The organism is Curtobacterium sp. VKM Ac-2884 (assembly GCF_015350945.1).
Taxonomy (GTDB): Bacteria; Actinomycetota; Actinomycetes; order Actinomycetales; family Microbacteriaceae; genus Curtobacterium.
Genome location: NZ_JADKSA010000001.1, coordinates 172,173 through 623,635, shown reverse-complemented (window position 1 = coordinate 623,635; position 451,463 = coordinate 172,173). Strand labels below are relative to the sequence as shown.

The following is a 451,463-nucleotide window of genomic DNA, read 5'->3' as shown; positions in this document are numbered from 1 at the left end:
GCGGGCTGAACTGCGTGACCCAGACCGTGCAAGGGCTCACCGGCCTGGACATCCAGTACTCGGCCGCGGTCTCGTTCAACGGCGTCATCGAGATGTCGAACGCGATCGGTGGTGTGCCGGTCTGCGTGGCACAGCCGATCGAGGACCCCTACACCGGGCTCGACCTACCCGCCGGCACCTCGACGCTGCAGGGCGACGAAGCCCTCGCGTTCCTCCGGACCCGGCACGGCGTCGGTGACGGTTCCGACCTCGGCCGGATCTCCAGCCAGCAGGTGTTCCTGTCGTCGCTGCTCCGGACCGTGAAGTCGAACGACACCCTCACCTCACCGGCCACCCTGTACAAGCTGGCCCGCGCCGCGGCGTCGAACATGCAGCTGTCCGAGAGCCTGAACGACATCGGGACGATGGTGCAGATGGGTCGGGCACTGCAGGACCTCCCGCTGTCGCAGGTGAACTTCGTGCAGTACCCGGGCACGACCGGCGGCACCGGGGTCTACGAGGGCAAGGTCCAGCCGACGACGTACCTGGCCGACCAGCTGTTCGCGAAGATCAAGGCGGACCAGTCGTTCTCCCTCGGGGCGGACAGCACGGGCATCGGGTCCGAGGCGAACGCGGCGCCGTCGGCAGCGGCCTCGTCGCCGGCTGCTGCGGCGCCGTCGGCTCCGGCGTCCGCACCCGCGGCTGCCGCCCCGTCGTCGCCTGCCGCAGCTGCTCCGACTGCGCCCGCTGCTCCTCCGACTGCCTCCGCGACGCCGGAGACCATCGACGGGCTCGAGGGGCAGTCCGCCGACCAGGAGACGTGCTCCAAGGCCTTCGGCTACTGACCCGGCGGCTCCGGTTCTGGGGCTCTGGGTCCGAGACTCGACGTCGGCGACGTTTCTCGGGCACCGCGCCCCGAGGTTCATCGTTCAGCCCGAGTCTCGGAGTGTCCGGCCCGAGTCTCGGGAACCGGGACGGCAGGAGAGGGGCCGCTCCCCGAGCGGGCGCCAGGCAACCGGGCGCGCCGGGCCCGGCTCGGAGAGCGACGTCGGTGCTGTGTCGCGACTACGGGGACGAGCCCCGGAATGTGATCGCCGCGTCTCGATGATGCTATTCACCGGGGTACGTCGGGACAACCCCGAGCTGTCCCCACTTCGGGGGACCCGCGTTCCGCGACCGTGCCACGCGCGGGGTGCGGTCGGGTCGAGAGTGGCCCGGTCCTCCTGTATGGTGGTCGGAGCGCTCGCGAGAGCGCTTGGAGACGTCGCATAGTCCGGCCGAGTGCACCACCCTGCTAAGGTGGAGTCCCCTTTAGGGGACCGAGGGTTCAAATCCCTCCGTCTCCGCACTCCACGAAACCCCGGTCCGATCGGACCGGGGTTTCGTCGTCCCTGCGCCCGACTGGATCAGCCGCGCTTCTTGGCGTTCACATTTGGCGAGTGTTCAATTAAAGTGAACACGGCGGACTATTGAACGGTGGTGTCCATGGACGAGGTCCTCGCAAGCATCGGAGAACGTCTCGGCGAGTACGGGTTGGGGCTGACCGCGCGCGGCGGTCCCGACGGTGCGGATCTGAGCGTGTGGGACGCCGAGTTGATCCGACTCGACGGACAGTGGCGGAAACCGATGACCGCCGCGTTCCTGCCTGCGATGACCTTGGGGTCGTACGACCGGGTGTCCTGGCCGTCGGACCGTCCTCGAGATCGGCTGATCCTCGGCCACCGCATGACTCCGCGGAGTGCGGCGCAGTTCCGCGCCCTGGGGGTCAGCTACGTCGACAGCGCAGGGAATGCCTTCGTCCAGGATCCGACGCTGCTGATCGACGTCCGGGGGAAGGTGCCGGTCGCGTCGGGCCGCGGAGAACCCGAGGCGGTGGGCCTCGTCAACTTGTTCAGCACGAAGCGGGCGCAGGTGCTGTTCGCGCTCCTGAGCTGGCCGGCCCTGACGGAGATGTCGACGCGCACGGTGGCGAGGTGCGCGGGAGTGTCCGTCGGGCTCGTCAGCGAGGTGCTCGAGCAGCTCAAGGCGACCGATCGGGCACCCTCCGACCTCGTTCCCGGTGGACGCTCACGAGACGCACTGATCGACCAGTGGACGGCGGCGTTCCCCACGGGGTTGGGCGCCGAGCGGCGAACACGACGATTCGAGAGCGGAGACCTCGACGTCCGGCCGGTCCCCGGCGTCGAGATGATGGTGAGCGGTGAGGCGGCGACCTCGTGGGTGCGTCACCAGACGGTTTCCCTGTGGGTCCGCCCTTGGCAGCCCGCGATCGCCTTCGCCAACAGGTGGCGAACCGGAGGGGGATCGAACGTCGCCGTCCGTGACATGTTCTGGCTTGCGCCCGTGCCGAGACCCGGCGGGATCCGAGCGGCACCGCCGCTGCTCGTCTACGCCGAGCTGATGGCTGCGGGCGATGGTCGCGCGCGTGAAGCCGCGGGGCGCTTGCGTCAGGAGACGGACCTCGTCGATGCATGAGGCCGATCGGCTGATGGTGGTCGACCACGTCGTCAGTGACCTCGTCGATCGCCGCGGCGTCGATCCGGACCGCTTGATGATCGTCGGTTCGGAAGCACGAGACCATCTGCACCACACGGTCTTCAGTCGGAAGGATCCACTCCGGGGGACGCAAGACGTCGACGTCGCCATCGCCACGGACGACTGGGTGACGTACGAGACGGTCGTCGACGAGTACCCGGCGACCGGAGCCAACGGCGTGCGGTTCGTCGTCGCGAACGTCGAGGTGGACTTCATGCCGTTCGGCGGCGTCGAGGACCCGGACGGTGTCGTCGAGCCAGCGGCTCGCCGTGAGCACATGAGCGTGTACGGCATCGCGGACGTGTTCCGTTCGGCACCGTCGGTGGTGCTTCCGAGTGGTGTGGAGGTGCGGTTCCCGACGGCCGAGGGCTACACGCTGTTGAAGCTGCGCGCCTGGGTGGATCGGGCGCACTACAACGACAAGGACTCCGAGGACCTTGCGATCGCTGTCGACTGGTACTGCGGCGACGCCGAGATCCGCAACTCGCTCTGGGACGAGGTCGAGGAGGCGGTGTTCGAGGCGCATTCCCACGACACCGACCTCATCGCGATCTGGTTGCTCGGAACGCGCGCCGCAGCCGTTGTCGGTCCGGAGCGGGCGCGAGAGCTCGCAGTTTTGCTCGAGCGGACCCCGGTCAGACCGCGTCGTTTCACGTTCTCACCTCTCTCGTCGATGCGGAACGACGAACGGGTACGTCGGATCGAGGCACTCACGGAGGGTTTCCTCCGCGGCGCCGACCGCTGAAGCGACGGGTGACCGTCAGGCCGTCGCGACGCTCCCTGTCGAGGTCAGCTCGCCGGCCCCGCGCGAACGCCCACGCCGCACGGCACCCATGGCGACGAGCGTCAGGGCCACGGCTGCGAGCGTGATGCCCGCACCCGCCCAGATCGGCGAGGTGTAGCCGAGCCCGGCGGCGATGGTGAGCCCACCGATCCAGGCGCCCAGCGCGTTGCCGAGGTTGAACGCGGCGATGTTCGCCCCGCTCGCCAGGGTCGGCGCGTGGTCTGCGTACTGCATCACGCGCGTCTGCAGGGCCGGCACGGTCGCGAACCCGAAGGCGCCCATCAACACGAGTGCGATCACGGTCAGCACGGGTGAGGTCGCGACGAGGGCGAACAGTCCGAGCACCACGGTGAGGGCGACGAGCACGACGAGCAGGGTCCGGTCGATCGAGCGTGCGGCGAGCTTGCCGCCGACGAAGTTCCCGACGAACAGCCCGACGCCGAACACCACGAGCAGCCACGGCACCGCCGAGGACGGGAACCCGGACACCGAGGTCAGCGTGTACGCGATGTAGGTGAACGCCCCGAACATCCCGCCGTAGCCGAGCACGGTCATGCCCAGCGACAACCACACCTGGCCGGAGCGGAAGACGCCGAGCTCGCGGGCCAGTGACGGCGTCTCGGCCTGACGGACGGCGGGCACGAGTACGAGCACGCCGACCAGGGCGACGACACCGATCGCGACGATGGCCCAGAAGCTCGAACGCCAGCCGAGCGCCTGGCCGAGGAACGTGCCGAACGGCACCCCGAGCACGTTCGACGCCGTCAGTCCCGTGAACATCAGGGCGACGGCCGAGGCGCGCTTGGGGCGCTCGACCATGTTCGCGGCGACGACGGAGCCGATGCCGAAGAACGCTCCGTGGCAGAGTGCCGCGATCACGCGTCCGGACATCATGACCTCGTAGGTCGGTGCGATCGCCGACAGCGTGTTGCCGACGATGAACAGCACGAGCAGCCCGAGCAGGACGGGCTTGCGGGGGAGTCGGGTCGTGGCGGCGGTCAGGCCGAGGGCGCCGACGATGACGGCGAGTGCGTAGCCGGTGACGAGCCACCCGGCCGTGGTCTCGGTGACGCCGTAGTCGGCCGCGATCTCGGGCAGCAGGCCGGTGATGACGAACTCGGTCAGTCCGATGCCGAATCCGCCGAGTGCGAGGGCGATGAGTCCCGCGGGCATGGGGGTTCCTTCCGTTGTGCGGTGGCGCTGTGCCGCGTACGCTGGTTGTTGCAGACGCGCGGTATCGATAGTTGCACACGCGGGGTATCAGCGCAAGCAACTGTACGCGCCCGCAACGACCGCAGCGACCGACCGCGGCGACCGACCGCCGCAACCGACCGCGCAACCGACCAGAAGGAGCCCGATGTCCGTCGACGACACCTCCACCGCCGTCCGTGCCCACGGCTGGCGCACCCTGGCGACACTGCACGGCTTGATCGAGACGCGACTCGAGCGCGCGCTGCGCGACGTCGACCTGTCCGTGGTCGAGTACACCGTGCTCGACGCGCTGCGCCGACAGGACGGCTTCCACATGCGCATGCAGCAGCTCGCCCGTGCGGCGGCCCTCAGTCCGAGTGCCACGACCCGGCTGGTCAACCGACTCGAGGAGCGTGCGCTCCTCACCCGCGTGCTCTGCGCCGACGACCGCCGCGGGCTCTACACGGAGCTCACCCATGCCGGTCAGCGGCTGCTGGATGCGGCCACGCCGATCCACGCCGCTGCGCTCGAGGGGGCGCTCGCCGAAGCGCGCGAGGTCCCCGAGCTCGAGGAACTCGCGGTCGCGGTCGACCGGCTCGAGGGTGCCACGGTCTGATCCGTTGACCGGGAGGCCCGGATCACCGCCGCCCCGCGCGCTGCGGTCGGTGGAAGGTGGTGCCTCAGGCCCGCGGCGGCGCCGTCGTGGACCGCACGACGAGCGACGGCGGCACCAGGACCCGGGTCGGGGCGGATCGTTCGGCCGCGCCGACGAGTTCCACGAGCCGATTCGCCGCGAGCCGCCCGACCTCGTCGTTGTGCGGGTCGACCGTGGTCAGGCGCAGCAGGGGCGAGGCGGCGAGCGGCGTCTCGTCGTTGCCGACCACCGAGACGTCCTCGGGGACACGGAGTCCGGCTTCGTGCACGGCGGCGATCGCGCCCATCGCCATGACGTCGTTCGCGGCGAACACCGCGGTCAGGTCCGGGTGGTCCCGCAGTGCGCGGCGGGTGCCCTCGTACCCGGTCGTCTCGGACGTCGGGCCGTCGCCGTAGACCAGTGGCGCGATGCCGGACGCGACCATCCGCGCGACTGTGCCCTCGCGGCGGACCGCAGCCGGGCCTCCCGAGCCGGTGACGTGGACGATGCGGCGGTGACCGAGTCCGATCAGGTGATCCGCTGCCAACCGGCCGCCGGCGGCCTCGTCCGAGGCGACGACGTCGAGCCCGCCGGGCACGTCGGCCCGGGCGCCGGCGACGACGACGGGGGTGTCGGCCGGCACGACGAGGTCGGGGAAGCCCTCGGCGGCGAGCACGACGCCGTCGACCCGCAGCGAGACGAGGTCGTCGAACGGCGAGGAGTCGAGGTGGGCGTTCGCACGGGTGTCCGCCAGGGTGAGTCGCAGGCCGTGTGGTGCGAGCGCGTCACGGATGCCGTCGAGCAGGGGGACGAACCACGGGTTGCGGAAGTCGTCGACGATGACGCCGACGGTACGGGTCCGGGTGCCGGCGAGGATCGCGGCGGCGCGGTTGGGGCGGTAGCCGAGCTCGGCGGCCGCCGCGAGCACGGCCGAGCGGCGTGCGTCGGAGACGCCCGGATCGTCGCGGAGCACCATCGAGACGAGTGACTTCGAGACGCCGGCACGGGTCGCGACGTCGATGATCGTCGGGGGTCGTGACACGCGGCTCCTTGACAGGACATGGGGTGGTCGGGCTACAGTCTACCGACACGTTCTGGAACGTTCCAGAATCAGTACCGGACTTCTCGAAGGAGAGAACCATGAGCGACAGCATCGGCGTCGCCGTCATCGGGGCGGGCATGGCGGGCAAGGCCCACATGGCCGCGTGGCGGAACGCACCCTCACTCTTCGCCCCGACGCTGCCGCCCGTGCGGCTCGTGTCGGTCGGCGACGTGTACGAGCCCCTCGCGGCCGAGGCTGCGCAGCGCTTCGGCTACGCCCGCCACGACACGGACTGGCGAGCCATCGCTGACGCCGACGACATCGACGTCGTGAGCGTCGTCGTCGCGAACAAGCTCCACCGCGAGATCGTCGAGGGGCTGCTGGCCGCCGGCAAGCACGTCCTGTGCGAGAAGCCGCTGTCGGACTCGCTCGAGGACGCACGGGCGATGGCCACCGCGGCCACCGAGGCATCGCAGCGTGGGCTCGTCGCCCGCGTCGGGTTCACCTACCGCCGCGCCCCTGGCCTCGCCGCGATCAAGCAGCTCGTCGAGGACGGCACGCTCGGCCGCGTCCTGCACGTCTCCGCCCGCTACTGGACCGACTACGGCTCGTCGCCCGACGTGCCCTTCTCGTGGCGCTTCGCGGGTGCCCCCGGCACCGGAGCCCTCGCCGACGTCGGCTCGCACCTGGCGTACGTGGCCGAGTTCCTGGCCGGCGAGGTGCAGAGCGTCAACGGCGGCATGTTCACCACCGCGATCACGAAGCGCCCGATCGCCGCCGGGTTCGCCCTGCGCGGCCAGGCGGTCCCGCTGACGGGCGAGTTCGCCGACGTCGAGAACGACGACTACGCCACCTGCAACGCACGCTTCGGCGACGGCTCCGTGGTGGGTTCGCTCGAGGTGTCCCGGGTCGCCACGGCGCACCCGAACGGCCTGGTCATCGAGGTCTTCTGCGAGAACGGTGCAGCGCGCTGGGACCAGGAGCGCGCCTCGGAGATCGGCCTCGCGCTGCAGTCCGACGGCTCCCGCCTCGGTGGGTACCGCCAGGTCGTCCTCGGCCCGGACCACCCCTACGTCGCCGGCGGCATGGCGATGGACGCGCCCGGAGTCGGCTGGGGGCAGAACCAGATGTTCGAGTACCAGGCGCGCGCGTTCCTCGACGAGGTCGCCGGAGTCGCGGACCCGCTGCCGGCCAACGCCACGTTCGACGACGGCGTGCACAACATGGAGATCCTCGACGCGGTGGCACGGTCCGCCGGGGCCGGTGGGGCCTCCCTCGACGTGCCGCCCGTCCGCACCACCGAAGGAGCGCACGCATGAAGCTCGGTCTGTACAACGCGATCTTCCACGACCGACCGCTCGCCGAGGCCCTGACCGCCATCGCGGGCAACGGCCTGACCGGCATCGAGTTGAACACCGGCGGGTTCCTGCCGCCGGTGCACGTGCCGGACATCGACGCGATCCTCGAGGACGACGCAGCACGTGACGCCTTCCTCGCCCGGTTCGAGGGCACCGGGGTGTCCATCGCCGGCCTGAACTGCAACGGCAACCCGCTGCATCCGGACCGTGCGATCGGCCAGGCCCACGCGGAGGACATCCGGCGCAGCATCCGCCTCGCCGCACGCCTCGGCCAGGACCGCGTCGTCACGATGTCCGGGCTGCCGGCGGGCGAGCCCGGGGGCACCCGACCGAACTGGATCGTGAACGCCTGGAACTCCGCCGCGCTCGACGTCATCGAGTACCAGTGGAGCGTCGCCGTGCCGTTCTGGCAGGAGATCGACGCCCTGGCGCGGGAGCACGGGGTCAAGGTCGCACTCGAGCTGCACCCGCAGAACGTGGTGTTCAACCCGGCGACGATCCGCGAGCTCGTGCAGCGCGGTGGCCTGACGAACATCGGCGTCGAACTCGACGCCAGTCACCTGTTCTGGCAGCAGATGGACCCGGTCGCGGTCGTCCGCGACCTCGGCGACCTGGTCTTCCACGCCGCCGCGAAGGACGTCCGGATCAACCCGCACGCGGCGATCAACGGCGTGCTCGACAACTCGTTCCGTCGGCTGTCGCCGGACGAGCCGCGCACGAACCTCGGCGGCGACGAGTGGGCCAACGAGTGGCCGAAGCCGTCCGCGTGGGACTTCGTCGCGCTCGGCAAGGGCCACGACGAGGCGTACTGGTCGGCGTTCCTCGAGGCCCTGCGCGAGGTGGACCCGGACATGTGGGTCAACATCGAGCACGAGGACACCGAGCTCGGTCGCGAAGAAGGGGTCGCGGTCGCCGCGAAGGTCCTGCTCGCAGCCGACACGGCGCTCACGACGCGCGCGTGAGTCGCGTCTGAGACGCACCACGCGATCCGGACGGGAGGCCCGTGGGACGTGCGCCGATCAGCGCACGTCCCACGGGCCTCCCGTCCAGTGCGCATCGGTGACACGCCCACCGGGCGCTGTCACCGGACCGATGTAGCATGCACGACACCTGTCCCGAGACGAGGAGCCCTGCGTGCCGGAGCCGACCGACCCCGCCTTCCCCCTCGAGCGCATCCGAGAGGTCGGCGACGCGATCGTCGCGTCCGTCTCGACGGTGATCGACGGCAAGACCGAGGCGATCCGCACCGCCCTCACCGTGATGCTGGCCGAGGGGCACCTGCTCGTCGAGGACGTCCCCGGCGTCGGCAAGACGGTCCTGGCGAAGGCACTCGGCGCCTCGGTGGGCGGCTCGGTGAACCGCATCCAGTTCACGTCCGACATGCTGCCGTCGGACGTCACCGGGGTGAACATCTTCGACCAGTCCTCGGGCACGTTCCGGTTCTCACCGGGGCCGGTGTTCGCGAACGTCGTCATCGGTGACGAGATCAACCGCACCAGCCCGAAGACCCAGTCCGCCCTGCTCGAGGCGATGGCCGAGTCGCAGGTCACGGTCGACGGCGTGACCCGGCTGCTCGATCGCCCCTTCATGATCGTGGCGACGCAGAACCCGATCGACATGGAGGGCACGTACCCGTTGCCCGAGGCCCAGCGTGACCGCTTCATGGCGCGCATCACGATGGGGTACCCGAGCGTCGACGCCGAACGGCAGATGCTCGCGAACCGCGGCGGCGGCGACCCGCTGTCGCACCTGCGACCGATCGTCGACGTGACCACGCTGCGCGGGATCATCGAGGCGGTGGCGAACGTCCACATCGCCCCAGACGTCGAGGCGTACGTCATCGCGATCGTCCGCTCCACCCGCACCCACCCCGACCTGGTGCTCGGCGCCAGCCCCCGCGCCACGCTGCACCTGGCCCAGGCCGCCCGTGCCCACGCGGCGTTGCTCGGCCGGCCGTTCGTGACCCCCGACGACGTCGCCGCGCTGGCACCGATCGTGCTCGCCCACCGGCTCGTGCCGGTCGCGAGGGGTCTCGGCGGCACGGGCGAGGACACCGTGCGCGAGATCGTCGTCCGCATCGTCTCCGACACCGCCGTGCCGTTCACGGCGACCCCCGTCCGCTCCTGATGCCCGGCCGATCGGCGCCGTCGTCGCTGCTGCGGCGCACCGGTGCCGCGCGCTCGACGCTCGGGCGCTTCGGCCGCCGTGGGCTGTCCCTGCTCCGGCGCACGCCGTTCCCCCGTCCGACCGTGCGCGGCTGGACCGTCATCGCCATCGGCATCGGGCTGATCGGGGGTGGGCTCGTGGGCACCACCAGCGTCGCCGTCTCGGCCGGGCTGCTGCTGCTCGTGCTCGTCGTGCTCGGCGTCGTGATGGCGTTCGTGGTCGCCGCGCCGCTCCGGGGCAGCCGGAGCACGGCACGCGCGATCGTGCAGGTCGGCGAGGTGTACCGCGAGCGGATCACCCTCGGCAGCACCAGTCTGCCGATCGGACCGAGGTCGACCCTGCTCGTGCGCGAACAGCTCGAGGACGCCTTCGCCAGTGTGTCCGAGGCCGAGACCTACGCGCTCGTCGGCCCGGGGGTCCCGCCAGCCGTGCTCGACGTCGAGGCGCTGGCGATGCACCGCGGCCGCACGCTGGTCGGACCCGTCACGATCCGGGTCGAGGACCCCTTCGGCCTGCTCCGCATCGACCGGCCGGTGGTGCCCGTAGAAGAGGTCGTCGTCGTCCCTGCGAGCGCACCGCTCGCCGCGATCGACACCGGCGCCCTCGCCGGGGCCGTCTCCGCCGACGAAGGACGGGTCGGGCAGGGCGGGTCCGCCGACGACAGCGAACTCCGGCCGTACCGTCCCGGCGACCCCATCCGTCGGGTGCACTGGGCGCAGAGTGCTCGCCGCGGCGAACTGCACGTCCGGCAGACCACGCAGGCGCAACCCCCCGAGGCCGTCATCGCGCTCGACGTCCGGCGCGAGTCGTACCAGGGCCTCGGGCGTGAGGACCTGGCGGAGCTGTCCGACCTGGGCGGTGACCAGGCCTTCGAGCACGCCGTCGTCGTCGCCGCCAGTGTCGCCCGCGCCCTCGCCGCCCGGACCTCGCGCGTCGTGCTCGTGAGCGACGGACCGTCCGGCAGCACCCGGCACGCGGGTGACGTCGGCGGCCTCACCGACGTGCTCGTCGGACTCGCGGACGTCCGGCTCCGCAGCGACGCCCGTCCGGTCACCGAGGTCCTGCCCGAGGTGCGTGGACGGGACGTGCACGGAATGACCGCGGTGGTCACCGGCAACTGCACCGCCGAGCAGGCGGCTGAACTCGTGACGGCGACGAGCGGATCGAGCCGCGGGATCATGGCGACGATCGTGCCGCCGGACCCCGTCGTCCGGGGGATCCTCGACCGCGGGGGGTGGCGCACCCTCGTGGTGCCCGTCGTCGGGGCGACCGCGTCCGGGGCCGCACGGTGAGCGGCACCGCTGCGTCGTCGCGCCGGCCGGTCGACGTGCGCGAGGTCCTGGACCGCGACGACGACACCCGTGACACTCCGAGCACGTGGGTCATCGCACTCGCCCCGGTGCCCGTGCTCATCGCCGCGCTCGCGATCCGCCCGCTCGTGCAGGGCACCGCCTGGTGGGTGTCCGGCGTCGTGGTCGTCGCGGTGCTCGTGGCCGTCATGCTCGCGGTGCGTCGCCGGCCGCCAGGAGTCCGGTTCGTCGCGCTCGTCGCCACCGTCGTGCTGTGCTCGTGCGCCGCCGCCCTGGTCAACGACGTGCAACCCCTCGGCTGGCTCGACGCCGACGGAGCGCTGGGCGAGACGCTCGCCGCCATCCGCCTGAACCCCGCGCCGCTGCCGCAGACCGACGCGATCCGACTGGTCGTGACCGTGTCGATCGCCTGGGTGGCGGGCGTCTCGTTGTTCCTCGCCGCGATCGCCCGGATCCCGTCGCTCGCCGCCGCGCCCGCACTCGTCATCCTCATCGTCCCGGGGATCATCACCGGACAGCCGGCGGGCACCGCGCTCGTGATCACAACGGCGGTCGCCTTCCTCGCCCTGCTGTGGCTGTCGGTCCGACCCGTGCAGCGAGCGGTCCCGGCCGCGGTCGTCGGTGCGATCGGGCTCGTCGTCGCGATCGGCCTGCCCGCGATCGTGCCGCTCAACGCGAGCTGGCTGTCCGGCGTCACCGGGGCCATCCAGTCGCCGATCCAGCCCGGGCGACCCGGCACCCTGCTCGAGCTCGGCAACGACCTGCGGCAGCCGAGCGAACTCGAGGTGCTCCGCTACCGGTCGTCCGACGGCCAACCCGAGTACCTCAAGCTCGCCGACCTGGACGAGTTCGGCACCGGGGACTGGGTGCCGACGGTGACGAACGCCGCCGAGGCCGACACCGCCGACCAGCAGCAGTGGGCCGAGGGCGTGAACCCCCGCCTGGCGACCCGCGGCGACGTCACGGTCCGGATCACCGGGCTGTCGAGCACGTACCTGCCGGTGCCGTCCGGGGCGGTGTCGATCGAGTCGCGTTCCACCAACCTCGACCTGTCGCAGTGGCGCTGGATGGGGTCCTCGAGCACCGTGCGGTCGACCGGTCCGGCCACGCCGCGCGGTGCGACGTACGAGGTCTACGGTGCCTCGACCTTCGCGAACGCGTACCTCGACGCCGTCGCGGCCTCGGGTGTCCTGTCCCGTGCCGACGGCCGGGGGTTCCGCGAGCCGAGCGGTGACCAGCTGCAGACCGATCTGACGCTGCCGAAGGACCTCCCCGCGAACATCTCGTCGACCGCGGAGCGGGTGGCCGGGGCCGCATCCGACGACTATGCCCAGGCCCGCGCCCTCGAGCAGTGGTTCCGCAGCGACCTGTTCACCTACTCCGAGACGGCCCCCGTCGAGCAGGGCTACGACGGCGACAGCATGGACGTCGTGTCGACCTTCCTGCAGGTGCGCGAGGGCTACTGCGTCCACTTCTCGTCGGCGATGGCCGTGATGGCCCGGACGCTCGGCATCCCGTCCCGGATCGCGGTGGGGTACCGGGCCGGTGCGGCGCAGCCCGACGGCGAGTACGCGGTGTCGAACCGGCAGCTGCACTCCTGGCCCGAGCTGTACATCAAGGGGGCCGGCTGGGTCGCGTTCGAGCCGACGCCGGACTCCGACGCGGCAGCGCAGCCCTCGACCGAACCCACGGAGACCCCGACCGCGGCGACGCCCGAGTCCCCGCTGCCCGCGCCCGAGCAGTCCGCCCCCGCCGAGTCCTCGGCGACGCCGACCCCCTCGGCGTCGGCGCAGCCCGGTGCAGCCGGTGCCTCGGGTGGCAGCGGTCCGGCCGGCCTGCTGTTCGGCGCGGCACTCGTCCTCGCGTTGCTCATCGCCCCCGGACTCGTCCGAGCGCTCCGACGGCGGTCGCGGTTGTCGGCCGTCGCCGCTGGTCGCTCACCGGCGGTGAACGCCTGGCGTGAGGCCCTCGACGACGTCGCCGACCACGGCTACGCCCCGGGGCTGGCACCACCGGGTGACGCAGCGGCTGCGGCCCGGACCGCCCGGGCAGTCCTCGGACGACTCCGCCCGGTGCTGCCGGCGTCGGCGCTCCAGCACCTCGACGCCGTGGTCGATGCCGTCGACCGTGAACGGTTCGCGGCCGGCGGGGTCGCAGCGGTCGACGGTGGTGCGCTCGTCCGGCACGTGCAGCAGGCGCGGGAGGCCCTCGACGCCTCGGTCTCCGGTGGACGGGTGCTGCGGTCGCGCCTGCTGCCGCCGAGCCTGCTGCCGTCGTCCGCGTGGTCGCACGAGGGTCGTCGGCGCTCCCGTCGCCCCGCCTGACCCCGCCTGACCCCGCCTGACCCCGGAGTCTCGGCTGGTGCAAGGTTGACCACTCCGTGCGGCGCAACAAGCTCGCACCGAGTGGTCAACGCGGCACGGGATGGTCGCGGTCGCACGGTGCGCCGCCGCACCGTGCGCCGCCGCGCCCGCCGGGTCAGCGGCGGCGGACGACCGCCTCGACCAGGGCGGCGATGACCTCGCCCGGGTCGACCCCCGGCAGCGCGGGCCCGTCGAACACGACCCCGACGTTGGCGGCGACGAGCGCCGTGGCGAAGACATCGAGCGGCATGCCGGCGTCGACCTCCGGGTGCGCCTCGAACCAGAGTCGCACCAGCTCGTGCACTCCGTCCTGCAGCACCCGTCGCTGCCGCACGAACTCCGGCAGCAGGTCGGTGTGCCGGATCGCGTAGGCGCGGAACTCCGACAGCAGGGCGAACTGCGCGCGCTGGTCGTGCTGTCCGAAGGCCGCTCGCACGACGTCCGCGATGTCCGCCACGGCGATGTCGGCGCGGATGAGCTCCTGCAGCGACCCGAGCACCAGGTTCGTCCCGCGCTGCATGACCTGCGCGAGCAGGTCCTCCTTCGACGAGAAGTTCGAGTAGACCGCGCCCTTGCTGAACCCGGCACGGGCGGCGACCTCGTCGAGACGCGCGCCGTGCACGCCCTGTTCGGCGAAGACGGCAGCGCCGGCGATGAGCAGACGTTCTCGGACCTCGGCCCGTGGGGTCCTCGGCGTGGGGGAGTCGGAGACGTCGTCGTTCATCGTTCCTGCCGGGGCGGGGCACCGGGGCGGGAACCCGGGCGGGCGAGCTGGGGGCGGGCGAGCTTGGGGTGGGAGACCTGCCGCGCCGCGCGTCTGATCACGCGCGGCATCAGCGAAGCCCCCATCACCACGTCTGCGCGGAACCGCCGCGTTCGGGTCGCGTCGGTTCGGTGCGGACGACATGAGCCGGGTCGATACCCGACGGTAGGGATGCTACGCCGGAGCACCGACAGATGACACCCCTCAGTCGTCGAACGAGGAATCCGTTGCCGTGTCGTGTTCTTCGCGGACACTGCCCGCTCCCGTGCGCCGTCCGGGGCGTCGGAGCAGCCGGAGTGCGTCGGGTCGCAGGCTCCGCCCGCGCCGCAGCAGCGAGCCGAGGGTCGACTTCGGCTGCCAGTCGCGACCGTTGGGCAGTCCCCAGCCGCGGCGGACCGCACCCCAGCGCAGCCCGAGCGACAGCGCGATCGCGGCCACGATCCCGATCGACGGCGACCCCAGGGCGGACGCGACGACCATCACCACCGACGCCGCGACGGCCACGGTGGCGTACAGCGCGTTCCCGCCGAACACCGCGGGCACCCTGCGCAGCAGCAGGTCCCGCATCGCGCCGCCGCCGACCGCCGTGATCGTGCCCATGATGATCGCGGCAGGCCACTCCAGGCCGGCGTCGTAGGTGCGCTGCACCCCGACCACCGCCCAGAACCCGATCACCGCGGCGTCGAGCACGGTGAACAGTCGGTCCCAGGTGATCTCGGAGAACGACACGAAGAAGGCGATGAGTGCCCCGGCCAGGGCGACCGGCACGTAGAGCGGGTCGACGAGTGCGACCGGGGGGCCGTTCTGCAGCAGGGTGTCGCGCAGCATGCCGCCGCCGAGCCCCGAGACGAAGCCGACGACCAGGAACCCGAACAGGTCGAAGTCCATCGCGCGGGCGATCGATCCACCGAGCAGGGCGGACGCGAACACCCCGGCCAGGTCGAGCACGTTCGTGACCGACGCCAGGCCATCGACGGACAGCAGGTTCATGAGAACCATCAAACCCCACGCCGAACGACTGGCGGGCCGAACGACGGTTAGGTTAGCCTCACCTACGTCATGCTCGCCACTCTCGTCATCGGCCTCCGTGAAGGCCTCGAAGCGACGCTCATCGTCGGCATCATCGCCGCGTTCCTGCGTCGCAACCGTGTCCCCCTCGCCCCCATGTGGTTCGGCGTCGGGGTCGCCGTCGTGCTCAGCATCGGCGTCGGGTTCGGCCTGCAGGTCGTCGAGCAGGCCCTGCCGCAGGCGCAGCAGGAGGGCATGGAGGCGATCATCGGCATCGTCGCCGTGGTCTTCGTCACCGGCATGATCGTCTGGATGCGCACCCACGCGCGCACCCTGACCAAGGAACTCGAGGCGAGCGCGACCGAGGCGCTCGGCCGCGGCACCGCGTGGGCACTGGCCGGCATGGCCTTCCTCGCCGTGCTCAAGGAGGGCTTCGAGACCGCGGTCTTCCTCCTCGCCACCTTCCAGGCGTCGTCGGACACCGGTCTCGCCGCCCTCGGCGCGGTCATCGGCATCGCGGGCGCCGTCGTCATCGGCTACGGCATCTACACCGGCGGCGTCCGGCTGAACCTGTCGAAGTTCTTCACCGGCACCGGCGTCTTCCTGGTGTTCGTCGCCGGCGGGCTCGTGCTGACGGTGCTCCGGCGCGCGCACGAGGCCGGGTGGATCGTCATCGGGCAGCAGCGGACCGTCGACCTGTCCTGGCTCGCCCCGAACGGTTCGGTGCAGGGTGCGCTCGTCACGGGCGTGCTCGGCATCCCGCCGGATCCCCGGGTGATCGAGGTGCTCGGCTGGGTCCTGTACGTCGTGCCCGTCCTCGCCCTGACGCTCTGGCCCCGCGCCTGGCGTCCGTCTGCGGCACGCGTCCCCGCGATCCGTGCGACGGTCGCCGGTGCGCTCGCGGTCGCCGCCGCAGCACTGGCGATCGCCGTGCCGACGGGCGGGGTCGACCTGCCGCGCACCGCTGCGGTCAGCGGGGACGCCACCTCCGTCTCGGCGGACGTCCACGGCGCGTCCGGCGTCCTCCGCGTCGCCGGCACCACCACCGGCCAGGAGGCACGGCTCACCCTGCCGACGTCGGCCCACCGCCGCGTCACCCGCGCGGGCGTGGCCGCCGACCGGTGGCGGGTGCGCACGTCGGCCACCGCAGCGGACCGCCCCGCCACACTGACGCTCGACGACCTCGTCGACCTGTTCGGCCGGATCCCGGTCGGCGTCTCGCCGTCGACGAACCCCGGCCCGTTCACCGCCCGCTGGGCGGTGCGCGACACCGTGACCCTGTGGTCGGTCGGTGGTGGGGTCCTGGACGCCACCCGCGACGAACGCACGGTGCTGACGCTGAGCGACGGGGGCCTCCCGTCCGCGCGCACCACGACCCTGGACCGCTCCGTGTGGTCCGTCCCCGACTCCCGCGTCGAGCGGTCCGCCACTGCCGTGGCGACCGCGGACACGCGGGCTGCCGAGCTGCTGCTCTGGAAGGCCTGGTTGCCGATCGCCCTCGGCGTCGCAGCTGCCGCCCAGGCGCTGCTCGCGCTCCGTGACCGCCGTCGTCGGACGGCACCCGTGAACCCCACCCCCGAAACCGTCCCGACGCGCGGCCCACCCGCCGGGGACCCTGCAAGGAGCAACGACTATGCCGTTCGGTAAGCCCGTTCGACCCCTGATCACCCTCGGCGCCCTCGGCGTCGTCACCGCCCTCGCACTGACCGGCTGCGCGAGCTCCGACGGTGCCTCCGACCGCTCCACCGACGCCGCGAAGGTCTCGCGCGTCACCATCACCCTGACGAACGACGGCTCGGACCAGTGCAAGGTCTCCGAGACGAAGGTCCCCGCCGGGCCGGTCACGTTCTCGGTGAAGAACGAGTCCTCGACCGCCATCACCGAGGTCGAACTGCTGCAGGACCAGCGGATCCTGGGCGAGAAGGAGAACCTCGCGCCCGGCCTCGACGCCGTGCAGTTCACCGCGACCCTGAGCGGCGGGGAGTACCAGGTGTACTGCCCCGGGGCCGACACCGAGCTCACCGACTTCACGGTCACGGGCAAGGTCACCTCGACCGCGAACAGCAGCGCCGCCACCCTGCTCGACGAGGGCACGAAGGGCTACGCCGAGTACGTCGACGGCCAGGTCACCGACATGGTCACCGCGGTCGAACTCCTGCAGAAGGACATCGACGCCGGCGACCTCGACGCCGCGAAGACCGACTACGCGAACGCCCGACCGTTCTACGAGCACGTCGAGAGCGACGTCGACGGCTTCGTCAAGAAGGGCCACAAGGCGACCGACAACGCCGGCAACCTCGACTACCTGATCGACATGCGCGCCTCGAACCTCGACCCGGCCGTCGGCTGGAGCGGGTTCCACGCCGTCGAGAAGGACCTGTTCCAGGCGGGGGAGATCACCGCGTCGACGAAGAAGACCGCGGCCGACCTGACCGAGAACGTGCAGCTGCTCGCGCAGCTCGTCCCGACGCTCGACTACAAGCCCGAGGACCTGGCGAACGGTGCCGCCGGCCTGCTCGAGGAGGTCCAGTCGAACAAGGTCACCGGTGAGGAAGAGGCGTACAGCCACATCGACCTCGTCGACCTCGCCGCCAACGTCGAGGGCGCCCGTCAGGCCTTCGCGTACCTCAAGCCGGGCCTGACGAAGCTCGACCCGACCCTCACCGAGCAGATCGCGAAGCAGTTCGACGCGACGAACACGATGATGGACGGCTACCGCAACGCCGACGACCTCGGCGGCTTCGACACGTGGGACGCGGCGACCAAGAAGTCCGACGCGAACCGCATCTCGCAGCAGATCCAGGCCCTGCAGGACCCGCTGTCCCGCCTCGCCGAGAAGGTCGCCACCGCGTGACGCAGCCCGACGACGACCGCGCAGCCCGCACCGGGGTCTCCCGGCGCGGGCTGTTCGGCGCGGGACTCGCCGCGGCCGGAGCCGGCGCGGGCGCCGCGGTGGGCATCGGCGGCGCAACCGTCGCGACGGGCGTCAACCCGTTCACGGCGGCCGCCAACGGTGACGAGTCCATCGACCTGTCCCAGAGTCACCCGTTCTACGCGACCGCAGCACGGCAGCCGCAGGGCGGGGTGCAGACCGCACCCCAGCGGTACTGCGTCTTCATGACCTTCGACCTGTCCACCAGCGTCGCGACCGAGCTGCAGGTGCTCCTCGCCCGCTGGTCCGCGGCGATCGCGCAGCTGCAGGCGGGGAAGACCGTCGGCAGCGTCGAGCCAGCGCACGGTGACGGCGTCGGCGCGGACACCGGTGAGGCGCTCGACCTCGGCCCGGCGTCCCTGACGGTCACGGTGGGGTTCGGCCCCGGCGTGTTCGATGAACGCTTCGGTCTGGCCGACAAGCGTCCGGCGGACCTCGCCGACGTGCCTCGGCTGCCGAGCGACAACCTGCAGGCCGGACTGACCGGCGGCGACCTGTCGTTGCAGGCCTGCGCCGACGACCCGCAGGTGGCCTACCACGCCGTCCGCGACCTGGCCCGGATGGCGCGGGGGACGGCGACCGTGCGGTGGACCGTGCTCGGCTTCGGTCGTGCGTCGGCCGGCCCGCATCAGACGACGCCGCGCAACCTGATGGGCTTCAAGGACGGCACCAGGAACATCACGACGGACGAGGACCACGACCGCTTCGTGTGGGTCGACGACCCGGGCGACGGCGCGGAGTGGATGACCGGCGGCACCTACCAGGTGGTGCGGAAGATCCGGATGAACATCGAGATCTGGGACGCCGACGTCGTCAGCGACCAGCAGCGCGTGTTCGGTCGGTCCAAGATCGAGGGCGCACCGCTGTCCGGCGGGACCGAGCACACGACGCCGGACTTCGCGGCGGCCGGGAAGGACGGCGCCACGAAGATCGATGCGACGTCCCACATCGCCCTGGCCGCCCACGAGGCGAACGGCGGCGTGAAGATCCTTCGTCGTCCGTACAACTACACCGACGGCCTCAACGAGTACGGCCAGCTCGATGCCGGGCTGCTGTTCCTGGCGTACATGAACGACCCGGAGCACTTCACCCGGCTGCAGCGGAAGCTCGGCGCCTCGGACCGGTTGAACGAGTACGTCTCGCACATCGGCTCCGCGGTGTTCGCGATCCCGCCGGCACCGCGCAAGGGGTCGTACATCGGCGAGCAGCTGTTCCGCTGACCGTGCCCGGAGCGCGCTGACACCGCTGTGGGAGAGGGCGCCCTCCGCCGTTTCCCTGGAGGCGGAGGGCACCCGCGCCGCGGGGTCTCGTCGAACGGAACCACCGCCGACCTGAGAGGCGACCCGGCGCGACGCGTCGCGATGCGACAAGCCCGACAGTACCCCGCCGATCCCCGGATCCGCCGTGCCAGCGCTGCTATGGGACAGGGAGCGCGGCAGCGGATCGGCGCGCGGTGCGCGCCGGACGCGATCCGTGCCTCCCGGCGCGACGGAACGGGCCGTCTCACGGTGGTGAGACGGCCCGTTCGTGTCGGACGGGAGGCGCGGTGTCAGTCCGTCTGGACGCTCGCGTCGGTCCGTGCGCGCTTCCGGCGCACGGCGACGAGTGCGGTGATTCCCGCCAGCAGGAGCAGGCCCGCTGCGATCCCCGGCGCCGTCAGGTCCGCGCCCGTGTAGGCGAGGTCGCCGCCGGCGTTCGTGGAGTCGGCGGGGTCCCCCGCCAGGTCGGTTCCGGTTCCGGTGCCGGCGCCCGGAGCGTTGCCGTTGCCCGCGCCCGGGTCGGTCGGGTCCGTGGGGTCGGTCGGGTCCGTGGGCTCGGTCGGGTCCGTGGGCTCGGTCGGGTCCGTCGGGTCGACGGCTGCGGCGAGCGGGATGGTCACGGCGAGCGTGATCGTCTGGCCACCCGGCAGGGTGACCACGAGCGGTGCGTCCGTCGTGGCCGCGGCACGGGCAGCCGCATGGACCGTCGCTGCGTCGGCCGACGACTCGATGGTCGGCACGGCGAAGGTCAGCGTCGCGCGACCCTGCTCGTCGGTCTTGTCGACGATCGTCGGGTCGATCTCGGCGGTGGCGAGCTCGACGTCACCGGCACCGACCGACACGGTGCCGGCCGCAGCGGGGTCGTCGCTGCTGAACACGAGCGACGACAGCGCGATGCTGATCTCGTCACCGGGCTGGAACCCGCCCTCGGGGGTCGGCGTCACCGTGGTGCCGACGGCGCGCTGGTCGGTCGGCGGCGTGACCGTCGGGTTGGCGAGGAAGTAGTCCACCTGCGCCTGCAGGTCGACCTGGCCCGAGTCGGCGATGTTCGTGCCGGTCGCGAAGGCGGCGAAGTTGTCGCCGCCGGTCGACAGGAACGAGTTGACCGTCACCTTGAGGGTGTCGCCGAGCGCGATCGGCTCGCCGTTCAGGGTCATGCCGGTGATGCGCTCGCCGCGACCCTTCGCGGGGTCGTAGGTGTACGCGAAGCCGTCCGAGACGCCGAGCTTGAGGAACGGACGCTCCAGGCCGTCGGGCTGCCACTGCTGCTCGAGGGCGTTCTTGATCTGCTGGCCGGTCATGTCCTCGGTGACCAGGGTGTTCGCGAACGGCTGGACGAGCGCGGCCTCCTTGTAGGTCACTGTGCCGTCGGGGTCGCCGGCGCCGCTCGACGCGTACACCATGTCCGTGCGGAGCCCGCCGGGGTTCATGAAGGCGACCTGCGAGCCGTTGCGCTCGGTCGCGGAGCGCTGCACCTCGGCGATGTAATTGCCGAGCGCGGACTCGCCGCCGCGGTTCTCCGTCTTCCGGTCCGACTGCACCGCACGACGCAGGTCGCCGGTGATCTCGCCGAGCTTCTTGCTGCCCTCGACGTCGGCGACGGCCTTCGCGGCCGTCACGATGCCGGTGACCGCGTTGACGGACGTGGCGTCGGCCGGTACGCGGGTCTCACCGTTGACGGACTTCACTTCGGACGTGATGCCGGTGAGCTGCTTGTCGGCGTCGACGGTGAGCTGCAGGTGCCCGTAGTTCACGCCGTACGAACCGGTCTGGATCACCGGGCGGGTCGTGCCGTCCGGGCCGGCGATCCGGTGGTTGTAGGTCGCGTGGGTGTGTGCCGAGACGATCGCGGACACCTTCGACGAGACGCCCGAGGTGATCGTGCCGAACGCACCGGACCCGGTCGCGTCGGCGAGGGCGTTCGTGGTGGCGCCCTCGTGCACGAGGAGCACGAGCACGTCGGCCTCGTCGTTGGCGTCGTCGCCGTCGGTGAGCTGGTCGGCGTACTTGTTGACCTGGCTGACGATCGGGGCCATCGCGAGCCCCTGCACGCCACCCGGGCTGACGAGCCCGGGGATGAGGTCCTCGGTGGTCGCGCCGATGAAGCCGACCTTCACGCCGCCCTTCTCCACGATGGAGTACGGGGTGAACGCGGGGTCGGTCGTGCCCTGCTTGACGATGTTCGCCGAGACGTAGGGCCAGTCGGCCCGGTCCTCGATGCGCCCGGTCAGGTCGTCCTGGCCCTTGTCGAGCTCGTGGTTGCCGATCGCGCTGACGTCGAGGTCCATGGCGTTGAGCGCATCGATCGTCGGTGCGTCCTGCTGGATCAGCGAGGTGAACGTCGAGGCACCGACGTTGTCGCCGACACTGGCGAAGATCGTGTTCGGGTTGGCCTCGCGGTACGACTGCACGACGCCGGCGAGCTTGGCGGCACCGGCGGCCTTGTCGACGGCGGTGCCCTCGGACTCGATGCGGCCGTGGAAGTCGTTGACGTCGATGATGTCGATCGTCGTGTCGCCCTCGGCGGCGACGGCGGTGGAAGGGACGGACAGTGCGACGAGCACACCCGCGGTGGCGAAGGCCGCGCCGCTGATGGTGCGCCGTCGGCGGCGCGGAGAGGAGTGGAGGTTCATCGTCGGAGAACCTATGAGGACGCACAGCCGACCCGCCAGTGCCGGGTCGAAGTCGTCACACGACGTTCACATGCGCAACACCCGTCGTGCTGCGTGCTGCGTGCTGCGTGCTGCGTGCTGTGCGTGCTGCGCCGTCACTCCGCGGCGATGAGGGGGCGGAGCGTGCGGTGGGCGATGCGCAGCCCTTCGAGGACCTTCTCGTCGGTGCCGCCCCAGAGCGGGTCCTCGTGTTCGACCGACAGGGTGCCGTCGAAGCCGGCCTCGTACAGGCGGTCGACGACGTGCGGCCAGTCCACGACGCCACGCCCCGGCACCCGGAAGCGCCACCAACCCATGTCCCACGGGTCGTCGCCCTTGTGGACCTTTCCGAAGAAGCCGTACTCGTCGCGCTTCCGGGGGAACAGCTCGAGGTCCTTCGCCTGGGCGTGCACGATGTGCTCGGCGAACGGCAGGATCGTCTCGACCGGGTCGATGCCGATCCAGGTCAGGTGCGACGGGTCCCAGTTCAGGCCGAAGCCGAGGCCGGTGACCCAACCCCAGAGCTCGGGGGAGTACGCCAGGTTGCCGGGGTAGCCGTCCGGGTGCCAGCCCTCCATCACGCAGTTCTCGATGATCAACCGCACGCCGCGCTCGCCGGCGTAGTCGACGAGCTCGGGGAGGACCCGGTTCCCTTCGGCCATGTTCTCCCGCACCGACTTGCTGTTGTCGCGGCCGATGAACGTGCCGACGTACGGCACGCCGAGGCGCTGCGCCCCGTCGATCGCGTGGAACAGGTGCGTCTTGATCTCGGCGCGGCGGGCGAGGTCCTGGTGCAGGTTGTTCTCGTAGTACGCGAGCGCGGAGATCTCGAGGCCGGTGCGGTCGAGCAGGGCACGGGTCGCCGCGGCGTCCTCGTCGGTGAACGTCGCCACGGGCAGGTGCGCCGCCTCGAAGTCGCGGCCACCGGTGCCGGGCCACACGCCGACCTCGAGCCGCTCGTACCCCTGCTCGGCGGCGAAGTCCGCGATGCGGTCGAGGGTCCAGCCGGGCAGGCAGGCCGTCAGCATGCCGAGCTTCACCGGATCTCCCGCCACGTGTTCTCGGCCGCGCTGGTGATCACGGCGTCGATGATGTCGGCGGAACGTGCGCCGTCCGCGAAGGTCGGCAGGCCGTCGGGGGCCACACCGGTGCGGACCGCGGTGTGCGTGTCGGCGACGAACGCGGCGAAGGCGTCGAGGTAGCCCTGCGGGTGCCCGGACGGCACGATCGCCAGACGCCGCTGGTCCGGGTACCCCTGCGACGGGTCGCGCACGACGATCTGCGCGCCGCGCTCGTTGCCGAACCACGCGGACTCGGGCTGCTCCTGGTCGAAGGCGGCGCTGCCCCGGGTGCCGTCGACCTCGAACCACAGGCGGTTCTTCCGGCCGGACGCCACCTGCGAGATCACCACGTTGCCGATGCGCCCGGTGCCGGTGCGGAACGTCGCGACCGCGGTGTCCTCGGTGGTGACCTCGGCCCGTTCCGCGGCGTCGGCGACCGGGTCGGGGTCCGGGGAGCCGGAGAACGACGGCCCCGAGGCCGCGGGCCGGGTCGGGTAGACGATGTCGGTCGCCGCGGACACCGAGGTGAAGCGCTCGCCGGTGACGAACTCGACCAGGTCGCACCAGTGCGAGCCGATGTCGGCGAACGCGCGGGACAACCCGCTCGAGGTCGGGTCGACCCGCCAGCTCGAGGCGTCCTCGTCGAGCATCCAGTCCTGCAGGTAGTGGCCGTGCACGGCGAGCAGTCGACCGAGGTCGCCGTCGGCGATGCGCGCGCGGATCTCGCGGATCATCGGGTGGTAGCGGTACACGAACGGCACGGTGGCGACGACGCCGGCGTCCGCCGCCGCGGCGACGAGTTCGGCGGCCTGCGCCGGGTCGATCGCGAGCGGCTTCTCGCACACCACGTGGATGCCCGCGGCGATGACCGCCATCGCCTGCGGGTGGTGCTGGTCGTTCGGCGTGCAGATGTGCACGACGTCGGGGGCGTCGGCGATGACGTCGTCGAGCGAGGCGTACCCACGAGGCAGGTCGAGTTGCGCCGCGACCTGCTCGGAGCGCGATGCGTTCCGGCCGAGCACCCCGAGCACCTCGGCACCGGCGGCCCGGGCAGCGCGGGCATGGACGCCCGCGATCATGCCGGTGCCGATCACGACGACGCGGAGGCGTCGTCCTTCGTACCCACTGCTCATGGTGCTCCCTCGCGCCGAACTGTCACCACCGTAGCGGCCCGGCCGTCCACCGGGGCCGATGAGTACGGTCGGAGGCATGTCGAGCCTCCAGACCAGCCTGCTCATCCTCGGAGCCAGCGGCGACCTGTCCAAGCGCCTGCTCCTGCCGGGTCTCGCGACCCTGCTCGAGGTCAAGGACGACTGGGACGTCCAGCTCATCGGGGCGGGTGTCGAGGACCTGTCCGACGCCGACTGGAAGGTGCAGGTGCGCGAGTCCTTCGAGAACGCGCAGGCGTCGAAGAACGAGGGCGACGAAGGGGCGGAGGGCGACTCGTCGCTGTCGGAGCGGCTGCAGGCCGTGATCGACGCGTCCTCGTACCGCAAGGCCGACGTCACGAGCGCCGACGACCTGCGCGCGCTGCTCGGAGCCTGCGACCACGACCCCGCGATCTACTTCGCGCTGCCGCCGGCCGTGACCGAGAAGAGCTGCGAACAGCTCGCCCACCTCGACCTGCCGAAGCGCACCCGCCTGGCGCTCGAGAAGCCGTTCGGCACCGACGCCGCCAGCGCCGAGCACCTGAACGACCTGCTGCACTCGTTCATCCCCGAGGAGCGCATCCACCGGGTCGACCACTTCCTCGGCCGCTCGACGGTGCTCAACCTGATCGGCCTGCGCTTCGCGAACCGCATCATCGAGCCCCTGCTGTCCTCGCAGCACGTCGAACGCGTCGACATCGTGTACGACGAGACCCTCGGGCTCGAAGGACGCGCCCGCTACTACGACAAGGCCGGCGCCCTCACCGACATGATCCAGAGCCACCTGCTCCAGGTCATGGCCGTCGTGGCCATGGAGGCGCCTGCGTCGATCGATGCCGACGACCTGCGGACCCAGAAGGAACTCGTGCTGCGTGCCGTGCGGCCGTGGGGCGGGGACGTCGTCGCCGCCGGCAAGCGCGCCCGGTACACCGCGGGCACGGTCGGCGACCGCACGCTGCCGTCGTACGCCGACGAGGACGGGGTCGACCCGTCGCTCGGCACCGAGACCCTGGCCCAGCTGACCCTGGAGATCGCGAACTGGCGGTGGGCCGGAGTCCCCTTCACGCTGCGTTCCGGCAAGGCGCTCGCGAAGCAGCGCCGCGAGATCGTCATCACGTTCAAGGACTCCCCGCAGGTGCCCGTCGGCCTGTCCGGCGCCGCCCACCCGGACCGGCTCCGGATCTGGATCGCCCCGGACGAGATGCAGCTCGAGCTCAACGTCAACGGCCCCGGCGACCCGTACACGATCGACCGCACGAGTCTCGAGACGACGTTCAACCCCGGACGACTCAGCGCCTACGGCGAGGTCCTGGCCGGGGTGCTCGAGGGCGACGCGACCCTGTCGGTCCGTGGCGACAGCGCCGTGCAGGGCTGGAAGGTCGTCGGACCGTTCCTCGAGGCGTGGAAGGCCGGCACGACGCCGCTCGACGAGTACCCGGCCGGGTCGAGCGGTCCTGAGGACTGGGACAACATCGACGCCTGAGCCGGACGGCGGCGTAGCGTCGGACGACGTGACCACCATCGACGACGTCCTGCAGACCGTTCCCGAACCCGCCGGCGCCGACATCCGTGTCGAGCCCGTCCACTACGACCACGACGGCACCGACCTGCTCGGCGTGCTCGCCAAGGACGCGGCCGTCGCCGGTCCCCGCCCGGCCGTCCTGGTCGTGCACGACTGGCACGGCGTGAACGAGCACGTCGAAGCGCGCGTGACGATGCTCGCCCGCCTGGGCTACGTGGCGTTCGGCGCGGACATCTACGGCGCCGGCGTCCGGCCCGGTGACGACACCGCCGGCCAGGTCGCCGGGTCGTACTACCAGGACCTGCCGCTGCTCCGGGCACGTGCCACCGCCGGACTCGAGCGGCTGCGGCAGGACCCCGACGTCGACCCGGCCCGCATCGTCGTCATCGGGTACTGCTTCGGCGGCTCCACCGCGATCGAGCTCGCGCGCACCGGCGCGGACCTCGTCGGTGCGGTGTCGTTCCACGGCGGGCTCATCACGCACGACCCCGCCGACGTCTCGGCGATCCGGGCGAAGCTGCTCGTGCTGACCGGGGGATCGGACCCGGTCGTGCCCGACGACGCCGTGCACGCCTGGCAGGACGAGATGCGCACCGAGCCCGGCGTCGACTGGCAGGTCGTCACCTACGCCGGGGCCATGCACGCGTTCGCCGTACCGGGGACCGACGCGCCCGACCACGGCGCCCAGTACCAGGAGCGCGCCGACCGCCGATCGTGGCAGGCACTGCGGGTGTTCCTGGCCGAGGTGTTCGGCGAGGAGGCCGCGGCGCTGTGACGTCGGGGGCTCGGCTGTCGCCTCGCGACACGCCGGGTGGAGCGGTCGGGCGGCCTCGATTGGCGCCCGGGCCGGAGCTGTTGTAGAGTCTTCCACGGCCGCAAGGCCACGCGCTCGTAGCTCAATGGATAGAGCATCTGACTACGGATCAGAAGGTTGGGGGTTCGAGTCCCTTCGAGCGCACAGGAGTAGCCGCGAAGTGCATCCCCCGGTGCATCCCCGCAGTAGAAACACCGAACAGCAGACGCCCCGAGCTCCGGCTCGGGGCGTTCTGCGTTTCCGCCTCGCCACAGCCGAACCCGTTAAGCGGAGCGCTTGATTCCGCCGAAGTGAAGCACTTCCATCGACGAGGGGAGCACGTCGGCGGTCGCCCGTACGATCCCGGCATGGCCGAGCACAAGTGGGCTGCCCCCGAGCACCAGGACGTCCCCATCTACGCGGCCGAGTCGCTGCCGCTCGACGCGATCGGTTCGCCGGAGCAGCTCGATGCGCCGGAGCCGGTGTGGATCGACCGTCTGCGGTTCGAGCAGATCGGCGTGCTCGAGAAGGTGAAGGCGTTCGCGGTCGCCCAGTCCGACGTCGCCGTGTTCGTGGAGATCTCGTGGCAGGGACGGCTGCAGCGTGCGTGGGTGCTGCGGTCGTCGGTGACCCGGCGCAAGCTCGCGCCGCGGCGGGACTGATGGCGCGTCGGCGCCGCGACCGGTGGGCGCTCGGGCCGGCGCTCTCGCTCCCCGAGGTGGCGCGCGGCGGCCCGGACTACGACGTCGTCCCGCCCGACCCCGTGCTCGCGTGGGTGCAGTTCCCCGACCGGACCCTTGAGGTCGAGGCGCACGTCATCGCGTACACGGAGCGTGCGGTGCTCGTCGAGTGGGGGTTCTCGCAGGCTGCGGAGTGCGCGTGGGTCTGGCGCGATGCGATCCGCTCCCGTGAACAGGGGTAGGCGTTCAGTGGCGCCCCGGCCGTAGAGTGATTCTCACCATGAGGAACATCGTCGCTGTTGCTGCCGGCCTTGCGCTCGTCCTGGCAGTCGCTGGCTGCTCGTCGGACCCCGGGACCGACGCGACGACCGCCAGCAGCTCGGATGGCCGCACCGCGACCCCGACGCCGACCGCCACCCCGGCGCCTGTGATGGTGGTCGTGCCCGACGCGTCTACCGGCCTCACGAGCGAGGTGACGAAGATGGACGAGCTCGGCCTCAAGCCGGTCGTGCTCGACGCCACCGGCACCGACGTCACCTACCACTTCCTCTCGGACGACTTCGGGTCCGAGTCCATCTTCGTGTCGCAGAAGCCGGCGGCGGGGACCGTGGTCGAGGACGGCGCCACCGTTACCGTGAAGGTCCGCGACCCGAAGGTGGTCATCTCGGCGGACTTCTCCGGCTCGGGCGGCACAATCACCAGCCTCGACGGCTCCTCGATCAGCCAGGTGACGGATGCGCCGCAGCACTGGGAGAAGGAGGTGCCGTACGGCGGCACGACCGACTACACCTTCACCAACCCGTACGCGGCCGGCACCCTGACGTGCACGGTGACACAGGAGGGTGAGGTCGTGAAGACGAACACAGCGTCCGGTCCGTTCGCCTCGACCAACTGCTGATTGGTCATGGCCACCAACGTCAGCATCGCGATGCACGCGCTCGGAGCCGCCATCGAGACGATGAACAGCAGCTCCGACCTCACAATCGGCAGTGCAGCCGTCGGTACAGCCGCGTTCTGGGCCTGCGCCCTCGACGAGCAGCTGCGCGTCACCGACCCGACCTACGACGCCCGGCGAGACGCGAACCCCGACGGAGAGGTCTTGCCGGGCATCAGGCTCCTCCGCAACGCAGTGACGCATGGCGCCGTGGTGGCCGTGCAGAAAGCACCCGGGGTCGTTTTCCCGATCAGGTTCCCCGTCGAGTTCTCGCACCTCGCGTACCGGCCGCTTGAGGACGTGCTCGCGAGCTGGAAAGGGAGACGGCACGTCACTGCTGAGAGCCCGCGTCAGGACGCCGTGTATCGGGCCTCCCTCGAGGGTTTGCAGCTGGTCGCGCCGCTGGTGCGCGCCTACCGGTGGTTTGACCAAACGACGAAAGACCCCCTCGGAACTCCGTGAGGAGCCCCGAGGGGGTCAGTTCGTTCAGCCCGTAGGCGCATCAGTCGGCTCGCCCGCCAGCGGCGGTGTGCACGCGCCGGACACGTCGCTCGTCGTCGCGTCGGTGAACGTGAACCGGAACGCCGTGCCAGCGTCCGTCAGCACGCACGTCACCGAGGCGACGCCGCGGCCGTCGGATCCGTTCTTGCCGTCAGCGCCGTCCTTGCCAGCCGCGCCCGTCGCTCCGGTAGCGCCCGGCGGGCCCTGAGCACCAGTCGCGCCGTCACTGCCGGCGGCACCGGTCTGGCCTGAGACGCCCATCTCACCGGCAGACCCGGTTGCGCCAGCAGCGCCGTCGGATCCGTCGGAACCGTCGGTGCCATCAGCGCCGTCCCGGCCGTCTCGACCGTCGACGCCGTCCTCGCCGTCAGCGCCGGCGGCACCGGACGCGCCAGTCGCTCCGGTTGCGCCCGACGTCGCCGTGGACGGGACATCGTCTGGCTTCGTCGTGGACGGCTTCACGCCCTGCCGCTCGGACTCGTCGTACAGCTGCGAGTACTCGTCGAACAGCCGGTCGTACCGCTTCGACGCTTCCGTGCTCGCTGCCCCAAGCTGGAAGTTCCGAGTTCGGAGCGCGTCGATCGTGGCGAACTGGGATGCGACTAGGGCCACGATCGCGGTGATCGCGGTGATGACGACGACCCATGTGACGACCGACTGCCAGGCCGCGGTGAAGAGGCTACGGACGAACCGCATCGCGAGTCGTGAACGGGTCATGGTGCACCTCCTCGTGCGAGCAGGATCCCGACGATGGCCGTGATGATCGGCCCGGCGACCGCCAGCGCGATCGAGAGCGTCGCCGTCTTCCGCATCCGATCGGACTCAGCCCGCTGTGAAGCCTCTGCTTTGTCTCGTTCGGCGGACTTCGTGTGGAAGCCATCGATCTCGTCGCGCATGTCCTTCATCCGGGCGTCTAGAGCACGCCGGTCTGCCTGGTAGGTGTCCTGCGTGACGACCTTCCCGCCGATCGCGCGGATCTCCTCCCGAAGGGAGTCGAGGCCGCGCATGAGTTCCCAACCAGTGGGCTCGGGCCCCTGTGGCTCAGGCACAGATTCCCCTTCCATGGGTCAGGACGGTCAGGACGATGCGAGGTGTTTCGGCTCGTCGGGGTCAGTGCGCTGCGCCTCCTGCTCCGTGCGGTAGTCGACGGTCGACGGCGTGAACTGCGCGGGCTGCAGCTCCGGTGTCGCCGGGTTGATGGCGTTCTTCGGCAGGAAGGCAGCGAGGAACCCGACGACGAAGCCGGTCGCCACAGCGCCAGCGGCGGCACCGACCTTCGCGGTGTCGATCTTCCCGTCAGCCCAGAACCCCGTCACCGAGATCCCACCGATCCCGAGCGCCGCGCCAGCGACACCCGCCGACCACGCCTTCTTCGCTCGAGCGCCGAGGTTCGCGATGAACCGGCTGAGCCCGGACGCGGGTACGGCTTCGTGCTTGCTGTTGTCCGTCATGGTCGTCTCCTCAGAGGTTGCGGTCGTCGATGAGCTTCTGCAGGTCGGCGTCGATCGACCCGAAGGTGGACTGGCGGCGCTCGGCGGTCTGGCGGATGATCCGGTTCATCCGGTCGGAGGTGACCTTCGTGGCACGCTTCGTCGCCTGCGAGTAGGGCACGGCATCGGCCTTGGCGGTGAACTTCTGGACGGTGAACTCGCCGACCAGGTAGTAGTACTTCGCCTTGAACAGCATGAGCATCCCTCCCGGGGACGTGATGACGGCCGGGACCGTCGGCTTCTTGATGGTGGATTTCGACGGCTTCGCGGCGACGCCGTGGTACAGGTCCGCCGCGTTCGGGTACGGGGCGAGCCGTTCCGCGCGGGTCGCCATCTCGTGATGCCACGGCTCTCCGAAGTTCGCGCCCGTCCACGTCCCACCTCGGGACTCGACGATTGCGTGGAGCATCGCGAACTCGGCGGTGGTGAGTGCCCGGTTCGATCCGTCGGGCATGGTGATGCCGAAGTCGACCGCGTTGCCGTGGTTGACCTCGTCATGGCGCGAGGTGAACGGAGGTGCGACGGCGATGCCGAGGACGAAGCGATTGGCCCAGAACCAGGACTGCCGGGCCCGGGAACGCATGCCCTCGTTGACGGACAGCTTCCCGGTGGCACCGCGCGCCTTCTGCCAGTTGTTGAAGTCGACCATGACGGACAGCACCTGCAGGGCCATCCGTGCGGACGCGACGAACTGGCGAACGCGTCGGAGATCCCCGTACGACGACGGGCCGACGCTGAACTTGGCGACCATGCGCCCTCCTTGAACGACGAAGGCCGCCCCGAAGGACGGCCAGATGGGATGGTGCGAGGTCAGGCGGTGTCGCCGCCGAGGGAGTCGATCGCGGCTTGGAGCTGCACCGCTTTCGCGTCGGACTCGGCGGCGCTTTCGAGGATCTGCGCCGACAACAGGCGGTTGCTGTCCGCGGACGCTTTCGCCTGGTCGCGCTGCCACATGAGCGTCCCGATGGCGGAGTCCGGGTACGTCGGCAGCTGCGGTTCGATGCCAGCGCTGTCCGCCGGGGCGTCGGGCACAGTGGGGTCGGTCATGGTTCTCCTACGGTCTCGGGGTTGCGGTGTAGTAGATGATGGGAGCGCCGGACGCGCCCGACGTCCAGTTGCCCAGGGCGAACGTGACGGCGTCCTTCGTGACCGAGTTGATGCCGATGGTGACGCGTGAGTTGGATCCGTTCGCGTTGACCAGTGGGGGCTTCGTGAACCGTCCCGAGGGGAACGCGACCGTCAGCGTGTCCGAGCTGTTCGCGGCGAGTGTCCCGGGATAGGTCGAGGTCCCGGTCAGCGGAAGAGGAGACTGTCCGGTGCTCGAATCGCGCAGCTGTCCGGCGTTGACGACGTCGGCCGTGACAACGACGCCCTCGGCTTCCTTCGACACCACGGTCTGGTAATTGTTCCCGCCTGCCTCCGGCGCAAGATTCAGCCGAAACCTCTCGGCCGTCACAAACCCTGAACCCTGTCGGGTCGCGTTCAGCCCCCCGAACCCGTAGTAGCCGTTGCAGTCCACATCACCAAGCCGCGACAGTTTCGTGTACTGGTTCGTCGACGAAATCGTTGAAGGTGCCCGGAGCGAACCGCCGTTGAACGCGATGCCAGACGCGGCGATCGGTGTCCCTGACGCGTCGAGCGCCCCGATGAACAGACTCAGCGAGTCGTTCACGACTGCCGCGGAGATCGCTCCCGCCCGCGTACCGGTGGAATCGTAGACATCGATTCGCCGCTGCAGCATCTCGATGCGTGCCCCAGAGGCGGCCGTCTTGATCAGCGCCCCGGTGAGGGTGATGCCGTTGAGCGAGTCGACGTCGATCATGCCGGCGGTGATCTTCTTCGCCTGCACGACGTTGGCGAACAGGTAGTCGATGACGGCCTGCGACATCGTCGCGCCGGACGTGACGAACAGGTTCGACACGTTGACGGTCTGGAAGTTCCCCGTCGCGGCCGCGATCTTCTGCGCGACGAGCTCGGCGATCGCCGCGCTGCCCGCGGTGAGCTTCGCGACGTCGAGGTTCGCGATGACCTCGGACCGGATCTGCTGCGGCGTCCACACCGGGGCCGCGAGCGTCCCCGACTGCAGCCACTGCCCAGCGACATTCTTCGCCGAGTCCCAGAGGAACCAGATGGTGCCGTTGGGTGCTGTCCCGGACGGGCCCGCCGTCGACGAGTAAAGGATCAGCGGCTTGCTGTCCGCGGTCGCCTGCGCCGCCTTCGCGGCGTTCGACGCGGCCGTGGCGTCCTGCTGTGCTTTCGCCGCGTTGGCGGCGGCGTCGATGGCTACCTGGTCGGTGACCTGAACCCAGTCCGACGCCGTCGCGTCGAACACCCACGGGGTGTTGTCGCTCGAACGGATCCAGAGGTTCCCGACTGCAGCGTTCGCGCCCGTGGGCTTGGATTGCTGCCGGATGACCTTGCCCTTGGCGTTCGCGATGCCGGCGGCGGTGAGGGCGGCGGTGTTCGCGTCCGTTGCGGTCTGCTGCGCGACGCTGGCGGCGGCGTTGGCCTGGGTGGCGACGTCCTTGGCCGCCTGAGCGGCCGCAGACGCCGTTGCGGCAGCCGTGGCGGCGTCGAGCGCCTTCTGGTCGGTGATCGGCACCCATCCGGTGCCGCTGCCCGCGATGAGGCGGCGAGAGGCGTACACATCCGGGTTGTTGACCGTGGCAGAGAGATCGACCTGGATCGTGACGACAAGCGTTGAGGTCGTCGGAGTGACGTACCCGCCGAAGTCCCAGCGCTCGGCGTCGCCGGTAGTGCTGTCGCCGTGGTCGGTGAAGACGTACGAGCCGAGGATCGGACCGTCGACGCCGCCATCGCGGATGCGGGCGATGGTCTGCTTCTGCAGGCCGTTGAGGGCCATGGACACGTACAGACCAACGTTCACCGCGAGGCGGAGCCCAGCGGTGAGGCCGGTCAGCGTCATCCCATCGACGATGCGTTCCTGGCTGATGGTGTCGCGGGTGGCGATCTGAGCGACGCCTGCCGGGTCGATGATCTTGCTGTACTCGACGTACCGGTTCGGGGTGTTCTTCGGGACACCGTTCGCGTCCGGGGTGATGTCGATCCACAGGTTCGCCGTGGACGCCCGCGACCCGGTGGGAGCCGACACCTGGTAGATCGTCTCGCCCTTCGACGCTGCGAGCCCGGCAGCATCGCGGGCCGCGTCGGTGGCAGCCTCCGCTTCGGTCTTGGCAGACCCAGCAGCGACGATTGCCGTCTCGACATCGTCTGAGATCCCGTCGACACGGGTCCCGAACGCCACGTTGATGGCGGCCTGCGCTTCCTCGATCTCTTCGCGCGCGACGTCGAGGTTGGTAGCCGCCAGCTCGAGCTGCGCGTCGAGATCCGCCATCTGAGCGTCGATCTGCGTGGCGAGGTCAGAGACTGCTTCGCCGTGCTCGTCGAGGTCGTCCTGCAGCTGGGGGAGCGCGTCCGCAGCGTCGGTGGCAGCGTCGACTGCCTCGGCGAGGTCGGTGTCGTTGTCGCCGACGGACGAGGAGCTCAGCTGGTCCGCGGCCGCGAGGCGCATGGCGAGCGCCTCAAGCTGCGCGACCTTCGCGCCGAGATCCTCGTTCGACTGCACGGTGTCACCCTCCGTAGATAAACGAGTCCGAGCGCTTCAGCGTCAGGACCGCGATGTTGTCCGATTCCGGTTGTTCCTCGACGATGCGGTGGAGGACGTCGATGGGGCCGTGCCCCTTCAGCGTCACCTGCACCGGCACGTCGTCACCGATCTGCCATGAGCCGAACGGCACCCCGCGAGTACCGCGGACGCGCAGCTGCTGCACCTCGAGGACGTTCTGCCGGGACGCGAGCTCCCGGTTGATGCGCCGGTCCATCGCGACGTTCGACTTCACGTCCTTGTCGGTCACGACCGCTACCCGCCGGATTCGCCCGTTGCGGCGGGCCGTCGTGCGCCGGATCGACTTCGCGCCCTCGCCCGCGCCGATCCCGACCACGTCCGAGGCGTAGTCGTCGCCCGGGACGGTCGACTTGATGACGTCGACGACGTTCACGCCCTGCTGGAACGCGATGTCCGCGCGGAGGCGGCCGACCCGTGGGTAGTAGATGTGGATCGTCGATGTGATGTCGTCGCCGCTCTTCGTCCACTCGTCGAGGTAGTCGAACGGGGCGTCATCGGCGAGAGTCTGCACCGTTTGACCGCAGTCCGGCGCCTCCCACCACAGCAGCTCGAACGCGCCCCCGTCGTCCTTCTTCGCCTTGGTCGCCGCGACCTTGAGCTTGTACGCCCGGTCCTTCGCCGCCTTCGCCGTCGCGACGACCTTCGCCTGCCGGGTGACCGCGGCCTGCTGCGTCGTGATCGTGTCGTTCTTCGCCTTCTTCCGCGCCGTCACGTCGTTCACCGCTGCCTGCGCGCGGTTGATGCGCGCCTGGTCCTTCGGCTTCGCCTTCTTCGCCGCGGAGAGCTCAGCATTGTCGGACTGCGACTCGTCGACGAGCGCGCTGTACGCCTTCCGCGAGGCCGACACGATCGCCGCGAGACGCTTCCGCTCGGCGACCTCGGTGTTGTACGCCTTCACCGAGGCGTTGTACGCGTTCGTGGCGTCCACGGCGTTCTGAGTCGAGAACGTGCCGACCCGGACCGTGGTTGACCCCTGCACCTTGATGCCGAGGTCGCCGTCGGGCTGCGACTGCACGTGGTTGACCAGGGTCCGGACGATGTCCGCCGGGTCGACCTTCGCGAGGTACCGCGCGGGCCCGAGGTACGGAGTGCCGAAGAGGACCGTCGAGTCCGTCGCGGCCTCGACCGTCCACGTGCTTGGGCTGTCCTCGGGGGTGGCGATGACGATGCCACCCCAGAGGACGCGGTCGTCGTCGCCGAGCTTGTAGATCCGCGTGTTCCACTCCTGCACGAGCGGGAGCCCGTCGACGTCCGACTTGCGCTCGGCGAACGCGCCCGACACGGAGAACTGCAGCGAGCCGGCCCCGGATAGGGAACGGACCGGCGCGTCCTTCACCGTGATCGGAGCGTCCGTGTGCAACGTCGCGCCGGTGAGCGCGCGCTTGAGAATCCACCTGCCGCGCATCACACGGGCTTCTCGTAGAAGGTGACCCGGTAGGTCATCTGCGAGCCGTCGTCGTACTGCAGGTTCGCCTGGCCTGCGTTCTTCCGCATGAGCGAGGTCGGGCGGAGCGTCTTGCCGCGCAGCGCGCGCACGTCGCCGTACGTCGACGCGATGTAGACGCCTCGGGTGCTGGTCACGACTGCGTCGAAGTTGAACGACACGGAGTCGCCGTCGACGATCGTCGCGCCGGACGTGTCGCGTCCTTGTACGTTGCCGCCACCAGTCGAGTTCCCCAGCGCTGCGAGCTGCGCGATCGTGAGGGTGATCCGGACGTGGGTCGCCCAGTCCGGCACCGGCACGTCCGGCGTGAAGGGCGGGAACACGGTGCCGGCGGTCGCCGACAGGGTCGCCTTCGCTGTGCCCGGGTCGAACAGCTCGACCGTCGTTTCCCGCGGACGCGCCAGACGACGCAGATCGGTGATCATGGCGTTCGTGAACGTGGCGGTGTTCGCCGGGATCGTGATCAGCGCGAGCGCCTCGCCGACGTCGCTCTCGTGGCCCGGGACCTCCTGCAGCGTCTTCGTGCCCGCCGGCACGTTCTCGATGATGCGGGAGAACATGAACGGGCCCGTGGCGGGGTCCGCGCCGTTGTTCTTCCACTGTGCCCCGCCCGCGGCGTTGATGTCCTCCACGCGGCCCACGATCAGGTCGCGGCGGCCTCCGGTCGATCCGGTCGCTGCTGGCTTCACGGGGTCCGGTTCGCGGTTCGACGAGATGTAGGACTGCTCGTAGCTGTCCGCGCCTCGCGAAGGGATGAGCAGTCCGCCCGCCGACACCAGGAGCGTGTCACTGGGGACCGCGGTCGCGACCACCTTGCAGTCGCTGGGCTGGGCGATGCCGGCGGCGCCGCCCGTTGCGACGAACGCGAAGGTGCGAGCGATCTGCGCGGAGTGCTTCGCCGGCTGACCGACGAACCAGGGGTTGTCCCACGTCATGGGTGATGTCCTCTCAGGGAACGGGGTGCGCGTCGCGCCACCCGACGAAGGCCCGCGGAGTGCCCGCCGGCGAAGTGCCCGTCAGTACGAGCTCGTACGTGCCACTCGGGAGAGCGGCGGAGTCGAAGCGCGACGAGCCCGAACCGAGCGGGACGACGCCGCCGCTGTTCTTCCGGACTGCGCCGCGGTCCCAGGGGACCGTGGTCAGGAGGATCTCGTCGTCGTAGGCGAGGTCGATCGCGAACGCGAACACCAGGCGAAACCCGGGGCCGAGGATCGACACGATCGGGTTGAGGATCGCGCCGCGCACCCGGATGGAGAGCCACGTCGCGGCGTCCGTGTCGACCGTGAAGGTCGTCGACTCAGTCGAGGGTCCTGCGCCGATGGTGAGCGGCTCCTCGAGCGGTGCCATCAGGCCGCCGGTGACCTCGGGGACGAGGCCGACATCCGCGGACTGCTGCTCGCCGTACCAGAGCGCGTCGGCCGCCCGCCACTCGGCGCCGACGTCGGCGGCCGGCGGGTACTCGAAGTACCGCCGGCCTGACGTCGCGATGCGGCGCGGCCGGCCGAACGACGACCGTCCGCGCGGAGAAATGAGCTCGGCGACCGCGTCCGGCGTTGATCGGATGCTGTCGCCTCGCCACAGACGCTTCAGCTCGCCCTCGCGGTCGCGGGCGTCATCCGGAGACGAGCCGACGATGCCGAAGTCGATCGCGTAGGTGGCTCCGCCGTGCGTGTCGACGCCGAACTGTGTGCCATCGACACCGTCCGTGTTCACGTCCTGGTCGGTGATGTCGTACTGCTGCAGTTCCGGGTCGTCCCGGAGGAAGACCCCGGAGTCGTCCGAGAACTCCACCGGGTCTTCCCCCGGGAACCGCAGCGCCCACTGACCGCTCATCGGCGCCGCCTCCCTCGCACCTGGGTGCGGTACACGAACATCGTCCGGTCGAGGTCGGCGGACGGGTTGCCGGACGAAACGAACGTCGGCGCGAACACGTCCTTGCCGCCACCACCCGGCGCCTGGACGATGATCGGCGCCGACGGCGGCGGAGCATACGACGACCGGGTGATCTGCCCACCGGTGGCGTACCCGCGCGCACCCGCCATCGCGGACATGAGCTGCTGCTTCGACAGCATCCCCTGGTTGATGGCGTGCATGATCTGCGGCCCGTACATCGATGCCGAAGACTCACGGATCATCCACTCGCCGTTCGACGCCCACACGGGGATGTCGTCAGACGTGCCCGTGCCCGGGCCGTAGATCGGACCGCCCGACGCCTTGAAAATGCCGTTGGTGTTGTCCGCGGTACCGACGTTGACCCTGTTTGTGGTGATCGTGATCGTCTTCTGATTCGGGATCCCGAGGAGCGTGTTCGCGACGTTCTGCAGCGCTTCCTGCGCCACCGCTGTTGCCGCGTTCACCTGGGTGCGCTTCTCCTTCGGCAGCGCGTCGAGCTTCGCCTGATAGTCGCTCACCGGAGCGGCGGCCTGCGGGGCGTTGTTCTGGAACAACGTCGCCCAGTCCGTCGGCGTGCCGATGATCTTGTCGGCGTACGCCTGCGCAGCGTCCCCGGTGATGCCGTACTGGCCGAGAGCCGCGATCAGCTCGTTGCGGCCCTGCTCCATTGCCGCGGTCGCCTGCTCCTGCGAACCCGTCTGGGTGTAAATCGCTCCCGCTGCGTTCTCCGCGGATTGCGCGATCCCGTCGAGCGCCGCCTGGTTGCTCCGACCCTTCTCCGTCGAGATGTCGAGCGTCGCGCCGTTCTCCTTGACGGAGGCCGTTACTCCGTCCACGGCCGCCTGGAACTGACGCTTGGCCTCCCGGGCGTCCAGAGTCGGCGACGTCAGGTTCTTCAGCGCGTTCGCCGTGTCCTGGATTGCCTTCGCGGCGTCCTCCGCAGACTTGTCCATCTGCTGGAGGGCGTCCGCGTTCTCCTTCGTCGGGTTCTTCGCCGACTTCGCCGCGCCCTCGTAATCGCCCATGGCGAGCTTGAGGAGATTCGACCTGGACGCCGAGATGCCGAGCGCTGTCGCCTGATTCGTGAGCTCGGCCTTGTACTCGGGCATCAGGTTGATGAGCTGGGACGTCTGGTCCCTGTTCAGCTTCTGCTGATCGACGAGATCCGAGAACGCCTTCGATGCAGCGGGGGCGTCAGCCTGCGCAACCTGGGAGAGCGCCTTGCCGACGTTCTCGATCGACCGGGCTTCCTCCTTCAGGGTGCCGACCGCGATGTACTGCTTCTTCGAGTTGACCAGGGACGCGAAGTCGTCTCCGACGACGCGCAGGACGGTACCGGTCGTGAAGCCCTCGTCGCCGAGGTCCTTCATGATCCGCGGCAGGTCCTTCAGGTTCTCGCTGATGTCGCCGGCGAGGAACTTCGAGACGCCGGACCGCTGCCCGGCGAGATCGAGGAGCTTCGACGCGTCGACGGTCGTCGAGATCGCGTTGGTGAGCTTCTCCTGCGAGACCGCACCCGACTCGGCTGCGACGATGATCGAGTTCACCGCAAGCGCGCCGGCAGCCATCGCGAGACCCCACGGGCCGAGGAGGAAGCCAGCGGTCGCTGCAAGGCCGCGCCCGAGCCCGGACGCCGCCTTCAGGCCCGCGCCAGCGGCACGGGAGACCCCGGGGATGCGGGACGCCGAGAGGGTCTGCAAGGCGGCGCCGAAGGCGACGACCTTCGGCACAGCGATCAGCATCGTCCCGCCGCTGAGGGCAACCGCTGCGGTCAGCGCGCCGACTCCGAGCACGACGCCCTGGACTGCGCCGGGCGCCTGGTTGTAGGTGTCGAGCAGGTCGGTGACGACCTGCACGGCCGCGCGGAGCGGCCCGTCAGCTGCTTCGCCGGTGACGATCGCAGCGGTCTGGAAGGTGGCCTTGAGCTTCGTGAGGTCGCCGTTGAGGTTGTCCATCTTGCCGACGGCCTGCTCGGTCGCGAAGCCCTGCTCGTTGACGGACTTCGTCCACTTGTCGACGGCGTCCGCGCCGCCGTTCATGAGGATCGTGGCGACGGTGATCTGCTCGTTGCCGAAGATGCGGCCGAGGGCAGCGTCGCGCTCTGCGTCGCCGAGCGTGCCGAGCCGCTTGTGCAGCTGCTCGGCTGCCCCGTTGAACCCGATGAACTTGCCCTGGGCGTCGTAGACGTTGATCCCGTACTGCTTCATCGTGTCCGAGGCGATCTTGGACGGCGCCGTCAGGGATAGCAGCACGCCGCGGAGGCCGGTGCCGGACTGCTGGCCGAGGATGCCGTTCTGCGCGAGCAGCGCCATCGTGCCGACCGTCTGCTCGAGCGAGATGTTCGACGACGCCGCGACGGGGCCGATGTACTTCAACCCCTCGCCGAGGTCGGAGACTCCACCGAGCGCCTTGTCGGCACCGGCTGCGAGCAGGTCGGCGATGTGCGTCACGTCGCGGCCCTTGAGCCCGAACTGCACCATCGTCGACGCGGCGATCGAGGTCGCGTCCGCGACGTCGATCTGACCAGCGGCGGCGAGCTTCAGCGAGCCGGACAGCGCCCCGCCGTAGATGTCGCTGGCCTGGACGCCCGCCTTGACGAGTTCGATCTCGGCGTCGGCCGCCTGCGTCGCCGAGAACCCGATCGCCGTGCCGGTCTCGAGCGCAGCCTGCTTCAGCTGCCGCTGCTCGTCCGCGGTCGCGTGCGACAGCGACTTGACCGACGACATCCTCTCGTCGAAGTCGGCGTAGGACTTCACGGCGTACGCGACGCCGGCGGCGGCGACGGTCCCGATCGCGAGGAGCGGGACCGCCACCTCCTTCGCCTCGTCCTTGACCGCGGCGAGGCTGGTCGCAGCCTGCTTCGCGTTCGCGACGATGGACTTCGAGAACTGCTGACCCGCGCGCTCACCGCGGGCGAGCTCGTTCGAGAACCCGTCCATCGACGCTGCGACGGTGAGCTTCACACTGCGATCGGAGCCGAAGGCCACGGAGCACCTGCTCTCTCTGCCCCGAGCAGGGCGTCAGTCAGTCGGTGGCGGAGAGGTCTTGCGGCGCCGGCGCTTGCGAGCACCCTTCGGCTCGACGCGGATCCGGTTGACGGGCACGATGAGGCCCGCGTGCGGGTCGCGGTCCTCCTTGCGGAGGTCGGCGATGTAGTTCAGCTGCGCCCGCTTGGCGAGGTCGTACGTCGGCGAGAAAACGAGGTCGCCTTCCGGCGTCGTCTGCGGCGTGCCGGCGACGAACCGGTAGTGCGAGTCGGGAAGGTCTGGGTCGGCATCCGGATCGGTCGCCTCGGAGATGAGGAAGCCGTGGTCCCCGGTCTCCCGCTCCACCTCGAGAAGCGCGGTGAGCCAGTCGATGTCGGTGGGACCGAACTCGGACTCGAGGGTCGTGGTGGACGACGAGAGCCGCCCCTGCGCGTCGTGCTCGTACACGGTGCGCTGGGACGGCTCCCACCCCTGCAGCTTGCGGACGGACCGGCCGGTGTCTCGCGACAGCGTCACCAGGGCCCGTAGCGCGGGGTCCTCGGTCAGTCTTTTTTCAGTCGCCCCAGCCGGTTCGACGCCTGCAGCACGTTGAGATTGATCTGCAGGTTGATGATGTTCGAGATGTCCCAGCCGGACGCGATCTCGAGGATGTAGTTCCAGTCGTCCTCGTCGAGCGGCTCGGCGCGGTGGACGACGCCGCCGACCTCGACGTAGACCTGCTCGGGGTCGCGCTTCGCGCCCTCGGGCAGGGCCTCCTTGACGTCTACGGTGGACCGGCGGGCAGCCGCGATTGCGACGGCGTGGTGGTTGTAGCCGAGGTCGATGTCGAACTGCACATCGAGACGCGGCGGGAACTTGTCGGCGAGGTCGCTCCACTCGACGCCGGCGAGCTTGGTCATGTGGAGCTTGTGGAGGTGCTCCCGCTCGCGCTCGGTCAGCGCCTCGAGCTGCTCGCGGTGTCGCTGCTGCAGCGCGATCATCTCGTCGCGCAGCTTCTTCAGCTTCGGCGGAACGGTGCGACCGGCAGCCGGTGCTGCGACGCGGTCGATCTCCGTGGAGAGCGTCTGCTCCTCCTGCGCCTGCTGCTGCAGGAGCGTGTTCCGCTCGCGCGCGAGCTCGACGTCGAGCACGACCTGCACGGTGCCTGTCGGCGGCTTGTAGCCCTCGCGGGCCTTGGCGATGTTGCCCATGATGATCCTCCCCGGATCTCCCGGATGGTGGTGTGGACGCGGGCGGCAGCTCCGGGGAGGACTGCCGCCCGCGTGTCTTGCGGGGAAGGGCTACGCGGCGAGCGTGTAGTCCTCGAGCACGTTCCGGCGCGGCGCGAGCGCCTGCGTCTTCGTGAACTTGCCGCCCGACGCGGTGTTGCGGACCTTCGTGCCAGCGATGACGTCGAAGATGTCCCACTTGTCGGTGGCGGCGAAGTCCTCCTCCCACGGCGTCGCGTAGCGGGCGAACAGGATGTACTCCTCGCCCTCCTGCAGCAGCGGGTCGGCCTCGTCCTCGTCGCCGCCGTAGACGTACGTCAGCGATGCGGTGTGGGTGACGGGCCCGAAGCCGCCGAGCACCTGCCGGAGCGCGAACCGCGGGTCGGTGGTGGCGTCCTGCGCCTTCCCGTGGGTCCACCCATCCGTGGTGAGGGAGTAGGTGATGTCGACGGTGGTCGCCGCCTTCAGGTCCGCCAGCGTGGGCGGCCAGGTGGTGATCGCCGACTTCGGGGCCGCGAGGAGCGCGAAGTTCCCGTCGACGTCGACGCTGGGGGGCAGGATGAGATCGCGAGTCACGACGTGACTCCTTCCGTGGTCACGCCGGCGTCACCGGCGGTGGTGTCGGCCACGGCGGTCGCCGGGGACGTGTTGGGGGCCGCGGGCAGCTCGTCCGGCGACTTCGGGCCTGTGTCCTTGCTCGCCGGCGGCTTCTTCGCCCGGGGGCGCCGCGGCTTGGCGCTGTCCGCCTTCGCGTCCTGCGGTGCTTCGTCGGTGTCGTCGACGGCTCGCTTTGCGGCCGCGGTCGGCTTCCCGGTTGCGGTCTCCGCAGGCCGGTAGACGTCGGGCCAGCGGTCGGCGGTCGCCTTCGCGACGGTCACGAGGCGCTCGTCGCCGTCCTGACCGATCACGACGTCGACCTTCTCGACGAGGGGCTTCTCTCGCATGAGCGGGTCTCCTTCTCAGGTGGTGGGGCGGGCGGGGTTGGACTCGAAGCCGTAGACGGCGATCGCGTACCAGACGGAGGGCTGCACGGCGTTGTCTTCGGCGTTGCCCGGGCGCTCGAGGCGGGTGATGCGCTTCGTGGCGCGCCCTGGGACGACGGGGATGACGCCGCGGCCGCCAGGTCGTAGGCGAGCGTCGATCCAGCCAAGGACCTGCACGGCGCCGAGCTCGGTCGTCCCGACGGCGTGGAAGATCCAGGACGGTCGGCGCGTGGAGACAGGGCTCGAGAACCGGTCCGTCTCGGTGGCCTCGTTCGACTGGGTGATGACTGCGTAGGGCGGAGTCAGCACCTTGCCGTCGCCGCTCGTTGGTGCTGAGCCGACTCCGACTCGGCCGACGAGCTGCGGGACGGACTCGACGAGGGCGCGCAGCGCGACCGTCTCGTCGAACTCAGCGCTCACCATCCGATCGCCTTCAGGCCGTCGTCGATCGCCTTGCCGACGCCGGCCTCGAGGTCTTCGACGTTCTCCTGCAGCGCTGCGAGGCCGTAGCCGTGCGCCGGGAGGTTCACGTACTTGTGGCCGGGCGTCCCGTACTCGAGCAGGAGCGCGACACCACCCTGGTTGCCGGTGCCCTTTGTCGCGCCGATCTCGGCCTCGACGCCGCCAGCGAGTTCCTTCGTGTCGTACGTGATCGAGTACGGCACCCGGGGTGCCGAGGGCGTGCCCTGCAGCTTCTCCCGCCACGCGTTCTTCACGTGGGTGACGTTGACCTGCACCGCCTTGCGGACGAACGGGAGCGTCTCGGTGGAGAGCTGGCCGAGCTGGGCGATGGCCTTGTCGAACTCCGAGACATCGATGGTGACGGCGTCAGCCACTGCTGGTCACCTCCACGGGGAGTCGGCGCGCGGTCGCGTACGTCTGCTGGTGGGTTCCGCTCACCGTGACGACGACGGGCGCGCTGGCGGAGTCGTTCGTGGCGAGGGTGATGGTCGCGATGTGACCGACGCGGACCGCGGCAGAGCCGACGGCGTCGACGGGGATCTTCAGCACGGCGCCCTGCTGCACGAGCTGGCGGCCGGCGGAGTCGACGGAACGCGCCTGGGTGTCGGCGGCGCGGTACTCGCAGCGGCCTTCGTAGACCGTCGTGTGAGTCTCCGCAGGGAGCGAGGTTTCTGGGTCGGGGTCGCCGCTGGTCGTGATCTCGACGATCGTGCAGGTGTCGACCATCTTCGACTCCGCGGCGGCTCGGAGGTCGGGGAGTGCTGCGGCGATGTCCGCGCCGAGGTCTGTCACGGCCGGTTCTCGTAGATCGGCGTGCCGGCGATGTCGGCACCGCACGAGCAGTAGGTCGCGCCCCAGAGCAGGTTGCACCAGGGCACGTGCCGGGAGCCTCGGCCGGGTGCGGTGTCGAACGCGTACGCGCCGCCGCTCGCCTTCACAAGCCCGAGCTGCGCCCACCACTCGTCGAGGATGACGACGCGGCCCTGCCCCGACTGGTACGTCTTCGAGGACGAGCCGTCGTCGACCGACACGGTCACCTGTGTCGCGTCGTCCGGCTTCCGGATGTGCTTGACCACCGCCTGCCGGACGACGTAGTCGACCTTCTTCTGGTCGGGCATGTCCTTGCCGAGTTCGACAGCGCGGTCCTCGATGAGCATCTCGGCGTCATCGATCCACATCTGCCACTGCTCGGCGAGAGCGGTGTCGGGGTCGGGGGCGGCCCGACCGAGTTCGATCGCGATCTTCGCGAGTTCGACGGTCATGACCGCCCCCTTCCGTTCACTCGTCCGAGGACTCGTCGTCCTCGTCGGTCTCCTCGTCGTCGCCCTCGTCGGACGTGTCCGACTCGGTGATCGCCGCGAGGATCTTCGGCTTCGTCTTCGCGCCGCCGAGGTCGATGCCGTGCTCGGACGCGAACGTCTTGAGCTGCGGCAGCGTCCACGAGGCGTCGGGGTCGCCCTCCGGCTGCTCGTCGGCGCCGACCGGCTTCCACTTCCCGCCGATGCGAGCGGCGAGCTCGTCGTCGACGTCGACGATCACGCCGTGCTCCGTCTTGAACTGGGTCATGCTGCGGCCTCCTCGATGACGGCGAAGCGGTTCGCGAAGACGTACCAGCCGTAGACGATCTCGAGACGGAGCGCGATCTGGTTCTTGCGCTTCAGGTCGCCCTGACCGTCCGGGTCGCCGTACCGGATGATCTCGACGGGCAGCTCCCGCTGGACACCCCAGCGGATGCCGTTCTGGAAGTCGCCGACGATGCCTCGCACGCGGGTGTCCGCGGCGGCCTCCGGGAGGCCGGAGACGGTGTCGCCCTGCGCCGACGGGATTCCAAGGAAGTCCGTGATGTCGGTGCCGAAGCCGAGGCCCGGGTAACGGGGCGTGCCGGTGGGCTGGCCGCCCGAGAGCGCCTGCAGGCCCGCGAGGTCCCACGAGAGCTTCGGGTCGATCGCGAAGCCGTTGACGGTCTTGCTGTCGTTGACCAGCAGACCGACGGCCGCGCGCACCTCCGCGTCGGCGTCGACACCCGCAGAGCGCACGACGCGCTTCGTGGTCGCCGTCACGTAGTTGTCCCAGCCGTTGATGACCGTGCCAGTGAGCGGGTTGATGCGGTGCACGAGGCCGAGGTCCAGGCCGCGGGAGAGCGCGGTCTGGCCGGCGTCAGCGACCTCGCGGAGGATGCCGAGCTGGTAGTCCTCGTCCAGCCACTGCACCTCCTCGTTGAACCGCAGCGTGACCTGGCCCTTGTGGGGCTTGGCGGTCACGGAGCCGAACGACGTGCCCTGCGAGGCCTTGTCGGCGCCTTCCTCGACGAACTCCATCTTGGGGATGTCGTTGAAGGTGATGTAGTCGGTGGTGCCGAAGCGCTGCGGCTCGCGGGGCGAGAGTCGCGCGACGGTGGAGAGCGTCTTCGACGCCTTCACCATGCCGTCAGCGATGTTCCGCGGCATGAGCACCTTGGCGTCGTTGGTGCCGAAAACGGCCATGACGTTGGGTCCTTCCGGTTACTGCCCGCCGCCGAACAGCGAGCGCACCGCAGCGCGCTCGTCGTCGGCCTTGAGCAGGGGGGTCTTGCCCTCGTTCGGGGCTCGGTTGCCTTGCTTCTTCCGGTCCGCCTCACGCTCGGACAGGCGCTTCGCCTGTGCGGTGAGGGTTTCCTCGTCCGTACCGGTGAGGAACAGGTCGCGGTCCTCGGCACTGATGCCGTGGGCCGCTGCGATGTCGCTGCGGAGCGCGCGCGCCTCGGCGGCGGCGTGCTTCTGCTCGAGGTCGGCGAGCTTGTCCTCGACGCTCTTGGCGCCGTCGGCCTTGCTCTTCAGGTCGTCGTAGTCGGCGTACTTCGACTGGACGCGCTTCACGCGGTCCTTGACGATCTCGTCGAGCTCGGCCTGGGTGAAGGTCTTGCCCTGCTTGTCCTCGTCGCCCTGCTTGCCCTTGTCGTCACCGCCGCCGCCACCGCCGTCAGCGGGGTCGGTGGTGTCGATGAACCGGAGCCAGGGGCGGTAGTACGCCGGCTGGAACAGCGGTCCTCGAGCGGTGATGGGGGTCGTGTTCATCGATACGTTCCGTTTCTGTCCCGTCGGACGTCAGACCGGCCTGAAACGCGGCCGTAGCGTTCTCCCCAGTGGGGAAGTGGTGTCACCCGGGGATGTCCGGGTAGTTCTCGTTGAGGTACTCGCGCAGGACGGCTTGTTGCGCCGGCGTGCGAGACCTTCGGGAGGCGACGTACTGCATCGCGTTCGCCTCGGGGCCGTGGTCGCCGCCCCGGAAGACCGGGTAGGCGGTGCAGTGGCAGTTCGGGTGGGCCGCGAAGCTCGCCGACCGCTCCCGGTACACGGCGCCGCGGTCGGCGAGCATCCGGCAGAACTTGCAGCCGCCCGCCGTCGCGCGAGCCCAGCCGATCGCATCGGGGTCGCGCTTCCGGTTCCCGAGGACGGTGTCCCGGTAGGGGCGCGCCGTCTCGAGCTGCACGACCTGGGCCAGACGGCTGTCGACGTCGTCGCCGTCGCCGGTCTCGCCGAACAGCGGCTCCGCGGCCCACGCGATGCCCCGCCGGATCTTCACGACCCTGTCGGCGACGGTCAGCGTGACCTGGAACGCGGTGCGCGCTCGGGCGATCTCCCGGGTCTCCTCGTAGAAGTCCGCGGCGAGGGCGGCGGAACCGTCGGAGTAGTACCCGATCAGCCCCGGCACGGTGTCGAGCAGCTGCAGCCGACGTGCTTCCGGCGCACCCGACGTGGTGGCGAAGACCGCTTGCGCGTCCTCCACCGCCGCGGCGGTGACGAGCTGCAGGTCCGCCCGCGACTCATCCGGCGTTGGCATTGCCCTGCGTCCGGTTCGCGAGCGCCGTGATCACGGCGCGTCCCTGAAGCCGCTGCTTCTCGGCGAGGGCCTCGGTGATCTGCTGCTCGGTCAGACCGATGAGCTTGAGCCCAGTGCGGGTTTCGGCGAGCCACGGAACGGCGGCGAGCTGCTTGCCGCCGGCGTCCGCCTGGGCGGACTTCGACAGGTACAGCGGGTTGCGCCACTCGGGCACGATGCTCGCGTACGACTCCGGCACCGCAGACAGGCCGTTCTGCATCGCGAGTGCTGCTGCGATCCTGCGGCGCACCGACACGGACCAGTCGCTCATCGCGCCCTCCGCCTCGGCGATGAGCGAGTCACGGCCCTGCACGTAGGAGCCTTCGGAAGTGGGGTTCGCCATGTCCGTGAGCGCGAAGTCCTGGTCGGGGAGGTCGAACTCGCGTGCCTCGAGCTTCGCGAGGGCGTTGAGCTGCGCGAGGTGCGGCTGCGGCGACTCGGCGGCGAACTGCTTCACGTCGGCGCGCTGGTTCTCCGCGTCCTTGTCCTCGGTGTTGTCCGGGATGCCGAAGATGCGACCCATCGCGACCTGCCAGGACGCCTTGTAGGTGCCGTCCTGGTTCTTGAACATCGAGTCGCTGCCGCCGAGGAGCACCATCTTCGGGATCGCGTAGATGTCCATGTGCGCCTCGAGGCGCATCATCGATCGGATCGCGGCTTCCTGGTGCGAGATCGCGGGCCGGTTGATGCGGGATCGGCCCATGCGGCGGCCGGCACGGGGCCGGTAGACCATCGGGTCGACCGGCACGCCGAACGTGTGCTCCGACCGGTCGACAGACCAGCCGCTGCTGTCCTTCTCCGCGCTGATCGTCATGTTCGGCAGGTACAGCACGAACCCGGTGACCTCGTTCGACCCGGACTTGCTGCGCGACGTCACGGACACGAAGCTGTCGAGCTTCCGCGAGCGCACGTTCCACTCGCCGGTGGCGTTCAGGGCGTCGCGGGCCTGGACGAGCACCTTCGGCTCACCCGGCTCGCCGCGGGTCGTCACCAGGTAGGAGACGCCGTTGATCAGGGAGTCGGTGCGCGCCTGAGCGAGCTCGGCGAGAAGGAAGTTGCTGTCCTGCAGCTCGTTCATCCCAAGCGCGTCGAGGTCGCCTCCAGTCCACGCGAAGCGCTCGATGTTGCAGCGCCGCGCGAGCCCGTCGACGCCCTTCGCGCACCAGCCGAGCACGAGCGCGAGGTCCTGGTACTGCGGTGGGATGACCCCGCCGACCTGCCTCGTCGCGCGCTTGCCGTCGTAGATGTTGGCGCGGTAGAGGTTCCGCGGCACCTTCTCGTCGAGCTGCTCGAGCAGACCGTTGAGGACGTCGTTCTCGTCGTCGGTGAGTTCCCAGATACGGAGCTTCGTGAACGCCATCAGAGGATCACCGCCGTTCTGCTCGAAGTCTGGCGCCGCGTCGGGCGCTTCACGTTGTCGTTCTGGGCACCCCAGAGGGCGAGGGTCTCGGCGACGATCGGCGTGATGTCCGACGCTCCGTCCTTCCGGTTCCACGCCCAACCGCCGGCGCGGATCGGCCGCTTGCGGGCGACCGACAGCGCGACGTTCGACTGCGGCTGGTCCGTGTGCCGGACCGAGCGGTCCATGACGGCGTCGAAGAACTTCGCGCAGGCGATGGCCATGTCTCTGCCCTCCGCTGCTGCGAGCGTCACCTCGATGTCGGTGCCGATCAGGTAGTTCCGGTCGCGACGCTTCTCGGTCAGACCGGCGAGCTCGTCGACGACGACCGCGTGCAGACGGTTCTGCTCCGCGACCTGGGCGACCCACGGGATCACCCAGTCGACGCCCTTGCGCTGCTCGTCGAGTTCCACGTGCCAGAGACCATCGGCGCGGCGGCCGGCGAGCGCGACCGCGGCGACCGACCGGTCCGGCGGGACGTCGATCGCGAGCGTGAGCCGCTCGATCGCCATCGACCCGGGATCGGCGATGAGCCCCCACGACGCCTCGTCGATGACGACGCTGTCGTTCTTCGGGTCCCATATCCCGCGGCCCTCACGGTTCCACGAGTCGTCGTCCTTGAGGTTCTTCCGCAGACGCAGCAGCGACTCCCGCGGCGTGCGCAGCGGGTAGGACGGGTTCATGACCGCCCACTGGTCCTCGTCATTCGGATCCGATTCCGGGTCCGCGGCGATCTCAAGCCAGACGGCGTCCTCGGTCTCGCCCTCAAGTGCCTCGTCGCGACGCTGACGGAAAGCCTCTGACGGGTCCGTCGATCGCGGGGGAGTGCCCATGAAGAACAGGAGCGCGCCGTGCTCATGCCGCGCCTGGTTCGTGGCGGCGACCATGTCCTCGAGCGACTTCGTGTCGAGGATCTGCCCCTCGTCGAAGACCTCGATGTCGATCTCGTCGAACCCGCGACCGAAGCCCATCTTCCGAGAGCCGAACATGATCTTCGACCCGTTGCGGAACACTGCCTGCTGCTCGCCGTTGGCGGAACGGAGTCCCTTCCGGCCCGGGGCGAGGTGGGGGCGCACCAGCTTCCGCTGGCAGATGCCGCGGAGAGAGGTGAAGGTCTTCGTCGACGTGCTCAGATGATGCGCCGTCCACACGACCTGCAGCCCCGGGTAGAGGATGCAGAGCACGACGAGCATCGCGAGCACGAAGTAGGTCTTGCCGACCTGCCGGGGGATCGACATGCCGATCCCGCCGACCGTGGCGACGTACTTCCCGTCCTCGCCGTAGCCCAAGCACACCGAGCCGAGCTGGCTCTGCCACCAGTCGAACCCGAGCCCCAGCGACAGGCCCTTCGCCTCGACCCGCGGCCACACCGTCCGGACGATCCCGGACGGGAACGTGAACGCCTTGGCGTACTCAGACAGCCGAGGCGTCGAAGTAGCCGTCTTCGACGGCGTCGGCGCTGTCGGCATCGTCCGCATCCTCCCGGGCGTCCCACGCCTCGATCTCCCGCACGGTCTCGAGCAGGCGCTTCGTCAGCGCCGCGAGGTCCCGCGCCGGGGTGTTCGGGTTCTCCACCGCGACCGCGATCCGGTCACGCGTGGCCTCGAGCAGCTCACGGACGGTCCCCGTCCGGGCAGCCTCGGAGACCGTCTTCGGCTTCGTCGGCGGAGCCGGGACATCGTCTGCGGTGACCGCGCGCAGCTTCCGATCAGCCATCCGAGCCACCCCCTTGGCGTTGGTTGAAGCCCCGGAGGTTGGTACAAGTCAGTTAGGGAGCCGGAACGGTCAGTGTGGAAAAAAGGTCGGAGGGAGAGAGCGCCTATCCCCGGAGGTACCTCGTAGGCCCTGCTGGGGGGTCTCCCCCTGGGGTCTTGTGTCGCCTCTTGTGTCAGATCAGCGACTTGTATCAGCACATCGTGTGGTACAAGTCAGCGGTGCAGTGAGCCGCTGCGACGCACGATCGGAGCGACGAGGCGAGCGCGCTTGGTGCTGTTGCAGTCCCTGTGTGCAGCCTTCTTGTTCGCCAGGATGTCGGCCCCTCCCCTGGCAAGAGGTACTACGTGGTCGACGACGAACGACTTCGGGTCCGTGTGTGGCAGCGAGTAGTCGATGGCCTGCCCGCAGATGTGACAGGCAGCCCCGGTCTTCCGAATGGTGGCGCGGTCGCGGTCTCGCTGCTTCGTGTTCCTCGGCTGCTTGCTCACGGCTGCACCTGCACGAACACCTGCGGACGGAGGACCACGTCGAGCAGCGCAGCCTCCATGCGGAGGCGGAAGGCGTCGTACGCGGAGTCGGGCAGGGAGGGCGGCAGGTCCAGGTGCGGTCCGTCCCATCCGGGGCAGAGTTCGGCTGGGTACGCGTGAGCGCAGGTGTCCCACTCGGCGTCGTTGCGGAGCGGGAGCGGCGGTGCTGTCATCGGAGACCACGGTGCCGGCATGCTCGCCTCCTCGGTCAGTCCTCAAGCGCTGTGCGCTGGGCGACGATGCGCATCCAGTCGACCAGGCCGAGCGTGGTGATGTAGTCCTGCCCCTCGGCGATGGCACGGAGCAGGCGTGTGCGGTCGTTGTCCCCGTCGGTGAAGCCCTGGCCCTTGGCCTGCAGCACGTACCCGGTGAGGATGGCGCCATCCTGCTCGTCGGCGAAGTGCGCGGCGACCGCCTGGTCGAGTGCCGCTTTCGTCTCGGCGCTCATGGGCTTCGGTCTCCTAGGATCGGGTCATGGCTGAGTGTCGCGTGCAGGGTTGCACGAATACCCCGACGGATGTGTTCGTCGTGGAGGATCTGAAGTTCGAGTACCTCGTCTGCGCTTTCCACTTGCAGGCGCTTGGTGAGGGTGAGCCGTGGGAGGAGGCGACGGACGGCAGGAGCGGGAAGATCTTGATGGGGGACGACATCGCGCCCGACTTCATCGACGGATCCTGGCGGACGGTCGTCGGGAGCAGCGGGCAGCGGCACACCCTTCACCTGAAGGTGGGGCGTGACGGGGTCGAGGATGGCGAGATCACGTTCGCCGTTTCACCGGAGCAGGCGGGTCAGCTGGCCAAGGTGCTGCAGCAGATCGCCGGCGAGGGTTAGCGGGGGCGCAGGTGCGCCTCGGGTGAGGAATCTGACACCCGAGTGTGGGCGTCCTTCGCAGCTGCACACATCGCCGCGTTGACGCCCCCGCTGAGTTGGCGGCCGTCGGGTCTCCGGGGTCCGCGTGTCACCAGCGGGTTGCTCGGGCTCGACGGCCAGAAGGGTTCCCCGTGCTCGGCGCCGTGACGATGGGTTCGCGGTGCGGCAGCGCGGACGTGACTGCAGGGCAGTACCGAGTGCAGCGGGCGAGGCTGCGGGTGTCCGTGTGCGGCTGGTGCGGCGTTCGTGCGTGTCGGCGGGCCGGGGAAGTCGTGGGTGGGCAGGTGGCGCGAGCGCGCGCCGTTGTTACGGTTCCTCCAACCGGACCTGCCCGAGCCGCTATCGGAGCTACCCGCCATCAGTCGGTCGCACGTGATGGTTGCGTGCACCCTGTCCCCGTGGGGCCAGACCTGGTTGTCGCGGACGGACGCATTGCCGTCTCGCTGATCCGGGCGGCGATGCCAGTCCCCGGATACACGAAAGGCCCGGACTGGTGAGGTCCGGGCCGATTCGTGGCTTACGCATAGCGTATCGCACTGGGCGGACATTCGCGTCGTCCCTCGTTCGGGGGTCATTGGTCCGCTCGTCCGCGGCGTCGACCATGCTCGGCAGCCCATGCCGTGACGGTCCGAAGGGTCGTGAACCGGGCACCGTCGACCTCGCGCACCTCGAGGCCGGCGGCCGCCCACCGGCGAAGCGTGCGCTCGTCCCGGCGGATGGCGCGTGCTGCGACGGCGAGGGGCACGAGGTCGTCGCGCGGGTCACCCTCCATCGGCATCAGCCTCCGAGGCAGCGGGCGGCGGAGTCACGTCGCGGATCGTGGACGGGTCGATGGCGTCGGCGTCGAAGCGGACACCACCTACGTTCACGCAGCGGCTCGGGCCCGTGCAGCGCATCCAACGAGTCGACGCCGAAAGGTCCCGCCCGTATGCCGCTGTGAACGTCGTCCCTGGCACCATGTCGGCGATGCGCGGCGGGGCGGCGACTTCGCCGAAGAACTCCTTGTGCACGTGACCCCGGCATGAGCAGTCGACCATCGTGCACTGCCCGCCCGCTCCCCAGTGCTCGCCGCGGGCGTGCCCGCAAGCGCAGATGCTGACCGACGACTCGGCGGTCGGGGCCGACTGCGAGAGCGCGGCGAGCACTGCGTCGGTGATCTTGCGCCGCAGAGGTGCCATGTCCTGCCCCAGCAGTCGAGACTGGGCGGGCTCGGGGAAGTTGGTCACGTGGAACAGCACCTCACCCACCGCGGCTTCGACCTGCTCGCGCGATGGCCCTGCCGGGGTGACCAGCCGCGTGTTCTCGGTGAGCGCGGTGGTGAGTTGCCGCAGGAGTGCCGTGTACGGCTGAAGCGGCACCTGCACGAACAGCTGGTCGCTCATGGCGTGGCCCCCTCGGTGTTGGGGAGACGACGGAGTTCCTGCCAGGTGCCGAGCGCGGCCACCTCGACGCTCGTCATCCTGGTGGCCTCGCCGCGCGGGGTGACGACGTCCCAGCCGCCGGCGCCCGCCTTCCACGCGAGCCACCGGCGGGTGTCGTCGTTCTCGACCATGACGACGGAGTCGCGGGGCAGGGCGTCGAGCGCGCCGGCCGACTCGGCGAAGCGGTGTGCGTCGCCGCTCGTGGCGAGATGCTTCAGCACAGCCTCAGCCTGGGCGATCTCGGTCACGCCGACGGGTGAGCCGAAAGCTGCTGCGGCGGTCAGCACCTTGGCGAGTTCCACGATCTCGTCCCAGTTCTCGGGGACGTCGCCTGACGACGCGTCGGCGGGGGCCGGGCGCGGGTTGAACGAGGCGAGGACGCCGACGCGGAGGCCGTCGGACTCCCGCTCGATGATGTACGACGGCTGGTCCGTGAACGCGACGGGACGGCCGTACTGCCACTCGGTGTCGTAGTTGAACTTCCACTGGACGCGGGGCGCGTTGAGCACCTCGGTGATGGCGGACTCGGTCTCGGTCATGCTGTGGCCTCCTCGACGGGCAGGAACGTGACGGTGCCGTCGGCGAGCATCACGTCGACGCCGGTGATCGCGCCGTACGCGCGCTTCACGTCGATGCGGTCGATCTCGGCATTCGTCTTGTGGCCGTGCTGCTTCAGCAGGGCGCGGATCTGGGCGAGGGTCATGCGGGTACTCCTTCGACGCGGGGGACGGACGTGCCGACAGCGATCTGCCGGACGATGCGGGTCAGCTTCCGGGCTGCAGCGCGCTGGTCAGCGGTCGCGCCCTCAGCGGTGTTGACGGTGCCGTCCTTCGTCGTCGAGACGAGGACGTGCGAGCAGGACTCGCACCAGACGGTGACGTCGCGGATCTCGGCGTCCGGCGCCCAGTCCGCAGTGACGGCGAACTCGCCGCACACCTCGCACGGACGTCGCCAGTGCGGCCGGTCGGGGCGCGCCTCGAGCGGGAACCGGGAGTACACCGCCTCGATCGCCACGGCGACTTCGTCGAGGAACGCGGGTCCGCCGGCGTGGGCGGCGATCCGGTCGAGGTGGAGCAGCAGCCAGTCGGTGAGGTCACGAACGAGCCGAGCGGCGCCGGGCGGGGTGGTGGTGGACCGGAAGCCGAGGAGCACGCCGTCGGTGGTCCACTCGCCGGAGCGGAGCGCGACCTTCAGCGTGGACACGGACAGGTCGCGCGCCCAGCGGCGGACGTGACCGACGAGGTCGACGTAGATCTGATCGGCGTCGTCGAGCGCGCCGATGTGCAGCGGGGCCGGTGGGGTGCGGGACGGTGCGCCGGGCTGGCCATCGCGGACGGCGCCGCCCGGCTGCCGGCGGATGCGGACGTACTCGACGAGCTCGGGCGCTTCCACGAGGCGGCGGCGTGCTCTCTCGACGAGCAGTGTGAGCGTGAGCTCGTCGTCGTCGGTGTCGGGTGGGGCGATCGTCATGCTGCGCTCCTCGGGTCGGGGACGGGTGCGTCCTTGGCGGCTACGAGGTAGCCCGTGGCAGCGTCGAACACCTCGCCGGGGGCGCTGTCGTAGACGACGGTCGTGCGGTGCTCGAGGTACGTCTCACCGCTCTGCATCTGCGCGACGGTCGCCCATTCGGCGTTCTCGGCGGAGACACCTTCGGGGGCGTACTCGTCGGGGGTCCAGCCGGTGAAGTAGACGCGCTCGCCGGGCTCGAACACCTCCGGCTTGTCGATCGGGTGGTCCATGGTGCTGCTCCTGTCCTGCTCCTCGCAGAGCCGCTGTGCGACGGCCGCGCGCTGGGCGGCGGCCGTCTCGTACGTGGGGGACTTCGGGTCGCCGAAGTCGTGGGGGCCGAGGTCGTTGCCCTGCGTCAGCGGCATCAGAACGGGGTCTCGTCGTCGAACTGGCCGGGCTGAGACCACACGTCCTGTGCCTGGGGTCCGCCCGCCGGCGGCTGGCCGCCCTGCTGCTGCGGCGTCCACGGCTGGTCCTGCTGCGGCGCGGACTGCTGCTGGCCGGGCCACTGCGATCCGCCGCCCTGCTGCTGGCCGCCGCCCGGCCCGTTGCGCTGTGCGCGGGTGACCTGCGCCGTTGCGTAGCGGAGCGACGGGCCGATCTCGTCGACATCGAGCACGAACCCGGTGCGCTGCTGGCCCTCGCGGTCCGTCCACGACGTCTGTCGGAGGCGGCCCTGCGCGATGACGCGGGCGCCCTTCGTCAGGGAGCCGGACACATGCTCGGCGACCTCGCGCCAGACCGAGGCGCGGAGGAACAGCGCGTCGCCGTCCTTCCACTCGTTCGCCTGCCGGTCGAAGGTGCGCGGGGTGGACGCGATCGTGAAGTTCGCGACCGCGAGGCCGTTCTGCGTGTACCGCAGTTCGGGGTCGGCGGTGAGGTTGCCGACGACGGTGATGACGGTCTCGCCGGCCATCAGCGGGCCTCCACCTTCTCGTAGGTGGCCTCGAAGATGTCCGGCTTGCACGGGTAGAACTCGCCCTGCACGCCGCGGATCACCCAGTCCCCGGGGCTGACATGCATCTCGCCCTCGAGCGTGCGGATGTAGATGCCCTCGGCGCGCTCCGCGATGCGAGGGACGTACGTGTGTCCGTCGAAGTAGCCGCCCTGTTGGAACGGGACGTGCTCGGTCCATGTGGCCGTCGCGCCGTCGATGCCGTTGACCCACTGGATCATGGGGTGAGCGGTCTCGGGACGGCCGTCCCACTGCATCGCCTCGATCTCCACGGGCTTCTTCCGGTACGTCTTGCTCATGCTGCTTGTCCCTTCGGTTGTGCGGCTGCTGCCGCGTTGCTGTGTGTGGCGGCGTACCTGGTGATGGCCGCCTCGATCTCGGTGTCTCGCTCGGCGAGCTGCTGCTGCCGCTGGTGCTCGGCGCGGTCGATGAGCTGCTGCAATCGGCGCTCGCCCCGCTGCCGCTCGGCTTCGGTGAGCTCCCCGCGGACCTTCCGCCAGAAGTCCCGCCGCACGTAGTCGTGCGCGAACCGCATCTCGTGGTCCTCGCGTGACCAGGGACGCTCGGCCTCGAGGTCACCGGGGCCGGCGTGCTCCCGCTGCAGCGCGACCGGGTCGAGCGTGGCGACGAAGTTGTCCCACGCCGCGTCGCCGGTCACGGTTCCCCCTGCGGCATCGGCTGCCCGACGGCGCCGACGGTGAGTGCCCGCGGGGCGTCGATCACGCCGGCTTCAATCGCGGCGGCGGTCTGCGCGAACTCGGCACGGGCTCGGGCCAGCTGCTCAGCTACCGCCCGGGGCAGCGGGTCCCGCTTCGGCCACGACTTCTCGATGAGCCCGCGGGCCTTCGCGGACCGGACGTCCTCCTCGATCGCCGTCGGCGTCTGCCGGGTGTCGACCCGGATCTGCTCGAGCAGCACGTCGAGGGACAGGTAGTCGCGGGGCGACGGCTTCCGGAAGTGGTTCCGGACCGCTTGAAGCGCGTCGTCGGCGTGCACCTCAGCGAGCTCCTCGGACCACACGTCGACGGTGGCCTCGGACAGCTTCCGGTTGTCGAACCCGGCCGAGATGTACCCGATCAGGCGTGCGACCTCTGGCTTGTTCACTGGGCGATCTCCTTCGTAGTCGGGTCGTTGTCGTAGCGGGTCATGAACGCGAGGAGCTCGGCGTCGCGCTGCTGTCCGTTGCCGGGTGCTTGCCGGCGTTCCTCGAGTTGTCGGTTCGCCGCGAGGCGGAGCCGGTCGTACTGCTTCCGGAAGGTCGGCATCGACAGGACATTGGCCCGCCAGAACGAGTCGCTCTGGACCCACCGCACAAGGCGCTTCGCCGCGTCGAGGTCCCGGCCATCGCGGTCGAGGAGAAGCCGGGCAGATTCGCGCCACGCCTTCGTCACTACTGGGCGCTTCGAGCCGTTCTCCTCGACAAGGTCAGCCAGCAGCTCGCAGAGCTCGGCGACGTCGGCGCGATCCGCGACGTCTTCTTCTCCGTTAGGAGAAGAGGTCGGGACGGGACGGGCCGGGACGGGGGCAGGGTTACGAACCTCACCCGAACCGTCCTGTAACCCGGTTACGGACTCGGTTTCACCCTCGTCTCGAGCGCGGTTACGTTGCCGCCACTTCCGCAGTTTCTCGGCGTTCTTCTCCCGCGCGGACAGCACGTCCGCCTTCGTGGGCTGGAAGTCGTCCCAGTTCACGAACGCGTAGCCCGATGAGGTGCGCGACCAGAGGCCGGCGCTCACAAGAGCCTCGGCAACACGTCGCGTGGCGCCCAGCTCCACGATCATGTAGCTCGGGACTGCGCCATCCTGCAGCTCCTTCGCGCTCCACGCGCCGGCGAGGGTCCACAAGCCGATCGCTGCGAGACGGTCGCGGCGCGGGATGCCCAGCACCTTCCGCGAGGACGGAAGCCCGTCGTCGACCTTGAACCAAGGCATCAGCCGGCACCTCCCTTCGAAGTTGACCGATCGTCGTTGATGTGGAACAGTCGGTGCTCCACCGCGTTCGCGCGGCGGATTCGCGCCTCCGGCCACAGACCGCACCTGCGGAGGATCGCGACCACGGAGGCGTGGCAGAGCGGCCTATTGCGCACGACTGATAATCGTGAGGCGGTGCAAGTCGCCCGGGGGTTCAAATCCCCCCGTCTGGGCCCTGCCACCTCCTGCTGCTGGCCGGTCACGGCTCACCTCCCATCTGTCTTCGTGCTTGCTCGACGCTGATCTCGCGCCAGCTGGCGTTGTCGTCGTAGAGCACCCACGCCTGCCGGAGCGTGCCAAGCTCAGTGCGAAGCCACCGGCGGGCGGGGAACTCGAGCGGGTCCGCCCAGCCAGGCACGCCCCAGCCGTCATGCGCCGCCTCGACGGGGTGATCCGTTTTCCACAGGTGGCACTCGGCGCAGAGGAGATGCAGGTTCGACGTCGCGGTTCGGCCGCCCTGCGAACGGTTCTTCCGGTGGTCTCGCTGCGTGGCTCCACCGCGGTGGCAGCGCTGGCAGCGCTCCTCGTCCCGTTCTGTGACGAGCGCGTACGCGCGGGTCTCTTCGGCCGCGGTGTGCGAAGGCGCCTTCGGGCCGATCACGAGGCGCCTACGATCGAGCCATGGTCGAGCGCTTTTACGAGACGAATCTCACAGCCCTCCCGCACCGCATGTGGCGACGAGAGCAGCCCGAGCCCGACGGAAGCTTCCGCTGGGACGTCGAGTACGACCAGACGGAGAAGGGCGACTGGGGACCGCGCGGGGTGGTCCACGAGGTAGATGGCGCGTTCATTGTGCGAGGTGAACGCATCACTAGTCCGGACCGTGCGCTCCTGCTTCACAGCAGGGGCGCATAACCCGTCTGGAGAGCGCGCTACGCTCTGCTGCATGGACAGTGGGTGGGCCGTGGTCATCGGTGCTGTGGTCACCTTCGCCGGGACGATCATCGGCCCTTTCTTGCTGGACAGAAGAAAGAGACGAGCCGAGGCCGACGAATCGCGGCGGACCGAACTCGCTGAACTCATCCCGGAGCTCTTCCGGCTGTACGAGCAGCCACTCCTCGTCATTGCGATCCCCGATGAAACCCGAGCGCTCGCGCGCCTGAACCTGCTTCTCGACAAGGACGACTGGCCGATCGCGTCGTTGATGGCGCTAATCGGGACCCCTCCGTACCGTGCGCCGACGTACCAGGGAGCCGCGCTCGACATGATCGCGGCCTGGTTCCGGGGGTCGATCTCCTCGCAAGAAGCGTTCGACCGCTTCCAACGGCGCATGGGGCTGAACGTGGCCGGAACGCCCTTTGGCGAGCCAGAGGCTTCTGCCACCTGACGTGTGGTCACGAGCGGGTCTCCTTCCTGGCGGGTCGTCCGCGGCCGTAGTTCGCGGCGATACCGCGTTCGTTGCGGATCCGCTCCACTGAGGACCGGGCGATGCCGAACCGGTCGGCGATGTGCTGGTCGCGCTCGCCTGCGCGAACAGCTGCGGCGATCACCTCGCGGGTGCGGGTTGTGATCGGGCGCCCGCTCATGCTCGGCATCCCGCTACGCTGCGTCGCATGGACGCGGGATTGGCAGCAATCGTCGGAGCAGGGGTGGGAGCAATCGCTTCCCTTGGGGCGAGCGCGTTGGGTGCGATCCCGGGTCTCTCACCTGAGCACCGGGCGGACCGCCTACGTCGACGACAGCGACGTGACGATGCCGTGCTGGAGGCAACCGACCTCATCGCCGACTGTGCGCTGACGGGCGCGGTGGCGTCCGGGAGCTCCGACGACAAGTACCGGCGTCTGCTCGTGCTGCGGACGGAACTGGGAGTGCTCCTCGCCAGGCGGGACATCGGGCTGCTGGACCTGTACGAGGAGTGCGTTTCCTGCGTCCTCGAGGGGAATCGCGACCTGCGGGCGGAAGCGGCTCGTAGCTTCTCGGTCGGAGCTACGAGGTGGGCCGTCGCGGACCGAAAGGCTCGATCCGAGCTGAAGCAGTACGAATCCGAACTCATGAAGTGGCGGAAGTCGCTCGGGTGACAGAAGGATCGGCCGCAGCGGAGGACCTTCATCGGGGGCCTCCGAGGAGAGTGACCAGGTCCGCGAGCGTCATCGTGACGAACTGCTCGCCGGGCGCCGCGGTTCCGCGGCGCTTGTGGACGACGATGCCGATGCGGGCGTCGTCGTTACCGCGCTCGCGCTCAGCTTCGGCGAGCCAGGAGCCGAGCGACATCGACTGGTGGTTCTTGCACTCGAGCACCACGCGCTCGCCGCGGATGGTCCGGACGCCGCCGATGTCGCCGCGGTCGTCGCGGCCGTTCTTGGGGCGGATGTCGATGCGGTCGTCAAGCTCGTCGCGGAGGTAGTTCGCGACGCTGCGCTCGAACATCTGGCCGGCCTTCCTGGCGCTGCTGTTCGAGCGGCGGGGGCGCGACGGGGCTGTGCGATCCTGGGGTTCCATGCTGGTGTCTCTCGCAGAGGGGTCGGTGTGGGTGGGGCGGTGGCCGTTGCAGTCGGCCACCGCCCCGGCTGAGCTACGGGCGGCCGGAGTAGACCGGCACCGAGGCGGGGATGCCCTCGTGCACGACGGTCTTCTCGTCGCCCTTGACGACGGTCTTGCCGTCGCGAATCTCGGTGACGATGTCCGCGAACGCGGCGTCGAGGATCTCCTGCGGGCGCTGCAGCACGATGCCGAGGCCGAGTTGCGATCCGCGGAGGCGGTACCGGAACCGGGCGACGACGACGTAGACCGGGCCACCGAGGTACGGGCGGAGCAGCAGCTCGAGCTCGGTGGGGATGTCGATGTGCCCCTTCTGGCCGGCCTTCGCCGTGACGGTCTCCTTGTACTCGAGCCGGACCTGCCCGGAGTCGAGCCGCTCGCCGCCCTCGAAGTCGACCTTCGTGTTCGCCTGGAACGACTGCGCGATCTCGATCAGCACCGCGGTGTCGGGCTTCCGGACGTCGAGGGCCTGCTGCTCGATGAACTCGGCGAACACGGTCTGCTCGAGCAGTTCCCCGTCGACCTTCGTCCACGCCTCCCACGACTTCGTCGGCCTCAGCTCGAGGCGCGCGGTGTGCTTCTGCCAGCCGCCTTCGCCGGCTTCGTGGGAGTCGAGCACGGCAACGACGGACGACGACGGAGTGTCGGCGTATACCTCGGTGTGCCCGTCGATGACGTGCTTCGTGACGTAGCGGACGAAGGATTCGGCGTCGCCGACGACGCGCTTCGCCTCGATGTGCCGGGGGTGCTCGGCGTATCGGTCGGTGTCGACGATGCGGCTGCCGCCGGAGCCATCGGCCTCGACGTAGACGGTGCCGGTGTCCAGCTCCTCCGGGTGGATCGCCTGCTGAGCGAGACCCGCGACGACGGCGGCCTCGGGGTTGTCGGTGTAGTCGGTCATTCGTTGAGCTCCTTGATCTCCCCGGTGGCGGGGTCGTGCGCGGGTGCGGTGCGGATGTCCTCGTCCTCGAACAGGGGCATCGAGGACGGGTCGCGGCGGGACAGGGTGTGGTCGCGGTCGACGTACGTGATCGAGCCCTCGCGGTTCTTCTCGGGCCGCTTGACCGTGATCTTGTCGTTGACCTTCAGGGCGGTGACGCCCTCATCGATCGGCTTGAACTCGAGAGTCAGGGTGATCGAGCCGCCCTTCCCCGTCTCCTCGATCGCCGCGACGAGCTTCGACAGCTCGTCGTGCAGCTCGAGGTCGGTCTTCGGTCTCGTCGACGCGAGGAACGCGGCGAAGCTCCCGGGCTTCTTCTGCGTCTCGTCCTTGGACATGGGTGTCCTTCCTTGTGGGGTGGACCGGCCGATCGGCCGGACGTTCGTGGGGGTCATCGGCTGGCGCCGTACGCCTGGCCGAGCACCTTGTTGATGTTCTGCAGCCCCATGAGCCGAGCGGCGAGTGCCTTCTGCAGCTCCTCGGCGGCGTGCAGCGTCTCTTTCTTCAGGTCGAAGTCGAGCCGGTGCGGCATCGTCGAGAGCATCGCCTCGGCGCGCTTCTCGGCGACCGTCGTCGCGTCCGACCGGAGCATCGCCTTCGCGTGGTTCTCGAGCAGGGTGCGTTCGGCCTCGTAGCGCTCGTGCCACATCTGCTTGATGGCCGGCACGGCTCGCTCGAGGCGCTCGCCGAGCTCCCGGATCATGAACTCGAGTTCGATCGGTGTGACGGGCTCGTAGGAGACGATCTCGCCCGTGTCCATCCGGGCGATGTCCTGCGTGCTCACGGCTGCCCGCCCGCCTGGGCGAGCCAGTCGTCGTCGGAGAGCTCAGCCGGAGCGTCCGGTACGGGCACGGCGGCCGCGGCGGTCGACGGCTCGGGGGCGGCGGGCTGGTCGAGCATGCCGTGCCGGGTGAGTGCCGCCGTCCGGATCGCGTCCGTCCGCTCGCCGGCGTCGTCCGCGGCGTCGAGCAGATCCTCGATTGCCTCGTGCGTCGACGCCTCGGCGATCTCGGCGGCCCAGTCACGTGACGGCTGCGTCGGCGCGGGGGCTGCGGTGGGTGCGCCCTCGGCGTCGACCGGCGCGCCCAGTTCCTCGGCCGTGTAGTGCAGGCCCATGAGGACGTCCTCGGCGCCGGCGGACGCGGCGTCGGAGAGGGAGCGCCAGCGGCAGAGGCGCGCGGTGTACAGCTCCCACGGCTTCGGGTTGCCGTCCTTCGAGCGGGCCCGGGGCTGCCAGACGCCGTCGGCGTTCGGCTGGTACGAGTCGAGCAGACCGGCGTCGACGGCGTCCTGCGGCGTCCAGGTGTACTCGTACGGGAAGTCCGAGTCGTCGCTGCGGATCAGCGTCGTCGTGACGGCGAGGTCCCCGCCACGGACGGAGCCGGTCTGCCGGATGCGGAGCGAGTGCCCGGCCTGACGGATCAGCGCCGACATCAGCGCGGGCTTGATCGTGGGGTGGCCCTCAATGACGTCGATGCCCTGCAGCGCGGCCATCGGGTGGACGCCGAGCATGATGCCGGTCTCGACGACGAGCATGACCTTCCCGGGCGACGGGCGCTGCTCCATCACGTTCGTGTCCGGGTTGCGGACGTTGTGCCACAGCCCCTTCGGGAGCAGCTCGCCGGCCTGTGCGATCGTCTGGACGTAGTCGCGCTTCTCGGCGAGCGTCGCTCTGACGTAGGTGGTGATCTCGGTGCTCATGCGGCACTCCGTTCGTAGCTCAGCGCGACGCGGAGTCGCGGGAGGAGGTCGGTTGCGATGGGGACGATCAGCTCGCGCGCGGCGACGATCTTCGGGTGGTCACGGGTAACGACCAGGCGGTGCGGGATACCGCGGTGCGCGGCTCGGAGGTCCCACTCACCGCGGGCGTTCTGCACGAGCTCCACCCACAGGAACTCGATGGCGTTCGCCTCGGGGACCACCTCGAACTGCCACGCGAGCTGCCGCCACTCGCCGGTGTTCGGGCCGTCGACGACCTTCCCGTGCTTCGCCTTGCACTCGGCGAGGGTGATGCTGCCGTCGGGGTTCTCCCGGAGGCCGTCGGGCGTCGCTGCGAACCCGGTCTCGGTGGGCGAGTGGATCAGCGCGAGGTTCTGCGGGATGCCGGCGTACGCGAGCATCAGCGGTTCCCAGCGGTGGCCCTGCTCCGTGTACGCGTTCCCCGAGAACGACGAGGCCGCGAGCTTGGCGGCAAGGTACTTGTCCACGCTCGACGCCTTCGCGAACTTCGCCGCGTCCGATGCTCCGATCAGGCCGTTGCGGCGGGCGGCGAGCCACGCGTCGCGATCGAGGCCGTCGACGACGATGCGGTTCTTCCAGGTCACCACCGGTCCCTCCACTCCTGCATCGGGATCCCGGTCGTCTGCCGGTCGATCCACTGGCCGACCGCGAGGGCGCCCATCAGGGCGAGAGTCGCGACGGCGACGAACGCGACGCTCATGCGAGGCCCAGCCGTTCCGTGATCTGGTCGGCCACGCCGTTCCACCACGCCTGCCGCGTGCCGTTGGCGATGTGCGTGTCGGCGGGCGGCTGCACGGCGTCGCGCTCGAACGCGGCGATGAGGTTCGCGGTCCGCTGCTCCTCGACGAGAGCGAGGGTGGCGTGCACCTGTGCCCGCACGAGCGCACGATCGGCAGCGGCAGTTCCGGCTGCGCGGAGCAGCTGCTCGGACGATGCGAGCGCGGCGCGCGCTTCGGCGGCGCTCATGCGACGACCTCGCCGTCTTCGATGGTGAAGCCGACCGACCGGGACTCGTCGACCCGGGAGATCCACACCTGGTACTGGTGCTCGGCGGCGAGCTTCTCGATGATCGCCAGCGAATCGGAGTCCAGGGACTCGCCGCCGTCGATGCGCATCACGCGGATCGTCGGGCTGCCGGCCATGCCGAGCGCCGTCGAGACGCGGACCTGCTCAGCGGTGGACGCCTGCGAGAACGGGATGCCGTTGAGCGTCACGCCGTCGGCGTCGAACCCGAGTCCGGGGACCGGGAGCTTCGCCGCGGCGATCCCGTCGGCCTTCTGCTTCGCGATCTCCTCGAGGCGGAGCGTGTGCTGCGCCTGCTCCTGCTTCCGGTCGGAGAGTTCTTCGGCGACGGCGGCACGGTCGCGCTGCTTCCGGACGCGCTCGTTGACGACGTCGATCTCGCCGAGCTGGTCGAGCAGTGCCTGCGGGTCTTGCCGGTCGCCGATCGCGCGGGCGGCGGTGACCGTCTCCGTCGCGCGGGCGGTCGCGGCGGACAGCGCTTCCTGCGCCGCGGCGAGTGCTTCGGCGGCGCGCTGCTGGTCGGCGCGCGCCTGCTTCGCCTGCTCGACAGCCGCGTCGATCGCGCGGTTCTGGCGGGTCATCGCGTCGACCTGCGCGACGAGGTCGGCGGCGGACGCTTGCTCGGCAGGCAGCGACGGGTCCGGCTCCGGGTAGCCCTTGAGCCGCCCTTCGAGCTCCGTGACCTTCCGACCGACCTCGGTGCGGCGGTCGTACACGCCCTTCCGCTCAGCCTCGAGCGTCACCGGGTTGAACCCGAGCGAGTCGCCGAGCGCGTCGACGAGGGTGCGGAGCTGCTGCTTCGCGTCCATGCGGGTGAAGGCGAGCGGGTCGAGGCTGATGCCGCCGAGGAGGCCGTCGAGCAGCTTCTGCGGGGACGAGAACCGAGCGTGGTCGGACGACTCGACGGTGAGCGTGCCGGCGTCCTCCTTCGTCCACCGTCGGGTGGCGACGTAGACGACGTTGCCGTGCTCGTCACCGATCTCGAGGCGGGCGACCGCGGTGTCCTGGCCGTCGCGGATCGGCTGCACGGTCTCACGGGCAGCGGCGCCGCCCTTCAGCACCGCGTAGATCGCGTCGAGGACCGAGGTCTTGCCCTGGGCGTTGCGGCCGCCGACGAGCACGACGTCGCCGTCAGGTCTGATCTGGACGGCGGTGAGGCGCTTGTAGTTCTCGACGTTGAGCGCGAGAACTCGCAGCGGCGTCGGGGGCGTGGTGGTCACGGTGGCTCCTTGCGGGGTCGGAAGATGACGCGTTCCCAGGGCTGGGACGCGGGAGATCGGGTGGAGCTCAGTCGCAGTCGGCGACCCACTCGGCGGCGCGGGCGATGGCTTTCGCTTCCGCGTCGTCGTCGACTGCGAACTCGGTGCGGTCCGCGGCGGTGATCCGGTCGTCGCTCATGCCGGTCACCGACGCATCGGTGCGTTGACGACGGCGTGCACGCGGAGCAGCGCTGCGATGAACAGGACGATGCCGGCCCAGACGAGCAGCACCCAGGTGGGGGAGCCGTAGCGGTTGATCGACGCGAACAGCGCGACGACGTAGGTGAGTGCGAGGAGGACGGCTGCGGTCTTCACGCGATGCCCCCGTTGCTGACGACGAGGACAGCGGCGGTGATGAGGGCGACGGCGACGACGCCGAGGAACACCACGAGCGCGAGGTCGTCGCGCTGCCGGCCGGTCATGCTGCGACCTCGAGGCCCAGCGCGTGGAGCACGTCGGAGCAGTCCGCGCCGAGGCGCTTCCGCACCATCGCGCGAGCGGCCTTCGCGTTCTGCTCGGCGATCTCAGCGAGGCGAGGGTCGTCGACTCGGAGATCCACCGGCTTCGTCCAGCTGCTCATGCTGCGGTCGGCTTCTCGGTGGGGAGGTTCTGCAGCCACTCGACCGCGTCCTCGCGGAGGATGATCGGCTTGCGGCCGGCCTCCGTGGGGTATCTCGCGGTGAGAGCTCCCGACTCGATCGCCTTCCGGATCGTGTCCTCGGACACGTCCACCAGAGCGGCGAGATTCGGAACGGAGAAGGAGACCTTCTCGAGGGTGGGTGATGCGTTCATGCGGCGGCTCCGAAGAGGTCAGTCGGACCCATACGCAGAAAGCCGCCGACGCGCACGACCTCGGCCATCGTGAGGTCGCCTTCGCGGAGGCGTCTCTCGATGTCGTGGACGAGCACGCCGGCGGCTCTCGCGACGGACTCCGTGTCGGTGCCACGAGCGATGATGGCCGCGTCGATGCGCTGGCCGAGCTGCGTGGCGGTGAGGGTTCTGGACACATCTGTCAGAGTACGCGACACATCTGTCCAACACAAGCGTAAACGACTAATTTACGGACAAATCTGTCGAGTTAGCCCGTTAGTCTTGGGCTGTGCCGGACCCCTCAGACTTCATCAACAGCGCCCTTGCCGACGTGATCTCGGCCGCGATGGGGCGCCGGACGAGCAAGGAAGCGCTCGCGCGCGCGACGGGCATCAGCTCCCGGACCATCACGCGGTACCTGGATGCTCAGGTCGACATGCCCGCGAAGTCGTTCCAGCGGATCGCGGACGCGCTGCATCAGCCCGCGGACAGGCTCTACGCCGAGGCGCTCGGAAAGGCAGAGCGCATGGCTGAGGAAGCCCGAGTGTCAGAGGCCAGTGCGCAGAATGTGACTCGGCTTCACCCCCGACAGATGTCGGGTGAGGAGCTCGATCGAATCACCATCGATCACGCCGCCACCGAGATCGACCCCGAATCGGCGACGGACGAACCGACCGACACCTGACCTGGGGAGGGGTGAGGGGCCTGTACGACCCTTACGAGCACGCCGCGGACCTCGGCATCGAGGTGATCCACCGGCCGATCCGGACCGGGAACGGTCTCTGGATCCCGGACTACAACGTGATCGTCGTGAAGGCGAAGCTCCGCGCGGTCCACGACCGTGCCGCGCTCGCGCACGAGATCGGGCACGCCGCCCTCGGGCACCGCGACGACAGGCCGAAGCACGAGATCCAGGCCGACCGGTACGCCGCGGACCACCTCGTTGACGAGGAGCGGGCGTGGGAGCTGTGTCGATGGACTCAGGACCCGGCGCGCATCGCCGCCGAGCTAGGCGTGAGCGGCAAGCTCTGGCGCGTGTGGTGGAACGTCCGACGTCAACAGGGCCGACACCTTGGCGAGGGCGTCGCCTAGCACGGCATGGTTGCCACGTGACCGGTAGCCGCGCGTCACCGACAGCGTCGACTGGCCGAGGATCTCCATGATGGCCGGCTCGGACACGTTCGCCTCGTAGAGCAGCGTGGCCGTGGTGTGCCGGGCGTCGTGCAGGCGGGCGTCGCGCACGCCGACCGACGCGAGGAGCGCGTGCCAGGCGTAGTTGTCCTTCGCCGGGTCGATCGGGGAGCCGTCGAGCGGCCGGAGCGTCTCGACGTACGGCTCCTTCTTCCGCTCAGCCGTCCAGAGCAGCCCGTGGGGGTTCGGCTCCGCAGCGGATGCGGCGAGCCGGCGTTCGATGATGGACCGCAGGGGCTCGACGAGGGGGATGTCCCGCCAGCCCGCCCTCGACTTGGGGCGCGAGAGCCACAGCCCGCCGGTGAGGTGGCGGTGCTCGTGGTCCTCCGGCGTGCGCAGGAACCGGTCCGGGCAGTCGGTGCCCCGGATGCGTCCGCATCGCGGCTGCTCGGGGTCCCGCGGGTTGCAGCCGTGCGACCAGGTGAGGCGCTGCAGCTGCCATGAGAGGTCGAGCCGGTCGGTCACGCGATCGATCTCGAGGCCGAGGAGTTCGCCCTGGCGTGCGCCGGTGAGCAGCGCCGCGGCCCAGCGGGACCCCATGCGGACGTCTTCGCGGGCGGCGCGATCGAGGATGCGGATGCCGGCGGCGGCGTCGAGGGTGACGAGGGACACGTGCGAGCGGCGAGGTGCATCGAGCAGCGTGGTCACGTTCCGCGTGACCCGACCCTCGCGCTCGGCGTCGCGCAGGGCGACGCCGAGGATGCGGTGCGCCTGCAGCGCGGTGGACGCGCTCCGGCCCTTCGCGCGGATCGCGCGGTTCAAGTCGCGCACGTGCTTCGGCTCGAGCTTGTCCAGTCGCACCGCGCCGATCTCGGGGAGGATGTGCTGGCGGATCGCGGACTGGTAGCCGGCGGCGGTCTTCGGGGCAAGGCGGTGGACCGCGATCTCGTCGTACCAGAGCTTCATCCACGCGCCGAGGGTCATCGACGCGGTGGGGAGGTCTCCGACGCGCTCGAGTTCCTTCTGCAGCGCGCGCAGCTTCTTCAGCGCGGTCGGCTTGTCCTTCGCGCGGACGTACTTGCGGCGGCGCTCACCGTCGCGGCCGGGGAGCTCGACGACGGCCTGCCAGTACTTGAGTGGCTTCCTGGGGTCCTTCGGGACTCGGAAGAGCGCGCCTTCACCCTTGCCTCGTGCGATGCTCGCCATGCCGATGGTCCTCCGCTTCCGGCACCCGGCCGGGCCGGGTCATCTTCTGTCGTGCGCGCTCCACCGGCCGTCGCTCAGGACGCCCGTGTGCGTGGTTCTTCTACGTCGGTGGCTGGCGCTACCGTGCATGGTGTTCCTTCTCGTGCTGACTCACGGGTGGGACCCGATGGCCGCGACCCTGCCAGGTCGCGGCCTTCTTCGTGGGAGCGGGTGCATCCCGTCGGTGCATCCTTTGTATTCGGCTTGTACAAGCCGATTAGGAGCACTTATGGCACGTTACTAGTCAGATGTGTCCGGCGTCAAGCCAGATGCGGCAGAACTCTTCTGACTACGGATCAGAAGGTTGGGGGTTCGAGTCCCTTCGAGCGCACAGTGCCGGTTGAACGGCATGACACCGAACAGACGAAGGGCCCCGGCGGATTCCGCCGGGGCCCTTCGTCGTTGGTGCTCGGTGGCTCGTCCGCGAGTTCGAATGTCGCATTCGAAGTCCTTCGGGATCGGGTTCGACCGGGTCTAGGTTCCTGGCATGGTTCGTCGAGGTCAGCAACCACGGCGAGACGTGCGTCGTGCGTGTCTCGCGGCTGAACGTGCCGCCGCGGATCAGGAACGCGGCCGCTTCCGCCCGCCCGACCGACGACATTGTGTCGAACGGAGCTGGTACCAGAGCATCGACGACACGGACACGATGCGGATGGACCACCGGCTCTACCGGGCAGACGGTCGGCTCGTCGACTTCGCGTTGATCGTGACCGCTCTGCAGCTCGACGGAGCGTGGCGGGAGGTCGCGCGCGTGGACTGCTGCCACGGGCACGTGCACCTCCACCACGAGGACGGCACGGTCAGCTCGATCGGACCGCTGCACCACCTCGCGGACGTCGCTGAGCTCTTGGACGCGGCGCTGGTCCGCCTGACCGCGTACGCCGTTACAATCCGGGACATGAGAGGCAGTGATGACTGAGCAGGCCGCACTCGACATCTTCCGTGTCGAGGTCGATCGCGCACTCGCGGTCGGCCCCTTCGCGGACCTGGCCCTCGAGGTGGTCGACGTCGACGGGCGCTGTCCTGTCGTCGTTGCACTCGAGCACGAACGCCTGCCGGTGCTCCTGCGTCGGATCGAGAACGTCGGCGGGTACGCCAACGTCTTCGTGCGAGCAGAGCGAGGCATCCGTCGGATCGCCGTCATGGACGTCGACGGTGCGCTCGACGTGCGAACAGCAGAGGACATGCGCGAGCCCAGCGAGCAACCCAGCGCATCGAGCACCGTCGGAGCGTTCCTCGACTACTTGTCGCACTGCGCTGGGGGCATCGTGCTTCCAGCACGCTTGGCGACCGCATCGCACGGCGCTCTCCCCGCGCGGCAAGTGGAGATCGTCAGCGTCTGACCCGCCTCAGCTCACCGACGCTGACGCCCGAGCAGCGCGATCCCCAGAGCGACCAGCGCCACGACGACGAGCGCTACGACGACGAGCAGGGGCAGCAGGTCGACCGAAGCGGTGTCGTGGCAGTCGACAGTCCCGGCGGCACAGGAGGCGAGGACGGTGGTCGAGGTCATGGTCAGAGTGAAGCACGGCGAGGTCGGTTGGGGAACACGACGACGAGGTCGGTGTTCGCGGTCCTCGATGCACACCCGCTGGTGGCGCTGCTGATCAGTCGGGCCGACTTCGTGAACAGAAATGGTCGGGTTCGTCGGCGGGACCCGACCATTTCTGCTCACGATGCGCACTGCATGCGCCGCCATGCCCGGCCGCGCCCCGCGACGCGCTCATCGCCCGAGCGCCTCGAGCTGCTCCTGCAGTCCGCGCTCCAGGTACGGCTCCAACGACGTCGCCCACGTCGCCGTGACGTGCGACTTGTCCCGGTAGACCATCACGCCGCCGATCACCGCCGGGCAGGTCGTCGCCGTGCAGTAGTGGTCCGTCAGGTCGATCTCCGCAGCGTGACCCCCGGCGGCCGTGAACGCCCGCACGGCGTCGTCCGTCGAGTCGGTCTGCCGGAACGCCTCTGACCGCGGCTGGTCGCACGAGGTGTTCGTCGGCCCGGACATCTTGCCCACGCATTCCACGACGTCGGGTCGGGGCACGGGGTTGTCGCGGATGGCGATCACCGGCAGGTCGTCGCCGGCTGCCTGCTCCCAGGCGTCGACGAGGCCGTCGCGGGTTGCCGCGTCGCGGGCTGCGCCGGCGGGCAGGTCGACCGGTCGCTGGGTGGCCGAGTGGGTGACGACCAGGGCGTCGGCATCCCGGTGGGCGCGGACGTAGTCGATCGCCTGGTGCTTCCACTCGTCGCACTTGCGCATGGAGTCGGTGCTGACGGAGCTCTGTCGCGCGGTGGTGAGGTAGCACCCACCGGTGCCTGCCAGGTCGATCCGCCATCCGTTGTCGTCGGCGATCCGCTCGTACGCTCCGAGCAGTGCGTTGCTGTGCGAGTCGCCGATCACGACGAGGTGCTTCGACCATCCGGTCGCCTTGCCGAGGACACAGGTCGTGAAGACCTCGTTCCAGCACTCGCCACGGTTCGCGTCGTCGCGCGCGGCCGATGCGGGGGCGGGGATGCGCACGTCGGCCAGGTTCGGGTCGATGCAGGGGTGCGCGGTGCCGATGAGCGCGGCCGCACCGATGCACGACGGACCGTCCTTGGCCCGCTGGGTGGTGAGCTGCTTCGTGAGTTGCTGCGTGGCGCGCTCGGCATGCACTTCTTGCACGTGGACGACCGTCAGGGTCGCGGCACCGAGGGTCGCGACGGTGAAGGTGCAGATGACCCCGAGCGCGACGGTGCCCCGTGGCCGGAGGTCGTGCATCCACGTCGAGAACCGGACGGGTTCTTCGAACCAGACGGTCGTGACCGCGGCCAGTCCGAAGGAGACGAGCAGGACAGCGGTGCTGGTCGCCCAGTCGAGTGGGTGTCCGAGCGCGATCGGCAGGATCACGACGAGCGGCCAGTGCCACAGGTAGAGGGAGTACGAGATCCGCCCGGTGAACGCGATCGGGGCGAGGGCGCCGAGCGACGCGAACACGGTGCTCCCACCGAAGAGCACCATGAGTGTGGCCCCCGCGACGGGGAGGAGTGCAGCGACGCCGGGGAACGGCGTGCCGGGTCCGATGACGACGAGCGACAGGACGAGTGCGGCGGCGCCGGTGCTCGCCAGCACGAGGCGTACCCGTCGGGCCACGTCGGTGCGGACCTCGGGCAGACGGACGGTGGCGGCGAGCCCGCCGAGGGCGAACTCCCACGCGCGCGTGCCGGTGGAGAAGTACGCGACGCCGGGGTTCGTGCTGGTCTGCACGATGCTCCACGCGAGCGACAGCACGACGACGACGCCGAGCAGCAGTCGCGCCGTCGTCAGGGGCGAGCGGCGCCGACGGACGAGGAACCCCAGCCCGATCAGCGCCAAGGGCAGCGCGATGTAGAACTGCTCCTCGACGGACAGCGACCAGAAGTGCTGGAAGGGCGAGGGGTCGTTGGTCGATGCCAGGTAGTCGACCGCGCTCGCCGCCAGCTCCCAGTTCTGCAGGTAGACGGTCGACGCGATGAGTTCGCGCCCGTACTGGCCCCAGAGCGTGTTGGGCACGGCCACCAGGACGGCGGCGCCCGTGACCAGGATCGTCAGGAACGCGCCGGGGAGGAGACGCTTCGCCCGGCGTGACCAGAACCGGCCGAGACGGATGGCGCCGGTCGCGAGCTGTTCGCGCACCAGGTGTCCGGTGATGAGGAAGCCGGAGATCACGAAGAAGACGTCGACGCCGACGAACCCACCGCGGAGCGCGTGTGGCCAGAGGTGGTAGACGACGACCGACAGGACCGCGAAGGCGCGGAGCCCCTGGATGTCCCACCGCGTCGTGTCGGGCGCCTGGTGCGCGGGGCCACGCTCGCCTGGCGTTGCAGTGTTCACTGCCACGATCCTACGAGAAGCGCGTCACGCATCGGAACCATCCCCGGGACGGACAGGAGGCCCGTGGCGGTCTCGCCACGGGCCTCCTGTCCGTCGTCCCTCGCCCCCACCCCGTGGGGTTCCGAGATCTCGGAACCTCGCGGGCACGCATCGTCCTGATCGGAACCTCGACGGAACGCACGCGGGGTGTCGTGGAACCTCGGCGCACCGCGGGCGGCGTGCCGAGGGACCGCGCGCAGCCCTAGACGGTCGCGCGCACCTCGGCCAGCGACGGGTAGTCGGTGTAGCCCTCGGCGGTCGCGCCGTAGAAGAGCTCGGGACGGGCCTCGTTGAGCTCCGCGTCCTGCTCCCAGCGGTGGGCGAGGTCCGGGTTCGCGATGGCCGGGCGGCCGGCGGCGACGGCGTCGGCGTGGTCGTCATCGACGAGTGCGATGGCCTCGTCGCGGGTGGTCAGCGCCGAGAAGCCGGAGTTGACCACGAACGGTGCGCCCGCGGTGCGGCGGACGTGCTGCACCAGGTCACCGGTCGGCTCGGCGTGCAGGACGTCGATGAAGGCGAGTCCGAGCGGCGCGAGGCCCTCGGCGATCGCGGTGTAGGTCGCGCGGACGTCGGCCGCGTCGTCCTCGATGACGCCCTGGATGCCGTGCTCGGGCGACAGGCGGATGCCGGTGCGGTCTGCGCCGACGGCCTCGGCGACGGCGGTCGTGACCTCGATCGCGAAACGGGCGCGGTTCTCGGGGGAGCCGCCGTACTGGTCGGTGCGGGTGTTCGACACCGGGGACATGAACTCGTGCACCAGGTAGCCGTTGGCGCCGTGGACCTCGACGCCGTCGAGTCCGGCGGCGATGGCGTTGCGGGCAGCCTGCGCGAAGCCCTGCACGGCGTCCTGCACCTCGGCGGTGGTCAGCTCGTGGGGGACGGGCATGTCGGCCTTGCCGGTCGCGGTGTGGGTCTGTCCAGGAGCGGCGATGGCGCTCGGGGCGACGATGCGCGGCGTCTGCGAGATGTCGGGGTGGGAGACACGGCCACCGTGCATGAGCTGCATCACGATGGTGCCGCCCTCGGCGTGCACGGCGTCGGCGACGCGGCGCCAGCCGGCGATCTGCTCGTCGGTCTCGATGCCGGGCTGCCCGGGGTAGGAGCGGCCTTCCTGCACGGGCCAGGTGCCCTCAGTGATGATCATGCCGAGGCCCGCACGCTGACGGTAGTGCTCGATGAGCAGGTCGTTCGGGATGCCGTGCTCGCCGGCGCGGGTGCGCGTGAGCGGGGCCATGACGACGCGGTTCGACAGGCGCAGGGCGCCGAAGGAGGTGGGTTCGAAGAGCTTCACGAGGGAGTGGAACGTCGTGTTGCTCGGTGCAATTCCCGTCGTCAGTCGCGCGGGCAGACCAGGGTCGACGAACGGACCTGGCCCTCGGGGCGGATCACCTGGTGCCGGGAGAGGGGCTTGCCGCAGATCGGGCAGCCGCGGTCCACTGACCGGTCGTCGACCCCCTCGGGGTGTCCGGCGCCGATCTGCGACGGTCCCATCTTGTTGATGAGCGTCGTGTTCCACCGTTCGTACCACTTGCCGAAGCGCCCCACGGTGCGTCCTTTCGTTCGTGCACGAACCATTATGGCACCATCGGCCACGGATCACACCTGGTCGACGCGCTCCAGCAGTTCCGTCAGGTCGTCCTTGAGCGCCTCGAGGCGTTCCAGTGGCCACCCGAGTCGGTCCGCGACCGCCAGGGGGACCGCCCGCGCGCGGTCGCGCAGTGCTCGCCCGGCCGTGGTGAGCGAGACCTCGAGCTGCCGTTCGTCGGCCGCGCTGCGGGTCCGGCGGACGTAGCCCGATGCCTCGAGCCGCTTCAACAGCGGGCTGAGGGTGGCCGAGTCGAGCCGCAGTTCGCCGGCGATCTCGCGCACCGACCGCGGGTCCTGCTCCCAGAGTGCGAGCATCACGAGGTACTGCGGGTGCGTCAGGCCCATCGGCTCGAGCAGGTCGCGGTACAGCCCGATGACGCTCCGGCTCGTGGCCGCGAGGGCGAAGCAGAGCTGCCGGTCGAGCGCGAGCGGGTCGGGTGCGGAGGTCATGCGCCCACGATACCGTTCGCCCACGAAGTGTTCCCGGGTCGAGGGGGTCGGTGTGGGTCGGTGCGACAAGTTCGACGTCGTACGACATCGAACTTGTCGCACTGGCGCGACCGCAACAGTTGCAGGCGCGGGCTGGCGACATCCTCGACGTCGTACGACATCGAGGATGTCGCTCTGGGTCGCGGGTCGGCGCGGCGTCGGCTCACGCGGGGTGGGCGCACGCACGGGAGGCCCGGCGCCGGTCTCGTGGACCGGCCCCGGGCCTCCAGGCTGGGTGCGTCGACTACGCGCGGTGCGCGGGCGGGTGCCCCGACTCGTGCGCGTTGGCGTCCGGCGCCACGGGGAGGGCGTGCGACCCCGTGTGGGTGTCCTCGTGACCGGGCTGACCGGGCTGACCGGGCTGACCGGCGACCGGGTGCGACCGCTCGAGCTTCGCGCCCTCGACGTCGACGTCCGGCACGATCCGGTCGAGCCACTTCGGGAACCACCAGGCGCTCTGGCCGAGCAGGTGCATCGCTGCCGGGATCAGCAGCATGCGGACGACGAACGCGTCGATGAGCACACCGAACGCCAGCCCGAAGCCGATCGGCTTGATCGTGGAGGAGTCCGAGAAGATGAAGCCCGCGAACACCGAGATCATGATGATCGCTGCCGCCGTGACCACCGCGCGACCGGCGTGCAGCCCGCGCTGGACCGCGACCTTCGCCGAGGCGCCGTGGGCGTAGGCCTCACGCATGCCGGACACGAGGAACAGCTGGTAGTCCATCGCCAGACCGAACAGGATGCCGATCTCGATGATGGGCAGGAAGCTCAGGATCGGCGCCGGGTCGTGCACGCCGAACACGGAGCCGAGCCAGCCCCACTGGTAGATCGCGGTCAGACCTCCGAACGACGCCATCACGGACAGGATGAAGCCCGCCGTCGCCGTGATCGGGACCAGGAAGGACCGGAACACGATGATCAGGATGATGAGCGACAGGCCGACGACCACCACGAGGTAGAGCGGCAGGACGTTCGACAGCTTCTCGGACACGTCGATGTTGGCGGACGCGTTGCCCGCGACACCGAGCGTGACCGTGCCGTCGTCGGTCGTGACGGTCTGGTCGCGCAGGTCCTTGACCAGGTTCTCGGTGGAGATGCTGTCCGGACCGCCGCCGGGCTTCACCTGGAACGCGATGATGTCGCGGTCCGACGAGGTACCGATCGGCAGGACGGCCTTGACGTCGTCGTTCTTCGCCAGGGCCTCACCGATGGTGACCTCGGTCGCGGTGACGTCGGACTTGCTGATCGACTCGGGCAGCGTCGCGACGACGAGCAGCGGGCCGTTCTGACCGGCACCGAACTCCTCGTCGAGGGCCTTGTACGCCTTGTACTGGCTCGAGTCGACGGACTCGGACGCACCGGTCGGCAGGCCGAGGCGCATCTGCGTCGCGGGGAGCGCGATGGTGCCGAGCACGGCGACGCCGGCGACGAGCGTGACGATCGCGCGCCAGGTCTTCATCGGCTTGTTCGGCACCCGGGTCGAGCCGGTGTTGCCGATCTTCGTCCGCTCCTTCTTGCGCAGGATCCGCATCCCGATCAGGGACAGCAGCGCCGGCGTGAACGACGTGGCGATGAGGATCGCGAAGAACACCGCGACCGCACCGACCGTGCCCATGAGCCCGAGGAACGGGATGCCGGTGATGTTCAGCGCGAGCAGGGCGACGATGACGGTCGCGCCGGCGAACACCACGGCGTTGCCGGAGGTGCCGTTCGCGAGGCCGATGGACTCGTGCACCTGCATGCCCTGCTTCAGCTGGGTGCGGTGTCGGTTCAGGATGAAGAGCGAGTAGTCGATGCCGACCGCCAGGCCCAACATCACCCCCAGCACCGGCGTGACCGAGATGAACTCGACCAGGCCGGAGAACGACAGCGAGGCGAGTGACGCCACGCCCACGCCGAGCACGGCGCTGACGAGCGGGATCGCCGCACCGATGACGGTGCGGAGCATCAGGAAGAGCACGAGCGCGGCGATGATGACGCCGACGATCTCGCCCGGGCCGAGGATCGACGGCACGCCCTGCGCGATGTCGTTCGAGACGTAGACGTTCACGCCGCTGATGTCGGCCGAGTCGGCGTCGTCCGCGATGGCGGTCTTCGTGTCGGCGGGGACCTCGTAGGTCGACTTCGTGAACTGGACCGTGCCGATGGCGGCGCTGCCGTTCGACGACACGAAGCGGACGTCCTTCGACAGGTCGAGGAGCTTCGAGCCCTGCTCCAGCTCTTCAGAGCTGTCGTCGAGCTTCTTCGTGTTGGTGTCGATCGTCTTCTGCGCGTCGGCGAGCTGCTGCTCGCCGGCGGTGATCTGCGCCTGCTGGGCGTCGATCTGCGCCTGCGCCTGCTGGAGCTGCGCTGCCGCGGCCTGCGCTTGCGCTGCGGGGAGGGCAGCGCCGGCGGCCTCGGCCTGGGCCTTCTGGGCGTCGAGCTGCGCCTGGGCGTCCTCGATCTGCTGCTTGCCGGAGGTCAGCTGCGCCTTCTGGGCGTCGAGCTGGTCCTGGCCGGTCTCGAGCTTCGCGCGGCCGTCGGTGATCTCCTTGCGGCCGTCGACGATCTTCTGGCGCTGCTCGTCGAGCTGGTCCTGGGTGTCGAAGCCGCTCGTCGCGCCCTTGACGCCGTCGAGCTTCTCGATCTTGGTCAGGAAGTCCGCGACCTCCGACTTCTGCGCGTCGGTGAACGCCTTGCCGTTCGTCGTCTCGAAGACGATCGTGCCGTTGCCGCCGTTCGCCGACGGGAACTTGTCGGCGAGCTCGTCCTGCACCTGACTGGTCTTGGTGTTCGGGATCGAGATCGCGGACGAGATCGTGCCCGAGAACAGGCTGTAGGTGACGCCGGCGACGGCCATGATCACCACCCAGGTGATGATCACGAGCCAGTGGCGTCGTGCGGAGAACCGTCCGAGACGGTAGAGGAGACCGGCCATGCGGTTGCCCCGTTCCTTTCGTTGCAGGTGCTGTGTGGAGCGGGGTGCGCCGGTGGACCCCTGGGGAGGGAAGTGTCAGTCGGTGGGCATGTAGCCGCTGCGGACGCTGTGCACGAGTCGTGCGAGCAGGGCGTCCCAGTCGGCGACGGACTGCTCGTCGATCGCGGGGCCGGAGGTGGCCAGCCAGTGTTCCGCGATCACGACGATGCCGCTCATGAGCGACTCGACGAGCAGGGCGGCGTCGAGGGGATCCGCCGCCGGGTAGCGACGAGCGACCTCGTCGCGGAGTCGTTCGGTGACCCGTGAGAACGCCGTCTGGGTGAGGACCGCGGCCTTCGGGTCGTCCTTGCCCGGGTCGCCGAGGATCCGGTACATGCTCGAGATCGCGGCTGCCAGGTCGGCTCCGCGTGCGGCGGACTCGAGCTCGTCGAACATCGAGGCCCGGCTGCCGTCGCCGATCGGCGTCCGCGCCATGTCGACCAGGAACCGGTCGATGATCACGGACAGTTCCTGCTCGCACACGGCCAGCAGGACCTCGTCGAGCGAGGCGAAGTGGTTGAACACCGTCCGCCGCGCGATGTCGGCGCGTGCTGCCAGGTCGTCGACGCCGAACTCGCGGCCGCCGCGTTCGTCGATCAGGTCGCGAGCCGCCTGCAGGATCGCCGCACGGTGCTTCGCCTTGAGGGCGGCGCGGCGGTCGGTCGTGAGGGTCACGAATGAGAACACTAGGTGCATCGATGCACTCGGTGCAACGACTACGAGTGCATCTTCAGGTTCGTACCCCGCGGTGGAAACTCGGTTCTGAACAGATGTGCGCATGGTTGACTGCACCCAGCACGACCGCCGGTGCGACCGGTGGCGCGTCCGCCAGAACGACCGTCGTACGAAGGAGTACCCGATGCCCGTCCGCCTGTCCCCGGAGACCCTCGACGAGATCGCCGCGAGCGGTGTCGCCGTCCCGACCTACGACCGCAGCGGGATCACCGCCGGCATCGTGCACTTCGGCGTCGGCGGCTTCCACCGCGCGCACCAGGCGATGGTGATCGACCGGCTGCTCCAGCGGGGCGAGGCGCGCGAGTACGGCATCTGCGGCGTCGGTGTCCTCGAGCAGGATCGCCGGATGGCCACGGCGATGGCGGAGCAGGACGGCCTCTACACGCTCGTCCTCAAGCACCCCGACGGCACCCGAGAGTCCCGTGTCGTCGGCAGCATCGTCGACTACCTGCTCGCCGTCGACGACCCGGACGCCGTCGTCGAGAAGATGGCGCACCCCGACACCAAGATCGTCAGCCTGACCATCACCGAGGGCGGCTACAACTTCGACCACGTCACCGGCGAGTTCGTCGCGGACGAGCCCGGCGTCGCGGCCGACCTGCGCGGCGACGGACCGCCCCGCACCGTGTTCGGCCTGGTCGTCGAAGCCCTGCGCCGACGGCGTGACCGCGGCGAGCAGCCGTTCACCGTGATGTCCTGCGACAACATCCAGGGCAACGGCCACGTCGCCCGCGACATGTTCACCGCCTACGCACGCCTGCAGGACCCGACGTTCGCCGACTGGATGGACGAGCACGTGTCGTTCCCGAACTCGATGGTCGACCGCATCACCCCGGTCACCGCCGACGAGGACCGCGCCTGGGTCCGTGACGAGCTCGGCATCGAGGACGCCTGGCCCGTCGTCGCCGAACCGTTCTTCCAGTGGGTGCTCGAGGACGACCACCCCGCCGGACGCCCGCCGTACCAGGACGCCGACGTGCAGATCGTCGAGGACGTCGAGCCGTACGAGCTGATGAAGCTCCGGTTGCTCAACGCCTCGCACCAGGGCCTGTGCTACTTCGGGTACCTCTCGGGGTACCGCTACGCCCACGAGGCCACACAGGACCCTGCGATCGCCACCTTCCTGCGCCGCTACATGGACGAAGAGGGGTCGCCGACCCTGCACCCCGTGCCCGGCATCGACCTCGAGGACTACAAGTCCACCCTCATCGAGCGCTTCCAGAACCCCGAGGTCCGCGACACCCTCGCGCGCCTGTGTGCCGAGTCGAGCGACCGGATCCCGAAGTGGCTGCTGCCGGTGGTCCGTGACAACCTCGCCGCGGGCCGGCCCGTCACGTTGTCCGCCGGCATCGTCGCGTCGTGGGCGCGTTACGACGAGGGCACGGACGAGTCCGGCGAGCCGATCCGGATCGTCGACCGGCTGGCCGAACCGCTGCACCGCATCGCCCTCACCCAGCGCGACGACCGGCTCGCCTTCATCGCGAACCGGCAGGTCTTCGGCGACCTGATCGACGACGAACGGTTCGTCGCCGCCTACCGGGACGCCCTCGACGGGCTCATCGCCGACGGCGCACACGCCACGGTCGAACGCTTGTCGCGTTCGTGACGCGAGTCGCGCCCTGCGCGTGACCGGACGGCGGACGGGAGGCCCGGTGCCAGCTGGCACCGCGCCTCCCGTCCGATGCCCGGGAGCGTCACGGGCTATGGTCGCGTCGTGAACCGGACCGACCGCCTGTACGCGCTCGTCGAAGAGCTGCGCGCCGCTGCGCCCGCGCTGCGGAGCGCGCGCCGACTCGCCGAGCGGTTCGGGGTCAGTGTGCGCACGGTCGAGCGGGACCTGCTGTCCCTGCAGCAGGCCGGCGTGCCGATCTGGGCCGAGCCGGGGCGGACCGGCGGGTACACGATCGACGCCCGTGCGACGCTCCCGCCGCTCGGGCTGACCGTCGACGAAGCGCTCGCGGTGGCGATCGGCCTCGGCGCGCTCGCCTCCAGCCCGTTCCGAGACGCGGCGCGCAGCGCTGCCCGCAAGGTCACCGCGGTGCTCGCCGAGGACGACGCCCGACGGGCAGTGCGACTCGCGAGCCGCGTGCACCTGCTGGAGTCGGGGGAGCGCACGCCTGCTCCCACGGCGCTCGCCGGTGCACTCACGGGCGGGCGCGTCGTCCGGATGCGGTACCGCGACGCGGCGGGCACGGAGACCGATCGCGTCGTCGAACCGCTCGGCTCCATCGGGAAGGGCGAGGACTGGTACCTCGTCGCGTGGTGCCGGTTGCGCGACGGCGTCCGTGCCTTCCGCGGAGACCGGGTGCTGGCGGTCGAGGAGACCGACGAGCCGGCCCCGCCCCGGGTGGTCCACCTCGACGAACTCGACATCCCGCACGGCGTCCTGCGCCCCGTGCTCGGGGACCTGCTCGGGGACTGAACCGCCCGATCCGTCTCCCGGTTCGCCGAAACACCGACAGGACGGTGTCGCGGTGGTCGCGCATGCTCGACGAGTCCGGTCAGGGTGGCCGGCCAGGAGGGCTTCCCATGCAGTTCGCATCCATCCGGATCATCACCGACGACCTCGACGGGATGGTGCGGTTCTACGAACGCGTCACCGGGACCGAGGCGCGGCGGCCCGCACCGGTCTTCGCCGAGATCGTGACCGGTGGCGCCGTGCTCGCCCTCGCGACCCCGGCGACCGTGGCGATGCTCGGACCGGCCGCGCCGGAGCCCCGCACGAACGGCGGCGTGTTCCTCGAGTTCGTGGTGGACGACGTCGACGCCGCGTTCGCGGGGTTGTGCGGTGACCTCGACGACGTGGTGCTGCCGCCGACGACGATGCCCTGGGGAAATCGATCGGCGCTGTTCCGTGACCCTGACGGCAACCTCGTGAACCTCTTCAGCCGCCCCGTCTGACCGTGTATTCTGTCAGTCACTGACAGAATCGAGTGCACATGCAGCTCCACGTCGAGACCCACGGACACGGCCCGGTCCGGGTCGGACTCGTGCACGGCATCCTCGGTTCGGCGCTGGTGTGGCGCGACCTCGTGTCCCACGCCGACCCGGACCGGTACACGTTCCTCGTGCCGGACCTGCGGGGTCACGGCGAGAGCGACCGCGCGGCGTCGTACACACTCGCCGCGTTCGCCGACGACCTCGCCGAGACGCTGCCGCAGGGGCTCGACGCCGTCGTCGGACACTCGCTCGGCGGGCGGGTCCTGTTCGACGCCGTCGACCGGTTGCGCCCCGCGCGGGCGGTGTACCTCGACCCCGGCTTCCACCTGCGGGCACCGGGGCGGAGCGTGCTCGGGCGGGCGTTCTGGGCGCTGCCCGGGCTGCAGCCGTTGCTCGTGCAGGCCTACGACCGCACCGATCCGCGGTGGGGGCCGGCGAACGTCGCCCGCGCCGCGGAGAGCCACCGGCACTGGGACCGCACGATGCTGCGGGACGTCCTGCGCGAGGTCGCGACGACACCGGTCGCTCCGGCGGCCCCGTTCGTGCCGTCGACGCTCGTGCTCACCGACGACGGTCGACACGTCGTGCCCGACGCCGAGGTGCCGGTCTACGAGCGCCTCGGGTGGGACGTCGAACGGGTGCACGGGGTGCACCACGACCTCGCGATGGAGGACGCCGCGCGCACGATGCAGCTCCTCGACGACGTGCTCGGCGGGGCCCGCGCATGAGCGTCACCACGGTGTTCGGCGGGGTGTCCAACGTGCTCGTCACGGACGGCGCCACCTCGCTGCTCGTGGACGGCTTCTTCAGTCGTCCCTCGTTCCCGCGGCTGATGCTCGGCCGGCTCCGACCGGACGTCACCCGGATCGAGGACGCCCTCGCGCGGTTCGACGTCGACCACCTCGATGCCGTGCTCGTCTCGCACTCGCACGCCGACCACGCCCTCGACGCGCCCGTGGTCGCGGACCGGACCGGGGCGGAACTCGGCGGCTCGGCGTCCACCCGGATGATCGCCACCGGGTACGGGCTCGACCGCGTGCCCTTCCGGGAGCTCCACGACCGCGAGTCGTTCGCGGTGGGGGCCTTCACGGTCACGCCGCTGCACGCCCTGCACAGCGACGGCGACGCGGTCCCGGGCGAGATCACCGAGCCGGTCACCCTGCCGGCCCGGATGCGCGACTTCCGGACCGGCGGCTGCTTCTCGTTCCTGTTCGAGCACGCGGACGGATCGGTGCTGGTCCACCCGACGGCGAACTTCATCCCGGGATCCTTCGCGGGACTCCACGCCGACACCGTCTACCTGGGTGCGGGTGCCGCCGGCGCGAAGCCGACGGCCTGGATCGAGCAGTACTGGCAGGAGACCGTCGGCGCCCTGCGGCCGAGTGTCGTCCGACCGGTGCACTGGGACGCGTTCTGGCGTCCGTTGACCCGTCCGCTCACGCCCCTGCCGAAGAAGCTCGACCGCCTCGACGTCACGATGCGCGCGTTCACACGCCTGGCGGACGCCGACGGTGTCGACCTCCGACTGCCGGAGCTCTGGCAGCGCGAGACGGTCTCCACGCGGTCCGCGCCGTGACCGGGGTCCGGGCGCAGAACCGGCGGGCGCAGAACCGGCGGGCGCAGAACCGGCGGGCGACGGAGCGTGCCGTCGAGGACGCCGCGGTTGCACTGGTCGGCGCGCGCGGGTTCGACGCCGTCACCGGGGCCGAGATCGCCACCGCGGCCGGCGTCACCGAGCGCACGTTCTTCCGGTACTGCGCTTCGAAGGTCGACGCGTTCCTGTTCGTCTCGCGCGACGTCCACGACGCCGTCACCGCCGCCGTGACCGCCCCGGTGACGTTCGATGCGTTGACCGAAGTGATCGCCGCGGTGCTCGTGACGTTCGAGCGTGACCGCCCCGACGACCTCGAGCGCCTGGTCCGGGTGCGCGCGCTGCTCGTCGCCGATCCGGTGCTGCTGTCCGCCGTGCTCGAGCGGGACGCCGCGCAGACGCTGGAGCTGCAGTCGGCGTGGCAGGGCGCCGACCGGTTCGCGGTGCCGTTGGCGCTGCTCGCGCTGCGCGCCGCGTTCGACGAGTGGGCGGAACGCGGCGCGGCGGGATCGCTCGGCGCGGCGTTCCGACGCACGTGCGCCGCGCTGCGGACGGCCACCGGCGGCTGATCGCACGTCATGCCCTGGACGCGTCCACTGACGATACGGGAGGCTCGTGGCGGGCGCCACCCGCGCCTCCCGTCCGCTCAGCTGTCCGGGAGCACGTCGTCGTCCCACGGCACCGGCGTCGTCTCGCCCGTCTCCCAGTCGTGGCGCAGGATCCCGTACCCGACCGACGCGACCGCGCGGCCGCCTTCGACCGGCCACCCCTCGCGGTAGTGCGCCTCCTTGACCCACCCGGCACGCACGAACACCCGGCGCATGGCCGTGTTGTCCTCGCGGGTCTGGCCCTCGAAGCGGGTCACCGACGGCAGGGTGCCGAAGACGTGGTCGGTGACCGCACGCAGTGTCGGGACGCCGAGTCCGCGACCGCGGAACGCGCCGGCGATGCGCAGGTCGAACAGCGGCACCGGGTCCTCCAGGTCCTCGAGCCGGACGAACCCGATGCGGCCGTGCTCCGTGTGGTCGACCCAGTACGAGTCGTGCTCGTCGTCGCGGTAGGAGCCGGAGTCCACGGCCTGGACGGCCTCCGACCGGCTCCACGTCCGCCGCACGTGGAACGGGAAGTCCTCGGTCGACAGGAAGTCGACGAGGGCGTCGTGGTCGATCCCGATCGGGTCGAGCCGGGTCAGCCGGACGGAGCGCTCGGTCATGCCGTCACGCTAGCGGGGCCGCAGCGTGGTGGCCCAGCGTCCGATCGTGTCGTACGCCTGCTCGCGCACGTCGGGCGCGGACAGCACCACGTCGTGCACGGCTCCGGGCAACCGCCGGACCGTCACCTCGTTGCCGAGCGACAGGGCGCGATGGGCCACCGTGTCGACGTTCAACGCGACGTCCGCGTGTGCCATCCCGGGGTCCCACCGGGGCTGCAACATGCTCTTGTCGCTGAGCATGACCAGGACGGGGACCTGGATGTCGAGCCCGTGCTCGACCGTCTCCTGCCCCGCGAAGACCGCCGCGAGCCAACCGGGGTGCAGGGGGAACCCGCGGTCCGGCCGCCACTGCTGGTCGTACGTCCACGAGCCCTCGCCGGCGGCCGACACGGTGCGCGTGTAGAAGCCGGGGTCGACGGCGGGCATCGGGGCGAGGGGGTTCCGCTTGGCGCCGAGCTTGATGACGGGCGCGACGATCGCCCGGCCCACGGCGGTCGCCTGGAACTCGAGCCACGGACTGTTCAGGACGATGCCGTCGACGAGTTCGGGGTGGCGCGCAGCCCACAACGACAGGGTCAGACCGCCGGTGGAGTGCCCCATCAGCACGAGCCGCCGCTCGCCGGGACCGGGGTGCTCGGCGGACACCGCGTCGAGCGCCGCGGCGATGTCCTCGTCGTACACCGCCAGGTCGTCGACGTTGCCCGGGGTCTGGTGGGGGCGCAGGCTCCGGCCGTACTTCCGCAGGTCCAGCGCGTGGAAGCCGGCCCCGAGCCGTTCGACCCGCTCCGCCAGCTCGGTCTGGAAGAAGTAGTCCGACCACCCGTGCACGTACAGCACGTCAGCGCCGTGCAGTGGTCCGCGCCCGTGCAGCAGCAGGTCCGTCGGGGTGTGCCGACGACGGACGAGGGTGGCGACGACCGGCCCCTCGGAGTCGGTGCCGAGCGGCAGTTCGAGGCGCTCGTAGGGCGCCCCGAGGACGTCCTCGTGCCACCGCTGGACGACCATGACCCCACCGTATCCGGCACCGCTGCGGGTGGTACCGGGGTACCACGGTCGCTCCGCGGAGATCGTCTGCGACGGCGATGTGGCGGACCCGGTCGTCTCCGTACCGTTGCCGCATGATCGAGATCCAGAACCTCTCCAAGCGCTACGGCGACAAGGTCGCCGTCGACGACGTGTCCTTCACGGTGCGCCCCGGCGTCGTCACCGGCTTCCTCGGTCCGAACGGCGCGGGCAAGTCCACCACGATGCGCGCCGTCGTCGGACTGGACCGGCCGACCTCGGGCACCGCCCACGTCGACGGACGCCCCTACCGTGAGCTGCGCGACCCGCTGCGTCGCGTCGGCGCACTGCTCGAGGCGAAGGCGGTCCACAAGGGACGCAGCGCCTTCGACCACCTGTCGGCGCTCGCCGCGACGCACCGGATCCCGACGGCCCGTGTGCACGAGGTCATCGGGATGACCGGCCTCGAGAACGTCGCGAAGAAGCGCGTCGGCGGGTTCTCGCTCGGCATGGGGCAGCGGCTCGGGATCGCGGCGGCCCTGCTTGGCGATCCGCAGACGCTGATCCTCGACGAGCCGGTCAACGGCCTCGACCCCGAGGGCGTCGTGTGGGTGCGTCGGCTCGCCCGCAGCCTGGCCGCCGAGGGGCGTGCGGTCTTCATCTCGAGCCACCTGATGAGCGAGATGGCGCTGACCGCCGACCGCATCGTCGTGATGGGTCGCGGCCGGGTGCTCGCGGACATGGACATCGCGGACCTGGTCGCCGCCGCCACGGAGCGGTCGGTCACCGTGCGGACGCCGGAGCCCGAGCGGCTCCTCGACGCGATCGCCGGCCCGGACGTCACGATCGGCTACGAGGGCGACGGGGCGCTGCAGGTCCGTGGCCTCGGTGCCGAGCAGATCGGCGAGGCAGCCGGTGCCGCGGGGATCGTCCTGCACCAGCTGGCCACCACCGAGGCGAGCCTGGAGCAGGCCTACCTCGAACTCACGCACGACCAGGTCGAGTACCGATCGGAGGTGGCCCGATGAGCGCGGTCACGAGCAACGCCGTGCCTCGGCATGACGGAGCCGGCAGCCACTCGTCCGGCGTCCACTTCTCCGGCGTCCTGCGCTCGGAGTGGATCAAGCTCCGCTCGCTGCGGTCGACGGCGTGGAGCTTCCTGCTGGTGCTCGTCCTGCCGATCGGCATCGGCGTGCTCCTGGCGGCCTTCGCGGACAACGGCGGTCAGGGGCTCACGGGTGACGCGGCTCGGAACGCGCTCGTCCTCTACAGCACGAGCGGCACGATGCTCTCGTCGCTGATCGTCGCGGTGATCGGTGCCCTCGTCGTCACCGGCGAGTACGGCACCGGCATGATCCGCTCCTCGTTCGCGGCGGTCCCACGGCGGTCGGTCGCACTGGCGGCGAAGGCGATCGTCCTCGCCGTGGCCGTCTTCGCCACGAGTGCCGTGAGCGTCTGGGCCACCGCCTTCACCACCCTGCCCATCGCCGCGGGACGGAACGTCGAGGCGTCGCTGGACGCGAGCGTCGCGATGCCGCTGCTCGGCGCCTCCGTCTACCTGACGCTCATCGCCCTGCTCGCCTTCGCGGTCGGTGTGGTCCTGCGTTCCACCGCCGGGGCGATCGCGGGTGTGCTCGGGCTGATGCTCGTCGCCCCGGTCGTCGTGCAGCTGGTGCAGTCGTTCACGGGAGCGGACTGGCTCGGCACGCTGACGAACCTGCTGCCGCAGAACGCGGGGCAACCGCTCATGCAGTTCGGCACCGAGGTGACGTCGGGGTGGCACGACGGCGTCCTAGCCTTGGGGGGATGGAGCGGATTCGCGGTACTGCTGGCCTGGGTGGTCGTCGCCTCGGTGACGGCACTCGCCCTGGTCGAGAAGCGGGACGCGTGACCCCTGCCGACCTCGCCCCCGGTGCCGTCGTGGACGGCACCGGGGGCATCGCCCTGCCCGATGCACCCGGTCGTCTCCGGCGGTTCTGGGCGCGCCACCCGGTCATGACCGACGTGCTGCTCATGGTCTTCTGGGGTGCGATCGAGGTCGTCGTGGCGTTCCGGAGTGCGTGGCAGGTCGACGGGAGCCCCGCTGCGCGGGTCACGGTCGTCGTCCTCGTGGTCATCGCCGTCTCCGGCATCCCGCTCCGGCGCACGCACCCCGCGGTGACGGCGGTGCTCGGGCTCGCGTCCGTCGTCGCGATGACGTGGACGCAGGCGGGCTACTCCCCGGTGCTCTTCACCGTCTACGCCGCGACCGTGTGGTGGTCGCGTGCCGCCGGGTGGTGGACGGCCGCGGTCGCCGTCGTGCTGGCCGCGGGGGCCACGGCGCTGCGCGTCTTCGTGGTCGCGCCCGGGTCCGGAGCGTTCGCGGACGTCCTGTACCCGCAGCCCGCGACGTTCCTGCTGGCAGCGGTCCTGATCGGCGTCAACGTGTCGAACCGCCGTCGCTACACGCAGGCGCTGATCGACCGCGCGCACCAGCTGGCCCGGGAGCGCGACCAGCAGGCGCAGCTCGCCACCGCCGCGGAGCGGGCCCGGATCGCGCGGGAGATGCACGACATCGTGTCGCACTCGCTCACGGTGATGGTGCGGCTGGCCGAGGGTGCGGCGGCGGGGGCGACCGCTGGTGCACCCACCGGTTCGGCGGGGTCCGCTGCCGCCGCCATGCGCGGTGTCGCCGAAGTCGGCCGTGGCGCGATGGGCGACATGCGCCGCATGCTCGGGGTGCTCGGAGGCGACGGCGAACCCGCGCTCGCGCCGCAACCGGGCATCCACGACGTCCCGCAGCTCGTCGACCGGTTCCGCGCGCTGGGCACCCCCGTCGCTCTCGAACGCATCGGCGTCATCCCCGACGACGATGCCCTGCAGCTCGCCGTGTACCGGGTCGTGCAGGAGGGCCTCACCAACACCGCCCGGCACGCGCAGCGCGTCCGATCGGTCGACGTCCGCGTGGCAGCGTCCGCCACCGAGGTCACCGTGGTCGTCACCGACGACGGACGGACAGGAGGCCCGACTCGGCCCGACGGATCGGCGCACGCCCCAGCGGGGTCGGGTCGAGGGCTCATCGGGATCGACGAGCGCATCCGCGCGCTGGGTGGGAAGGTGCGCGCGGGCTCCCGCGACGGCACCGACGGTTGGCAGATCCGGGCGACGATCCCGGTCAGGACGGAGGACCGGTGATCCGCGTGGCGATCGTCGACGACCAGCAGCTCATCCGGACCGGGTTCCGGCTGCTGCTCGAGGCACAGCCCGACATCGAGGTCGTCGGTGAGGCCGGCGACGGCGGCGCGGGTGTTCGGCTCGTGCGTGCTCTGCGTCCGGATGTCGTGCTCATGGACGTCCGGATGCCCCACGTCGACGGCGTGACGGCGACGGCCGCGATCGTCGAGCAGGTCCCCGAGACCCGGGTGCTCGTGCTGACGACGTTCGACCTGGACGAGTACGCGTTCGGTGGCCTGCGTGCCGGGGCGAGCGGGTTCCTGCTCAAGGACGTCAGTGCCGCGCAGCTCCTCGACGCCGTCCGGTCCGTGGCAGCGGGCGAGGCCGCGGTCTCACCGCGGGTGACGCAGCGGATGCTCGAGCTGTTCGGTTCCGTGCTCCCCGACGAGCGGCCGGCGGGTCCGGACCCGCTGGAGCCCTTGACCCCGCGGGAGCGCGACGTGCTGCTCGCGATGGCCCGCGGGCTGTCGAACCCCGAGATCGCCGCACACCTGGTGACGAGCGAGTCCACGGTCAAGACCCACGTCGGGCGGGTGCTCGGCAAGCTCGGGCTGCGTGACCGGGTGCACGCGGTGATCTTCGCCTACGAGCACGGTCTCGTGCCGCGGTCCTAGCTGTGCTGGGTCCTAGCTGCGCGGGGCCCTCGAGAAGAACAGGGTGATCGCGCCGAGGGCGATGGACGCGACGATCAGCACCCAGGCGAGCACGGGGATCAAGCCGTCCCAGGGTGTGAACAGGAGCACGATGCCGATCACCAGCACGACGACGGCGGCGATCAGCACGAGGCGGTGCGGTCTTGCCGGGTGGGTTCTGGTCACACGTGCACCGTACGCGTCGGGACTGCGGACGGGCGCAGTCGCGCGCCGCTAGCCTGGCGGCAGTGACACGTTCTCCCGCTCTGTGACGCAGAGCCCTTCCAGCGACACCGGTTCGCTCCTCGGACGAGGGGTGGTGATCTCGTGCGCCCGGAACGGGGACTCCCGACGGAGTTCCCCAGCACCCCGGCGCCCTGTCGAGACCACTCCAGAGAGACCGTTCGTCCATGTCATCGTCTTCTTCTTCATCTTCTTCTGCTCCCGCCGACCGCTCGGGGCTCCGCGCTTCGTGCGGTGACTGCTTCGCCCTCTGCTGCACCGCCTTCGGGTTCCAGCGGTCCAGCGACTTCCCGATCGACAAGCCCGCCGGCACCCCGTGCCGGAACCTGGCCGACGACTTCTCCTGCACGATCCACCAGGCGCTCCGTCCGCGGGGCTTCACCGGGTGCACCACGTTCGACTGCTTCGGGGCTGGCCAGTACGTCTCGCAGGTCCTGTTCGACGGCACGAGTTGGGTCGACCGCCCGGACTCGAAGCCCGAGATGTTCCGGGCCTTCGCCGTCGCCCGGCAGCTCCACGAGATGCTCTGGTACCTGGCCGAGGCGGTGTCCCGCTCGACGACTCTGGGGTCGGCGGAAGTGCCGACCACGCTCCGGCACCGGGTCCAGCAGATCCTCGACGGCGAGCTGTCGGGCCTCCTCGCGGTGGACGTCGAGTCGCTCCGGTCCGAGGTCCGTTCCGTCCTGATCGACGTCAGCGCGGAGGCCCGAGGTGGGTACCCCGCCGCCGGCGACGCGGCCGATGACCTGCACCCGTCGACCGACCTGGCCGGTCGCGACCTGCGATCTCGCGTCCTGGTCGGCGCCGATCTGCGCGGTGCGGTCCTGATCGCCGCGGACCTGCGGGGATGCGACCTGTCGGGTGTCGACCTGCTCGGAGCGGACCTGCGCGATGCCCGGCTCGGGGGAGCGGACCTGTCGAACGCGCTGTTCCTGACTCAACCCCAGGTGAACGCTGCGCAGGGCGATGCGTCCACGGTGCTGCCCGACGACCTCGATCGTCCAGGGCACTGGTCGCTCCCGTGATCCGGATCAGGGCAGGACGATGACCTTGCCGGCGATCCTCCCGGCTGCGCCCTCGGCGTGCAGCGCGGGCAGCTCGGCGAGCGGGATGCGCCGCGTGACCTCGACCGTCAGGGCACCGTCGTCGACCAGCGCGACGAGTTCCGCCAGGCGTTCCCGGTTCGGCCGGACGAACACGGTCGCTGCACGAACGCCTCGGGACTCGTCACCCGGCGTGGCCATGAACGCCGTCGTGCTCACGACGACTCCGCCGTCGCGGACCGCTGCGACGTCCGCCGCGAACTGCTCGGGCTCGATCGGCGCCAGGTTGAGCAGCACGTCGACCTGACCGTCGAGGGCGTCGAGCAGGTCGGTGGCGGTGTGGTCGATGACCTGGTCGGCACCGGCCGCGCGCACGGCATCGGCACTGCGGGGGCTGGCGGTCGCGATGACGTGTGCGCCGGCGCGCTTGGCGAGCTGGACGGCGTACTTGCCGACGACCCCGCCGGCACCCACGACGAGCAGACGCTGCCCGGCGGTGAGCTGGCCGTCGTCGAACAGGGCCTGCCAGGCGGTCAGCGCGACGGACGGCAGCGCGGCCGCGTCGGCCAGTGGGATGCTCGTCGGCGCCGCGACCACGGCGCCCACCGGTGCGATGACGTACTCGGCTGCCCCGCCGTCGCGGTCCATCGGCAGGAACGCGATCACCGCGTCGCCCACGGTCAACCCGGTCACCCCCTCGCCGATCGCGTCGACCGTGCCGGAGACGTCGTAGCCGGGGACGTGCGGCAGCTGGATCGGGATCGGCAGGAAGCCGGCCCGCATGCCGTTGTCCGCAGCGTTGTACGCGGAGGCCGCGACGCGGAGTCGCACCTGACCCGCTGCCGGGGTCGGCTGCTCGACCTCGCCGTACTGGAGGACCTCGGGTCCGCCGACTTCGTGGAACTGCACTGCCTTCATGGTGATGCCCTCTCGTAGTTGCTTCGAATTCGAAGCGCTTGTCATAGACGCTAGCACTGCTTCGAACTCGAAGCAACAGGTAGGATGGCTCCATGAGCGACACCCCCACCGCACTGACCCCGACACAGCTCGGCGCCTACTTCGCGCTGACCGAGGTGAGTGCACTCCTGCGCCCCGCGGTCGAGAAGCAGCTCCGCGACGTCGGCGGGTTGAGCACCGTGCAGTTCCAGCTCCTGGCGCGGTTGGGGGATGCTCCGGAGGGGCACCTGCGCATGACGGACCTGGCCGACGGTGTCGTCTACAGCCGCAGCGGTCTGACCTACCAGGCGCAACTGCTCGAACAGCGCGGGCTCGTCACGAGGTCGCCGTCGCCGGACGACGAGCGCAGCACCGTCGTCGCGATCACCGACGCGGGACGCGAGGTCCTGGCCGACGTGTTCCCCGGGCACATCGGCACCGTGCACGGACTCCTGTTCGCACCGATCACGGACGACGACGCGAGTGACCTCGCCCGGATCCTCGGGCGCATCAGCGAGCACCTCCGTGCGAACCCACCGCGGTCGGCGTCGCGACGATCCGTGAAGGGGGCGTCCGCGTGACCGTCGGAGCGCGCGCCGCTCGGTGGATCATCGTCGGCTCGGTCGTCGTCGGACTGGCGCTGACCGTCTACGCGACGTCCTACTGGCTGTTCCCGACGTCGTTCCAACTCCAGGAGCGGTTGCCCGACGGATCGATCAACCCGCGCGCATGGGCCGACCTGCTCGTCGCGTACGTCCTCGCGCTCGGCTGCTTCGCGGTCGCCGGATGGGTGGGCGTGCAGCGACTCCGCACTCGCCGCTGAGGCGTCAGCTGCGCGTGCGTGACCGTCGCCGCGACACGGTGGCGACGACGAGCGTGGCGACGCCGAGCGCGATCCCGATCAGACCGAGCAGGTAGCCGAACAGCATCAGGATGCCGCCGCCGATGTTCGCACCGCCCCCGGTGTCGTTCGCGAGCGACCACGCACCGATCCCGACCGACAGGAAGGCGCCCAACAGGAACACCGTGCACATCACGTGCAGGACCCTCGTGCTCTGGGAGGTCATGGCGACTCGCTTCCGTGCGTGGACCGGTACCGGATGGTAGCGCGACCTGCGAGGGTGGAGCGATGACCCTCGAGATGCTCTGGGAACGAGCCGATCCAGCCCAGGTGCTGCGGAGCCGCTTCGGGTTCACGGACGTCGACGCTGCCGAGGACTGGGTCATCCGGACGCTCGATCGGTGGTGGAACGTGCACGTCGTCGCGTGCGAGCGCATCGTGATGAGTGACCACAACGCACTCGCCTGGGTGTCGACCGCCGAGGGACGGATGCTCCTGAAGTGGTCGATCGCGCCGGAGGGGTTCGAGCGCCTGGCGTTCGCGGCGGACCTCACGGCCGGGCTCGGCGAGCGCGGCCTGCCCGTTTCCGCCCCGGTGCCGACGCCCGACGGACGGGTGCAGGTCGAGGACGACGGAGTCTCGATGGGGCTCCAGCACGTCATCAGCGGAACCCTGCTGGACGTCCGTGAACCGGCACAGGTCCACGCGGCCGGCGCGACGCTGGCCCGCTTCCATGACGCCCTGCGCGACAGCCCCGATCGGGCGCGCGCGGCCGGCGTGCGCCCGCCGCCGACCCCGCTCGTGCAGCAGGTCGAGGACTGGCTCGACGGTGCGACGACGCACGTGCCGGACCGTGCCCGGGTGGCGCTGCGACGGTTGCTGACGGCCGCGCCGTCCGACGACCTGCCGGTCCAGATCGTGCACGGGGACTACCGGGCGGCGAACGTCCTGTGCGCTGACGCGGACGTCGTCGCCGTCATCGACTTCGAGGACCTGCGCCGCGACCACCGCATCGTCGAACTGGCGCGGTCGGCCGTCCTGCTCGGGACGCTCTTCCACGACTGGGGGCCGGTCCCCGAAGCCGTCCATCGGCAGCTGCTCGACGGCTACCGCTCGGTGAGCGCGCTCACTGCCGACGAGCTCGTGTGGTGGGACGTCCTGGTGCTCTGGAACACGATGCTGTTCATCCCGCCGGGGGACGATCCCACCGGGTGGGGTGCTGCTGCCGAGGCGCTCGCCGGTTAGCGGCCGAAGCGCTTCGCCGCCCGGGCGACGGCCACGAGCGCGGCGACCCCGAGTGCGATCCCGGCGGTACCGACAACCATGCCGCCCATGTACATGAACCCCGCGGCGAAGTTCACGCCAGTGCCGTCCGGGGTGAGGATCGTCCAGACCGAACCACCGGCGGTGAGCAGGAAGCCCAGACCGAGGAAGACGACCGCGAGGGTGACGATCGAGCGGAAGTCGCGCATGGTCCGAACCTACCGACCCCGCACCGGTGGCAGAGTGGCGTGATGGGGAGCATCAGGAACATCTCGGTCGGGCTGCCGACCAAGGACGGCCACGTGCTGCTGTCCGAGTCGTTCGACGGCGTGCGGGACCTCCGCTTCCACCGTGCCGTCGGCGGCGGCATCGAGTTTGGCGAGACCGCGGTCCAGGCGCTCCGTCGCGAGTTCCGCGAGGAGCTCGACGTCGCCCTTGACGAGGTCCGGCTGCTCGGTGTTCTCGAGAACCTGTTCGAGTACGAGGGGCAGCCCGGACACGAGTACGTCCACGTGTTCGCCGTCCGGTCAGCCGATCTGGACGAAGTGCCGATCGACGCCGAACTCGTGGTGCTGGACGAGGGCAGCCCGGTGCGCTGGGTACCCGTCGACACGGACGTCCCGGTCTTCCCGGACGGCGTGCTCGATCTGCTCGCGGGTACCGTCCCGATGGAGTCCTCGGCCAGCTGATATCACGAGCCCGTCGGCCCCTCGGTTGGCGGTGCACCTCTCACTTGTGGCCGTGACCGCGTTCACAAACGATCGTTTCTGAGCAGGTAGCTCCTGAGTCGTGACACGCCGACCGATCAGCTGTCCAAAACCCATTGCTGTGAGCAGCTTCGCTCCGTGTCGTCCTTTTTGCCGCGCTTCGTGTCGTGGTGGCGTCGCGTGCGACGCTCACCTACCGGTGCGGGTATGGCCTCTCCGCGATGCTCCTTCGTATGCGTCGATGGCCTCGGTAACGCCGGCGTGGAGCAGGTCGGCCTGCGCGCCGGGGTCGCTGCGGGTGAGAGCGCCGAGTTGCAGGGTCCCGATCGGATTGGTGCTGTCGAGGATGGCGACGAGCTGCTCGAGGGGAAGGGTGCTGTGGGTGCGTTGGTAATGGAAGCGGCGGGCGATCGCGTGGCGGAGCCCGTCCTGCACCGCACCGGTGAACGCACCGTCGGGGGCGCGCGCGAACGCCGCAGCAAGGCGCATGCTGCGCACTGCGCCGATGATCCGGCTGCCGAACAGCACCACGGCAAGGCCGCACAGGATCCAGGTGATGATGGTGCCCGCCAGGGCGAGCGCCGCGACGGCGATCGCGCTGGCAAGGACGATGACCACGAGTGCTGGGATGCGGCTGCGGACGTCGGCGCGGGCTGCGCACCGGGCAGCGTGGGACAGTGCTGCCACTTCCGCTGGCGTGGGTTGCGGCACGGGAACGCGCGTGACCGTTTCGTAGGTGGACGCCGAACGCATCCGGGGTGTGGTGGTGCGGATTTGGAAGAGGTCTTCGTCGATGACGTGCTCCGAGACAGGGTCAGCGCCACAGCCAGTCAGGTAGGAGCGGGGTACCCCGTAGAGGTCAGCGATCGCGGCGAGGGTCTCCGGGTCGATCTCCTCGACCACGGTTTCATAGGGCTCTGCGTCCGGGTTGCGAGGCTGCCCGCCGTGTTCGACAAGCGACCACACCAACCGGGACCGGGGCGGCCGCTGGTCACCGTCGAGCGTGACGGCAAGCATCCCGAGACGACGCCGCAACTGCCTGCGTGCGGTCGCGTCAATCACCACGTCACCGTAGCTCCCCGAACCGGGCCCGGCACATTGTGAAGCAGCGCTTAGGCACCGCGAGCTGCTTTGACCACACCCTGGGCAACTCGACGTCAGCGAAAAACCTCTCGCTGCGTACGTCTCACTGCGGGGGTTCTGGCGTTTTCCTGCTACACAAGAGCTATGGCACAGAAGGTCACCACTCAGCTCATTGACGATCTCACCGGCGAAACCATCGAAGACGGTGGCAAGAACGTCGAGTTCTCCTTCGACGGTAATCACTACGAGATCGACCTCTCCGACGACAACGCCGAAAAGCTGCGCGAAGCGTTCTCCGACTACATCGCCGCTGCCCGCAAGGTGAGCGGCCGGAACAGCCGCAGCACGTCGGGCAGCAAGCAGCGCAGCAACCCCGACGAGCTCGCGAAGATCCGCGAGTGGGCAGCAGCAAACGGACACGAGATCTCCACCCGCGGCCGCATCAGCCAGGCCGTCCGCGACGCGTACGACGCTGCCCACTGACAGCACTCCTCCAAACACAACAGCCGGCCAACCCTCGGGACGGCTGGCTGTTCTCGTCCGCGGCCAATACAGCCCTCTCATGTCAGCTAAGTCCGGGCCTGCTTCGATCTCGCATGCACAACAAGAAATAACAGGTCGTTTCACTTCTCCGCACACCCGGCCGCAGGTCTGATTTTCTCTCAGAGAAGCCTTGTGGAACGCTTATGAGTCTGAGTACACTCACGGGATGCGGCAGCCCGTCCAATACAAACTAAAAAATCTCAGCAACATGGGCGCCGTAGACGAACTCATCTCCGCCTCAAAATCTTGGCACGCAAACGATACTGTAGTTCTCGATTATCAGTCGGTCCGAACCACTTGGCCAAATACTACTGCAAGCTTGGCGGCAACCTTGCAGTACCTACGATCCCACAAGCAAATACATTTTGTTGCAGATCGCATTCACCCCAACCAGTCCCGGACATGGGTACAGTCACCTCGCTCAATTTCTGGACTCGCCAACGGCGAGTACCCCACAAACACTGTTTGGCGATATAGCACTGAGGATGAGGCGCATCGGATCTCCGATGCCTTCATGAATAGCTTGACCGACCTCGTGATTTGCGAAGCTGGGGTAATCGATACACTCAATTGGTGCATTTATGAAGTATTGGACAACGTCTTTCAGCATAGCCACGCCGAAGAAGGCTTCGTCATGCTGCAGATTCATACGAAAAATCGGACTTGTGTCTTAAGCGTTACCGATACCGGACGAGGTATCCATAGAGCTATGGCTGGGGCCGCCCAGGGCAGTTCGGTCGATCCCACTCGTGTGCGCACCGCGGAAAACGCTATCAGCCATGCTCTTGAACAAGGTATCACCAGTAAAGGAAATGACAATCAGGGTAATGGCCTCCACGGGTTGCGGCGAGCCGTAGAAATAAACGGCGGGACGCTGACGGTGCGGTCGGGGCGAGGGTCTTGGCGCTATCAAGACGGGCGCGGGGTTGCTGAGTTAGACTTGGTGCGCCCACTCCTGAATGTAGAATCGAGCCACTCAACGACCGTGGATTGGCGTTTAGACTGCGCGATGCCGGTGAGCATCAACGATGCTCTTGGGCGAGCAGAACAAGAAAGCGCCATATTATCGCCGTTATGGACTGAAGATGGTTATCATCGCATTGACGCTGCCGAGCTAGAGACGATGGTCGGATTCCGACAGCAGGGTACGGAAGTCCGTACTCGTATACAGAATTACCTGGCGGCAGGCGCTGGCCAAGTCGTCCTCGACCTAACCGGCATTCCCCTTGTCTCGTCAAGTTTCGCCGATGAAGTCCTGGGTAAGCTTGCCCGTGAGCTAGGCGAGACCGAGTTTAGGAATACCGTGTATTGGGAAGGTGCATCTAAGGTAAATCGCGGTATCATTGAACGGGCTATTGAACTGAGGCTGAATGCAGGATATTGAGCGCAGGGTGCTCACCTCAGTTTCCTCAGCTGCGTGTAGCCGACAAGTGGCACTTCGTGTTGCGTCGAAACTCGGCTGCCAGTCGTTGTGCGTGTAGCTCGCTATGCGTCGCCGCTGTCGTCCTGAGGATCGTCGTCGCCAAACTCAGCCATGACGCTGCCGACGAGGCCTTGTACGTCGATCGCCCTAGCGGACGGACGGGAACGGCCTTCCGCGAACGCGCGGATGGCTGCGGCGAGGTCGTCGCCACCGTGCGAGGTCGCCAGCCCGACCACATTTTCCAGCACGGCAACCTCGGGGCGGTCGTCGCCGAGCTCGTCCAGGAGACGGATGTACTGCCAGAACGCGTTCGACTCCCCCGCACGAAGGCCACCTCGGGAGCCGGCGAGTGACAGATCTGTGCATGGCGATGAGCCCCAGGCGAGCTTCGCGTCTCTCGGCAGCTGATCCGCACCGACGGCACCGACGTCACCGAGGGCGAAGCTGTGTCCGCCACCCTCGGGGTCGTTGAAGTGGCCGCGGTACAGATCCCACTTGTCCGGCTCGTAGTCGTTCGCCCACGCGACACGGAAGCCGGCGCTCTCCAACCCCATCGGAGCCAATCCGATCCCCGCGAAGAACTCGAGAACCTTCGGGCGAGCGGAGGCGATGTCAACGACGGTAGGCACACTGAAACCCTAACCGGGAGCACCGTCCTTCACGCCAGCGGCGGGTGTGTCGGTGCCCATGGCTCAGCCGTCAGTTGGTGAGGTTCTGGTTCAGATCCAGCACCCACTTCGCTCTCGCGAGAACCTCGTCGTAAGTGACCACTTCAGGAGTCGCAAGGTTGCGACGAAAAAGCTCGAAAGATCGGACCTTGTCCGGGTGAAGCTCACCACCTCGTGTGAGGCTGTCCAGGCGCCCAACGACAAGGAACGATCGAGGTGCGCCGGAAAACACTTCCTCGCCGGTTCGGTAGCCGTCCGGGTCCTTCAATGCCAGCCACTCGCCCAGCGCGTCGCGCGCTCGCTGTACTGTCACGAGCGATTGAGTGACACCGCCTACGACGGCGCGCGAGGCGCTCCACGTTCCGGGACGATAATCGCTTCCTTCAACCAGGTCATCATCATGCACTTTGAGTTCCGCGAACACGAGCGAGCGGATCAAGCCGTTAGTGGTCATGAGGGCGTCCACACGCTTTCCCACGTCCCCGACGCTGTTCCCGGCCACAGCGCGCTCCAGCCGATCTGGGTCCCAAGCCGTGAACAGATGCCCTCCGAGCCCCACTCCGAGCAGCCACGGGTTCTCTTCGAAGAACCTCTGCCAGACAGCTTCTGATGAACCGCCAGCTCGAGCATCTTCAAATGCTTCGGCTGAGTCCAAGAGCTCTTCGAACCGCTCCACAGTTCGCCGACGTGCCGCGACGGCGATCACATCCTCCGCCGTCACGTCGTTCTCGATCATCGCTTTGAACCGCTCTGGCTGCGCGGCATAGGCCGTCGCTACAGCCTCCGGCTGCTCAAGCGCCGCGGCGAGTTGCCCTTCGTCAAACTTGACAGTCGCGACGCCACTCGGATCGGTTGTCTGCAGGGTTGAGCACAAAGCCATCAGCCGGCGGGCTGCAGCCTCGTCGAGGTTCAGGAGGGACGAGATCTGAGCATCGTTGTTTGCTCGTCCAGTGACTTTCTCAAACCGGATCTCGACGACCCGCCCAGCGTCGCGCACCACGCGCGCCTTCACCTGCACTCTTCCTCGCGGGCTTTCGTGAAGCATCACGTCCTCGACCTTTCCGTCCAGATCACCTCTCCACGAGGCGTCTTCCGCGATGACTTGCCATACCGTCCTCGCCGGGCTGCCAACATCATCGGGGTGTCCGAACCCTAGTGAGAACGACCGCCCGATCGTGGTCCTGCCGAGGACCCGGAGGGTCGCATAGTCTGCGTCGCCCTGCGGCTCGAGCTCGTCTGCCCAACTTGGATTCGACGTCACTGAATCATTCTCACGCCACTCTCTCAACTTGTGACGTATTGATGACCTGCAATCATGCTGCGGGCGTCTTCCTGGGGCGGCTCCAGCGGATCGCGCAACTCTACGGTTGCGAAACGTCTCGTCCGTAGCACCGCCGAGGCGTTCCGTCCCGCGGGATCCGGGGTGCGGCGGTTCTCACAACCATGTCTCGCAAGCGTCTTCGGTGAAGGTGTCATTGACAGTGGCTTGCGAGACAAGGGTGGCGACGCAGATCGGATCCGGCTCGCCTGTGCGTCCGGCAGGGGGACACGGCTCGGCGCGAGGACCCCTCGTTGCCGCGGGCGTGCGCCGCGACGACCGACGTGTTGTCGATGGAGGTGCATTGGGAGCTCGTGTCTCACGTGCTGCACGCTCGTACTGAGATGACCGCCGGCGACGAAACGGGCAGAGGCGGGCACTCTCGGAGCCGCCCGTCATCGTCCGGCAGGCCGAGATCGCCCCCGCGGACGTCACGATCCCGTCACGACGGGCGCTTTCCCAGCGGACACGGCGGTGTTCCGCGGCGAAGTCCCGGCGACCGCCCGAGATCGGCTGGGACGCTCCCGAACTACCGCACCAGATCGTTGCGGTGATGCACCACGGGGGATCCAGAGCGATGACGATGAGACGTGCAGGGGGAGCCGCGCTCGGCTTCGTGGGCGGCAGTGTGCTCGCCGGGTTGATGGTCGGGGTCGGCGTGACGCCGATGATCGCGGTCGCCGGAATGAGCACGACGTCGGCGATCGGGGTGTTCGAGTCGCTGCCGGAGCACATCGAGATCGGGGACCTGCCGCAGCGCAACCAGGTCTGGGCCTACCGTGGCGGCGAACCGGTGCACCTGGCGAACGTGTGGGCGCAGGACCGGCAGGAGCTGTCCTTCGACCAGATCAGCGACCAGCTCAAGCACGCTGCGGTCGACGGTGAGGACAAGCGGTTCTACGAGACCGGTGGTGTGGACGCGACGTCGATGGTCCGCTCCCTGGTGAGCGTCGCCGCGTCGCAGGGCGAGGGAGGATCGGGTGGCTCGACGCTCACGATGCAGCTCGTGCGCAACATCAAGATCCAGCGGGCGAGCGAGCTGCCGACGCTCGCGGAGCAGAAGGCCGGCTACAAGGAGGCGACGAAGCGGTCGCCCCAGCGGAAGCTCGCCGAGATGAAGCTCGCGATCGGCCTTGCGAAGAAGTACACCAAGGAGCAGATCCTGACGGCGTACCTGAACATCGCCTACTTCGGCGACCAGACCTACGGCGTGCAGTCGGCCGCGCAGCACTACTACGGCAAGTCCGCCACCGACCTGACCCCGGCCGAGGCGGCATCGCTCATCGCGATCGTGCAGTGGCCGGAGCGCCGCGACCTGTCCACGCCGGACCATTACCGTGACAACGCTGCGCGGCGAAACGTGATCCTCCGCTCGATGCACGAGCAGGGGCACCTGACGACCGACGAGTACCGCACGGCACGGTTGTCGCGGCTGGCCGACTCCGTCCGGATCACCGCGCCGCAGCAGAGGTGCGAGGCCGTCGAGACCGGGGCGGAGTTCTTCTGCGACTACGCCGAGCGAGTCGCCGCACGGCTGCCGCAGCTCGGCGCGACGAAGCAGCAGCGCGCCGATGCCTGGCGGACGGGTGGGTACCGCATCCAGACGACGCTCGACCTCGACCTGAACGCGAAGCAGAAGGAACTGCTCGACCGGTACGACCCGAAGACCGAGACTCGTCTCGCGCTGGGCGCGACGCTGAACACCGTCGAGGCGGGCACCGGCCGGGTGCTCACGATGGCGCAGAACACCGACTACGACCGGTCGGAGCAGGCCCCACCGACCGCGACGTCCCTGAACTACGCCGTCGACCAGGCCGACGGAGATTCGACGGGCTTCCAGACCGGCTCGACCTACAAGATGTTCACGCTGCTGGCGTGGCTCGAGGCCGGCCGCAGCCCGGACACGGTCGTGAACGGCACCCCGCACCCGCAGAGCACGTGGACGGCGTGCGGCGAGCAGACGACGGCCTTCTGGCAGCCGAAGAACGACTCGCCGGGCCAGAAGGGGCCGTACTCGGTCCGCTCGGCCACGGCCCAGTCCGTGAACGCCGCGTACCAGTCGATGGCCGCGCAGCTCGACCTGTGCGACATCCGCGACGTCGCGAAGCGCCTCGGTGTGCACCTGGCCGCCGGCGGCGAGCTGCCGTGGAACCCAGCGTCGCTGCTCGGTACCGAGAGCATCGCGCCGCTGACGATGGCGGCGGCGTACGCGGGCGTCGCGAACGGCGGTCGGTACTGCGCGCCGGTCGTCATCGACCAGGTCACCGCACCGGACGGCACGGAGCTCGGCGGGCAGCCGCGCACCTGCTCGCAGGCCGTCTCGCCGCAGACCGCGGCGACGGCCTTCGAGGTCATGCAGGGCGCGTTCCGGGGCGGCACGGCGAGCGGCGGCCAGACCCCGGACGGCACCACGCTGTTCGGCAAGACCGGGACGGCCGACGCCGCCGACCAGGTGTGGTTGGTCGGCGGGAGCTCGCGCGCGGTGACCGCGTACTGGCAGGGCAACACCGACGGCGGGAAGCACAACCTGCGGTACTACTCGAACGGTCAGGGCGGCACCTACGCGGGGTCCCGCGCAGCGGTCTGGCGCGATGCGCAGACCGCGGTGAACGCCGCCTTGCCAGTGGGCTGACGACACCAGACGGGGCGCGTGCACGAGAACGCACCACTGATGGACGGGAGGCCCGTTGCCAGCTGGCAACGGGCCTCCCGTCTGTTCGTCGGTTGCGTTCTAGGACAGCTTCTTGCTGTCCTCGAGCCAGCCCGCGAGCTGCTTCATGTAGTCGGCCTGCGAGGCGTAGTCGAGCGCCGGGAAGGTCCAGCTGTGGACCTGGCCGGCCTCGAGCGCTGCGTTGTCGGCGAAGGTCGGCTGCTTCTCGAGGTCCGCGACCTGGTAGCCCTGCTGCGACAGCAGCAGCACGTCACCGGTGATCTGGCCCGCGTTCTCCCACGAGTAGATGCCCCAGTAGAAGCCCTTCGGCTTCGGGGTCACGAAGTCGACCCCGAAGGACGAGTACATCTGCAGCAGCGGCTCGTCGGTCGGACGGGTGACGTAGGCGCCGTCGCCGTCGGCGTACATGGAGACGACCGACAGGTCCTTCTCCTTCGCGACCTTCTCGAGCTCGTCGCCGGCGGTGTCGAAGCGCTTCTCGGCGGCCTCGATCGTCGACTCCTTCGCGCCGAGGGACTCGCTCAGGTCGGCGATCTTCTCGATGACGTCCTCGCCCTTGCCGCCCCACTTGACCTGGACGACGGGCGCGATGGCCTCGATCTGCTTCTCCTGCTCGTTGTCCTTGAAGCCGTAGCCGGGCTGCGTGTCGTCGAGCGTGCCCTTGGCGTCGGTCGGGTAGACCGAGGTCACGACCAGGTCGGGCTTCAGCGCGGCGAGCTTCTCGAGGTCGATGTCGCCGTACCCGGTGCCGAGCTGCGTGATGCCGTCGGTGTCCAGGTCGTCGAAACGGGCGTCCTTCGCCATGGTCAGCTGGCCGAAGGTGCCGACCGGCTTCAGGCCGTACTCGATGAACGAGATCGCGATGTCGTTCAGCACGACGATGCGCTTCGGCGTGTGGTCGACCTTGACGGTCGTGCCGGTGGCGTCCTCGTAGGACCAGGCCTTCGACGCCGCGGTGTCACCGTCGGAGTCGTTCGAGTCGGTGCTCGAGCAGCCGGCGAGGAGGAGGGCCGAGACGGCCACGGAGGTCAGGAGGGTGGCTCGGAGGGAGCCGCGTCGGGAGAGCTTCACGTTAGGAGAGGCTAACCTAAGTCTGCCGCCGTCGCCAGCGCGGTGTCGCGTTCGCGGTGCAGCGACGTGTCGTGCTCGTCGGCCTCGGGCACGATCATCGGGGCGCCGGTCACGGGGTCCGGGAACACGCGCGCGTGCAGCCCGAAGGCGTGCTCGAGCAACGCGGGGGTCAGTACCTCGTGCGGTGCGCCGTCGGCAGCGACCCCGCCGTCGTGCAGCACGACGAGCCGGTCGGAGAACCGGGCCGCGAGCGACAGGTCGTGCAGGACCATCACGATGGTGGAACCCTGCTCGCGGTTGAGTCGGCGCACCAGGCGCAGGACCTCGAGCTGGTGTGCGAGGTCCAGGTAGGTCGTCGGTTCGTCGAGCAGCAACGTGTCGGCCTGCTGCGCCACCACCAGGGCGATCCACGCACGCTGTCGCTGGCCACCCGACAGGCTCGCGACGTCGCGGTGGGCGACGTCGGTCAGCCCGGTCGCCGCGATGGCCTGCTCCGCCACGTCGGCGTCGTCCGCGGTCCAGGGTTTCGCCCACGACTGGTGCGGGTTGCGGCCGCGCATCACCAGGTCGAGCACGCTCGTGCCCGCAGGAGCGACGGGGGACTGCGGCAGGATCGCGAGCTTCCGCGCGACCTGGCGGTTCGGTTCCTTGCGGATCGGGGCGCCGTCGAGCAGGACCTCGCCGGACTGCGGCTTCAGCACGCGCCCGAAGGCCTTGAGCAGGGTCGACTTGCCGCAGCCGTTCGCGCCGAGGAACGTCGTCACTGTCCCGCGCTCGATGCGCAGGTCGAGGTCGGTCAGCACGGGGTGCCGGTCGTAGCCGACGGACAGGCCGCGGGCTTCGAGGACCGGGGTGGACGGGGGTGTCGTCATCGGGACATCTCCTTGCGGTGACGGATGAGGAGCCAGATCAGGTACGGGGCGCCGATCACGGTCGTGATGATGCCGACGGGCACCTGCCACGGGAACGCCGATCGGGACAGCAGGTCCGCCGCGAGGACCAGCGCGGCGCCGAGCAGACCGGCGAGCAGCAGTGGCGGCCGGTTCGTCCCGGCCAGCCGGAGTCCGACCTGCGGCACCACGAACGCGACGAAGCCGACCGGTCCCGCAGCGGCGACGGCGGCGGCGGTGAGCACGACGGCCAGGGCGATCACGAGCAGGCGGTGCCGCTGGACCGCGAGCCCCACCCCGGTCGCGACCTCGTCACCGAGCTGTCCGATGCCGAGCGCCGCACTCGTCGCCAGGGCGATCGGCACCGCGACCGCGGCGACGATGAGGAGCGGCCAGACGCTCGACCACGAGGTGCTCGACAGGCTGCCGACGAGCCACTGCGATGCGGCGGTGGCGATGGTGATCTTGGCGCGGACGAGCAGGTAGCTCGTCACGGCGTCGAGGGTCGCGCTCACGCCGATGCCGACCAGGATGAGCCGGTAGCTCTGCACCCCGCCGCGCCAGCCGAGCCCGTACACGACGGCGGCGGCGACGAGCGCGCCGATCGTCGCGGCCACCGGGATCCCGCCGCCGAGCACGATCGAGGACACCGAGTACGTGCCCCCACCGAGCACGATGGCCGCCACGGCGCCGACGCTCGCGCCCGACGTCACGCCGATGATGTCCGGGGTGCCCAGGGGGTTCCGCGTGAAGGTCTGGGTCAGTGCGCCGGCGATGCCGAGGGTCAGCCCGACGAGCGCACCGGTGAGGACACGGGGCAGCCGGAGCGTGGTGATGATGAAGCCGTCCGGGCCGGTCTCGAGCCCGACGAGGGAGCGGAGCACGATGCCCGGGGCGATCCAGGTCGAGCCGATCGCGACACCGAGGACGACGAGCACCAGGACGAGACCGAGCGAGGCGGCCGTGTACCAGAACACCCGCGGGCGCCAGGCGAGGCCGATCGGACCGATGCGGACCCCGGTCCGGCCGGGCGCACGGACCGCTGCGCCCGTCACAGGGACACCAGCGATCGGCGACGGGCGACGGCGACGAAGACGGGGCCGCCGATGACGGCCAGGACGATACCGACCTCGACCTCCGAGAACCCGCCGATCAGGCGTCCGACGACGTCGGCGAGCAGCACGAGCGCCGCTCCGACGAGCCCGGAGACCGGCAGGGTCCACCGGTGCCCGGTGCCGACGAGGGCTCGGGCGACGTGCGGCACGGTCAGGCCGACGAACCCGATCGGCCCGGCGGCGGCGGTCGCACCGGCTGCGAGCAACGTGATGGCCCCGAGCCCGACGAGCCGCGCGACGAGCACGTTCTCGCCCAGGCCCTTGGCCAGGTCCGAGCCGAGCCCGAGTGCATCGAGTGCCCGGACGTTCAGGACCGCGAGCACCAGCCCGGCGACGAGGAACGGCCACACCGCGCCGAGGATGTCGAGCTGCCGTGCAGCGAGGGAACCGACGACCCACAGCCGGTACGCGTCGAGCGAGTCCTGGTCGGTCAGGACGACGAACGAGGTCAGCGCGCCCAACAGGGCCGAGACGGCGGCGCCCGCGAGTGCGAGGGGGACCGGGCTGGCCGTCCCGCTGCCCGCGATGGTCACCGAGAACACCACGACGCTCGCGACCAGCGCGCCGCCGAGGGCGAACCACACCGTCGCGCCGGTGCTCGTGACCCCGAACACGTAGACGCCGAGGACGACAGCGAGCCCGGCGCCCGACGAGACCCCGAACAGTCCGGGGTCGGCGAGCGGGTTGCGGGTGTGCCCCTGCATCAGGAGCCCCGCGATCCCCAGAGCGGCTCCGACCGCCGCACCGATGAGCGTGCGCGGGATCCGGGAGCCCCAGACGATCGCCTCGTCGGTGGTCGACCCGGTCCGGAACAGGCCGTCGAGCACCCGGTCGACGCCGATCCGGTTGCTGCCGAGGAGCATGCTCGCGACCGCTACCAGGACCAGTACGACGACCAATCCGGCGATCACCAGGACGCGGCGACGGACGGCGGTGCGGTGGACACCGAGGGCTGCTGACGCATCGGCGGTGCGGGCCTCCGAGACGGAAGCCAGGGCAGGGGAGGGGGCTGGCACGGAGAACATCTTAGGTTAGCCTTGCCTCATGGCGAAGACTCCGCGGCTCCTGCCCGAGAATCCCCGGCTCTTCCGTGCCCGAGTCCTGCGGACCGAGCGCACGACGCCGTCGATGCAGCGCGTCACCGTCACCGGCGACGACCTGCACGAGTTCCCGTTCCTCGGCTTCGACCACTGGTTCCGCCTGTTCACCGGGCGCCCGGACCAGGACGCGTTCCGGATGCCGGACCTCGACGGCAAGAAGTGGTGGCCGACGTTCTTGGCCATCCCCGAGGAGGTCCGGCCGCACTGCGCGAACTACACCGTCGCCGCGTTCCGCCCGATGCCCGACGGCACCGCCGAGATGGACATCGACTTCGTCGTGCACACCGACGCCGACGGCGAGCCCGAGGGTCGTGCCGCGATCTGGGCCTGCGGCGCCCGCCCCGGCGACCAGCTGGCGATGCTCGACCAGGGCTGCATCTTCGACTGCCCGGACGACACCAGCGAGATCGTGATCGCGGCGGAGGAGACCGGGCTGCCCGGCGTGCTCGGCATCGCCGCGTCGCTGCCCCGGAACACCGTCGGCCGCATCATCCAAGAGGTCCCCACCGCCGGCGACGTCCGCGAGATCGACGCACCGGCCGGGGTCGCGGTCACGTGGATCATCCGCGACGAGGTCGACCACCACGCCGTCCCGGGCCGCGCCGCCCTCGCCGAACTGCAGCGGCACGTGCCCGTCGACGACCGCGGGTACGCCTTCGTGGTCGGCGAGTCGACCCTCGCCACCGAGGGCCGCCGGCACCTGCACCGTGCGGGTCTGCCGAAGGCGCGCATCACGTTCTCCGGCTTCTGGAAGCACGAGGCCAAGGAGTCCGTCTCCGCCTGAGCGGTGCCCGTTCCTTCCCATGGCGTGTGCGATGCCTGGTGCTTTCGGGCGTACCGACACGGAACTTCTCGGCAGGTACGCCCGTTTCCGCCAGGTACGCCTGATTTCGGCAGGCGACCCACGCCCGAGACACGACCGACCGACGGACGGGAGGCCCGGTGCCAGCTGGCACCGGGCCTCCCGTCAGTCGTGGGGTGGCGTCAGCCCTTGAGGCCGGAACCCGTCACGCCCTCCACGATCTGCCGCTGGAAGATCAGGTAGAGGATGATCAGCGGCAGCGCTGCCAGGAGCGCACCCGCCTGGATGTCCGCGTACCGCTGGCCGAAGCTGCCCTGGACCGTGGCGAGCCCGACCGGGATCGTCATGAGGTCCGGGTTCGACAGCACGAACAGTGGCAGCAGCAGGTTGTTCCAGACCCCGACGAAGGTCAGGATCGTCACCGCGGCGATCACCGGACGCGACAGCGGCAGGATGACCGACCAGTAGACCTTCCAGATGCCGGCACCGTCGATGCGTGCTGCTTCCTCGAGTTCGCGGGGGATCCCGTCGAAGAACTGCTTGAAGATGAACACCGCGATCACGGCGGGCACCTGCGGGAAGATGACCGACCAGTACGTGTTCAGCAGGCCGACGGCGTTGAGCTCCTGGAAGATCGGGATGATCAGCACCTGCGTCGGGATCATGATCCCGAGGATGATGAGCAGGAACGCGACGTTCCGACCGCGGAACACGAGTCGGGACAGCGCGAACGCCGCCATCGACGCGAACAGCACCGTGAGGACCGCGGTGACGATGCTCGTGATCGCGCTGGCGAGGTACCAGTTCCAGATGTCGCCGGCCTGGAACAGCGCCGCGTACGAGTGCAGCGTCGGGTTCCAGTTCGACAGGATCGAGTTCGCACCGAGGGCCGCGACGCCGTTGTCGGACAGCGACGTCTTCAGCGCGAACACGCTCGGGATGAGCCAGATGATCGCGAAGACCGTCAGGATGATGCCCGACGCGATCGTGAACCCGCGACCGCTGACGCCGATCTTGGCGGCGCTCGTGGGGGCCGCCGACGAGACGCCGGTCCGCAGCTTGGTGCGGCCGGTGGTGATGCTCTCCGTGGTGGTCATCTCAGGCACCGATCTCACGCTTGGCGGCAGCGCGCTCGACGAGCTGCCGGACGACCGCGATCGCGACGATCACGATGAACAGGAGGACCGACGCTGCCGAGGCGGCGCCGAGCCGGTTGTCGGTGAACCCGACGCCGGTGATGAGCTGCAGCGAGACCTGGGTGGAGATGCCCGGCCCGCCGTTCGTCATCAGGTACACCTGGTCGAAGATCTTCAGGCTCGCGATGATCTGCAACAGGATGACCAGCGTCGTGGTGCGACCGAGCAGCGGCAGCGTGATCGACTTGATCTGCTGCCAGTTCGACGCGCCGTCGACCGCAGCGGCCTCGTACAGCTCACGCGGGATCTCCTGCAGGCCGGCCAGGTAGAGCACGAAGTTGAAGCCGAGGGTCCACCACACGGTGGCGAGGGCGACACCGATCATCGCGGTGTTCGGGCTGGCCAGCACGCCGGCCCCCGGGGTCATCCCGAGCACCGACTGGATGCTCGCGAACAGGCCGGTGCTCGGCGTGAAGATGAACACCCAGATCAGCGAGATCGTCGCCGACGGCAGGATGAACGGCAGGAAGAACGCCAGGCGGAAGAACCACTGGCCCTTGTTCATCCGGTTCGTCAGCACGGCGAACACGAACGCCAGGATGACCAGCGGCGGGGTCGTGTACAGCGTGAACTGCAGCGTGTGCCAGAGCGAGGACCAGAAGTCGTCGCGTCCGAGCATCTCCGCGTAGTTCGCGAACCCGGCGAAGCTGCCGAGACCCGTGCGGACCGTCGAGGTGTTGAAGAAGCTCGTGACGATCATCCAGACCGTCGGGCCGAGCAGGAACGCGATGTAGAACAACCCGAACGGGGCGAGGAAGAGCCAGCCGCTGCGGCCCTGGCCACGGGTCAGGCTGCTGCGGTACGGGCGGAGTCGGCGAGGCGCGCTCGCCGCGTCCGTCGGGCGGTCGAGGACAGGTGCTGTGGTCACGTCATCGTGCCTTTCGCAGGGTGTTCACGTCGTTCGTGGTGGTCGCCGGCCCGATCACAGCGGACTCGGCGTGTTCAGGTAGGTCGACAGCTGGGACTTGATCGCGCTCAGGGCGGCGGCGGGGGAGCTGCTGCCCTGCTGCACGAGCGCCAGCTGGGCACCCACGGTGTTCTCGAACGTGGATCCGGACCCGCCGTACCAGGCGGCGTCGTCGAACACTGCGGTCTCGGCGGCCGACGCGTAGTTCGACTGCGGCGTCAGCTTCTTGTACGCGGAGCTGTCGTACGTCGGCAGGTACGCGGGGACGTGGCCACCCTGTGCCCAGGTCAGGCTCTGCTCGAGCATCTGCTTGATGAAGAGCATCGCCGCCTGCTTCTGTTCCGGCGTGCGGTCCTTGCGCGGCAGGATGAACGTGTGCGAGTCGGCCTGGGTCGCCGGCTTGTCGAAGAGCTGCGGGATCGGGGCCATCCCGAACTTCAGCCCCTTGATCGACTGTGCGGTGCTGATCTCCCACTCGCCCTGCATGAAGAAGCCCGCCTTGCCCGTGAACATGAGCGTCTGCGCGGTGGCGTAGTCGAGGCCCTTGTTGAGCCAGCCGTTCTTGACCCACTTCTGGGTCATGTCGGTGACCTTCGCGTAGGCGTCCTCGTTGACGGTGAGCTTCGCGCCGCCGTCGCTGATGAACGGCGTTGCGCCCTCGACCTGGTTGTACATCGTCCAGAAGAAGCGCCACGGGGTCGCGACCTCACTGACGTTGGCGACGTTGAGGGCCGTGCCGCCGGTGACCTTCGAGACGGCCGCGAGGGCACTCTCGAACGCGTCGATGCCGGTCAGGTCCTTGAGGTTGCCGTCAGCGTCGAGCAGCCCGGCCTTCTGGCACACGTCAACGTTGTAGAAGAGCACGAAGGGGTGGGTGTCGAGCGGCACACAGATGTTCTTGCCGTCGGTCTTCTGCGCAGCCCAGGCCTTCTGGTTGAAGTCGGCGGCGCTGAGGCCGACGCCCGCCAGGTCCTCGGACGTGATGGGGTCGAGCAGGTCACCGTCCCAGAGCGGCTTCGCCCGGGTGAGGTGGGAGATCGCGACGTCCGGCGGCTTGTTCCCGACGGTGGCGAGTGTGACCTTCGAGTAGTACGGGTTGCCCCACGCGAACGTCGTCGCCTGCAGTGAGCTCGAACCGCCGTGCTGCTTGGCGTACCCGGCTTCCATGTCCTGCATCCGGACGCCGTCGCCGCCGCCGAAGAGGTTCCAGAAGACGAGCGTCTCGGGGTTGAGGGCACTGCCGGCCAGACCGGCGGCGATGGGGCTGGAGCACGCGGCGAGCGGCAGGACCGTCGCGGCGGCCGCTCCGGCGGCGAGGAAGCCGCGGCGCGAGACGCGCGACGCGGGTGTTGCTGGGCGGTTCGGCATGGCATCACTCCATCGGGATGGGCCGGGCTCGGGAGCAGGGTCGGTGCTTCCGTCGGAGCGGTGGGTCGGTGCTCCGTGAGCGCTCACATTAGCGCTCGCGCAGATCATCCGCCACCCCTTTCGCGTCGCCGTGGAACCCGGTAGCGTTTCTGTCAGGTGAGCGCTCACTTTCGTGACGGTCCGCTTCGCTACCCCTGGCGCCGGACCGAGCACGCGCACCGCACGACCCGCAGTACCCGCTCTCGCACGATCGAAGGAGATCCATGCCCCGCACACACCTCGTCCTCGACGCCGCGTTCACCGTGGGGCCGGTGCGACGTCGCCTGTTCGGCGGGTTCGTCGAGCACCTCGGCCGCCACGTCTACGACGGCATCCACGAGCCCGCGCACGAGACCGCCGACGAGCACGGCTTCCGGAAGGACGTCGTCGAGCTCGTCAAGGAACTCGGCGTCTCCGCCATCCGCTACCCCGGCGGCAACTTCGTCTCCGGCTACAAGTGGGAGGACGGCGTCGGCCCCGTCGAGCAGCGCCCGAAGCGCCTCGACCTGGCCTGGCACTCGACCGAGACCAACGAGGTCGGCCTGCACGAGTTCCAGCACTGGCTCGACCAGGTCGGTTCGGAGCTCATGCTCGCCGTGAACCTCGGCACACGTGGCACCGCCGAAGCGATCGAGCTGCTCGAGTACGCGAACATCGACGCCGGCACCGCACTGTCCGAGTACCGCAAGTCCAACGGCCGCCAGGAGCCCTTCGCCATCAAGATGTGGTGCCTCGGCAACGAGATGGACGGCCCGTGGCAGCTCGGCCACAAGAACGCCGACGACTACGGCAAGCTCGCCGCCATGACCGCGAAGGCCATGCGCCAGATCCAGCCCGACCTCGAGCTGGTCGCCTGCGGTTCCTCCGGAGCGTCGATGCCGACGTTCGGCGAGTGGGAGCGCACCGTCCTCGAGCACACCTACGACGACGTGGACTACATCTCGGCGCACGCCTACTACGAAGAGGGCGACGACCTGCCGTCGTTCCTCGCCGCCGGCGTCAACATGGACCACTTCATCAAGACGGTCACCACCGCTGCCGACCACGTGCAGGCGCAGAAGAAGTCCGACAAGCGCATCGACATCTCGTTCGACGAGTGGAACGTGTGGTCGATCTCGAAGTGGAACGAGCAGCAGAAGACCTTCGGACCGCAGGACTGGCCGGTCGCCCCGCGCCTGCTCGAGGACGTCTACACCGTCGCCGACGCCGTCGTCGTGGGTGGACTGCTCATCTCGCTGCTCCGCCACGCGGACCGCGTCGCCTCGGCCTCGCTCGCGCAGCTCGTCAACGTCATCGGCCCGATCATGACCGAGCCCGGCGGCCCGGCCTGGCGCCAGACGACCTTCTTCCCGTTCTCGGTGACGTCGCGCCTGGCGAACGGCACGTCGCTGCAGGTCAAGGCCTCGGGTGACACCGTCGACGGCGGCAAGTACGGCGAGGTGCCGGTCGTGGACTCGGCCGCCACCGTGACCGAGGACGGCAAGGCAGCGGTCTTCCTGATCAACCGCCACCCGTCCGAGTCGACCACCGTCACGATCGACCTCGCGGGCCTGGCAGCCTCGGGCGACGTCCGTGCCGAGGGCGTCTGGGACGACGACATCCACGCCGTGAACGACCTTTCGTCCACCGAGCGCGTCGGGCTCCGTACGAACGAGACGGTGAGCCGCGACGGCGACACCATCACGATCGAGCTGCCGCCCGTGTCCTGGACCGCCGTGTCGATCGGCTGAGACGCCTCGGCGTGCGCTGCGGCGGGCGTCGAGTGAGCACAGAGGACGTCGGGCACTCGCGCCCGACGTCCTCTGCTCGTTCCCGCGCGGGCGCGCGGGGGCCGAGTCTCGGCCTGGGCGACACTTCTCGCGCCCGCGGTCGCGAGATCGGTCGCTCACCGCGAGTCTCGGGGCAGTGTGCCCGAGGCTCGGCCGGGCGGCGGACGGGAGGCCCGTGGCGGGCTGGCACCGTGCCTCCCGTCCGGTGGGTCCAGGGATTGCGGGCCGAGTCTCGGCCTGGGCGACACTTCTCGCGCCCGCGGTCGCGAGATCGGTCGCTCACTGCGAGTCTCGGCGCGCGGCCGGCGGCCCGCGGCCCGCGGCCCGCGGCCCGCGGCGCGTCAGCGCGCGGCAGGCGGCGGCGCCGTGCTCGCCCGCTCCACCAGGCGCACGGGCACCAGGTCGGGGGCAGCGGACACGCTCTCGCCGTCGATCTGGGCGAGCAGGTTCGCGACAGCTCGGCGCCCGACCTCGTCGAAGGACTGGTGCACGGTGGTGAGCGGCGGCCAGAAGGAGTCGGACTCGGGGGAGTCGTCGAACCCCACCACGCTGAGCGACGACGGCACGGACCGCCCGAACTCGTGCGCGGCGCGGAGCACCCCGAGCGCGGTCTGGTCGTTGGCGGCGAACACGGCGGTGATGTCCGGGCGTGTGGCGATGGTGAGGCCGGCGCGGTAGCCGGAGTCGGTGCTCCACCCGCCGTGGAACACCGGCGGGACGAGCCGCCCGGCGCGCTCGAGGGTGTCCTGCCACGCGGCCAACCGGCGTGCGGCGGAGTACGACGAGGTCGGTCCGGCGACGTGCCAGACGGTCTCGTGGCCGAGGTCGAGCAGGTGCTGGGTGGCCTGGCGGGCGCCGTCGGTCTGGTCGGTGTCGATCGCCGGGTGGTCGGTGCTGCCGGTGGAGTCGATGATGACCATGGGCACGCCGTCGGGCAGCACGACCTCGGCCGTGTCGATGATGTGCGACTCGATGATGATCACGACGCCGTCGACGGCCTGTTCGTGCAGGCGGGAGAACGCGGAGCGCACGCCCTCTTCGGTGCGCGAGGCCATCGGCAGCAGCGTGATCGTGAAGTCGGCGGCACCGGCGGCGTCGGCGATCGCCTCGAGCGTGCGCATGTTGCCGAAGGACGCGAGCGTGAACATGATCACGCCGATGGTGCGGAAGCGCCCCGATCGCAGGGCCCGTGCGGCACGGTTCGGCCGGTAGCCCAGGGTGTCCATCGCGCGCTGCACGCGGTCGCGGGTGTCCGGGCTGACGTTGTCGAACCCGCGGGCGACGCGCGAGACGGTCTGCATCGAGACCCCGGCGGCGTCGGCGACGGCGGCCATCGAGGGGGAGCGGCGGGTGCCGGCGGGGGACTCGGTCGTCATCGGCTCGAGCTCCTTCCGTTGCGGGATCACGCAGTCTGCGTTCCCGGACGCTAGCGCATGTTGACGTTGCCATGCTATCGTCCTGACGTTCGATGTTGACGTCAACATCTGCGACCGCCAGAGCGCCCGTCACCGGGCCCGGGTCGCGGCAGACGACACCGGACACCCGAACGCAGCAGACGAAGGAGTCACATGAGCACGCTCGCAGCGCGGCCCGGCGAGGCAGCCGCAGCGCAGCCGGCAGCCCCCCGCCCGGCAGGTCGCCGGACCAAGGCGCGGGGGCGCTACACCGGCTGGCTGTTCGTCGGACCCTTCGTGGTCGTCCTGATCGCCATGCTCATCGTCCCGATCGGCTACGCCCTCTGGCTCAGCCTGTTCCGCGACCAGCTCATCGGCGGCAACCAGTTCGTCTGGTTCGCCAACTACGTCCAGCTCTTCCAGGACGCCAAGTTCTGGTCCGGCTTCGGTCGGGTCGCGATCTTCCTGGTCGTCCAGGTGCCGATCATGCTCGGGCTCGCACTCGTGGCCGCCCTCGCGCTCGACAGCGCACGGCTCTGGGGCACGAGCTTCTTCCGCATCGCGGTGTTCCTGCCCTACGCCGTCCCCGGTGTCGTCGCGGCCCTGATCTGGGGCTTCATCTACGGCAACCAGTTCGGCCTGACCGGTGCGGCGAACGACGCGCTCGGCATCGACCTGCTGCAGCCGTTCAGCCCCAGCTGGGTGCTGACCTCCATCGGCAACGTGGTCACGTGGGAGTTCCTCGGCTACAACATGCTGATCTTCTACGCCGCACTCCGCACGGTGCCCGGTGAGCTGTACGAGGCCGCCGAGCTCGACGGCGCCGGCCCCCTGCGCACGGTCTTCTCGATCAAGCTCCCGGCCCTGCGCGGCCCGATGGTCATCGCCACGATCTTCTCGATCATCGGCAGCTTCCAGCTCTTCAACGAGCCGAACCTGCTGAAGACCCTGGCCCCGAACGTCATCGGCAGCGCCTTCACCCCGAACATGTACGCCTACTCGCTGTCCTTCAGCGGCCAGCAGTTCAACTACTCCGCCACCGTCGCGATCGTGATGGGCGTGATCACCGCGGTGATCGCCTACGTCGTCCAGGTCCGCGGAACCCGCCAGGAGAACCGATGAGCACCATCCAGCACCCCGCGACCGGCGCCGCCGGGCCGGCCACGGTCACCGAGGCGACCACGACGCAGCGCGACCCGCGCATCCGCTCGACCCGGGCCTCCCGGAAGGCCGAGCGGAAGGCCGAGCAGCACGTCGACGGACGCAAGCCGAAGCGTTCCGGCCTGCTGACCGCGGTCATGGTCGTCTTCGTCGTCTACTCGTTCGCGCCGCTGTTCTACCTGCTCGTGAACAGCACGAAGACGCAGGCGTCGCTGCTCTCCACGTTCGGGCTCTGGTTCGGCGGGGACTTCAACCTCTGGCAGAACATCGTCGACACCGTCACGTACAACGACGGCATCTTCCTGCAGTGGTTCGGCAACACGCTGCTCTACGTGGTCGTCGGTGCCGGTGGCGCCACCCTGCTCGCGACCGTCGCGGGCTACGGCATGGCGAAGTTCCAGTTCCCCGGACGCCGCGCGGTGTTCGCCATCGTGCTCGGTGCCATCGCGGTCCCCGGCACGGCCCTGGCGGTCCCGACCTTCCTGCTCTTCTCGCAGGTCGGCCTGACCAACACCCCGTGGTCGATCATCCTGCCGTCGCTCATCAGCCCGTTCGGCATGTACCTGATCTGGACCTACGCAGTCGACGCGATCCCCGCCGAGCTCCTCGAGGCCGCCCGCATGGACGGCGCCGGCGAGTTCCGGATCTTCTTCACCATCGCGCTCCGCCTCCTCGCTCCCGGTGTCGTCACCGTCCTGCTCTTCGCGGTCGTCGCGACCTGGAACAACTACTTCCTGCCGCTCATCATGCTGAGCGACCCGAAGTGGTACCCCCTGACGGTCGGCCTGAACCAGTGGAACGCCCAGGCCACCGGGTCCGGCGCGCAGCCGATCTACAACCTCGTCGTCACGGGATCGCTCCTCACGATCATCCCGATCGTGGTCGCGTTCCTCTTCCTCCAGCGCTTCTGGCAGTCCGGCCTCGCGGCCGGGTCCGTCAAGGCCTGATCCGTCGGACGGGAGGCCCGTGGCGACCCCGCCCCGCGCCTCCGGTCCGGAACACAGCAGCACTACCCCCTCTCCACGAAGAAGTGAAAGGCACCCCCATGAACAAGCGTCTCCGGCGCGGGCTCAGCGCCCTCGCCATCGGCGTCACCGCCACGATCGCCCTCGCCGCCTGCGCGTCCGGCGGCTCGTCGTCGGGTGGCTCGTCCGACGACATCACCAAGGCGCTGAAGGACGGTGGCACCCTGACCTACTGGTCGTGGACCCCCTCCGCCAAGGCCCAGGTCGCCGCGTTCGAGAAGCAGTACCCCAAGGTGAAGGTCAAGCTCGTCAACGCCGGCACCGGCGCCGACCAGTACACCAAGCTGCAGAACACCGTGAAGGCCGGCTCGGGCGCCCCCGACGTCGCCCAGGTCGAGTACTTCGCGCTGCCGCAGTTCGCCCTGTCCGACTCGCTGCTCGACCTGTCCGGCTACGGCTTCGACTCGCTCGAGGACAAGTTCGCGAAGAGCACCTGGAGCTCGGTCTCGATCGACGACAAGGTCTACGGCCTGCCGCAGGACTCCGGCCCCATGGCGCTGTTCTACAACAAGACGGTCTTCGACAAGCACGACATCGCCGTGCCGAAGACGTGGGACGAGTACGTCGCCGCTGCGAAGAAGCTGCACGAGGCCGACCCGAACGCCTACATCGCGGCCGACTCCGGGGACGCCGGCTTCACCACGAGCATGATCGCCCAGGCCGGCGGCACCCCGTTCACCACCGACGGTGACAAGGTGACCATCAACCTGCAGGACGAGGGCTCGAAGAAGTGGACGAGCACCTGGAACGAGCTCGTCGAGCAGGGCCTGCTGTCGAAGACCGTCGGCTGGACCGACGACTGGTACAAGCAGCTCGGCAACGGTGAGATCGCCACGATGATCACCGGTGCCTGGATGCCCGGCAACCTGGAGTCCGGCGTCGCCCAGGCCTCGGGTGACTGGCGCGTCGCCCCGATGCCGACCTACGACGGTGGCACCGCCCAGACCGCGAACAACGGCGGCAGCGCCGAGGTCGTCATGAAGCAGTCGAAGAACCCGGCCCTGGCCGCGGGCTTCCTGAAGTGGCTGAACTCGTCCAAGGAGTCGACCGACGTCTTCATGAAGTCCGGTGGGTTCCCCTCGACGACCGCTGACCTCGACTCGTCCGCCTTCCTCGACGAGAAGCCGTCCTACTTCGGTGGGCAGCAGATCAACAAGGTGCTCGTCGACGCGTCGAAGTCCTCGGACAACGACTTCACCTACCTGCCGTACCAGGTGTACGCGAACAGCGTCTACGCCGACACCGTCGGTCAGGCGTACGAGAACGGCACCTCGCTCGACGCCGGCCTCGAGGCCTGGCAGAAGGCCCTCGCCAAGTACGGCAAGGACCAGGGCTTCACGGTCTCGACCAAGTAGCACCGGCACCAACTCCCCGGGGTCGTGCGGACATCGTCCGCACGACCCCGCTGTCTGAAAGAGTCATCTCATGCGATTCGCCATCGGCGACACCGACTTCCTGCTCGACGGCGAGCCGCACCGCGTGCTGTCCGGTGCGATCCACTACTTCCGCGTGCACCCCGACCTGTGGGCCGACCGGATCCGCAAGGCGAAGCTGATGGGCCTCAACACCATCGAGACCTACGTCGCCTGGAACGCGCACGCGCCGTCGCCCGACGTCTTCGACCTGACCGGCGGGCTCGACCTCGGCCGGTTCCTCGACCTCGTCGCCGCCGAGGGCATGCACGCCATCGTCCGCCCCGGCCCCTACATCTGCGCGGAGTGGACCAACGGCGGCCTGCCGTACTGGTTGTTCGCGGACGGCTCCGTGGGCGTCCGGCGCAACGAGCCCGGGTTCCTCGCGGCGGTCCAGACGTACCTGCAGCAGCTGGCCCCCGTGCTGGTCCCGCGGCAGATCGACCAGGGCGGGCCCATCGTCCTGGTGCAGGTCGAGAACGAGTACGGCGCGTACGGCTCCGACCCCGAGTACCTGCGTGCACTCGAGCAGATACACCGCGACATCGGGCTGACCGTCCCGTTCACGAGCGTCGACCAGCCGATGGGCACGATGCTCGAGGACGGTTCGCTGCCGTCGCTGCACAAGACCGGCTCGTTCGGCTCGCGGTCCGCCGCGCGCCTCGAGCGGCTCCGCCAGGCCCAGCCCACCGGCCCCCTGATGTGTTCGGAGTTCTGGGACGGCTGGTTCGACAGCTGGGGCGAGCACCACCACACCACCTCGGCCGCGGACAGCGCTGCGGACCTCGACGTCCTGCTCGCCGCCGGTGGCTCGGTCAACATCTACATGTTCCACGGCGGCACGAACTTCGGCTTCACGAACGGCGCGAACGACAAGGGTGTGTACCGGCCGATCGCGACGTCGTACGACTACGACGCCCCGCTCGACGAGGCGGGCCGACCGACGCCGAAGTTCCACGCCTTCCGCGCGGTCATCGAGCGTTACGCGCCCGTGCCGCCGTTGCCGGCGTCGATGGAGCCGGGTGGATCGGGTCGACTCGAGTCCGCAGGCTCCGACCGTTCCCCCCGTTCCGACCGCTCGGACGCGGGCGACCTGGAGGCCCGGGTCGCCCCCGCCACGGACCTCGCCGTCCGCCTCGACCGCGTCGCGTCGCTGCGCTCCCTGCTGCCCACGCTCACGACCTGGTCGGCGCACGACGAGCCGCCGACGTTCGACGCCCTCGGTGCGGCCAGCGGCTTCGTCCTGTACCGGGCCGAGGTCGACCTGCCCGCCGGCGGTGTGCTCACCATCGGGGAAGAGGTCCGCGACCGTGCGATCGTCAGTGTCAACGGCACCGTCGTCGGCGTCCTGGAGCGCGAGCACCACGACCGCGCCGTCGTCCTGCCGCCGGTCACCGGCACGCTCGAACTGCTCGTCGAGGACCAGGGCCGGGTCGACTACGGCGTGCGGATCGGCGAACCGAAGGGCCTGATCGGCGGGGTCGCGGTCGACGGTGTCCCGCTCTCGCGCTGGACTGCGGCACCGTTGGCGCTCGACCCGATCGCACCGTCCGCCCTCGATGCGCTGTCCGCCGTGGAACCGACGGACAGCGAGGTGCTCGCGGGGCCGACGTTCGCCGCGGGGTCGTTCGACCTCGACGTGGTGGACGACCGCTACCTGGCGCTCGACGGCTTCCGCAAGGGTGTCGCCTGGGTGAACGGGTTCTGCCTCGGTCGGTACTGGTCGCGCGGCCCGCAGCAGACCCTGGCGATCCCCGGCCCGGTCCTGCGCCAGGGCCGGAACGAGCTCGTCGTCCTCGAGTTGCACGCGTCCGCGTCCCGCACGGCCCACCTGCTCCTCGAGCCGTCCTTGGGTCACACCGAGGGCTGACGAGGCTCGCCGCGCGCGCCTGGTCGAATCGGGCGTACCTAGTCGGAACTTCCGACCAGGTACGCCCGATTCCGCTTTCCACCACGGGCGCTCTGGGAAGGATCAGTCGGCGTCGAGGGCGTCCAGATCGGCGAGGGCCTGCTCGGCGTCGGCGATCCGATCGGCCTCGGGGCGCGTCCACCACTCCGGACCCCGTTCGCCGAGCCCGTGCTTCGCGAGTCCGTTCCGGTGCCGGGCCGCGGCCAGGGCGTCGTCGTCGCCCGAGTGCTTGGCCTGCTTGACGGCATTGCGACCGCGGCCGAGGTGGCTCCGGAGCGCCGCCGCGACGTCTTCGGGCAGCGCGGGGTCGGTGCGGCGCCATCGTCGCCCGTTGACGACGAAGAAGTGGTCGTCGGCTTCGGCGGTCATGGTCCGAGCGTGCCAGGTCACGCCTGGTGGCGCTCCGCCAGGGCTCGTCGGACCTGGTCACCGCGCACGGGGCGTCCGGCCAGCGTGCCGCGCGGGACCCCCGCCGCCCGGAACCCGTCGAGCACCAGGTCCACCCAGCGTCGGTACGCCTCGGGTGCGACACGGCCGAAGGTGCGGATCGTCTCCGCGATCGACAGCTGCAGGAGTGCGACGTCGGCCAGGGTGGCGTCGGCGCGGATGACCGCGGCCGCCTGCCCGGCTGTGAAGAGGGCGTCGATCCCGTCCTGCACGGCGATGCGGAGCCGGAGGAGTTCCGGAGCGTCGCGGTAGTCGGTGGTCATGAGCTCGCTGAACCCGGTGCGGCGCGCCTCGATGGCCGCCGTCTCGCGGACGAAGGTCGCGAAGCCCTCCCATGGGTCCGAGGCGGACAACTCGCGGCAGTGCTCGACGAGGTCGAGCACCTCGTGCATCGGATCGACCAGGACGGCTTCCCACAGCGCCGCGCGGGTCGGGAAGTGCCGGTACAGGGTCGCGTTGCCGAGTCCCGCTGCGACCGCGATCGGCTCCAGTGCAGCCTGGAGGCCGTGGGCGGTGAACGCGGACCGGGCCGCGTCGACGAGCGCCTGACGGTTCCGGGCGACGTCTCGGCGGGTCATGCACCGAGCCTAGATCGCGTGGCCGGGAATACGGGGAGCAGTGCCCGGTTTGAAACGGGGACAACCATCCGTTTCACTCCCTGGAGTTCCCCGTGCACATCGCTGCCGTCGTCCTGTCCCTCGTCCTCGCCGTGGCCCTGCTCGGCTCGGGCGTCATGAAACTCGTCCGCAACCCGAAGATCGTCGCCTCGATGCAGGCCGTCCACGTCACCGCCTCGCAGATGACGGTCCTCGGGGTGCTCGAGGTCGCCGCTGCGGCCGGGCTCGTCATCGGCATCTGGTGGGTGCCGCTCGCCATCGCCGCGGCCATCGGCGCGGTGGTCTACTTCGTCGGCGCCGTGGTGGCGCACCTCCGAGCGCACGACCGGGACCTGCAGGGCGCCGTCGTCCTGCTGGTGCTCTCGGTCGCGACGCTCGTGGTGCTCCTGCTCGCGCTGTAGCCCGCTGTTCCGGGCCGACGGCTCAGGGGATGAGTCGGTCGGCCCGGTAGCGCGCGAAGAGGTCGGCGAACGCGCGTTCGGTCCGGCGGAAGGCCGTGAACCCGGCCTCGCGGCTCTTCCCCATGTCGGTGACGACCTCCATCGCGCGACCGAGGTCGGCGTCGGTGTGCCACCACGAGGCGAGCCGTGTGATGTCCGCCTCGGCCAGACCGTGTCGCTCGGCGATGCCGGCCCACTCCGACTCGTACGGCGCCATCTGCTGCTCGAGCGGACGCGGCTCGTCTTGGTACCCGACCACGCGCGCCGGGTCGACGCCGAGGTGTGCAGCCAGGCGCGGCCACATCCAGCGCCACCGGAAGACGTCGCCGTTCACGATGTTGAAGGCCTCGTCGGCACCCTCGGGTGCGGTCGCCGCCCAGACCATCTGCTCAGCGAGGATCCCCGCCTCGGTCATGTCGGTCAGGCCGTTCCACTGCGCCTCGCTGCCCGGGAACACGAAGTCCAGGTCGAGCTCCTTCGCCAGGGTGGCCTGCACCGCGATCGTCAGGCCCATGTTCATCGCGTTGCCGACGGCGTGCCCGATCACGGTGTGCGAGCGGTGCACCGACCACGTGAAGCCCTGGCGCTCAGCGGCGGCGAAGAGTTCGTCCTCCTGCGCGTAGTAGAAGTTCGGGGTGTCCAGGCGGGGCTCTTCCTCGTGGAAGGGCGTGTCCGGCATCTCGCCCGCGGCGTAGGCCTCGAAGGGGCCGAGGTAGTGCTTGAGCCCGGTCACCAGCGCGACGTGCGCCAGTGGAGCGTGCGCGAGTGCGGCGAGCAGGTCGCGGACCATGCCGCCGTTCACGCGGATGTTCTCGGCTTCGGTCTCCTGGCGCTGCCACGCGGTGAAGAACACGTGCGTGGGACGTTCGTCGGCCAGGGCGGCGCCGAGGCTGTCGGGGTCGCGGAGGTCCGCGGCGACGGTCCGGACGTCCTGCTGGGGGAGCGGTCGGCGCGACAGCGCGGTCACGTTCCAGCCGAGGCCGAGCAGGTGGCTCACCAGGGCGGAGCCGGTGATGCCGCTCGCGCCCACGACGAGGGCTCGGGGCTGGACGGGGGTCGGTTCGGTCGATCCGGTTGCAGTCATCTCCGTCCCCAACCGACGGTGCGCGACAGGTGTTCCCTCACCGCGGGCGACGGATGCGGATCGGACCCTTCGCCGTCGACGGGTCCACCACGGAGCCGCCCTGGGTGATCTCGACCTCGCCGCGGGCCATCATGCGCCGGGCCGCTCGACGGGCGGGTTCCATGAGCGGGCGCCAGTCGTCCGGATCGAGCGACCTCGCCACCTCGGACGGGCAGATGCTCGAGGTGCGTGCCCGGGCGGCGAGCAGTTCGTCGATCCGCTGTTCGAGCGCCAGGTCCGTCGGGTCGACCCCGTGGCGACGGCAGGCACGGGAACACCACTTGGATTCGGGCGCCGCCGTCGACGGCATCCGACGGCCGCACGACGCGCAGGTCCGCTCGGCCTGTGCCGATTCCGACGCCGCAGCGTCCGCTTCCGTCCTGATCGCACGTCCCATGCCCACATCCTCGTCCTGCCGTCCCTGTCCGTTCCCAGCACGGGAGCGCCGAGCACAGGCGCGGCTGGCAGCATCGGAGCGGTGAGAACCGACACCGCACCGATCCGTCAGCCCGAGCCCGCCTGGGTCCCGCACGTCATGTGGTGGCACGTGTACCCGCTCGGGTTCGTCGGGGCTGATGTGCGCCCCGGGGGGCCGGTCGAGGAGCGCGCCGTCGAGCACCGTCTCGGTCGCATCGAACCCTGGCTCGACCACATCGTGGACCTCGGGCTGAACGGCCTCGTGCTCGGGCCGGTGTTCGCGAGTTCCACCCATGGCTACGACACGGTGGACCACTTCCGGATCGACCCCCGGCTCGGCGACGACGCCGACTTCGCGCGCCTGGTGTCCGCGGCGCACGAGCGGGGGATCCGGGTCCTGCTCGACGGTGTCTTCAACCACGTCGGCCGTGAGCACCCGGCGTTCCGGGCGATCGAAGAAGCAGGACCGGACGCGGCGACCGCTGGCCTGTTCGCGATCGACTGGTCGGGGTGGTCGCCGGGGCAGCCGGTGCCCGTCGGGTTGTTCGAGGGACACGACATCCTCGTGGCGCTGGACCACGACAGCCGAGCGACCGAGGACCTCGTCGTGCAGATCATGACGCACTGGCTGGAGCGTGGGATCGACGGCTGGCGCCTCGATGCGGCGTACGCGGTGCCACCGGCGTTCTGGGCAAGGGTGCTGCCGCGGGTGCGCGAGCGGTTCCCGGACGCGTGGTTCAGCGGTGAGGTGATCCACGGCGACGCGGCGGCGATCGCGCGGGAGTCGACCATGGACTCGTTGACGCAGTACGAACTGTGGCAGGGCATCTGGCACGGCATCGCGGACGGCAACGGCCACGAACTGGCGCACGCGATCGAGCGGCACGACGCCCTGCTCGAGACGTTCGCCCCGACGACGTTCATCGGCAACCACGACGTGACCCGCATCGCGAGCGCGGTGGGGGAGCAGTTCGCCGGGCACGCGGCCGCGGTGTTGTTCACCGTCGCCGGCACCCCGATCGTCTACGCGGGCGACGAGTACGGCTGGACCGGGGTGAAGGAGGAACGCGAGGGCGGTGACGACGCGGTCCGACCGGAGTTCCCGGACACACCACCCGCAGCGGGGGACCTGACGCACGCGTACGAGGCCCTGATCGCCCTGCGCCGCCGTAACCCCTGGCTGCACCGGGCGCACACCGACGTCGTGCACCTGACGAACACGGCGGTCGTCCTGCGGACCGCGACGTCGGACGCGGCCGTGGTGACCGCCCTGAACCTGTCGGCCGATCCCGTCGAGGTGCCCGCGGCGGATGCGACGCAGGTGGAGGCGGGCGGTGCCGACCTGGGGAACGGAACCCTGCGCCTCCCGGCCAGGGGGTGGGCGGTCCTGTCCCGCTGACGCAACGAGACTCGGGCTGGGCGACAGTCCTCGCGCCTGGAGACGCGAGTCGTGTCGCTCAGCCCGAGTCTCGGGGAGCGGCGGAGGTGCTACTTGCGCGCGGCAGCCGCCCGACGCTTGTTGAACACGTCGAACGCGACGGCGGCGAGCAGGACCAAGCCCTTGATGAGCGACTGGTACTCGGTGCCGACGCCGAGGATCGACATGCCGTTGTTCAGCAGGCCGATGATGAGACCACCGACGATGGCGCCCGGGACCGTGCCGATGCCGCCGGTGACCGCTGCGCCACCGATGAACACCGCGGCGATGGCGTCGAGTTCGAAACCGTTGCCCGCACCGGGTGCCGCCAGGTTGAGCTGGCCGGTGAAGACCACGCCTGCCAGGGCCGAGATGACCCCCATGTTGACGAAGAGCATGAACGTGACGCGCTTCGTCTTCACGCCGGACAGCTGCGCGGCCAGGGCGTTGCCGCCGATGGCGTAGACGTGGCGGCCGAACACCGCGCTCCGCATGATGACCGAGTAGATCACCACGAGCGCACCGAGGATGACGAGCACGATCGGGGTGCCGTTGTAGCTCGCGAGCAGCAGGGCCACGTAGACGACGAGCACGACGCCGAAGACGAGCTTCACGATGAACCAGGCGAACGGTTCGCTCTCGAGCTGGTACTTCCGGCGGGTGGCCCGGCCGCGGAACGCGGTGACGGCCATGACGGCCGCGGCGGCGAAGCCGAGGATCATCGTGAGCGGCTCGTACCCGGTGGTGCCGAACGACGGCAGGAAGCCGGAGCCGAGGGCACGGAACCCGTCCGGGAACGGCGAGATCTGCTGGTTGTGCAGCACGATCTGGGCCGCACCGCGGAAGGCGAGCATGCCGGCCAGGGTGACGATGAACGCCGGGATCCCGAAGTAGGCGATCCAGAACCCCTGCCAGGCGCCGACGAGCGCTCCGACGACGAGGCAGAGCACGACGGCGATCGGCCACGGGATGTGCCACTGCGTGATCATCACGCCGGCCATGGCGCCGGTGAAGGCGACGACCGACCCGACGGACAGGTCGATGTGCCCGGCGATGATGACCATCACCATGCCGATGGCGAGGATGAGGATGTAGCTGTTCTGGACGATCAGGTTCGAGACGTTGATCGGGGCCAGGGTGATGCCGTTGGTCGTCACCTGGAAGAAGACGACGATGACGATCAGCGCGATGAACAGGCCGATCTGTCGGAGCTGCCCGGTGAGGTAGCCGGCGGCGGACTTAAGCGCGTTCATTGACAGGGGTCTCCCGTTCCTGGGTCATGTACTGCATGAGGACCTCTGGGGTGGCCTCGGAGCGGGGCACATCGGCGGTGATGGTGCCCTCGGAGAGTGTGTAGATGCGGTCGCAGATGCCGAGGAGCTCCGGGAGCTCCGAGGAGATCACGATGACCCCCTTGCCCTGGTCCGCCAGGCTGTTGATGATCGTGTAGATCTCGTACTTCGCACCGACGTCGATGCCGCGGGTGGGCTCGTCGAGGATGAGCACGTCCGGATCGGTGTACATCCACTTCGACAGGACGACCTTCTGCTGGTTGCCGCCGGAGAGCTTGCCCGTGATGACGTCGACGTTCGGTGCCTTGATGTTGAGGTTCTTCAGGAACTGCCCGGCGACCGTGGTCTCCTCGGACGCGTTCACGAAGCCCCAGCTGGCGAGCTTGCCGAGCGCCGACCCGGAGATGTTCCGTTTGATGTCGTCGATCAGGTTCAGGCCGTAGCGCTTGCGGTCCTCGGTGACGTAGGCGATGCCGTGGTCGATCGCCTGCGACACCGTGTGGGTCTTGATCGGCTCGCCGCGCTTGTAGACGGTGCCGCTGATGCCGGATCCGTACGACCGGCCGAACACGCTCATCGCGAGTTCGGTCCGCCCGGCGCCCATGAGTCCGGCGATGCCGACGATCTCGCCGGCGCGCACGTTCAGGTCGACCTGGTGGATGATCTCGCGCGACCCGTCGAGCGGGTGGTGGACCGTCCAGTCCTCGATCCGCAGGAGCTCCTCGCCGATCTTCGGCTCGTGCTCGGGGTACCGGTTCGACAGGTCGCGGCCGACCATCCCGCGGATGATGCGGTCCTCGGAGACGTCGTCGGCGTGCATGTCGAGCGTCTCGATGGTCTTGCCGTCACGGATGATCGTGACCTTGTCGGCGATCGCCTTGATCTCGTTGAGCTTGTGGCTGATGATGATCGCCGTCATGCCCTCGGCCTGCAGCGAGCGGATGAGCTCGAGCAGGTGCGCGGAGTCGTCGTCGTTCAGTGCGGCTGTGGGCTCGTCGAGGATGAGGAGCTTGACCTTCTTCGACAGTGCCTTCGCGATCTCGACGAGCTGCTGCTTGCCGACACCGATGTCCACGATCTTCGTGACCGGGTTGTCCTTGAGACCGACGCGCTGGAGGAGCTCGGCTGCTGCCAGGTTCGTCTTGTTCCAGTCGATGAAGCCGCCCTTGGACCGCTCGTTGCCGAGGAAGATGTTCTCGGCGATCGACAGGAACGGGCTGAGCGCGAGCTCCTGGTGGATGATGACGACGCCGGCTGCTTCGGAACCGTTGATGTCGTGGAACTCGACGGGTGACCCGTCGAGCAGGATCTCGCCCTCGAAGGAGCCGTGCGCGTAGACGCCCGACAACACCTTCATGAGGGTCGACTTGCCGGCGCCGTTCTCGCCGCAGATGGCGTGGACCTGGCCACGCTCGACCTCGATCGAGACGCCCTGCAGGGCCTTCACGCCGGGGAACGTCTTGGTGATGTCACGCATCTCGAGGATCGTGTCCGTCACGTCGACCGCCTTCCGTGGTGCGCGCCGTGGCGCGCGGATGGGGCGGACGGGAGGCACGGGGCGGGGTCGACCCGTGCCTCCTGTCCGACAGGTGGGTTGCGACTACTTCAGGTCGGCTTCGGTGTAGTAGCCGGAGTCGACGAGGACTTCCTTGTAGTTGTCCTTGGTGACGACCGTCGGCTGGAACAGGAAGGTCGGGACGACCTTGACCTTGTTGTCGTAGCTCTTCGTGTCGTTGACCTCGGGCTTGTCACCGGTGAGCAGGTCCTCGGCCATGGTGACCGACTGCTTGGCGAGCTTTCGGGTGTCCTTGTAGATGGTCGAGTACTGCTGACCGGCGATGATCGACTTGACCGAGGCCGCCTCGGCGTCCTGGCCCGTCACGATCGGCAGCGGACGGTCGCTGGTGCCGTAGCCAGCACCCTGCAGCGCCGAGATGATGCCGATCGAGATGCCGTCGTACGGCGAGAGCACGCCGTCCAGCGTGGTTCCGCCCGAGTACGACTTCGCGACGAGGTTCTGCATGCGGGCCTTGGCGGTCGCCGGGTCCCACTGCTGCGTGGCGGCCTGCGAGAGCTGGTCCTGACCGGACTGGATCTTCAGCGTGCCGTCCTCGAGGTACGGCTTGAGGGTCTTCATGGCGCCGTTGAAGAAGAAGCTGGCGTTGTTGTCGTCGAGCGAGCCGGCGAAGACCTCGATGTTGAACGGGCCCTTCTCGCCGGTCTTCTCGCCCTTGTCGTCGAGGACGCCGAGGCCGGTGAGCAGGCTCGTCGCCTGGTCGACGCCGACCTTCTCGTTGTCGAACGACACGTAGTAGTCGACGTTCTTGTTGCCCGTCAGCAGGCGGTCGTAGGAGATCACCTTGATGCCGGCCTTGGCGGCGGCGTCGAGCTGGTCGGAGAGGGCTCCGCCGTCGATCGACGCGATGATGAGGACCTTCGCGCCCTTCGTGATCATGTTGCTGACCTGCTGGGCCTGCTGCTGGACCTTGTTGTCGCCGTACTCGAGGTCGACCTTGTAACCGGCCTTCTCGAGGTCGCTCTTGACGGCGTCGCCGTCCTTGATCCAGCGTTCCGAGACCTTGGTCGGCATGGCGACGCCGACGAGGGCGCCCTTGTTGTCGCTGCTGCTGCCGCCGCCGTCGGTGGACGCGCGGCCACCGGCCGAGCAGCCGGCGAGTGCGATCGCGATGCCGAGGGCTGCAACGCCCGCGATGATCCTGCGCTTCGTCATCGAAGTACCTCTGTTCCTCTCGCGTCGTCCTCGACGCGCTCAGGTGCCGGGGCTGCTGTGCCCCGAGGGATGTGCTCGTGTGAGCGCTCACATACTGGGGCTTTCGTAACGGGGTGTCAACTCGGCGTGACCGTTTCGCGATCTTGCCGCGCGGGCCGGACTGCGCGGTACGGTTGGCCTCGTGACGACCACGACCGCCCCAGGGGGCACGGGCGGCAAACGCCGGAAGGCTCCGACGATCTTCGACGTCGCCGAGCGCGCGGGCGTCTCCCACCAGACCGTCTCGCGCGTGATCAACGGCGACCCGACGGTCCGCGACGCCTTCCGCACGCAGGTCACCGACGCCGTCCACGACCTCGGCTACCGGCCCCGCGCCGCCGCCCGAGCACTCGCCGGGGGGCGGAGCCGCGCGCTCGGCATCATCACCGCGGGCGACGCGCTGTACGGTCCGTCGAGCACCGCGATCGGCTTCGAACGTGCGGCCCGGTCGGCCGGGTACCACGTGCTGCTCTCAACCCTGCCCGAGGACCCGACGCCGTCCGACCTGTCCGGTGCACTCACGACGCTGCTCGCGCAGGACGTCGCCGCGATCGTCCTCGTCGCCGCGGACAACCGGGTGCTCGACGCCCTCGCTTCCCTCACCGTGCCGGTCACCGTGCCCGTCGTGGTGTCGAACGCCGTGCAGCGCGACGCCGTCCGGAACCCGGCGGCGTCGACCGTCGCCGCGGTCGCGATCGACCAGGCCGCCGGCACCGAACTCGTCATGCAGCACCTGTTCGACCACGGGCACCGGCGGATCGTGCACATCGCCGGCCCGCCCGTGTCGCAGGAGTCCGAGGTGCGTCGCGCCACCTACGTCCGGATCATGCAGGACGCCGGCCTCGAGCCCGTCGTGCTCGACGGCGACTGGACCCCGGGGAGCGGCTTCGCGGCCGCACGGCACATCGACGTGACGGCCGTCGACGCGGTGTTCGCCGGCAACGACCAGATGGCGCTCGGGGTGCTCCACGCCTTCGCCGACGAGGGCCTGCGCGTGCCCGACGACATCGCGGTGGTCGGGTTCGACGACGTGCCGGAGGCCGCGCACTTCACGCCGCCGCTGACCACCGTGCGGCAGGACTTCCGGGCGATGGGGGAGCGGGTGCTCGACACCGTGCGGGCCCTGGTCGAGGGCGAGCCCCGCGACGAGACACTGCTCGCCCCGGAGCTCGTGGTGCGCCGGTCGGCCTAGCCGTCACACCAGGAAGCGCAGGGCGTCCGGGCCTGCGGCCTCGCGCATCGCCTCCCAGGTGCGGCGGAGTCCCTCCTCGAGCGACACCCGCGGCGCCCACCCGGTCAGGGTGCGCACGGCCGTGTTGTCCGACAGCAACCGGTCGACCTCGCTCGCCTCGGGGCGCAGCCGCGACTCGTCGACGACGACCTCGGCACGCTGCCCGCTGATCCGCACGAGCATCGCGGCCAGGTCGCCGATCGCGATCTCGTTGCCGGTCCCGAGGTTGAGCGCTCGCCCCACCGCTGCGTCGGACGCGCCGATCGCCAGGAACCCGGCGACGGTGTCGGTGACGTACGTGAAGTCGCGGGTCGGTGTCGTCGACCCCAACCGGATCGAGGACGCGCCTGCGGCGAGCTGCCCGAGGATCGCCGGGATCACCGCGCGGCCGCTCTGCCGTGGCCCGTACGTGTTGAACGGCCGGCACACCGCGACCTCGGTGCCGAACGCCGCGTGGTACGACAGCACCATCGCGTCGGCGGCGATCTTCGACGCGGAGTAGGGCGACTGCGGCTGGGCAGGGTGGGTCTCGTCCATCGGGACGCGCAGCGCGCTGCCGTAGGTCTCCGAGGTCGAGGTGTGCACCATCCGGGCGCCGTGCCGACGGCAGGCGGCGACGACGTTGTGCGAGCCGACGACGTTCGTCTGCACGTACGACTCCGGGGCGACGTACGAGTACGGGATCCCGATGAGCGCGGCGAGGTGGAACACGGTGTCGACACCGTCGACCGCGGAGTCGACCAGGAACGGGTCGCGGACGTCACCGGCGAGCAGCGTCACCCGGTCGTCGTCGGCGTAGCGGGCGAGCCACCCGGCAGCGCCGTAGGGCTTGTAGTGGCAGAGCGCCCGGACGTGGGCGCCCCGCTCGACGAGGGCGTCGACGAGCGTCGAGCCGATGAAGCCCTCCGCTCCGGTGACGAGGACGGTGCGTCCGTGCCAGTGCTGATCGGTCATCGTGGGGTCCTTTCGGAGTCGGTGCGGGCGAGTTCGATCGCCCAGGCCGCGACGGCGTCCGCCGCGGCCGCGTGGGGTGAGGTCGCGTCCGGCAGGTGGTGCGGCGGAGCGGCCGGGAGGCGCGGGTCGGCCCCGGTGGGCGCGGCCAGCGCCGAGACGGCGGCGTCCAGGGCACGGGCGTCCAGGTCGGCGTCGGGCACGACGACGACCCGTGCGCCGGCGGCGACGAGCGCCTCGGCGTTCGCGGTCTGGTGGTCGTCGGTCGCGTACGGCGACGGCACGAGGACGGCGGGCACGCCGAGGTGCTCGACCTCGGCGACGGTGCAGGCTCCTGCGCGGACCACGACGACGTCGGCCGCCGAGTACGCGGCCGCCATGTCGTCGATGTGCGACACGATCGAGGCCACCGCGTCGCCGCCACCGTCGTGCAGTCGTCCGGTCAGTTCCTCGACGTGGATCGGCGACGCCTTGACGAGCATCCGGAAGCCGGTGTCCCACGAGCGGGCGCAGGCAAGGTCGACCGCGGCCCGGTCGAGTGATGCAGCACCGAGGCTGCCGCCGGACACGACGACGAACCGTTCGCCGGGTGCGACGCCGAAGCGCTCGCGGGCGGTGGCGCGCATCGACGCCCGGTCGCAGGACGCCAGCGCGGGGAGGATCGGGATGCCGACCCGGCGAACCTCGGCGCGGCCGGTGAGGCCGGTGCGGGCCGGGTCGAAGGCGCAGGCGACGTGCCGGGCGAGCCGGGCGGCGAGCACGTTCGCGAGCCCGGGCGTCGCGTTCGACTCGTGCACCACGACGGGGATGCGGAGCGTCCACGCAGCGACGACCGCCGGCACGCTCGGGTAGCCGCCGACCCCGACGACGACCTGCGCGCCACGTGCTCGGAGCTGTCGTCGTGCGCGGAGGACGCAGCGCGCGAAGCGCAGGGGGAAGCCGAACGCGCGTCGGCCAACACGGCGCGGGAAGGACTGCATCGGCGTGGTGTCGAGACGGTAGCCGGCGGCGGGGACGAGCCGGGCCTCCAGACGGTCCGGCGTGCCCGAGAAGGTGACGGTGCTGCCGGGGACGAGGCGTTCGATCGCGGCGGCGACGGCGAGGCCGGGGAACACGTGTCCGCCGGTGCCGCCGGCCGCGACGACGACGCGGAGCGGTGCGGAGCCGGAGGCTGGCCGTCCGGCGCGGGGAGAGTGCAGCATGACCATGCCGCAAGGGTGCGGTGCGTGGGTGAGGCGGAGATGAGGTCAGGCGCGGGGCAGGACGACCGTGACCGCGGTGCCGACGTCGTCCGGTCCCGGGTCGAGGCGGATCGTGCCGTGAGCGCCGGCGACGACCTGTGCGGCGATCGCCAGTCCGAGGCCGGAGCCCGGCAGGCGACGTGCCGACGGGGCTCGGTGGAACCGGTCGAAGACCCGGGCTCGGTCCGCTGGTGGGATCCCGATGCCGCGGTCGGTGATGCGCACCACGACCTCGTCGTCGACGGCGCCGACGGACACCGACACGGGTCCGCCGGCACCGTACTTGCCCGCGTTGTCCAGCAGGACGTCGAACAGGCGGGGGAGTCGTCCGTCCGGCACCGACACGAGCACGTGCGCTTCGGGGGCGTCGACGTCGATCGGGACACCCCACCGACGGGCAGCGACCGTCGCGGCGTCGTGCGCCGCCGCGACCACGTCGACCCGGGCCAGCCCGGCGAGCGAGCGGTCACCGCGTGCCAGCTCCGCGAGGTCGTCGATCGTGGCCTGCATTGCGGCGAGCTCCTGCGCCACCGCCTCACGCAGCGAATCACGGGTGGCGTCGTCGATCGGACGGTCCCCACCGAGCAGCTGCAGGTTCGTCCGCAGCGTCGTCAACGGGGTGCGCAGTTCGTGCGAGGCATCAGCGGCGAAGTCCCGTTGGCTGTCGCTCGCGGCGGCCAGTTCGGCGAGCATCTCGTCGAACGCCCCGGACAGCCGACCGAGCTCGTCGTTCCGCCGGATGCCCACACGGGCGTGCGGGTCCGCGGTGTCCCGGACCCGGCGCACCGCGCGGTCCAGACGCTGCACCGGACGGAGGCCGACCGTGGCGACGACGTACCCGGCGACCGCGGCGAGCACGATGCCGACCGCACCCGCGACGCCGAGCGCGATCCACGTGCGGGACACCGCGACGTCGGTCTGGCGGGTCGGGAGCCCGACCATCACCGCACCGTCGGGGCGGATCGGCAGGACCACGACCCGGACACCGTCGGCGGTGTACAACGCCCGGTCCTGCGCCCCGTCGGCGACGGCTCGTGCCGCCGAGGTGACGGCCAGTGGGCCACCGCCCGTCCCGACGGTGACGTCGGACGCGATCAGCCGGGCGCAGGCCGGCTCGACGGCGTACCGGCAGTCCCCGCTCAGGTCGCTGACCGTGTCGGGGTTCGCCTGCGCGAGGCGCTGGACGCGGGTCGCCTCGCGCGACAAGGAGGTGTCGAGCGTGCTGTGCAGCTGGACGGTGACGACGAACCCGGTCAGGACGGCGACGAGCACGACCACGAGGGCGACGACGCCGGCGACGACCGCGGCGAGTCGGCGCCGGAGCGAGCCGGTGCGCCGCACGGTCGGGGTCACGGTTCCAGCCGGTAGCCGAGGCCGCGCACCGCCGTGATCGCCGGGGTCCCCGCGGCGGCGGCGACCTTGCGGCGGAGGCCGCCGACCGCGACGTCGAGGGCGTTCGAGGTCGGCGCCGCGCCGTCCGACCAGACCGCGTCGGAGAGTTCGTCACGGGTGCGGACCCGCTGCGGATCGCGGAAGAGCAGCTCGGCCAGGATCGTTTCGCTGCGGGTCAGGTCGGTGTGGTCGCCGGCGCCCGGTCCGTGGCGCAACTGCCGCTGCTCGGCGTCGAGGGTCACGCCGGACCACGTCGGATCGGGAGCGGAGCCGCCGGTCGAGCCGCCCCGGCGGACGAGGGCTCGCACGCGGGCGCGCAGTTCGTCGACGTCGAACGGCTTGCCGAGGTAGTCGTCGGCGCCGGCGTCGAGACCGGTGACGCGTTCGGCCGGCCGGTCGTGCGCGGTGAGCATCATCACCGGGACCGCGTCACCGGCGGTGCGGAGCGCCCGGCAGACGCCGACGCCGTCCAGGAACGGCATCGCGAGGTCGAGCACCACGGCGTCGGGGTCCTCGCGGACCACCGCGGCCAGTGCCGCCCGGCCGTCCTCGGCCGTGACGACCCGGTGCCCGTCGGTCTCGAGGGCGACGCGGATGCCGAGCAGCACGTTCACGTCGTCGTCCACCACGAGCACCGTCGTCCTGTCCGTCATGCGCGGCATCGTCGCACGGCCTCCGGACCGGAAGCTGAGGGAGCGGGCTGACGGCCGACCCGACCGTCAGCCCGCCGGGCCGACCCGACCGTCAGCCCTTCAGCGCCCCCGACGACAGGCCTGCGACGTAGAACCGCTGCAGTCCGACGTAGAGCGCGATGCACGGGATCATCGCCACCACCGACCCGGCGACGAGGTTGCCGTACGACACCTGCCCGTACGCCCCGGTCTGCAGGTTGAGCAGTGCCACCGGCAGCGTGTAGAGCGAGTCCTTCGTCAGGAACGTCAGCGCCCCGAGGAACTCGGTCCACGACGCCAGGAACGCGTACAGCGCAGCGGTGGCCGCGCCGGGCAGCAGGAGCGGGCGGAGCACCGACACGACGACCCGGAAGCGTGAGGCCCCGTCGACGAACGCCGAGTCCTCGAGCTCGGTCGGGATCGACTCGAACGCGTTCCGCATCACGAACACCCCGAACGGCAGGTTCACCGTCGTGTAGAACAGCACGAGCCCGAGCAGCGAGTTCGTGAGCTTCATGGCGTTCATCTCGAGGTACAGCGGGGTGAGGATCGCCTGGAACGGCACCATCATCGTCAGCAGCACCAGACCGAACACGATGCCCGACCCGCGGAACCGGAAGCGGGCGAACCCGTACCCGGCCATCGTGGCGATCACCGCGGTGAGCACCGCGGTGGCGATCGACACGATCAACGAGTTGAACACGCCGGTCAGCAGGTGTGACGACGAGCTGAAGACGGCGGCGAAGTTCTGCCAGCCGAGTTGGAAGAAGGTCGCGGGGTCGGCGGCCTGGGTGATGACGGCCTCGGACTGGAACGCCCGCAGGATCGACCACAGCAGCGGGACGCCGAAGACGAGCACCGACCCGACGCCGGCGATCACGTACAGGGTGCGCTTGACGGCGGTGTCGCGCGGGTGCCGGACGCTGCCCTGGTGGTGGCGCCGGCGGCGTCCGTCGCCGGTGGTGGTCAGCGTGCGGGTGGACAGGTCCGGTGCCGCGAGGCCGGCACGGGAGGTCGTGGTGCTCATGGCTCAGTCCTTCTCTCGCAGTGCCCAGAACTGGAACACCGTGACGGCGGCGATGACGACGACCAGGGCGATCGACTCGGCGGTCGCGGCGCCGAGCTGCAGGTTGACGAAGCCACGGTTGTAGATCGCGTTGACGATCGTCGTGGTCTCGGTCCCCGGCCCGCCCTGGGTCAGGATGTAGAACTGGTTGAACGCGAGCAGCGAGCCGATCACCGAGATGATGGCGCTGAGGGCGATGGTCGACCGGATCATCGGCAGGGTGATGAGTCGTTCGGTCTGCCACCAGGACGCACCTTCGAGCTGCGCCGACTCGTACACCTCGTCGGGGATGCCCTGCATGGCCGACATCAGGAGCACCATCGTCAGGCCGGACACCGCCCAGACCACGAGCACGCAGATGAGCAGCGTGGCGAGGGGGCCGTTGACGAGCCAGGCGGTGCTGCCGTCGGTGATCCCGAGCCAGCGGAGCACCATGTTGACGGCCCCGGAGTTCGGCTGCGCCTCGAGCACGAGCATGAACGACAGCGTGGTCAGGCCGACGACGTACGGCAGGAAGAACACCGTCCGCAGCAGGGTGCTGCCCCGTCGCCGTGCCCGGATGAGCACCGCCAGGAAGTAGCCGAGCACCAGGATCGGCACCGTCACGATCGCGGTGTACAGCAGCGTGTACCCGATGGCGTGCACGAACGTCGGGTCCTGGAACAGCGTCAGGTAGTTCTGCAGCCCGATGAACCGGTACGGGCCGATCAGGGGCCAGTTCGTGAACGAGATGTAGAGCGCGAACACGAGCGGGGCGAGGACGAACACCGCGACGAAGACGATCGCCGGGGTGACGAGCACGGCGCCGGCGCGGGGCGGGTGCGTGAGCGAGCCGCGGGACGGACCCGAGCGGCCCGAGCGGCCCGGGCGGCCGGCGCCGCGGCCGACGGTCGGGCGGCCGGCGCCGGTCCGTCGGTTGGAGATGGTGGTCATGTCTGCACCTCTCTGTGCAACAAACGAGCGAGCGACGGTCAGGCCTGGACCTGGTCGAGGATGCGGCTGTAGTCCGCCTGCGCCGTCTTCATCGCGGCAGCGGTGCCCGAGCCGAACACGGCCTCGCGGAACATCGCGAAGTACGGTGACGACGGCTGGTTGTTGAGCAGGTTGTACGCCAGGGTCTGCGGCGCGTAGCCCTTGTCGATGGCGTCGAGCGGGCCGAACGCCAGTGGGAACCGCTTCCGGTACTCGGGCGTCGCGGCGTCGGAGCGGGTGGGGAAGTACCCGCCGTCGGGCAGGGCCTGCTGTTGCTGCAGGCCGTTCGCGTACTGCATGAACGCCCAGCCGCCGGAGGGGTTCGCCGCCCCGTTCGGGATGCACATGTTGTCGCCGCCGTCGAAGAACGACCGCTGGCCGTCCCACGACGGGATGAGGACCGTCTGCATCTTCGCCCGCATCGCCTTGGTGGCCGCGGGCACGGTGGCGCCGTACGAGGTCGGGAAGATCCCGACCTTGCCGGCCCGGAAGTCCGCGCCCCACGTTGTCCCGGCGTCCGAGTAGGTCGCCTTCGACAGCGCGCCGTCCTTCCAGAGCTGCCGGTAGAACTCGAGCATCCGCTCCAGTGCCTCGTTGCCGGTGATGTTCGCCGTCTGCTTGCCGACCTCGCCGGACATCATGTCGACGCCGGTCGCCCAGACGTGCGGCTGGGTGACGAAGCCGATGATGCCGGCGGCGTTGCCGGAGATCGACCACCCGTAGACGTCGTCGCCGGTCTTCCGGATGGCCTTCGCCGCCGCCAGCAGGGAGTCGAGGTCCTTCGTGGAGTCCTCGACGTCGAGCCCCGCCCGGTCGAACAGCTCGGTGTTCACGAACAGCTGCGAGTTGTCCGCCAGGTAGGGCAGCCCGTAGTACCGGTCGCGGTACTCGAGCAGTCGCAGGTGGCCCGGTGAGATCGCGTCGAAGTAGTCGAGACCCTTCACCACGTCGGTCAGGTCGGCGAACGCCTCGCGGAAGATGAACAGCTGCGAGTTGATGTCGTCGATGTCCACGACGTCCGGCGGCTCACCACCGCGGATGGCCGTCGCGAGCTTCGTCACGTACTGACCGTCCGGCACCGGGGTCAGCTCGACCTGCAGCTTCGGGTTCGCCTTGTTGAACCCGGCCACGGCCGACGTCAGCCCGGCCTGGGTCGCGGACCGGCACCAGACGTGCACGGTGCCGGTCGCGTCCTTCCCGAAGCTCGCCACCTTCGCGTCGACCTTCGGCAGGGTGCCGGAGCACCCCGCCAGGGCGAGTGCTGCGCCGCCGGCGACACCGCCGACCAGGAACGCTCTGCGGTCCATCAGATCACCGCGCCAGCGGGAGCCACACGCGCATCGGCGCTGCGCCCCGGTTCGCCCAGGCGTAGTAGGGAACCGCGGTCGCGGTGACCGACGGGAGGCCCGTGGTGGCGCCCTGCGAGCCGGCCGCGTCGTCGACGCTGGTCGCGTCCACGGCGTGATCCGATCCTCCAGACCGGCTCGCGTCCAGCCGCTGGTACGGCCACGCTGCCTGCTCGTGTCCGGCAGGGGCGTGTCCGGGCACGCGGAGCGTGACGATGCCGTCGAGCAGGTCGTCGCGACGTTCCTCGGTGATCGGGGCGACCGCGTCGACCGTCAGGTCGTCGACCGTGAAGCCCTGCTGGTCCGCCTGCTCCACCGCGTACACGAGGGGCCCACGCTCGATGGCGACCTGACCGCGGGCGGCGTCGATGCGGGTGTCGGCCACGTACCGGTGCGGCGTCGTGTCGAAGACGAGCTCGACGGTGTCGCCGGCCGTCCAGTGCCGGTCGACGACGTGCAGCGTGCCCGGCTCAGGGTGCGCGGCACCGTCCGGTCCCTGCACCGTCGTCGTGTCCGACCAGACCGGGATCCGCATGCCGAGGGCGAGCGGGCCGTCCTCGGTGACCGTGACGACCACGCGGCCGTCGTGCGGGTAGCCGGTCTCGACCGACACCGGCCCGAGGTCGGCCGTCGCGTACTGGTGGATCTGCAGGCCGCCGTCGGTCGCGGTCGCCAGGTAGCCGTCCAGGCTCGCGAACGTGCGCATGATGTTCGGCGGGCAGCAGGCGCAGTCGAACCAGCCGCGGCGCCCGTGGGCGGGGGAGCGGTTCTCGTCCTGGTGCGCGTGGTCCCGCTGCTGCAGGGGGTTCACGTAGAAGTACTCGGTGCCCGCCAGGCTCACGCCGGCCAGGAACGCGTTGTACAGCAGGCGCTCGATCGCGTCGGCGTAGACCGGCTTGCCGGTGGCGAGCAGCAGGCGCCACGCCCACTGGACACCGCCGATGGCCGCGCAGGTCTCGGCGTAGCCGCGGTCGGTCGGCAGCTCGTAGGGGTCGCCGAACGCCTCCCAGTCCCAGCGCGCCCCGAGCCCGCCGGTGATGAACGCCTTCGTCGCCATCATGTCGGCGAACTGGCGCTCGCTCGCGGCCAGCAGCTCGGTGTCGCCGGTCTCGATCGCGACGTCGACGGCGCCGGCTGCCAGGTACACGGCGCGGACGGCGTGGCCCTCGACGGTCGTGGCCTGCCGGCTCGGCACCCGGTCGGAGAAGTACGTCGGCTCGCCGCCGGCACGCTCGATGATTCCCGTGCCGCGGGCGTCGACGAACCAGTGCGCCAGGTCGAGGTAGTCGCGGTTGCCGGTCTCGCGGTACAGCTCGACGAGGCCCATCTCGACGACGGGGTGGCCGTCGACGTCGCGGGTCTTCGGCGTGCCGTCCGGTGCGGTGCCGTCGCCGAACGTGCGGACCAGGTGGTCGGCGTTCTTGATCGCGACCTCGAGCAGGCCGGTGTCGCCCGTCGCCCGGTGCTGCGCCACGGCCGCCTGGTACAGGTGGCCGGCGCAGTACATCTCGTGGCTCCACTTGAGGTCCGTGTACCGCTCGCCCTTCCCACGGATCTGCTGCACGGAGTCGAGGTAGCCGTCGTCGGCCTGCGCCTGGGCGTACAGGGCGGTGACCTCGCGCTGCAGTTCGAGCAGGTCCTCGGACGGGGCGCGGCCGTACTCCCACGCCACCGCCTCGAGCCACTTCGTCACGTCCGAGTCCATGAAGATCGGGCCGGTGGCCTCGCCCTCCTCGAGCCCGGCGGCGATGCGCAGGTTCCGGAAGTTGCCGGCGGTCTCGAGCAGGGCGTACCCGCCGCGGACCGCGTCACGGCCGTTGCGCTCCTGTCGGAGAGCCCAGAAGCCGCCGGTGATCCGGGCGTCGCCCGTCGGCAGGGGCCGGAGCGTGAGGTGCGCGTCGGCGGTCGGGAGGACCGGGGTCGCGGTGTGCGCACGGCTGTCGGTCGCGAGCGTGGTGGTCATGTCGCCTCCTTGCGATGTGACTGGGACCGTCCCGGTGCCGCCGTTGGTGCAGCGCTCCGGAAAACGGTTTCTGGCGGGGACGCTACGACATCGGTCCGGCGTCCGCAAGAGTTGTGGGCGTTTTTCTGCGTATGCTCATCGTCACGTCCTGCGATCCGGAAAGGAACTTGCCGTGACCCTCGAGCGCACCGGTGCCGACCGCGGCACGCAACCCGTCCGGATCACCGACGTCGCCGCGCTCGCCGGGGTGTCGATCGGCACGGCGTCGAAGGCGCTCAACGGCACCGGACAGCTCCGCGACTCCACCCGGGCGCGGGTCAAGGACGCCGCCGAGAAGCTCGGGTTCGTCGGAGACGCCCGGGCCCGCGCGCTGTCCTCCGGTCGGACCTACACGGTCGGCATGATCACCACCGACTCCTTCGGTCGGTTCTCGATCCCGGTGCTCCTCGGTGCCGAGGACGCCCTGTCCGCCGGGCAGATGGCGGTCCTGCTCTGCGACACCCGCGACGACCACGTCCGCGAGGCCCACTACCTCCGCTCCCTCGCAGCCCGCGGCGTCGACGGGATCATCGTGACCGGACGGTCCGCCGACCCGCGACCGCCGATCGACGTGGCGATCCCGGTCGTGTACGCGTTCACGCCGTCGACCTCGGCCGACGACGTGTCGATCACCCTCGACGACTCCGCCGGGTCCGCGCTCGTCGCCTCGCACGTGTTGACGCTCGGACGGCAGCGGGTCGCCGTCGTCACCGGACCCGCGCGGCACCGTTCCGCCGAACGTCGGGTGGCGGGAGCGGCCTCCGTGCTCGGGTCACGACTGGTCACGCCGCCGCTGTTCGGCGAGTGGTCGGAGCGGTGGGGGCGCCAGGCCGTCGACGTGCTCGCGCGGCAGTCGCCCGACGTCGACGCGATCGTGTGCGGCAGCGACCAGATCGCCCGTGGCGTGTGCGACCGGCTGCGGGAGCTCGGGCGATCGGTCCCCGAGGACGTCGCCGTCACCGGGTACGACGACTGGGACGTGATGGCGCTCGCCTCGAGGCCGCCACTGACGACGGTGGACCTGCGGCTCGAGGAGCTCGGGCGCGTGGCCGGGCAGGCGTTGCTCGGTCTGATCGACGGCGGCGCGGCGGCCTCGGCGACGGTCACCCCGTCCCTCGTCATCCGCGAGAGCACCGCCGGCGCGTAGCCCGCGCCGCCCCGCCGCGCCCCGTCCGCCCTCCCGCCCGCCCGCCCGAGGTTCCGAAATCTCGGCATCTGGGCGGGTCTCCGAGCCGTTCGTGGAACCTCGGCGCGATGTCGGCGGCGAGTCGTGGAACCTCGACGGGGAAGGGTCGGGCGAGTCCTCGGCGCGGAGAGGGCCGTCGGAATGCGCCGAAGGTCGCCGCCCGGAGTTCCCGCTCGGCGCTCGGGGTTCCGAGATTTCGGCATCTGGGCGGGGATCCGGGCCGTTCGTGGAACCTGGGCGTGGCGGGGGCGGCGAGTTGTGGAACCTCGGCGGACGTGAGCGGGGGTGTCGTGGTCAGGCTCGAGATCAGGTGGGAACCGGGTGGGAACCGGGCAGAGCCGGGTGTGGTGCGGACGTGCAGCACAGCCGAGCGGGCGGCGCGCCCGGACGTTGCGAGAGTGAGCGCTCACGTGCCAGGATGTGAGCGCTCACGGAGGACGACGGAGTTCTGGAGGAACGCATGGGCGACGACCCCACCCAGCAGGTCGCGAACGGCCGCACGACACTCGGGATCGAGCTCGGCTCCACCCGCATCAAGGCATGCCTGGTGGACGAGGACCTCGTGCCCATCGCCGCCGGCTCCCACGAGTGGGAGAACGAGTTCGTCGACGGCCGCTGGACCTACTCGCTCGACGCCGTCGAGACCGGTCTCCGGGCCGCCTACGCCGCGCTCATCGCCGACGTCGAAGCGCAGTTCGGCGTGCGTCCGACCACCTTCCGCGCGGTCGGCGTGAGCGCGATGATGCACGGCTACCTGGCGTTCGACGCCGCGGGCGACCTGCTCGTGCCGTTCCGGACCTGGCGGAACACCTCGACCGGGCCCGCGGCCGAACAGCTCAGCGAGGCACTGGCCTTCAACGTGCCGCTCCGCTGGTCGATCGCACACCTGTACCAGGCGGTCCTCGACGAGGAACCGCACGTGGGCGAGGTCGCGGGCATCACGACGCTCGCGGGCTACGTGCACCGACGACTCACCGGACGGAACGTGCTCGGCGTCGGGGATGCCTCCGGGGTGTTCCCGATCGAGGGTGGCCCCGTCGACAGCGGTCCGGGCGACCCCGGCTCCCGCGGATGGGACGAGCACATGCTCGCCACGACGCAGGCCCTGCTCGGCGAGCACGTCCCCGACCTCCGCGCGGTCCTGCCCGAGGTGCTCGTCGCGGGCGAGGAAGCCGGATCGCTCACCCCCGAGGGGGCCGCGTGGCTCGACCCCACCGGCACGCTCGAACCCGGCGCGCCGCTCTGCCCGCCCGAGGGCGACGCCGGCACCGGCATGGTCGCGACGAACGCCGTCGCACCCCGCACCGGCAACGTCAGCGTCGGCACGAGCATCTTCGCGATGGTGGTCCTCGAGCACCCGCTCAGCACCCCGCACGAGGAACTCGACGTCGTGACCACCCCGGCGGGCGACGCCGTGGCGATGGTGCACTGCAACAACGGCGCCAGTGAGATCGCGAGCTGGGCGAAGGTCTTCGGACGGTTCGCCGAAGCGGCCGGGCAGCCCCTCGACGTCGACACCGTCTACGCGACACTGCTCACCGAATCGATCGCGGACAGCACCGACCCCGACGCCGGCGGCCTGCTCTCGTTCAACTACCTGGCCGGCGAACCCGTCACCCACGTCGAGGACGGCCGGCCCCTGCTGCTCCGCACCCCCGACGCCCGCTTCACCCTGGGCAACCTGGTCCGCTCCGAGGTGCACGGCGCGTTCGCCACCCTGGCGATCGGCATGGACGTGCTGCACGGCGAGCAGGTGCAGGTCGACCGGATGACCGCGCACGGGGGGCTCTTCCGCACGCCCGGTGCCCCGCAGCGACTGCTCGCCGCGGCACTGCGGGTGCCGATCGCCCTCGAGGAGACCGCGGGCGAGGGCGGGGCCTGGGGCATCGCCGTCCTGGCCGCCTACCTCGAGCACACCGACCAGCAGCTCGCCGACTTCCTTGCGGACACCGTGTTCGGCGGGGACGCCGTGCACGTGGCTGAGCCCGAGCCGGCCGACGTCGACGGCTTCCAGACGTACCTCGGCCGGTACCGCGCTGCCCTGCCCGTCCAGGCCGTGGCGGCAGCGGCGACCGGACCCGAGACGACCGGAACCGGTGCCGCAGCGGCGACCGGACCTGAGACGACCGGAACCGGTGCGGCAGCCGCCCCCGGCGCCGACGCGACCACGACCCGAGGCGAGGGGACGGCGGGAGCCGAGCCGCGCCTCCCGGCAGAGCAGGAAGTGACCAGATGACCAGCGCAACCGACCCCGACACCCAGCGGGCCGTCGCGACCACCCGGGAACGCGTCGCCCGCCTGCACGGCGAACTCGTCCGCTACGGCCTGGTGATCTGGACCGGCGGCAACGTCTCCGAGCGCGTGCCCGGCACCGACTTGTTCGTCATCAAGCCGAGCGGCGTCTCGAGCGACGACCTGACCCCGGAGAACCAGGTCGTCTGCACCCTCGACGGCGAGCCGGCCGACGGCTGGGGCAACGAGCACGGACCGAGCTCCGACACCGCAGCGCACGCCCACGTGTACCGGAACATGCCCGAGGTCGGCGGTGTCGTGCACACCCACTCGACGTACGCGACGGCATGGGCCGCACGAGCGGAACCCATCCCGTGCGTGATCACCGCGATGGCCGACGAGTTCGGCGGCCCGATCCCGGTCGGCCCGTTCGCGATCATCGGCGACGACTCCATCGGCCACGGCATCGTCGAGACGCTGACCGGCCACCGATCCCGCGCGGTCCTCATGCAGAACCACGGCGTCTTCACGATCGGCAAGGACGCGAAGGACGCCGTCAAGGCCGCCGTGATGTGCGAGGACGTCGCCCGCACCGTGCACATCGCGAAGCAGGGCGGGGACGTGGTCCCGATCGCGCAAGCAGACATCGATCGACTCTTCGATCGCTACCAGAACGTCTACGGACAGAACCCCGAAGGAGCCATGCGATGACGCAGGACACCCCGACGCACGACACCCCGACGCACGACACCACCGTCGACCCCCAGGCCACGCTCGACGGCTACGAGGTCTGGTTCCTCACCGGTTCCCAGGGGCTGTACGGCGAGGAGACGCTGCGCCAGGTCGAGGAGCAGAGCAAGGCCGTGCACGCCGAGCTGGCCGGCGCGCTGCCGGTCAAGCTCGTCTGGAAGCCGGTCCTGAAGGACGCCGACGGCATCCGGCGCGCGCTCATCGAGGCCAGCGCCGACGACAAGGTCATCGGCGTCACCACCTGGATGCACACCTTCAGCCCCGCGAAGATGTGGATCGGCGGCCTGCAGGCGCTGACGAAGCCGCTGCTGCACCTGCACACGCAGGCGAACGTCACGCTGCCGTGGGCGGACATCGACTTCGACTTCATGAACCTCAACCAGGCCGCGCACGGCGACCGTGAGTTCGGCTACGCCCTGGCACGCCTCGGTGTCCGGCACGCCACCGCCGTCGGGCACGTCTCGGACCCCCGCGTCCAGCAGCGCGTGTCGAACTGGACCCGCGCCGCAGCCGGCGCCGCAGCCGTCCGCGAGCTGAAGCTCACCCGCTTCGGCGACAACATGCGCTACGTCGCCGTCACCGAGGGCGACAAGACCGAGGCCGAGATCGAGCTCGGCGTGCAGGTGAACACCTGGGCGGTGAACGAGCTGGCCGCAGCGGTGTCCGCCGCATCGGACCACGAGATCGACGCGCTGCTCGCCACCTACGACGCGTCCTACGACCTCGTACCGGAACTCCAGGAGGGGGGCGACCGCCGAAGCGCGCTCCGCGACGGCGCCGCGATCGAGATCGGCCTCCGCACCCTGCTCGCGCAGAACGGGTCCGCCGCCTTCACCACCAACTTCGAGGACCTCGGCACGCTCAAGCAGCTGCCCGGCCTCGCGGTCCAGCGCCTGATGGCCGACGGTTACGGCTTCGGCGCCGAGGGCGACTGGAAGACGGCCGTCCTGGTCCGTGCGATGAACGTCGCCGGCGCCGGGCTGCCCGGTGGTGCGAGCCTGATGGAGGACTACACCTACGACCTCACCCCGGGTGCCGAGAAGATCCTCGGTGCCCACATGCTCGAGGTCTCGCCCACGCTCACCACCACGAAGCCGACGCTGGAGATCCACCCGCTCGGCATCGGCGGCAAGGACGACCCGGTCCGCCTGGTCTTCACGGCCGACTCCGGCGAGGCCGTGGTGGTCGCGCTCTCCGACACCCGCGACGGCTTCCGCCTGACCGCGAACGTCGTCGACGTCGTCCCGCCGACCGAAGCCCTGCCGAAGCTCCCCGTCGGCCGAGCCGTCTGGGAGCCGCGTCCGTCGTTCCCCGTCGCCGCCGAGGCCTGGCTCACCGCCGGCGCCGCCCACCACACCGTGATGACGACGGCCGTCGGTCTGCAGGTGGTCGAGGACTTCGCGACCATGGTCGGCACCGAGTTCCTGGTCATCGACGAGCACACCACCGCCCGCGGCTTCCGCGACGAGCTGCGTCTCCAGCAGACGTGGCACCGTCTCGACCGCGGCTTCTGAGGAGTCAGGACCCCACGATGAGCGACGTGATCGCGACCGAGCGCACCCGGACGAACTGGGCGGGCAACGTCACCTACCGGGCGTCCGGTCTGGCGCGTCCGACGTCGGTGGCCGCGTTGCAGGAACTGGTCGCGTCCACACCGCGCCTGACGGCGCTCGGCTCGCGACACTCGTTCAACACCATCGCCGACACCGACGCCGTGCAGGTGTCCCTGCAGGACCTGCCGCCGGTGCTCGACATCGACACGTCGCGTCGGGTGGTCCGCGTTGCCGCCGGCATGACGCACAGTCAGGTCGCGGCCGGTCTGGAGGCCCGTGGCTGGGCACTCGGGAACCTCGCGTCCCTGCCGCACATCTCCACGGCCGGGGCCGTCGCCACGGGCACGCACGGCTCCGGCGTCCGCAACCCGTCGCTCGCGCAGGCGGTGGTCGGGCTCGACGTCGTCCGCGCCTCCGGCGCGATCGAGCACGTCGATGCGTCCTCGCCGGACGGGGCCCTCGATGCCCACCGGGTGGCCATCGGCGCGCTCGGCGTCGTCACCACGGTGGAGCTCGCGATCGAGCCGACGTTCCAGGTCGCCACGACGGTGCACCTCGACCTGCCGTGGGACGCGGTGTCCGCCCACTTCGACCAGGTCATGTCCGACGCCTACTCGGTGTCGATGTTCACCTCGTTCGACGACCGCGGCGCCCGGCAGGTCTGGGTGAAGCACCGCGTGGACGAGCCCTCGCCCACCGTGGACCTCGTCGCCCTCGGAGCGCGGCCCGCCACCGGCCTCGTGCACCCGGGGGAGAACGACCCCGCCGGCGTCACCGAGCAGGGCGGCGTCCCCGGGCCGTGGGCCGAGCGGCTGCCGCACTTCCGGTCCTCGTTCACCCCGTCGACCGGGGCCGAGATCCAGGCCGAGTACTTGATCCCGGCAGCGTCGGCAGTGTCCGCGCTCGAGGCCCTCCGTCCGCTCGAGTCGGTGTTCGCGCCGATCCTCATCGCCGCCGAGATCCGTACGATCGCGCCCGACACCGCCTGGCTCGCGCCGTCGTCCGGTCGGCAGTCGGTCGGCATCCACTTCACGTTCCGCCGGGACGCCGCTGCCGTGGCGGCCGCGGTGACGCGGATCGAGGAAGCGCTCGCGCCCTTCGACCCACGGCCGCACTGGGGCAAGGTGTCCGGCGTGAGCGTCGAGCGCCTGCACGGGGCGTACCCGCGGCTGTCGGACTTCGCTGCGGTCGCCCGCGACGTCGACCCCACGGGCCGGTTCCGCAACGCGTACCTGGCGCGTGTCCTGTCCTGACGGGGCGTGGCGCGTGGCACCACGACTGGGGCGTGCGCGTGACGACACCGGTTCCGTAGCCTCCTCGGAGGCAACGGAGGGGAGCGCAGTGACGCTGCCGATCGCCGGGTGGTACCCGGACCCGCAAGACTCGAACCGCACACGGTGGTGGGACGGAGCGCGTTGGGGAGCGCTCGCACCCCAACCTGCTGTAGCTGTCCCCACGCCACAGTGGGAGCCGGCACCGCGTCCGCCCGCGCCGTCGGAGTACCGCGCGGCCGTCACCGAGCAACCGCTCCGCGGGCGGAAGGCACGGATCGCCAAGGACCGGGCGACCCGTGCAGCGAACCCGTTCGGGTACGCCGGGCTGGTCCTCGCGCTGCTCGGGTTCATCGTCAACGTGTTCGCGATCCCCGGCATCCTGGGGATCGTCTTCGGCGCGATCGGCCTGGCACGCGCCGGGCAGCTCACCGGGCAACGGATCACCGGATTCGGAGTCTCACTCGCAGCGGTCGTCCTCGGGCTGGCGGCATCGGCTGCCGTCGTCGTCCGAGCGGCACAGCTGCTCGCGTGACGACAGGTGTCCCGCATCGTTGAGCGCGATGCGGGACACCCTGGTCCTCAGTCCCTGCGGGACAGGTCGATCAGGAGCCTGACCACGGTCACGAGCAAGCTCGCGATCCCCAGCCAGGGCACCCGACGCCTGGACCGATCATCGGTGTCGTTCGACATCGGTGACCTCCTGGTGTCGTCGCCGGCTGACACGAGGAGCTTCGACCGAGGGATGCGTCGCCGAGCGTGCTCGGCTACCATCGGTTCCGAGCGTTGGACTCGGGATGGTTGGTGCATCCCTTGGCTTTCCACTCGGAAGGCGAATCGAAGCCCGGAACTGTTGTCGCAGTCCCGGGCTTCGTACTTCCGCCCGGATCGCGCTCCGGCTGTGGCGCGACCGGGTCAAGCCTACGACGAACTGTCCGGTGACATTCCGGCCGTCGCTCACAGCGGTTTCCCGTCGGATGTGCGGGCGACCCGCCGGTTGGTCGCTGGGAGCGCACATGTGCATCCTCAAAGGTCGGGGGATGGCGAACTTCAACCGCATCCTCGGCATGGCCTCGAAGGTCATCGACAAGCAGCTCCAGAAGCGTGGGCAGGGGGACGGTGCGCCCGGCAACGGAGCGCAGCGCGCTGGCGGGACCGACTGGCGTGACGTCGTCCGCGGCGCAGCGGACCGGCTGACGGGCGACGATCGGAGCCAGCAGCAGCGGCCGCAGCAGCGGCCCCAGCCGCAGCAGCGGCCCCAGCAGCAGTACGGCCAGCAGCAGCAGTACGGCCAGCCGCAGCAGCAGTACGGCCAGCCGCAGCAGCACGGCCCGGCCGACTCGGACAAGGTCGCCCTGGCGAAGTACGACTACCTGCTCCGCACCTCGTCGCCGGACCAGCTCGAGCAAGTCCACCACGACGCCTTCGCCCGCCTCACCCCGGCGCAGCGGCAGCAGGTGCGCAACCGCCTGAACTCGGAACTCCCGCCGCACGAACACCTGCGCGACGACTCGGCCGGCGGCATGGCGCGCGCGATGACCCGCGGCGAGGTCCGCCGTCCGGGCCTGATCCGCCGCGTCCTCGGCGGCTCGAGCAACGGCAACGGCAACGGCCGCGGGCGTGGTGGTGCCTTCGCCGGGGGTGCTGCGGTCGGCGCCGGTGCGATGGCGCTCGGCGGCATCGGTGTCGCGGTCGCCGGGGGAGCGGTGCTGAGCGCCGCCGCCGGGCCCGTGCTGGCAGAGGCCGCGAACCTCGGCGTCGACTTCGACGGCATCGCCTCGGGCATCGGCGACCTCGGACTGGCCGACCTCGGAGCCGACCTCGGCGGCGGCTTCGAGGGGATCGCGGGCGAGGGTGAGCAGCTCCTCGGCGGCCTCGGCGAGCAGGCGTCGGGCCTCGGCGAGCAGGCATCGAACCTCGGCAACGACTTCCTCGGGGGCCTGTTCGACCGCTGACCCTCGCCCCTCGGGTGGACTCGGTGCAGATCCATCGGGAATAGACGGACGTCGCACGGCACTTGGATTGTTTCGTCGTGCGACGTCTGTCGCACGCGGGATTCGGACGGGCGACCGCCGCGGTGTCAGGATGGACGCCGCCCGGCGACCCGGTCCGTGCAACCACAGCGGCTGCAGCACGGTCGCCACCACCCTTGCCACGAGGAGCACCACCGTCATGAGACGCCCGAACCGCCTGACGATCACCGCGGCCGTCGCCGCAGCAGCAGCCCTGGTCCTGACCGGCTGCTCGGGCGGCAGCTCCTCGGATGACGCGGCGAACGGCACGGCCAAGGGCGGCACGCTCAACATCCTGCTGCCGCAGACGGCGTTCCACCTCGACCCGGCGACGAGCCAGAGCCTGGGCATCACGTCGCTCGCTCTCGTCGCGCGGCGCCTGACCACGTGGGACGTGGAGCCCGGCAAGACCGCGAAGGTCGTGCCGGACCTCGCGACGGACACCGGGAAGTCCAGCGACGGCGGCAAGACGTGGACGTACACGCTGAAGGACGGGCTGAAGTTCCAGGACGGCACCCCGATCACCACGAAGGACATCAAGTGGGGCATCGAGCGCTCGTTCGCCCCCACGCTGACCGGCGGCCTGAGCTACCACAAGTCGCTCCTGGTCGGCGGCGACAGCTACAAGGGTCCGTTCGACGGCAAGACCCTCGACAGCATCGAGACCCCGAACGACAAGACCATCGTCTTCAAGTTGAACAGCGCCTACGGTGACTGGCCCTGGCTGGCCTCGATGCCCGCGTTCACCCCGGTCCCCGAGGGCGACGGCACGGACACCGGCGCCTACGACCTGAAGCCGGTCGCGTCCGGTCCGTACAAGGTGCAGTCGAACACGCAGGGCACGCAGGTCACCCTCGTCCGCAACGAGGAGTGGAGCGCGAAGACCGACGACGTCCGCACCGCCGGCCCGTCGAAGGTCGTCTTCAAGGAGAGCCAGGACCCGTCGACCGTCACGCAGACGCTGATCGCCGACAACGGTGACGCGAAGGACTCCTTCGGTGCGAGCTACCTGGGCGCAGCCGAGCTGAACCAGGTGCGGAGCAACCCCGCCGCCCAGGACCGCCTCGCCACGTCGAAGGCCGGCCCGATCAACTACATGGCGATCAACACGCAGAAGGGCTCGCTCAAGGACCTCAAGGTCCGTCAGGCCCTGCAGTACGCCGTCGACAAGAAGTCCTACCGGATCGCTGCGGGCGGCGCGCTGGCCGGTTCGTACGCCACGACCCTGATCACCCCGGGCATCGCGGGCCGCGAGGACTACGACCTGTACAAGCCCGGCGCGAACGGTGACGTCGCGAAGGCGAAGCAGCTCCTCAAGGACGCGGGCGTGTCCGACCTCAAGCTGACCCTGGCGACCCAGAACGACCCGACCTACCTCGCCCAGGCGCAGGCGCTGCAGTCCGGCCTCAAGCGCGCCGGCATCACCGTCACGCTGAAGCCGCTGGACGCGGACTCGTTCTACACCGCGACGACCGACGGCACCGACTTCGACCTGGCGCTGTTCAGCTGGCAGCCGGACTTCCCGAGCGCGAACGCCAACATCCAGCCGCTCTACGACTCGTCGCAGATCGGGGGTGGCGGCTACAACGTCTCGAAGTACAGCAACCCCGACGTGGACGCCCTGATCAAGAAGGCCAGCGCCACCGTCGACCAGCAGGACGCACAGAAGCTGTGGGTCGAAGCGGACAAGAAGATCATGGCCGACGCGCCGATCGTCCCGCTGACCTACGCGAAGCAGTCGTTCCTGGCCGGTTCGAACGTGCAGAACTTCCAGATCGCGGACTTCCCGGCGTACCCGAACTACCTCAAGGTCTCGCTCGCGAAGTGAGTTCGCCGCTGCTCGAGGTCGAGGGGCTCCGCGTCGCGTTCGGCGACGCGGAGCCCGTCGTCCGTGACGTCTCCTTCGACCTGACCCCCGGTCGTGTGCTCGCCCTCGTGGGGGAGTCCGGCTCCGGCAAGTCCGTCAGCGCCATGAGCGTGCTCGGCCTGCTGCCGCCCGAGGCGCGGGTCTCCGGCAGCGTCCGGTTCCGTGGCGAGGAGCTCGTCGGCGCCTCCGACGACACCCTCCGTGCCGTTCGCGGCGCCGGCATCGGCGTCGTGTTCCAGGAACCGATGAACTCGTTCACGCCGGTGCTGACCATCGGCACGCAGGTCGCCGAGGCGATCCGGGCGCACCCGACGGACCTGGATCGTGCAGCGGTCTCCGCGCGCGTCGACGAGCTGCTGCGTGCCGCAGGCCTCACCGACCCCGAGCGGATCCGCAAGGCGTACCCGCACGAACTGTCCGGCGGGCAGCTGCAGCGCGCCATGATCGCGATGGCCCTGGCCGGCGACCCAGTCGCGCTCATCGCCGACGAGCCGACGACCGCCCTGGACGTCACGGTGCAGGCCGGCATCCTCGACCTGCTGCGCCGGCTCGGTCGCGAGCGCTCCCTGGCCGTCCTGCTCATCACGCACGACATGGGTGTGGTGGCGGACGTCGCGGACGAACTCCTGGTGATGCGCCGCGGCGACCCCGTCGAGCACGGGACGGTCGCCGAGGTCTTCGCGCACCCGTCCGCCGACTACACGCGCGAGCTCCTCGCCGCCGTCCCCAGCCTGGAGGCCCGTCCCGCGTCCGCCACGCCGGCTGCGGACCCCGAGACTCGGCCTGGACGACAGGACGCGGCCCCCGGGACGCACGCCGTGTCGTCGAACGCGAGTCTCGGTCCGACCGAAACGAGTCTCGCGGAGGCGAGCCGCGCCTCCCGAATGCCGGTCGCGCAGCTGCGCGACGTCGCCGTGCGGTACACGCGACGCGGCGGACCGACCGTGTCGGGCATCGACCTGGACCTGCGGGCCGGCGAGACCGTCGGGCTGGTCGGGGAGTCCGGGTCCGGCAAGTCGACCATCGGCCGTGCGCTGGCGGGCCTGGTGCCCGTCGTCGAGGGCTCGGTCGAGGTCGACGGCAGCGACCTGCGGACCGCCAGGGGCCGACGGCTCCGCGACCTCCGCAGCCGCGTCGGCATCGTGTTCCAGGACCCGGCGTCGTCGCTCAACCCGCGGCAGACGATCGGGTGGAGCATCGCCGAGCCGTTGCTCGTGCACGGGACCGCGTCGGGGGCGGACCGTGCGGAACGCGTCCGTGAACTGCTGACCGCCGTGCAGCTCGACCCGTCGTGGGCCGAGCGGTTCCCGCACCAGCTCTCCGGCGGGCAGCGCCAGCGTGTTGCCGTCGCGCGGGCGCTGGCGCTCCGTCCGGCGCTCGTCATCGCCGACGAGCCCACCTCGGCGCTCGACGTGACCGTGCAGGCGGCCGTGCTCGACCTGCTCGCACAGCTGCAGGACGAGTTCGGGTTCGGCATGCTCCTCATCAGCCACGACCTCGCCGTCGTCCGGCAGCTCGCTGACGAGGTCGTCGTCCTGCACGACGGTCGCGTGGTCGAGCGGGGGACCACGGACGCCGTGCTCGACGACCCGCAGCAGGACTACACGCGCATGCTGCTCGCAGCGGCGCCCGTCGCCGATCCCGTGCGACAGGCGGCCCGCCGCGAAGCCTGGCGCGCCTGGGAAGGAGTGTCCTCGTGACCGCCAACGTCGTCGAGCGCCCCGTGGCCTCGTCCGGACGCACCACCGGCTTCCGCGCCGTGGTGCGCCGCATCCGGCAGGACCGCTGGGCCGTGACCTCGGCCGTCGTCATCGTGGTGTTCCTCGTGGTCGCCGTCGCGGCGCCGCTCATCAGTGCCGTCACCGGGCAGGACCCGTACGGGTACGACATCGACGCGCTCAACTCGTTCGGTGCACCGAAGGGCTTCGGCGGGGGGATCAGCGGCGAGCACTGGTTCGGCGTCGAGCCGCTGACCGGTCGCGACCTGTTCGCGATCGTGACGTACGGTGCCCGGACGTCGCTCGGCATCGGGCTCGCCGCGACCTTCCTGTCGATCGTCATCGGGGTGCTCGTCGGCGTCACCACCGGCTTCTTCGGCGGCTGGTACGACCGCGTGCTCTCCCGCGTGGTCGACGTGATCTTCGGCTTCCCGTCGCTCGTCTTCATGATCGCCCTGACCGCGATCGTGCCGACGTCGTTCCCGAAGCCCGTCCTGGTCGTGCTCGTCATCGGGTTCTTCGGCTGGCCGTCCGTCGCCCGCGTGGTCCGCGGCCAGACACTGTCGCTCGTCAGCCGGAACTACGTCGTCGCCTCCACCGCCATGGGCGCCGGCCGGTGGCACGTCATCCGCACCCAGCTGCTGCCGAACCTGGCGGCGACGATCACCGTCTACGCGACGATCTCGATCCCGTCGATGATCGGAGCCGAGGCCGCGCTGTCGTTCCTGGCGGTCGGCGTGACCCCGCCGACGCCGTCGTGGGGCCGCAGCATCGGCGACGCCGTCGGCTGGGTGCAGACCGACCCCATGTACCTCGTGTTCCCCGGAGTGGCACTGTTCCTCATCACCCTCGCGTTCAACGTGCTCGGCGACGCCCTGCGTGACGCCCTCGACCCGAGAGGAGCACGCCGATGAGCACCTTCCGCTTCATCGCGATCCGCGTCCTCGGTGCAGCCGTCGTGCTGCTCGTCGTCGCCGCGATCACCTACGCACTGTTCATGCTGCTGCCGACGAACCCCGCGAGGGCGATCTGCGACAAACCGTGCACGCCGGACCGGCTGCGCGAGGTGCAGGCGTTCCTGGGGACCGACAAGCCCTGGCTGGCGCAGTTCGGCGCCTACCTGGCGGGGATCTTCACCGGCCGCACGTTCGGCAGCGGCGCATCCGTGATCACCTGCGCCGCGCCGTGCTTCGGGTACTCGTTCCAGCTGCACGAGAGCGTCACTGACCTGATCCTGTCCCGCCTGCCCGTCACCGCGTCGATCGCCGTCGGTGCAGCCGTGCTCTGGCTCGTCGCCGGGGTGTTCGGCGGAGCGGTCTCGGCGCTCCGTCGCGGCACGTTCGTCGACCGGGCCGTGATGACCGTCGCGGTCGCCGGGGTCTCGTCGCCGGCGTACCTGATCGGGTTGCTCGGCATCCTGCTGTTCGGGTTCGTGCTCGGCATCCTGCCGACGAGCGGGTACGTCGCGTTCACCGACGACCCGGTCGGCTGGTTCACCCACCTGATCCTGCCGTGGTGCGTGCTCGCGTTCATCAGCGCCGCGATCTACGCGCGCCTGACCCGTGGCGAGATGCTCGAGTCGATGTCGCAGGACTTCGTGCGGACCGCTCGGGCCAAGGGCCTGCGCGAGCGCCAGGTCGTCGTGCGGCACGGACTGCGTACCGCGATCCTGCCGGTGGTGACGCTGTTCGGGCTCGACCTCGGGTCGCTGCTCGGCGGTGTGGTCATCACCGAGAAGGTGTTCTCGATGCAGGGCCTCGGCGCGTTGCTCATCGACGCCGTGCACACCCTCGACCTGCAGGTCGTCGTCGGCTTCACGTTGTTCTCGGCGCTGTTGATCGTCACCGCGAACGTGATCGTCGACGTGGTCTACGCGTTCGTCGACCCACGGGTGCGGCGCCGGGCGTAGCTCAGCCGGCGTCCCACCAGCGCAGCACGCGGGTGCCGTACAGCGTGAGCCACTTCGACGGCTCGCCCTCGGGGACGTCGACCTCGAACCACTGCCGACCCGGTGGCCGCGTTCCCTGAGTCCACGTCCCGTCGTCGTTCCTGGCGGCTCGGACGACCTCGACCGCCTCGGCGGCACGCGGGTCCGGCGCGGTGCCGTCCTGCAGCGCGGCAGCCCGCAGGTGGTCGGTGACCCGCAGCGCCGAGTAGATCCACCGCAGCGGGTACGCGAACCGGCTCGCCCACGGCCCGACGAGCTCGCCGTCGTGCTTCCGGAACAGCAGCCGCCGTTCGAGCAGGTACTCGGTGCCGCGGAGTCGAGCCGCTCGGAGTTCCGCCGCGCGGGGGTGGGTGCCGCTGGTCAGTTGCTCGTGCTGCAGGAGCCCCTCGATCACGTTGAGGGTCGAGTGGAACGACGACACCGTCGACCCCTCGATCCACTCGCAGTTCCAGCCGCCGTCGTCGAGCTGATGGTCGAGGAACCACTCCGCCAGCTGACTGACGTCGGCACCGAGCCAGGCGCCGTTCGCCAGGGTGAAGGCGTTGATGCAGCAGTCGACCTCGCCGCTCCAGTAGGGCAGGTCCTCGTACTCCCAGCGGCTGTTCGTCGCGAGCCGTGCGGCCGTGTCCCCGAGGACCGCGGCGTCGAGTCCCCAGTCGCGCAGGGCGTTCAGCGACCAGGTCGTCGCCGTGTAGGGCTGCCCGGGCTCGTCCGCCTCGGGACCGTCGAAGTCGAAGTCCGCCGGGAAGTACGCGCCGCCGGCCCACTGCCCGTCGGGGTCCTGGTGTGCGAGCATCGCGGCCCCGAGGCCCTCGGTCGCGACCCGTGCCCGGGTCTGCTGCCACACCGACGGCGGCGCACCGGTCAGATCGCGCTCGACCTGCCACCGGACTGCCGGGTCCGAGTCGAGCAGCCACTCGACCACCGCGTCGTCGCTCATGGCGCGGAGGCTACGCCGTGCGGCGCACACGTGGTGGCGCGAGGGCGGCTGGTGCGAGGTTGTTCACTCCGTGCGCGGGAACAACCTCGCACCGAGTGAGCAACTCCGCACCGAGCAACAGCCCGGGCGGTGGATCAGAAGTAGGTGATGCCGTGCGGGGTCCGAGGGGGCAGGAGCATCGCCCGCAGCAGCTCGACCGACGCGGGGTCCGCAGCGCGGACCAGGCCGGCGGCCGCCAGGGTGACCGGCGAGACCGACCCGATGAGCAGCGCACCGAGCTCTGCCACGTCGAGCTGGACGTCGGAACCGGCCACGTCGACGTCGTCGGCGACGCGCGTGACGCTGCCACGGGCCTCCTGGACGTCCAGCCGGTACGTACCGGTCGTGTGGCCGAGCGCATCGGTGACCGCGAGGGTCAGCGAGCCGTCGACGGCGAACGGCCGCGACTCGAGCACGGCGGCCACGTCGAGGACGCGCAGCCAGACGTGGTCCTCTTCGTGGTCGACGTCGTACGCACGGTTGTCGCCGAGGGCCGCGACGATCGGGTCGTCGAGGCGCGAGCGGTTGTACTTCACGACGTCGTTCAGGTCGATCGACAGCACGAACTCCCACAACGCCGTGTAGGCCTGGTCGTCCGCGTAGACCAGGTCGACGATCTCGAGTGCGGTGTCGGAACCCCGGTCCTCCTTGACGCGCCAGGTGACGTAGCCGTCGATCTCGTCCGTGCCCTCGGCGCGGTGCACCGCCGCACGGACGTCCTTCGCCTTCTGCCCGTCGTTGCCGAGCAGTCCGAAGACGACCGGCCAGGTGCCCGCGTTGCGGACCATCGAGCCGGGCGTGCGGGTGTGGAAGCGCTCGAAGACCGCCTTGCCGGGGCCGTCGGCGAGCCACTGCGGTGTGACGACGGACACCGAGCCCGACGTCAGGGCGAGGAGGGGGAGTGCGCGTTCGCGACGCACGCGCACCGCGCGCTCGCGGATCGCGCTGCCGAACCCGAAGCGGCGGTAGATCGTGCCCTCGGACGCGGTCAGGGACGCCACGGCGTAGCCCTCGGCGACACCGCGCTCGAGCGCGTGCGTCATCATGCGGCGCAGGATGCCGCGGCGACGCTCGGTGGGCCGGACCGTGACCGCGGAGATGGCCTGCGTGTCGACGGACGACCCGTCGCCCCAGCTCAGTGCCTTGCGGAACCACGTGAAGGTGCCGGCGGGCCAGGTCTCGTCGACGGAGCCGGGGAAGGGCTTCCGGACGTAGACTCCCAGGAAGGTCTCCTCGTCGGCGATGAAGTGGGACGCCATGCGCGCTGCACCTTCGGCGTCCGGATCGGCTTCGTGGAAGCCGAGGCCGACGGCCTGCATCCACGATCCGGTCTCGGCGTTCGGTGCCCCCTCGTCATCCGTCCCGGGCGCGAACTCGCGCAGCTCGTAGCGGTCGTCGAATGCCTCGTTGCTCACGCTCACGCTCACGACCCTATCGGGACCGGGTGACGTCACGGCAAGGTGCGACGGGCCTCCTGCGCGACGACCTCGTCGAGGTCCGCCAGCGACCGCATCTGCTGCAGCGGGCGGGCCATCCGGTGGTTGTCACGGAGTGCCGGCTCGGTGCGCGCGAGGAACGCCCAGTACCCGGCGGTGAACGGGCAGGCGTCGTCGCCGACCCGCTTCGTCGGGTCGAACCGGCAGCCCCCGCAGTGGTCCGAGATCCGGTCGATGTAGCGACCGCCCGACGTGTACGGCTTCGTGGCGACCATCCCGCCGTCGGCGTGCTGGGACATGCCGATGATGTTCGCGGGCATCACCCAGTCGGTGCCGTCGACGAACACGTCGGTGAACCACTCCGTCAGGTGCACCGGGTCGTAGCCGCGCTGCAGTGCCCAGTTGCCGAGCACCATGAGGCGCTGGATGTGGTGCAGCCAGCCGTGGTCGTGCAGGCCCTCGATCGCGGTCCGCACACAGACGGCGTCGATCTCGGACGCGTCGAGCTCCCGCCACCAGCTGGGGAGTCGTCCGTGTGCGCCGAGGGCGTTCTCGGACGCGCCGTAGTCGTCGCCGAACCACCAGTACAGGTGCCAGACGTAGTCGCGCCAGCCGGCGACCTGGCGGACGAAGCCCTCGACGCTGGCGAGCGGGGCGGCCTCGGTGCGGTGTGCTTCGAGGGCGGCGTCGATCGCCTGCCGCGGATCGAGCACCCCGAGGTTCATCGGCACGCTGAGGAGCGAGTGCGCCATCGTCCAGTCGTTCGTCAACGTGGCGTCCTCGAACGGCCCGAAGTCGCCGAGGCGGACCGCGACGAAGTCGTCGAGCGCGCGCTGGGCCTCGTCCGCCGTCACCGCGAACCGACGGGTGTCGTCGCGGCCGACGAACCGGGCGGTGCCGTCCCGCTCCCACCGGTCCAGGTCGTGCCGCACCTGGTCGTCGATGTCGTCCTCGTCCGGCCACCACGGCTCGGGCAGCCCGAGGGTCGTCGCGCCCTTCGGCGGCGGCTGGCGGTTCTGGTCGTCGAGGCTGAACTTCCCACCGATCGGCTTGCCGTCGCGCAGCAGCCAGCCCTCGCGGCGCCGGACACGCTCGTAGTGGTCCTCCATGCGGAACCGACCCGTGCCCTGCGCCGCCCACTCCGTGAAGTCGTCCTCGTCGGTCACGAACCCACGGCTCGGCAGGATCACGGTGCCCCGGCCCCAGTGCCGGATCTGCGCGCGGAGGGTGCGGGACGGCGGATCGATCACCTCGAGGTCGTCGCGGCCGGTCAACGCTTCGCGGAGGGTGTCGACCTGGACGTGCTCGGCACGGTCACCGAGTTCGTGGACGCGGTGGCGCAGGGCGCTCAGCCACAGGTGGGCCTTCGCCCGGTGGACGGGGCGAGCGGTGAAGAACTCACGTGCCTCGACGACGAGGGCTGGGCCACCGTCGTCGAACAGGGGTCCGTACTGCCCGGGGAGGAGCAGGCGACGACGTTCGGTGGGCATGGGTGGACCGTACCCAGCGGGTTGGGTCGAACTGTCAGTCAGGGGCGTTCGTCGACGAGGGCGATGAACCGGCTGCCGATGCCCTCGACCTCACGCCGGGTGAGCCCCGCGGTCGGTTCCGGCGCCTGGTACGGCTCGTGGTAGTCGCACATCAGGTAGTCCCACTCGGGCCACCACTTCTTCGGCCGCGCTTCTTCGGCGAACGCGCAGACGACGCACTCGAGGCGGACCCAGACCTTCTTGCCCGTGCGGTTGGCCCGCGACTGCACCAGCCACGCGGGTGGATCCTGCTCGATCGCGTCGAGCTCGGCCTCGCTGAGGCGCGTTGGGATACCGTGGTGGGCCGCCATCTCGAGTGGGATGTCGAGTCGAACGGCGGCGTCGCGTCGGGAGAGCATCCGACAAGAGTAGGTTCTGTCGGGCTCAGTGCCCATCGGACCGTTCAGTGCTGGTCGGACCATTCAGTGCTGGTCGGACCGTTCAGTGCTGGTCGGACCGTTCAGTGCCCGTCGAGGGCGTGGCATCCGCCGTCGAGGACCCAGCCCGCGGTCGTGACCTCGGCCGTGCCGTCGCGCTGGACCTCGCCGATCAGGCACCCGGACATCTCGACCTGTGCCTCGAACAGCACCTTCTCACCGGTCTGCGTCGTCACGATCCAGCGGTTCGGTGCTCCGACGCCGTCGAGGATCTCCTCGACCGCCGGCTGCAGGACCGGGGCCGACTGCGCGGCGAGCTCCCGCACCACCTGGGCACGCGCGACGTCGAGCGCTGCCGCCGACTCCGCGCTCAGGTCAGTGCGGTCGTGGTGCCGCTTGTTGAGCCCGTACTGCGGTGGGCTGTCGGCGCCTGGGCCGGCGCCGTCCCCGGAGGCGGCGTACGTGCCCGCGGCGCCCGTCGGTTCTCCGGTCGTGGTGCCGGTCTGTGTGCTGCTCGTCGACGACCCACCGGAAGCCGGGCCGCTCTCGACCGCGCAACCGGTCAGCACGAGCAGCGCGAGCAGCGCTCCGGTCACCGATGCGGTCGTTCTGTGGTCCCCCATGAGCAGCACTCTGACAGAGCAAGGGGGAGAACACGGAGCTCGTCACCGGATCGTGATGCAGGAGCGTGGCCGCGACGTCGCTCCCGGGCAACCCGGGGACGATGAGGACCACCGCGACGATGACCTTCCCGGCAGCATCGGCGGGGCCGAAGACCATCTCTGCGATTCCGAACAGGGGCAGCCAGTTGGACACGCAGACGATGGCGGCCGCCGTCCCGGCGGCCCACCGGCGTGTGAGACGCATCCCCACCCCGAGACTCCCGTGATCGGTACGGTCAGGACATGGGACAACGCCAGCTGCGCGCCGTGGTGATCCGACCGGCAGTCGCCGATGACGCGGAGAGCATTGGACGCGTCCACGCCGCATCCTGGCGGGAGACCTACGGTCACCTCGTCGACGACCCAGATGCCAACCCTCGGTTCGACGTCGATCGGCGTAGCCAGATGTGGCGCTCGAACCTCGACCAGGCGACGTCCTCCACCGCAGTCGCGGTGGAGCCGGACGGGCGTCGTCGGGTTCGCCGCCGTACAAGCCACCCCGGAGCCCGACGCTGGTCGCCCTGAAGAGCTCACCATGCTCTACGTCCTCGCGCGTGCGCACGGAGGCGGAGCCGGTCAGGCGCTTCTCGACGCCACGCTCGGTGGACGACCGGCATCGCTCTGGGTCGCCGCCGACAACCCGCGCGCTCATTCGTTCTACCGACGGAACGGCTTCACACCTGATGGCAGCACGTCCAGCTTCGGCCCCATCGAGACAACCGTCCGACTCGTCCGCTGATCGACCGAACAACGCGCCGCATCCACCTTGTAGCGTGATCGCATGCTCTCTGCAGCATCCTCCACGGAGGGCCAGGGCAGTCCAGTGCTCGGCATCCTTGCGTTGCTTCTGTGCATTGGCTGCAGCCACATCCTTGCTTCCAGGTGGGCCAAGACGATGAGCCTCGCGGACAGGTGACTCCCGGCGCTTGGGTCGTCATCGGCGTCGTCGTGGCATTCTTCGTCATCACCACGATCTTGAACGCGACCGGGGTGTGGTGACTTCGAACAGATCGACAGGATCGGCTTGGTTTCTTACGTGGAGGAGGTCACCAGGATCGCCTAACGGTCGCGGTTCGTTCCGCGAAGAGCGGATCGCCACAGTCTGAAGCCGGTGGAGAGCAATAGGGCGCCGAGGACGATGTTCAGAACCGCGAGCAGGACGTCGAGGTCTGGACGGCTCAAGCGCACGATGGACGTCACGATGAAGACGAGCCCGAACACGATCGCACCTGTGCCCAGTACTTTCGCGCTGACGGTGTCCATTCGCTGAAGCTACTGCTTCCGAGCGCTCGGCGAGCAACCGGCTTCCGGACGGCAGCGTCGCCGCGGACGAGGTACTCATCAGCTTCGGACGCGGACGATCCATCCGATGATGTCGCCGCGGTGCGGTCGGCGGTCGGACAGTGACGAAACGCTGTGCTGCTGTCCGCCGTTGGTCTCGGGCACGGAGAAGCCACGGCCGTCCGGATCGTTGACGAACCGCACCGAGACCTGGTCGATGCGAACGATGGTCCCGCGGAGGTCTCTCCGAGTCGCTCGATCCACTTCGGTGAGTTCGTGGGCGGAGAAGTCGAGCTGCAGCGGGACGTTTCGAGGCACCTTGAGGATGCGGTCGACCCACGGCTGGTCCATCGCGGACAACGCCCAGGCGATCGCATCGCCGACCGCTACGACGTAGCCGTCTTCCTCGATCTGCCACTCGGTGAGCCAGACGTCTGACTCCCCGTCCCTGAGGGCCGGCACCGTGTCCTCGGGCGGCACCGCCGGCGTCGGCGTTCGTGGGACAAGTGACGGACGAGTGACTTCCGACGCGGATCCGAAGATCGACTCGTACATGCGCCGGGGCATCACGACTCTGTCCGACCGCGGGCCCTCCGGCTCGTCCTCTGTGCGCATGGCGTCAACGTAAGCATGCCAACAGACGAAAGCCCACCCAAGCAGCCGACCCGTCCGGTTGCCGATCGTCGATCGGGACACCGCGACGCCGGTCTGTGGGGCACGGCCGGGCGTCTCGTGGTGCGCCAGCCAGATCCGTCGTGCTGCCGAGTGCACGACCCGGAACCGATGTCGAGTTCTCGCGCGACGGGGAGCGGGACATCCGGTCGGCACGCGCCGCGGGTACTGGCGACGGCACCGCCAAGGCGATCGTGCACTGGCGTGCCCTCACCGAACGAGTCGGGACGCCGTTCGGTGACGCCGAGACCCGCGCACTCGGGCTCCGGACGGCAGCGCGCATCCAAACCGATGTCGGCCTTCGCGCCCAGGTCGTCTTCTTCGCCGGCGCATCGGGGCCGTACCGGCACGACGAGTCCGACTGAACGCAGGCGGTGCGGTCGGATCGCGCCTCCTGCCCGGTAGCGTCTTCCGCGTGAGCATCCCCGACTTCGACGTCGAGCCCGCCGTCGGGCCGCGGTTCTGGATGGTGCTGCTCGGCGTGGGGAGCGCGATCACGGGGCTCCTCGCTGTCATCGGTTGGCCGTTGCCCCTGGCCTCGGGGCGTGGCGGGCCGGATCGGCACACGTGGGCACAGACAGTCCGCGCGGTCCAGGACTGGTTCGCGTACGACGGCTGGCGCATGTCCGGCGCTTCCTGGTTCTACGGCGCCCTGGCGGTCGCGGCGCTGACCGGCATCATCGTGCTCCGCAACCCGGCCTGGAGCGGCACCCGAGCGCTGCTCGTCGTCGTCGTTCCAGCCGCCGTGCTGCTCGTGGTCGGCCCCGCGGCGCAGTGGGCGCTCGGGCTGCCGTGGTCGAACTACGGGGCCGGGTCGACCGGCGTGATCGCAGTCGGCATGATCGTCACGGTCATCGTCGGTGCCGCGATCACGTGGTTGCGCCGAGCCTGCCGGCGCAGCGCCCGCTCCGACGACGACGTGAACCCGCCGCCCAGGGGCGTGCGCTGAAGCCCGAGCGGCTGACGCACCGCATCGATGCTCGGGCTGCCGTCCTGCCTCAGTAGTCGGTGTCCTGGCGGTCTTGGTCCTGCCAAGGCAGCATCCGACCGGCGACCGGCGACAGCACGCCCCCGAACGTGAAGACGAGCAGCACCGCCCACCAGGGTTGCGTCGTTCGCGCGGCTGCTGTCCGTCCATGCCGTCACGACAGCGGCTCAGTCGGTCGCACCCCGGGGCGGTTCGACGAGCAACCCGACGCGGTCGGCCAGGTAGTCGGCGAGCGGGACTGCAGAGCCGGCAGCCGGTGACCAGCGGACGAGCGGCACGTCGTCCTCGACGAAGAGCACCCCGGTGGCGGCGACGAGCGATCCGTCCAACCTGATCGCCGTGGCGCCGTGGTTGACGGTGTCGCCGGCCGCGAAGTGTCCCTTCGCCGCAGCAGCACGGTAGGCCCGACGGACCTCGGCGGAGACCGACTGGAACTGCGCCCGGCCCGGATCGGTGACCCGGGTGATCGCCCCGGTGGCCCAGACCCGACCGCCGGATTCGAGCGACGAGCCGATCAGCAGTGCACCGACGCGCCACACGCGACCGAGTGGCCGCATGGTCGCTTCGCGGCGGATGCCGAGCACCGCCTTCGGCTGCACGTACTCGCCGAGCGCCTCGTCCGGCACCCCGGCGGCACGGAGCCGTCGTGCGGCGTCGTCGAGCAGTTCCCTCGCTCGCTGCACTCCGTCGGTCACGTCCACCGAGCCTAGACCGGGGCCTGCCCCGAGCCCCGGTGCGATGCGCTGCGGCGCCCGTGACCGGTCGTCGCACGTCGCCCGCGCCCGGACGCCGCACCTCGACGGCGCGCGGCCGTGACGGTGCCGATGGTGATCATCACGCCGCCGTACGCCAGCAGGACCCCGGCGACGGCCGGGATGAGCCAGCTCCGCGAGCCGTTGACGAGCTGGTTGACGACACCGACCTCGGGGATGCTGTACCAGACCACGCCCCGGATCTGCGCAGCGGTGACCGGGCGCGGGTCGGTCTTCGCGTTGTTGTCACCCTTGAGGACGAACGTGCGCGCCCCGTTCGACGACGAGGACACCGAGACCACGCGGTGGCTGATGACGGCCGGCTGGCCGGAGACGATCTGGTACGTGACGACGTCGCCCACCTCGATGTCGTCGACGGCGGTGGGACGGACGACGAGCAGGGTGCCCGGGGGCAACGTCGGCTCCATCGACTGGGTCAGGACCGTCAGCGGCATCGACCCCGTGGCCTTGGGGATGACGATGAGCACGACGGCGAGGGCTGCGACGAGCAGGAGCAGTCCGGTGCTCAGACCGAGGACGACGGCGTGCACGACCGCACGCCCACCGGAGCGCTCTGCACGTTCGGGACGAGCCGCCGCGCGGGTCACGCGCCGCACCGGATCGCCGCGCCGTTGTTCTGCGTGAAGAGCGTGACCGGGCCGCTGCCGGCGACGGTCGAGGTCGGGTTGCCGGCGCCGTCGAGGACCTTGACGGTGACGGTGAGCGTGCCGGAGGTACCCGCGCTCGCCGGGATGTCGCTCGGGGCGATGGTGATGAACGCCGAGTAGTCCTGCGCCTTCTGACCGACCGGCGTGGTCCCGACGTAGGCGGCGTACCAGGTGTCCTTCGGGCGGCCTGCGGCGTCCCAGGTGACGTCGACGTAGTTGCCGCTGTGGTCGTTGCAGGTCAGGGCTGCGTCCGCTGCCGCGGTGGTGAGGGTGAAGCCGCCCTGCACGACGCCCGAGGTCCAGCTGCCGCTCGCCACGGTGAGGTTCACGTTCACGTTGGCCGTGGCGGATGCCGGCGCCGAGGACTTGGGCGTGCTGCGGGTGCACCAGATGGCCGAGGCGCCGGCGGCGAGCTTGGACGTCATGCTCGGCAGTGACGCCCAGGTGCCGGTGACCGAGCCGCTGCCGACCGCGGTGTTCGTGGTGCACGCCGCGGTCGTGGCGACGGGCCAGGCGACGACGGTGACCGCCTGCGCGAGCGCCGTCGAGCTGCCGGAGACGACGGACACGGTCGTCGTCGCTGTGCCGGCGAGGGAGCCCGAGTCGGTGAGCGTGATCGGCTTCGTGACCGACGTCACCGTGGACGAGAAGGTGGTGGTCAGCGCGCTCGTGCCGGCGATCGAGGCGGAGACCTTGCCGATCGTGACGCTCGAGGCCGTGGTGCCGGACGCACTCCACAGTGCCCAGGCGGCGCTCGACCCACCGCCGACGAACACCGCGGTGAGCAGCACGGCGACGACGAGCCGGAGTCGGCGGTTCATGCGGAGACCTGCGTTCCGGTGACGGTGAGGGTGAAGTCGGTGACGGCGCCGGAGACGCTCTGCGGAGCGTCGGCGTCGAGGACCAGCTCGACACAGCCGACGGAGCTCGCACCGGGCTGCAGCGTGAACGAACCGCTGCCGGTGTCGAAGGCGGCGAGACGGCCGCTCGCGCCGGACAGTCCGGCGGTGCAGGCCGCAGCCGATGACACGTTGGTCAGGCGGAGCGTCAGCTCGCCGAGTACGGCTGCCGACGAGGCGTTCGTCGCGGAGGCGACCTTCGTGGACGTCGTGGCGACGCGCATCGACAACGGGATCGAGCCGGTGTTCTTCACGGCGAAGGTGCCGGTGACTCCGGTACCCGGTCCGAGGACGGTCGTGTTCATCGTCGACAGGGTGCCGACGGTGATCGTCGCGGTCGCGGACTTGACGGTGGTGGCAGCGGTGCTGGCGGTGCCGTTCCAGAGGGCGTAGGTCCCGCCGACGCCGAGGAGCGCCGTGGCGACCGCGACGACCAGGGCGAGCGCGACGGGCAGGATCCACCGGTGGCGTCGTGCCGCGCGGTGGCGGCCCGTCGTCCTCGGTGTCCCGGTCATGTGCGTCCCCTGGTGCTCGTCGATCGTGCGGGAGCAGGCCACGACCGGCGGATCAGGGGCCGGTCGTGGCCCGCGTCAGTGCGATCGGTGGATCAGGAACCGATCGCGGTCTGCGTGAGCGTGAAGGCCAGGGCGCCGACGTTGATCGACCCGTTCTGCCCGGTCGTCGCCGAGGACGGCAGCGTGATCGTGAAGACGACCTTGACGGTCGAGGTCGACGCCGACGGCGAGACGACGAAGGTGTTCGCGTTCGACGTGGACTGCACGACGGTGGCGCTCGTGGACGTCACGGCGAGGGTCTTCTGCGTGGCGGCGAGGAGTGCGGAGTCACCGGTGATCGACTGGCTGGCGTAGGTCAGGTTCGCCTTGAGGTCCTGGCCGGTCGCGCCGATGTTCAGCGTCTGCGTGAACTGGAACGTGTTGCCCGGCACCATCAGGGCGGTGGTGGGGTTGATCGCGGTCGAGCGGCCGTTCGTGATGTCCGTCCAGGCGCCGTCGTTGTTCGCGCTGAGGGTCAGCGTGCCGGAGCTCACCGAGGACGCGGCGCTCGAGGCGCTGGCGTTCCAGAGGGCGAAGGTGCCTGCTCCACCGAGGAGGAGGGCGATGCCGGCTGCGCCGGCGATGGCGCCGGTGACGATCTTGTGCATGGTGGCGGGTCCGTTCTGTGCGTTCGGGGCGCACTGGGTTCCACCGGCTCGTGATTCGGGTCGTCGTGCCGGTGGGACGGTGTCATCGACCTCGCGGGTGAGGGGTCGCGGCTGACCGGTGCCGAGAGCGGTCGCCGGGCTCCGGAGCGCAGATCTGCTGCTCGGGCGGGCTGGACTCGCTCTGGTGACGACGCTACTCGTCCCCCAAAGTGCGGACAAGCGGGAACATGCCTTTGCATGGACCCAAAACGGGGGTGATTTCTGTCCACCCTGTGGAGGACATGTTTGTACCCCGATGGTCACCGGAATGCCGGACGTCCCCCGACCGTTGCACCGACCGGAAACGAGGAGGGCCCATGGGCATCGTGCGCTGGCTGTTCGACGCGCAGATCGTCATCGGCGACCAGACGGTGCTCTGGCGCGAGGTGATCGGCAACGTCTTCGGGCTGCTCAGTGCGCTCGGCGGGATGCGCCGCAAGGTCTGGGCCTGGCCCGTCGGGCTGGTCGGCAACGCGCTCCTGTTCACCGTCTTCATGGGCGCACTGTTCGACACCCCGAACCCCGTCAACCTGCTCGGCCAGGCCGGCCGCCAGGTGATGTTCATCATCGTGAGCATCTACGGCTGGTACCGCTGGACCCACCGCCCCGACGACACGTCCACCGTGATCGAACCGCACTGGGCGTCGTGGCGGACCCGCGTCCTGCTGATCGTCGGCATGGTCGGTGGGACCGCCCTGCTCACGCCGGTGTTCCGCGCCCTCGGGTCGTACGAGCCGGTGTGGAGTGACGCGTGGATCTTCGTCGGCTCGCTGCTCGCCACCTACGGCATGGCGAAGGGCTGGGTCGAGTTCTGGCTCATCTGGGTCGCGGTCGACCTGGTCGGTGTCCCGCTCCTGTTCTCGGCCGGGTACTACGCGTCGGGTCTCATGTACGTCTTCTACGGCGTCTTCACGCTGACCGGCTTCTTCGTCTGGGCGAAGCAGCGGGTGAAGCCCCCGGCAGCCCCCGTCACGGTCGGCTGACGAGTCGGCTGAAGACTCGGCTGACGACCCGGTTGAACGGCCCGCCCACGCCGAGCCGGTCCACGCCGACCCGGCGTGGATGTGACGGCCCCCGGTCTGGGACGAGACAATGGGGTACCGCACACGATGGGATGGTCGGATGGAACCCCTGCACGGCGAACGCGTCGAGGACGATGAGTCCCTCGCCGAGCGCACCGTCCGCGGAGCGATCCGCGCGTACCGGCTGCACTCCTTCGACGCGGTCGACGCCTCGGTGGTCGCCGAGGTCGCGGGCATCCCGCTCGAGACCGTGGAGCGGTTGTTCCCCGCGTGGGAAGCCCTGTTGCTGGTGACGTACGACCGGTGGACGCAGCTGCGTGGCACCCGTCGGAAGACCCCGCCGGCGTGCACGATCGACCACGTCCGGCTGACCCTGGCCGAGGACGTCGCCGACCCGGGGCTCGTCCGCGTCCTCGCGGGGGTGATCACCGTCGCGAGCTCCGAGTCCGGCTTCGCCGAGCTGTTCCGCAAGCGTTTCGACGAGTACGTCGAGCAGCTCAGCAACGGTCTGCAGCGCGACTTCGACAACGGTGCCGAGGAGTCGGCGATCCCGGCGTACCAGGCGGCCACGCAGCTGCTCGCGGTGTACGAGGGACTGCAGATCCAGATGCTCGTCCGGCCACACATCGACGTCATGGTGGAGTTCGACCGGTCGGTCCGGACGCTCCGACGGGGCTGGAAGCAGCACGAGCTGCCGTCGTGGGACCTCGACGCCGACGTCCCCGAGCGTGAGACGCCGCAGCGCCAGCGATCGGCGGAGCACCAGCAGACCGCTCCCGAGCCCGAGCGGGAACCCCAGAGCCGTCCCTAGCGGGAGACCGACCGTCGTCGCCACGACGCGATCTGCCGCAGCGTCACCTTCGACCCGTACTGCGCGACCGAGTGCCGGAACAGGTACTCGGCGAACCAGAGCAGCAGGCCGGCGGCGACGAACACCTCGACGATGCAGACCACCGACTCGACGACGTTCAGCGAGCCGACGGCGTTCCGCACCATGGCGGTGATGGGTGTGAACGTCGGGAAGTACGTGAAGAACGCGGCGACGGGCGACGTCGGGGTGGTCATCACGAAGAACGCCGCGTAGAGCGGGATGATCAGGGCGAAGATCGCCGCGGACTGCAGCGCTGAGGCGTCCTTGATCGACGGCACCGCGGCACCGACGGCGACGAAGAGCCCGGACGCCAACAGCACGCCGCCGACGAGCAGCAGCGCACCGACGAGCATGCGCCACGGGTCGATCGTCAGCCCGCCGAGCTGCGAGGCGACGAGTGGCAGGACGGCGAGCATCCCGACCAGCCCCGGGACGACGAACACCCCGACCTGCACGAACCCGACGAGCAGCATCGCGATCACCTTGCCGCGGATCAGGTCGCCGGCGGTGACGGCGGTCAGGATCATCTCGGAGATGCGGTTCTCCTTCTCCTCGACCACGACGGTCACCATGCGTGCCGCGAGCAGGATGACGAGTCCGAAGAAGGCGGCGACGTACAGGAACGGCGGCACGATCGACAGCCAGCCCGGCGCGACCTGCCCGTCGGCGTAGGTCGTGACGTCGGTGGCCGGTGGGGAGCGCAGGAGCTCGACGGTCTCGGGGTCGTCGACGGTCGCGGCGACGCTCTGTTCGAGCACCCGTTCGGCGAGCGAGGAGTAGCCGCCGTTCGCGAACAGGCCGCGGTCGGCGGCGTCGACGGTGATCGGCGAGTTCGAGGGTGACGACGGGAACGAGATGAAGGCGTCGAGCTTCCCGGAACGCACGGCGGCTCGATCCGCGTCCGCGTCGGTGGACGGCGACCCGCCCCACTTCGCCGCGACGGACTCGGACACCAGCCCGGAGTGGTCGACGTAGCGGAACGGGGTCTTCGTGGCCGACGAGCCCGAGACGACCGAGTCGGTGCCGGCTGCCTGTCCGATGCCGACGAGCAGGGAGACGATGACGATGACGACCGGCAGCGCGAGCGTGCCGATCCAGAACGCGGGCTTCTTGACCGCGCGGACGAACTCGAACCGGACGACGGTCCCGAGGCGGCTCACGCCGCTGCCCCCGCGGCGGCGAGCGCGTCGTGGCCGTAGACCTGCACGAAGATCTCGTCGAGCGGGATCCGACGCATCTCGAACGCGGTGACGCGGACACCGTCCGCCACCAGCGCGGCGAGGATGTCGGCACCGTCCGGTGCTGCGGCGGACGTCGGTACGAGGTAGGCGACGTGCCCCTCGTGCCGCGCGAGCTTGTACAGCGGTGAGCGGGGGACCGGTCCGTCGAGACCGACCCGGGCGACGGCGCCGCCGAAGGCGTCCTGCACGTCGGGGATCGACCCGTAGGCGGCAGCGGTGCCGTCCTTGAGCAGCAGGATCCGGTCGCAGAGCCGCTCGACCTCGTCCATGTGGTGGGTCACGAGGATGACGGTCGCACCGTCGGCCTTCCGCTCGTCGACCAGGTCGAGCAGCAGCCGTCGGTTCACGGGGTCGAGGCCCTTCGTGGGTTCGTCGAGGATGAGCAGCCGTGGCCGGTCCATGATCGTGATGCCGAGCTGCACCTTCTGCTGCTGCCCGCCGGAGAGTTTGTCGACGCGGAGCTTGGCGCGGTCGGCCAGGCCCACGCGTGCCAGGTAGTCCATGCTCCAGGCCGTCGCCTCGGGGCCCCGGAGCCCGCGGAGCCGTCCGAAGTAGGACATCACGTCGATGACGGATTCCTTGCGGTAGAGCCCGCGCTCTTCGGGCAGGTACCCGATGCCGCCGGTGGCCGGTCGGTACGGCTGGCCGTCGATGGTGAGGGTGCCGGCGGTCGGGGTGGTGATGCCGAGCAGGGCACGGATCGTCGTGGTCTTGCCGGAGCCGTTGCTGCCGAGCAGGCCGAACGTCTCGCCGGCGGCGACGTCGAACGACAGTCCGTCGACCACGTTCCGGTCCCCGAACCGCATGACGAAGTCCTGCACGCTGATGGTCGCCCCGCTCATGCGGCGACCCTACCGGGGCCGGCTGACGTCTCGTGTGCCGGTCGCGGCCCGAGATGGTGACCCCACGGCGGACGGGAGGCACGGTGCCTGCCTGCACCGAGCCTCCCGTCCGTCACCTGGTCGCGTCCACGACGCGCACCCTGCGTCAGGAACGCAACCAGGCCGTCCCCACGCCCGTGAGGGCACCGTCTGCCACCGGTGCCGAGGCGAGCAGCAGCTCGCCGGCGGGGAGTTCGTAGGGCTCGTCACCGAACACCGTCACGCTCGTCCAGCCGTTCGGGCGTCGGAACGCGAGCACGTCGTCGCGGCCGGTCTCGAGCCACTCCAGGTGCTCCGCGGACTGCAGCTGGCCGCGCAGTCCGAGGGCCTTCCGGTACAGGTTCAGGGTCGAGTCGGGGTCGGTGTCCTCGGCCTCGACGCTGGCGTCCGCGAACCACGCCGGCTGCGGCAGGTGCGCGGAGCCGTCGCCGAAGCCGAACGACGGGCCGGACCGGGTCCACGGGATCGGGACACGGCAGCCGTCGCGGCCGACGTCGACGCCGGGGTTCCGGAAGAACGCGGGGTCCTGGCGGTCGGCATCGGGGATGTCGCCGACCTCGTGCAGACCGAGCTCCTCGCCCTGGTACAGGTAGGCAGAGCCCGGCAGCGCGAGCTCGAGCAGGGTCGCGGCCTGCGCGCGGCGCAGCCCCAGCGAGCGGTCGAGCGCGTCCTGCGACCCGCCGGCGAGCAGCCACGCGCCGCCCTGCTTGTCGGGGGAGCCGTTCCGCGCCGGCAGCGCGTAGCGGGTCGCGTGCCGGACGACGTCGTGGTTCGAGAACACCCACGTGGTCGACGAGCCGGACTGCTCGGCCAGGCCGAGGTTGAACTCGATGATCTCCTTGAACGACCCGGCGTCGAAGTCGGCCTCGAGCAGGTCGAAGTTGAACGCCTGCCCCAGACCGTCGGCGCTGGCGTACCGGGCGCGGCGGTCGGCGGCCACCCAGGCCTCGGCGACCGCGGTGCGCGCCGGCGTGTACTCGTTGAACACGGTCCGCCACTCGGCGTAGATCTCGTGGACGTCGTCGCGGTCCCACAGCGGGTGCGAGCCGTCCTTCGGGATCTCGGCCAGCTCCGCCCAGGTCGGCAGGGCTCCGGACGGCAGGTCCTTCGCGAGCCCGTGGGCGACGTCGATGCGGAAACCGTCGACGCCACGGTCCGACCAGAAGCGCAAGGTGTGCAGGAAGTCGTCGCGGACCTCGCGGTTCGCCCAGTTCAGGTCGGGCTGCTCCTTGGCGAAGGAGTGCAGGTACCACTGGCCGTCGCCGACCGCGGTCCACGCCGGGCCGCCGAAGATCGAGATCCAGTCGGCCGGCGCCTGTTCGCCGGACGGTCCGGTGCCGTCGCGGAAGACGTACCGGTCGCGCGCGGGGGAGCCCTTCGGCGCGGCGAGCGCCTCGCGGAACCACTCGTGCCGGTCGCTCGTGTGGTTCGGCACGACGTCGACGATCACCCGGATGCCGGCGGCGTGCAGCGCCTCGACCATCCGGTCGAAGTCGTCGAGCGTGCCGAGCTTCGGGTCGACGTCGCGGTAGTCGTCGACGTCGTAGCCGCCGTCGGCGAGGGCGGACGGGTAGAACGGGCTGAGCCAGACGGCCTCGACACCGAGCGACGCCAGGTACGGCACGCGCTCGGTGATGCCGGGCAGGTCGCCGATGCCGTCGCCGTTCGCGTCCGCGAAGGACCGCGGGTAGATCTGGTAGACGCTCGCCTGGCGCCACCAGGTCTCGTCGGCGCTGGTGGTGGCGGGCTGGGCGAGGGTGTCGGTCACGACGGGCCTTTCGTGGTTCGTGGGGTTCGTGGTGGTGTCGGTCGTGCTGGCCGGGTCGGTCGTCTTGCTCACTTGATGGCGCCCTGGGTCACACCGGCCATCACCCATCGCTGGGTCACGAGGTAGACGATGATCGCCGGGGCCATCGCCATCAGGTACGAGGCGAACGAGACGTTGTAGTTGTTGCTGAACTGGGTCTGGAACATCTGCTGCAGCACCGGCAGGGTCTGCAACGCCGGGTCCGAGGTGATCAGTGACGGCATCACGAAGTCGTTCCACGACGCCAGGAACGCGAAGATGCCGACGGTGGCGCTCATCGGTGCCAGCAGCGGGAACACGAGCCGCCAGAACACCTGGCCCGTGCTCGCGCCGTCGATGCGGGCGCTCTCCTCGAGCTCGGCCGGGATCGACCGCAGGAACGCGGTGAAGAGCAGCACGCTGAACGACAGCTGGAACATGACGTGCAGCAGCGCGACGCCGAACGGGTTGTCCAGGTGGGCGAGCCCGGTGAGCTTCACCTGCGACAGCGCGAGCACCGGGAACGGCAGGAACATGGCGGCGAGCAGGTAGAAGAACGACCAGCGGAACAGCCGACGGTCCCAGTTCCGGGCGATCGCGAACGCGGTGAACGACGCGAGCAGGATCGTGCCGACGACGGTGATCGCGGCGACGAGCACCGAGACGCCGAACGCCCGCGGGAAGTCGGTGAGCTCCCACGCCTGCACGAAGCCGTCGATGCTGAACGGAGCCGGCAGCGAGAACGCGTTGCCGTCGACGGCCTGGCCGGTCGTCTTGAACGCCATCGTCAGGGTGACGTAGAGCGGCACCAGGATCGAGAGCGCGCAGAGCACGAGGACGACGGTGACGGGCCAGTTGGACCGGCCGCCCCGGCGGCCGGCGGTCCGGTCGGCGTCGACCGATCTGATGCTGCCCGTCTTCGTCGTCCCCGGACGGAGGGGTGTCTGGATGGTCATCAGAGCGCTGCCTTCCCGCGGGTCGCCCGCAGCTGGATCACGGCGATGACGACCGCGATGATGAAGAAGATCGTGGCGTTGGCCATCTGGTAGGCGTAGTCGCCGCCGTTGAAGCCCTTGAAGATCGACATCGCGACGCTCGTGGTCGAGGTGCCGGGGCCACCGTCGGTCAGGCCGACGATGATGTCGTACGAGTTCAGGAAGTTCTTGAACCCGATCACCAGGTTGATCAGGATGTAGCCGGCCGTCAGCGGCGCGGTGATCGAGATCAGCTGACGCCAGGCGCTCGCGCCGTCGAGGGCAGCTGCCTCGTAGACCTCGCCGGGGATGGACAGCACCCCGGCGATGTAGATGAGGAGCGTCGACGGGATCGCCTGCCACGCGGTGACGATCACGATGGCGATCCACGCCAGGTCGGGGTTCGCCAGGATGCTCTGCTCGAGCGGACCGAAGCCGATCGCACCGGCCAGGGCCGGCAGGCTGTTCGCGAACAGGAACGAGAACACGTACGCGATGACGATGCCCGAGATGACCATCGGCAGCACGAACACCGCGCGGAGGGCGATCTTGCCGCGGATCTTCGACGTCAGCGCGATGGCGAGCAGGAACGCGACCGCGTTGACGACGATCACGGTGACGAGCGAGAACCCGAGGGTGAACAGGTACGCCTGCAGGATCGCGGGGTCGGAGAACACCGCGACGTAGTTCGTGAGCCCGATGAAGCGGAACTCACCGAACCCGACGGAGTTCGTGAAGCTGAGCACGATGCCCATCACGGCCGGCAGCGTGATGGCGAGCGTGAAGAGCAGCAGGGTGGGGAGCAGGAAGGCGAGGAAGAGCGGTTCGATCCGCTTCCGCTTGTGGGTGACGGACTGGAGGCCCGGGGCGGCTCCGCCACGTCGGCGGCGGTCCGCCGTCGTGATGGCTTCGGTGGTCGTGGTTGCCATGGGACGTCTCCTTACGCGGCCGTGCGGAGCGCGAGACGCGCCCAGTCGGCGTCGAGGGTGCGGAGCTGGCGCTGCGGGTCGCCTCCGAAGGCGATCGACTGCGCGTAGTTCGCGACCGGGATCTCGGCGGGGATGAGCTGCGACGCACCGAGGTAGAAGGCGGCGTCGTCGTAGTACGACTGCATGCCGGTCAGCGCCGGGTTCGACGCCGGGGGAGCGTCCTTCCGGACACCGAAGCCGTTGTTGTCGGCGTTGTACTTGTCGTTGACCTTCGACTGCATCAGGAACGTCAGGAACTCGCGGGCGGCCTCCTGCTTGCGGGACGCCTCCGGGATCCAGAGCGCCAGGTCGACGTTCACCCGCACCTTGTTGTCCGCGGCGTCGTCGGTGACGGGCAGCGGGAAGGTGCCGAGGTCCATGTCCTTGTTCGTCTTGGCGATCTCGCCGAGCGCCCACGGCCCCTGCAGGTACATCGCGGCCTTGCCCTGTGCGAACGCGAGGTTGCCGTCGCCGTACCCGCGGCTGGCGGCACCGTCCTGGTGCCACGCCCGCAGCTGGGTCATGCGTTCCATCGGCGTCCGAAGGTCCTTCTCGAACGAGACCGACGAGTCCTTGCCGACGCTCGTGCCCTCGCGTCGCAGGGCGTCGAACGTCTTCGGGGTGTCGATCGCACCACCGACCGTGTAGTCGAACATGCCCTGCGCGATCGTCCAGTTGTCCTTGAACGTCCCGTAGATCGGGGCGATGCCGGCCTGCTGCAGGCGCTCGCAGAGGTCGGCGAACTCGCTCCAGGTCGTGGGCACCTCGAGTCCCTGCTCGGCGAACAGTGCCTTGTTGTAGATCACCGAGGCGGCGGTCACCGAGTACGGCAGCGCGCTCTTGCGGCCCGGGTAGTCGGCGGTCTGCTGCATGAGCGGCCACAGGTCCGGGTTGATCGTGTCGGCCTGCGACAGGTCGGAGAGGTCCGTCAGGGCTCCGTGCTCGACGAACGGCACGACCGAGAAGTTGTAGTTCCAGCAGCCGAGGTCCGGCGGCCGGTTCCGGACGAAGTTCGCGGACATGCTCGAGGTCGAGTCGCGGACGACCCGCACCTTCGACTGGCTGTCGTGGAACTGTGCGATGACGCCGTCGAAGTACCCGATGACCTCGGGCTTCGAGACGTAGAACGTGATGGTCTCCGGCTTGGCGCTCGAGGACCCGATCGGGGCGCACCCGGCGAGCGCGAGGCCCGCTCCGATGCCGCCGGCTCCGAGCAGGAACGAGCGTCGGCTCACCGATGCCGCCGTCCTGGTCGTGGCGTGTGGTTGCACGTCGTCTCCGTCCGTCCGGACCCGGCAGCCCTGCCGTTCCGTCCTGCGATCGGCTCCGATGCCGACTGCGAGACTAAATCTAGCGACAAAATCTAATTACGCAAGGAACTCGTTGCGCGATAAGGTCACGGCATGCCGCCACCCCGTCGAACGAGCGCCGAGACACTGCTCGCGCACGCCTTCGACGCTGGCGCCTTCACCGCGACCGAGGCCATCGACGCCACCGGGCTGACCCGCTCGACCGTGCTGGCCGCGTGCGAGGAACTCGTCCGGCTCGGCTGGCTCCACGAGCTCGACGACGCCCGTGCCGCCGGGGAGTACCGGATCGGTCGGCCCGCCCGGCGCTACGAACTCGACACCGCCGCCGGGGTCGTCGTCGGGGTGGACGCCGGACAGCACCGGGTCACCGCCATCGTCGCCGACCTGCGCGGCGCCGTGCTCGGTCGCGCCGAAGGGGCACTCGGTGAGTCGGGACTCGAGGTCCCCGTCCGGCTCGCAGTCCTCGCCGACACCGTGGACGACGCGCTCGCCGCCGCCGGTGCCGATCGTTCCCGCGTCCTGGTCACCGTCGTCGGCATCCCCGCGCCGGTCGACGCCGGCGGCGCATCGCCGGGTGACGGTGGCTTCTGGGACCGGATGAACCCGGGCTTCGCCGGCGCCGTCCCGCACGGCCGCGTCGTCGTCGAGAACGACGCGAACCTCGCCGCGCTCGCCGAGCGGCCGTCCTCGGGGGACGCCTCGTTCGCCGCACTGCTCTCCGGCGAGCGGTTCGGCAGCGGCCTCGTGGTCGACGGCGTCCTGCTCCGCGGTGCCCACGGCGGCGCGGGGGAGATGCGCGTGCTCGACATCGTCCAGGGGGTCGGGTCGTCGGACGGCATCGGCGCGACGGCGCGGACGCTGGTCGCCGAGGCCGTCGCCGCGGGCGAGGTCCGGCCGGGCAGCCCGCTCGCAGGCGACGCCGGTGCCTCCGCCGTGTTCCGCGCAGCGCAGGACGGCGACACCGTGGCGCTGGCGATCGTCGACCGCCTCGGCGACCGACTGGCCCGCGTCTGCGTCCTGCTCGCCAGCCTGCTCGACATCGACCGCGTGGTGGTTGCGGGTGCGATCGCCCAGCCTGCGGTCGCCGTCATCGACCGTGCCCGCGCACTGCTCGACGGCTGGCACTTCGACCCCGTGCCCGACCTGGTGGCGTCGACGCTCGGGGGCGACGTCGTCGTCATCGGGGCCGTCGCCCACGCGGTGGACGCGGTCCGTGCCGACCCGCTGTCGTTCCCGCTGGGCGGTGTCGACCGGATCAGTACCGACGGTCGAGCGGCAGTTCCCGCTCCCGATCCCAGTCCTCGGTCCACCCGAGCCGGTCGAACAGCGCATCCAGCAGCATCGCGGTGAACCCCCACACCAGGTGGCCGCCGCCGTCGGGGTGCTCGCTGTCCTCCGCATCGACGGTGAAGCCCGGTCCGCGCCACTCCTGACCACCGCGTCGGATCACCGTGACCCCGCGGTTCGCCGGGTCGAGAAGGTCCGCCACGGGGACCCGGAACACCGCGGCCGACTCGCGCTCGTCGACGACCCGGATCGGGGACGGCTCGCGCCACCACCCCAGCACCGGGCGCACCAGGTGGTTCGAGAACGCCAGCGGCACCGCGGGCAGTGTGCCGAGGACCTCGACGCCCGTCGGGTCGAGCCCGGTCTCCTCACGCGCTTCGCGGAGGGCTGCGGCAACGGCGTCGGCATCGCCCGGGTCGATCCGTCCACCGGGGAACGCGACCTCGCCCGGGTGCGCGCGCAGGGTCGTGGCACGGGCGAGCAGCAGGACGTCCAGCTCACGCGGGACGTCGGCGGCGACGGCCGGGCGGTCGCTCGGGGTGCGGTCGAGCGCGCCGAAGAGCATCAGGACGGCGGCGTGCCGCGGGCTGGCCGTGCCGCCCGGTTCGACGAGCGGCTCGGCGTCGCCCCACCCGGTCGCCGCGACCCCCGCCAGTGCCGCCCGTGCGCGCCCGTCGTCCATCACCCGCCCACCCTAGGCGTTGGCCACGAGTCGTCCGGCGATCGGTAGGTTCGACCCATGGCAACCGAACGTGTCGACGAGAGACCCGCCGACGAGCACGATCCCTACGCCCGCCGCCCCGGCTACGTGACGGGCGTCGACGGTCGAACCGACCGGACCACCACGGCGATGGTCGTCGGCATCGTGGCCGGCTTCCTCGCGCGGGTCGTCCTCGGTTTCCTCGGCCTGGCCGAGTGGGCCGCGCTCCTCGGTGGCATCGTGATCGGCCTCGTCGTGTGGCTCGTCCTCCGAGCGCTGCGGCGCCGTGCAGACCGGATCGCGGGTCGGTCGCCGGACGCCGTCCCGCAGGCTCGCGACCGTGCCATCGCCGAAGCGAACGGTGGCCGCCGGTTCTTCATCGCCCCGAACCCGATCGTGGTCATCGTGATGGGCGGGATCTTCGTCGCCGTGGGCGTCGCGCCCCTCGTGTTCGACGGTGCAACGGTTGCCGGGCTCCTGACAGCGGTGCTGGTCATCGCGAGCGGCCTGTTCTTCGTCGTGCAGGGCATCGGCACGCTCGTGGTCCGCCGGCGGGAGCGCAGCGGCCAGTAGCAGCGCGAGTACCCAGCGGACTCCCGGATGCCGTCGGCATCGTGGAAGAACCGAGGACGACTCGAACACGACGAGGGGACACCGTGGACCGCTTCCGAAGGCTGCCGTTGCCGGCGCTGCTGCCCATCCTGTTCGTGGTGCTGTGGTCGGTGTGGTTCGCGACGGGCCTCCTCACCGGCTCCGATGACTTCGCGCCTTTCGAGCGGGCGATCGGTGCGATCGCGTACGCGACGATCGCGACCGCGGGGTTCGGCATCGCGATCGCGATCCGACGACGTCGAGCAGGCGGCACTGAGACGGCGGTGGGCATCCAGCGCGCCGTCCGGACCGGCGTCCTGCCGGAGTCTGCCGATCCCGTGGTGTGGGCACGCGAGCTCGACTCGACCCGGTGGCGGTACCGCAACAACCGGGTGGTCGTCCCGATCGCGGGCGTGCTGTTCGCAGCGTTCTCGATCTGGGCAGCACTCGTGATCAGCCCGTGGTGGTGGTTGCTGCTGGTGCTGTTCGTGGGGATGTGCGCGTACTCCGTCTGGGAGACCCGACGGGCACTGCGGAACATCGACCACCTGCTGACCACCCTGCGCGGAACCTGGACCGTCCGGCAGTCCAGCAGCCCGTGACCCAGGACGTCCCGCATCCGGAGCGGCGCTGGAACCACAACACGCACTTCCACGCCCGGGTGCTCGATGCCGTGCCGGAGGGGGCGCACACCGCCCTGGACGTCGGGACCGGCGACGGTCTGCTCGCCCGTGACCTGTACGACGCGGGGTGCGACGTCACGGCGATCGACATGGATGCGGACGTCCTGCGCGCCACCCGCACCGCGAACGCCGACACCGGGATCCAGTGGCTGCACGGTGACGTGATGGGACACGACTTCGGTCGGCAGTTCGACGTGGTGGCCTCGGTCGCGACGGTGCACCACCTGCCGGACCTGTCAGCCGGGCTCGCTCGCCTCGCAGACCTCACGGCGCCAGGCGGCACCCTGGTGGTCGTCGGACTCGCGAAGCCCACCCGGCTGCGTGATCACGTCCTCGGGTTGGCTGGTGTCGCGCAGCATCGTTGGTTCTCATGGCGGCGCGGCTACTGGGAGCACTCCGCGCCGACGTGCTGGCCACCACCGCACTCGTACGCCGAGGTCCAGCACATCGCGCGAGCAGTCCTGATGGGCTCCGAGTACCGCCGACGCCCGCTGTGGCGGTACGTGATCACGTGGCGCCGCCCGCGCTGACGCACGACTAGCGGTCGCGCTTCGCCGATCGACGCGCGAACCGCCACAACATCACGCCCACGATGAGCAGCAGGATCCCGTACAGCGCATTCAGCAGGATGAGCGCGACGTCGGAGTCCGCTCGCACAATCCGCACGACCGAGGTCACGACGAAGACCGCGCCGCCCAGCAGTGCGAGCGTTCCGAGTACCTTCGCGCTGACGACGTCCATCGCCCGAACGTACCGCGGCACAGTCACCGAGTGAGCAGAAGACGTCGGGTACCCGTGGGGGACCCGACGTCTTCTGCTCACTCAGTGGGCCGAACGCTCACTCCGTGGTGGAGACCCAGTCGATGAGCAGGTTGCCCTGCTCGCCCCAGTTGCCGACCTGGAACATGAAGCGGTGCGGGGTCGTCGGCACGTCGTGGGTGATCGTGTCGAGGACCTTGCCGTCGACGCTGTAGGTGACCGACTCTCCGGGCACCCAGTCGACCGTGTAGGTGTGCCAGTCGCGCCACGAGACGCCGGTGCCGATCTGGACGCGGTCGGCTTCCTTGCCCGGGGTCATCGAGTGGTGGAAGGCCGACGGGCTGTCCTCGAAGTTGCCCTCGGGGAAGTCGATCTCGCCGTCGGACCAGGTGCCCGACGTCGGCCACAGCATGAACGCCGCGCCGTTGCCGTCGCCACCGGTGGCCTTGGCGCGGACGGAGAACGAGCCGCCGACGTGGTCCCAGGCTCCGGCGGAGGAGCCGAACGTGCCGGCCGCCCCCGCTCCGGTGCCGAGGGCGACGTCCATGACGCCGTCGTGCACCGAGACGGTCTTGCTCGGCGCGTAGATGCCGGAGGTGCCGTCGGGGTAGGGCTGCCACGACTGCGGGTAGAGCCGCGAGACGAGGCCGGTGACGGCGTCGGTGGTGAAGTCCTCGACGAACGAGGCGGCCGGCGCAGCGGAGGTGTCGGCGACCTCGTTCTGCGGTTCGGCCGAGGCCTCCGGCTCCGCGGCTTCGGTCGGGGTGGTGTCCTCGATCGGTGCGGCCTCGGCGGTCGGCGCGGGCGTCTCCGTCGGCGTCGCGTCCGACTCCTCGTCGTCCGAGGGGGCCGGGGTCGCAGTGTCCGAGGGGGCGGGAGTGGGGGTCACCGGGGCGTGCTGCCCGTGGCGGTGTCCGCCCCAGCCCCACCAGCTGTCAGCGGAGGCGGCGGAGGCGGTGGGGACTCCGAGTGCCAGGCACCCGGCGGTCGCTGCCGCCAGGATCGCGCGACGGCGGCTCATCGGGTGTGCCGTTCGGTGGAGGAGGTGATGGGGGTGGTGGTCGCGGGGGTCGTGCCGCGCATGGGCGTGCACGTGCTTCGGGTCGAGATGTCGGGCTCCTCGTGGTGCTCGGGCGCAGGATGCGGGGAGGGGACGGCGCGCCAGGGGGCAGGATGCCGAGGGGTTCGGTGACGCGTCCACGGACATCTTGCATCATTTGTGCCCCGTTCGGGGGTAATCGCCCGAATCGGCACTCGAACGCGCGGTGAACGGCGGGCACACGAGACTCGGGATGGGCGACCGGGCTCGCGGCCGAAGCCGCGGGAACCGTCGCCCACCCCGAGTCTCGGGCCAGCCCGCAGCCTCAGCCGCGCGGCACCGGCTGCAACCGCTGCAGCTGCGTCACGTGCCCAGGCTCGAGCTCGTCGAGCGACGTGACCCCGAGCAGCCGCATCGTGCGCTCGATCTGCTCCGACAGGATCTGGATCATCCGGTCGACGCCGGCCTCGCCGCCCGCCATCAGCCCGTACAGGTACGCCCGGCCGACCATCGTGAACTTCGCACCGAGCGCCACGGCGGCGACGATGTCCGCGCCCGTCATGATGCCGGTGTCGAGGTGCACCTCGGTGTCCATGCCGACCTCCTTGACCACGGAGGGCAGCAGGTGGAACGGCACGGGTGCGCGGTCGAGCTGGCGTCCGCCGTGGTTCGACAGCGTGATCCCGTCGACGCCCATCTCCGCCAGGCGACGGGCGTCGGCCAGGGACTGCACGCCCTTGACGACGACCTTGCCCTTCCACTGGTCGCGGATCCAGGCGAGGTCCTCGTAGGTGACGGTGGGGTCGAACATGTGGTCGAGGAGCTCCCCGACGGTGCCGGACCACCGGTCGAGCGACGCGAACGCCAGTGGCTCGGTGGTCAGGAAGTCGAACCACCACCACGGCCGCGGGATGGCGTTCAGCACGGTCCGGGCGCTGAGCTGCGGCGGGATCGAGAAGCCGTTGCGCTTGTCACGCAGGCGCGCGCCGGCGACGGGCACGTCCACGGTGACGAGCAGTGTGTCGAACCCGGCCTTCTCGGCGCGGGAGACCAGCGCCATCGACTTCTCGCGGTCCTTCCACATGTACAGCTGGAACCAGTTGCGGCCGTTCGGGTTGGCGTCGCGGACGTCTTCGATCGCCGTGGTGCCCATGGTGGAGAGCGAGAACGGGATGCCCGCACGACCGGCCGCCCGGGCCCCGGCGCGCTCGCCCTCGGTCTGCATCATGCGCGTGAACCCGGTGGGGGCAATGCCGAACGGGTACGCGACCGGCGCGCCCAACACCGAACGCGACGTGTCCACGGACGACACGTCACGCAGGATTGCGGGTGTGAACTCGATGTCCTCGAACGCCTGGCGGGCGCGGGCGAGCGAGATCTCGGCCTCGGCGGCGCCCTCGGTGTAGTCGAACGCGGCCTTCGGCGTGCGGCGGGCGGCGATGTCGCGCAGGTCCCAGATCGTCAGGGCCTGTTCGAGGCGCTGACGCCGACCGGGCAGCGAAGGCTTCTTGAACTGCATGAGCGGCGCGAGGTCACGCACCGTCGGCAGCTGCCGCTTGATCGGTGTCCGCCGGGTCGACGGCGCCCCGGGGGTCGCTGCCGGAGCCCCCGTTGCGGGGCCGACTCGGTGCTGGTCGTCGATCGAGGTCATACAGACATCCTACGTCTCGGAGCGGATTGTGGGGAGGTGTGATCGGCCCGCGGGGTGTACCGGACGGGCTCGACGGTGCGGGCGATCGTTGCGCGCAGGGCCTCGAGCGATGCGCTGCGCAGGCCGCCGAGTCCGGCTGCCCGCGCCTGCACCAGGATGTTGCCGAGCGCTGTCGCCTCGACGGGCCCGGCCAGGACGGGCACCCCGGTGCGGTCGGCCGTCAGCTGGCAGAGCAGTCGGTTCTGCGATCCGCCGCCAACGATGTGCACCTGTCGGACGTCTTTGCCCGTGATGGTGCTGATCGTCGCAAGTGTCTCCGCGTACGCGGCGGCCAGTGACTCGAGGATCGAGCGTACGAACTCGGCCCGCGACGCGGGCGCGCTCAGCCCGTGGTCGCCGCACCAGGCGGCGATGCGCGCGGGCATGTCGCCAGGCGCCGTGAACGACTCGTCGGCGGGGTCGAAGACAGGGACCGGGGCCGTGACGGCCGCGGCGGAGGCGAGCAGGGCCTCCAGGTCGAGCGAAGCGCCGTCACGCTCCCAGGTGCGGACGCTCTCGGACAGCAACCACAGTCCGGACACGTTCTTCAGGAACCGGACGCGGCCGTCGACCCCGCCCTCGTTCGTGCAGTTCGCGTCGCGCGCCGCGTCCGACAGGACGGGCGCGTCGAGCTCGACGCCGACGAGCGACCAGGTACCGGAGGAGATGTACGCGAAGTCCGGTTCGGTCGCGGGGACCGCGACGACAGCGGAGGCCGTGTCGTGCGAGCCGACGAGCGTGACGGGTGCCTGCCCGCCGACGGCGTCGGCGACGGACGGCAGCAGGGGCCCGAGTCGGTCGCCCGGGTCACGCAGGGTGGGAAGGAGGCCGGCCGGGAGGCCCGCAGCAGCCCGCAACGCCGGGTCCCACCCGCGGGTCGTCGCGTTCAGGACACCGGTCGTCGACGCGTTCGTGCGCTCGGCCGCCTCGACACCGGTGAGCCAGTAGCCGAGCAGGTCGGGGATGAGCAGCGCCCGCTGCGCGAGCTGCAGCGACGGGTCGGCCGCGAACTGGAACACCGTGTTGAAGGCCAGGTGCTGCAGACCGTTCCGGGCGTAGAGCTCGGCAGCGTCCATCCGTGGGTGCACACGGTCGACGCCGCCCTCGTGCCGCTCGTCGCGGTAGTGGTACGGCAGGCCGAGCAGCCGACCGTCGCGCAGCAGGCCGTAGTCGACCGCCCACGAGTCGATGCCGATGCTGACGATCGCCGGGTGCGTGGCGAACGCCTGACGGAGACCGTCGGTCACCTGTCGGTGGAGCTCGACGACGTCCCAGTGCAGGGCCTCGTGGTCGTGCTCGTGCAGGGTCACGGGGCCGTTCGGGAACCGGGCGACGTGCTCCATCCGGACGCCGTCGGTGTCGACGTGCCCGAGGATCACCCGGCCGCTGGTGGCCCCGAGGTCGACGGCGGCGACGGTGCCGCTGTTCGTCATGTCGCTACCTCTCGTGGGACATCAGCGGAGGAACGCCGCGGCGACGCCCGCGTCGACGGGCACGTGCAACCCGGTCGTGTGCGAGAAGTCGTCGGTGCAGATGGCGTAGACGGCGTTCGCGACGTTCTCCGGCACGACCTCGCGCTTGAGGATCGTGCGCTGGGCGTAGAACGCGCCGAGGTCCTGCTCCTCGATGCCGTAGGTCTTCGCACGGTTCGCACCCCAACCGGACGCGAAGATGCCGGAGCCGCGGACGACGCCGTCGGGGTTGATCCCGTTGACGCGGACCCCGTGTTCGCCGAGCTCCGCCGCCAACAACCGGACCTGGTGCGCCTGGTCGGCCTTGGTCGCCGAGTAGGCGATGTTGTTCGGACCGGCGAACACCGAGTTCTTCGACGAGATGTACACGATGTCGCCGCCGAGGCCCTGCTCGATGAGGACCTTCGCCGCCGCCTTGGACACCAGGAACGACCCCTTCGCCATGACGTCGTGCTGCAGGTCCCAGTCCTGTTCGGTGGTCTCGAGCAGGCTCTTGCTGAGCGACAGTCCGGCGTTGTTGACGACGAGGTCGAGGCCGCCGAAGTGCAGCAGCGTCTGCTGGACCGCTTGGTCGATCGCGCCGGCGTCCGTCACGTTCGCCGCGACGCCGATCGCCTGGTCCGGGCCACCGATCTCGGCTGCGGCTTCCTGCGCCTTCGTCAGGTCGAGGTCGGCGATGACGACCGCGGCGCCCTCGGCGGCCAGGCGCTTCGCGATCGCCTTGCCGATGCCGCTGGCGGCGCCGGTGACCAGGGCGATGCGGGTGGCGAGCTTCTTGGGGGCCGGCATCCGCTGCAGCTTCGCCTCTTCGAGGGCCCAGTACTCGATGCGGAACTTCTCGGCCTCGTCGATGGGGTCGTAGGTGCTCAGCGACTCGGCGCCGCGCATGACGTTGATCGCGTTGACGTAGAACTCCCCGGCGACGCGGGCGGTCTGGGCGTCCTTGCCGTACGAGAACATGCCGACGCCGGGCACCAGCACGATGAGGGGGTCGGCGCCGCGGATCGCGGGGCTCGTCTCGTCGGCGTGACGGTCGTAGTAGGCCTGGTAGTCCTCGCGGTACTGCTGGTGCAGCGTCCGCAGCCGCTCGATGGTGTCGTCGATGCTCGCCGAAGCGGGCAGGTCGAGGATGAGCGGCTTCACCTTGGTCCGCAGGAAGTGGTCCGGGCAGCTGGTGCCGAGGGCCGCGAGTTCTTCGGCGCGCTCGCTCGCGAGGAAGTCCAGCACGACGTCCGAGTCGGTGAAGCGACCCACCACCGGCTTGTCGTGGCTAGCGATGCCGCGGATCGTCGGGGCGAGGGTGGCGGCGCGGGCGTGGCGTTCATCGGTCGGCAGCGCCTCGAAGCCTGCTCGGGTCCCGCCGAACGGGTCGGCCTTCCCGTGTTCCGCGATGTACTGCTCGGCGGTGTCGATGATCCAGCGCGAGTTCGCCTCGGCCTCCTCGCTCGTCTCGCCCCAGGCCGTGATCCCGTGACCACCGAGGATCGTGCCGATCGCCTGCGGGTTGTCCCGCTTGATCGCGGCGATGTCGAGCCCGAGCTGGAACCCGGGTCGGCGCCACGGCACCCACACCACCGTGTCGCCGAAGATCGTCGACGTCAGGGCCGGTCCGTCCGCCGCCGTCGCGATGGCGATGCCGGCGTCCGGGTGCAGGTGGTCGACGTGCGCGGCGTCGACGAGGGCGTGCATCGCCGTGTCGATCGACGGCGCTGCACCGCCCTTGCCGTGCAGCGTGTAGTCGAACGCGGCGACCATCTCGCCCTCGCGCTCCACCCCCGGGCCTGTGTCTGATGCGTACATGTCCTGGAGTGCACGGACGCGGTCGACGCGGAGGACCGCGAGGCCCGCCGGGGTGAGGGTGCCGAGGTCGCCCCCGGAGCCCTTCACCCAGAGCAGCTCGACCGGTTCGCCCGTGACGGGGTCGGTGTCGGTGCCCTTCGCCGAGGTGTTCCCACCGGCGTAGTTCGTGATCCGCGGATCCGAGCCGAGCGCGTTGGAACGTGCGATGAGGGCACTGATCGTCGTGTCCGCGTCGGTGCCGTGCGTTGCGGGGTCCACCCGTGCCTCCAGGTCGTTGATCGTCATCTGTCTACGCGCCCCAACCGGCCTGGACGCCGCCGACGCGGTCCTCGGCGATCGACTGCTGGTACCCGGAGTCGAGGTACGCGCGCATCGGGTTCGCCGGCAGGCCGCGTGATTCCCGCCACGCGGCGAGGTCCGCCCGGACGTCGGTCTGGTACGCGTCCATGAAGACCTCGTTCGCGCCGAGGACGTCGTGGGCCTCCTGCGCCGCGGTCAGGGCCACGCGGTCGAGGAGCAGCGCCCGGGCCGTCATTTCCTGCACGTTGAGCACGGAGCGGATCTGACCGGGGATCTTGTCCTCGATGTTGTGGCACTGGTCGAGCATGAACGCGACGTCGTGGTTGTCGTAGCCGCCGCCGCGGATGACCTCGACCAGGATGCGGAACAGCTGGAACGGGTCCGCTGCGCCCACGATCAGGTCGTCGTCGGCGTAGAACCGCGAGTTGAAGTCGAAGCTGCCGAGCTTGCCGAGGCGCAGGAGCTGCATCACGATGAACTCGATGTTCGTGCCGGGGGCGTGGTGGCCGGTGTCGAGGCAGACCATCGCCTTGTCGCCGAGCGCGGCCGTCTGCACGTAGCTCGTGCCCCAGTCCGGCACGTCGGTGTGGTAGAACGACGGCTCGAAGAACTTGTACTCGAGCACCAGGCGCTGGTCGGCACCGAGGCGGTCGTAGATCGTGCTGAGCGACTCGTGCAGGCGGTCCTGGCGGGAGCGCATGTCCTCTTGCCCCGGGTAGTTCGAGCCCTCGGCCAGCCAGATCTTGAGGTCCCGGCTGCCGGTGGCGTCCATCACGTCGATGCAGCGCAGGTGGTGGTCGATCGCCTTCTGCCGGATCGTCTCGTCGACGTGGGTCAGGGCGCCGAACTTGTAGTCGTCGTCCTGGAACGTGTTCGAGTTCACGGTGCCCAGGGAGACGCCGTGCTCTTCGGCGTGCCGCTTGAGGGCGCTGAAGTCGTCGACGAGGTCCCACGGGATGTGCAGTGCCACGGTCGGTGCGAGCCCCGTGTACTCGTGCACCTGGGCGGCGTCGGCGATCTTCTCGTACGGGTCGCGCGGGGTGCCGGGCGTGCTGAACACCTTGAAGCGGGTGCCGGAGTTGCCGAAGGCCCAGCTGGGCAGCTCGATCTGCTGTCGAGCGAGCTGGTCGGCGATGCCGGTGAAGGTCGGGGTCGATGTCATCGTGTCACTTCCTCGTGTGCGATTGAATCGTTTCATACAGTACGGGTCGCGGCGGGCTGCCGCAACCGTGTGGGGTGGTGCTGCGTCGCGCACCCCGTTGCGGTCTTCGCGCCCCGGAGAGTCGGGGCGCGAAGCGCGCACGGGGGCGCGGGACGGGACGGGCGCGGGACGGGCGCGGGCTGCGCGCCCCGTTGCGGTCTTCGCGCCCCGAAGAGTCGGGGCGCGAAGACCGCCCGGGGGCGCGACGCCGGGCGAGCGCCGTCAGGCGTCCCACGCGCCCACCGTGACCGGCCCATCTTCCGCCCCCGCGCTACGCCGCGGGGACCGCAGCCGGCGCGCGCAGCTCGTGCGAGCCGGCGCCGAGCCGCTGCTCCGCAGCACCCGGCAGGCGCACCACTGCGGTGACGCCCTCGGGCACCACCGCGCGCACGAGCAGCTCGCCGTCGACGAGCTCCCACCGCACCGCGATGTGCCCGTGCACGGAGTCGAGCGACGTCGACGCCCACGTCAGACCGCCGCCCGGCTGGGGCGCGATGAGCACGGAGGAGTACCCCGGCTCGAGCGCCGACAGACCGCCGACCACCCGGTGCATCCAGTCCGCCACGGCACCGAGTGCGTAGTGGTTGAACGAGGTCATCTCACCCGGGTTGATGGTGCCGTCCGGCAGCATCGAGTCCCAACGCTCCCAGACCGTCGTCGCACCCATCGTCACCGGGTACAGCCACGACGGGCACTCCGTCTGCAGCAGCAGCCGGTACGCGTCGTCGAGGTGGCCGGTCTGCGTCAGCGCGTCGGTGATGAACGGCGTACCCGCGAAGCCCGTCGAGATCCGGTACCCGGACTGCTCGGCCAGCTCCGCCAGGCGGTCGCCCGCACGGCGCTCGTCGTCCTCGTCGAGGATGCCGAACACGATCGCGAGCGCGTAGACGGTGGTGCAGTCGCTCCGGATGCGGCCGTCGGTCACGTAGTGCTGACGGAACGCGGCCTGGAGGCCCGTGGCGAGCTCCTCGGCTTCCGTCGCCTCCGCCTCGTGGCCCGTCAACCGCGCCGCCTGCGCCACCAGGGTCGCGCTGCGGTACGCGCACGCCGTCGCGACGACGCCCGGGTCGGCCTTCGCCTTGGCCGCGTCCTCCGGCGGGGCGTCCGGGTCGAGCCAGTCGCCGAACTGGAAGACGGTGTCCCACAGGCCCTCGGGGGACAGGTGGCCCTTGATCCGGCGGAGGTGCGCCGTCATCGAGTCGAGCTGCTCCTCGAGCACCGCGGTGTCGCCGTAGGCCTGGTACAGGGTCCACGGCACCCAGACGCCGGCGTCCGACCAGATGGCGGTGGCGTCGGGGGTGCCGAAGTCCTCGGCGGGGGAGTACTTGAGCACGTCCGGCACCACGAACGGGATGACACCGTCGGCGTGCTGCTGCTCGAGCCACACGTCGCGGAGCCAGTCGCCCAGGAACGCGCGGGTGTCGAACAGGTAGGACGCCGTCGGCGCGAACGCCGCGATGTCGCCCGTCCAGCCGAGGCGCTCGTCACGCTGCGGGCAGTCGGTCGGGACGCTCAGGAAGTTGCCCTGCATGCCCCGGATGACGTTGTCGTGGAACGTGTTGAGCAGCTCGTGGCTGGACTCGAACGTGCCCGTCCGGGTCAGGTCGGAGCCGACCTGCACCGCGGTGACGGCCGATCGGAGTTCGTCGAGCGTGCCGGTCCACCCGTCGACCTGGGCGTACCGGAAGCCGTGGAAGGTGAAGCGGGGCTCGAACACGTCCGGGGTGCCGGAACCGTCCACGCCGCTGCCGCTCAGGGTGAAGTGGTCCGTCGCCTTCGCGGTGCGCAGCGGGCGGGTGCCGAGCTCGTCGTGTTCGAGCACCTCGGCGTGCTTCAGGGTCAGGACGGTGCCGGCGGGCCCGCTCGCGGTCAGGCGGAGCCAGCCGACCAGGTTCACGCCGAAGTCGATCAGCGTCGCGCCGGACGGACTCGTCCAGACCTCGACGGGGGCGATCTCGGCGAGGGGCCGGACCGGCGGCACGGTGTCGGCGACGAGTTCGCGCTCGCCGATGTCGACGGTGCGCACGGCGCTGGTGCGTCCCTCGTGGCCGTCGATGCTCGGTGTGGTGACCTCGCCGGGCGTCAGGAAGGAGCCGTCGCGGAGCCGGGCGTCGATGTCCTCGCCGTCGTACAGCTGGTCGGCGGTGATCGCGCTGGACAGGGCCTGCCAGTCCGTGTCGGTGGCGACGAGCTGTTCGTGGCCGTCGGCGAAGGTGATGCGGAGCTCGGCGAACCCGGCGGGCTCGTCGGCGTACCAGCCGCCGCCACCACCCCAGGCGAGCCGACCGGCGGCCCAGCCCTTGCCGAGCACGAGTGCGAGCACGGCGGCGCCACCCGCGGGCGTCTCGGTCAGGTGTGGCGTGACATCGTGCGAGACGACGCGGATGCGCCACTCGTAGCTCGTCCACCCCGGTTCGAGCAGGTGGTCGGAGACGCGTTCGCCACCGAGCCACGCCTCGACGACGCCGAGGGCGCTGACGTCGAGGGTCGCGCTCGTGACGGCGCCGTGGCCGTCGTCGAGGGTGAACTCGCGGCGCAGGATCGGTGCGCTCCCGAGGTCGGCGTCGCTCGTGATGAACGGTGCTGTCCAGGCGGTCATGTGGTGTGTCCTTTCACGCGACCGGTCGTCGTCGACCGGTGCGGGGGTCGTGGGCCCGGCCGTCCCGTCGAGGTGGGACGACCGGAGGAGGCGAGCCGCGCCTCCAGGCCGGGGTCGGGCGTCAGCCCTTGACGGCGCCGCTGGTCATGCCGGCGACGATCTGTCGGTTGAAGAAGATGTAGAGGATGAGCGGCGGGATCGTGATGAGCAGCACGTCGGTGAACAGCAGGTTGAGCTGGCTGACCGACTGGCTCTGGAACGCGTAGAGCGTCTGCTGCACCGTGGCGTTCTCGGACCCCGGCAGGAAGTACAGCGGGTTCGTGAAGTCGTTGAACACCGTGACGGACTGCACGAGCACGACCGTGATGATGACCGGCTTGAGCAGCGGCAGCACGACGCCGAAGAAGAGACGGATCGGTCCGGCACCGTCGAGGACGGCTGCCTCGTCGAGCTCCTTCGGGATCGTCGCCACGAACGCGCGGAAGAGCAGGATGCAGAACGACAGGCCGAAGGTCGCCTCGATGAGGATCATCCCGCCCATGGTCTTGAACAGGTTGAGCCCCTGCAGCACCCAGATCGTCGGGACGATCGCCGGCGGGACGATGAGGCCCGCCAGGACGAAGAAGTTGATCACGCCGTTCCACTTGCTCGGACGACGCTGCAGCACGTACCCGACCATCGCGGAGAACACGACCATCACGAGCACGCTGCCGACGGTCAGGACCGCGCTGTTCAGGAACGCGCGGACGATCACGCCGTCACCGGATCCGAACACGGCCTGCAGGTTCTGCCAGAGCTGCCACTCGGTCGGCAGGCTGAAGCCGAGCTGGTTCGCCTCGGCCGGGTTCTTCATGGCCTGCAGCAGGACGAAGACGAACGGCACCAGGAACACCACGAAGCTGACGACGATGGCGATCGAGCCGATGATCCACCGGCGGGTCCGGCCCGGGTGGCGGTTCCGGCTCGCCGGCGTCGGCGCACGGCCGGCGGTCCGGCGGGGGCTGGTGACGGCGGTCACAGGTCCGCCTCCTTGCGGTTCAGGAGCCACGAGATCGGGACCATGATCGCCGTGACGACCACGAACAAGACCACGTTGCCGGCGGTCGACAGGCCGTAGAACCCGGCCTGGTACTGCTTGTAGATGACGCTCGCGATGACGTCACTGGTGAACCCTGGCCCACCGCCGGTCATCGCCCAGATCAGGTCGAAGGACCGCAGCCCGCCGATCAGCGACAGGATGATGACGGTGCCCATCGCGGGACGCGACAGCGGCAGGGTGATGTTCCGGAAGATCGACCACGCGCTGGCGCCGTCGACCCGTGCGGCCTCGAAGTACTCCTGCGGGATCGCCACGATGCCGGCGATGAAGATGAGCGTCGCGATGCCGACGCCCTTCCAGACGTCCACCGCGGCGACGCTCCACAGGGCGAGGGCCGGGTCGGTCAGCCACCCCGGAGTGGGGAGGCCGACCGAACCCAGCACGCCGTTGATGATCCCGTGGAACGGGTCCATCAGCGCCTTGAACGTGATGCCGATGCCGATAGTCGACACGAGCACCGGGAAGAACACGACCGCCCGCAGGTAGCCGCGCCCCAGCACGGGCGACGTGAGGAGCAGGGCGAGGGCGAGTCCGATGACCACCTTCGCCGCGCTCGTCACGAAGCCGTACTGGAACGTGTGCACGAACCCGGAGACGAGCTGCGGGTCCTGGAAGAACCGGACGAAGTTGTCGAAACCGATGAAGGTCTGGTCGAACAGCGTCCAGCGGGTGAGGGAGAAGTAGAACCCGGCGAAGGTGGGGACCGCGAAGAACACGACGTACAGCGCGATCGCGGGGATGAAGAACCACGCGGGGTAGAACGAGCGCATCCGCTTGCGCGCGGGACCGGTCCCGCCGGAACCCGCTCGGGTCGTCGCCGGCTCGAGTGCCGTCGTGAGTGTCGCGGTCACCGTGTCACCAGCCCTTGATGCCGAGCTGCTGTGCCTGCTGGACGACGTCGTCGTCGTACTGGTCAGCGCCCTTGGCCGCGTTGGTGATGCCCGAGCCGACCTGCACGCAGATCTTCTCGAGGTTCGGGCCCTTGATCGGGGACAGGAACTCGAGCGCCGGGCTCGCCTTGCCGTCGTCCAGGTACTTCTGCAGGTCGTCGATCATCGGGGGCACGTCGTCCGGCAGCGAGCAGGTCGAGATGACGTACGGGCCACCGGGCGTTCCGGTGTCGTTCTGCACCTTGCAGCCGTCGGCCGAGTTCGCGAAGGCGATGAACTTCTTCGCCGCGGCGAGCTCGTCACCCTCGGTGGTCTTCGGGATGTACAGGCCGTTCGGTTCCCAGATGGTCAGGTTCGTGTCGTCGGCGTCCTCGGCCGGCAGCGCGAACGCTCCGATGTCCTCGACCGCGTCGGGGCTGTCCTGCTGCAGGGTCGAGATCGCGTTCGTCAGCATCGGGTACTGCGCCCCGGTGCCGTCGGCGAGCATCTTCAGGCCGTTCGCCTGCGTGGCCGAGGCGTAGTCCTCGTTGTAGAGGTCCTTGTCCTTGCCCTCGGCGAGGTGGTCGAAGCCGGCGAGTGCGGGGTCCTTGGCGTAGGACTCCTTGTTCGCGGTGTAGTTGTCCGCCCAGTCCTTGTCCTGCGCCGTGATGTTGGCGAAGTCGCCGAGCACGAACAGCTGGCTGGTCCAGGTGTCGCCGTACGTCTGGATGATCGGGGCGACCTTGCCGGCGTCCTTGATCTTCTCGCTGTTGCTGATGAACTCGTCCCACGTGGTGGGGACGCTGAGTCCGAGGTCGGCGTAGACCTTCTTGTTGTACATGACGCCGCCGCCGAAGCTCGTACCGAAGGGTGCGCCGTAGACGCCCTTGTCGGTGCTGACGACCTTGGTGAACTGCTCGTCGACGTCCTTCGTCCAGCTCTCGTCGGACAGGTCCACCAGTGTGTTGTCCGGGTTGAGGGCCTGCATGAGCGAACCGGAGTTGTAGTTGAAGACGTCGGCCATCTCGCCGGTCGACAGCTGGGTCTTCACCAGGTTGTCGCCGTCGGTGCCCTGCGGGCGGGTGTCGAACTTGACCGTGATGTCGGGGTTGGCCTTCTCGAACGCCTCGATGAGCGGCTCAGCGGTGGCTGCGGTCGCGGGTGAGTTGTCGGCCTGGTAGGTGATCTGCACCTTGCCGCCGCCTTCGTCGGCGGAACCGCCGGACGAACACGCCGCGAGCCCGCCGATCAGGACCGTGGCGCCGCCGATGGCGACGAGTCGTGTGACGACGGCGCGCGTGGTGAGCGTCCTCGTGGTCAGGGAACGAGCTGACATTCCTTACCTCCTCGTAAGGCCCGGGGCGGGGTACCCCGGGTGAAACGGACCCGGATCCCGCGTCGTCGTGGGCTCCGGTTGCTGCTGTTTAGAACGTTTCAATCAGGATGGAACCACGTGGATTGAAGCGTGTCAATCGCTGTGCCGATTTCGTTACGGGAACGCGTGTGCCGGGTGCGCGCGGTCCCGAGTCTCGGGGTGCGCGACAGTCCTCGCGCCCCGCAGCCCGCGAACTGTCGCTCACCCCGAGACTCGGCGCCCCCGCCCCGAGACTCGCGCGCTCAGGCCTCGGTACGGCGCGGGTCGCTCGGCGCCGTGGCCCGCGCGGCTGCTGCACCGGCTCGCCCGAGGGTGCTCTCGCGGGGGACGAGCTCGCTGCCGAGCACGACGGTGCGGTGGACGTGCATCGGGTCCGTGAGCTCCTCGAGCAGGAGCTCGACGGCAGCCGCGCCCATCTCCGCACCGTGCATGGTCACCGAGGTCAGCGGCACCGCGCCGCCCCACGCCACCGAGTTGTGGTCGCACCCCGACACCGGGATGTCCTCCGGCACGCGGATGCCGGCGGCTCGGAGCTCGGAGACGACCGCCATCGCGAGCAGGTCCGTGACGCCCAGGACGCCGTCAGGCCGTTCGGCGACCGGCATCGCGGCGATGCGCGCGCCGGCGTCGGTGCCGCCGGGTGGGTCGATGTCACCGGCGTCGATGTCGATGAGTTCCACCCCCGGGTGGCCAGCGATCGCCCGGAGCACCCCGGTGCGGCGGAGCGCAACCGGCTGCAGCTCGGCGCGCGCGCTCACGAAGCCGATGCGTCGGCAGCCGCAGGCGATCAAGTGCTCGGCGGCGAGGAACGCCGCCTGTTCGTTGTCGACGACGACGGAGCAAGCGTCGACGGTCTCCGGCGCGAAGTTGACGTAGACGACCGGCCGACCGTGTCGGCGAGTGAGCTCGACCTGATCGCGCGACTCCGTCATCGAGGCGAGCAGGATGCCGGACACCCGAGCGCTCTCGAGGTACGCGAGGTGTTCGCCCTGCGCCTGCAGGTCGTCCTCGCTGCTCGCGATGAGGAGCGTGAAGCCCCGTTTCCGCGCCGCGAGCTGCGCACCGTTGACCATGTCGCTGAACAGCGAGTTCCGGAGCGACATCACGACGAGTCCGATCGAACGACTGCTGCCGGAAGCCAGCACCCGGGCATTGCGGTTCGGTGTGTACCCGAGTTCGGCGATCGCGTCGTGCACGCGCGCGGCGGTGGAGTCGGCCACCCGCTCGGGATGGTTCAGGACGTTCGACACCGTCGCCAGCGAGACGCCGGCGCGAGCTGCGACGTGGTGCACGCTCGGCGGGCCGTCGCGCCGGGGGACATGCACCATGCTCCGATCGTAGGCCGCAGCAGCGGCCGGTCCGTGCCGCGGGGCCGGGCAGGGTGATGGGCAGGCGCGAGGCGGTCGGCTACGCGTCGGCGACGGAGGACTGCCGGACCACGAGCTCCGGCGTGAACTCGACGTGCTCGAGGTCGATGCCCTGCCCGAGCTCGACCTGCTTCGTCAACAGCTCGATCGCCTGGCGCCCGAGGTCTTGCGCGGGCTGGCGCACCGAGGTCAACGGGACGACGGCCGCCTCGGCGAAGGCGATGTCGTCGTAGCCCACGATCGCGATCTCGTCCGGCACCGCGATCGTGCCGCGCATGATGAACGCCTGTTCGAGACCGACCGCGAGCAGGTCGTTCGCCGCGAACACCGCGTCCGGCCGTTCGGCGCGGGGCCGTGCCTGGAGTTCTTCGCCGATGCGACGCCCTTCGAGCACCGACAGTGACGCGGTCGGCAGGACTTCGAGCTCGATGCCCGCTGCCCGGGCCGCCGACAGTGCCCCGGCGTGCCGGTCGGCCACCTGACGGATGCTGGACGGGCCACCGACGAACGCGATACGCGTCCGCCCGATGGCCGCGAGGTGCTCGACCGCGATGCGACCGCCCGCGACGTCGTCCACCGACACCGACGCGAAGTGCTCGTCGTCGGCGCGGCGGTCGACGAGCACGACGGCGGTGCCCTGGTCGCGCAGGCGGGCGAGGCGGGACAGGTCGTCACCGGCGGGGGAGATGAGCAGGCCGGCGACGCGGCGTTCCTCGAACAGGTCGACGTAGGTGCGCTCGCGGTCGGTGGACTCGTCGGAGTTGCCGATCAGGACCGCCAGGCCCTTGTCCATCGCGGCGTCTTCGGCACCGCGCGCGACGTCGGTGAAGAACGGGTTGCCGCCGTCGAGCACGATCAGGCCGACGGTGGAGCTGCGGCCGGCCCGGAGCTGGCGTGCGGAGTCGTTGCGGACGAACCCGAGTGCGGCGATTGCCGACTGCACCCGGTCGACCGTGGTCGGAGCCACCTTGTCGGGGCGGTTCAGGACGTTCGACACCGTGCCCAGGGACACGCCGGCGAGCGCTGCCACCTCTCGCACACTGACCGCCATGTGGCCATCCTGGCATCGCACCTGCGCTTCCGGGCGGTGCGCGCCGTGATCTGTGGAAAACGGCGGACGGGAGGCGCGGTGCGGGCTGGAGCCGGGCCTCCCGTCCGGTGGGTGGGCAGGTCCACCGCACGGTGCGAGATTGTGGGTGCGGCCGCGCCCCGTGCGTGCTCCGTTCCGGCGTCGCACCGTGCGTGCTGCGCCGCCACGTGCGAGGTTGGCCGCTCGGTGCGCGCTTGCAGCGCCGCACGGAGCGGGCAACCTCGCACCGAGTGAGCGAACGCGCACCGTGCGGAAGCGGGCGCGCGGCGCGCGCGCACGCGCCGCACGCGGACGCGGACAGCACGGACTTGCCAACGCCCGCCGGGGCGCACTATCGTCTCGCTGTCCCGTTGAAACGATTCACTGACGAACACGCGAACGGAGGACCAATGGCGGTCCGAATCGGAGCCCGGAGCACCACGGGCTGGAAGGCGACCGTCTCGGTCGCCATGTCGAACTACATCGAGTCCGGGTCGATCATCGCGATCGCCACGAGCCTCAGTCTGTGGCAGGCGCAGTTCCACGTCGGCGACCTCGAGGTCGGTCTGCTGGCGAGCCTGTCGGCGAACGCGTTCGGCGCGGCCGCCGGCGCCATCATCGGCGGACCGCTGTGCGACCGCTACGGCCGGAAGTTCATCTACACCTACGACCTGCTGCTGTACATGCTCGGCATCCTGCTCGCGGTCTTCGCCGGCAGCTACGGCATGCTGTTGGTCGGCTTCATCCTGACCGGCATCGCGGTCGGCGCCGGGGTGCCGGCGAGCTGGACCTACATCGCCGAGCAGGCCCCGGCGGACAAGCGTGCGGCCCACGTCGGCACCGCGCAGCTCGCCTGGTCGATCGGCCCGATGGTCGGCTTCGCGTTGGCCATCGCCGCCGCACCCCTCGGACTGCTCGGCAGCCGGCTGATCTTCGCGCACCTGTTCGTCGTCGCCGCTGTGGTCTGGTGGCTCCGCCGCGGGCTGCCGGAGTCGGCGATCTGGACGGACGAGCGCGCCGCGACCGGCACCGCGAACTTCTTCCACGGGATCACCCAGCTGTTCAGCCGGCGTCGGAACCTGACGGCGATGCTGTTCCTGTTCGGCGTCTACGCGCTCTGGAACACCGTCGCCGGGCAGGCCGGCATCTTCCAGCCGCGGGTGTACTCGGCCACCGGGGTCACGAGCGTGACCGAGCAGTACGGCCTGCAGATCCTGGTGTGGGGCTGCACCGTCGCCGCCACCTACTTCGGCTTCATGCGCTACGGCGACCGGGTCAGTCGACGGTTGCTGTTCGCCCTCGGCGCGGTGCTGGCGATCGTCGCCTGGGCCGTCCTGATCTACGCACCGGCGAACCTCGGGACGCTGCTGTTCTTCGCCGTGGCGTGGGGCATCTCGTCGGGCATCGGTGCCCAGGCGTTCTACGGCCTGTGGACGAGCGAGCTCTTCGCCACCCGCTACCGGGCCAGTGCGCAGGGCGTGCTCTTCCTCGCCGCGCGGGTCATGGTCGGTCTGCTCAGCATCTGGTTCCCGCTGCTGCTGTCCGACATCGGACTCCGTGCACTCGGTGGACTCATCCTGGGGCTCCTCGCGATGTCGTTCCTGGTCGGCACCATCTGGGCGCCGCGCACGCAGGGCAAGACGCTCGAGGCGATCGAGGCCGAGCGGTACGGCACCGTGACCACCGTCACCGGTACCGTGCGCACCGCCGACGAGCGCGCCGTGCAGGACGCCGAACAGCGTCGCCGCGCCGAGGCCGACCGGTGACCCGCGTCTGCTTCCGACTGCAGGTGCAGGCCGAGCACCTGGACGCCTACCGCGAGCGGCACGCCGCGGTCTGGCCGGCGATGCTCCGGGCGATCGCCACGGCGGGTCGGCGGAACTACTCCCTGTTCCTCGACGACGACGGCCTGCTGATCGGCTACTACGAGACCGACTCGGTGGCCGATGCCGACGCGTCGCTCGCGGCCTCCGAGGTCGCGAGCGCATGGGAGGCGCACATGCAGGACCTGTTCGACGGTGCCACGGGCAGGGCGGACCAGACTGCGCGGGTGCTGCCCGAGGTGTTCAACCTGGAGGACCAGCTGGCCGCCGCCGCCGAGTGAGGAGCGCTGGACACCTCGAACGGGGAGTCGTGCGCCGTCGGTCCGCGGCCCTACGGTGGCGGGATGCGATTCCTGCGTGGCCGAAACCCGTTCCAGTTCACCCTCGGTGCCCTCGCGATCCTGGGTGCGGTGATCCTCGTCGTGCGGTGGATCACGAGCTTCGTCGCGCCGCACACGTACAGCTACGCCTACATCGCGGGCGCCGGTGTCGCGATCGACCTGCCGTTCATCGTGGTGGTCGAGCTCGTCACGATCCTGTCGTTCGTCGGGTGGCTCGTCGTCGGCGCGCTGCACTGGGGACCGCGGCGCACCGACGGCTGAACACCACGGGTAGCGTCCGGTCCATGGCCGACGTGACCCACGCCGCGGACCTCGGGATCGACCTGTCCGACGGCAAGCCCCAACAGCTCTACCGGTGGTTCCTCGCGAGCATGCTCTTCGGCCGGCCCATCCGGCAGGAGCAGGCGGCGGCGACCTACCGCGTCCTCATCGACCACGGGTTCACCAGCCCGGGGAAGTTCGCGGGCGCCGGACGCGAGCAGCTGCGGAGGGTCCTGGACGAGGGCGGCTACGCGCGGTTCGACTACCAGATGACCGATGCCCTGCACGAGACGATGCACACGCTCGACGCCGACGAGGGCTCCGTGTCGCACCTGGTGAGGACCGCGGCGTCGCGGAAGGACCTGCGCGAGCGACTCGGCGCGCTCACGGGGATCGGTCCGAAGACGATCGAGATCTTCCTGCGGGACATCCCGGACGCGGTGCTGCCGGACTGACCGCCGGTGCGTGCCCGGGTGACTTCGTGAGCAGAAACGGTCGAGTCTGACGCCCCGACCCGACCGTTTCTGCTCACGAAGCGCCCACGACCCGCCACGAAGCGCCCCCGCCCAGCCCACCCATCGCCCCCGTGGCTACCGTGGACCGCATGCAGCCGCCCGCAGCAGGAACCCTCCGCGTCCTCCACCTCTCCGACACCCACCTGACCGGGGACGGCGCCCTGCACCAGGGGTCCGTCGACACCACCGCAGCGCTGGACGGCGTGCTCGCCCGCGTCGACGGAGTGCCCGGCATCGGCCTCGTCGTCATCTCGGGCGACGTCTCCGAGGACGGCAGCCCCGAGTCCTACGCCGCCGTCCTCGAGCGGGTCGGCGGATGGGCCGAGCGCCACGGAGCCGCCCTCGTCGCGGTCCCGGGCAACCACGACCTGCGCGAGGGCTTCCGCCAGGTGCTGTCCAACGGCCACGTCCTCGGCGAGGGCGGCCGCCCCGTCATGCACACGATGGAGTACCACCCGCCGACCGTCCCGGTGTGGGGGCAGTCGCTCGTGGCCGGCCGGAGGATCGTCACGGTCGACACGAGCGTGCCGGGTGCCGGCTACGGCGAGCTCAGTGACGCCAGCCTCGAACGGCTCCGCACCGCGCTCGCCGGGGACCACGCCCCGCACGGCACGGTCGTCGTCCTGCACCACCCGCCCCTGCCGGCCCCGACCGAGCTGCACGAGGCGCTCCGGCTGCAGAACCCCGAGGCGCTCGCCGACGTGATCCGGGGGTCCGACGTCCGCGTGGTCCTGGGCGGGCACTACCACCACCACTTCGCCGGCTCGCTGGCCGGCGTCCCGGTCCTCGTCGCCCCCGGGGTCGCGAACGACACGGACGTGACCGGCGCCTACGACGAGGAATCCGCGTACGCCGACAGCGGCGCCCTCGTCGTCGACGTCGCCGAGGACGGCTCCGTCTGGTCGACGCCGCTGCGCGTCCCGCGCCCCGACGCCGACCCGCTCGCGTTCCACCTCGACGCCGAGACCGTCGCGTCCGTCGTCGCGGCAGCCAGCAAGCACTGAGCAGCCAGCAAGCACTGAGCAGCCAGCAAGCACTGAGCAGCCGGCAAGCACTGAGCAGCCGGCGTGCAGTGAGCGCGCGACGCGTACCGAGCGCGCGAGGCGCACTGGACGTGCGCGACCGACGGACGGGAGGCCCGTGGCGACGCCGCCACGGGCCTCCCGTCCGCTCGTCGGTACCGCCCACGGCCGGTACCCCGCCTGCTCGGGCTGCACGCGGGGAAACCGAGTAGGCCGGAGGCACACGCCAGCGAAGGAGCACCCATGCGGAACGGCAAGGCAGTCCAGTACGACCGGTACGGCGACTTCAGCGTGGTCGAGCTCGTCCCGCAGGAGAAGCCGACGGCCGGCCCCGGCGAGATCGTCGTCGAGATCGTCGCCGCCGGGTTGAACCACATCGAGCGGTTCCTGCGCGAGGGGAAGCTCCGGGACCACATCGAGCTCGAGTTCCCGGCACGGCAGGGCGTCGACTTCGCCGGCATCGTCCGGGCGCGGGGCGACGGCGTGAAGGACCTGCGGGTCGGTGACGAGGTCATGGGGCACGCACCCCAGGGCGGCTCGCACGCGAACTGGATCGCGGTGCCGCGTGGTGCCGTCATCAAGAAGCCCGAGTACGTCGGGTGGGAGGTCGCCGGTGGCCTGTACCTGGCCGGGTGCACGGCGGTGTCGGTGGTGCGATCGCTCCGCCTCGGACCGGACGACACCGTCGTCATCACCGCTGCAGCGGGCGGTGTCGGCCACATCGAGAGCCAGCTGGCGCACGACGCCGGTGCGACCGTGATCACCCTCGGCAGTGCGCGTAACCACGACTACCTGCGGCAGATCGGCACGCTGCCGGTCGTGTACGGCGAGGGCGAGGAGGACCGCATCCGAGCGATCGCGGACGGCCGACCGATCACCGCCTTCATCGACAACCACGGCGAGAGCAACGCCGAGCTCCTGGCGGAACGCCTCGGGGTCGGGGCCGAGCGCTTCGTGTCGTCGGACGAACGCCGCGACATCGAGCTCCGGTTCCTGCGCGCCCCGGCAGAGGACGAGGAGACCCGGGAACTCCTGACCCTGCTGGCGAAGGCCCTGCAGGAACGTCGTTTCCAGGTGCTCATCTCGGGCTTCTACCCGTTCGAGTACATCGTCGAGGCGTACGAGGACCTCGCCGAGATGAAGTCACGCGGCAAGGTCGTCATCGGGATGCAGACGGTCGAGACCGGAGCCCGGCTCGACTGGTACCGCTCCGAGAAGGCCCGCGACCTGCGGGACCGGTACGCGGATGCGCGCGGCTCGGAGGCGGAGACGATGGCGGGCGGCTCAGCGACCCCGGCGAGCTGACGGCGGTCGGGTTCGGCGGTCGGGCCCGGCGGTCGGACCCGTCGGTCGGGCTCAGCTCAGGATGTCCTTCGAGGCGAACCGGCTGTACGCCAGCGCGCCGAACACGACGACGTAGCCGAGCTGCAGCAGCGCGTTCGACCCGAACGAGTCGAACGAGATCGGGTCGCGGAGCAGGTCGCCGAACCCCAGCCACTGGTGCGAGAACAGGTACGGGTGCAGCCAGTCGAGCTGGGGCAGCTGGTCGAGGACTTGGGAGGCCCCGGCCAGCACCACCGTCGCGGCCATGGCCCCGACCGGCACGTTCGTCAGTGTCGACGCGAACATGCCGATCGCCACGAGTCCGAGCATCGACATCGCCACGTACAGGGCGAGGAGCAGTGCCCGACCGGCGTACGACGCTCCGCCGACCTGGGTGCCGGACAGCAGGGTGACCGGACCGATCGGGAACAGCACGGCACCGATCGCCGCACCGACGAGCACCACGAGCAGCGTCGCTGCCAAGCAGAACGCGACCGCGCCGGCGAACTTGACCAGGATGAACCGCACCCGGCCGGTCGGGGCGACGAGCAGGTAGCGGATGGTGCCGTGGCTGGCCTCGCCCGCGACGGTGTCGCCCGCGACCACGCCGACCGTGAGCGGCAGGAACAGCGGGATCGACACCGTCAACGCGGTGAACGCCACGAACAGGCCGTTGTTGGTGATGTCGCCGAGGAACGCCGGGCCGCCGTCGTCACCGTCGGTCGTCAGCTTCACGGCGACCGCGATCAGGATGGGGACGAGCGCGAGCGCCCCGAGCATCGCCCAGGTCCGGCGGCGGCGGAACACCAGCGCGAGTTCGGAGCCGAGCAGGGCGAAGGGACGCTGGCGGCGCGGTGTCTCGGCATCGGCCTCGGCGTCGGGCAGTGCACGGGCAGTGTCAGGCAGCGACATCGAAGCCCTCTCCGGTGAGCGCGACGAACAGGTCCTCGAGCGTGCCGCCGCCGACCGTCAGCCCACGGACGCGGACGTCGGCGCGGACGAGTTCGGCGGTGATGGTCTCGGGCAGCAGCTCGTGCGGCAGGTCGGCGACCAGGACGTCCGCGCCGCCGTCGTGGCGGGGGACGAGGCCGAGCCGGCTCAGCACGCTGCCGGCCTGCCCGACGTCGGGCGTGCGGACGGTCACGGTGCGCGCCCCGGCCGAACGGAGTTCGTCGAGTTCGCCCTGTGCCACGAGCTTGCCGGTGCGCATCACCGCGGCGTGGGTGCAGACCTGCTCGATCTCGGCGAGCAGGTGACTCGACACGAACACCGTCGTGCCGTCGTCCGCCAGGGACCGGATGAGGTTGCGGACCTCGCGCGTGCCCTGCGGGTCGAGGCCGTTCGTGGGTTCGTCGAGCACCAGCAGGTCGCGCGGGGACAGCAGGGCGTTGGCCAGGCCGAGCCGTTGCTTCATGCCGAGCGAGTACGCGTGCGCCTTCTTGTCGGCCGCGTGCGTCAGGCCGACCCGGTCGAGGGCACTGGCCACGCGGGCCGTGCGGGTGCGAGGATCCGACGTGGGGTCCGCCGCGTCGAAGCGCTGCAGGTTCGCGCGCCCGGACAGGTACGGGTAGAACGCCGGCCCCTCGACCAGGGCACCGACGCGCGGCAGCACCTGGTGGAGCGCCTTCGGCATCGACTGGCCGAGTACCTCGATCGTGCCGCCGGTCGCGCTCGACAGCCCGAGGAGCATCCGGATCGTGGTCGTCTTGCCGGAGCCGTTCGGCCCGAGGAACCCGAACACCGCACCGCGCGGCACCGACAGGTCGATGCCGTCGACGGCGCGTTGCTTGCGGAAGACCTTCTGGAGGCCCGTGGTGCGGATCGCGAGGTCGGTGCCCGTGGTCGGACGGGTCGCGTCCACGGCGGCCGGTTCCGTCGTGTGCGCGGGTTCCGGTGTGCTCACTTCGCGGCGGCGACCAGCGACGACACCGGCACGGCGCCGGCGAGGACCCGGCCGTCGTCGGTCAGGTAGACCGACACGAGCGAGGTCTGGACGGCACGGCCGCCGTCGACGGCCTTCGTGAGCTGGCCGAGCAGGCCCGACGCCTCGTCACCGAGGGACGACTGGTCCACCGTGCCGGCGGGGAGCTCGGCGATCGTGCCCCAGCCCTCGCCCGTGAAGGTCGGCTCGTCACCGTCGTGCGCACCGCGGGTGTGGTCGCCCTTCGCGTGCGTACCGTGCTCGGCGTCGGACAGGTCCTTCTCGGTGACCTTCGCGTTCGACGGGGGCGTGAAGTCGAAGAGCCGCGCGGCCGGGGCGCCGTAGTCGAGGCTCGTGAACCCGACCTGCACCGCGGGGTCGTCCTGCCCGGCGGCCTGGATCGTCGCGCGCAGCGGGAGTCCGGTCTGCTGGTCGACCGCCAGTCGGACGGTGCCGACCAGGGTGTCGGAGGACTTCGGCGTCAGCGTGATCTGCCAGGCGTCGTGACCCGCGACGCTGACCTCGGTCGGCTTCGAGACCGTGGTGCTCGGGGTGATGGCGTCGATCGCCTGCTCAGCGATCTCGGTCGGCGTGGCGGTGCCGTCCTGCGGGTCCTTCGCCGAGTCGGAGGGGAGGGTCACGTGGGTGGCCGTGCGCTCCTTCGAGTCCCAGGTCCAGACCTCGGACCCGTTGCGGACCACGTCCTGCTCGGCGAGCTGCTGTGTCAGCTGGACACGCTGCTTGTCGGGGCCGTCGACGTACACGCGGGCGGTGTGCGATGCGGTGAGCAGCCCGAGCACGTCCGAGGCGTCGCCCTCGAGCGAGGAGCCGCCGGAACCGGTCGGCAGTTCGGGGAGTCCGAGGTCGCTCGACTGCGAGAGCTTGCCGGAGTACTGCGCGTCCGAGGACTTCGCGATGCTGGCGATGACGTCGGCCGCGGTCGGGTTCGTCCCCGCGATCGGGTCGTTCGCCGCGTTCGCGATCATCGGGGCGGCGACGGCGCCGGCGACGACCACCGGCGCGATGACTGCTGGCAGCCAGGCTGACTTCTTCATCGGGTTCCCCTCGTGGAGCATCGGAGTCGTGAGTACGGTACGTCCGGCCCCCGACAGGACGCTGGGCGTCTCGACCGGGGAGAACATGTTGTCCACACTCGTTCGTCGGACCCCACCGCGTCGTCGACCTCGGGTATGATCGAACCCATCACGATCAGCCCGTCGCCATTCGGCCCGGGCTGATTTTCTTTTCACCTGGGGGTGTGGTGGTCGAGTACTCGAAGCCCTGGCTCACGTTGGATCAGCAGGTCGAGCAGCTTCGCAGCCGAGGGCTCGTCGTCGAGTCCCACCGGGCGGCCTCCGACCTGCTCGACCGAGTCGGTTACTACCGCCTGACGGGCTACCTCCACCCGCTCCGACAGCCGGACGCCGTTGATGGTGGATACGAGGTCGCGGGGCACATCACGCTGCGTGAGACGTACCGAACCGGAGCGTCGATCGAGCACGCCCGTTCCCTGATGGACTACGACCGCGCGCTGCGGCTCCTCGTGCTCGACGGAGTCGAGCGGATCGAGGTCGCAGTACGCACCAAGATCGCCCACGTGCTCGGCCGGAACGGACCGTTCGCGCATCGGGATCCGGCCTCGTTCACTCCGTCGTTCCTCCAGGCGGGCGAAGCAGGAACGAGCGGTCACGAACGTTGGATCGAGCGCGTGCGAGCCCGGCAGGACCGATCAGACGAGGTCTTCGTCGCGCACTTCCGGACCAGGTACGACGGACAGCTGCCGGTCTGGGCGCTGACCGAGATCCTGGAGTTCGGACAGGTCGCCCGACTGTACGGCGGTCTCTCGAACGTGCTCGGGACGGAGATCGCGATGGCGCTCGGAGCGCCGTCGAAGCGTGTCCTCGGCAGCTGGCTCGCCTCGATCAACTACGTCCGGAACGTCGCGGCACATCACGCCAGGCTGTTCAACCGCAAGCTCGTGGTTGCTCCGAAACGCCCCGCGAACGTTCCCGAGTTCGACCACCTTCGACGAACCGAACACGCGAAGGTGGTGTTCGGGGTCTACGGAGTGTTGGTGGTCATGGCCTTCCTGCTGCGCCGGATCGATGCTGACTGCGCGTGGCGCGAGCGTGCCACCGCCCTGCTCCACGACTTCCCCGACGTTCCGGGTATGAGCACTGCGGATCTCGGCGCGCCGGAGAGCTGGGGTCTGGAGTCGATCTGGCGGCCCGCGGAAGGTTCGTAGACTCGGGAGGCGACCGACGGCGGTCGTGTGGCGGCGAAGGAGGCGGCATGCGGGCGGTGCTCGGTCTGGACATCGGGACGTCGAGCACGAAGGCGCTGCTGGCACGGTTCGACGGCACCGTGATCGCCGAGGTGAGCCGCCGACACGACGTCGACCGTCCGGCCCAGGGACTGGTCGAGATGGATGCGGCCGTGTGGTGGGACGAGTTCACGACCTTGACGCACGAGCTCCTCGCGCTCGTCCCCGATGCCGACGTGCAGGCGGTGGGGGTGAGCGGCATCGGCCCGTGCGTCCTGCTGACCGACGACGCGGGTGATCCGCTGCGCCCGGCGGTCCTGTACGGCGTCGACACCCGGACGGCCGACCTGCTCGACGAGGTCACGGCCGAGCTCGGGGGTGAGGACACGATCCGCGCCCGGTGTGGCTCCGGGCTGAGCACCCAGGCCGCCGGGGCGAAGCTCGCCTGGATCGCCCGGCACGAGCCCGACGTCTGGGCGCGTGCGGCCCGGTTCACGATGCCGGCGTCACGCGTGGTCGAGCTGCTGACGGGAGAGTACGTCCTCGACCACCACTCGGCCAGCCAGACCACGCCGCTCTACGACGTCCACGAGAACACCTGGATCGCCGAGTGGTGCGAGCAGCTCGCGCCCGGCCTGCCCCTGCCGCGGCTGCTGTGGTCCGGCGACCAGGCGGGCGTGGTGACGCGCGAGGCGGCCGCGGCCACGGGCCTCCCGGTCGGCATCCCCGTGACGGCCGGGACCATCGACGCGTGGGCGGAGGGCGTGAGTGTCGGGGAGTCCGTGCCGGGCCGGATGTTCCTGCAGTACGGCACCACGATGTTCATGATCGCGCCGACGGCCGAGCCGACGCCGGTGCCGGGCATGTGGACGACGGTCGGGACGCACCCGGGGCAACCGAGCGTGTCGGGTGGGATGGCGACCTCCGGGGCGATCACCGACTGGCTGCGTCGGCTGGTCGACGGCGAGTGGCCGACGATGCTCGAAGAGGCTCGGTGCGCCGGGATCGGCGCGAACGGGCTGCTGATGCTGCCGTACTTCGCGGGGGAGCGGACGCCCATCGCCGATCCGGACGCGCGCGGGGTGATCGCCGGGCTGACGGTGCGGCACACGCGTGGGGACATCTACCGGGCGACGCTCGAGGCGACGGCCTACGCGGTGCGGCACAACATCGAGGTGCTGCGTGCGGCCGGGGTCGAGGTCCGCGAGCTCGTCGGGGCCGGCGGCGGCTTGCTCGGACGGCTCTGGCCGACGATCGTGTCGGACGTCACCGGGCTGCGGCAGACAGTGCCGAGCGTGACGATCGGGGCGTGTTACGGCTCGGCGTTCCTGGCGGCGCAGCTCGTGGCCGAAGCGGGCGACCCCGTCGACATCACCGCGTGGAACCCGCCGGCCACCGTCATCGAGCCCGACCCCGTCGCGACGGCGGCCTACGAGCCCGGGTACCGCGACTACCGCGAGCTCTACGAGGCGACGAAGGCCGTCGTGCACCGCTTGGCCGCGCGCAGCTGACCGTTCGACCCCGCGCAACGGACACAGCACCGCGCAGGTGCACGGTGCTGTGTCCGGAACCTGGTTCCGCGGGAGTGCGCTCGCGCCTACGCCGGGGCGTCGACGCCGGCCGGGGCGCTGCCGTCGTACTCGCAGATGGCCTGGACCTTCGAGGCGCTCGCGCTCGTTCGGTCGAACTCGTAGCCGAGCCACTCCTTCGCCATCCGGCGGGCGACCTCGATGCCGACGACGCGCTGACCCATGCAGAGGACCTGGGCGTCGTTCGACAGGACCGAACGCTCGACGCTGAACGAGTCGTGCGCCGTGACGGCCCGGATGCCGGGGACCTTGTTCGCCGCGATCGCGACACCGAGTCCGGTGCCGCAGATCAGGATCGCGCGGTCGGCCTCACCGTTCGCCACGAGTCGCGCTGCGTCGACGGCCACGTGCGGGTACGCGGTGTGCCCGTCCGCGTCCACGCCGACGTCGACGACCGACGCGACCCGCGGGTCGGCCTGCAGGTCCTGCTTGATGATCTCCTTGTAGTCGAACCCGGCATCGTCCGAGCCGATCACGAGACGGTACGTCATGCGTGTGTTCCTTCCAGTTCGTTCGCACGGGCAGCGAGGACCTCGCCGACCCGCGTGAGGATCATCCCCATCGAGGTGGCACCCGCGTCGGGTGTCCCCAGGCTCTTCTCCGCCAGCGGTCGGGCGCGCCCGACCTTCGGCGTGAGGTCGGCTGTCTTGTCGGCCTCGTCACGAGCGACTTCCGCTGCAGCCTGCCACGCGTCGGTGAGCGAGGAGCCAGCCGACACCGAGGTCCGCAGTGCATCCACGAACGGCAGCAGTGCGTCGAGCAGCGTCTTGTCCCCGCGGGACGCTCCGCCCAGGTGGACGATCGAGTCGGCGAAGGCCTGCGCGGCCTCGACGACGTCGGACGCCTCGTACGCGGAACGGTCGTCGCGCAGCGACCGTCCGAAGGCCTCGAGTGCCGCACCCCACAGGACGCCGGAGGTGCCGCCCGCGAACTCGGCCCACGCGTCACCGGCGCGTCCGAGGACGAAGGCGACCCCTGCCTCCTGGCCGGCCCGGTCGACCGCCTTCCGGGCCGCGCCGATCCCCTTGACCATGCCGCGTCCGTGGTCGCCGTCGCCGGCGACCGCGTCGATGCGGCCGAGTTCCTCCTCGTGCTCCCGCAGGAGCGCGTCGATCGCCTCGATCGCGTCGCGTGCCGTCTGCGCGGCCTGCCGGGAGGCCCCACTCGCGTCCGGCACGACCGTCGCCTCGTCCTCGGCGTCGTCCACGGCGTCGGCCGGCAGCAACGCTGCGATCGGCGCCGCCGCCTTGCGGTACGCGGGCGTGTAGGTGTCGGCGCGCCACAGGGGGTCGAGCTCGTCGTCGAGCCACTGCAGGGTCAGCGAGCAGCCGCCCATGTCGAGGCTCGTGACGAGTTCGCCGACCTCGGGTTCGACGATCTCGAGGCCGGCGTCCCGCAGCAGCGGGAGCACGCGTCCCCAGAGCAGGAACAGTTCCTCGTACTTCGTGTCGCCGAGGCCGTTGAGGATCGGGGCGACCCGGGTGCCCGCGCTCGCCGGTCGGTCGGCGAGCAGCCGTTCGACGAGCAGCGCCGCGAGTTCGGTGGCGCGGAGCAGTGGGACGTCCTCGATGCCGGGTTCACCGTGGATGCCGAGCCCGAGTCCGAGGTGGCCGTCGGGCACGGTGAAGAGCGGCTCGGTCGCGCCGGGCATGGTGCACCCGGAGAACGCGACACCGATCGTGCGAGTGGCGGCGTTGCTGGCGTTGCCGAGGCGCTCGACCTCGTCGAGGTCCGCGCCCGCGGCGGCTGCGGCACCCATCGCCTTGAAGACCGAGAAGTCCCCGGCGATGCCACGGCGCTTCGACTCCTCGTCGGCGCTCGCGATGTCGTCCGTGACCATGACGATCCGGGTGTCGATGCCCTCGGCACGCAGCCGTTCGGCGGCGAGCCCGAAGTTCATCGTGTCACCGGCGTAGTTGCCGAACGACAGCACGACGCCCTTCCCCTGGTCGGCCGCCTTGGCGACCGAGTACACCTGCGCGGTGGACGGCGAGGTGAAGACGTTGCCGACGACGGCGCCGGTGGCGAACCCCGGGCCGACGATCCCGCAGAACGCGGGGTAGTGGCCGGAGCCGCCGCCGACGACCACCGCGACCTGGGGGTCTGCGCCCTCGGTGGGCAGGGTGACGACGCCGCCGTGGACGCCGCGGACGCGATCGGCGTAGAGCGCGAGCCAGCCGGCGAGCTGGTCCTCGGCGAACTCGTCGGGGGCGTCGTGGATCGTGGTCATGCTGGAGTCCTTCAGTGGGAGGTACGGGTGCCCTGCGGCACCTTGAGGAAGTGGATCATCACGAACGCGCAGGCGTACAGACCGACGAAGGTCCAGGTCGCAGCCTGACCGCCACCGCCGAGCGCGAAGACCGCGGCGACCACACCGGTGCCGAGGAACGCCGCACCACCGGCCGCCGTCGTGTACATCGCCATCGCGGCGCCCTTGTGCTCGGGGGCGAGCGCCGGCATGATCGCGCCCATCGGCACGAAGCCGGCGAGCAGGCAACCGAACACGCAACCGGCGACGACGGAGAGCACGTAGCCCCAGTCCGACCCGGCGGGGACGAGCTGCGGGACGTACCACCAGGCGATGAGGCCGAGGGCGGACCCGACGATGCCGAACCACTTGACGGTGCGCTGCCAGCCGATCTTGTCGCCGACCCAGCCGAACAGGGCGTTCACCAGGATGTTCGTCGCGTAGACGCACACGGTCATGAGCAGCCAGCGGCTCTGGCCCCACCCGCGCTCGTTCGCGATCACGGCGGGCAGGACGACGAACATGCCGAACTCGGGCGCGGTGTTGATCAGGCGGACCAGGAAGCCCATCAGGATCTTCGGCCGGGTGACGGTCAGGCGGATGCCGCTCGTCAGCACCTGCCAGGCGCTCTCACCCGCCGGGGCGATGCGGGAGAACCCGTTCGGCAGCCGGACGCCGAACAGCATGATGAGGAAGCCGATCACGACCAGGCCGATCGAGGCGACCATCGCGCCGGTCTCACCGATCGTGCCGCCGCCGAACACCGGGATGGCGCCGATCGCGAAGAGGGAACCGAGCGTCGGCAGACCACCCGTGAAGGCGACGTAGAACCAGCCGACCGCCGACCCGTTCCGCTCGACCGGGGTGGTGATGTTCACCCAGACCAGGAACGCGAAGGCGAAGAGCGGGTAGCCGAAGCCCCGGACGGCGTAGGCGACGGCCGCGAACGGCACGCTGCCGATGTTCAGCGCGAGCAGGAACAGCACCTCGAAGACGACCCAGACGGCGAACCCGAGGATCATCACCCGGCGCGGCCCGATCAGGTCGGAGAGGGCGCCGGAGACGTAGCTGCCGATCAGGGCGGCGAGGCTGTAGAAGGTCACGATGGTCGCGACGGTGGCCTCGGGGCTGCCGAGGACCGCGACCATGTGCGGGGTGATGAAGTTCGACTCGACACCGTTCCCGGTCATGAAGACCAGGACGGCGACGAACCCGAGGGCGAGCGGGCGGGGGATCCCCATCCGGTCGAGGCGGCCCTCGGCGCGAGGGGTCGTGGGCGCACCGGTGGCGCGCTGTGTCGTCGTTGACATGCTTGCTGACTCCAGGGGTCGGTGGGCTCAGGCCTGCAGGGACGGGAGGATCGAGACCTTGACGCTCGCGCCGGCGGAGTCGCCGACCAGGTCGAGGGCCTCTTGGAACCGCTCGAGCGGGAACTGGTGCGTGCAGATCTCCGACATCGGCAGGGTCTCGGCCTCGAGCAGCTTGATCGCCGCCGGCCAGGTGTGCGGGCCGAGGTGGGCACCCCGGACGTCGAGCTCCTTGTCGTCCGAGATGATCGACCAGTCGACGGAGACGGCGTCCTTGAACACCGAGTACTCGACGAAGGTGCCGAGCTTGCGCAGCAGGTTGAGGCCCTGGGGGACCGCGGACGGGTGGCCGGTCGCCTCGATGTAGACGTCGGCGCCGTACCCGTCGGTGAGCTCCTTGACCCGGGCGACCGCGTCGTCCTCGGCGATGTTGATCGTCAGGTCCGCGCCGACCTTGCGGGCCAGCTCGAGCTTCGCCTCGACCACGTCGAGCGCGATGATCCGGAGCGGGTTCTTCTGTCGAGCACCGGCGATGGCGGAGAGGCCGATCGGCCCGGCGCCGGCGATCACGACGGTGTCGCCGAACTTGATGTCTCCGCGCTCGACGGCGTGGAAGGCGCAGGACAGCGGCTCGGCGAACGCGGCGACCTGACCGGGCAGGGCGCTCGACACCGGGTGGGTCAGGGCCTTGGCGGGGACGAGCACGTACTCGGCCATCGCGCCGTCGTAGCCCTTGAACCCGAACATGTCGTGGACGTTGCACATCCAGTACGCGCCCTCGAGGCAGTAGCGGCACTCCCAGCACGGCACGATCTGCTCGCACGCGATGCGGTCGCCGAGCGAGACCTTCCGCTTCGCCAGGGTGTCGTCGTCGCCGGACACGATCGTGCCGACGAACTCGTGCCCGGGGATGCGGTCCGTCTCGGCCCAGGCGGCGCGGTTCTCGTCACCCCAGAACTTCGCGGCGCCGTGGTAGCACTTCAGGTCGCTCGCGCAGATGCCGACGGCGTCGGTGCGGAGGAGGAGCTCGCCGGGGCCGGGCGTCGGTACGGGGCGTTCCTCGAGCCGGTAGTCGCCCGGGCCGTGGACGACGACGGCTCGCATCGTCGTGGGGATGGTCGTGGTGGCGGTCGTGGCCGCGTTCTCGGTCGTCGTCGACATGCGCTGCTCCTTCGTTGGATGGCTTCGGCGACGACTGTACACCTCGCAGAACGTTTGTCCAGAACACAATTTCTGCTAGGTTCGACCCGACGCAAAGGAGCGAACATGACGACCAGCACCACCACCGACTTCGCCGCGGCCCTGCGCCCGGGCCCGGACACCGTCGACCTGACGAACGACTTCACCGGCCGCACCGCGGTGGTGACCGGCGGCGCGTCCGGCATCGGGAACGCCATCGCTCGGGCACTCGCCGGACGGGGTGCGCGGGTCGCGATCGTCGACGTCCGTGCCGACGGCGCCACGACGGCGGCGGCCGGCTTGCCGGGCGCGGGCCTCCATGCCGGGTTCGGCTGCGACGTGACGGACGAGACGTCCGTGGCGCGCACCGTCGCCGACGTCGTCGCGCACTTCGGTCGCGTCGACGTGCTCGTCAACTGCGCCGGGATCGCCGCCCTCGCTCCGGCGGACGAACTGTCCGCCGAGACCTGGTCGAGGACGATCGACGTCAACCTGACCGGCACCTTCCGCGTCGCCCAGGCCGTCGGCCGGCACATGCTCGCCGCCGGGTACGGGCGCGTGGTGAACATCGCCTCGCAAGCCGCGCACGTCGGCATCGACGGGCACGCCGCCTACTGCGCCTCGAAGGCGGGCGTCATCGGCCTCACCCGGGTCCTCGCGCTCGAGTGGGGCGGGCGCGGCGTCACCGTGAACACCGTGTCGCCCACGGTGGTCCTCACCGACCTCGGCCGTGCCGCGTGGGCGAACGAGAACGGCATCCGGCACCAGGACGAGATCCCCACCGGCCGCTTCGCCACCCCCGACGAGATCGCCGCCGCGGTGCTGTTCCTGGCGGGGGAGTCGAGCGCGATGGTGAACGGCGCCGACCTCCGGGTGGACGGCGGGTTCACGATCCGCTGACGGGTGCCAGGGATACGATCGGCGCATGTCCGCCGAGAACCCTGCCGCCGAGGGTGCCCGGACCCGGTTCCCGCTCGACACCGTGTACCAGGCGGCGCGGATGTACTACCTCGAGGACGCCACCCAGGTCGAGATCGCGTCGCGTCTCGGTGTCTCGCGTCCGACGGTGTCGCGGCTCGTGGCCGAGGCGCGCAAGGCCGGACTCGTCCGCATCGAGGTCGTCGACCCGTTCCAGGACGAGACCGTCGCGCTCGCCGAACGGCTGCAGGTCGTGCTCGGCATCCGAGCGGTGCACCTGGCCGCCGTCACGCACACCGCCACGCTCGGCGCCGACCTCGCCGCGCCCCTCGCCGCTGCGGTCGAGGGCATGGGACTCGTCCCGGGTGACGCCGTCCTGATGTCGTCGGGCCGCACGGTGTACGACGTCGCACACGCCGGCATGCCGAGCCTGCCCGGCGTGCAGCTCGTCCCGACGGTGGGCGGCCAGGCCGACCCGATGCCGTGGTTCCAGACGAACGAGATCACCCGGACCGCTGCGGAGCACTCCGGAGCGATCCCCGCCTTCCTGTTCGCGCAGGCGCTGCCGTCGCCCGCGATGCGCTCCTCCCTCGACGAGGACCCGGCCTTCCAGCACGTCGTCGGGCTCTGGGGTCGGGCGAAGGGTGCGATCCTCGGCATCGGGGCCCCGACCCCGACGCGCGACGCCCTGGCGCGGGGCGTCCCCGTCGAGGACGCCGCGTTCGACCACGCTGCTGGTGACGTCTGCCTCAACTTCTACGCCGCGGACGGTTCGCCCATCGAGTTCCCCGGCAGTGACCGGATGGTCCGGACCTCACGCGAGGTCCTGTCCGGTGTGCCGCACGCCGTGGGCGTGGCCGTCGGCGCCGCCAAGGTCGGCAGCATCGTCGGTGCGGTGCGCGGAGGGCTCGTCAACGAGCTGGTGTCGGACGCCGCGACGGCCCGCGCCCTGCTCGACGCGCTCGCCTGAGCGGTCTGCCGCGACCACAGGGCGGACGGGAGGCGCGGGGCGGGGCCGCACCGTGCCTCCCGTCCGCCCGTCGCCGCGTCTAGTGCGTGCGCCGCACGTCCCAGAGGTGGTGGACGGGGTCGTGCGCGTAGTACGTCGCGAGGCTCGCGACGGTGAAGGCACTGCCGTCCGACCGCAGCCCCGTGCGCTCGAGCTGGTCGTCACGGACCTCGTCGAACGCCCGCGCTGCCCGGTGTGCGGCCTCGCCGAGCTCCCGGACGACGACGGCCGGGTCCTGCTCGCCGTACTGGTCCTGGACCGCGGTGGCGTCCTGGTCCCAGTTCGGGAACGTCGGGGCGTCCTCGGCGAGCATCAGGGCGAGCCGCTCGGTCATCTTCCGGTGTACGTCGCGCACGTGGGCGCCGTACTCGAGTGCCGACCAGGTGTGGTCGTCGGGACGCTCGCGCACGTCGGCCCGGCCGAGTTCGGTCGGCCACGCGGTCGTGTTCGCGTCGATGATCCCCGGCACGTCGCGGATCGACACCGTGGTGCCGTCGTAGCCGCACTCGGGGCAGGTGCCCTCGATGACCCAGGTCCAGCTCTTCGTCTCGGGTTCGATCGCCATGCGCCGATGTTATGTCCTCGTTACTCAGCGTCGCCGATCCGCAGACGCATGCGGATCGGGCACTCCCCCCGTTCGGGTGACACGCCGCTGCCTGAGAATCACCGGCCAATGACATTTCGGTTGCTCGGTAACGTCGCTCGCTGTTCCCGAGCCGGTCTCCACCGGCCCGAGCCGGTCCCTGCCGGCTCGTCACGATCCTCGAGGAGAGACATGGGCTCCGATCCCAGCCGTACCCCGACCCGGCCGCACCGACGTCTGCGTGAGAGCGACGTCACCGTGGTCGACAAGAGCATGATGCGCCGCGCGGTGAGCGGCATGGTCGTCGGCAACACGATGGAGTGGTACGACGTCGGTGTCTACGGCTACCTGGCGGTCACGATGGGGAAGGTCTTCCTGCCGACCGCCGAGCCCGCCGTGCAGATCCTGTTCAGCCTCGGTGTCTTCGCTGCGACGTACATCGCCCGTCCGCTCGGCGGCATCGTCTTCGGCCGTCTCGGTGACCGCATCGGCCGCCAGAAGGTGCTCGCGACGACGCTCATCATGATGGCAGCGTCGACGTTCCTCATCGGAGCGCTGCCCGCCTACGCGACGATCGGGGTGTTCGCACCGATCGTGCTGGTCGTGCTGAAGCTGGCGCAGGGGTTCTCCACCGGCGGTGAGTACGCCGGCGCGACGACTTTCGTGACCGAGTACGCCCCGGACCGTCGCCGCGGGTTCTTCGCGAGCATCCTGGACTTCGGCAGCTACCTGGGCTTCGCGCTCGGTGCGACCGTGGTCTCGGTGCTGCAGATCACCCTCGGCGAGGACGCGATGGTCGCCTACGGCTGGCGCTTCCCGTTCCTGGCAGCCGGTGTGATCGGCGTCGTCGCGATCTGGTTCCGTCTGCGCATCGAGGAGTCGCCGGTGTTCCAGGCGACCCAGGCCGCGCAGGAGGCCGCGTCCGAGACCCGTGCGTCCTTCGACGGGGAGCGTCCCGCGAACGTGCTCGTGATGGTCCGGGACCACTGGCGGCCGATCGTCATCGCGATCATGCTCGTCGCGGCGTCGAACACCGTCGGGTACGCCCTGACCTCGTACATGCCGACCTACCTGACCGACTCGCTCGGGTACTCCCCGCTCGACGGCACACTGCTGACGATCCCGGTGCTCCTGCTGCTGGCGGTCATGCTCCCGCTCACCGGCAAGCTGTCCGACAAGCTCGGTCGACGCGTCGTGATGTGGATCGGTGCCGCGACGACCGTGGTGCTCGTGGTGCCGGCGTTCATGCTGATCGGGCACGGTGCGCAGTGGTCCACGCTGGCCGGACTCGGGCTGCTCGCACTGATGACCGCACTGTGGGTGTCGAACCAGGCTGCGTCGCTGCCGGCGCTGTTCCCGACCTCGACGCGGTACGGCGGCATGGGCTTCGCCTACAACATCGCCATCGCGGTCTTCGGTGGGACCACACCCCTGATCGTGCAGGCGCTGCTGACCGTGACCGGGGACGAGCTCGCTCCCGCGTACTTCCTGATGGCGATGAGCGTCGTCGGTGCGATCGGCGTCTTCTGCATGAAGGAGTCCTCGCGGCGTCCGCTGCCGGGTTCGATGCCGGCGGTGGAGACCGAGGCCGAAGCGAAGGAACTCGTGCTCACGCAGGACACGAACCCGAACCTGGACCTGGGGGACCTGCCGTTCGCCGCGCAGGACGCTGCCGCCCGGGCCGCGGGCGAGGCCGCCGACGCCGAGGCCGTGCCGGCGCGCTGACCCTGGGGCGCTTGCGGGTCGCTCGACTCGGAACGACGATGTCGATGTCGTACGACATCGGCCTCGTCGTTCGTTGCACGCGCGGGCTGTTGCACGGGAGTGGGAACGACATCGTGGTCGTCGCACGACGTCGAGGATGTCGTTCGGAGTCGGAGTCGGAGCAGTCGTGCTCCCGCCTCACTCGTGCCGGTGCTCCGACGCCGGGTCCACCGCCGGCCACAGGGGGAACGGGTCCGCCCACCCGCGCCACAGGTCCGGCCCGGCCAGCAGCTCCGGCGGCGTGAGCAGTGCCCCGTCGAGGGCCCGTTCGATCGCCCGCACGTCGAGCCGCTCGCCGACGAACCACAGCGCCTGCCCGATCGGGGCGTCGGCGTCCCACGACGGATTCGCGGTGGGGTCGAGCGCCAGCATCGCCCCGAAGCTCGACCACGAGCCGACGTGGTCCGGGCGTGATGCCAGCCGGAAGAACCCCTTCGAGCGGAGCACTCGGCCCGAGGCCCCGGCGGCCAGGTCCCGCTCGATGACGGCTGCCAGTCGCCCGGGGTGGAACGGCAGCGGCTCCCGGTAGCGCATCGCGACCAGGTCGTCGCGGGCGTCCCGGCCGGTGTCGGCGCCGCTCGACAGGGCGCGCATCCACCCGGCACCCGAGGCCAGGACCCGAGCGGCCCCGCCGTTCGACGCGGGCAGGTCGCGCGCGGTCCTGAGTGCGGGCAGCGCCACGATCACGGCCTGCGGCGCGAGCCGGTGCAGCAGTGCGACCAGTGCGCGACGGCGGCGCAGGGACAGCGGAGCGAGACGGTCGAGCGCGATCACGGTCGCGTACTCGACGAGTGATGCGACCCGGTCGGCGGCCACGAACGCGTCGTCGACGTCGGACCACAGCAGGTGGGCGACGTCGTCGGCGCGCAGCACCCCGACCACGTGTCGGAGCACCCGGTCGTCGCCGGTCTCGCTCCGGGCGGCGTTCGCGAGCATCATGCCCACGGCGCGGGCGTCGGAGCCGGGTCGCAGGGTGACGACGAGGCCGTGGTCGGCGTCGGGGCCGCAGGCGCGGTCGAGGTGGTCGGCCCGCTCGGCGACCGCGCGGGCCGCGGCGAACGCACTCCCGTCGACGTGCATCCGGTGCCCGGTGGTGATCCGGGCGGCGACGCGGTCGGCGTCGGCCTCGTGGAGGGCGGTGACGAGGGTGATGGCAGCAGCACGCATGTCGGGTACCCTACCTGAAAACCGTTCTCAACAAGAGAACGCCGACGGAGGAGAACCATGAAGGTCCGCAACTCGCTCAAGGCACTCAAGAAGATCCCCGGCTCGCAGGTCGTCCGTCGCCGCGGCCGGGTCTACGTCATCAACAAGCAGAACCCCCGCTGGAACACCCGCCAGGGCTGACGTCGGCGGTGGTCCGTAGGGTGGATCCATGCGACTGCTGCTCATCCGCCACGGCCAGACCCCCGCGAACGTGAACGGTGTCCTCGACGCCGTGGTGCCCGGACCCGGACTGACCGAGCTCGGCCAGCAGCAGGCGGACGCCCTGCCGGCAGCCCTCGCCGACCGGGGCATCGAGCGGCTCTTCGCCTCGACCATGATCCGGACGCAGGTCACCGCGGCACCCCTGGCGGCGTCGCTCGGGCTCGAGCCCGTCGTGCTGCCCGGTCTGCGTGAGATCGAGGCCGGGGACACCCAGGGCAAGAGCGACAAGGTGTCCGTGCAGCTGTACATCTCGACGGTGCACGGCTGGTCCGGCGGGGACCGCACGACCCGGATGCCGGGGGCGGAGAGCGGGCTCGAGTTCTTCGAGCGGTACGACGACGCCGTGCGGCAGATCGAGGCCACAGGCGTCGGCGTGGCGGCGGCGGTGAGTCACGGTGCGGCGATCCGTACCTGGGCGAGCGCGGCCGCCGACAACACCCCTGACCACTTCGGCACCAAGCGCCACCTGGAGAACACCGGCATCGTCGAGCTCGAGGGGTCCTTCGCCGACGGCTGGCACCTGGTCGACTGGGAGGGCGAGCCGATCGGTGGTGACCAGCTCATCGACCGCACCGCGCTGGACCCGACCGGCGAGCGCTACTGACGCGCGATCGCGACCGGGCGAACGGAACGAGACCAGACGAACGACGGGAGGTGGGCCCCACCCGCCGGTACCGGCGCACCGCGCCAGCGGGGTGACGGCCGAGACGGGAGGGACGGTACCAGCTGGTACCGGGCCTCCCGTCCGGATGCGGTCGCGTCGACTACGCGAGCTGCGACGCCGACGCCTGTGCCGTTGCGGACGTCAGCGGCACGATCACGCGGTGCGCCTCGCGCAGCACGTCGAGCGTGCGCTGGACCTCGTCCGCGCGCTCCTCGGGCGTCCAGTCGAGCGCCCCGGCGAGCACGTCGGCCAGCTCGTCGAGCAGGTCGATCGTGACACCGCCGACGAACGCGAGGTTCGTGCGGCGCAGCACCACGTCGACCAGGTGGACGGCCTGCTCGTGCTCGGCGAAGTACGCGACCTCGGCGCGGGTGAGCGACGGGTCGGACTCGAGCGCCTCGACGGGGCCGTCGGTCAGGACGTCCACGACCTCGGCGGCACGGGTGCCGTAGCGCTCCAGCAGGCCTTCGACCAGGGACTCGTCCAGACCGTCACGGTGCGAGGTGATCCACAGGGCGCGCTGCGCGTCGGTGGTCGGGAACTCCTTGCCACCGCCGATCGCCATGCCGGTCGTGTCGACCTTGCGGGTCATCCCGAGCTTCGTGGTGGCCTCGGTCGACAGGTGTGCGGCGAGGGCGCGGAACGTCGTCCACTTGCCGCCGACGAGCGACAGCACGGTCGAGTCCGGCAGTCCGGCGATCTGGGTGTCCACGATCCGGTAGTCACGCGACACGAAGCCGGGGGCGGTGTCCTCGTGGCGGGGGAGCGGGCGGATGCCGGAGTAGCTGTAGACGATGTGGTCGCGGGTGACGTCGATCTGCGGGAACACGTGCTTCACGAGCCCGAAGAAGTAGTCGATCTCCTCGTCGGTCGTCGTGACCGGCTTCGAGGGGTCGGCGTCGATGTCGGTCGTGCCGATGAGGACCCGGCCCTTGAGCGGGTAGATGAGGACGATGCGTCCGTCGTCGTTCTCGAAGAACAGTTCGCGGCCCTTGGTGGCCTCGAGCAGCTCGTCGTTCTGGACGACGATGTGGGAGCCCTTGGTGCCGCCCATGAACTTCGTCTCGCCGCCGAACGCCTCGTTCGTCAGGTCGGTCCAGGGGCCGGACGCGTTGATGACGACCTCGGCGGAGAACACGAACTCCTCGCCGGTCTCGCGGTCGCGCAACAGCACGCCACCGTCGCGGGTGCCGGCTGCCTCGACGTAGTTCGTCGCGCGGGCGGTCGCGGCGGAACCGGTCCCGGTGCCCGCGGCGATGCCGTCCTTGAGGACGTCGAGGGCCAGGCGCTCGGGCTCGTGCACGCTCGCGTCGTAGTAGGTGCCCGTGTACTTCAGGTCCTTGTTGAGGGCGGGCATGTCCTCGAGCGCGGCCTTCTTGGTGCGGAAGACGTGCTTCGGGACGGAGCCGCCGTCGCGCGAGAAGGAGTCGTAGATCGTCATGCCGATCTTGATGAGCATCGCGCCGCGCTCCTTGGTGGAGCGCTGCTTGTGCGTCAGCATGCGCAGCGGGGCGTTCATGATGCCGGAGAACGTCGAGAAGATCGGCATCGTCGTCTGCAGCGGCTTGACGTAGTGCGGGGCGATGCGGATGAGGCCGTTGCGCTCCTGGACGCTCTCGCGCACCAGGCGGAACTCGCCGTTCTCGAGGTAGCGGATGCCGCCGTGGATCATGTGGCTCGACGCAGCGGACGCACCGGAGGCGTAGTCGCCGCGCTCGACCAGGGCGACGTCGACGCCCTGCAGCGCGAGGTCGCGGAACGTGGCGATGCCGTTGATGCCGCCGCCGACGACGAGGACCTGCGCGTTCGGGCGCTCGGTGAGGGCGGTCACCGTGTTCCGGGGCTGTGTCTTCTTCGACATGGTTCGTCGCTTCCTTCGTCGGTTCTCGTGGTCAGGATCGATCGTGCGCCGGTTTGGGAGGTCGGGCAACTCGCGTGCACGAACGTGCAGCACACGTGTCGTGCGCTCCGATCCGGCGGCCGGGAGGCGCGACAGGGGTTGCAGAGGCCGTGCACGTCCGTGCATGGTTGCGTTCGACAGATCGGAGCACCATGAGCGATGCGGCTCAGCCCATGCGCACGCAGCAGGCGCTGCGCGCCGCCCACCTGTACTACCTGCAGGACCTGACGATGGACGCCATCGCGGACGAACTCGCGACCTCGCGCTCCTCGGTGTCGCGCCTGCTGAAGTACGCCAGGGACACCGGCCTCGTCGACATCCAGATCCGCTCACCCCTCGACCAGGCGGCCGCGCTGAGCCGCAGCATCCGCTCGCGGTTCGGGGTGCACGCGCACGTCGTGCCGGTGCCGGACCACACGAGCGACGTCGACCGCCTGGAACGGGTCGCCCTGTCCGCCGCCCGGATCCTGACGCAGTACGTCGAGTCGAACATGGTGATCGGGATCTCGTGGGGCTCGACGGTGAGCGCGGTCAGCCGGTACCTGGTGCCGAAGACCACGCACGGGTCGACCATCGTGCAGATCAACGGTGCCGCGAACACCCGGACCACGGGCATCGTCTACGCCTCGGAGATCCTGCGGCGGTTCGGCGAGGCCTACGGTGCGTTCGTGCAGCAGTTCCCGGTGCCCGCGTTCTTCGACGACCCCGCCACGAAGGAGGCGCTGTTCCGCGAGCGCTCGATCCGCCGCGTGCTCGACCTGCACGAGCGGATGGACCTGGTCGTGTTCGGTGTGGGCGCCCCGCAGGCCCCGGTGCCGTCGCACGTGTACTCCGGCGGCTACCTCGACCCCGCGGACCGCGACGAGCTGACGAAGGCGCAGGTCGTCGGCGACGTCTCGACGGTGTTCTACCGGGCTGACGGGTCGTGGCGGGACATCGGCGTGAACGCACGCGCCGGCGGGCCGGACCTCGACACCATCAAGCGCGCTCCGCGTCGGGTGTGCGTCGTCGCGGGCCGCTCGAAGGCGGCGTCGTTGCGGGGTGCGCTGGCGTCCGGGCTCGTCACGGACCTGATCCTGGACGAGAGCGTCGGGCAGGCGATCCTGCAGCCCTGAGTCAGGATGTGACCCGGTTCTGTCGGAGGTGCCGGGTACGGTCTCGGCCATGGTGATCTCGATGGACCGACCGGGCGGCCGGTACTCCCGACGCGTGGTCGGCAGTGACGTCGACCAGGCGCTCGCGTTCTTCGGGCGCGACTACGACTTCCGGGCGCCCACGGTCCGGCGCACCCGCCCGACCGCGCACTGGGACTTCGCCGGCGTCGGCGACGACCGGATGTCGCTGCGGTCGTCGCGGTTCATGGTCGACCTGCGCAGCGAGAGCCAGGTCGACGACGAGTTCCTGGTGGCCTGGATGCGGAGTGGCTCCAGCAGGATCACCTGCGGCGGCGAGACCTGGGCGCTCGAAGCCGGTGTGCCCGTCGTGCTGCCGTTCGCCGAGCCGTACTCCCTGCACCACCGCGACATCGCGCTGAACCTGGTGCACCTGGACCGCGACTTCGTCCGGGCGTTGGTCGGCGAGGACGACTTCGCCTTCGAGCCGATGCAGCGCCCGACGGCTGCGGGGACGGCCGCGTGGCAGGACGTGGTCCGGACGCACTCGTCGACGTGGCTCGACGTCGACCACGACCTCGACCCGATCGCGCAGCGCGACATCGCCGAGGCCTTCGCGACCGCTGCGATCCGTGCGTTCCCGCAGCGCGACCGCTGGCGCTCGACCGTGGCCGGCGGCGGTCCGGAGCACGGCCGCGTCCGGCGGGCGCTCGACTTCGTGCACGAGCACGCCCGCGAACCCATCGGCACACCCGAGATCGCCGCGGCGGCGGGGCTGAGCCCGCGTGGGCTGCAGCAGTCCCTGCGGCGGCACCTCGACCAGACGCCCGGCGACCTGCTGCGCGGGGTGCGGCTCGACGGTGCGCGGGCGGACCTCGTCGGGGGTGCGCGCGACGAGACCTCGGTGGCCGAGATCGCCCGGTCGTGGGGCTTCGGGCACCTCGGGCGGTTCTCGGCGACGTACCGTGCCCGCTTCGGCGAGCTGCCGAGCGAGTCGCTCCGCATGCACTGACCGCCGTGGGACACCGAGCCGAGGGTCCACCCGGCGGCGGTAGCGTGACGGCATGGACACCGTCGTCACCGCGCTCCGCGCCGCCCTGCAGGACCCCGACGGCACCGTCGTCCGGACCGAACCGGCCGTGCTCGACGCCGCGCGGACCGACAAGTCCGGCTGGATCGCACCCGGCGCCCCGGTCGCGGTCGTCGAGGCCCGCACCGTCGAGCACGTGCAGGCCACACTCCGGACCTGCTCGGGCCTGGGCGTCGCCGTCGTCCCGCGTGGCGCCGGCACCGGTCTGGCGGGTGGCGCGAACGGCACCGAGGGCACGGTGGTGCTCAGTGTCGCGAGGATGGACCGCATCGTCGAGGTGTCCGTCGAGGACGAACTCGCCGTCGTCGAACCCGGGGTGCTCAACGGTGCGCTGAACGCCGCCGTCGCCGAGCACGGGCTGCGCTTCGCACCGGACCCGGCGAGTGCGGCGATCGCGAGCGTCGGCGGTAACATCGCCACCAATGCCGGTGGCCTGCGGTGCGTGAAGTACGGCGTCACGCGCGAGGCCGTGCTCGGGCTCGACGTCGTGCTGGCGGACGGCCGGCTCGTGTCGACCGGCCACCGCACCGTCAAGGGGGTGACCGGTCTCGACCTGACGGCGTTGCTCGTCGGGTCCGAGGGCACGCTCGGTGTCATCGTCGGCGCGACGGTCCGACTCGTCCCGATCCCGGCGGGGGAGCCCGCGACCCTCGGGGCCGTCTACCCGACCGTGCAGCAGGCCGCCGCCGCGGCAGCGGCCGTGGTGGCGGGGGCGGACCGCCCGTCGACGGTCGAGTTGCTGGACGCTCTGGCCCTCGAGGGGATCGCGGCGTACCTCGGATCCGAGGTGATCGTCGAGACGGTGGGGAGCACCGCGGCGGGCGGGGTCTTCCTGCTCGTGGAGTTCGACGGTCCGGGCGCGACCGAAGCGGCGCTGGGAGCCGTGCCGCGCCTCCAGGCCGAGGGCGGAACCGTGCACCTGGCCGGGTCGGCGGCGGAACGCGAGCGCCTGCTGACGATCCGCCGGTCCTTCCACGCCGCGATGGAGTCGCGCGGTCGGGTGCTCATCGAGGACGTCGCGGTGCCGCGCAGCCGGCTCGCCGAGATGTTCGCCCGCGTGGAGGAGATCGGCCGCGAACACGGCGTCCCGATCCCGACCGTGGCGCACGCCGGTGACGGCAACCTGCACCCGAACTTCGTCTTCGACGGCGACGAGGTGCCTGCTCACGTCTGGGACGCCGCCGATGCGATGTTCCGGGCGGCGATCGAGCTGGGTGGGACACTGACCGGCGAGCACGGCGTGGGGGTGTTGAAGCGTCGGTGGATCGGCGACGAGCTCGGCGACGACGTCCTCGAGCTGCAGCGGGGGATCCGACGGGTGTTCGACCCGGCAGGCATCCTGAACCCGGGCAAGGTCTTCTGAGTCGCCACCCGCCGAATCCCATCGCACGGATGTGCCGCGCATCGTTCGAACATTCGGCCGTAACGTCACCGCAACGAATCCGGCGCTGAATGGTGTGGACGAGAGCACCACCCACGAAGGAGTCTGCGATGCGCATCGGCGTCCCCACCGAGATCAAGAACAACGAGTACCGCGTGGCGGCCACCCCGGCGGGTGTCGCGGAGCTGGCGCTGCACGGCCACCAGGTCCTGGTGCAGGCCGGGGCCGGCACCGGGTCGGCGTTCCCCGACGACGAGTACCGCGCCGCGGGCGCCGAGATCGTCGACACCGCGGACGAGGTCTGGGCGCGCGCCGAGCTGATCCTGAAGGTCAAGGAGCCGGTGGCGTCCGAGTACCCGCTCATCCGTCCGGGCCAGGTGCTCTTCACGTACCTGCACCTGGCGGCCGACCGTCCGCTGACCGATGCACTCATCGACTCCGGGGCCACCGCGATCGCCTACGAGACCGTGCAGCTGCCGGACCGCTCACTGCCCCTGCTGTCGCCGATGTCCGAGGTCGCCGGGCGGCTGTCCGCCCAGGTCGGCGCCTACAACCTGATGCGCACGAACGGCGGACGCGGGCTGCTGCTCGGTGGGGTGCCCGGAACACCGAAGGGCCGCGTCGTCGTGATCGGCGGTGGCGTCGCGGGGGAGCACGCCGCGACGATGGCGCTCGGGATGGGGGCCGACGTGACCGTCTTCGACATCAGCCTGCCCCGCCTGCGCGCGCTCGATGCCCGGTTCGACGGGCGGATCACGACGCTGCGGTCCTCGGCGCACGCCATCGCTGCAGAACTCAGGGAGGCCGACCTGGTGATCGGATCGGTGCTCATTCCCGGGGCGTCCGCGCCGAAGCTCGTCACCGACGCCATGGTCGCGGACATGCGGCCGGGATCGGTGCTCGTCGACATCGCGATCGACCAGGGCGGCTGCTTCGAGGGCTCGCACCCGACCACTCACGACGAGCCGACGTTCGCGGTGCACGACACCGTGTACTACTGCGTGGCGAACATGCCCGGCGCCGTCCCGCGCACGAGCACGATCTCGCTGACGAACGCGACGCTGCCGTACGCCGTCGTGATCGCCGACCGGGGGTGGGAGGCCGCGCTGGCCGCCGACCCGTCGCTCGCCCTCGGCCTGAACGTGCACGCCGGCCAGGTCACGAACGAGGCCGTGGCGGCCGCGCACGGCTTGCTGGCGTCCGCGCGGTAGGCCCCGGGCCCCGAGACTCGGGCTGGGCGACAGTTCTCGCAGCCGAGCGCCCGAGAAGTGTCGCTCAGCCCGAGACTCGGGCCAGGCCACGCGCGCCGGACCACCCCGCCCGTGCCCGCACGGCGACCGTCACCACCACGACCGCGGCGGCTGCGACCACCGCGGCCACGGCGGTCGGCGTCGACACCAGCGGACCGTCGAGCCGGGCGACCGCCACCCACGCCAGTCCCCAGGCCAGGGAGAGCATCGGCGCCAGGCGACCCCGACCCCACACGGCCAGGAGCAGCCCGACGAGCCCGGCCACCGCTGCGACGAGCACACCCCAGACGTCCTGCCCGAGGTCGAAGCCCCGGAAGCCCGCTGCCGTCAGCACCGCGGCCGTGTTCGCCGCCGTCGCGACGCACACCCACCCGAGGTAGAGCCCGAACGTGCCGTCGGTGACGACCGCCTCGACGACGCCGGACGGCTTCGTCCGCCGCAGGATCGTGAACGTCCAGACCAACACCGCGAGCAGGGCCACGATGATCGGCTCGCTCGCCCACAGGAACCCGAACTGCACCGACAGGATCCACGCCGCGTTGAGCAGCAGCGACAGGATCGCCGGCACCGCCAGCTTCGCGTGCCGGTCATCGTCCGACGTGCGGAAGAGCTGGCGGATGGCGTAGGCGATGAGGCCGACGTAGACGACGCTCCAGATCGAGAACGCCGGACCGTCCGGCGCGATGGCGGTCGACGATGCAGACAGCGCGCCGCCGGCAGCGTCCTGGATCGGTGTCCCGCCGGCCGCGCCGGACCCGACGAACGCCCCGACCACCGCGACGACGGCACTCACGGCGACCGCGATGCGCTTCCAGATCCTCTTCATGACCGTTCCCTTCGTCAGCATGCTGATCACCTGCACCGTAGGCGGGCGGTCCGCTCGGGCGCGCAGCGTGCGTTCAGCCTGTGGGGGACGGCGGACGGGAGGCCCGTGGCGAGCCCGCCACGGGCCTCCCGTCCGAAAGTCGGTCACCTGCGTACGGTGGTCGCGTGAGCGTCGAGATGAACACCGTGTACGTCGACCGGATCGCCCCGATGGCGAGTCCGTCGCTGGACGACACCTTCCGGATGCTCGACGAGCAGGGCGCGAGCGCGTGCATCGTGCTGTACCAACCGGACGCGCAGGAGCTCGGCGACGTCGCGGTCGCGCTCGGCCTGCACGAGCTCGCGGTCGAGGACTCCGCCGAGGGGCACCAGCGACCGAAGCTCGAGCGGTACGGCTCGACGCTCTTCGTGGTCCTCAAGCCCGCGCTCTACAACGACGGGCAGGAAGAGGTGGCGTTCGGCGAGGTGCACGCCTTCGTCGGAGAGGACTTCTTCCTCGTCGTGGTGAAGGCCGACCCGCGCGGCAAGCCGACCGTTCCGCGAGCGCTGCAGCGGATGAGCGGCAAGCCCGGCCTGGTGACGGTCGGACCGCAGGCGCAGCTCTGGGCGCTCATGGACACGATCGTCGACGGCTACGTGCCGGTGATCGACGGGCTGGAAGAGGACATCAACCAGATCGAGGACCAGCTGTTCGCGGGCGAGGCCGGGGTCTCGCGGCGCATCTACGAACTCTTCGGCGAGGTCGTCGACTTCCAGCGTGCGGCCCGTCCGCTCATCCACATCATCGAGAACCTGCACCGCGGCGCCGAGAAGTACCACCTGCCGATCGAGATGCAGCGCCGGTTCCGCGACGTCCTCGACCACGCCATCCGCACGGTGGAGCGGCTGGACACGTTCCGGCAGCTGCTGCAGAACGCGCTGACCGTCGACTCCACCCTGGCGGCACAGAAGCAGAACGACGACACGAAGCGGATCTCCGGCTGGGCGGCGATCCTGTTCGCCCCGACGCTCATCGCCGCCATCTACGGCATGAACTTCACGCACATGCCCGAGCTGACGTGGACCTGGGGCTACCCGCTGTCGATCGTGGGGATGATCCTGTTCGCCGCGATCCTGTGGGTCGTGTTCAAGGTCAAGCGCTGGTTCTGAGGAAGACTGGGGCCGTGACCTCGTCCGACCTCGTCCACCTGACCGCCGGTGGCGTCTCCCTCGTCCTCGACTGCCGTGACGACGCGCTGCCCGCGGTGGTGCACTGGGGAGCAGCCCTCGGGCCACTGGACGACGACGCGCTCGTCGTGCTCGCCGACGCGGACGTCGCCCCCGTGGCCCAGAACGAGATGGACGACCCCGTCCGTGTCGCCGTGCTGCCGGAGCCGAACCGCGGGTGGAGCGGACGACCCGGCCTGGCCGGACACCGCGACGGCCACGACTGGTCGCCGGCGTTCACCGTGCGGTCGCTCGACGTGACCGACACGACCGTCACGGCCGAGGCTGCCGACGACACCGCGGGGCTCGCCGTCCGGCTGACGATCGAGGTGCTCGTCTCCGGACTCGTCCGTGCCCGGGCTGCCGTCACGAACACCGCCGACGGCGTCTACACGGTGGACGACCTGACGGTGGCGATGCCGATCCCGTCCGGTGCGCGCGAGGTCCTGGACTTCGCCGGCCGATGGGGCAAGGAACGCACCCCGCAGCGCCGCGAGCTCGTCGTCGGCACCCACCAGCGCGAGAGCCGGAAGGGCCGGACCGGTGCCGACGCCGCGACCGTCCTGACGGTGGGGGAGCCCGGCTTCGGCTTCGCCAGCGGTCAGGTGTGGGGCGTGCACACCGGGTGGAGCGGGAACCACCGGCACCACGCCGAACGTCTGTCGACCGGGCGCCAGGTGATCGGCGGCGGTGAACTGCTGCTGCCGGGCGAGGTCCGGCTCGGCACGGGCGAGACGTACGAGGGGCCGTGGGTGTGGTTCGCCCACGGTGACGGGCTCGACGACCAGGCCCGACGCTTCCACCAGTGGCTCCGCAGCCGGCCGCAGCATCCGACGACCCCGCGGCCGATGACGATCAACGTCTGGGAGGCCGTGTACTTCGACCACGACCTCGCCCGGCTGACCGATCTGGCGGAGCGCGCCGCGGCCCTCGGGGTCGAGCGGTACGTGCTCGACGACGGGTGGTTCCGCGGCCGCCGGAACGACCACCTCGGGCTCGGCGACTGGTACGTCGACGAGGACGTCTGGCCCGACGGGCTGGGCCCGATCGTGGACCGTGTCCGGGCCCTCGGCATGGAGTTCGGCCTGTGGTTCGAACCCGAGATGGTGAACGAGGACAGCGACCTCGCCCGCGCCCACCCGGAGTGGATCATGCAGGCGGACGGCCGACTGCCGATGCGGTCCCGCGACCAGCAGGTGCTCGACCTGGCGATCCCCGAGGCGTACGAGTACGTGCTCGAGCGGATGACGGCGATCATCGGCGAGTACGGCATCGACTCCGTCAAGTGGGACCACAACCGCGACCTGGTGGAGGCCGGGTTCCCCGGTGCCGGCGCGGCGGTGCACGAGCAGACCCTGGCGACGTACCGGCTGATGGCGACCCTGAAGGAACGCTTCCCGACGCTCGAGATCGAGTCGTGCGCGTCCGGTGGCGCACGGGTCGACCTCGGCGTGATCGAGCACACCGACCGTGTCTGGGTGTCCGACGACATCGACCCCCTCGAGCGGCAGCAGATGCACCGGTGGACGCAGCAGCTCCTGCCCCCGGAACTCCTCGGCGCGCACATCGCGAGCGGCAGGAACCACTCGACGGGCCGCGTGCACGACCTGGCCTTCCGGGCCGGCACCGCGCTCGTCGGGCACCTGGGCATCGAGTGGGACCTCACCGAGGCCACGGCGGAGGAGTCGGCGTCGCTGGCGGAGTGGATCGCGCTGTACAAGGAGCTGCGCGGGCTGCTGCACGGCGGCGACCTGGTGCGCATGGACGAGGTCGACGACTCCCGGCTCGTGTACGGCACGGTCACGCCGGACCGGCAGCAGGCCGTCTTCTTCCTGGCGAGCATCGGGCGGTCCGAGGTGTCCGGCACCGGTCGGGTCAGCTTCCGCGACCTCGACCCGGACGCCTCGTACCGCGTCGACCCGATCGTGGTCGGCGACGGGCACGGGATCGTCCGACCGGACTGGTGGAGCGGCGCACGGGTGTTCAGCGGTCGGGTGCTCGGCACGGTCGGCCTGCACCCGCCGCTCATGCCCGCCGACTGCGTGGTCCCGTTCCGTCTGACGGCCGTCTGACGGCAGGTGGGACGACCGGGAGGCCCGGTGCCGGTGATCGGAGCCGCTAGGGTTTTCGACATGCCGCGCTCCGGACACGCGACCCCCGTCTGGGCGCTCAAGCTCGCCGTCGTCACCGCCCTGGTGGGCGTCTCCGGCGGCATCGCCGGCATCGCCGTGTGGCTCGCATTGCAGCTCATCCAGTTCGTGGCCTTCGGGTACGGCTTCGGTGGGCACCTCGAGGCGGCGGACGCCCCGTCGGCGCTGAACCGGTTCCTCGCGCTCGTGGCCGCCGGTGTCCTGACGGGCTTCGCCTGGTGGGCGCTCCGACGCTGGGGGCGTCCGATCGTGTCGGTCACCGCGGCGGTCGGCGGCAAGCGGATGCCCGCACTCGCGACCCTGGCGAACGCCGGCGTGCAGATCCTGGCGGTCGGTCTCGGTGCCTCGATCGGCAAGGAGGTCGCTCCGCGCGAGGTCGGCGCCTGGCTCTCCCAACTCGTCACCCGTCGTGCCGGACTCACCCCGCGCGAGACGAAGATCCTGGTCGCCTGCGGAGCGGCGGCGGGCCTCGCCGCGGTGTACGACGTCCCGCTCGGTGGGGCGCTGTTCGCCGTCGAGGTCCTGCTCGGCGAGATCAGCTTCGCCACGGCCCTGCCCGCGTTCGCCACGAGTGCCGTCGCCGCGTTCGTCGCCCGGCTCGTGATCCCGGACGAGGTGCTCTACCACGTGCCGGCGATGCACATGTCGCCGTCGCTGCTCGTCTGGGCGATCATCGTCGGGCCCGTCCTCGGCCTCGCCGGCGTCGGGTTCGTGAAGCTCACCAACCGGCTGCAGGGCATCGCGCCCAAGGGCTGGCACCTGCTCGTCGTGCTGCCGGTGGTGTTCGCGATGGTCGGGCTCATCGCGGTGCCGTTCCCCGAGATCCTCGGCAACGGGCGGGCGCTGGGCCTCGTCGCCATGAACGCCTCGCTCGACGACGGCACCGTCGCCGGCCTGGCGCCGATCGTGCTGCTCCTGCTGCTCGGCGTCGTCCGCACGATCACCACGTCGGCCACCATCGGCGCCGGCGCGGTCGGCGGCACCCTGACGCCCTCGATCGCGATCGGTTCGGCGATCGGCGGCGGCCTCGGTGGCGCGTGGCTCCTGCTCTGGCCGACTGACGGCCCGGGCCTGGCGGCCTTCGCGTTCGTCGGCGCCGCGGCGTTCCTGGCGACCACGATGCGGGCCCCGTTCACGGCGCTCGTCCTGGTGGTCGAGTTCACGCAGGAGGGCACCGACATCCTCATCCCGTCGCTGCTCGCGGTGTCCGGGGCGGTCGCGGTCGGGTACGTCCTGGCACGACGACGCAGCGCACAGATGGTGTGAACACTTCGTCACGTTCCGGGACAGACGGCGGCTCTGCGGCCTACGATCTGCGGCATGACGGAGCGACGGGCTCCGCACCGAGCTGAGGAGCAGGCCATGGCGGGGTTCGACGACATCACGAAGAAGGCCCAGGACTTCCTGAAGGACAACAAGGTCCAGGACGCCCTGAAGAGCGAGAAGGCCGAGGACATCAGCGACAAGGTCCTCGGGGGCGTCGCCGACGCGGTCAAGAAGGCCACCGGCGGCAAGTACGACGACAAGATCGACGGTGCCCGCGACGCTGCGGACAAGAAGATCGGCAACGAGTAGCCCCACCGTGCGACGGCCCAGGACCCGGCGCGGTCCTGGGCCGTTCCCGTGCCGACTGGACGCCGTCGGGAACAACGGCCACCATTGACGGGTTGCTCCGGACAGCAACACCAGGAGGACGAGACGTGACAGTCGTGGCGCCGAACCAGCCGCTCACCGAGGCCGAGGTCGAGACGATCAAGTCGGACTTCCCGATCCTCGCGCAGGACGTGAACGGGCAACCGTTGGCGTACCTGGACTCCGGGGCGACGGCGGAACGCCCGACCCAGGTCCTCGACGCCGAGCGCCGGTTCCTCGAGCACGACAACGCCGCCGTGCACCGCGGCGCGCACACGCTCGCGGCACTGAGCACCGATGCCTACGAGGACGCCCGTGCCACCGTCGCCGACTTCATCGGCGCTGCCGGTCCGAGCGAGGTCGTCTGGACCGCGAACGCCACCGATGCGCTCAACCTCGTCGCCTACGGCATCGCGAACGCCAGCCGTGGCCGCGGCGGGGTCGACGCCGCCCGCTTCCGCATCGGACCGGGCGACGAGATCCTGGTCACCGAGGCCGAGCACCACGCGAACCTGGTGCCCTGGCAGGAACTCGCCGCGCTGACCGGTGCGACGCTCCGCTGGGTCCCGGTCGCCGACGACGGCACCTGGACCGCCGAGGACGCCGCAGCCCTGATCACCGACCACACCAAGGTCGTCGCGTTCGCGCACGTCTCGAACGTCACCGGCATGGTCGCCCCCGTCGAGCAGATCGTCGGTCTCGCCCACGCCCGTGGCGCACTGGTCGTCCTCGACGCCTGCCAGTCCGCGCCGCACCGGCCGCTCGACGTGCAGCAGCTCGGCGTCGACTTCGCGGCGTTCTCCGGGCACAAGATGCTCGGCCCGAACGGCATCGGCGTGCTCTGGGGCCGCAGTGAGCTGTTGAACGCGTTGCCCCCGTTCCGCACCGGTGGGTCCATGATCACCACCGTGACCATGCAGGCGTCGGAGTTCATGCCGGCGCCCGAGCGGTTCGAGGCCGGTACGCAGCCCGTGTCGCAGGCCGTCGCCCTTGCCGAGGCCGTCCGCTACCTGCAGGGCATCGGCATGGAGCGTGTCCGCGCGCACGAGGAGCACCTCGCCCGGCGCATGCTCGACGGCCTGGCCGCCGTCCCCGGCATCCGCGTGGTCGGTCCACCGGTCGGCGTCCCGCGATCGGGCCTGGTGTCGTTCGACGTCGACGGCGTGCACGCCCACGACGTGTCGCAGTACCTCGACGCGCAGGGCATCGCCGTCCGCTCGGGGCACCACTGCGCCCAACCCCTGCACCGCCGCCTCGGCCTGGTCGCCACCAGCCGCGCGAGCACCTACGTCTACACGACCGAGCACGACGTCGACCGGTTCATCGCGGCCGTCGGCGAGGTCCGCGGCTACTTCGGAGCGACCGCGTGAACGCCCTCGACAGCCTGTACCAGCAGGTCATCCTCGACCACGCGAAGGCCCGGCACGGCGACGGCGACCTGCCCGACGCCGACGCCTCGCACTTCGAGCGCAACCCCACGTGCGGCGACGAGATCACCGTCCGCATCCGCCTCGAACCGGGCACCGACCGGATCGCCGGTCTCGCCTGGCAGGGCGACGGCTGCTCGATCTCGATGGCCTCGGCATCGGTCCTCACCGACATGGCCGTCGGCCGCACGGTCCCGGAGCTCCTCGCACTGACCGACGAGTTCCGCACGATGATGCGCTCCCGCGGCGCCGGCGAGCCCGACGAGGACGTCCTCGAGGACCTCATCGCCTTCCACGGCGTCTCGAAGTTCGTCATGCGGGTCAAGTGCGGCATGCTCGCCTGGGTCGCGGCGGAAGCCGCCGCGCGTGAGGCGACCGCGTCCCGCTGAGCCGGGTGCGGCTCGCGATCGCGACCACCTGACGGCCAGGAGGCCCGGTGTGGGCCCGCCCCGCGCCTCCCGTCCGTCGCCGGGAGCGTCTCGAGCGTCCGGAGCGACGAACGGAGGACAGCAGTGATCGTCGAGGTGCGCCGCCCCGGAGGGGCGGAGTCCGACCTGATGGTGCGGACGTACCTGACCGAGGTGGCCTCGCGCTGGTACGGGCGCGACGCGACGCCTGCCGAGGTCGATCTCGCACTGGCCGACGAGCCGTACGACGACCTGCAGAGGGACAGCGGCGTGTTCCTGGTGGCGTCCGACGGTGGACGGCCGATCGCGTGTGCCGGCGCCCGGTTCCTCGGCGACGTGGCGGAGCTCACGAAGGTGTTCACGCTGCCGAGCCATCGTGGGCAGGGCATGGGGTCGGTGCTCCTGCGCCGGCTCGAGGCGGAGTGTCGTGCGCGGGGGATCACGTCCCTGCGACTGGACACCCGGGCTGCGCTCGCCGAGGCCTGCGCGCTCTACGAACGACTCGGGTTCGTCCGGGTGCCGCCGTTCAACGAGGATCGGTACTCCGACCGTTGGTACGCGAAGGAGCTGTAGGCCCGGGTCAGGGGCAGACGTCCTGCGTCGAGGCCTTCGTGTCGTTGACCACGACCGTCGTCACGATGTCGTCGGCTGCGGTGACGCCGCCCGTCGTGTCGAAGTGCAGCCAGTGTCCGCCGGTGGTCGGTGTCACGTACTCGCGGTAGCCGCCGATCGTCGAGTCCCACGTGTCGATCGTCTTCTCGAGACCCGGGTACGCCGCGCGCACCTCGTCGGCGGTCGAACCGAGTGCGATGCCCGTGGTCGTGAGCACGGGCGACGAGAACGCCCCGAGATCGGTGGCCTGTCCGGCCACGCGGACGTAGCGGACGCCCGCCCCGGAGTCATCGGCCGCGACGAGGATCCGGTAGCCGGATCCGCTCGGGGTGGACAGGTCGGCAGACTCCCACTCCCAGAACGTCGGACAACCGCTGGACGGCTGACGCGTGAACCCGGCGGCCGGCAGGACGGTGTCGGCGTCGGCAGCGCCGAGCTGGACGGGTCCGAAGGACGCGTCCCCGAAGCGCCACGTCGACGGGCCGGTCGGGGCGGGCGACGCGGCGCCGGTCGGGGTCGGCATGGGTGTCGACGCGCTGTCGGTCGCGGTCGGCGTGGGTGTCGACGAGCGGGTCGTCCCGGCGGCCGTCGCGCTCGTCGGCGCCGCGCTCGGAGCGCCTGTGCCGGACGCGGTCGCGCAGCCCGTGGCCCCGATGAGGAGCGTGGCGATCCCGACGGTGAGGACGGTGGTGCGGAGTGTGGTCATGGTCTCCCCCTTCACTGAGCAGTGTCGTCGTGCAGGCGATCCTGACACGCGGTGGCGTGTCGGCCTGCCGGCACGTCCTCGTGTCCGTCACGACCATCGGCGCGCCCAGGGAGCTGCCGTCAGCTCGCTCCGTGCAGTCCTCGGTCGGGATCACGGAGCGTCATGAAGACGTCGACGTCGTCCTCGGTGTCGACGACGAAGCCGTGCCGTTCGTAGAGCCGTCGTGCGGGGCTTCCCTGCAACACGTTGAGTCGGGTCGTGCCCGTGTGGGAACCGGACAGGACGGTCCGGAGCACTGTGGACCCGATGCCGCGCCCCTGGACGTCCGGCGCGAGGTAGAAGTGCTCGATCCACCGGGTGTCGGCGTCCGGACGCACGGTGATCGAGCCGCGATCACATCCGTCGACCACGACGACCCGGGTGTGCTCGGGTGCGAAGGCATCACGCATCCGTCGGCGGACCCGGACCGCGTCGAAGCGGCCGAGACGCTCGAGGTCGGCGCGGAGGACCTGCGCACGCAGCTCGACGAGCCACTCGATGTCCTCGGGGATGCTGTTCCGCAGTGTGACGTCCACCCGTCGAGCCTAGGAGTCGTCGGAGCGGATCCCGTGGTGGTGATCGGCTCGTACGCTGGTCCGATGGATCAGGACGGTGTCATCGACCTCGTGGCGGCACGCCGCGCCTCGGCCGGGCACCCCATCGTCGTCGGCATCTCGGGGTACTGCGGCTCGGGGAAGTCCACGCTGGCGCGCAGTCTGGCCGGGACGGTCCCGGGCGCGGTGCGGATCCGTGGGGACGACTTCCTCGATCCGGAGCGGTCCCACCGACGGTCGGGAGACTGGGGCGGTGTCGATCGGGAGCGTCTGACGTCGTCCGTCCTCGAACCGCATCGGACGGGGCGAGCGAGCACGTTCCAGCGGTTCGACTGGTCGGTCCGGGCGCTCGGTCCCGCGGAGCCACTGCCGACGACGGACGTCGTGGTCGTCGACCTCATCGGCCTCTTCCACCCGGACGCGATGCCGCACATCGACGTGGCGGTCTGGTGCGACGTGGACCTCGACACCGCCGCTCGTCGCGGCATGGCGCGCGATCGCCGGCTCGGACGTGACCACCACGACCTGTGGCGGGACGTGTGGATCCCCAACGAACGCGACTTCGAAGCACAGTTCGCCCCGAGGGACGCTGCCGACGTCCTCTTCGACGGGCGACGGGCCCTTGCGCAGCGGCCGTGGTCAGACTGCTCGACCGGCGGTCGTGGCGGATCGGTCAGTGCGTCCGACGGTGACCCCGAGGGCGATCTGCACGATGCCGAACAGGATCAGGAAGCCGGCGATGGCGACGACGGCCAGCGCTGCCCCGATGGACGGCAGGTTGATGACGAGCACGCCGATGACGATGCTGAGCACCGCGGCGCCGATCGTCAGAGCACGGTTCGTCGGTGTCGGGGCGTAGAGCAGCGTGATGCCCTCCACCAGCCAGGCGAAGCCGATCACGAACGCGATCCACCGCACCCCGAGCGGCGGGGCGACGAGCGCCACGATGCCCCCGGCGAGGATCAGTGCGCCGAGGACGACCAAGCCGATGCGGCGGCCGGTGCCGATCCCGCGGGCGAACGCACGGACGATCATCGACAGGCCGGACACCAGCAGGTAGATACCGAACACCCACGCGACCGCGAACAGCGTCGCGTGCGGGAGCACGAGTGAGGCGACACCAACGAGGACCGCCACGATGCCGACGATCAGCAGCGCGGTCCGTAGTCGTCGATCCCCGCCGACGTCGGTGACGACGTCGTCCTGCAGCGCCATGGTGTCCGCCCTTCCCTGAGAGGATCTGGTCCTGCGCGCTTCTGCGTCAGGGCTACTCCTCGGAACCGCTCGTGTCCGGTGCCGATGCGGACGCATCGGTCCGCGTGGGATCGGTGCGGCCCGGCGGGCGCGCTGGCCACGTGACGAGCAGCAGCACCGCGAGCGGGCCGAACAGCAGCGTCAGGAGGAACCAGGTCCACGCCGATCGGTTCCGGGTCCGGGCGTACCCACCGGCGAGCATCGCGACGCTGAGCCAGAGGCTCGACAGGTACAGGCCGGAGAAGTCCTCGTGCACGAACGGTTCCCTTCGAGAGATACATCAATACCGGTCGAAGGGTAGCGCGTCGTCAGACCGCGGTGGCCTCGTCGTCGGTGGTGCGACGGAGGGAGCGCACCATGCTGCGCAGCGCCCCCCGCGCCGCCACCTGCTGCTCGTCCGACAGTCCGTCGAGCATCCGGACCTCGACGTCACGGACGGCCGCGCTCGCCTGCTCGAGGCTCGCGCGGCCGCTCGCCGTCAACCGCGTCGGGAGCGCCTTGCCCACCGGCGCCTCGGTGGCCCGCGTCACGAAGCCGTCCCGTTCCAGGGCCTGCAGCAGCACGTTCATCGACTGCCGGGTGACGAAGGCGCCGCGTGCGAGCTCAGAGTTCGACAGTCCGGGCCGCTGGGCCAGCAGTTCGAGGCACGAGTAGTGCGTCATCGTCATGCCGAGGGGGCGCAGCACGGCCTCCATCGCGGCGCGGAGCGCGCTCGCGGCTTCCTTGAGCAGGTACCCGAGGGACGTCTCGAGGTCGATACCGTCTTGACTCATGTCAGGAGTCTGACATAGATTGCTGTGTGTCAGAAGACTGACACGACACGAAGGAGCACCACATGCCCGTCACCGGACCCGACTTCATCTCCCTGCAGACCCGCGACCTGACGGCGTCGCAGGCGTTCTACGAGCAGTACCTCGGTCTGGTTCGCTCGCAGGCCGGCCCGCCGCACGCCGTCGTCTTCGAGACGACGCCGATCGCGTTCGCGCTGCGGGATGTCGTCCCCGGCACCGACCTCGACGCGGTGTCGCAGCCGGGCATCGGCGCGGCGATCTGGCTGCACGCGACCGACGTGCAGGCCATCCACGACGCCCTGGTGGCCGACGGCCACACCATCGTCGCGGCGCCGATCGACGGCCCGTTCGGCCGGACGTTCACGTTCGCCGACCCGGACGGCTACCAGGTCACGCTCCACGACCGCGCCTGAGCTGCGGCCGTCACGCTTCGTCACGATGGATGACGGACGCAGACCCCGCACGTAGCGTCGCCAAGCGTGACCAGCAGCAGCGAACCCCGGCAGATCCGCTTCAACGCGTTCGACATGAACTGCGTCGCGCACCAGTCCTCCGGGCTGTGGCGGCACCCGCGCGACCGATCGCGGGACTACCGCGACCTGACGTACTGGACGGACCTGGCGAAGACGCTCGAAGGCGGGGCGTTCGACGGCATCTTCATCGCCGACGTGCTGGGCGCCTACGACGTGTACGGCGACTCGAACGAGGCCGCACTCCGCACGGGCTCGCAGGTGCCGGTCAACGACCCGATCCTGCTGGTGTCGGCGATGGCGTCGGTGACCGAGCACCTCGGCTTCGGGATCACGGCGGGCACGGCGTACGAGCACCCGTACCCGTTCGCCCGGCGGATCTCCACGCTCGACCACCTGACCAAGGGGCGCGTCGGCTGGAACGTCGTCACCGGCTACCTGCCGAGCGCCGCGCGGAACATGGGCCAGACCGACCAGCTGTCGCACGACGACCGCTACGACGTTGCCGACGAGTACCTCGAGGTCCTCTACAAGCTGTGGGAGGGCTCGTGGGAGGAGGACGCGGTCGTCGCCGACCGCGCGTCCGGCGTCTTCACCGACCCGGCGAAGGTGCACCCGATCGAGCACCACGGCAAGCACTTCGACGTGCCGGGCATCCACCTGTCCGAGCCGTCGGTGCAGCGTTCGCCCGTCATCTACCAGGCGGGCGCGTCGCCGCGCGGCATCCGCTTCGCAGCGGAGAACGCCGAAGCCGTCTTCGTGGGCGCACCGACCGTCGAGCAGCTCGCGTCGACCGTCGCGAAGGTCCGTGACGCCCTGGAGGCAGCTGGTCGCGACCGCTACGCCGCTCGCGTCTACACGCTGCTCACCGTGATCACGGACGCCACCGACGAGCTGGCGCAGGCGAAGTACGAGGACTACCTGTCGTACGCGTCAGAGCTCGGTGCGCTGGTGCTCAACTCCGGCTGGATGGGCGTCGACCTGTCGCAGTGGGACCTCGACGAGCCCCTCGGTGATGTCGAGTCGAACGCGATCCAGTCGGTGGCGGCGAACATCGCGGCGGCGACCGGCGAGGACGGCAGCTCGTGGACGATCCGCGACCTCGCCCGGCACACCGCGATCGGCGGGCTCGGGCCGGTCGCCGTCGGCGGGGGAGCGACCATCGCCGACCGCTTGCAGGAGATCCAGGAGCTCACCGACGTCGACGGCTTCAACTTGGCGTACGCGGTGACCCCGGGCACGTGGGAGGACGTCATCGAGTTCGTCATCCCCGAACTCCGGGCGCGCGGGGCGTACCCGACCGGCTACGAGCCCGGTTCGCTGCGGCACAAGCTGCACGGCCGCGGTGACCGGCTGCCCGACGAGCACCGTGGGGCGTCGTTCAGGATCGGCAGCAGCGCGGTCGTAGGCTGACCGGGTGATCGAACCGTCCGTGTCCGTGCGTCCAGCGGCCCCGGACGAAGTGTCGGCGTGTGTCGACCTGTGGGTCGCAGCGGTCGCGGCACGGGACGGCGTGCCGGAATCCGAGGCGGTGCGAGCCCGCGCGGCGTCGAAGTTCGCCGTGCCTCGAGTCGCCCTGCTCGTCGCTGTCGGAGCGGCCGGTGCGATCGACGGCTTCGCGCTCGTGACGGCACCGGGGTCCGGACGGTCGACCGACCCGTCCGACGCCGCCTACCTGTCGCTGCTCGCCGTCCGCCCGGACGTGCAGGCGCGGGGTGTCGGGCGTGCGCTCCTGGCCGCATCGGTCGACGCGGCGTCGGCGGCGGGACACCCCGCGGTGGTCCTGCACGCACTCGCCGGCAACGAGCGGGCGCTGCGGCTCTACGAAGCCGGCGGGTTCCGGGCGGACGGGGTCGAGTTCCCGCACGCCCTGACGGGCGGGCCGACGCGGACGTACATCGCGACGGCCCCGGCGCGCTGAACGGTCAGACGCGCCACTTCGGTCGCGGGGCGTGGTCCTCGTACGACTGTCGACTCGGGTAGGTGATCAGCTCGATCGTCGATCCCCACGGCGTTCCGACGTACACGAACCGGTTGCCGAACCCGCCCTCGTTGCCGCCGAGGTCCCGCGGGTCGGCGTACCGCTGGCCGCCCGCGGTCTCGATGTGCGACAGCGCGTGGTCGATGTCGTCGACGTAGAACGCCACGTGCTGCCAGCCGAGGTCGCTCGCGCGGACGGCCGGGCGCTGATCGGGGCCGTGGTACTCGAAGAGCTCGAGTCCCGGCCCGTTCGGCAGCGCGAGCATCCGTAGTGCCCCCTGGGCCATGGTCTTCGGGATGCCGAGGCGCCGCTGGACGTCGGGTTCACCGCGGAGCGGTTCGCTCCGGAGGAACCGGTCGTACAGGGGGACGGCGTCGAGTCCCAGGACGAAGAAGTCGGTGGCCTGGTCGATGTCGGGCACGGTGAGGCCGATGTGGTCGATGCCGTGTGCGGTGCTGGGGGTGCCCGTCGGGGTGGTGACGGTTGCAGGACGTGTCGCGGTGGTGCCGGATGGGCGTGGCGCAGTGTGCATGGTGCCGTCTCCCCTGAGTTCGGCTCGGACGTGGATCACCCGAGTAGAACGGCTGCGCGCGGGGGAGGACAAGCGGAGCGCGGGACGCGTGCGGAGAACCGCCGCGATCGTGCGTGATCAGTCGACGGGGGTCCACGCCGGGTAGGTTGCCGAGCGTCCGTCGCCCGAGGACCGTCGGGTCACACGACGCTGCACCCACGGCAGGACGTGCTCGCGGTAGTAGCGGAGTTCCTCGGAGAGTCGGGTGCGACCGGTCTGTTCGGACGCCGGCTCGATCGGTGCCGGTCCGTCCTCGATCGCGTGCAGGGCGAGGTCGGCGACGCGTTGGTGGCCGGTCGCGTTCATGTGCAGTCGGTCGTCGGACCAGAACTCGGCACGGCGCAGGTGCGGATCACGGGACACGTCGACGAAGGGCAGGTCGTACCGGTCGGCGAGGTCGGCGAGGGCGTCCGCCCAGGCGTCGCCGCGCGCGTTGATGAGGCGTCCGAGGGGGAGCCGTGCGCTCGGGTCGGCGGGGCTCAGCAGTGCCAGCCGGACCCCGCGGCCCAGGACCGTGGCGACCGCCGCTTCGAGCGGTTCGATGAGGGCGTGGGCGTCGAACCGTGGCCGCAGCAGGTCGTTGCCGCCGGCGCAGAAGGTGATGAGCGTCGGGGTGGGGTCGAGCGCCAGTGCAGCGTCGAGTTGCTCTCCGAGGACCCCGGCGAGCAGGCGCCCACGGACCGCGAGGTTGGCGTACCGGACGTCTGCGTCGTGCGCACGGGCCATGCCGCTCGCGAGTCGACCGGTCCAGCCGGGGAACGGTACGGCGCCGGCGTCGCCGATGCCCTCCGAGAAGCTGTCGCCGATCGCGACGTAACGGATGGTGTCGGGCATGCGGCCATCATCGTGCACATGTCTGTGCACGTTCTGGTGTGGAACGAGCGTTTCAGGAGAGCACTCACGACACACGACCGTTACACGAGGGAAACGGCGGGCGCGAAGAGGCTCCCTAGCTTCTGTGGTGGAGGCGATCACCGCCTCCCCACCCCACTCCCTCGGAGGACGCCATGGCTACCGATCTCGTGACACCCGTCGCAGCGCCCCACGCCCCCACCACGACCGCCGCACCCGCTGGTGCCGGCGTCGTCAAGCCCGGGTACGACCCGGCGCTCACGAACGAGGACCTCGCCCCGCTGCGCAAGCAGAGCTGGACGAGCTACAACTTCTTCGCCTTCTGGATGTCCGACGTGCACTCGGTCGGCGGCTACGTCACCGCCGGGTCGCTCTTCGCACTCGGCATCGCGAGCTGGCAGGTGCTCATCGCCCTGGTGGTCGGCATCCTGATCGTGCAGGTCTTCGCCAACCTCGTCGCCAAGCCGTCGCAGCGCACCGGCGTGCCCTACCCGGTCATCAACCGTGCGGTGTTCGGGGTGCTCGGGGCGAACGTGCCCGCGATCATCCGCGGGCTGATCGCGATGGCCTGGTACGGCGTGCAGACGTTCCTCGCCGCGCAGTCGCTCAACATCATCTTCCTGAAGTTCATCCCCGCCTCGGCCGGGCTGCTCGACCACTCGTTCCTGGGGCTGTCGGCGCTCGGGTGGATCTCGTACGCCATCCTGTGGGTCGCGCAGGGGGCCCTGTTCTGGATGGGCATGGAGGCCATCAAGAAGTTCATCGACTGGGCGGGCCCGGCGGTGTACGTCGTGATGATCGCGCTGGCGATCTACCTCGTCAGCCAGGCCGGCATCGGCAACATCTCGTTCACGCTGTCGGTGGGGGAGCCGCTCTCGTTCGGTGCGTCGATCCCGGTCATGCTCTCCGCGGTCGCCCTGGTGGTCAGCTACTTCTCCGGCCCGATGCTCAACTTCGGTGACTTCTCGCGCTACGGCAGGTCCTTCGCGGCGGTCAAGCGGGGCAACTTCTGGGGCCTGCCGATCAACTTCCTGTTCTTCTCGGTGCTCACCGTGCTGTGCGCGAGTGCGACCGTGCCGGTGTTCGGCAAGCTCATCACCGACCCGATCGAGACCGTGCAGGCGATCGGCGCCCCGTTCGCGATCCTGCTCGGCGGCCTGACCTTCGTGACGGCGACGGTCGGCATCAACATCGTCGCGAACTTCATCAGCCCCGCGTTCGACTTCTCGAACGTCGCGCCGCGCAGGATCTCGTGGCGAGCCGGCGGCATGATCGCCGCGGTCGGCTCCGTGCTGCTGACCCCGTGGAACTGGTACGGCAACGACCAGGCCATCCTGTACACGCTCGGGGTGCTCGGTGCCCTCATCGGCCCGCTGTTCGGCATCCTGATCGCCGGCTACTACATCGTCGGGAAGCAGCGCATCGCCGTCGACGACATGTACACGAAGGACACCTCGGCCCGGTACTGGTACCGCGGCGGCTTCAACCCGAACGCCATCGGTACCCTCGTCGTCACCGGCGTGGTCTCGGTCGCCAGTGCGGTCCTGCCGCCCGCGCTCGGGATCCTGCCGGGGCTGAACAACTACAGCTGGTTCATCGGCTGCGGCCTGGGACTCGTGGTCTTCTGGGGCCTCGAGCGGGTCCGGCCGAGCATGCCGGAGCTCGCTTCGGACGACCCGACGGTCGACGACGGCGCCGCCGTCGGGCGAGCCTGACACGCCCCGCACCACCAGCGACACCCGCACCGCCCGCACCACCGGAAGGACCCCGATGCGCATCCGCGTCGTCAACCCGAACACCACCGCCTCGATGACCCGCTCGATCGGCGTCGCCGCCACCGCGGTCGCCGGCCCGGGAACCATCGTCGAGGCGGTGAACCCCACGATGGGCCCGGCGTCGATCGAGAGCCACTACGAAGAGGCGCTCGCGGTGCCGGGGCTCCTCGAGCAGATCGCGCTCGGGGAGCAGGACGGCGTGGACGCCTACGTCGTCGCCTGCTTCGGTGACCCGGGCCTCGACGCCGCACGGGAGCTCGCCGCCGGGCCGGTCATCGGGATCGCCGAGGCGGGCTTCCACGCAGCGGCGATGCTCGGGCGCCGGTTCGGCGTCGTGACGACCCTGGCGCGGACGACCGGACGGGCCCACGAGCTCGCCGAGCGCTACGGCTTCGCGTCGCTCGTCACCGAGATCCGGGCGTGCGAGGTCGCGGTGCTCGAGCTCGACGACCCCGCTTCGGGCGCACGCGCCCTGGTGATCGAGGAGTGCCGGGCCGTCATCGCCGGCGGAGCCGACGCGGTCGTGCTCGGCTGCGCGGGGATGGCGGACTTCTGCGCCGAGGTCTCGCGGGCGATCGGGGCACCGGTCGTCGACGGCGTCGCCGCGGCGACCGTGCTCGCCGAGTCGCTCGTCCGGCTCGGGCTCTCGACGGGGAAGCACGGCGAGTACGCCGCCCCGCCGACGAAGGCGATGTCGGGTCTGCTGGGGGGCTTCGAACGCCAGCCGGCGGCGGCCGCGACGGTCGGGGCGGGCGCATGACGGGCCTCCCGGCCGACGGCAGCACCGGGACCCGCACCGACGTCGACACCGACACCGTCGCGGACCTCGTCCTGCGCGCAGACCGCGCCTGGATCGACGGAGCCTTCCGGCCCGCAGCGGTCGTCGTGCGCGACGGCCGCGTCGACGGCGTCCTGCCGGTCGACGCCGTGGTCCGGACGCTCGACGACCGCACCGTGCCGGACGACCAGGTCCTGCTGCCCGGCCTCGTCGACACCCACGTGCACGTCAACGAACCCGGACGCACCGAGTGGGAGGGCTTCGCGTCCGCGACCCGGGCCGCCGCCCTCGGCGGGGTCACGACCATCATCGACATGCCGCTCAACTCGATCCCCGCCACGACGACGGTCGAGGCGCTCGCCGTGAAGCGGGCGAGTGCCGAGGGGCGGGTCGCCGTCGACGTCGGGTTCTGGGGCGGGGCGGTCCCCGACAACGCCGGCTCGCTCGGCGCACTGCACGACGCGGGCGTCTTCGGGTTCAAGTGCTTCACCGCGCCGTCCGGGGTCGACGAGTTCCCGCACCTGGACGCCGACCAACTGCGCGCCGCGATCGAGGAGGTCGCCCGGATCGACGCCCTGCTCATCGTGCACGCCGAGGACCCCGAGTTCCTGGTCGACCACGCCGCGCTCGGCGGGCACTACGAGGACTTCCTCGCCACCCGGCCGGTCGACGCCGAGCGGTCCGCCATCGCGCGGGTCATCGACGGCGCACGGGCCACCGGCGCGCGGGTGCACATCCTGCACCTGTCCGACGCCGGAGCGATCCCGATGATCCGCGCCGCGAAGGACGACGGCGTCCGGGTCACGGTCGAGACCTGCCCGCACTACCTGTCGTTCGAAGCGGGGTCGATCCCCGACGGCGCGACCGAGTACAAGTGCTGCCCACCGATCCGTGACGACGCGAACCGCGACGCCCTGTGGGCCGGTGTGCTCGACGGCACGATCGACATGATCGTGTCGGACCACTCGCCGTCGACCGCCGACCTCAAGGTCGACGACTGGGGACTCGCCTGGGGCGGGATCGCCGGCCTGCAGGTCGGCTTCCGGGCCGTCTGGACCGAGGCCCTCCGCCGCGGCGTCCCGCTCGAGGCCCTGCTGCCGCTGTTCACGACCGGTCCGGCAGCACTCGTCGGCTTTGCCGATCGCGGGGTCATCGCCCCCGGCGCGCTGGCCCACTTCGCCGTGTTCGACCCGTCCGCCACGGCGGTCATCGACGTGGCCGGCCTCGCACACCGCAACCCGGTCTCCGCGTTCGCCGGCCTGGAGGCCCGTGGCCGCGTGACCGAGACCTGGCTGCGCGGGCGCGTGGTGGCGTCCACCGCGTCCGGCGTCACCGCCGTCGAGGGGCAGCTCGTCGCTGCGCCCGCGACCGCGGGAGCCCGGGTCGCCGAAACACGTCTGTAACGATCGTTCCGGTACGCTCGTGACTGGAACGGAAGGACCAACCATGCACCCCGTGAACCCGCCAGCCCGCCTCCTCATGGGCCCCGGCCCGATCACCGCCGACCCGCGTGTGCTCCGCGCCCTGTCGACCCCGCTCGTCGGGCAGTACGACCCGTGGATGACCTCCGCCATGAACGACACCCAGGAGCTCTACCGCGGTGTGTTCGGCACCACGAACGACGCCACCGTGCTCGTCGACGGCACCTCGCGCGCCGGGATCGAAGCGGTGCTCGTCTCGCTCCTCGCACCCGGAGACCGCGTGCTCGTGCCGGTGTTCGGTCGGTTCGGGCACCTGCTCGCCGAGATCGCCGGCCGTGCCGGTGCCGAGGTCCACACCATCGAGACCGCGTGGGGGCAGGTGTTCACGCCGTCCGCGATCGAGGACGCCATCGTCCGCGTCCGGCCGAAGGTGCTGGCGATCGTGCAGGGCGACACCTCCACCACGATGAACCAGCCGCTCGACGAACTGGGCGCGATCTGCGAGCGGCACGGCGTGCTGTTCTACACCGACGCCACGGCGACCGTCGGCGGCAACCCGCTCGAGGTCGACGCGTGGGGCATTGACGCCGTCAGCGCCGGCCTGCAGAAGTGCCTCGGCGGCCCCTCGGGCAGCGCACCCGTCACCGTCTCGCCGCGTGCGACCGCCGTGCTCGACGAGCGCCGCAGTGTCGAGGCGGGCATCCGCGAACCCGGCGACGACGTCGCCGACGAGCCGATCCGCTCGAACTACCTCGACCTCGCGATGATCCTCGACTACTGGGGTCCGCGGCGGCTGAACCACCACACCGAGGCCGCGTCGATGCTCTACGCCGCCAACGAGTGCGCCCGCATCCTGCTCGACGAAGGGCGCGCGCAGGCGATCGCTCGGCACGAACTCGCGGGCCGCGCGATGCTGCAGGGCGTCCAGGCGCTCGGGCTCGGGGTGTTCGGTGACGTCGCACACAAGATGCACAACGTCGTCGCCGTGGAGATCCCGTCCGACGTCGTCGGCGACCAGGTCCGTGGTTCGATGCTCGACGACCACGGCATCGAGATCGGTACCTCGTTCGGACCGCTCCACGGCAAGGTCTGGCGCATCGGCACCATGGGCTACAACGCCCGCAAGGACACCGTCGTGACGACCCTCGCCGCCCTCGAGCACGCGCTCCGCCGGGCGGGGCACGCCGTCCCGCACGGCGGTGGGGTCGACGCGGCCCTCGACGTCTTCTCCGGTGCGCCGGTCGGGGTGCTGGCGTGAGCGCGGCCCCGGTCGTGACCGCCACCGCCCTGGGTACCGCCGACGCCGAGCTCGTGGCGCGCTGGTGCGACGAGCTGGCCCTGGTCACCGAGGAGACCGGTCGGATCACCCGCGTGTACCTGTCGCCCGAGCACGCCCGCGTCAACGGGATCGTCGCCGGGTGGATGCAGGACGCCGGACTCACCACCTGGCAGGACGCCGCCGGCAACCTGCACGGACGGGTCGACGGTGCGGCCCCCGACGCCCCCGTGCTGCTGCTCGGCTCGCACCTCGACACCGTGGTGGACGCCGGCCGCTACGACGGGATCGTCGGGGTCCTGATGGCCATCCGCACTGCTGCGCGACTGACGGCCGCGGGACCGCTGCCCGTCGCGCTCGAGGTCATCGCGTTCTCCGACGAAGAGGGGACCCGCTTCGGCAAGGCCCTGCTCGGGTCGTCCGCCGTCGCCGGGGTGTGGGACGAGTCCTGGTGGGACCTGGCGGACGGCGACGGCGTCACCCTGCGCGAGGCCTTCACCCGGTTCGGGATCGACCCGGCCCGGGTGGGTGACGCAGCGGTCGACCCGACGACGCTCGCCGGGTACCTCGAGGCGCACATCGAACAGGGTCCGTACCTCGAGCAGGCCGGTCAGGCGCTCGGCGTCGTCACGAGCATCGCGAGCGCCCGACGCTTCTCGGTCGAGGCCGTCGGCGAGGCCCGGCACGCGGGCGGGACCCCCTACGAGCGCCGCCACGACGCGCTGCTCGCCGCGGCCGAGGCGGCCCTCGCCGTCGAACGCATCTGCCGCGCGTCGCACCACGTCGGCACCGTCGGCACGATGACCGTCGAACCGGGCGCGGTGAACGTGGTCCCCGGGCTCGCGCGGTTCTCGGTGGACCTGCGCGGCGAGTTCGACGACGGCCGCGACGCGGTCTGGGACGAGCTCACGAAGGCGTTCACGGTGATCGGGGAACGACGCGGGGTCAGCGTCACGCCGACCGAGGTGCACCGGGCGCCGGCGGTGTTCTGCGCGCCGCGGCTGATGGACGCTGTCCGTGCCGGCATCGAGTCGACGGGCGAGGCCGCGCCGATGGAGCTGTTCTCGCGAGCTGGACACGACGCCATGTCGCTCGGGCTCGTCACCGACGTCGCGATGCTGTTCCTGCGCAACCCGGACGGCATCAGCCACCACCCGGACGAGTTCGTCTCGACGCCCGACATCGCGCTCGGGCTCGACGCGCTCGCCGTCGCGGTGGAGCGGGTGGCCCGGGCATGAGCACCGCCGGACCGGACGTCCGCGCCCGCATCGACTCCGTCTGGGAGCAGCTCTCGCCCGCCGAACGCCGCGTCGCCGCGATGGTCCGGCACGACCCGGAACTCCTGCTCGTCGGCACCTCGGCCGAACTCGCCGCCGAGTCGGGCACGTCGAAGGCCACGGTGTCCCGACTCGTCCGGTCGCTCGGCTTCCAGGACGCGGCCGAGGTCCGGCAGAACCTGATGTCCGCACGCGGCTCCGGTCTGCCGTGGGTGGCGGAGGACGCCGCCCACGTCGACCAGCGCGCCGTCGAGGCCCGCAACCTCGACGCGGCCTTCGCCTCGCTGGCCCGTGCCGATCGTCCGCGACTCGCGCGCCGCATCGTCCGCGCCCGTCGCGTGCTCGTGTTCGGGGAGCGCGGCGCCTACCCGGTGGCGCTGCAGCTCCGCGCGCAGCTCGCCCAGGTCCGCTCCGACGTCCGGGTCGGTCCGGCACCGGGACAGCGGCTCGGCGAAGAGGTCGCCGACCTCGACCGCCGTGACCTCGTGGTCCTGGTGACCGTGCGTCGGCACACGGCCGGGGTCGACCGGATCGTGCGGCACTGCGTGTCGACCGGCGCCGACGTCGTCGTGCTGGGCGACCCGACCGCAGCCGTCATCGCGGCACCGGCGAACACCGCGATCCTGTGCCCGGTCGACTCGCCGGCGGCGTTCGACTCGATGGCGGCCCTGTTCGCGGTCGTCGCGGCCATCGCGAACGACGTGTACGAAGCCTCGGGACCGGCCGGCCGCGCGCGGGTCGACGCGGTGGCGAGTGCCTACGACGCGCTGGGGGAGCTCGCAGCGCCCTGACCGTCGCGGCCGTCGCGGCCGTCGGCGTGCAGCTCGGTGGCGAGCGACGCGTTGCGCTCACGGATGAGCCGCGGCAGGTAGCGCTCGAGAGCGACGACCTCGGCCAGACGACCGAGCGGGCCGAACGGTGCGCGGAACGTGATGGTGTCGACCATGCGCGTGCCGCCGGCCGACGGCTCGAACCGGTGCTCGTGGTGGAAGCGGGCGAACGGCCCACGCACCTGTTCGTCGACGAACCGGTGTGGAGCCTCCAGAGCAGTGATCCGACTCGTCATCCGCCAGACGATCCCGAAGTGCCGCGCACGCCAGGTGACGGACTCGCCCAGGCCGATCGTGCCGGACGTCGTGCCGGCGACGGCGCGCTCGTCGGTCGCGGCCATCGACCGCTCGTGCGCGCCGATGTCGAGCGACAGCGCGAACGCGCGCTCGGGTGGTGTCGCGAGCTCGGTCACCACGCGGAACGTCACCGTCACGACGCGGGCCAGTCCGTCCCGGCCGAGCGGTCGTCGTCGACGAGCACCGCGGCGAGCAGTTCGTCGTGCCGGACGCCGTGGTGCAGGACCGCCGAGCGCCGTCGGCCTTCGTACCGCATGCCCAGTCGCCGGGCCACCGCGATCGAGCCGGTGTTCTCGGCCTTCGCCCGCCACTGCACCCGGACGAGTCCGAGTCCCTGCGGAGCCGGCGCGAACGCCCACTGCAGCACCCGCTCGGCGGCTTCGGTCACCAGGCCCTGACCACGGGCGTCCGGGTGCGTCGCGTACCCGATCTCGGCACCGCCACCGTCGATGCCGAAGAGCCCGACCGTGCCGAGCAGGCGCGGGTCACCGGCGCGACGGATACCGAACTCGTAGCGGGTGTCCGTTGCCCAGCCCTCCTGCACCACCGCGGTGAGCCACTGGTGCGCCTCGGCGTGCCCGTACGGCTCGGGCATCGCAATGAACGCGACGACGTCCGGGTCGTTCGCGTAGGCGATGACGTCCTCGGTGTCGGCGGGCACCGGCACGGAGAGCACCAGGCGATCGGTCCGGAGGGTGACGGGGTCCACGGACCGAGCCTAGCCACGGGGACGTGCGCGGTACCGTCGGGAGCATGACGTTCGACGCGATCCCGTTCCCGGTCATCGACGGCCACAACGACCTGCCCTGGGAGCGCCGCGAGACCCACGACTCCGGGGTCGAGGGCATCGACACCGAGGTCGACTCGCTGCACACCGACCTGCCGAAGCTCCGCGCCGGTGGGGTCGTCGGCCAGTTCTGGTCGGTCTTCGTGCCCGTCGACGAACCGGACCCCGTGCGGACGACGCTGCAGCAGATCGACCTGGCGCACCGGATCATCGAGCGGTACCCGGAGTCGCTCGCACTGGCCCGGACGGCGACCGAGGTCCGGGCGGCGGTCGAGTCCGGCCGGATCGCGTCGCTGCTCGGCGCCGAGGGCGGGCACTCCATCGGCGACGACCTGGCGGTGCTCCGCGACTTCGCCCGACTCGGCGTCCGGTACATGACGCTCACGCACAACGACGACACCCCCTGGGCCGACTCGGCGACGGGCTCGCGTCCGCACGGCGGGCTGACCGACCGCGGCCGCCAGGTGGTGGCCGAGATGGAGCGGATCGGCATGCTCGTCGACCTGTCCCACACCGCACCGGCGACCATGCGGGACACCCTCGACGTCGCCACGCAGCCCGTCGTCTTCAGCCACTCGTCCACCGTCGCGGTCGACGACCACCCGCGGAACGTGCCGGACGACGTGCTCGCCCGGTTGTCGGACAACGGCGGCATCGTGATGATCACGTTCGTGCCGAAGTTCGTCGCACGCGACTGGGCGGACTGGGAGGACGCCGGCTCGGTGGGGGAACCGCCGCTCGTGGCGGTGTCGGACGTCGCGGACCACGTCGAGCACGCCCGCGACCTCGCCGGCGCAGCACACATCGGCCTCGGCGGGGACTACGACGGCACCCCGGTGCTGCCGCCGGACCTGCGCGACGTGTCCCGGTACCCGGTGCTCGCCGCCGAGCTGCAGCGGCGCGGGTGGGGAGCGGATGACCTGCGGGCGCTCGCCGGGGGCAACGTGCTGCGGGTCCTCGAGGCGACCGACGAGCGGTTCGCGCGGACGGCGTTCGTGCGCTGAGACATCGTCAATAGGTCAACAGCCTGTTGACCAATCGAAACGAAAGCGCCGGAGTCAACCGTAGGTGGGGTACTGCGGCCAGCCCTCGGGGCTGTCCTCCCAGTCCTGCTGGCGGCCGTACGTGGTGCGGTCCATGATGTGCGCGACCGGCAGGATGGCCTCGGTCCCACGCGATCCGGTGGCGTACGTCAGGTAGGGCACTCCGTCGCGCAGCAGGTAGTACGAGTAGCCCGGCACCGGACCGTCGTAGTCGTCGTGGTGCAGGGTCCACCCCCAGTCGTCGTGGTAGCTCGTGGCCCCCGACGACACCCACCGGTGCGGCCAGCCGCGCAGCTCCCGCCAGCCCTCGAGCTTCTCGATCGGGGCCTGCGAGACCATGGCGAACGCGATCCCTTCGTCGTCGAGCCGGCCCGTGTTCGCCGGCAGGTTGTCCACCGCCCAGGTGCAGCTCGGGCAGCCGTCGTCCCAGTCGGGCGCGAACATCACGTTCTGCACGAGGAGCAGGTAGTGGCCGTCGAACAGCTCCGAGAGCCGGACCGGGCCGTCGGCGCCCTGGAACTCGTAGTCCTCCACCTGGACCATCGGGAGGCGGCGGCGGGCGGCGGACACCCGGTCGCCGTGCCGGGTGAGTTCCTTCTCGTCGCGGACCTGGGTGGCGAGTGCCTCGTCGAACGCGGCACGATCGACCACGGGCGGTGCGGCCTCGGGTTGCTGCAGCTTGGACATGGCGACCTCCTCGTCGTTGCCCGGCACCGTACGCCCAGGTGGGCCACACGGCAACGGGGGCCCGACGCCGTGGACAGGACCACCTGGGGTCCGGTCGCTAGGATCGGGCGCACACCGCGCCTCCAGGAAGAGCGATGCGCGACCTGACCCGATGAGGACGGACCGGATGAGCGGCACGATCTACGACAACATCTCCCAGGCGTTCGGCAACACCCCGCTCGTCAAGCTGAACCGGCTGCCGAAGGCGGGCGGCGCCGAGGTGCTGGCCAAGCTCGAGTTCTACAACCCCGGCGCCAGCGTGAAGGACCGCCTCGGCGTCGCGATCATCGACGCGGCCGAGCAGTCCGGCGACCTGCAGCCGGGCGGCACCATCGTCGAGGGGTCGTCGGGCAACACCGGCATCGCCCTCGCGCTCGTCGGTGCGGCCCGCGGGTACAAGGTGATCATCACGATGCCGGAGACGATGAGCGTCGAGCGTCGTGCGGTGATGCGCGCCTACGGTGCCGAGATCGTGCTCACCCCCGGTCCCGAGGGCATGAAGGGCGCGGTCGAACGCGCCGCCGCGATCGTCGACGAGACGCCGGGCGCGATCCTCGCCCACCAGTTCGAGACCGCCGCGAACGCCGCGATCCACCGGAAGACCACCGCTGAGGAGATCCTGCGCGACACCGAGGAGCACGTCGACGTGTTCGTCGCCGGCGTCGGGACCGGTGGCACGATCACGGGTGTCGGCCAGGTGCTCAAGGAGCGCGTGCCCGGCGTGCAGATCGTCGCGGTCGAGCCGAAGGACTCCCCGCTCCTGACCGAGGGCAAGGCCGGACCGCACAAGATCGCGGGCATCGGTGCGAACTTCATCCCCGAGGTCCTCGACCAGTCCGTCATCGACGAGGTGTTCGACGTCGAGCTCGACGACGCCCTGCGTGTGGCGCGGGCGCTCGCGACCGACGAGGGCATCCTCGCCGGCATCTCGTCCGGTGCGATCATCCACGCCGCACTCGAGATCGCCGCACGACCCGAGAACGCCGGCAAGCGCATCGTCGCGATCGTCTGCGACACCGGGGAGCGCTACCTGTCGACGGTGCTCTTCGAGGGACTCACTGCGTGAGTCGTCCCGTCCGACGAGGCGTGCTGCGGACGGTCCGGGAGGACCTGGCCGCAGCACGCCGCGGCGACCCCGCCGCCCGTGGTGACCTCGAGAACGCGATCGTCTACTCCGGGCTGCACGCCATCTGGACCTACCGCGTGACGCACCGGCTCTGGCTCGCCCGGGGCCTGCCCGGATCGCGGTTCGTCGCACGGGTCATCGGCCAGGCAGCGCGATCGGTGACGGGCATCGAGATCCACCCCGGCGCCCGCATCGGACGACGGTTCTTCATCGACCACGGCATGGGCGTCGTGATCGGGGAGACCGCGGTGATCGGGGACGATGTCGTGCTGTTCCACGGGGTGACCCTGGGCGGGCGCGGTGGCGACCACGGCCCAGGAGCCCGACGGCACCCGGTGGTCGGCGACCGCGTCGTGCTCGGCGCGGGATCGTCCCTGATCGGGGCGATCAGCATCGGGCAGGACTCCGTCGTGGGTGCGAACACCGTGGTGACGAAGGACGTCCCCGCGGGGTCGGTCGTCACCGGGGTCGCCGGGGTCGCCCGCCCGAGGTCCGGGCACGAGGGCGTCCCGACGCTTTGAACGCCCCGCCGGGTCGACGGGGCGTTCGAGGGTCAGCGCTTCGGTGCACCAGCGCGTCAGCGCGTCAGCGCGTCAGCTCTTCTCGCAGGCGATGCCGTCCTTGTCGCGGTCGAGCTTCGCGTTCGCCTTGTACAGGGCGTCGTCCTTCTTCACCGTGCCCTTGAGCGCACGGGTCGTGGTCTTGCCGCCGGAGACGACCTTGTTCTTCGTGACGGACTTCTTCGCGATGCCGCCCGAGTACACCTTGTGCACCGCGGTGCAGTTGGCGTAGGTCTTCGGGGCGGCCTGCGCGGTGGAGGTCCCACCGACGACGACGGTGGTGGCGAGGACTGCGGTGGCGGCGGCGATGCCGAGGGTACGGATGATGCGCACGGGTTCCCCCTGGAACGAGTGGGTGATCGCGGGAGCGACCGCCGCGTCGGGTACGCGGCGAGCTGATCCTACGATGTGAACGACGCTCATGACATGCCCCCGAACAGGTCCGGTCCGCGAGCCGCGGTGTCGGGCGTCTGGGGCATGCTGGGTGCATGGACGGCGCGCAGTTGCACGAGATCGCGAGTCGCACCGCGATGGGCCTGCCCGCGGCGTTCGAGACCGAGCCCTTCGGCGAGGGTGCCGTCGTCTACAAGGTCGTCGACAAGATGTTCGTGATGACGAGCGAGCTCCGGGGTGTGCCGATCGTCAACCTGAAGTGCGCGCCGCCGCACGGGGCAGCACTCGTCCGCGACCACGCCGAGATCACACCGGGGTGGCACATGAACAAGCGCCACTGGATCACGCTCGCTCCCGGCGACGGCATCGACGAGACCCTGGTCGAGGACCTCGTCGCGAACGCCTACGACCTGGTCGTCGCCGGGTTGCCCCGCGCGAAGCGGCCCCTCGACCCGACGCGCGGCGACTGATCAGGAGCTGGCGGCTGCCGAGGACCGGGCGAGCACCTTCGACACGTCGCGGACGACCTTCGGCGCGAGTCGCTCCCCGGACTCGAGCACCGCACGGGCACGCTCGGGGGTGAGCCCCGCGAAGACCTCGCCGATCGTCACGCCGTGCTCCGGCCGGTACGTCACGACGACCGGGTCGCCTGCTGCCACCGGGCCGGACTTCACGACCCGCAGGTACGCGCCCGGACGGCCTTCCTCGGTGAACCGCCGGACCCACTTGTCGACGCCCATCCGGCGCGCGAACGTGCCGCACGGGATCCGGGGGATCGTCACCTCGAGCTCCAGCGTCTCGCCGATGCGCCACCGCTCGCCCGTCACGGCCCCGGTGACGTCGACGCCCGTGGTCCGCAGGTTCTCGCCGAACAGGCCCGGCGGGATCTCGCGGTCCAGCGAGGCGGCGAAGTACTCGGCGTCCTCGTCGGCGTAGGCGTACACGGCCTGGTCCTCGCCACCGTGGTGCTTCCGGTCGGCCTGGACGTCGGCGTACAGCCCGAGCGGTCGGACCCGGACCCTCCCGTCGACCGGACGCTTGTCGATGGCGGTGACGCCGATCGTGCCGGAGTCGGGCAGCAGGCGGTCGACGCGGCAGACGGCGGTGACGAGCGACATGCCACAACTCTGGCGCAAGTGTGACGAGAAGTGTGACGATCCGCCGGTTCGGTGCGTCACACCGATGAGGGACCATGCCCGGTGGTCCGACCGAGGAGTTCCCATGCTCGACGACGACATCGTTGCCGTCCGCCTGACCTCACACGGCAGGCACGCACCGACCCACGGGTTGGCGCAGGTCCGGATCCGTTCGCTCAGCTCCCGACCGGTCGGCCCGCTGCGGGTCGTCCCCGTCCGCAAGCGCGTCCAGCGGAACACCATCCACCACCAGTAGAAGGAAAGCGTGCACCACCAGTCCCTCGCCGAGCTCGACGACGCGGTCCTCGCCGGCCGGTCGTCCGATGGCGACGTCCGGGCCTTCGAGGTCCTGATCCGCCGCTACACACCGCTCCTGCGCGCCTACGCCCGTCGGACCCTGGGATCGACCGACGAACTCGACGACGTCGTGCAGGAGACCTTCATCACCGCGTGGGACCGCCTGGACCGGCTCGAGGACCACGCCAAGGTGAAGTCTTGGCTGATGCGGATCCTCAGCCGGAAGTGCCTGGACCGCATCCGGGCCCGACGGTTCCACGACGACGTCACCGAACTCGAGGTCGCCGCACCCGCCGACGACGCCCCGGACCGGGTCGCCGAAGCCCGCTCTCGCGAGGAAGCGGCGGAGGCGGCGCTCGCCGAACTGCCCGAAGCCCAACGACGCTGCTGGATCATGAAGGAGGTGCTCGAGTACAGCTACGACGACATCGCCGCAGAACTCGACCTGCCCCCGTCGACGGTCCGCGGACTCCTGTCCCGAGCGAGGAAGAACATGATCCGACTCATGGAGGGATGGCGATGAGCGACCTCGACGCACTCGAACTCGACGACCTCGACGGCCACTCCATCGACGAGCTCGCCGACTACCTGGACGCCGGCATGCAGCCGCCGGACCCCACCATCGACGGCTCACCCGCGTGCCAGAACGCCCTCGCGGCGATCCTGCGGGTGCGGCACGCGTCGCTCGGGTCGCTCGAGGCCGCGGCCCGCGACGAAGCCCCGGCCGACGAGTCGTGGATCGGCGGCGTGCTCGCCAACATCTCGTTGGAGTCCCGCTCCGGACGGGACGTCCCGCTCCGCGCGCAGTCCGAGTCGGAGCGCCCGGTGATGACCGAGGGTGCGATCCGATCGCTCATCCGCCGGACCGGCGACGGTGTTCCCGGCGTCCTCGTCGCCCGGTGCCGGCTCGAGGGCGACGTCACCGAACTCGCCGCACCGGTCCGGGTCGTCGTCGAGGTCGCGATCATGTCCGGCCCGTCGATCGTCGCGACGGCGGACCTGGTCCGCACCGGGGTCGCCCAGGCGCTCGCCGAGCAGACCGACCTGGTCGTCGAGTCGATCGACGTGGTGGTCCGCGACCTGCTCGAACCGCAGCCCGACGCCGACGACCCGCACACCGACACCGACACAGAGACCGACACCGAGGGGACCCGATGAGCACCACCGACGACACCCTCGCCGCGGTCGAACAGGCCGTGGTCGACGTCCCCGGCGTCACCGACCTCTACCGTGCCCGCCCGACCGTGGCCAGCACGGTCAGCGCCGTCCGCGGCATGGCGTCCAGCACGACCCCCGCACGCATCGTGGTCGACGACGGCGTCCTGCGGGTCGTCATCGGCACCGACGGACACCGCCCCGCGCCCGAGGTCGCCCGCGCCGTGCACGACGTCGCCCTGACGACGGCGTCGGCGCACGGCCTGGCGCTCACGCGGGTCGACGTGCGGGTCGCGCGGGTGGGGTGAACCCGGCTCACTGACGGACGGGAGGCCCGTGGCGACACCGCCACGGGCCTCCCGTCCGACCTCCGGTCGCGTCCTCAGCGCACGCGGTGCGTCCCCGGCCGCCGCTCGGCGACCTCGAGCACCACGACGATCGCGGCGACGAGCAGTGCGGTCGCGACGAGGGAGACGTCGGGCGCCGCGATCGTCGCGAGGATCGCGACGGCGAGCACGACCACGATCGCGTTCCACCCGGCGGACATCGACGGCCGGAGTGCGAGCGCCCAGATCGCGAGCACGAACAGCGCGACCGGGACGGCCACGGTCGCAGCGACCGTGGCGTGCGACAGGTCGGCCTCGCCGGCGTCCGCACTGACCGCGACCTCGATCCCGGCCGGCAGCGCACCCGCGGCGGCGAAGACGAAGTAGTGGCCGTAGCCGAACACGAGCGCACTCGGCAGGTTCCGGATGTGGTCGTGCTGCTCGCGCGAGAAGTAGATCCACCAGAGTCCGGCGACGATGACGAGCCCGGCCGCGGCCAGCACGAGCAGCGACGCGAGGTGGTCGGCCTGGGCGATGCCGTCGATGACCGCGTTCGCCGAGGCGACGAGTCCTTCGCCCAGCACGATGAGGGTGAACAGCGCGTACCGCTCGGCGATGTGGTGCGTGTGCCACGGCGTCGTCTCGCCCGTGCCCTCGGCGATCGGCGGAACGAGGACCTCGAGCAGGACGAGGACGGGGAACGACCACGCCGTCGATCCCTGCGGCAGCGCGAGCATGCCGACCCAGAGCGCCTGCACGACGACGATGCCCACGGCGTACCGGAGTGCGGTGCGGCGGTACCGCGAGGACGACACGGCGACGCGGAGCCACTGCGTCACCATCGCCAGGCGCATCACCACGTAGCCGATCACCGGGACCGTGAAGTCGCCCTCGGTCATCGCGGCGTGCACCCCGGCGGCGAGCACGAGCACGCCGGCCATCTGCACGAACGTCGTGATGCGGTACAGCCAGTCGTCGGTGTCGAACGAGGTCGCGAACCAGCTGAAGTTCAGCCACGCCCACCAGATGGCGAAGAACACCATGGCGTACGCCACCACCGCGGAGCTGACGTGCCCCTCGGTCTCGATCTCGTGCAGGTTGGTGGCGGCGAAGCCCACCGCGACGACGAACACCAGGTCGAACAGCAGTTCCAGGGGGCTCGCGGCACGGTGTCCCTCGGCGGGGTCGCGGGGCGCCATCCGGCGCAGTCCGATCGTCGTCACCCGGCATGCCTACAGGACGAACGGCCCCGGGCGGTACCCGGGGCCGTTCGAGGTGCAGGTGCGTGGTCCAGCAGACGGCCGGCCCGCGCCGCTCAGTAGAAGTTGCTCGCCTGCGAGTGCGCCCACGCCGAGCACGGGGTGCCGTACGCGGCACTGATGTACTGCAGGCCCCACTTGATCTGGGTCGTGGCGTTGGTCTGCCAGTCGGAGCCGATGGTCGCCATCTTCGAACCGGGCAGCGCCTGCGGGATGCCGGTCGCCCCGCCGTTGGCGTTGACGGCCTGGTAGTCCCAGCCGGACTCCTTGGTCCACAGGTTGTCGAGGCACTGGAACTGGTCGGAGCCCCAGCCGTACTCGGAGGACGCCAGCGAGGTCGCCGTTGCCTTGGCGCCTGCGACGGTGTTGCCCGCCGCCAGCTTCTGGGCGGCCTCCGCTGCTGCGGCGGCGGCCCGCTTCTCGGCGGCGGCCTTCGCGACGGCGGCCGCCTTCGCGTCGACGTCGCGCTTGTCCTGCGTGGCGCTGGCCTGCGCGACGTGCGCGGTCGACTCGACGGTCGACGAGATGCGCGTCGTGAGCGCGGCGCCGGACAGCTCCGGGTAGTCACTGAGCGCGTCGATGTGCTGCTCGAGCGAGGCCGTGTCGGTCTTGGCGTTCGCCGTCGTCATCACGGTCTTCGCGGTCGAGATGGTCGCCGCTGCCTGGGCACGGTCGAGGGCGGTGCCGCGCAGGGCGGGCTGTGCCGTCGCGGACGCGCTCGCGGTACCGGTCGGCATGCCGAGCGCTTCGCCGATGGCGGGCTGGGTGCCGATCGTGAGGGCACCGCCGGCGACGGCGAGGACCGCGGCGCCGCCGACGATCAACGTCGCACGGTGTCGGAGCGCGCGGTGGCGGAGGGCGCGGCGCACGCGCCGACTGGGGGAGTTCAGGGCCTCACGTCGGGTCGAGGCGGTGGTGGTGGGGAGGTCGGGGGTGTGTCCTGGCATCGGTTCCGGTGGTCGGGCGGTTCGTGGTGCGGGACTCCGGGCTGCGCGGCACGTCGGGGCCGAAGAGCGATGCTGCGCGCGTCGAGCTGCGCGGAGCAGGGGGAGTCCGGCGAACCGGGGAGGACCGGACGGTGGTGTGGGGCCCGTCCGTCCGCCGCGACCGGCCCTGGGGAGGCCGCCGTCGGGCGAAGCCGACACGATGACTCGTCAGACTGGATGACGCGTCCAGGATCGCTGGCAGAACCGTCCGTCCACCCGTTGGTAACGGTTCGGTAACGGCCCGTTCGGACCTAGAACGTGTGAGGTTCCTGGGTGCGGTCGCCTTGGGCGACGCGCTCGAGGGCATCGAGCGCTCCGGCGATCGCGGTGACGTCGGACTCACCGAGCTCGGCGATGAGCTCGGCGACGATCCCGGTGCGGTCCGAACGTGCCCGTTCGACCGCCGCGATGCCCTCGGCGGTGGCCGAGACCATGAAGGCACGGCCGTCCCGGGGGTCCGCTTCGCGCTCGATGAAGCCGCGCTGTTCGAGCTCGGTCAGGATGCGGGTCATCGTGGGCTTCGTGACCACCTCGATCCGCGACAGGTCGCCCGGGCGCAGGGGTCCTTCGCGCTGGATGGTGGCGAGTGCGGACACGATCCCGTACCCGAGCGAGGCCGAGTCCGTCCGTGCACGCCGGTTGATCCGTCCGACCGCCGCAGCCAAACGTGCGGCGACCTCGGTACGGTCCGTCGATCGAGGACTCATGTGCTGCTCCGGGTGGGCGATCGGGTGGTCGCCAGCGATGCTATCGGCTCGCCGGATCCGCAGTCTGGGAGCGTCGTGCGCGTCGGTCGCGGGTCCGGACGGGGTGTCCGGGAGGCCCGTGGAACGCGGACCGCCCGCCTCGCGTGCGCGAGACGGGCGGGTTCCTGTACGGGGGTACAGCCGGACTCAGTGCTTCTCGCCCGGCAGCTGGTGGATCGCCTCGGTCGCGAGCTCGGCGGCGACGTTGTCGCCGGACTCGGTCGCGGTGCGCAGCCGACGGAAGTCCGCGGTCATGCGGTCCCAGTCGACCAGCTCGTCGAGGTTCGGCAGGCGCAGGCGGAACGCCAGGCCGTCCATGGTGTCGCGGCACACGCGCTGCAGGTTCTCGTTGCCGCACTCGGCGACGTAGAGCGCGAACACGTCGAGCGCGTCGTGGTTGACCGCGGGGACGTCGTGCGACTCGAGCTCGGCGATCGTCTTGTCGATCTGCGTGAGGATCTTCTTCCGAGCGCCGGCACCGAGGCGGGGGACCGCCAGTCGGACGACTCCGCCGAACAGCACCCCGAGGGTCTGCATCGCCTCGATCACCTCGGTGGGCTGGGGTGTCGTGACGCGCGTGTACCGGTTCGGCGCCATCTCGATGAGGCCGGCGCGGGAGAGCTGGCTCAGCGCCTCGCGGATCGGCGTGCGGGAGACGCCGAGCCAGGCGATGAGCTCGTCGTCGTTGAGCCGCTCGCCGGGGACGAGCGTGCCGTCCATGATCGCGTCGTGGATCTTGTGCCGGACGGTGTCGCGGAGCAGCTGGTGCTCGGTCGGGGCGCTGCGGGGGACCGGCATGCGTTCTCCTTCGATCGGGGCGCGGTCAGTGCACGCGCACCGATCACCGTACCTGATATGAGACCGGCGTTCCGCTCGGCTCAGCGCGTGTCACGGGTCGGTCGAGGCCGTCCTGGGCGGCATCGTCCGTGGCGTGGTCGCTCACCGCACGACCCCGCCCCAGGCGTACCGCACCGTGGTGCCGTCGACGACGAGCAGCGAGTCGGGTGGCCGATCGAACAGCCCCGGCATGCCGACGGCGTCGGGCAGGTCTCCCTCGAGCCGGTCGAGGTGCGCGGCCCGCACGGTGAGCGGTGGGTGCTGTCGCTGCCAGAACAGCGTCTGGGCCAGGTACCGGGCGTGGATGCCGGCGCGGGTGGTGAGTTCGGCGGCCAGTGGCGTGTCGACGACGTCACCGGCGGTGACCCGGATCGAGGCCGCGTGCCGGGGTCTGGCCGTGCCCGAGGGGCGTTCCTGCCGCAGCGACCGCGCCCAGCGCACCGGGTGCAGTGCACGTGCGGGGTGCCGGACCGACCGGTGCGCGACGACCTCACCGCGGCGGCGCGACCGGGCGTGCGCGAAGGTGTACGGCACGCCGAGCAGCGCGTGTGCGGCCACGATCGCCGGCACGTTCGCGGTGTCCACGGTGCGGTACGCGACCCCGCGCCGGCCCTGGTCGTCCACGGTCAGGACCTCGATGGTGACCTCGGTCATGCGGCCGAGGCGGCCGGCGGAGGGGAACGGCGGCACCCGCGTCTCGTGGAAGACGTAGGCCGTGAGTCCCACCCAGGCGCTGCCGTCGACCACGTCGGGACGCGTTCCCCGCGGGACGAGTCGCGCCAGCGAGCCCGGGTCGTGTCGCCAGTGCGCGAAGACGACGTCGTCCCACGCGTGCTGGGTCACCGGCCGGTGCAGCAGCGGTGCGGCCGCACGGGTCCAGGACGGCTGGGTCACCGCTTCGGTGCGTGCCGACCCACGCGCACGGCCCACAGGACGAGCGGGGCCTGCAGCGGGAGCCGCAGCACGGAGACGAGCCGCATCGCCCGGCTCGACCGCGGGCTGTCGAGCAGGTCGTTCGCCATTTTCACGTTCGCGGGGAAGACCGCGGCGAACAGAGCAGCTGCGGCCCACCCCGAGGCCCGGCGAGTGGCCGGGAACGCGAGTCCGGCGGCGATGCCGAGTTCGGCCACGCCGGACGCGACCGTCGTCAGCCGCGGTGGCAGTGTGTCCGGCACGATCCGGTCGTAGTGGCGCGGCCGCAGGAAGTGGGTGACGCCGGCCCCGCCGAGCAGCACCGCGAGCAGTGTGGCAGTCCGGGTGGCTCGTCTGATCCGCTCACGTCGTCGCATGCCCCCATCGTGCTCGCCCGTCCTCGGAATCAGGTCAGTGCGGTCGCGACGAGGTCGAGGACCGCCGCCGCCACCTCGGCCTTCGTGCCCGACGTCTCGCGGACCACCTCGCCGCCCGGCACCAGGACCTCGATCGCGTTCTCCTCGCGCTCGAACCCGGCCGACCAGCCGACGTGGTTCACGACGAGCAGGTCGGCGGGCTTGCGGGCGATCTTCGCGCGGCCGAGTGCGATGCGGGCGTCGCGGTCGGGTTCGGTCTCGGCGGCGAACCCGACGATGACCTGCCCGGTGCGCCGCGCCGCCACCAGGTCGGCGAGCACGTCGGGGTTCCGCACCAGCTCGAGCGTCATCCGCTCGCCCTGGGCGTCCTTCTTGAGCTTCTCGGCGAGGACCTCGGCCGGCCGGTAGTCGGCGACGGCAGCGGTCATCACGACGACGTCGGCATCGACCGCCACGGCGTGCACGGCCTCGGCGAGTTCGAGCGCTGACCCCACCGGCACGACGGTCGCGTCGATGCCCGCGGTCAGGCCGGCCTCGACGTTGGCGGCGACGACGGTGACGACGGCACCGCGCGCTGCGGCGTCCGCGGCGATCGCCAGGCCCTGCCGACCGCTCGACCGGTTGCCGACGAAGCGCACCGGGTCGAACGGCTCGCGCGTGCCGCCCGCGCTGACGACCACCCGGACGCCGGACAGGTCGCCCTGCTCGCCGCGGGCCCCGGCGCCGGACTGCGTCCCCCCGTCGGTGCCGGCGCGACGCCCTGCCGCCGCACCGGCCGGGCCGTCCAGCACGGCGAGCGCGGCGGCGACGATGTCCTCGGGTTCCGCCATCCGGCCGATGCCGGCGTCGTCGCCCGTCAGTGCGCCGACCACCGGTCCGACCAGGTGCACGCCCCGCTCGCGCAGGACGGCGACGTTGGCCCGGGTCGCGGGGTGCTCCCACATCTGCGGGTGCATCGCCGGCGCGACGACGACCGGGGCGTCGGTGGCGAGCAGCGTCGTGCCGAGCAGGTCGCTCGCCAGGCCGTTCGCCATCCGTGCCAGGGAGTCCGCGGTCGCCGGGGCCACCACGACCAGGTCCGCGCGGCGGCCGAGGGCGACGTGGCGGACCTCGGAGACGTCGTCCCAGACGCTCGTGGTGACGGGGTTGCGGCTGAGCGCCTCGAGCGTCGGCAGCCCGACGAAGCGCAGCGCCCCCTCGGTCGGGACGACGTGCACCTCGTGCCCGCGCTTGACGAGGTCGCGGACCACGCCGACGGCCTTGTAGGCGGCGATGCCCCCGGTGATCCCCACGATGACGGTCAGGGTGCGCTCTGCTGCTGCGTTCACGCCGCTCACGCTACCGGGGGCACGTGCGAGGATCGACGGCATGTGCACCGTCGTCGTCCGCGTCGACCCCGGGTCCGCGTGGCCCGTCACCGTCCTCGCCCTGCGGGACGAGTCACCCGAGCGTCCGTGGGACCCGCCCGCGGCGTGGTGGCCCGATCGCGACCCCGGGGTCCGTGGTGTGCGCGACCGTGCTGCCGGCGGTGCGTGGCTCGCCGCCTCGGACCGTGCCGGACTGGCGGTCGTGCTCAACCGCGGCGAACCGGTGCCGAGTGTCGACGGCACGTGGACGACCCGCGGCGTGGTGCCGGTCGACGCCGTCGCCGACGGCCAGTTGCCCGGACACGACGGCACGCTGCCGACCACCCGCGCGTTCAACCTGGTGCGGGCGACCGCCGACGGCGCCGCGGTCCTGACCTGGGACGGCACACGGGTCCGCACGACCGAGCTCGGCCCCGGCGTGCACATGGTGACGCACGGCGAACCGGACGACCCGGCGGCACCGCGCATCGGCCGGTGGCTCGAGGCCTTCCGTGCCGCGGACGCCCCGGTCGGGCCACCGGTGCTCGGGCCCTTCGACGAACTCCGGACGGTGGACGCGGGCGACGACGCCGGAGACGGGTGGGGCGGCTGGTTCGGGGTCCTGGCCGAGTCCGCTGCGCTGCCGAGCGACCACCCGGACGCGATCCTCCGCGACGCGCACGAGGCCGAGGGGCACATGACGACACTGTCGATCGTCGCCGCGGCGATCGGTCCGGACCGCACGGTCCTGCAGCATGCCCGCCTGACCGAACCCGGACGGCTGGACGGGTCGGTGGAGCTGCACCGCGCCTGACGCGGGCGGCCCGCCGGACGCACCACGGGCCTCCCGGCCGCGCCCCGAGCCACGCGCTCAGAGGGGCGGACGTGTCCCGGTGAGGTCCTCGGCGACGGCCCAGAGCGAGCGGGCGAGGTCGGCGCTCCGTGCCGACCCGGGGATCGAGACGGCGGTCGTCGGTCCGGTCAGGCCGAAGGGGCCAGCCGGGCCGTAGTAGGCGCCGCCGACCGCGTTCGGGCCGACCGCGGCGTAGAGCAGCGGCTCGGTGCCCTGCTCGACCGCCTGGGTGAAGGGGAGCGCGCGGTTGCTGGGCCGCACCGGCTTGGCGCGTCCGAGCGAGCGCCCGGCCGACTGCAGGTTCGTGCGGGTGTAGCCGGGGTGCGCCGCGGTGCTGACGACGGGGACGTCCGCCTCGACGGTCAGTCGGTGCAGGTGCAGCGCGAGGAGCAGGTCGGCGAGCTTGGACTGGCCGTAGGCACGCCAGCCGTTGTACCCGCGTTCCCACTGCAGGTCGCCGAAGCGGATCCGGCCGGGGATCGCGGCGAGGCTCGACATCGTCGTGACCCGCGGTGCCTCGGCGCGCAGCAGCGACGGCAGCAACAGGTTGGTCAGCGCGAACGGGCCGAGGAAGTTCGTGCCGAACTGCAGCTCGAACCCGTCGACCGTCTCGAAGCGCTTCGGCGGCGCCATGACCCCGGCGTTGTTCACCAGGACGTCGATCGGGCGGTCCTCGCCGACGATGCCGTCGGCGAAGCGGCGCACGCTCGCCAGGTCCGCGAGGTCGAGTTCGCGCACCTCGACGTCGGCGTTCGGGTGGGCTGCGCGGATCTCGGCCGCGGCGGCATCGCCCTTCGCGGTCGTGCGCACGGCGAGCACGACGCTCGCGCCGGCGGCCGCGAGACGGGTCGCGGCTTCCTTCCCGGTGCCACTGTTGGAGCCGGTGACGACGATCCTGCGTCCGGTCTGGTCAGGGAGCTTCGGCATGCGGGCGACCGTACACGCGGGCGCTGGCCGTGCCGGAGAGCCGGCCTGGCCCTGCTCGCCCGATCGTGGTAGTTTGATGCAAACGCATGAAAGTGCGACCAGGAGGAACCATGAGCAACGCATTCGGCACCGACCGCCCCTCGGACGTCCCGCCGCCCGCACCCGAGCGGATCGGCCCCGTGGAGCTCGGCATCGACACCTTCGGCGACGTCACCGAACTCGCCGACGGCAGCCTGAAGTCCGACGCGCAGAGCATCCGCGACGTCGTCGCCCAGGCCGTGCTCGCCGACCAGGTCGGCATCGACTTCATCGGCGTCGGTGAGCACCACCGCGCCGACTTCGTGGTGAGCGCACCCGAGGTCGTCCTCGCCGCGATCGCCGCCTCGACCTCCCGCATCCGGATGGGCTCCGCCGTCACGGTGCTCTCGTCGGACGACCCCGTGCGCGTCTACGAGCGCTTCGCCACCGTCGACGCGATCTCGGACGGCCGCGCCGAGGTCATCCTCGGGCGCGGCTCCTTCACCGAGTCGTTCCCGCTGTTCGGCCACGAGCTGTCCGACTACGAAGTCCTGTTCGAGGAGAAGCTGCAGCTCTGGGCGGCCCTGCGCGGCGGCGACGCCGTCACCTGGTCCGGCACGAAGCGCGCGAACCTGGTCGACCAGGACGTCTTCCCGAAGCTCGAGCACGGTGCCATCCCCACCTGGATCGGCGTCGGTGGTTCCCCGCAGTCGGTCATCCGTGCGGCGTCGTACGGCCTGCCCCTGTTCCTCGCCATCATCGGCGGGCAGCCGGCGCAGTTCGCCCCGTTCTCGCGGCTGTACCGTCAGGCGCTCGCCCAACTCGACCTGCCGCAGCAGCCCATCGCGATGCACTCGCCGGGCTTCGTCGCGGCGACCGACGAGGAAGCCGCCGAGCGCTACTGGCCGTACCACAAGGCCGTCACCGACCAGCTCGGCCGGGAGCGCGGCTGGCCGCCCCTCGACGTCGCCGGGTACCACGCGGGCCTGTCCGCCGGTGGCTCGCTGTACGTCGGGTCGCCGGAGACCGTGGCGCGGAAGATCGCCCGGAACATGCGGATCCTCGGCGCCTCGCGGTTCGACATGCGGTACGCGACCGGTCGCCTCCCGCACGAGGACATGCTGCGGTCCATCGAGCTCTACGGCACCCGGGTCGCGCCGCGCGTGCGCGAGCTGCTCGCCGAGCCCGTCCCCGTCCCGTAGGCGATCGGTCGCCTTCGCGAACCCGCCGGTCGGGAGGCGCGGGTCGGCTCCGTCGGTCCGCCTCACGGGCGCGCCGGGTACGGTCCACGGCATGCCGTCACGTCCCAGCACCCCTCCCGTCGAGCGCCGGTTCCGCGGCCGGATCATGGGCGTCGGCACCACGTCGGGCGTCCGGATCGTCGTCGGGATGTGGGACCGCTCGCCCTTCGGGGCGTTCACCGACGTGTTCCTCGAGCTGCCCGACGGCACCAGCGTGCTGCTCGCGCCGGACGAGATCGTCGCCGCCTACGTCTCCGGCACCTACCGGTTCGACACCGTGTCCGTGGTCGACGTGCGGGCTCGACGGACGGCCCGTGGCCTGGAGCTCGACGCCGGCGCGCTGCAGGTGACGGTCGACGTCGGCACGATCTCACCGCTCGGCCGGGTGCTGCGCGTGGTCCCGAAGCCGATCGCCCGCGACCCGCGGTGGCTCGCCGCGATCGACCCGATCGCCCGGCTCGTCGCTCCCGGATCCGGCACCGCCGGCTCGGCGGGGAACGGCCGCCGCGAGTACTACGGCGTGACCGGGGCGCACGACGTCACCGGCGTGCGCGGGACCTGGGCGGGGGAGCCCCTCGGCACCCTGGCGCCGCTCGACCCGCCCGTGGCGTTCGGCTTCGCCTCGATGCCGCGGGTGCCGCAGGTCGTCGACGTCGAGACCACCATCCGCGAGCCCGCCTGACGCGTTCCGTGCGGGCGCACCTTCCGACGATCCACCACCGGATCGACTCGTGGAGTGTCGCTCGTTGCGCATGCATCCGGTGCGTGTGCATGTTCCGACGATGCACGCGGTGATCGTCTGGTGGAGTGCCGCCGTGTGCGGACGCATGGAGTGCGCCGGACCGGGTGCGGGCACTGCGGACCGGCCACCTGCGTGGCCGGACGTGTCCGGGGGAGTCGGCACGGGCCTCCCGGTCGGGGTGGTGCTGCCGTGTGCCGGACGCGCCCAGCGTCGAGGGGCACACTGGCGGGAACGGTACGGCCCCGCCGGACCCGCGGTCGAACGTCGGGACGGGTGGGGCGCACGACGCAAAGGAGCATCATGACCGACACGCAGACCGACCAGCGCGCCGCCATCTCGGACATCGTCCACGGCGCCCACACGGCCCTGTTGACGACGGTGAGCGAGGACGGCCAGCTGCACGCCCGCCCCCTCGCCGTGCAGGACAAGGCGTTCAACGGGACCCTCCGCTTCCTGGTGCAGGACGGCAGCGAGAAGGTCGACGACATCGCCAGGAACCCGCACGTCAACGTCTCCATCGAGTCGCAGGGCGGCTACCTGTCCATCGCCGGCACCGCCACGGTGACGCAGGACAGCGCTGTGATCGACGAGCTGTGGTCGCCGTTCGCCGAGGCCTGGTTCCCGGACGGTCGCGACGACCCCTCGATCCGACTCCTCACCGTGTCGGGCGACTCGGTCGAGTACTGGACGCAGGACACCGGCCCGGTCGGCAGCCTCGTGCAGACGCTCAAGGCCGCACTCGGCAAGCAGAGCCAGCCGGACACCGGGGACCACGGGACCGTCGAGCTCTAGGCGCGGGCGGGGCGGGGCGGGGCGGGGCGGGCTCAGGTCGGGTCGGGTCGGCTCGATCCGAGCCCGAACGACGGGACCGATGTCGTACGACGTCGATTCCGTCGTTCCGCCTCGGAGGTGTCGTCGTGCCGATGCCGATGCCGATGCCGATGCCGGGGCCGCTGCCGGCGTCGCCGTCGCCGCTACGGGGGCCCGAGCAGCCAGAGCACCGCGACGAGCACCGGCTGCCCGGCCAGCGCCGCGGTGACGAAGGTCCACCGCATCCACGGCTTCGCGACGAGCTCCGGCGAGCCGAACAACGGTGCCAGGGGCATGAGCAGCCGCGGGGTCGAGGCCATCGGCAGCGACACCGCGAAGATGTAGAGCGCGTAGGCGGCCGAGTACAGCACGGTCGTCGACCCGAGCCGCTTCGTCGACCGGCGGAGCAGCCAGATCGGGAACCCGACGAGCAGGAACACCACGATCAGGATCCCGCCGACGCCGAGCCAGCGCCCGGCGATGAGGAACCACGGCGACAGCGGCACGAAGTCCACGCGGCCGATGAAGTTCACCCACCACGACATCTCGGTCTCGAGGTAGGCGTTCGGCGTGCCGGTGACGTGCGACGCGATGACCGGCCACGCGAGGCCCGCCGCCACCATCACGGCACCGGCGGCCACGACCTGCACCTGCTCGCGGAGCGGGAAGGTGTCGAGCACCCGCCCGGTCTCACGGCGAGCCCGGACCCACCGCACCAGGGCGATGACCCCGAGCACGAGCGGGACGGCCAACGCACCCGGACGGGTGAAGGCAGCAGCGACCCCGAGCACGGTGAGCAGCCCGTACCGGCGACGCTCCAGGGCGAGCAGTGCGCCGAACGTGAGCGCGAGGAACATGCTCTCCGCGTACCCGACCTGCAACAGGAACGACAGCGGCCCGCACGTGAAGAAGAACACCGCCCACATCGCGGCGGCGTTGCCTGCACGGTCACGGACCAGGCGGTGCAGCAGGTAGGTCGCCACCAGCCCGGCCAGCACGGAGATGAGCGGGGCACCGACGGTGAACGGCAGCCCGGTCGAGGCGGTGAGCATCCGGATCGTGAACGGGAACGCCGGCAGGAAGGCCCAGGCGTTCTGCGCCACGTTGCCGACGGTGTCGAGCGGCAGCACGTCGGGGTACCCGTGCAGCGAGATCTGCTCGTAGTACTGGCCGTCCCAGGCGGTGAGGAACGCCGTGAAGCCGTGCCCGTTGCCCCAGATGGCGTTGTCCGGCATCGCCCGTCCGATGAGCGGGTACGCGAGTGCCAGCCACAGCGTCGACACGATCCGGCCGCCGGTCCAGACGAGCAGCACGGCCGCCCACGCCGGCAGGGAGGTGACGGTGTCGAGTGCGCGACGCCGTCCGGTCGAGGCGGTCCCGGTGACCGCGCCGTCGAGCCGGCTCATGCGCGTGCTCGGCGCGAGCCCGTGCGCGCTCGGCGGCGTTCGGGCAGGGATGACGGCACCCGGCCAGGGTAGTCGCCCTCCACCTGGGTGGTCGGTGCGGCACCCCGGACGGGAGGCCCGACTCGCGTTCTGCAATGCGGAATGCGTTGGTCGGGTGGTCGGCCCCACCGCGTGGCGTCCGCCTAGCCTGGAGTCTCCGCCGACGACCGACGACCGACGAACCACAGGAGCAACCGTGCCGAACCCCACCGCGCCGAAGACCGCCATCGTGACCGACGACGCCCCGAAGCCCGCCGGGCCCTACAGCCAGGGCATCGTCGCCAACGGCTTCATCTACACCGCCGGGTTCGGCCCGCAGGACCCCGCCACGGGTGCGATCGCCGACGACGTGGCCGGTCAGACCGCGCAGGTGCTGGCCAACGTCGCAGCGGTCCTGGCCGAGCACGGTGCCACCCTCGACGACGTCGTGAAGTCCACGGTGCACCTCGAGCACTCCGACCGCGACTTCCCGGCCTTCAACGAGGAGTACGCGAAGCACTTCTCGCAGCCGTACCCGGTCCGCACCACCGTGCAGTCGCACCTGGCGAACATCCTGGTCGAGATCGACGTCGTGGCGGTGCTGCCGAGCGCTTCGTGACGTCGGGACAGGCTGTGTGAAGCCTCACCGAGGCGCCTCGCCACGCTGGATCACCGACCCCCGGTGCCCGCTGCTCCCTGCCCGTGGTCGATCCGGCCCGGGTGGCGACGCAGCCCGGCCCCGGGGGTCGCGTGCGTCAGGGCGCCCTCGGCCAGCACGGGGACACCGGCGACGAGGACGTCGTCGATGCCCTCGGCCAGGCGCATCGGTTCGTCGTAGGACGACCGCGCCGCGACCCGATCGGGATCGACGACCACGAGGTCGGCGACCGCCCCGACGGCGACCGCGCCACGTCGGCCGAGGCCGAGCCGATCGACTGCGGTGGTGGACAGGTGCCGCGAGGCCTCGCGCCATGTCAGGAGCCCCGTGCGGGCGAAGTCCTGCAGGTAGCGCGCGAACGTGCCGTACGCCCGTGGGTGCGGGTGGGTGCCCACGAAGATGCCGTCGGACCCGGCTGTGTGCCCGGGCAGTCGGAAGAGCGGCGCGAGGTCGTCGGCGGTCCGGGGACGGGGCACGCGCATCACGGCGGTGACCTGCAGTGCCGAGTCGACCAGGACGTCCAGGGCCAGGTCCACCGGATCCGTCCCGGTCGCCTCGGCGGCGTCGGCGAGGGTGCGGCCCTGCAGCGCGTGGAACTCGGCGGCGGGCACGTGCGACAGCGTGATCTGCTCCGCCCAGCCGGTGCCGAGGTCGGCGCGGGACAGCACGCGGTCGAGCACGGCCGCCCGGACCGCGGCACGACCCTCGTCGTCGGCGATCGCGTGGGCGAGGTCCTCGGTGCCGGGGCGGGCGAGGGCCGCGGGCAGCAGCAGCATCGACAGGATCGTGCAGCCACGCGAGTACGGGTAGGCGTCGAACGACATCGGGGCGCCCTCGGCCTCGAGCTCGGCCAGCGCGGTCACCGCGAGGTCGACGGGCGCGTGCAGGTGGGAGACGTGCGCGCGGACGCCCGACGCGCGGACGATGTCGGCGATCTCGTCGAGGCCGGCGCGGGCGTTCCCCTCGTAACCGCCGCGCATGTGCGAGACGTACAGACCGTCGACGGCAGCGACCTCGGTGCAGAGCGCAGCGAGTTCGGCGGTGCCGGCGAACAGGCCGGGGACGTAGTCGAGCCCCGTCGCCATGCCGACCGCGCCGTCTGCGAGGCCGTCGCGCACGAGCTCCCGCATCGCGGCCAGCTGTGCGCTGTCCGCCGGCCCCGGGTCGTCGCCCATGACCTGGTGCCGGACCGTGCCGGCGGGCAGGAGCGTCGCGACGTTGATCGGGGTCGTGCCGTCGTAGGTCGTCAGCAGGCCGTCGACCCCGCCACCGCGGTACGTCGGGTGCGGACCGTCGATGGCGGCGAAGGAGGTGTCGGCGTACGAACCGTCGCCCGGTGCCGGCCCGACGCCGTCCTGTCCGGTCACGATCGTGGTCACGCCCTGGCGCAGGAGCGCGAGCTGCACGCCCTCGTCGAACACGAGCGATCCGGCGTGCGAGTGCGCGTCCACGAAGCCCGGCAGCACCAGGCGTCCGTCGCAGTCGATCACGTGCGCGTCGGCAGGGGCGTCCAGGTCGGCACCGACGGCGCGGATGACGGCGTCGGTGACGAGGACGTCGGCGCGCACCGGGGCCCCGTCCGCACCGAGCACCGACCCGCCGCGCAGCAGGACGCCGCCGCCGGCGGACTGCTCCCCGGCCGGCTCCCCGGTCATCGGTCGAGCGCCGCGACGAGGCGGCCGGCCCGCTCCTGCAGGGCGTCGAGGTCGCCCGAGGTCAGCGCGTCGCCGACGAGGGGGGACCCGAGTCCGACGGCGACCGCACCGGCGGCCAGGTAGTCCGGGGCGTCGTCGACCCCGATGCCCCCGGTCGGGATGACGTCGACGAAGTCGAGCGGTGCCAGGACCTGCTTCAGGAACGCGGGGCCGCCGAGCTGCGCCGCCGGGAAGACCTTCACCGCACGGGCGCCGAGCCGCCACGCGCGGACGATCTCGGTCGGGGTCGCCGCACCGGGGTACCAGCCGAGGCCACGCTCGTGCGCGCGCTCGCCGAGTTCGGCGTCGAGGTGGGGACTGACGGCGAACGAGGCCCCGGCAGCGGCGGCCTCGTCGAGCTGGCGGACGTCGAGCACCGTGCCGACGCCGATGGAGGCCGCGGAACCGTACCGCTCGACCGCCCACGCGATGCCCTCGCGCCAGCGCGGGGTGTTCGTGGTGATCTCGATCGCCGTCACGCCGGACTCGACCAGGGTGGCGATGACGTCCTCGACGTGGTCGCCGGTGCCGCCGCGGAGGATCGCGATCGCCGGACCGGCCTGGTGACGGTGCCGTGCGGCGGCGTGCTGTTCGGTGCTCGTGGTGTCGTTCGTCATGGTGCGCTTCCTCGAGTGGTGGTGTTCAGCGGACGCGGTGTCGTCGGACACGGCGTCAGCGGTCGACGTGGTCGTGCACGGTGTGGTCGGTGTCCGACGGATCCGGGGCGTGGTGCAAGGCGGCCGGGTCCGGGCGGCGCCAGTCGCTCTCGACGGTGCAGGCGAGGGCGCCGGCGTCGGCGGCCCGGTCGAGTGCCTCGGCGGCGTCCGCTCCGCCCAGGCTCGCCGCGAGCCAGCCCGCGACGAACGCGTCACCGGCACCGACCGGGTCGACGACGCGCACCGGAGTTGCGGGCCGCCGCACGAACACGCCGTCGATCGACGCCACGGCGCCGCGGGAGCCGAGCTTCACGACCGCGCGGCCCCGTGCCAGCGCGGCGAGGTCGTGCGCGAGCGCTTCCTCGTCGTCGTCCTGGTCGTCGCGGCCGAGCACGAGCCGGGCTTCGTCGTCGCCGGCGAACACCACGGCGGACCGTGCTGCGACGGCTCGGTACCGGTCTCGTGCAGCGTCGGCCCCGATGAGCTTCGGCCGGTGGTTGACGTCGAACGACACCGGCACACCGGCGGCGGCCGCCCGGTCGAGCGCTGCGGTCACGGTGTCGTGTGCGGACTCGGAGAGTGCGAGGGTGATCCCGGTGACGTGCACGAGCGCAGCGGTCTCGATGATGCTGCCGGGCAGGTCCGTCGCGGCCAACGCCGAGCCGGCCGAACCACGGCGGTGGTAGGTCACCCGAGTACGGCCGTCGAGCAGCCGCTCCTTCATCATGATGCCGGTGGAGCGCTCGGCGTCGGGGACCGCGAGCACGTCGACGCCCTCGCCACCGATGTCGGCGGCCACCCGGTCGCCGGCGGGGTCCGTGCCGACCCGACCGATCCACGTGGCCGGAACCCCGGCGCGGACCAGGCCGATCGCGACGTTGCTCTCGGCTCCGCCGGTGTCCACCCGCATGTGCTCGAGGTCCGGCACCGCGCCGACGTCGCGCCCGGTCAGGAGCAGCATCGTCTCGCCGAACGTCAGCACCGAGCCGGTCACCGCGCACCCCGCGCGAGGGCGAGCTGCGCCGACGAGGACCCCAGCGCGACCGAGATCTCGTGGGCGGTCCGCACGACCCCGTCGCCGAGTTCGCGGACCGCCGCTGCGGGGAAACGCGAGGCCAGCCCGGAGATGCTCATCGCGCCGACCACCTGGTTCGCGTGGTCGAACACCGGGGCGGCGACGCACCGGATGTCGGGCTCGTTCTCGCGGTCGTCGATGCCGTACCCCCGTCCGTGCGTGCGGTCGACCTCGTGCCGCCAGCGGTCGTCGTCGGTGATGGTGTGCTCCGTCATGACCTGGGCCGGTTCGGCGAGCACCCGGTCGAGCAGCTCCGGTTCACCGAACGCGACGATCGCCTTGCCGGACGCCGTGTTCCGCATCGGCAGGCGGTTCCCGATCCGGGAGCCCATGCGGACGGTGCCGCGGGTCTCGACCTTGTCGACGTAGACGATGTCGGTGCCGTCCGGCACGACGAGGTGGCACGTCAGGCCGGTCTGCTCCGCCGTCCGACGCAGGAACGGCGCCGCGGCGGAGCGCAGGTCGATCCCCTCGAGGTAGCTCTGCCCGAGCAGCAGGGCGCCGAGGCCGAGCGTGAAGCCGGCGTCCGGGGTTCGGCGCAGCAGGTCGTTCTCGAGCATCGGGGCCGTCAGGCGGAGCACCGTCGACTTCGAGGCGCCGAGCTCGGCGGCCAGCACGGACAGGCTGACGGACACCGCGCCGCTGCGGGTCCGGTCGGCGATGCAGTCGAGCAGGCGCAGCCCGCGACGCAGGGACAGTGCGGCGTTCCGGGCGGGACCGTCGCCGTCCGTCGGCACCGGGGCCGCGGTGGTCGCGCGCATCAGAACCACGTCGCGATCGTCCGGAGCACGGTGTCGTCGTCGGCGAGGACGTGCACCTGCCGCCACTTGTCGAACACCGTGCAGGGGTGCGAGATGCCGAACACGACGACGTCGCCGGGCGTCAGCTCGGGGGCACCGTCCGCCAGCGCGAGGTAGCAGTGCTGGTCGTCGAGGCGGGTGACGGTGACCGCCCCGGGCGGCGGGACGACCTGTGTGGCGCCCGCCGGGCCTCCTGGCAGGGCCGGCCGCACCGACCGCACCACCGGCAGCCCTTCGTCGAAGGAGATGTCGCGCTTGCCCACGGCGACGAACGCGAGCCCGGGCTCCGGACAGGACGTCACGCGTCCCCAGACCTCGATCGCGGCGACGAGCGAGCCCTCGGCCGGGTGCCGGCCGAACGGCGTGCGCTCGGCGTAGAAGCCGTCGTCGTGGGTCAGGTACGCACCCGACCGCAGCAGCACGTCGAGGTCGTCGGTGCGAGCTGCCACCGCGTCCACGACGGCGTCGAACCAGGCGCTGCCGCCCATGCTGAGGAGCCCGCGACCGTCGACGAGCCCGCGGACGTCCTCGGCGACGTCGAGCACGCCGGCGACGTACTCGCGCGCAGCATCGACGCCGGGCAGCCCGCCCTCGTACCCGGAGACCCCGCGGAGCACGAGCCCGGCGTCGTGGGCGAGCAGCGCGAGGGCACGCGCGTCGTCGGGGGAGCGGACCCCGGTGCGCCCGCCCGGGAACCCGAGCTCGACCAGGACGTGCAGTTCGCCGGCGACGCTGCCCTGTGCGGTGACGGCGGCGGTGACGCCCGCGGCGGAGTCGACGTAGCAGAGGACGTCGGCGTCCGGGTCGACCGTGCGCCGGGACGCGAGCCAGGCGAGGCCGGCGGGGTCGAGGACCTCGTTCGCGACCAGGATCCGGTGGACGCCGTGCTCCCAGGCGACCATCGCCTGCTGGACGGACGCGACCGTCACACCCCACGCTCCGGCGTCGATCTGCCGCGCGGCGAGGTCGGGCGCCATGTGCGTCTTCATGTGCGGCGCGAACAGCAGCCCGTGGCGGTCGACGTAGGCCTGCATGACGGCGGCGTTGTTCGCCAGGGCGGACTCGCGCAGGGTCATCACGGGCAAGTGGGCGTGGTCGAGGACGTGGTGCGGAGTGCCCGTTGCCGGGTCCCAGGCGCCCTTCGTGGTCACGGTCCCGGTCGTCGTGTCGGCGTCGGTCATCGGTGAGCCTCCTGTCGTCGCGCAGACTCCACGCTCCCGCTCGGCGGACCCGCAGGGCAACGCTGTGGTGCGCATCATTCTGCAATGCACAACGCGATCGCGGAACCTCCTGACACGATCCCCCGCGACCCGGCACCGGGCATAGCCTTTGACGCGACATGGCGACGACGATGACGACACCCAGACGGCGGACCGGCAGCACGGCGGTCGCCGTGCTCGTGGCGGGGACCTTCTTCATGGAGCTCCTCGACGGCACGATCCTGGCGACCGCGGCGCCCGCGATGGGACGCGACCTCGGCGTCGACTCGGCCGCCGTCGGCGTCGCGATCACCGCGTACCTGGTCACCCTGGCGGTGTTCATCCCCGTCTCGGGCTGGCTCACCGACCGGATCGGGTCCCGCACCGTCTTCGCGGGCGCGATCGCGCTCTTCACGATCGCGTCGGCACTCTGCGCGATGTCGACCGGCCTCGTCGACCTGACGCTCTGGCGCATCCTGCAGGGGCTCGGCGGTGCGCTCATGGTGCCCGTCGGCCGCCTCGTGGTGCTCCGGAGCGCCGGCCGCGAGCAGCTCGTCACGGCGATCGCGATCCTCACCTGGCCCGCCCTGGCCGCGCCGATCATCGCCCCGTTCATCGGCGGCGTGCTCGTCGACACCCTGACGTGGCACTGGATCTTCCTGATCAACATCCCGCTCGGCGTCATCGCGTTCGTCGCCGCGCTCGTGCTCGTCCCGCAGGAGCGCGCCGCGCAGCGTGTGCCGTTCGACTGGTTCGGGTCGCTGCTCGCGTGCTTCGGCCTCGGGTCGCTCGTCGTGATGGCGTCGCTGCTCGCGCTCGACGTCATCCCGGTCCTGGCCGTCGTGGTGTCCGGTGTCGTCGGTGCCGTCTGCTGCTGGTTCGCGATCCGGCACTTCCGCCGGGCGCCGCACCCGATCATGGGGCTCGAGGCGTTCCGGCTCGAGACGTTCCGGGTGTCGCACGCCGGCGGCAGCCTGTTCCGCCTGGCGGTCTCCGCGGTGCCGTTCGTGCTCCCGCTGCTGTTCCAGGACTCCTGGGGCTGGAGCGCCGTGCTCGCCGGGTCCGCCGTGCTGTGGGTCTTCGTCGGCAACCTCGGCATCAAGCCGATGACGACGCCGTTCCTGCGCTGGTTCGGCTACCGCCCGGTGATCATCGTGTCGAGTGCGATCGCGGCGCTGACCGTCGTCGCGATGGCCTTCATGACCGAGGACACCCCGTTCTGGCTGCTCGCGGTGCTGCTCGTCGTGAGCGGAGCCGCCCGCTCCGTCGGCTTCACGGCGTACAACACCATCGCCTTCGCCGACGTCGAGCAGGCCGACATGACCCCGGCGAACACGCTCTCGTCGACGCTGCAGCAGACCGCCGCCGGGTTCGGCGTCGCCGTCGCAGCGGTCGTCATCCGCGCGGCCGGCGGGCTCGGAGGCGACGGCCCGTACACCGTCGCGTTCTGGGTGATCGCGGCGCTGCTCGCCGTCGCGTGCGTCGAGGGCATCCTGATGAGCCGCACAGCGGGGGACACCGTCCGCCCCGCCCGCCGGGTCCGCGCCTGACCCGGGAGGTTCCGCGCAGCCCACGACTGTCCGTTTCCGTCACGGTCACACGCGCGAAACCCGACAGGCGTTACAGTCTCAGCATCCGTTTGCGAACGCCGAGTACGGTTGCCGCGGCAGGGTGACCCGGACCACCCGGACAGGAAGGCAGCATGGCCGCGCCAGAACAGCAGAGCACGATCGCCACCGACGCAGGCGTGCCGCCCACTGCCCTCCGGGTCGTCAGCTACAACCTCCGCGAGCACACCGCGAACGGTGAACTCGCCGCCCTGGCCGAGGCCTCAGACGCCGACGTCCTCTGCGTGCAGGAGTGCGACAGCAACGACCTGGCGCCGTCGATCGGTGGGCTGTCGCTCGCCGCGTCGACCCGCACGAACCGCCTCGGACTCGCCATCTACAAGCGCGACGACCGCTTCGAGGTGCAGGACTTCAGCATCCACTCGCTGCAGAAGTCCCTGCACGACCGGGTCCTCGCACCCGCGCACGAACGGCTCATCGCGATGCACCTGCGCGACACCGAGGCTGACGCCGAGGTCGTCGTGGCCTCGTTCCACGCCTCACCGCTGACCGCGACGAACTCCCTGCGTCGCAAGCAGATCGAGGCGGCGCACCAGTTCCTCCGCGAGCTCGCGAAGGACGTCCCCGCGGTCATGGTCGGCGACTTCAACTACCCCTGGTTCCAGACGAACCTGCGTCGGAAGATCGAGCAGGGCGGGTTCGCACTGTCGCTGTCCGACCAGCCGACGTACCTGCGCTACCGCAAGTTCACGGGCCACTTCGACTTCGCCACGAGCGTCGGGCTGCACATCGCCGGCGTCGAGACCCTGCCGGCGGGCATCTCCGACCACCGTCCGATCCTGGTGCGCGCACACTACGAGCACCCCGGAGCGACCGGCACGATCGAGACCGTGGAGTCCCCGGCCGCCTGACCCGCGCGCCCGCCCCGAGCGCGCCCCCGCGCCCCCGCGCCCCCGCCCCGCTGCTCCCGAGGTTCCGAAATCTCGGCATCTCGGCGCTCGCAGCGGGCGTTCGTGGAACCTCGGCGGATCGCATGCGGCGAGTCGTGGAACCTCGGCGCCGGACCGAGCAGAGACGGCATCGAGCGGCGCCCAGGACCCGTCCCACTCGGCCCGTCCCGGCCCGCTTCCCCGACACTCCGAGATTTCGGAACCTCGGGGGCCCCAGCGGGCGTTCGTGGAACCTCGGCGGAAGGCATGCGGCGAGTAGTGGAACCCCGGCGGACGTGAGCGGCGCGTCGTGGAAGCCCGAGACCGCTCGGCGGACGACGCGGGGCGCGCCCGCAACGCGGCAACGCACTGGAGGCCCGGCGCCGGTTCCAGGAACCGGCACCGGGCCTCCAGGCAGTCACGACCACGGCACGTGCCGAGGTCGCAGCACACGCCGCGCGCGGCGCACCCGCGTCAGCGACGCAGGGTCGCGCGCGCCAGCCGGTTGCCGACGAACTGGCCGAGCTGCACGATGACGACGATCGCCGCCACCGAGACGTACACGATCCACCAGTCGTACCGCTGCGATCCGTAGGTGATCGCGTACTCACCGAGTCCACCGCCGCCGATCAACGCACCCTGCGCCGTCATGTCGACGATGCCGATGTAGATGAACGTGTAGCCGAGGATGAGCGGGCCGAGGCCCTCGGGGATCAGGACGGTCAGCAGGATCGAGATCGGGTGCGCACCCGATGCGCGAGCCGCCTCGACGACGCCGGGGTCGACCGCGAGCAGGTTCTGCTCGACGATGCGCGACACCGCGAAGGCCGCTGCCAGGGAGATCGCGAAGGTCACCGCGGGCACGCCGATCGTGGTCTGCACCACGACGCGCGACAGCGGGGCGATCGCGGCGAGGAAGATCACGAACGGGATCGGCCGGACCAGGTTCACGACGACGTTGATGATCGTGTACGCGGTGCGGTTGCCGAGCAGGTTGCCCGGACGGGTCGCGTAGAGCAGCAGCCCGAGGGCGAGCCCGATGACGCCGGCGATGACGAGTGACACGAGCGACATCACGATGGTGTCGCGCATGGCGGCGAGGAAGACGTCGAACGTGTCGATCACGCTCTGGAAGGAGTTGTTCACGCTGCTGCCTCCTCGTCGGTCGTGACGCCGTCGGCGCGCAGGGCGGCGACGGCGCGGTCGATGGCGTCCGGTGCACCAGCACCAGCACCAGCACCAGCACCAGCACCAGCACCAGCACTGGCACCGGCCGTCAGCTCGTACGTGAGCGACCCGATCCGGCGCTCGCGGATCTCACCGACCCCGCCGTAGACGAGCTCGGCGGTGACCCCGGCGGACCGGAACACCGCGTCGATCCGGTTCTGCAGCCCGGCCTCGTCGGTGATCTGCACGGTCACCAGACGACCGGGGTGGCGTTCCCGCAGGCGAGCGAGCGTGTCGACCGAGGGGCGGTCGTGCAGCGCGGTACGGACGAACCGCTGCGCAGCACCCGTCTTCGGCGCGGAGAACACGTCGTAGACGTCTCCGACCTCGACGACGCGACCCTGCTCCATCACGGCGACGCGGTCGGCGATCTGGCGGACGGCGTCCATCTCGTGCGTGATGACGATGATCGTGACGCCGAGTTCCTTGTTCACCCGGCGGAGCAGCCCGAGCACCTCGGACGTGGTCTCCGGGTCGAGGGCGCTGGTGGCCTCGTCGGCGAGCAGCAGGTCGGGCGACGCCGCGAGGGCCCGCGCGATGCCGACGCGCTGCTTCTGACCGCCGGACAGCTGCTCCGGGTAGGCGTGGGCGCGCTCGAGGAGGCCGACGAAGTCGAGCAGCTCGGCCACGCGACGGTCCCGCTCGTCCTTCGGCACACCGGCGACCTTGAGCGGGTACGCGACGTTGCCGGCGATGGTGCGGGACCGGAACAGGTTGAACTGCTGGAAGATCATCCCGATGTTGCGACGCGCCAGACGGCGATCCCGCTCGGGGATCGCCGTCAGTTCGCTGCCCGCCACGGTGACCGTCCCGGAGCTGGGCAGCTCGAGGGCGTTCACCAGGCGGACCAGGGTGGACTTGCCGGCACCGGAGTACCCGATGACGCCGAGGACCTCTCCCTGGTGCACGTCCAGGGAGACGTCCTCGACGGCCACCACGGTCTCGCCGGTGTCGGCGCGGCGGTAGTGCTTCGAGACGCCGCGGAGTTCGACGAGGACCGGCACTACTCCGCTGCCGCCTTCGCGTCGGACTCGACCGTGGTGAGCTCCTTCTGCAGCGAGGCGGCGCTCTCGTCGCTCGGGACGGCGTCCGGGTAGTCCTTCGCGAAGACCTTCTGCACGGCCTCGTCCTGGAACAGCTTCGCCAGGTCGAGGTACGTCTTGTTGGTCTTGTCGGCGTCGCGGACGGCGAAGACGTTCACGTACGGGGCGGCGGAGGCGCTCTTCGGGTCGTCCTGGAAGATCGCGTCCTTGGTGTCGAGCCCGGCCGAGGTGGCGTAGTTCACGTTGACGATCGCGCCCTCGACGGAACCCTGCTGCAGGGCGTTCGCGGTCTGCGAGGCGTCGAGCGTCTGCACGTCGACCTTGTGCGAGGTGATGTCGGCCGTGGTCGAGAAGGCGTTGCCGCCGTCCTTGAGCTCGAGCAGGTCAGCGGCCTGCAGGACCAGGAGCGCACGGGCCTCGTTGATGGCGTCGTTCGGGATCGCGACCTTCGCGCCGTCCTCGAAGTCCGCGACGTCGGAGACCTTCGTCGAGTACAGCGGCAGCGGGTAGACGGCCGTCGCGCCGATCGGCTGCAGGTCGTCGTCCGAGGTGACGTTGTAGTTCGCCAGGTACTGGATGTGCTGGAACTGGTTGATGTCGATCTGCTTGTCCTTGAGCGCAGGGTTCGGCAGCGAGTAGTCCGAGAAGTTCTGGAGCTTCACGGTGACGTTGAGCTGCTCCTTGGCGGCCTTCACGTAGGTGTTCCAGTAGGGCAGCGACTTGTCCGAGACACCGATGGTGACGGTCTTCGGCGCAGCGTCACCGGCGGCAGCGCCACCGCTGTCGCCACCGGAGCGCACGACTCCGACGATGACGGCGACGACGATCGCCACGACGACGATGACGGCGGCGATGATCCAGCCGATCGGGCGCTTGCCCTTCGGCTTCTCGGGCAGTGCGGGGGCTGCGGACATGCTGGTGCTCCTCGTGGGCCGTGCTGTGCGGGGGGAGCCGCGGTGGTCCGCGGCGTGGAGTCGAGTGTGACGGGAGCGGGTCCCCGGTGCGAGTTCCGTTCCGCCGTGTTACATCGCCGTCACGGGGTGCATTGGTTCACTCGGTACGTGCGCAGCATCGAACTCGTCCTCGACGGCCCCTCGGACCGAGCGGTCCGGGCACTCTGGCAGACCCTCGTCGCCGCGGAGCTGCCGAGCCTCGGCCACTCGGGGACGAACGACCCGCACGTCACCCTCGTGGCCGGCGAGGCCGTTGCCGTCCCGACGGACCTCGACGCCGCGGTGCCCGAGGCCCTGCGCGTCGCCGGGCTCCTGCTCTTCCCGGCCGGGCCCGGTCGGCACGTGCTCGGCCTCGGTGTGGTCGTCGACCAGCCACTGGCCCGCTTCCACCACGCGGTCGACGCCGCCGCTCCCGGCTCGCTCGACTCGTCGCTGCCCGGTCGGTGGGCGCCGCACGTCACCCTCGCTCGGCGGATCCGCGACGTCGACCTGCCGGCGGCGCTCCGGGTCCTCGCTGCGGACGCGCCCCTGCCCGAGGTGCTCACCGTGGGCGGTCTCCGGCACTGGGACGGGGATGCGAAGGTGGTCACCCGCCTGCGCTGACGCGCCCTGCGGACCGGCACCGGGCCTCCTGGACGGCGAAGGGCATGCGGAACCTGGTTCCGGGGCGTCGGGTGCGCGGGTGCGCGGGTGCGCGGGTGCGAAGGGGCGCAGGGGCGTCGGACTGGAGGCGCGGGTCAGGCCCGCAGCACCCGCTCGCCGAACGCGGATGCGAACGTCCGGTCCGGGTCGGCTCGTGCGATCAGCGCACGGACGTCCGCCACCCGCGGGTACAGCTCCGCGATCGCGTCGCCGTCGAGCGAGCTCATCTTGCCCCAGTGCGGTCGCCCGTCGAACGGTGCGAGCCGCGCTTCGAGGTCGGGCAGCAGCGTGGCGACCGCCTCCGGGTGCTTCTGCCAGGTGAACGCGATGCAGAGCACGTCCTCGCCCTGGGTCGGGCTCAACCAGAGGTCGTCGGCCGCCATCGTCCGGAGCTCGCACACGTGCAGGTGCGGCTGGATGCGGTCGGCCAGCCCGCGCAGGGCGTCGAGCGCCGCCGCCGCGTGCCGGAGCGGGACGAAGTGCTCGCTCTGCACCTCGGACCCGTGGCTCGGCACGGACTCGATGGGGAAGTGCGGCAGCCGGTCCCACCAGGGGCCCACCGACCCGTCGCGGGCCGTGTGGTGGCCGTCGCCGGGGGAGCCGGGCAGCCGGGGAGCGCCGAACAGGTCGTCCGGCACGGCGACGTCGTCGGCGCCGTCGGGCACTCGTGACTTCACGAGCGCCTCGCTGATCTCGTCGCCGAAGACCGTGTAGGCGCACACCGAGTACCCGGCTGCGTGGACTGCGGCCACGTGGTCGGTGAACGTGCTCCACGGGAACGGCCCGTACGAGTCCTGCCGCATCCGGTACGTGGGTTCGAGGTCGAGCGTGACCCGGGTCACGATGCCGAACAGCCCGAGGTGCAGGACGGTCCCGGGGAACGCCGGGTCGGTGCGGTCGACGATCCGGAGCGAACCGTCGGGACCGAGCAGTTCGAGGGACCGGACCGCGGTGGTCAACGAGCCGAGGGTGGTGCCGGAGCCGTGGGTGCCGGTGGCGACCGCGCCGCCGACGGAGATGTGCGGGAGCGAGCCCATGTTGTGCAGCGCGAACCCCGCGCGGTCGAGGTCGGGGGCGACGACGCCGTAGCGGGTGCCCGCTCCGAGCGTCGCCGTCCGCTGGTCGGGGTCGACGACCAGGTCGGTGGGGATCGCGGTCAGGTCGAGCAGGACGCCAGGGGCGTCGGCGGAGTCGTTGAACGAGTGCCGGGTGCCGAGCCCGTGCACCCGGGGGGAACGTGCGACGACCTCGGCCGCTTCGTCGATCGAGCCCGGTCGGAGTACCTGCTCGGCCGTGTAGGTGACCGTGCCGGACCAGTTCAGTTCGCTCGCCGTCGACCGCATGCCGCCCACGATGCCACGTGGACCCGTGGGCGGCACCGCGGTCAGTGCGCGGGCGGGGGCGTCGGCGCGCCTTCGGGCACCGCCGGACGGGTGACGAAGACCGATGCCAGGATGCCGAACAGCGAGATCACCGCGCCGACCAGGAACGCGGTCTTCACGCCGGAGGCGGTCGCTGCGGCCACGGCGTCCGCACCCGCGCCGGTCGCTGCCGTGGCGGCGCCGATCGTGAGCAGGGTCACGAACAGGGCGGTGCCGGCGGCTCCGGCGAGCTGCTGCGCCGTGCCGAGGACCGCGCTGCCGTGGGAGTAGAGCTTCGGGGGCAGGCCACCGAGCGCCGCCGTGAACAGCGGGGTGAAGGTGAGCGCCAGGCCGATGCTCAGCACGACGTGCGCCCCGAGGACGAACCACACGCTGGTGTCCACGCCGACCGTGGAGAGCGCCCAGAGCACCGCGCTGACGATGATCGAGCCGGGGATGAGCAGTACGCGCGGTCCGCGACGGTCGTAGATGCGTCCGACGATGGGGGAGAGGAGCCCCATGAGCAGCCCGCCGGGGAGCAGCAGCAGTCCGACGTTCAGGACCTCGAGCCCGAGGACGCGCTCCAGGTAGATCGGCAGCAGGATGAGCGTGCCGAACATCGCCATGAAGCTCAGCGCCATCGCGACGATCGGGACGGTGAAGCCGCGGGTCTGGAAGGTGCGCAGGTCGAGCAGGGCGCTGTCGGTGCGCTGCAGTCGGGTCTGTCGGACGATGAAGACCGCCAGGGCGACGGCACCGACGACGAGCGCGGTGACCGGGACGAACAGGCCGGTGGTGCCGGCCTCGCCGATGCTGGACAGGCCGTAGACGATCCCACCGAACGCGAACGCGGACAGGATCACCGAGAACACGTCGAGCGGTGCCCGGCGGGGCGTCGAGACGTTGCGGACCTTCACCATGCCGAGGATGAGCGCGGCGATCGCGATCGGCAGGACGAAGCCGAACAGCCAACGCCACGAGAACGCGTTGAGGATGAGCCCGGAGATCGTCGGGCCGATGGCCGGCGCGACCGAGATGACGATCGAGATGTTCCCCATGATGCGGCCACGGTGGGCCGGGTCGACGAGGGTGAGCACCGTCGTCATCAGGAGCGGCATCATGATCGCGGTGCCGCTGGCCTGGACGATGCGGCCGACGAGCAGCAGTGTGAACCCGGGTGCGAGCAGGGCGATCAGGGTGCCGGCCGAGAACAGGCCCATCGCCCAGACGAAGACGGGGCGGGTGTTGAACCGCTGCAGCAGGAACCCGGTGATCGGGATCACGACCGCCATTGTCAGCAGGAAGCCGGTGGTCAGCCACTGCCCGGTCGCCGCACTGATGTCGAGGTCGTCCATCAGCCGCGGCAGCGCCACGCCCATGATCGTCTCGTTGAGGATGACGACGAACGCGGACACGAGCAGCAGCCCGATCACGAGACGGGTCTCGGCAGCGGTCGGTTGCGAGACGCTTCCCGTGCGGGGGGCGGAATCGACGGCCTGGGTCATGCGGGAGCTCCTGGTGGATCACGACTGGTGGAACGAGGTTGCGCAGAACGCGCAGACAGGGCAACCGCCTGAGTGGATTCGATTATTCCGCTCCGCACCGACATCCGCAGGTGAACGGTCGGTGTCGGCGGGTCAGTGCAGGATCGCGAACCCGTCGGCGTCGCCGTGCGGCACGACCGGCCGGAGGTCGACGTCCGTCACGGTGGCCGACGGCGGCCCGCTCCGCAGGCACTCCATCAACGTCTCGACCGCGACCGACGGCCCCTCGGCCTCGACCTCGACGGTGCCGTCCCAGAGGTTCCTGGCGTACCCGACGAGGTCGAGCCCGTCGGCCTTCCGTGCCGTCCAGTACCGGAACCCGACCCCCTGGACGGTCCCCGACACCACGGCATGCATCCTCGTCACCGTCGTCATGGTCCTCACCGTATCCACGCGGGGCCTCCCGGAGTTTTCGGCCTCGTGACGATCTGTTTCCGGTTCGTGACGACCCGGAGTCCCTCACGGGCGCAACACACCGCGCAGCGGTGATAGTGTCATCGCAACCCGAACACTTCGAGTCAGATTGACACTAAGGTCCACCATGGACGAAGCAGGCATCCGCGTCGCGGTCTCGACCGTGATCGTCGCGCTGCGCCCGCACCCCGACACCGGGGCACCGGCGCTGTGGATGCCGCTGGTGCGCCGGGTGGCCGAACCGTTCGAGGGGTCGTGGGCGCTGCCCGGCGGCTGGGTGGGCGTGGACGAGGGACTCGAGGACTCCGCCGCAGCCCGCCTGCGCGAGACGACGAACGTCCAGCCCCGCTACCTCGAACAGCTCTACGCGTTCGGCGACGTCGGCCGCTCACCGAGCCGGGTGGTGTCGATCGTGTACTGGGCGCTCGTGCACCCGGACGAGGCGAACGTCGTGCCGGACGACTGGAACGTCCGCTGGTTCCTCGCCGATGAGCACCCGCCGCTCGCCTTCGACCACGACCGGATCGTGGAGTACGCGCTCTGGCGTCTCCGCACCAAGATGTCGTACTCCCGCATCGCCCAGGCCTTCCTGGGGGACCGGTTCACCCTCGCCGAGCTGCGCGGGGTGTACGAGGCGGTGCTCGGGCGCGCGCTCGACCCCGCGAACTTCCGTCGGCAGGTCGAGAAGACCGACGCGATCCTGCCGACCGACGAGACCACGAGCGGGGGTCGGCACCGTCCGGCCCGGCTGTACCGCTCGAACCCCGACCTGGCCTACGCGGACAACGGCCCGCTGCAGCAGGGCACACGACCGCAGAACCGATAGGAACCACCGTGTCCATCGCGACGACCATCGACCTCATCTCGAACGGCAAGGCCGGCGGCAGCACCTGCACGCCCGACCTCGCCATACCCACGTGGGACTTCGACTCCCGGCCCGGGTACGGCCCGGGCTCGTCGATGACCGACGTCATCCCGACCAGCGCACCGCGCCAGGGCGTGCTGCCGGACGAGTACAAGACCGCGCCGACCGACGAGCTGCACGAGCGCATCGAGCGGGCGAAGGCCACGCTCGGCGACCGGGTCGTCGTCCTCGGACACTTCTACCAGCGCGACGAGGTCGTCCGGCACGCGGACTTCCTCGGTGACTCGTTCCAGCTCGCCAACGCGGCGCTGACGAAGCCCGACGCCGAGGCCATCGTGTTCTGCGGTGTGCACTTCATGGCCGAGACCGCCGACATCCTGGCCCGCGACGACCAGCGCGTCATCCTGCCGAACCTGGCAGCGGGCTGCTCGATGGCGGACATGGCCGACATCGACAGCGTCGAGGCCGCCTGGGCCGAGCTAACCGCCGTCTACGGCACCGAGCCCGACGCCGACGGCCGGGTACCCGTCATCCCCGTCACCTACATGAACTCCGCAGCCGACCTCAAGGCGTTCTGCGGGCGCAACGGCGGCATCGTCTGCACCAGCTCGAACGCCGCGACGGTGCTCGAGTGGGCGTTCGAGCGCGGGCAGCGCGTGCTGTTCTTCCCCGACCAGCACCTCGGTCGCAACACCGCCAAGGCCATGGGGATCAGCACCGACCTGATGCCGATGTGGAACCCCCGGAAGCCCCTCGGTGGCAACGAGCAGAGCGACCTCGAAGCGGCGAAGGTCATCCTCTGGCACGGCTTCTGCTCGGTGCACCGCCGCTTCACCGTGGACCAGATCGACCAGGCCCGACGCGAGCACCCCGGCGTCCAGGTCATCGTCCACCCGGAGTGCCCGATGGCCGTCGTCGACGCCGCCGACCACGCCGGCAGCACCGACCTGATCCGGAAGACCGTCGCCGCGGCCACCGAACCGACCACGTTCGCGATCGGCACCGAGATCAACATGGTGAACCGGCTCGCTGCTGAGTACCCGCAGCACACGATCTTCTGCCTCGACCCGGTCGTCTGCCCGTGCTCGACGATGTACCGGATCCACCCGGGCTACCTCGCCTGGGTGCTCGAGGCCCTGGTGCGTGGCGAGGTCCTCAACGAGATCGTCGTCCCCGCCGAGGTCCAGGCCGACGCCAAGGTCGCGCTCGAGCGCATGCTCGCGGCCAAGCCCCGCGGCTGACCCCCGAGCCCGACCCCGAACGACCGAGGGAGACCACCGTGCACGTCGTCATCGTCGGCTCCGGCATCGCCGGACTGACCGCAGCGATCCGTGCCAGCGCCGTCCACGACGTCACGCTGGTGACGAAGGGCGCGCTCGCCGACAGCGCCACCGCGTACGCCCAGGGCGGGGTCGCGGTGGCGCTCGGTGCCGACGACTCGCCGGCACTGCACCAGGCCGACACCCACGTCGCGGCGGCCGGCAGCGCGGACGTGCGCGCCGTCGAGGTCCTCTGCACAGACGGACCGGCGCGGGTCCGCGACCTGCTCGCCCTCGGTGTGCCGTTCGACCGCTCGACCGACCCGTCGGCACTCGACCGGTACGGCGACGACCTGGCCCGCGGGCGCGAAGCCGCGCACGGACGCTGGCGCGTGGTGCACGCCGACGGCGACGCGACCGGCGCGGCGATCGAGCGCACGCTCATCGACGCGCTGCACCGCCAGCACGTCACGATCCTCGAGCGCACCTGCCTCACCGACCTGGTCGTGCGCGACGGCACCGTCGTCGGCATCGACGTCCTCGACCTGCTCGGCGAACCCCGACGGATCGACGCCGACGCCGTCGTGCTCGCCTCCGGGGGAGCGGGACACCTGTACCGCGAGACCACCAACCCGCTCGTGGCGACGGGGGACGGCGTTGCCGCCGCGTGGCGTGCCGGAGCGGTGGTCGCCGACCTGGAGTTCGTCCAGTTCCACCCGACCCGCCTCGCAGTGCCGGACGGCGGGCTCGTCTCCGAGGCCGTCCGCGGCGAGGGAGCCGTCCTCCGTGACGCGCGCGGACGCCGCTTCATGACGGCGGTGCACCCGGACGCCGAGCTCGCTCCACGCGACGTCGTCGCCCGCGGCATCGCCGCCGCTGTCCGCGACCAGGGCGGCGCACCAGTGCTCCTCGACGCCACCGGACTCGGCGCGGACTTCCTGACCGGACGCTTCCCCGGACTCACCCGGGCCACCCGCGCGGCCGGTTTCGACTGGACCCGACAGGGCGTCCCGGTGTCCCCGGCGGCCCACTACTCGATGGGCGGCATCGCCACCGACGCCGAGGGGCGCACCAGTCTGCCGGGCCTGCTGGCCATCGGCGAGGCCGCATGCACCGGGGTCCACGGAGCGAACCGACTGGCCTCGAACTCCCTGCTCGAGGGACTCGTCTTCGCGTTCCGCGCAGCGGACGCGGTCGCCGGACCCCGGCCCGGCCTGCTCCGCCTGCGGGGGAACGCAGACCTGCGCGTGACCAGCGTTCCCCGAGCGGCGGACGTGATCCGCGCCTCCCGTCAGGCCTGGCCGGGAGGCCCGGATCACCGTGACGGGTCCACCGACGTCCGCCAGGCGGTCCAGGCCGTCATGACCGACCGCGTCGGGCTGCTGCGTGACGCGACCGGACTGGCGAGCGCCCGGCGCGAGCTCGACGCGCTCACCGCGCCCGCCACCGGCGGCGTGCGCGAGCACGAGGACCGCGCACTGCTCGACCTGGCACGGCTGGTCGCGCTCGCCGCCGAGACCCGCACGGAGTCCCGCGGTGCCCACGCCCGCACCGACCACCCCGACACCGATCCAGCAGCCCCGGCCTCGTACGCCTGGGTCGCCGAGACGGCCACTCGACACATCGCCGTTCCGCAGGAGGTTCCCGCATGACCATCGACCCCGGCACCATCCCGCCGCATGCCCTGCGCCGCGTCATCGAGACCGCGCTGGAAGAGGACGCGCCCTGGGGCGACGTCACCAGCGAGACGCTCATCCCGGCCGACGCGACCGCGACGGCGACGCTCGCGGCCCGCGAGCCCGGAGTGCTGAGCGGCGGGACCGTCTTCGTGGCGGTGATGCACGCGGTCGACCCGTCGATCCGGGCGACCGTGCACGCCGACGAGGGGTCCGCGTTCACCGCCGGTGACACGCTCGCCACCGTGACGGGGTCGGCGCGTTCGGTGCTCCGCGCCGAGCGGGTGGCGCTGAACCTGGTGCAGCGCATGTCGGGCATCGCCACCGCCACCGCGGCCCACGTCGCGGCCGCTGCGGGCACCTCGGCGCGGATCGTCGACACCCGGAAGACCACGCCGGGCCTCCGTGCGCTCGAGCGGTACGCCGTGCGCTGCGGCGGCGGGCACAACCACCGCACGTCGCTGTCCGACGCCGTGCTGGCCAAGGACAACCACCTGGCCGTGCTGCTCGCCGGCGGCATCGGCATCGGCGACGCGATCACCGCCGCACGGCAGCGGCTCGGGCACACCGTGCACGTCGAGGTCGAGGTGGACCGCATCGACCAGATCGAGCCCGTCGTCGCGGCGGGTGTCGACACGATCATGCTCGACAACTTCACGCCGGCCGAGCTCGAGACGGGTGTCGGCATCGTCGCGGGTCGCACGCTCGTCGAGGCGTCGGGCGGGGTGTCCCTCGACACCGTCGCGGCCATCGCCGCGACCGGGGTCGACGTCATCTCGGTGGGGGCGCTCACGCACTCGGCCCGGGCGCTCGACCTCGGGCTCGACATCGCGGTGGCGGCCGGGGACTGACCGTGTTCTACCTGGACCGGGCGGCCACGACCCCCGTCCGCCGCGAGGTCCTCGAGGCGATGTGGCCGTTCCTGACCGGGGTGTTCGGCAACCCGTCGTCGACGCACGGTGTCGGGGACGAGGCCGCGCGCGGGCTCGCGGCCGCACGGGCCACGGTTGCCGGCGTGCTCGGCTGCCGACCGGCCGAGGTCGTCTTCACCACGGGTGGGACCGAGGGTGCGAACACCGCGGTCAAGGGGATCGCGCTCGCCGCCCCGCGCGGACGCCACGTCGTCACCAGTGCGATCGAGCACGAGGCCGTGCTGGAGAGCTGTGCGTACCTGGCACGCTTCCACGGCTTCGACGTCACGGTGCTGCCGGTCGCGTCGGACGGCCTGGTCGACCCGTCGGTGCTGCGCGCGGCGCTCCGGCCGGACACGACCCTCGTGTCGATCGCGCACGCCGACAACGAGATCGGCACCGTGCAGGACGTCCCGGCGCTCGCTGCCGAGGCCCACGCGGTCGGCGCGCGCTTCCACACCGACGCCGTGCAGTCCGCGCCGTGGCTGCCGATCGGGCTCGACGTCCTGGGCGTCGACGCACTGTCGCTGTCCGGGCACAAGCTCGGGGCGCCGAAGGGGACCGGTGTGCTCGCGGTCCGGTCGGGGGTGCCCGTCGAACCGTTGCTGCACGGCGGGGGACAGGAGCGGGGCCGACGCTCCGGCACCGAGGACGTCGCCGGCGCGGTGGCGGTCGCGACGGCGCTCGGGCTGGTGGCCGCCGGTGGTGCTGCTGCCTCTGGTGCTGCTGCTGCCTACGGTGGTGCTGCTGCCTACGGTGGTGCTGCTGCCTCTGGTGGTGCTGCCGCCGCGACGGCCGTCCGTGACGCCGTGCTCGACGGGGTGCTCGGCGCCGTCCCCGGCGCGTTCGTGACCGGGTCGCGCGCGCACCGGCTGCCCGGGCACGCGTCGTTCTGCTTCCCCGGGGTCAACGGCGAGACCGTGCTGCTCGAGCTGGAACGGCGCGACGTCGTGTCCTCGTCGGGCAGCGCCTGCGCGGCGGGCAGCACCGAGGCGTCGCACGTGCTCACCGCGCTCGGGATCCCGGACGAGGTCGCCCGGACCGCGCTCCGACTCACCTTCGACGGTTCCCTCGGTGTCGAGGACGTGCCGGTCGTCGTCGGAGCGGTCGCGGACGCCGTGGCCACGGTCCGAGCACTCGGTTGACACATCGCATCCTGGGTGTACTAGACGTTCTACTCCATGAGTGGGGTCGTGTCCCCCCTTATGCGGACACGGAATCTGCGCCAGAGTGTCCACATGGCAAACGTGATGATGACCCGGACGCGACGGGACGACCGCTTCCGAGCGGTGCAGCTCCTGCCCGCACCGGCGACCCTCGTCGCGCTCGCCCTGGCTGCGCAGCACGACCTCGGCACCGCCCCCCTCGGGTTGATCGCCGCCGTCGGAGCGCTCGCGACCGTCGGGAGCGCCCTGCTCCCCATGATCCGACCCGCCGCCGCTCGACGATCGATGCCCGCACCGATCGAGACGGACCGGTACCGAGAGGACACCGAACACCCTTGAGGTCCGACACCGCCCGGCTCCTCCCGTGACCCGGCCGGTGCCCCAGACCGGATGTCGATACCCCTGATCGACATCCGGAGCGGGGCGCGACGTTCCCCCTGTCGTCGCGTCCCGCCACACACCGCGACCCGCCGTGGGCCGACGTCGACCCCCTGAACGACGTCGGTTCCCCTGCAGCCCACGGCGGGCTCCCGGTGTCTCCCGCTCCCGCTACCGTCGGGGCATGCCCTCGTACCGTGTGACCCTGGCGATCGGCGCACTCGCCGCCGGCACCGCGCCCGACGCCGTCCTGCCCGCTGCGGCCCGGCTGGTCGCCGAGCACGCCGTGGTCGAGGCGCAGGACGTCCGCCTGCTGCGCGGTGTGCCGTGCGCGGTCGTCCGGTTCGAGTCCGACGACGACGCCACGGCAGCGGTCGTGCGCGACCGGGCCGTGCACGGCCTCCGCGACGTGGTCGAGATCCGCTCCGACGTCGTCACGCGCCGCGACGGTGCGCGGTGGATCCCGGTGGCGTGACGACTGCGGCCGTGCCTGGTGCGTCCTGCGTGCCCGGTGCATCCGACGCGCCCGGTGCATCCGGCGTGCCCGGCCAGACGTAGTCGAGGTCGTCGGGTGCGTCCGGGAACAACTCGCGGTAGTGCTCCGGCGCCTTCTGCACCAACTTCGAGCGGTGTGACGCGTGCAGGGCCTCGTCGTCGTTCCACGGCGGGATCGGGACGTCGCCGCGCTCGTACACCGCCAGGTCCTCCGGGACCCGCCCGAGGTCGAGCAGCGTCTTCTCCAGGCAGGTGTCCACGTGCCCGCGGTCGAGCCAGACGCGGCACGTCGCTTCCTGGTAGGCCATGAGCGCCGGACGGTAGCCGCGCCACATCGCGGTGACCGGGTGGTGCTGCCAGCCGTACCCCGGCAGCGTCAGCGCCCGCATCACCTGCAGGGTCTCCACGCGCTGCTTGCCGAGACGCCGGTCGTCGAGGACCTCGGCAGAGGCCCGGAAATCGGCGTACGGCAAGAACGTCTGCATGCCGCGGGACGGTACCCGCGGGGCCTGGCACCCGACACATGTCGTCACACGCGGACCGCTCCCGTGGCAGGCGTGTGAGCATCGACCGCATGAGTGGAGAACTGGTCGTCGGCGTCAGCGGTAGCCCTTCGGACCCCTCGAGGACGTCCACCCTGGTCGCCGCCACGGTGGCGCGCCTCGGGCAGGAGATCGAGGGTGCCCGCACCGAGACCATCGAGATCGGCCCGCTCCTGGCCGACCTCGGTGCCGCGTCCTCGCGTGAGGCGATGTCCGAGCGCACCCGCGCGGCACTCGAGACCGTCGAGGCCGCCGACGTGCTCGTCGTCGGCAGCCCGGCGTTCCGCGCCGCCTACTCGGGCGCGTTCAAGCTGTTCTTCGACTGGATCGGGCAGTACGACCTCGTCGACACCCCGGTCCTGCTGACCGCGACGGGCGGCAGCGACCGTCACGCCCTGCTCGTCGAGCACCAGATGCGCCCGCTGTTCGGCTTCTTCCAGTCGACGACGCTGCCGATCGGGGTGTTCGGCAACGAGCGCGACTTCACCAAGCGCGAAGGTGGCTACGACATCGGCAACGTCGACCTCGAACTCCGCATCGACCAGGCCGTGCGCCGGGCGATCCCGATCATCCGCGGGGGCTTCGCCACGGCCGGCCTGGCCGACGTGCGGCGCCCCGCGGACTTCTGACCCTTCTGCGCGTTCCTGGCCGATTCGGGCGTACCTGGTCTGAAGTTCTCACCAGGTACGCCCGATTCGACCTCGCATCGCAAGTGTTGTGGGAAAGAACGCCTACGGAGCGGGGACGGTGACCGTCTCGCCCGACGCCGCCGACCGGCGCGCCGCGTCGAGCACCTCGACCACGTGCACCGCGTCGTCGACGGGCACCGGCACCGGACCGAGCCCGCGGACGGCCCGTGCGAACCGCTCGTAGTAGTCCGTGTAGGAGCTCTGTGCCGACGGGACGTCGACCGTGCCGGACTCCGTCGTGAGGGTCCCGGACGAGGGCTCGACTCCCCAGGTCGACCGGTCGTCGGCAGGTGACGCACCCGCCACGGCTGCCTGCGCCTGCACGTCGGTGCTCGTGGCCTCGTACGTGCCGTCGACACCGTCGAGGCGGAGCTGCCGTGCGCCCAGCCACCCGGCCTTGTTCGACGTCAGGACGGACTCGACGCCGGACACGTGCGTCGCTGCGAGCGTGAAGCCGGCGTCGATCTGGCCGTCCTGGTCGCGGCCGAGCGAGCGGGCATCGCGGACGTCGAGCGTGCAGGACACCCGGGCGATCGGTCCGAACAGCGACACGGCCTGGTCGACCAGGTGCGAGCCGATGTCGGAGAGCACGCCGCCGCCGATGCCGGTCGCGATGCCGTGCCGCTCGACCAGGTCGAAGCGGGACCAGAAGCGGAGCGGCGCCCCGACCCGTCCGGCGTCCAGCACACTCCGGAGGGTCGCGAGGTCGGTGTCCCAGCGGCGGTTGTGGAAGGGCGTGATCACGACGCCGGCATCGGCCGCGGCCTGTCGGATCTCGCGCGCCGTGGCCGGGTCCGGGGCGAACGGCTTGTCCGCGACGACGGCGATCCCGGCGGCGATCGCCTGCAGGACGAGTTCGCGGCGGGTGGACGGGGGAGTGGTGACGACGACGGCGTCGACGCCCGCGGCGATCAGGTCACCGAGGGAGTCGTGCACGGTGACGCCGGGCAGGTCGGTCGCGAGCTGCTCGTGCTTGGCGGCCGAACGGGCGACGACACCGACGAGGTCGACGCCCGTCGCGTCCAGCAGGAACGGGCGGTGGAACGCCCGCCCTCCGATGCCGTAGCCGACGAGTCCGATGCGTACTTTGTCCATACATATGAACCTAGCGCGTCGGGCCAGCGTTGGGAACGTTCCAACGAGGCGGACGGGAGGCCCGCTGCGGCCCCGCCACGGGCCTCCCGTCCGCCTCGTGCGCACGTGTCGGGCGCGACGTGCGCGACGTGCGCGACGTGCGCGACGTGCGCGACCGCCGGGTTCCACGACTTGCCGTCCGCGTGACGCCGAGGTTCCACTCCGAGGCGGCAGCGGCGCCGAGGTTCCGAGATCTCGGAACCTCGGCGGGGCGACAGACGCCCGTGCGGCGTGACGGGCGTCAGGCGATGAGGGACGCGACGTGCGCGACCGCCAGGCGGTAGCCGTCGGCGCCCGCGCCGGCGATGACCGCGGTCGCGGCGGTGGCGACGTGGTCGACGTGCCGGAAGGGCTCGCGCTTCCACGTGTTCGACAGGTGCACCTCGACGACGGGGACGGACAGTGCCTCGACCGCGTCGTGCAACGCGACCGAGGTGTGTGCGTAGGCCGCGGGGTTGATCACCACCGCGGCGATGTCGTCGAGGGCCTCGTGCAGCCACTCGACGAGTTCGCCCTCGCGGTTCGTCTGGCGGAAGTCCGCGTCCAGCCCGTGCACGGCCGCCTCGGTGTGCACGATCGCCTCGAGCTCAGCGAGCGTCACGGTGCCGTACTGCTCCGGGTCGCGCCGCCCGAGGATGTCGAGGTTCGGTCCGTTGAGGACGAGGATGCGCGCCTGGTCGGTCATGGGGCGAGCCTAGCGATCGCGGGCCACGGAGTGCCGCCGGCAGACACATGCCTCGGCTATGTGAACGGTCACAATTCGGTGTAACGTCTCCGTCCGGGTCGGCGGAGTTGTCGACTGCAACACACTGACGTGGAGATGTTGAATGGTTCTCGCTGCAGCGAACGAAGGGATTCGGCTCGACTTGGGCTGGGTCGACTACCTGATGATCATCGTGTACTTCGCGGTCGTCATCGGGATCGGGTTCACCGCCCGCAAACAGGTCCGGACGAGCATGGACTTCTTCCTGTCCGGGCGCTCGATGCCGGCGTGGATCACGGGCCTGGCCTTCGTGTCCGCGAACCTCGGTGCGACCGAGATCCTCGGCATGGCCGCCAACGGTGCCCAGATCGGCATGGCGACCCTGCACTACTACCTGGTCGGCGCGGTGCCGGCCATGGTGTTCCTCGGGCTCGTGATGATGCCCTTCTACTACGGTTCCAAGGTCCGGTCGGTGCCGGAGTTCATGCTCCGCCGCTTCGGTAAGGCCCCGCACCTGGTGAACTCGATCGCGTTCGCCGTGTCGAACGTCCTCATCGCGGGCATCAACCTCTACGCCATGGCCATCGTCATCGAGGCGATGCTCGGCTGGCCGGAGTGGCTGGCCATCGTCGTGTCCGCCGGCTTCGTGCTCGTCTACATCACCCTCGGCGGGCTCTCCAGCGCGATCTACAACGAGGTCATGCAGTTCTTCGTGATCATCGCCGGGCTCATCCCGCTGACGATCGTCGGTCTGCACCGCGTCGGCGGCTGGGACGGGCTCAGCAAGGCGATCACCGAGACCCAGGGCGTGCAGCACCTGCAGGCCTGGGCAGGCACCGGCTTCGGTGACGTGACCAACCCGATCGGCGCCAACTGGCTCGCGATCGTGCTCGGTCTGGGCTTCGTCCTCGGATTCGGCTACTGGACCACCAACTTCACCGAGGTGCAGCGCGCGTTCTCGGCGAAGAACATGTCCGCAGCGCGCCGGACCCCGCTCATCGCCGCGATCCCGAAGCTGTTCATCCCGGCCATCGTCGTGATCCCCGGTCTCATCGCCGCGGCGGTCGTCGGCAACCAGTTCGCCGACGGCTCGCTCACCTACAACGACGCGATCCCGAAGCTCATCCAGATGTACCTGCCGACCGGTGTGCTCGGCGTCGCGGTGACCGGTCTGCTCGCGTCGTTCATGGCCGGCATGGCGGCCAACGTCTCGTCGTTCAACACCGTCTTCACCTACGACATCTGGCAGCGCTACATCAAGCCGAACATGCCGGACATCCACTACCTGAAGACCGGTCGTTGGGTCACCGTCGTCGGCGTCCTGGTCGGCATCGCGACCGCGTTCATCGCGGCCCAGGCGTCGAACATCATGACGTACATGCAGACACTGTTCTCGTTCTTCAACGCGCCGCTGTTCGCCGTCTTCATCCTCGGTCTGCTCTGGAAGCGGATGACCACGCAGGGTGCGCTCTGGGGCTACGTCCTCGGCATCGTCACGCCGACGATCACCTGGATCGCGTACCTCGTGAACCCGGACCTGTTCGCCACCGCGACCGCCGAGACCCTGTACGGCGCGATCATCTCGTTCGTGACCGTCCTGATCGTCGGTTTCATCGTCTCGATGTTCACCACGCCCAAGGACGAGAAGGAGCTCGGCGGTCTGGTCTACGGCATCGGCAAGATCGACCTGCACGGCGACTCCGTGGCGACCGACACCGCCTGGTACCGCTCGCCCGCACTGCTCGGCACCGTCGCACTGATCCTGTGCGTCGTCCTGTACCTGCCGTTCCTCTGATCCGCGAAGGAGATCACCGACCATGAGTGACACCACCACCCCCGGCGCGCTGACCGAGGAGCAGAAGGCCGCCCTCGTCCGCTCGACCCGTCGTCTCGACCTGCGCCGCATCCTCGGCGGCCTGTTCGTGCTCTACGGCGTCATCGTGACGATCGTCGGCATCGTCCACTGGGACAGCGACCCCGAGAAGACCGGCGGCATCCACATCAACCTGTGGGTCGGACTGTCGATGCTCGTCGGCGGCCTGCTGTTCTTCCTCTGGGACCGCCTGAACCCGGTGCCGGCCGAGGACATCATCGGCCAGGCCGAGGCCGAGGCTGACCAGAAGGCCGCCGGCGAGGGCCGAGCGTCCGCCTGACCTCGCGCGAGTACCGCTGAGTCGACTCGGAACGACGACGTCGCTGTCGCACGACAGCGGCTTCGTCGTTCCGGGTCGGTGTTCGGGATCACTTGACGTGGCCCGCGCTGGGCTCGTAAAATTGATATGTCGACCGCGTGCTGCTCGGTCGAAAGTGAGCCCCGGAGAATCCTGCAGCCAGCGCGGGACCGGGGTTTTGCGCTGTCCAGGCTCGTTCACCCCACGCGGACAACGGTGCTGTCGAGCTCGTCGTCGAGGCCCGCCACGTGCGCACCGCAGGCAAGGTCAGCCACTGCGACCAGTGGTTCGTCGACCCCGCAGACGTGCTCGTGTCGCACCGGAACGCCGACTCCTCGTCGTCGAAGGGCATCGAACATCGACCGGTCGCCGTCATCGCGTGCCCTCCCTCGCGATTCGAGGACGAGGAGTGTGACGCCCCGCAACTCGAGCTCCCCAGACGAGTCGCTCCAAGCACCGGCGTCGTCGCCGTTCGGCGCGCGCAGCCGCGCCCTCGTAGCGGACGACGACGATCTCGACCGCCCGTCGGAGGAGGTCGAGCCACGAGAGTCGTTGACCGGGGAGGGCTTCGTACCAGTGCAGCTTCCGCATCCGCCTCGGTGTCGCTGCTCGGACGTCCGCACGTGCCGCTTCGCAGGCGGACGCCGTGATGACCACGGCAGCCATGACGTACGTCGTGTGGTCGCGTCCGCCGCCCGGCTCCGATTCATCGACGTACGCTCGCATCGGATCAGCATATTGCGTATCAGTCCGTACCGCGACGGAACGGTTGCGCATCGTCGCACCACGGGCCAGGTTGAGCGTGACGAAAGGAACCTCCCCATGGACACGATGGTCTTCATCAACCTGCCCGTCACCGACCTCGACCGTTCGAAGGCGTTCTACGAAGCCCTCGGCTACTCGATCAACCCGGTGTTCAGCGACGACACCGCTGCGTGCATCGTCGTCAGCGACACGATCTACGTCATGGCGCTCACCCACGCGAAGTTCGCCGACTTCACCGACAAGACGATCGCCGACGCCGGCACCGTCGAGGTGATCAACTCGCTCACCGCCGGGTCGAAGGACGAGGTGCACCGCATCGTCGACGCCGCCGTCGCGGCCGGCGGGAGCGAGGACCGCGCGCCGATGGACCTCGGCTTCATGTTCCAGCGGAGCTTCACCGACCCGGACGGCCACCGGTGGGAGTACGTGTGGATGGACCCGCAGGCCGCCCAGGACGGCCCGCCGGCCGAGTGACCACACGGTCGACAACGAGGGTGTCGGCGGCGCACGCCAGGATGGTGCGATGAGCACCGAGCCCGCAGCCACCGAGCCCGCAGCCACCGAGCCCGCAACCACCGAGCCCGCCGCAGCGCCCCACTCCGACCTGGTGACCGGCGACGACGGACTCGCCCGGCCGGTGTGGGCATCGACGGACGAGCTGCTCCGCGACTACTACGACACCGAGTGGGGCATGCCCGTGCGGGACGAGCGCGGGGTGTTCGAGCGGCTGTCACTCGAGGCGTTCCAGTCCGGCCTGTCCTGGCGCACGATCCTGGCGAAGCGTCCGGCGTTCCGTGCGGCGTTCGCGGACTTCGACCCCGACACCGTCGCGGGCTTCGGCGAGGACGACGTCGCCCGGCTGCTGGCCGACGCCGGCATCGTCCGGAACCGGGCGAAGATCCTCGCGACCATCACCAACGCGAACGCGACGGTCGCCCTGCGGCAGGACGGCGGGCTGTCCGACTTCGTCTGGTCGTTCCGTCCGGCGACGACGCCCGAGCCCGAGTCGTACGCCCAGGTCCCGACGACCTCCGACGAGTCCGTCGCACTGTCGAAGGCGCTGCGGAAGCGCGGCTTCGCGTTCGTCGGTCCGACCACGATGCACGCCCTGATGGAGGCGCTCGGCATCGTCGACACGCACCTGCTCGGCAGCCACCGGCGCGGGACCTCGGGCGTCTGGAACTGACCCGGACGCCGTCCACGCCGCCAGCGACCGCACCGGGCTAGGGTCGCGGCATGAGCACCGACCAGCCGAACCCGCGCGTGCGTCCCGTCCACCCGGTCGACGCCGACCTTGTCGCCGTGCCCGTCGACGTGCCCGCTCCCACGCCGGACGCGGCCGGGGACTCGGCGACGGAGCCGGGCCACGACCCCGCCGAGGTCCGGATCGCCTTCCTGCTCTTCCCGGACCTGACGCAGCTCGACTTCACCGGTCCGGCGCAGGTGCTCTCCCGGGTACCCGGCGCACGCGTCGAGTACGTGGCGGCGACGCTCGATCCGGTGCCGACCGACTGCGGGTTCGCGCTGGTCCCGACGACGACCATCGCCGACGCGGGTCCGGCGGACGTCCTCGTGGTCCCCGGTGGCGACGGTGCCTTCGATGCGATGCTCGACCCCGAGCTCATCGGGTTCGTCCGGCGCGAGGCCGAGCGCGCCACCTGGGTGACCTCGGTCTGCACGGGGGCGTTCGTCCTCGGTGCCGCGGGGCTCCTCGCCGGCAAACGGGCGACGACCCACTGGGCGTCGAAGCCGATGCTCGAGGCGTTCGGTGCGCAGCCGGTCGACGAACGGATCGTCGACGACGGTGCGATCGTCACGGCGGCCGGCGTCAGTGCGGGCATCGACATGGCGCTGTGGCTGGCGGCCGAGCTCGCGGGGCAGGCAGCGGCCGAGGCGATCCAGCTGCAGATCGAGTACGACCCGCAGCCCCCGTTCGACGCGGGCTCCGCGGAGCGCGCCGACGCCGTCGTGGTCGCCCGCGCACGGGCCGCGGCCGAGGCGGCTCGCGGGGACCGCGTCACCCGCGCAGCGGCTGCCGTCCTGCCGTGACGACACAGATGCCCTGACGACACAGATGCCCTGACGACACAAATGCGCTGACGAAGCACGCGCCGTGACGACGCACCTGCCGTGACGACGCGGCAGAGCCCTCAGACCAGCGGCTTCTGCATCTGCGTCGCGGTGACCTCGTACCCGAGCGAGGCGTACAGGTCCTGCGCGCCGGTGTTGTAGCCGAACACGTTGAGCCCGATGCTCGTCGCCCCGTGCTCCGCTGCAGCCCGCTGGCCGAGCTCGAGTGCACGTCGGGCGTGTCCGCGACGACGGTGCGGTTCGTCGATCTCGACGTCGAACACCCACCAGTCGGTCCCACCCGGAGCGAACGGGCCGATCCAGAGGTACCCGACCGTGGTGTCGTCCTGGTCGAGGACGTCCCACACCAGGTGCCCGTCGGCCGGGGCCCCGCCCGGGAACCACTGGTCGAGCGACTTCTGCTTGTTCGCCTCGGCCTGTTCGCGGGTCTCGCCCGCCTGCATCCGCGACGCCACGTACTCGGCCATGGTCCGGTCGAGCCAGGCCGGGAGGCGCGTGGCCGGCATCTCCTGCAGGCGCGTGTCCGTCATCGGTTGCCCTTGGAACCCCGGCTCGGCTTGCCGCGCATCTTCCCGCGGCCGGGGGTGGGGCCTTTGCCGGTGTTGGACTTCTTGCCGCTGCCGGACTTGCCGCTGCCGGGCGACTTGGCCTTCGCCTTGCCGCCGGCGCTTCCGGCACCCGCTCCGCCCTTGGTCGACCCGCCCTTGCCCGATCCGCCGCCGGCCTTCGAGCCGGCCTGCGTCGCACGCAGGGCCTCTTCGACGTCGCGATCGGTGCCGGTCGGCTGGTTCCGCGAACTGTTGGCGGTGCGTCCGCGCACCACGCCGATGAACTCCTCGGTCGTCTCGGTGGCGTCCTCGTCTCGCCAGACCAGCGCGATCTGCGTGCCGGGGGCGCCGAAGAGCGGGCGCGCGACGAGGTCCTTGCGGCTCGCCGCGCGGAAGAGCGACTGGGGGAGCACGACCACGCCGACGTTCGCCTCGACCAGGTCGAGCGCGGCGGCGATGTCGGCCGGCACCGGACCGGCGTCGACGACGTGCACCTCGGCGTCCGCGAGGTCCACCTCGGCCAGGTCGGCGAGGGGGGAGTCCTTCGGCATCGCGACCACGGCCGTCTCGGTCCAGAGCGGGATGGCGTTGTGCTGCTCGGAGACGGGCATACGTGCGAAGACCATGTCGACCTCGCCGTCGAGCGTGTCGTCGACGTCGTCGGACCCGATCGGCCGCAGCCGCAGCTCGATCGAGGGGTGTCGATCCCGCCAGACACGGGCCCACTTGGCCGGGGAGACCCCGGGCACGAATGCGATGGTGAGTGCCGCGGTCATGCAGACGAGCATAGGGGCCGTACTCTAGGGGGCATGGCGCAGGAACAGACCATGAAGCCCGAAAGGGCTGCGAAGAAGCTCGGCATCTTGCTGGCGGCCGCTCCGGAGTCCTTCCAGGGCGCTCCCGTCACACGGACCGCCTTCGACGAGCTCCGGACCGAACCCCCGACGTGGCTCGAGGACCTCCGACGCGACGGCCCGCACCCGCGACCCGTCGTGGCGCAGAAGCTCGGCATCTCGATCTCCGGGCTGACCCGTGCGGGGATCGACGACGCGCTCACCACGGCGGAGATCAAGACGCTGCTCGAGCAGAAGCCCGAGTGGCTCGTCCGTGAGCGCGAGACGCAGGCCGCCGTGCACGTCGAGAACGCCCGTGTGAAGCAGGAGCGCGCCGCCAAGGCCGCTGCCCGCGCCGAGGACTGACCCGCCCGGCACCGCGCCGCCGCAGCTGAGGACCCGCCGTGCACGAGACCGTCGCCGACGCCATGCTCGTCGTGCCGCAGTTCGCGTCGGTGTGCTGCATCGTCGGGGACCGCTACCGACCGCGCCCCGGCGTGATCGTGCCGGCTGCGGTGATGCTCGTCGCGATGCTCATGCCCGTGGTGCACGCGGGTGCGGTGTGGACGCTCTTGGCGGCGACGCTCCTGCTGTTGCTCGCACCGCTGCCGGTGATGCGCCGACGCCGTGCCGACGGCCGCCGCGCCGAGCCGATGGACGTGCACCGCGCGCTGTCGGCGGTCGTGATGGCCGGCATGCTCCTGATGGGCCACGCGACCGGCGTCGCCGACGGGCACGCGGGACACGGCATCGCGTTGTCCGCGGTGCTCGGTGCCGGCGTGATCGGCTACTGCGCGTTCAGCGGGTGGCTCCTGCGGTACGAGTGGGCGCAGGAGGACCGTCGTGCCGTGCGCAGCGGCGAGGTCTTCGCGATGACGGTCGCCGTCGTCGGCATGACCCTCGCGATGTAGTGCGGGAGCGCCCGTCGGGGCTCAGTCGGTGGTGGCCGACGAGTCGCCCGTGTGCGTGACACGGTCCTTCGCTGCGCGGAGGGTGTCCTTCGGCACCGGCGGCACGCCCCGTCGGATGCCTCGGAGTCCGACCACGAACAAGATCGCGGTGACGACGGCGAACACGGCGAACGTGATCCCCGTCGCGGCCCAGGCCGGCAGTGCCAGGGCCAGGAGTGCCACCACGAGTCCGGCCAGCAGCACGAGCGTGGTCAGTGCGAAGGCCACCGCGGCGCCGGTGAGCACCAGCCCGGTCTTCGCGCCGTTCGCCCGCTCGCTGATCTCCCGCCGAGCCGAGGCCACCTCGTCACGGACGGCGCGCAGCACGGGTTCCAGCGCCTTCTGCACCAGACCGGCGGTGACGGTGTCGCGGAAGGACGGCTTGCTGCTGGTCGTGGTGTCGTCGTGGTCCGTGGTGCTCATGGGTCTCCTGTCCGGGGCGCGGTGATCGCGTCCACCTGCTGTGACGCGTCCGGTCCGATGATCGTCACGCCGGCGGCGGCGTGCTCGGTCGCTTCCCAGCTTGCGGAGCCGCCGGTGGCGGTGGGCGCGACCGCCGGGAGGCCCGCCCCGCGTCGACGACGCAGGACGGGCCTCCCGGGGTGGTCGGGCCGAGGGCCCTACTCGGCGATCTCCTCGAGGTCGTCGATGCCACGGGCCGCCGCCGCTGCGCGGCGCGCGCGCATCGACGGGGCCGCGAGCGCGGCGAGGACGGCGAGGACCGCGACACCGGTGCACGCCCAGAAGCCGATGGTGAAGGCGTCGTCGGTCGGCATGCCCTGCGGGGTGCTGTGCGAGGTGATGAGCGCCGCGATGACCGCGGTGCCGACGCTCGAGCCGATCGTGCGGACGACGGTGTTGGCGCTGATGGCCTCGCCGGTCTGGTTCGCGGGGACGCTCTCGATGATGGCGTTCGAGCACGCGGCGAGGGCCAGGCCGATGCCGATGCCGGTCAGGATGCCGGAGACGACGACCTGCCAGAGCTCGCCGTGCGCGATCGCGGGCAGCAGGAACGCGGCGACGATGGCGATCCCGCCGAGCAGCATGGGCGGCTTCGGACCGACCTTGCGCACGAGGATGCCGGCGATCGGCCCGGCGACGATCATCATCAGGACGGTCGGCAGCAGGAAGAGACCGGCCTGGGTGACGTCCTTGCCGAAGCCGTAGCCCAGTGCGCTCGGCAGCTGCAGCAGGGTGGGCACGAGCACGAAGGTGCCGAACATCGCGAACCCGAAGACGAGCGCGACGACGTGGGCGGTCCAGACGCCGCGGACGGCGAACAGGCGGACGTCGATGAGCGGTTCGGCGACACGGAGCTCGACCAGGACGAACGCGACCAGTGCCACGGCGCCGAGGACCAGCAGGCCGATGGTCTTGCCGTCACCCCAGCCCCAGGTCTCGCCCTCGCTGACGGCCAGCAGGATCGACACGAGCGAGACGGCGAGGACGAACGTGCCGACCATGTCGAGGCGGCCGGGCTTGCGGACCGGCGACTCCGGCATGCCGAAGATCGCGCCGAGCAGGGCGATGACGACGAGCACGGCGGGCAGCCAGAACAGCCAGTGCCACGACAGGTGCTCGACGATCGGTCCGGCGGCGACGATGCCGACGCCGGCGCCGATGCCGAAGATCGCGGAGAGCAGACCGATCGTGACGCTGACCTTCTCCTTCGGCAGCTCGTCGCGGACGATGCCGATCGACAGCGGCATCACCGCGCCGGCGGCGCCCTGCAGGGCCCGGCCGACGATGAGGACGCCGAGGTTCGGTGCCAGCGCGGCGAGCACGGCGCCGACGAGCAGGATCGACAGCACGACGATCAGGACCTTGCGCTTGCCGATCATGTCGCCGAGGCGGCCGAGGATCGGCGTGAGCACCGACGCGGAGAGCAGGTAGGCGGTGAGCACCCAGCTCGTCGCGCTCGTCGAGGCGCCGAGGTCCTGTCCGATGGTCGACAGCGCCGGGGCGACGAGCGACTGCAGGACCGCGAACGACAGACCGCCGAGGGACAGGTAGACGATGATCGCCGTGCTGTTCGGCCGGTGCCCGGCGGTGGTGGGGTGCGAGCCCGTGCGGGGGCTCTGCATGGTGTCGGTCATCGTGCTCCGTGTCTCGAGTGATGTAAACATTTGCTGACTTGACGAGAGTACGCAGTTCTCACGCGATGTCAACACTTGCTTACATCCCGGGTCGGGCCGGTACGCTTCGACCATGAGCAAGGACGCCGCCGCCACCCGACTGCTGCTCGTGCGGGCGGCGCGGCACCGGTTCGCGTTCGACGGGTACAAGGCGACGACGGTGCGCGACATCGCCGCCGACGCCGGGGTCAACGTCGCGCTGATCAACCGCTACTTCGGGTCGAAGGAGGGGCTGTTCCGCGCCTGCCTCGACCGGGTGGTGCAGGACCTCGGGGTCGAGCAGCCCGTCGAGCGTGGCCTCGAGCGCGCGCTGGCCGGCCTGGTGTCACACGTGGTGCGCGCGCCGACCGACGACGACTCCCTCCAGCTCATGCTGCTGCTCCGGTCCTCCGGCGACGACGGTGCCGACGCCATCCGCCGCGAGACCCTCCGCCGGTACGCGGAGCGTCTCGCCACGGCCGTCGGCGGCGAGGTCTCCGAGGAACTGCTCGTCCGGGCCGAGATCGCGCTGTCGGTGGTGCTCGGGATGACGATGCTCCGGCGGTCCACCGCGGTGGAGCCGCTCGCGTCGGCCGACGACGACGTCGTGGCCGGGGCGCTCGACGACGCGCTCCGCGCCCTGCTCGCACCGTCGCGGTAGCGTCGAGCCGTGTCCGACCGACCAGCTCGCCGTCCCGACCCCGCCCCGCGCCTCGACGAGGTCGACGAGCGCATCCTCTGGACCCTGGCCGGCGACGCCCGGATCCCGAACAACCGGCTCGCGGCCGCCGTGGGCATCGCGCCGTCGACGTGCCTGACCCGGGTCCGGGCCCTCGAGGACGCCGGGGTGATCCGCGGCTACCGGGCCGAGGTCGACATCGCGCGACTCGGCTTCTCGATCGAGGCGATGGTCTCCGTCCGGGTCCACGCCGCGGCCCGCCACGAACTCCGGGACTTCGCGAAGCGACTGCTCCGGGTGCCCGTCGTGCAGGACGTCTCGTTCCTGGCCGGCGACAAGGACTTCCTCGTGCACATCGCGTGCGAGTCGACCGAGCAGCTGCGGGACTTCGTCGCCGACGAGCTCAGCGGCGACCCGTCGGTGGCGACGACCCAGACGAACATCGTGTTCGAGCGGCTCGTCGCCGACCGGTCCACGCAGGGCCGCTCGTTCGACGAGCTCCGCCGCTGGCGCGCCTGACGCGCCCGCCCACGCTGGCGCGCCTGACGCGCCGGTCCGGTCAGCGCTGGCGGGTCATCGGGACGTGCGGGATCCGGTCCTCGAGGTACTCGTCCCCGGAGCGCACGAACCCGAAGCGGGCGTACCACTGCTCGAGGTGCGACTGGGCGCCGAGGGCGATGCTCGCGGAGCGGGACTCGGCGATCGCGGCCTCGATCAGCTGCCCCGACAGGCCCTGCCCGCGGGCGTGCGCCGCCGTGACGACCCGGCCGATGCGTTCGGTGCCGTCGGGTTCGCGCAGGAGCCGGAGCGTGGCGTCCACCGAGCCCTGGCCCGCCCAGAACTGCACCGTGCCGGGCTCGAGGTCACGCCCGTCGATGTCGCCGTAGGCGGCCCCCTGCTCGACGACGAAGACGTCCTGTCGCAGGCGGAGGATCTCGTGCAGCGTGACGATGTCCAGGTTGCGGGTCGGGGCGGAGAAGATCGAGACCACGGACGGCCTTTCCTGAGAATTTCTTCCAGAACGGGGTGCGTTCCGGAACGGACCGGCGTACATTGCCGGTCAACCACTCTACGTGCGCAGCCGAGTTCAGGAGGTGAGCGCATGGACACGACGTCGCGCGCACCCTGGCTCGCGGTGCTCCGGATCGCCCTGCTGGGCGTCGGGACCCTCGCTGCCCTCGTGCTGCTGTCCCTGGCGTTCGGGGCCCGTCCGGCCTCGGCTGCCGAGCCAGCGTCCACTCCGCCCGCCCAGACGCAGCAGCGCGGGCTCGTCAGCGGTGTGGTCGACGGGCTCGGCGAGACCGTGCACGACGTGTCTGGCGGTGTCGGACAGGTCGTCGGCGGCGTCGTGGACCCCGTCCGCAAGACGGTCGCGTCAGTTCCGAAGCCAGCACCGGCACCGGCACCCGCGCCGGCACCGGCCCCGGTACCCCCGAAGCCGGCCCCGGCAGCCTCGGCACCCGCGCCGGCTCCCGTCGCCCCCGCCCCAGCAGCTCCGGCCCCCGCAGCTCCGACCCCCGCCGCTCCCGCAACCGCGCCCGCGGTGCCGGCCACGACCGCCCCTGCGGCCGAACCGGCCACGCACCCGGTGCAGGGCGTCGTCGAGCACGTGGGCACCGCCTCCCGGCCCGTCACCGACACCGTCGCGACGGTGCTGCGTCCCGTCACCGGGACCGTGCAGACGGTCACCGACGCGCGACCCGTGACCACGGTCGTCGAGACACTCGACCACGTGGTCGGCAGCGCCCCGGTGGTCGGCCCCGTCGTCGGTGACGACACCCTCGGCACGGTCACCGCTCCGGTCACCGGCCTGGTCGACGACACCCTCGGCGGTGTCGGCACGATCGTCGGACAGGTCCCCGACGTCGTCGCGGGCGTGGTCCCGTCGGTCGGTGGCGTCCTGCCAGGAGGCACGGATCCCGTCATCGACGTCCCCGCACCTCCGGTCGTCGTCGGCACCACCCCGTCCGGCGTGCCCGGCTCGGCTGTCCCGTCCGCGCGACCGCCGCAGGCTGCCGCCCCGGCGACGACCGCGTCCGCGACCACGTCGACGGGCGCGGGCGTGACGTCTGCCCCGGACGCCGAGCGCCGGTCGGCCGTGACCGCGCCGTCCACCCTCGTGACCGGCCCGCTCGCCGGCCCCCGCGCTGGTGCCGTGCAGGACGCGACCCTGGGCGGCACCGCCCTGCTGGTGCCCGAGCCGGGCGACGGCCACGCGCCGTCCGACGGCCCGGGCGGCGCGGGCGTCCTCGGCGGCAGTGCCACCTCGACTCCCGGCGGCGCCGCAGCCGTCGGCATCGTCGGCTCGACCGACGACATCGTCTCCATCGCCGCGGGGTCTCGCGGCACGCTCTCCGACGACGCGGTGCCCGCATCCTTCGTCGGCGAGCACGACGTCGCCCCTGACTGAGATCGGTGCGCCTGTCCGCCACGGCAGGCACGCACACACACCGACCGCGACCGCGGTCGGCCAACGATCTCGATCAGGGAGTACGACCATGAACAAGTACGTCTCGAGAGGGCTCTGGTTCGCCCTCTTCGTCGGCGGCCTCACGCTCGGAGGGGCGGCAGCGGCGAACGCTGCCACGACCTCCGGCGCGGACGGCGCCGTGTCCGGAACCCAGGTGGTTCCCTCGGTGGACGCTCCGGTGTCCCTCACCGGCAACGCCCTCGGGGTGCTCGGCGACGCGGTGTCGTCGGTGACCGCGCCCGCCGCGGCTCCTGCGGCCCCAGCGGCCGCTCCGGCGCCCGCGCCCGCGCCCGCTCCGGCTCCGGCTCCAGCTCCGGCTCCAGCGGCTGCTCCAGCTCCTGCGCCTGCTCCAGCTCCTGCCCCGGCGCCGACGACCTCGGGCGCTGACGGCACCGCCTCCGGCACCCAGGTGGCGCCGGCCGTGACCGCCCCGGTCTCCGTCGGTGGCAACGCCGTCGCCGTCGGTGGCGACGCGGTGTCGACCCCGGCTGCTGCTCCGGCCCCGGCGGCACCCGCCCCGGCGCAACCGGCCGCTCCCGCCGCTCCCACACCGGTCACCTCGGGCGAGGACGGCACGGTCTCGGGGACCCAGGTCGCCCCGGTCGTGTCGGTCCCGGTGACGGTGTCCGGCAACGGCATCGCAGTCCTCGGGGACGGCGCCGCTGCCGTGTCCGGCCCGGCGACGACGCCGGCACCGGCCACTCCGGCACCGGCCGCTCCGGCCACGACCGCGCCGAGCACGTCCGGCGACGACGGGCTGCTCTCGGGCACGCAGGTCGGCGGACTGGTCGACGTCCCGGTCACGATCGGCGGCAACGGCATCGGGCTGCTCGGTGACGGCACCTCGGCTGGCACGACGCCCGCTGCGGGGACCGGCACGGCTGCCGGTCCGGCTCCGGCTGCCGGTGGCACGACGGACGGGTCGAACGGGACTGCCTCGGGCACCCAGGTGTCCCCGGTGGTCGCGGTCCCGATCACGATCGGTGGGAACGGCATCGGCGTCGTCGGCGACGGCACCGCCACCACCCCGGGCACCGCCACCACCCCGGGCAGCACGACCCCGTCGACCGGAGGCTCGACCTCCGGCGACGACGGCCTGCTCTCCGGCACCCAGGTGGTCCCGGTGATCAGCCTGCCGATCACGATCGGTGGGAACGGCATCGGCGTCCTCGGTGACGGCACCGCCGCCACCCCGGGCAGCACCTCGCCCGGCGACGGCACGGACCCGGGAACGGACCCCGGCACGGACCCCGGGACCGACCCCGGGACCGACCCTGGCACGGACCCCGGGACCGACCCCGGCACGGACCCCGGGACCGACCCGGGCACGATCCCCGGTGACGGCACGGATGCCGGGAACGGCACCACGCCCGGCGTCGTGACCACCCCGGCCGATGCCACCGGCTCGGACGGGCCGACCCGGGCCTCCGCGACGGGTGTGGTGGCCACCGCGGTCGCCGCGACCAGCGGGATCCCGGCCGTCGCGCACACCGTGGCGGACACGGTCGCCAGTGGCGACGGTGCGACCGAGCTCGCCTACACGGGAGCGACCTCGCCGGTCGTCCCCCTCGGGTTCGCGCTCCTGCTGCTCCTCGCCGGAGCGGGGACCCTGGTGCTGCACACGCGGCACTGACACGAACGGGGCTCGAGGGGCACCGCACCTGCGGTGCCCCTCGTCCCCCTGCCCGCGGCTGGGAGGATCCCGCCAGGCCGCTGTGACCGGACGGTGGCGAACCTGTGCGCAGCCGAAGCGCCTCGACGGCTGGCCAGCAGCGGGGTGACGCCACGATGAGACCGTGTTCCACGACATGCTGCGCCTCCCCGTCACCAGCCGCGACGTCCTCGCCCCCGTGGACGTCCTCGCGGTGCTGCTCACCGCCTGGGTCGTCACGGCCCCCGTGCTCCGACGCACCCGTGCGCACCCCGTCCGGGCCGTGCTCATCCGGCTCGCGGCGTTGCTCGTCGGCGCGGGAGCCGGGCTCGTCGCGGTCTGGTGGACGGGCGACGTCCAGGACCTGTTCGGGGTCGCGTTCACCCCGGTCACCCGGATGTGGATCGCCTTCGCGTTCGCCGCGGTCGCCCTGCTGCTCGTCGTCCTCGTGCAGGGCGGCTGGACGCTGCGGGTGGTCGCCGTCGGTGCGGCCGCCGCGGTCGCGCTGTCGGCCGGCCTCGGGGTGAACGTGGACTTCGGCTTCTACAAGGACCTCGAGCAGGCGGTCGCGACGAACCCGTACGCGACGCGGTCCCTCGCCGTCCAGCAGCACGGTGCGCACGACGGGGCGGTGGTCGACGCCGCGCGCTGGCGGGCTCCGGCGCGCATGCCGCGCGAGGGCGAGACCCTGAGCGTCCGGATCCCCGGCACGGTGTCGCACTTCCGCGCCCGGAAGGCCGTGGTGTGGCTGCCGCCGGCCGCCCGGGTCGCCCACCCGCCGACCCTCCCCGTCCTCGTGGCGCTCTCCGGCCAGCCCGGGCAGCCGGCGGACATGTTCCAGACCGGTGACCTCGGCCGGTACCTTGAGCGCTATGCCGACGCCCACCACGGTCTCGCCCCGATCGTCGTCTCCCCGGACCAGCTCGGTGCTCCTGAGCGCAACCCGATGTGCGTCGACTCCCGGCGCCTCGGCCGGAGCGCGACGTACGTGATGACCGACACGGTGCGGTGGATCCGGGAGCACCTGCCGGTCGCGACGGCGCCGAGCGCGTGGGGGATCGTCGGGTTCTCCCAGGGTGCGACGTGCGCGATGCAGTTCTCGACCGCGCACCCGGACGTCTTCGGGTCCGCGCTGGCGATCTCGAGCGAGGCCGGACCGCGGAACGGCACGGTCCAGAACACGATCGCCCTGGGCTTCGGCGGGTCGGCCGCCGCGTACCGCGCAGCGTCGCCGAGCGCGATCATGACCGCGCACGGCCGGTACGGCGACCACCTGACGGTCTTCGGGTTCGGCCAGGACGACGCTCCGTACCGGGCGTCCACCGATGCCCTCCGAGCGGTCGCCGAACGCGTCGGGATGCAGGCGCCGCTCGTGGTGTCGCCGGGCTCCGCGCACGACTGGAACACCGTGCGGTACGTCCTGGCACACGGTCTGCCGACGGTCATCGCACACCTCGGGCTCCCCACGACGACGGGCGCCCTGTGACCCGCACCGGGTGGGGCTGGCGCGGACCACTGCGGGCGGTCCGTCGCCACCCGGTGACGACCGCGATCGTCGTCCTCGTGCTCGCCACCTCGGCCGCCGCGGTCGTCCTCCGCGTGCTGCACGGCGGCGGACCGGTGTCGTACGGCCCGTTCCGGGTGTTCGCAGTGTCGACCGGCGTCGTCGCCCTGCTCGTCACGCTGGCCGGGGTGGTGGTCCTCGTCGGTGCGGCCGAACGGCTGATGGGGTCGTGGCGGACCGTCCTCGCGTTCGTGGTGACGACGACGGTCGGCACCGGGATCGGCGCGCTCAGCGCCTTCGTCGACTCCGACGGGCGCGACGTCGGGTCCTTGCTGCTCGGTCGTGCGACGAGCTTCGACCCGTGGACCGCGATCGTCGGGACGATCGTCACCGCGAGCGCCTTCGCCGGACCCCTGTGGCGACGCCGGATCCGGGTGAACGCGCTCGCCGTGGTGGCTGCGCTGCTGCTGTACGCCGGACACGCCTCGGACCTCTACGCCGTGCTGGCCGCCGGTGCCGGCTGGCTGCTCGGCGAGCTGCTCCGTCGGACGCCCAAGCGCAGCGGCTGGGTACGGAGCTCCCACCGCGAGACCCGGGTGCTGCTCGGCACCGTCGTGCTGGTGTCCGCCGTCGGCCCCGTCATCGCGCTGGTCTCGCGCGCACGGGTCGGCATCCTCGCGCCGATCGCCGCGGTGGTGGGCGCCGGTCCGGTCACGCCGGTGCACGGGTGTCGCGCCGACGGGGTCGCGGGGGAGTGCCTCCGCGCACTGCTCGCGTACCGCGCGACCGACCCGTGGAGCCTCGTCCTCGCTGCCGCACCGCTCCTCGTGCTCGTCGTCGGCGGCCTCGGCCTGTTCCGCGGCAGCCGGTTCGCCGTGTGGCTCGTGGTCGTGGTCGACGTCGTCACGGCGGTCGCTGCGGCTGTCACGTACGGCGCGGTGCCGGGACGGATCGAGCAGCTGCGCGGGCCGGAGGACCGGTTCGTCGTCGACGTGTCCATCGCCGCGTCGATCGTCGTCCCGCTCGCGACCGCCGTGGTGCTCGTGCTGCTCCGACGGTCGTTCACCGTGTTGCCGTCCCGCCGCCGGGTCGTCACCTTCGCGGTGACGGTGCTCGCCGCCGCGGGCGTCGTCGTGACCGCGGTCCTGGTCACGGCCGCCTCGTCGCCGCAGCACGTCGAGGACCCCCTGCGCCTGGCCGTGGCCGCGCTCGGTCCGATCGCGCCGGTGACGTTCTGGGACCGGCTCCCGTCGCTGCACCCGATGCTCCGCGTCGTGATCGGTCTGGCCGGTCCGCTGCTCTGGTTCGTCATCGCCTTCGCAGCCGTCCGGCCGACGGGGGCGGTCGAGCCCGATGCGGACGGTGACCGGACCCACGGCGACCGTGAACGCGCCAGGGCGCTCCTCGAGGCCGGTGGCGGTGACGCGTTCGGGTGGATGACGACCTGGCAGGGCAACGCGTACTGGTTCGCCGCGGACGGCCGGGCCGGTGTCGCCTTCCGCCGGAACGGCCGGGTCGCGGTGACGGTCGGCGGTCCGTTCGGCTGGCCGGACGCCCGCGCCGACGCCATGACGGCGTTCGCGCGGTGGTGCGACGACGTCGGCTGGACGGCCGTCTTCTACGGCATCGGCACGGACACCGCCGACACCCTCACCGCCCAGGGGTGGAGCACGCTGCCGGTCGCCGAGGACGCGGACCTCGACCCGAGGGTCTGGACGACGAGCGGCAAGCGCAAGCAGGACGTCCGGACGGCGGTGAACAAGGCGAAGCGCGACGGCACGACGGCCACCTGGTCGTCCTGGCAGGAGCTGCCGGGCTCGACCACGCGGCAGATCGAGGCGATCTCCGAGGAGTGGGTGTCCGAGCGGGACCTGCCGGAGATGGGCTTCACGCTCGGCGGCGTCGACGAGATGCGCGACCCGGCGGTCCGCGTCCTCGTCGCGCAGGACGCCGCGGGCACGGTGCTCGCCGTCACCAGCTGGCTCCCCAGCCACCGCGCGGGCCGCGTCGTCGGGTGGACGCTCGACGTCATGCGCCGGACCGGTGCCGCCCCGAACGGCGTGATGGAGTTCCTCGTCGCCAGCGCCGCGGAGCGGATGCGCGAGGACGGTGTCGAGCGGCTCAGCCTGTCGGCGGCGCCGCTCGCACAGGCGGGTGAGAACGCTGCGCCGAGCGAGGGCGTGCAGAGCCTGCTGGACCTCGTCGGGGGCGTCCTCGAACCGGTCTACGGGTTCCGCTCGCTGCTCCGGTTCAAGCAGAAGTTCGGCCCGGAGCTGCACCCGCTCGTCCTCGCCTACCCCGACCCGGTCGCGCTGCCGTCGATCGGCCTCGCGGTGGTCCGGGCGTACCTGCCGGACCTGTCGCTGCGGCAGGCGGTCGCGCTCGCGCGCGGACGCGGCTGACCCCGGCACGGTCGACGGGGCCGGAGCGGTGGACACGACCGGACGGCGGACGGGAGGCGCGGTGCGGGCCCGCCACGGGCCTCCCGGTCGTGCGCCGCGTCGCCCCGTTACGTGCCCCGCGCCGGCCCGACGCGTCCGTCACCGGTCTGGGGTATCGTTCCGACTACGCAAGCGCTCCGGGGTCGGTGCAATTCCGAACCGGTGGTGACAGTCCACGAACTGATGACGGGTGCGAACCCGGCAGAGGTTGACTCGGTGAAACTCCGGGACCGACGGTGAGAGTCCGGATGGGAGGCGCGCTGGCGGACGAGACGACCCACCCTGCGTGGGACGACCCGTCCGTCGATGCCGACGATCGTCGAACACCCCCGGAGTCCCGTTGAGAGGACACCAGTGTTCACCGGCATCATCGAGGAACTCGGCACCGTCACCGCCGTCGAGCAGCACGGCGACTCCGTCGCGCTCACCGTCCGCGGGCCGATCGTGGTCGCGGACGCCAGCCACGGCGACTCCATCGCCACCAGCGGCGTCTGCCTGACCGTCGTCGAGCAGACTCCCGACTCCTTCACCGCGTTCGTCATGAAGCAGACGCTCGACATGAGCGCGCACGGAGCGTTGCGGGTGGGCGACCGCCTGAACCTCGAGCGCGCGGCGTCGGTCGGCGACCGCCTCGGCGGCCACATCGTGCAGGGCCACATCGACGGCACCGCCACCGTGCTCGAGACCGCGGACGGCGACGGCTGGCGCCGGGTGCGGTTCTCGCTCGCGCCGGCGCTCAGCCCGCTCGTCGTCGACAAGGGGTCGATCGCGCTCGACGGCGTCTCGCTCACCGTCAGCGCCGTCTCGTCCGAGGACACCGCGCCGGACGCCGCCTGGTTCGAGGTCAGCCTGATCCCGGAGACGCTCGAGGCCACGACCCTCGGCCTGCGCGTGCCGGGCGACCGGGTGAACGTCGAGACCGACGTGCTCGCGCGGCACGTGCGCCGGATGCTGCGGCTCGACGCCGCCGTCGGCTCGCTCGAGACCGTCGGATCGGAGGCCCGGTGATGGTCGCCGCGGTCCCGCAGACCCTCGGGTCGTCGAGCATCGAGGCCGCGCTCGCGTCGGTCGCGGCCGGCCGCCCGGTGATCGTCGTCGACGACGAAGACCGCGAGAACGAGGGCGACGTCATCCTGTCCGCCGAGCTCGCGACGCCGGAGTGGATCGCCTGGACCGTGGCGCACTCGTCGGGGTTCATCTGCGCGCCCGTGAGCGCCGAGATCGCCGACGCCCTCGACCTGCCGCCGATGGTCCAGCACAACGAGGACGTCCGCGGCACCGCGTACACCGTCACCGTCGACGCAGCCGTCGGGGTCACCACGGGCATCAGCGCCCACGACCGAGCGCGCACGCTGCGGGTCCTCGCCGACCCGACCTCCGTGCGCGACGACCTGCACCGCCCCGGCCACGTCGTCCCCCTGCGGGCACGACCGGGCGGGGTGCGCGAGCGTGCGGGACACACCGAAGCCGCGATCGAGCTCGTCACCGCAGCCGGGCTCCGGCCCGCCGCGGCGATCTGCGAGATCGTCGACGAGGACGGCAGCATGATGCGGCTGCCGGCGCTCGTCGCACTCGGGGCGCGCGAGGGCGTGCCCGTCATCACCATCGCCGCGCTCGTCGAGTGGCTGGACGCGGCAGACCGGACGGCGGCAGCAGCTGCCCTGTCCACGGAAGGAACAGCACGATGAGCGGAGCAGGCGCGGCGGACCGCGACCACGTCGACGGCACCGGGATCCGGGTGGCCATCGTCGCCGGGCAGTGGCACGACACGATCGCGGCGGGCCTCCTCGCCGGGGCGCAGCGCGAGGTCGAACGGCTCGGCGCCACCGCGTCGGTGTTCCCGGTCCCGGGGAGCTTCGAGCTGCCCGTCGTCGCGAAGACCGCCCTCGAGGCCGGGTTCGACGCCGCGGTCGCGCTCGGCGTGATCATCCGCGGCGGCACCCCGCACTTCGAGTACGTGTCCGACGCCGCCACGAGTGGGCTCACCCGCGTGGCGATCGACACCGGCAAGCCCGTCGGGTTCGGCGTGCTCACCCTGGACGACGAGCAGCAGGGCATCGACCGGGCCGGGCTGCCCGGCTCGAAGGAGGACAAGGGCGCCGAGGCCGTGCACGCCGCGGTCGCGACCGAGGTGATGCTGCGCTCGTTGCGCGTGCTCGCGTAGCGCGGCTGGTTCCCGACACGGCGCCCGCACGCAGAACGGCCCCGCACCTCGAGAGGTGCGGGGCCGTTCTGCGTGCGGAGTGGTTACCGCTTGCCGAACACGTGGATCGGCAGGAAGAAGGAGAGGGTCATCAGGATGAGGCCACCCATGAAGATGAACGCCTGGCCCGAGTCGACCTGGAACGCGAACCCGAACAGGTACATCGACACCAGCAGCAGCAGGATCGAGAAAACAGCGGCGATGACGCGGCCCACGGGATACCTCCGGGTGTCGACGAGTGGAACGTCGCCAAGTCTATCCCCAGGAACGGGGATGGTCGTTCACGCGCCGGGCTTCGTCGCGATCAGCCGGTCCACGACGGCGAGGAGCGCCTCCATGTCGACGGTGCTGCGCTTCGGTCGACCGTCGCTCGCGGCACCGAGGGAGGCCTGGTGGTACAGGCCGTCGCCGAGGAGCTTGACCGCCTGAGCGGTGGGCTCGTCGTGCAGCGCGTCGACGAGGGTCACGAGCCACGCGTTCTCGGTGTCGTCGAGGGTCCGGCCCGCTTCTTCGTAGCCGGCCTGCTGCAGGCGGCTCGCGGCGAGGAGCGCGAGGTCGAGCTCGCTGCCGACGAACAGGCAGTTGCGGACGAAGTAGCGGGCGGCACCGTCCTCGGCCTCGGCCATGCGCTCGACGTCGATCGCGGACAGGTCGGAGAGTCGCTCGCACAGCCCCTCGACCAGGGCCGCCTTGGAGCCGAAGTGGTACAGCAGCCCGCCCTTGGAGACACCGGCGCGGGCGGCGACGGCGTCGAGCGTCGCGGGACGTTCGCCGTCTTCGCACACGATGGCGACGAAGCTGTCGAGGACGCGGTCGCGGGCACTGGCCATGGGCACGAGTCTAGGAGGAGTTGTGGACGAGCAGGTGCAGGCGTCGCGGGCCGTCCCGTGACGCCTGCACCCGGCCGGTCAGGGCGCTCGGCGCGTCAGCCCTTCAGCGCTCCTGCGGCGATGTTGGCGATGAAGTGGCGCGAGCCGATGATGAACACGCCGATGAGCGGGAACACGCTGATCACGGCGCCGGCCATCACCGCCCCGAGGTCCGTCGCGTTCACCGAGCTCAGTCCGGCCAGGGCCACCTGCAGGGTCTGTCCCTTCGGGTCGATGAGGACGATGAGCGGCCAGACGTAGTCGTTCCAGGCGGTGATGAAGGTGAAGATGCCGAGGAACGCGAGCCCGCCGCGGAGCATCGGGACCGCCACCGACCACCAGGTGCGGAAGAACCCCGCTCCGTCCACTCGGGCCGAGTCGATCACCTCGTTCGGGATCGACGAGGTGGCGAACTGCCGGAGCAGGAAGATGCCGAACGCGTTCGCCGCCCCCGGGATGATGAGTGCCTGCAGACCACCGATCCACCCGAGGTTCGCCATGAGCACGAAGCTCGGCACCAGCGACAGGCTGCCCGGCACCAGGAACGTGGCGAGCATGACGGTGAAGAGTGTGCGCTTGAACGGGAACTCGTACTTCGCGAACGCGAACGCGGCGAGCGAGTCGAACAGCATGACCAGGACGGCGGTGCTGCCGGCCACGAGCACGGTGTTCAGGAGCGCCCGCAGCATGTCCACGTTGCTGAAGACGGACGCCACGTTCGCGAGGGCGTTGTCCCCGAACCAGAGCGACGGCGGGTAGCCGAAGATCTCGGCGTTCGTCGACGTCGACATCACGAGGAGCCACCAGAACGGGAAGATCGACAGCAGTACCCCGACGATCAGGCAGAGGTGCGTGACGGCGGTCCCGAGCCAGCCGCGGCGGAACCCGCGGCCACGGTCGTTGCCCGCGGCGCCCGGTCGCCCGAGTGCTGCGGCGGTGTTGGTCGTCGTCGTGGTCGTTGTCGCGGTCATGCGTCGACCCCCTTCGTGCTGGTGCGGACCGTGCGGGCCACGCGGAGTCGTCGTGGGGTCTTCAGGCCGTCGCGTTCACTGAGCAGACGCCAGTTGATGATCGCGAACACCACGGAGAACAGGAACAGCACCCAGGCGATCGCCGAGCCGTACCCGAAGTCGAACTGGTTGAACGCCTGCTCGTACTGGTAGAGCACGATCGTCATGCCGGCCTCGTCGGGGCCGCCCACCGCTTGTCCGTTGAACAGGATCTGCGGCTCCGTGAAGAGCCCGAGCCCACCGATCGTCGACGTGATGAGGGTGAACAGGATCACCGGGCGCAGCAGCGGCACGGTGATGCGCGAGAAGATCTGCCACGCGTTCGCGCCGTCCACCTTCGCGGCGTCGTACAACTCGGTCGAGATGGACTGCAGTCCGGCCAGGTAGATGATCGCGTTGTAGCCCGTCCATCGCCAGATCACCATCACCGAGATGGTGACCTTGATGCCCCAGTACGACGACAGCCACCCGACCGGGTCCGCACCGAGTGCGCGCAGTGCCGCGTTCACCAGGCCGAAGCCGTCGGAGAACACCGAGCCGAACACGATCGCCATCGCGACCATGCTCGTGACGTTCGGCACGAAGAACGCGACGCGGTAGAAGCCCTTCGCCCGGATGTTGCCGTGCAGCAGGAACGCGAGCACGAGCGCGAGGAACAGCATCGGGATCGTCGACATGACCCAGATGAGGAACGTGTTGCCGACGGCGTTCCAGAACCGCGGGTCGCCGAGCAGGTACTGGTACTGGGCCAGACCGACGAACGCGGGGGAGCCGACCCCGTCCCAGTCGGTGAACGACAGCACGATCGAGAACACGATCGGGAACAGCCCGAACACCAGGAAGAGCACGTAGAACGGCGCGATCGCGACGTACTGCGGCCAGAACCGGCGGAACCCGTACCGCTTGCCGGTCGCTGCGGTGGTGATGGAGGACGTCGGTGTCCCGACGACCGCGGGGATGCTCGTCGTCGGGGGCGCCTGCTTGGTGCTCATGCGCGGACCCCCCGCTTGTCGAGGACCCGGTTGGTCTGGTCGACGGCGTCCTGCCAGGCGCGGTCCGGGTCCTTGCCCCCGGCCTCGACGTTCGTGATCTCGGTCGCGAACGCACCGATGAACCGTTCGGAGTTCGAGATGTACGTCACCGGCACGTCCATCGCCGAGGCGTTGAAGAACGCCAGCGGGTCCTGGTCGCCGAAGTAGTCGCCGGGCTTCCGCATGATCCCGTTGTCGAACGACGCCGGGGTGGAGGGGAACAGCTGGATGTCGTTGTACGTGTGCGACTGCACCTCGGGCGAGGTGATCCACTGCGCGAACGCGGCGGCCGCGGCCGGGTCCTTCGAGGTCTTCGGGACGGCGAGGAACGACCCGCCGCTGTTGCCCGGGCGATCCGGTTGCCGGGCGACCCGCCACGTGCCGGCGGCGTCCGGAGCGGTGTCGTGGATGACCTGCGTCCACCACGCGCCCTCGATCTGTCCTGCGACCCGGCCGGACACCCACCCGGCGTTCTGGTCGGTGCCGGACTGCAGGTTGCCGGTGAGGCCGGAACGGACGCAGGCGACGGCGTTCTCCCACGCCTGCCGCACCGAGCTGTCGTCCTGCTCGAAGACCGGCTGGTCGTCACGGTCGAAGTACCGCGTGGGGCTGGCGTAGATGTACTGGTTGAAGAGCTGGTTGGCGGTGATGACCGTCGCGGCGTCCGCACCCTTCCGGATCTTCGCGCCGAAGGAGCGGAACCCGTCCCACGTCGCGATCGCGTCCGAGACCTCGTCCGGGTCGGTCGGCAGCCCGGCCTTCGCCAGGACGTCCTGCCGGTAGAAGAAGCCGGTCGGTCCGGTGTCGACGGGCCAGAAGCACTGCCGGCCGCTCGGCGTCCGGCCGAGCGCGCTCTTCCAGTCGTAGTACTCGTCCCGCTTCGCCGCGCCGCCGTGGTCGTCGAAGTCGGTGAACAGGTCTTCGTCGGGGAAGTACAGCCAGCAGTTCGAGTTGACCATGAGGACATCGGGGATGAACGCGTTCCCGGCGAGCGCCGTCCGGAACTTGGTGTCGTACGAGGCACCGCCGATCAGGTCGGGGCGGAGCCGCTTGGACCCCTGCCCGGCGATCCCCCCGGCGGCCTGCCGCAGGAACTTCGGGTCGAGCGACCGGTTCCAGTACCAGAGGACGAGTTCGTCAGGGTCCCTGGAGATGGCGGTGCTCGTGGAGCACCCGGCCAACAAGGCGGTGGTGGCGAGGGCTCCGAGGGCACCTGCGCCGGCGAGGAACCCCCGCCTGCTGAGACTGATCGATGGAGATGACGTCACGAAACTACCTGCTCTCGTCGTTGAGATCGGGTTGGACACAGCGATACCGGGTCCCCGGAGCGTTCGACCGTGAACGCTCACGAAGTGGTCCAGAGCATCCTCTGTGAGACACGCCGTGTCAAGCACTTCCGCATTGATCCACCGGGCGTGTGGCACTAGCGTCGTCGTGACCGTGAAGGTTCACGAGACGACAAGGATCCGCATGTCAGCGCAGACCGCGAACACCGCCAGCACCACGACCCCGACGGTCGCCGACCGCCCCGGCTGGGCCGTCCTCGGCCCCGGGGGCATCGCCCGCCGCTTCCTCTCCCAGCTGCCCGCGAGCGGTGGTGCACTCGTGGCCGCCGGTAGCTCGTCCACCGAGCGGGCGCAGACCTTCGCCGACGAAGCCGCGCAGCTCGGGTTCGCCGACGTCTCTGCTGCGACCTACGACGAGGTCCTCGCCGACCCGCGCGTCGACGCCGTGTACGTCTCGACCGTGCACACCGGGCACGCGCGGCTCGTCCTCGCCGCGCTCGAGGCCGGCAAGGCCGTCCTGTGCGAGAAGCCCCTCGCCCCGAACCACGGCACCGCCATGGCGCTCGCCGATGCCGCACGCCAGGCCGGCCTGCCGCTGGTCGAGGCGTTCATGTACCGCTTCCACCCGCAGACCGCCGCACTGCTCGACCTCGTGCGGGACGGCGTGATCGGCGAGGTCACGCACATCGACGCCTCGTTCGCGTTCCGTACCGGTGAGCGGACCGGCCGACTGTTCGACGTCGACACGGCCGGCGGCGGGATCCTCGACGTCGGCGGGTACCCGGTGACGATGGCCGCCGCGATCGTGCAGGCCGCGACCGGTGTCGCCGTCGCCGAGCCGACGGAGCTCACTGCCACCGGCACCCTCGGGCCGACCGGCGTCGACGAGTGGACCGTCGCGCAGCTGACCTACCGCGGCGGCATCACGGCGTCCGTCCGCACCGGCGTCTTCGTGCAGGACGACAACGCCGTCGCGGTGTACGGCACGCGCGGTCGCCTCCTGCTCGCCGACCCGTGGACCCTCGGCGCCGACCCGACGATCGAGGTGCACACCGTCGACGAGGACCCGCGCACGCTGTCCTTCGCCGGCGAGCACCCCTACGCACGTGAGGCCGACGCCACCACCGACGCCCTGCGTGCCGGTGCGGTCGAGGCAGCACAGATGACGATCGACGAGTCGCTCGCGACCGCCCGCACCCTCGACAAGTGGCGCGCCGCGATCGGCCTGCGCTACCCGTTCGAGGCCGAGTCCGCCGACATCCCCACCGTGAGCGGTCGGCCGCTCCGGGTGCAGGACGGCAACCCCATGCAGTACGGCGAGATCCCGGGTGTCGGCAAGCGGCTGTCGCGCCTGGTGATGGGCGTCGACAACCAGCCCGACCTGGCGCACGCCAGCGCGATCTTCGACCTGTTCGTCGAGCAGGGCGGCAACGTGTTCGACACCGGCTACATCTACGGCGGCGGGGTGCTCGAGGGCCGGCTCGGCAAGTGGATCCAGAACCGCGGCGTCCGCGAGGACGTGGTCGTCATCACGAAGGGTGCGCACACGCCGTTCTGTGACCCGGAGTCCCTGACGAAGCAGCTGCTCGAGAGCCTCGAGCGCCAGGGCACCGACTACGCGGACATCTACATGATGCACCGCGACAACCCGGACATCCCGGTGGGGGAGTTCGTCGACGTCCTCGACGAGCACCGCCGCGCCGGCCGCATCCGCGTGTACGGCGGGTCGAACTGGACGCCGGCACGCTTCGACGAGGCCAACGCCTACGCACGGGCGAACGGCAAGCACGAGTTCGAGGTCCTCAGCAACCACTTCGGCCTGGCCGAGGCCTACGACGTGCCGTGGGACGGCTGCGAGCACGCGACCGACGCCGCGTCGAAGGCGTGGCTCGAGGAGCGTCAGGTCCCGCTGCTGCCGTGGTCGTCGCAGGCCCGTGGCTTCTTCACCGGTCGTGCGACGCCGGAGGACACCAGCGACGCCGAGCTCGTCCGCTGCTACTACAGCGACGAGAACTTCGAGCGGCTCCGTCGCGCGCGGGAGCTCGGCGACCGGTTCGGCGTCCCCGCCACGGCGATCGCCCTGGCGTACGTGCTGAACCAGCCGTTCCCGACGTTCCCGCTCTTCGGACCGCGTACGATCGCGGAAGCCCGATCGTCCATGACGGGCCTCTCCGTCGACCTCACCCCGGAACAGGTGGCATGGCTGGACCTCCGCGACTGACCCAGTCGCCACCGGACGGCCCGCACTCCGGCGGCCGCGCGACGATCATCGACGTCGCCGCGGCCGCCGGGGTGTCCCGGCAGACCGTCACCCGCGCGATGAACGGCATGTCCGGCATCAGCGCGACCACGAAGGAACGGGTACTCGCCGTCGCGGCGTCGCTCGACTACCGGCCGTCGCGCTTCGGCCGCGGGCTGGTCACCGGCGGGGACCACCAGCTCGGGCTCGTCGTGAACGACCTGCGGAACCCGTACACGCCCCAGCTCGCGTCCGCCGTGTTCCGGCTCGCCGCCGAGCAGGGGTGGAACGTCATGCTCGCCGACGTCGACCTGGCGAGCGACGCCGATCGGATGGTCCAGGCGCTCGGTGCGCAGACCGACGTGGTCATCGGCTACCTCGGCTCGCGCCGGCACCGGTGGAGCGAGCTCCTCGGCAACGTGCCGATGGTCGAGCTCGACCCGTCATCCGATCCGCCCACGGCGGCGGTGTGGATCGACCCCGCCGACGCGATCGAAGCGCTCGCCGACCACCTGGTGGCGACCGGGGTGCGGCACCCGGTCGTGCTCGACAACTCGTCGGCGGACCACACGAGTGCGCGCGGCCTGCTCATGCTCGACGCGCTGCGCCGCCGCGGCTACCTGCCGGAGCTCGTGCACGCGCCGCACGGCACCGCCGAGTGCGGTGCCGACGAGACGGTGCGGATCCTGGCTCGGAAGCGCCGACTCGACGCGATCCTGGCCTTCAACGACGTGATGGCGCTCGGCGTGCTGCAGGCCTGCCGCCGCGCGGGCGTCGACGTCCCCGGTGAGGTCCGGGTCGTCGGCGTCGACGGCCTGCCGCTCGGCGCACTGGTGTCGCCGATGCTGACGACCCTGGCGGTCGACCTCGACGCCGTCGCGCGTGAGGCCCTCACGCTCGCGCTCGGCATGCTCGCCGGTGAGCTGCCGCGGCACGGCGCCGCAGTGCAGCGCACCGTGCGCCACAGCCTGCTGGTCCGCGACTCCGCCTGACGGCGCGCCCCGCCCCGCCCCGCCTGGCCCCGCCCCGCCCGGCCCCGCCCCGCCCCGCCGCGGTCCCGCCCCCGAGGCTCCGAAATCTCGGCATGTCGGCGCTCAAGCCGCCCGACATCGGAACCCGGGCAGAGTCCACGCGGCGTGTTGTGGAACCCCGGCACCGGAACCCCGGCACCGGAACCCGGCACCGGAACCCGGCACCGGACGCAGGTCGTGCCGTCGCTCCGGCCTCCCGCCCTGGGCGGGACCAGCCATCGGACGGGAGGCCCGTGGCGAGCCCGCCACGGGCCTCCCGTCCGCCTGTTGGTTGCATTTGCAACCATAACCGTCCAGACGGTACACTGACAGAGTCCTGACGGGGCGCGTGTCCATCCCGCGTCCCGTCTCGTCTGCCCCACGCACCGCCCGCCGTCGACCAGGTCCGGCTCGAAGTCCCAGGAGTCCGCCGTGTCCGCACTGCTCACCAGCCCCATCGCCACCCGCGTCACCGGCAGCCGCGCCCGACGGTTCCTCGCGCTCGCCGTGCTGATGCTGCCGGTCCTGCTCATCTCGGTGGACAACACCGTGCTGAGCTTCGCGCTGCCGTCGATCAGTCGTGCGCTCAACCCGGACGCGACCACGCAGCTCTGGATCGTCGACGCGTACCCGCTCGTCCTGGCCGGGCTGCTCGTCGTGATGGGCAGCATCGGTGACCGGATCGGCCGCCGTCGGATCCTGGTGATCGGGGCCACCGGCTTCGCGCTGTTCTCCGTCGCCGCGGCGTTCGCGACCGACGCCTGGATGCTCGTCGCCGCACGGATCGCGATGGGGGTGTTCGGCGCGATGCTCATGCCCGCGACGCTCTCGATCATCCGCAACGTCTTCGTCGACGCGGGGGAGCGGCGCATGGCGCTGGCCGTGTGGTCGACCATGTTCGCGGCCGGCAACGCCCTCGGTCCGCTCGTCGGTGGCACGCTGCTCGCGCACTTCCACTGGGGCAGCGTCTTCCTGGTCGCGGTGCCGATCCTCGTGCTCATGCTCGTCGGCGTCCCGTTCTGCGTGCCGGAGTCGCGCGACCCGATGCCGGGGCCGGTCGACGTGCCGAGCATGTTCCTGTCCCTCGGTGCGCTGGCGCCGATCGCCTGGGCGATCAAGTCGTTCGTCCACCCGGAGGAGCGCGGGTTCGCGGTCGCGATGCTCGCCGTCGGGGTCGTCTGCGGCATCGCGTTCGTCCGCCGGCAGCTGCGGTCCCGCACGCCGATGCTCGACCTGCGCCTGTTCCGCAGCACGGCGTTCACCGGCAGCGTGCTCATGAACCTGATGGCGATGTTCTCGCTGACCGGCTTCCTGTTCTTCATCGCGCAGCACCTGCAGCTCGTGGCGGGGCTCGACCCGTTCGCCTCCGGCGTCGTGCTGATCCCCGGATCGGTGCTCACGATCGTCGCCGGCCTCGCGGTGGTGCCGGTCGTCGCCCGGGTCGCACCGCGCTGGGTCGTGTCGGTCTCGCTGCTCTTCTCGGCTGCCGCGTACGCCCTCGTGGCGGTCCTCGGGCACCACGCGTCGATCGCCGCACTGGCGTTCGCGTTCGTGCTGCTCGGCATCGGGATCGGCGCATCCGAGACCGTCACGAACGACCTCATCATCTCGACCGCTCCGGCGGACAAGGCCGGTGCCGCGTCGGCGATGTCCGAGACGGCGTACGAGATCGGTGCGGTCCTCGGCACGGCCGTCCTCGGCACGATCCTGGCGACCACCTACCGGGCGCACGTCGTGGTGCCGGGCGGGCTGAGCTCGACCGCGCACACCGCTGCGCAGGAGACGCTCGGCGGTGCGGTGTCCGCCGCGTCGTCCCTCGGTGGCGGTGCCGGCCAGGCGCTCCTCGAGTCGGCACGGGCGGCGTTCGACTCCGGCGTGACGATCACGGCCGGCGTCGCCGCGGTGCTCATGGTGATCGCTGCCGCAGGCGCCGTCGTCATGCTCAAGCGCCGCTGACGCGCGCCGCTGACGCGCGCCGCTGACGCGCGCCGCTTCGTGAGCGGAAATGGTCGGGTTGCGCCACGCGACCCGACCATTTCTGCTCACGAAGTCACCGCTACGGCGCGCCCGGGAGCCGTCGAACCTGTGAATCGTTGACCTCAACCATGGTTCAGGTCATACGTTGGGACATGCCCGCCCAGTGACGGCACACCCCCGCACGAAGGAACGACGACGAACACCATGCCCGACGAAGCCCCGGCGAACATCGCCGATGCGTACAAGTCCGCGTTCCGCGGGCACCCGGCCGGCGTCGCCGTCATCACCGCCGAGGGACCGGACGGTCCGACCGGACTCACCGCCTCGAGCGTCGCGAGCGTCGCGGTGGACCCGCCGGTGCTCGTCTTCTCGCTGTCGACGAACTCCGGGTCCGCCGGGGTCGTGCTCGGCGCCCCGGTCTTCGTCGTGCACCTGGTCGACTCGCTCAGCGTGGCGCTCGCCCGGCGCTTCGCCTCGACGGGCAGCCCGACCGCCGACGACCCGATCTGGGGCACCCTGCCCTCGGGTGACCGCTACCTGCCCAGTGCCGCGAGCGCGTTGCGGTGCCGCCCGCTCTCCACGACCCCGATCGGCAGCTCGACCGTCGTCGTCGCCGAGGTCCTCGACATCGTCGTCGGCCTCGAGCACGGCGAGCCGCTGGTCTACCACAACCGGGAATTCCACTCCCTCACCGATCGTTCCCGGCTCTCGTGAGCCGCGGAATCCCATCCGCAACCCACTGATCGAAAGGACCTCACATGGCTGAGTACACCCTGCCGGAGCTGCCGTACGACTACGCCGCACTCGAGCCGCACATCAGCGGCAAGATCATGCAGCTGCACCACGACAAGCACCACCAGGCCTACGTGACCGGAGCGAACACCGCGCTGCAGCAGCTCGGTGAAGCGCGCGAGTCGGGCAACTTCGGGGCGATCAACAAGCTCGAGAAGGACCTGGCGTTCCACCTCGGTGGCCACGTCAACCACTCGATCTTCTGGACCAACCTCGGCCCGGACACGAAGGTCCCCGAGGGCGAGCTCGCCGCGGCGATCGACGAGTTCTTCGGCTCGTTCGACACCTTCAAGGCGCAGTTCGCTGCCGTCGCGAACGGTATCCAGGGCTCCGGCTGGGCCGTCCTGGCCTGGGACACCGTCGGCCAGAAGCTGACCACGTTCCAGCTGTTCGACCAGCAGGCCAACGTGCCGTTCGGCCTCGTGCCGATCTTCCTGCTCGACATGTGGGAGCACGCCTTCTACCTCGACTACCTCAACGTCAAGGCGGACTACGTGAAGGCCGTCTGGAACATCGTCGACTGGGAGAACGTCGCGGCGCGCTTCGCCAACGCGAAGTCGCAGTCGTTCGTGACGCTCTGATCCACCGACCGCGGGTCGCGTGACGCGACCGACGGACGAACGGGAGGCACGGTGCCAGCTGGCACCGTGCCTCCCGTTCGTGCATCACGCCGCGGTGACTGCCGCTCCGGCGGCGAGCCGGTCGGCGATCGCCCGGAGCGCGGCGTCGGTGTCGGCGCGATCCCGGTCGACGATCGCGGTCCACTGGGATCCGCGGGCAGTCGTCACGGCGTCGCGTGCGACGCGATCGGCGGCCTCTGCGTCGTAGCCGTGTGCGAGGCACCACGCGGCGATCGCCGCCACGTGGTCCCGGTGCAGATCGCGTTGTCGGACCCGGCCGTCCAGAGCCTCGACCGAGCCGAGCTCGAAGGTGAGCCGAGCGGCGAGGGCTCGGTGCCGGTCGTCGAGGCGACCGAAGCTGGTCACCAAGTAGTCAGCGAGGGCGGAGCCGTCTGCCCCGGGATCGAGCACGGCGTGGCAGACCGTGTCGGCCAGGTGCACGACGACGGAGTCGATCAGGGCCTCGCGCGAACCGAAGTGGTAGACGATCGGGTACGCGCTCGTGCCCAGGATCCGACCGAGGCTGCGGACCGAGACGTCCTCGAGCTTGGTGTCCAGCAGGTGCAGGGTGACCTTCTCGAGGATCGCCGGCTTGAGCGTCGGGTCGGGCTTCCGGGGCATGGCATCTCCGTCGGATCGTCGTCGGCGGTCACTCGACCTGCCGCGTGGTGGCATGGAGTATGTTACCGGTCGTACGCTCGACGGGCCACCGGTTTGGATGGGCTGTGCGGTCCTGAAAACGGAGCTTTACTCGGTTCCCCGTAGACTGAGGCAGATGTCCATGCCGCAAGAGGCCTCCGTGCCCGTGTCGCAGCCCGAGGGCACCCGTGCCGGACGGGTGGTCGCCGGCCGCCGTCGCGGCGCCGGAAAACGGTTCCTGGTCGTCGGCGACGTCCTGGACGGCGTGCTCGTGCAGACCACCGCACACACCGTCGGGGTGCACGACCCCGCCGCCGTGATCCGCCACCGACCGACCGGTGCAGCCGGCAACACCGCCGCCTGGCTCGGCTGGCTCGGTGCCGAGGTGGACCTCGTCGCGCGGGTGGGCGTCGACGACGTCTACCGGCACGAGCGGTCGCTGGAGGACGCCGGTGTCCGTCCGCACCTGCGCTACGACGCGATGACCTCCACCGGGGTCGTGGTGTCGGTGCGCAACGACAGCGGCCGCACGGCGATGTCCGATGCGGCCGCGAGCGGGAAGCTCACGGCTGCCGACGTCCCCGAGACCGTGGCCCGACGCGCGGACATCGTGCACCTGACCGGGCACGCGATGCTCGGTGGTGGCGCCGACCGCATCGCGTCCCTGGTCGCCCGCGCCCGGACGGGATCTGCACGGGTGTCGCTCGACCCGTCCTCGGCAGCGATCGTCCGGTCCGTCGGTGCCCCCGCCTTCCTCGAGGCCCTCGTCGGAGTCGACGTCCTCTTCCCCGGCCGGCAGGAGGCCCTCGAACTGACCGGGACGACCGACCTCGACGACGCGGTGCGGCGACTCACCGAGCACGTCCCGCTCGTGGTGGTCACGGTGGGCGCCGACGGCGTGCTGGTGGGGCGACGCGGACGGAGCGTGCACCGAGTCCCCGCGACGCCGGCCACGGTCGTCGACACGGTCGGCGCCGGTGACGCGTTCGCCGCGGGCTTCGTGCGTGCCTGGGCGACCGATCCCGTGCGCGTCGGAGCGGCTGCACGTGAGGGCACTCGCGTGGCGGCCCGAGCGCTCGGGTTCGTGGGTGGTCGCCCACCGGTGTGACGGTCGGTCGCCGGCGCAGCCCCGCCGCGGTGCGGCCCGTCGGCGCCCGCCCTGTCAGCGCTCGGCGGGCTCCGCCACGACGGTGAGGGTCTGGACGCGTCCTGCCGCGGCAGGGGCGAGGCGGATCTCGACGCGCAGGCGCCCGCAGGCGCCGGGCAGCCACCACCGCAGGTGCGACGGCGCCGACGACTGCTCGGCGACGGGAGCGGCGGTCAGGTCAGCACCCACCTCCGCCACCGCCGCCGCGATCGCCCGACGGCGTCGGTCGTAGGGGACGTCCATCGCCACGTTCGGCGTGCAGACCGCGTCCGCCACGTCGTCCTGCCAGTCGGCCAGGAGGCCCGTCACGGCAACCTGCGCGGCTCGCGTCGCCCGGATGGTCGGTTCGGCGCCGGGGCGGCGAACCGTTCCGGTCGTCGTGTCGGGGTGCCCGTCGGACGCCGCCGGACGCGTTGCGTCCAGGAGCAGGTCGTGCGCCTGCTGGGCAGCGGCGGAGACCTTCGCCTGCGTGGCGTTCTCGAACGCGACGACACCGAGACCGGTCTGTGCGGACCAGCGCATGTGTGCGGAGAACCCCGGGTAGCCGCCGGAGTGCGAGACGAGTTCGCCGAAGTGGTCGTCCTGCTCGACGAACAGCCCGAAGCCGTACGCCGTGGCGCGTGACGAGCCGGGGACGACGGACGACGGCACGACCCGCATCGCCTGCTGCATGAGCCGGCGGTCGGCGGGGGAGACCGGGCCGGGTTCCGGGGCGTCGGAGGACGCCGACCCGAGGTGCGTCGCCCACCGTGCGAGGTCGCGGACGGTGGAGAACAGTCCGCCGATCGATGAGAACGCACCCGGGCCGGTCATCGGCAGGGGTTCCCAGCCGCCGTCGTGCGGGCGGAACCCGGTGACGACCGGTCCCTGCGCCTCGGCCGCGCTGAACACCGTGTGGTCGAGACCGAGCGGTCGGAGCACGGTGTCGCGTGCCGCCTCGGTGAACGGACGGCCGGTGACGACGGCGACGACCCGCCCGAGCAGGGCGTAGCCCAGGTTCGAGTAGGCGAACCGGGTGCCGGGCACGGAGTCGAACAGCAGACCGCCGCGCAGGACGTCGTCGAGCTCGGCGTCGCTGATCGACTCCTGCCGGTCCGCCCAGGGGTCGTCGGTGGGGAAGCCGGCCGACATGGTCAGCAGCATCCGCACGGTCGGCACGGGGGAGTCCGGTGTGGGCAGGGGTACGGCGCCGAACGCCGGGACGAACACGGTGATCGGCGCGTCGAGGTCCAGCCGACCGTCGGACACCAGCGTCAGCAGCGTCGCCGCGGTGACGCTCTTGGTGCACGACGCGATCCGGTAGACGGTGTCGGCGTCCGGCCGCTGCCCGTCGCCGCGATCGCCGTGGCCCCCGGAGGCGACGAGGCCGATCCGGTCGAAGACGCCCCACACACTGCTCGGTGCGACGCCACGGTCGACACGGTCACGGAAGAGCGCGTCGACCTGCGCGACGGCGGTGTCCCACGGGCTCATGACCGACGCATCTCGGCGTACGCGTCGAGCGCGCGCTGCCGGGTCGCCTTGAGGTCGACCATCGGCTCGGGCCGGAGTTCCTCCGACGGCACCCACCGGTGCACGTACTCGCGGTGCGGGTCGAAGCGCTCGAGCTGCCGGTCGGGGTTGAACACCCGGAAGTACGGCGCCGCGTCGAAGCCCGACCCGGCGACCCACTGCCAGTTCGCGGCGTTGTTGGCGGAGTCGGCGTCGACGAGGGTGTCCCAGAACCACTGCTCGCCCACCCGCCAGTCGACGAGCAGGTTCTTGACGAGGAAGCTCGCGGTCGCCAACCGGACGCGGTTGTGCATGGCGCCGGAGTGCCACAGCTCGCGCATGCCTGCGTCGACGAGGTCGAACCCGGTCGTCCCGGTGCGCCACCGGTCGACCTCGGCATCGGGGGCGTCCCGCCACGGGAACGCGTCGAACTCGCGACGCACGTTCACCGTCGTGATGTCCTCGCAGTGGAAGTACTCGTTCCAGTTGAACTCGCGCCAGGCCAGCTGTCGCAGGAAGGCCGAGGCGTTCTGGCGCTGCTCGGGCTCGAGCGCTCCGTGCAGCCGGTGCCACACCTGGTACGGGCTGACCTCGCCCCAGCGCAGGTGCGGGGACAGGTCGCTCGTCGCGGCCATGGCGGGTTCGTCGCGCTGGTCGTAGTCCTCGAGCGCATGGGTGACGAAGTGCTCGAGCCGCTGGTGTGCGCCGTGCTCGCCGGGCTCCCAGGCGTCGCGGAGTCCGCCGGCCCAGTCGGGACGGGTCGGCAGCAGGTCCCACTGGTTCAGGTCGTCGCTCGCGGCCCGCGCCGGGGCGGGCAGGTCGCGGGGCTTCGGGAGCGGGTGCCGTGGTTCCGGCATCGCCTGGGCAGCGCGCCAGAACGGGGTGAACACCTTGTACGGTTCGCCCTGTCCGGTGCGGACGGTCCACGGTTCCCAGAGCAGGCTCGCCGCGAAGCTGTGCGCCTCGATGCCGCGGTCGTGCAGGGCGCTCTTGATGCCGGCGTCGACCTCGCGCTCGGCCGGACCGTACCGACGGTTCCAGAACACGGCGTCGGCACCGGTGTCGGCGACGAGGGCGTCGATCACCGCGGCGGCCGCACCCCGTCGCAGCACCAGCCGCGAGTCACGGTCACGGAGTTCGCCGTCCAGTGCGGTGAGCGAGTGGTGGAGCCACCAACGGCTCGCCGCGCCCGCGGGACGGATGCCGGGGGACTCGTCGTCGAGGACGTAGACCACCGTGACGTCGCCGCCGTGGTCGATCGCAGCACGCAGTGCGGGGTTGTCGGCCAGCCGCAGGTCGTCGCGGAGCCAGACCAGTGCGCCGGTCACACCGCTGCCGGGTCCGACTCGGAGACCGAGCGCGCGACGGCCCGTCGGCCCGGGGCGGTGCCGACCGCGAGGCGCAGCTTCGTGCAGAGCTCGGTGAGGGTGCGGAGTTCGGCGTCGGTCAGACCGGCGCCGACCTGCTGCGCGATGCTCGCCGCGTGCTGCACGGCCACGTGGCGGTAGACGTCGAACCCGAGCGGGGTGAGCGCCACGATGACGCCGCGGGCATCGGACGGATCCGGCTGCTTCTCGACGATCCCGCGGGCGAGCAGGCGATCGACCAGTCGGCTCACGCTCGGCTGGGTGAGGAGCAGGTGGCCGGTGAGATCACGCATGCGACAGCGTCGACCGGGCTGCGTCGACAGGTTGAAGCAGACGTCGTACTCGTTGAAGGAGATCTCGCCGCCGGGGAAGTCCGCGTTGAGGCTCCGCATCACGGTGACCTGGGCGCGGAACAGTGATTCCCAGGCGGCGACGGCGGTCGCCTTCTCGCTGCGGCGTGACTCGCTCACGATGGCGCTCCCCTCTGGTCGGACGGTCCGTCCACACTACCGACGGCCCCCGACAGGCGCGGGTTCGACATGCATGCGCTCCGACATGCACGAGGGCCGGCCGCTCTTCCGAGCGACCGGCCCTCTCCCTTGCACCAAGAGTTTCCTGCAATCACATTCCGCAGGCGGTGCCACAGCAAACACCGTCTGCACGACCGACTGTATAACGAAGCGGTAACGGCGCGCTAGCCTCCCGCTGCGTCGTTCGCTGCGAGTTCACCAAGAGCGACCGATCAGGATCAGAAGAGGTCGGGCGAGGGTGTCGAGGCGTAGCGCACGGCCACGTCGGCGTGCCGGTCGAACCGGTAGCCCACACCGCGGACGGTGCGGACGATCTCCTCGAACGCGCCGAGCTTGGAGCGGAGCCGGCGCACGTGCACGTCGATGGTGCGCTCGTTCGGGGTCTCGTCCTCGCCGTCCGACCACAGCCCGTCGATGATCGCCGAGCGGTCCACGGTCTGGCCCTCGCGCAGCACCAGGAACTGCAGGAGTTCGAACTCCTTGTAGGTCAGGGGCGCTGCGTCGCCGTCGAGCGTGACGCGCTTGCGGGAGATGTCGATGACGACCCCGGTCTCCTCCGGCTCGGGCTTCTCGGCCTGCTTGCGGGCGGCGACCGCGGACCGGTCCTGCAGGGCCAGGCGGACGACGTCGACGTCACGGCCACCGGACTGCTCCGCGGCGACGGCGACGGCCGCGTAGGTCTCCGAGTTCGGCACCAGCTGCGCGGTCAGTGCCTTCAGCTGCTCGACGACGGCTGCGAGCGTCGTGCCGGCCGCTGCCGCCTTCGCCTCGTCGATCCCGACGTAGAGCGCGAAGCCGCGGGCCTCGGTGCCCTCCGGCAGGGAGCGGTTGCGCTGCGGTGCGGTGACCGGGCTGGTCGGCACGCTCGTCTGCCCGGTCGTGGCCGGCGTCGCGGGACGCGGACGGATCGGGGTGACCGTCCCGAGGTCGGTCGGCGCCGGAGCGGCGGTGCGGAGCGCGGTGCGGGGCTGGGCGATGGTGAGCGACATGGTGGTTCTCCGGGCGATGTGGCCGGTGCGCGTGTGGCGCTGGCGGCGGTGTCGAATGCGTCGACCCGGGTACGGCTGGATGCCGATGTGCCCTGCGGTCCTGCTGCGGACCGGGGCGGACCCGGGGGAACGGGAGACAGACCTCGTGACGTGGTGCGCGTCGCCGACGGTGTCCGTCACCCGGGGATCACACGCTCGCGACCGGGGTGGTGTCGCGGGGGATCCGGCTGGAACGGGTGCCGATCAGGCACACATTCGACAACGCATGACGGCGACCGGCATCATCATGCCGGCAGTCCCCTGGACCTCGGAGAGGACGCGGGTGGACACGGTTGCAGTCATGGGATGAGTATCGGCGGTATACCAAGGTGGTGTCAACCGTCCGAGCAGACGGTGCGTTCCGCGCACCGGTGGCGGTGGACCGGGCTGACGGACGACGGGAGGCCCGTGGCGGTGTCGCCACGGGCCTCCCGTCGATCGTCGGTGACGTCGACTGCCTACTCGGCCAGACCGTAGAGGCGGTCGCCGGCGTCGCCGAGACCGGGCACGATGTACCCGTTCTCGTCGAGCTTCTCGTCGAGGGCACCGAGGACGATCGAGACGTTGCGGTCGCCGACGGCCTCTTCGACCATGGCGAGCCCCTCCGGCGCACCGAGGATGCACACGCAGGTGATCTCCTCGGCGCCGCGGGCGAACAGGAAGTCGATGGCAGCGGCGAGGGTCCCGCCGGTGGCCAGCATCGGGTCGAGCACGAAGCACTGACGGCCGGACAGGTCGTCGGGCAGGCGCTCGGCGTAGGTCTGCGGCTCGAGCGTCTCCTCGTTGCGGGCCATGCCGAGGAACCCGACCTCGGCCGTCGGCACGAGCTTGACCATCCCCTCGAGCATGCCGAGGCCGGCACGCAGGATCGGGACGACGAGCGGACGCGGCTTGGCGATCGAGACGCCCATGGTGTGCGCCACGGGGGTGTCGATGGGCGTCGCGGTGACCCGGACGTTCCGCGTGGCCTCGTACGCGAGGAGCGTGACGAGCTCTTCGGTCAGGGCGCGGAACGTGGGGGAGGGTGTGGTCCGGTCGCGGAGCACCGAGAGCTTGTGGGTGATGAGCGGGTGGTCGGCGACGTGGACTCGCATAGGGTCGAGCCTACCGTGCTGCCGACCACCTGGAGGTCCCGTGGAAGCGCCCGCTGCCCGCCCGTTCGTCCCGGCGATGGAGCGCGCGCTCGACGAGGCCCGGGCCTGCCTGGCGACCGGCGACGTGCCCGTGGGGGCGGTGGTGCTCGACCGCGACGGCGTCGTCGTCGCCGTCGGCCGGAACGAGCGTGAGGCGCTGCAGGACCCGACCGCCCACGCCGAGGTGCTCGCGCTCCGCGCGGCCGCTGCGATCACGGGGGACTGGCACCTCGACGAGCACACGCTCGTCGTGACCCTCGAGCCGTGCCCGATGTGCGCCGGGGCGATCCTGGCCGCACGGGTGCCGCGGGTCGTGTTCGGCGCCTGGGACCCGAAGGCAGGCGCGAGCGGCAGTGTCTACGACATCGCCAGGGACCGCCGGCTGCCGCACCGCTCCGAGGTCGTCGGCGGCGTGCTCGAACGCGAGTGCGCTGCGCTGCTCGACGCGTTCTTCAGTCAGCGGCGAGGATGACGATCGCCTCGGTCGGCGGACGCGGACCGGTGCGGAGCACGTCGGGCTCGACGTAGATGACCCGGGCGATCGGCACCGCGGAGCGCACCCGGTGCTCGACCGTGTCGATGCCCGCTGCGACGTCCCCCAGGCGGCGGTCGCCGTCGACGGCGACCTTCACGCCGACCATCAGCTCGTCCGGACCCAGGTACAGGGTCTTGATGTGGATGATCGAGTCGACCTCCGGGCCGTCGAGCACCGCGTGCTTGATCCGCTCGACGTCGGCGGCGGTCGCGCCCTCGCCGACGAGGAGGCTCTTCGTCTCGATGCCCAGGACGACCGCGACGGCGATGAGCAGGGCGGCGATGAAGATCGTGCCGATCGCGTCGAACACGCCGTTGCCGGTGATCGCGGTCAGCCCGACGCCGAAGAGCGCGAACACCAGGCCGAGCAGCGCCGCGGTGTCCTCGAGCATGACGACGGGCAACTCCGGGGCCTTGGCGCGGCGGACGAACTGGACCCAGCTGAGCGTGCCCTTCTGCGGGCGGGCTTCCTGCAGCGCGGTGCGGAGCGAGAAGCCCTCGAGCCCGATCGCGATGACGAGCACGACGAGCGGCAGCCACCAGTTCTCGAGCGGGTGCGGGTGGGCGAGCTTCTCGATGCCCTCGTAGAGCGAGAAGACGCCACCGACGGAGAACAGGATGATCGAGACGACGAAGGCGTAGACGTAGCGCTCGCGGCCGTAGCCGAACGGGTGTTCCTCGTCGGCAGCGCGGCGCGCCCGGCGACCACCGAGCAGCAGGAGGAGCTGGTTCGCGGAGTCGGCCAGGGAGTGCACACCCTCGGCCAGCATCGACGCGGACCCGCTGATCGCCGCCGCGACGAACTTCACGATCGCGATGCCGACGTTCGCACCGAGTGCGGCGAGGATCGCCTTCGTGCCTCCTGAAGCGCTCACAGCTGTCCCCTTCTCCCGATCTGGAAGACGATCCTAGGCGAGGCCGGTCGGTAGGGTCGGGAGCATGACGATCGACCTGCCCCGTACCGCTCTTCTCGGCGTCGGCTCCATGTCCGGCTCGGTCCTCGACGGCCTGCTCGCCGCCGGACTCGACCCGGCGACCGTGACCCTCACGACGAAGTCCGAGGCGTCGGCGGCCGCCCACCGGGAGCGCGGCCTCGACGCCACCGCGAGCGACACCGACCCCGACGCGAACCGCTCGGCCGTCCGCGGCGCGGCACTCGTCGTCGTCGGTGTGAAGCCGTACGTGATCGCGGACCTGCTCGACGAGGTCGCCGCCGACCTGGAGCCCGGTGCGGTGTTGGTCAGCGTGGCGGTCGGCACCACCACCGCGAGCATGGAGGCGCGGGTGCCGGCCGGGGTCCGCGTCGTCCGAGCGCTGCCGAACACGCCGATCGGCGTCGGCCACGGTGTCACCGGGATCAGCGCCGGGGCCTCGGCGGACGCCGAGGCCGTCGCGCTCGCCTCGTCGGTGTTCACGGCGTCAGGACGGGTGATCGAGGTGCCCGAGGCGCAGCTCGACGCCCTGTCGGCGGTGTCCGGCTCGGGCCCGGCCTACGTCTTCCTGCTCGTCGAGGAGTGGCAGCGATCCGCCGAGGCGCTGGGCTTCAGCCCGGAGCAGGCGGCCACGATGGTGCAGGGCACGCTCCGGGGTGCCGTCGAGCTGCTCGACCGGTCGGATCGCGGACCCGCGGACCTGCGGCGCGCCGTCACGAGCCCGAAGGGCACCACCGAGCGGGCCGTCGCGGTGCTGCAGGACGCCGACCTCGCCGACACCTTCCTGCGCGCGTCGCGTGCGGCGATCGCTCGCGCGGAGGAGATCGCGGCGTCCTAGCCGCGTCCGGGACTACTCGTAGGCGGCGAAGCGCTCCAGGTCCGTCTCGGACCCCGAGACGATGATCACGTCGTTCTCGCCGATGATGCTCTCCGGGGTCGCCGGCACGAACGGGCTGCCCGGCGGCTTGATGCCGAGCACCGTCAGGCCGAACCGCGTACGGATCACCGTGGTCGCGAGGTCCTTGCCGCGCACCGCCCGCGGCGGGAACATCTTCACCACCGCGAAGTCGTCGTCGAACTCGATGAAGTCGAGCATGCGCCCGGACACCAGGTGCGCCGTGCGCTCGCCGGCCTCGCGCTCCGGGTAGACGACGTGGTTCGCGCCGATGCGGGACAAGATCGTGCCGTGCGACCGGCTGATGGCCTTCGCCCAGATCTGCGGGATGCCGAGGTCGACCAGGTTCGCGGTGATCAGCACGCTCGACTCCAGGTCGCTGCCCGTGCCGACGACCGCGATCGCGAAGTCCTGTGCACCGATCTGGCGCAGGGCGTCGATGTCGGTCGCATCGGCCTGCACGGCGTGCGTGACCCGGTCGGACCACTTCTGCACCAGGCCCGGGTCGGTGTCGACGACCAGCACCTCGCGGTCCTGCCGTTCGAGCTGACCGGCGGTGGCGGCGCCGAACCGGCCGAGGCCGATGACGAGCACGGGTGCGTCGTGACTGATCGCACCCATCGGGTGCGGGGGACGGGTTCGGTCAGCCAACGATCGGCCTCTCCTCGGGACGGCGGAACAGTTGCCGGCTCTGACTCGCGGCCAGGGCTGCGGCGATGGTCACTGTACCGACCCGGCCGAGGAACATGGTGGCGGCCAGGACGTACTTGCCGGACTCGGGCAGGTTCGCGGACACACCCGAGGACAGCCCACTGGTGGAGAACGCCGAGATCACCTCGAACAGGACACGGTCGAGTGAATCGTCCGTGATCTGCAGGAGCACCACGGTCGCCACGGCGACGATCGTCGCCCCCCAGAGCACGATGGCGACCGCGACCCGCAACACGTCGCTCGGGATGCGGCGCCCGAACGCCTCCATGCTCTGCCGGCCCCGGGCCTCGGCGACCGCGGCGAGGAACAACACGGCGAGCGTCGTGACCTTGATGCCGCCGGCGGTCGAGGCCGACCCGCCGCCGATGAACATGAGCATGTCGGTGACGAGCAGGCTCGACCCGTTCAGCTGGTCGAAGTCGACGAGCGAGAAGCCACCGGACCGGGTCATCGTCGACAGGAAGAGGGCCTGGAACGCGGTCCGGCCGGCTCCTTCCTCGCCGAAGGTCGTCGGGTTCGACGCCTCGAGCGCGGTGTAGACGATCGCACCGCCGACGAGCAGGACGGCGCTCGTGGCCAGCGTGAGCTTGACGTGGATGGGCCACCGACGTGGCGTGCGGAGCTGCTTCGTCAGGGTGCGGATGACCGGGAAGCCGATCGACCCCGCGACGACACCGATCATCAGGAGCGTCAGGAACCAGTAGTCGTGGGCGAACGGGTCGAGGCCGTCCGCGTTCGGCGAGAAGCCGGTGTTCGTGAACGCCATGGCGGCGTAGTAGAAGGAGTCACCGACCGCGGTCCAGAAGGGGATGCCGGCGATCAGCACGGACGGCAGCAGCAGCAGGCCGAGGACGATCTCGATCGACAGGGTGCTCACCGCGACCGTGGCGAGCAGGGTGCCGACCTCGCCGAGGCGGACGGCCTGCCCCTCGGGGACAGCCCCGTGGTGCGTGCGGAGCGGGTTCGAGTCGCCGGCGGCCATCAGCTTCGCGCGGAGCCCGAGCTTTCGGGTCACGAAGAGCCCGAGGATCGACGCGAAGGTCAGGACGCCCACCGCACCGATCTGCGTCCCGATCACCACGAGGACCTTGCCGAACACCGACCAGTGCGTGGCCATGTCGACGGTCGCGAGGCCCGTGACGCAGACCACCGAGGCCGCCGTGAACAGCGCGTCGGAGAAGTGCGTGCCGGTACCGTCGGCCGCCGCCCACGGGGTCATGAACAGCGCCGTGAACACGAAGATGAGGGCGACGAACACCAGGATCGCCAGACGCGACGGCGACGAGCGCAGGACCGTCGCGATCCGTCCGCCGCGTCGTCGGGTGACGGTCACGTGCCGCGGGAGCGGCTCGGTACGGTCGAGCATCGTATGCCTCCGAGGACATGGGCCGGGACGGTTCGTCATGGTACATCCGTGGTGCCCCGGCTAGCCTTGCCCGCATGGCCGACATCTTCTCCGTCGTGGCGGACCCCACGAGGCGCGAGCTGCTCGGGACCCTCCTCGCCGCGTACGGATCGGACGTCACCGGCGGGGAACTCAGCGTCGGGCAACTGGTCGAACGACTGGGCGTCAGCCAGCCGACGGTGTCGAAGCACCTCCGGGTCCTGCGCGACATCGGACTCGTCACCAGCCGTGAAGAAGGGCAGCACCGCTTCTACCGGCTCGACCCGGAACCGCTCGTGTCGCTGGAGGACTGGGTCCTGCCCTTCACCGGCGCGGTCGACGCCGACGGCATGCCCGCGACCACGGCCTGGACCCCCGACGGTCAGCCCGTGTCCGTCCGCCGGAACGGGGCTGCCGGCAAGACCACCGTCGAGGTCGGGACCGAGCTCGGGCGTGTCATGGCCGAGGCGTCCTACCGGGCCACCGCGGCGATCTCCGGTGCGCAGCAGGGCTGGGAGCGAGTCGTCGACCGCAGCCGCAAGCGCTTCACGCGCCGCGGCGACGAAGACTGAACCTGGACACTGGGTCGCACGCGCCTCTACAGTTGCCAGTGACCACACAGGTCACACCAAACCCGTGCGCGGATCGCGTGCGAGCCACCGAAGGCGGATCATGACCGGCAGTTTCGACGACGTGCGCTTCCTCACCGTCGCTGAGGTCGCCGAGATGATGCGTGTCTCGAAGATGACCGTGTACCGCATGGTCCACGCCGGTGAGCTCCCCGCCATCCGTTTCGGCCGGTCCTTCCGTGTCCCCGAGTCAGCCGTCGCCGACGTGCTGCGCGGCGGCATCGCAGACGTCGGCTGAGCGCACACCCGTCCGTTCCGGGCGCGTTCGACATCGCGTCAGCCCTCCGGTAGACTCGGCCGGGTTGATTTTCCGCGGTCTCGACGGCCCGGTGTCCGATACATCAGCACAGTCCGAGCGAGGTCCACATGGGTTCTGTCATCAAGAAGCGTCGCAAGCGCATGGCGAAGAAGAAGCACCGCAAGCTGCTTCGCAAGACGCGCCACCAGCGTCGCAACAAGAAGTAGGCCCCGAGCCTGCAGCGTCAAGCCCCGGTTCGCCGGGGCTTTCGCATTCCCCAGGGGACGCGGACCGCGGGCTACGCTGGAGCCATGCCCGCAGTGACGTTCCTGACGAAGCCCGGATGCCACCTCTGCGACGACGCACGGCCCGTGGTCGAACGCGTCGTCGCCGAACACCCCGGCGTGACGCTGCAGGAACGCTCGATCCTCGACGACGACGCCCTCCGCCAGGAGTACGCGGAGGACATCCCCGTCGTGCTGGTCGACGGGCGCGTCCACAGCAACTGGCACGTCGACGCCGACCGGCTCGCACGTGCCCTCGAGAAGGCCGGTTCCCCCGCATGATCTCCCACGTCGTCGCCTGGACCCTGCGCGAGGACCTCGACCGCGCCGCGTCCATCGCCCGGATCCGTGAACTCCTGACCGGCCTGACCGGCACCATCGGGTCGATCCGTTCGCTCGAGGTCGTCGAGAACGTCGCCTACCCGGAGAAGAACAGCGACGTCGCCGTCGTCGCGTCGTTCGACGACCTCGCCGGACTCGACGAGTACCAGGTGCATCCGGACCACCAGGCTGCCGCAGCCGAGATCCGTGGACTGGTCACGGGGCGGGCTGCCATCGACTGGCAGCGCTGAGCCGGGCCTCCCGTCCGCCCCCGGCGCTGCGTGCGCTGCGGCGCTTCGTGAGCAGAAATGGTCGCCTCCCACATCGGGAGGCGACCATTCCTGTTCACCATGTGCGCTCGCGCGGGGCGACGCGTGACGTACCTACGGCGTCAGGCGCGTCGGTCCACGGAAGAGGTACGTGACCTCGCGGATGGACGGCTCGCCCAACATGAGCATGAGCACGCGCGCGAGGCCCATGCCGAACCCCCCGTGCGGCGGCACGCCGTAGCGGAAGAAGTCGAGGTACCAGCCGAGCTCCTCGGGGTCGAGGCCCTTCTCGACGGCCTGCGCCTCGAGCACGTCGACGCGGTGCTCGCGCTGCGCGCCCGTGGAGATCTCCGCGCCGTTGAAGATGAGGTCGTAGCTGTTCGTGAGCGACGGGTCGCCGGGCTTCCGCATGTGGTAGTACGGCCGGATCGAGGCGTCGTACTCGGTGACGAACACGAACTCCGAACCGTGGTGCTCCTTCGCCCAGGCGGCGACGCGGCGCTCGCCCTCGGGGTCCAGGTCGCCGTCGGCGCGGACGACGTCGTGTCCGCTCTCGGCCACGATCTTCCGGGCCTCGGCCAGGGTCACGCGGGGGAACGGGGTCGCGGGGACCTGCAGCTCGAAGCCGAAGACCTCCTCGATGTCCTTGCCGTACTTGTCCTTGACCGCGGTGATGCCGGCGACCAGGACCTCTTCGTGCATCGCCATGACGTCTTCGTGGGACTCGATCCACGAGAACTCGGCGTCGACGCTCGTGAACTCGGTCGCGTGACGGCTCGTGAACGAGGGGTCCGCGCGGAACGCGTCGGCGATCTCGAACACGGCGCCGAAGCCGGCCGGCTGGGCCATCTGCTTGAAGTTCTGCGGCGACTGCGCCAGGTAGGCGGTCGTCTCGAAGTACTCGAGCTGGAAGAGCTCGGCGCGCGACTCGGACGCCGACGCCATCAGCTTCGGGGTGTGGATCTCGATGTAGTCGCGGTCCACCCAGTAGGTGCGGAACGCGTGCTCCAGGGTCGTCTGGATGCGGAAGATGAGGTTCTGCTTGCGGTTGCGCAGGTCGAGGAAGCGCCAGTCGAGCCGCTTGTCGAGCGACGAGTCGTCGGCGATCGGGGTCTCCGGGATCGCGGCGCTCACCACCTCGAGCGTGCCGACCTTGACCTCGAGCCCGCCGAGCTTGACGCGCTCGTCGTGCTTCAGGGTGCCGGTGGCGTGGATGAAGGTGCCGTGGGCGAGGGCCGAGATCTCGGTGGTGGTGGCGAGCGCGGCCTGGGCGGCGTCGTCACCGTCCTCGGCCTCGCGCGTGGCGGGGTTCACGAGCTGGACGGCGCCGGATTCGTCGCGGAGGACGACGAACTGCACCTTCTTCTGGTCTCGGACGGTCTCGACCCATCCGGCCACGGAGACGGGGCCGTCGGGGAGGGCAGCGAGGTCGGCGATGCGGGTGCGTTCGATCACGGTGGTCGAGTCTAACCGTCTGCGTCCGGCGGCGTCGGTCCGCAGGGCGTTCCCCTCCACAGGGCGGCCCGCTGCCGGCGTCGTCCACAGGTCGGCCGGGAGGCCCGTGGGGCGTCGAGCGGGTCCGTAGCGTTCTCGACGTGGCCGGGTCGCGAGACGAGAGGGGGACCGGGTGGGGACGGGGACGGGGGAACTCGCGACCTGGCCGCCTGCGGCGGTCGCGGTCGTGGCAGCAGCGCTGTGCACGGCGGCGTTCACGCTGCTCGCGGCGTTCGTCGGTGGGCTGTGGGCGGTCATCCGGTGGCGGCGGGACGTCGCGCGCGAGCAGCGGGACCGCTACTGGACGCGGCTGACGGTGGTCTTCGACCTGATCACTGCGAGCGAGGTCGGACGTCGCGAGATCGGACGCAATCTGGCACAGGCGATGTACGACATGCAAAAAGTGCCCGCCGGAGAAGAACCCGCTGCAAGGGTGCTGGCGGAACTGTTCATCGAGAAGAGGAGACCGTGATGACGACTCGTCTGCGTCGTGCTTGGCGAGAACTGGTACGGAAGGAAGCGGCTCCTGCCGAGCGGCCGCACATCGGTCCTGCGCCCGGCGAGAGCATGTGGGACTGGGCGCAACGAGGAGCGATCGACTGGCAGCTGCACGTCGAAGAAGGAGAGCTGAAGCTCGAGCTCGAGCGGCAGCGCATGCGGGCTCGGGTGCTCGCCGAGGACAGCGGGGTGTCAGGGGAGTGAAGCGCGGAGTGACCCCAGGGTGCCGATGAACTCCTCGGCCATGCCAGCGCGCTCGACGAGCTTGGCGTGCCGGGCCCGGGCGTCGTCGAGGTACTCGTCGAGGCGTGCAGCCAGCGCGGGCTCGTCGTCGGGGTCCTTCGCCGCCAGCGCATCGACGACCCGCAGCAGGTCCGCCATCTCGTCGAGCGTGAACCCGAGCGGCTTCATGCGGCGGATCACGAGCAGCCGGTCCAGGTCCTGCGCGGTGTAGACCCGGAACCCGCCCGTGGTGCGGCCGCTCGGCACGAGCAGCCCGACCTCGTCGTAGTGGCGGATCGTCCGCAGGGACATGCCGGCACGGTCCGCCAGCTCGCCGATGTGCATCGTGTCCGGGGTGTCGGTGGTGCTCACGGTGCACAACTCTACCCTCACGTGAGGGTAGAGTTCCCATCGATGTCCGTGATCACACACGCGCCGGCGGCCCCGAGCGTCCTCACCGCCCTCCGCTCACCCCGCATGCTGACCCGCGAGGTCCTCGCCGGTGTCGTCACCGCGCTCGCGCTCATCCCCGAGGCGATCTCGTTCTCCGTCGTCGCCGGGGTCGACCCCGCGGTGGGCCTGTTCTCGAGCGTCATCATCGCCGTCGTCATCTCGATCGTCGGCGGCCGTCCGGCGATGGTGTCCGCCGCGGCTGGTTCGGTGGCCCTGGTCATCGCGCCGCTCGTCCGCGAACACGGCATCGAGTACCTCGTGCCCGCGATCGTGCTCGGTGGCGTGTTCCAGCTCGTGCTCGGGTTCCTCGGGGTCGCCCGCCTGATGCGCTTCATCCCGCGCAGCGTCAACGTGGCGTTCGTCAACGCGCTGGCGATCCTCATCTTCACCGCGCAGCTGCCCAACCTGCTCGGCCCCGACGTCCCGTTCGTCGTCTGGCCGCTCACCGCCCTCGGCATCGCGATCATCGTCGGCTTCCCGTTCCTGACCAAGGCCGTCCCGGCGCCGCTCATCGCGGTCGTCGTGATCACCGGCATCACCATGCTCTTCAGCGTCGTCGTCCCCACGGTCGGCGACGAGGGCGAACTGCCCACCGCACTGCCTGGGTTCAACGGCATCCTCACCCCGTTCTCCTTCGAGACGCTGCAGATCATCGCGCCGTACGCGTTCGGCGTCGCGATCGTCGGCCTCATCGAGACCCTGTTGACCGCGCAGCTCGTCGACTCCATCACCGAGACCGGCTCGAGCAAGTGGCGGGAGTCCTGGGGGCAGGGCATCGCCAACATCGCGTCGGCGTTCTTCGGCGGTACGGGTGGTTGCGCGATGATCGGCCAGACGGTCATCAACGTGAAGACCGCGGGCGCACGGACCCGGATCTCGACCTTCGTCGCCGGTGCGTCGGTGCTCGTGCTGACGATCGTGCTGCACGACCTCGTGGCCGAGATCCCGATGGCCGCGCTGACCGCCGTGATGCTCATGGTGTGCGTGGCCACCTTCGACTGGCACAGCATCCGTCCGCGTACTCTGCGGCGGATGCCCCTCGGGGAGACCGCCGTCATGCTGATCACCGTCGTGGTGGTCGTCGTGACCGAGAACCTCGCGACCGGCGTGCTCGTCGGGGTCGTCGTCGCAGCACTGGTCTTCGCTCGCCGGGCGGCGCACGTCGTCACCGTCGTCCGCGAGCCGGTCGACGAGCGCACCGTGCGGTACCGGGTGCGCGGCGCCCTGTTCTTCGCGTCGTCGAACGACCTCGTCACGCGGTTCTCCTACGCCGAGGACCCGGAGCACGTGGTCATCGACCTGTCCGACGCGCACGTCTTCGACGCCTCGACGGTCGCGGCGCTGGACGGGGTCGAGCAGCGGTTCGCCAAGCACGGGTCCACGGTCGAGGTCGTGGGCCTCAACACCGGGTCGGTGGCCATCCACGGGCGGTTGTCGGGCGAGCTCGGCTGAGCGCTTCCGCATCCGGTGAATCGGCTGTGGGGCCAGTGAGCACCGGTGGGCGACCTACACTGGAACCCATGCCCGCCACCCGACTCCACCTCGTCCGGCACGGTGAGGTGCACAACCCCGACCGCGTCCTGTACGGGCGGCTCCCGGGCTTCGGACTGAGTGACCTCGGCAAGCAGATGGCCCTCGCTTCGGCGACCACGTGGAAGGACGCCGGTGTCGACGTGCGCCGGATCGTCGCCTCGCCGCTGCAGCGCACGCAGGAGTCCGCGGCGCCGTGGTCGGCCGCGTACGGGCTCGACGTCACGCTGGACGAGCGCCTCATCGAGCCGACGAACCGGTACGAGGGGCAGCCCCCGGGCTTCACGAAGCGTTCGCTCGGCCGTCCGGCGGAGTGGCCCTGGATCGCGAACCCGTTCCGGCCGAGCTGGGGCGAGGCGTACGAGTCGATCGCGAACCGCATGCTCGCCGCGATGACCACGGCGTGGGAGAGCGTGGACGGCGGCGACGTCGTCCTGGTCAGCCACCAGCTGCCGATCTGGACGGTCCACCGGAAGCTCGCGGGGGAGTCGCTCTGGCACGACCCACGCAAGCGCCGCTGCGACCTGTCGAGCATCACGACCGTCGAACGGGTACCCGCCACGTCGACCGGTCGGTTCACCGAGGTCGGGTACACGGATCCCGCGCAGGAGCTGCGCGTGACCGCCATCGACGAAGGAGCAGTGTGAACGGCACGAGCAGTGTGAACGGCACGCGCAGTGTGAGCGTCATCAGCAAGCGGTTCGCGGTCCTCGCAGCGACGGCGGTCGCCGCGGCGCTCCTCCTGTCCGGGTGCTCGTCGGACAACGGTGGCCTCGCCAAGCAGTACGGCAACGGCACCACCCAGAACTACATCTCCGGCGACGGCGCGGTGACCGAGGTCACCGCCGACAAGCGGTCCGACGCGGTCGACTTCGAGGCGAAGGACTCCGACGGCGACACCGTCTCGTCGAAGGACCTCAAGGGCAAGGTCGTCGTCCTGAACTTCTGGTACGCGAGCTGCCCGCCGTGCCGCGCCGAGGCGAAGTACCTCAACGAGGTGCACGAGTCCTACGCCGGTGCCGACGACGTCGCGTTCATCGGCGTCAACGTCCGCGACGAGGCAGCGACCGCAGCCGCCTTCGAGCGCACCTTCGGCGTCGACTACCCGACCGTCCTCGACCAGAAGACCGGCACGATGCAGCTCGCCCTGTCCGGTCAGATCGCCCCGAACGCCGTGCCGGCCACGATCGTCCTCGACACCAAGGGCCGCGTGGCTGCCCGGGTGCTCGGCGCCGTCGACGGCACGAGCATCCTGAAGACCCTGATCAGCGACGAAGTCGACGCCGGCAAGGCCTCCTGACCCGTGGCCTCCAACCCCTTCGCCGAGGCGATCCTGAGCGGCCAGATGGCCGTTGCGCTGCCCGTGGCGGCGCTCGCGGGACTCGTCTCGTTCCTGTCGCCCTGCGTGCTCCCGCTCGTGCCCGGCTACCTCGGGTACGTCGGTGGGATCGCCGAGGGCGGGCAGCGCCGTGGGCGGGTCGTGCTCGGCGTGCTCCTGTTCATCCTCGGCTTCACGGCGGTCTTCGTCGCGTACACGACGGTGTTCGGCGCGCTCGGGTTCTGGCTCGTGCGGTGGCGCGACCTCATCACGCAGATCCTGGGTGTCGTCGTCATCGCGATGGGGCTGGTGTTCGTCGGCCGGTTCACGTTCATGCAGCGCACCATCAAGCCGAGCTGGACGCCCGCGACCGGACTCGTCGGCGCCCCGCTGCTCGGCATCGTGTTCGGCCTCGGCTGGACCCCGTGCCTCGGCCCGACCCTCGCGGCCATCAACCTGCTCAGCGTGCAGTCGGGCAGTGCCTGGCAGGGCATGTGGCTCGGCGTCGCGTACTGCCTGGGCCTCGGCATCCCGTTCGTCCTCGTCGCCCTCGGGGCCGGCTGGGCGACCGGTGCGATCCGCGCCGTGAAGCGCCACATGCGCACCGTCAACATCATCGGAGGAGCGATCCTGATCGTCATCGGTCTGCTCATGGTCACCGGAATCTGGTCGGCCGTCATGTCGAGCGTCGGGGCGGTGATCCAGAGCTTTGTCCCCGCGGTCTGATCCCGAAACCGAAGCAACGGGCGCCGACACCGCGTCGGACCCGCAGCGACCGTCCGACCACGTCGACGGCTCCGGACCCGGCGACGCCGGCATCAACCAGCCGAAGCTCGGCTTCGTCGGCACCCTCCGGTTCTTCTGGCGACAGCTCACGAGCATGCGCACCGCGCTGTTCCTGCTCATGCTGCTCGCCCTCGCGGCGATCCCGGGCTCGCTCGTGCCGCAGCGCAGCGCCGACCCGAACGGTGTCGTCCAGTACAAGGCCGACCACGCCACGCTCTACCCGATCCTCGACAAGCTGCAGGTCTTCGACACCTACACCTCGGTGTGGTTCTCGGCGATCTACCTGCTGCTGTTCGTCTCGCTGATCGGCTGCATCGTGCCGCGCACGAAGCACCACTGGCAGGCGCTCCGCACCCGTCCGCCGCGCACCCCAGTCCGGCTGACGCGACTGGCGGGCTTCCGCACCGTGGCGGTGCAGCCCGACGCGATGATCGACGGCACCACCGGGATCGACGCGACCACGGGCCTCCCGTCCAGCGAGCACGCGGTGACGCGCGCGATGGCGATCCTGAAGCGCTCCGGGTACCGCGTCGAGCGCTTCGGCGACTCGGTGAGCGCGGAGCGCGGCTACCTGCGCGAGACCGGCAACCTGGTGTTCCACGCGGCGCTCGTCGGCGTCCTGCTGGCCGTCGGTGTCGGCGGCGGGTTCGGGTTCACCGGCCAGCGGCTGCTGGTCGAGGGGCAGACGTTCTCGAACGTCCTCGGCTCCTACGACTCGTTCAACCCGGGTCGCTGGTTCCAGCAGACCGACCTCAAGGGCTACAACCTGACGCTCGACAAGTTCGTCACGAAGTACGAGGAGCGCAACCTCGACGCCCTCGGCCAGGCGCTCGACTACTCGGCGACCGTGACGAGCAAGGAGAAGGGCGGCGAGGCGACGACCAGCCGTCTGGGCGTGAACGACCCGCTGCACGTGGGCGGCACCAACGTCTACCTGCTCGGCAACGGCTACGCGATGAACGTCACCGTACGCGACGGCGAGGGCAACGTGGCGTTCCAGGACGTCGTGCCGTTCCTGCCCGAGGACGCCAACTACACGTCCACCGGCGTCATCAAGGTGCCGGACGCGCTGCCGGACCAGCTCGGCATGGTCGGGTTCTTCTACCCGACGGCGTCGAAGCTCGCCTCGGGTGCGTACACGAGCGCCTACCCGGACACGCAGAACCCGCTGCTGACGCTGCAGGTCTACACCGGCGACCTCGGCCTCGACAGCGGCGTGCCGCAGAGCGTCTACACCCTCGACACCAAGGGCCTCACGCAGATCGCCGGCCGTCAGTCCGACACGGCGAGCATCGCGCTCGAGCCCGGGCAGACCAAGAAGCTGCCGAACGGTGCCGGGTCGATCACCTTCGACGGCGTCAAGCGCTACGTGTCGCTCGACGTGCACCACGACCCGTCGCAGGCGTGGGTCGCCGCCTTCGCGCTGCTCTCCACGCTCGGGCTGCTCACGTCGCTCTTCGTCCCGCGCCGACGCGTGTGGGTGAAGGTCGTCCCCCGCAAGGGCGCAGAGCACGGCGAGTACGACTTGGAGTACGCGGGCCTCGCCCGCGGTGAGGACCCCAACCTCGAACGGGCCGTCGCGGACATCGCGCAGCGCCACACGTCGGACCTCGGAGTTAGGATGCCCCAGTGAACGACATGACCACGAACCTCGCGACCTACTCGGTCGTGCTGACGTACTCCGCGATGGCGGTCTACGTCATCGCGTTCATCTCGTTCGCGCTGGACATGGCGAAACGCTCCGGCGAGGTGACGGCCGCGGCGAAGAACGCTGGTGCGGACTCGGACGACGCTGCGGCGACCGCCTCGGTGGGCGCGGCCCGCTCGGCGAAGACCGTCGCCACCGTCCGGGGCGGCACCGTCGTGCTCGAACCGGTCGCGGCACCCCCGAGGAACGCCGGCGGCTCGACCGGGCGCGGCACGAAGTTCGAGCGCGTCGGCATGGCCATGACCGTGCTCGCCCTGGTGCTGCACGTCGGCTCCGTGGTCCTGCGCGGCATCGCGGCCGACCGTGTGCCGTGGGGCAACATGTTCGAGTTCTCGCTCACCGGCACGGCGCTCATCACGCTCATCTTCCTGCTCGTGCAGTTCTGGCAGAACCTGAAGTTCCTCGGCGTCTTCATCACCGGGCTGACGATCATCCTGCTCGGCATCGCGACGGTGAACTACTGGGTCCCCGTCGTGCCGCTGCAGCCGGCGCTGCAGTCGTACTGGCTCGTCATCCACGTCTTCGTGGCGATCGCCGGCACCGGGTTCTTCGCGCTCGGTGCGGGACTCGCGGTGGCGCAGCTCGTGCAGACGTACCGCCAGGGCCGGACCGCTTCGGGCAAGCTCCGCTTCATGGCGACCCTGCCGGACGCCGACCGCCTCGAGGTCCTGACCTACCGTGTCCTGCTCGTCGGCTTCGTCCTCTGGACCTTCACCCTGATCGCCGGTGCGGTCTGGGCGGAGCGCGCCTGGGGACGGTACTGGGGTTGGGACACCAAAGAGGTCTGGACCTTCATCATCTGGGTCGTCTACGCCGGGTACATCCACGCCCGTGCGACCCGCGGCTGGCGCGGTGCGCGGTCGTCGTGGCTGGCGCTCATCGGCTTCGCTGCCGTGATGTTCAACTTCTCGGTCGTGAACGTCTTCTTCAAGGGCCTGCACAGCTACTCGGGCCTGTGAGCACGGCGGGTCGCTGAAGCGGCGGCGTGCCTGCCCCTCCAGGTTCCGAGATCACGGAACCTCGGCGGGCGAGAGCGGTGTGTCGTGGAACCTCGGGGAACGTGAGCGGCGCGTCGTGGAACCTGGGCGAACCAACTGGCAACCTCGACGGCGCCCTACGAGGCAGCGAGCAGGGCGTGCACGCGCTCGAGCCGGGCGAGCCACCACGCCGTGCGCTCCGGCGACGCGGCGTTCCGGTCGAGCAGGTCCGCCGACACCGCGACCCGTCGCACCGGCACGCGGCCCCCGACCGGCAGCAGCGGGTCGGCGGTGACGTCGGACGCGAACATCGCGGCGGTCCCGAGCCCGGCGGCGTACCCCGGGGACATCGCAGCCGCGGCGAGGAACGCGCCCATGCCGAGTCCCACCGAGGTGTCGAGCGCGCTGGAGACCACGCACGGCAACCCCGCCTCGGCGATGACCGAACGTGCCGCAGTGACGCCTCCGAGGGGCTGTGCCTTGACGACGAGGACGTCGGCCGCCCCGGCCCGCGCGACGGCGAGCGGGTCCGCGGCCTTGCGGACACTCTCGTCCGCAGCGATCCGGAGGCCGAGTCCGTCGATCCGTGCCCGCAGCGCGGCGAGCTCCGGCACGGTCCGACAGGGCTGCTCGGCGTACTGCAGGTCGAAGGGGGCAAGCCGTTCGAGCGCCTCGGTGGCCTGGTCGACGCTCCACAGTCCGTTGGCGTCCACCCGGACGGCGGCCGCGGGGCCCATCACCCGTCGGACCTCGGCGACCCGGGCGACGTCGTCGTCAACGGTGGTGCCGGGTTCGGCGACCTTGACCTTCGCGGTGGTGCACCCGGGGTAGCGCGCGAGCAGCGCGGCGACCTGGTCCGGGGCGATCGCCGGCACCGTGGCGTTCACGGGCACGGAGTCGGCGGCGGCCTCGTGCTCGGTCCACCCGAAGTCGATCGCGGCCCGGAGCCACGCGGCGGCCTCGGCGTCGTCGTACTCGACGAAGGGCGAGAACTCGGTCCAGCCCGAGGGCCCGCGGAGGACGACCGCCTCGCGCGTGGTGATGCCGCGGAACCGCACCCGCATGGGCAGGGCGACCACGTGCGCGTCGGCGGTGAGTTCGGCGAGGTCGGGGAGCACGTCGGCCATCCTCCCACCGCACCCAGGGCACCTGCCGGTTCCTCGGAGGGGACCGCCAGGGCAGGGCATTAGCATGCATCGGTCGGCCCCGGTCGGCACTGGTCACGACCCGGATCGAACCGTCCGGAACGAGGGAGGCGCGGTGGCGCGGGAACCGCAGCAGCGTGCGCAGCGCCCCGGTCGCGACACCGACGAGTTCGCCCGGCTCATGCATCAGAACACCGTCGACGTCCGCCAGACGGCGGGTCGCGGGCGCCGCAGCCCGATCGTCGGCAAGATCGCCCTCGGCCTCGCGGTGGTGTCCGCCGCGGTGGACGCCAGCGCCTTCGCGGTCTTCATGGGCGGTGACACCGAGTTCGCGTTCGGGATCTGCTTCGTCGTGGTGTTCCTGACCCTCATCGCGGCGGTGCTCGGCTTCGTCGCCGCCGTCGGTGGCCTCGGCCGGTGGTACGGGGCGATCGGTGTCGTGGTGGCCTTCTTCGCCAACCCGGTGATCCTCATCGTGATCATGGTGTTCGTCGCGCCCGAGGTCCTGACCGGCATGGGCGCCTGACCGGCATGGCCGCCTGACGGCGGCGGTACGTTGGGGGCATGGCTGCTCCCGTCTCCGACCTGTTCGACCCCGACGTCTGGACCGCGGCTCCGATCGCGGAGCAGTTCACGGACATCACGTACCACAAGCACGTCTCGAAGGGGATCGTCCGGGTCGCGTTCGACCGGCCCGAGGTGCGGAACGCCTTCCGTCCGCGCACCGTCGACGAGCTCTACCGGGCGCTCGACGACGCCCGCCAGGACCCCCGCGTCGGCGTCGTCCTGCTGACCGGCAACGGCCCGAGTCCGAAGGACGGCGGCTGGGCGTTCTGCTCCGGCGGCGACCAGCGCATCCGGGGGCGCAGCGGCTACCAGTACGTCGGTGACGAGGGGGCACCGCCCGAGGGTGTCGACCCCGCGGCCGCGCAGGCGTCGATGGGACGACTGCACATCCTCGAGGTGCAGCGCCTGATCCGCATGATGCCCAAGGTCGTCATCGCCGTGGTCCCCGGCTGGGCCGCCGGCGGCGGGCACTCGCTGCACGCGATCTGCGACCTGACCATCGCCAGCGCCGAGCACGGCAGGTTCAAGCAGACCGATGCCGACGTCGGGTCGTTCGACGGCGGCTACGGCAGCGCCTACTACGCCAAGCAGATCGGCCAGAAGTTCGCGCGCGAGGTCTTCTTCCTCGCACAGGAGTACTCGGCGCAGCGCGCGTACGAGATGGGTGCCGTGAACGCCGTCGTCCCGCACGAGGACCTGGAGCGCGAGGCGATCCGCTGGGGCGAGATCGTCCTCGGCAAGTCCCCGACGGCGATCCGGATGCTCAAGTACGCGTTCAACGCCGTCGACGACGGGATGGTCGGCCAGCAGGTCTTCGCGGGCGAGGCGACGCGGCTCGCCTACGGCACCGACGAGGCCGTCGAGGGCCGCGACTCGTTCCTCGAGAAGCGCGCCCCCGAGTGGACGTCGTTCCCGTGGCACTACTGAGCCCGGCGGTGCCGGCATGACCCGTCCACTGGTCGCGCTGGGCACGTCGGATCCGCTGGCGGTGCTCCGCGGCCTGGAGGCAGCGCTCGCCGGCGGTCCCGCGCTGCTCCCCGTCGCCGAAGGGGCACCGGCGCTGCCGACCCCGCCACCTGCCGACGTCCGGCAGCGGGTCGCCCTGGTGGTCGAGACGAGCGGTTCCACCGGCACCGGCAAGCGCGTGGCCCTCTCGTCCGAGGCGCTCCTCGCCGGTGCCGCAGCGGCGGACGCAGCGCTCGGCGGACCGGGCAGCTGGGTGCTGGCGCTGCCCACGCACTACATCGCGGGCCTCAACGTCCTGACCCGCTCGATCGCCGCGGGGACGATGCCGGTCGTCGTGGCACCGGGGCACTTCGGTGCCGCGGCGTTCGCGGACGCCGCGGACCAGCTCGTCACCGGTCCAGCGGCCCCCCGTCGCTACACGTCGCTCGTCCCCGTGCAGCTCGCCCGCGTGCTCGACGACGACCGCGCGACGGCTGCGTTGGCAGGGTTCGACGCTGTCCTCGTCGGCGGGCAGGCGACCCCGGCGGCGCTCCGCGAGCGAGCGGTCGCCGCGGGCGTGCGCATCGTGACGACCTACGGCGCCAGCGAGACGAGCGGCGGCTGCGTGTACGACGGCGTGCCGTTCGGGACCGTCCGCACCGCGGTGGTGGACGACGAGCTCCAGTTGTCGGGACCGATGCTCGCCGAGGGGTACCTCGGCGACGACGACCGCACGGCCGCGACGTTCGTCGAGCGCGACGGCCTGCGCTGGTACCGCACGGGTGACGCCGCCACGGTGTCCGACGGCGTGGTCCGGGTGCTCGGACGCCTCGACGACGTGGTGATCTCCGGCGGCGAGAAGGTCCGGCTCGGCGCGGTGGAGCGGCTCGTGCGCGACCTGCCCGACCAGCACGGCGCAGTCGTCACCCGACGGGCTTCGGGGGAGTGGGGCGAGGTGCCGGTCGTCGTCACCGAGCGACCGCTCGACCTCGACACCGTCCGGTCCCACGTGGGCGACGCCCTCGGCCGCGCCGCCCGTCCGGCCGCGGTGGTGGTGGTCGACCGGCTCCCGATGCTCGCGTCCGGCAAGCCCGACCGGCGGACGATCCAGGACCTGGCGGCGCGGTAGGTCGGCACCGCACCGCACGGCACGGCACCGCGATGCAGTGCGACGCGGCGCGGATAGGATCGGTGGTCGTGGCACGAACGAAGAACACGACGCACAAGCAGGGCCGCTCGGGCAACCCGGCCAAGGCTGCGGCCCTGGTCCGCTCGAAGCGCCGGGCGACCGCGCGGGACTGGATCGGCGGGGCACGGCTCCGCACCCTGACGCTCGGCGTCGTCCCCGTGGTGCTCGGCACCACCGTGGGCTTCGTCGACAGCGGCACCACGGGCGACTTCGGTGCGTTCCTGGCGCAGGACGGCCACCTCGCCATCGCACTGCTCGCCCTGGCGGTGGCACTGTTCCTGCAGATCGGCGTGAACTACAGCAACGACTACTCCGACGGGGTCCGCGGCACCGACGAGTACCGCGTCGGCCCGGCTCGACTGACGGGGGCCGGCCTCGCGAAGCCCCGGACGGTGCTGACCGTCGCGCTGACGTTCTTCGGGCTGGCTGCGGTCGCCGGGATCGTCATCGTGGTGCTCACCCAGCTGTGGTGGCTGCTGCTCGTCGGCGCCGCCGCCATCGTCGCCGCGTGGTTCTACACCGGCGGCAAGAAGCCCTACGGCTACAACGCGCTCGGCGAGGTCTTCGTCTTCGTGTTCTTCGGCCTCGTCGCCGTGCTCGGCACCCAGTACGTGCTCATCGGCCAGGCCACCACGAGCGGGTGGGCCGCAGCGGTCGCCGCCGGGTTCTTCGCCTGCGCGGTGCTGATGGTCAACAACATCCGCGACATCGACGAGGACCGTCTCGCCGGCAAGCGCACCCTGGCCGTCGTCGTCGGACGACCGGTGGCACGGGTGCTGTACGGCCTGTTCCTGCTGCTGCCGTACGTCGTCCTGCTCTGGTTCGTCCTGCTCTACTTCCGCACGGGCTTCACGTACTTCTCGCTGCTGCTGGCCCTGCCGGCACTCGCGATCGGGGTGTCGTCCCGCAAGCCCCGTGAACTCATCACGGCACTGCAGCTGTCGTCGTTCGCGTCGCTGGTCTTCGGCGTGGTGCTCGGCATCACGCTCGCCGTCCAGCCGTAGGACTACTCCGCGTCGGCGTCCCGGCGCGCGGCGTGCCGGTCGGCGTCCGACACCGGGCGCACGGTCGGGGCGTCCGCGGCGTCGGTGTCCGCCGCGTCGACGAAGTCGTCCTCGAAGTCGGTGTCCGCATCGCGCTCCGGGCCACCGCGGCGGTTGGCCAGGCTCAGGGCGACCTGCGTCCGGAGCCCAGCGAGCGCGATGTAGGACACCAGCAGCCCGACGAGGGCGGCGATGATCGTCGCCCAGTACCAGGGCATCGGGGTCAGGAGCAGGAGGAGCACGAGCGCCGCCGCGAAGATGCCGAGCCGGGCCAGGGTGTACAGGAGCCACGCTTTCACCCTGCGAGTCTACGGACGGCCGACCGGCAGGGTCGTCACAGGCTCGCGACCTAGACTCCTGGGCATGGTCCGCTTGTGGTTGATCGTCGTCGTCGCCGCTGTCGCCTTCACGGTGTACGCGGCCATCGACTGCGCGACGATGCCCCGCGAACGTGTCCGATCCCTCAGGCGGGGTGTCTGGATCCTCCTCGTGATCGTCCTCCCCGTCCTCGGTGGGGTGCTCTGGTTCCTGCTCGGCCGCTCGCCGGCGTCCCCGGGCACGACCGCCCGGTACCGTGGACCCGAAGACGACCCGGACTTCCTCGGCACCACGCCGGTTCCGGGGGACACCCTCACGGACAAGGACCAGGACGACGCGACCCTCCGAGACCTCGAAGACCAGTTCCACGACCGAGACGACGACGGCCGCACCGATCGCTGACGGTCCCGCCGGATCAGGCAGTCCGGCGACGGACGCTGCCCTGACCCTGCTGCAGGAACTCGTCCGCGCCGGTGTCACCGACGTCGTCGTCAGCCCGGGCTCACGATCCCAGGCCCTGGCACTCGCGGCCGTCGCCCTCGAGCGTGCCGGCGGCCTGACCGTCCACGTCCGGCTCGACGAGCGCACCGCCGGGTTCTTCGCCCTCGGGCTCGCGGTGGAGTCCGGTCGACCGGCCGCCGTCGTGACGACCTCGGGCACCGCCGTCGCCAACCTGCACCCTGCCGTCCTCGAAGCGCACCACTCCGGTGTGCCGATGATCGTGCTGAGCGCCGACCGGCCGGACGAGCTCCGCGGCATCGGAAGCAACCAGACCACCGTCCAGCCGGGGATGTTCGGCGACGCGGTCGCCTTCGTCCGCGACGTCGAGGCGCCCGCTGCGCACGGAGCCGACGCCTCGGTGCGTGCAGCGCTCCGCGACCTCGCCCGCCAGGCCGTCGCCGCAGCCGCCGGACACACCGGGCAGCCGGGGCCCGCGCAGCTCAACGTCGCGTTCCGTGAACCCCTGTCCGCCGGCCTCGACGCCGAGCGCGTGCAGGGCGTCCCCGACGACGAGGTCGACACCGCGTTCGCCACCCGTCGTGCGCACGGCGGACTCCCGGTGGCCGAGCTGTCGCCGGACGACGAACCGGGCACGGTCGTCATCGCCGGGCACGACGCCGGCGAGGACGCCGAGCGCATCGCGTGGGAACTCGGCGCGCCCCTGCTCGCCGAGGTCTCCAGCGGCGCACGGTTCGGCCGGAACCTCGTCGTCACCTACCGTGAACTCCTGGGCGACCAGGACTTCGGCGGAGCGGTCCGTCGTGCCGTCGTGCTCGGCCACCCCACCCTCAGTCGCGAGGTCCCAGCGCTCCTGCAGCGGCAGGGGGTCGAGACGTTCGTGGTCCGCGGACACGCGGCCGATCCCTTCGACCCGGCCCGCGCCTCCCGGCCCTCCGACACCACCTTCGTGTCCGACGTCCGCGTGACGGGCCGGACCCGGCCGGAGCACCGTGCGTGGGTCGGGCGCTGGGTCGGCGCGAGCCGGCAGCTGCTCGGCGACGGTGACGCCGGACCCGACCTCGGTGCCAAGCGGTCCCCGGACCGTGCCGAGCGCAACAAGTTCCTGCGCGACGAGGTCGCCCTCCGCCGCCGACCCGTCGACCGCGCGATGCTCGCCGACGCCGTGTGGGGCGTGACGTGGCCGCACGACCGGCTCGTGTTCGGCGCCTCGCAGATCATCCGCGTCGCCGACGGGCGCGTGCTCGGCAAGAAGATCCGGGTGCACGCGAACCGCGGGCTCGCCGGCATCGACGGCACCGTGTCGACGGCCCTCGGGATCGCCGCGGCCCTCGAACAGTCGTCGGCGTCGGTCGGCACCACGCGCGTGCTGCTCGGCGACCTGACCCTGCTGCACGACCTCGGGGCGTTCGTCACCGGGACAGAGGAGCGCACGCACCGGGTCCAGGTCGTCGTCGGCAACGACCACGGCGGCGCGATCTTCCGCGGGCTCGAGGTGGCACGCACCACTCCACCAGAGGACATGCGCCGGATGATGTCGACCCCGCAGCACGTCGACGTCGAACGGGTCGTGACCGGCCTCGGCTGGGAGTACCGCCGCGCGGAGACGTGGGGCGACCTCGAGCGGGTGCTCACCGACCCGGCCGAGCGGGTCGTGATCGAGGTCCCGCTGGCCGACTGAAGCGGTGAGGGGCCGGCGCAACGCGGCGCTGGGCCGGCGCAGCGCGACCGCGGGGCCGCGGGGCCGCCGCGCCGCTCAGGCCAGCGCGTCGGTGACCGGTCGGAACTTCAGGGCGGTCTCGGCGACCTCCCGCGCGGGTTCCGACCCCGCCACGACGCCCGCACCCGCCCAGGCCCGGACGGTGCCGTCGTCGTCGATGCGGGCGCTGCGGAGCGCCAGCATCCACTCGCCGTCGCCGGTGGCGCTCATCCAGCCCACCGGGCCGGCGTAGCGGCCGCGGTCGACGCCCTCGAGCTCGGCGACGAGCCGGACGGCCACGTCGGTGGGGGTGCCCGCGACGGCGGCCGTCGGGTGCAGGGCGTCGGCGACGTCGAGCGAGGTCGTGTCGGGCGGCAGCGTCGCCTGCACGTCGGTCGCCAGGTGCCACAGGTTCGGCAGCTGCAGCCGGAACGGCTCGGGATCAGCGCGCAACTCGGTGACGAGCGGGCGGAGCGAAGCGAGCAGGCTGTCGATCGCGAACGCGTGTTCCTCGACGTCCTTCGCGCTGGCCGCGAGGGCTTCGGCAGCGGCACGGTCCGACACCTCGTCGGCACCGCGTGCAGCGCTGCCGGCCAGCACCCGCGCCGTCAACTGGGTGCCGTCGGTGCGGGCGAGGGTCTCGGGGGTCGCGCCGACCAGGCCGTCGACCGCGAAGGTGACGCACTGCGGGTAGGCGGCGGCGAGGTCGAGCAGCACGGCACGACGGTCGGCGTCCGCTGGCAGCACGCCAACGAGGTCGCGGGCGAGGACGACCTTCTGCGCGCTCCCGGCGGCGATGCGCCGCACGGCCTCGGCGACGTTCGCGGCGTAGACGGCCTCGTCGATCCGGCCGGGGCGCAGTGCGACGGAGACGTGTGGTCCGACGTGGGGGACCGGTACCGAGGTCCGTGTGAACGCGAGCGGCTCGGCGCCGACGGTCGTGTCGATCGCCGTGAGCCAGGCCTTGCCGCGCCGACGGCCGATGACGACGCGCGGGACGATCAGGACGCTCTCGTCGGCGGAGTCGTCGGCGAAGGCGAAGGAGCCGAACGCGACCAGGCCCGAGCCGCGCAACTGCACCGGGTCGTCGACGACGGCCGACTCCACGACGGTGCGCCACACCGCGGCTGCGTCGCGCATCCGGTCGGGTCCGGTGAACGTGAACCGCAGCGCTTCCCCGATCCCGACGATGCCGTCGCCGTTCCGGACGAAGGCCAGGGGACGGTCGCGCAGGGTGTGGCGGAGGACGGTGCCCGGGTCGTCGAGGATCCGGGTGGAGACCGTCAGCGGGGGCGCCGCCGTGGTGGTTCGGGTCACGACTCCGATGCTACGCGCGGTCGGTCGGACGCCCGGCCGTCCGCCAGTCACGCGGGCCGTTGCTGCGAGTCCGGTGAACGTACGGTCGGGACCTCTAGGATTGGTCGGGTGAGCAGAGCGGACCTGAACAAGCGGCCGGACGAGGTGGCGGCGATGTTCGACGACGTCGCGGCCAAGTACGACCTCACGAACGACATCCTGTCGGCGGGCAACGCACCGCTGTGGCGTGTCGCCACGGTGCGCGCGGTCGACCCCCAGCCTGGCGAGAAGGTCCTCGACATCGCCGCGGGCACCGGGACGAGTGCCGCGGCCTTCGCGAAGAAGGGGGCAGAGGTCAGCGCGCTCGACCTCTCCGCCGGCATGATCGCGGTCGGTCGCGAGCGGCACCCCGAGATCACCTTCGTCGAGGGCGACGCCGAGCACCTGCCCTTCGACGACGACACGTTCGACGCCGTCACGATCTCGTTCGGGCTGCGCAACGTGAACGACCCGAAGCAGGCACTCGCCGAGATGCTGCGGGTCCTCAAGCCCGGTGGCCGCGTGGTCATCTGCGAGTTCTCGACCCCGCCGCGTGCGCTGCTGCGCCTCGGCTACGGCACCTACCTGAAGCGCGTGCTCCCGGGCATCGCGAAGCTCTCGAGCAGCAACCCCGCCGCCTACCGCTACCTCGCCGAGTCGATCGACGCGTGGCCGGACCAGCAGGTCCTCACCCAGTGGCTGCGCGGCGTCGGGTTCTCCGTGGTCGCCTACCGCAACCTCACGGCCGGTATCGTCGCACTGCACCGTGGCCGCAAGCCCGTCGCCGACACGGTGCGCGAGTCCGCGGCCCGTCGTGCGAAGGCACGCCGCGACCACCAGAGCACCGGCGAGCAGCCGCGCGTCGACCCGGCCGACGACTGACCGGTCACCATCCCCCGAAGACGGAGCAGCACTTGAATCCGAGCGTCCCGGTCGCACGTCGCGCGCCGAGCCTCCGCGCCTCGCTGGGCATCGGCGAGCGGTTGTTCGCCACGCCCGCCGACCGCCGCTTCATCGCCGCCGTCGACGACGGTCTCGAGCTCGTCGAGCAGGGACTCGAGGACGCCATGCGGTCCACGGACACCCTCGCCGACACCACGAGCCGCTACCTGCTGTCCGCGGGTGGCAAGCGGATCCGTCCGACGCTGACGCTGCTCATCGCGCAGCTCGGCGACGGGGTGACGGACGCCGTGGTCAAGGCCGCCGTCAGCATCGAGACGACGCACCTGGCGTCGCTCTACCACGACGACGTCATGGACGAAGCGCCCGTCCGCCGCGGGGTCCCCGCAGCGCAGATCACGTACGGCAACAACGTCGCGATCCTGACCGGCGACCTGCTCTTCGCCCGCGCCAGCCTCATCACCGCCGACCTCGGCACCGAGGGCATCCGGATGCAGGCCGAGACCTTCCAGCGCCTCTGCATGGGGCAGCTGCACGAGACCACCGGCCCGCAGCCCGACGACGACCCGGTCGAGCACTACATCCAGGTGCTCAGCGACAAGACCGGCTCGCTCATCGCGACCGCAGCCCGCGCCGGCGTCATGTTCTCCGGTGCCGACCGTGCCTACCTGGACGCCGTCGGGACCTTCGGCGAGAAGGTGGGCGTCGCCTTCCAACTCGTCGACGACGTCATCGACCTGGCACCCGCGACGGACAAGACCGGCAAGATCGCCGGCAACGACCTCCGTGCCGGCGTCGACACGCTGCCGATGCTGCACCTGCGGCGGCACGCGGCGACCGACCCGGCGGCGCAGGATCTCGTCCAGCGCATCGAGCGCGACGTGAACGGCGCCCCGGACGACGCGGTCGGCTCCGTGCCGTACCAGTCGGCCGTCGCCGCACTGCGCGACCACGAGGCGACCGCGTCGACGCGCACGGTCGCGGTCCGCTGGGCCCGCGACGCCGTGGACGCCCTCGCCCCGCTGCCCGACGGCACCGTGAAGCGGGCACTCACCCGCTTCGCCGACTCCGTCGTCGACCGCAGCCGCTGAACACCACCCGCGACCGGACGGCCCCACGGTCGCCGCGCGGGACGCACCACCGGGAGCACCCCACCCGAACGAACTGGAGACGATCAGTGCCCACCCTCCGAATCGCCATCGTCGGCGCCGGACCCGCCGGCATCTACGCCGCGGACATCCTGCTGCGCGAGGCCCACGGACACGACGTGTCGATCGACCTGTTCGAGCAGCTCCCCGCGCCGTACGGACTCGTCCGGTACGGCGTCGCCCCCGATCACCCGCGGATCAAGGGCATCGTCAACGCCCTGCGCGACGTGCTCGACCGCGGTGTCGTCCGGCTGTTCGGCAACGTCCGCTTCGGCCAGGACATCACCCTCGAGGACCTGAAGAAGCACTACAACGCGGTCGTCTTCTCGACGGGCGCGATCAAGGACGCCGACCTGGACGTCCCCGGCGTCGACCTCCGGGGCTCCTACGGTGCCGCCGACTTCGTCAGCTGGTTCGACGGCCACCCCGACGTTCCGCGCACCTGGCCGCTGACGGCGGAGAGCGTCGCGGTGATCGGCGTCGGCAACGTCGCGCTCGACGTCTCCCGCATCCTCGCGAAGCACGCTGACGACCTGCTGCCGACCGAGATCCCGGCGAACGTGTACGAGGGCCTCAAGGCGTCGCCCGTCACGGACGTCCACGTCTTCGGCCGCCGTGGTCCTGCCCAGGTCAAGTTCACGCCGCTCGAGCTCCGCGAGCTCGGCGAGGTCCGTGACGTCGACATGGTCGTCTACGACGAGGACTTCGACCACGACGAGGCGTCGAAGACCGCGATCGCGACGAACAAGCAGGTCATGGTCATCAACCGGGTGCTCGAGCAGTGGCGCACCCGCGAGACCGGCCAGGCGAGCCGGCGGCTGCACCTGCACTTCTACGCGAAGCCGACCGAGTTCGTCGGCGACGAGCAGGGCAACCTCTCCGCGATCCGGTACGAGCGCACCCGGCCGAACGGCGAGGGCGGTGTCGAGGGCACGGGCGAGATCCGTGAGATCCCGATCCAGGCGGCCTACCGTGCCGTCGGCTACTTCGGTTCGCCGCTGCCCGGGCTGCCGTTCGACGAGCGCCACGGCGTCATCCCGAACCACGAGGGCCAGGTCCTCGACGACGACAACCAGCAGATCCCGGGCGTCTACGCCACCGGCTGGATCAAGCGCGGCCCGGTCGGTCTCATCGGCCACACGAAGTCCGATGCCATGGAGACCGTGCAGCACATCGTCAACGACCAGGCGAGCTGGTGGACGCCGGAGGACCCCTCCGAGGGTGCGATCCCGGCGCTGCTCCGCGAGCGCGGTGTCGAGTACACCGACCTCGAGGGCTGGCACCACCTGGACACCCACGAGCTCGCGCTCGGTGCTGCCGAGGGCCGTGAGCGCATCAAGGTCGTGCCCCGCGACGAGATGATCGACGTGTCCCTCGGTCGCGTCGACGTGCCCACGAACTGACATCGATGACCGACACGCGCCCCGTCCCGCCCACCGCGGTGCGGGGCGCGTCCGCGTCCGGCGTGCGGCTGCAGGGCGTCGACGTCGCGCGGGCCGTCGCGCTGCTCGGCATGATGGCCGCACACATCGGCGGCATCGCGGACCAGCTCGACTGGTCCGATCCCTCGACGTGGTCCGCCGTGGCGCACGGGCGCCCGTCCACGCTGTTCGCCGTCCTCGCCGGCGTCTCGATCGGGCTGACGAGCGGTCGCACGACTCCGTCAGGACCCCCGACGATCGGGCGGGTCCGGGCGCGCCTGGCGGTCCGGGCCGCGGCGGTCGTCGCCATCGGCTTCGTGCTCATCGCGTTGGACACCCCCGTCTACGTCATCCTGCCGACGTACGGAGTGCTGTTCCTGCTGGTGATCCCGGTGCTCCGGGTCCGCCCGGCGTGGCTCCTCGTCATCGCGGGCGCCTGCGCCGTGCTGTCGCCGATCGTCGCCGTCGCGACCGCACCGGCCTACGCCGATGCGGGCATGGTCGGACAGCAGCTCGGCCTGGTCTACCCCGTGGTCACCTTCCTGGCGTACGTCCTGGTCGGTCTCGCCGTCGCCCGGTCCGGTCTGGAGGCGCGGGGCACGCAGGTCGTTCTCCTCGCGTCCGGCGCACTGGTCGCCGCCACCGCGTACGTCGTCGGCACGGTCATCGCGCCGCTTCCGTCCGGGGCCGCGTTCGCGTTCCCGGGGGTCCCGTACGCCGCCGAGGGCAGCACGCCGGCCGAGGCCTTCGCCCAGCTCTTCCTGTCACCGCGCGACCACTCGTCGACGACGGTCGACGTGATCGGCACCGCGGGGGTGGCGGTGGCGGTCATCGCGCTCAGCACCCTGCTGTTCGACGGGCGCGGGCGGCTCGTCGAGCGGATCGCGTTCCCGCTCGCCGCCGTCGGGTCGATGCCCCTGACGATCTACTCGGGACACCTCGTGGTGATCGCGATGCTGTCCGAGTACCCGGAGTCGGCCGAGGCGTGGGGTTGGTTCGCCCTCGGCTCGGTCGTGTTCGCGATGGTCTGGCGCCGGTTCCTCGGCCGGGGCCCGCTCGAGCGGGCCGTCGCGGCCCTGGCGTCCACCGTCCCGATGCGCTGAGCGCCCCTGCCGGGCCGAGCCGCGCCTCCCGGTCGTCCGCTACTGCAGCGCTGCCGTGAGCCGCGCGACGTTGTCGAGCACCTTGGACCGGCGCGGACGGTCCACCCACTCGTCGAGCGTCAGCTCGAAGCTGTGCTCCTTGTAGGCGTCCTGCACCTCGCGCAGGGCGTCGACGAAGCGGTGGCCTCGGACCATCACGGAGACCTCGAGGTTCAGGCTGAACGAGCGCATGTCCATGTTGCTCGACCCGATCACCGACACCTCGTCGTCGATGGTGAAGTGCTTGGCGTGCAGGATCGTCGGTGCCCGGTACAGCCAGATCCGCACGCCGGCGCGGAGGAGTCCCTCGTAGTACGAGCGCTGCGCGTGCCACGTCATGGCGTGGTCGCCCATCTCGCCGACGAAGAGCTCGACCTCGACGCCGCGCTGGGCGGTCGTCGTGATGGCGTAGAGCATCGAGTCGTCCGGCACGAAGTACGGCGAGGTGATCGACACCTTCTTCTGTGCCGAGTAGAGCAGTGCGTTGAACAGGCGCAGGTTGTTCTCGCCGTCGAACCCGGGCCCGGACGGCACCACCTGGCAGTCGAGGGCGTCGCCGCGGTCGGCCCGCTGGACGGGGTCGCTCTCGCGGAGCAGCAGTTCGTCAGTCTCGCTGTACCAGTCGGTGACGAACAGGGCGTTCAACCCCGCGACGACCGGTCCCTCGAACCGGGCGAACAGGTCCTTGTAGACCATGCCCTTCTCGATGTGCGACTTGATGTCGTACGAGGGGTCGATCAGGTTCTGCGACCCGGTGAACGCGACCGAGCCGTCGATGACCATGATCTTCCGGTGGTTGCGCAGGTCGGGGCGCTGGAACTTCCCCTGCAGCGGCAGCAGCGGGAGCATGAGGTGCCACTCGATGCCGGCGCGGTCCATGAACGCCAGCGTGTCCTTGTACCCGGGGTAACCGCGGCTGGCCCAGTGGTCGAGCAGGAACCGGACGGTGACGCCGCGGGCCTGTGCGCGGGCGAGCGCGTCGAAGAACGGTCGCGTGGTGTCGTCGAGCGTCGCGATGTAGAACTCGACGTGCACGAACCGGCGCGACTGGTCGATCGCCCGGGTCATCTCCGCGATCGACTCCTCGGAGTCGGGGTAGAGCTCCGCCGAGTTGCCACCGACCAGCGGCATCGCGCCGAGTTGGCGGTTCAACGTGGTGATGCTCTCGAGCCACAACGGCCACGGGTGGTCACGGCGCACGCGCTCGATGCCCTCGGTCTGTTCGAGGATGTACGCGTTGATCTCGGTCTGCTTCTCACGCCGCGCACGCGGCAGCTTCGTCGACCCGATGACCAGGAAGACGATGAAGCCGATGTAGGGGATGAGGAAGATCGCCAGCAACCAGGCGGTCGCCGTCTGCGGCTTCCGGTTGATCGGGACGTAGATGATCGAGAAGACGCGGATCGCCAGGTCCAGCAGGACGGCCAGGACGGTGATCGCGACGGTGAGCCAGTGCTCCACGGACGTCAGCGGAAGTTGATGTACTGCAACGGGACGTCGAACTCTTCACCCTTGAGGAGCTGGATCGTGTTCTGGAGGTCGTCGCGGCTCTTCGAGGAGACCCGCAGTTCGTCGCCCTGGATCTGGCTCTTCACGGTCTTCGGGGCGTTGGCCCGCAGGAACGCACCGATCTTCTTCGCGACGTCCTGCTCGATACCGTTCTTGAACTTCACCTCGATGCGGTACTCCTTGCCCGAGGGGTAGGGGTCGCCGGCGTCGAGGCTCTTCAGGCTGATGTTGCGCTTGATCGCCTTGCTCTGCAGGACGTCGAGGACGGCCTTCGCGCGCTCTTCCGAGTTCGCCTTGATGAGGACGTCCTCGCCGCTGAAGGCGACCGACGCGTCCGCGCCCTTGAAGTCGTACCGCTGCTCGATCTCCTTGGCCGCCTGGTTGAGGGCGTTCTCCGCCTCCATCTTGTCGACCTTGCTGACCACGTCGAAGGAACTGTCTGCCATGCCGGACAGCCTAACGGCGGACTGGAGGCACGGTTCCGGTCGCGCGGATCGGCTCGCGGTGGTCACGACCACCGTTCCGGATCCGCTATGCTTTTGTGCGCGCCTTCGGTTGGTGATCACACCGGCTGGGTGCGCATGGCAAGTTACCCAAGCGGCCAAAGGGATCTGACTGTAAATCAGCCGGCGTAGCCTTCGGGGGTTCGAATCCCTCACTTGCCACCATCGCGAAGCCCCGTCCGACCCGGACGGGGCTTTCGTCGTCCCTGGCAGGATCGGTGCATGGCATCCGACTGCACACCGTCCCAGTTCGCCGACCTCGCCGAGACGATCGCGCGCGAGGCGGCCACGCTCGCCGCACGACGACGGGCCGAGGGGGTCGAGGTCGCCGACCGGAAGTCGAGCATCGTCGACGTGGTCACGGCGGCGGACCGCGAGGTCGAGGCGCTCGTCCGCGCCCGGATCGCCGAGGCCCGGCCGGACGACGCGTTCCACGGCGAGGAGTCCGGCTCGGCGTCGGGGGAGTCCGGCATCACCTGGGTCGTCGACCCGATCGACGGCACGGTGAACTACCTGTACGGCAGCGCCGAGTACGGCGTGAGCATCGGCGTCGTGCGGGGCTCCGCCGACCCGACGACGTGGGAGCCGATCGCCGGTGTCGTCGTCGCCCCCGCGACCGGGGTGGTGTTCCGTGCCGCCGCCGGACAGGGCGCCACCCGTGACGGCGTCCCCCTGTCCGTCAGTGCCCCGGCCTCGCTCGCCGAGACACTCGTGGCGACGGGCTTCGGGTACACGGCGGACCGTCGCCGCGAGCAGGTGTCCGTGCTCGCCGGGCTGATCGGCGAGGTGCGCGACATCCGACGCGGGGGAGCGGCTTCGCTCGACTGCTGCGCGGTCGGTGCCGGGGTCGTCGACGCCTACTACGAGCGCGGGATCAACCCGTGGGACATGGCCGGCGGCTCCGTCGTCGCGCGCGAGGCCGGGGCGTCGGTCCGCATCTGGGAGGCCGGCGGCACCCGCTCCTTCCTGTTCGCGAGCCCCGCGGTGGCCGACGACCTCGAGGCGCTCCTGCGCGGACTGGAAGCGGAGGCGCTCGGCGTCTGACGTCCGTCGGTCCCTCGCTCTGGGGGTGCCCGGTGGACATGACCACGACTGGCGACGTGCGACGACGTTTGCTACCGTGCTCAGGTCCCGTTATCTGCTCGTTACCAACGAGCGCACCCCTTCCCCGATCAGGATCGCCACCGCACGCATGCCCCACTCCCCACTGACGTCCGTCCCCACCGGTCCCGTCGACGCCGCCACCCCGGTCGTCCACCTGACCCGACGAGCACGGATCGAGGCGGAGCGAGCGGCTGCGAAGGGTGCTCCCGTCACGCAGGACCACGCGCAGGACGTCGCACGCGACCGTGCCGCGGGTCCGTCGTTCGACGAGGTCGTCGGGCTGACCACGCCGTCGTCGGCTGCCGCTCCCGTGTCGCCGATCGACCTCGCACCGGTGTCGCCCGCGCTGCCCGAGTCGGCGGTCCGCCCGGCCTCGCGCATCACGACGCCGCCGGCTCCCACGTCGCCGGACGTCCGCGCCACCGCACCGCGCACCGCGCCCGCCGCGGCCTCGGAGCCCGGTGCACCGCAGCCCCGTCGTGTCATCGGCCAGGTCCCGGCGTCCCGTCGGCGGACCGGGCGTGCCGCACCCGCTGTGCAGGTCGACCGCGCCACCCGGCACATCGCGGCCGGCCGCACCGCCGCCGTGCCCGCCGCTGCTCCCGCTGCCCGGAAGCAGGGTGCCTCGTTCCGCCGAGCGGCCTCGCGTGTCACGGCCGTCGGTGCGCTCCTCTTCGTCGCCGGCCTCGTCGTCTCGACGTCGCTGCCCGCCCAGGCGCTCTACGTGCCGGAGACCGGTTCGACCGCGGTCCGGTCGACGGCGAGCGGTGCGACCCAGTCAATGAGCGTCAGTGCCGCAGCCGACGGGTCGACGACCCGCGACCAGTACACGGTGTCGGACGCCACGCAGTACAAGAACGTCGACTCGTCGAGCTTCACCAACGACCCGACCGGCACGATCCAGTGGCCGTTCCTCACCGGCGTCCCGATCACCTCGGGCTTCGGCGGTCGTCAGGTCGCGGGCTGCTCGTTCTGCTCGACGAACCACATGGGCGTCGACTTCGCTCCCGGCGAGGGCACCCCGATCCGGGTCATCGCCGCCGGCACCGTCATCAAGGTCCAGGCGAACGACGGCGGCTTCGGCAACGACGTCTGGGTGGAGCACGACGTCGACGGCAAGCAGTTCGTCAGCGTCTACGGCCACATGGAGGACAACTCCTTCAAGGTGGTCACCGGTCAGCAGATCGAGGTCGGCGACGAGCTCGGCCTCGTGGGCAGCACGGGCAACTCCACGGGCCCGCACCTGCACCTCGAAGTGCACGTCGACGGGGTCCCCGTGGACCCGCTGGCGTGGCTCCAGACCAACGCGAACTAGCGGTCCTGGGCGCGGCACGCCCGGGCGTCTCGTCCGGTTCCGGAGCAGCGTCGGGGTTCTGCTATCCTCGTGTGGTGCCGTTCGCGGCACATCGCCCCGATAGCTCAGTGGTAGAGCACCTCCATGGTAAGGAGGGGGTCGTCAGTTCAATCCTGACTCGGGGCTCCGACCCGGTGCGCGTGTCGCTCCGGATCTCTGGCGGGGTAGCTCAGTTGGTTAGAGCACACGACTCATAATCGTGGGGTCGCGGGTTCAAGTCCCGCCCTCGCTACAGCAAGCCCGGCGATCTGTTCGCCGGGCTTTCGTCGTTCCCGGGCTGTTCTGTGCAGTCACGAGACGCCGCCGTCAGGAGACGCGGCCGTCACGAGACGCCGTCGTCCCGGTGAGACGCCTCGACCGTCGCGGCACGCCTCCAGACCCGGCGGCGTCTCGCTTGGTCGGGGGTGTGCCGTGGACACGACGGCGTCTCGGCCAGGAGGCACGTGGCGGACGCGCACCGGGCCTCCCGTCCGCCCTGGGGTCGGTCCTACGGCGCGGAGTGCGACCCGGTGTCGGTCCGCGTCTGCAACACGCCGGCTGCGCGCAGCGCGCGCTCGATCGCCGCGTTCACCTCGTGCCACGCGGCCCGTCGCCGGCTCGCGCCGATGCTGCCGCCGGAGACGGCCGTGCCGTGTCCGCTGTGCCGCAGTGTGATCGTGGTGGAGGCCCCGGCGACGGTCGTCGACAACTCGTAGCGGCGGAACTCGCGGGAGGGGTGCACGAGCGCGCCGAGCAGGATCGTCAGCAGTCGGTTGCCGGTCGTCGCGGTGAGGGTCCCACCGGTCGACTCGACGTGGTGTCCCGCCGTGCGGAGCGCCGCGCCGGCGACCTCCATCGCGGTGCACCGGTCGCCCGTGTGCACGGCGAACTCGGTCCTGGTGTCCATCGTTGCTCCCCCGTCCCCTGATCCGGTGTCGCGACCGGACCGCCGATTCCCCCGAACCGGCGCAGCAAGCCTAGCCGATGCATCCTCAGCATCGACAGGCCCCCGGACGGGCGTCGGTAGACTGCCGACGTGTCAGTGAACCCCGAGCTCGTCGGCAGGACGTTCCCGCCGGCCCTGCCCTACCTGGTCGGTCGCGAGAAGGTGCGCGAGTTCTCGCGCGCGGTGTTCGCGACCAACCCCGTCCACGACGAACCCGACGCGGCCCGCGCCGCCGGGTACGCCGACGTCGTCGCCCCGCCGACCTTCGCGGTCGTCGTGCAGGAAGCCACGCTCGCGCAGCTCCTCGCCGAGCCGGACGCCGGCATCGACTTCTCCCGTGTCGTCCACGGCGAGCAGTCCTTCACCTACGACCGGCCCATCGTGGCCGGCGACGAACTCACCGCGACCCTGACCGTGACGAGCGTCAAGACGCTCGGCGGCAATGCGATGGTCACGGCCCAGAGCACCATGAACGACGCCGCGGGGGAGCACGTCGTCACGGCGACGTCGACCCTCGTGGTCCGAGGAGACGACGCATGACCGCCGCACCCGCCACCGCGATCGAGGTCGGCACGGTGGTCACCGAGCGCGAGGTGCACGTCACCCGCGACTCGCTCGTCCGCTACGCCGGCGCCTCCGGTGACTTCAACCCGATCCACTACCGCGACGACGTCGCGGCCTCGGTCGGTCTGCCCGGCGTGCTCGCGCACGGCATGCTCACGATGGGCCTCGCCGTGCAGCCGGTCTCCGAGTGGCTCGGCGACAGCGGCTGGGTCGCTGGCTACGGCGTCCGCTTCACCCGCCCCGTCGTCGTGGACCCGGAGCAGGGCGCGACCGTCGGCATCGTCGCCAAGGTCGGCACCGTCGACGACGACGGCCGACCGAAGCGCATCGACCTCACCGTGACCGCCGGCGGGCAGACCGTGCTCGGCAAGGCGCAGGTCACGGTGGCGTTCCGCTGACCGTGCACGAGCCGGTGCTCGCCGACCTCACGACGCTCGGCGTCGGTGGGGCGGCCGCCCGGCTGCTCACGGCCACGACGACCGACGAGCTCGTCGCCCACACGCGCTCCGCGTGGGACGACCACGAGTGGCTGGTCCTCGGCGGCGGCAGCAACGTGCTGGTCGCCGACTCCGGCTTCGACGGCACCGTCGTCCTGGTCCGCACGTCGGGGGTGGACGCCGACGCGGACGCCGACGGCGTCACCGTCCGCGTCGCCGCCGGCGAACCCTGGGACGCGTTCGTCGCCACCACCGTCGCGAACGGTTGGACCGGCCTGGAGGCCCTCAGCGGCATCCCGGGCACCGTCGGCGCCGCCCCCGTGCAGAACATCGGCGCCTACGGGGTCGAGCTCTCCGACGTGCTCACCCGGGTCGAGTTCCTCGATGCGGCCACGGGGGAGCGCACGTGGGTGCCCGCGGCCGAGCTGGCGCTCGGCTACCGTACGTCGACCCTCAAGCACGGACGCCGCGGTGTCGTGCTGACGGTCGAGTTCCGGCTCGGCACGGCGGGGGAGCACGGCGTGCCGGTGCGGTACGCCCAGCTCGCCGGTTCGCTCGGGGTCGACCTCGGTGCCCTCGTGGAACCCACGACGGTCCGCGACGAGGTCCTGCGTCTGCGCGCCTCGAAGGGCATGGTGCTCGACGCCGACGACCGGGACACCTGGAGTGCCGGGTCGTTCTTCACGAACCCGATCGTGTCCGCGGCCTTCGCCGAGACCCTCCCCGCCGACGCGCCACGGTGGCCGGCCGGCGGCGACGTCAAGCTCAGCGCCGCCTGGCTCATCGAGCACGCGGGGGTGCACCGTGGCTACGCCGTGCCGGGGTCGCGCGCGGCGATCTCGTCGAAGCACACCCTGGCCCTGACCAACCGTGGCGGCGCGACGGCGGCCCAGGTGGCCGAGCTCGCACGGTACGTGCAGGTCACGGTCCTGAACCGCTTCGGGGTGTCGCTCGTGCCGGAGCCCGTCGTGGTGGGGGACCTGCTCGACTGAACGCACGGGCGCGGGCACGGGCACGACCCGGCCACGGGCCTCCCGGAACGCAGAACGGGCCACCTCGGCGAGGCGGCCCGTTCTGCGTTCGGCGGGGACTACGCGAAGAACTCCGCCAGGCGGGCCACACCCTCGGCGATGTCGTCGTCGCCGAGCGCGTACGACAGGCGCAGGTAGCCGGACGGACCGAACGCCTCGCCGGGGACGACCGCGACCTCGGCGTGCTCGAGGATCAGGTCGGCCAGCTCGAGGGTCGTCGTCGGGGTCGAGCCCGCCCACTCGCGACCGAGCAGTGCGGTGACGTCGGGGTAGACGTAGAAGGCGCCCTGCGGGGTCGGCGTGACGAAGCCCGGGATCGCGTTGAGCCCGGCGACGATGGCCTGGCGACGGCGGTCGAAGGCCTCGCGCATGGCCGCCACCGGCTCCTGCGGCCCGGTGAGGGCGGCGATGGCGGCCCGCTGGGACACGTTCGACACGTTCGACGACAGGTGCGACTGCAGGTTCGACGCGGCCTTGACCGCGTCGGCCGGGCCGATGAACCAGCCCACGCGCCAGCCGGTCATCGCGTAGGTCTTCGCGACGCCGTTGACCAGGATGGTGGTGTCGGCGAGGGCCGGCACGGCGTCGAGGATGCCGGTGAAGCGGAGTCCGTCGTACACGAGGTCCTGGTAGATCTCGTCGCTGATCACCCAGATGCCGTTCTCGAGTGCCCACTCGCCGATGGCCGTGGTCTGCTCGGCGGTGTACACGGCGCCGGTCGGGTTCGACGGCGAGCAGAACAGCAGCGCCTTCGTCTTCGGGGTGCGCGCGGCCTCGAGCTGCTCGACGGTGACGAGGTAGCCCTGGTCGCTGCCGGCGAAGACCTCGACCGGCTCGCCACCGGCCAGGCGGATGGCCTCGGGGTAGGTGGTCCAGTACGGGGCGGGGAGCAGGACCTCGTCGCCGGCGTCGACGATCGTCTGGAACGCCTGGTAGACGGCCTGCTTGCCGCCGTTGGTGACGATCACCCGCGACGGGTCGACGGTGATGCCGGACTCGCGTGCGGTCTTCTCGGCGATGGCCTGCTTCAGCTCCGGCAGCCCGGTCGCCGGCGTGTACCGGTGGTTCTTCGGGTCCTGTGCGGCCTCGACCGCGGCGGCGACCACGTGGTCGGGCGTGGCGAAGTCGGGCTCGCCCGCGGCGAAGGAGATGACGGGGCGGCCCGCGGCCTTCAGGGCCTTGGCCTTCGCGTCGACCTTGAGCGTCGCGGACTCGGCGATCGCCGCGATGCGGGACGCGATCCGCGGCCGATCGGTCGGCGCGGCGGCGGGGGTTGCGGTGGACTCGGGGCCGGGGGCTGCGGTGCTCACGGGTGCCAGCCTATCGGCGCGGCACGCCGTGGAGGGGGCCAAGTGGACACCGTGTGACGGACTCCCGTACACTCGACCACCGGAACACGATCGGTGACGGACGTGCTCTGAAGGGCGGTGGCTCAATTGGTAGAGCAGCGGTCTCCAAAACCGCAGGTTGCAGGTTCGAGTCCTGTCCGCCCTGCAACTCTGGAAGGGTAGAAGTTGGCGAGCAAAGACATGGAGACGACGGCGGACGACGTCGTCGCCAAGGCGAAGCAGGACCGGGCCGAGCGCCGGGGTCCGATCGCTGCCATCGTGCTCTTCATCCGTCAGGTGATCGGCGAACTTCGCAAGGTCGTGACGCCGACCCGCAAGGAGCTCTTCAGCTACACGCTGGTCGTGCTCGTCTTCGTCGTCGTGATGATGATCCTGGTGTCGATCCTCGACTTCGTGTTCGGTCTCGGCGTCGGGTACGTCTTCGGCAACGGGCCCACGGCCTGACCCGGACGTCGACTGCCGAGTGCGTCAGTCCACTGGAGTACGGTCGCCCGAGACGGTGCCGATCGTGACCAGGACCGTCCGCCATCCCGACCCGCACCACCGAACGGAAAGAATCGACTGTGTCTGACTACTCCCGCGACGACATCGACCTCGCGACGGCTGCCGAGCAGTCCTCCGAGGTCGAGGAGAACCAGGAAGGCGACGTCGAGACCGGCGAGGAGCGCTCCGCCGAGTCCGCCGAGGAGCGCGCGATCTCCGTCGAGTCCGAGGACGACGAGTCCCTCGGCATCGACGAGGAGCTGACGGCACTGCAGGAGTCCAAGGACCCCGAGGCCGACGCCGTCGTCGAGGACGCCCTCGAGATCGACTCCGCCGACGAGGCCGAGGCCGCCGTCGAGGCGGTCGAGGACGAGGAAGAGATCGAGCTCGAGTCCGAGACCGCCGAAGAGGCGAACGAGACCCTCGCCGCCGACGAGGCGATCGACGCCGAGGACGACGACGCCGAAGAGGCCGAGGTCGACCCGTACGAGGCCTTCAAGGTCGAGCTGCGGATGAAGCCGGGCAAGTGGTACGTCATCCACTCCTACGCGGGCTTCGAGCGCCGCGTGAAGTCGAACATCGAGAACCGCATGGTGTCGATGTCGATGGAGGAGTCGATCTACCAGGTCGAGGTCCCGATGGAGGACGTCGTCGAGATCAAGAACGGGCAGCGCAAGCTGGTCACCCGCGTCCGGATCCCCTCGTACGTGCTCGTCCGCATGGACCTCAACGAGGACTCGTGGTCCGTCGTCCGGCACACCCCCGGTGTCACCGGCTTCGTCGGCAACGCCCACAACCCGACGCCGCTCCGTTTCGACGAGGCGTTCGGCATGCTGAAGTCCCTCGTGCAGGTCGCCGAGGCTGCCCCGACCAAGGGTGGCTCGAAGTCCGGCGGTTCCCTGCAGGCGCAGCCCGCTGCCGAGGTCGACTTCGAGGTCGGCGAGACGATCACCATCAAGGAAGGCTCGTTCGCGGGCCTGCCGGGTTCGATCTCCGAGATCAAGCCGGAGAGCGGCAAGCTCACCGTCCTCGTCTCGCTGTTCGAGCGCGAGACCCCGGTCGAGCTCAGCTTCGACCAGGTCACGAAGCTCTAGTCCAGGTCTCCCCGTTCGGGTAGACTCATCGAGTTTGGGCCCGCACGCCTCGTGCGTGTGGGCCTTCACCGCGGTCCGGAACGGCCGGACCAGCGGGAGAGTGCACGGATCCCCGTGCGTTCGATTCCAGGAGGAAGACAAGTCATGGCACCGAAGAAGAAGGTCACGGGCCTGATCAAGCTGCAGATCAACGCGGGAGCCGCCAACCCGGCCCCGCCGATCGGTCCGGCACTCGGTCAGCACGGCGTCAACATCATGGAGTTCTGCAAGGCGTACAACGCGGCGACCGAGTCGCAGCGTGGCAACGTCGTGCCGGTCGAGATCACCGTCTACGAGGACCGTTCGTTCACGTTCGTCCTCAAGACCCCGCCGGCCGCTGAGCTCATCAAGAAGGCTGCTGGTGTGCAGAAGGGGTCCGCGACCCCGCACACGGTCAAGGTCGCGAAGATCTCGATGGACCAGGTCCGTCAGATCGCCGAGACCAAGCAGGCCGACCTGAACGCCAACGACATCGAGCAGGCCGCGAAGATCATCGCCGGCACCGCACGCTCGATGGGCATCACGGTCGAGGCCTAAGCACCGATCGGGCTCCGGCCCACACCCAGACACCTTTCCGTGGGAGAGCCGCGCCGGCTCGTCAACCACGTATCTCGCAAGGAGACCACCATGGCGAAGAAGTCCAAGGCCTACGAAGCCGCGGCCGCGAAGATCGAGGCCGACAAGTTCTACACCCCGACCGAGGCAGTCGCCCTGGCCAAGGAGACCGGTTCTGCGAAGACCGACTCCACGGTCGAGGTCGCACTGAAGCTCGGCGTCGACCCGCGCAAGGCGGACCAGATGGTCCGCGGCACGGTCATCCTGCCGCACGGCACGGGCAAGACCGCCCGCGTCATCGTGTTCGCGACGGGTGCAGCGGCCGAGGCCGCGATCGCAGCCGGCGCCGACGAGGTCGGTGGCGACGAGCTCATCGCGAAGGTCGCCGAGGGCTACACGTCCTTCGACTCCGCCGTCGCGACGCCCGAGCTCATGGGCAAGGTCGGTCGTCTCGGCAAGGTGCTCGGCCCGCGTGGCCTCATGCCGAACCCGAAGACCGGCACCGTGACCCCGAACGTGGCGCAGGCCGTCAACGACATCAAGGGTGGCAAGATCGAGTTCCGCGTCGACAAGCACGCCAACGTGCACTTCGTCGTCGGCAAGGCCTCGTTCACGCCGGAGCAGCTCGACGAGAACATCTCGACCGCGCTCGAGGAGATCAACCGCCTCAAGCCGAGCTCCTCGAAGGGCCGTTACGTCATGAAGGGCGCCGTCTCGACGACCTTCGGTCCCGGCATCCCGCTGGACGTCAACAGCATCTGATCTCCTGATCAGTCTCGAAGAGGCCCGCACCGGTTCCGGTGCGGGCCTCTTCGCATGTCGGGGCGCGCGTCCCGGTAGCGTGGTCCCGTGCGCACCCTCGTGAACTCGCTCCGGCTCATCGCCGTCATCGCCGTCGTGGTCGCGATCGTCGCCCAGTGGCTCGTCAGCTCCAAGACGGACGTCTACAACCCGTGGAACTTCTTCGGCTACTTCACGATCCAGTCGAACGTCATCATCGCCGTGGCCCTGGCGGTGACCCTCGTCGCCTCGGCCCGCCGCAAGCGTGGGGATCTGCGGGTGAGCCTGCTCCGGGGTGCCGGCACGGTCTACATCGCGACGACCGGGATCGTCTACAACACCCTGCTGACGAACGTCGACGTGTCGGCGAGCGTGCAGTGGTCGAACGACGTGCTGCACAAGGTCATCCCCGCGTACGCGGTGCTCGACTGGCTGCTGTTCTCGGACCGGTCGAAGCTGCTCCTCCGCCACGTCTGGTGGTTCCTGATCTACCCCGCGGTGTGGACGATCGTCATCCTGATCCGGGGTGCGACCGACGGCTGGGTGCCGTACCCGTTCCTCGACCCGGCGCAGGGGTACGGCGTCGTGGCGATCTACTGCGTCGGCGTGGGCGTCTCGATCGGGTTGCTCGGCGTCCTGGTCGTGGGGATGAGCCGGCTGCGACTGGTCAAGGTCTGAGCTGACGGGCTACGAGCGGAAGTCGCGCAGCTTGTCGAGCACCAGGTCGGCGAGCTGCACGAGTCCGCGGATCTGGTCGTCGTCACGATCGACCCAGCGGCACTCGGGCTCGTCGGCGACGGGGACGAAGCCGTCGTGGCGCTCCCAGACGAACAGGGTGCGATCGGCGCCGAGCACGTACTGCTGCCACCAGATCTGCCGCAGGTAGTGCCGGGGGATGCTCCGCCAGCCCTTCGCGGTGGTCTTGATCTCGGCGAGCACCACGCGTGAGCCCTGGACACCGACACCGTCCGGGGTGGCGAGGTGCGCCCGGTTCGCGGCGGCGTGGAACAGGTGCGCCGAGGGCTGGATGCCGTGCGTGGCCGCGACCCAGGCGGCGATGTGGGGCTCGCGGTCCTTGCCGTGCTCGGTGAACGCGTTGCCGGAGAACCGTGAGCCGTAGCGCTTCTCGGTGACGACGGCCTCGACCGCGTGCAGCGAGGCGAGCCGGGCGACGTCGGTCGCGGTGATGCCCGCGGCGCGGGCGCGGAGCCAGGCGAAGCGGTCCGAGGAGTGCGCGACGATCCGCTCGGTGTGGCCGCGCAGGGCGGTGAACGCATCGCGCCCGGGGACCGCAGCTGGCGTGGCGGAGGCAGACAGCTCCTCCAGTCCGGGGTCCAGGTCGCCCCACAGGGTGGGCTGCACGATCGTCACCCGACGATTCTCCCCCCGACCACCGGCAAGACCGAATCCGACGCGCTCACGAGGCGCGGCGCACCCGTCAGGAGACCAGCTCGCGCCCTTCGGCGTAGGCGACCAGCTCGTCGACGCCGGCGGGGGAGAGCGCGTAGCCGATCGCGAGCGCCGCTGCTCCCTGCAGCGCGGCGAGCGACCCCGCACGCGACTGGGCGATGACGAGGTGCTCGGTGGCGAGCGGCATCGACCGCGAGTAGACGACCTCGCGGACGCCGGCGAGCAGGTGCTCCCCGGCCTGCGTGATCGAGCCGCCCAGGACGATCACCGACGGGTTCATGAGCGAGACGCACGTGGCGAGCACCTCGCCGATGTCGCGGCCCGCCTGTCGGACGGCGTAGATCGCGTCGAGGTCGGAGCGGTTCACCAGGTCCAGCACGTCGGCGCCGGTGTGGGCGTCGTGCCCCTTCGCGCGCAGGGCACGGGCGATCGCCGGACCGGACGCCACCGCCTCGAGGCACCCGGTGTTGCCGCAGTGGCAGGGGACGTCGCCGGCGCGGGACACCCGCACGTGGCCGATGTCACCGGCGGTGCCCTGGGCGCCGCGTTGCAGTTCGCCGTCCGACACGATGCCGGACCCGATGCCGGTGGCGACCTTGACGAACAACAGGTGGTCGACGTCGGGCCAGCCGTGCTCCCGTTCGCCGAGGGCCGCGATGTTCACGTCGTTGTCGAGCAGGACGTGCGCCGCGATGTGCTGGCGGAGCCACGACGGCACGTCGAAGCCGTCCCACCCGGGCATGATCGGGGGGTTCGCCGGGCGTCCGGTCGAGAACTCCACCGGACCGGGCACGCCGATGCCGATGGCGATGACGTCCTGTCGGGCGCGGCCGACCTCGTCGAGCAGCTCGTCGATGGTGGCGACGAGCCACGACAGGGTCTCCACCGGGCCGGCGGCGATGTCGATGCGTGCTTCACGGGTGGCGAGCGGGGCGGCGACCAGGTCGGTGACGGCGACACGGCCGTGCGAGGCGCCGAGATCGGCGGCGATCACGAGCCGGGCGCGGGGCTTCAGCGCCACCTGAGCCGGCGGCCGTCCTCCGGTGGAGACGGCGGTGTCGACGGGGCCGACGAGACCGACCTCGATGAGGGAATCCAGGCGCACGCCGATTGTGGAGCGTGCGAGTCCTGTCAGTGCGGCGAGCTCGGCCCGGGTCCGCGGCACGCCGTCGCGGAGGATCTGGAAGAGCTCGCTCGTCCCGACCGGAGGCGACGCTGCCGTCCGAGTCAAGTCGACCATGGGGGGAGTGAAGCACACATCGAACGCGCCACGCAACGAAGTTCGTCGACCTTCCACGAACTTCTGCTTGACCGCCGACAGAAGTGGTCATAGTGTGACGCTCGGTCAGTGACGACCGCACCATCTCGACGAGGAGAACCCCTGGTGACCCAACCGATCTCGGTTCAGCTCTACACCGTCCGCGACGCCCTCTCGGCCGACCTGCCCGGCACGCTCCAGCGCATCGCCGACATCGGCTACACGAACGTCGAGGCCTTCGGCTTCGTCGACAACGCCGACGAACTCGCCGCCGCGCTGCGCGACGCCGGCCTGGCCGCCCCGAGCGGACACGCACGGCTGCTGGACGCCGGCGAGCAGGACCTCGAGCGGATCTTCCACGCGAGCGTCACCGTCGGACTCGGCACCCTGATCGACCCGCACATCGACGAGGCCCGCTGGACCACCCGCGAGGACGTCGAGGCCATCGCCCGCGAACTGAGCGCCCTCGCCCCCCGCGCGGCCGACCACGGCCTGGTGCTCGGCTACCACAACCACGCGTTCGAGTTCTCGAACCGCATCGACGGCGTCAGCGCCTACGAGGTCTTCGCCGAAGCGCTGTCCGACGACGTCGTGCTCGAGCTCGACACCTACTGGGTCACGGTCGGCGGTGACGACCCGGTGGCGATCATCGGCAAGTACGGCGACAAGATCGAGTTCCTGCACGTCAAGGACGGCGACGGCTCGCACGACGACGACAAGCAGGTCGCCGTGGGCAACGGCATCATGCCGGTCCGCGAGATCCTCGCCGCCGCCCCCGACGCACTCCACGTCGTCGAGCTCGACGGCCACGAGGGCGACGTCTTCCAGGCGGTCGCCGACTCGTACACGTTCCTCGAGGGGGCCCGCGCATGACCGACACCACGGCGTCCACCGCCCTCGACAGCAGCACCCGGACCGGCCGCGTCGGCGTCGGCGTCATCGGCGCCGGGGTCATCTCCGACCAGTACCTGTCGAACCTCACCGTCTTCCCCGACGTCGAGGTCCGCTTCATCGCCGACATCGACCTGCCGCGCGCAGCCGCCCAGGCCGAGAAGTGGGGCGTCGCCGGGTCGGGCACCGTCGAGGAGCTCCTGGCCGACGACGACATCGAGATCGTCGTCAACCTCACGATCCCGGCCGCCCACGTCGAGGTCGCCCTGCAGGTCCTCGCCGCCGGCAAGCACGTGTGGGGCGAGAAGCCCTACGCCCTCGACCGCGAGAGCGCGACCGAACTCCGTGACGCCGCACGTGCCGCGGGCAAGACCGTCAGCGTCGCACCCGACACCTTCCTCGGTGCCGGCCTGCAGACCGCGCTCCGCACCATCCGCGACGGCCGCATCGGCAAGCCGCTCAACGGCCTGACGCTCTTCCAGAGCCCCGGCCCGGAGTCCTGGCACCCGAGCCCCGAGTTCCTCTTCGCGTACGGCGCGGGCCCGCTGTTCGACATCGGCCCGTACTACATCACCACCCTGGTGCAGACGTTCGGTCCGGTGAAGAAGGTCACGGCGACGGCGTCCAAGTCCCGTGCCACGCGCACGATCGGCTCCGGCCCGAAGGCGGGCACCGAGTTCCCCGTCGACGTCCCGACGAACCACTCCGCACTGATCGAGTTCGAGGACGGCGGGAGCGCGCAGAGCGTCTTCTCGTTCGAGTCGGACCGCGGTCGCACGGGCGTCGTCGAGATCGCGGGCGAGACCGGCACCGTCGTGTTCCCGGACCCGAACAACTTCGACGGCGACACCGAGCTGTACGCGCTCGGCGCCGAGGAGCCCGAGACGATCCCCGCGGTCGGCTCCACGTACTCGCGCGGCACCGGCGTGGTCGACCTCGCCCGCTCGCTCCGCGCCGGCGACGAGAACCGGGTCCCCGGTGCACTCGCCTTCCACGTCCTCGACGTGATGGTCTCCATCGCCGAGGCGGCAGAACGTGGCGAGGCGGTGCTCGTCGAGAGCACCGTGTCGCCCTCCCAGACCCTCCCCGAGGGCTGGGACCCCGCGGAGCAGACCCTGGCCTGACCGGCCCGGATCCGCCCCGCACACCACAGCAGCACCCGAAGTTCCATCCCGCACCACCCCTGCACCATCCCTGCACCATCTCAACGACGAGAAAGTAGAGAGTCATGCGCACTGCCATCCGCGCACTGGCCATCACCGCGGCCGCCGCACTCACCGTGACCGGCCTCGCAGCCTGCTCCTCCGGGTCGTCCGGTTCCTCCGGCGACTCCAAGACGCTCACCTACTGGGCGTCCAACCAGGGCACGTCGCTCCAGAACGACAAGGAGGTGCTGACCCCCGTCCTCAAGAAGTTCACGAAGGAGACCGGGATCAAGGTCGACCTCCAGGTCATCGGCTGGAACGACCTGCAGACGAAGATCCAGACCGCCGTCACCTCGGGTCAGGGCCCGGACGTCGTCAACATCGGCAACACCTGGGCCACCTCGCTCCAGGCGACCGGTGCGTTCCAGGAGTACGGCGACTCCGAGATGAAGGCGATCGGCGGTGCCGACAAGTTCGGCAAGGTCGCGCTCTCCACCGGTGGCGCCCCCGGCAAGACCGTCACGAGCGTCCCGCTCTACGGCCTCGCGTACGGCCTGTACTACAACAAGTCCATGTTCAAGAACGCCGGCCTCGAGGCACCGACCACGTGGGAAGACCTCACGGCGGACGCCAAGAAGCTCACGACCGGCGGCAAGTACGGCTTCACCATCGCCGGTGGTTCGTACACCGAGAACTCGCACTTCGCGTTCATCACCTCGGCGCAGAACGGTGGCGAGTGGTTCGACAAGGACGGCAAGCCGACCTTCACCGACAAGGCGAACGTCGACGGCATCAAGCGCTACCTCGACCTGATGCAGTCCGACAAGGTGGTCAACACCTCGAACGCGCAGTACGACAACGGCACACAGGCCGTCTCGGACTTCGCGAACGGCAAGGCCGCGATGATGCTGACGCAGAACAACGCGAACGCGACGATCACCTCGCAGGGCATGAAGACGGACGAGTTCGGCGTCGTGCCGTTCCCGACCACCGCTGACGGCGAGGACATCGCGTCGTTCCCGGCCGGCATCAACCTGTCGATCTTCAAGAACACGAAGAACAAGGACGGCGCGCTCAAGTTCGTCAAGTACATGACGAGCGCGGACACGCAGACGACGCTCGACAAGCCGTACTCGGCCCTCCCGGTGCTCGCCGCCGCGGCTGACTCGGTCACCGACGAGCAGACGAAGACGTTCCTCGACATCTACAACAACAAGGCCAAGCCCCTCCCGCTGGTCCCCGCCGAGGACCAGTTCGAATCCACCGTCGGCAAGGCGATGAACGACATGTTCGCCAAGATCGCAACCGGCGGCTCCGTGTCCGACAGCGACATCAAGACCGCGCTGCAGACCGCCCAGGACCAGGTGTCCCAGGCGAACGGCTGATCCACCCAGGAGGCCCGGGCGCGTCCGCAAGGACGCCCCGGGCCTCCACCCCTCGCGTCCACAGCCGGACGCGCCGGGGCAGGTGGTCACCGGCCCCACAGCCCCAGAGCCGGCCATCCGCCGGCAGTGAGCGTCCCGTCTCACGCACGCCGTGCCTCCCGTCCGCTGCCACGGACCGGGGTGCGAAGCACCCGAACCCCCTCCTGCCGAAAGGCCCCCGCCCATGTCCACGACGGTCCTGCCCGATGCGGAGCGCATCGACCTGACGCACACGAAGGGCTCGACGCTGTCGGGCCGTCCGCCAGGTCGCAAGCGCAAGACCAACTGGCTGCCCTACGCGCTCGTCGCGCCGGCCATCCTGTTCGAGCTGCTCATCCACATCGTCCCGATGCTCACCGGCATCTGGATCTCGTTCATCCAGCTCACCAAGTACTTCATCGCCAACTGGGGCGCTGCACCCTTCGCGGGACTGCACAACTACTCCGTCGTCGTCGACTTCGACCAGGCGATCGGCAAGGGCGTCCTGCACTCCTTCCTGATCACCTGTGGCTTCACGGTGCTGGTCGTCGGCCTCTCCTGGACCTTCGGCATGGCCGCCGCGGTCGCGCTGCAGAAGCCGTTCAGGGGCCGCGGGCTGTTCCGCACCCTGTTCCTGGTGCCGTACGCGCTGCCGATGTACGCCGGCATCATCACCTGGAAGTTCATGTTCCAGCGTGACTCCGGCGCGGTGAACCACGTCCTGGTCGACCAGTTGCACCTGTTCAACGGCACTGGCCCGTTCTGGCTGATCGGCTCGAACGCCTTCGTCTCCGTCGTCGTCGTGGCGATCTGGAAGACCTGGCCCTTCGCGTTCCTGATGCTGATGGCCGGCCTGCAGTCCGTGCCGAACGACGTCTACGAGGCCGCCTCGGTCGACGGCGCGAAGCCGTTCCGGCAGTGGCGCTCGATCACGCTGCCGATGGTCCGCCCGGTCAACGTGACGCTCGTGCTCGTGATGTTCCTCTGGACCTTCAACGACTTCAACACGCCGTTCGTGCTGTTCGGCTCGACCGCGCAGCCCCCGGCCGCGGACCTGCTGAGCTTCCACATCTACAACGCGTCCTTCATCACCTGGAACTTCGGCTCCGGTGCCGCGATGAGCGTCCTGCTCCTCATCTTCCTGCTCATCGTCACCGGCATCTACCTCGCCGTGACCAACCGGAGGTCCGTCCGTGCGTGAGACATTCGGCGCCAAGTCCTTCAAGGTCGTGACCCTGGTCATCCTGACCCTGTTCACGGTCGTGCCCCTCTACGTGATGATCACCACGGCCATCAAGCCGCTCGGTGACGTGCAGAACGACTTCACGTGGATCCCGACGAACATCACCATCCAACCGTTCATCGACATGTGGTCGACGGTGCCGCTCGGCAAGTACTTCGTGAACTCGCTCGTGGTCTGCACGGTCGCCACGGTGTTCTCGCTGATCATCGCGACGTTCGCCGCCTACGGTGTCTCGCGGTGGAACTTCAAGGGCAAGAGCACCTTCACCACCGCGGTGCTCTCCACCCAGATGTTCCCCGGCGTGCTGTTCCTGCTCCCGCTGTTCCTCATCTTCACGAACCTCGGGAACTCGCTCGGCATCCAGCTCGTCGGCAGCTGGACCGGCCTGATCATCACGTACCTGACGTTCACACTCCCGTTCTCGATCTGGATGCTCGCCGGCTACTTCGAGACCATCCCGCGTGAGCTCGACGAGGCCGCGATGGTCGACGGTTCCGGCCCGATGGGTGCCCTGTTCCGGGTCATCCTGCCCTCGGCCCGCCCGGGGCTGGTCGCGGTCGGCATCTACTCGTTCATGACGGCCTGGGGCGAGGTGCTCTTCGCCTCGGTCATGACCAACGGCGACGGGCAGACCCTGGCGGTCGGTCTGCAGCAGTACTCGACGCAGACGAACGTGTACTGGAACCAGATCATGGCCGCGTCCCTGGTCGTGTCCATCCCCGTGGTGATCGCGTTCCTCATCGTGCAGCGCCAGTTCGTCGCAGGCCTGACCGCCGGTGCCGTGAAGTAGGCGGTCTCACCCCGGCCCCGAGACTCGGGCTGGGCGACAGTCCTCGTGCCATCGCGCCCGAGAGACGTCGCTCAGCCCGAGTCTCGTCGTTCCGGGCAGGATGGGGCGCATGAGTGGAGCGCGCGGGCGGCAACTGCTGCCAGGACAGACCAGCCGGGTGCACGTGTACGACCTCGAGTCGCGGACGAGCCACCTCGTCTTCGAGTCGTCGTCGCTCCTCGTCGAGGCGCCGAACGTCCTGCACGACGGCACGATCCTGCTGAACGGCGACGGCGACCTGTGGCTGCTGCCGCTCGCCGACGGCGCGCAGGTCCTCGACGAGACTGCACTCGTCCCGGTGCCGATGCCCGGTGTGCCCGAGATCAACAACGATCACGTGCTCGACCCGTCGGGCCACTCCGTCGTGGTGAGCGGCCGCGACGGGGACCTGTACCGGGTGCCCGTGCCGGCCGGCGGAGCGGCGGCGACCCTCACCGACGTCACCACCGCGCTGCCGGTCGTCCGGAAGTTCTACCTGCACGGCATCGCCCCGGACGGGGAGACCCTCGCGGCGATCGTCGGGGAGCGCACCGAAGCGGGCGTCTGGACCACCGACGTCGCACTCGTCGACCCCGCCACCGGCGAACCGACGTTCCTGACCCGCGACGAGCACCCCGACGACGGCGTCTCGTTCGCGGGCGAGATGCTCGTGTGGAACTCGGAGCGGTTCACGCCGGGCACCGCGCAGCTCGTCGCGCTCTGGCCGGGGGCGACCGACCCGGTCCGGATCACGAACGACGACCGGGTGAACTGGTTCCCGCACGTCTCGCCGGACGGGGAGCACCTGCTCTACCTGTCGTACGAGCCGGGGGTACAGGGCCACCCGGCCGACCACCGCGTGGAGCTGCGGCTGCTGCCCGGGGTGCTTGTCCGCGGCGCCCGGATGATGCCGGTGCCGGAGACCCTCGTCGTGCTCGACGGCGGCCAGGGCACGGTCAACGTCCCGCCGTGGTCCCCGGACTCCCACTGGTTCGCCTACTGCGACTACCCGGTGGGTCGAGACTCGGTCTGAGCGACAGTCCTCGGGCTCGTGGCCACGAGGACTGTCGCCCACCGCGAGACTCGGGTCACCTCAGACCTCGCGCACCTGCCCCTGCTTGAGGTGCAGGCGACGCTCGGCCCGCTTCGCCACCCACGAGTCGTGCGTGACGATGACGACCGTCAGCCCGCGTTCCTTCCACTGCTTCTCGATGAGCCCCATGATCTCGTCGCGGGTGCCCTCGTCGAGCGCGCCGGTCGGTTCGTCCGCCAGCAGCACGCTCGGGTTCTTCACCAGGGCGCGGGCGATCGCCACGCGCTGCTGCTGCCCGCCGGAGAGCTCGGCCGGCAGGTGCTCCATCCGCTCGCCGAGACCGACCTCGCGGAGCGCCGCCGTGGCCCGCTCGCGGATCTCCGAGCGCGCCCGGTTCGCGAGCGACCCCGCGAACGCCGTCTCGACGTTCTCGAGCGCGGTCAGCGTCGGGATGAGGTTGAAGCTCTGGAACACGAAGCCGATCTCGGTCGCCCGCAGGTCGGTCAGCGCACGGTCGCCGAGCTTCGCCACGTCGCGGTCGCCGCCGAGGTGGATCGAGCCGGCCGTCGGCCGGTCGAGCGCCCCGAGCATCTGCAGCAGCGTCGACTTGCCACCGCCGGTCGGCCCCTGGATCGCCACGAGCTGTCCCTGCGGGATCGTCAGGTCCACGTTCGTCAGCGCGGTGACGGTGCGGTTCTTCTGCTTGTACGTCTTGCTGACGTTGGTCAGTCGGTACATCGGACTGGAGGCGCGGCTCGCCTCCGCCTGGCCGGGTGCGGTGTCGGTGCTGGTCACGGTCACTCCTTCTGGTCGCGTGCTCGGGATCGGTGCGGGTCCGGCGGTCGGCACCGCGCCGGTGGCGGGGCCGGGCATCAGGCCACGCTCCGCAGGGCCTCGGCCGGACGGAGCTTGCTCGCGCGCCAGCCGCCGAGTGCGCCGGCGATGAGGCCACCGAGGATCGCGAGGCCGATCGCCAGCAGGATCACCTCGACGGTCACCGGGGCGTGCAGGACCACGTCGGTCGTCGACGCGGTGCTCGCGCCGCCGCCGAAGCCACCGGCCGGGGCGCCTCCGGTCGTGCCGCTGCCCGCGGCCGCGGTCGCCGCGCCACCGGGCATGCCACCGCCGCCACCCGCGCCGCCGCCGGTCGTGCTCGACGCGCTCGCCGAGATGGTCGGGCTGATGACGTTCACCACGAGGATGCCGATCAGGCCGGCTGCTGCGCCGAGGACGCCGCCGATGAGGCCCTGCACGAGCGACTCCCCGGCGACCTGGCGGGTGATGCGGCCGTTCGACCAGCCGATGGCCTTGAGGGTGCCGAACTCGCGGGTGCGCCTCGTGACGCCGGAGATCGTGAAGAGGATCGCGATGAGGAACGCCGCCGCCAGCACGACGATGGACAGCCAGGTGCCGAGGTTCGAGACGAGGCTCGACGCGGTGCTCAGCGAACCGGAGACGCTCGACGCCAGGTCGGACTCGGTCGAGACCGTGGCGGTGGTGAGCTTCTGCTGCAGGGCGGTCTTGATCGCGCTGACGTCCGACGAGGACTCGGCGGACACGTAGATCGAGGTGACCTTGCCGTCGAGGTCCGCCAGCGCCTGCGCGGTGTCGAGGGGGATGTAGGTGTTCGAGCCGGTCGTCGACGACGAGCCGGTCGAGGTGACGATGCCGATGACCTCGAAGTCGGTGCCGCCGATGTCGACGGTGTCGCCGACCGCCTTCGACTCGCTCTTCGCGTAGGACGCGTCCAGCACGACGACGTCCTTGCCCGCGTCCTTCGCGGTGAACGTGCGGCCCTTGGTGAGTTCGGTGCTGGTCAGCGGGCCGACGGCGTCGCCGGAGACCGGGATGCCGGTCACGGTGAACGAGTCGACGTTGAACGAGCCGCCGCCGAAGCCGCCGCCCTGGCCGGAGTCGCCGCTCGGCGGGCCCTGCTGGGTGGAGCTGTCCGTGCTGCTGCTGTCGGAGCTGCTGGTGTCCGTGCTGCTGCCGTCGGTCGACTGCTGGACCTGCCCCGAGAACGTGCTGTTCTCGAGGGTCAGGACACCGGTCGCCGCCTTCACGCCATCGGTGCCCGTCACGGTCGTGAGGTTCGCGGCGCTGAGCGTGCTCGTGCCGCGGGCGACGGCGAGCCGTGACTGCGACAGGTCGGTCGAACCGCTGCTGTCGCTGTCGTCACCGCTCTGGCTGCCGAAGTCGAAGCTCGGTCGACCGGAGCCCGACGCGCTCGGGGTCGTCGTCTTCGTGACGGTGATGTCGGTGCCGACGCCGTACACGGACTGCAGGACGCTGGACTGGGCCGCCTTCACGCCGCCCGCGATCGAGGACACGATGACCACGAGGGCGATGGCCAACGCCATGCCGATCGCGATGATGACGGTCTGCTTCTTGCGGTTCGTGAGTTCGCGCCTGAGGTAGGTCAGGAACATGGTTCTCCTCGGTGGTGGCCGGCTGGGGTCACCGGCCGCGCAGAGCGCACGGCGGGGCCGACGGAGGAGAACGTAGGCAGCCGGTCAGTGGCCGCCCCATCGGCAGCCTATGAGCTGTCTAAGGGGCCCTCAGCTCGCGTCGCCGTACTCCCGGCGCAGGTGCTCCGCGTAGCCGCCGGGCGTCCGGCCGGCGAACCGCCCGCTCGTCACCACGGGCAGGTCGACCGTCGCGTCGACGCGGAACCCCATCGCGTGCGCCCGCTCGACGAGCCGGACGTCCTCGTGCTCGGGGACGGGGTCGAACCCGCCGAGCGCCAGGTACGCCGATGCCAGCACGCCGAGGTTCGCGCCGTGCACGTGCCCGAGCGCGGCACCGGGCGGGTGCGCCTGCGTCCACCGGGCGAGCACGACCGGGTCCAGGTCGTCCGGGTCGGGGACGACGGCGCCGACGAGCACGTGCGCCCCGGAGCGGAGGGCGTCGGCCTGCTGGACGAGCCAGCCCTCCGGCACCCGCGAGTCCGCGTCGGTGTGGGCGAGCCAGCGGGACGCCGGGTCGGCGGGGTGCTGCCGGAGCGCGTGCATGGCCCCGATGGTGCGCGCCCGACCGACGCCGACGTGGGCGGTCGCGACGACGTCGACGGGGAAGCGCTCGACGACCGTCGCCGTGTCGTCGGTGCAGCCGTCGAGCACGACGGTCACCGAGACCGCCACGTCGGGGTGCTCCCCGGCGAGTCGGGCGCGGGCGGCGAGCAGGGCGTCGAGGCAGGCGGCGATGCGGTCCTCCTCGTCGTGGGCGGGCAGCACGACGTCGATCCGCGTGACGCCGGAGGGCGCGGTCACGGGACGAGTCCCTCGGCCCGTGCGACCGACACGACGCCGGGGCCGGGCAGGACGCTCAGCACGAAGTCCGGTTCGACGTGGCGGACGAGCGCCGGTCGTGGCCACCGTTCCGCGAGTCGGGCGTCCACCGCGTCACCGCTCGACACCGCCTCGTCGTCGGGGTGGCGCCAGTGGCAGGCGACCAGCACGCCGTCGTCGTCGAGCGACGCCAGCACCCGGTCGATCGTCTCGTCGAGGTCGGCGGGGGACAGGTAGTAGCCCACCTCGGACATCACGACGAGGTCCCACCGACCCGTCGGCCACTCGGTGGGCAGCGAGGCCTGCACGAACCGGGCCCCCGGCGCACGGACGGCAGCCCGGGCCAACGGCGCGGCCGAGATGTCGGTGCCGAGCACGGCGTCGGCGCGTTCGGCGAGCGCTGCGGTGAGGACGCCCGTGGCGCAGCCGAGCTCGAGCGCGGACCGGTACCGCTCGCGGGGGAGCGCGGCGAGCGTCACTTCCCGCTTGCGGCGTTCGTACCAGGAGCGCTCGAAGTCCCAGCCCTCCGGCTTCCGCTCGTAGTGCGCGTCGAACGACTCCCGCGAGCGCGACGCCGTCGGCTCGGGCGCGAAGAACCACTCGGTCGACCGCAGGTGGTGCGCGGCGTGCCGGTCGTCGACGATCGCCTCGTCCCCGGCGGCACCGGACAGCGGGCGGACCTGCGAGGCGTAGGCGTCGAGGGCGGCGCGCTTCCGTTCCCGGACGGCGTCGGCCAACGGCAGGCCCCGGGCTCGGTCCCACGGCTGTGCGGACGCGGACGGGTCGTCCCAGTGCCACGCCCAGATCGGGTACGTCAGCAGCGACACCTCGGTGGCATCGGCGGTCACCGCTTCGGCGACCTCACCAGCGATGCGGTGGTCCCGGTGACCGTCCCCGCGCCACGGCGCCACCACGAGCGTCGGCCGCGCGGCGTCGTCGAGCGCTCGCCGCAGGGCGTCGGTGACCTCGTCCCGGTGCTCCCGCGTCCCGCCGTCGGGGATCCCGACCGACGACGCCGTCGCCCAGGGGTGCAGCGTGGCGAGGGCCCGGACGAACTCGTCGTCGCGCACGGTCGCCAGCTCCGGCGCCGTCGTGGTGGGGGAGTCCGGGTGCGAGCGCTCGCCGCGGGTGAGGAGCACGACGTGGGTGGGGAGTACCGCATCGGCTGCGGTCGCGATGAGCCCGCCGGCACCGAGGGTCTCGTCGTCGGGGTGCGGCGCGAGGACCACCACGGAGCCGATGCCGTCCAGGTCGAGGGGTGTGGCCGACCGTGTGTCGAGGAACGGCGTCCACGCCGCGGGGTCGGTGCCCGGCTCGCGGTGGTCGAAGCTCACCACGCGACACCGCCGCGTTCCGTCACGATGCGGCCGATCCGGGCGAGGTCACGAGCCCCGTGGTCCTGCAGTACGTAGAGCTCGAGGTCGGCGACCCGCGCCGCGACCGCGGGGTCCGAGGTCAGGGGAGCCGGGCCGACGGTGGCGACGACCCGCTCGCGCACGGCGTCCACCGCTCGGCGCACCCGGGAGCGTACCGTCTGGGCGAGCAGCGGCCAGTCGGCGTCGGGAGCATCGGCGGCCTCGGACCGGTCGATCCGGGCGGCGGCGTCGGCGAGGGCGTCCTCGGCGTCCGCGAGGTCGAGCACGGTCGCACCGAGGGCGGCCTGCAGCAGTTCGGACTCCGGGTGGGCCGCGGCCAGCGCGCGCAGGATCCGGCCGAGGCCCACCGCACCGCCCCACCAGCACGCGGCGACGCCGATGCCGCCCCACGCGAAGCCCGGTCGCTGCAGGTACCAGCCGGGTGCGCCGACGAGCCGTGCCGTGGCGCCGTCGAAGTCCACCGGGCCGCTCGGCACGTCGGGCATGCCCCGGGCGACCCAGGCCTCGTCGTGCGCGGTGACGCCGTCCTGCCGCAGGTCCACCGCGACGAGGACACGGTCGTCGCCGGCGTGCGCGGTCACCAGCGCGTGCGACAACGTCGACGCGAGGGAGCACCACGGCTTCGTGCCGGTCAGGATCGCCGTGCCGCCGTCCTGGAGCGCGGCCTCGAGGCGGAGTCCCGGGCCCTCGGCGGCGAAGACGCCCCAGGTCGAGTCGGCGGGGACCGGCACGTCGGCCTGCTGCAGGATGCCGAGCGCGTCGAGGTGGGGTTCGACGGTGCGCGCGGTCGCGACGTCACCCGCGGCGACGGCGGCGAGCGTGGCGAGGAACCCGCCGGCGGTCCCCGCGGACAGGAGCGGGGTGGTGGTGGCGAGCGTGCGCGCGGCCGTCAGACGGTCTGCCGGGCTCGAGCCGGGCCTCCCGGCCGTCTCCTCGATCCCCGCGGTGTCGACGTGCCTGGCGGACGGTGGCCAAGCGGAGGATCGCAGCATCCCCCCAACCTACGAAGGAGCGGCCGAGTGCACTCGGAGCGATCCACAGAGCGCGGAGGGGCGGTCCACAGACAGCTCATAGGAATTCCTCGATACTCGAAGACGTGACCATCTCCCAGCCCGCAGCAGCCCCGCGCCTCACGCGTGCCGACGGAACCCCGTTGCGCATCCTGGTCGTCGACGACGAAGCCAGCCTCACCGACCTGTTGTCCATGGCGCTCCGCTACGAGGGCTGGGACGTCAAGAGCGCGAACGGCGGGCAGGACGCCCTGACGACGGCGCGGGAGTTCAAGCCCGACGCGATGGTGCTCGACGTGATGATGCCGGACCTCGACGGTCTGCAGGTGCTCAGCCGGCTGCGGCAGAACAACGACGACACCCCGGTGCTGTTCCTCACCGCGAAGGACTCGGTCGAGGACCGCGTGACCGGGCTCACCGCCGGCGGTGACGACTACGTCACCAAGCCGTTCTCCCTCGAAGAGGTCGTAGCCCGGTTGCGAGGCCTCATCCGCCGCTCGCAGATCTCGATCTCCGAGGCGGGCGACTCCCGCATCGTCGTCGGCGACCTGGTGCTCGACGAGGAGTCGTACGAGGTGCACCGTGCCGGCCGGCCGATCGAGCTGACCGCCACCGAGTTCGAGCTCCTCCGCTTCCTGATGCGCAACCCTCGTCGCGTGCTGTCGAAGGCGCAGATCCTGGACCGCGTGTGGTCGTACGACTTCGGCGGCAAATCCTCGGTCGTCGAGATCTACATCTCCTACCTGCGCAAGAAGATCGACGCCGGTGAGACCCCGATGATCCACACGGTGCGCGGCGTCGGGTACGTCATCAAGCCCACCTCGTGACCCTCCGGCGTCGGCTCGTCCTGAGCATCGTCGCGCTCGTCGTCGTCGTCAGCGCGGTGATCGGGGCGGTGAGCATCATCGCGCTCTCGTCGATCCAGACGGGTGCGATCGACAAGCAGATCACGAGCGCCACCCACCGTGCGCAGCGCTACCTCGAGCAGAACCAGAGCGGGCAGCCGAGCATCGACCTGTCCCGTCCGTCGGGGCAGGCCGCCGGCACCCTGACCGCCTACTTCGTGGACGGGCAGGTCGTCATCGCGAACGTCCTCGACGACTACGGGCGACCGAGCTCCATCACGCAGTCGAGTGCCGCGGCCCTCGGCCAGGTGCGCGTGGGCGGCGACCCGGAGACGGTCGACCTCGGCTCGGACATCGGGCGCTACCGGCTCACCGCCGTGACCGTCGGTCCCGCCGTCCTGGTCGTCGGACTGCCGATGGCCCCGGTCTACGCCAGCGTCTGGTCGCTGTTCTGGGTGGTCGTCATCGTCGTCGGCACCGCCCTGCTCGCCGCGTCGATCGTCGCGGCCGTCGTGGTCCGGCGTTCGCTGCGCCCGCTCGAGCGCGTCGCCGAGACCGCCTCGACCGTGGCCCGGATGCCCCTCGACCGCAGTGACGCCCTGGATGGCGTCCGCGTACCCGACACCGACCCCCGCACCGAGGTGGGCCGGGTCGGCAGCGCCTTCAACCGGATGCTCGGACACATCGCAGGCGCCATGCAGGCGCGGGAACGGTCCGAACAGAAGGTCCGGCAGTTCGTCGCGGACGCCTCGCACGAGCTCCGCACGCCGCTCGCCTCGGTGCGCGGGTACGCCGAGCTCACCCGTCGGATGGGCGGTGACCTGCCGAAGGACGTCGTCTACGCCATGAGCCGCATCGAGTCCGAGTCGATCCGGATGACGTCGATGGTCGAGGACCTGCTGCTCCTCGCCCGCCTCGACGAGGGGCGCGAGATCCAGTTCGACGAGGTCGACCTGACCGGCCTCGTGCTCGACGCCGTCAACGACGCCCACGCCGCATCGCCCGAGCACGTCATCGAGATCGACGTGCCGTCCTCGCCCGTCGTGGTCGTCGGGGACGCCGCACGCCTGCACCAGGTGATCGTGAACCTCGTCACCAACGCCAGGACCCACACGCCCGAGGGCACCCGCATCACGGTGGGTCTCGCGCCGTCGCCGTCCGGCCCCGGGGTCGACCTGACCGTGCGCGACACCGGTCAAGGCATCGACCCGGAGTTCCTGCCGAAGCTGTTCGAGCGGTTCGCCCGTGCCGACAGCTCCCGGTCGCGCACCGTGGGGTCGACGGGGCTCGGGCTGGCGATCGTGGACGCGGTCGTGCAGGCGCACGGCGGGAGCGTCGAGGTGGCGAGCGTGCCGGGCGACACCGTGTTCACGGTGCACCTGCCGGTGGATCCGTCGGCTGCGTCGGAGTCGGCCGCGTCGGCTGCTTCTGCGGTGTCCGCTGATTGGTCGGGGACGCCCGCTGCGGTGGACACGGCCCACTGACGGCCAGGAGGCGCGGGGCAGGCCCGCACCGCGCCTCCAGTCCGGTGTTTGGTGACGCCCACGGCGTCTGGTACAGTTCTCGAAGCCAAAGACCGCCGGATGTCGCCCTGCTCGCAAAGTGTTTGTGAACATCGTGACCGAAGGTCCTCACTCGTGAGGCATCCCGCGCAGGTGTTCCGAACCACTCCCACCATCTGGTGAGAGCAGCTCCGAGCCTCTGCGCCGGAGCTTTTTTCGTTCGTGGACCTGGGGCTACCGGCAAGAAACCCCAAGGAGAACCATGGCGAACAAGGAAGCTGCGGTCGCCGAGCTCACGGAGTCCTTCCGTAGCTCGAACGCCGTTCTGCTCACCGAGTACCGCGGTCTCACGGTCGCGCAGCTCAAGGAGCTCCGCAACTCGATCCGTGAGCACGCCACGTACGCCGTGGTGAAGAACACGCTGACCAAGATCGCGGCGAACAACGCCGGCATCTCGTCGTTCGACGACGAGCTCGCCGGTCCGTCCGCTCTCGCCTTCGTCCACGGTGACACCGTCGCCGTCGCGAAGTCGCTGCGTGCATTCGCCAAGGCGAACCCCGAGCTCGTGGTGAAGGGTGGTTACTTCGACGGTAACCCGCTCTCCGCGACCGAGGTGGACAAGCTCGCCGACCTCGAGTCCCGTGAAGTTCTGCTCGGCAAGCTCGCCGGCGCCTTCAAGGCCTCGCTGTTCGGTGCTGCGTACCTGTTCCAGGCCCCCCTCTCGCAGGCCGTCCGCACCGTGGACGCCCTTCGCGAGAAGCAGGAGTCCGCGGCCTGATCAGGCTCGCGTTCCACAACCACACGTATTACTGAGTAGTAGGAGAAAATCATGGCGAAGCTTTCGCAGGACGAGCTCATCGAGGCCTTCAAGGAGCTCACGCTCATCGAGCTCTCGGACTTCGTGAAGAAGTTCGAAGAGGTCTTCGAGGTCACCGCTGCTGCCCCGGCCGCTGCTGCCGCTCCGGCCGCTGCTGCCCCGGCCGAGGCCGCTGAGGAGAAGACCGAGTTCGACGTCATCCTCAAGTCCGCTGGTGACAAGAAGATCCAGGTCATCAAGGAGGTCCGTGGCCTGACGTCGCTCGGCCTCGGTGAGGCCAAGGCGCTCGTCGAGACCGCCGACGCCAAGATCCTCGAGGGTGCGAACAAGGAGACCGCCGACAAGGCGAAGGCGACCCTCGAGGCCGCTGGCGCCACGATCGAGCTCGCGTAGTCTCGACCGTTCGGTTCACGAAGGCCGCTGCCCCTCGGGGTGGCGGCCTTCGTCGTTGCCTGGGGTGCGGTGCGGCCCGAGACTCGGCGTGAGCGACACTTCTCGCGACGAAGAGGCCGAGATCGGTCGCTCATGCCGAGTCTCGGTCTGCAAGGCCCAAGACTCGGGGGATCAGACGATGATCCTGTGCTGGCGGAACAGAGCGCAGAGTCGGTCGGGATCGACGAGATGCCACCAGGTCGGACGGACGACAGTCCGGACGCTGGGTACCGAACGGAGCCGGTCCTCTCGGACCTTCTCGTGCCAGACGGCATCACCCGGCGCGTGGCCAGCGAGCATGCCCCGATCGGTGTACTTCTGCTTGCCGTCGAACTCGACGACGACGCCGGTGTCCTCGAACCAGAAGTCGACCCGGTCCACTGCGCCGCTCGCGTGCCGGAACTCGTGCTGCGCGGCCGGACGAGGGAAGCCGAGTTCGACCATCCGCACCGCCGCGAACGACTCTCCGACCGACTCGTGCAGCGGGTCGAGTGCCGCGGCGACGGTTCGGCACCTGACCGATCCGCGTCTGGGGCGCGTCGGGAGTGCTGCTTCGAGGTCTCCGACCGCGAGCGTTCCGCTGCGAACCGCGTGGTCGATCGCCACCGCCGCCACGGACGGCTCGAGGGTCGTGGCGAGGTCGACAGCGGTGCGCAGCGCACTGGTGAGGCGCACCCCGGCGAAGGAGGACGGTCTCGTGCCGGTCTCCGGGGGACCAGCGTGCCGCACGAGGTGCGCTCGGTGTTCCGTCTTGCGCGTTGCACCGTCGGTCACGTGTACGCGTTGCGGGGGAGAACCGATCAGTGGCCAGCCGTACGCGATCGCGGCCGTCAGGTGGGAAAAAGCAGCGTCGTCGCGGAGCTGCGGCGCCAGAGCGCGTGCGATCAGGAGGTGTTGTTCGATGCGGCTGGCCTCCCGCCAGACCTGCGCGTCGACGTAGACGCCGTCGGTGATCCGGACGAGCTGGCCCGCGCGGTGTCGCCGCTGGAGCAAGCGGGATCCGGTCGGGTCGAGACTCGTCGCTCGGAGAAGGCGCGTTCGTTCGGTTGTCATGGCTGGAGCCTCGCGGCCCGACGTGCGTCAGGTGCTCCGCGCGAGCCGGCCTGTGGAGAGTCCTTCGTGGTGAGGGACTGTGGACGAGACTCGGTGCTGGCTCCGCGATTCTCGCGGTGAACGACATTTCTCGCGTGCCAGAGCTCGAGAAGTGTCGCTCAGGCCGAGTCTCGGGGCGGGGCGGGCGGGTCAGCGCAAGGTGCTGTGACGGCGGCCGTAGGCCAGGTAGAGCACGGCGCCGACGACCATCCAGATGCCGAAGGCGATCCACGTCGTGGCGCCGAGGAACACCGCCAGGAGCACGCAGCTCAGGGCGCCGAGCATCGGCACGACGGGGAACAACGGGACGCGGTACGAGCGCTCGAGGTCGGGCTGCGAGCGACGGAGCACGATGACCGACACGTTGACGAGCGCGAACGCCACGAGGGTTCCGATGCTGGTGGCGTCGGCGAGCTCGCCCAGGGGGACCAGGGCGGCGACGATCGTGACCGCGATGCCGATGATCAGCGTGTTCGCGATGGGGGTGCCGGTGCGTCGGGAGACCCGCCCGAAGACCTTCGGGACCAGACCGTCGCGGGCCATGGTGAGCAGGATGCGGGTCTGGCCGTAGAGCACCGTCAGCACCACGCTGGCGATCGCGATCACCGCGCCGATCGAGAACACCAGTGCGACGAGCGGCTGTCCGGTGACGTCGACGACGATGCGGACGAGCGAGGCCTCGGACGACGAGAAGTCCGTCCACGAGCGGGCGCCGATCGCGGCGATGGCGACGAGGATGTACAGCGCCGTGATGAGCGCGATCGAACCGATGATCGCCCGGGGGAGGTCGCGGCGCGGGTTCTTCGCCTCTTCGCCGGCGGTGGAGGCGGCGTCGAACCCGATGTACGAGAAGAAGAGCCTGGACGCCGCCGCGGTCACCCCGGCGGCACCCATCGGCGCGAGCGGTTCGAAGTTCTGCGCCTGGAAGGCCGTGAAGGCGACGACCACGAAGAACACGAGCAGTGCGATCTTCACGACGACCATGACGGTGTTCACCCAGGCGCTCTCGCGGGCACCGGGGATCAGGACGACGGTGGCGAGCAGGACCAGGACGGCTGCTGGCAGGTTCACGACGCCGCCGTCACCCGGAGGCGCGGACAGTGCCGTCGGCAGGTGCAGCCCGAACACGCGCAGGGTCTCGTCCACGTACTCGCTCGCGCCGACGGCGACCGCGGCCACCGAGACGGCGTACTCGAGCACGAGGCACCATCCGCAGACCCACGCGATGCCCTCGCCCATCGTGGCGTAGGTGTACGAGTAGCTCGAGCCCGAGGTCGGAACGGCTCCGGCCATCTCGGCGTAGGACAGTGCTGAGAGCAGGGCCGCGATCCCGGCGACGACGAAGGAGATCCACACGGCCGGACCCGCGAGCGGCACGGCCGTGCCGAGCACCACGAGGATGCCGGTACCGAGGGTCGCGCCGACGCTGATCATCGTCAGGTGCCAGACACCGAGCGACCGGCGGAGCGGTTCGCCGTTGACGCCGACGGCCGCCTCGGACTTCAGTTGCTCGATCGGCTTGCGGCGGGCGAGCTGCTGGCGGAGGGACGTGGGACGGGACGGCGCGGACGTCATGGGACCTCGGTGGTGCGGGGGCGGGGACGGCACATGCTCGCACGCCCCCTGAACGGGGTCAAATACGGCCGTCGGACTGCACCGCGGAACCGCGGCCGTCGAGCGCGCGCCGATGTCCGACGGCGGGGATACGGTTGCTGCATGAGCATGGGCGGCGGGATGCGCGGGGGCGGCGGTGGCGGTGGTCCGCGCGGCGGCGGCCGGATCTCCAGCGGTGACTTCCGTGCGCAGAAGGCTGCCAACGCCGAAGCGCCGAAGATCCCGCACCTGGTGAAGCGGATCGCCGGGCTGTTCGTCCCGCACCGCAGGTCGATCGTCCTGACGGTCGTCCTCGTGCTGATCGGTGCTGCGATCTCGGTGATCCCGCCGCTGTTGACGCAGCAGGCGTTCGACCGGGGCCTGTTCCCACCCTCCGGCAGCCCCGACGTCCCGGTGCTGGTCGAGCTCGTGTCGGCGATGGTGTTCCTCTGGATCGCGAGCGCCGGGGTGGGCGTCTGGCAGACGTACCTGACGGCGACGGTCGGCAACAAGGTCATGGGCGCCATGCGGATGCGCCTGTTCGGGCACCTGCAGCGCATGGAACTCGCGTTCTTCACGCGCACGAAGACCGGTGTCATCCAGTCCCGCCTGCAGAACGACGTCGGCGGCGTCGCGAGCGTGCTGAACAACACGATCTCGTCGGTGCTCGGCAACACCGTCACGGTCATCGCCGCCATCGTCGCGATGCTGCTGCTGAGCTGGCAGATGACCCTGGTCGCGGTCGTGCTGCTCCCGTTGCTCGTCATCGCGCAGCGTCGGGTCGGGCAGGTCCGTGCCCGCATCGCCGGTCAGACGCAGGAGTCGCTGTCCGACATGACGGCGATCACGCAAGAGGCACTGAGCGTCTCCGGCATCCTGCTGGCCAAGAGCTTCAACCAGCAGCGCAGTGAGACCCGCCGCTACGGGGACGAGAACCGCAACCAGATCCAGTTGCAGGTCCGCCAGCAGATGTCCGGGCAGTGGTTCTTCGCGATCGTGCAGATCTTCCTGTCGATCATCCCGGCGATCATCTACCTCGTCGCGGCCTGGCTGATCATCGGCGACGTCCCGATCACCGCCGGCACCATCGTGGCGTTCACGACGGTGCAGTCGCGCCTGCTGTTCCCGACGGTCGGACTGCTCCGGGTGGTGCTCGACCTGCAGACCTCCGGAGCGCTGTTCGCCCGCATCTTCGAGTACTTCGACCTGAAGCCCGCGATCACGGACTCGCCGACGGCGAAGCCCGTCGACGACACCATGGTCGGTCACGTCGCGTTCGACGACGTGACGTTCACGTACCCGGACGGCGAGGCCGACAAGCCGACGCTCCGCGGGGTCTCGTTCGCCCTCCGGCCCGGCCAGTTCGCCGCCTTCGTCGGTCCGTCGGGCGCGGGCAAGACCACCGTGTCGTACCTGGTGCCACGGTTGTACGAGGCGACCGAGGGTTCCGTGCGGTTCGCCGGACAGGACGTCCGCGACCTCGTGCACGAGGACCTCATGCGCCACGTGGGGATCGTCAGCCAGGAGACGTACCTGTTCCACGCGACGATCGGCGAAAACCTGCGCTACGCCAAACCGGACGCCACCGACGACGAGGTCGAACGGGCGGCACGGGCGGCGAACATCCACGACACGATCGCCTCGTTCCCGGACGGCTACGACACCGTCGTGGGAGAGCGCGGGTACCGGCTGTCCGGCGGCGAGAAGCAGCGGATCGCGATCGCGCGGGTGCTCCTGAAGGACCCTCCCGTGCTCGTGCTCGACGAGGCCACGAGCGCGCTGGACTCGATCTCGGAGCGCGTGGTGCAGACCGCGCTCGACACCGCGGCTGCGGGGCGCACCACCATCTCGATCGCGCACCGGCTGTCGACGATCCGGGACGCCGACGTCATCTTCGTGCTCGACCACGGGCGGATCGTCGAGCAGGGAACGCACGACGAACTTCTCGCGATCGACGGCACCTACGCGCTCCTGCACCGGCAGCAGAACACCCCGGCAGACGCCGTCGAGCGCTGAGCCGGCCGGCCGGCGCCGGTGCGCACAGACCGACAGTCGCCGACGCACGCGGCGCGTGCGCGGAACGGACAGGTGACCCGACGGCGGACGGGAGGCCCGTGACCGGGCCGCAGCGCGCCTCCCGTCCGACCGCGCCCCGTCTCCAGCCCGCCGTCGCGCGCTCGCCGTCGCGCGCTCGCCGTCTCCACCCCGCACCGCGACAGATGTCGCGAACGCGACCACCGAGGTCACGAAGCCGCAACGAACGTCGGATACCTGACACGAGTGTTGCTCGCGTGGTAGCTGTGGTTGACGCGCACGCGTGCACCCTGCCCTCCTGAGCGGAGTTCGAAGTGACTGCAGTCCCACCGACGTCCGACACCACCGGCCCCGGTTCCGACCCGATCCCGCCGAGCACGACGCCGCAGGCTGGTGGCCCGCGCGTCGTGGAGGACGCACCACGCAGGAAGGGCAAGCTGCGGGCGTTCCTGACGAGCGGCTCGCTGGACATCCAGTCGAAGCTGCTGGTGATGCTGCTCGCGGTGAGCATCATCGCGGCGTTGGTCGTCGGCGTGGTCGGCTACCTGAACGGTCGGGCCTCGCTCGAGAACGCAGCGTTCAACCAGGTGACGTCCTTGCGCGAGGCCCGGATCACGGAGCTGAAGCGGTCGTTCGACCAGTTCACGCAGACGGTCGTCGCCCAGACCCGCAACGAGAGCGTGATCGGCGCGACGAAGGCGTTCTCGGCGGGGTGGGACGACCTGCGGGACCGTCCGGTGTCCGATGCCGACCACACGAAGGTCGACGCCTGGTACGCGGACACCTTCGTCCCGCAGCTCGACGCCCGGAGCGGCGGCTCGGCGAATCCCGACCAGTTCGCGCCGACGACCGACCCGCAGGCCTACCTGCAGGCGCGGTACACGGCGCCGTTCGACGACTACGACAAGGCCGCGCAGCTCGACGACGCCGGTGACGGCAGCACATGGTCCGAGGCGCACGCCGAGTACCAGCCGTACTTCCGGCAGGCGGTCGAGTCCGCCGGCTACGAGGACCTGCTCCTCATGGACACCGACGGCGACGTGACGTACTCGACCTACTCGGGGGCGGACCTCGGTTCCAACCTGCGGGACGGCCCGTACCGTGACTCGAACCTGGCGAGCGGGTACGAGCAGGCGCTGCAGCTGACCAGCGCGGACGACTTCGTGGTGACGGACTTCGCCCGGTACGCACCGAGCCTCAACGTCCCGACGCTGTGGGTGATGTCCCCGGTGGGAGAGGACGGCAAGATCATCGGCGTGATGGCCGTGCAGGTGCCGGTGGACCTCATCAACCAGGTCATGACGGGCAACCAGGGCTGGGCCGACGACGGGCTCGGCGACACGGGGGAGTCGTACCTGGTGGGGGCGGACCACCTGATGCGGTCCTACCCGCGCCAGCTGCTCGAGCACCCGAAGCAGTACCAGCGCGACGTGATCGCCGCGGGGACCGCACCCGGCACGGCCTCGCGACAGATCGCCGTGAAGGGGTCGGTGCTCCTGCAAGAGGTCAACACCACACCGGTCAGCCGGGCGTTGCAGGGCAAGTCGGGCACGGTGATCTCGACCGACTACCGCGGAAAGGAAGTGCTCGCGGCGTACGCCCCGCTGGAGGTGGACGGCCTGCGCTGGGTGGTCGTGGCGCAGATGGACACCGCCGAGGCCTTCGCCCCGGTGAACGACTTCGCCCGGAACATCGGGTTGTCCCTGGTCGCCATCATCGTCCTGGTGAGCCTGCTGTCGCTGCTGTTGGCGCAGGTCTTCGTCCGACCGATCCGCCGCTTGCAGACCGCGGTGAACCGGGTCAGCAGCGGTGATCTCGGGGTCGAGGTGCAGACGAAGGCCGGTGACGAGATCGGCGACCTCGGACTCGCCTTCAACGACATGAGCCGGAGCCTGCAGGTGAAGCAGGACCTGCTCGACGAGCAGCGGCGGCAGAACGACACCCTGCTCCTGACGCTCATGCCGGAGGAGGTCGCCCGTCGGTACAAGCAGGGCGACGAGACCATCGCCTCGGACCACCAGGACGTCGCGGTGGTCTACGCGGACATCATCGGGTACGACGACTTCGCCGCCGGCCTGACGGCGGAGGAGTCGCTGTCGCTGCTCAACGACCTGTGGCGGGCTCTCGACGAGGCCGCTGGTCGGCACGGCATCGAGCGGGTGCGCACGACGCGCAGCGGCTACCTGGCCAGCTGCGGACTGAGCGTCCCCCGTGTCGACAACGTGCGCCGCGTGATCGACTGGGCGGAAGAGGCGCAGGGCGCGCTCGAGCGCTTCAACGCCCAGCACGGGTCGAAGGTCGGGCTGCGCGCCGGCATCGACACCGGGCAGGTGACGAGTGGTCTGGTGGGTCGTTCCAGCATCGTCTACGACATGTGGGGCGACGCCGTCAGCCTGGCCTACCGGGTGCAGGGCATCGCGCCCGCGCCCGGTGTCTACGCGACGCAGCGGGTGATCGACAAGCTCGGTGACCGCGGTGGCGTGCAGGACGTCGGGACGGTGCAGACCCAGACCGGTCCGCAGAAGGTCTGGAAGCTCGAGCGGGTGACGTCGTGATCGCCTTCTGGGAGCAGGCGTGGTTCTGGCCGTCGATCGGCGTGATCGTCGGGCTGCCGGTGATGCTCCTGGTGCTCACCGAACTGCAGTCCGCCCTGGAACGGCACCACAACCCGATGCACAAGGTCGTCGGGCTGTTCCGCAACGCGGTCGTCCCGATCATCGCGATCCTGGTGCTGTCGGTGCAGGTGACCGACGCGGTCGACCCCGGCAAGCCGGTCGTGAACCAGGTGATCGGCACGGTGCTGGGGTTCCTGGTCATCGTCTTCGTGCTGAACGGCCTGAACATCGTGCTGTTCACGAACGCACGCGAGGGCAGCTGGCGCGAGAAGATCCCGTCGATCTTCGTCGACATCGCCCGCATCGTGCTCATCGCCCTCGGGCTCGCCCTGGTGTTCAAGATCGTGTGGGGCGCCGACGTCGGCGGCATCTTCACGGCGCTCGGCGTCGGGTCCCTCGTCATCGGCCTCGCGCTGCAGTCCGCCGTCGGCCCGGTCATCGCCGGACTGTTCCTGCTGTTCGAGCAGCCGTTCCGCCTGGGCGACTGGCTCGACACCGGCGGGACGCGCGGCCGGGTGGTCGAGGTGAACTGGCGGTCGGTGCACATCGACACCGGTGCCGGCATCCTGATCATGCCGAACTCGTCGCTCGCCGGCTCGTCGTTCACGAACCTCAGCCGCACCGGCGGCACGTTCCCGGTCACGACCTCCGTCACCTTCACGACGGACGACCCGCCCGCCGCGGTCGTCGCGCTGCTGCAGCGGGTCGCGGCCGGTCTGCCGCAGCGGTACCCCGGCACGCAGCCCGTCGCGGTGCCGGCGGGCGGCGCAGCCTACGACCTGTCGTTCGAGGTGCGCGGCCCGTCGCAGGAAGCGGACGCGCTCGCCCAGTTCCGGATGTGGCTCTGGTACGCGGCGCGTCGCGAGGGACTCGGGCTCGACGGCGACACCACCGACGACTTCGTGACGGACGCCCGTCGCGACGAGGCGCTCGCGGCCATCGCCGCGACGCTGTACCTGAGCGGGGACGACAGCGTCGCGCTCGCCCCGGTCGTGCGCCTGGAGCGCTACGCCGCCGGCGAGGTCATCCACCGGGTGGGGACCGTGCCGGACTCGGTCCGGTTCGTCCTGTCCGGCAGCGTGGACCTTCGGGTCCCGTTCGAGGACGCCGAGTTGCCGGCGACCCGCGTCGAGGCCGGCGACTACGTCGGACAGACGGCGTTGACCCGGGAGGCCCTGCTCACGACCGCAACGGCGCTCACCGAGGTCGCGGTGCTGGTCATCCCCGCCACAGCGCTCGACCAGATCGTCCGGTCCACCCCGGCGCTGGCGCGCGACATGGGCGACGTGATCGACCGTCGACGCGCCGAGGTGTCCGCAGCGGTGTCCGCGCACGTCGCATCCCAGCAGAACGCGGTGACGGCGTCCTAGACTCGGGCCCGTGCGTTACGCGAACTCCGTGGTCGACCTCGTCGGCGACACCCCGCTCGTCAAGCTCAACCGCGTCACCGAGGGGGTGCGCGCGACCGTCCTGGTGAAGGTCGAGTACCTCAACCCCGGTGGGTCGTCGAAGGACCGCATCGCCACGCGGATCATCGACGCGGCCGAGGCCTCCGGCGACCTGCGACCCGGCGGGACGATCGTCGAACCCACCTCGGGCAACACCGGGGTCGGGCTGGCGCTCGTCGCCCAGCAGCGCGGCTACCGGTGCGTGTTCGTGCTGCCGGACAAGGTCGGCGAGGACAAGCGCAACGTCCTGACCGCGTACGGCGCCGAGATCGTCGTCACGCCGACCGCGGTGCCGCCGGAGCACCCGGAGTCGTACTACTCGGTGTCCGACCGGCTCGTCCGCGAGATCCCCGGCGCCTACAAGCCGAACCAGTACGCCAACCCGAACGGCCCGCGCAGCCACTACGAGACCACCGGTCCGGAGATCTGGCGCGACACCGAGCAGCAGATCACCCACTTCGTCGCGGGCGTCGGGACGGGTGGGACCATCTCGGGCACCGGGCGCTTCCTGAAGGAGGCGTCCGACGGTCGTGTCCGCATCGTGGGCGCCGACCCCGAGGGCTCGGTCTACTCCGGCGGCACCGGCCGTCCGTACCTGGTCGAAGGCGTGGGCGAGGACTTCTGGCCGACCGCGTACGACCCCGAGGTACCGGACGAGATCATCGCGGTGTCGGACGCCGACTCCTTCGCGATGACCCGGCGCCTGGCGCGGGAAGAGGGCCTGCTCGTGGGCGGGTCCAGCGGGATGGCGGTCGTCGCAGCGCTGCGGGCCGCCCGCGACCTGACCGAGGACGACGTCGTCGTGGTGCTGCTGCCCGACGGCGGTCGCGGCTACCTCGGCAAGATCTTCAACGACCGGTGGATGCGCTCGTACGGCTTCGCCGAGACCGACGAGGCGCGCACCGTCGGGTCGCTCATCGCCGGCAAGGACGGCCGTCTGCCCGACCTGGTGCACGCGCACCCGGCGGACACCGTGCGCGAGGTCGTCGACATCATGACCAAATACGGGGTGTCCCAGATGCCCGTGCTCAGCGCGGAACCGCCGGTCGTCATCGGTGAGGTCATCGGGGCGGTCGCCGAGAAGGACCTGCTCGAACAGGTCTTCACCGGTGCCGCGAAGATGACGGACGCCCTGACCGGGTTCGTGGGCGAGCCACTCCCGTTGATCGGCGTGGGCGAGTCCGTGTCCGCAGCGCGTCGAGCCCTCGAGATGGTGGACGCCCTGCTCGTCGTCGAGGACGGCAAGCCGGTCACGGTCCTGACCCGCCACGATCTCCTGACCTACCTCTCCGAGTAAGGAACGCAGCCAGCATGACCGAGTTCAGCACCCGCGCCGTCCACGCCGGCCAGGAGCCCGACGGCCCCACCGGCGCCGTCATCCCGCCGATCCACCTGACGTCCACCTACGTGCAGGACGGCATCGGCGGGATGCGGAACGGCTACGAGTACTCCCGCGCCGGCAACCCGACGCGCGACTCCCTGCAGACGCTGCTCGCCGACCTGGACGGCGGCGTCGCCGCGTACTCGTTCGCGTCCGGTCTCGCCGCCGAGGACGCCCTGCTCCGGGCGGCGCTCCGTCCCGGGGCCCGCGTCGTGATGGGGAACGACGTGTACGGCGGGACCCACCGTCTGGTCAGCCGACTGCACGTGCCGTGGGGCGTCGAGCTCGTCGTCGTCGACATGAGCGAGCTCGACCAGGTCCGGGCCGCGCTGCAGGGCGCCCCCCAGGACACCGTGCTCTGGGTCGAGACGCCGACCAACCCGCTCATGAAGATCGCCGACATCGCCGGACTCGCGACCCTCGGGCACGAGGCCGGTGCCCTCGTCGTCGTGGACAACACCTTCGCGTCGCCGTACCTGCAGCAGCCGTTGTCGCTCGGTGCCGACGTCGTCGTGTACTCGACGACGAAGTACCTGGGTGGACACTCCGACGTCGTCGGTGGGGCTGTCGTGCTCGCCGACCAGGAGCTCGCGGCGAAGGTGCAGTTCCTGCAGTTCGGCGCCGGTGCGATCTCGTCGCCGTTCGACGCCTTCCTGACCACCCGCGGCATCAAGACCCTGGCGGTCCGGATGGAGCGGCACTCCACGAACGCGCAGGCCGTCGCCGAGGCGCTCGTCGCCGCGCCGGGCATCGAGCGCGTCTACTACCCGGGCCTCTCCGACCACCCGGGGCACGACGTCGCCGCCCGCCAGATGCGCGGGTTCGGCGGGATGCTGTCCGTCGCACTGTCCGGCGGGCCGGACGCGGCCCGGCGCTTCGCGGAGTCCACGGAGCTGTTCGCGCTGGCCGAGTCGCTCGGGGGTGTGGAGTCGCTCATCGGGTACCCGAGCGAGATGACCCACGCCTCGGTGAAGGGCACGGAGCTCGCGGTGCCCGAGAACGTGGTGCGGCTGTCCGTCGGCATCGAGGACGCCGGTGACCTGATCGCGGATCTGCAGCAGGCGCTGACGCGCTGACGCGGATCTGCAGCAGGCGCTGACGCGCTGACGCGGATCTGCAGCAGGCGCTGACGCGCTGACGCGCATCGCGCGGGGTTCCCGCCCCGCGCCGTCGGCGGTGTCGTCCCTCGCCCCTACGATGAGCGGGTGAGCACCACGGCGACGAGGACGGGCCTGCTGAGCGGGCGGTACGCCCTCGCGACGATCGGCATGGTCGCCATCGTGGGCGTCGCGGCGTTCCAGAACCTGGCGATGACGACGATCATGCCGGTGATCAGTCGCGACCTGGACGGCGAGGCCCTGTACGCCCTGGCCTTCGCGGCACCGCTCGCGGCCGGGGTGCCCGGCATGGTGCTCGCCGGCAACTGGACCGACCGCGCCGGCGGCCGGATCGTCGCCTGGGTCTCCGCGCTGCTGTTCGCCGTCGGGACCGCCGTGGTCATGCTCGCGCCGACGATGGAGGTCTTCCTCGTCGGTCGACTCGTCGAGGGCTTCGGTGCCGGCGCGATCGACGTCGTGCTGTACGTGCTCGTCGCCCGGATCTTCCCCGCCGAGCTGCACGGACCGGTGTTCGCCGGGTTCGCGGCCGCCTGGGTGGTCCCGGCGCTCATCGGCCCGGCGATCGCCGGCATCGTCACCGACACGTGGAACTGGCACTGGGTCTTCGCGGGGGCGCTCGTGATCGCCGTGGGTGCGTTCAGCGTGCTCGTGCCGACACTCGGACGGCTGCAGGCACCGGCGGTCGAGCTGCGGCCGCCGTGGCAGCGGATCCGGATCGGGTGGTCGGTCGCCGCGGCCGTGTCGATCCTGCTGCTGAACGTCGCGCCGGACCTGACCCCGTGGGGGATGGTGGCCGCGGTCGTGGTCGGCCTGGTCGGGACGTGGTTCGCGCTGCGCCCGCTGCTGCCGACCGGTACCTTCCGCGCCGCCGCCGGACTGCCGTCGGTGGTGTTGCTGCGCGGGCTCGTGGCGGCGTCGTTCTTCGGCAGCGAGGCGTACGTGCCGTTCCTGCTGCAGGCGAAGCACGGCCTGTCCGCGTCGGCAGCGGGGCTCGCGCTGACCGTCGCCGCGCTCAGCTGGGCGGCCTCGAGCTGGGCGCACGGTCGGCTGGGGGAGCAGCGCCTGACCGCACGTCGGACCTTCGGCGTCGGACTCGCGCTCGTCCTGGTGAGCCTGCTGGCGGCCTTCGCGGTGGCGACGCTCGACCTGCCGTGGTGGGTGCTCGTCGCCGGCTGGTTCGTCGGCGGCGCGGGCATGGGGGCGATCTACCCGCGGACGTCGATGCTCACCCTGCGGTTCTCGGGCGAGGGTGACGACGGGTTCGCGAGCTCGGCGCTCACCATCGCCGACGCCGCCGGCAGTGTCATCGGCCTGGCGGTCACCGGGCTGCTGTTCACCGCGACCGGGGGTGCCGCGGGCACGGTGTCCTTCCCGCTGGTCTTCGCGGCGATGATCTGCTTCGCTGCACTGGCGGTCGCCGCGGTCCGGCGGCTCGGACCCGTCCCCGCGCCGGTGTCGTCGGCGTCACCGGACCGCGCGGCCGGGTAGCGTGGCAGACCGGACCGAAGAGGAGACTCCCGTGGTGCGCATCGTCGCTGCAGCCGTCGTCCTGACGGCCGCCCTCGCGCTGGCCGGGTGCCAGGGCACGACCTCCGCTGCTCCGACGCCGGTGCAGAGCACGGACCTGACCAGCTCCGACGGCGGGTTCGACAAGCAGGCCGTCATCGGCGTCGTGCTGCTCGACGACGACGCGGCCCTGGGCGAGGACCTGCGGACCGGCCTGGCCGATGCCGGGTTCCGTCCCGACGTCCGGGTCGCACCCGCGTCCGGTGCGGCGGCGTCCCAGCGGACCGCGGTCGCGCAGCTCGTCCGCAAGGGCGCCAAGGCCCTGCTCGTGCACGCGGCTCGGCCGTCCGCGCTCACCGGGGTGATCCAGACCGCGCACGACGCCGGCGTCGTGGTGGTGTCCCTGGGCGATCCGCTGCCGGCGAGCGGTACCGGCGGCGACGGTGTGTCGGCCGACTACCGGGTGCCCGCAGGAGCGGACGACGCAGACCTTGCGGCCACCGCGGTCGAGGTCGTGCAGTCCTTGCAGCGCGGCGAGAAGCCGGAGACCGAACCGAGCGACGGCGACACAACCGACGCCGAGTGAGCCGAGCCGCGCAACGCGGCGCCACCAGGCTGGTCAGCGCCGTGCCACTAGGCGGCTCAGCTCATCTCGTCCAGGCGACTCAGCTCAGCTCCACCAGGCCGGGAACGACAGCGTGATCGTCTCGACCAGCGCCTTCCGCGACCGTCGGGGCCCGGCGAGCCATGCCTCGATCGCCCCGACGAAGCCCTGCGCGACGTAGCCGGCGGCCACGTCGTCGAGGAGTTCCGGGCGTCGGTCGGCGTCGAGTTCGCGGATGTGCAGGGCGCTCGACTCGGTGAAGTGGCCCACGAGCAGCCGGTGCAGTGACGCGTCGTTCGGGTCCGGCAGCGCCTTGGCGTAGATGTCGCGGTGGGTGGTCACGTGCTCGACGACCGCGTTGATGCCCCGCCGTGTGATGGTCGCGAGCTCGCCCGCGTCGGCCCCGCGGGCGGCTGCGGCCCGTCGGTCGTCGGCGTCGTCCTGCCGGATGCGGTCGAGCTCCGGCGTCAGCACGTCGGCGAGCAGCGATCCGGGGGAGACCGCGTGCGAGTAGAACGTCGCGCGGTTGATTCCGGCGGCACGGGTGACGTCCGCGACGGTGATCTCGGAGACGGGGCGGTCGGCCGCCAGTCGCAGGATCGCTTCGCGCAGGGCGGCGGTCGTGTGCAGGATCCGGGCATCCACCATGACGCCCACCCCCTTCTGATCCGGTTCACCCGGAGGCCCCCGAGCAGTCCGACGGTACCGCATGGCTCGGGATCGGCACGCGGACGGCGGGTGGCAACACGCAGGCAATCCGTGCCGGCGGCGTCGGGAGTGTTCCGTCGGCCCGTAGGATGGTTCCGCGGACGAATCGATTCGATCGACGCCGCGATCACCTCCCCGCCCCTCACCGCCGAAGGACTCCTGCTCGTGACCGCGCCCGCCACCACCGGTTCGCTCCGGGTCGTCCTGCACCCCGGAGACTCCCTCTCCCGTGGGCAGCGACTCGTCTACGTCTTCGTCCTGGGCGCCCTGACAGCGCTCGGGCCGTTCACGATCGACCTGTACCTGCCGGCGTTCCCGGCGATCAAGGAGCAGTTCGGCGTCACCGACGGCGCCGTGCAGTTGACGCTCACGGCGACGACGCTCGGGTTCGCGTTCGGGCAGCTGCTCGTCGGGCCGTGGAGCGACAAGGTCGGCCGCCGGTTGCCGCTCATCATCGCGACCACCGTGCACATCGCTGCGTCGATCGGCGCGGCGACTGCTCCCGACATCGAGCTCCTCGCGGTGTTCCGCGTGCTCCAGGGCATGGGCGCGGCCGCCGGCGGTGTCGTCGCGATGGCCACCGTGCGCGACCTGTTCGGCGGCAAGCCGCTCGTCCGGATGCTGTCGCGCTTGGCGATGGTGAACGGGCTGGCGCCGATCCTCGCGCCGCTCATCGGCTCGCAGATGCTCCAGTTCACCAGCTGGCGCGGCATCTTCGTCTTCCTCGCCTGCTACGGCCTGGCCGTGGTGATCGCGTCGATCCTGCTCATCGTCGAGACCCTGCCCCCGGCCCGTCGTCGCGAGGCCGGCCACTCCACGATCGGTCAGCGGTACAAGGCGCTGTTCTCCGACCGGATCTTCGTGGGGGTCGCGCTCATCGGGGCGATGGTGTTCAGCGGGTTGTTCTCGTACCTCAGCTCGTCGCCGTTCCTGTTCCAGGGCGTCTACGGACTCGACGCCCAGCAGTACGGGCTGCTCTTCGCGGTGAACTCGGTGGGCGTCGTGCTCGGTGTGCAGATCTCCGCGCGGTTGGCGCAGCGCGTGGGGCCGCAGTGGATCCTGGCGTGCTCGACGGCGACCCTGTTCCTGGCGTCGATCGCGATCATCGTGCTCGACCAGCTCGGTGCGGGGCTCGTGGGCGTGCTCGTGCCCCTGTGGTTCTTCATCGCGGCGTGCGGGTTCTCGTTCCCTCTCGTCCAGGTCATCGGCCTGGCTGCGCACGGCAAGGAGGCCGGAACGGCGGCGTCGCTGCTCGGCGCCCTGAACTTCGGCGTCGCCGGCCTGATCTCGCCGATCGTCGGTTGGCTCGGCATCACCACCGCGACCCCGATGGCGATCGTGATGGCCTCGACCTCGGTGATGGCCATCCTGATCCTGTGGTTCGTGGTGCGGCCCCGGACGGTTCCCGAGCTCACGCACTGACGGGTTCTCCACAGCTGCCCGGAACAGCCGGACAGCGGCCCCCGCGCGTCCATAGGCTGTGCCCATGAGTGACGCGGTGGAGCAGGCACGGGCAGCGGCCGAGGCCGCCAAACAGGCAGCGGACGAGGCACGCCGGTTGGCCGACGAAGCCGTGCAGCGGGCCGAGGAGCTCGCGGCCGCGCTCGCGGCACAAGCACAAGCACAAGCACTCACGCCGGACGCCGAACCGGCGGTCGCCGAGTCACCGGCACCCTCCGGACAGGAGGCCCGGCTCGCCCCCGACGCGGAGCCCGCCGCCGCCACCCCACCGGCTCCAGAGCCCACCACCGCAGGACCCACCGCAGCCGTCCCGGACGACGCGGCGGCGGCCCCCGACGCGGCCGTCCCGGCACCGGCGGACGCCCCTGCGGCCGGCACCGCGGCTCCCGGCAGTGGCGGGGGCCCGCTCGGACCGGACGCCGTCGCCGCGATCCGCACCGGCTACACCGTCGAGGGGCAGGCGCTCGAACTCGGTGCCCTGGTGAACGGCGAGGCGCAGCCCGACGTCCAGGTCCGCATCCCGCTCGGCATGCTGAACCGACACGGGCTGGTCGCCGGCGCGACCGGTACCGGCAAGACCCGCACGCTGCAGGTCCTCGCCGAACAGATCGCGGCGAGCGGCGTGCCGGTCTTCGCGGCCGACATCAAGGGCGACCTGTCCGGGCTCGCGGTGGTCGGGCAGGGGAACGAGAAGCTGTTCGCGCGCACCGTGGGCATCGGCCAGCAGTGGCAGGGTGTCGCGAGCCAGGCGGAGCTCTTCTCGCTCGGTGGTCAGGGCACGGGCGTGCCGATCCGCGCGACGGTGTCCGGGTTCGGGCCGTTGCTGCTGTCGAAGGTGCTCGGCCTGAACGACACCCAGGAGTCCTCGCTCGGACTGGTGTTCCACTACGCCGAGCAGGCCGGGTTGCCGCTCGTCGACCTGGCCGACCTGCGGAGCGTGCTGACGTTCCTGGTGGGCGACCAGGGCAAGGGTGAACTCGCCGAGCTCGGTGGTCTGTCGAAGCAGACCGCCGGGGTGATCCTGCGCGAGCTCATCACGTTCGCCGACAAGGGTGCCGACCAGTTCTTCGGCGAGCCCGAGATCGACACGCAGGTGTTCCTGCGCACGGCGGCGGACGGCCGGGGGATCGTCAGCCTGCTCGAGGTCCCGGGCGTGCAGGACCAGCCCGAGGTCTTCTCGACCTTCCTGATGTGGCTACTGGCCGACCTGTTCAACGAACTGCCGGAGGTCGGCGACCAGGACAAGCCGAAGCTGGTGTTCTTCTTCGACGAGGCACACCTGTTGTTCAGCGGGGCGTCGAAGGACTTCACGGACCAGATCGTGCGGACCGTGCGGTTGATCCGGTCGAAGGGCGTCGGGATCTTCTTCGTGACCCAGACCCCGAAGGACGTGCCGAACGACGTCCTGGCGCAGCTCGGGTCGCGCATCCAGCACCAGCTGCGGGCGCACACCCCCGACGACGCGAAGGCGCTCCGGGCGACGGTGTCGACCTACCCGTCGAGCGACTACGACCTGGGCGAGGTGCTGACCTCGCTCGCGACCGGCGAGGCGATCGTCACCGTCATGAACGAGAAGGGCGCGCCGACGCCGGTCGCGTGGACCCGGTTGCGCGCGCCGCAGGGCTCGATGGACCCGATGCCCGCCGCCGAGATGCAGTCGCGGGTGCAGGCATCACCGTTGCTCGCGACGTACGGCACCCGGGTGGACCCGGACTCGGCGCACGAGATGCTGGCACGTCGGATGGAGGCAGCTGCTGCCGAGGCGGCGGCGGCGGACGCGCAGAAGGACGCAGGCCTCGCGGCGGCCGAGGCCGAGAAGGAAGCCGCGCGGGCGGCGGCGACCGCGGCCAAGGAGGCCGCGGCGCAGGCCAAGCAGGAGGAACGCGAGCGGGCTGCTGCGCAGAAGGAGTACGAGCGGACGCAGCGCGAGTTCGAGAAGGCCGAGCGGGCTGCGGCGTCGCGGCGTTCGGACCGGTCGGGGCGGAGCACGCGGACGACGACCTCACGGAAGGCGGACGACCCGCTGTCGGACCTGCTCGGGTCACGGCTCGGCGGCACGATCGCGAAGGAGGTCGTGCAGGGGATCTTCTCGACGCTGCGCCGACGTCGGTGACGTCCAGCAGCGCCGAGCGTCAGCGACCGAGCAGGCCGGTGAACTCGACGACGAGCAGACCCAGGACGACGAGTGCTGCCACGCCGCCGACGAGCAGGTAGGCCGGCCGCTGTTCGTACCAGGCGCGGCTCGACGGGTAGCGCTTCGCGAAGACCCGGGCCGAGACCGGACGTGCCTCTTCCGTCACCTGGACGCCCAGGGCGTCGACGACCTGGGCGAGCCCGTCGTCGCCCCACACGTCGGCACGGATGCGGAACAGGTGTGCGCCCGTCGCGTCGAACGCCACGAGCTCGCGCATGGTGCGGTCGACCGAGCTGCCGTAGGTGGTGGCGAGCACCAGGCTGTGCACACGGTCGCGGGGGATCCGACGGTGCGCGGTGACCACGCCCCGGATCGTCAGGCCGTCGGGGTCGATGCCGATGTACGCCGTGCTCAGTCGGACGAAGACCACGCCCACGAGGACCGCCAGCGCGACGACCACGGTCGCGACCATCGCCCACGTCCGGAACGGGAACGACACCCAGACCAGGGCGACGGCGAGCGGCACGGCCGAGAACACGATGCTCAGCGCAGTCGAACGGACCAGGGACCGGCGGGGGCGGAGGACGACGTCGTACACGGTGGCACGCAGGTGCGGCGTCGCTGGCACCGTCATGTCCCCCATGCGCGTCTCCTGAACCCTCGGGTCTCCCGGGCACGCCGAATCGGCCGCCCTGCGAGCGACGCCCCTGCCGCTCGATGCACCGCGGTCGACTCGTCCCGGAGTCGTCCGCTCCGGCAAGCATAGGCGCACGACGGGGACCGGGGACAGCCCGTTCCACCCCGGATCGGCGTTTGACGGCCAGTCCTTGGCGAACAGGGGACAGGTGGGTCCGCCGCGTGGGGGACCAGCCGACGCGACCACGACGAGCGCCGCCCGGAACGACGAAGGCCCCGCACTCGGTGCGGGGCCTTGCTGGCGGAGAATGGGGGATTCGAACCCCCGAGGGCTTGCACCCAACACGCTTTCCAAGCGTGCGCCATAGGCCACTAGGCGAATTCTCCTTGCGCTGTCTCGCGACGGCGACACCCAATGGTACAGGTTCCCGGGGGTGCTCACGACCGTGTGTCGTGGAGGCGGGTGCTCCCAGTTGTCGTGACATGTCCGGCGACTACCCTGGGACGCGTGTCGACCCGCATCTACATCACGTCAGCAGAAGGGCACACGGGCAAGAGCACCGTCGCCCTCGGTGTCCTCGAGACCCTCGCGCGCTCCGTCGGCCGCGTCGGCGTGTTCCGCCCGGTCGCCCGCTCGGTCGCCGAACCCGACTACGTGCTCGAACTGCTGCTGCAGCACACCGCGGTCGGGATCTCGTACGACGACGCCGTGGGGGTCACCTACGACGACGTCCACGCGGATCCGGACGCCGCGCTCGGCACCATCGTGAACCGCTTCGCCCAGGTGGAGCGCCAGTGCGACGCGGTGGTCGTGCTCGGGTCCGACTACACCGACGTCGGCAGCCCCACCGAGCTGTCGTTCAACGCGAAGGTCGCTGCGAACCTCGGTGCCCCGGTGCTCCTCGTCCTCGGTGGTCGTGACGCCGCCGAGCGCGGTGCCCGCACACCCGAGGGGATGGCGCAGGTCGCGGACGTCACGACGAGCGAGCTCCGGGCGGCACACGCGCAGCTGTTCGGCGTCGTCGTGAACCGCGCCGACCCCGAGGCCCTCGCCGCGATCGTGGCGAGTGTCGAGCGGGCCGTGCACGACGACCACCCGGACGTGCCCGTGTGGGCGATCCCGGAGGACCGCGTCCTCGTCGCCCCGACCGTCCGCGCGCTGCTGCAGGCGACCGACGCCACCCTGGTGCGCGGGGACGACGCCCTGCTCGACCGCGAGGCACTCGGCACCGTCGTCGCCGGCATGAGCATGGAGAACGTCCTGCCGCGCCTGATCGAGGGCGGCATCGTCGTGGTCCCCGGTGACCGCAGCGACGTGCTCATCGCGACCCTGCTGGCGAACCAGTCGGACACGTTCCCGAGCCTGGCCGGCGTGATCCTGAACGGCGGGTTCGAGACCGCACCGCAGATCTCCCGGCTGCTCGAGGGGCTGTCGAGCTCGCTGCCGATCGCGCAGAACGACCTGGGCACGTACGACACCGCCCTCCGCATCACGCAGACCCGCGGGCGCCTGGCGGCGGACTCGCCCCGCAAGGCCGACCTCGCGCTCGCCCTGTTCGAGCAGCACGTCGACGCAGAATCCCTGCGCGACCGTCTGCAGCTCACGCCGTCCGGCGTCGTCACGCCGCTCATGTTCGAGCACGGGCTGCTCGACCGGGCCCGGGGGTACGGCAAGCACATCGTGCTGCCCGAGGGTGAGGACGACCGCATCCTCCGCGCGGCGTCGACGCTGCTCGCCCGCCAGGTCTGCGAGCTGACGATCCTCGGCGACCCCGCCGCGATCCGCACCCGCGCGACCGAGCTCGGACTCGACCTCGACGCCGCCCAGCTCGTGTCGCCGTTCGACCCCGAGCTCCGCGAACGCTTCGCCGAGGAGTACACCCGGCTCCGCGCACACAAGGGGATGTCGATCGAGCTCGCGCGCGACACCGTGACCGACGTCTCGTACTTCGGCACGATGATGGTCCAGCTCGGACTCGCCGACGGCATGGTCTCCGGCGCGAAGCACACCACCGCGCACACCATCCGGCCGTCCTTCGAGATCATCAAGACCCGTCCGGACACCTCGATCGTGTCGAGCGTGTTCCTGATGGCGCTCGCCGACCGCGTCCTGGTCTACGGCGACTGCGCGGTGATCCCGGACCCGACGAGCGAACAGCTCGCCGACATCGCGATCTCGTCGGCCGAGACGGCGACCCAGTTCGGCATCGACCCCCGCGTCGCGATGCTCAGCTACTCGACCGGCGACAGCGGCACCGGCGCCGACGTCGACAAGGTCCGCGCCGGCACCGCCTTCGTGCGCGAACGCCGTCCCGACCTGCTCGTCGAGGGCCCGATCCAGTACGACGCCGCTGCGGACCCGACGGTCGCGAGCACGAAGATGCCGGACTCCCCGGTGGCCGGCAAGGCGACCGTCTTCATCTTCCCGGACCTCAACACGGGCAACAACACGTACAAGGCCGTGCAGCGCTCCGCCGGAGCGGTCGCCATCGGGCCGGTCCTGCAGGGCCTGCGCAAGCCGATCAACGACCTCTCCCGCGGCGCCCTCGTCAGCGACATCGTGAACACCGTCGCGATCACCGCGATCCAGGCCGGCACCGCGTCCGACGCGGCCTGACCTGCGCGACGCACACCGCGCCTCCCGTCCGGCCGACCAGGCCATGAGCAGAAAGCGACACCACCCGTGACCGCAGCCCTCGTCGTGAACTCCGGATCGAGTTCGTTCAAGTACCAGCTCATCGAACTCGAGGGGGAGCGCACGCTCGCCTCCGGGCTCGTGGAGCGCATCGGCGAGTCGGCCGGCGCGTGGAAGCACACGAACGCGCTGACGGGGGAGTCGTCGTCGAACGACGCCGCGTCCGTGCCGGACCACGCCGCTGGGTTCCAGGCGATGATCGACGCGTTCGCCAAGGTCGGTCCGTCGTTCGACGAGCACCCGCCGGCGGTCGTCGGCCACCGCGTCGTGCACGGCGGCACCACCTTCGACCGCGCAACGGTGGTGACGGACGACGTCGAACGACAGATCGAGGCGCTGAACAGCCTCGCGCCGCTGCACAACCCGGCGAACCTCGAGGGGATCCGGGCCGCGAAGCAGGTGTTCTCCGACGTGCCGCACGTCGCCGTGTTCGACACCGCGTTCCACCAGACCATGCCGCCGCACGCGTACACGTACGCGATCCCGGCCGACCTGGCGGCGAAGTACTCCATCCGCCGCTACGGCATGCACGGCACGAGCCACAAGTACGTCTCCGAGCAGGCCGCGGTCTTCCTCGACCGCCCGCTGTCCGAGCTGAAGACCATCGTGCTGCACCTGGGCAACGGTGCCTCGGCCGCGGCGATCGACGGCGGGAAGTCGATCGAGACGTCGATGGGGCTCACGCCGCTCGAAGGTCTCGTCATGGGCACCCGCTCCGGTGACCTCGACCCCGCCGTCCTGCTGCACCTGCACCGCGAGGCCGGGCTGTCCTTCGACGAGCTCGACACCATGCTCAACAAGCAGTCCGGGCTGCTCGGCCTCACCGGCAACGGCGACATGCGCGACGTCCAGGACGCCGCCCTCAACGGCGACGAGGTCGCCGAGGCGGCGCTCGCCGTGTACCGCCACCGGATCCGCCGCTACGTCGGCGCTTACACGGCGCAGCTCGGCGGGCTCGACGCGGTGGTCTTCACCGCCGGCGTCGGCGAGAACAACGCGCTGCTGCGCCGGCGCGTGCTCGCCGGGCTCGAGCACCTGGGCATCGAGATCGACGCGGACCGCAACGAGCTGGGATCCCGGGAGGCCCGGGTCATCTCCACGGACACGTCACGTGTCGCGGTGCTCGTCATCCCGACGAACGAGGAACTGGAGATCGCCCGGCAGTCGGCTGCGGTCGCGCTCTGACGCGGGGCGGGCTGCGCGGTGTGCGCTGCGCTGCGCGGCCTGTTGTCAGCACGGTGCGGCCTGGGTGGGCTGGTGCGGGGTTGGTGGCTGGGTGCGCGCTTGTGGCGCGGCACGGAGCGTGCAAGCTCGCACGGGGTGACGAGGTGCGCACGGTGTGGACGGGAGGCGCGGGGCGGGCTGGCGCCGTGCCTCCCGTCCGGCGCTGGGTCGCGGTCACGGCACGGTGCGGCCTGCATGGGCTGGTGCGGGGTTGGTGGCTGGGTGCGCGCTTGTGGCGCGGCACGGAGCGTGCAAGCTCGCACGGGGTGACGAGGTACGCACGGTGCGGACGGGACGCGCGCCTCAGGACAGGGCGTCGAGGGCCGCGGGGATCGGCGTGTTGCCGCTCGTGACCTCGAACTGGACCCCGACCGCAGAGTCGTCGAGCAGCGCGTGCAGCACGACCGTGGCGACGTCGGCACGGGGGATCGAGCCGCGCGGGACGGTCCGCCCGACGTCCACCGTTCCTTGCGGCGGCGTGTCGAGCAGGCCTCCCGGACGCACGATCGTCCACCGCAGCCGTCGAGCGCGCAGGTTCGCGTCGGCCTCGGCCTTCGCCCGGAGGTAGACCTGGAACACGGCGGCGTCGTCCTTCGCAGGGACCACCGCGGCCTCGGCGTCGTAGGTGTCCGCCGCCATCGCCGACACCATCACGTAGCGGTCGATGCCGGCGCGCTCCGCGGCGTCCGCGAGCAGGATCGCGCCGTCCCGGTCGACGGTGAGCTTGCGCTCCGCGCCGCTGTTCGGGCCGGCACCGGCGGCGAAGACCACGGCGTCGACCCCGCGGAGGCGCAGTGCCAGGTCGTCGTCGCCGAGCTGTTCGAGATCCGCGACGATCGCCGTGGCACCCTGCTGCTCCACGTCGGCGACGTGCGCGGGGTTGCGGACGATCGCGACGGCGTCGTGTCCGGCGTCGGTGATCTGGCGGGCGAGGAGCAGTGCGATCTGGCCGTGTCCTCCGGCGATGGCGATCTTCATGTGTCAATCCTGCCCGGTCGCATCCGGTAGAGTTGTCGGCGGCTCCTCACGTGACGCCATCCAGGTGAACTCCCCCAGGGCGGAAACGCAGCAAGGGTAGCCGGGCTCTGGCGGGTGCGTGGGGAGTCTTTTCTGTCTCCGCGCGTCTCCGCATGTCTGTTTCGTAACGGGTTGCGGACAGCAACCTGATCGTGTGTAAAGATCTGCCTCAGGAATCCCCAACCAGGATTCCTGACTCCACCGCCTCACCAGCGGGGGAGATCCGAGGATCAGGTGGCGGGTGCGCTCGCCAGGATGAGAGACACGCATGCGCAGGCACGCGTCGCAGCGCGGTACCCGGGTACCGACCGCAGCGAACAACTGGACACGACGGATCATCGATGCTGGCGACCGAGCTCGACGACGAGCATCGGACGATCGGCGTCTCCTCCTGCGCGGCAGTGTCATCGCCACGGTGACGGCGCTCGTCGCCGCCACCGTGGCGATCCAACCGGCGGCGGCGGCACAGACCGACGTCGCCGAGGGCGAGGGCGTCCTGCTCAGCGGCTCCGGGATCGTCAACGTCGACGACATCGCCCAGCTCGGTGGCGCGTACTCCGCACGCGGGGTGACCACGGGCGGCGGCACCACGAACCAGCCGCTGAACCTCACCGCCCTGAACGCGGTGGGCGTGGACCTGGGCAACGACATCGACCTGCTCGGCACCAACGGCATCCTCACGCTCGGGGTGGACGGGCAGTACGCCACCACCTCGGCATCGGGGGCCACGGCGTCGTCCGGCCTGCTGACCAACGACGGCGGCATCGGGGTCGGCACGGGACTCGGCACCGGAGCCAGCACCCTGAACCTGAACCCGCTGTTCTCGCGGGTGGGCGCGGACACCACGGTGCTGTCGAACGCGCAGCTGCAGATCGGTGCCCTGGCGTCCCGCATCCAGTCCACGCGCGGCGCCACGGTCGGCACCACGACCGACTACCGCATCGCCGGCGCGAACCTGAACCTCACCAGCCCCGCGGTTGCAGGCCTGACGACGTCGCTGCGGACCGACCTGCGCACGCTCTCGAACTCCGTGAACACCACGGTCGGGGCGAACGGCGCGCTGTCCGGCACGACGACGGCGCTGACCGCCGAGCTCCAGCGGCTGCTCCGGTCCACGGCCCTCGGACTCGTCAACCTCAACGGCACGAACGTCACCGCCTCGGTCAACCTCAACCTCGACGGCACGCTCGAGCAGGTGCTCGCACAGCCGCTGACGGACGGCGCGGTGACGATCACGCCGGCGACCGGCGCGATCACCGTCGACCTCGACAAGCTGACGACACTGAACAACCAGCCCGCGAACACCCCGGTCCTGACCGAAGCGGCCGTCAGCTCGATCAACCAGAGCATCACGACGATCCTCGGCACCCAGCTGCCGACCGCGCTGCAGACCGCCGTCGTGAACACGATCAACTCGACCGCGGTGGCCGTGAACGTCACCGCCAACGTCAACGTGGCCGGCGTCCCGCTCACCGCCCTGGCGCTCCGGGCGGACACCACGCTCGGCGCCCTGGCCGGCACCGCCCCGGCGAACGCCACCGTCACCGCGACCGGCGGCCCGCTCGGGCTGACCGTCCTCGGGAACCTGCTCGCCCCCGCCGTGAACTCCATCGTGGTCCCGGCACTGCAGACCATCGTGCGGCCGCTCGTCACCGGCACGGCCCTGACGACCCTCGGCACCACGCTCACCGCGACGACCACCGCGGTGTCCACGCTGCTGCGCCCCGTCGTGCTGCTGCTCCGTCAGGTGGTCGACCTGACCGTGAACGCACAGGACACCACCACGGGCTTCCGCGACGCACGCGGGTACGACCCGGGATCGCGCAGCGTGCACGCCCTCCGGCTCTCGGTGCTGCCGGGCGCGAACGTCGCCACCGTCGACCTCGCCACCTCGACCGTCCGGGCGACGGCCATCGCTCCGCCGACCATCACGGCCCCGACGACGAACCAGCAGTTCAGTGTCCCCTCGGCCTCGTCCACCCGGAGCATCACCGTCAGCGGTGCCGGTGAGCCGGGCGCGACCATCGCCGTGAGCCTCGGCGGCGGACGCACCGGCACGGCCACCGTGGCGGCGAACGGCACGTGGACGACCTCGATCCCGAACGTCCCGATCGGCGACCACACGGCCACGGCGAACCAGACGGTCAACGGGACGGCGGCGGGCTCCGCGGCCCAGACCTTCTCGGTCGTCGCGCAGCAGGCACTGACCATCACGACCCCGACGGCCGGTCAGACCTTCACGACCACCGGGACGACCACGCCGGTGACCCTGACGGGCACGGCGACCGCCAACGCGCGGATCGACGTCGACCTCGGTGGCGCCCGCACGGCGACCACCACGGCGAACGGCAGCGGCGCCTGGAGCGTCACCGTGCCCGGCGTCCCCGTGGGCGACCAGACCGCGAGCGTGACCCAGACGGTCGGCGACACGACCTCGAACCCCGTCACCCGCGCGTTCCGCGTCGTGGCCGCCGCGGGCCTGACGGTCGACACCCCGACGGCGGACCAGGACTTCCCGCTCGCGGGCGACACCCGCTCCATCCCGTTCTCGGGCAGCGCGCAGCCGGGGGCCCGCGTGGACGTGGACCTCGGCGACGGCCTGACAGCGACCACCACGGCGAACGCCGGCGGCACGTGGTCGACGAGCGTCACCGGCGTCCCTGCGGGTGACCGCACGGCGCAGGTGACCCAGACGGTCGGTGGCACCACGAGCAGCCCGGTCGAGCGCGACTTCACGGTGACGGCGGCTCCGGGGCTGACCATCGACGAACCGGCCGACGGCAGCACGATCACCGTCGCGGACGCGACGTCGACGACCCCGGTCACGGTCTCCGGCTCCGCCGCCCCGAACGCGCGGGTCGCGGTCGGCATCGGCGGCTCGTTCACCACCGCGGTGGACGCGGACGACGACGGCGACTGGACGGCGACCTTCGTGGGCGTCCCGACCGGCGACCGCGCGGTCACGGCACGGCAGACCGTCGACGGCACGACCTCGGCGCCGGTGACCTCGACCTTCACCATCGCGGCCGGTGACCCGATCGCGATCACCTCGCCCGACGACGGTGACGTGGTCACGGTCCTCGACGCGGACACCACGGCCGACCTCGAGCTGACCGGCACTGCCGAGGGCGGAGCCGAGGTCCGGGTCTCGCTCGGTTCCGGGCGCACCGCGACGACCACGGCCGAGGACGACGGCTCGTGGACCGTCACCGTCCAGGACGTCCCGGTCGGTCGGTACACGATCGCGGCGACGCAGACGGTGAACGGCACCACCTCGCCCGCCGTCCGTCAGGTCGTCACCGTGCAGGCGGGCGCTCCGCTCGCCGTGACCGCCCCGGTGCAGGACGCGACCGTCACGGTCGCGACCGACGACTCGGAGGTGGACGTCACGGTGCGGGGGACCGCCCAGCCGGACGCCGACGTCGAGGTCGTCCTGGACGACGGCGACGCGGTCGCCACGACGGCGAACGCGCAGGGCGCCTGGTCGGTGACCCTGTCGGACGTCGGCACGGGCGACCACACCGCCTCGGTCACGCAGACAGTCGGCGGAGCGACCTCGGCGCCGATCGACCGCGACTTCACGGTCGAGGCCGGCGACGCCCTGGTCATCGAGGCTCCGGGCGATGCGCAGGAGATCCCGGCGGGCACCGGCGGACAGGCGAACGTCGTCGTCCGGGGGACCGCCGAGCCGGGCGCGACCGTCGCTGTGACGATCGACGACGCGGACGCCGTCGAGGTGGTCGCGGACACGGCGGGCAACTGGGCGGTCCCGAGCACCCAGCTCGGCATCGGCGACCACACCGTCACCGCGGTCCAGACCGTGAACGGCACCGACGGTCCCGTCGTCACGCGGGACTTCACCGTCGTGCCGGGCAACGCGATCGTGATCGACACCCCGGCGAGCGGCACCCGCTTCGTCGTGGTCGACGACGACGCCACCGCGACGGTCCGGATCACGGGCTCGGCCGAACCGCTGGCCGCCGTCTCCGTCTCGGTCGGACCGGGCACGCAGTTCACCACGACCGCGGACGCCGACGGCGCGTGGGCCGTCGACGCCACCGGCCTCGCCCCCGCGGGTGTGTACACGGTGACGGCGAGCCAGGAGATCGAGGACGTCGTCACGAGCGCGATCCCGACGACCTTCCAGGTCGTCACGGCGAACGCACTGACCATCACGGCTCCGAGCGCGGACCCGATCACCGTGGCCGGCCCGGACGTCGAGCGCGACGTCACCGTCTCCGGCACCGGTCAGCCCGGAGCCCGGGTCACCGCGTCGATCGCCGGCGCGGCCGACCAACTGGACACGATCGCGGCCGACGGGACCTGGTCGGTGACGTTCCCGGACCTCGGCGTCGGACCGCACCCCGTGTCGGTGACGCAGACGCTCCCGGGCACCGTGTCCGACCCGAGCACCTCGGCACCGGACCAGCGCACGATCACGATCGAGGCCGCCGACGCGGTGTCGGTGACCTCGCCCGACGCCGACGACGTCCTGCTCGTGCCGGACGCGGACGCGACGCGTGACGTCGTCGTCTCGGGGACGGCTGAGCCGGACGCGCCGGTCACGGTGCGGCTCGGCGGCAGCACGCAGACCACCACCGCGACCGGCGACGGTGACTGGACGGTCACGTTCGGTGGGGTCGGTGTCGGTACCCCGACGCTCACCGCGACCCAGACCGTGGGCGGGACCACTGCCTCCAGTCCGACCCAGACCGTCACGGTGCGGGCGGGGACGGCCCTGACCATCGCGACCCCCGAGGACGGCGACGTCCTGACGGTCGCGGACGCGGCGGGCACCGCCGACGTCGCGGCGAGCGGCCTCGCGCAGGCCGACGCCGAGGTCACGGTGCGGCTCTCCACCGGCGAGACCCAGACGGTCAGGGCCGACGACGACGGCGCCTGGCAGGCGACGTTCGCGGACGTACCCGTGGGCGACCACCGCGTCACCGCGACCCAGGTCGTCGGCGGCCAGACGTCGTCGCCGGTCACGGCGGCGGTGTCGGTCCGTGCCGGTTCCCCGCTCGTCGTCTCGACGCCCGCCGCTGCCACCACCGTCACGGTCGCCGACGGCGACGCCACCACCGACGTCGACTTCGCCGGCACCGGCCAGCCCGGCGCGACCGTCACGGTCGACCTGGGCGACGGCGGCAGCGCGGCGGTTCGGGTCGACCAGCAGGGACGGTGGTCGACCACGGTCGACGACGTGCCGACCGGATCGTGGACGGCCTCGGTCACGCAGGCGGTCAACGGCACCACGAGCGCCGCGGTCGAACGACCGGTGTCGGTCGTGGCCGCCGCCGCGCTCACGATCCGGCAGCCGGCCGACGACCCGATCACGGTCGCCGACGACGACGCCACGACGACCGTGACGGTCGCCGGCGACGCCGAGCCGGGCTCCACCGTGACGGTCACGGTCGACGACCGCGACCCCGTCGAGGTCACCGCGGGCGACGACGGCTCGTGGACGGTCGACGTCCCCGACCTCGGAGTCGGCGAGCACACCGTCGAGGTGACCCAGACCGTCGACGGCTCCACCTCGACCACGCCGGCCTCGACCACCTTCGAGATCGTGCCGGGCGCCCCCGTCGTGATCGACGAACCGACCGTCGGCCAGGAGTACACGGTCGCCGGTGAGGACGCGACCACCGCGGTCGACGTAAGCGGCACCGCACAGCCCGGAGCGACCGTCGTGGTCGACCTCGGCGGCGGCCGCAGCGAGTCGACCACCGCGGACGACGACGGCGCCTGGAGCGTCACCGTCCCCGGGGTGCCGGCCGGCAACCGGACCGTGAGCGTCACCCAGCGCGTGGGCGACACGGAGTCGGCTCCGGTGACGGTCCGCATCCGCGTCCTCGTCGCCGCCCCGATCACGATCGCCACACCGGCGGACGGTTCGACGGTGCGGGTCGCGCAGCGTGACTCGGTCGTCACCCTCACCGCGGGCGGCGCGGCCGAGCCCGGTGCGCAGGTCCGCGTCACGATCGACGGGGGCGACCCCACGACCGTGACCGCGACCGACGCGGGCACCTGGACCCTCGCGCTGCCGGGCCTGGACGTCGGGGAGCACACGATCCGCGCGACCCAGACGGTCGACGGCTCCACGTCCGAGCAGGTCCGGAGCACCTTCACGGTGGCGCCCGGTGCCGCCCTGACCGTGACCGCCCCGGCCGACGACGCGACCTTCACCGTGCCGGACTCCGACCCGACCGCGACCGTCCCGGTCAGCGGCCAGGGCCAGCCCGGCGTCGACGTCCGGATCGTGCTGGACGACGACGACCCGGTGACGGTGCGGGTCGGGTCCGACGGCCGCTGGTCGACGAGCCTGACCGGCGTGCCGGCTGGTGACCACACCGTGTCGGTCACCCAGGTCGTGAACGGGACCACGTCGTTCCCGGTCGAGCGCGACGTCACCGTCGTGGTCGCCGAGGCGGACGCGATCGTCGTCACGGCTCCGGCCGACGGCACCGCGTACCGCGTGCTCGGCGGACGGACGGACGTCCGCGTGGTCGGCACCGCGGCGCCGAACGCCGCGGTCTCGGTGCGCATCGACGGCGGCACCGCGGTCACGGCGACCGCGGACGACGACGGCGACTGGGCGGTCACCGTGCCGGACGTCGGCACCGGTCCGCACACGATCGCCGCCAGCCAGACGGTCGACGGCGCCACGACGGACGCGCCGGAGGTCGGCTTCCGGGTGACCGCGGCGACCCCGGTCGCCGTGACGAGCCCGACCGACGGACAGGTGGTCCCGACGACCGGCACGACCGCGTCGATCCCGGTGAGCGGCACGGCCGAGCCCGGGGCGACGATCACGGTCGACATCGACGGACGGACCGCGACGACGACCGCCGGCGACGACGGGTCGTGGACGGTCACGGTCGGTGGCGTGCCGGCAGGCGAGCACACGGTGTCGGTGACGCAGACGGTCGGCGGTCGGACCCCCGACCCGGTGACCAGCGCCGTCACCGTCGTGGTCGCCCAGGCGACCGACATCACGATCACCAGCCCGGCCCCGGGTCAGCTCATCCCCGCGAACGGTCCCGGCGACACCGGATCCTTCACGGTGACCGGGCACGCGACCCCGGGGACGACGGTGACGGTGACCCTGTCGAACGGCCAGGTGCGCACCACGACCGCCGACGCGGACGGCGACTGGAGCGTCACGTTCGACCGCGTGCCCGAGGGTGCGTGGACGATCCGTGCGACCCAGTCCGTGAACGGCACGACGACCGCCGCACCCGAGGTGCCGATCGTCGTCGACGCGGTGGACCCGCTCGCGGTCACGTCGCCCACGCCGGGCGCGCACCAGACGGCCTCGGCCGCCGGGTACGTCGACTGGCTGGTCACCGGCACCGCCGAGCCGGGAGCGACCGTCACGGTCGTCGCCGACGACGGGACACCGGTCACCACGACGGCTGACGAGGCCGGCGCCTGGTCGGTGACGGTCCGGCTCGCGGTCGGTCCGCACACCCTCCGGATCACCCAGACGGTGGCGGGTGCGACCTCGGCCGTCCAGACGATCAGCGTCGTGGTGGACGCCGCCACCGTGACGCCGGGTGACCCCGGGACGCCGGGTGACCCCGGGACGCCGGGCGACCCCGGAACGCCGGGGAACCCCGGTACGCCGGGAACGCCGGGTACGCCTGGAACCCCGGGGACGCCCGGCCTGCCGGGCACGCCCGGTGCGCCCGGCAACCCGGGCAACGGCACGGGTGCCGGCACCGGGTCCGGCACCGGCCCCGGCGGACTCGCCTGGACCGGCGCGGAGATCGCCCCGATCGCCGGGACGGCAGCCGGACTCGTGGTCCTCGGGTTCCTGCTGCTGGGGCTCTCCCGCCTGGCCAGGGGTGCCCGCCGCCGCAGCCGCGGCTGAGCCCGAGCAGCGTCACGCACCGCGCCTCCTGTCCGACCCCGTGTCGGCCGGGAGGCGCGGTGCCGTCCGTGCGCTCGGCCCACCCCGCGCAGGCGGTCCGGTCCAGTGCCCGTGGACCTGTGGAGGGGCACGCGGGTGTCGGTCGTCCCGGCTACCCTGGTCGCGTGGTCACCGCCCTGTATCGCCGTTACCGGCCCGAGAACTTCGCCGAGCTGATCGGGCAGTCGCAGGTCACCGACCCGCTCCGCACGGCGCTCCGCACCAACCGCGTCAACCACGCCTACCTGTTCAGCGGTCCGCGCGGCTGCGGCAAGACGACCTCGGCCCGCATCCTGGCGCGGTGCCTCAACTGCGCCGAGGGGCCGACCGACACCCCGTGCGGCGTCTGCCCGAGCTGTGTCGAGCTCGCCCGTGACGGCAGCGGTTCGCTCGACGTCATCGAGATCGACGCCGCGAGCCACAACGGTGTCGACGACGCGCGCGACCTCCGTGACCGCGCCGTGTTCGCCCCCGCGCGCGACCGCTACAAGATCTTCATCCTCGACGAAGCGCACATGGTCACCCCGCAGGGGTTCAACGCGCTGCTCAAGCTGGTCGAAGAGCCCCCGGAGCACGTCAAGTTCATCTTCGCGACGACCGAGCCGGAGAAGGTCATCGGCACCATCCGGTCGCGTACCCACCACTACCCGTTCCGGCTCGTGCCGCCTGCGGTCATGCTCGAGTACATCGAGCAGCTCTGCACGCAGGAGTCGGTGACGGTCGCACCCGGCGTCCTGCCCCTGGTCGTGCGCGCCGGCGGCGGTTCCGTCCGCGACACCCTGTCCCTGCTCGACCAGCTCATCGCCGGCAGCGAAGACGGCGCGATCGCCTACGAGCGCGCGGTCGCCCTGCTCGGCTACACCGACGCTGCGCTGCTCGACGACGTCGTGGACGCCCTCGCCGTGGCCGACCCGGCCTCGGCCTTCGCTGCGATCGACCGGGTCGTGCAGACCGGTCAGGACCCGCGTCGGTTCGTCGAGGACCTGCTCGAGCGACTGCGCGACCTGATCGTCGTCGCGGCGACGAACGAGAGCGCCGCGGCGGTCCTGCGCGGTGTCTCGCCGGACGAGCTCGACACCATGACCCGGCAGGCCGGTGTCTTCGGTGCCACCGGGCTGTCCCGTGGCGCGGACATCGCGAACAAGGCGCTGACCGACATGACCGGAGCGACCTCGCCCCGGCTGCACCTCGAGCTCATGACGGCGCGCATGCTCGTGCCCGAGGCCGACGACACCCAGCGCGGTGCCCTCGCCCGGGTCGAGCGGCTCGAGCGCCGCGTCGGTGTCGGGGACGCCGGCGGACACCAGGCACCGTCCGGCGCGGTCGCGGCGCAGGGGTCCACCCAGCCGGCCGCCACCAGCACGGCGCCCGCACCGGCCGCGTCGTCGGCTGCGGCACCGCGTCGGCAGGAGCCCGCCGCGCAGCAGGGCCCCGCCGTCCAGCAGGCCCCGGCGGCGCAGCAGGCTCCCGCCGCGGCGTCGGCGAACGCGGCTCCGGCGGCGCAGTCCGACGCCGGCAGTGCGGCACGTGACGCCGCAGCCTCCTGGGCCGCAGCCGTCCCGAGCGCTCCCGAGCCTGCTGCTCCGACCATCCCGGCCACCGAGTCCGTCAGCGCCTCGACACCCGTCAGTGCTTCGTCCACGGGCCAGGGCACGACGATCGGTGACGAGCCGGCGGTCCGGACCGTCGGCGCCGTGGGCTTCCAGCAGATGCGCGACGCCTGGCCGCAGATCGTCGAGCACGTGCAGCACGCCAAGCGGTCGGCCTGGTCGGTGGTCGTCACCGCACAGGTGACCGCGCTGCGCGACGACGTGCTGACCCTGACCTTCCCGAGCCAGCAGGACGTCGCCTCGTTCAAGGAGATGTCCGACCCCTCGGCCAGCGTGAGCGAACTGCTCCGCGCCGCGATCATGGACGTCATCGGGCTCCGCGTGAAGTTCGTCGCCCGCGGTCCCGGAGGCCCTGGTCAACAGCGCACCCCGGCCCCCACGCAGCAGCCGTCCGCGCCGGCCGGTCGTCCGGCACCGGCGAGCCAGCCCGCTGCGCAGCCGCGGGCGTCGTCGGCGCCGCAGTCCGCCGCGCCCGCTCCGACGTCGGCCCCGGCCTCCGAGCCTGTTGCAGCCACCGGGGGCGGTCCAGCCGCCCCTGCCGAGGCCGCCGCCTCCGCAGCGCCCGCCACGACGGCGGCAGCCGAAGCCGCGGCGTCCACGCCCGAGTCCGGTCCCGCCGCCACCGAGCCGGAGCCCCGCCCGGCGCACGCACCTGCTCCGGCGCAGGCACCCGCTCCGGCGTCGGCAACCGCGCCCGCGCAGGCGCCCGCACCGTCCGGCGCACCCGTCACCGACTGGGCGGTCGCGACGATCCCCGCGAGCGACCCCACCGCCGACGCCGTGCCCGAGTCCGTCGAACCCGGCTGGGCGGCACCCTTCGGCACCGCTCCGGCTGCCGCGCCCGTCGCCCCGGCCGAGGCCGTCGACCCGCAGCAGCCCCGGTCCGAGGCACCCGCGCAATCCGCCGGTGCCACCGCACCGCAAGGGGTGCAGCCGACCGACGGCGGACCGCAGGCGGAGTCGTCGACGGTCGCCGCGCCTCCCGGAGGACCCGTCGTACCGGGCGTGCCCGTCGACGACTACCCGCTGGACGACGAACCGTACGACGACGGCGCGCCGTTCCCGGACCCCGGTCACGGCCGATCCGCCGCAACACCCGCGCAGGCGCCGGTCGCCCCGCGCGCGCAGACCGCTCCGCCGGCCGCACCGCGGACCGCACCACCAGCACGTCGTGCGCCGGTCGCCGGTCGCTACGGCGAGGCCGTGGTGCGTGAGATCCTCAATGCCCAGTTCATCGAGGAGACCGCTCTCCACCAGGACGGTGCCTGATGTACGACGGGATCGTCCAGGACCTCATCGACGAGTTCGGTCGCCTGCCGGGCATCGGCCCGAAGTCGGCGCAGCGCATCGCGTTCCACATCCTGCAGACCGAGTCGTTCGACCCGTCGCGGCTGTCCGAGCTGCTGGCGGACGTCAAGGAGCGCGTGCGCTTCTGCGAGATCTGCGGCAACGTCACCGAGAACGTCCAGTGCAGCATCTGCCGCGACCCGCGCCGGTCGCCGGCCACGATCTGCGTGGTGGAAGAGGCGAAGGACGTCGCAGCGATCGAGCGCACCCGTGAGTTCCGGGGGCTCTACCACGTGCTCGGTGGCGCGATCAGCCCGATCGACGGCATCGGCCCGGACGACCTGCGGATCCAGCAGCTCATGACGCGCCTGGCCGACGGCACGGTCGAAGAGGTCATCATCGCGACCGACCCCAACCTCGAGGGCGAGGCGACGGCGACCTACCTGAGCCGGCTGCTCGTCCCCATGGGCATCCGGACGACCCGGCTCGCCTCGGGTCTGCCGGTCGGCGGCGACCTCGAGTACGCCGACGAGGTCACGCTCGGCCGCGCGTTCGAGGGCCGTCGCGTCGTCGGCGGCTGAGCTCCACGCAGGATCGTTGCGTGTGGGGCGGCTCGCACGCAACATCCTCGAAACACCTACTACCATTGTGAGACCGCGTGACCTCGCGGTGTCGCCGTCTCCGGGAGTACCAGCCAGTGGCCTTGATCGTGCAGAAGTTCGGTGGATCCTCCGTCGCGGACGCCGAGAGCATCAAGCGCGTGGCGAAGCGGATCGTCGAGACGAAGAAGGCCGGCAACGACGTCGTCGTGGCGGTCTCGGCGATGGGCGACACCACCGACGAACTCGTCGACCTGGCGCACTCGGTCACCCCGATCCCCGCCGGCCGTGAGCTCGACATGCTCCTGACCGCGGGGGAGCGCATCTCGATGGCGCTGCTCGCGATGGCGATCAAGAGCCTCGGGGTCGAAGCATCGTCGTACACCGGCAGCCAGGCGGGCATGCTCACCGACGCGCAGCACGGCAAGGCGCGCATCGTCGACGTCACCCCGAAGCGCGTGCGCGAGGCGCTCGACTCCGGCCACGTCGCCATCGTCGCGGGGTTCCAGGGGTTCAACCGCACGACGGGCGAGATCACCACGCTCGGCCGTGGCGGCTCGGACACGACGGCCGTCGCGCTCGCCGCCGCGCTCGACGCCGACGTCTGCGAGATCTACACCGACGTCGACGGCATCTTCACCGCCGACCCTCGTGTCGTGCCGAAGGCGCGCAAGGTCGACCGCATCACGAGCGAGGAGATGCTCGAGCTCGCGGCGTCCGGCGCCAAGGTCCTCTACATCCGTGCCGTCGAGTACGCCCGCCGGCACGGCGTCACCCTGCACGTCCGGTCCTCGTTCAACAACACCGAGGGCACCATCGTCTACAACCCTGCAGAGGGGGAAACCGTGGAAGAACCGATCATCACCGGGATCGCCGGAGACCTCTCCGAGGGGAAGATCACCGTCGTGGGCGTCCCGGACCAGCCGGGCAAGGCCGCCGAGATCTTCACCAACGTCGCGCGTGCCGGGGCGAACATCGACATGATCGTCCAGAACGTGTCGGCGGCGTCGACCGGGCGGACGGACATCTCGTTCACCCTGCCGAAGGACCAGGGCCAGACCGTGCTCACGGCGCTCGAGGTGGCGAAGTCCGACATCGGCTACGAGAGCATCCAGTACGACGACCAGATCGGCAAGCTCGCCCTGGTCGGTGCCGGCATGCGCACCAACGCCGGCGTCTCGGCGAAGCTCTTCCGTGCGCTGCACGACGCGTCGATCAACATCGAGATGATCTCCACCTCGGAGATCCGCATCTCGGTCGTCACCCGCGCCGACACCCTCAACGAGGCGATGCGGGTCGTGCACAGCGCGTTCGACCTCGACGCCGATGCCGAAGCCGTCGTCCACGCCGGCACCGGCCGCTGACCCACGCTGACCCGCTGAACCAGGAGCACCGCATGAGCACCCTCACCGTCGCCGTCGTCGGCGCCACCGGACAGGTCGGCGCCGTGATGCGTCGTCTGCTCGAAGAGCGCGCGTTCCCGGCCGACCAGGTCCGGTTCTTCGCGAGCGCCCGGTCCGCCGGCACGACCCTGCCGTTCCGCGGCGAGCAGATCGTGGTCGAGGACTCCGAGCTGGCCGACCCGTCGGGCATCGACATCGCCCTGTTCTCGGCCGGTGCGACCGCCTCGCGCGCCCTCGCGCCGAAGTTCGCCGCCGCCGGGGCGCTCGTCGTCGACAACTCGAGCGCCTGGCGCATGGACCCCGAGGTCCCCCTCGTCGTGAGCGAGGTCAACCCGCACGCGATCGACCAGGCCCCGAAGGGGATCATCGCGAACCCCAACTGCACCACCATGGCGATCATGCCGGTGCTCAAGGTGCTGGACACCGAGGCCGGGCTCCGCCGTCTGGTCGCGACGACCTACCAGGCCGTCTCCGGCTCCGGGCTCGCCGGCGTCGAGGAGCTGCTCGGCCAGGCGCGTGCCGCCCTCGAGCAGGACACCGCAGCGCTCACCCACGACGGTTCCGCCGTGACGTTCCCCGAGCCGGTCAAGTACGTCCGCCCGATCGCCTTCGACGTCGTGCCGCTCGCCGGCAGCATCGTCGAGGACGGCCTGGGGGAGACCGACGAGGAGAAGAAGCTCCGCAACGAGAGCCGCAAGATCCTCGAGCTCCCCGACCTGCTCGTCGCCGGCACGTGCGTGCGTGTGCCGGTCTTCACCGGCCACTCCATCTCGGTGCACGCCGAGTTCGAGCGTCCGCTGTCGCCCGAGCGTGCGACCGAGATCCTGTCGAGCGCACCCGGCGTGGAGCTGTCGGACGTGCCGACGCCGCTGCAGGCCGCCGGCCAGGACCCCGCGTTCGTCGGGCGCATCCGTGCCGACCAGTCCGCGCCCGAGGGGCGTGGGCTCGCGCTGTTCGTCAGCAACGACAACCTGCGGAAGGGTGCAGCGCTCAACGCGGTGCAGATCGCCGAGGCGATCGTCGCACGCCGCACCGTCGCGGCGTAGCGGCACGGCCGCGCGGAGCGGAGCGGCACGGCCGCGCGCAGCGACACGGTCGCCGCGCGCGGCTGACCGGCCTGTCGGTCGACGCCGGTAGGATCGACGGGTGGCAGTGAAGCAGGTGGACCCGATCGATGTCGTCCTCGTCGGGGGAGGCATCATGAGCGCCACCCTCGGCGCGATCATCCACCGGCTCGAGCCCTCGTGGAAGATCCGCGTGTACGAGCGTCTCGGCGCCGTCGCGCAGGAGTCCTCGAACCCGTGGAACAACGCCGGCACCGGGCACTCCGCGCTCTGCGAGCTGAACTACACGCCGGAGCTCGCCGACGGTCGTGTCGAGATCGCGAAGGCCGTCACGGTCAACGAGCAGTTCCAGGTCTCGCGGCAGTTCTGGTCGCACCTGGTCGAGACCGGTACGCTGCCCGACCCGTCCAACTTCATCAACCCGACCCCGCACATCTCCTTCGTCTGGGGTACGGACAACGTCGAGTACATGCGCAAGCGGTACGAGGCGATGCGGGGGCACCCGCTGTTCGCCGGGATCGAGTTCTCCGACGATCCCGCTCAGATCCGCAAGTGGGCGCCCGCGCTCATCCCCGGGCGCAAGAAGGACCAGCCGATCGCGGCGACCTACTCGGCGGCGGGCTCCGACGTCGACTTCGGGTCGCTCACCCGGCAGCTGTTCGACCAGCTCGAGCTCGACGGGCTCGAGTTCGAACCGAACCACCAGGTCAAGAACATCTCGCGGGGCAAGGACTTCGACGGCTGGGCGCTCGACGTCCTGAACGAGGTCGGTCGGTCGACGCAGAAGATCGCCGCGAAGTTCGTCTTCGTCGGTGCCGGTGGTGGGGCCCTGCAGCTGCTGCAGAAGTCCGGCATCCCGGAGATCCGCGGGTACGGCGGCTTCCCGGTCTCCGGCGAGTTCCTGCGCACCGACGATCCCGAAGTCGTGCAGAAGCACGCAGCGAAGGTCTACGGCAAGGCCAGCGTGGGGGCACCGCCGATGTCGGTGCCGCACCTGGACACCCGTATCGTCGACGGCAACGCGTCGCTGATGTTCGGGCCGTACGCCGGGTTCAGCCCGAAGTTCCTGAAGCAGGGGTCGCTGCTCGACCTGTTCAAGTCGATCCGACCGCACAACCTGCGCCCGATGCTGAGCGTCGCGTTCTCGAACTTCGACCTGGTGCGCTACCTGATCGGCCAGCTGCTCGCCTCGAAGCAGACCAAGTTCGACGCGCTGCGCGACTTCATGCCGAGCGCCGAGCCCGAGAACTGGCACAAGATCATCGCGGGCCAGCGGGTGCAGGTCATCAAGCCGGACAAGGACAAGGGCGGGGTGCTGCAGTTCGGCACCGAGGTCATCACGGCCGCCGACGGTTCGATCGCCGGACTCCTCGGGGCCTCGCCAGGGGCATCGACCGCGGTGCCCATCATGCTCGGCCTGCTCCGGAAGTGCTTCCCCGACCGTTGGGACGGCTGGCAGGACGCCGTCCACGAGATGGTCCCGACCTACGGGCAGGACCTCGGCGACGACGCCGCCCTGGCCGACGCCACCCTCGAGCGCACGGCGAAGGTGCTCGGCCTGCACCACTGAGCAGTTCCGGCTTGCGGCCTGTTCGAACATGTGTTCGAATGACGGCATGCGGTGGAGCGGACAGGCGATCGATGCCGAGCAGAGCGATGCACTGCCGGGCATGGAGTCGAACAGCGGGTTCGTGCGGAGTGTGACGACGCCCGAGTTCGCGGGCGTCACGTTCCACGAGGTCCTGGCGAAGAGCGCGCTGAACCGGGTGCCGAGCGCCGACGGTTCCGGCACCTACGGGTGGACCATCAACCCGTACCGGGGCTGCAGTCACGCGTGCGTGTACTGCTTCGCACGGCCGACGCACACCTACCTCGAGTTCGACGGCGGGGCCGACTTCGACCAGCAGATCGTCGTGAAGACGAACGTGGCCGACGTCCTGCGGCGTGAGCTCGGCAAGCCCACGTGGGACCGCCACCCGATCGCGCTCGGCACGAACACCGACCCGTACCAGCGTGCCGAGGGTCGGTACCGACTGATGCCCGGGGTGATCCAGGCGTTGGCGGACAGCCGCACACCGTTCAGCATCCTGACGAAGGGCACCCTGCTCCGGCGTGACCTGCCGCTCCTGGCCGAGGCGGCGAAGGTGGTGCCGGTCGACCTCGCGATGTCGATCGCCGTGTACGACGACGACCTGCAGCAGTCGGTGGAGCCCGGAACGCCCACGACGGCCGCGCGGCTCGCCACCGTGCGGGCGATCCGCGACGCCGGGCTCGACTGCTCGGTGTTCCTCATGCCCGTGCTGCCGTACATCACCGACACCCGTGCGCACCTCGACGACGCCGTCGGTCGGGCTGCGGCGGCCGGTGCCACGAGCGTCATGTACTCCGCGCTGCACCTGCGGCCGGGCGTGAAGCCGTGGTGGTTCGAGTGGCTCGGACGCGAACGGCCCGACCTGGTGGCGCGCTACCGGGCGATGTACCTCGACAACACCTTCGCGCCGAAGGACTACCGCCGCTGGCTGTCGGAGCGCATCCGACCGATCCTGGCGGCGCACGGCGTCGGCCTCGGACGCGTCGACCCGGCGACGGGGTCGATGGGCTTCTCGGACCCCTCGACGGTGCCGCAGGAACAGTCGATCCCCACGACGTCGCCGCTCAAGCGCGCGGATCCGGGCTTCGACCGCCGTCTGCTCCGACCGGTCGCGACGCAGACGTTGTTCTGAGCAACGAAGGTTGCGCGTTCGGGGGACATCGGAGCGTCGTGGGGGCCGGTATCATCGACCGGGTCGCCGAACGGACGCTGTTTCGGGGTACACGGTCAGCACCGAGGTGTTTGATCGTGGGCGGCATTCCCGCCACCCGGAAGGACCCATCTCGTGCTCGGCATCCCCACGCACCTCGCTCCGCGAGTGAACGCGTGGTCGACGGTGCGGGCCTTCCACGCCGGTGCGATCGGATCGCTGGTGGCGGCGGCGATCGCGCTGCTGCTGTACCGGCTGTCCGAGCCCGACGTGCACGTGATCAGTGCGGTCCTGGCGCTCGTCCCGATGCTCGGCATGATCGGCGTGCACGTGCAGTTCGGCACCTGGCGCTCCGCGGTCGCGTTCCTGGTCGTCGGTGGTGTCTGCGCCTGGTGGTTCGCGATGGTCGTGCAGCAGCAGGTCCCGTTGGGCTGGGTCACCTCGTACCTGCTGTCGTTGGCGGTCATCCCGCTCATCCTGGTCGGCGGCGCCGGCGCGGTGCCGAGCCGCGTCGTGCTGTGGTCCTTCCTCGGGTTCCTGACCGGTCGGGTGGCGACGTGGATCGCGGTCGTCCAGGCCGACAGCCCGCCGCGTCCGCTCGTGCTCGCCTGGGTGACGCTCGGCTTCGTGGTCGTCCTGGTGCTGTTCACGAGCCGGAGCACCGGTCGGTCGGAGCGGGTGCAGCCGGAGCTGCTGCGGTCGGCGCGTGAGGAGCACGTCTCCGCGTACCGTGCCGGGGTCGAGGCCGAGGCGGCCGCGATCCTGCACGACACCGTCCTGAACCACCTCAACGCGATCGCCCTGGCGCCCGACGGGCCGATGGACCCGCACCTGGCGCGGACCGTCGAGGCCGACGTCGCCGTCCTGACCGGCAAGGGGTGGCTCGCACCGGCCGCCCGGCAGCGGCCGGGCGCAGCGCTCGACGCGTTCGCCGTCATGGTCGACGAGCACCGTGCCGCCGGTCTCGACGTCACGGTGTCCGGCGACCCGTCCGCACTCGACCGGCTCGACCAGCGCGCCGTCACCGCGCTCGTCCGCGCCGTGGGGCAGTGTCTGGCCAACGTCCACAAGCACGCCGGTGTCGACGCGGCCGAGGTCAGCGTCTTCGACGACGGTGCGTCGTGCACCGTGATGGTGGTCGACGACGGTCGCGGTTTCGATGAGGACTCCACGGGCTCCGACCGGATGGGCCTGCGTGGCTCCGTCCGCGACCGCATCGCTCGGGTGGGCGGCGACGTCCAGATCTGGTCGTCGCCCGGTTCGGGGACGAGCGTGATGATGACGGTGCCGTTCGGACCGGTCACCGCCACGACCGACGCCGTGGCCACCGGCCACGTCGGCACCGCGGTCCCCGACGAGGTCGGCGGCGTGCAGGGAGCCGACCGGTGAGCGCCACGACCGAGGCCCGTCGGACCGCGCAACAGTACGACCCGCTCGGCGCGATGGGGTCGCGTCCGCTCGCGATCGGGCTCGGCGCCGCCAGCATCGTCTGGGCACTCCTGGTCTCCGTGTTCGACCGTGACGTCGTGGGCAGCCCCACCCTCAGCGCGCTCACCGTCATCTTGGTCGCGGCGTCGGCAGCGGTCGTGTTCACCGCCTCGAGTCCGTTCCGCGCACCGTTCCCGCGGTGGGCGTTCGTCGCGCACGTCGGGTTGCTCGGGCTGGCGTCGGTGACGAGCGTCGCCGCGCAGTGGGGACCCGACCGCAGCGCCCTGAACGACTTCATGTCGCTCATCACCGCGACCGGCATCGTGATGGTCGCGCCGTACCGGCCGTGGACGGACCTGACCATCGGCGGCGCCCTGCTCGCCGTCGTCAACGCCGTGACCTGGGGTGTCGGCGCAGCGACGTTCCCGCACGAGATCCCCGTCGCCGTCGCGGCCTTCCTGGCGGCGGCACCCACGCTGGTGCTGACCGCTGCGTCGGCCGTCTTCGCGTGGACGTTCGCGGGCCTGGCCGAGCGGGTGCAGATCCGGGCCGGTTCCTACTCGGTCGAGCGTGCGGAGCGGGACGGCATCGCGGCGAGCGTGCAGCAGGACCGGTCGACGATCCTCGCCCGCGACGTCGCACCGTTCTTCGCCGAGCTGCGCACGCGCGAGGTCATCACGGACGCCGACCGCGAACGGGCACGACTGATCGCCGACGGCATCCGCCGGGCGATGGTCGCCGACGCGGACCGCACCTGGTTCGAGCAGGCCGTGCGGGTCGAGGGTGGGGAAGCCCCGGTGGTCGACGACCCGGACGGGCTCACCGCGATGCTCGACGCCGACCAGCGCTCCGTGGTGCGGACGTTCCTGCGGGCTGCCTTCCGTGCCTCGACCGTCGACCCGGCCGGGTTCCGGGCAACGGTCCGGCGCGCGGACGGGCAGGACGACGCGGCCACCCGCGGCGATCCAGCACGCGCCGACCCGGCCCGCACCGACACCGCCCGCGACGCCCGCGTCCTGCTCGAACTCGACCTCGCCGTGGCCGACTCCGACATCGGGATCCACCGCACCTTCGACCCCTACTTCGCCGTCCTCCGTGTGACGTTCCCCGACCTCGACGTCGCGGTTCGTCCGTCCGCCCTCGCACTAAGGTTCTCCTATGACCAGCACTGACCCGAACAGGCTCTCGGAGGGGTCCCCGTCCCTCCCGAACCCAGGGGCACGACGTGTGCGGTTGGCCATCCTCGACGACCACGAGGTGCTGCTGGACAGCCTGTCGAGCTGGATCGCGGTGAACGCGTTCGACTTCGACCTGGCCCTGACCGCGCACACCTGGCTCGAGATGGTCCACAGCGACAGCTTCCCGACCGACCTGGTGTTCCTCGACTTCCAGCTCAAGGAACCCGTCTCGATCGAGGCCCGTGTCCGCACCTGCCGTGCCGCCGGCGCGAAGGTGATCGTGCTCTCCAGCGTCGACAGCCGCGAATCCCGCGACCGTGCCCTGGCAGCAGGCGCCGCGGCGTTCCTGTCGAAGTCCCTGCCGATGCGCGAGGTCATGGACGTCGCCCGCGAGATCATGGGCGTCGCACGCGAGACCCCGCAGCCGCGCGAGTGGCGTCCGCTGCCCACCGGCGCGGCCGCACACCAGCGTCCGAAGCTCAGCCACGGCGAGGAAGAAGCGCTGCGGCTGTACGTGTCCGGCTACTCGACCAACGAGGTCGCCGCGCAGATGAACGTGCAGTACGAGACCGCGAAGACCTACCTGCGCCGCGTCCGCGAGAAGTACAGCAAGGTCGGCCGTCCCGCCTCGAAGAAGTCCGACCTGATCCGGCGGGCCGCCGAGGACGGGTTCCTCGCGTAGTGGCGAAGCTCTACTTCCGCTACGGCGCGATGAACAGCGGCAAGAGCACGGGGCTCCTGCAGGCTGCTTACAACTACGAAGAGCGCGGCCACCGGGTCCTGCTCGCGAAGCCCGCCGTGGACACCAAGGGCGACCGTGAGATCGTGTCCCGCCTCGGTGTCACCCGCACCGTCGACCTGGTCTTCGCCCCCGATGCCGACGTCCGGTCCGCGGTCGCCGCGGCCGGCGCCGTCGACCCCGAGTCCGACCGCCTCGACGGCATGGTCCGCGCCGTCAGCTGCGTCCTGGTCGACGAGGCGCAGTTCCTCACCCCGCGCCAGGTCGACGACCTGCTGCGCATCGCGGTCCTCGACGAGATCCCGGTGATCACCTACGGCATCCGCACCGACTTCCGCACCGAGGCGTTCCCCGGCAGCGCCCGCCTGCTCGAGGTCGCCCACTCGCTCGAAGAGCTCAAGACCATCTGCCGGTGCGGTCGCAAGGCCGTCTTCAACGCCCGCACCGTCGACGGCCGGTTCGTCTTCGACGGCTCGCAGGTCGCCATCGACGGCGTCGACGTCGCCTACGAGTCGCTCTGCGCCAACTGCTACCTGACGGAGTCCGGCGGCCGGCTCGACGGTGCCTGACCCGCTCTGCCAGGTGACGTCCTGCAGGTGACCGACAGGCGGACGCGTCCAGGGCACGTGGAATGCGTGCGCCGCGGCGCGCGTTGGTGACCACATGAGCGACGACACCCTGCACCTGTCCGTCCTGGACCTGGCGACGCGCGAGTACGGCCAGTCCAACACCGAAGCCCTGCAGGGCTCGATCGACATGGCGGTCCACGCCGAGAAGCTCGGCTACGAGCGCTTCTGGGTCGCCGAGCACCACGGCATGCCCGGCATCACCTCGTCGGCCCCCGCGGTCCTGCTCAGCGCCGTCGGCGCGGCCACCTCGACCATCCGCATCGGCTCAGGCGGCGTCATGCTGCCGAACCACGCACCCCTCGTCATCGCCGAGCAGTTCGGCACGCTCCGAGCCCTGTACGGCGACCGCGTCGACCTCGGGCTCGGCCGTGCGCCGGGCACCGACGGGGCGACCGCGATGGCGCTGCGCCGCACCGACCGGCTCGACGTCGACGACTTCCCCGACCGCCTCGCCGACCTGATCGGGTTCTTCACCGGCATGTCCTCGGACAACCCGTTGTCGGGCATCCGGGCGGTGCCGGGCTACGGCGACGTGCCGGAGTTCTGGCTGCTCGGGTCCTCCGGGTACAGCGCCCAGGTGGCCGGGGCGCTCGGCGTCTCGTTCGCCTTCGCCCACCACTTCGCGTCGGACAACACCGAGGCGGCGCTCGCGCTGTACCGCGATTCGTTCCGGCCTTCGCGGTTCCGCCAGACGCCGAACGCGCTCATCGGCGTGCAGGTCGTCACGGACGAGGACCCGGCCGTCGTCGACGAGCAGAGTGCTCCCGGGATGATCTCGTTCATCCGGATGCGGCAGGGGGCGAAGCCCGAGCCGGTGTCGATGGACGAGGCCCGCGCGTACGAGTTCAACGACCTCGAGCGTCGGTTCATCGCCGCCCGCACCGAGCGCCAGGCCTACGGCACCGCCGACCAGGTCGCGGACAAGATCAACGCGCTCGTGGAGTCCACCGGGGCGAACGGCGTGATCGTCGCTCCGGGTGCTGCGCAGGCGCGGTACCGGCACCAGGCGCTCGACGTCGTGGCGGGGCTGCACGCCGCCGGGCGGCTCGTGCCCGCGGGTGCGGCGTCGGCGTCGTCCGCGGCGTCGGCGTCGGCGTCGGCGTCGGTCTAGTTCGAGTTCGAGTTCGCTTGGTGAGCAGAAATGGTCGGGTCGCCGTCGGGCACCCGACCATTTCTGCTCACCAAGTGGAGCGGAGCCTCAGGTGAGCAGGCCGAGGCGCGTCGCTGCAGCCACGGCGCCGACCCGCGAACCGACATCGAGCTTGCGGAACACGTTGTAGACGTGCCGCTTGACCGTGCCGATCGCGAGCTGCAGGTCCGCCGCGATCTCGGCGTTCGTGCGCGCAGCCGCCAGCAGCCGCAGGACCTCGAGCTCGCGGTCGCTGAGCGGTGATCCGGCACGAGCCTCGGTGACCAGGTCGACCGGGAACGTCACCGGCGCGGCGTCGGCGTGCGCGGCCCGGGCGATGCGGTCGACGAGCTCGCGGCTCGGGGTGTCCTTCGTCACGAAGTCGACCGCGCCGGCGTCGAGCAGCGTCCGGCGCAGGACAGCATCGCGGTGCATCGTGAGCACCACCACGCGGACGTCCGGACGAGTGCGGCGCACCGTGGCGATCGTGGTGCGCGCCGGCGGACCGTCGAGCTCGACGTCGAGGAGCAGGACATCGATGGCGGCAGCCTCGGGGGAGTCGAGGACGTCGGACGGACGCTCGCCGTGTGCGACCACGCGGATCGTGGGGACGGCGGCGAGGATCGTGGCCAGTCCTTCGCGGAACAGCTGGTGGTCGTCGACGATGGCGACGTGCGTGATGGTCACAGCACGCCCCTCGGGATCGTCAGGCGGACGGTGGTACCGGTGCCGGGTGTGCTGTCGACGTCGAGCCGCGCGCCGATGACCGCGGCTCGCTCGCGCATGGTCTGCTGACCGAGGCGCCCATCGGTGTCGGCGGCGGGGTCGAAGCCCGGTCCGTCGTCGGAGACCGTCACGACGAGGGCGGCCGGTGTCCACGCGAAGTGCACCTCGGCGGCGGAGTCCGCAGCGTGCTTCCGCCGGTTCGTGAGCGCCTCGAGCAGGATCGTGAGTGCTTCCTCGGCCTGCCAGTTCGGCAGGTGCTCGGGCGTGCCCGTGGTGCTGAACGACAAGCGGTCGTCGTCGGAGAACAGGTCCCTGGCGTGCCGGGCGAGCGCATCGTCGAGCAGGGCGGCGCCGACGCGGGCGTGCAGGCTCACCGCCAGGTCCTGCACGTCGCCGAGTGCTCCGCGCAGCAGCCGTGCGGCGTCGTCGAGCTGGTCGGCCCGTTCGCCGGCCGGGGGATCGGTCAGCAGCACCAGGTCGAGTCGCTGCAGCCCGGCGAGGATGCCGTGCGCCACGCGGTCGTGCAGGTCTCGCGCGATCTGCGTGCGGGAGTCCAGGTGCGCCGTCGTGACGCGCTGGCGCAGCGCCTCGGTGTAGGCGACGGCTCCGGCGGGGAACCGGCTCCAGATGCCGGCGTGGAGCGCCCTGGTGGCACGCAGGACCTCGGCGGTGGACTCCGCGCCGACCTCGTCCACGAAGAGCGGCAGGTAGGCGTCGAAGAGCATCTCCGCGGCGAGCATCGCGCCGGCGGGATGCTGGGACTGCTCGGCGTGCAGCGATCCGGTGGCCAGGTGCTCCGGATCGAAGTAGGCATTGCTCACGACGCTGTCCTCGGCACCGGTGGCGTAGCGCTCGTGTGCCTCGGCGATCATCGACGTCACGTTGTCGACGAGGTTCTGCGTGAGGACCGGGTCGTCGGCGAGCTCGGGGAACTGTGCGGCGATCCGTTCGAGGACCGGGCGGAGGTGGTCGGCGGGTGACATCGCTGTCGAGGCTATCCGCGTCGTCGCGGCCGGGGGAACGGCCGCCACGACATGTGTCGCAAGGTGGAGTGCCGAGCACCGACCACGGAAAAGCAGAAGGCCCCGGTTCCGGAGAACCAGGGCCTTCTTCGTACTGTCTCAACACAGTGTCGGGGTGACAGGATTTGAACCTGCGACCTCCTCGTCCCGAACGAGGCGCGCTACCAAGCTGCGCCACACCCCGCGGTGTGATCACTCCGTACCGGAGCAACCCGACAATACTATCCGATGATCCAGGGTGCTCACGACCATCCGGCGAACTCCCGGGCGCGTCGGCTCAGGAAGCCCGTGCAGTCAGGGTGACGACGACGGCTTCGGGCCGGCAGGCGAACCGCACCGGCGCGTAGATCGAGGTGCCGAGACCGGCCGAGACCTCGAGCCACGACCAGTGGTTCCGGTGCTCCCACTTGTGCAGTCCGCTGACGTACCGGCGGGGCAGGTCGCTGTTCGTGACGAGCGCACCGACGCCGGGCACCTGGACCTGGCCGCCGTGGGTGTGGCCGGCGAAGATGACGTCGGCACCCTGGGTGACGAAGGCGTCGAGCACGCGGCGGTAGGGCGCGTGCGTCACACCGATCGCGACGGGAGCGGGTCCGTCCTCGTCCTCGGACCAGGGCACCTCGCCGCGCATCTCGTCGACGTTCGTGGGGAGCAGGTCGAGGCGGTCCCAGTCGCGGTGCGCGTCCGAGGTGCCGAACAGCTCGAACCGCGAGCCGCGGAGCTCGATGGCGTGGGCGTGGTCGTTCAGGTCGAGCCACCCGAGGGACTCGAAGAACGCCGTCTGCCGGTCGATGTCGAGTTCGACGGGCTTCGCCCCGCCGTGCATCCGGCTCGGACCGGAGAAGTACTGCAGCGGGTTGCGCGGCGACGGCCCGAAGAAGTCGTTCGACCCGTACGCGAACACACCGGGCACACCCCGGAACGGCTCCAGCGCGTACTCCACCGCCGCGTTCGCCGTGGGGTGCCCGAGGTTGTCGCCGGTGTTGACGATGAAGTCCGGCTCGACCAGGGACAGATCGCGCAGCCACTGCTGCTTGTCGGCCTGCCACGGCGCCATGTGGATGTCGGACAGGTGCAGGACCGTGACGTCACGGGACCCCGGCGGGAGGACCGGGACGGTCTCCCACCGGATGCCGAAGCGTCGGCGTTCGACCAGGGAACCCCAGGCGAACGAGGCGGCGCCGACGGCCGCTCCCGCTGCGAGGACCCCGAGTGCTGCGCGACCGCGCGTCACTTGCACTCCTTGGGAGCCTTGCCGTCCTTGTCGCCGTAGAGCTTGATCCGCACGTCGGTGTTCTTGTCGGCTGCGGCTCCGATCGCCGGGTCGACGGCTGCGACCTTGCAGGTCTTGTTGCCACCGCCCTTGGCGTAGTCGTCCGTCACGGCGACGTTCCCGAAGCCGGCGTCTTTGAGGGCGGAGCGGCCGTCACCGAGCGAGTCCCCACCGATCTCGGGGACGGTGCCCTGTGAGCCGTCCGACGTGTACACGGTGACGGCGGAGCCCGACGACAGGAGCGAGCCTGCTGCCGGCGAGGTCGTCGTGACGGAGCCCGCCGAGCCGCCGCCGGTCTGCTGCCCGCCGTCGACGTACGAGAAGCCCGCGCCGGAGATTGCGGCACGGGCTTCGTCGGCGCTCTTGCCGCGGACGTCCGGGAGCGCCTTGGCGTTGCCACGGAGCGCGGACGTGTTCGGATCCGTGAACGGGCCCGCCGGGTAGGTCGCGTTGACCGGGGTCATCGCCTGCTTCCACACGTCGGCGCGAGCGCCGGCGTAGGTGTTGCTCACCCCGTTGCTGTAGTGCCGGAGGTTGTTGAGCTTGCCGTCGGTGTTGCCCTGCCAGTACGCCGTGGCGACGCGCGAGCTCGACCCGACGAGCCAGATCTGGTTCGCCGTGTCGGTGGTGCCGGTCTTCGCGAACAGCTGCGTGCCGTCCGGAGTCTGCGCCCCGCGTGCGGTTCCGCTGGTGATCGTGCCCTTCATGGCGTAGACGGCTGCGTGTGCGACCTCGGGGTCGATCGCCTGCTTGCAGTCCTTGGTCTGGCCGCCGAGCTGCTTGCCGGACGGCGCCGTGATCTGGTCGATGGCGATCGGCTTGCAGTAGATCCCGTTGTTGGCGACGGCAGCGTAGGCCGCGGCCATCGTCATCGGGGCGATGTCGTTGGTCCCGAGGACCGCGGACGGGTTGTACTGCAGCTCGCCACCGTCGGCACGGTGGACGCCGAGGGACTCCGCGGTGTCGCGGATGTCGCAGAGGTCGAGCTTCTGCGCCATGTTGAGGAACGCGAGGTTGATCGATCCGGCGGTCGCAGCGGCCACGGTGTAGTTGCCGCTCTCGCCGGGGCTGTCGTTCTTCGGGTTGTAGTTGCCCGCAGTGATGGGGGCGCCACAAGCGGTCCACCCCGTCGACATGTTGCGTGGAGCTCCGCTCACGACCTCGTTCAGACCGTGTCCGGCCTTGAGCCATGCGAGCAGGGTGAAGAGCTTGTAGGTCGAGCCGGTCTGGAACCCGCCGGAGTTGCCGTACTTGTAGTCCACGCTGTAGTTGATGGACGTCGACGTCGGGGCGGACTTCAGGGACTGGTCGTAGTCCTTGTTCTGCGCCATCGTCACGATGCGGCCGGAGCCGGCCTCGATCGAGTTGAGCGTCGCACCGAGCGCGAGGTTGGTCTCAGCCTTGTTGTCGTACGTGTTGACGAGCTGCTTCTGCTCGGCGTTGAGGTCGATGTTCAGCGACGTCTGGACCTTGTAGCCGCCGTTCCGCCACGCGGTGTCGCGCGCCTTCTGCGACGAGCCGAGCTGGGACATCTCCTTCACGACCTTGACGGCGTAGTCGCAGAAGAACTGCGAACCGTCGCCGACCGATGCCCGGCAGCCCTGCGACGGCTCGGTCAGGTGGACGTAGTCCTTCGGGCTCGCCGCGATGGCCTGGTCGTACTCGGCCTTCGTCAGGTTCTCCTGCGCGTACATCGACTTGAGGATGACGTTGCGCCGGGCGACGTTGGCCTCGTACTTCTTCGGGTTCGACAGGTTGCGTGCCTCGGGGTACTGCACGATGGCCATGAGCGATGCGGCTTCGGCCGGGGTCAGCTTCGTCGCGCTCTTGTTGTAGTAGTGCTGCGCGGCGGCCTGCACACCGTAGGTCTGGTCGCCGAAGTAGGCGATGTTCAGGTAGGCGGTGAGGATCTCCTTCTTGGAGTACTTCTTCGCCAGCCCGATCGCGAGCTTCATCTCCTCGAGCTTGCGGGGGATGGTCTGCTCGACGGCCTCGTTGTAGGCCTTCTGCTGTTCCTTCTTGGTGGGGAGGTTCAGCGCTTCGTTCATCTTGATGTTGCGCACGAGCTGCATGGTCAACGTCGACCCACCACCCGACTCGCCGAGCCCGCCGGCGACGCTGCCGACGCCCGCGCGGATGAGTGAGGTCATGTCGACGCCACCGTGGTTGTAGAAGCGCTTGTCCTCGCCGTCGATGGCGGCGTTCTTGAGCTGCTCGCTGATCTGGTCGAACTTCAGTTCCTGCCGGTTCTGGTCGTAGACGGTCGCGAAGTGCACCGACTTGCCGCCCGAGTACGCGTACAGCTCGTTGCGCTGCGGCAGGTCACCGATCTCGATGTACTCCGGCAGGGACTCGAACACACCGATCGTCGACGTCGTCGTGACACCGGCGACCGCGATGGCCGGGGTGACCCCGATCGTGACCAGCAGGCCGGCGAGGGCACTGAACCCGACGAATCCGATGAAGGCGCCGACTGCTGAGACGGGCTTGGTCCGCGAGGCAGACGTCTTCTGGGCAGACATAGGATGCAGCCTAAACGACACCCACGACTGAAAGGCTGGCAAGGAACCGCATGACTCGCTGGGAGTACTTCACCACGCCCCTGATGATCCACAACACCACCGCCATCCTCAACAACTACGGGGACGAGGGCTGGGAGCTGGTCCAGATCGTCACCGGCCCCGAGGGTGGGCTCGTCGCGTACCTCAAGCGCCCGAAGGCCGACGCATGAGCATCGCGGACCGCCTCGCCGAGCTGGGGCTGACCCTCCCGCCGGTCGCCGCACCCGTCGCGGCGTACGTCCCCGCGGTCGTCACCGGCCAGTACGTCTACACGGCCGGCCAGCTGCCGTTCGTCGACGGCGCACTGCCCGTCACTGGCAAGGTCGGGGCGTCGGTCGACGCCGAGACCGCCACCGCGCAGGCCCGTGTGGCAGCCCTCAACGCCCTCGCCGCCGTCGAGTCGGTCGCCGGCTCGCTCGACCGCGTCGCCCGGGTCGTCAAGGTCACCGTGTTCGTCGCGTCGGAGCCGTCCTTCACGGGCCAGCCCGGGGTCGCGAACGGCGCCTCCACGCTGGTCGGCGAGGTCTTCGGCGACGCTGGCGTCCACGCGCGCAGCGCGGTGGGTGTGGCGGTGCTCCCGCTGGACGCTCCTGTCGAGGTCGAGCTGGTGGTGGAGCTCACCGCCTGACGGCAGCGACCGACGGAACGAACGTGAGCAGGGCCTCCAGTCCGAGACGGACGGGAGGCCCTGCTTCCGTTACCGGGACTCCATGAGTTCCGCGATGGTCGCCATGATCGTCGGGTCGGCCAGCGTCGTCGTGTCGCCGATGCGGCGGCCCTCGGCCGCGTCGCGGAGCAGGCGCCGCATGATCTTGCCGGAGCGCGTCTTCGGCAGCTCGGGGACGATGACCACCTGGCGGGGCTTCGCGATCGCACCGATGCGCTTGCCCACCCAGTTGCGGAGTTCGGTCGACGCCGATTCGCGGTCGACGTCGGCGGCGGCTTCGGCGGTCAGGATGACGTACGCGACGACCGCCTGTCCGGTCGTCTCGTCGGCGGCCCCGACGACGGCGGCCTCGGCGACGCCCTCGTGCCCGACCAGTGCGGACTCGATCTCGGCCGTCGACAGGCGGTGGCCCGAGACGTTCATGACGTCGTCGACGCGGCCCTGGATCCAGATGTCGCCCTGGCCGTCGAGCCGTGCACCGTCGCCGGCGAAGTACCGGCCGGGGAACCGCGACCAGTACGTCTCGACGAAGCGGTCCGGGTCGCCCCAGATGCCGCGCGCCATCGACGGCCACGGTTCCGTGATCGTGAGGTAGCCGCTCTCGCCGGGATCGGCGCGGTTGCCGTCGTCGTCGACGATCTCGGCGACGATGCCGGGCAGCGGCGTCTGCGCGGCACCGGGCTTGAGCTTCGTGACGCCGGGCAGGGCGGAGATCATGATCGCGCCGGTCTCGGTCTGCCACCACGTGTCGACGATGGGCGTGCGGTCGTGGCCGATGACCTGGCGGTACCAGTTCCACGCCTCGGGGTTGATCGGTTCGCCGACGCTGCCGAGCAGACGGAGGGTCTCGAGACTGCGGGCCTCGGGGATCTCACGGCCGGCCTTCATCGCCGCACGGACCGCCGTCGGCGCGGTGTACAGGACGGTGACGCCGTAGGAGTCGACGATGTCCCACCAGCGGCCGAGCTTCGGCTCGTCGGGCGTGCCCTCGTAGAGCACCTGCGTCACGCCGTTCGCCAGGGGGCCGTAGACGACGTACGAGTGCCCGGTGATCCAGCCGATGTCGGCGGTGCACCAGTAGACGTCCTTCTCCGGGTGCATGTCGAACACGTTCTTGTGCGTGTACGCGGCCTGGGTCAGGTACCCGCCGGAGGTGTGCACGATCCCCTTCGGCTTCCCGGTCGTGCCCGAGGTGTACAGGATGAAGAGCGGGGTCTCGGCGGGGAACGCCTGCGGCTCGTGGGTGGCGTCCGCCTTCGCCAGTTCGTCGTGCCACCACAGGTCGCGGTCGTTCCAGGCGATCTCGTTGCCGCCGCGCTTGACGACCAGGACGTGCTCGACGCTCTCGGTGCCCTCGCCCTCGAGTGCCTCGTCGACCGCGGGCTTGAGCGCGGAGACCGCGCCGCGCCGCCAACCGCCGTCGGCCGTGACGACGAGCTTCGCGCCGGCGTCCTCGATGCGCGCACGGAGACTCTCGGCGCTGAACCCGCCGAACACGACGGAGTGCACGGCGCCGATGCGGGCGACGGCGAGCATCGTCACGACGGCCTCGGGGATGAGCGGCAGGTAGACGACGACGCGGTCGCCCTGCCCGACACCGAGGTCGGTGAGCATGTTCGCGGCGCGCTGCACGTCGGCGGTGAGCTCGGCGTAGGTGATGCGGCGGGTGTCGCCGGGTGCGCCCTCGAAGTGGATCGCCACCCGGTCGCCGTTGCCCGCCCGGACGTGCCGGTCGAGGCAGTTCTCGGCCACGTTGAGCGTGCCGTCGGCGAACCACTTCGCGAACGGGGCGCCGGACCAGTCGAGGGTCTGCGTGAACGGGGTGCGCCAGTCGAGCAGGCTGCGGGACTGCTCGGCCCAGAAGGCCTCGCGGTCGGCGGCGGCGGCCTCGTGCAGGTCCTCGTGCGCGACGGCGTCGGCGACGAACTCGGGTGTCGGCGGGAAGGTGGCGCCGTCGTCCTCGCGGTGGTCGGTCTGGGTCGGAGTGGACATCGATGTCCTTTCGCGTCGTTGCGTCCTCAGGGTGCGCCACGGAGACTACCCCTCGGCCGGTGCGCTGCGTGGTTCCGTGACCAGCGGCGGCCCGGGTGCGGGCCAGCCGGGCCGCGACGGTGGGGCCGGCGGTGTCCTCGTCGCGGCGGCACGTCGGGCGGGGTCGGCCGTCCCGGTCGCGGCGGCACGCCCGGCGGTCGTGTCGGGGGTTGCCCCGAGGGGCGGATCGTGGGGTACAGTAGTTCCTGCTGGACTCGTTTCCGGCGGCACCGAATCGGATTCCCCCCAATCCTTCGGTGTCCAGGCGGCACCAGTTCCCCCCAACCGGTGCCGCCTCTTCTTTTGCCCGGGGTCCGGCTCGAGCGTTCAGCGCTCGCTGACCGCCGACGATCGGCGGCGATCCGCACGGGGACGCCGGTCGAGTGGACAGACCGGTACATGCTCACGCATGGAACGGTCGGCAGGCTCGTAGCAATTGCTACTCCGTCTCGGCGCCCGCGATCGACGGGACCTGCTCGTGTGGTCTGCCGTCGCGCCGTGTCGGGTACTCCTCACTGAGTGGGGTACGGCTTTCCGTTTCGGGGGACAAATCGGTCCGTTGGTGCCATCGGCGCTTACCTCTCCACAGGCTGGTTGTGGCACCGGATGCCGAAAACGGCTCTCCTCCTACGCTCTGGCGTCATGCGCCGTCACCGTGCCACGCCGTCCCTGCCCGGGTCCGGGCCCTTCCTGCCGGGGGCTGGGCCGCCCCTGCCCGGGGCGGGGGCTCTTCCGCCGGGGGCTCGTCCGCCGGGGGCTGCCGCTGCCGCCCTTCGGCGCCGGACGCACGGTGTCGTCGAGTTCGAGGAACTCGCCGGGCTCGTGACGGACGCCCGCGTCACCGACGTCCTGGTCGTCGGCGGCGTCGGCACCTGGATCGACCGTGGCGGCGGACTCGAAACCGCCGCGCCGCGCCTGACCGAGGCGCGCACCCGCGAGCTCGCCACGCGCCTGGTGGCGCTCGGCGGACGCCACGTCGACGAGACCACGCCGTGCGCCGACGTCCGGCACGGCGACGGGATCCGGGTGCACGTCGTGCTCGCCCCGGTATCGGTGGGCGGCACGGCGATCTCGATCCGGCTCCCACACCCCGCCCGGCCGACCCTCGCCGCGCTCGAGCGCGCCGGCACCTTCGAGCACGTGCCGCGTTCCGTCGTCGAGGACGTCGTGCACCGGCGCCGCAACGTCCTCGTCACCGGCGCAACCGGCAGCGGCAAGACCACCCTGCTCGCCGCGATGCTCGGCGCCGTCCCGGCCGACGAGCGGATCGTCACGGTCGAGGACGTCGCCGAGCTGCGCATCGCCCATCCGCACGTGGTCGCACTCGAAGCGCGGCAGGCGAACGCCGAGGGCGTCGGCGCGCTCGGCCTCGACCGGCTCGTGCGTGAAGCCCTGCGGATGCGCCCGGACCGGATCGTCGTGGGGGAGTGCCGCGGTGCCGAGGTCCGCGAGCTCGTGTCCGCGCTGAACACGGGCCACGACGGGGGCGCCGGCACCGTGCACGCCAACGGTGTCGCGGACGTCGCCGCTCGGCTCGAGGCGCTCGGCGCCCTCGCCGGGCTCGGCGTCGAGGCGCTGGCCCGACAAGCGGTCAGCGCGTTCGACCTGGTGCTCCACGTCGAGCGTCGGGCAGGCGGACGACGGCTCGTCGCGGTGGGCGCGTTCCACGTCGGGTCGGACGGGAGGCTCGTGGTGCGCCCGGTGGACGGAGCACCGTGAGCACGGGGTCGCTCCTGGGGCGTCGGGCCCGGCGTCCTGTGCGGTTCGACCCGGCGCGCGTGGCCGGCACCCTCGACCGGGTCGCGACGCTCGTCGCCGCCGGGGTCCCGCCGCCGCGGGCCTGGGAACTCGTCGGCCGGCTCCCCGCAGGGACCGCTCCCGCGTCCGCGGACATCGCCGTCGTCCTGCGGGTCGCGGACCGGACCGGCGCCCCCGTCGCCGAGACGCTCGGGGCCCTCGCCGGAGCGCTCCGCCGATCGGCAGCGTCGGACCGGGCGATCCGGGTCGCCCTCGCCGGCCCGCGCACCAGCGCCCGCGTCGTCCTGGCGCTGCCAATGTTCGGCCTCGGACTCGGGGCTGCGTGGGGCTCCGGAGCGGTGCAGGTCCTCACGAGCTCACCGCTCGGCTGGGTCTGCTCGGCGCTCGCGGCCGTGCTCGTCCTGTCCGGGCGTGCCTGGACCGCGCGGCTCGTCCGGTCGGCGACGCCGGACGGACGCGTGCCCGGAATCGTCCTCGACGCCTGGGCGGTGGCCGTCGCGGGCGGCGGTTCGTGGATCGACGCCGGCGAGGCGGTCCGTCGTGCCGCCGACGGGATCGTCCCGCCGGCTGCCGACGTGGTCCGCCTCCGCGAGGTCCTCGACCTGGCCAGGCGAGCGGGCGTGCCCGCGGCGGGACTACTGCGCCGCGCCGCCGAGGACGTCCGTGACGACGCTGCTGCCGCAGGCCTCACCGCGGCCGAGCGCCTGGCCGTCCGACTGGTGCTGCCGCTCGGTGTCTGCATCCTGCCCGCGTTCGTGCTCGTCGGGGTGGTCCCCGTCGTGGTCGGCGTCCTCTCCTCCACCGTCGTCGGTGCGCGATGACCTCTCCACAGATGCCGATCGAGGCCCTGATCGCCCGGTCGCCACGCGCCACGCTGGGATGACCGCAACAGAAGGGACGAACCCATGAGCACCACCTCGAACCGAATCCGTCGGGCCAACCGCGTCGTCGAGCGGCTCCGCGCCGTCGCACAGGACGACCAGGGGTCCGCGACCGCCGAGTACGCGGTCGTCATCCTCGCCGCCGTGGCGTTCGCCGGCGTGCTCGTCGCCGTCATGCGCTCGGGCGAGGTGCAGACCATCCTCACCGAGCTCGTCCGCGGTGCCCTCTCGCTGTGACCACGAGCGGCGCTCCGACCGGGGCTCCGACCGGGGATCGGTCACGGTCGAGTTCGCGGTCGTGCTGCCCGCCGTCGCGCTCGTCCTCACCCTGCTCGTCGCGGCCGTGCTGGTCGTCGACGGACAGGGACGCCTCCAGTCGGCCGCCGCGGCGGCTGCGCGGGGCGTCGGGCGTGGGGACGACGCCGTCGGACTCGCCGCCGCCGAGCAGATCGCGCCGGGATCCTCCGTCACGATCCGGCGTACCGACGACCTGGTCTGCGTCGACGCCACGCGCGGCGGCACCGGTCCGTTCTCGGCGCTGCCGCTCCGGGCGACGGCGTGTGCTGCGGCCGGGGGACGCTGACCCCGAGCGCGGTTCGGTGACCGTGCTCGTCGCCGCCGTCCTCGGCGTCGGGGTGCTCGCCGCGTCGTCGGCGCTCGCCGCCGCCGGACACCGCACGCAGGCGGTCCGGGCGGGGGACGCCGCTGACGCCGCCGCGACCTCGGCCGCTGCGACGTCCATCGGACTCCTGACGGGGTCGCCGTGCGACGTCGCCGAGCGGGTCGCACGGGCGAACGGCTCGACCCTCGTGGCCTGCGACCTCGCTGCCGCAACGGCCCGGGTGCGGGTGGTCGTCGGCTCCGGACCGTTCGCCGTCGGCGCATCCGCGGTCGCCGGTCCGGCGGACGACCACCCCGACCACGGTGTGTATGGTGTGCCTGTCGGCCACCGGTCACCGATGTCCCGGGCGACCCGGACACGCTCGTGTCCAGGGCCGACCAGCACCACGGATCAAGGAGACACGTGCCAGGCACGAAGAAGCTCGTGATCGTCGAGAGCCCTGCGAAGGCGAAGACGATCGCGCAATACCTCGGTGACGGATACGAAGTCCAGGCCTCGGTCGGACACATCCGCGACCTCGTCGAGCCCAAGAACCTGCCGGCCGAGCTCAAGAAGGGCTCCCTCGGCAAGTTCTCGGTGGACGTCGACAACGGCTTCGAGCCGTACTACGTCGTGTCCGACGCCAAGAAAAAGACGGTTGCCGAGCTCAAGCGTGCGCTCAAGGATGCCGACGAGCTCTACCTCGCAACAGATGAAGACCGCGAGGGTGAAGCGATCGCCTGGCACCTGCTCCAGGTCCTCAAGCCGAAGGTCCCCGTCAAGCGGATGGTCTTCCACGAGATCACGAAGGAGGCGATCCAGCGTGCGCAGGAGGCCACCCGTGAGCTCGACACCGCCCTCGTCGACGCGCAGGAGACCCGCCGCATCCTCGACCGCCTCTACGGGTACGAGGTCTCGCCGGTCCTGTGGCGCAAGGTCGCTCCCGGCCTCTCCGCCGGTCGCGTGCAGTCCGCCGCGACCCGGCTCGTGGTCGACCGCGAACGCGAGCGTCTCGCCTTCGTCTCGGCCAACTACTGGGACCTCTCCGCTCGGTTCGAGAAGGCGGGGGAGTCCTCCTTCTCGGCGCGACTCGCCCGGATCCAGGGCACCCGCGTCGCCTCGGGGCGCGACTTCGACGACCGCGGTGCGCTCAGCGGTGACGTCGTGCGTCTGGACGAGGCCGCAGCCGCCTCGCTGACCACCGTGCTCGAGCGCGCCGGGGACGCCACCGTCCGCAGCGTCGACTCGAAGCCGTACACCCGCCGTCCGGCGGCACCGTTCACCACGTCGACCCTGCAGCAGGAGGCAGCGCGCAAGCTGCGTCTGTCGCCGCGGCAGACGGCGCGTGCGGCGCAGACGCTGTACGAGAACGGGTACATCACCTACATCCGTACCGACTCGGTCTCGCTCTCGAAGCAGGCGATCGACGCGGCCCGCAAGCAGGCGGCCGACCTGTACGGCGCCGCGACCGTGCCGGACAAGCCCCGTCTGTACGCGAGCAAGAGCAAGAACGCGCAAGAGGCGCACGAGGCGATCCGTCCCTCGGGCGACACCTTCCGCACCCCGCAGGAGCTCCAGGGCACGCTCACCGGTGTCGAGTGGCGGCTCTACGACCTCATCTGGAAGCGCACCGTCGCCTCCCAGATGGCGGACGCCAAGGGGTCGACCGCATCGATCGTGCTCGGCATCGCATCGACCGAGTCGGTCGAGGGCATCACGTCGACCGCGAACGGCACGGACGCCGAGTTCACCGCGTCCGGCACCGTCATCACCTTCCGCGGGTTCCTCAGCGCCTACGAAGAAGGCCGCGACGAGGACCGCCACGAGTCGAGCGAGCGTGCCGGTCAGGACGTCGCGCTGCCCGACGTCAAGCAGGGCGAGCACCTCGAGGTGCACGACGTGCTGGCGAAGGGGCACGACACGACGCCGCCGCCGCGCTTCACCGAGGCCAGCCTCATCAAGACGCTGGAAGAGCTCGGGATCGGGCGTCCGTCGACCTACCCGACGATCAGCCCGACGATCATCGACCGCGGCTACGTGTCCCTGCGCGGCACCCAGCTCGTGCCGAACTGGATCGCGTTCAGCGTGGTCCGGCTGCTCGAGGAGTACTTCGGCGAACTGGTGGAGTACGACTTCACCGCCGAGATGGAAGAGGACCTCGACCGGATCGCCCGCGGCGACGCCGACCGGGTCGACTGGCTCAAGGGCTTCTACTTCGGTGGCGGCGACGACGACCAGCGTGGCCTGCGGACCGTCATCGACAACCTCGGCGAGATCGACGCGCGTGAGATCAACTCGGTCGAGCTCGCACCGGGCCTCACCCTGCGGATCGGTCGCTACGGCCCCTACATCGAGGTGCCGAGCGACGACCCGGAGAAGCCGCGTCGCGTCAACGTCCCCGAGGACCTGGCACCCGACGAGCTGACCGTCGAGAAGGCCAAGGAACTCGTCGACGCCCCCGTCATCGGCGACCGCGTCGTGGGCATCAACCCGGACACGGGCAAGGAGGTCCTGGCGAAGGACGGCCGCTTCGGCCCCTACGTCACGGAGCGCACCCCGGAGCCCGAGCCCACCGTCGACCCGAAGACCGGCGAGGTCGTCGACGCCGCAGCCGCCGCCCCGGAGCCCGCAGCGGCCGAGGCCCCCGCCGAGACGACGACCGGCAAGAAGGCCCCGGCGAAGAAGGCCCCGGCGAAGAAGACGACGAAGAAGGCCGCGGCGCCCAAGGAACGGACCGCCTCGCTCTTCAAGTCGATGGACCCGGCGACCGTCGACCTCGAGACCGCGCTGAAGCTCCTCGACCTGCCCCGAGTGGTCGGACAGGACCCGGAGACCGGCAACGACATCACCGCGCAGAACGGTCGCTACGGCCCGTACCTGAAGAAGGGGACGGACACCCGGACGCTCCCGGGCGAGGACGCGATCTTCGACATCGACCTCCCCGGTGCGCTCGAGATCTTCTCGCAGCCGAAGTACGGCGGCAACCGTGCCGCGAGCTCCGCGCTCAAGGAGTTCGAGGCGGACCCCGTGTCCGGCAAGCCGATCAAGATGAAGGACGGCCGGTTCGGCCCCTACGTCACCGACGGCGAGACGAACGCGACGATCCCGAAGGGCGAGGACGTCGAAGCGGTCGACCACGCCCGTGCGGTCCAGCTCATCGCGGACAAGCGCGCCAAGGGCCCCGTCAAGAAGAAGACGCCGGCCCGACGGGCACCGGCGAAGAAGAAGTGACCGGACGGTTCATCACGCTCGAGGGCGGCGACGGCGCGGGCAAGACGACCCAGGCCGAGCTGCTCTCGGCGTGGCTCGTCGAGCACGGCCGCACGGTCCTGCGCACCCGCGAGCCCGGCGGCACCGACCTGGGGCTCCGGATCCGTGAGATCGTGCTGCACGAGCGCGGACACGTGTCGCCCCGCGCCGAGGCGCTGTTGTACGCGGCAGACCGGGCACACCACGTCGAGACGGTGGTCCGTCCCGCGATCGCCCGTGACGAGGTCGTGCTGCAGGACCGGTACATCGACTCGTCGGTCGCCTACCAGGGCGTCGCGCGCGGTCTGGGCTCCGAGCACATCCGCTCGGTGTCGGAGTGGGCGGCGGACGGCCTGGCGCCGGACCTGACGATCCTGCTCGACCTCGACGTGACGGTCGGACGCGCCCGGGTCGCCGCGGCCCGTGGTGACACGTTCGACCGCCTGGAGTCCGAGGCCGAGGCGTTCCACGAGTCGGTGCGACGAGCGTTCCTGGACATGGCGGCGGCCGAACCCGACCGCTTCCTGGTGGTCGACGCCGGCGGCTCCACCGAGGACGTGCAGCGTGCGATCCGTGCCGCGGTCGCTCCACTCGTCGCGATCGACCCGGCATGACCGTGGACGCCCGCGTGACGGTGGTCGCCCGCGTGACGGTGGTCGCTGACAGGATGGTCCCGTGAGCGTGTGGGACGGCCTGACCGGGCAGGAAGAAGCAGTCGCCTCCCTCCGGAACGCCGCGGAGTCGACCGACGGCACCGGCGGCATGACGCACTCGTGGCTGATCACGGGTCCCCCCGGGTCCGGACGGTCGAACGTGGCGACGGCGTTCGCGGCGGCCCTCGTGGGCAACGGTCCCGACGACGACCACACCCTGCAGCAGATCACCGCGAAGACCCACCCCGACGTGTCGGTCCTGACGACGCAGCGCGTGATCATCACCATCGACGAGATCCGGCAGCTCGTGACGTCGTCGTACTACTCACCCTCGGTCGGGCGGTACCGCATCGTCATCATCGAGGACGCCGACCGCATGACGGAACGCACCTCGAACCTGCTGCTCAAGGCACTGGAAGAACCTCCGGAGCGCACGGTCTGGATCCTCTGCGCCCCGAGTGAAGCGGACCTGCTGCCCACCATCCGGTCGCGCGTCCGCTCTGTCCGCCTCCGGGTCCCCGGCATCGAGTCCGTCGCCGACCTGCTCGTCGCCCGCACCGGCATCGACCGTGCCCTCGCGATGGACGCAGCGCGGCAGGCACAGAGCCACATCGGCATGGCGCAGCGCCTGGCGACGAGTGCGGACGCCCGCGATCGTCGCCGCCGCACCCTGACGACCGTGCTCGGCGTCCGGAGCGTCGGTGACGCCGTGATGGCCGCTGCCGACCTGCTCGCCGTCGCCGACGAAGACGCCAAGGCCATCACGCAGCAGCGCGACTCCGAGGAGCGCGACGCAGCACTGCGATCGCTCGGCATCGAACCCGGCGGCACGATCCCGCCGGCCCTCCGCTCGCAGCTCCGGCTGCTCGAGGACGACCAGAAGCGCCGTGCAACCCGCAGCCTGCGCGACGGTCTCGACCGCATCCTGGTCGACGTGTCCTCGCTGTACCGCGACCTGCTCCTGCTCGGTCTCGGTGCCCCGGCGGAACCCGTCAACCTGGCGATGCGCGACCACCTCGACCAAGCCCTGCAGTCGGTCACGCCGGCCGCGGCGCTCGAGGTGCTCGACGCGATCGCCCTCGCCCGGCAGCGGATCGCCGCGAACGTGGCGGCGTTGCTCGCGCTCGAGGCGCTGCTCGTCACGATCGCCCGCGTCCGGCACTGACCGTGACGGACTCTCCCCGCGGCGAGTGGGGCATGGGACAATCACGGCATGCCCGACGCTGAACCCGGCCTGCGCGAACGGAAACGCCGCGCCACCCGCCGCGCCATCCAGGCGGCGGCGCTCCGCATCGCGATCGAGGACGGCCTCGGAGCGGTCACCGTGGACGAGATCTCGCGTCGAGCCGACGTCTCACCCCGCACGTTCTTCAACTACTTCCCGAGCAAGGAACAGGCGATCCTCGGGGACGACCCGGAGCTGCCCGACGACGCCGCGCTGCAGGAGTTCGTCGACGGCGGACCGGACGGCGACCTGCTGTCGGACCTCGGTGCACTGCTCGTGCACTCGACGCAGGAGCTCATCGAGGAACGTGGACTCATCGAGGAACGGCAGCAGGTGCTCCGGGCGAACCCCGAGCTGTTCAGCCGGCGCATGGAGTCGATGAAGGAGTTCCAGGCCGAGATCCAGGCGGCGGTCACCCGGCGGCTCGAGCGCGAGGACCCCGAGCTCGCTGCGGACCCCGATGCGCTCCGCCGTCGGGCGCGCCTGGCGTCGATCGTGGCGCTCGGTGCGCTCCGGCACGCATGGTGGGAGTGGTCCGGGTCCGAGGCCGGTTCGCACCTGGTCGACGAGCTCCGCAGGTCCTTCGCCGAGCTCGGCGTGCTCGTTTCGCGTTCGCTCGTCTGAGCCTGTATAGTCATTGATCGTGCCGCTCCGGGTTCGGAGCGAGCGCGCCGCCTTAGCTCAGTCGGTAGAGCGATTCACTCGTAATGAATAGGTCGTCGGTTCGATTCCGACAGGCGGCTCAGCACACATCCCCGGTCACGGATCTGCATCAGGTCCTGACCGGGGATTTTTCTGTTGGCGTGAAGCCGCACGCTTCGGCCGCAGGACAGACAGGGGCACGGGGCCCGGGATAGCGTGACGACGTCGCGGGGGTCCCTGCGACGCAAGAACCACATCGCCCAGCCTCCTCCGGCGGACGATCGATGGAGGCACCGTGCTCACCCGTGTGACGATGATCGTCCTCGTGGGTGCGGCGGCAGCGGCACTCGCCGTGAGCGCCGCCGCAGTTCCCGAATCCAGCCGCTCGTCGGCAGCCGCTGCGTCCCAGGGGCAGCAGACGAACGCGACGCCACTGCGGGCGGACGGCCCCGCTGTCCGCCCCGACCCGACGATCGGCCGGGTGCCGACCTTCTCCGTCGAATTCGACACACCGGCGGCGGCGGACGGGCCGTTCGCTGCGACGTACGCGCAGTCGTGGCAGCCGTACCCGGACGGCACCGGTGGGCGGTACTGGTCGGGTTCGCAGATCAGCGCGCACGACGGGTACATGGACGTCGCCCTGGACGGCGAGCACGGTGCGGCTGGCACCTTCGGCACCCCGGAGGATGCCTGGTCCCACGTGGGCGGGACGTTCAGCATCCGAGCGCGCGCGACCGGCGGCGCCGACAACGGCGTCGCGGTCATGCTGTGGCCGACGTCGGACGACTGGGGCGACGGCGAGGTCAACTTCCCCGAGGGCAACTTCGACAGCACGCCCCGCGTGTTCCACCACTCGATGGTCCCCGGTCACGAGAAGCGGTTCGACCACTACAACACCCGCGTGTCCTGGAGCTCGTGGCACACGTACACGATGGAGTGGATCCCGGGCCGAGCGGTCAACTACTACCTCGACGGCGAGCTGGTGTACACGGTCGCCCGGAACGTCCCGTCGTCCCCGCACCGCTACATGTTCCAGGTCGGCAACTGGGGTGACCCGGGCCACCTCGAGATCGACTGGGTCCGCACGTACGACCCCCGGTGACGAGTGCGGATCACCGCACGTTCTTCCCCGTTCTGGGGATTCCCGGAAGCGACGTCCATCGGCCACGATCGAGACCGAGCCCACTCCGCGCGTCGAAAGGTCGTCAGGTCGTCATGCTGTTGTCCCTCCTCTACATGAGTGCCGCTGACGAGCCCTTCGACCAGGAACGGCTGGACGCGCTGCTCGAGCACGCCAGGTCACGCAACGCCGCGTCCGGCCTGTCCGGTCTGCTCGTCTACAAGGACGGCCGCTTCATGCAGCTGTTGGAGGGCCCGGAGGACGCCGTGCTCGAGACCTACCAGCGCATCATCGACGACCCTCGCCACACCGACGTCGGCCTGCTCGTCGAGGAGCGCATCCACACGCCGCGCTTCGGCGAGTGGACGATGGCGTTCGACCGCGACGCGGAGACGCCGCTGCCGGACGGGTTCGACGCGTTCCTGGTCGACGGCGACAGCAGTGCGGACACGAGCAAGGCCCGCGCCCTGCTGCGGTGGTTCCGCAACCACCCGCTGGCGGCGCCGGACGCGGCGCTCGGCAAGCACCGCCGCTGAGGGCGAGCGCCGGCCTCAGGGCAGGTAGTACGTCGGGTTCGGCAGCTTGACGCTGCGGTCCGCCGAGCCCCCGAGCAGGTCGCTGTACTGGTCGCCGAAGTTCGCGACCACGTCGTACCGGCCGCCCGATCGTGACTCGATGTGCGCCCGGGTCTGCGACTTGTACTCGACGGTGGTGCACTTCGCCGTGGCGCAGGTGATGTACGACGGCTGCTGCGACGCCCCGACCCCGGTCCACTTCGTGTAGTACGTCTCGGTGCCGCGCGTCGTCGCCGAGAACTGCGGGTAGCCGACGCGCTGCAGGTTGTCGATGGTGGCGTTCTCCTGATCGGCGTTCCGGCCGGTCAGCCCGATGACCGTGCAGCCGGAACGCTGTGCGATCGACACGAGCGAGGTCATCGACGGGGTCGCGGGGAACCGTTCGTCCTGCACCCACTCGTCCTGCAGCGCGGGGTCGAAGACGAAGTGCATGTCCGCGACCTCCATGTCGTACGTCCACAGGGTGGTGTCGTCGGCGTCGAGCACGATCGCGGGGTTGCGGTGCAGCTTGCGGCCGACGGCGCACTGGGCGGCGACGAC

The 451,463-nt window shown here is 70.9% G+C and carries 452 protein-coding genes, 11 tRNA genes, 1 other RNA gene, 1 pseudogene and 1 riboswitch (2 of these 466 cut by a window edge); of the genes and pseudogenes, 241 read left to right on the top strand and 224 right to left on the bottom strand.

Annotated elements, in window-relative coordinates:
* The 4 genes from ITJ60_RS03075 to ITJ60_RS03060 form a co-directional block, all read left to right on the top strand.
* On the top strand, positions 1-824 hold the 3' portion of the coding sequence (locus tag ITJ60_RS03075; protein WP_323749083.1) for an LCP family protein. Its footprint begins 397 nt before the window's first position; only the last 824 of its 1,221 coding nucleotides appear in the window; the start codon falls outside the window, past its left edge; its stop codon occupies positions 822-824.
* A gap of 412 nt (positions 825-1,236) precedes the next feature.
* Positions 1,237-1,325 (top strand) — tRNA-Ser (locus tag ITJ60_RS03070).
* A 280-nt stretch (positions 1,326-1,605) separates the two neighbouring features.
* Positions 1,606-2,454 carry a type IV toxin-antitoxin system AbiEi family antitoxin gene (locus ITJ60_RS03065; protein ID WP_194646868.1) on the top strand — a complete coding sequence of 283 codons (849 nt, stop codon included), beginning with the start codon at positions 1,606-1,608 and terminating at the stop codon, positions 2,452-2,454.
* Positions 2,447-3,259 (top strand): hypothetical protein, encoded by an 813-nt coding sequence (locus ITJ60_RS03060; RefSeq protein WP_194646867.1) that lies wholly within the window; start codon positions 2,447-2,449, stop codon positions 3,257-3,259. Before ITJ60_RS03065 ends, ITJ60_RS03060 begins: the two co-directional genes overlap by 8 nt.
* 15 nt (positions 3,260-3,274) lie before the next feature.
* On the opposite strand, the gene ITJ60_RS03055 is transcribed toward ITJ60_RS03060, so the two are convergent.
* Positions 3,275-4,471, bottom strand: coding sequence for an MFS transporter (locus ITJ60_RS03055; RefSeq protein ID WP_194646866.1), 1,197 nt, complete (start codon positions 4,469-4,471; stop codon positions 3,275-3,277).
* A gap of 184 nt (positions 4,472-4,655) precedes the next feature.
* Here ITJ60_RS03055 and ITJ60_RS03050 point away from each other — a divergent pair, with 184 nt between their 5' ends.
* Positions 4,656-5,105 (top strand): MarR family winged helix-turn-helix transcriptional regulator, encoded by a 450-nt coding sequence (locus ITJ60_RS03050; protein ID WP_194646865.1) that lies wholly within the window; start codon positions 4,656-4,658, stop codon positions 5,103-5,105.
* A 64-nt stretch (positions 5,106-5,169) separates the two neighbouring features.
* Here ITJ60_RS03050 and ITJ60_RS03045 read toward each other — a convergent pair whose 3' ends face one another.
* A complete protein-coding gene (locus ITJ60_RS03045; RefSeq protein WP_194646864.1) occupies positions 5,170-6,165 on the bottom strand; it encodes a LacI family DNA-binding transcriptional regulator in 996 nt (331 codons plus the stop codon).
* A gap of 98 nt (positions 6,166-6,263) precedes the next feature.
* On the opposite strand from ITJ60_RS03045, the gene ITJ60_RS03040 reads away from it, so the two are divergent.
* From ITJ60_RS03040 to ITJ60_RS03020, 5 genes are all read left to right on the top strand, one after another.
* Complete coding sequence (locus tag ITJ60_RS03040) at positions 6,264-7,484, top strand: Gfo/Idh/MocA family protein (RefSeq protein WP_194646863.1); 1,221 nt, start codon at positions 6,264-6,266, stop codon at positions 7,482-7,484.
* A complete protein-coding gene (locus ITJ60_RS03035; protein WP_194646862.1) occupies positions 7,481-8,485 on the top strand; it encodes a sugar phosphate isomerase/epimerase family protein in 1,005 nt (334 codons plus the stop codon). Before ITJ60_RS03040 ends, ITJ60_RS03035 begins: the two co-directional genes overlap by 4 nt.
* Positions 8,486-8,657: 172 nt before the next feature.
* A complete protein-coding gene (locus ITJ60_RS03030; RefSeq protein ID WP_235035938.1) occupies positions 8,658-9,650 on the top strand; it encodes an AAA family ATPase in 993 nt (330 codons plus the stop codon).
* Entirely contained in the window at positions 9,650-10,981 is a 1,332-nt protein-coding gene (locus tag ITJ60_RS03025) for a DUF58 domain-containing protein (protein WP_194646861.1), read from the top strand. Before ITJ60_RS03030 ends, ITJ60_RS03025 begins: the two co-directional genes overlap by 1 nt.
* Positions 10,978-13,323 carry a transglutaminaseTgpA domain-containing protein gene (locus ITJ60_RS03020; protein ID WP_194646860.1) on the top strand — a complete coding sequence of 782 codons (2,346 nt, stop codon included), beginning with the start codon at positions 10,978-10,980 and terminating at the stop codon, positions 13,321-13,323. The genes ITJ60_RS03025 and ITJ60_RS03020 overlap by 4 nt, the downstream gene beginning before the upstream one ends.
* 154 nt (positions 13,324-13,477) lie before the next feature.
* On the opposite strand, the gene ITJ60_RS03015 is transcribed toward ITJ60_RS03020, so the two are convergent.
* Together ITJ60_RS03015 and ITJ60_RS03010 are read right to left on the bottom strand one after the other, a co-directional pair.
* Entirely contained in the window at positions 13,478-14,086 is a 609-nt protein-coding gene (locus tag ITJ60_RS03015; protein ID WP_194646859.1) for a TetR/AcrR family transcriptional regulator, read from the bottom strand.
* Between the two features lie 243 nt (positions 14,087-14,329).
* The gene (locus tag ITJ60_RS03010; protein ID WP_123291876.1) at positions 14,330-15,115 is read right to left on the bottom strand and encodes a trimeric intracellular cation channel family protein; all 786 of its coding nucleotides are present in this window, start codon (positions 15,113-15,115) and stop codon (positions 14,330-14,332) included.
* Between the two features lie 69 nt (positions 15,116-15,184).
* Between ITJ60_RS03010 and efeU the strand changes: the two genes are divergently transcribed.
* Genes efeU through efeB form a run of 3 tightly spaced genes read left to right on the top strand, consistent with a single transcriptional unit; the run spans position 15,185 to position 19,285 of the window.
* Complete coding sequence (efeU, locus tag ITJ60_RS03005) at positions 15,185-16,780, top strand: iron uptake transporter permease EfeU (protein WP_194646858.1); 1,596 nt, start codon at positions 15,185-15,187, stop codon at positions 16,778-16,780.
* Positions 16,767-17,987, top strand: a complete 1,221-nt coding sequence (efeO, locus tag ITJ60_RS03000) for an iron uptake system protein EfeO (RefSeq protein ID WP_194646857.1) — start codon at positions 16,767-16,769, stop codon at positions 17,985-17,987. Before efeU ends, efeO begins: the two co-directional genes overlap by 14 nt.
* Positions 17,984-19,285 carry an iron uptake transporter deferrochelatase/peroxidase subunit gene (gene efeB / locus ITJ60_RS02995; RefSeq protein WP_194646856.1) on the top strand — a complete coding sequence of 434 codons (1,302 nt, stop codon included), beginning with the start codon at positions 17,984-17,986 and terminating at the stop codon, positions 19,283-19,285. The genes efeO and efeB overlap by 4 nt, the downstream gene beginning before the upstream one ends.
* Before the next feature lie 329 nt (positions 19,286-19,614).
* On the opposite strand, the gene ITJ60_RS02990 is transcribed toward efeB, so the two are convergent.
* The 3 genes from ITJ60_RS02990 to ITJ60_RS02980 form a co-directional block, all read right to left on the bottom strand.
* Positions 19,615-21,957, bottom strand: a complete 2,343-nt coding sequence (locus ITJ60_RS02990) for a bifunctional metallophosphatase/5'-nucleotidase (RefSeq protein WP_194646855.1) — start codon at positions 21,955-21,957, stop codon at positions 19,615-19,617.
* A 134-nt stretch (positions 21,958-22,091) separates the two neighbouring features.
* On the bottom strand, positions 22,092-23,015 hold the full coding sequence (locus ITJ60_RS02985) for a sugar phosphate isomerase/epimerase family protein (protein WP_194646854.1): 924 nt from the start codon (positions 23,013-23,015) through the stop codon (positions 22,092-22,094).
* Entirely contained in the window at positions 23,012-24,169 is a 1,158-nt protein-coding gene (locus ITJ60_RS02980) for a Gfo/Idh/MocA family protein (protein WP_194646853.1), read from the bottom strand. Before ITJ60_RS02980 ends, ITJ60_RS02985 begins: the two co-directional genes overlap by 4 nt.
* 76 nt (positions 24,170-24,245) lie before the next feature.
* Between ITJ60_RS02980 and ITJ60_RS02975 the strand changes: the two genes are divergently transcribed.
* From ITJ60_RS02975 to ITJ60_RS02945, 7 genes are all read left to right on the top strand, one after another.
* A complete protein-coding gene (locus ITJ60_RS02975; RefSeq protein WP_194646852.1) occupies positions 24,246-25,667 on the top strand; it encodes a glucose-6-phosphate dehydrogenase in 1,422 nt (473 codons plus the stop codon).
* 28 nt (positions 25,668-25,695) lie between these two features.
* Positions 25,696-26,481 carry a dienelactone hydrolase family protein gene (locus tag ITJ60_RS02970; RefSeq protein ID WP_194646851.1) on the top strand — a complete coding sequence of 262 codons (786 nt, stop codon included), beginning with the start codon at positions 25,696-25,698 and terminating at the stop codon, positions 26,479-26,481.
* 110 nt (positions 26,482-26,591) lie between these two features.
* A tRNA-Arg gene (locus tag ITJ60_RS02965) sits at positions 26,592-26,664 on the top strand.
* 203 nt (positions 26,665-26,867) lie between these two features.
* Entirely contained in the window at positions 26,868-27,161 is a 294-nt protein-coding gene (locus ITJ60_RS02960) for a hypothetical protein (RefSeq protein ID WP_194646850.1), read from the top strand.
* Positions 27,161-27,421 (top strand): hypothetical protein, encoded by a 261-nt coding sequence (locus tag ITJ60_RS02955; RefSeq protein WP_194646849.1) that lies wholly within the window; start codon positions 27,161-27,163, stop codon positions 27,419-27,421. Before ITJ60_RS02960 ends, ITJ60_RS02955 begins: the two co-directional genes overlap by 1 nt.
* A gap of 38 nt (positions 27,422-27,459) precedes the next feature.
* Positions 27,460-28,077, top strand: coding sequence for a hypothetical protein (locus ITJ60_RS02950; RefSeq protein ID WP_194646848.1), 618 nt, complete (start codon positions 27,460-27,462; stop codon positions 28,075-28,077).
* A 6-nt stretch (positions 28,078-28,083) separates the two neighbouring features.
* On the top strand, positions 28,084-28,575 hold the full coding sequence (locus tag ITJ60_RS02945) for a hypothetical protein (RefSeq protein WP_194646847.1): 492 nt from the start codon (positions 28,084-28,086) through the stop codon (positions 28,573-28,575).
* A 24-nt stretch (positions 28,576-28,599) separates the two neighbouring features.
* Here ITJ60_RS02945 and ITJ60_RS02940 read toward each other — a convergent pair whose 3' ends face one another.
* The 28 genes from ITJ60_RS02940 to ITJ60_RS02805 form a co-directional block, all read right to left on the bottom strand.
* Positions 28,600-29,331 carry a hypothetical protein gene (locus ITJ60_RS02940; RefSeq protein WP_194646846.1) on the bottom strand — a complete coding sequence of 244 codons (732 nt, stop codon included), beginning with the start codon at positions 29,329-29,331 and terminating at the stop codon, positions 28,600-28,602.
* Positions 29,328-29,663 carry a hypothetical protein gene (locus ITJ60_RS02935; protein WP_194646845.1) on the bottom strand — a complete coding sequence of 112 codons (336 nt, stop codon included), beginning with the start codon at positions 29,661-29,663 and terminating at the stop codon, positions 29,328-29,330. The genes ITJ60_RS02940 and ITJ60_RS02935 overlap by 4 nt, the downstream gene beginning before the upstream one ends.
* Positions 29,664-29,690: 27 nt before the next feature.
* Positions 29,691-30,065, bottom strand: coding sequence for a hypothetical protein (locus tag ITJ60_RS02930; protein ID WP_194646844.1), 375 nt, complete (start codon positions 30,063-30,065; stop codon positions 29,691-29,693).
* A gap of 10 nt (positions 30,066-30,075) precedes the next feature.
* Entirely contained in the window at positions 30,076-30,855 is a 780-nt protein-coding gene (locus tag ITJ60_RS02925) for a hypothetical protein (protein ID WP_194646843.1), read from the bottom strand.
* Positions 30,856-30,914: 59 nt separating this feature from the next.
* A complete protein-coding gene (locus ITJ60_RS02920) occupies positions 30,915-31,151 on the bottom strand; it encodes a hypothetical protein (protein WP_194646842.1) in 237 nt (78 codons plus the stop codon).
* Positions 31,152-31,158: 7 nt separating this feature from the next.
* The gene (locus ITJ60_RS02915) at positions 31,159-33,690 is read right to left on the bottom strand and encodes a hypothetical protein (RefSeq protein ID WP_194646841.1); all 2,532 of its coding nucleotides are present in this window, start codon (positions 33,688-33,690) and stop codon (positions 31,159-31,161) included.
* A gap of 4 nt (positions 33,691-33,694) precedes the next feature.
* A complete protein-coding gene (locus tag ITJ60_RS02910) occupies positions 33,695-35,155 on the bottom strand; it encodes a hypothetical protein (protein ID WP_194646840.1) in 1,461 nt (486 codons plus the stop codon).
* Complete coding sequence (locus tag ITJ60_RS02905) at positions 35,155-36,129, bottom strand: hypothetical protein (RefSeq protein ID WP_194646839.1); 975 nt, start codon at positions 36,127-36,129, stop codon at positions 35,155-35,157. Before ITJ60_RS02905 ends, ITJ60_RS02910 begins: the two co-directional genes overlap by 1 nt.
* Before the next feature lie 13 nt (positions 36,130-36,142).
* Positions 36,143-37,027, bottom strand: coding sequence for a hypothetical protein (locus tag ITJ60_RS02900; RefSeq protein ID WP_194646838.1), 885 nt, complete (start codon positions 37,025-37,027; stop codon positions 36,143-36,145).
* A complete protein-coding gene (locus ITJ60_RS02895; protein WP_194646837.1) occupies positions 37,024-40,050 on the bottom strand; it encodes a phage tail tape measure protein in 3,027 nt (1,008 codons plus the stop codon). The genes ITJ60_RS02900 and ITJ60_RS02895 overlap by 4 nt, the downstream gene beginning before the upstream one ends.
* A 57-nt stretch (positions 40,051-40,107) precedes the next feature.
* Positions 40,108-40,590 (bottom strand): hypothetical protein, encoded by a 483-nt coding sequence (locus ITJ60_RS02890; protein ID WP_194646836.1) that lies wholly within the window; start codon positions 40,588-40,590, stop codon positions 40,108-40,110.
* Between the two features lie 26 nt (positions 40,591-40,616).
* The gene (locus tag ITJ60_RS02885) at positions 40,617-41,264 is read right to left on the bottom strand and encodes a hypothetical protein (RefSeq protein ID WP_194646835.1); all 648 of its coding nucleotides are present in this window, start codon (positions 41,262-41,264) and stop codon (positions 40,617-40,619) included.
* Between the two features lie 90 nt (positions 41,265-41,354).
* Complete coding sequence (locus tag ITJ60_RS02880) at positions 41,355-41,858, bottom strand: hypothetical protein (RefSeq protein WP_194646834.1); 504 nt, start codon at positions 41,856-41,858, stop codon at positions 41,355-41,357.
* Positions 41,855-42,226, bottom strand: coding sequence for a hypothetical protein (locus tag ITJ60_RS02875; protein WP_194646833.1), 372 nt, complete (start codon positions 42,224-42,226; stop codon positions 41,855-41,857). The genes ITJ60_RS02880 and ITJ60_RS02875 overlap by 4 nt, the downstream gene beginning before the upstream one ends.
* A gap of 15 nt (positions 42,227-42,241) precedes the next feature.
* Positions 42,242-42,685: a hypothetical protein gene (locus ITJ60_RS02870; protein WP_194646832.1), complete on the bottom strand. Its 444-nt coding sequence runs from the start codon at positions 42,683-42,685 to the stop codon at positions 42,242-42,244.
* Positions 42,682-43,101: a hypothetical protein gene (locus tag ITJ60_RS02865; RefSeq protein WP_194646831.1), complete on the bottom strand. Its 420-nt coding sequence runs from the start codon at positions 43,099-43,101 to the stop codon at positions 42,682-42,684. The genes ITJ60_RS02870 and ITJ60_RS02865 overlap by 4 nt, the downstream gene beginning before the upstream one ends.
* Positions 43,094-43,519 carry a DUF6093 family protein gene (locus tag ITJ60_RS02860; protein ID WP_194646830.1) on the bottom strand — a complete coding sequence of 142 codons (426 nt, stop codon included), beginning with the start codon at positions 43,517-43,519 and terminating at the stop codon, positions 43,094-43,096. The genes ITJ60_RS02865 and ITJ60_RS02860 overlap by 8 nt, the downstream gene beginning before the upstream one ends.
* Entirely contained in the window at positions 43,516-43,989 is a 474-nt protein-coding gene (locus ITJ60_RS02855; protein WP_194646829.1) for a Gp19/Gp15/Gp42 family protein, read from the bottom strand. Before ITJ60_RS02855 ends, ITJ60_RS02860 begins: the two co-directional genes overlap by 4 nt.
* A 16-nt stretch (positions 43,990-44,005) precedes the next feature.
* Positions 44,006-44,293: a hypothetical protein gene (locus tag ITJ60_RS02850; RefSeq protein ID WP_194646828.1), complete on the bottom strand. Its 288-nt coding sequence runs from the start codon at positions 44,291-44,293 to the stop codon at positions 44,006-44,008.
* On the bottom strand, positions 44,290-45,210 hold the full coding sequence (locus tag ITJ60_RS02845; protein WP_194646827.1) for a phage major capsid protein: 921 nt from the start codon (positions 45,208-45,210) through the stop codon (positions 44,290-44,292). The genes ITJ60_RS02850 and ITJ60_RS02845 overlap by 4 nt, the downstream gene beginning before the upstream one ends.
* A gap of 18 nt (positions 45,211-45,228) precedes the next feature.
* Complete coding sequence (locus ITJ60_RS02840; RefSeq protein ID WP_194646826.1) at positions 45,229-45,780, bottom strand: hypothetical protein; 552 nt, start codon at positions 45,778-45,780, stop codon at positions 45,229-45,231.
* An 82-nt stretch (positions 45,781-45,862) separates the two neighbouring features.
* Positions 45,863-46,546: a hypothetical protein gene (locus ITJ60_RS02835; RefSeq protein ID WP_194646825.1), complete on the bottom strand. Its 684-nt coding sequence runs from the start codon at positions 46,544-46,546 to the stop codon at positions 45,863-45,865.
* On the bottom strand, positions 46,530-47,945 hold the full coding sequence (locus ITJ60_RS02830; RefSeq protein WP_194646824.1) for a phage portal protein: 1,416 nt from the start codon (positions 47,943-47,945) through the stop codon (positions 46,530-46,532). The genes ITJ60_RS02835 and ITJ60_RS02830 overlap by 17 nt, the downstream gene beginning before the upstream one ends.
* Positions 47,945-49,453, bottom strand: a complete 1,509-nt coding sequence (locus ITJ60_RS02825) for a terminase (protein ID WP_194646823.1) — start codon at positions 49,451-49,453, stop codon at positions 47,945-47,947. Before ITJ60_RS02825 ends, ITJ60_RS02830 begins: the two co-directional genes overlap by 1 nt.
* Entirely contained in the window at positions 49,398-49,700 is a 303-nt protein-coding gene (locus tag ITJ60_RS02820) for a hypothetical protein (RefSeq protein ID WP_194646822.1), read from the bottom strand. The genes ITJ60_RS02825 and ITJ60_RS02820 overlap by 56 nt, the downstream gene beginning before the upstream one ends.
* 212 nt (positions 49,701-49,912) lie before the next feature.
* Positions 49,913-50,188 (bottom strand): HNH endonuclease, encoded by a 276-nt coding sequence (locus ITJ60_RS18745; protein ID WP_194646821.1) that lies wholly within the window; start codon positions 50,186-50,188, stop codon positions 49,913-49,915.
* Complete coding sequence (locus ITJ60_RS02810) at positions 50,185-50,400, bottom strand: hypothetical protein (RefSeq protein ID WP_194646820.1); 216 nt, start codon at positions 50,398-50,400, stop codon at positions 50,185-50,187. Before ITJ60_RS02810 ends, ITJ60_RS18745 begins: the two co-directional genes overlap by 4 nt.
* A gap of 35 nt (positions 50,401-50,435) precedes the next feature.
* Entirely contained in the window at positions 50,436-50,675 is a 240-nt protein-coding gene (locus tag ITJ60_RS02805) for a hypothetical protein (RefSeq protein ID WP_194646819.1), read from the bottom strand.
* Positions 50,676-50,701: 26 nt separating this feature from the next.
* Here ITJ60_RS02805 and ITJ60_RS02800 point away from each other — a divergent pair, with 26 nt between their 5' ends.
* On the top strand, positions 50,702-51,058 hold the full coding sequence (locus ITJ60_RS02800; protein WP_194646818.1) for a COMM domain-containing protein: 357 nt from the start codon (positions 50,702-50,704) through the stop codon (positions 51,056-51,058).
* Between the two features lie 800 nt (positions 51,059-51,858).
* Here ITJ60_RS02800 and ITJ60_RS02795 read toward each other — a convergent pair.
* From ITJ60_RS02795 to ITJ60_RS02750, 10 genes are read right to left on the bottom strand one after another with little or no spacing between them, the layout of a single operon-like run.
* Positions 51,859-52,479, bottom strand: a complete 621-nt coding sequence (locus ITJ60_RS02795; protein ID WP_194646817.1) for a hypothetical protein — start codon at positions 52,477-52,479, stop codon at positions 51,859-51,861.
* Complete coding sequence (locus ITJ60_RS02790; RefSeq protein WP_194646816.1) at positions 52,476-53,057, bottom strand: hypothetical protein; 582 nt, start codon at positions 53,055-53,057, stop codon at positions 52,476-52,478. The genes ITJ60_RS02795 and ITJ60_RS02790 overlap by 4 nt, the downstream gene beginning before the upstream one ends.
* The gene (locus ITJ60_RS02785; RefSeq protein WP_194646815.1) at positions 53,054-53,221 is read right to left on the bottom strand and encodes a hypothetical protein; all 168 of its coding nucleotides are present in this window, start codon (positions 53,219-53,221) and stop codon (positions 53,054-53,056) included. Before ITJ60_RS02785 ends, ITJ60_RS02790 begins: the two co-directional genes overlap by 4 nt.
* Complete coding sequence (locus tag ITJ60_RS02780) at positions 53,218-53,988, bottom strand: hypothetical protein (RefSeq protein ID WP_194646814.1); 771 nt, start codon at positions 53,986-53,988, stop codon at positions 53,218-53,220. The genes ITJ60_RS02785 and ITJ60_RS02780 overlap by 4 nt, the downstream gene beginning before the upstream one ends.
* The gene (locus tag ITJ60_RS02775; protein ID WP_194646813.1) at positions 53,985-54,392 is read right to left on the bottom strand and encodes a hypothetical protein; all 408 of its coding nucleotides are present in this window, start codon (positions 54,390-54,392) and stop codon (positions 53,985-53,987) included. Before ITJ60_RS02775 ends, ITJ60_RS02780 begins: the two co-directional genes overlap by 4 nt.
* On the bottom strand, positions 54,392-54,943 hold the full coding sequence (locus ITJ60_RS02770; protein WP_194646812.1) for a single-stranded DNA-binding protein: 552 nt from the start codon (positions 54,941-54,943) through the stop codon (positions 54,392-54,394). Before ITJ60_RS02770 ends, ITJ60_RS02775 begins: the two co-directional genes overlap by 1 nt.
* Entirely contained in the window at positions 54,943-55,281 is a 339-nt protein-coding gene (locus ITJ60_RS02765) for a hypothetical protein (RefSeq protein ID WP_194646811.1), read from the bottom strand. Before ITJ60_RS02765 ends, ITJ60_RS02770 begins: the two co-directional genes overlap by 1 nt.
* Positions 55,278-55,640 carry a hypothetical protein gene (locus ITJ60_RS02760; protein WP_194646810.1) on the bottom strand — a complete coding sequence of 121 codons (363 nt, stop codon included), beginning with the start codon at positions 55,638-55,640 and terminating at the stop codon, positions 55,278-55,280. Before ITJ60_RS02760 ends, ITJ60_RS02765 begins: the two co-directional genes overlap by 4 nt.
* On the bottom strand, positions 55,637-56,086 hold the full coding sequence (locus ITJ60_RS02755) for a hypothetical protein (protein ID WP_194646809.1): 450 nt from the start codon (positions 56,084-56,086) through the stop codon (positions 55,637-55,639). Before ITJ60_RS02755 ends, ITJ60_RS02760 begins: the two co-directional genes overlap by 4 nt.
* Positions 56,083-56,913 (bottom strand): hypothetical protein, encoded by an 831-nt coding sequence (locus ITJ60_RS02750; protein WP_194646808.1) that lies wholly within the window; start codon positions 56,911-56,913, stop codon positions 56,083-56,085. Before ITJ60_RS02750 ends, ITJ60_RS02755 begins: the two co-directional genes overlap by 4 nt.
* 125 nt (positions 56,914-57,038) lie before the next feature.
* On the opposite strand from ITJ60_RS02750, the gene ITJ60_RS02745 reads away from it, so the two are divergent.
* Positions 57,039-57,125: transfer RNA gene (locus tag ITJ60_RS02745), tRNA-Ile, on the top strand.
* Positions 57,126-57,151: 26 nt separating this feature from the next.
* On the opposite strand, the gene ITJ60_RS02740 is transcribed toward ITJ60_RS02745, so the two are convergent.
* Positions 57,152-57,553 (bottom strand): HNH endonuclease, encoded by a 402-nt coding sequence (locus ITJ60_RS02740; protein WP_194646807.1) that lies wholly within the window; start codon positions 57,551-57,553, stop codon positions 57,152-57,154.
* Positions 57,554-57,838: 285 nt separating this feature from the next.
* Here ITJ60_RS02740 and ITJ60_RS02735 point away from each other — a divergent pair, with 285 nt between their 5' ends.
* A complete protein-coding gene (locus tag ITJ60_RS02735) occupies positions 57,839-58,279 on the top strand; it encodes a hypothetical protein (RefSeq protein ID WP_194646806.1) in 441 nt (146 codons plus the stop codon).
* A 7-nt stretch (positions 58,280-58,286) separates the two neighbouring features.
* Here ITJ60_RS02735 and ITJ60_RS02730 read toward each other — a convergent pair whose 3' ends face one another.
* Positions 58,287-58,478, bottom strand: a complete 192-nt coding sequence (locus ITJ60_RS02730) for a helix-turn-helix domain-containing protein (protein ID WP_194646805.1) — start codon at positions 58,476-58,478, stop codon at positions 58,287-58,289.
* Positions 58,479-58,505: 27 nt separating this feature from the next.
* Between ITJ60_RS02730 and ITJ60_RS02725 the strand changes: the two genes are divergently transcribed.
* Complete coding sequence (locus ITJ60_RS02725) at positions 58,506-58,970, top strand: hypothetical protein (protein ID WP_194646804.1); 465 nt, start codon at positions 58,506-58,508, stop codon at positions 58,968-58,970.
* Positions 58,971-58,998: 28 nt separating this feature from the next.
* Here ITJ60_RS02725 and ITJ60_RS02720 read toward each other — a convergent pair whose 3' ends face one another.
* The 12 genes from ITJ60_RS02720 to ITJ60_RS02665 form a co-directional block, all read right to left on the bottom strand.
* A complete protein-coding gene (locus tag ITJ60_RS02720) occupies positions 58,999-59,391 on the bottom strand; it encodes a hypothetical protein (RefSeq protein WP_194646803.1) in 393 nt (130 codons plus the stop codon).
* Between the two features lie 73 nt (positions 59,392-59,464).
* Positions 59,465-60,331 carry a DUF2303 family protein gene (locus tag ITJ60_RS02715; RefSeq protein ID WP_194646802.1) on the bottom strand — a complete coding sequence of 289 codons (867 nt, stop codon included), beginning with the start codon at positions 60,329-60,331 and terminating at the stop codon, positions 59,465-59,467.
* Positions 60,328-60,708 (bottom strand): hypothetical protein, encoded by a 381-nt coding sequence (locus ITJ60_RS02710; protein ID WP_194646801.1) that lies wholly within the window; start codon positions 60,706-60,708, stop codon positions 60,328-60,330. Before ITJ60_RS02710 ends, ITJ60_RS02715 begins: the two co-directional genes overlap by 4 nt.
* Before the next feature lie 53 nt (positions 60,709-60,761).
* Positions 60,762-61,154, bottom strand: coding sequence for a hypothetical protein (locus ITJ60_RS02705; RefSeq protein WP_194646800.1), 393 nt, complete (start codon positions 61,152-61,154; stop codon positions 60,762-60,764).
* Positions 61,151-62,071, bottom strand: a complete 921-nt coding sequence (locus tag ITJ60_RS02700; protein WP_194646799.1) for a hypothetical protein — start codon at positions 62,069-62,071, stop codon at positions 61,151-61,153. The genes ITJ60_RS02705 and ITJ60_RS02700 overlap by 4 nt, the downstream gene beginning before the upstream one ends.
* Complete coding sequence (locus ITJ60_RS02695; RefSeq protein WP_194646798.1) at positions 62,068-62,694, bottom strand: hypothetical protein; 627 nt, start codon at positions 62,692-62,694, stop codon at positions 62,068-62,070. Before ITJ60_RS02695 ends, ITJ60_RS02700 begins: the two co-directional genes overlap by 4 nt.
* Positions 62,695-62,806: 112 nt before the next feature.
* Positions 62,807-63,076 carry a hypothetical protein gene (locus ITJ60_RS02690; RefSeq protein ID WP_194646797.1) on the bottom strand — a complete coding sequence of 90 codons (270 nt, stop codon included), beginning with the start codon at positions 63,074-63,076 and terminating at the stop codon, positions 62,807-62,809.
* A complete protein-coding gene (locus ITJ60_RS02685; RefSeq protein ID WP_194646796.1) occupies positions 63,073-64,353 on the bottom strand; it encodes an AAA family ATPase in 1,281 nt (426 codons plus the stop codon). The genes ITJ60_RS02690 and ITJ60_RS02685 overlap by 4 nt, the downstream gene beginning before the upstream one ends.
* Before the next feature lie 183 nt (positions 64,354-64,536).
* Positions 64,537-64,707: a hypothetical protein gene (locus ITJ60_RS02680; RefSeq protein ID WP_194646795.1), complete on the bottom strand. Its 171-nt coding sequence runs from the start codon at positions 64,705-64,707 to the stop codon at positions 64,537-64,539.
* Positions 64,708-64,810: 103 nt separating this feature from the next.
* A complete protein-coding gene (locus ITJ60_RS02675) occupies positions 64,811-64,972 on the bottom strand; it encodes a hypothetical protein (protein WP_194646794.1) in 162 nt (53 codons plus the stop codon).
* Positions 64,969-65,184 carry a hypothetical protein gene (locus ITJ60_RS02670; protein ID WP_194646793.1) on the bottom strand — a complete coding sequence of 72 codons (216 nt, stop codon included), beginning with the start codon at positions 65,182-65,184 and terminating at the stop codon, positions 64,969-64,971. The genes ITJ60_RS02675 and ITJ60_RS02670 overlap by 4 nt, the downstream gene beginning before the upstream one ends.
* Complete coding sequence (locus ITJ60_RS02665) at positions 65,181-65,399, bottom strand: hypothetical protein (protein WP_194646792.1); 219 nt, start codon at positions 65,397-65,399, stop codon at positions 65,181-65,183. Before ITJ60_RS02665 ends, ITJ60_RS02670 begins: the two co-directional genes overlap by 4 nt.
* Before the next feature lie 92 nt (positions 65,400-65,491).
* On the opposite strand from ITJ60_RS02665, the gene ITJ60_RS02660 reads away from it, so the two are divergent.
* Together ITJ60_RS02660 and ITJ60_RS02655 are read left to right on the top strand one after the other, a co-directional pair.
* On the top strand, positions 65,492-65,887 hold the full coding sequence (locus ITJ60_RS02660) for a helix-turn-helix domain-containing protein (protein WP_194646791.1): 396 nt from the start codon (positions 65,492-65,494) through the stop codon (positions 65,885-65,887).
* 11 nt (positions 65,888-65,898) lie between these two features.
* Positions 65,899-66,294, top strand: coding sequence for an ImmA/IrrE family metallo-endopeptidase (locus ITJ60_RS02655; protein WP_194646790.1), 396 nt, complete (start codon positions 65,899-65,901; stop codon positions 66,292-66,294).
* On the opposite strand, the gene ITJ60_RS02650 is transcribed toward ITJ60_RS02655, so the two are convergent.
* Positions 66,211-67,539 (bottom strand): tyrosine-type recombinase/integrase, encoded by a 1,329-nt coding sequence (locus tag ITJ60_RS02650; protein WP_194646789.1) that lies wholly within the window; start codon positions 67,537-67,539, stop codon positions 66,211-66,213. The two genes, ITJ60_RS02655 and ITJ60_RS02650, sit on opposite strands and share 84 nt — an antisense overlap.
* A gap of 691 nt (positions 67,540-68,230) precedes the next feature.
* Here ITJ60_RS02650 and ITJ60_RS02645 point away from each other — a divergent pair.
* Positions 68,231-68,497: a hypothetical protein gene (locus tag ITJ60_RS02645; protein WP_194646788.1), complete on the top strand. Its 267-nt coding sequence runs from the start codon at positions 68,231-68,233 to the stop codon at positions 68,495-68,497.
* Entirely contained in the window at positions 68,490-68,921 is a 432-nt protein-coding gene (locus ITJ60_RS02640) for a hypothetical protein (protein WP_194646787.1), read from the top strand. Before ITJ60_RS02645 ends, ITJ60_RS02640 begins: the two co-directional genes overlap by 8 nt.
* A gap of 11 nt (positions 68,922-68,932) precedes the next feature.
* Here the strand turns inward: ITJ60_RS02640 and ITJ60_RS02635 are convergent, their stop codons facing one another.
* The 7 genes from ITJ60_RS02635 to ITJ60_RS02605 form a co-directional block, all read right to left on the bottom strand.
* Positions 68,933-69,091 carry a hypothetical protein gene (locus ITJ60_RS02635; protein WP_194646786.1) on the bottom strand — a complete coding sequence of 53 codons (159 nt, stop codon included), beginning with the start codon at positions 69,089-69,091 and terminating at the stop codon, positions 68,933-68,935.
* 210 nt (positions 69,092-69,301) lie between these two features.
* On the bottom strand, positions 69,302-71,428 hold the full coding sequence (locus ITJ60_RS19230; RefSeq protein WP_194646785.1) for an acyltransferase family protein: 2,127 nt from the start codon (positions 71,426-71,428) through the stop codon (positions 69,302-69,304).
* 241 nt (positions 71,429-71,669) lie between these two features.
* A complete protein-coding gene (locus tag ITJ60_RS02625; RefSeq protein ID WP_194646784.1) occupies positions 71,670-72,758 on the bottom strand; it encodes an alkene reductase in 1,089 nt (362 codons plus the stop codon).
* A 41-nt stretch (positions 72,759-72,799) separates the two neighbouring features.
* Positions 72,800-73,012: a hypothetical protein gene (locus ITJ60_RS02620; protein ID WP_181437609.1), complete on the bottom strand. Its 213-nt coding sequence runs from the start codon at positions 73,010-73,012 to the stop codon at positions 72,800-72,802.
* Positions 73,013-73,063: 51 nt separating this feature from the next.
* Positions 73,064-73,504 (bottom strand): MarR family winged helix-turn-helix transcriptional regulator, encoded by a 441-nt coding sequence (locus tag ITJ60_RS02615; protein ID WP_111086213.1) that lies wholly within the window; start codon positions 73,502-73,504, stop codon positions 73,064-73,066.
* Between the two features lie 283 nt (positions 73,505-73,787).
* Complete coding sequence (locus tag ITJ60_RS02610; protein WP_194646783.1) at positions 73,788-76,463, bottom strand: MMPL family transporter; 2,676 nt, start codon at positions 76,461-76,463, stop codon at positions 73,788-73,790.
* Positions 76,464-76,538: 75 nt separating this feature from the next.
* Positions 76,539-77,177, bottom strand: a complete 639-nt coding sequence (locus ITJ60_RS02605; protein WP_194646782.1) for a TetR/AcrR family transcriptional regulator — start codon at positions 77,175-77,177, stop codon at positions 76,539-76,541.
* Positions 77,178-77,361: 184 nt separating this feature from the next.
* Between ITJ60_RS02605 and ITJ60_RS02600 the strand changes: the two genes are divergently transcribed.
* The 6 genes from ITJ60_RS02600 to ITJ60_RS02575 all read left to right on the top strand — a co-directional run bounded on the left by ITJ60_RS02600 (position 77,362) and on the right by ITJ60_RS02575 (position 82,337).
* Entirely contained in the window at positions 77,362-78,843 is a 1,482-nt protein-coding gene (locus ITJ60_RS02600; protein WP_194647074.1) for a mannitol dehydrogenase family protein, read from the top strand.
* Positions 78,844-78,951: 108 nt separating this feature from the next.
* Positions 78,952-79,659, top strand: a complete 708-nt coding sequence (locus tag ITJ60_RS02595; RefSeq protein ID WP_194646781.1) for a helix-turn-helix transcriptional regulator — start codon at positions 78,952-78,954, stop codon at positions 79,657-79,659.
* 107 nt (positions 79,660-79,766) lie between these two features.
* Positions 79,767-80,138 carry a VOC family protein gene (locus ITJ60_RS02590; protein ID WP_194646780.1) on the top strand — a complete coding sequence of 124 codons (372 nt, stop codon included), beginning with the start codon at positions 79,767-79,769 and terminating at the stop codon, positions 80,136-80,138.
* A 38-nt stretch (positions 80,139-80,176) separates the two neighbouring features.
* Complete coding sequence (locus tag ITJ60_RS02585) at positions 80,177-80,905, top strand: alpha/beta fold hydrolase (protein ID WP_194646779.1); 729 nt, start codon at positions 80,177-80,179, stop codon at positions 80,903-80,905.
* Positions 80,902-81,753: an MBL fold metallo-hydrolase gene (locus tag ITJ60_RS02580; protein ID WP_194646778.1), complete on the top strand. Its 852-nt coding sequence runs from the start codon at positions 80,902-80,904 to the stop codon at positions 81,751-81,753. The genes ITJ60_RS02585 and ITJ60_RS02580 overlap by 4 nt, the downstream gene beginning before the upstream one ends.
* Positions 81,750-82,337 carry a TetR family transcriptional regulator gene (locus ITJ60_RS02575; RefSeq protein WP_194646776.1) on the top strand — a complete coding sequence of 196 codons (588 nt, stop codon included), beginning with the start codon at positions 81,750-81,752 and terminating at the stop codon, positions 82,335-82,337. The genes ITJ60_RS02580 and ITJ60_RS02575 overlap by 4 nt, the downstream gene beginning before the upstream one ends.
* 77 nt (positions 82,338-82,414) lie before the next feature.
* Here ITJ60_RS02575 and ITJ60_RS02570 read toward each other — a convergent pair whose 3' ends face one another.
* Positions 82,415-82,981 (bottom strand): GNAT family N-acetyltransferase, encoded by a 567-nt coding sequence (locus ITJ60_RS02570; RefSeq protein WP_194646774.1) that lies wholly within the window; start codon positions 82,979-82,981, stop codon positions 82,415-82,417.
* 9 nt (positions 82,982-82,990) lie between these two features.
* On the bottom strand, positions 82,991-83,986 hold the full coding sequence (locus tag ITJ60_RS02565; protein ID WP_194646772.1) for an alpha/beta hydrolase: 996 nt from the start codon (positions 83,984-83,986) through the stop codon (positions 82,991-82,993).
* A gap of 113 nt (positions 83,987-84,099) precedes the next feature.
* Here ITJ60_RS02565 and ITJ60_RS02560 point away from each other — a divergent pair, with 113 nt between their 5' ends.
* The 4 genes from ITJ60_RS02560 to ITJ60_RS02545 are packed head-to-tail and all read left to right on the top strand — an operon-like array spanning position 84,100 to position 87,810.
* On the top strand, positions 84,100-85,011 hold the full coding sequence (locus ITJ60_RS02560; RefSeq protein ID WP_194646770.1) for an ABC transporter ATP-binding protein: 912 nt from the start codon (positions 84,100-84,102) through the stop codon (positions 85,009-85,011).
* A complete protein-coding gene (locus ITJ60_RS02555; protein ID WP_194646768.1) occupies positions 85,008-85,874 on the top strand; it encodes an ABC transporter permease subunit in 867 nt (288 codons plus the stop codon). Before ITJ60_RS02560 ends, ITJ60_RS02555 begins: the two co-directional genes overlap by 4 nt.
* Positions 85,871-87,157 (top strand): sensor histidine kinase, encoded by a 1,287-nt coding sequence (locus tag ITJ60_RS02550; protein ID WP_194646766.1) that lies wholly within the window; start codon positions 85,871-85,873, stop codon positions 87,155-87,157. The genes ITJ60_RS02555 and ITJ60_RS02550 overlap by 4 nt, the downstream gene beginning before the upstream one ends.
* The gene (locus ITJ60_RS02545; protein ID WP_123673837.1) at positions 87,154-87,810 is read left to right on the top strand and encodes a response regulator; all 657 of its coding nucleotides are present in this window, start codon (positions 87,154-87,156) and stop codon (positions 87,808-87,810) included. The genes ITJ60_RS02550 and ITJ60_RS02545 overlap by 4 nt, the downstream gene beginning before the upstream one ends.
* A gap of 12 nt (positions 87,811-87,822) precedes the next feature.
* Here ITJ60_RS02545 and ITJ60_RS02540 read toward each other — a convergent pair whose 3' ends face one another.
* Positions 87,823-88,014, bottom strand: a complete 192-nt coding sequence (locus ITJ60_RS02540) for a hypothetical protein (RefSeq protein WP_194646764.1) — start codon at positions 88,012-88,014, stop codon at positions 87,823-87,825.
* 224 nt (positions 88,015-88,238) lie between these two features.
* Here ITJ60_RS02540 and ITJ60_RS02535 point away from each other — a divergent pair, with 224 nt between their 5' ends.
* Positions 88,239-89,096 carry a pentapeptide repeat-containing protein gene (locus ITJ60_RS02535; RefSeq protein ID WP_194646762.1) on the top strand — a complete coding sequence of 286 codons (858 nt, stop codon included), beginning with the start codon at positions 88,239-88,241 and terminating at the stop codon, positions 89,094-89,096.
* 6 nt (positions 89,097-89,102) lie between these two features.
* On the opposite strand, the gene ITJ60_RS02530 is transcribed toward ITJ60_RS02535, so the two are convergent.
* Positions 89,103-90,032: an NADP-dependent oxidoreductase gene (locus tag ITJ60_RS02530; protein ID WP_194646759.1), complete on the bottom strand. Its 930-nt coding sequence runs from the start codon at positions 90,030-90,032 to the stop codon at positions 89,103-89,105.
* Positions 90,033-90,124: 92 nt separating this feature from the next.
* Between ITJ60_RS02530 and ITJ60_RS02525 the strand changes: the two genes are divergently transcribed.
* Together ITJ60_RS02525 and ITJ60_RS02520 are read left to right on the top strand one after the other, a co-directional pair.
* Positions 90,125-90,631: a MarR family winged helix-turn-helix transcriptional regulator gene (locus ITJ60_RS02525; RefSeq protein ID WP_194646757.1), complete on the top strand. Its 507-nt coding sequence runs from the start codon at positions 90,125-90,127 to the stop codon at positions 90,629-90,631.
* Positions 90,628-90,873: a hypothetical protein gene (locus ITJ60_RS02520; protein WP_123673829.1), complete on the top strand. Its 246-nt coding sequence runs from the start codon at positions 90,628-90,630 to the stop codon at positions 90,871-90,873. Before ITJ60_RS02525 ends, ITJ60_RS02520 begins: the two co-directional genes overlap by 4 nt.
* A 4-nt stretch (positions 90,874-90,877) precedes the next feature.
* Here the strand turns inward: ITJ60_RS02520 and ITJ60_RS02515 are convergent, their stop codons facing one another.
* Complete coding sequence (locus ITJ60_RS02515; protein ID WP_123338677.1) at positions 90,878-91,117, bottom strand: hypothetical protein; 240 nt, start codon at positions 91,115-91,117, stop codon at positions 90,878-90,880.
* 62 nt (positions 91,118-91,179) lie between these two features.
* On the opposite strand from ITJ60_RS02515, the gene ITJ60_RS02510 reads away from it, so the two are divergent.
* Complete coding sequence (locus ITJ60_RS02510) at positions 91,180-92,136, top strand: phosphotransferase (RefSeq protein ID WP_194646755.1); 957 nt, start codon at positions 91,180-91,182, stop codon at positions 92,134-92,136.
* On the opposite strand, the gene ITJ60_RS02505 is transcribed toward ITJ60_RS02510, so the two are convergent.
* Positions 92,133-92,363, bottom strand: a complete 231-nt coding sequence (locus tag ITJ60_RS02505) for a hypothetical protein (RefSeq protein ID WP_194646754.1) — start codon at positions 92,361-92,363, stop codon at positions 92,133-92,135. The genes ITJ60_RS02510 and ITJ60_RS02505 overlap by 4 nt on opposite strands.
* A gap of 42 nt (positions 92,364-92,405) precedes the next feature.
* Here ITJ60_RS02505 and ITJ60_RS02500 point away from each other — a divergent pair, with 42 nt between their 5' ends.
* Positions 92,406-92,843, top strand: coding sequence for an NUDIX hydrolase (locus ITJ60_RS02500; RefSeq protein ID WP_194646751.1), 438 nt, complete (start codon positions 92,406-92,408; stop codon positions 92,841-92,843).
* Between the two features lie 207 nt (positions 92,844-93,050).
* Here the strand turns inward: ITJ60_RS02500 and ITJ60_RS02495 are convergent, their stop codons facing one another.
* On the bottom strand, positions 93,051-93,923 hold the full coding sequence (locus tag ITJ60_RS02495) for a hypothetical protein (protein ID WP_194646749.1): 873 nt from the start codon (positions 93,921-93,923) through the stop codon (positions 93,051-93,053).
* A gap of 165 nt (positions 93,924-94,088) precedes the next feature.
* On the opposite strand from ITJ60_RS02495, the gene ITJ60_RS02490 reads away from it, so the two are divergent.
* Both ITJ60_RS02490 and ITJ60_RS02485 read left to right on the top strand, forming a co-directional pair.
* Entirely contained in the window at positions 94,089-94,427 is a 339-nt protein-coding gene (locus ITJ60_RS02490) for a histone-like nucleoid-structuring protein Lsr2 (protein ID WP_194646747.1), read from the top strand.
* A gap of 226 nt (positions 94,428-94,653) precedes the next feature.
* The gene (locus ITJ60_RS02485; RefSeq protein WP_194646745.1) at positions 94,654-95,871 is read left to right on the top strand and encodes an STAS-like domain-containing protein; all 1,218 of its coding nucleotides are present in this window, start codon (positions 94,654-94,656) and stop codon (positions 95,869-95,871) included.
* Between the two features lie 101 nt (positions 95,872-95,972).
* Here the strand turns inward: ITJ60_RS02485 and ITJ60_RS02480 are convergent, their stop codons facing one another.
* Positions 95,973-96,539: a DNA cytosine methyltransferase gene (locus tag ITJ60_RS02480; protein WP_323749082.1), complete on the bottom strand. Its 567-nt coding sequence runs from the start codon at positions 96,537-96,539 to the stop codon at positions 95,973-95,975.
* Positions 96,540-96,609: 70 nt separating this feature from the next.
* A complete protein-coding gene (locus ITJ60_RS19225) occupies positions 96,610-97,839 on the bottom strand; it encodes a Shedu immune nuclease family protein (protein ID WP_194646743.1) in 1,230 nt (409 codons plus the stop codon).
* A 634-nt stretch (positions 97,840-98,473) separates the two neighbouring features.
* Here ITJ60_RS19225 and ITJ60_RS02470 point away from each other — a divergent pair.
* Positions 98,474-100,528: a transglycosylase domain-containing protein gene (locus ITJ60_RS02470; protein ID WP_228509688.1), complete on the top strand. Its 2,055-nt coding sequence runs from the start codon at positions 98,474-98,476 to the stop codon at positions 100,526-100,528.
* Between the two features lie 99 nt (positions 100,529-100,627).
* On the opposite strand, the gene ITJ60_RS02465 is transcribed toward ITJ60_RS02470, so the two are convergent.
* From ITJ60_RS02465 to ITJ60_RS02450, 4 genes are read right to left on the bottom strand one after another with little or no spacing between them, the layout of a single operon-like run.
* Positions 100,628-101,638: an ABC transporter substrate-binding protein gene (locus ITJ60_RS02465; RefSeq protein WP_194646742.1), complete on the bottom strand. Its 1,011-nt coding sequence runs from the start codon at positions 101,636-101,638 to the stop codon at positions 100,628-100,630.
* 11 nt (positions 101,639-101,649) lie between these two features.
* A complete protein-coding gene (locus tag ITJ60_RS02460; protein WP_194646740.1) occupies positions 101,650-102,510 on the bottom strand; it encodes an ABC transporter ATP-binding protein in 861 nt (286 codons plus the stop codon).
* Positions 102,507-103,583 carry a FecCD family ABC transporter permease gene (locus ITJ60_RS02455; RefSeq protein WP_307860929.1) on the bottom strand — a complete coding sequence of 359 codons (1,077 nt, stop codon included), beginning with the start codon at positions 103,581-103,583 and terminating at the stop codon, positions 102,507-102,509. The genes ITJ60_RS02460 and ITJ60_RS02455 overlap by 4 nt, the downstream gene beginning before the upstream one ends.
* Positions 103,580-104,659, bottom strand: a complete 1,080-nt coding sequence (locus ITJ60_RS02450; RefSeq protein WP_323749081.1) for an iron ABC transporter permease — start codon at positions 104,657-104,659, stop codon at positions 103,580-103,582. Before ITJ60_RS02450 ends, ITJ60_RS02455 begins: the two co-directional genes overlap by 4 nt.
* Before the next feature lie 28 nt (positions 104,660-104,687).
* Here ITJ60_RS02450 and ITJ60_RS02445 point away from each other — a divergent pair, with 28 nt between their 5' ends.
* Complete coding sequence (locus tag ITJ60_RS02445) at positions 104,688-105,527, top strand: siderophore-interacting protein (protein ID WP_194646735.1); 840 nt, start codon at positions 104,688-104,690, stop codon at positions 105,525-105,527.
* 200 nt (positions 105,528-105,727) lie between these two features.
* On the opposite strand, the gene ITJ60_RS02440 is transcribed toward ITJ60_RS02445, so the two are convergent.
* Genes ITJ60_RS02440 through ITJ60_RS02430 form a run of 3 tightly spaced genes read right to left on the bottom strand, consistent with a single transcriptional unit; the run spans position 105,728 to position 109,016 of the window.
* Positions 105,728-106,642, bottom strand: a complete 915-nt coding sequence (locus ITJ60_RS02440; protein WP_194646734.1) for a carbohydrate ABC transporter permease — start codon at positions 106,640-106,642, stop codon at positions 105,728-105,730.
* A gap of 1 nt (position 106,643) precedes the next feature.
* The gene (locus ITJ60_RS02435; protein ID WP_194646732.1) at positions 106,644-107,609 is read right to left on the bottom strand and encodes a carbohydrate ABC transporter permease; all 966 of its coding nucleotides are present in this window, start codon (positions 107,607-107,609) and stop codon (positions 106,644-106,646) included.
* Positions 107,610-107,663: 54 nt separating this feature from the next.
* Positions 107,664-109,016: an extracellular solute-binding protein gene (locus ITJ60_RS02430; protein WP_194646730.1), complete on the bottom strand. Its 1,353-nt coding sequence runs from the start codon at positions 109,014-109,016 to the stop codon at positions 107,664-107,666.
* 263 nt (positions 109,017-109,279) lie between these two features.
* Between ITJ60_RS02430 and ITJ60_RS02425 the strand changes: the two genes are divergently transcribed.
* A complete protein-coding gene (locus tag ITJ60_RS02425; protein ID WP_194646728.1) occupies positions 109,280-110,785 on the top strand; it encodes an alpha-N-arabinofuranosidase in 1,506 nt (501 codons plus the stop codon).
* 380 nt (positions 110,786-111,165) lie between these two features.
* Here ITJ60_RS02425 and ITJ60_RS02420 read toward each other — a convergent pair whose 3' ends face one another.
* Complete coding sequence (locus ITJ60_RS02420) at positions 111,166-112,200, bottom strand: LacI family DNA-binding transcriptional regulator (protein ID WP_194646727.1); 1,035 nt, start codon at positions 112,198-112,200, stop codon at positions 111,166-111,168.
* A 192-nt stretch (positions 112,201-112,392) separates the two neighbouring features.
* Here ITJ60_RS02420 and ITJ60_RS02415 point away from each other — a divergent pair, with 192 nt between their 5' ends.
* The 4 genes from ITJ60_RS02415 to ITJ60_RS02400 all read left to right on the top strand — a co-directional run bounded on the left by ITJ60_RS02415 (position 112,393) and on the right by ITJ60_RS02400 (position 117,686).
* Positions 112,393-113,340, top strand: coding sequence for a carbohydrate ABC transporter permease (locus ITJ60_RS02415; protein ID WP_111086247.1), 948 nt, complete (start codon positions 112,393-112,395; stop codon positions 113,338-113,340).
* Positions 113,337-114,326: a carbohydrate ABC transporter permease gene (locus ITJ60_RS02410; RefSeq protein ID WP_228509687.1), complete on the top strand. Its 990-nt coding sequence runs from the start codon at positions 113,337-113,339 to the stop codon at positions 114,324-114,326. The genes ITJ60_RS02415 and ITJ60_RS02410 overlap by 4 nt, the downstream gene beginning before the upstream one ends.
* 98 nt (positions 114,327-114,424) lie before the next feature.
* Positions 114,425-115,759 (top strand): ABC transporter substrate-binding protein, encoded by a 1,335-nt coding sequence (locus ITJ60_RS02405; protein ID WP_194646725.1) that lies wholly within the window; start codon positions 114,425-114,427, stop codon positions 115,757-115,759.
* 70 nt (positions 115,760-115,829) lie between these two features.
* Complete coding sequence (locus ITJ60_RS02400) at positions 115,830-117,686, top strand: glycoside hydrolase family 35 protein (protein ID WP_194646723.1); 1,857 nt, start codon at positions 115,830-115,832, stop codon at positions 117,684-117,686.
* 102 nt (positions 117,687-117,788) lie between these two features.
* Here ITJ60_RS02400 and ITJ60_RS02395 read toward each other — a convergent pair whose 3' ends face one another.
* Complete coding sequence (locus ITJ60_RS02395) at positions 117,789-118,094, bottom strand: biopolymer transporter Tol (protein ID WP_194646721.1); 306 nt, start codon at positions 118,092-118,094, stop codon at positions 117,789-117,791.
* A gap of 17 nt (positions 118,095-118,111) precedes the next feature.
* Positions 118,112-118,750, bottom strand: coding sequence for a TetR/AcrR family transcriptional regulator (locus tag ITJ60_RS02390; RefSeq protein ID WP_194646719.1), 639 nt, complete (start codon positions 118,748-118,750; stop codon positions 118,112-118,114).
* Between the two features lie 92 nt (positions 118,751-118,842).
* Between ITJ60_RS02390 and ITJ60_RS02385 the strand changes: the two genes are divergently transcribed.
* The gene (locus tag ITJ60_RS02385; protein ID WP_194646717.1) at positions 118,843-119,190 is read left to right on the top strand and encodes a DoxX family protein; all 348 of its coding nucleotides are present in this window, start codon (positions 118,843-118,845) and stop codon (positions 119,188-119,190) included.
* Between the two features lie 22 nt (positions 119,191-119,212).
* Here the strand turns inward: ITJ60_RS02385 and ITJ60_RS02380 are convergent, their stop codons facing one another.
* Together ITJ60_RS02380 and ITJ60_RS02375 are read right to left on the bottom strand one after the other, a co-directional pair.
* The gene (locus ITJ60_RS02380) at positions 119,213-120,313 is read right to left on the bottom strand and encodes an SDR family oxidoreductase (RefSeq protein WP_194646715.1); all 1,101 of its coding nucleotides are present in this window, start codon (positions 120,311-120,313) and stop codon (positions 119,213-119,215) included.
* A gap of 37 nt (positions 120,314-120,350) precedes the next feature.
* The gene (locus ITJ60_RS02375; protein WP_194646713.1) at positions 120,351-120,749 is read right to left on the bottom strand and encodes a DUF3253 domain-containing protein; all 399 of its coding nucleotides are present in this window, start codon (positions 120,747-120,749) and stop codon (positions 120,351-120,353) included.
* An 81-nt stretch (positions 120,750-120,830) separates the two neighbouring features.
* Here ITJ60_RS02375 and ITJ60_RS02370 point away from each other — a divergent pair, with 81 nt between their 5' ends.
* A complete protein-coding gene (locus ITJ60_RS02370) occupies positions 120,831-122,168 on the top strand; it encodes an alpha-amylase family glycosyl hydrolase (RefSeq protein ID WP_323749080.1) in 1,338 nt (445 codons plus the stop codon).
* 89 nt (positions 122,169-122,257) lie between these two features.
* Here ITJ60_RS02370 and mmsB read toward each other — a convergent pair whose 3' ends face one another.
* The 3 genes from mmsB to chvE all read right to left on the bottom strand — a co-directional run bounded on the left by mmsB (position 122,258) and on the right by chvE (position 126,209).
* Entirely contained in the window at positions 122,258-123,439 is a 1,182-nt protein-coding gene (mmsB, locus tag ITJ60_RS02365; protein ID WP_111086259.1) for a multiple monosaccharide ABC transporter permease, read from the bottom strand.
* Positions 123,426-124,976, bottom strand: coding sequence for a multiple monosaccharide ABC transporter ATP-binding protein (gene mmsA, locus ITJ60_RS02360; protein WP_194646712.1), 1,551 nt, complete (start codon positions 124,974-124,976; stop codon positions 123,426-123,428). The genes mmsB and mmsA overlap by 14 nt, the downstream gene beginning before the upstream one ends.
* Positions 124,977-125,078: 102 nt before the next feature.
* A complete protein-coding gene (chvE, locus tag ITJ60_RS02355; RefSeq protein WP_123672475.1) occupies positions 125,079-126,209 on the bottom strand; it encodes a multiple monosaccharide ABC transporter substrate-binding protein in 1,131 nt (376 codons plus the stop codon).
* Between the two features lie 181 nt (positions 126,210-126,390).
* On the opposite strand from chvE, the gene ITJ60_RS02350 reads away from it, so the two are divergent.
* Positions 126,391-127,440 carry a substrate-binding domain-containing protein gene (locus tag ITJ60_RS02350; protein ID WP_194646710.1) on the top strand — a complete coding sequence of 350 codons (1,050 nt, stop codon included), beginning with the start codon at positions 126,391-126,393 and terminating at the stop codon, positions 127,438-127,440.
* Positions 127,441-127,443: 3 nt separating this feature from the next.
* Here ITJ60_RS02350 and ITJ60_RS02345 read toward each other — a convergent pair whose 3' ends face one another.
* The 8 genes from ITJ60_RS02345 to ITJ60_RS02310 all read right to left on the bottom strand — a co-directional run bounded on the left by ITJ60_RS02345 (position 127,444) and on the right by ITJ60_RS02310 (position 137,081).
* On the bottom strand, positions 127,444-128,433 hold the full coding sequence (locus ITJ60_RS02345; RefSeq protein WP_194646708.1) for an SDR family NAD(P)-dependent oxidoreductase: 990 nt from the start codon (positions 128,431-128,433) through the stop codon (positions 127,444-127,446).
* On the bottom strand, positions 128,430-129,638 hold the full coding sequence (locus ITJ60_RS02340) for a UDP-N-acetylglucosamine--N-acetylmuramyl-(pentapeptide) pyrophosphoryl-undecaprenol N-acetylglucosamine transferase (protein WP_194646706.1): 1,209 nt from the start codon (positions 129,636-129,638) through the stop codon (positions 128,430-128,432). Before ITJ60_RS02340 ends, ITJ60_RS02345 begins: the two co-directional genes overlap by 4 nt.
* 39 nt (positions 129,639-129,677) lie before the next feature.
* Positions 129,678-131,024: a HAMP domain-containing sensor histidine kinase gene (locus ITJ60_RS02335; RefSeq protein WP_194646704.1), complete on the bottom strand. Its 1,347-nt coding sequence runs from the start codon at positions 131,022-131,024 to the stop codon at positions 129,678-129,680.
* Positions 131,021-131,716: a response regulator transcription factor gene (locus ITJ60_RS02330; RefSeq protein ID WP_228509686.1), complete on the bottom strand. Its 696-nt coding sequence runs from the start codon at positions 131,714-131,716 to the stop codon at positions 131,021-131,023. Before ITJ60_RS02330 ends, ITJ60_RS02335 begins: the two co-directional genes overlap by 4 nt.
* A gap of 91 nt (positions 131,717-131,807) precedes the next feature.
* Positions 131,808-132,761: a carbohydrate ABC transporter permease gene (locus ITJ60_RS02325; protein ID WP_123291928.1), complete on the bottom strand. Its 954-nt coding sequence runs from the start codon at positions 132,759-132,761 to the stop codon at positions 131,808-131,810.
* 3 nt (positions 132,762-132,764) lie between these two features.
* Positions 132,765-133,733 carry a carbohydrate ABC transporter permease gene (locus ITJ60_RS02320; protein WP_194646700.1) on the bottom strand — a complete coding sequence of 323 codons (969 nt, stop codon included), beginning with the start codon at positions 133,731-133,733 and terminating at the stop codon, positions 132,765-132,767.
* Between the two features lie 38 nt (positions 133,734-133,771).
* The gene (locus ITJ60_RS02315) at positions 133,772-135,079 is read right to left on the bottom strand and encodes an ABC transporter substrate-binding protein (protein WP_194646697.1); all 1,308 of its coding nucleotides are present in this window, start codon (positions 135,077-135,079) and stop codon (positions 133,772-133,774) included.
* Between the two features lie 4 nt (positions 135,080-135,083).
* A complete protein-coding gene (locus tag ITJ60_RS02310) occupies positions 135,084-137,081 on the bottom strand; it encodes a glycoside hydrolase family 127 protein (protein WP_194646696.1) in 1,998 nt (665 codons plus the stop codon).
* Between the two features lie 172 nt (positions 137,082-137,253).
* Between ITJ60_RS02310 and ITJ60_RS02305 the strand changes: the two genes are divergently transcribed.
* From ITJ60_RS02305 to ITJ60_RS02255, 11 genes are all read left to right on the top strand, one after another.
* A complete protein-coding gene (locus tag ITJ60_RS02305) occupies positions 137,254-138,267 on the top strand; it encodes a LacI family DNA-binding transcriptional regulator (RefSeq protein ID WP_194646694.1) in 1,014 nt (337 codons plus the stop codon).
* Between the two features lie 499 nt (positions 138,268-138,766).
* On the top strand, positions 138,767-140,542 hold the full coding sequence (locus tag ITJ60_RS02300) for a xylulokinase (protein ID WP_194646692.1): 1,776 nt from the start codon (positions 138,767-138,769) through the stop codon (positions 140,540-140,542).
* On the top strand, positions 140,539-141,249 hold the full coding sequence (locus tag ITJ60_RS02295) for an L-ribulose-5-phosphate 4-epimerase (protein ID WP_123338704.1): 711 nt from the start codon (positions 140,539-140,541) through the stop codon (positions 141,247-141,249). Before ITJ60_RS02300 ends, ITJ60_RS02295 begins: the two co-directional genes overlap by 4 nt.
* Complete coding sequence (gene araA, locus ITJ60_RS02290) at positions 141,246-142,802, top strand: L-arabinose isomerase (protein ID WP_194646690.1); 1,557 nt, start codon at positions 141,246-141,248, stop codon at positions 142,800-142,802. The genes ITJ60_RS02295 and araA overlap by 4 nt, the downstream gene beginning before the upstream one ends.
* Before the next feature lie 17 nt (positions 142,803-142,819).
* Entirely contained in the window at positions 142,820-144,094 is a 1,275-nt protein-coding gene (locus ITJ60_RS02285; protein ID WP_194646688.1) for a D-arabinono-1,4-lactone oxidase, read from the top strand.
* 88 nt (positions 144,095-144,182) lie between these two features.
* Entirely contained in the window at positions 144,183-144,647 is a 465-nt protein-coding gene (locus tag ITJ60_RS02280) for a DUF2510 domain-containing protein (RefSeq protein WP_194646686.1), read from the top strand.
* A 505-nt stretch (positions 144,648-145,152) separates the two neighbouring features.
* Positions 145,153-146,067, top strand: coding sequence for a cation-transporting ATPase (locus tag ITJ60_RS02275; RefSeq protein WP_194646683.1), 915 nt, complete (start codon positions 145,153-145,155; stop codon positions 146,065-146,067).
* A 217-nt stretch (positions 146,068-146,284) separates the two neighbouring features.
* A complete protein-coding gene (locus ITJ60_RS02270; protein WP_194646681.1) occupies positions 146,285-147,952 on the top strand; it encodes an ABC transporter substrate-binding protein in 1,668 nt (555 codons plus the stop codon).
* On the top strand, positions 147,949-149,691 hold the full coding sequence (locus ITJ60_RS02265) for a dipeptide ABC transporter ATP-binding protein (protein WP_194646679.1): 1,743 nt from the start codon (positions 147,949-147,951) through the stop codon (positions 149,689-149,691). The genes ITJ60_RS02270 and ITJ60_RS02265 overlap by 4 nt, the downstream gene beginning before the upstream one ends.
* Complete coding sequence (locus tag ITJ60_RS02260) at positions 149,688-150,623, top strand: ABC transporter permease (protein ID WP_131921535.1); 936 nt, start codon at positions 149,688-149,690, stop codon at positions 150,621-150,623. Before ITJ60_RS02265 ends, ITJ60_RS02260 begins: the two co-directional genes overlap by 4 nt.
* A complete protein-coding gene (locus tag ITJ60_RS02255; RefSeq protein WP_194646677.1) occupies positions 150,620-151,618 on the top strand; it encodes an ABC transporter permease in 999 nt (332 codons plus the stop codon). Before ITJ60_RS02260 ends, ITJ60_RS02255 begins: the two co-directional genes overlap by 4 nt.
* A 1-nt stretch (position 151,619) precedes the next feature.
* Here ITJ60_RS02255 and ITJ60_RS02250 read toward each other — a convergent pair whose 3' ends face one another.
* From ITJ60_RS02250 to ITJ60_RS02230, 5 genes are all read right to left on the bottom strand, one after another.
* Complete coding sequence (locus ITJ60_RS02250) at positions 151,620-152,597, bottom strand: squalene cyclase (RefSeq protein ID WP_194646675.1); 978 nt, start codon at positions 152,595-152,597, stop codon at positions 151,620-151,622.
* A gap of 134 nt (positions 152,598-152,731) precedes the next feature.
* Positions 152,732-154,057 (bottom strand): GNAT family N-acetyltransferase, encoded by a 1,326-nt coding sequence (locus ITJ60_RS02245; RefSeq protein ID WP_194646674.1) that lies wholly within the window; start codon positions 154,055-154,057, stop codon positions 152,732-152,734.
* A gap of 29 nt (positions 154,058-154,086) precedes the next feature.
* The gene (locus ITJ60_RS02240; protein WP_194646672.1) at positions 154,087-155,562 is read right to left on the bottom strand and encodes a cryptochrome/photolyase family protein; all 1,476 of its coding nucleotides are present in this window, start codon (positions 155,560-155,562) and stop codon (positions 154,087-154,089) included.
* 38 nt (positions 155,563-155,600) lie between these two features.
* Entirely contained in the window at positions 155,601-155,960 is a 360-nt protein-coding gene (locus ITJ60_RS02235) for a hypothetical protein (RefSeq protein WP_194646670.1), read from the bottom strand.
* A 101-nt stretch (positions 155,961-156,061) separates the two neighbouring features.
* Positions 156,062-156,601 carry a hypothetical protein gene (locus ITJ60_RS02230; protein ID WP_194646668.1) on the bottom strand — a complete coding sequence of 180 codons (540 nt, stop codon included), beginning with the start codon at positions 156,599-156,601 and terminating at the stop codon, positions 156,062-156,064.
* 331 nt (positions 156,602-156,932) lie between these two features.
* Here ITJ60_RS02230 and ITJ60_RS19435 point away from each other — a divergent pair, with 331 nt between their 5' ends.
* Positions 156,933-157,379: a GNAT family N-acetyltransferase gene (locus tag ITJ60_RS19435; protein WP_416371900.1), complete on the top strand. Its 447-nt coding sequence runs from the start codon at positions 156,933-156,935 to the stop codon at positions 157,377-157,379.
* Between the two features lie 320 nt (positions 157,380-157,699).
* On the opposite strand, the gene ITJ60_RS02220 is transcribed toward ITJ60_RS19435, so the two are convergent.
* Positions 157,700-157,903 (bottom strand): hypothetical protein, encoded by a 204-nt coding sequence (locus ITJ60_RS02220; protein ID WP_194646667.1) that lies wholly within the window; start codon positions 157,901-157,903, stop codon positions 157,700-157,702.
* Positions 157,904-157,981: 78 nt separating this feature from the next.
* Positions 157,982-158,692 carry a DUF6578 domain-containing protein gene (locus ITJ60_RS02215; RefSeq protein WP_194646665.1) on the bottom strand — a complete coding sequence of 237 codons (711 nt, stop codon included), beginning with the start codon at positions 158,690-158,692 and terminating at the stop codon, positions 157,982-157,984.
* Here ITJ60_RS02215 and ITJ60_RS02210 point away from each other — a divergent pair.
* Together ITJ60_RS02210 and ITJ60_RS02205 are read left to right on the top strand one after the other, a co-directional pair.
* Positions 158,677-158,958: a hypothetical protein gene (locus ITJ60_RS02210; RefSeq protein ID WP_194646663.1), complete on the top strand. Its 282-nt coding sequence runs from the start codon at positions 158,677-158,679 to the stop codon at positions 158,956-158,958. The genes ITJ60_RS02215 and ITJ60_RS02210 overlap by 16 nt on opposite strands.
* A 50-nt stretch (positions 158,959-159,008) precedes the next feature.
* The gene (locus ITJ60_RS02205; RefSeq protein ID WP_194646661.1) at positions 159,009-159,542 is read left to right on the top strand and encodes a hypothetical protein; all 534 of its coding nucleotides are present in this window, start codon (positions 159,009-159,011) and stop codon (positions 159,540-159,542) included.
* A gap of 206 nt (positions 159,543-159,748) precedes the next feature.
* Here ITJ60_RS02205 and ITJ60_RS02200 read toward each other — a convergent pair whose 3' ends face one another.
* The 5 genes from ITJ60_RS02200 to ITJ60_RS02180 form a co-directional block, all read right to left on the bottom strand.
* On the bottom strand, positions 159,749-160,276 hold the full coding sequence (locus ITJ60_RS02200; protein WP_194646660.1) for a hypothetical protein: 528 nt from the start codon (positions 160,274-160,276) through the stop codon (positions 159,749-159,751).
* Positions 160,277-160,287: 11 nt separating this feature from the next.
* Positions 160,288-160,941, bottom strand: coding sequence for a signal peptidase I (locus ITJ60_RS02195; protein WP_323749079.1), 654 nt, complete (start codon positions 160,939-160,941; stop codon positions 160,288-160,290).
* The gene (locus ITJ60_RS02190) at positions 160,938-161,822 is read right to left on the bottom strand and encodes a hypothetical protein (protein WP_194646656.1); all 885 of its coding nucleotides are present in this window, start codon (positions 161,820-161,822) and stop codon (positions 160,938-160,940) included. Before ITJ60_RS02190 ends, ITJ60_RS02195 begins: the two co-directional genes overlap by 4 nt.
* Entirely contained in the window at positions 161,819-162,415 is a 597-nt protein-coding gene (locus ITJ60_RS02185) for a TasA family protein (RefSeq protein WP_194646654.1), read from the bottom strand. Before ITJ60_RS02185 ends, ITJ60_RS02190 begins: the two co-directional genes overlap by 4 nt.
* A 92-nt stretch (positions 162,416-162,507) precedes the next feature.
* Positions 162,508-163,062: an alternate-type signal peptide domain-containing protein gene (locus tag ITJ60_RS02180; RefSeq protein ID WP_194646652.1), complete on the bottom strand. Its 555-nt coding sequence runs from the start codon at positions 163,060-163,062 to the stop codon at positions 162,508-162,510.
* Between the two features lie 356 nt (positions 163,063-163,418).
* Here ITJ60_RS02180 and pnuC point away from each other — a divergent pair, with 356 nt between their 5' ends.
* Both pnuC and ITJ60_RS02170 read left to right on the top strand, forming a co-directional pair.
* A complete protein-coding gene (pnuC, locus tag ITJ60_RS02175; RefSeq protein ID WP_194646650.1) occupies positions 163,419-164,084 on the top strand; it encodes a nicotinamide riboside transporter PnuC in 666 nt (221 codons plus the stop codon).
* Between the two features lie 139 nt (positions 164,085-164,223).
* Positions 164,224-164,934, top strand: a complete 711-nt coding sequence (locus tag ITJ60_RS02170; protein WP_194646648.1) for a hypothetical protein — start codon at positions 164,224-164,226, stop codon at positions 164,932-164,934.
* On the opposite strand, the gene ITJ60_RS02165 is transcribed toward ITJ60_RS02170, so the two are convergent.
* The 6 genes from ITJ60_RS02165 to ITJ60_RS02140 all read right to left on the bottom strand — a co-directional run bounded on the left by ITJ60_RS02165 (position 164,931) and on the right by ITJ60_RS02140 (position 172,115).
* Positions 164,931-166,154 carry an ABC transporter permease gene (locus ITJ60_RS02165; protein WP_194646646.1) on the bottom strand — a complete coding sequence of 408 codons (1,224 nt, stop codon included), beginning with the start codon at positions 166,152-166,154 and terminating at the stop codon, positions 164,931-164,933. The genes ITJ60_RS02170 and ITJ60_RS02165 overlap by 4 nt on opposite strands.
* Entirely contained in the window at positions 166,151-167,077 is a 927-nt protein-coding gene (locus ITJ60_RS02160; RefSeq protein ID WP_123338726.1) for an ABC transporter ATP-binding protein, read from the bottom strand. The genes ITJ60_RS02165 and ITJ60_RS02160 overlap by 4 nt, the downstream gene beginning before the upstream one ends.
* A 145-nt stretch (positions 167,078-167,222) precedes the next feature.
* Positions 167,223-168,884: a glycoside hydrolase family 13 protein gene (locus tag ITJ60_RS02155; protein WP_194647069.1), complete on the bottom strand. Its 1,662-nt coding sequence runs from the start codon at positions 168,882-168,884 to the stop codon at positions 167,223-167,225.
* A gap of 68 nt (positions 168,885-168,952) precedes the next feature.
* Entirely contained in the window at positions 168,953-169,858 is a 906-nt protein-coding gene (locus ITJ60_RS02150) for a carbohydrate ABC transporter permease (protein ID WP_194646645.1), read from the bottom strand.
* A complete protein-coding gene (locus ITJ60_RS02145) occupies positions 169,858-170,805 on the bottom strand; it encodes a carbohydrate ABC transporter permease (protein WP_194646643.1) in 948 nt (315 codons plus the stop codon). Before ITJ60_RS02145 ends, ITJ60_RS02150 begins: the two co-directional genes overlap by 1 nt.
* A gap of 11 nt (positions 170,806-170,816) precedes the next feature.
* Positions 170,817-172,115 carry an ABC transporter substrate-binding protein gene (locus ITJ60_RS02140; protein WP_194646641.1) on the bottom strand — a complete coding sequence of 433 codons (1,299 nt, stop codon included), beginning with the start codon at positions 172,113-172,115 and terminating at the stop codon, positions 170,817-170,819.
* A gap of 132 nt (positions 172,116-172,247) precedes the next feature.
* Here ITJ60_RS02140 and ITJ60_RS02135 point away from each other — a divergent pair, with 132 nt between their 5' ends.
* Positions 172,248-173,504, top strand: coding sequence for an ROK family protein (locus ITJ60_RS02135; RefSeq protein WP_194646632.1), 1,257 nt, complete (start codon positions 172,248-172,250; stop codon positions 173,502-173,504).
* Here ITJ60_RS02135 and ITJ60_RS02130 read toward each other — a convergent pair.
* Positions 173,410-174,123: an NUDIX hydrolase gene (locus ITJ60_RS02130; RefSeq protein WP_194646630.1), complete on the bottom strand. Its 714-nt coding sequence runs from the start codon at positions 174,121-174,123 to the stop codon at positions 173,410-173,412. The two genes, ITJ60_RS02135 and ITJ60_RS02130, sit on opposite strands and share 95 nt — an antisense overlap.
* Positions 174,124-174,180: 57 nt before the next feature.
* Here ITJ60_RS02130 and ITJ60_RS02125 point away from each other — a divergent pair, with 57 nt between their 5' ends.
* The 3 genes from ITJ60_RS02125 (at position 174,181) to ITJ60_RS02115 (ending at position 175,945) form a co-directional block, all read left to right on the top strand.
* Positions 174,181-174,714 carry a hypothetical protein gene (locus tag ITJ60_RS02125; RefSeq protein WP_194646620.1) on the top strand — a complete coding sequence of 178 codons (534 nt, stop codon included), beginning with the start codon at positions 174,181-174,183 and terminating at the stop codon, positions 174,712-174,714.
* Positions 174,715-174,797: 83 nt separating this feature from the next.
* Positions 174,798-175,334: a hypothetical protein gene (locus ITJ60_RS02120; protein ID WP_194646619.1), complete on the top strand. Its 537-nt coding sequence runs from the start codon at positions 174,798-174,800 to the stop codon at positions 175,332-175,334.
* The gene (locus ITJ60_RS02115; RefSeq protein WP_194646617.1) at positions 175,331-175,945 is read left to right on the top strand and encodes a class I SAM-dependent methyltransferase; all 615 of its coding nucleotides are present in this window, start codon (positions 175,331-175,333) and stop codon (positions 175,943-175,945) included. The genes ITJ60_RS02120 and ITJ60_RS02115 overlap by 4 nt, the downstream gene beginning before the upstream one ends.
* 7 nt (positions 175,946-175,952) lie before the next feature.
* Here ITJ60_RS02115 and ITJ60_RS02110 read toward each other — a convergent pair whose 3' ends face one another.
* The 12 genes from ITJ60_RS02110 to ITJ60_RS02055 form a co-directional block, all read right to left on the bottom strand.
* Positions 175,953-176,156 (bottom strand): hypothetical protein, encoded by a 204-nt coding sequence (locus ITJ60_RS02110; protein WP_123291968.1) that lies wholly within the window; start codon positions 176,154-176,156, stop codon positions 175,953-175,955.
* Between the two features lie 97 nt (positions 176,157-176,253).
* The gene (locus ITJ60_RS02105; RefSeq protein WP_194646615.1) at positions 176,254-177,195 is read right to left on the bottom strand and encodes a glycoside hydrolase family 16 protein; all 942 of its coding nucleotides are present in this window, start codon (positions 177,193-177,195) and stop codon (positions 176,254-176,256) included.
* Positions 177,196-177,538: 343 nt separating this feature from the next.
* Positions 177,539-178,732 (bottom strand): alpha-hydroxy acid oxidase, encoded by a 1,194-nt coding sequence (locus ITJ60_RS02100; RefSeq protein WP_228509776.1) that lies wholly within the window; start codon positions 178,730-178,732, stop codon positions 177,539-177,541.
* Between the two features lie 128 nt (positions 178,733-178,860).
* Positions 178,861-180,336 (bottom strand): rhamnulokinase, encoded by a 1,476-nt coding sequence (locus tag ITJ60_RS02095; RefSeq protein WP_194646611.1) that lies wholly within the window; start codon positions 180,334-180,336, stop codon positions 178,861-178,863.
* A gap of 21 nt (positions 180,337-180,357) precedes the next feature.
* A complete protein-coding gene (locus ITJ60_RS02090; RefSeq protein WP_194646609.1) occupies positions 180,358-182,460 on the bottom strand; it encodes a bifunctional aldolase/short-chain dehydrogenase in 2,103 nt (700 codons plus the stop codon).
* Positions 182,461-182,464: 4 nt separating this feature from the next.
* Positions 182,465-183,637: an L-rhamnose isomerase gene (rhaI, locus tag ITJ60_RS02085; RefSeq protein ID WP_194646607.1), complete on the bottom strand. Its 1,173-nt coding sequence runs from the start codon at positions 183,635-183,637 to the stop codon at positions 182,465-182,467.
* A 310-nt stretch (positions 183,638-183,947) separates the two neighbouring features.
* Positions 183,948-186,275 (bottom strand): alpha-L-rhamnosidase, encoded by a 2,328-nt coding sequence (locus tag ITJ60_RS02080; RefSeq protein ID WP_194646605.1) that lies wholly within the window; start codon positions 186,273-186,275, stop codon positions 183,948-183,950.
* Positions 186,276-186,396: 121 nt separating this feature from the next.
* Positions 186,397-187,203, bottom strand: a complete 807-nt coding sequence (locus ITJ60_RS02075; RefSeq protein ID WP_323749097.1) for a carbohydrate ABC transporter permease — start codon at positions 187,201-187,203, stop codon at positions 186,397-186,399.
* An 86-nt stretch (positions 187,204-187,289) separates the two neighbouring features.
* Positions 187,290-188,225, bottom strand: a complete 936-nt coding sequence (locus tag ITJ60_RS02070) for a carbohydrate ABC transporter permease (protein ID WP_416371899.1) — start codon at positions 188,223-188,225, stop codon at positions 187,290-187,292.
* A 4-nt stretch (positions 188,226-188,229) separates the two neighbouring features.
* Complete coding sequence (locus tag ITJ60_RS02065) at positions 188,230-189,579, bottom strand: ABC transporter substrate-binding protein (RefSeq protein ID WP_194646603.1); 1,350 nt, start codon at positions 189,577-189,579, stop codon at positions 188,230-188,232.
* Positions 189,580-189,860: 281 nt separating this feature from the next.
* On the bottom strand, positions 189,861-190,946 hold the full coding sequence (locus ITJ60_RS02060; RefSeq protein ID WP_194646601.1) for a LacI family DNA-binding transcriptional regulator: 1,086 nt from the start codon (positions 190,944-190,946) through the stop codon (positions 189,861-189,863).
* A 79-nt stretch (positions 190,947-191,025) separates the two neighbouring features.
* Entirely contained in the window at positions 191,026-192,036 is a 1,011-nt protein-coding gene (locus tag ITJ60_RS02055) for a LacI family DNA-binding transcriptional regulator (RefSeq protein WP_132099990.1), read from the bottom strand.
* A 428-nt stretch (positions 192,037-192,464) separates the two neighbouring features.
* On the opposite strand from ITJ60_RS02055, the gene ITJ60_RS02050 reads away from it, so the two are divergent.
* From ITJ60_RS02050 to ITJ60_RS02025, 6 genes are all read left to right on the top strand, one after another.
* The gene (locus ITJ60_RS02050; RefSeq protein WP_228509684.1) at positions 192,465-193,820 is read left to right on the top strand and encodes an MFS transporter; all 1,356 of its coding nucleotides are present in this window, start codon (positions 192,465-192,467) and stop codon (positions 193,818-193,820) included.
* Complete coding sequence (locus ITJ60_RS02045) at positions 193,817-194,158, top strand: L-rhamnose mutarotase (protein ID WP_131921832.1); 342 nt, start codon at positions 193,817-193,819, stop codon at positions 194,156-194,158. Before ITJ60_RS02050 ends, ITJ60_RS02045 begins: the two co-directional genes overlap by 4 nt.
* Before the next feature lie 63 nt (positions 194,159-194,221).
* Positions 194,222-194,479 (top strand): hypothetical protein, encoded by a 258-nt coding sequence (locus ITJ60_RS02040; RefSeq protein WP_194646599.1) that lies wholly within the window; start codon positions 194,222-194,224, stop codon positions 194,477-194,479.
* A 23-nt stretch (positions 194,480-194,502) separates the two neighbouring features.
* Positions 194,503-194,934, top strand: a complete 432-nt coding sequence (locus tag ITJ60_RS02035) for a DNA methylase (protein WP_194646598.1) — start codon at positions 194,503-194,505, stop codon at positions 194,932-194,934.
* A gap of 149 nt (positions 194,935-195,083) precedes the next feature.
* Positions 195,084-195,998 (top strand): metallophosphoesterase, encoded by a 915-nt coding sequence (locus ITJ60_RS02030; RefSeq protein WP_194646596.1) that lies wholly within the window; start codon positions 195,084-195,086, stop codon positions 195,996-195,998.
* Between the two features lie 261 nt (positions 195,999-196,259).
* The gene (locus ITJ60_RS02025; RefSeq protein ID WP_123338741.1) at positions 196,260-197,321 is read left to right on the top strand and encodes an NADP-dependent oxidoreductase; all 1,062 of its coding nucleotides are present in this window, start codon (positions 196,260-196,262) and stop codon (positions 197,319-197,321) included.
* 51 nt (positions 197,322-197,372) lie between these two features.
* Here ITJ60_RS02025 and ITJ60_RS02020 read toward each other — a convergent pair whose 3' ends face one another.
* The 3 genes from ITJ60_RS02020 to ITJ60_RS02010 are packed head-to-tail and all read right to left on the bottom strand — an operon-like array spanning position 197,373 to position 200,315.
* Positions 197,373-198,251 (bottom strand): ABC transporter permease, encoded by an 879-nt coding sequence (locus ITJ60_RS02020; RefSeq protein WP_194646594.1) that lies wholly within the window; start codon positions 198,249-198,251, stop codon positions 197,373-197,375.
* On the bottom strand, positions 198,238-199,200 hold the full coding sequence (locus ITJ60_RS02015; protein ID WP_194646592.1) for an ABC transporter ATP-binding protein: 963 nt from the start codon (positions 199,198-199,200) through the stop codon (positions 198,238-198,240). Before ITJ60_RS02015 ends, ITJ60_RS02020 begins: the two co-directional genes overlap by 14 nt.
* Before the next feature lie 38 nt (positions 199,201-199,238).
* A complete protein-coding gene (locus ITJ60_RS02010) occupies positions 199,239-200,315 on the bottom strand; it encodes a LolA family protein (protein ID WP_194646590.1) in 1,077 nt (358 codons plus the stop codon).
* A gap of 203 nt (positions 200,316-200,518) precedes the next feature.
* Between ITJ60_RS02010 and ITJ60_RS02005 the strand changes: the two genes are divergently transcribed.
* Positions 200,519-201,505, top strand: coding sequence for an Abi family protein (locus ITJ60_RS02005; RefSeq protein ID WP_323749078.1), 987 nt, complete (start codon positions 200,519-200,521; stop codon positions 201,503-201,505).
* Between the two features lie 47 nt (positions 201,506-201,552).
* On the top strand, positions 201,553-203,034 hold the full coding sequence (locus ITJ60_RS02000) for an FGGY-family carbohydrate kinase (protein WP_194646588.1): 1,482 nt from the start codon (positions 201,553-201,555) through the stop codon (positions 203,032-203,034).
* A gap of 86 nt (positions 203,035-203,120) precedes the next feature.
* Here ITJ60_RS02000 and ITJ60_RS01995 read toward each other — a convergent pair whose 3' ends face one another.
* From ITJ60_RS01995 to ITJ60_RS01980, 4 genes are read right to left on the bottom strand one after another with little or no spacing between them, the layout of a single operon-like run.
* Positions 203,121-203,603, bottom strand: coding sequence for a ribose-5-phosphate isomerase (locus tag ITJ60_RS01995; protein WP_194646586.1), 483 nt, complete (start codon positions 203,601-203,603; stop codon positions 203,121-203,123).
* A complete protein-coding gene (locus ITJ60_RS01990) occupies positions 203,600-205,342 on the bottom strand; it encodes a dihydroxyacetone kinase family protein (RefSeq protein WP_194646585.1) in 1,743 nt (580 codons plus the stop codon). The genes ITJ60_RS01995 and ITJ60_RS01990 overlap by 4 nt, the downstream gene beginning before the upstream one ends.
* Positions 205,343-205,353: 11 nt before the next feature.
* A complete protein-coding gene (locus ITJ60_RS01985) occupies positions 205,354-206,670 on the bottom strand; it encodes an MFS transporter (RefSeq protein WP_207895492.1) in 1,317 nt (438 codons plus the stop codon).
* Positions 206,671-206,697: 27 nt separating this feature from the next.
* Positions 206,698-207,828 carry a zinc-binding dehydrogenase gene (locus ITJ60_RS01980; protein ID WP_123672438.1) on the bottom strand — a complete coding sequence of 377 codons (1,131 nt, stop codon included), beginning with the start codon at positions 207,826-207,828 and terminating at the stop codon, positions 206,698-206,700.
* A gap of 105 nt (positions 207,829-207,933) precedes the next feature.
* Here ITJ60_RS01980 and ITJ60_RS01975 point away from each other — a divergent pair, with 105 nt between their 5' ends.
* Complete coding sequence (locus tag ITJ60_RS01975; RefSeq protein ID WP_228509683.1) at positions 207,934-208,746, top strand: GolD/DthD family dehydrogenase; 813 nt, start codon at positions 207,934-207,936, stop codon at positions 208,744-208,746.
* 25 nt (positions 208,747-208,771) lie between these two features.
* Entirely contained in the window at positions 208,772-209,734 is a 963-nt protein-coding gene (locus tag ITJ60_RS01970; protein ID WP_194646582.1) for a sugar-binding transcriptional regulator, read from the top strand.
* A 79-nt stretch (positions 209,735-209,813) separates the two neighbouring features.
* Here ITJ60_RS01970 and ITJ60_RS01965 read toward each other — a convergent pair whose 3' ends face one another.
* Positions 209,814-210,338, bottom strand: a complete 525-nt coding sequence (locus ITJ60_RS01965; protein WP_194646580.1) for a DinB family protein — start codon at positions 210,336-210,338, stop codon at positions 209,814-209,816.
* A 210-nt stretch (positions 210,339-210,548) separates the two neighbouring features.
* Between ITJ60_RS01965 and ITJ60_RS01960 the strand changes: the two genes are divergently transcribed.
* Positions 210,549-212,081: an MFS transporter gene (locus ITJ60_RS01960; protein WP_194646578.1), complete on the top strand. Its 1,533-nt coding sequence runs from the start codon at positions 210,549-210,551 to the stop codon at positions 212,079-212,081.
* Between the two features lie 177 nt (positions 212,082-212,258).
* Here the strand turns inward: ITJ60_RS01960 and ITJ60_RS01955 are convergent, their stop codons facing one another.
* Entirely contained in the window at positions 212,259-213,287 is a 1,029-nt protein-coding gene (locus tag ITJ60_RS01955; RefSeq protein ID WP_194646576.1) for a GTP-binding protein, read from the bottom strand.
* A 57-nt stretch (positions 213,288-213,344) separates the two neighbouring features.
* Here ITJ60_RS01955 and ykgO point away from each other — a divergent pair, with 57 nt between their 5' ends.
* Together ykgO and ITJ60_RS01945 are read left to right on the top strand one after the other, a co-directional pair.
* On the top strand, positions 213,345-213,467 hold the full coding sequence (gene ykgO / locus ITJ60_RS01950) for a type B 50S ribosomal protein L36 (protein WP_022905672.1): 123 nt from the start codon (positions 213,345-213,347) through the stop codon (positions 213,465-213,467).
* Between the two features lie 28 nt (positions 213,468-213,495).
* A complete protein-coding gene (locus tag ITJ60_RS01945; RefSeq protein WP_194646574.1) occupies positions 213,496-214,152 on the top strand; it encodes a histidine phosphatase family protein in 657 nt (218 codons plus the stop codon).
* 160 nt (positions 214,153-214,312) lie between these two features.
* On the opposite strand, the gene ITJ60_RS01940 is transcribed toward ITJ60_RS01945, so the two are convergent.
* Positions 214,313-216,073, bottom strand: coding sequence for a glycerol-3-phosphate dehydrogenase/oxidase (locus ITJ60_RS01940; RefSeq protein WP_194646572.1), 1,761 nt, complete (start codon positions 216,071-216,073; stop codon positions 214,313-214,315).
* Positions 216,074-216,264: 191 nt separating this feature from the next.
* On the opposite strand from ITJ60_RS01940, the gene ITJ60_RS01935 reads away from it, so the two are divergent.
* The 4 genes from ITJ60_RS01935 (at position 216,265) to ald (ending at position 220,906) form a co-directional block, all read left to right on the top strand.
* Entirely contained in the window at positions 216,265-217,227 is a 963-nt protein-coding gene (locus ITJ60_RS01935) for a sugar-binding transcriptional regulator (RefSeq protein ID WP_165901120.1), read from the top strand.
* A gap of 49 nt (positions 217,228-217,276) precedes the next feature.
* Positions 217,277-218,236, top strand: a complete 960-nt coding sequence (locus ITJ60_RS01930) for a helix-turn-helix transcriptional regulator (RefSeq protein ID WP_194646570.1) — start codon at positions 217,277-217,279, stop codon at positions 218,234-218,236.
* A 52-nt stretch (positions 218,237-218,288) separates the two neighbouring features.
* On the top strand, positions 218,289-219,677 hold the full coding sequence (locus tag ITJ60_RS01925) for an FAD-binding oxidoreductase (protein WP_194646568.1): 1,389 nt from the start codon (positions 218,289-218,291) through the stop codon (positions 219,675-219,677).
* A gap of 128 nt (positions 219,678-219,805) precedes the next feature.
* Entirely contained in the window at positions 219,806-220,906 is a 1,101-nt protein-coding gene (ald, locus tag ITJ60_RS01920; protein ID WP_194646566.1) for an alanine dehydrogenase, read from the top strand.
* Between the two features lie 64 nt (positions 220,907-220,970).
* Here the strand turns inward: ald and ITJ60_RS01915 are convergent, their stop codons facing one another.
* Positions 220,971-221,771, bottom strand: coding sequence for a tryptophan-rich sensory protein (locus ITJ60_RS01915; protein ID WP_194646564.1), 801 nt, complete (start codon positions 221,769-221,771; stop codon positions 220,971-220,973).
* 164 nt (positions 221,772-221,935) lie between these two features.
* Between ITJ60_RS01915 and ITJ60_RS01910 the strand changes: the two genes are divergently transcribed.
* From ITJ60_RS01910 to ITJ60_RS01880, 7 genes and pseudogenes are all read left to right on the top strand, one after another.
* A complete protein-coding gene (locus tag ITJ60_RS01910) occupies positions 221,936-222,919 on the top strand; it encodes a magnesium and cobalt transport protein CorA (RefSeq protein ID WP_240347381.1) in 984 nt (327 codons plus the stop codon).
* Between the two features lie 14 nt (positions 222,920-222,933).
* Positions 222,934-225,048, top strand: coding sequence for an alpha-galactosidase (locus tag ITJ60_RS01905; protein WP_194646562.1), 2,115 nt, complete (start codon positions 222,934-222,936; stop codon positions 225,046-225,048).
* 60 nt (positions 225,049-225,108) lie between these two features.
* Positions 225,109-226,392: a chloride channel protein gene (locus ITJ60_RS01900; RefSeq protein WP_194646560.1), complete on the top strand. Its 1,284-nt coding sequence runs from the start codon at positions 225,109-225,111 to the stop codon at positions 226,390-226,392.
* A 54-nt stretch (positions 226,393-226,446) separates the two neighbouring features.
* Complete coding sequence (locus ITJ60_RS01895) at positions 226,447-226,701, top strand: antitoxin (RefSeq protein WP_374102075.1); 255 nt, start codon at positions 226,447-226,449, stop codon at positions 226,699-226,701.
* Positions 226,702-226,835: 134 nt separating this feature from the next.
* A complete protein-coding gene (locus ITJ60_RS01890) occupies positions 226,836-228,128 on the top strand; it encodes an aminotransferase class V-fold PLP-dependent enzyme (protein ID WP_123338758.1) in 1,293 nt (430 codons plus the stop codon).
* Complete coding sequence (sufU, locus tag ITJ60_RS01885) at positions 228,125-228,574, top strand: Fe-S cluster assembly sulfur transfer protein SufU (protein ID WP_194646557.1); 450 nt, start codon at positions 228,125-228,127, stop codon at positions 228,572-228,574. The genes ITJ60_RS01890 and sufU overlap by 4 nt, the downstream gene beginning before the upstream one ends.
* 111 nt (positions 228,575-228,685) lie before the next feature.
* Positions 228,686-229,165: pseudogene (locus ITJ60_RS01880) on the top strand (GNAT family N-acetyltransferase); the annotation flags it as partial.
* A 7-nt stretch (positions 229,166-229,172) separates the two neighbouring features.
* Here ITJ60_RS01880 and ITJ60_RS01875 read toward each other — a convergent pair.
* From ITJ60_RS01875 to ITJ60_RS01855, 5 genes are all read right to left on the bottom strand, one after another.
* Entirely contained in the window at positions 229,173-229,910 is a 738-nt protein-coding gene (locus ITJ60_RS01875) for a hypothetical protein (RefSeq protein ID WP_194646553.1), read from the bottom strand.
* A 119-nt stretch (positions 229,911-230,029) separates the two neighbouring features.
* Positions 230,030-230,485, bottom strand: a complete 456-nt coding sequence (locus ITJ60_RS01870) for a GNAT family N-acetyltransferase (protein WP_194646551.1) — start codon at positions 230,483-230,485, stop codon at positions 230,030-230,032.
* A 657-nt stretch (positions 230,486-231,142) separates the two neighbouring features.
* Positions 231,143-231,718, bottom strand: coding sequence for an HdeD family acid-resistance protein (locus ITJ60_RS01865; RefSeq protein WP_194646549.1), 576 nt, complete (start codon positions 231,716-231,718; stop codon positions 231,143-231,145).
* Positions 231,719-231,770: 52 nt separating this feature from the next.
* Positions 231,771-232,013, bottom strand: a complete 243-nt coding sequence (locus tag ITJ60_RS01860) for a hypothetical protein (RefSeq protein ID WP_214547951.1) — start codon at positions 232,011-232,013, stop codon at positions 231,771-231,773.
* Positions 232,014-232,065: 52 nt separating this feature from the next.
* Entirely contained in the window at positions 232,066-232,530 is a 465-nt protein-coding gene (locus tag ITJ60_RS01855) for a MarR family winged helix-turn-helix transcriptional regulator (protein ID WP_194646547.1), read from the bottom strand.
* Positions 232,531-232,592: 62 nt separating this feature from the next.
* Here ITJ60_RS01855 and ITJ60_RS01850 point away from each other — a divergent pair, with 62 nt between their 5' ends.
* The 3 genes from ITJ60_RS01850 (at position 232,593) to ITJ60_RS01840 (ending at position 234,939) form a co-directional block, all read left to right on the top strand.
* Entirely contained in the window at positions 232,593-232,961 is a 369-nt protein-coding gene (locus tag ITJ60_RS01850) for a VOC family protein (protein WP_123338764.1), read from the top strand.
* Between the two features lie 66 nt (positions 232,962-233,027).
* Positions 233,028-234,431, top strand: coding sequence for an LLM class flavin-dependent oxidoreductase (locus ITJ60_RS01845; RefSeq protein WP_323749077.1), 1,404 nt, complete (start codon positions 233,028-233,030; stop codon positions 234,429-234,431).
* A gap of 4 nt (positions 234,432-234,435) precedes the next feature.
* A complete protein-coding gene (locus tag ITJ60_RS01840) occupies positions 234,436-234,939 on the top strand; it encodes a GNAT family N-acetyltransferase (protein ID WP_123938546.1) in 504 nt (167 codons plus the stop codon).
* Between the two features lie 4 nt (positions 234,940-234,943).
* Here the strand turns inward: ITJ60_RS01840 and ITJ60_RS01835 are convergent, their stop codons facing one another.
* Together ITJ60_RS01835 and ITJ60_RS01830 are read right to left on the bottom strand one after the other, a co-directional pair.
* A complete protein-coding gene (locus ITJ60_RS01835; protein WP_123292003.1) occupies positions 234,944-235,531 on the bottom strand; it encodes a VOC family protein in 588 nt (195 codons plus the stop codon).
* A gap of 117 nt (positions 235,532-235,648) precedes the next feature.
* Positions 235,649-236,404, bottom strand: a complete 756-nt coding sequence (locus tag ITJ60_RS01830) for an SGNH/GDSL hydrolase family protein (RefSeq protein ID WP_228509681.1) — start codon at positions 236,402-236,404, stop codon at positions 235,649-235,651.
* 173 nt (positions 236,405-236,577) lie between these two features.
* On the opposite strand from ITJ60_RS01830, the gene ITJ60_RS01825 reads away from it, so the two are divergent.
* The 6 genes from ITJ60_RS01825 to ITJ60_RS01800 are packed head-to-tail and all read left to right on the top strand — an operon-like array spanning position 236,578 to position 243,740.
* Positions 236,578-238,137, top strand: a complete 1,560-nt coding sequence (locus ITJ60_RS01825; RefSeq protein ID WP_194646545.1) for an NCS1 family nucleobase:cation symporter-1 — start codon at positions 236,578-236,580, stop codon at positions 238,135-238,137.
* Positions 238,138-238,192: 55 nt separating this feature from the next.
* On the top strand, positions 238,193-238,957 hold the full coding sequence (locus ITJ60_RS01820; protein WP_194646543.1) for an aspartate/glutamate racemase family protein: 765 nt from the start codon (positions 238,193-238,195) through the stop codon (positions 238,955-238,957).
* Entirely contained in the window at positions 238,954-240,378 is a 1,425-nt protein-coding gene (gene allB / locus ITJ60_RS01815; RefSeq protein WP_194646542.1) for an allantoinase AllB, read from the top strand. Before ITJ60_RS01820 ends, allB begins: the two co-directional genes overlap by 4 nt.
* A gap of 43 nt (positions 240,379-240,421) precedes the next feature.
* Positions 240,422-241,654, top strand: a complete 1,233-nt coding sequence (locus tag ITJ60_RS01810; RefSeq protein WP_194646540.1) for a pyridoxal-phosphate-dependent aminotransferase family protein — start codon at positions 240,422-240,424, stop codon at positions 241,652-241,654.
* On the top strand, positions 241,651-242,910 hold the full coding sequence (locus tag ITJ60_RS01805) for an allantoate amidohydrolase (RefSeq protein ID WP_194646538.1): 1,260 nt from the start codon (positions 241,651-241,653) through the stop codon (positions 242,908-242,910). The genes ITJ60_RS01810 and ITJ60_RS01805 overlap by 4 nt, the downstream gene beginning before the upstream one ends.
* A complete protein-coding gene (locus ITJ60_RS01800; RefSeq protein ID WP_111084374.1) occupies positions 242,907-243,740 on the top strand; it encodes a MurR/RpiR family transcriptional regulator in 834 nt (277 codons plus the stop codon). The genes ITJ60_RS01805 and ITJ60_RS01800 overlap by 4 nt, the downstream gene beginning before the upstream one ends.
* On the opposite strand, the gene ITJ60_RS01795 is transcribed toward ITJ60_RS01800, so the two are convergent.
* Complete coding sequence (locus tag ITJ60_RS01795) at positions 243,707-244,213, bottom strand: SRPBCC family protein (RefSeq protein ID WP_194646536.1); 507 nt, start codon at positions 244,211-244,213, stop codon at positions 243,707-243,709. The genes ITJ60_RS01800 and ITJ60_RS01795 overlap by 34 nt on opposite strands.
* Positions 244,210-244,785, bottom strand: a complete 576-nt coding sequence (locus tag ITJ60_RS01790; protein WP_194646534.1) for a GNAT family N-acetyltransferase — start codon at positions 244,783-244,785, stop codon at positions 244,210-244,212. The genes ITJ60_RS01795 and ITJ60_RS01790 overlap by 4 nt, the downstream gene beginning before the upstream one ends.
* Positions 244,786-244,829: 44 nt before the next feature.
* Here ITJ60_RS01790 and ITJ60_RS01785 point away from each other — a divergent pair, with 44 nt between their 5' ends.
* Positions 244,830-245,867: a dipeptidase gene (locus ITJ60_RS01785; protein WP_194646532.1), complete on the top strand. Its 1,038-nt coding sequence runs from the start codon at positions 244,830-244,832 to the stop codon at positions 245,865-245,867.
* Positions 245,868-245,921: 54 nt separating this feature from the next.
* Here the strand turns inward: ITJ60_RS01785 and ITJ60_RS01780 are convergent, their stop codons facing one another.
* A complete protein-coding gene (locus ITJ60_RS01780) occupies positions 245,922-246,593 on the bottom strand; it encodes a DUF899 family protein (protein ID WP_194646530.1) in 672 nt (223 codons plus the stop codon).
* A 166-nt stretch (positions 246,594-246,759) separates the two neighbouring features.
* Between ITJ60_RS01780 and cysK the strand changes: the two genes are divergently transcribed.
* The gene (gene cysK / locus ITJ60_RS01775) at positions 246,760-247,698 is read left to right on the top strand and encodes a cysteine synthase A (RefSeq protein ID WP_111084370.1); all 939 of its coding nucleotides are present in this window, start codon (positions 246,760-246,762) and stop codon (positions 247,696-247,698) included.
* Positions 247,695-248,279, top strand: coding sequence for a serine O-acetyltransferase EpsC (epsC, locus tag ITJ60_RS01770; protein ID WP_323749076.1), 585 nt, complete (start codon positions 247,695-247,697; stop codon positions 248,277-248,279). The genes cysK and epsC overlap by 4 nt, the downstream gene beginning before the upstream one ends.
* A gap of 72 nt (positions 248,280-248,351) precedes the next feature.
* Here the strand turns inward: epsC and ITJ60_RS01765 are convergent, their stop codons facing one another.
* Complete coding sequence (locus ITJ60_RS01765) at positions 248,352-248,651, bottom strand: excalibur calcium-binding domain-containing protein (protein WP_323749075.1); 300 nt, start codon at positions 248,649-248,651, stop codon at positions 248,352-248,354.
* 155 nt (positions 248,652-248,806) lie between these two features.
* Here ITJ60_RS01765 and ITJ60_RS01760 point away from each other — a divergent pair, with 155 nt between their 5' ends.
* Positions 248,807-249,181 carry an MmcQ/YjbR family DNA-binding protein gene (locus ITJ60_RS01760; protein ID WP_194646526.1) on the top strand — a complete coding sequence of 125 codons (375 nt, stop codon included), beginning with the start codon at positions 248,807-248,809 and terminating at the stop codon, positions 249,179-249,181.
* Here ITJ60_RS01760 and ITJ60_RS01755 read toward each other — a convergent pair whose 3' ends face one another.
* Positions 249,182-249,829 carry an MOSC domain-containing protein gene (locus tag ITJ60_RS01755; RefSeq protein ID WP_194646524.1) on the bottom strand — a complete coding sequence of 216 codons (648 nt, stop codon included), beginning with the start codon at positions 249,827-249,829 and terminating at the stop codon, positions 249,182-249,184.
* 103 nt (positions 249,830-249,932) lie between these two features.
* Between ITJ60_RS01755 and ITJ60_RS01750 the strand changes: the two genes are divergently transcribed.
* The 4 genes from ITJ60_RS01750 to ITJ60_RS01735 are packed head-to-tail and all read left to right on the top strand — an operon-like array spanning position 249,933 to position 251,607.
* The gene (locus tag ITJ60_RS01750; protein WP_194646522.1) at positions 249,933-250,103 is read left to right on the top strand and encodes a hypothetical protein; all 171 of its coding nucleotides are present in this window, start codon (positions 249,933-249,935) and stop codon (positions 250,101-250,103) included.
* 9 nt (positions 250,104-250,112) lie between these two features.
* Positions 250,113-250,667, top strand: coding sequence for an RNA polymerase sigma factor (locus tag ITJ60_RS01745; RefSeq protein WP_194646520.1), 555 nt, complete (start codon positions 250,113-250,115; stop codon positions 250,665-250,667).
* Complete coding sequence (locus ITJ60_RS01740) at positions 250,664-251,302, top strand: hypothetical protein (protein WP_194646518.1); 639 nt, start codon at positions 250,664-250,666, stop codon at positions 251,300-251,302. The genes ITJ60_RS01745 and ITJ60_RS01740 overlap by 4 nt, the downstream gene beginning before the upstream one ends.
* A complete protein-coding gene (locus ITJ60_RS01735) occupies positions 251,299-251,607 on the top strand; it encodes a hypothetical protein (RefSeq protein ID WP_194646517.1) in 309 nt (102 codons plus the stop codon). The genes ITJ60_RS01740 and ITJ60_RS01735 overlap by 4 nt, the downstream gene beginning before the upstream one ends.
* Before the next feature lie 74 nt (positions 251,608-251,681).
* Here ITJ60_RS01735 and ITJ60_RS01730 read toward each other — a convergent pair whose 3' ends face one another.
* From ITJ60_RS01730 to ITJ60_RS01700, 7 genes are all read right to left on the bottom strand, one after another.
* Positions 251,682-252,848, bottom strand: a complete 1,167-nt coding sequence (locus ITJ60_RS01730; protein WP_323749074.1) for a low temperature requirement protein A — start codon at positions 252,846-252,848, stop codon at positions 251,682-251,684.
* 92 nt (positions 252,849-252,940) lie between these two features.
* Positions 252,941-253,831, bottom strand: coding sequence for a phospholipase (locus ITJ60_RS01725; RefSeq protein ID WP_194646515.1), 891 nt, complete (start codon positions 253,829-253,831; stop codon positions 252,941-252,943).
* 290 nt (positions 253,832-254,121) lie between these two features.
* On the bottom strand, positions 254,122-254,577 hold the full coding sequence (locus ITJ60_RS01720) for a MarR family winged helix-turn-helix transcriptional regulator (protein WP_194646513.1): 456 nt from the start codon (positions 254,575-254,577) through the stop codon (positions 254,122-254,124).
* A gap of 186 nt (positions 254,578-254,763) precedes the next feature.
* A complete protein-coding gene (locus ITJ60_RS01715) occupies positions 254,764-255,414 on the bottom strand; it encodes a GntR family transcriptional regulator (protein WP_123292021.1) in 651 nt (216 codons plus the stop codon).
* A 141-nt stretch (positions 255,415-255,555) separates the two neighbouring features.
* Positions 255,556-256,347: a YqjF family protein gene (locus ITJ60_RS01710; protein ID WP_194646511.1), complete on the bottom strand. Its 792-nt coding sequence runs from the start codon at positions 256,345-256,347 to the stop codon at positions 255,556-255,558.
* Positions 256,344-256,742 (bottom strand): hypothetical protein, encoded by a 399-nt coding sequence (locus ITJ60_RS01705; RefSeq protein WP_194646509.1) that lies wholly within the window; start codon positions 256,740-256,742, stop codon positions 256,344-256,346. Before ITJ60_RS01705 ends, ITJ60_RS01710 begins: the two co-directional genes overlap by 4 nt.
* 29 nt (positions 256,743-256,771) lie before the next feature.
* Positions 256,772-258,046, bottom strand: coding sequence for a bifunctional phosphopantothenoylcysteine decarboxylase/phosphopantothenate synthase (locus ITJ60_RS01700; RefSeq protein ID WP_194647059.1), 1,275 nt, complete (start codon positions 258,044-258,046; stop codon positions 256,772-256,774).
* Positions 258,047-258,110: 64 nt separating this feature from the next.
* On the opposite strand from ITJ60_RS01700, the gene ITJ60_RS01695 reads away from it, so the two are divergent.
* Positions 258,111-258,902 (top strand): NRDE family protein, encoded by a 792-nt coding sequence (locus ITJ60_RS01695; RefSeq protein WP_194646507.1) that lies wholly within the window; start codon positions 258,111-258,113, stop codon positions 258,900-258,902.
* A gap of 57 nt (positions 258,903-258,959) precedes the next feature.
* Here ITJ60_RS01695 and ITJ60_RS01690 read toward each other — a convergent pair whose 3' ends face one another.
* The gene (locus ITJ60_RS01690) at positions 258,960-259,868 is read right to left on the bottom strand and encodes an SDR family oxidoreductase (RefSeq protein WP_123672407.1); all 909 of its coding nucleotides are present in this window, start codon (positions 259,866-259,868) and stop codon (positions 258,960-258,962) included.
* A gap of 110 nt (positions 259,869-259,978) precedes the next feature.
* On the opposite strand from ITJ60_RS01690, the gene ITJ60_RS01685 reads away from it, so the two are divergent.
* From ITJ60_RS01685 to ITJ60_RS01675, 3 genes are all read left to right on the top strand, one after another.
* Positions 259,979-261,088: an LLM class flavin-dependent oxidoreductase gene (locus ITJ60_RS01685; RefSeq protein ID WP_228509680.1), complete on the top strand. Its 1,110-nt coding sequence runs from the start codon at positions 259,979-259,981 to the stop codon at positions 261,086-261,088.
* 91 nt (positions 261,089-261,179) lie between these two features.
* Positions 261,180-261,809, top strand: a complete 630-nt coding sequence (locus ITJ60_RS01680) for a hypothetical protein (RefSeq protein ID WP_194646505.1) — start codon at positions 261,180-261,182, stop codon at positions 261,807-261,809.
* A 360-nt stretch (positions 261,810-262,169) separates the two neighbouring features.
* Complete coding sequence (locus ITJ60_RS01675) at positions 262,170-262,661, top strand: pyridoxamine 5'-phosphate oxidase family protein (RefSeq protein ID WP_123292028.1); 492 nt, start codon at positions 262,170-262,172, stop codon at positions 262,659-262,661.
* A gap of 182 nt (positions 262,662-262,843) precedes the next feature.
* Here ITJ60_RS01675 and ITJ60_RS01670 read toward each other — a convergent pair whose 3' ends face one another.
* Positions 262,844-264,085, bottom strand: a complete 1,242-nt coding sequence (locus ITJ60_RS01670; protein WP_194646503.1) for a hypothetical protein — start codon at positions 264,083-264,085, stop codon at positions 262,844-262,846.
* Positions 264,086-264,320: 235 nt separating this feature from the next.
* Between ITJ60_RS01670 and ITJ60_RS01665 the strand changes: the two genes are divergently transcribed.
* Entirely contained in the window at positions 264,321-264,722 is a 402-nt protein-coding gene (locus ITJ60_RS01665) for a RidA family protein (RefSeq protein WP_123313916.1), read from the top strand.
* 50 nt (positions 264,723-264,772) lie between these two features.
* Here ITJ60_RS01665 and ITJ60_RS01660 read toward each other — a convergent pair whose 3' ends face one another.
* Genes ITJ60_RS01660 through ITJ60_RS01640 form a run of 5 tightly spaced genes read right to left on the bottom strand, consistent with a single transcriptional unit; the run spans position 264,773 to position 270,167 of the window.
* Positions 264,773-266,416 carry an N-acyl-D-amino-acid deacylase family protein gene (locus ITJ60_RS01660; RefSeq protein WP_194646501.1) on the bottom strand — a complete coding sequence of 548 codons (1,644 nt, stop codon included), beginning with the start codon at positions 266,414-266,416 and terminating at the stop codon, positions 264,773-264,775.
* Positions 266,413-267,072 (bottom strand): bifunctional 4-hydroxy-2-oxoglutarate aldolase/2-dehydro-3-deoxy-phosphogluconate aldolase, encoded by a 660-nt coding sequence (locus ITJ60_RS01655; protein WP_194646499.1) that lies wholly within the window; start codon positions 267,070-267,072, stop codon positions 266,413-266,415. The genes ITJ60_RS01660 and ITJ60_RS01655 overlap by 4 nt, the downstream gene beginning before the upstream one ends.
* Positions 267,073-267,127: 55 nt before the next feature.
* Positions 267,128-268,105: a sugar kinase gene (locus tag ITJ60_RS01650; protein ID WP_194646497.1), complete on the bottom strand. Its 978-nt coding sequence runs from the start codon at positions 268,103-268,105 to the stop codon at positions 267,128-267,130.
* Entirely contained in the window at positions 268,102-268,947 is an 846-nt protein-coding gene (locus tag ITJ60_RS01645) for an IclR family transcriptional regulator (RefSeq protein ID WP_123292034.1), read from the bottom strand. Before ITJ60_RS01645 ends, ITJ60_RS01650 begins: the two co-directional genes overlap by 4 nt.
* The gene (locus tag ITJ60_RS01640) at positions 268,947-270,167 is read right to left on the bottom strand and encodes an alanine racemase (RefSeq protein ID WP_194646495.1); all 1,221 of its coding nucleotides are present in this window, start codon (positions 270,165-270,167) and stop codon (positions 268,947-268,949) included. The genes ITJ60_RS01645 and ITJ60_RS01640 overlap by 1 nt, the downstream gene beginning before the upstream one ends.
* A 158-nt stretch (positions 270,168-270,325) precedes the next feature.
* Here ITJ60_RS01640 and ITJ60_RS01635 point away from each other — a divergent pair, with 158 nt between their 5' ends.
* Positions 270,326-271,735, top strand: coding sequence for an MFS transporter (locus tag ITJ60_RS01635; RefSeq protein ID WP_228509679.1), 1,410 nt, complete (start codon positions 270,326-270,328; stop codon positions 271,733-271,735).
* A gap of 152 nt (positions 271,736-271,887) precedes the next feature.
* Positions 271,888-272,664, top strand: coding sequence for an endonuclease/exonuclease/phosphatase family protein (locus tag ITJ60_RS01630; RefSeq protein WP_111084345.1), 777 nt, complete (start codon positions 271,888-271,890; stop codon positions 272,662-272,664).
* 492 nt (positions 272,665-273,156) lie between these two features.
* Here the strand turns inward: ITJ60_RS01630 and ITJ60_RS01625 are convergent, their stop codons facing one another.
* The 3 genes from ITJ60_RS01625 to ITJ60_RS01615 are packed head-to-tail and all read right to left on the bottom strand — an operon-like array spanning position 273,157 to position 275,866.
* Complete coding sequence (locus tag ITJ60_RS01625) at positions 273,157-273,774, bottom strand: methionine ABC transporter permease (protein WP_111084480.1); 618 nt, start codon at positions 273,772-273,774, stop codon at positions 273,157-273,159.
* A gap of 50 nt (positions 273,775-273,824) precedes the next feature.
* Complete coding sequence (locus tag ITJ60_RS01620; protein WP_194646493.1) at positions 273,825-274,913, bottom strand: methionine ABC transporter ATP-binding protein; 1,089 nt, start codon at positions 274,911-274,913, stop codon at positions 273,825-273,827.
* Positions 274,913-275,866: a MetQ/NlpA family ABC transporter substrate-binding protein gene (locus tag ITJ60_RS01615; RefSeq protein WP_123338796.1), complete on the bottom strand. Its 954-nt coding sequence runs from the start codon at positions 275,864-275,866 to the stop codon at positions 274,913-274,915. Before ITJ60_RS01615 ends, ITJ60_RS01620 begins: the two co-directional genes overlap by 1 nt.
* A gap of 147 nt (positions 275,867-276,013) precedes the next feature.
* Here ITJ60_RS01615 and ITJ60_RS01610 point away from each other — a divergent pair, with 147 nt between their 5' ends.
* Positions 276,014-276,508, top strand: coding sequence for a 2'-5' RNA ligase family protein (locus ITJ60_RS01610; protein ID WP_194646492.1), 495 nt, complete (start codon positions 276,014-276,016; stop codon positions 276,506-276,508).
* Between the two features lie 134 nt (positions 276,509-276,642).
* Here ITJ60_RS01610 and ITJ60_RS01605 read toward each other — a convergent pair whose 3' ends face one another.
* The 3 genes from ITJ60_RS01605 to ITJ60_RS01595 all read right to left on the bottom strand — a co-directional run bounded on the left by ITJ60_RS01605 (position 276,643) and on the right by ITJ60_RS01595 (position 279,827).
* On the bottom strand, positions 276,643-277,890 hold the full coding sequence (locus tag ITJ60_RS01605) for an FAD-binding protein (protein WP_194646490.1): 1,248 nt from the start codon (positions 277,888-277,890) through the stop codon (positions 276,643-276,645).
* Positions 277,891-277,931: 41 nt separating this feature from the next.
* Positions 277,932-279,413 carry an MDR family MFS transporter gene (locus tag ITJ60_RS01600; protein ID WP_194646488.1) on the bottom strand — a complete coding sequence of 494 codons (1,482 nt, stop codon included), beginning with the start codon at positions 279,411-279,413 and terminating at the stop codon, positions 277,932-277,934.
* 132 nt (positions 279,414-279,545) lie between these two features.
* Positions 279,546-279,827: an acylphosphatase gene (locus ITJ60_RS01595; protein ID WP_228509678.1), complete on the bottom strand. Its 282-nt coding sequence runs from the start codon at positions 279,825-279,827 to the stop codon at positions 279,546-279,548.
* 166 nt (positions 279,828-279,993) lie between these two features.
* Here ITJ60_RS01595 and ITJ60_RS01590 point away from each other — a divergent pair, with 166 nt between their 5' ends.
* From ITJ60_RS01590 to ITJ60_RS01560, 7 genes are all read left to right on the top strand, one after another.
* Positions 279,994-280,692, top strand: a complete 699-nt coding sequence (locus ITJ60_RS01590; protein WP_111084339.1) for an NUDIX hydrolase — start codon at positions 279,994-279,996, stop codon at positions 280,690-280,692.
* 8 nt (positions 280,693-280,700) lie between these two features.
* Entirely contained in the window at positions 280,701-281,972 is a 1,272-nt protein-coding gene (gene nadA, locus ITJ60_RS01585; protein ID WP_194646486.1) for a quinolinate synthase NadA, read from the top strand.
* A 38-nt stretch (positions 281,973-282,010) separates the two neighbouring features.
* A complete protein-coding gene (nadB, locus tag ITJ60_RS01580; protein ID WP_194646484.1) occupies positions 282,011-283,642 on the top strand; it encodes an L-aspartate oxidase in 1,632 nt (543 codons plus the stop codon).
* On the top strand, positions 283,639-284,517 hold the full coding sequence (gene nadC / locus ITJ60_RS01575) for a carboxylating nicotinate-nucleotide diphosphorylase (RefSeq protein WP_194646483.1): 879 nt from the start codon (positions 283,639-283,641) through the stop codon (positions 284,515-284,517). The genes nadB and nadC overlap by 4 nt, the downstream gene beginning before the upstream one ends.
* A gap of 2 nt (positions 284,518-284,519) precedes the next feature.
* Positions 284,520-285,722: a cysteine desulfurase family protein gene (locus ITJ60_RS01570; protein ID WP_194646481.1), complete on the top strand. Its 1,203-nt coding sequence runs from the start codon at positions 284,520-284,522 to the stop codon at positions 285,720-285,722.
* Positions 285,723-285,815: 93 nt separating this feature from the next.
* Positions 285,816-286,082 carry a hypothetical protein gene (locus ITJ60_RS01565; protein ID WP_131921776.1) on the top strand — a complete coding sequence of 89 codons (267 nt, stop codon included), beginning with the start codon at positions 285,816-285,818 and terminating at the stop codon, positions 286,080-286,082.
* 322 nt (positions 286,083-286,404) lie between these two features.
* Positions 286,405-286,486, top strand: a tRNA-Ser gene (locus tag ITJ60_RS01560).
* Between the two features lie 69 nt (positions 286,487-286,555).
* On the opposite strand, the gene ITJ60_RS01555 is transcribed toward ITJ60_RS01560, so the two are convergent.
* Positions 286,556-287,101 carry an MSMEG_6728 family protein gene (locus tag ITJ60_RS01555; RefSeq protein ID WP_194646479.1) on the bottom strand — a complete coding sequence of 182 codons (546 nt, stop codon included), beginning with the start codon at positions 287,099-287,101 and terminating at the stop codon, positions 286,556-286,558.
* Between the two features lie 89 nt (positions 287,102-287,190).
* Between ITJ60_RS01555 and ITJ60_RS01550 the strand changes: the two genes are divergently transcribed.
* Positions 287,191-287,787: an NAD(P)H-dependent oxidoreductase gene (locus ITJ60_RS01550; protein ID WP_165901113.1), complete on the top strand. Its 597-nt coding sequence runs from the start codon at positions 287,191-287,193 to the stop codon at positions 287,785-287,787.
* A gap of 102 nt (positions 287,788-287,889) precedes the next feature.
* Here the strand turns inward: ITJ60_RS01550 and ITJ60_RS01545 are convergent, their stop codons facing one another.
* Positions 287,890-288,942, bottom strand: a complete 1,053-nt coding sequence (locus tag ITJ60_RS01545; RefSeq protein WP_194646477.1) for a Gfo/Idh/MocA family protein — start codon at positions 288,940-288,942, stop codon at positions 287,890-287,892.
* A gap of 280 nt (positions 288,943-289,222) precedes the next feature.
* Positions 289,223-289,666, bottom strand: coding sequence for a type II 3-dehydroquinate dehydratase (aroQ, locus tag ITJ60_RS01540; RefSeq protein WP_194646475.1), 444 nt, complete (start codon positions 289,664-289,666; stop codon positions 289,223-289,225).
* A 181-nt stretch (positions 289,667-289,847) separates the two neighbouring features.
* Between aroQ and ITJ60_RS01535 the strand changes: the two genes are divergently transcribed.
* The 5 genes from ITJ60_RS01535 (at position 289,848) to ITJ60_RS01515 (ending at position 294,669) form a co-directional block, all read left to right on the top strand.
* Positions 289,848-291,479, top strand: a complete 1,632-nt coding sequence (locus ITJ60_RS01535) for a sodium:solute symporter family protein (protein WP_228509677.1) — start codon at positions 289,848-289,850, stop codon at positions 291,477-291,479.
* Positions 291,480-291,501: 22 nt separating this feature from the next.
* Entirely contained in the window at positions 291,502-291,837 is a 336-nt protein-coding gene (locus ITJ60_RS01530) for a hypothetical protein (RefSeq protein WP_194646471.1), read from the top strand.
* An 840-nt stretch (positions 291,838-292,677) separates the two neighbouring features.
* Positions 292,678-293,094 carry a VOC family protein gene (locus tag ITJ60_RS01525; RefSeq protein WP_194646469.1) on the top strand — a complete coding sequence of 139 codons (417 nt, stop codon included), beginning with the start codon at positions 292,678-292,680 and terminating at the stop codon, positions 293,092-293,094.
* Between the two features lie 49 nt (positions 293,095-293,143).
* Positions 293,144-293,806, top strand: a complete 663-nt coding sequence (locus ITJ60_RS01520; protein ID WP_228509676.1) for a DNA-3-methyladenine glycosylase I — start codon at positions 293,144-293,146, stop codon at positions 293,804-293,806.
* Between the two features lie 50 nt (positions 293,807-293,856).
* Positions 293,857-294,669 (top strand): DJ-1/PfpI family protein, encoded by an 813-nt coding sequence (locus ITJ60_RS01515; protein WP_228509675.1) that lies wholly within the window; start codon positions 293,857-293,859, stop codon positions 294,667-294,669.
* A gap of 101 nt (positions 294,670-294,770) precedes the next feature.
* On the opposite strand, the gene ITJ60_RS01510 is transcribed toward ITJ60_RS01515, so the two are convergent.
* Both ITJ60_RS01510 and ITJ60_RS01505 read right to left on the bottom strand, forming a co-directional pair.
* The gene (locus ITJ60_RS01510; RefSeq protein ID WP_194646468.1) at positions 294,771-295,241 is read right to left on the bottom strand and encodes a GNAT family N-acetyltransferase; all 471 of its coding nucleotides are present in this window, start codon (positions 295,239-295,241) and stop codon (positions 294,771-294,773) included.
* A complete protein-coding gene (locus ITJ60_RS01505) occupies positions 295,238-296,035 on the bottom strand; it encodes a LysR family transcriptional regulator substrate-binding protein (RefSeq protein WP_194646466.1) in 798 nt (265 codons plus the stop codon). Before ITJ60_RS01505 ends, ITJ60_RS01510 begins: the two co-directional genes overlap by 4 nt.
* A gap of 33 nt (positions 296,036-296,068) precedes the next feature.
* On the opposite strand from ITJ60_RS01505, the gene ITJ60_RS01500 reads away from it, so the two are divergent.
* Both ITJ60_RS01500 and ITJ60_RS01495 read left to right on the top strand, forming a co-directional pair.
* Complete coding sequence (locus ITJ60_RS01500; RefSeq protein ID WP_194646464.1) at positions 296,069-296,458, top strand: DUF5997 family protein; 390 nt, start codon at positions 296,069-296,071, stop codon at positions 296,456-296,458.
* Between the two features lie 38 nt (positions 296,459-296,496).
* Complete coding sequence (locus tag ITJ60_RS01495; protein ID WP_194646462.1) at positions 296,497-297,003, top strand: hypothetical protein; 507 nt, start codon at positions 296,497-296,499, stop codon at positions 297,001-297,003.
* Positions 297,004-297,024: 21 nt separating this feature from the next.
* Here the strand turns inward: ITJ60_RS01495 and ITJ60_RS01490 are convergent, their stop codons facing one another.
* Together ITJ60_RS01490 and ITJ60_RS01485 are read right to left on the bottom strand one after the other, a co-directional pair.
* The gene (locus ITJ60_RS01490; RefSeq protein ID WP_194646461.1) at positions 297,025-297,465 is read right to left on the bottom strand and encodes a phage holin family protein; all 441 of its coding nucleotides are present in this window, start codon (positions 297,463-297,465) and stop codon (positions 297,025-297,027) included.
* Positions 297,466-297,662: 197 nt separating this feature from the next.
* A complete protein-coding gene (locus tag ITJ60_RS01485; RefSeq protein WP_194646459.1) occupies positions 297,663-299,138 on the bottom strand; it encodes an MFS transporter in 1,476 nt (491 codons plus the stop codon).
* A 112-nt stretch (positions 299,139-299,250) separates the two neighbouring features.
* Here ITJ60_RS01485 and ITJ60_RS01480 point away from each other — a divergent pair, with 112 nt between their 5' ends.
* Both ITJ60_RS01480 and ITJ60_RS19220 read left to right on the top strand, forming a co-directional pair.
* Positions 299,251-299,817, top strand: coding sequence for a TetR/AcrR family transcriptional regulator (locus ITJ60_RS01480; protein WP_194646457.1), 567 nt, complete (start codon positions 299,251-299,253; stop codon positions 299,815-299,817).
* 9 nt (positions 299,818-299,826) lie between these two features.
* Entirely contained in the window at positions 299,827-300,354 is a 528-nt protein-coding gene (locus ITJ60_RS19220) for an Lrp/AsnC family transcriptional regulator (protein WP_123292064.1), read from the top strand.
* A gap of 40 nt (positions 300,355-300,394) precedes the next feature.
* Here the strand turns inward: ITJ60_RS19220 and ITJ60_RS01470 are convergent, their stop codons facing one another.
* On the bottom strand, positions 300,395-300,826 hold the full coding sequence (locus ITJ60_RS01470) for a GNAT family N-acetyltransferase (RefSeq protein WP_111084314.1): 432 nt from the start codon (positions 300,824-300,826) through the stop codon (positions 300,395-300,397).
* Between the two features lie 111 nt (positions 300,827-300,937).
* Between ITJ60_RS01470 and ITJ60_RS01465 the strand changes: the two genes are divergently transcribed.
* The 7 genes from ITJ60_RS01465 to ribH all read left to right on the top strand — a co-directional run bounded on the left by ITJ60_RS01465 (position 300,938) and on the right by ribH (position 310,065).
* Positions 300,938-302,245: a hypothetical protein gene (locus ITJ60_RS01465; protein ID WP_194646455.1), complete on the top strand. Its 1,308-nt coding sequence runs from the start codon at positions 300,938-300,940 to the stop codon at positions 302,243-302,245.
* A gap of 88 nt (positions 302,246-302,333) precedes the next feature.
* Complete coding sequence (locus ITJ60_RS01460; RefSeq protein ID WP_194646453.1) at positions 302,334-303,938, top strand: hypothetical protein; 1,605 nt, start codon at positions 302,334-302,336, stop codon at positions 303,936-303,938.
* Positions 303,939-304,101: 163 nt separating this feature from the next.
* Complete coding sequence (locus tag ITJ60_RS19215; protein WP_194646452.1) at positions 304,102-305,442, top strand: alpha/beta hydrolase; 1,341 nt, start codon at positions 304,102-304,104, stop codon at positions 305,440-305,442.
* Positions 305,439-307,862 carry a bifunctional lysylphosphatidylglycerol flippase/synthetase MprF gene (locus ITJ60_RS19210; protein ID WP_194646450.1) on the top strand — a complete coding sequence of 808 codons (2,424 nt, stop codon included), beginning with the start codon at positions 305,439-305,441 and terminating at the stop codon, positions 307,860-307,862. The genes ITJ60_RS19215 and ITJ60_RS19210 overlap by 4 nt, the downstream gene beginning before the upstream one ends.
* 168 nt (positions 307,863-308,030) lie before the next feature.
* A riboswitch (FMN riboswitch) is annotated at positions 308,031-308,165 on the top strand.
* A 90-nt stretch (positions 308,166-308,255) separates the two neighbouring features.
* The gene (locus ITJ60_RS01445) at positions 308,256-308,909 is read left to right on the top strand and encodes a riboflavin synthase (protein ID WP_194646448.1); all 654 of its coding nucleotides are present in this window, start codon (positions 308,256-308,258) and stop codon (positions 308,907-308,909) included.
* A complete protein-coding gene (ribB, locus tag ITJ60_RS01440; protein WP_194646446.1) occupies positions 308,909-309,589 on the top strand; it encodes a 3,4-dihydroxy-2-butanone-4-phosphate synthase in 681 nt (226 codons plus the stop codon). Before ITJ60_RS01445 ends, ribB begins: the two co-directional genes overlap by 1 nt.
* The gene (gene ribH / locus ITJ60_RS01435) at positions 309,586-310,065 is read left to right on the top strand and encodes a 6,7-dimethyl-8-ribityllumazine synthase (protein ID WP_194646445.1); all 480 of its coding nucleotides are present in this window, start codon (positions 309,586-309,588) and stop codon (positions 310,063-310,065) included. Before ribB ends, ribH begins: the two co-directional genes overlap by 4 nt.
* A gap of 83 nt (positions 310,066-310,148) precedes the next feature.
* On the opposite strand, the gene ITJ60_RS01430 is transcribed toward ribH, so the two are convergent.
* From ITJ60_RS01430 to ITJ60_RS01410, 5 genes are all read right to left on the bottom strand, one after another.
* Entirely contained in the window at positions 310,149-310,319 is a 171-nt protein-coding gene (locus tag ITJ60_RS01430; protein WP_159574085.1) for a hypothetical protein, read from the bottom strand.
* A 66-nt stretch (positions 310,320-310,385) separates the two neighbouring features.
* Positions 310,386-310,934: a TetR/AcrR family transcriptional regulator gene (locus ITJ60_RS01425; RefSeq protein ID WP_123292071.1), complete on the bottom strand. Its 549-nt coding sequence runs from the start codon at positions 310,932-310,934 to the stop codon at positions 310,386-310,388.
* 95 nt (positions 310,935-311,029) lie between these two features.
* The gene (locus tag ITJ60_RS01420) at positions 311,030-311,944 is read right to left on the bottom strand and encodes a carbohydrate ABC transporter permease (RefSeq protein ID WP_194646443.1); all 915 of its coding nucleotides are present in this window, start codon (positions 311,942-311,944) and stop codon (positions 311,030-311,032) included.
* On the bottom strand, positions 311,941-312,975 hold the full coding sequence (locus ITJ60_RS01415; RefSeq protein ID WP_132100037.1) for a carbohydrate ABC transporter permease: 1,035 nt from the start codon (positions 312,973-312,975) through the stop codon (positions 311,941-311,943). The genes ITJ60_RS01420 and ITJ60_RS01415 overlap by 4 nt, the downstream gene beginning before the upstream one ends.
* The gene (locus ITJ60_RS01410; protein WP_260235400.1) at positions 312,972-314,282 is read right to left on the bottom strand and encodes an ABC transporter substrate-binding protein; all 1,311 of its coding nucleotides are present in this window, start codon (positions 314,280-314,282) and stop codon (positions 312,972-312,974) included. The genes ITJ60_RS01415 and ITJ60_RS01410 overlap by 4 nt, the downstream gene beginning before the upstream one ends.
* 202 nt (positions 314,283-314,484) lie before the next feature.
* On the opposite strand from ITJ60_RS01410, the gene ITJ60_RS01405 reads away from it, so the two are divergent.
* From ITJ60_RS01405 to ITJ60_RS01385, 5 genes are all read left to right on the top strand, one after another.
* On the top strand, positions 314,485-316,521 hold the full coding sequence (locus ITJ60_RS01405; RefSeq protein ID WP_194646441.1) for an aldo/keto reductase: 2,037 nt from the start codon (positions 314,485-314,487) through the stop codon (positions 316,519-316,521).
* Positions 316,500-317,531 carry a LacI family DNA-binding transcriptional regulator gene (locus ITJ60_RS01400; protein ID WP_194646440.1) on the top strand — a complete coding sequence of 344 codons (1,032 nt, stop codon included), beginning with the start codon at positions 316,500-316,502 and terminating at the stop codon, positions 317,529-317,531. The genes ITJ60_RS01405 and ITJ60_RS01400 overlap by 22 nt, the downstream gene beginning before the upstream one ends.
* Before the next feature lie 450 nt (positions 317,532-317,981).
* The gene (locus ITJ60_RS01395; RefSeq protein ID WP_123292076.1) at positions 317,982-319,505 is read left to right on the top strand and encodes an MFS transporter; all 1,524 of its coding nucleotides are present in this window, start codon (positions 317,982-317,984) and stop codon (positions 319,503-319,505) included.
* Positions 319,506-319,730: 225 nt separating this feature from the next.
* Positions 319,731-320,240 carry a flavin reductase family protein gene (locus ITJ60_RS01390; protein WP_194646438.1) on the top strand — a complete coding sequence of 170 codons (510 nt, stop codon included), beginning with the start codon at positions 319,731-319,733 and terminating at the stop codon, positions 320,238-320,240.
* A 44-nt stretch (positions 320,241-320,284) separates the two neighbouring features.
* Positions 320,285-320,899: a superoxide dismutase gene (locus tag ITJ60_RS01385; protein ID WP_111084300.1), complete on the top strand. Its 615-nt coding sequence runs from the start codon at positions 320,285-320,287 to the stop codon at positions 320,897-320,899.
* A gap of 84 nt (positions 320,900-320,983) precedes the next feature.
* Here ITJ60_RS01385 and ITJ60_RS01380 read toward each other — a convergent pair whose 3' ends face one another.
* Positions 320,984-321,559, bottom strand: a complete 576-nt coding sequence (locus ITJ60_RS01380) for a hypothetical protein (protein ID WP_194646436.1) — start codon at positions 321,557-321,559, stop codon at positions 320,984-320,986.
* A gap of 154 nt (positions 321,560-321,713) precedes the next feature.
* On the opposite strand from ITJ60_RS01380, the gene ITJ60_RS01375 reads away from it, so the two are divergent.
* Positions 321,714-322,685 (top strand): carbohydrate kinase family protein, encoded by a 972-nt coding sequence (locus tag ITJ60_RS01375; protein ID WP_194646435.1) that lies wholly within the window; start codon positions 321,714-321,716, stop codon positions 322,683-322,685.
* A gap of 54 nt (positions 322,686-322,739) precedes the next feature.
* On the opposite strand, the gene ITJ60_RS01370 is transcribed toward ITJ60_RS01375, so the two are convergent.
* The 5 genes from ITJ60_RS01370 to upp form a co-directional block, all read right to left on the bottom strand.
* Positions 322,740-324,197 carry a serine hydrolase domain-containing protein gene (locus ITJ60_RS01370; protein WP_194646433.1) on the bottom strand — a complete coding sequence of 486 codons (1,458 nt, stop codon included), beginning with the start codon at positions 324,195-324,197 and terminating at the stop codon, positions 322,740-322,742.
* The gene (locus ITJ60_RS01365) at positions 324,194-325,543 is read right to left on the bottom strand and encodes a cryptochrome/photolyase family protein (protein ID WP_194646431.1); all 1,350 of its coding nucleotides are present in this window, start codon (positions 325,541-325,543) and stop codon (positions 324,194-324,196) included. Before ITJ60_RS01365 ends, ITJ60_RS01370 begins: the two co-directional genes overlap by 4 nt.
* Positions 325,540-326,052 (bottom strand): MarR family winged helix-turn-helix transcriptional regulator, encoded by a 513-nt coding sequence (locus ITJ60_RS01360; RefSeq protein ID WP_194646430.1) that lies wholly within the window; start codon positions 326,050-326,052, stop codon positions 325,540-325,542. The genes ITJ60_RS01365 and ITJ60_RS01360 overlap by 4 nt, the downstream gene beginning before the upstream one ends.
* Positions 326,053-326,330: 278 nt before the next feature.
* Positions 326,331-327,101: a winged helix-turn-helix domain-containing protein gene (locus ITJ60_RS01355; RefSeq protein WP_194646428.1), complete on the bottom strand. Its 771-nt coding sequence runs from the start codon at positions 327,099-327,101 to the stop codon at positions 326,331-326,333.
* Positions 327,102-327,598: 497 nt separating this feature from the next.
* Positions 327,599-328,234 carry a uracil phosphoribosyltransferase gene (upp, locus tag ITJ60_RS01350; protein ID WP_111084293.1) on the bottom strand — a complete coding sequence of 212 codons (636 nt, stop codon included), beginning with the start codon at positions 328,232-328,234 and terminating at the stop codon, positions 327,599-327,601.
* 76 nt (positions 328,235-328,310) lie between these two features.
* On the opposite strand from upp, the gene ITJ60_RS01345 reads away from it, so the two are divergent.
* Positions 328,311-328,745, top strand: coding sequence for a nucleoside deaminase (locus tag ITJ60_RS01345; RefSeq protein WP_194647053.1), 435 nt, complete (start codon positions 328,311-328,313; stop codon positions 328,743-328,745).
* Here the strand turns inward: ITJ60_RS01345 and ITJ60_RS01340 are convergent.
* Positions 328,726-329,682: a cation diffusion facilitator family transporter gene (locus ITJ60_RS01340; protein WP_194646427.1), complete on the bottom strand. Its 957-nt coding sequence runs from the start codon at positions 329,680-329,682 to the stop codon at positions 328,726-328,728. The genes ITJ60_RS01345 and ITJ60_RS01340 overlap by 20 nt on opposite strands.
* Positions 329,683-329,746: 64 nt before the next feature.
* Between ITJ60_RS01340 and proC the strand changes: the two genes are divergently transcribed.
* The gene (gene proC, locus ITJ60_RS01335; protein WP_194646425.1) at positions 329,747-330,577 is read left to right on the top strand and encodes a pyrroline-5-carboxylate reductase; all 831 of its coding nucleotides are present in this window, start codon (positions 329,747-329,749) and stop codon (positions 330,575-330,577) included.
* A gap of 12 nt (positions 330,578-330,589) precedes the next feature.
* On the opposite strand, the gene ITJ60_RS01330 is transcribed toward proC, so the two are convergent.
* Together ITJ60_RS01330 and ITJ60_RS01325 are read right to left on the bottom strand one after the other, a co-directional pair.
* Positions 330,590-331,255, bottom strand: coding sequence for a potassium channel family protein (locus tag ITJ60_RS01330; RefSeq protein WP_111084290.1), 666 nt, complete (start codon positions 331,253-331,255; stop codon positions 330,590-330,592).
* A 22-nt stretch (positions 331,256-331,277) separates the two neighbouring features.
* Positions 331,278-332,711 (bottom strand): TrkH family potassium uptake protein, encoded by a 1,434-nt coding sequence (locus ITJ60_RS01325; RefSeq protein WP_194646423.1) that lies wholly within the window; start codon positions 332,709-332,711, stop codon positions 331,278-331,280.
* Positions 332,712-332,785: 74 nt separating this feature from the next.
* Between ITJ60_RS01325 and ITJ60_RS01320 the strand changes: the two genes are divergently transcribed.
* The 5 genes from ITJ60_RS01320 to ITJ60_RS01300 all read left to right on the top strand — a co-directional run bounded on the left by ITJ60_RS01320 (position 332,786) and on the right by ITJ60_RS01300 (position 334,452).
* Positions 332,786-333,301, top strand: a complete 516-nt coding sequence (locus ITJ60_RS01320) for an ArsR/SmtB family transcription factor (RefSeq protein WP_123292085.1) — start codon at positions 332,786-332,788, stop codon at positions 333,299-333,301.
* 100 nt (positions 333,302-333,401) lie between these two features.
* Positions 333,402-333,596 (top strand): helix-turn-helix domain-containing protein, encoded by a 195-nt coding sequence (locus ITJ60_RS01315; RefSeq protein WP_022902482.1) that lies wholly within the window; start codon positions 333,402-333,404, stop codon positions 333,594-333,596.
* Positions 333,597-333,724: 128 nt separating this feature from the next.
* On the top strand, positions 333,725-333,823 hold the full coding sequence (locus tag ITJ60_RS01310) for a 30S ribosomal protein bS22 (protein ID WP_003792170.1): 99 nt from the start codon (positions 333,725-333,727) through the stop codon (positions 333,821-333,823).
* A gap of 84 nt (positions 333,824-333,907) precedes the next feature.
* Complete coding sequence (locus ITJ60_RS01305; RefSeq protein WP_123338836.1) at positions 333,908-334,162, top strand: glutaredoxin family protein; 255 nt, start codon at positions 333,908-333,910, stop codon at positions 334,160-334,162.
* Positions 334,159-334,452, top strand: coding sequence for a Dabb family protein (locus ITJ60_RS01300; protein WP_123338837.1), 294 nt, complete (start codon positions 334,159-334,161; stop codon positions 334,450-334,452). The genes ITJ60_RS01305 and ITJ60_RS01300 overlap by 4 nt, the downstream gene beginning before the upstream one ends.
* Before the next feature lie 132 nt (positions 334,453-334,584).
* Here ITJ60_RS01300 and aspS read toward each other — a convergent pair whose 3' ends face one another.
* Positions 334,585-335,925 (bottom strand): aspartate--tRNA(Asn) ligase, encoded by a 1,341-nt coding sequence (aspS, locus tag ITJ60_RS01295; RefSeq protein ID WP_194646422.1) that lies wholly within the window; start codon positions 335,923-335,925, stop codon positions 334,585-334,587.
* 226 nt (positions 335,926-336,151) lie between these two features.
* On the opposite strand from aspS, the gene ITJ60_RS01290 reads away from it, so the two are divergent.
* Together ITJ60_RS01290 and ITJ60_RS01285 are read left to right on the top strand one after the other, a co-directional pair.
* Positions 336,152-336,436, top strand: coding sequence for a hypothetical protein (locus tag ITJ60_RS01290; RefSeq protein ID WP_194646420.1), 285 nt, complete (start codon positions 336,152-336,154; stop codon positions 336,434-336,436).
* Positions 336,436-336,666: a hypothetical protein gene (locus ITJ60_RS01285; protein WP_148067757.1), complete on the top strand. Its 231-nt coding sequence runs from the start codon at positions 336,436-336,438 to the stop codon at positions 336,664-336,666. Before ITJ60_RS01290 ends, ITJ60_RS01285 begins: the two co-directional genes overlap by 1 nt.
* Here ITJ60_RS01285 and ITJ60_RS01280 read toward each other — a convergent pair.
* Positions 336,655-337,029: a MerR family transcriptional regulator gene (locus ITJ60_RS01280; protein ID WP_111084475.1), complete on the bottom strand. Its 375-nt coding sequence runs from the start codon at positions 337,027-337,029 to the stop codon at positions 336,655-336,657. The two genes, ITJ60_RS01285 and ITJ60_RS01280, sit on opposite strands and share 12 nt — an antisense overlap.
* Before the next feature lie 69 nt (positions 337,030-337,098).
* Here ITJ60_RS01280 and ITJ60_RS01275 point away from each other — a divergent pair, with 69 nt between their 5' ends.
* The 6 genes from ITJ60_RS01275 (at position 337,099) to ccsB (ending at position 343,438) form a co-directional block, all read left to right on the top strand.
* A complete protein-coding gene (locus ITJ60_RS01275; RefSeq protein WP_194646419.1) occupies positions 337,099-338,589 on the top strand; it encodes a SulP family inorganic anion transporter in 1,491 nt (496 codons plus the stop codon).
* Between the two features lie 68 nt (positions 338,590-338,657).
* Positions 338,658-339,314: a histidine phosphatase family protein gene (locus ITJ60_RS01270; RefSeq protein ID WP_194646417.1), complete on the top strand. Its 657-nt coding sequence runs from the start codon at positions 338,658-338,660 to the stop codon at positions 339,312-339,314.
* Positions 339,311-339,967 (top strand): TlpA disulfide reductase family protein, encoded by a 657-nt coding sequence (locus ITJ60_RS01265; RefSeq protein WP_323749073.1) that lies wholly within the window; start codon positions 339,311-339,313, stop codon positions 339,965-339,967. The genes ITJ60_RS01270 and ITJ60_RS01265 overlap by 4 nt, the downstream gene beginning before the upstream one ends.
* Positions 339,968-340,012: 45 nt before the next feature.
* Positions 340,013-340,711, top strand: a complete 699-nt coding sequence (locus tag ITJ60_RS01260; protein WP_123292336.1) for a cytochrome c biogenesis CcdA family protein — start codon at positions 340,013-340,015, stop codon at positions 340,709-340,711.
* Positions 340,695-342,404, top strand: a complete 1,710-nt coding sequence (resB, locus tag ITJ60_RS01255; RefSeq protein ID WP_228509674.1) for a cytochrome c biogenesis protein ResB — start codon at positions 340,695-340,697, stop codon at positions 342,402-342,404. The genes ITJ60_RS01260 and resB overlap by 17 nt, the downstream gene beginning before the upstream one ends.
* 5 nt (positions 342,405-342,409) lie before the next feature.
* A complete protein-coding gene (gene ccsB / locus ITJ60_RS01250; RefSeq protein ID WP_194647051.1) occupies positions 342,410-343,438 on the top strand; it encodes a c-type cytochrome biogenesis protein CcsB in 1,029 nt (342 codons plus the stop codon).
* Between the two features lie 155 nt (positions 343,439-343,593).
* On the opposite strand, the gene ITJ60_RS01245 is transcribed toward ccsB, so the two are convergent.
* Positions 343,594-344,583, bottom strand: coding sequence for an o-succinylbenzoate synthase (locus tag ITJ60_RS01245; protein WP_194646416.1), 990 nt, complete (start codon positions 344,581-344,583; stop codon positions 343,594-343,596).
* A 133-nt stretch (positions 344,584-344,716) separates the two neighbouring features.
* Here ITJ60_RS01245 and ITJ60_RS01240 point away from each other — a divergent pair, with 133 nt between their 5' ends.
* The 4 genes from ITJ60_RS01240 to ITJ60_RS01225 all read left to right on the top strand — a co-directional run bounded on the left by ITJ60_RS01240 (position 344,717) and on the right by ITJ60_RS01225 (position 348,306).
* Positions 344,717-345,127: a hypothetical protein gene (locus tag ITJ60_RS01240; RefSeq protein WP_194646414.1), complete on the top strand. Its 411-nt coding sequence runs from the start codon at positions 344,717-344,719 to the stop codon at positions 345,125-345,127.
* Positions 345,128-345,165: 38 nt separating this feature from the next.
* A complete protein-coding gene (locus ITJ60_RS01235; protein WP_111084280.1) occupies positions 345,166-346,095 on the top strand; it encodes a 1,4-dihydroxy-2-naphthoyl-CoA synthase in 930 nt (309 codons plus the stop codon).
* Positions 346,096-346,111: 16 nt separating this feature from the next.
* Positions 346,112-347,242: an AMP-binding protein gene (locus tag ITJ60_RS01230; protein WP_194646412.1), complete on the top strand. Its 1,131-nt coding sequence runs from the start codon at positions 346,112-346,114 to the stop codon at positions 347,240-347,242.
* A gap of 62 nt (positions 347,243-347,304) precedes the next feature.
* Positions 347,305-348,306 (top strand): 1,4-dihydroxy-2-naphthoate polyprenyltransferase, encoded by a 1,002-nt coding sequence (locus ITJ60_RS01225; RefSeq protein WP_194646411.1) that lies wholly within the window; start codon positions 347,305-347,307, stop codon positions 348,304-348,306.
* Between the two features lie 2 nt (positions 348,307-348,308).
* Here the strand turns inward: ITJ60_RS01225 and ITJ60_RS01220 are convergent, their stop codons facing one another.
* Positions 348,309-348,644 carry a DUF4229 domain-containing protein gene (locus ITJ60_RS01220; protein ID WP_194646409.1) on the bottom strand — a complete coding sequence of 112 codons (336 nt, stop codon included), beginning with the start codon at positions 348,642-348,644 and terminating at the stop codon, positions 348,309-348,311.
* A gap of 64 nt (positions 348,645-348,708) precedes the next feature.
* Between ITJ60_RS01220 and ITJ60_RS01215 the strand changes: the two genes are divergently transcribed.
* Together ITJ60_RS01215 and menD are read left to right on the top strand one after the other, a co-directional pair.
* Positions 348,709-349,065, top strand: a complete 357-nt coding sequence (locus tag ITJ60_RS01215) for a PLD nuclease N-terminal domain-containing protein (RefSeq protein ID WP_131921755.1) — start codon at positions 348,709-348,711, stop codon at positions 349,063-349,065.
* Positions 349,058-350,803 carry a 2-succinyl-5-enolpyruvyl-6-hydroxy-3-cyclohexene-1-carboxylic-acid synthase gene (menD, locus tag ITJ60_RS01210; protein ID WP_194647050.1) on the top strand — a complete coding sequence of 582 codons (1,746 nt, stop codon included), beginning with the start codon at positions 349,058-349,060 and terminating at the stop codon, positions 350,801-350,803. Before ITJ60_RS01215 ends, menD begins: the two co-directional genes overlap by 8 nt.
* A 75-nt stretch (positions 350,804-350,878) precedes the next feature.
* Here the strand turns inward: menD and ITJ60_RS01205 are convergent, their stop codons facing one another.
* A complete protein-coding gene (locus ITJ60_RS01205; RefSeq protein ID WP_194646408.1) occupies positions 350,879-352,138 on the bottom strand; it encodes an isochorismate synthase in 1,260 nt (419 codons plus the stop codon).
* Between the two features lie 108 nt (positions 352,139-352,246).
* Here ITJ60_RS01205 and ITJ60_RS01200 point away from each other — a divergent pair, with 108 nt between their 5' ends.
* The 4 genes from ITJ60_RS01200 to ITJ60_RS01185 all read left to right on the top strand — a co-directional run bounded on the left by ITJ60_RS01200 (position 352,247) and on the right by ITJ60_RS01185 (position 356,728).
* Entirely contained in the window at positions 352,247-353,038 is a 792-nt protein-coding gene (locus ITJ60_RS01200) for a demethylmenaquinone methyltransferase (RefSeq protein ID WP_194646406.1), read from the top strand.
* A gap of 32 nt (positions 353,039-353,070) precedes the next feature.
* Positions 353,071-354,147, top strand: coding sequence for a polyprenyl synthetase family protein (locus tag ITJ60_RS01195; protein WP_123338846.1), 1,077 nt, complete (start codon positions 353,071-353,073; stop codon positions 354,145-354,147).
* An 86-nt stretch (positions 354,148-354,233) separates the two neighbouring features.
* Positions 354,234-355,607, top strand: a complete 1,374-nt coding sequence (locus ITJ60_RS01190; RefSeq protein WP_194646405.1) for an FAD-dependent oxidoreductase — start codon at positions 354,234-354,236, stop codon at positions 355,605-355,607.
* 5 nt (positions 355,608-355,612) lie between these two features.
* Positions 355,613-356,728 (top strand): heparan-alpha-glucosaminide N-acetyltransferase domain-containing protein, encoded by a 1,116-nt coding sequence (locus ITJ60_RS01185; RefSeq protein ID WP_194646404.1) that lies wholly within the window; start codon positions 355,613-355,615, stop codon positions 356,726-356,728.
* Positions 356,729-356,767: 39 nt separating this feature from the next.
* Here the strand turns inward: ITJ60_RS01185 and cls are convergent, their stop codons facing one another.
* Complete coding sequence (gene cls / locus ITJ60_RS01180; RefSeq protein ID WP_194646403.1) at positions 356,768-358,228, bottom strand: cardiolipin synthase; 1,461 nt, start codon at positions 358,226-358,228, stop codon at positions 356,768-356,770.
* A 5-nt stretch (positions 358,229-358,233) separates the two neighbouring features.
* Positions 358,234-358,722: a YajQ family cyclic di-GMP-binding protein gene (locus ITJ60_RS01175; RefSeq protein WP_111084269.1), complete on the bottom strand. Its 489-nt coding sequence runs from the start codon at positions 358,720-358,722 to the stop codon at positions 358,234-358,236.
* Positions 358,723-358,859: 137 nt separating this feature from the next.
* On the opposite strand from ITJ60_RS01175, the gene ITJ60_RS01170 reads away from it, so the two are divergent.
* From ITJ60_RS01170 to ITJ60_RS01150, 5 genes are all read left to right on the top strand, one after another.
* A tRNA-Tyr gene (locus ITJ60_RS01170) sits at positions 358,860-358,944 on the top strand.
* A 57-nt stretch (positions 358,945-359,001) separates the two neighbouring features.
* On the top strand, positions 359,002-359,823 hold the full coding sequence (locus ITJ60_RS01165) for an inositol monophosphatase family protein (RefSeq protein ID WP_194646402.1): 822 nt from the start codon (positions 359,002-359,004) through the stop codon (positions 359,821-359,823).
* 148 nt (positions 359,824-359,971) lie between these two features.
* Entirely contained in the window at positions 359,972-361,198 is a 1,227-nt protein-coding gene (locus tag ITJ60_RS01160) for a peptidoglycan DD-metalloendopeptidase family protein (RefSeq protein WP_194646401.1), read from the top strand.
* A gap of 93 nt (positions 361,199-361,291) precedes the next feature.
* A tRNA-Thr gene (locus ITJ60_RS01155) sits at positions 361,292-361,363 on the top strand.
* 32 nt (positions 361,364-361,395) lie between these two features.
* A tRNA-Met gene (locus ITJ60_RS01150) sits at positions 361,396-361,469 on the top strand.
* A gap of 255 nt (positions 361,470-361,724) precedes the next feature.
* Here ITJ60_RS01150 and ITJ60_RS01145 read toward each other — a convergent pair.
* The gene (locus ITJ60_RS01145) at positions 361,725-362,123 is read right to left on the bottom strand and encodes a hypothetical protein (protein WP_194646400.1); all 399 of its coding nucleotides are present in this window, start codon (positions 362,121-362,123) and stop codon (positions 361,725-361,727) included.
* Between the two features lie 129 nt (positions 362,124-362,252).
* Between ITJ60_RS01145 and ITJ60_RS01140 the strand changes: the two genes are divergently transcribed.
* The 3 genes from ITJ60_RS01140 to ITJ60_RS01130 are packed head-to-tail and all read left to right on the top strand — an operon-like array spanning position 362,253 to position 364,155.
* Positions 362,253-362,702 (top strand): FAS1-like dehydratase domain-containing protein, encoded by a 450-nt coding sequence (locus ITJ60_RS01140; protein WP_194646399.1) that lies wholly within the window; start codon positions 362,253-362,255, stop codon positions 362,700-362,702.
* Positions 362,699-363,124, top strand: coding sequence for a MaoC/PaaZ C-terminal domain-containing protein (locus ITJ60_RS01135; RefSeq protein WP_194646398.1), 426 nt, complete (start codon positions 362,699-362,701; stop codon positions 363,122-363,124). Before ITJ60_RS01140 ends, ITJ60_RS01135 begins: the two co-directional genes overlap by 4 nt.
* A gap of 14 nt (positions 363,125-363,138) precedes the next feature.
* The gene (locus ITJ60_RS01130) at positions 363,139-364,155 is read left to right on the top strand and encodes a UDP-N-acetylmuramate dehydrogenase (RefSeq protein ID WP_323749072.1); all 1,017 of its coding nucleotides are present in this window, start codon (positions 363,139-363,141) and stop codon (positions 364,153-364,155) included.
* Positions 364,156-364,253: 98 nt separating this feature from the next.
* On the opposite strand, the gene ITJ60_RS01125 is transcribed toward ITJ60_RS01130, so the two are convergent.
* Complete coding sequence (locus tag ITJ60_RS01125) at positions 364,254-365,504, bottom strand: pyridoxal phosphate-dependent aminotransferase (RefSeq protein WP_194646396.1); 1,251 nt, start codon at positions 365,502-365,504, stop codon at positions 364,254-364,256.
* 111 nt (positions 365,505-365,615) lie between these two features.
* On the opposite strand from ITJ60_RS01125, the gene ITJ60_RS01120 reads away from it, so the two are divergent.
* The 6 genes from ITJ60_RS01120 (at position 365,616) to ITJ60_RS01095 (ending at position 369,172) form a co-directional block, all read left to right on the top strand.
* A tRNA-Trp gene (locus ITJ60_RS01120) sits at positions 365,616-365,688 on the top strand.
* Positions 365,689-365,723: 35 nt separating this feature from the next.
* On the top strand, positions 365,724-365,987 hold the full coding sequence (secE, locus tag ITJ60_RS01115) for a preprotein translocase subunit SecE (RefSeq protein ID WP_228504884.1): 264 nt from the start codon (positions 365,724-365,726) through the stop codon (positions 365,985-365,987).
* Between the two features lie 119 nt (positions 365,988-366,106).
* Positions 366,107-367,120: a transcription termination/antitermination protein NusG gene (gene nusG, locus ITJ60_RS01110; RefSeq protein WP_111084261.1), complete on the top strand. Its 1,014-nt coding sequence runs from the start codon at positions 366,107-366,109 to the stop codon at positions 367,118-367,120.
* A gap of 144 nt (positions 367,121-367,264) precedes the next feature.
* A complete protein-coding gene (gene rplK / locus ITJ60_RS01105; protein WP_022906459.1) occupies positions 367,265-367,696 on the top strand; it encodes a 50S ribosomal protein L11 in 432 nt (143 codons plus the stop codon).
* Positions 367,697-367,786: 90 nt separating this feature from the next.
* Entirely contained in the window at positions 367,787-368,476 is a 690-nt protein-coding gene (gene rplA / locus ITJ60_RS01100; RefSeq protein WP_123292110.1) for a 50S ribosomal protein L1, read from the top strand.
* An 87-nt stretch (positions 368,477-368,563) separates the two neighbouring features.
* Positions 368,564-369,172: a Pr6Pr family membrane protein gene (locus ITJ60_RS01095; protein WP_123938622.1), complete on the top strand. Its 609-nt coding sequence runs from the start codon at positions 368,564-368,566 to the stop codon at positions 369,170-369,172.
* Positions 369,173-369,181: 9 nt separating this feature from the next.
* On the opposite strand, the gene ITJ60_RS01090 is transcribed toward ITJ60_RS01095, so the two are convergent.
* Positions 369,182-369,865 carry a YqaJ viral recombinase family protein gene (locus tag ITJ60_RS01090; protein ID WP_123938623.1) on the bottom strand — a complete coding sequence of 228 codons (684 nt, stop codon included), beginning with the start codon at positions 369,863-369,865 and terminating at the stop codon, positions 369,182-369,184.
* Between the two features lie 67 nt (positions 369,866-369,932).
* The gene (locus ITJ60_RS01085) at positions 369,933-371,144 is read right to left on the bottom strand and encodes an ROK family transcriptional regulator (RefSeq protein ID WP_185002799.1); all 1,212 of its coding nucleotides are present in this window, start codon (positions 371,142-371,144) and stop codon (positions 369,933-369,935) included.
* A gap of 144 nt (positions 371,145-371,288) precedes the next feature.
* On the opposite strand from ITJ60_RS01085, the gene ITJ60_RS01080 reads away from it, so the two are divergent.
* The 6 genes from ITJ60_RS01080 to ITJ60_RS01055 all read left to right on the top strand — a co-directional run bounded on the left by ITJ60_RS01080 (position 371,289) and on the right by ITJ60_RS01055 (position 377,685).
* Positions 371,289-372,035: a sugar phosphate isomerase/epimerase family protein gene (locus ITJ60_RS01080; protein ID WP_194646395.1), complete on the top strand. Its 747-nt coding sequence runs from the start codon at positions 371,289-371,291 to the stop codon at positions 372,033-372,035.
* The gene (locus tag ITJ60_RS01075) at positions 372,032-373,177 is read left to right on the top strand and encodes a Gfo/Idh/MocA family protein (protein ID WP_123938624.1); all 1,146 of its coding nucleotides are present in this window, start codon (positions 372,032-372,034) and stop codon (positions 373,175-373,177) included. The genes ITJ60_RS01080 and ITJ60_RS01075 overlap by 4 nt, the downstream gene beginning before the upstream one ends.
* 104 nt (positions 373,178-373,281) lie before the next feature.
* A complete protein-coding gene (locus ITJ60_RS01070) occupies positions 373,282-374,583 on the top strand; it encodes an ABC transporter substrate-binding protein (RefSeq protein WP_194646394.1) in 1,302 nt (433 codons plus the stop codon).
* Between the two features lie 223 nt (positions 374,584-374,806).
* Positions 374,807-375,802, top strand: coding sequence for a carbohydrate ABC transporter permease (locus ITJ60_RS01065; RefSeq protein WP_111084254.1), 996 nt, complete (start codon positions 374,807-374,809; stop codon positions 375,800-375,802).
* The gene (locus ITJ60_RS01060; RefSeq protein WP_111084253.1) at positions 375,795-376,634 is read left to right on the top strand and encodes a carbohydrate ABC transporter permease; all 840 of its coding nucleotides are present in this window, start codon (positions 375,795-375,797) and stop codon (positions 376,632-376,634) included. The genes ITJ60_RS01065 and ITJ60_RS01060 overlap by 8 nt, the downstream gene beginning before the upstream one ends.
* 109 nt (positions 376,635-376,743) lie before the next feature.
* Positions 376,744-377,685, top strand: a complete 942-nt coding sequence (locus ITJ60_RS01055; RefSeq protein WP_194646393.1) for a TolB family protein — start codon at positions 376,744-376,746, stop codon at positions 377,683-377,685.
* A gap of 60 nt (positions 377,686-377,745) precedes the next feature.
* On the opposite strand, the gene ITJ60_RS01050 is transcribed toward ITJ60_RS01055, so the two are convergent.
* From ITJ60_RS01050 to ITJ60_RS01030, 5 genes are all read right to left on the bottom strand, one after another.
* On the bottom strand, positions 377,746-378,423 hold the full coding sequence (locus ITJ60_RS01050; RefSeq protein ID WP_111084468.1) for an ABC transporter ATP-binding protein: 678 nt from the start codon (positions 378,421-378,423) through the stop codon (positions 377,746-377,748).
* Between the two features lie 134 nt (positions 378,424-378,557).
* A complete protein-coding gene (locus tag ITJ60_RS01045) occupies positions 378,558-380,114 on the bottom strand; it encodes an ABC transporter permease (RefSeq protein WP_194646392.1) in 1,557 nt (518 codons plus the stop codon).
* Positions 380,115-380,243: 129 nt separating this feature from the next.
* Entirely contained in the window at positions 380,244-380,954 is a 711-nt protein-coding gene (locus tag ITJ60_RS01040; RefSeq protein ID WP_194646391.1) for a glycosyltransferase, read from the bottom strand.
* Positions 380,951-382,309 carry a PIG-L family deacetylase gene (locus ITJ60_RS01035; RefSeq protein ID WP_194646390.1) on the bottom strand — a complete coding sequence of 453 codons (1,359 nt, stop codon included), beginning with the start codon at positions 382,307-382,309 and terminating at the stop codon, positions 380,951-380,953. Before ITJ60_RS01035 ends, ITJ60_RS01040 begins: the two co-directional genes overlap by 4 nt.
* Positions 382,303-383,340, bottom strand: coding sequence for an acyl-CoA dehydrogenase (locus tag ITJ60_RS01030; RefSeq protein WP_194646389.1), 1,038 nt, complete (start codon positions 383,338-383,340; stop codon positions 382,303-382,305). Before ITJ60_RS01030 ends, ITJ60_RS01035 begins: the two co-directional genes overlap by 7 nt.
* A gap of 104 nt (positions 383,341-383,444) precedes the next feature.
* Here ITJ60_RS01030 and ITJ60_RS01025 point away from each other — a divergent pair, with 104 nt between their 5' ends.
* From ITJ60_RS01025 to rplL, 4 genes are all read left to right on the top strand, one after another.
* Positions 383,445-384,185 carry a response regulator transcription factor gene (locus ITJ60_RS01025; RefSeq protein ID WP_017888661.1) on the top strand — a complete coding sequence of 247 codons (741 nt, stop codon included), beginning with the start codon at positions 383,445-383,447 and terminating at the stop codon, positions 384,183-384,185.
* A complete protein-coding gene (locus tag ITJ60_RS01020; RefSeq protein WP_194646388.1) occupies positions 384,182-385,687 on the top strand; it encodes an ATP-binding protein in 1,506 nt (501 codons plus the stop codon). Before ITJ60_RS01025 ends, ITJ60_RS01020 begins: the two co-directional genes overlap by 4 nt.
* Before the next feature lie 280 nt (positions 385,688-385,967).
* On the top strand, positions 385,968-386,483 hold the full coding sequence (rplJ, locus tag ITJ60_RS01015; protein ID WP_070418388.1) for a 50S ribosomal protein L10: 516 nt from the start codon (positions 385,968-385,970) through the stop codon (positions 386,481-386,483).
* A gap of 51 nt (positions 386,484-386,534) precedes the next feature.
* A complete protein-coding gene (gene rplL / locus ITJ60_RS01010; protein ID WP_017888664.1) occupies positions 386,535-386,915 on the top strand; it encodes a 50S ribosomal protein L7/L12 in 381 nt (126 codons plus the stop codon).
* A 171-nt stretch (positions 386,916-387,086) separates the two neighbouring features.
* Here the strand turns inward: rplL and ITJ60_RS01005 are convergent, their stop codons facing one another.
* Positions 387,087-388,007: a hypothetical protein gene (locus ITJ60_RS01005; protein WP_194646387.1), complete on the bottom strand. Its 921-nt coding sequence runs from the start codon at positions 388,005-388,007 to the stop codon at positions 387,087-387,089.
* Between the two features lie 189 nt (positions 388,008-388,196).
* Complete coding sequence (locus ITJ60_RS01000) at positions 388,197-389,621, bottom strand: amino acid permease (protein ID WP_194646386.1); 1,425 nt, start codon at positions 389,619-389,621, stop codon at positions 388,197-388,199.
* A 159-nt stretch (positions 389,622-389,780) separates the two neighbouring features.
* On the opposite strand from ITJ60_RS01000, the gene ITJ60_RS00995 reads away from it, so the two are divergent.
* From ITJ60_RS00995 to ITJ60_RS00965, 7 genes are all read left to right on the top strand, one after another.
* A complete protein-coding gene (locus ITJ60_RS00995; protein ID WP_194647049.1) occupies positions 389,781-391,655 on the top strand; it encodes an ABC transporter ATP-binding protein in 1,875 nt (624 codons plus the stop codon).
* A 332-nt stretch (positions 391,656-391,987) separates the two neighbouring features.
* Complete coding sequence (locus ITJ60_RS00990) at positions 391,988-394,228, top strand: adenylate/guanylate cyclase domain-containing protein (protein ID WP_194646385.1); 2,241 nt, start codon at positions 391,988-391,990, stop codon at positions 394,226-394,228.
* Complete coding sequence (locus ITJ60_RS00985) at positions 394,225-395,658, top strand: mechanosensitive ion channel domain-containing protein (RefSeq protein ID WP_194646384.1); 1,434 nt, start codon at positions 394,225-394,227, stop codon at positions 395,656-395,658. Before ITJ60_RS00990 ends, ITJ60_RS00985 begins: the two co-directional genes overlap by 4 nt.
* Positions 395,659-395,668: 10 nt before the next feature.
* Positions 395,669-397,033 carry a cystathionine beta-synthase gene (locus tag ITJ60_RS00980; RefSeq protein WP_194646383.1) on the top strand — a complete coding sequence of 455 codons (1,365 nt, stop codon included), beginning with the start codon at positions 395,669-395,671 and terminating at the stop codon, positions 397,031-397,033.
* Between the two features lie 14 nt (positions 397,034-397,047).
* On the top strand, positions 397,048-398,193 hold the full coding sequence (locus ITJ60_RS00975) for a cystathionine gamma-synthase (RefSeq protein WP_194646382.1): 1,146 nt from the start codon (positions 397,048-397,050) through the stop codon (positions 398,191-398,193).
* Positions 398,194-398,322: 129 nt separating this feature from the next.
* Positions 398,323-399,723 (top strand): MFS transporter, encoded by a 1,401-nt coding sequence (locus tag ITJ60_RS00970; protein WP_194646381.1) that lies wholly within the window; start codon positions 398,323-398,325, stop codon positions 399,721-399,723.
* A gap of 31 nt (positions 399,724-399,754) precedes the next feature.
* Positions 399,755-400,327, top strand: coding sequence for a substrate-binding domain-containing protein (locus ITJ60_RS00965; RefSeq protein WP_194646380.1), 573 nt, complete (start codon positions 399,755-399,757; stop codon positions 400,325-400,327).
* A gap of 84 nt (positions 400,328-400,411) precedes the next feature.
* Here ITJ60_RS00965 and ITJ60_RS00960 read toward each other — a convergent pair whose 3' ends face one another.
* On the bottom strand, positions 400,412-400,993 hold the full coding sequence (locus ITJ60_RS00960) for a TetR/AcrR family transcriptional regulator (RefSeq protein ID WP_185002788.1): 582 nt from the start codon (positions 400,991-400,993) through the stop codon (positions 400,412-400,414).
* Positions 400,994-401,218: 225 nt separating this feature from the next.
* Between ITJ60_RS00960 and ITJ60_RS00955 the strand changes: the two genes are divergently transcribed.
* Both ITJ60_RS00955 and ITJ60_RS00950 read left to right on the top strand, forming a co-directional pair.
* Positions 401,219-402,475 (top strand): multidrug effflux MFS transporter, encoded by a 1,257-nt coding sequence (locus tag ITJ60_RS00955; protein ID WP_111084464.1) that lies wholly within the window; start codon positions 401,219-401,221, stop codon positions 402,473-402,475.
* A 64-nt stretch (positions 402,476-402,539) separates the two neighbouring features.
* Positions 402,540-404,627, top strand: a complete 2,088-nt coding sequence (locus ITJ60_RS00950; protein WP_194646379.1) for a helicase HerA-like domain-containing protein — start codon at positions 402,540-402,542, stop codon at positions 404,625-404,627.
* 19 nt (positions 404,628-404,646) lie between these two features.
* Here the strand turns inward: ITJ60_RS00950 and ITJ60_RS00945 are convergent, their stop codons facing one another.
* Both ITJ60_RS00945 and ITJ60_RS00940 read right to left on the bottom strand, forming a co-directional pair.
* Positions 404,647-405,291 carry a hypothetical protein gene (locus ITJ60_RS00945; RefSeq protein WP_123292133.1) on the bottom strand — a complete coding sequence of 215 codons (645 nt, stop codon included), beginning with the start codon at positions 405,289-405,291 and terminating at the stop codon, positions 404,647-404,649.
* 292 nt (positions 405,292-405,583) lie between these two features.
* Positions 405,584-405,671 (bottom strand) — tRNA-Ser (locus tag ITJ60_RS00940).
* A 121-nt stretch (positions 405,672-405,792) separates the two neighbouring features.
* Between ITJ60_RS00940 and pta the strand changes: the two genes are divergently transcribed.
* Together pta and ITJ60_RS00930 are read left to right on the top strand one after the other, a co-directional pair.
* The gene (pta, locus tag ITJ60_RS00935) at positions 405,793-407,901 is read left to right on the top strand and encodes a phosphate acetyltransferase (protein ID WP_123292134.1); all 2,109 of its coding nucleotides are present in this window, start codon (positions 405,793-405,795) and stop codon (positions 407,899-407,901) included.
* Positions 407,902-407,967: 66 nt separating this feature from the next.
* On the top strand, positions 407,968-409,164 hold the full coding sequence (locus ITJ60_RS00930) for an acetate/propionate family kinase (protein WP_123292135.1): 1,197 nt from the start codon (positions 407,968-407,970) through the stop codon (positions 409,162-409,164).
* Positions 409,165-409,506: 342 nt separating this feature from the next.
* On the opposite strand, the gene ITJ60_RS00925 is transcribed toward ITJ60_RS00930, so the two are convergent.
* Positions 409,507-410,181 (bottom strand): SDR family oxidoreductase, encoded by a 675-nt coding sequence (locus ITJ60_RS00925; protein WP_123292136.1) that lies wholly within the window; start codon positions 410,179-410,181, stop codon positions 409,507-409,509.
* A gap of 37 nt (positions 410,182-410,218) precedes the next feature.
* On the opposite strand from ITJ60_RS00925, the gene ffs reads away from it, so the two are divergent.
* The 13 genes from ffs to ITJ60_RS00860 all read left to right on the top strand — a co-directional run bounded on the left by ffs (position 410,219) and on the right by ITJ60_RS00860 (position 431,921).
* An RNA gene (gene ffs / locus ITJ60_RS00920) (signal recognition particle sRNA small type) lies at positions 410,219-410,315 on the top strand.
* A gap of 173 nt (positions 410,316-410,488) precedes the next feature.
* Complete coding sequence (locus tag ITJ60_RS00915; RefSeq protein ID WP_194646378.1) at positions 410,489-418,093, top strand: choice-of-anchor G family protein; 7,605 nt, start codon at positions 410,489-410,491, stop codon at positions 418,091-418,093.
* Between the two features lie 164 nt (positions 418,094-418,257).
* Positions 418,258-421,011: a DNA polymerase III subunit gamma and tau gene (locus ITJ60_RS00910; protein ID WP_194646377.1), complete on the top strand. Its 2,754-nt coding sequence runs from the start codon at positions 418,258-418,260 to the stop codon at positions 421,009-421,011.
* Positions 421,011-421,610, top strand: coding sequence for a recombination mediator RecR (gene recR / locus ITJ60_RS00905; RefSeq protein WP_111084231.1), 600 nt, complete (start codon positions 421,011-421,013; stop codon positions 421,608-421,610). The genes ITJ60_RS00910 and recR overlap by 1 nt, the downstream gene beginning before the upstream one ends.
* 116 nt (positions 421,611-421,726) lie before the next feature.
* Positions 421,727-422,992: an aspartate kinase gene (locus ITJ60_RS00900; protein WP_194646376.1), complete on the top strand. Its 1,266-nt coding sequence runs from the start codon at positions 421,727-421,729 to the stop codon at positions 422,990-422,992.
* Positions 422,993-423,024: 32 nt separating this feature from the next.
* On the top strand, positions 423,025-424,077 hold the full coding sequence (locus ITJ60_RS00895) for an aspartate-semialdehyde dehydrogenase (RefSeq protein ID WP_123292140.1): 1,053 nt from the start codon (positions 423,025-423,027) through the stop codon (positions 424,075-424,077).
* Positions 424,078-424,177: 100 nt separating this feature from the next.
* Positions 424,178-425,665: a malate:quinone oxidoreductase gene (locus ITJ60_RS00890; RefSeq protein ID WP_194646375.1), complete on the top strand. Its 1,488-nt coding sequence runs from the start codon at positions 424,178-424,180 to the stop codon at positions 425,663-425,665.
* A 46-nt stretch (positions 425,666-425,711) separates the two neighbouring features.
* Positions 425,712-426,818: an Rv2578c family radical SAM protein gene (locus tag ITJ60_RS00885; RefSeq protein ID WP_194646374.1), complete on the top strand. Its 1,107-nt coding sequence runs from the start codon at positions 425,712-425,714 to the stop codon at positions 426,816-426,818.
* A 153-nt stretch (positions 426,819-426,971) separates the two neighbouring features.
* The gene (locus ITJ60_RS00880; protein WP_194646373.1) at positions 426,972-428,225 is read left to right on the top strand and encodes a sensor histidine kinase; all 1,254 of its coding nucleotides are present in this window, start codon (positions 426,972-426,974) and stop codon (positions 428,223-428,225) included.
* Positions 428,222-429,436 carry a hypothetical protein gene (locus ITJ60_RS00875; protein WP_194646372.1) on the top strand — a complete coding sequence of 405 codons (1,215 nt, stop codon included), beginning with the start codon at positions 428,222-428,224 and terminating at the stop codon, positions 429,434-429,436. The genes ITJ60_RS00880 and ITJ60_RS00875 overlap by 4 nt, the downstream gene beginning before the upstream one ends.
* A gap of 55 nt (positions 429,437-429,491) precedes the next feature.
* Positions 429,492-430,124 (top strand): response regulator transcription factor, encoded by a 633-nt coding sequence (locus ITJ60_RS00870; protein ID WP_111084224.1) that lies wholly within the window; start codon positions 429,492-429,494, stop codon positions 430,122-430,124.
* On the top strand, positions 430,124-430,750 hold the full coding sequence (locus tag ITJ60_RS00865) for a thymidine kinase (protein ID WP_123938650.1): 627 nt from the start codon (positions 430,124-430,126) through the stop codon (positions 430,748-430,750). Before ITJ60_RS00870 ends, ITJ60_RS00865 begins: the two co-directional genes overlap by 1 nt.
* Before the next feature lie 94 nt (positions 430,751-430,844).
* Positions 430,845-431,921 (top strand): LLM class flavin-dependent oxidoreductase, encoded by a 1,077-nt coding sequence (locus ITJ60_RS00860; RefSeq protein ID WP_194646371.1) that lies wholly within the window; start codon positions 430,845-430,847, stop codon positions 431,919-431,921.
* Positions 431,922-432,008: 87 nt separating this feature from the next.
* Here ITJ60_RS00860 and ITJ60_RS19205 read toward each other — a convergent pair whose 3' ends face one another.
* From ITJ60_RS19205 to ITJ60_RS00835, 5 genes are all read right to left on the bottom strand, one after another.
* On the bottom strand, positions 432,009-432,626 hold the full coding sequence (locus ITJ60_RS19205) for a response regulator transcription factor (RefSeq protein WP_159573150.1): 618 nt from the start codon (positions 432,624-432,626) through the stop codon (positions 432,009-432,011).
* Entirely contained in the window at positions 432,623-433,648 is a 1,026-nt protein-coding gene (locus tag ITJ60_RS00850; protein ID WP_194646370.1) for a sensor histidine kinase, read from the bottom strand. The genes ITJ60_RS19205 and ITJ60_RS00850 overlap by 4 nt, the downstream gene beginning before the upstream one ends.
* Before the next feature lie 149 nt (positions 433,649-433,797).
* A tRNA-Pro gene (locus ITJ60_RS00845) sits at positions 433,798-433,871 on the bottom strand.
* 93 nt (positions 433,872-433,964) lie between these two features.
* Positions 433,965-434,921 carry a metallophosphoesterase gene (locus tag ITJ60_RS00840; RefSeq protein WP_194646369.1) on the bottom strand — a complete coding sequence of 319 codons (957 nt, stop codon included), beginning with the start codon at positions 434,919-434,921 and terminating at the stop codon, positions 433,965-433,967.
* Positions 434,918-437,482 carry a transglycosylase domain-containing protein gene (locus ITJ60_RS00835; protein WP_194646368.1) on the bottom strand — a complete coding sequence of 855 codons (2,565 nt, stop codon included), beginning with the start codon at positions 437,480-437,482 and terminating at the stop codon, positions 434,918-434,920. The genes ITJ60_RS00840 and ITJ60_RS00835 overlap by 4 nt, the downstream gene beginning before the upstream one ends.
* 50 nt (positions 437,483-437,532) lie before the next feature.
* Here ITJ60_RS00835 and ITJ60_RS00830 point away from each other — a divergent pair, with 50 nt between their 5' ends.
* Positions 437,533-437,691 (top strand): DUF4177 domain-containing protein, encoded by a 159-nt coding sequence (locus ITJ60_RS00830; RefSeq protein ID WP_017888699.1) that lies wholly within the window; start codon positions 437,533-437,535, stop codon positions 437,689-437,691.
* Positions 437,688-438,149 carry a RidA family protein gene (locus tag ITJ60_RS00825; protein WP_123338890.1) on the top strand — a complete coding sequence of 154 codons (462 nt, stop codon included), beginning with the start codon at positions 437,688-437,690 and terminating at the stop codon, positions 438,147-438,149. Before ITJ60_RS00830 ends, ITJ60_RS00825 begins: the two co-directional genes overlap by 4 nt.
* Positions 438,150-438,218: 69 nt before the next feature.
* Here the strand turns inward: ITJ60_RS00825 and acs are convergent, their stop codons facing one another.
* Complete coding sequence (gene acs, locus ITJ60_RS00820) at positions 438,219-440,180, bottom strand: acetate--CoA ligase (protein ID WP_194646367.1); 1,962 nt, start codon at positions 440,178-440,180, stop codon at positions 438,219-438,221.
* A gap of 681 nt (positions 440,181-440,861) precedes the next feature.
* On the opposite strand from acs, the gene ITJ60_RS00815 reads away from it, so the two are divergent.
* The 12 genes from ITJ60_RS00815 (at position 440,862) to ITJ60_RS00760 (ending at position 450,884) form a co-directional block, all read left to right on the top strand.
* The gene (locus ITJ60_RS00815; protein ID WP_228509669.1) at positions 440,862-441,938 is read left to right on the top strand and encodes a TadA family conjugal transfer-associated ATPase; all 1,077 of its coding nucleotides are present in this window, start codon (positions 440,862-440,864) and stop codon (positions 441,936-441,938) included.
* A gap of 59 nt (positions 441,939-441,997) precedes the next feature.
* Positions 441,998-442,798, top strand: coding sequence for a type II secretion system F family protein (locus ITJ60_RS00810; RefSeq protein ID WP_194646366.1), 801 nt, complete (start codon positions 441,998-442,000; stop codon positions 442,796-442,798).
* A gap of 84 nt (positions 442,799-442,882) precedes the next feature.
* Positions 442,883-443,095, top strand: coding sequence for a DUF4244 domain-containing protein (locus ITJ60_RS00805; protein ID WP_159573157.1), 213 nt, complete (start codon positions 442,883-442,885; stop codon positions 443,093-443,095).
* Positions 443,079-443,441, top strand: a complete 363-nt coding sequence (locus ITJ60_RS00800) for a TadE family type IV pilus minor pilin (protein ID WP_194646365.1) — start codon at positions 443,079-443,081, stop codon at positions 443,439-443,441. The genes ITJ60_RS00805 and ITJ60_RS00800 overlap by 17 nt, the downstream gene beginning before the upstream one ends.
* 16 nt (positions 443,442-443,457) lie before the next feature.
* Complete coding sequence (locus ITJ60_RS00795; protein WP_194646364.1) at positions 443,458-443,907, top strand: hypothetical protein; 450 nt, start codon at positions 443,458-443,460, stop codon at positions 443,905-443,907.
* Positions 443,883-446,690, top strand: coding sequence for a type I DNA topoisomerase (gene topA / locus ITJ60_RS00790; RefSeq protein WP_194646363.1), 2,808 nt, complete (start codon positions 443,883-443,885; stop codon positions 446,688-446,690). The genes ITJ60_RS00795 and topA overlap by 25 nt, the downstream gene beginning before the upstream one ends.
* Positions 446,687-447,322, top strand: coding sequence for a dTMP kinase (tmk, locus tag ITJ60_RS00785; protein ID WP_159573160.1), 636 nt, complete (start codon positions 446,687-446,689; stop codon positions 447,320-447,322). The genes topA and tmk overlap by 4 nt, the downstream gene beginning before the upstream one ends.
* Before the next feature lie 61 nt (positions 447,323-447,383).
* Positions 447,384-448,526 carry a DNA polymerase III subunit delta' gene (locus ITJ60_RS00780; protein WP_194646362.1) on the top strand — a complete coding sequence of 381 codons (1,143 nt, stop codon included), beginning with the start codon at positions 447,384-447,386 and terminating at the stop codon, positions 448,524-448,526.
* A 48-nt stretch (positions 448,527-448,574) separates the two neighbouring features.
* The gene (locus ITJ60_RS00775) at positions 448,575-449,210 is read left to right on the top strand and encodes a TetR/AcrR family transcriptional regulator (protein WP_159573162.1); all 636 of its coding nucleotides are present in this window, start codon (positions 448,575-448,577) and stop codon (positions 449,208-449,210) included.
* A 46-nt stretch (positions 449,211-449,256) separates the two neighbouring features.
* A tRNA-Thr gene (locus tag ITJ60_RS00770) sits at positions 449,257-449,329 on the top strand.
* Between the two features lie 194 nt (positions 449,330-449,523).
* The gene (locus tag ITJ60_RS00765) at positions 449,524-450,330 is read left to right on the top strand and encodes a glycoside hydrolase family 16 protein (protein ID WP_194646361.1); all 807 of its coding nucleotides are present in this window, start codon (positions 449,524-449,526) and stop codon (positions 450,328-450,330) included.
* 113 nt (positions 450,331-450,443) lie between these two features.
* The gene (locus tag ITJ60_RS00760; protein WP_123338900.1) at positions 450,444-450,884 is read left to right on the top strand and encodes a BLUF domain-containing protein; all 441 of its coding nucleotides are present in this window, start codon (positions 450,444-450,446) and stop codon (positions 450,882-450,884) included.
* 15 nt (positions 450,885-450,899) lie between these two features.
* On the opposite strand, the gene ITJ60_RS00755 is transcribed toward ITJ60_RS00760, so the two are convergent.
* A protein-coding gene (locus ITJ60_RS00755) for an HAD family acid phosphatase (RefSeq protein WP_194646360.1) crosses the window boundary here: on the bottom strand, positions 450,900-451,463 show its final stretch. Its footprint extends 1,104 nt past the window's final position; only the last 564 of its 1,668 coding nucleotides appear in the window; its start codon lies off the right edge, out of view; it ends in the stop codon at positions 450,900-450,902.

Bases quoted from the DNA above. Each gene is read 5' to 3' on its own strand.
- ITJ60_RS03065 (WP_194646868.1), top strand. From the start codon at position 1,606: ATGACCGCCGCGTTCCTGCCTGCGATGACCTTGGGGTCGTACGACCGG.
- ITJ60_RS03060 (WP_194646867.1), top strand. From the start codon at position 2,447: ATGCATGAGGCCGATCGGCTGATGGTGGTCGACCACGTCGTCAGTGAC.
- ITJ60_RS03055 (WP_194646866.1), bottom strand. From the start codon at position 4,471: ATGCCCGCGGGACTCATCGCCCTCGCACTCGGCGGATTCGGCATCGGA.
- ITJ60_RS03050 (WP_194646865.1), top strand. From the start codon at position 4,656: ATGTCCGTCGACGACACCTCCACCGCCGTCCGTGCCCACGGCTGGCGC.
- ITJ60_RS03040 (WP_194646863.1), top strand. From the start codon at position 6,264: ATGAGCGACAGCATCGGCGTCGCCGTCATCGGGGCGGGCATGGCGGGC.
- ITJ60_RS03035 (WP_194646862.1), top strand. From the start codon at position 7,481: ATGAAGCTCGGTCTGTACAACGCGATCTTCCACGACCGACCGCTCGCC.
- ITJ60_RS03025 (WP_194646861.1), top strand. From the start codon at position 9,650: ATGCCCGGCCGATCGGCGCCGTCGTCGCTGCTGCGGCGCACCGGTGCC.
- ITJ60_RS03015 (WP_194646859.1), bottom strand. From the start codon at position 14,086: ATGAACGACGACGTCTCCGACTCCCCCACGCCGAGGACCCCACGGGCC.
- ITJ60_RS03010 (WP_123291876.1), bottom strand. From the start codon at position 15,115: ATGAACCTGCTGTCCGTCGATGGCCTGGCGTCGGTCACGAACGTGCTC.
- efeU (WP_194646858.1), top strand. From the start codon at position 15,185: ATGCTCGCCACTCTCGTCATCGGCCTCCGTGAAGGCCTCGAAGCGACG.
- efeO (WP_194646857.1), top strand. From the start codon at position 16,767: ATGCCGTTCGGTAAGCCCGTTCGACCCCTGATCACCCTCGGCGCCCTC.
- ITJ60_RS02990 (WP_194646855.1), bottom strand. From the start codon at position 21,957: ATGAACCTCCACTCCTCTCCGCGCCGCCGACGGCGCACCATCAGCGGC.
- ITJ60_RS02980 (WP_194646853.1), bottom strand. From the start codon at position 24,169: ATGAGCAGTGGGTACGAAGGACGACGCCTCCGCGTCGTCGTGATCGGC.
- ITJ60_RS02975 (WP_194646852.1), top strand. From the start codon at position 24,246: ATGTCGAGCCTCCAGACCAGCCTGCTCATCCTCGGAGCCAGCGGCGAC.
- ITJ60_RS02960 (WP_194646850.1), top strand. From the start codon at position 26,868: ATGGCCGAGCACAAGTGGGCTGCCCCCGAGCACCAGGACGTCCCCATC.
- ITJ60_RS02955 (WP_194646849.1), top strand. From the start codon at position 27,161: ATGGCGCGTCGGCGCCGCGACCGGTGGGCGCTCGGGCCGGCGCTCTCG.
- ITJ60_RS02950 (WP_194646848.1), top strand. From the start codon at position 27,460: ATGAGGAACATCGTCGCTGTTGCTGCCGGCCTTGCGCTCGTCCTGGCA.
- ITJ60_RS02945 (WP_194646847.1), top strand. From the start codon at position 28,084: ATGGCCACCAACGTCAGCATCGCGATGCACGCGCTCGGAGCCGCCATC.
- ITJ60_RS02940 (WP_194646846.1), bottom strand. From the start codon at position 29,331: ATGACCCGTTCACGACTCGCGATGCGGTTCGTCCGTAGCCTCTTCACC.
- ITJ60_RS02930 (WP_194646844.1), bottom strand. From the start codon at position 30,065: ATGACGGACAACAGCAAGCACGAAGCCGTACCCGCGTCCGGGCTCAGC.
- ITJ60_RS02925 (WP_194646843.1), bottom strand. From the start codon at position 30,855: ATGGTCGCCAAGTTCAGCGTCGGCCCGTCGTCGTACGGGGATCTCCGA.
- ITJ60_RS02920 (WP_194646842.1), bottom strand. From the start codon at position 31,151: ATGACCGACCCCACTGTGCCCGACGCCCCGGCGGACAGCGCTGGCATC.
- ITJ60_RS02910 (WP_194646840.1), bottom strand. From the start codon at position 35,155: ATGCGCGGCAGGTGGATTCTCAAGCGCGCGCTCACCGGCGCGACGTTG.
- ITJ60_RS02905 (WP_194646839.1), bottom strand. From the start codon at position 36,129: ATGACGTGGGACAACCCCTGGTTCGTCGGTCAGCCGGCGAAGCACTCC.
- ITJ60_RS02900 (WP_194646838.1), bottom strand. From the start codon at position 37,027: ATGAGCGGTCAGTGGGCGCTGCGGTTCCCGGGGGAAGACCCGGTGGAG.
- ITJ60_RS02885 (WP_194646835.1), bottom strand. From the start codon at position 41,264: ATGGGCAACATCGCCAAGGCCCGCGAGGGCTACAAGCCGCCGACAGGC.
- ITJ60_RS02875 (WP_194646833.1), bottom strand. From the start codon at position 42,226: ATGCGAGAGAAGCCCCTCGTCGAGAAGGTCGACGTCGTGATCGGTCAG.
- ITJ60_RS02855 (WP_194646829.1), bottom strand. From the start codon at position 43,989: ATGACCGTCGAACTCGCGAAGATCGCGATCGAACTCGGTCGGGCCGCC.
- ITJ60_RS02850 (WP_194646828.1), bottom strand. From the start codon at position 44,293: ATGACCCAGTTCAAGACGGAGCACGGCGTGATCGTCGACGTCGACGAC.
- ITJ60_RS02845 (WP_194646827.1), bottom strand. From the start codon at position 45,210: ATGGCCGTTTTCGGCACCAACGACGCCAAGGTGCTCATGCCGCGGAAC.
- ITJ60_RS02840 (WP_194646826.1), bottom strand. From the start codon at position 45,780: ATGAACACGACCCCCATCACCGCTCGAGGACCGCTGTTCCAGCCGGCG.
- ITJ60_RS02835 (WP_194646825.1), bottom strand. From the start codon at position 46,546: ATGCCAACGCCGGATGAGTCGCGGGCGGACCTGCAGCTCGTCACCGCC.
- ITJ60_RS02830 (WP_194646824.1), bottom strand. From the start codon at position 47,945: ATGGCGTTCACGAAGCTCCGTATCTGGGAACTCACCGACGACGAGAAC.
- ITJ60_RS02825 (WP_194646823.1), bottom strand. From the start codon at position 49,453: ATGCCGACAGCGCCGACGCCGTCGAAGACGGCTACTTCGACGCCTCGG.
- ITJ60_RS02820 (WP_194646822.1), bottom strand. From the start codon at position 49,700: ATGGCTGATCGGAAGCTGCGCGCGGTCACCGCAGACGATGTCCCGGCT.
- ITJ60_RS02810 (WP_194646820.1), bottom strand. From the start codon at position 50,400: ATGACAGCACCGCCGCTCCCGCTCCGCAACGACGCCGAGTGGGACACC.
- ITJ60_RS02805 (WP_194646819.1), bottom strand. From the start codon at position 50,675: ATGAGCGCCGAGACGAAAGCGGCACTCGACCAGGCGGTCGCCGCGCAC.
- ITJ60_RS02800 (WP_194646818.1), top strand. From the start codon at position 50,702: ATGGCTGAGTGTCGCGTGCAGGGTTGCACGAATACCCCGACGGATGTG.
- ITJ60_RS02795 (WP_194646817.1), bottom strand. From the start codon at position 52,479: ATGAGCGACCAGCTGTTCGTGCAGGTGCCGCTTCAGCCGTACACGGCA.
- ITJ60_RS02790 (WP_194646816.1), bottom strand. From the start codon at position 53,057: ATGACCGAGACCGAGTCCGCCATCACCGAGGTGCTCAACGCGCCCCGC.
- ITJ60_RS02785 (WP_194646815.1), bottom strand. From the start codon at position 53,221: ATGACCCTCGCCCAGATCCGCGCCCTGCTGAAGCAGCACGGCCACAAG.
- ITJ60_RS02780 (WP_194646814.1), bottom strand. From the start codon at position 53,988: ATGACGATCGCCCCACCCGACACCGACGACGACGAGCTCACGCTCACA.
- ITJ60_RS02775 (WP_194646813.1), bottom strand. From the start codon at position 54,392: ATGCCGCTGACGCAGGGCAACGACCTCGGCCCCCACGACTTCGGCGAC.
- ITJ60_RS02770 (WP_194646812.1), bottom strand. From the start codon at position 54,943: ATGGCCGGCGAGACCGTCATCACCGTCGTCGGCAACCTCACCGCCGAC.
- ITJ60_RS02765 (WP_194646811.1), bottom strand. From the start codon at position 55,281: ATGAGCAAGACGTACCGGAAGAAGCCCGTGGAGATCGAGGCGATGCAG.
- ITJ60_RS02750 (WP_194646808.1), bottom strand. From the start codon at position 56,913: ATGCCTTGGTTCAAGGTCGACGACGGGCTTCCGTCCTCGCGGAAGGTG.
- ITJ60_RS02735 (WP_194646806.1), top strand. From the start codon at position 57,839: ATGGACAGTGGGTGGGCCGTGGTCATCGGTGCTGTGGTCACCTTCGCC.
- ITJ60_RS02730 (WP_194646805.1), bottom strand. From the start codon at position 58,478: ATGAGCGGGCGCCCGATCACAACCCGCACCCGCGAGGTGATCGCCGCA.
- ITJ60_RS02725 (WP_194646804.1), top strand. From the start codon at position 58,506: ATGGACGCGGGATTGGCAGCAATCGTCGGAGCAGGGGTGGGAGCAATC.
- ITJ60_RS02720 (WP_194646803.1), bottom strand. From the start codon at position 59,391: ATGGAACCCCAGGATCGCACAGCCCCGTCGCGCCCCCGCCGCTCGAAC.
- ITJ60_RS02715 (WP_194646802.1), bottom strand. From the start codon at position 60,331: ATGACCGACTACACCGACAACCCCGAGGCCGCCGTCGTCGCGGGTCTC.
- ITJ60_RS02710 (WP_194646801.1), bottom strand. From the start codon at position 60,708: ATGTCCAAGGACGAGACGCAGAAGAAGCCCGGGAGCTTCGCCGCGTTC.
- ITJ60_RS02700 (WP_194646799.1), bottom strand. From the start codon at position 62,071: ATGAGCACCGAGATCACCACCTACGTCAGAGCGACGCTCGCCGAGAAG.
- ITJ60_RS02690 (WP_194646797.1), bottom strand. From the start codon at position 63,076: ATGAGCGCCGCCGAAGCGCGCGCCGCGCTCGCATCGTCCGAGCAGCTG.
- ITJ60_RS02675 (WP_194646794.1), bottom strand. From the start codon at position 64,972: ATGAGCAGCTGGACGAAGCCGGTGGATCTCCGAGTCGACGACCCTCGC.
- ITJ60_RS02670 (WP_194646793.1), bottom strand. From the start codon at position 65,184: ATGAACGCATCACCCACCCTCGAGAAGGTCTCCTTCTCCGTTCCGAAT.
- ITJ60_RS02650 (WP_194646789.1), bottom strand. From the start codon at position 67,539: ATGGCGAGCATCGCACGAGGCAAGGGTGAAGGCGCGCTCTTCCGAGTC.
- ITJ60_RS02645 (WP_194646788.1), top strand. From the start codon at position 68,231: ATGGACCACCGGCTCTACCGGGCAGACGGTCGGCTCGTCGACTTCGCG.
- ITJ60_RS02640 (WP_194646787.1), top strand. From the start codon at position 68,490: ATGACTGAGCAGGCCGCACTCGACATCTTCCGTGTCGAGGTCGATCGC.
- ITJ60_RS02635 (WP_194646786.1), bottom strand. From the start codon at position 69,091: ATGACCTCGACCACCGTCCTCGCCTCCTGTGCCGCCGGGACTGTCGAC.
- ITJ60_RS02615 (WP_111086213.1), bottom strand. From the start codon at position 73,504: ATGACCTCCGCACCCGACCCGCTCGCGCTCGACCGGCAGCTCTGCTTC.
- ITJ60_RS02610 (WP_194646783.1), bottom strand. From the start codon at position 76,463: ATGGCCGGTCTCCTCTACCGTCTCGGACGGTTCTCCGCACGACGCCAC.
- ITJ60_RS02600 (WP_194647074.1), top strand. From the start codon at position 77,362: ATGCCCGTCCGCCTGTCCCCGGAGACCCTCGACGAGATCGCCGCGAGC.
- ITJ60_RS02590 (WP_194646780.1), top strand. From the start codon at position 79,767: ATGCAGTTCGCATCCATCCGGATCATCACCGACGACCTCGACGGGATG.
- ITJ60_RS02585 (WP_194646779.1), top strand. From the start codon at position 80,177: ATGCAGCTCCACGTCGAGACCCACGGACACGGCCCGGTCCGGGTCGGA.
- ITJ60_RS02580 (WP_194646778.1), top strand. From the start codon at position 80,902: ATGAGCGTCACCACGGTGTTCGGCGGGGTGTCCAACGTGCTCGTCACG.
- ITJ60_RS02570 (WP_194646774.1), bottom strand. From the start codon at position 82,981: ATGACCGAGCGCTCCGTCCGGCTGACCCGGCTCGACCCGATCGGGATC.
- ITJ60_RS02565 (WP_194646772.1), bottom strand. From the start codon at position 83,986: ATGGTCGTCCAGCGGTGGCACGAGGACGTCCTCGGGGCGCCCTACGAG.
- ITJ60_RS02560 (WP_194646770.1), top strand. From the start codon at position 84,100: ATGATCGAGATCCAGAACCTCTCCAAGCGCTACGGCGACAAGGTCGCC.
- ITJ60_RS02555 (WP_194646768.1), top strand. From the start codon at position 85,008: ATGAGCGCGGTCACGAGCAACGCCGTGCCTCGGCATGACGGAGCCGGC.
- ITJ60_RS02535 (WP_194646762.1), top strand. From the start codon at position 88,239: ATGTCATCGTCTTCTTCTTCATCTTCTTCTGCTCCCGCCGACCGCTCG.
- ITJ60_RS02530 (WP_194646759.1), bottom strand. From the start codon at position 90,032: ATGAAGGCAGTGCAGTTCCACGAAGTCGGCGGACCCGAGGTCCTCCAG.
- ITJ60_RS02525 (WP_194646757.1), top strand. From the start codon at position 90,125: ATGAGCGACACCCCCACCGCACTGACCCCGACACAGCTCGGCGCCTAC.
- ITJ60_RS02515 (WP_123338677.1), bottom strand. From the start codon at position 91,117: ATGACCTCCCAGAGCACGAGGGTCCTGCACGTGATGTGCACGGTGTTC.
- ITJ60_RS02510 (WP_194646755.1), top strand. From the start codon at position 91,180: ATGACCCTCGAGATGCTCTGGGAACGAGCCGATCCAGCCCAGGTGCTG.
- ITJ60_RS02505 (WP_194646754.1), bottom strand. From the start codon at position 92,363: ATGCGCGACTTCCGCTCGATCGTCACCCTCGCGGTCGTCTTCCTCGGT.
- ITJ60_RS02500 (WP_194646751.1), top strand. From the start codon at position 92,406: ATGGGGAGCATCAGGAACATCTCGGTCGGGCTGCCGACCAAGGACGGC.
- ITJ60_RS02490 (WP_194646747.1), top strand. From the start codon at position 94,089: ATGGCACAGAAGGTCACCACTCAGCTCATTGACGATCTCACCGGCGAA.
- ITJ60_RS02485 (WP_194646745.1), top strand. From the start codon at position 94,654: ATGCGGCAGCCCGTCCAATACAAACTAAAAAATCTCAGCAACATGGGC.
- ITJ60_RS02470 (WP_228509688.1), top strand. From the start codon at position 98,474: ATGACGATGAGACGTGCAGGGGGAGCCGCGCTCGGCTTCGTGGGCGGC.
- ITJ60_RS02460 (WP_194646740.1), bottom strand. From the start codon at position 102,510: ATGACGACACCCCCGTCCACCCCGGTCCTCGAAGCCCGCGGCCTGTCC.
- ITJ60_RS02445 (WP_194646735.1), top strand. From the start codon at position 104,688: ATGGCGAAGACTCCGCGGCTCCTGCCCGAGAATCCCCGGCTCTTCCGT.
- ITJ60_RS02440 (WP_194646734.1), bottom strand. From the start codon at position 106,642: ATGACCACCACGGAGAGCATCACCACCGGCCGCACCAAGCTGCGGACC.
- ITJ60_RS02430 (WP_194646730.1), bottom strand. From the start codon at position 109,016: ATGCCGAACCGCCCAGCAACACCCGCGTCGCGCGTCTCGCGCCGCGGC.
- ITJ60_RS02425 (WP_194646728.1), top strand. From the start codon at position 109,280: ATGCCCCGCACACACCTCGTCCTCGACGCCGCGTTCACCGTGGGGCCG.
- ITJ60_RS02420 (WP_194646727.1), bottom strand. From the start codon at position 112,200: ATGACGACCGAGTCCCCCGCCGGCACCCGCCGCTCCCCCTCGATGGCC.
- ITJ60_RS02415 (WP_111086247.1), top strand. From the start codon at position 112,393: ATGAGCACGCTCGCAGCGCGGCCCGGCGAGGCAGCCGCAGCGCAGCCG.
- ITJ60_RS02410 (WP_228509687.1), top strand. From the start codon at position 113,337: ATGAGCACCATCCAGCACCCCGCGACCGGCGCCGCCGGGCCGGCCACG.
- ITJ60_RS02405 (WP_194646725.1), top strand. From the start codon at position 114,425: ATGAACAAGCGTCTCCGGCGCGGGCTCAGCGCCCTCGCCATCGGCGTC.
- ITJ60_RS02400 (WP_194646723.1), top strand. From the start codon at position 115,830: ATGCGATTCGCCATCGGCGACACCGACTTCCTGCTCGACGGCGAGCCG.
- ITJ60_RS02395 (WP_194646721.1), bottom strand. From the start codon at position 118,094: ATGACCGCCGAAGCCGACGACCACTTCTTCGTCGTCAACGGGCGACGA.
- ITJ60_RS02390 (WP_194646719.1), bottom strand. From the start codon at position 118,750: ATGACCCGCCGAGACGTCGCCCGGAACCGTCAGGCGCTCGTCGACGCG.
- ITJ60_RS02380 (WP_194646715.1), bottom strand. From the start codon at position 120,313: ATGACTGCAACCGGATCGACCGAACCGACCCCCGTCCAGCCCCGAGCC.
- ITJ60_RS02375 (WP_194646713.1), bottom strand. From the start codon at position 120,749: ATGGGACGTGCGATCAGGACGGAAGCGGACGCTGCGGCGTCGGAATCG.
- mmsB (WP_111086259.1), bottom strand. From the start codon at position 123,439: ATGAACGCGCTTAAGTCCGCCGCCGGCTACCTCACCGGGCAGCTCCGA.
- chvE (WP_123672475.1), bottom strand. From the start codon at position 126,209: ATGACGAAGCGCAGGATCATCGCGGGCGTTGCAGCCCTCGGCATCGCG.
- ITJ60_RS02345 (WP_194646708.1), bottom strand. From the start codon at position 128,433: ATGACCGATCAGCACTGGCACGGACGCACCGTCCTCGTCACCGGAGCG.
- ITJ60_RS02340 (WP_194646706.1), bottom strand. From the start codon at position 129,638: ATGGTCATGCTGCACTCTCCCCGCGCCGGACGGCCAGCCTCCGGCTCC.
- ITJ60_RS02330 (WP_228509686.1), bottom strand. From the start codon at position 131,716: ATGACGGACAGGACGACGGTGCTCGTGGTGGACGACGACGTGAACGTG.
- ITJ60_RS02325 (WP_123291928.1), bottom strand. From the start codon at position 132,761: ATGAGCACCACGACCTCCCGTGCCGGCCTCGCGGCACCGGACCTGTCC.
- ITJ60_RS02320 (WP_194646700.1), bottom strand. From the start codon at position 133,733: ATGACCACCATCTCCAACCGACGGACCGGCGCCGGCCGCCCGACCGTC.
- ITJ60_RS02315 (WP_194646697.1), bottom strand. From the start codon at position 135,079: ATGGACCGCAGAGCGTTCCTGGTCGGCGGTGTCGCCGGCGGCGCAGCA.
- ITJ60_RS02310 (WP_194646696.1), bottom strand. From the start codon at position 137,081: ATGACCACCACGCTCGCGACCGACAGCCGTGCGCACACCGCGACCCCG.
- ITJ60_RS02300 (WP_194646692.1), top strand. From the start codon at position 138,767: ATGGGCGACGACCCCACCCAGCAGGTCGCGAACGGCCGCACGACACTC.
- ITJ60_RS02295 (WP_123338704.1), top strand. From the start codon at position 140,539: ATGACCAGCGCAACCGACCCCGACACCCAGCGGGCCGTCGCGACCACC.
- araA (WP_194646690.1), top strand. From the start codon at position 141,246: ATGACGCAGGACACCCCGACGCACGACACCCCGACGCACGACACCACC.
- ITJ60_RS02285 (WP_194646688.1), top strand. From the start codon at position 142,820: ATGAGCGACGTGATCGCGACCGAGCGCACCCGGACGAACTGGGCGGGC.
- ITJ60_RS02275 (WP_194646683.1), top strand. From the start codon at position 145,153: ATGGCGAACTTCAACCGCATCCTCGGCATGGCCTCGAAGGTCATCGAC.
- ITJ60_RS02270 (WP_194646681.1), top strand. From the start codon at position 146,285: ATGAGACGCCCGAACCGCCTGACGATCACCGCGGCCGTCGCCGCAGCA.
- ITJ60_RS02255 (WP_194646677.1), top strand. From the start codon at position 150,620: ATGAGCACCTTCCGCTTCATCGCGATCCGCGTCCTCGGTGCAGCCGTC.
- ITJ60_RS02250 (WP_194646675.1), bottom strand. From the start codon at position 152,597: ATGAGCGACGACGCGGTGGTCGAGTGGCTGCTCGACTCGGACCCGGCA.
- ITJ60_RS02240 (WP_194646672.1), bottom strand. From the start codon at position 155,562: ATGCCCACCGAACGTCGTCGCCTGCTCCTCCCCGGGCAGTACGGACCC.
- ITJ60_RS02235 (WP_194646670.1), bottom strand. From the start codon at position 155,960: ATGCTCTCCCGACGCGACGCCGCCGTTCGACTCGACATCCCACTCGAG.
- ITJ60_RS02230 (WP_194646668.1), bottom strand. From the start codon at position 156,601: ATGGGGGACCACAGAACGACCGCATCGGTGACCGGAGCGCTGCTCGCG.
- ITJ60_RS19435 (WP_416371900.1), top strand. From the start codon at position 156,933: ATGACGCGGAGAGCATTGGACGCGTCCACGCCGCATCCTGGCGGGAGA.
- ITJ60_RS02220 (WP_194646667.1), bottom strand. From the start codon at position 157,903: ATGGACACCGTCAGCGCGAAAGTACTGGGCACAGGTGCGATCGTGTTC.
- ITJ60_RS02190 (WP_194646656.1), bottom strand. From the start codon at position 161,822: ATGAACCGCCGACTCCGGCTCGTCGTCGCCGTGCTGCTCACCGCGGTG.
- ITJ60_RS02185 (WP_194646654.1), bottom strand. From the start codon at position 162,415: ATGACCGGGACACCGAGGACGACGGGCCGCCACCGCGCGGCACGACGC.
- ITJ60_RS02180 (WP_194646652.1), bottom strand. From the start codon at position 163,062: ATGCACAAGATCGTCACCGGCGCCATCGCCGGCGCAGCCGGCATCGCC.
- pnuC (WP_194646650.1), top strand. From the start codon at position 163,419: ATGGGCATCGTGCGCTGGCTGTTCGACGCGCAGATCGTCATCGGCGAC.
- ITJ60_RS02170 (WP_194646648.1), top strand. From the start codon at position 164,224: ATGGAACCCCTGCACGGCGAACGCGTCGAGGACGATGAGTCCCTCGCC.
- ITJ60_RS02160 (WP_123338726.1), bottom strand. From the start codon at position 167,077: ATGAGCGGGGCGACCATCAGCGTGCAGGACTTCGTCATGCGGTTCGGG.
- ITJ60_RS02150 (WP_194646645.1), bottom strand. From the start codon at position 169,858: ATGACCATCCAGACACCCCTCCGTCCGGGGACGACGAAGACGGGCAGC.
- ITJ60_RS02145 (WP_194646643.1), bottom strand. From the start codon at position 170,805: ATGGCAACCACGACCACCGAAGCCATCACGACGGCGGACCGCCGCCGA.
- ITJ60_RS02135 (WP_194646632.1), top strand. From the start codon at position 172,248: ATGCCGCCACCCCGTCGAACGAGCGCCGAGACACTGCTCGCGCACGCC.
- ITJ60_RS02130 (WP_194646630.1), bottom strand. From the start codon at position 174,123: ATGGACGACGGGCGCGCACGGGCGGCACTGGCGGGGGTCGCGGCGACC.
- ITJ60_RS02125 (WP_194646620.1), top strand. From the start codon at position 174,181: ATGGCAACCGAACGTGTCGACGAGAGACCCGCCGACGAGCACGATCCC.
- ITJ60_RS02110 (WP_123291968.1), bottom strand. From the start codon at position 176,156: ATGGACGTCGTCAGCGCGAAGGTACTCGGAACGCTCGCACTGCTGGGC.
- ITJ60_RS02105 (WP_194646615.1), bottom strand. From the start codon at position 177,195: ATGAGCCGCCGTCGCGCGATCCTGGCGGCAGCGACCGCCGGGTGCCTG.
- ITJ60_RS02100 (WP_228509776.1), bottom strand. From the start codon at position 178,732: ATGCAGTTCAAGAAGCCTTCGCTGCCCGGTCGGCGTCAGCGCCTCGAA.
- ITJ60_RS02095 (WP_194646611.1), bottom strand. From the start codon at position 180,336: ATGACGAACAGCGGCACCGTCGCCGCCGTCGACCTCGGGGCCACCAGC.
- ITJ60_RS02090 (WP_194646609.1), bottom strand. From the start codon at position 182,460: ATGACGATCAACGACCTGGAGGCACGGGTGGACCCCGCAACGCACGGC.
- rhaI (WP_194646607.1), bottom strand. From the start codon at position 183,637: ATGACATCGACCCCGACCTTCACCGGCATCGCCGACCAGCTCGCTCGA.
- ITJ60_RS02080 (WP_194646605.1), bottom strand. From the start codon at position 186,275: ATGACCGCCTGGACAGCACCGTTCATCACGAGCGACGCCGACCTCGGG.
- ITJ60_RS02065 (WP_194646603.1), bottom strand. From the start codon at position 189,579: ATGTCAGCTCGTTCCCTGACCACGAGGACGCTCACCACGCGCGCCGTC.
- ITJ60_RS02060 (WP_194646601.1), bottom strand. From the start codon at position 190,946: ATGGTGCATGTCCCCCGGCGCGACGGCCCGCCGAGCGTGCACCACGTC.
- ITJ60_RS02055 (WP_132099990.1), bottom strand. From the start codon at position 192,036: ATGGCGGTCAGTGTGCGAGAGGTGGCAGCGCTCGCCGGCGTGTCCCTG.
- ITJ60_RS02050 (WP_228509684.1), top strand. From the start codon at position 192,465: ATGGCGGTCCGAATCGGAGCCCGGAGCACCACGGGCTGGAAGGCGACC.
- ITJ60_RS02040 (WP_194646599.1), top strand. From the start codon at position 194,222: ATGCGATTCCTGCGTGGCCGAAACCCGTTCCAGTTCACCCTCGGTGCC.
- ITJ60_RS02035 (WP_194646598.1), top strand. From the start codon at position 194,503: ATGGCCGACGTGACCCACGCCGCGGACCTCGGGATCGACCTGTCCGAC.
- ITJ60_RS02030 (WP_194646596.1), top strand. From the start codon at position 195,084: ATGCAGCCGCCCGCAGCAGGAACCCTCCGCGTCCTCCACCTCTCCGAC.
- ITJ60_RS02025 (WP_123338741.1), top strand. From the start codon at position 196,260: ATGCGGAACGGCAAGGCAGTCCAGTACGACCGGTACGGCGACTTCAGC.
- ITJ60_RS02020 (WP_194646594.1), bottom strand. From the start codon at position 198,251: ATGTCGCTGCCTGACACTGCCCGTGCACTGCCCGACGCCGAGGCCGAT.
- ITJ60_RS02010 (WP_194646590.1), bottom strand. From the start codon at position 200,315: ATGAAGAAGTCAGCCTGGCTGCCAGCAGTCATCGCGCCGGTGGTCGTC.
- ITJ60_RS02000 (WP_194646588.1), top strand. From the start codon at position 201,553: ATGCGGGCGGTGCTCGGTCTGGACATCGGGACGTCGAGCACGAAGGCG.
- ITJ60_RS01995 (WP_194646586.1), bottom strand. From the start codon at position 203,603: ATGACGTACCGTCTCGTGATCGGCTCGGACGATGCCGGGTTCGACTAC.
- ITJ60_RS01990 (WP_194646585.1), bottom strand. From the start codon at position 205,342: ATGACCACGATCCACGACGCCCCCGACGAGTTCGCCGAGGACCAGCTC.
- ITJ60_RS01985 (WP_207895492.1), bottom strand. From the start codon at position 206,670: ATGTCAACGACGACACAGCGCGCCACCGGTGCGCCCACGACCCCTCGC.
- ITJ60_RS01980 (WP_123672438.1), bottom strand. From the start codon at position 207,828: ATGTCGACGACGACCGAGAACGCGGCCACGACCGCCACCACGACCATC.
- ITJ60_RS01975 (WP_228509683.1), top strand. From the start codon at position 207,934: ATGACGACCAGCACCACCACCGACTTCGCCGCGGCCCTGCGCCCGGGC.
- ITJ60_RS01970 (WP_194646582.1), top strand. From the start codon at position 208,772: ATGTCCGCCGAGAACCCTGCCGCCGAGGGTGCCCGGACCCGGTTCCCG.
- ITJ60_RS01965 (WP_194646580.1), bottom strand. From the start codon at position 210,338: ATGGCGATCGAACCCGAGACGAAGAGCTGGACCTGGGTCATCGAGGGC.
- ITJ60_RS01960 (WP_194646578.1), top strand. From the start codon at position 210,549: ATGGGCTCCGATCCCAGCCGTACCCCGACCCGGCCGCACCGACGTCTG.
- ITJ60_RS01955 (WP_194646576.1), bottom strand. From the start codon at position 213,287: ATGCGTGCTGCTGCCATCACCCTCGTCACCGCCCTCCACGAGGCCGAC.
- ykgO (WP_022905672.1), top strand. From the start codon at position 213,345: ATGAAGGTCCGCAACTCGCTCAAGGCACTCAAGAAGATCCCCGGCTCG.
- ITJ60_RS01945 (WP_194646574.1), top strand. From the start codon at position 213,496: ATGCGACTGCTGCTCATCCGCCACGGCCAGACCCCCGCGAACGTGAAC.
- ITJ60_RS01940 (WP_194646572.1), bottom strand. From the start codon at position 216,073: ATGTCGAAGAAGACACAGCCCCGGAACACGGTGACCGCCCTCACCGAG.
- ITJ60_RS01935 (WP_165901120.1), top strand. From the start codon at position 216,265: ATGAGCGATGCGGCTCAGCCCATGCGCACGCAGCAGGCGCTGCGCGCC.
- ITJ60_RS01930 (WP_194646570.1), top strand. From the start codon at position 217,277: ATGGTGATCTCGATGGACCGACCGGGCGGCCGGTACTCCCGACGCGTG.
- ITJ60_RS01925 (WP_194646568.1), top strand. From the start codon at position 218,289: ATGGACACCGTCGTCACCGCGCTCCGCGCCGCCCTGCAGGACCCCGAC.
- ald (WP_194646566.1), top strand. From the start codon at position 219,806: ATGCGCATCGGCGTCCCCACCGAGATCAAGAACAACGAGTACCGCGTG.
- ITJ60_RS01915 (WP_194646564.1), bottom strand. From the start codon at position 221,771: ATGAAGAGGATCTGGAAGCGCATCGCGGTCGCCGTGAGTGCCGTCGTC.
- ITJ60_RS01900 (WP_194646560.1), top strand. From the start codon at position 225,109: ATGCCGCGCTCCGGACACGCGACCCCCGTCTGGGCGCTCAAGCTCGCC.
- ITJ60_RS01895 (WP_374102075.1), top strand. From the start codon at position 226,447: ATGACGGAGCGACGGGCTCCGCACCGAGCTGAGGAGCAGGCCATGGCG.
- ITJ60_RS01875 (WP_194646553.1), bottom strand. From the start codon at position 229,910: ATGACCACACTCCGCACCACCGTCCTCACCGTCGGGATCGCCACGCTC.
- ITJ60_RS01865 (WP_194646549.1), bottom strand. From the start codon at position 231,718: ATGGCGCTGCAGGACGACGTCGTCACCGACGTCGGCGGGGATCGACGA.
- ITJ60_RS01855 (WP_194646547.1), bottom strand. From the start codon at position 232,530: ATGAGTCAAGACGGTATCGACCTCGAGACGTCCCTCGGGTACCTGCTC.
- ITJ60_RS01850 (WP_123338764.1), top strand. From the start codon at position 232,593: ATGCCCGTCACCGGACCCGACTTCATCTCCCTGCAGACCCGCGACCTG.
- ITJ60_RS01835 (WP_123292003.1), bottom strand. From the start codon at position 235,531: ATGCACACTGCGCCACGCCCATCCGGCACCACCGCGACACGTCCTGCA.
- ITJ60_RS01830 (WP_228509681.1), bottom strand. From the start codon at position 236,404: ATGCCCGACACCATCCGTTACGTCGCGATCGGCGACAGCTTCTCGGAG.
- ITJ60_RS01825 (WP_194646545.1), top strand. From the start codon at position 236,578: ATGGCTACCGATCTCGTGACACCCGTCGCAGCGCCCCACGCCCCCACC.
- ITJ60_RS01820 (WP_194646543.1), top strand. From the start codon at position 238,193: ATGCGCATCCGCGTCGTCAACCCGAACACCACCGCCTCGATGACCCGC.
- allB (WP_194646542.1), top strand. From the start codon at position 238,954: ATGACGGGCCTCCCGGCCGACGGCAGCACCGGGACCCGCACCGACGTC.
- ITJ60_RS01810 (WP_194646540.1), top strand. From the start codon at position 240,422: ATGCACCCCGTGAACCCGCCAGCCCGCCTCCTCATGGGCCCCGGCCCG.
- ITJ60_RS01800 (WP_111084374.1), top strand. From the start codon at position 242,907: ATGAGCACCGCCGGACCGGACGTCCGCGCCCGCATCGACTCCGTCTGG.
- ITJ60_RS01785 (WP_194646532.1), top strand. From the start codon at position 244,830: ATGACGTTCGACGCGATCCCGTTCCCGGTCATCGACGGCCACAACGAC.
- ITJ60_RS01780 (WP_194646530.1), bottom strand. From the start codon at position 246,593: ATGTCCAAGCTGCAGCAACCCGAGGCCGCACCGCCCGTGGTCGATCGT.
- cysK (WP_111084370.1), top strand. From the start codon at position 246,760: ATGAGCGGCACGATCTACGACAACATCTCCCAGGCGTTCGGCAACACC.
- ITJ60_RS01760 (WP_194646526.1), top strand. From the start codon at position 248,807: ATGGACGGCGCGCAGTTGCACGAGATCGCGAGTCGCACCGCGATGGGC.
- ITJ60_RS01755 (WP_194646524.1), bottom strand. From the start codon at position 249,829: ATGTCGCTCGTCACCGCCGTCTGCCGCGTCGACCGCCTGCTGCCCGAC.
- ITJ60_RS01750 (WP_194646522.1), top strand. From the start codon at position 249,933: ATGCTCGACGACGACATCGTTGCCGTCCGCCTGACCTCACACGGCAGG.
- ITJ60_RS01740 (WP_194646518.1), top strand. From the start codon at position 250,664: ATGAGCGACCTCGACGCACTCGAACTCGACGACCTCGACGGCCACTCC.
- ITJ60_RS01735 (WP_194646517.1), top strand. From the start codon at position 251,299: ATGAGCACCACCGACGACACCCTCGCCGCGGTCGAACAGGCCGTGGTC.
- ITJ60_RS01725 (WP_194646515.1), bottom strand. From the start codon at position 253,831: ATGCCAGGACACACCCCCGACCTCCCCACCACCACCGCCTCGACCCGA.
- ITJ60_RS01720 (WP_194646513.1), bottom strand. From the start codon at position 254,577: ATGAGTCCTCGATCGACGGACCGTACCGAGGTCGCCGCACGTTTGGCT.
- ITJ60_RS01715 (WP_123292021.1), bottom strand. From the start codon at position 255,414: ATGCCGGTCCCCCGCAGCGCCCCGACCGAGCACCAGCTGCTCCGCGAC.
- ITJ60_RS01705 (WP_194646509.1), bottom strand. From the start codon at position 256,742: ATGCGACGACGTGAGCGGATCAGACGAGCCACCCGGACTGCCACACTG.
- ITJ60_RS01695 (WP_194646507.1), top strand. From the start codon at position 258,111: ATGTGCACCGTCGTCGTCCGCGTCGACCCCGGGTCCGCGTGGCCCGTC.
- ITJ60_RS01690 (WP_123672407.1), bottom strand. From the start codon at position 259,868: ATGCCGAAGCTCCCTGACCAGACCGGACGCAGGATCGTCGTCACCGGC.
- ITJ60_RS01685 (WP_228509680.1), top strand. From the start codon at position 259,979: ATGAGCAACGCATTCGGCACCGACCGCCCCTCGGACGTCCCGCCGCCC.
- ITJ60_RS01680 (WP_194646505.1), top strand. From the start codon at position 261,180: ATGCCGTCACGTCCCAGCACCCCTCCCGTCGAGCGCCGGTTCCGCGGC.
- ITJ60_RS01675 (WP_123292028.1), top strand. From the start codon at position 262,170: ATGACCGACACGCAGACCGACCAGCGCGCCGCCATCTCGGACATCGTC.
- ITJ60_RS01670 (WP_194646503.1), bottom strand. From the start codon at position 264,085: ATGAGCCGGCTCGACGGCGCGGTCACCGGGACCGCCTCGACCGGACGG.
- ITJ60_RS01660 (WP_194646501.1), bottom strand. From the start codon at position 266,416: ATGACCGGGGAGCCGGCCGGGGAGCAGTCCGCCGGCGGCGGCGTCCTG.
- ITJ60_RS01655 (WP_194646499.1), bottom strand. From the start codon at position 267,072: ATGACGAACGACACCACGAGCACCGAACAGCACGCCGCCGCACGGCAC.
- ITJ60_RS01645 (WP_123292034.1), bottom strand. From the start codon at position 268,947: ATGCGCGCGACCACCGCGGCCCCGGTGCCGACGGACGGCGACGGTCCC.
- ITJ60_RS01640 (WP_194646495.1), bottom strand. From the start codon at position 270,167: ATGACCGACGCCGACACGACGACCGGGACCGTGACCACGAAGGGCGCC.
- ITJ60_RS01635 (WP_228509679.1), top strand. From the start codon at position 270,326: ATGGCGACGACGATGACGACACCCAGACGGCGGACCGGCAGCACGGCG.
- ITJ60_RS01630 (WP_111084345.1), top strand. From the start codon at position 271,888: ATGGCCGCGCCAGAACAGCAGAGCACGATCGCCACCGACGCAGGCGTG.
- ITJ60_RS01625 (WP_111084480.1), bottom strand. From the start codon at position 273,774: ATGCGCGACACCATCGTGATGTCGCTCGTGTCACTCGTCATCGCCGGC.
- ITJ60_RS01615 (WP_123338796.1), bottom strand. From the start codon at position 275,866: ATGTCCGCAGCCCCCGCACTGCCCGAGAAGCCGAAGGGCAAGCGCCCG.
- ITJ60_RS01605 (WP_194646490.1), bottom strand. From the start codon at position 277,890: ATGCGGTCGACGGCGAGCGAACTGAACTGGTCCGGCACGGTCACCTAC.
- ITJ60_RS01600 (WP_194646488.1), bottom strand. From the start codon at position 279,413: ATGACCCAGGCCGTCGATTCCGCCCCCCGCACGGGAAGCGTCTCGCAA.
- ITJ60_RS01595 (WP_228509678.1), bottom strand. From the start codon at position 279,827: ATGACGACGGTGACGAGGATGCATGCCGTGGTGTCGGGGACCGTCCAG.
- ITJ60_RS01590 (WP_111084339.1), top strand. From the start codon at position 279,994: ATGGACGAAGCAGGCATCCGCGTCGCGGTCTCGACCGTGATCGTCGCG.
- nadC (WP_194646483.1), top strand. From the start codon at position 283,639: ATGACCATCGACCCCGGCACCATCCCGCCGCATGCCCTGCGCCGCGTC.
- ITJ60_RS01565 (WP_131921776.1), top strand. From the start codon at position 285,816: ATGGCAAACGTGATGATGACCCGGACGCGACGGGACGACCGCTTCCGA.
- ITJ60_RS01555 (WP_194646479.1), bottom strand. From the start codon at position 287,101: ATGCAGACGTTCTTGCCGTACGCCGATTTCCGGGCCTCTGCCGAGGTC.
- ITJ60_RS01550 (WP_165901113.1), top strand. From the start codon at position 287,191: ATGAGTGGAGAACTGGTCGTCGGCGTCAGCGGTAGCCCTTCGGACCCC.
- ITJ60_RS01545 (WP_194646477.1), bottom strand. From the start codon at position 288,942: ATGGACAAAGTACGCATCGGACTCGTCGGCTACGGCATCGGAGGGCGG.
- aroQ (WP_194646475.1), bottom strand. From the start codon at position 289,666: ATGACCGACCAGGCGCGCATCCTCGTCCTCAACGGACCGAACCTCGAC.
- ITJ60_RS01530 (WP_194646471.1), top strand. From the start codon at position 291,502: ATGAGTGACACCACCACCCCCGGCGCGCTGACCGAGGAGCAGAAGGCC.
- ITJ60_RS01525 (WP_194646469.1), top strand. From the start codon at position 292,678: ATGGACACGATGGTCTTCATCAACCTGCCCGTCACCGACCTCGACCGT.
- ITJ60_RS01520 (WP_228509676.1), top strand. From the start codon at position 293,144: ATGAGCACCGAGCCCGCAGCCACCGAGCCCGCAGCCACCGAGCCCGCA.
- ITJ60_RS01515 (WP_228509675.1), top strand. From the start codon at position 293,857: ATGAGCACCGACCAGCCGAACCCGCGCGTGCGTCCCGTCCACCCGGTC.
- ITJ60_RS01510 (WP_194646468.1), bottom strand. From the start codon at position 295,241: ATGACGGACACGCGCCTGCAGGAGATGCCGGCCACGCGCCTCCCGGCC.
- ITJ60_RS01505 (WP_194646466.1), bottom strand. From the start codon at position 296,035: ATGACCGCGGCACTCACCATCGCATTCGTGCCCGGGGTCTCCCCGGCC.
- ITJ60_RS01500 (WP_194646464.1), top strand. From the start codon at position 296,069: ATGGCGCAGGAACAGACCATGAAGCCCGAAAGGGCTGCGAAGAAGCTC.
- ITJ60_RS01490 (WP_194646461.1), bottom strand. From the start codon at position 297,465: ATGAGCACCACGGACCACGACGACACCACGACCAGCAGCAAGCCGTCC.
- ITJ60_RS01485 (WP_194646459.1), bottom strand. From the start codon at position 299,138: ATGACCGACACCATGCAGAGCCCCCGCACGGGCTCGCACCCCACCACC.
- ITJ60_RS01480 (WP_194646457.1), top strand. From the start codon at position 299,251: ATGAGCAAGGACGCCGCCGCCACCCGACTGCTGCTCGTGCGGGCGGCG.
- ITJ60_RS01465 (WP_194646455.1), top strand. From the start codon at position 300,938: ATGGACACGACGTCGCGCGCACCCTGGCTCGCGGTGCTCCGGATCGCC.
- ITJ60_RS01460 (WP_194646453.1), top strand. From the start codon at position 302,334: ATGAACAAGTACGTCTCGAGAGGGCTCTGGTTCGCCCTCTTCGTCGGC.
- ribB (WP_194646446.1), top strand. From the start codon at position 308,909: ATGGTCGCCGCGGTCCCGCAGACCCTCGGGTCGTCGAGCATCGAGGCC.
- ribH (WP_194646445.1), top strand. From the start codon at position 309,586: ATGAGCGGAGCAGGCGCGGCGGACCGCGACCACGTCGACGGCACCGGG.
- ITJ60_RS01425 (WP_123292071.1), bottom strand. From the start codon at position 310,934: ATGGCCAGTGCCCGCGACCGCGTCCTCGACAGCTTCGTCGCCATCGTG.
- ITJ60_RS01420 (WP_194646443.1), bottom strand. From the start codon at position 311,944: ATGACCGCGACAACGACCACGACGACGACCAACACCGCCGCAGCACTC.
- ITJ60_RS01415 (WP_132100037.1), bottom strand. From the start codon at position 312,975: ATGAGCACCAAGCAGGCGCCCCCGACGACGAGCATCCCCGCGGTCGTC.
- ITJ60_RS01405 (WP_194646441.1), top strand. From the start codon at position 314,485: ATGTCAGCGCAGACCGCGAACACCGCCAGCACCACGACCCCGACGGTC.
- ITJ60_RS01400 (WP_194646440.1), top strand. From the start codon at position 316,500: ATGGCTGGACCTCCGCGACTGACCCAGTCGCCACCGGACGGCCCGCAC.
- ITJ60_RS01390 (WP_194646438.1), top strand. From the start codon at position 319,731: ATGCCCGACGAAGCCCCGGCGAACATCGCCGATGCGTACAAGTCCGCG.
- ITJ60_RS01385 (WP_111084300.1), top strand. From the start codon at position 320,285: ATGGCTGAGTACACCCTGCCGGAGCTGCCGTACGACTACGCCGCACTC.
- ITJ60_RS01380 (WP_194646436.1), bottom strand. From the start codon at position 321,559: ATGCCCCGGAAGCCCGACCCGACGCTCAAGCCGGCGATCCTCGAGAAG.
- ITJ60_RS01375 (WP_194646435.1), top strand. From the start codon at position 321,714: ATGTCCATGCCGCAAGAGGCCTCCGTGCCCGTGTCGCAGCCCGAGGGC.
- ITJ60_RS01370 (WP_194646433.1), bottom strand. From the start codon at position 324,197: ATGAGCCCGTGGGACACCGCCGTCGCGCAGGTCGACGCGCTCTTCCGT.
- ITJ60_RS01355 (WP_194646428.1), bottom strand. From the start codon at position 327,101: ATGTCGCTCACCATCGCCCAGCCCCGCACCGCGCTCCGCACCGCCGCT.
- upp (WP_111084293.1), bottom strand. From the start codon at position 328,234: ATGCGAGTCCACGTCGCCGACCACCCGCTCATCACCCACAAGCTCTCG.
- ITJ60_RS01345 (WP_194647053.1), top strand. From the start codon at position 328,311: ATGGAGCGCGCGCTCGACGAGGCCCGGGCCTGCCTGGCGACCGGCGAC.
- proC (WP_194646425.1), top strand. From the start codon at position 329,747: ATGACGATCGACCTGCCCCGTACCGCTCTTCTCGGCGTCGGCTCCATG.
- ITJ60_RS01330 (WP_111084290.1), bottom strand. From the start codon at position 331,255: ATGGGTGCGATCAGTCACGACGCACCCGTGCTCGTCATCGGCCTCGGC.
- ITJ60_RS01325 (WP_194646423.1), bottom strand. From the start codon at position 332,711: ATGCTCGACCGTACCGAGCCGCTCCCGCGGCACGTGACCGTCACCCGA.
- ITJ60_RS01320 (WP_123292085.1), top strand. From the start codon at position 332,786: ATGGCCGACATCTTCTCCGTCGTGGCGGACCCCACGAGGCGCGAGCTG.
- ITJ60_RS01315 (WP_022902482.1), top strand. From the start codon at position 333,402: ATGACCGGCAGTTTCGACGACGTGCGCTTCCTCACCGTCGCTGAGGTC.
- ITJ60_RS01310 (WP_003792170.1), top strand. From the start codon at position 333,725: ATGGGTTCTGTCATCAAGAAGCGTCGCAAGCGCATGGCGAAGAAGAAG.
- ITJ60_RS01305 (WP_123338836.1), top strand. From the start codon at position 333,908: ATGCCCGCAGTGACGTTCCTGACGAAGCCCGGATGCCACCTCTGCGAC.
- ITJ60_RS01300 (WP_123338837.1), top strand. From the start codon at position 334,159: ATGATCTCCCACGTCGTCGCCTGGACCCTGCGCGAGGACCTCGACCGC.
- ITJ60_RS01285 (WP_148067757.1), top strand. From the start codon at position 336,436: ATGACGACTCGTCTGCGTCGTGCTTGGCGAGAACTGGTACGGAAGGAA.
- ITJ60_RS01280 (WP_111084475.1), bottom strand. From the start codon at position 337,029: ATGCACATCGGCGAGCTGGCGGACCGTGCCGGCATGTCCCTGCGGACG.
- ITJ60_RS01275 (WP_194646419.1), top strand. From the start codon at position 337,099: ATGTCCGTGATCACACACGCGCCGGCGGCCCCGAGCGTCCTCACCGCC.
- ITJ60_RS01270 (WP_194646417.1), top strand. From the start codon at position 338,658: ATGCCCGCCACCCGACTCCACCTCGTCCGGCACGGTGAGGTGCACAAC.
- ITJ60_RS01260 (WP_123292336.1), top strand. From the start codon at position 340,013: ATGGCCGTTGCGCTGCCCGTGGCGGCGCTCGCGGGACTCGTCTCGTTC.
- ccsB (WP_194647051.1), top strand. From the start codon at position 342,410: ATGACCACGAACCTCGCGACCTACTCGGTCGTGCTGACGTACTCCGCG.
- ITJ60_RS01245 (WP_194646416.1), bottom strand. From the start codon at position 344,583: ATGGCCGACGTGCTCCCCGACCTCGCCGAACTCACCGCCGACGCGCAC.
- ITJ60_RS01235 (WP_111084280.1), top strand. From the start codon at position 345,166: ATGGCTGCTCCCGTCTCCGACCTGTTCGACCCCGACGTCTGGACCGCG.
- ITJ60_RS01230 (WP_194646412.1), top strand. From the start codon at position 346,112: ATGACCCGTCCACTGGTCGCGCTGGGCACGTCGGATCCGCTGGCGGTG.
- ITJ60_RS01215 (WP_131921755.1), top strand. From the start codon at position 348,709: ATGGTCCGCTTGTGGTTGATCGTCGTCGTCGCCGCTGTCGCCTTCACG.
- ITJ60_RS01185 (WP_194646404.1), top strand. From the start codon at position 355,613: ATGACCGACACGCGCCCCGTCCCGCCCACCGCGGTGCGGGGCGCGTCC.
- ITJ60_RS01175 (WP_111084269.1), bottom strand. From the start codon at position 358,722: ATGGCAGACAGTTCCTTCGACGTGGTCAGCAAGGTCGACAAGATGGAG.
- ITJ60_RS01165 (WP_194646402.1), top strand. From the start codon at position 359,002: ATGGCATCCGACTGCACACCGTCCCAGTTCGCCGACCTCGCCGAGACG.
- ITJ60_RS01160 (WP_194646401.1), top strand. From the start codon at position 359,972: ATGCCCCACTCCCCACTGACGTCCGTCCCCACCGGTCCCGTCGACGCC.
- ITJ60_RS01145 (WP_194646400.1), bottom strand. From the start codon at position 362,123: ATGGACACCAGGACCGAGTTCGCCGTGCACACGGGCGACCGGTGCACC.
- ITJ60_RS01135 (WP_194646398.1), top strand. From the start codon at position 362,699: ATGACCGCCGCACCCGCCACCGCGATCGAGGTCGGCACGGTGGTCACC.
- secE (WP_228504884.1), top strand. From the start codon at position 365,724: ATGGAGACGACGGCGGACGACGTCGTCGCCAAGGCGAAGCAGGACCGG.
- rplK (WP_022906459.1), top strand. From the start codon at position 367,265: ATGGCACCGAAGAAGAAGGTCACGGGCCTGATCAAGCTGCAGATCAAC.
- rplA (WP_123292110.1), top strand. From the start codon at position 367,787: ATGGCGAAGAAGTCCAAGGCCTACGAAGCCGCGGCCGCGAAGATCGAG.
- ITJ60_RS01085 (WP_185002799.1), bottom strand. From the start codon at position 371,144: ATGGTCGACTTGACTCGGACGGCAGCGTCGCCTCCGGTCGGGACGAGC.
- ITJ60_RS01075 (WP_123938624.1), top strand. From the start codon at position 372,032: ATGACCGACACCACGGCGTCCACCGCCCTCGACAGCAGCACCCGGACC.
- ITJ60_RS01070 (WP_194646394.1), top strand. From the start codon at position 373,282: ATGCGCACTGCCATCCGCGCACTGGCCATCACCGCGGCCGCCGCACTC.
- ITJ60_RS01065 (WP_111084254.1), top strand. From the start codon at position 374,807: ATGTCCACGACGGTCCTGCCCGATGCGGAGCGCATCGACCTGACGCAC.
- ITJ60_RS01055 (WP_194646393.1), top strand. From the start codon at position 376,744: ATGAGTGGAGCGCGCGGGCGGCAACTGCTGCCAGGACAGACCAGCCGG.
- ITJ60_RS01050 (WP_111084468.1), bottom strand. From the start codon at position 378,423: ATGTACCGACTGACCAACGTCAGCAAGACGTACAAGCAGAAGAACCGC.
- ITJ60_RS01045 (WP_194646392.1), bottom strand. From the start codon at position 380,114: ATGTTCCTGACCTACCTCAGGCGCGAACTCACGAACCGCAAGAAGCAG.
- ITJ60_RS01030 (WP_194646389.1), bottom strand. From the start codon at position 383,340: ATGCTGCGATCCTCCGCTTGGCCACCGTCCGCCAGGCACGTCGACACC.
- rplJ (WP_070418388.1), top strand. From the start codon at position 385,968: ATGGCGAACAAGGAAGCTGCGGTCGCCGAGCTCACGGAGTCCTTCCGT.
- rplL (WP_017888664.1), top strand. From the start codon at position 386,535: ATGGCGAAGCTTTCGCAGGACGAGCTCATCGAGGCCTTCAAGGAGCTC.
- ITJ60_RS01005 (WP_194646387.1), bottom strand. From the start codon at position 388,007: ATGACAACCGAACGAACGCGCCTTCTCCGAGCGACGAGTCTCGACCCG.
- ITJ60_RS01000 (WP_194646386.1), bottom strand. From the start codon at position 389,621: ATGACGTCCGCGCCGTCCCGTCCCACGTCCCTCCGCCAGCAGCTCGCC.
- ITJ60_RS00995 (WP_194647049.1), top strand. From the start codon at position 389,781: ATGCGCGGGGGCGGCGGTGGCGGTGGTCCGCGCGGCGGCGGCCGGATC.
- ITJ60_RS00975 (WP_194646382.1), top strand. From the start codon at position 397,048: ATGACCGAGTTCAGCACCCGCGCCGTCCACGCCGGCCAGGAGCCCGAC.
- ITJ60_RS00960 (WP_185002788.1), bottom strand. From the start codon at position 400,993: ATGGTGGATGCCCGGATCCTGCACACGACCGCCGCCCTGCGCGAAGCG.
- ITJ60_RS00950 (WP_194646379.1), top strand. From the start codon at position 402,540: ATGAGTGACGCGGTGGAGCAGGCACGGGCAGCGGCCGAGGCCGCCAAA.
- ITJ60_RS00945 (WP_123292133.1), bottom strand. From the start codon at position 405,291: ATGGGGGACATGACGGTGCCAGCGACGCCGCACCTGCGTGCCACCGTG.
- ITJ60_RS00925 (WP_123292136.1), bottom strand. From the start codon at position 410,181: ATGAAGATCGCCATCGCCGGAGGACACGGCCAGATCGCACTGCTCCTC.
- ITJ60_RS00915 (WP_194646378.1), top strand. From the start codon at position 410,489: ATGCGCAGGCACGCGTCGCAGCGCGGTACCCGGGTACCGACCGCAGCG.
- recR (WP_111084231.1), top strand. From the start codon at position 421,011: ATGTACGACGGGATCGTCCAGGACCTCATCGACGAGTTCGGTCGCCTG.
- ITJ60_RS00895 (WP_123292140.1), top strand. From the start codon at position 423,025: ATGAGCACCCTCACCGTCGCCGTCGTCGGCGCCACCGGACAGGTCGGC.
- ITJ60_RS00885 (WP_194646374.1), top strand. From the start codon at position 425,712: ATGCGGTGGAGCGGACAGGCGATCGATGCCGAGCAGAGCGATGCACTG.
- ITJ60_RS00860 (WP_194646371.1), top strand. From the start codon at position 430,845: ATGAGCGACGACACCCTGCACCTGTCCGTCCTGGACCTGGCGACGCGC.
- ITJ60_RS00850 (WP_194646370.1), bottom strand. From the start codon at position 433,648: ATGTCACCCGCCGACCACCTCCGCCCGGTCCTCGAACGGATCGCCGCA.
- ITJ60_RS00835 (WP_194646368.1), bottom strand. From the start codon at position 437,482: ATGTCTGCCCAGAAGACGTCTGCCTCGCGGACCAAGCCCGTCTCAGCA.
- ITJ60_RS00830 (WP_017888699.1), top strand. From the start codon at position 437,533: ATGACTCGCTGGGAGTACTTCACCACGCCCCTGATGATCCACAACACC.
- ITJ60_RS00825 (WP_123338890.1), top strand. From the start codon at position 437,688: ATGAGCATCGCGGACCGCCTCGCCGAGCTGGGGCTGACCCTCCCGCCG.
- acs (WP_194646367.1), bottom strand. From the start codon at position 440,180: ATGTCCACTCCGACCCAGACCGACCACCGCGAGGACGACGGCGCCACC.
- ITJ60_RS00815 (WP_228509669.1), top strand. From the start codon at position 440,862: ATGCGCCGTCACCGTGCCACGCCGTCCCTGCCCGGGTCCGGGCCCTTC.
- ITJ60_RS00805 (WP_159573157.1), top strand. From the start codon at position 442,883: ATGAGCACCACCTCGAACCGAATCCGTCGGGCCAACCGCGTCGTCGAG.
- ITJ60_RS00775 (WP_159573162.1), top strand. From the start codon at position 448,575: ATGCCCGACGCTGAACCCGGCCTGCGCGAACGGAAACGCCGCGCCACC.
- ITJ60_RS00760 (WP_123338900.1), top strand. From the start codon at position 450,444: ATGCTGTTGTCCCTCCTCTACATGAGTGCCGCTGACGAGCCCTTCGAC.